The sequence below is a fragment of the Actinomadura citrea genome (assembly GCF_013409045.1).
Taxonomy (GTDB): Bacteria; Actinomycetota; Actinomycetes; order Streptosporangiales; family Streptosporangiaceae; genus Spirillospora; species Spirillospora citrea.
This window is the reverse complement of record NZ_JACCBT010000001.1, coordinates 1,058,408-1,508,073: the sequence shown is the minus strand read 5'-3', so window position 1 is coordinate 1,508,073 and position 449,666 is coordinate 1,058,408. Positions and strand designations below refer to the sequence as shown.

At 71.8% G+C, this 449,666-nt stretch carries 431 protein-coding genes, 4 tRNA genes, 3 rRNA genes, 2 pseudogenes and 2 riboswitches (2 of these 442 running past the window's edge); of the genes and pseudogenes, 204 read left to right on the top strand and 236 right to left on the bottom strand.

Annotated elements, in window-relative coordinates; translation table 11 throughout:
• Positions 1–26 precede the first annotated feature (26 nt).
• Positions 27–533, top strand: coding sequence for a hypothetical protein (locus BJ999_RS07355; RefSeq protein ID WP_179832577.1), 507 nt, complete (start codon positions 27–29; stop codon positions 531–533).
• Positions 534–787: 254 nt separating this feature from the next.
• On the opposite strand, the gene BJ999_RS07350 is transcribed toward BJ999_RS07355, so the two are convergent.
• The 4 genes from BJ999_RS07350 to nagA all read right to left on the bottom strand — a co-directional run bounded on the left by BJ999_RS07350 (position 788) and on the right by nagA (position 3,509).
• A tRNA-Ala gene (locus BJ999_RS07350) sits at positions 788–861 on the bottom strand.
• A gap of 47 nt (positions 862–908) precedes the next feature.
• A complete protein-coding gene (gene sepX, locus BJ999_RS07345; RefSeq protein ID WP_179832576.1) occupies positions 909–1,445 on the bottom strand; it encodes a divisome protein SepX/GlpR in 537 nt (178 codons plus the stop codon).
• Between the two features lie 215 nt (positions 1,446–1,660).
• Entirely contained in the window at positions 1,661–2,290 is a 630-nt protein-coding gene (locus BJ999_RS07340; protein ID WP_179832575.1) for a GNAT family N-acetyltransferase, read from the bottom strand.
• Positions 2,291–2,372: 82 nt separating this feature from the next.
• Entirely contained in the window at positions 2,373–3,509 is a 1,137-nt protein-coding gene (gene nagA / locus BJ999_RS07335; RefSeq protein WP_179832574.1) for an N-acetylglucosamine-6-phosphate deacetylase, read from the bottom strand.
• A 95-nt stretch (positions 3,510–3,604) separates the two neighbouring features.
• Here nagA and BJ999_RS07330 point away from each other — a divergent pair, with 95 nt between their 5' ends.
• On the top strand, positions 3,605–4,438 hold the full coding sequence (locus BJ999_RS07330; RefSeq protein ID WP_218934978.1) for a DeoR/GlpR family DNA-binding transcription regulator: 834 nt from the start codon (positions 3,605–3,607) through the stop codon (positions 4,436–4,438).
• On the opposite strand, the gene BJ999_RS07325 is transcribed toward BJ999_RS07330, so the two are convergent.
• Genes BJ999_RS07325 through galU form a run of 4 tightly spaced genes read right to left on the bottom strand, consistent with a single transcriptional unit; the run spans position 4,435 to position 7,548 of the window.
• Positions 4,435–4,902, bottom strand: a complete 468-nt coding sequence (locus tag BJ999_RS07325) for a MogA/MoaB family molybdenum cofactor biosynthesis protein (RefSeq protein ID WP_179832573.1) — start codon at positions 4,900–4,902, stop codon at positions 4,435–4,437. The two genes, BJ999_RS07330 and BJ999_RS07325, sit on opposite strands and share 4 nt — an antisense overlap.
• 8 nt (positions 4,903–4,910) lie before the next feature.
• A complete protein-coding gene (gene moaC / locus BJ999_RS07320; RefSeq protein WP_373292723.1) occupies positions 4,911–5,381 on the bottom strand; it encodes a cyclic pyranopterin monophosphate synthase MoaC in 471 nt (156 codons plus the stop codon).
• Positions 5,382–5,386: 5 nt separating this feature from the next.
• The gene (gene glp, locus BJ999_RS07315; protein ID WP_179838388.1) at positions 5,387–6,595 is read right to left on the bottom strand and encodes a molybdotransferase-like divisome protein Glp; all 1,209 of its coding nucleotides are present in this window, start codon (positions 6,593–6,595) and stop codon (positions 5,387–5,389) included.
• Positions 6,596–6,621: 26 nt separating this feature from the next.
• The gene (gene galU / locus BJ999_RS07310; RefSeq protein WP_179832571.1) at positions 6,622–7,548 is read right to left on the bottom strand and encodes a UTP--glucose-1-phosphate uridylyltransferase GalU; all 927 of its coding nucleotides are present in this window, start codon (positions 7,546–7,548) and stop codon (positions 6,622–6,624) included.
• 34 nt (positions 7,549–7,582) lie between these two features.
• On the opposite strand from galU, the gene BJ999_RS07305 reads away from it, so the two are divergent.
• The 8 genes from BJ999_RS07305 to BJ999_RS07270 all read left to right on the top strand — a co-directional run bounded on the left by BJ999_RS07305 (position 7,583) and on the right by BJ999_RS07270 (position 15,985).
• Positions 7,583–8,164 carry a 5-formyltetrahydrofolate cyclo-ligase gene (locus BJ999_RS07305; protein ID WP_268247810.1) on the top strand — a complete coding sequence of 194 codons (582 nt, stop codon included), beginning with the start codon at positions 7,583–7,585 and terminating at the stop codon, positions 8,162–8,164.
• Positions 8,165–8,256: 92 nt separating this feature from the next.
• A complete protein-coding gene (locus BJ999_RS07300; protein WP_179832569.1) occupies positions 8,257–9,246 on the top strand; it encodes an NAD(P)-dependent oxidoreductase in 990 nt (329 codons plus the stop codon).
• A 103-nt stretch (positions 9,247–9,349) separates the two neighbouring features.
• On the top strand, positions 9,350–10,834 hold the full coding sequence (locus BJ999_RS07295; protein ID WP_179832568.1) for a potassium/proton antiporter: 1,485 nt from the start codon (positions 9,350–9,352) through the stop codon (positions 10,832–10,834).
• 166 nt (positions 10,835–11,000) lie between these two features.
• A complete protein-coding gene (locus BJ999_RS07290; protein ID WP_179832567.1) occupies positions 11,001–11,363 on the top strand; it encodes an FmdB family zinc ribbon protein in 363 nt (120 codons plus the stop codon).
• Positions 11,364–11,755: 392 nt separating this feature from the next.
• Positions 11,756–13,882 (top strand): MMPL family transporter, encoded by a 2,127-nt coding sequence (locus tag BJ999_RS07285; RefSeq protein ID WP_179832566.1) that lies wholly within the window; start codon positions 11,756–11,758, stop codon positions 13,880–13,882.
• Between the two features lie 120 nt (positions 13,883–14,002).
• On the top strand, positions 14,003–14,830 hold the full coding sequence (locus BJ999_RS07280; protein ID WP_179832565.1) for an S-methyl-5'-thioadenosine phosphorylase: 828 nt from the start codon (positions 14,003–14,005) through the stop codon (positions 14,828–14,830).
• Positions 14,827–15,441, top strand: a complete 615-nt coding sequence (locus BJ999_RS07275) for an RcpC/CpaB family pilus assembly protein (RefSeq protein WP_179832564.1) — start codon at positions 14,827–14,829, stop codon at positions 15,439–15,441. The genes BJ999_RS07280 and BJ999_RS07275 overlap by 4 nt, the downstream gene beginning before the upstream one ends.
• A gap of 124 nt (positions 15,442–15,565) precedes the next feature.
• Positions 15,566–15,985: an MscL family protein gene (locus BJ999_RS07270; RefSeq protein ID WP_179832563.1), complete on the top strand. Its 420-nt coding sequence runs from the start codon at positions 15,566–15,568 to the stop codon at positions 15,983–15,985.
• Positions 15,986–16,001: 16 nt separating this feature from the next.
• Here BJ999_RS07270 and BJ999_RS07265 read toward each other — a convergent pair whose 3' ends face one another.
• Positions 16,002–17,039, bottom strand: coding sequence for a M15 family metallopeptidase (locus BJ999_RS07265; RefSeq protein WP_179832562.1), 1,038 nt, complete (start codon positions 17,037–17,039; stop codon positions 16,002–16,004).
• 82 nt (positions 17,040–17,121) lie between these two features.
• A complete protein-coding gene (locus BJ999_RS07260; RefSeq protein WP_179832561.1) occupies positions 17,122–17,559 on the bottom strand; it encodes a hypothetical protein in 438 nt (145 codons plus the stop codon).
• A gap of 129 nt (positions 17,560–17,688) precedes the next feature.
• Between BJ999_RS07260 and BJ999_RS07255 the strand changes: the two genes are divergently transcribed.
• Positions 17,689–17,761: transfer RNA gene (locus BJ999_RS07255), tRNA-Arg, on the top strand.
• A gap of 403 nt (positions 17,762–18,164) precedes the next feature.
• Here BJ999_RS07255 and BJ999_RS07250 read toward each other — a convergent pair.
• The 3 genes from BJ999_RS07250 to BJ999_RS07240 all read right to left on the bottom strand — a co-directional run bounded on the left by BJ999_RS07250 (position 18,165) and on the right by BJ999_RS07240 (position 20,212).
• Entirely contained in the window at positions 18,165–18,509 is a 345-nt protein-coding gene (locus BJ999_RS07250) for a hypothetical protein (protein ID WP_179832560.1), read from the bottom strand.
• 264 nt (positions 18,510–18,773) lie between these two features.
• Positions 18,774–19,145: a hypothetical protein gene (locus BJ999_RS07245; protein ID WP_179832559.1), complete on the bottom strand. Its 372-nt coding sequence runs from the start codon at positions 19,143–19,145 to the stop codon at positions 18,774–18,776.
• A 380-nt stretch (positions 19,146–19,525) separates the two neighbouring features.
• The gene (locus BJ999_RS07240; RefSeq protein ID WP_229810278.1) at positions 19,526–20,212 is read right to left on the bottom strand and encodes a TetR/AcrR family transcriptional regulator; all 687 of its coding nucleotides are present in this window, start codon (positions 20,210–20,212) and stop codon (positions 19,526–19,528) included.
• 163 nt (positions 20,213–20,375) lie between these two features.
• Between BJ999_RS07240 and BJ999_RS07235 the strand changes: the two genes are divergently transcribed.
• Both BJ999_RS07235 and BJ999_RS07230 read left to right on the top strand, forming a co-directional pair.
• On the top strand, positions 20,376–21,617 hold the full coding sequence (locus BJ999_RS07235; protein WP_179832558.1) for an oxygenase MpaB family protein: 1,242 nt from the start codon (positions 20,376–20,378) through the stop codon (positions 21,615–21,617).
• A gap of 412 nt (positions 21,618–22,029) precedes the next feature.
• Positions 22,030–22,491, top strand: coding sequence for a GNAT family N-acetyltransferase (locus tag BJ999_RS07230; RefSeq protein WP_179832557.1), 462 nt, complete (start codon positions 22,030–22,032; stop codon positions 22,489–22,491).
• A 58-nt stretch (positions 22,492–22,549) separates the two neighbouring features.
• Here BJ999_RS07230 and BJ999_RS07225 read toward each other — a convergent pair whose 3' ends face one another.
• The 4 genes from BJ999_RS07225 to BJ999_RS07210 all read right to left on the bottom strand — a co-directional run bounded on the left by BJ999_RS07225 (position 22,550) and on the right by BJ999_RS07210 (position 26,658).
• A complete protein-coding gene (locus BJ999_RS07225) occupies positions 22,550–23,995 on the bottom strand; it encodes a M1 family metallopeptidase (protein ID WP_179832556.1) in 1,446 nt (481 codons plus the stop codon).
• Between the two features lie 126 nt (positions 23,996–24,121).
• Positions 24,122–25,309: an RNA polymerase sigma factor gene (locus BJ999_RS07220; protein ID WP_229810279.1), complete on the bottom strand. Its 1,188-nt coding sequence runs from the start codon at positions 25,307–25,309 to the stop codon at positions 24,122–24,124.
• Positions 25,310–25,314: 5 nt separating this feature from the next.
• On the bottom strand, positions 25,315–25,653 hold the full coding sequence (locus tag BJ999_RS07215) for a YciI family protein (RefSeq protein WP_179832554.1): 339 nt from the start codon (positions 25,651–25,653) through the stop codon (positions 25,315–25,317).
• Between the two features lie 204 nt (positions 25,654–25,857).
• Positions 25,858–26,658, bottom strand: a complete 801-nt coding sequence (locus tag BJ999_RS07210; RefSeq protein WP_229810280.1) for an SAM-dependent methyltransferase — start codon at positions 26,656–26,658, stop codon at positions 25,858–25,860.
• Positions 26,659–26,708: 50 nt separating this feature from the next.
• On the opposite strand from BJ999_RS07210, the gene BJ999_RS43450 reads away from it, so the two are divergent.
• The 4 genes from BJ999_RS43450 (at position 26,709) to BJ999_RS07190 (ending at position 29,896) form a co-directional block, all read left to right on the top strand.
• On the top strand, positions 26,709–27,089 hold the full coding sequence (locus BJ999_RS43450; protein WP_268247811.1) for a YchJ family protein: 381 nt from the start codon (positions 26,709–26,711) through the stop codon (positions 27,087–27,089).
• 144 nt (positions 27,090–27,233) lie between these two features.
• On the top strand, positions 27,234–27,854 hold the full coding sequence (locus BJ999_RS07200; protein ID WP_218934976.1) for a hypothetical protein: 621 nt from the start codon (positions 27,234–27,236) through the stop codon (positions 27,852–27,854).
• A gap of 11 nt (positions 27,855–27,865) precedes the next feature.
• Complete coding sequence (gene sigJ / locus BJ999_RS07195) at positions 27,866–28,714, top strand: RNA polymerase sigma factor SigJ (protein ID WP_229810281.1); 849 nt, start codon at positions 27,866–27,868, stop codon at positions 28,712–28,714.
• A 66-nt stretch (positions 28,715–28,780) separates the two neighbouring features.
• On the top strand, positions 28,781–29,896 hold the full coding sequence (locus BJ999_RS07190; RefSeq protein ID WP_179832550.1) for an NAD(P)/FAD-dependent oxidoreductase: 1,116 nt from the start codon (positions 28,781–28,783) through the stop codon (positions 29,894–29,896).
• Here BJ999_RS07190 and BJ999_RS07185 read toward each other — a convergent pair.
• The gene (locus BJ999_RS07185; protein WP_179832549.1) at positions 29,874–31,106 is read right to left on the bottom strand and encodes an MFS transporter; all 1,233 of its coding nucleotides are present in this window, start codon (positions 31,104–31,106) and stop codon (positions 29,874–29,876) included. The two genes, BJ999_RS07190 and BJ999_RS07185, sit on opposite strands and share 23 nt — an antisense overlap.
• Positions 31,107–31,166: 60 nt before the next feature.
• Here BJ999_RS07185 and BJ999_RS07180 point away from each other — a divergent pair, with 60 nt between their 5' ends.
• Positions 31,167–32,336 carry an ROK family transcriptional regulator gene (locus tag BJ999_RS07180; RefSeq protein WP_218934975.1) on the top strand — a complete coding sequence of 390 codons (1,170 nt, stop codon included), beginning with the start codon at positions 31,167–31,169 and terminating at the stop codon, positions 32,334–32,336.
• Between the two features lie 117 nt (positions 32,337–32,453).
• Here BJ999_RS07180 and BJ999_RS07175 read toward each other — a convergent pair whose 3' ends face one another.
• From BJ999_RS07175 to BJ999_RS07140, 8 genes are all read right to left on the bottom strand, one after another.
• The gene (locus tag BJ999_RS07175; RefSeq protein WP_179832548.1) at positions 32,454–32,861 is read right to left on the bottom strand and encodes a cupin domain-containing protein; all 408 of its coding nucleotides are present in this window, start codon (positions 32,859–32,861) and stop codon (positions 32,454–32,456) included.
• The gene (locus BJ999_RS07170; RefSeq protein WP_179832547.1) at positions 32,861–33,682 is read right to left on the bottom strand and encodes a phosphoenolpyruvate hydrolase family protein; all 822 of its coding nucleotides are present in this window, start codon (positions 33,680–33,682) and stop codon (positions 32,861–32,863) included. Before BJ999_RS07170 ends, BJ999_RS07175 begins: the two co-directional genes overlap by 1 nt.
• Positions 33,679–34,878, bottom strand: coding sequence for a Tm-1-like ATP-binding domain-containing protein (locus tag BJ999_RS07165; RefSeq protein ID WP_179832546.1), 1,200 nt, complete (start codon positions 34,876–34,878; stop codon positions 33,679–33,681). Before BJ999_RS07165 ends, BJ999_RS07170 begins: the two co-directional genes overlap by 4 nt.
• 224 nt (positions 34,879–35,102) lie before the next feature.
• On the bottom strand, positions 35,103–35,795 hold the full coding sequence (locus BJ999_RS07160) for an ABC transporter ATP-binding protein (protein WP_229810282.1): 693 nt from the start codon (positions 35,793–35,795) through the stop codon (positions 35,103–35,105).
• Positions 35,792–36,721 (bottom strand): ABC transporter ATP-binding protein, encoded by a 930-nt coding sequence (locus BJ999_RS07155; protein WP_179832545.1) that lies wholly within the window; start codon positions 36,719–36,721, stop codon positions 35,792–35,794. The genes BJ999_RS07160 and BJ999_RS07155 overlap by 4 nt, the downstream gene beginning before the upstream one ends.
• Entirely contained in the window at positions 36,721–39,300 is a 2,580-nt protein-coding gene (gene cas5 / locus BJ999_RS07150; RefSeq protein WP_179832544.1) for a CRISPR-associated protein Cas5, read from the bottom strand. Before cas5 ends, BJ999_RS07155 begins: the two co-directional genes overlap by 1 nt.
• Entirely contained in the window at positions 39,297–42,644 is a 3,348-nt protein-coding gene (locus BJ999_RS43445) for an FtsX-like permease family protein (RefSeq protein WP_179832543.1), read from the bottom strand. Before BJ999_RS43445 ends, cas5 begins: the two co-directional genes overlap by 4 nt.
• Positions 42,645–42,776: 132 nt before the next feature.
• Positions 42,777–45,986 carry an AfsR/SARP family transcriptional regulator gene (locus tag BJ999_RS07140; RefSeq protein WP_179832542.1) on the bottom strand — a complete coding sequence of 1,070 codons (3,210 nt, stop codon included), beginning with the start codon at positions 45,984–45,986 and terminating at the stop codon, positions 42,777–42,779.
• Positions 45,987–46,127: 141 nt separating this feature from the next.
• Between BJ999_RS07140 and BJ999_RS07135 the strand changes: the two genes are divergently transcribed.
• On the top strand, positions 46,128–46,688 hold the full coding sequence (locus BJ999_RS07135; RefSeq protein WP_179832541.1) for a dihydrofolate reductase family protein: 561 nt from the start codon (positions 46,128–46,130) through the stop codon (positions 46,686–46,688).
• Positions 46,689–46,694: 6 nt separating this feature from the next.
• Here the strand turns inward: BJ999_RS07135 and BJ999_RS07130 are convergent, their stop codons facing one another.
• Positions 46,695–47,624, bottom strand: a complete 930-nt coding sequence (locus BJ999_RS07130) for a helix-turn-helix domain-containing protein (protein WP_179832540.1) — start codon at positions 47,622–47,624, stop codon at positions 46,695–46,697.
• Positions 47,625–47,973: 349 nt separating this feature from the next.
• Here BJ999_RS07130 and BJ999_RS07125 point away from each other — a divergent pair, with 349 nt between their 5' ends.
• Together BJ999_RS07125 and BJ999_RS07120 are read left to right on the top strand one after the other, a co-directional pair.
• Positions 47,974–48,345, top strand: coding sequence for a YciI family protein (locus BJ999_RS07125; protein WP_229810283.1), 372 nt, complete (start codon positions 47,974–47,976; stop codon positions 48,343–48,345).
• Between the two features lie 85 nt (positions 48,346–48,430).
• Positions 48,431–49,735: an RNA polymerase sigma factor gene (locus BJ999_RS07120; protein WP_373292724.1), complete on the top strand. Its 1,305-nt coding sequence runs from the start codon at positions 48,431–48,433 to the stop codon at positions 49,733–49,735.
• Here BJ999_RS07120 and BJ999_RS07115 read toward each other — a convergent pair.
• Positions 49,716–50,879, bottom strand: coding sequence for an FAD-dependent monooxygenase (locus tag BJ999_RS07115; RefSeq protein WP_179832539.1), 1,164 nt, complete (start codon positions 50,877–50,879; stop codon positions 49,716–49,718). The genes BJ999_RS07120 and BJ999_RS07115 overlap by 20 nt on opposite strands.
• 552 nt (positions 50,880–51,431) lie before the next feature.
• On the opposite strand from BJ999_RS07115, the gene BJ999_RS07110 reads away from it, so the two are divergent.
• Positions 51,432–52,373 carry a threonine/serine dehydratase gene (locus BJ999_RS07110; protein ID WP_179832538.1) on the top strand — a complete coding sequence of 314 codons (942 nt, stop codon included), beginning with the start codon at positions 51,432–51,434 and terminating at the stop codon, positions 52,371–52,373.
• A gap of 23 nt (positions 52,374–52,396) precedes the next feature.
• Here BJ999_RS07110 and BJ999_RS07105 read toward each other — a convergent pair whose 3' ends face one another.
• Positions 52,397–53,728 carry a serine hydrolase domain-containing protein gene (locus BJ999_RS07105; RefSeq protein ID WP_229810725.1) on the bottom strand — a complete coding sequence of 444 codons (1,332 nt, stop codon included), beginning with the start codon at positions 53,726–53,728 and terminating at the stop codon, positions 52,397–52,399.
• A gap of 254 nt (positions 53,729–53,982) precedes the next feature.
• Here BJ999_RS07105 and BJ999_RS07100 point away from each other — a divergent pair, with 254 nt between their 5' ends.
• Together BJ999_RS07100 and BJ999_RS07095 are read left to right on the top strand one after the other, a co-directional pair.
• Positions 53,983–54,423, top strand: a complete 441-nt coding sequence (locus BJ999_RS07100; RefSeq protein ID WP_179832537.1) for an Hsp20/alpha crystallin family protein — start codon at positions 53,983–53,985, stop codon at positions 54,421–54,423.
• 115 nt (positions 54,424–54,538) lie between these two features.
• Positions 54,539–54,859, top strand: coding sequence for a MerR family transcriptional regulator (locus BJ999_RS07095; RefSeq protein ID WP_179832536.1), 321 nt, complete (start codon positions 54,539–54,541; stop codon positions 54,857–54,859).
• A 106-nt stretch (positions 54,860–54,965) separates the two neighbouring features.
• Here BJ999_RS07095 and BJ999_RS07090 read toward each other — a convergent pair whose 3' ends face one another.
• A complete protein-coding gene (locus BJ999_RS07090; protein WP_373292905.1) occupies positions 54,966–55,880 on the bottom strand; it encodes an RNA polymerase sigma factor in 915 nt (304 codons plus the stop codon).
• A gap of 180 nt (positions 55,881–56,060) precedes the next feature.
• Between BJ999_RS07090 and BJ999_RS07085 the strand changes: the two genes are divergently transcribed.
• The gene (locus BJ999_RS07085; protein WP_179832535.1) at positions 56,061–56,708 is read left to right on the top strand and encodes a TetR/AcrR family transcriptional regulator; all 648 of its coding nucleotides are present in this window, start codon (positions 56,061–56,063) and stop codon (positions 56,706–56,708) included.
• Here the strand turns inward: BJ999_RS07085 and BJ999_RS07080 are convergent.
• From BJ999_RS07080 to BJ999_RS07065, 4 genes are all read right to left on the bottom strand, one after another.
• A complete protein-coding gene (locus BJ999_RS07080; RefSeq protein WP_179832534.1) occupies positions 56,705–60,085 on the bottom strand; it encodes a pyruvate carboxylase in 3,381 nt (1,126 codons plus the stop codon). The genes BJ999_RS07085 and BJ999_RS07080 overlap by 4 nt on opposite strands.
• A 241-nt stretch (positions 60,086–60,326) precedes the next feature.
• Complete coding sequence (locus tag BJ999_RS07075; RefSeq protein WP_179832533.1) at positions 60,327–61,064, bottom strand: hypothetical protein; 738 nt, start codon at positions 61,062–61,064, stop codon at positions 60,327–60,329.
• Positions 61,061–61,408, bottom strand: a complete 348-nt coding sequence (locus tag BJ999_RS07070) for a PadR family transcriptional regulator (RefSeq protein ID WP_179832532.1) — start codon at positions 61,406–61,408, stop codon at positions 61,061–61,063. The genes BJ999_RS07075 and BJ999_RS07070 overlap by 4 nt, the downstream gene beginning before the upstream one ends.
• Positions 61,409–62,001: 593 nt before the next feature.
• The gene (locus BJ999_RS07065; RefSeq protein WP_179832531.1) at positions 62,002–62,637 is read right to left on the bottom strand and encodes a TetR/AcrR family transcriptional regulator; all 636 of its coding nucleotides are present in this window, start codon (positions 62,635–62,637) and stop codon (positions 62,002–62,004) included.
• A gap of 157 nt (positions 62,638–62,794) precedes the next feature.
• Between BJ999_RS07065 and BJ999_RS07060 the strand changes: the two genes are divergently transcribed.
• Complete coding sequence (locus tag BJ999_RS07060) at positions 62,795–64,627, top strand: serine/threonine protein kinase (RefSeq protein ID WP_179832530.1); 1,833 nt, start codon at positions 62,795–62,797, stop codon at positions 64,625–64,627.
• 101 nt (positions 64,628–64,728) lie between these two features.
• Here the strand turns inward: BJ999_RS07060 and BJ999_RS07055 are convergent, their stop codons facing one another.
• Positions 64,729–64,980, bottom strand: a complete 252-nt coding sequence (locus BJ999_RS07055) for a DUF397 domain-containing protein (RefSeq protein WP_179832529.1) — start codon at positions 64,978–64,980, stop codon at positions 64,729–64,731.
• The gene (locus BJ999_RS07050; protein WP_218935599.1) at positions 64,980–65,801 is read right to left on the bottom strand and encodes a helix-turn-helix domain-containing protein; all 822 of its coding nucleotides are present in this window, start codon (positions 65,799–65,801) and stop codon (positions 64,980–64,982) included. The genes BJ999_RS07055 and BJ999_RS07050 overlap by 1 nt, the downstream gene beginning before the upstream one ends.
• 271 nt (positions 65,802–66,072) lie before the next feature.
• On the opposite strand from BJ999_RS07050, the gene BJ999_RS07045 reads away from it, so the two are divergent.
• The 4 genes from BJ999_RS07045 to BJ999_RS07030 all read left to right on the top strand — a co-directional run bounded on the left by BJ999_RS07045 (position 66,073) and on the right by BJ999_RS07030 (position 69,985).
• Positions 66,073–66,690, top strand: a complete 618-nt coding sequence (locus tag BJ999_RS07045) for an ATP-binding protein (protein ID WP_179832527.1) — start codon at positions 66,073–66,075, stop codon at positions 66,688–66,690.
• Positions 66,691–66,810: 120 nt separating this feature from the next.
• Positions 66,811–67,164, top strand: coding sequence for an STAS domain-containing protein (locus BJ999_RS07040; protein WP_179832526.1), 354 nt, complete (start codon positions 66,811–66,813; stop codon positions 67,162–67,164).
• A 203-nt stretch (positions 67,165–67,367) separates the two neighbouring features.
• Positions 67,368–68,624 carry a M16 family metallopeptidase gene (locus BJ999_RS07035; RefSeq protein ID WP_179832525.1) on the top strand — a complete coding sequence of 419 codons (1,257 nt, stop codon included), beginning with the start codon at positions 67,368–67,370 and terminating at the stop codon, positions 68,622–68,624.
• Positions 68,621–69,985 carry a M16 family metallopeptidase gene (locus BJ999_RS07030; protein WP_179832524.1) on the top strand — a complete coding sequence of 455 codons (1,365 nt, stop codon included), beginning with the start codon at positions 68,621–68,623 and terminating at the stop codon, positions 69,983–69,985. The genes BJ999_RS07035 and BJ999_RS07030 overlap by 4 nt, the downstream gene beginning before the upstream one ends.
• A gap of 139 nt (positions 69,986–70,124) precedes the next feature.
• Here BJ999_RS07030 and BJ999_RS07025 read toward each other — a convergent pair whose 3' ends face one another.
• Positions 70,125–71,366, bottom strand: a complete 1,242-nt coding sequence (locus BJ999_RS07025) for an MFS transporter (protein ID WP_229810724.1) — start codon at positions 71,364–71,366, stop codon at positions 70,125–70,127.
• 70 nt (positions 71,367–71,436) lie between these two features.
• Here BJ999_RS07025 and BJ999_RS07020 point away from each other — a divergent pair, with 70 nt between their 5' ends.
• From BJ999_RS07020 to BJ999_RS07010, 3 genes are all read left to right on the top strand, one after another.
• Positions 71,437–71,811 (top strand): ArsR/SmtB family transcription factor, encoded by a 375-nt coding sequence (locus BJ999_RS07020; protein WP_179832523.1) that lies wholly within the window; start codon positions 71,437–71,439, stop codon positions 71,809–71,811.
• 230 nt (positions 71,812–72,041) lie between these two features.
• Positions 72,042–73,661: a sporulation protein gene (locus BJ999_RS42860; protein ID WP_179832522.1), complete on the top strand. Its 1,620-nt coding sequence runs from the start codon at positions 72,042–72,044 to the stop codon at positions 73,659–73,661.
• 595 nt (positions 73,662–74,256) lie between these two features.
• The gene (locus BJ999_RS07010) at positions 74,257–75,138 is read left to right on the top strand and encodes a hypothetical protein (RefSeq protein WP_179832521.1); all 882 of its coding nucleotides are present in this window, start codon (positions 74,257–74,259) and stop codon (positions 75,136–75,138) included.
• 11 nt (positions 75,139–75,149) lie between these two features.
• On the opposite strand, the gene BJ999_RS07005 is transcribed toward BJ999_RS07010, so the two are convergent.
• The 3 genes from BJ999_RS07005 to BJ999_RS06995 all read right to left on the bottom strand — a co-directional run bounded on the left by BJ999_RS07005 (position 75,150) and on the right by BJ999_RS06995 (position 79,916).
• Entirely contained in the window at positions 75,150–76,391 is a 1,242-nt protein-coding gene (locus BJ999_RS07005; protein ID WP_179832520.1) for a hypothetical protein, read from the bottom strand.
• Between the two features lie 39 nt (positions 76,392–76,430).
• Positions 76,431–77,303 carry a hypothetical protein gene (locus BJ999_RS07000; protein ID WP_229810723.1) on the bottom strand — a complete coding sequence of 291 codons (873 nt, stop codon included), beginning with the start codon at positions 77,301–77,303 and terminating at the stop codon, positions 76,431–76,433.
• 207 nt (positions 77,304–77,510) lie between these two features.
• A complete protein-coding gene (locus tag BJ999_RS06995; protein ID WP_179832519.1) occupies positions 77,511–79,916 on the bottom strand; it encodes an ATP-binding SpoIIE family protein phosphatase in 2,406 nt (801 codons plus the stop codon).
• Between the two features lie 199 nt (positions 79,917–80,115).
• On the opposite strand from BJ999_RS06995, the gene BJ999_RS06990 reads away from it, so the two are divergent.
• The 7 genes from BJ999_RS06990 to BJ999_RS06960 all read left to right on the top strand — a co-directional run bounded on the left by BJ999_RS06990 (position 80,116) and on the right by BJ999_RS06960 (position 86,798).
• Positions 80,116–80,838: a TetR/AcrR family transcriptional regulator gene (locus BJ999_RS06990; protein ID WP_179832518.1), complete on the top strand. Its 723-nt coding sequence runs from the start codon at positions 80,116–80,118 to the stop codon at positions 80,836–80,838.
• A gap of 424 nt (positions 80,839–81,262) precedes the next feature.
• A complete protein-coding gene (locus BJ999_RS06985; protein WP_179832517.1) occupies positions 81,263–81,889 on the top strand; it encodes a sigma-70 family RNA polymerase sigma factor in 627 nt (208 codons plus the stop codon).
• 437 nt (positions 81,890–82,326) lie between these two features.
• Entirely contained in the window at positions 82,327–82,701 is a 375-nt protein-coding gene (locus BJ999_RS06980) for an SSI family serine proteinase inhibitor (RefSeq protein WP_179832516.1), read from the top strand.
• Between the two features lie 116 nt (positions 82,702–82,817).
• Positions 82,818–83,240 carry a CBS domain-containing protein gene (locus BJ999_RS06975; RefSeq protein WP_179832515.1) on the top strand — a complete coding sequence of 141 codons (423 nt, stop codon included), beginning with the start codon at positions 82,818–82,820 and terminating at the stop codon, positions 83,238–83,240.
• 80 nt (positions 83,241–83,320) lie between these two features.
• Complete coding sequence (locus BJ999_RS06970) at positions 83,321–84,139, top strand: ANTAR domain-containing response regulator (protein ID WP_229810722.1); 819 nt, start codon at positions 83,321–83,323, stop codon at positions 84,137–84,139.
• Positions 84,140–84,251: 112 nt separating this feature from the next.
• Entirely contained in the window at positions 84,252–86,234 is a 1,983-nt protein-coding gene (locus BJ999_RS06965; protein ID WP_179832513.1) for a SpoIIE family protein phosphatase, read from the top strand.
• Positions 86,235–86,285: 51 nt separating this feature from the next.
• The gene (locus tag BJ999_RS06960; RefSeq protein WP_179832512.1) at positions 86,286–86,798 is read left to right on the top strand and encodes a DUF6328 family protein; all 513 of its coding nucleotides are present in this window, start codon (positions 86,286–86,288) and stop codon (positions 86,796–86,798) included.
• A 113-nt stretch (positions 86,799–86,911) separates the two neighbouring features.
• On the opposite strand, the gene BJ999_RS06955 is transcribed toward BJ999_RS06960, so the two are convergent.
• The 3 genes from BJ999_RS06955 to BJ999_RS06945 form a co-directional block, all read right to left on the bottom strand.
• Positions 86,912–87,322, bottom strand: a complete 411-nt coding sequence (locus BJ999_RS06955; protein WP_179832511.1) for a hypothetical protein — start codon at positions 87,320–87,322, stop codon at positions 86,912–86,914.
• 274 nt (positions 87,323–87,596) lie between these two features.
• A complete protein-coding gene (proS, locus tag BJ999_RS06950) occupies positions 87,597–89,045 on the bottom strand; it encodes a proline--tRNA ligase (protein WP_229810721.1) in 1,449 nt (482 codons plus the stop codon).
• Positions 89,046–89,348: 303 nt separating this feature from the next.
• Positions 89,349–89,774, bottom strand: a complete 426-nt coding sequence (locus BJ999_RS06945) for a hypothetical protein (RefSeq protein ID WP_179832510.1) — start codon at positions 89,772–89,774, stop codon at positions 89,349–89,351.
• A 196-nt stretch (positions 89,775–89,970) separates the two neighbouring features.
• Here BJ999_RS06945 and BJ999_RS06940 point away from each other — a divergent pair, with 196 nt between their 5' ends.
• Entirely contained in the window at positions 89,971–91,614 is a 1,644-nt protein-coding gene (locus BJ999_RS06940; RefSeq protein WP_179832509.1) for an ABC-F family ATP-binding cassette domain-containing protein, read from the top strand.
• A 134-nt stretch (positions 91,615–91,748) separates the two neighbouring features.
• Here the strand turns inward: BJ999_RS06940 and BJ999_RS06935 are convergent, their stop codons facing one another.
• Positions 91,749–91,952 (bottom strand): DUF397 domain-containing protein, encoded by a 204-nt coding sequence (locus BJ999_RS06935; protein ID WP_179832508.1) that lies wholly within the window; start codon positions 91,950–91,952, stop codon positions 91,749–91,751.
• 23 nt (positions 91,953–91,975) lie between these two features.
• A complete protein-coding gene (locus BJ999_RS06930) occupies positions 91,976–92,707 on the bottom strand; it encodes a helix-turn-helix domain-containing protein (RefSeq protein ID WP_189269977.1) in 732 nt (243 codons plus the stop codon).
• 8 nt (positions 92,708–92,715) lie between these two features.
• On the opposite strand from BJ999_RS06930, the gene BJ999_RS42855 reads away from it, so the two are divergent.
• A complete protein-coding gene (locus tag BJ999_RS42855) occupies positions 92,716–92,841 on the top strand; it encodes a hypothetical protein (protein WP_268247875.1) in 126 nt (41 codons plus the stop codon).
• Between the two features lie 113 nt (positions 92,842–92,954).
• Complete coding sequence (locus tag BJ999_RS06925; protein WP_179838376.1) at positions 92,955–94,064, top strand: winged helix DNA-binding domain-containing protein; 1,110 nt, start codon at positions 92,955–92,957, stop codon at positions 94,062–94,064.
• Between the two features lie 184 nt (positions 94,065–94,248).
• On the opposite strand, the gene BJ999_RS06920 is transcribed toward BJ999_RS06925, so the two are convergent.
• Complete coding sequence (locus BJ999_RS06920) at positions 94,249–94,713, bottom strand: type 1 glutamine amidotransferase family protein (RefSeq protein ID WP_179832506.1); 465 nt, start codon at positions 94,711–94,713, stop codon at positions 94,249–94,251.
• 322 nt (positions 94,714–95,035) lie between these two features.
• Here BJ999_RS06920 and BJ999_RS42850 point away from each other — a divergent pair, with 322 nt between their 5' ends.
• The 7 genes from BJ999_RS42850 (at position 95,036) to BJ999_RS06890 (ending at position 100,467) form a co-directional block, all read left to right on the top strand.
• Positions 95,036–95,164 carry a hypothetical protein gene (locus BJ999_RS42850; protein ID WP_268247874.1) on the top strand — a complete coding sequence of 43 codons (129 nt, stop codon included), beginning with the start codon at positions 95,036–95,038 and terminating at the stop codon, positions 95,162–95,164.
• A 182-nt stretch (positions 95,165–95,346) separates the two neighbouring features.
• Positions 95,347–96,318: an NAD-dependent epimerase/dehydratase family protein gene (locus tag BJ999_RS06915; RefSeq protein ID WP_229810720.1), complete on the top strand. Its 972-nt coding sequence runs from the start codon at positions 95,347–95,349 to the stop codon at positions 96,316–96,318.
• The gene (locus BJ999_RS06910) at positions 96,315–97,487 is read left to right on the top strand and encodes a glycosyltransferase family 4 protein (protein ID WP_229810719.1); all 1,173 of its coding nucleotides are present in this window, start codon (positions 96,315–96,317) and stop codon (positions 97,485–97,487) included. Before BJ999_RS06915 ends, BJ999_RS06910 begins: the two co-directional genes overlap by 4 nt.
• A gap of 10 nt (positions 97,488–97,497) precedes the next feature.
• Positions 97,498–98,226 carry a hypothetical protein gene (locus BJ999_RS06905; RefSeq protein WP_179832505.1) on the top strand — a complete coding sequence of 243 codons (729 nt, stop codon included), beginning with the start codon at positions 97,498–97,500 and terminating at the stop codon, positions 98,224–98,226.
• The gene (locus BJ999_RS06900) at positions 98,223–98,576 is read left to right on the top strand and encodes a hypothetical protein (protein WP_179832504.1); all 354 of its coding nucleotides are present in this window, start codon (positions 98,223–98,225) and stop codon (positions 98,574–98,576) included. Before BJ999_RS06905 ends, BJ999_RS06900 begins: the two co-directional genes overlap by 4 nt.
• Entirely contained in the window at positions 98,576–99,691 is a 1,116-nt protein-coding gene (locus BJ999_RS06895) for a glycosyltransferase family 4 protein (protein WP_179832503.1), read from the top strand. Before BJ999_RS06900 ends, BJ999_RS06895 begins: the two co-directional genes overlap by 1 nt.
• On the top strand, positions 99,688–100,467 hold the full coding sequence (locus BJ999_RS06890) for a hypothetical protein (RefSeq protein ID WP_179832502.1): 780 nt from the start codon (positions 99,688–99,690) through the stop codon (positions 100,465–100,467). Before BJ999_RS06895 ends, BJ999_RS06890 begins: the two co-directional genes overlap by 4 nt.
• Here the strand turns inward: BJ999_RS06890 and BJ999_RS06885 are convergent.
• The 5 genes from BJ999_RS06885 to BJ999_RS06865 all read right to left on the bottom strand — a co-directional run bounded on the left by BJ999_RS06885 (position 100,464) and on the right by BJ999_RS06865 (position 105,303).
• The gene (locus tag BJ999_RS06885; protein WP_179832501.1) at positions 100,464–101,735 is read right to left on the bottom strand and encodes a serine hydrolase domain-containing protein; all 1,272 of its coding nucleotides are present in this window, start codon (positions 101,733–101,735) and stop codon (positions 100,464–100,466) included. The genes BJ999_RS06890 and BJ999_RS06885 overlap by 4 nt on opposite strands.
• 106 nt (positions 101,736–101,841) lie before the next feature.
• Positions 101,842–102,363, bottom strand: coding sequence for a YceI family protein (locus tag BJ999_RS06880; protein WP_179832500.1), 522 nt, complete (start codon positions 102,361–102,363; stop codon positions 101,842–101,844).
• A gap of 22 nt (positions 102,364–102,385) precedes the next feature.
• The gene (locus tag BJ999_RS06875) at positions 102,386–103,264 is read right to left on the bottom strand and encodes a VanW family protein (RefSeq protein WP_179832499.1); all 879 of its coding nucleotides are present in this window, start codon (positions 103,262–103,264) and stop codon (positions 102,386–102,388) included.
• 151 nt (positions 103,265–103,415) lie between these two features.
• On the bottom strand, positions 103,416–103,646 hold the full coding sequence (locus BJ999_RS06870) for a DUF6158 family protein (RefSeq protein ID WP_179832498.1): 231 nt from the start codon (positions 103,644–103,646) through the stop codon (positions 103,416–103,418).
• A gap of 34 nt (positions 103,647–103,680) precedes the next feature.
• The gene (locus BJ999_RS06865; protein ID WP_229810718.1) at positions 103,681–105,303 is read right to left on the bottom strand and encodes a bifunctional phosphatase PAP2/diacylglycerol kinase family protein; all 1,623 of its coding nucleotides are present in this window, start codon (positions 105,301–105,303) and stop codon (positions 103,681–103,683) included.
• A 110-nt stretch (positions 105,304–105,413) separates the two neighbouring features.
• Between BJ999_RS06865 and BJ999_RS06860 the strand changes: the two genes are divergently transcribed.
• From BJ999_RS06860 to BJ999_RS06850, 3 genes are all read left to right on the top strand, one after another.
• Complete coding sequence (locus BJ999_RS06860) at positions 105,414–106,385, top strand: ABC transporter permease (RefSeq protein ID WP_179832497.1); 972 nt, start codon at positions 105,414–105,416, stop codon at positions 106,383–106,385.
• A complete protein-coding gene (locus tag BJ999_RS06855; RefSeq protein WP_179832496.1) occupies positions 106,378–107,169 on the top strand; it encodes an ABC transporter ATP-binding protein in 792 nt (263 codons plus the stop codon). Before BJ999_RS06860 ends, BJ999_RS06855 begins: the two co-directional genes overlap by 8 nt.
• Positions 107,170–107,345: 176 nt before the next feature.
• On the top strand, positions 107,346–107,867 hold the full coding sequence (locus BJ999_RS06850; protein ID WP_179838372.1) for a YbhB/YbcL family Raf kinase inhibitor-like protein: 522 nt from the start codon (positions 107,346–107,348) through the stop codon (positions 107,865–107,867).
• Positions 107,868–107,918: 51 nt separating this feature from the next.
• On the opposite strand, the gene BJ999_RS06845 is transcribed toward BJ999_RS06850, so the two are convergent.
• A complete protein-coding gene (locus BJ999_RS06845) occupies positions 107,919–108,422 on the bottom strand; it encodes a MarR family winged helix-turn-helix transcriptional regulator (protein ID WP_179832495.1) in 504 nt (167 codons plus the stop codon).
• Positions 108,423–108,504: 82 nt separating this feature from the next.
• Between BJ999_RS06845 and BJ999_RS06840 the strand changes: the two genes are divergently transcribed.
• Complete coding sequence (locus BJ999_RS06840) at positions 108,505–109,194, top strand: DUF4386 domain-containing protein (RefSeq protein ID WP_179832494.1); 690 nt, start codon at positions 108,505–108,507, stop codon at positions 109,192–109,194.
• 63 nt (positions 109,195–109,257) lie between these two features.
• Here BJ999_RS06840 and BJ999_RS06835 read toward each other — a convergent pair whose 3' ends face one another.
• Entirely contained in the window at positions 109,258–110,232 is a 975-nt protein-coding gene (locus BJ999_RS06835) for an ArsR/SmtB family transcription factor (RefSeq protein ID WP_179832493.1), read from the bottom strand.
• A gap of 59 nt (positions 110,233–110,291) precedes the next feature.
• On the opposite strand from BJ999_RS06835, the gene BJ999_RS06830 reads away from it, so the two are divergent.
• Positions 110,292–111,485 (top strand): MFS transporter, encoded by a 1,194-nt coding sequence (locus tag BJ999_RS06830; RefSeq protein WP_179832492.1) that lies wholly within the window; start codon positions 110,292–110,294, stop codon positions 111,483–111,485.
• Positions 111,486–111,534: 49 nt separating this feature from the next.
• Here the strand turns inward: BJ999_RS06830 and BJ999_RS06825 are convergent, their stop codons facing one another.
• Positions 111,535–112,821, bottom strand: a complete 1,287-nt coding sequence (locus BJ999_RS06825; RefSeq protein ID WP_179838371.1) for a KamA family radical SAM protein — start codon at positions 112,819–112,821, stop codon at positions 111,535–111,537.
• Positions 112,822–113,221: 400 nt separating this feature from the next.
• On the opposite strand from BJ999_RS06825, the gene BJ999_RS06820 reads away from it, so the two are divergent.
• The 6 genes from BJ999_RS06820 (at position 113,222) to argS (BJ999_RS06795) (ending at position 118,997) form a co-directional block, all read left to right on the top strand.
• Complete coding sequence (locus BJ999_RS06820) at positions 113,222–113,947, top strand: DUF998 domain-containing protein (protein WP_229810717.1); 726 nt, start codon at positions 113,222–113,224, stop codon at positions 113,945–113,947.
• A complete protein-coding gene (locus tag BJ999_RS06815) occupies positions 113,944–114,840 on the top strand; it encodes an alpha/beta fold hydrolase (protein WP_229810716.1) in 897 nt (298 codons plus the stop codon). The genes BJ999_RS06820 and BJ999_RS06815 overlap by 4 nt, the downstream gene beginning before the upstream one ends.
• On the top strand, positions 114,837–115,208 hold the full coding sequence (locus tag BJ999_RS06810; protein WP_179832491.1) for a hypothetical protein: 372 nt from the start codon (positions 114,837–114,839) through the stop codon (positions 115,206–115,208). Before BJ999_RS06815 ends, BJ999_RS06810 begins: the two co-directional genes overlap by 4 nt.
• Positions 115,209–115,310: 102 nt before the next feature.
• Positions 115,311–115,724 (top strand): hypothetical protein, encoded by a 414-nt coding sequence (locus BJ999_RS06805; protein WP_179838368.1) that lies wholly within the window; start codon positions 115,311–115,313, stop codon positions 115,722–115,724.
• A gap of 353 nt (positions 115,725–116,077) precedes the next feature.
• Complete coding sequence (gene plsX, locus BJ999_RS06800) at positions 116,078–117,199, top strand: phosphate acyltransferase PlsX (protein WP_179838367.1); 1,122 nt, start codon at positions 116,078–116,080, stop codon at positions 117,197–117,199.
• A gap of 52 nt (positions 117,200–117,251) precedes the next feature.
• Complete coding sequence (gene argS, locus BJ999_RS06795; RefSeq protein ID WP_179832490.1) at positions 117,252–118,997, top strand: arginine--tRNA ligase; 1,746 nt, start codon at positions 117,252–117,254, stop codon at positions 118,995–118,997.
• 27 nt (positions 118,998–119,024) lie between these two features.
• On the opposite strand, the gene BJ999_RS06790 is transcribed toward argS (BJ999_RS06795), so the two are convergent.
• Together BJ999_RS06790 and BJ999_RS06785 are read right to left on the bottom strand one after the other, a co-directional pair.
• Positions 119,025–119,987: an LLM class flavin-dependent oxidoreductase gene (locus tag BJ999_RS06790; protein WP_229810715.1), complete on the bottom strand. Its 963-nt coding sequence runs from the start codon at positions 119,985–119,987 to the stop codon at positions 119,025–119,027.
• Positions 119,984–120,229 carry a DUF2630 family protein gene (locus BJ999_RS06785; RefSeq protein WP_179832489.1) on the bottom strand — a complete coding sequence of 82 codons (246 nt, stop codon included), beginning with the start codon at positions 120,227–120,229 and terminating at the stop codon, positions 119,984–119,986. The genes BJ999_RS06790 and BJ999_RS06785 overlap by 4 nt, the downstream gene beginning before the upstream one ends.
• 2 nt (positions 120,230–120,231) lie before the next feature.
• Between BJ999_RS06785 and BJ999_RS06780 the strand changes: the two genes are divergently transcribed.
• Positions 120,232–121,203 carry a hypothetical protein gene (locus BJ999_RS06780; protein WP_179832488.1) on the top strand — a complete coding sequence of 324 codons (972 nt, stop codon included), beginning with the start codon at positions 120,232–120,234 and terminating at the stop codon, positions 121,201–121,203.
• 62 nt (positions 121,204–121,265) lie between these two features.
• On the opposite strand, the gene BJ999_RS06775 is transcribed toward BJ999_RS06780, so the two are convergent.
• Genes BJ999_RS06775 through BJ999_RS06760 form a run of 4 tightly spaced genes read right to left on the bottom strand, consistent with a single transcriptional unit; the run spans position 121,266 to position 125,212 of the window.
• Positions 121,266–122,120, bottom strand: coding sequence for an aldehyde dehydrogenase family protein (locus BJ999_RS06775; RefSeq protein WP_179832487.1), 855 nt, complete (start codon positions 122,118–122,120; stop codon positions 121,266–121,268).
• Positions 122,113–123,546, bottom strand: coding sequence for an aldehyde dehydrogenase family protein (locus BJ999_RS06770; RefSeq protein ID WP_218934972.1), 1,434 nt, complete (start codon positions 123,544–123,546; stop codon positions 122,113–122,115). The genes BJ999_RS06775 and BJ999_RS06770 overlap by 8 nt, the downstream gene beginning before the upstream one ends.
• 5 nt (positions 123,547–123,551) lie before the next feature.
• Complete coding sequence (gene deoC, locus BJ999_RS06765) at positions 123,552–124,481, bottom strand: deoxyribose-phosphate aldolase (protein WP_179832486.1); 930 nt, start codon at positions 124,479–124,481, stop codon at positions 123,552–123,554.
• Positions 124,482–124,525: 44 nt separating this feature from the next.
• Positions 124,526–125,212, bottom strand: a complete 687-nt coding sequence (locus BJ999_RS06760) for an SRPBCC family protein (protein ID WP_218934971.1) — start codon at positions 125,210–125,212, stop codon at positions 124,526–124,528.
• A 134-nt stretch (positions 125,213–125,346) separates the two neighbouring features.
• Here BJ999_RS06760 and BJ999_RS06755 point away from each other — a divergent pair, with 134 nt between their 5' ends.
• The 3 genes from BJ999_RS06755 to BJ999_RS06745 all read left to right on the top strand — a co-directional run bounded on the left by BJ999_RS06755 (position 125,347) and on the right by BJ999_RS06745 (position 129,039).
• The gene (locus tag BJ999_RS06755) at positions 125,347–125,994 is read left to right on the top strand and encodes a TetR/AcrR family transcriptional regulator (protein WP_179832485.1); all 648 of its coding nucleotides are present in this window, start codon (positions 125,347–125,349) and stop codon (positions 125,992–125,994) included.
• 79 nt (positions 125,995–126,073) lie between these two features.
• Complete coding sequence (locus BJ999_RS06750; RefSeq protein ID WP_179832484.1) at positions 126,074–128,035, top strand: acyl-CoA dehydrogenase family protein; 1,962 nt, start codon at positions 126,074–126,076, stop codon at positions 128,033–128,035.
• A gap of 182 nt (positions 128,036–128,217) precedes the next feature.
• Entirely contained in the window at positions 128,218–129,039 is an 822-nt protein-coding gene (locus BJ999_RS06745) for a class I SAM-dependent methyltransferase (protein ID WP_179832483.1), read from the top strand.
• Positions 129,040–129,340: 301 nt separating this feature from the next.
• Here BJ999_RS06745 and BJ999_RS42845 read toward each other — a convergent pair whose 3' ends face one another.
• From BJ999_RS42845 to BJ999_RS06710, 7 genes are all read right to left on the bottom strand, one after another.
• On the bottom strand, positions 129,341–132,229 hold the full coding sequence (locus BJ999_RS42845; protein ID WP_276530302.1) for a helix-turn-helix transcriptional regulator: 2,889 nt from the start codon (positions 132,227–132,229) through the stop codon (positions 129,341–129,343).
• Between the two features lie 42 nt (positions 132,230–132,271).
• A complete protein-coding gene (locus BJ999_RS06735; protein WP_179832482.1) occupies positions 132,272–133,303 on the bottom strand; it encodes a CaiB/BaiF CoA transferase family protein in 1,032 nt (343 codons plus the stop codon).
• Between the two features lie 339 nt (positions 133,304–133,642).
• Positions 133,643–135,451, bottom strand: a complete 1,809-nt coding sequence (argS, locus tag BJ999_RS06730; protein ID WP_179832481.1) for an arginine--tRNA ligase — start codon at positions 135,449–135,451, stop codon at positions 133,643–133,645.
• 126 nt (positions 135,452–135,577) lie between these two features.
• Positions 135,578–136,318: a hypothetical protein gene (locus BJ999_RS06725; RefSeq protein WP_179832480.1), complete on the bottom strand. Its 741-nt coding sequence runs from the start codon at positions 136,316–136,318 to the stop codon at positions 135,578–135,580.
• 71 nt (positions 136,319–136,389) lie between these two features.
• Positions 136,390–137,841: an MFS transporter gene (locus tag BJ999_RS06720; protein WP_179832479.1), complete on the bottom strand. Its 1,452-nt coding sequence runs from the start codon at positions 137,839–137,841 to the stop codon at positions 136,390–136,392.
• Between the two features lie 99 nt (positions 137,842–137,940).
• Positions 137,941–138,294 carry an ArsR/SmtB family transcription factor gene (locus BJ999_RS06715; RefSeq protein ID WP_229810732.1) on the bottom strand — a complete coding sequence of 118 codons (354 nt, stop codon included), beginning with the start codon at positions 138,292–138,294 and terminating at the stop codon, positions 137,941–137,943.
• Positions 138,291–138,728 carry an SRPBCC domain-containing protein gene (locus BJ999_RS06710; protein WP_179832478.1) on the bottom strand — a complete coding sequence of 146 codons (438 nt, stop codon included), beginning with the start codon at positions 138,726–138,728 and terminating at the stop codon, positions 138,291–138,293. The genes BJ999_RS06715 and BJ999_RS06710 overlap by 4 nt, the downstream gene beginning before the upstream one ends.
• A gap of 248 nt (positions 138,729–138,976) precedes the next feature.
• On the opposite strand from BJ999_RS06710, the gene BJ999_RS42840 reads away from it, so the two are divergent.
• Positions 138,977–139,462 carry a YcxB family protein gene (locus BJ999_RS42840; RefSeq protein WP_179832477.1) on the top strand — a complete coding sequence of 162 codons (486 nt, stop codon included), beginning with the start codon at positions 138,977–138,979 and terminating at the stop codon, positions 139,460–139,462.
• Here BJ999_RS42840 and BJ999_RS06700 read toward each other — a convergent pair.
• From BJ999_RS06700 to BJ999_RS06680, 5 genes are all read right to left on the bottom strand, one after another.
• Complete coding sequence (locus BJ999_RS06700) at positions 139,439–140,539, bottom strand: DUF6183 family protein (RefSeq protein ID WP_179832476.1); 1,101 nt, start codon at positions 140,537–140,539, stop codon at positions 139,439–139,441. The genes BJ999_RS42840 and BJ999_RS06700 overlap by 24 nt on opposite strands.
• Before the next feature lie 127 nt (positions 140,540–140,666).
• Positions 140,667–141,473, bottom strand: coding sequence for an enoyl-CoA hydratase-related protein (locus tag BJ999_RS06695; protein WP_179832475.1), 807 nt, complete (start codon positions 141,471–141,473; stop codon positions 140,667–140,669).
• A gap of 55 nt (positions 141,474–141,528) precedes the next feature.
• Entirely contained in the window at positions 141,529–142,674 is a 1,146-nt protein-coding gene (locus BJ999_RS06690; RefSeq protein WP_089311147.1) for an acetyl-CoA C-acetyltransferase, read from the bottom strand.
• Between the two features lie 110 nt (positions 142,675–142,784).
• On the bottom strand, positions 142,785–144,821 hold the full coding sequence (locus BJ999_RS06685) for an MFS transporter (RefSeq protein ID WP_179832474.1): 2,037 nt from the start codon (positions 144,819–144,821) through the stop codon (positions 142,785–142,787).
• A 107-nt stretch (positions 144,822–144,928) separates the two neighbouring features.
• Positions 144,929–145,330: a hypothetical protein gene (locus BJ999_RS06680; RefSeq protein ID WP_229810733.1), complete on the bottom strand. Its 402-nt coding sequence runs from the start codon at positions 145,328–145,330 to the stop codon at positions 144,929–144,931.
• A 105-nt stretch (positions 145,331–145,435) separates the two neighbouring features.
• On the opposite strand from BJ999_RS06680, the gene BJ999_RS06675 reads away from it, so the two are divergent.
• Positions 145,436–145,597 (top strand): hypothetical protein, encoded by a 162-nt coding sequence (locus tag BJ999_RS06675; protein ID WP_179832473.1) that lies wholly within the window; start codon positions 145,436–145,438, stop codon positions 145,595–145,597.
• A gap of 220 nt (positions 145,598–145,817) precedes the next feature.
• Positions 145,818–146,702: a class I SAM-dependent methyltransferase gene (locus BJ999_RS06670; protein ID WP_179832472.1), complete on the top strand. Its 885-nt coding sequence runs from the start codon at positions 145,818–145,820 to the stop codon at positions 146,700–146,702.
• A gap of 37 nt (positions 146,703–146,739) precedes the next feature.
• Here BJ999_RS06670 and BJ999_RS06665 read toward each other — a convergent pair whose 3' ends face one another.
• The 5 genes from BJ999_RS06665 to pdxH all read right to left on the bottom strand — a co-directional run bounded on the left by BJ999_RS06665 (position 146,740) and on the right by pdxH (position 153,092).
• On the bottom strand, positions 146,740–147,735 hold the full coding sequence (locus BJ999_RS06665; RefSeq protein ID WP_179832471.1) for a zinc-dependent alcohol dehydrogenase family protein: 996 nt from the start codon (positions 147,733–147,735) through the stop codon (positions 146,740–146,742).
• A 4-nt stretch (positions 147,736–147,739) separates the two neighbouring features.
• Positions 147,740–150,067, bottom strand: coding sequence for an ATP-binding SpoIIE family protein phosphatase (locus BJ999_RS06660; RefSeq protein WP_179832470.1), 2,328 nt, complete (start codon positions 150,065–150,067; stop codon positions 147,740–147,742).
• A gap of 186 nt (positions 150,068–150,253) precedes the next feature.
• Positions 150,254–150,955, bottom strand: a complete 702-nt coding sequence (locus tag BJ999_RS06655) for an iron-dependent transcriptional repressor DtxR (protein WP_179832469.1) — start codon at positions 150,953–150,955, stop codon at positions 150,254–150,256.
• Between the two features lie 185 nt (positions 150,956–151,140).
• Positions 151,141–152,436: an MFS transporter gene (locus BJ999_RS06650; protein WP_229810734.1), complete on the bottom strand. Its 1,296-nt coding sequence runs from the start codon at positions 152,434–152,436 to the stop codon at positions 151,141–151,143.
• Positions 152,433–153,092, bottom strand: a complete 660-nt coding sequence (pdxH, locus tag BJ999_RS06645) for a pyridoxamine 5'-phosphate oxidase (RefSeq protein WP_373292911.1) — start codon at positions 153,090–153,092, stop codon at positions 152,433–152,435. Before pdxH ends, BJ999_RS06650 begins: the two co-directional genes overlap by 4 nt.
• Before the next feature lie 172 nt (positions 153,093–153,264).
• On the opposite strand from pdxH, the gene BJ999_RS06640 reads away from it, so the two are divergent.
• Entirely contained in the window at positions 153,265–154,377 is a 1,113-nt protein-coding gene (locus BJ999_RS06640) for a citrate synthase 2 (protein WP_179832466.1), read from the top strand.
• Between the two features lie 78 nt (positions 154,378–154,455).
• Here the strand turns inward: BJ999_RS06640 and BJ999_RS06635 are convergent, their stop codons facing one another.
• The gene (locus BJ999_RS06635; protein WP_179832465.1) at positions 154,456–157,347 is read right to left on the bottom strand and encodes an ABC transporter substrate-binding protein; all 2,892 of its coding nucleotides are present in this window, start codon (positions 157,345–157,347) and stop codon (positions 154,456–154,458) included.
• Between the two features lie 160 nt (positions 157,348–157,507).
• On the opposite strand from BJ999_RS06635, the gene BJ999_RS06630 reads away from it, so the two are divergent.
• Entirely contained in the window at positions 157,508–157,891 is a 384-nt protein-coding gene (locus BJ999_RS06630) for a hypothetical protein (protein WP_179832464.1), read from the top strand.
• Positions 157,892–157,935: 44 nt separating this feature from the next.
• Complete coding sequence (serC, locus tag BJ999_RS06625; protein WP_179832463.1) at positions 157,936–159,072, top strand: phosphoserine transaminase; 1,137 nt, start codon at positions 157,936–157,938, stop codon at positions 159,070–159,072.
• A 49-nt stretch (positions 159,073–159,121) separates the two neighbouring features.
• Here the strand turns inward: serC and BJ999_RS06620 are convergent, their stop codons facing one another.
• Entirely contained in the window at positions 159,122–160,024 is a 903-nt protein-coding gene (locus tag BJ999_RS06620; protein WP_179832462.1) for a class II glutamine amidotransferase, read from the bottom strand.
• 178 nt (positions 160,025–160,202) lie between these two features.
• Here BJ999_RS06620 and BJ999_RS06615 point away from each other — a divergent pair, with 178 nt between their 5' ends.
• From BJ999_RS06615 to BJ999_RS06605, 3 genes are all read left to right on the top strand, one after another.
• Entirely contained in the window at positions 160,203–160,832 is a 630-nt protein-coding gene (locus BJ999_RS06615; protein ID WP_179832461.1) for a prepilin peptidase, read from the top strand.
• 240 nt (positions 160,833–161,072) lie between these two features.
• A complete protein-coding gene (locus BJ999_RS06610; protein WP_179832460.1) occupies positions 161,073–162,086 on the top strand; it encodes a hypothetical protein in 1,014 nt (337 codons plus the stop codon).
• A gap of 152 nt (positions 162,087–162,238) precedes the next feature.
• On the top strand, positions 162,239–164,353 hold the full coding sequence (locus tag BJ999_RS06605; RefSeq protein ID WP_179832459.1) for a hypothetical protein: 2,115 nt from the start codon (positions 162,239–162,241) through the stop codon (positions 164,351–164,353).
• Here the strand turns inward: BJ999_RS06605 and thpR are convergent.
• The 3 genes from thpR to BJ999_RS06590 all read right to left on the bottom strand — a co-directional run bounded on the left by thpR (position 164,290) and on the right by BJ999_RS06590 (position 167,204).
• Complete coding sequence (gene thpR / locus BJ999_RS06600; protein ID WP_179832458.1) at positions 164,290–164,913, bottom strand: RNA 2',3'-cyclic phosphodiesterase; 624 nt, start codon at positions 164,911–164,913, stop codon at positions 164,290–164,292. The two genes, BJ999_RS06605 and thpR, sit on opposite strands and share 64 nt — an antisense overlap.
• Before the next feature lie 114 nt (positions 164,914–165,027).
• On the bottom strand, positions 165,028–166,305 hold the full coding sequence (locus BJ999_RS06595; RefSeq protein ID WP_179838360.1) for an MFS transporter: 1,278 nt from the start codon (positions 166,303–166,305) through the stop codon (positions 165,028–165,030).
• Positions 166,306–166,733: 428 nt separating this feature from the next.
• Positions 166,734–167,204 (bottom strand): MarR family transcriptional regulator, encoded by a 471-nt coding sequence (locus tag BJ999_RS06590; RefSeq protein WP_179832457.1) that lies wholly within the window; start codon positions 167,202–167,204, stop codon positions 166,734–166,736.
• A gap of 101 nt (positions 167,205–167,305) precedes the next feature.
• Here BJ999_RS06590 and BJ999_RS06585 point away from each other — a divergent pair, with 101 nt between their 5' ends.
• Complete coding sequence (locus BJ999_RS06585) at positions 167,306–167,878, top strand: TetR-like C-terminal domain-containing protein (protein ID WP_179832456.1); 573 nt, start codon at positions 167,306–167,308, stop codon at positions 167,876–167,878.
• Between the two features lie 4 nt (positions 167,879–167,882).
• Positions 167,883–168,143, top strand: a complete 261-nt coding sequence (locus BJ999_RS06580) for a DUF2530 domain-containing protein (protein WP_179832455.1) — start codon at positions 167,883–167,885, stop codon at positions 168,141–168,143.
• Positions 168,144–168,149: 6 nt separating this feature from the next.
• Here BJ999_RS06580 and BJ999_RS06575 read toward each other — a convergent pair whose 3' ends face one another.
• Together BJ999_RS06575 and BJ999_RS06570 are read right to left on the bottom strand one after the other, a co-directional pair.
• Positions 168,150–171,158, bottom strand: coding sequence for a sacsin N-terminal ATP-binding-like domain-containing protein (locus tag BJ999_RS06575; RefSeq protein WP_179832454.1), 3,009 nt, complete (start codon positions 171,156–171,158; stop codon positions 168,150–168,152).
• A gap of 4 nt (positions 171,159–171,162) precedes the next feature.
• Positions 171,163–171,939 (bottom strand): DUF3027 domain-containing protein, encoded by a 777-nt coding sequence (locus tag BJ999_RS06570; RefSeq protein WP_229810737.1) that lies wholly within the window; start codon positions 171,937–171,939, stop codon positions 171,163–171,165.
• Between the two features lie 241 nt (positions 171,940–172,180).
• On the opposite strand from BJ999_RS06570, the gene BJ999_RS06565 reads away from it, so the two are divergent.
• Positions 172,181–173,575, top strand: a complete 1,395-nt coding sequence (locus BJ999_RS06565; protein ID WP_179832452.1) for an MFS transporter — start codon at positions 172,181–172,183, stop codon at positions 173,573–173,575.
• A 10-nt stretch (positions 173,576–173,585) separates the two neighbouring features.
• Here BJ999_RS06565 and BJ999_RS42835 read toward each other — a convergent pair whose 3' ends face one another.
• Together BJ999_RS42835 and BJ999_RS06555 are read right to left on the bottom strand one after the other, a co-directional pair.
• A complete protein-coding gene (locus tag BJ999_RS42835) occupies positions 173,586–173,981 on the bottom strand; it encodes a cold-shock protein (protein WP_179832451.1) in 396 nt (131 codons plus the stop codon).
• A gap of 157 nt (positions 173,982–174,138) precedes the next feature.
• Positions 174,139–174,798 (bottom strand): HAD family hydrolase, encoded by a 660-nt coding sequence (locus BJ999_RS06555; protein WP_229810736.1) that lies wholly within the window; start codon positions 174,796–174,798, stop codon positions 174,139–174,141.
• Between the two features lie 207 nt (positions 174,799–175,005).
• On the opposite strand from BJ999_RS06555, the gene BJ999_RS06550 reads away from it, so the two are divergent.
• Positions 175,006–175,368: a hypothetical protein gene (locus tag BJ999_RS06550; RefSeq protein WP_179832449.1), complete on the top strand. Its 363-nt coding sequence runs from the start codon at positions 175,006–175,008 to the stop codon at positions 175,366–175,368.
• Here the strand turns inward: BJ999_RS06550 and BJ999_RS06545 are convergent.
• Complete coding sequence (locus BJ999_RS06545) at positions 175,365–175,847, bottom strand: GNAT family N-acetyltransferase (RefSeq protein ID WP_218905396.1); 483 nt, start codon at positions 175,845–175,847, stop codon at positions 175,365–175,367. The two genes, BJ999_RS06550 and BJ999_RS06545, sit on opposite strands and share 4 nt — an antisense overlap.
• A 168-nt stretch (positions 175,848–176,015) precedes the next feature.
• On the opposite strand from BJ999_RS06545, the gene BJ999_RS06540 reads away from it, so the two are divergent.
• From BJ999_RS06540 to BJ999_RS06525, 4 genes are all read left to right on the top strand, one after another.
• Positions 176,016–176,633: a TetR/AcrR family transcriptional regulator gene (locus BJ999_RS06540; RefSeq protein ID WP_179832448.1), complete on the top strand. Its 618-nt coding sequence runs from the start codon at positions 176,016–176,018 to the stop codon at positions 176,631–176,633.
• A 94-nt stretch (positions 176,634–176,727) separates the two neighbouring features.
• Positions 176,728–179,088 (top strand): helicase-associated domain-containing protein, encoded by a 2,361-nt coding sequence (locus tag BJ999_RS06535; RefSeq protein WP_179832447.1) that lies wholly within the window; start codon positions 176,728–176,730, stop codon positions 179,086–179,088.
• Between the two features lie 138 nt (positions 179,089–179,226).
• On the top strand, positions 179,227–179,670 hold the full coding sequence (locus BJ999_RS06530; protein ID WP_179832446.1) for a hypothetical protein: 444 nt from the start codon (positions 179,227–179,229) through the stop codon (positions 179,668–179,670).
• Between the two features lie 169 nt (positions 179,671–179,839).
• Positions 179,840–181,492 (top strand): DNA repair helicase XPB, encoded by a 1,653-nt coding sequence (locus tag BJ999_RS06525; protein WP_179832445.1) that lies wholly within the window; start codon positions 179,840–179,842, stop codon positions 181,490–181,492.
• 93 nt (positions 181,493–181,585) lie between these two features.
• Here the strand turns inward: BJ999_RS06525 and rrf are convergent.
• The 10 genes from rrf to BJ999_RS06475 form a co-directional block, all read right to left on the bottom strand.
• Positions 181,586–181,702, bottom strand: a 5S ribosomal RNA gene (rrf, locus tag BJ999_RS06520).
• 157 nt (positions 181,703–181,859) lie between these two features.
• Positions 181,860–184,975, bottom strand: a 23S ribosomal RNA gene (locus BJ999_RS06515).
• Positions 184,976–185,426: 451 nt separating this feature from the next.
• Positions 185,427–186,945 (bottom strand): 16S ribosomal RNA (locus BJ999_RS06510).
• Together the 16S, 23S and 5S rRNA genes form the textbook arrangement of a ribosomal RNA operon.
• Before the next feature lie 704 nt (positions 186,946–187,649).
• Positions 187,650–188,006 (bottom strand): hypothetical protein, encoded by a 357-nt coding sequence (locus BJ999_RS06505; protein WP_179832444.1) that lies wholly within the window; start codon positions 188,004–188,006, stop codon positions 187,650–187,652.
• A gap of 63 nt (positions 188,007–188,069) precedes the next feature.
• The gene (locus BJ999_RS06500; RefSeq protein ID WP_179832443.1) at positions 188,070–188,660 is read right to left on the bottom strand and encodes a phospholipid scramblase-related protein; all 591 of its coding nucleotides are present in this window, start codon (positions 188,658–188,660) and stop codon (positions 188,070–188,072) included.
• Between the two features lie 392 nt (positions 188,661–189,052).
• On the bottom strand, positions 189,053–190,681 hold the full coding sequence (gene groL, locus BJ999_RS06495) for a chaperonin GroEL (protein ID WP_089313862.1): 1,629 nt from the start codon (positions 190,679–190,681) through the stop codon (positions 189,053–189,055).
• Between the two features lie 781 nt (positions 190,682–191,462).
• Positions 191,463–192,563, bottom strand: a complete 1,101-nt coding sequence (locus BJ999_RS06490) for a hypothetical protein (RefSeq protein ID WP_179832442.1) — start codon at positions 192,561–192,563, stop codon at positions 191,463–191,465.
• Between the two features lie 299 nt (positions 192,564–192,862).
• Positions 192,863–193,141: a MoaD/ThiS family protein gene (locus BJ999_RS06485; protein WP_179832441.1), complete on the bottom strand. Its 279-nt coding sequence runs from the start codon at positions 193,139–193,141 to the stop codon at positions 192,863–192,865.
• Positions 193,142–193,156: 15 nt separating this feature from the next.
• A complete protein-coding gene (thrC, locus tag BJ999_RS06480; RefSeq protein ID WP_179832440.1) occupies positions 193,157–194,401 on the bottom strand; it encodes a threonine synthase in 1,245 nt (414 codons plus the stop codon).
• 16 nt (positions 194,402–194,417) lie between these two features.
• A riboswitch (SAM riboswitch) is annotated at positions 194,418–194,558 on the bottom strand.
• Positions 194,559–194,730: 172 nt separating this feature from the next.
• On the bottom strand, positions 194,731–195,666 hold the full coding sequence (locus BJ999_RS06475) for a cation diffusion facilitator family transporter (protein ID WP_179832439.1): 936 nt from the start codon (positions 195,664–195,666) through the stop codon (positions 194,731–194,733).
• A 120-nt stretch (positions 195,667–195,786) separates the two neighbouring features.
• Here BJ999_RS06475 and BJ999_RS06470 point away from each other — a divergent pair, with 120 nt between their 5' ends.
• The gene (locus BJ999_RS06470; protein WP_179832438.1) at positions 195,787–197,280 is read left to right on the top strand and encodes an alpha,alpha-trehalose-phosphate synthase (UDP-forming); all 1,494 of its coding nucleotides are present in this window, start codon (positions 195,787–195,789) and stop codon (positions 197,278–197,280) included.
• Positions 197,281–197,396: 116 nt separating this feature from the next.
• Here BJ999_RS06470 and BJ999_RS06465 read toward each other — a convergent pair whose 3' ends face one another.
• Positions 197,397–198,422 carry a sulfotransferase family protein gene (locus tag BJ999_RS06465; RefSeq protein ID WP_308427299.1) on the bottom strand — a complete coding sequence of 342 codons (1,026 nt, stop codon included), beginning with the start codon at positions 198,420–198,422 and terminating at the stop codon, positions 197,397–197,399.
• 86 nt (positions 198,423–198,508) lie between these two features.
• Positions 198,509–199,060, bottom strand: a complete 552-nt coding sequence (locus BJ999_RS06460) for an RNA polymerase sigma factor (protein ID WP_089313869.1) — start codon at positions 199,058–199,060, stop codon at positions 198,509–198,511.
• Between the two features lie 121 nt (positions 199,061–199,181).
• Between BJ999_RS06460 and BJ999_RS06455 the strand changes: the two genes are divergently transcribed.
• Both BJ999_RS06455 and BJ999_RS06450 read left to right on the top strand, forming a co-directional pair.
• Positions 199,182–201,194, top strand: a complete 2,013-nt coding sequence (locus BJ999_RS06455; RefSeq protein ID WP_420838219.1) for a serine/threonine-protein kinase — start codon at positions 199,182–199,184, stop codon at positions 201,192–201,194.
• A 185-nt stretch (positions 201,195–201,379) separates the two neighbouring features.
• Positions 201,380–201,988, top strand: coding sequence for a PadR family transcriptional regulator (locus BJ999_RS06450; RefSeq protein WP_179832435.1), 609 nt, complete (start codon positions 201,380–201,382; stop codon positions 201,986–201,988).
• A gap of 52 nt (positions 201,989–202,040) precedes the next feature.
• Here the strand turns inward: BJ999_RS06450 and BJ999_RS06445 are convergent, their stop codons facing one another.
• From BJ999_RS06445 to BJ999_RS06435, 3 genes are all read right to left on the bottom strand, one after another.
• Positions 202,041–202,973: a hypothetical protein gene (locus tag BJ999_RS06445; protein ID WP_179832434.1), complete on the bottom strand. Its 933-nt coding sequence runs from the start codon at positions 202,971–202,973 to the stop codon at positions 202,041–202,043.
• A gap of 402 nt (positions 202,974–203,375) precedes the next feature.
• A complete protein-coding gene (gene otsB / locus BJ999_RS06440) occupies positions 203,376–204,197 on the bottom strand; it encodes a trehalose-phosphatase (RefSeq protein ID WP_229810730.1) in 822 nt (273 codons plus the stop codon).
• Between the two features lie 19 nt (positions 204,198–204,216).
• Positions 204,217–204,555 carry a DUF3263 domain-containing protein gene (locus BJ999_RS06435; RefSeq protein WP_179838357.1) on the bottom strand — a complete coding sequence of 113 codons (339 nt, stop codon included), beginning with the start codon at positions 204,553–204,555 and terminating at the stop codon, positions 204,217–204,219.
• Positions 204,556–204,874: 319 nt separating this feature from the next.
• On the opposite strand from BJ999_RS06435, the gene BJ999_RS06430 reads away from it, so the two are divergent.
• Positions 204,875–205,489 carry a MarR family winged helix-turn-helix transcriptional regulator gene (locus BJ999_RS06430; RefSeq protein ID WP_179832433.1) on the top strand — a complete coding sequence of 205 codons (615 nt, stop codon included), beginning with the start codon at positions 204,875–204,877 and terminating at the stop codon, positions 205,487–205,489.
• Here BJ999_RS06430 and BJ999_RS41245 read toward each other — a convergent pair.
• The 6 genes from BJ999_RS41245 to BJ999_RS06400 form a co-directional block, all read right to left on the bottom strand.
• A complete protein-coding gene (locus BJ999_RS41245) occupies positions 205,486–205,782 on the bottom strand; it encodes an SHOCT domain-containing protein (protein WP_218934967.1) in 297 nt (98 codons plus the stop codon). The genes BJ999_RS06430 and BJ999_RS41245 overlap by 4 nt on opposite strands.
• A 108-nt stretch (positions 205,783–205,890) precedes the next feature.
• Entirely contained in the window at positions 205,891–208,032 is a 2,142-nt protein-coding gene (locus BJ999_RS06420; RefSeq protein ID WP_179832432.1) for a S8 family peptidase, read from the bottom strand.
• A gap of 190 nt (positions 208,033–208,222) precedes the next feature.
• Positions 208,223–209,887, bottom strand: coding sequence for a solute symporter family protein (locus BJ999_RS06415; RefSeq protein ID WP_229810729.1), 1,665 nt, complete (start codon positions 209,885–209,887; stop codon positions 208,223–208,225).
• Entirely contained in the window at positions 209,884–210,123 is a 240-nt protein-coding gene (locus BJ999_RS06410; protein ID WP_229810728.1) for a DUF485 domain-containing protein, read from the bottom strand. The genes BJ999_RS06415 and BJ999_RS06410 overlap by 4 nt, the downstream gene beginning before the upstream one ends.
• Before the next feature lie 249 nt (positions 210,124–210,372).
• A complete protein-coding gene (locus BJ999_RS06405) occupies positions 210,373–210,657 on the bottom strand; it encodes a GlsB/YeaQ/YmgE family stress response membrane protein (protein ID WP_179832430.1) in 285 nt (94 codons plus the stop codon).
• A gap of 31 nt (positions 210,658–210,688) precedes the next feature.
• A complete protein-coding gene (locus BJ999_RS06400) occupies positions 210,689–211,348 on the bottom strand; it encodes a TetR/AcrR family transcriptional regulator (protein WP_179832429.1) in 660 nt (219 codons plus the stop codon).
• Positions 211,349–211,534: 186 nt separating this feature from the next.
• Between BJ999_RS06400 and BJ999_RS06395 the strand changes: the two genes are divergently transcribed.
• Positions 211,535–212,713 carry an FAD-binding oxidoreductase gene (locus BJ999_RS06395; RefSeq protein WP_179832428.1) on the top strand — a complete coding sequence of 393 codons (1,179 nt, stop codon included), beginning with the start codon at positions 211,535–211,537 and terminating at the stop codon, positions 212,711–212,713.
• A 5-nt stretch (positions 212,714–212,718) separates the two neighbouring features.
• Here BJ999_RS06395 and BJ999_RS06390 read toward each other — a convergent pair whose 3' ends face one another.
• Positions 212,719–214,017: a cytochrome P450 gene (locus BJ999_RS06390; protein WP_179832427.1), complete on the bottom strand. Its 1,299-nt coding sequence runs from the start codon at positions 214,015–214,017 to the stop codon at positions 212,719–212,721.
• A 125-nt stretch (positions 214,018–214,142) separates the two neighbouring features.
• On the opposite strand from BJ999_RS06390, the gene BJ999_RS06385 reads away from it, so the two are divergent.
• Together BJ999_RS06385 and BJ999_RS06380 are read left to right on the top strand one after the other, a co-directional pair.
• On the top strand, positions 214,143–215,282 hold the full coding sequence (locus BJ999_RS06385; RefSeq protein WP_179832426.1) for a serine hydrolase domain-containing protein: 1,140 nt from the start codon (positions 214,143–214,145) through the stop codon (positions 215,280–215,282).
• Between the two features lie 47 nt (positions 215,283–215,329).
• Complete coding sequence (locus BJ999_RS06380; RefSeq protein WP_179832425.1) at positions 215,330–215,707, top strand: peptidase inhibitor family I36 protein; 378 nt, start codon at positions 215,330–215,332, stop codon at positions 215,705–215,707.
• A gap of 818 nt (positions 215,708–216,525) precedes the next feature.
• On the opposite strand, the gene BJ999_RS06375 is transcribed toward BJ999_RS06380, so the two are convergent.
• Complete coding sequence (locus tag BJ999_RS06375; protein ID WP_179832424.1) at positions 216,526–217,548, bottom strand: DMT family transporter; 1,023 nt, start codon at positions 217,546–217,548, stop codon at positions 216,526–216,528.
• A 545-nt stretch (positions 217,549–218,093) separates the two neighbouring features.
• Between BJ999_RS06375 and BJ999_RS43440 the strand changes: the two genes are divergently transcribed.
• Entirely contained in the window at positions 218,094–218,411 is a 318-nt protein-coding gene (locus tag BJ999_RS43440; protein ID WP_179832423.1) for a DUF6191 domain-containing protein, read from the top strand.
• A 20-nt stretch (positions 218,412–218,431) separates the two neighbouring features.
• On the opposite strand, the gene BJ999_RS06365 is transcribed toward BJ999_RS43440, so the two are convergent.
• Positions 218,432–219,097 (bottom strand): metallophosphatase domain-containing protein, encoded by a 666-nt coding sequence (locus BJ999_RS06365; protein WP_179832422.1) that lies wholly within the window; start codon positions 219,095–219,097, stop codon positions 218,432–218,434.
• Between the two features lie 186 nt (positions 219,098–219,283).
• On the opposite strand from BJ999_RS06365, the gene BJ999_RS06360 reads away from it, so the two are divergent.
• Together BJ999_RS06360 and BJ999_RS06355 are read left to right on the top strand one after the other, a co-directional pair.
• Positions 219,284–221,035: a hypothetical protein gene (locus BJ999_RS06360; RefSeq protein ID WP_179832421.1), complete on the top strand. Its 1,752-nt coding sequence runs from the start codon at positions 219,284–219,286 to the stop codon at positions 221,033–221,035.
• Between the two features lie 156 nt (positions 221,036–221,191).
• Positions 221,192–222,514, top strand: coding sequence for a tetratricopeptide repeat protein (locus BJ999_RS06355; RefSeq protein ID WP_179832420.1), 1,323 nt, complete (start codon positions 221,192–221,194; stop codon positions 222,512–222,514).
• Positions 222,515–222,700: 186 nt separating this feature from the next.
• Here BJ999_RS06355 and BJ999_RS06350 read toward each other — a convergent pair whose 3' ends face one another.
• Positions 222,701–223,315, bottom strand: a complete 615-nt coding sequence (locus BJ999_RS06350) for a hypothetical protein (protein ID WP_179832419.1) — start codon at positions 223,313–223,315, stop codon at positions 222,701–222,703.
• A 990-nt stretch (positions 223,316–224,305) separates the two neighbouring features.
• Between BJ999_RS06350 and BJ999_RS06345 the strand changes: the two genes are divergently transcribed.
• Entirely contained in the window at positions 224,306–224,671 is a 366-nt protein-coding gene (locus BJ999_RS06345) for a MarR family winged helix-turn-helix transcriptional regulator (protein WP_179832418.1), read from the top strand.
• A 765-nt stretch (positions 224,672–225,436) separates the two neighbouring features.
• On the opposite strand, the gene BJ999_RS06340 is transcribed toward BJ999_RS06345, so the two are convergent.
• Positions 225,437–226,792: a pentapeptide repeat-containing protein gene (locus BJ999_RS06340; RefSeq protein WP_179832417.1), complete on the bottom strand. Its 1,356-nt coding sequence runs from the start codon at positions 226,790–226,792 to the stop codon at positions 225,437–225,439.
• Between the two features lie 765 nt (positions 226,793–227,557).
• Entirely contained in the window at positions 227,558–228,742 is a 1,185-nt protein-coding gene (locus BJ999_RS06335) for a restriction endonuclease (protein WP_179832416.1), read from the bottom strand.
• A 457-nt stretch (positions 228,743–229,199) separates the two neighbouring features.
• On the opposite strand from BJ999_RS06335, the gene BJ999_RS06330 reads away from it, so the two are divergent.
• Both BJ999_RS06330 and BJ999_RS06325 read left to right on the top strand, forming a co-directional pair.
• Positions 229,200–229,757: a hypothetical protein gene (locus BJ999_RS06330; RefSeq protein WP_179832415.1), complete on the top strand. Its 558-nt coding sequence runs from the start codon at positions 229,200–229,202 to the stop codon at positions 229,755–229,757.
• On the top strand, positions 229,754–231,418 hold the full coding sequence (locus BJ999_RS06325; RefSeq protein WP_179832414.1) for a P-loop NTPase family protein: 1,665 nt from the start codon (positions 229,754–229,756) through the stop codon (positions 231,416–231,418). The genes BJ999_RS06330 and BJ999_RS06325 overlap by 4 nt, the downstream gene beginning before the upstream one ends.
• A 260-nt stretch (positions 231,419–231,678) precedes the next feature.
• On the opposite strand, the gene BJ999_RS06320 is transcribed toward BJ999_RS06325, so the two are convergent.
• The 4 genes from BJ999_RS06320 to BJ999_RS06305 are packed head-to-tail and all read right to left on the bottom strand — an operon-like array spanning position 231,679 to position 232,886.
• Positions 231,679–232,077: a DNA-directed RNA polymerase subunit alpha C-terminal domain-containing protein gene (locus BJ999_RS06320; protein WP_179832413.1), complete on the bottom strand. Its 399-nt coding sequence runs from the start codon at positions 232,075–232,077 to the stop codon at positions 231,679–231,681.
• Positions 232,062–232,268 (bottom strand): hypothetical protein, encoded by a 207-nt coding sequence (locus tag BJ999_RS06315; RefSeq protein ID WP_179831318.1) that lies wholly within the window; start codon positions 232,266–232,268, stop codon positions 232,062–232,064. Before BJ999_RS06315 ends, BJ999_RS06320 begins: the two co-directional genes overlap by 16 nt.
• Positions 232,252–232,644, bottom strand: coding sequence for a hypothetical protein (locus BJ999_RS06310; protein WP_179832412.1), 393 nt, complete (start codon positions 232,642–232,644; stop codon positions 232,252–232,254). The genes BJ999_RS06315 and BJ999_RS06310 overlap by 17 nt, the downstream gene beginning before the upstream one ends.
• Positions 232,641–232,886: a hypothetical protein gene (locus BJ999_RS06305; protein WP_179832411.1), complete on the bottom strand. Its 246-nt coding sequence runs from the start codon at positions 232,884–232,886 to the stop codon at positions 232,641–232,643. Before BJ999_RS06305 ends, BJ999_RS06310 begins: the two co-directional genes overlap by 4 nt.
• Positions 232,887–233,240: 354 nt before the next feature.
• Here BJ999_RS06305 and BJ999_RS06300 point away from each other — a divergent pair, with 354 nt between their 5' ends.
• From BJ999_RS06300 to BJ999_RS06245, 12 genes are all read left to right on the top strand, one after another.
• Entirely contained in the window at positions 233,241–233,549 is a 309-nt protein-coding gene (locus BJ999_RS06300) for a putative quinol monooxygenase (RefSeq protein WP_179832410.1), read from the top strand.
• On the top strand, positions 233,546–234,748 hold the full coding sequence (locus tag BJ999_RS06295) for a helix-turn-helix domain-containing protein (protein ID WP_179832409.1): 1,203 nt from the start codon (positions 233,546–233,548) through the stop codon (positions 234,746–234,748). Before BJ999_RS06300 ends, BJ999_RS06295 begins: the two co-directional genes overlap by 4 nt.
• A 315-nt stretch (positions 234,749–235,063) precedes the next feature.
• Positions 235,064–235,411, top strand: coding sequence for an SCO3933 family regulatory protein (locus BJ999_RS06290; protein ID WP_179832408.1), 348 nt, complete (start codon positions 235,064–235,066; stop codon positions 235,409–235,411).
• 14 nt (positions 235,412–235,425) lie between these two features.
• Positions 235,426–236,766, top strand: a complete 1,341-nt coding sequence (locus BJ999_RS06285; protein WP_179832407.1) for an FtsK/SpoIIIE domain-containing protein — start codon at positions 235,426–235,428, stop codon at positions 236,764–236,766.
• Between the two features lie 91 nt (positions 236,767–236,857).
• Positions 236,858–237,142, top strand: a complete 285-nt coding sequence (locus tag BJ999_RS06280; RefSeq protein WP_179832406.1) for a hypothetical protein — start codon at positions 236,858–236,860, stop codon at positions 237,140–237,142.
• Positions 237,142–238,005, top strand: coding sequence for a DUF2637 domain-containing protein (locus BJ999_RS06275; protein WP_179832405.1), 864 nt, complete (start codon positions 237,142–237,144; stop codon positions 238,003–238,005). Before BJ999_RS06280 ends, BJ999_RS06275 begins: the two co-directional genes overlap by 1 nt.
• 18 nt (positions 238,006–238,023) lie before the next feature.
• Complete coding sequence (locus tag BJ999_RS06270; protein WP_179832404.1) at positions 238,024–238,434, top strand: hypothetical protein; 411 nt, start codon at positions 238,024–238,026, stop codon at positions 238,432–238,434.
• Positions 238,434–238,574, top strand: a complete 141-nt coding sequence (locus tag BJ999_RS06265; protein ID WP_179832403.1) for a hypothetical protein — start codon at positions 238,434–238,436, stop codon at positions 238,572–238,574. The genes BJ999_RS06270 and BJ999_RS06265 overlap by 1 nt, the downstream gene beginning before the upstream one ends.
• Before the next feature lie 14 nt (positions 238,575–238,588).
• Positions 238,589–238,744 carry a hypothetical protein gene (locus tag BJ999_RS06260; RefSeq protein ID WP_179832402.1) on the top strand — a complete coding sequence of 52 codons (156 nt, stop codon included), beginning with the start codon at positions 238,589–238,591 and terminating at the stop codon, positions 238,742–238,744.
• A 144-nt stretch (positions 238,745–238,888) separates the two neighbouring features.
• Entirely contained in the window at positions 238,889–240,262 is a 1,374-nt protein-coding gene (locus BJ999_RS06255; protein ID WP_179838355.1) for a replication initiator, read from the top strand.
• On the top strand, positions 240,244–240,423 hold the full coding sequence (locus BJ999_RS06250) for a helix-turn-helix domain-containing protein (RefSeq protein WP_179832401.1): 180 nt from the start codon (positions 240,244–240,246) through the stop codon (positions 240,421–240,423). Before BJ999_RS06255 ends, BJ999_RS06250 begins: the two co-directional genes overlap by 19 nt.
• Positions 240,424–240,494: 71 nt before the next feature.
• Entirely contained in the window at positions 240,495–241,646 is a 1,152-nt protein-coding gene (locus BJ999_RS06245; RefSeq protein WP_179832400.1) for a tyrosine-type recombinase/integrase, read from the top strand.
• 66 nt (positions 241,647–241,712) lie between these two features.
• Here BJ999_RS06245 and BJ999_RS06240 read toward each other — a convergent pair.
• A tRNA-Thr gene (locus BJ999_RS06240) sits at positions 241,713–241,785 on the bottom strand.
• 193 nt (positions 241,786–241,978) lie between these two features.
• Here BJ999_RS06240 and BJ999_RS41780 point away from each other — a divergent pair.
• Together BJ999_RS41780 and BJ999_RS06230 are read left to right on the top strand one after the other, a co-directional pair.
• On the top strand, positions 241,979–242,326 hold the full coding sequence (locus BJ999_RS41780; protein WP_179832399.1) for a YciI family protein: 348 nt from the start codon (positions 241,979–241,981) through the stop codon (positions 242,324–242,326).
• A complete protein-coding gene (locus tag BJ999_RS06230; protein ID WP_179832398.1) occupies positions 242,323–243,495 on the top strand; it encodes an RNA polymerase sigma factor in 1,173 nt (390 codons plus the stop codon). The genes BJ999_RS41780 and BJ999_RS06230 overlap by 4 nt, the downstream gene beginning before the upstream one ends.
• Here the strand turns inward: BJ999_RS06230 and BJ999_RS06225 are convergent.
• From BJ999_RS06225 to BJ999_RS06200, 6 genes are all read right to left on the bottom strand, one after another.
• Positions 243,464–244,369, bottom strand: a complete 906-nt coding sequence (locus tag BJ999_RS06225) for an EamA family transporter (protein ID WP_179832397.1) — start codon at positions 244,367–244,369, stop codon at positions 243,464–243,466. The two genes, BJ999_RS06230 and BJ999_RS06225, sit on opposite strands and share 32 nt — an antisense overlap.
• Positions 244,370–244,409: 40 nt before the next feature.
• Complete coding sequence (gene rlmB / locus BJ999_RS06220) at positions 244,410–245,318, bottom strand: 23S rRNA (guanosine(2251)-2'-O)-methyltransferase RlmB (RefSeq protein WP_179832396.1); 909 nt, start codon at positions 245,316–245,318, stop codon at positions 244,410–244,412.
• 125 nt (positions 245,319–245,443) lie between these two features.
• Positions 245,444–246,838 (bottom strand): cysteine--tRNA ligase, encoded by a 1,395-nt coding sequence (gene cysS, locus BJ999_RS06215; RefSeq protein ID WP_179832395.1) that lies wholly within the window; start codon positions 246,836–246,838, stop codon positions 245,444–245,446.
• Between the two features lie 170 nt (positions 246,839–247,008).
• The gene (locus BJ999_RS06210) at positions 247,009–248,262 is read right to left on the bottom strand and encodes an RNA polymerase sigma factor (RefSeq protein ID WP_179832394.1); all 1,254 of its coding nucleotides are present in this window, start codon (positions 248,260–248,262) and stop codon (positions 247,009–247,011) included.
• Positions 248,259–248,615: a YciI family protein gene (locus BJ999_RS06205; RefSeq protein ID WP_218935579.1), complete on the bottom strand. Its 357-nt coding sequence runs from the start codon at positions 248,613–248,615 to the stop codon at positions 248,259–248,261. Before BJ999_RS06205 ends, BJ999_RS06210 begins: the two co-directional genes overlap by 4 nt.
• A gap of 105 nt (positions 248,616–248,720) precedes the next feature.
• On the bottom strand, positions 248,721–249,461 hold the full coding sequence (locus BJ999_RS06200; RefSeq protein WP_179832392.1) for a DUF6585 family protein: 741 nt from the start codon (positions 249,459–249,461) through the stop codon (positions 248,721–248,723).
• A 205-nt stretch (positions 249,462–249,666) separates the two neighbouring features.
• Between BJ999_RS06200 and BJ999_RS06195 the strand changes: the two genes are divergently transcribed.
• Together BJ999_RS06195 and fahA are read left to right on the top strand one after the other, a co-directional pair.
• Positions 249,667–250,761, top strand: a complete 1,095-nt coding sequence (locus tag BJ999_RS06195; RefSeq protein WP_179832391.1) for a DUF2637 domain-containing protein — start codon at positions 249,667–249,669, stop codon at positions 250,759–250,761.
• A gap of 121 nt (positions 250,762–250,882) precedes the next feature.
• The gene (gene fahA / locus BJ999_RS06190; protein WP_179832390.1) at positions 250,883–252,100 is read left to right on the top strand and encodes a fumarylacetoacetase; all 1,218 of its coding nucleotides are present in this window, start codon (positions 250,883–250,885) and stop codon (positions 252,098–252,100) included.
• A gap of 9 nt (positions 252,101–252,109) precedes the next feature.
• Here fahA and ispF read toward each other — a convergent pair whose 3' ends face one another.
• Entirely contained in the window at positions 252,110–252,580 is a 471-nt protein-coding gene (gene ispF, locus BJ999_RS06185; RefSeq protein ID WP_229810727.1) for a 2-C-methyl-D-erythritol 2,4-cyclodiphosphate synthase, read from the bottom strand.
• 34 nt (positions 252,581–252,614) lie between these two features.
• Positions 252,615–253,097: a CarD family transcriptional regulator gene (locus tag BJ999_RS06180; protein ID WP_021599843.1), complete on the bottom strand. Its 483-nt coding sequence runs from the start codon at positions 253,095–253,097 to the stop codon at positions 252,615–252,617.
• Between the two features lie 365 nt (positions 253,098–253,462).
• On the opposite strand from BJ999_RS06180, the gene BJ999_RS06175 reads away from it, so the two are divergent.
• Together BJ999_RS06175 and BJ999_RS06170 are read left to right on the top strand one after the other, a co-directional pair.
• Entirely contained in the window at positions 253,463–254,236 is a 774-nt protein-coding gene (locus BJ999_RS06175) for a hypothetical protein (RefSeq protein WP_179832388.1), read from the top strand.
• Between the two features lie 142 nt (positions 254,237–254,378).
• Entirely contained in the window at positions 254,379–255,350 is a 972-nt protein-coding gene (locus BJ999_RS06170) for a hypothetical protein (RefSeq protein ID WP_179832387.1), read from the top strand.
• Positions 255,351–255,689: 339 nt separating this feature from the next.
• On the opposite strand, the gene BJ999_RS06165 is transcribed toward BJ999_RS06170, so the two are convergent.
• The 3 genes from BJ999_RS06165 to BJ999_RS06155 form a co-directional block, all read right to left on the bottom strand.
• Complete coding sequence (locus tag BJ999_RS06165; protein WP_179832386.1) at positions 255,690–257,159, bottom strand: pentapeptide repeat-containing protein; 1,470 nt, start codon at positions 257,157–257,159, stop codon at positions 255,690–255,692.
• A gap of 786 nt (positions 257,160–257,945) precedes the next feature.
• Entirely contained in the window at positions 257,946–258,575 is a 630-nt protein-coding gene (locus BJ999_RS06160; RefSeq protein ID WP_179832385.1) for a 2'-5' RNA ligase family protein, read from the bottom strand.
• Positions 258,572–259,951 carry an NsdA family TPR-like regulatory protein gene (locus BJ999_RS06155; RefSeq protein ID WP_179832384.1) on the bottom strand — a complete coding sequence of 460 codons (1,380 nt, stop codon included), beginning with the start codon at positions 259,949–259,951 and terminating at the stop codon, positions 258,572–258,574. Before BJ999_RS06155 ends, BJ999_RS06160 begins: the two co-directional genes overlap by 4 nt.
• A gap of 429 nt (positions 259,952–260,380) precedes the next feature.
• On the opposite strand from BJ999_RS06155, the gene BJ999_RS06150 reads away from it, so the two are divergent.
• The 11 genes from BJ999_RS06150 to BJ999_RS06100 all read left to right on the top strand — a co-directional run bounded on the left by BJ999_RS06150 (position 260,381) and on the right by BJ999_RS06100 (position 268,215).
• On the top strand, positions 260,381–260,770 hold the full coding sequence (locus BJ999_RS06150; RefSeq protein WP_179832383.1) for a hypothetical protein: 390 nt from the start codon (positions 260,381–260,383) through the stop codon (positions 260,768–260,770).
• Positions 260,770–261,003, top strand: coding sequence for a hypothetical protein (locus BJ999_RS06145; protein WP_179832382.1), 234 nt, complete (start codon positions 260,770–260,772; stop codon positions 261,001–261,003). Before BJ999_RS06150 ends, BJ999_RS06145 begins: the two co-directional genes overlap by 1 nt.
• Positions 260,991–261,416 carry a DNA-directed RNA polymerase subunit alpha C-terminal domain-containing protein gene (locus BJ999_RS06140; protein ID WP_179832381.1) on the top strand — a complete coding sequence of 142 codons (426 nt, stop codon included), beginning with the start codon at positions 260,991–260,993 and terminating at the stop codon, positions 261,414–261,416. Before BJ999_RS06145 ends, BJ999_RS06140 begins: the two co-directional genes overlap by 13 nt.
• Positions 261,417–261,573: 157 nt before the next feature.
• Positions 261,574–262,305: a GntR family transcriptional regulator gene (locus BJ999_RS06135; RefSeq protein ID WP_179838354.1), complete on the top strand. Its 732-nt coding sequence runs from the start codon at positions 261,574–261,576 to the stop codon at positions 262,303–262,305.
• A 141-nt stretch (positions 262,306–262,446) separates the two neighbouring features.
• On the top strand, positions 262,447–262,857 hold the full coding sequence (locus BJ999_RS06130) for a plasmid replication, integration and excision activator (protein WP_179832380.1): 411 nt from the start codon (positions 262,447–262,449) through the stop codon (positions 262,855–262,857).
• Complete coding sequence (locus tag BJ999_RS06125; protein ID WP_179832379.1) at positions 262,857–263,135, top strand: hypothetical protein; 279 nt, start codon at positions 262,857–262,859, stop codon at positions 263,133–263,135. The genes BJ999_RS06130 and BJ999_RS06125 overlap by 1 nt, the downstream gene beginning before the upstream one ends.
• Entirely contained in the window at positions 263,132–263,425 is a 294-nt protein-coding gene (locus BJ999_RS06120; protein WP_179832378.1) for a hypothetical protein, read from the top strand. Before BJ999_RS06125 ends, BJ999_RS06120 begins: the two co-directional genes overlap by 4 nt.
• A gap of 89 nt (positions 263,426–263,514) precedes the next feature.
• The gene (locus BJ999_RS06115; RefSeq protein WP_229810217.1) at positions 263,515–264,972 is read left to right on the top strand and encodes an FtsK/SpoIIIE domain-containing protein; all 1,458 of its coding nucleotides are present in this window, start codon (positions 263,515–263,517) and stop codon (positions 264,970–264,972) included.
• Positions 264,973–264,974: 2 nt separating this feature from the next.
• The gene (locus BJ999_RS06110) at positions 264,975–266,675 is read left to right on the top strand and encodes a replication initiator (RefSeq protein ID WP_444541852.1); all 1,701 of its coding nucleotides are present in this window, start codon (positions 264,975–264,977) and stop codon (positions 266,673–266,675) included.
• Between the two features lie 2 nt (positions 266,676–266,677).
• The gene (locus BJ999_RS06105; protein WP_179838351.1) at positions 266,678–266,887 is read left to right on the top strand and encodes a helix-turn-helix transcriptional regulator; all 210 of its coding nucleotides are present in this window, start codon (positions 266,678–266,680) and stop codon (positions 266,885–266,887) included.
• The gene (locus BJ999_RS06100; RefSeq protein WP_179832377.1) at positions 266,887–268,215 is read left to right on the top strand and encodes a tyrosine-type recombinase/integrase; all 1,329 of its coding nucleotides are present in this window, start codon (positions 266,887–266,889) and stop codon (positions 268,213–268,215) included. The genes BJ999_RS06105 and BJ999_RS06100 overlap by 1 nt, the downstream gene beginning before the upstream one ends.
• A gap of 32 nt (positions 268,216–268,247) precedes the next feature.
• On the opposite strand, the gene BJ999_RS06095 is transcribed toward BJ999_RS06100, so the two are convergent.
• Positions 268,248–268,919 carry a winged helix-turn-helix domain-containing protein gene (locus BJ999_RS06095; protein ID WP_476723718.1) on the bottom strand — a complete coding sequence of 224 codons (672 nt, stop codon included), beginning with the start codon at positions 268,917–268,919 and terminating at the stop codon, positions 268,248–268,250.
• A 5-nt stretch (positions 268,920–268,924) separates the two neighbouring features.
• Complete coding sequence (locus BJ999_RS06090; protein WP_179832375.1) at positions 268,925–270,133, bottom strand: sensor histidine kinase; 1,209 nt, start codon at positions 270,131–270,133, stop codon at positions 268,925–268,927.
• Between the two features lie 176 nt (positions 270,134–270,309).
• Between BJ999_RS06090 and phoU the strand changes: the two genes are divergently transcribed.
• Positions 270,310–270,972, top strand: coding sequence for a phosphate signaling complex protein PhoU (gene phoU / locus BJ999_RS06085; RefSeq protein WP_179832374.1), 663 nt, complete (start codon positions 270,310–270,312; stop codon positions 270,970–270,972).
• Between the two features lie 90 nt (positions 270,973–271,062).
• Positions 271,063–272,157 (top strand): WD40/YVTN/BNR-like repeat-containing protein, encoded by a 1,095-nt coding sequence (locus BJ999_RS06080; RefSeq protein WP_218934965.1) that lies wholly within the window; start codon positions 271,063–271,065, stop codon positions 272,155–272,157.
• Here BJ999_RS06080 and BJ999_RS06075 read toward each other — a convergent pair.
• Positions 272,147–272,587 (bottom strand): MarR family winged helix-turn-helix transcriptional regulator, encoded by a 441-nt coding sequence (locus BJ999_RS06075; protein ID WP_179832373.1) that lies wholly within the window; start codon positions 272,585–272,587, stop codon positions 272,147–272,149. The two genes, BJ999_RS06080 and BJ999_RS06075, sit on opposite strands and share 11 nt — an antisense overlap.
• An 80-nt stretch (positions 272,588–272,667) precedes the next feature.
• On the opposite strand from BJ999_RS06075, the gene BJ999_RS06070 reads away from it, so the two are divergent.
• Positions 272,668–273,837 carry an MFS transporter gene (locus BJ999_RS06070; protein ID WP_218934964.1) on the top strand — a complete coding sequence of 390 codons (1,170 nt, stop codon included), beginning with the start codon at positions 272,668–272,670 and terminating at the stop codon, positions 273,835–273,837.
• 54 nt (positions 273,838–273,891) lie between these two features.
• Here BJ999_RS06070 and BJ999_RS06065 read toward each other — a convergent pair whose 3' ends face one another.
• The 3 genes from BJ999_RS06065 to mshA are packed head-to-tail and all read right to left on the bottom strand — an operon-like array spanning position 273,892 to position 276,599.
• Positions 273,892–274,719, bottom strand: a complete 828-nt coding sequence (locus tag BJ999_RS06065) for a phosphoglyceromutase (RefSeq protein ID WP_179832371.1) — start codon at positions 274,717–274,719, stop codon at positions 273,892–273,894.
• Between the two features lie 28 nt (positions 274,720–274,747).
• Positions 274,748–275,239 carry a type III secretion system chaperone family protein gene (locus BJ999_RS06060; protein WP_179832370.1) on the bottom strand — a complete coding sequence of 164 codons (492 nt, stop codon included), beginning with the start codon at positions 275,237–275,239 and terminating at the stop codon, positions 274,748–274,750.
• Positions 275,240–275,288: 49 nt separating this feature from the next.
• Complete coding sequence (gene mshA / locus BJ999_RS06055) at positions 275,289–276,599, bottom strand: D-inositol-3-phosphate glycosyltransferase (protein WP_179832369.1); 1,311 nt, start codon at positions 276,597–276,599, stop codon at positions 275,289–275,291.
• A 175-nt stretch (positions 276,600–276,774) separates the two neighbouring features.
• Here mshA and BJ999_RS06050 point away from each other — a divergent pair, with 175 nt between their 5' ends.
• Positions 276,775–277,533, top strand: a complete 759-nt coding sequence (locus tag BJ999_RS06050; protein WP_179832368.1) for an SDR family NAD(P)-dependent oxidoreductase — start codon at positions 276,775–276,777, stop codon at positions 277,531–277,533.
• 5 nt (positions 277,534–277,538) lie between these two features.
• Here the strand turns inward: BJ999_RS06050 and BJ999_RS06045 are convergent, their stop codons facing one another.
• The gene (locus BJ999_RS06045) at positions 277,539–278,360 is read right to left on the bottom strand and encodes a class I SAM-dependent methyltransferase (RefSeq protein ID WP_229810218.1); all 822 of its coding nucleotides are present in this window, start codon (positions 278,358–278,360) and stop codon (positions 277,539–277,541) included.
• A 131-nt stretch (positions 278,361–278,491) separates the two neighbouring features.
• Here BJ999_RS06045 and BJ999_RS06040 point away from each other — a divergent pair, with 131 nt between their 5' ends.
• The 3 genes from BJ999_RS06040 to BJ999_RS06030 all read left to right on the top strand — a co-directional run bounded on the left by BJ999_RS06040 (position 278,492) and on the right by BJ999_RS06030 (position 281,488).
• Complete coding sequence (locus tag BJ999_RS06040; RefSeq protein WP_179832367.1) at positions 278,492–280,108, top strand: AMP-binding protein; 1,617 nt, start codon at positions 278,492–278,494, stop codon at positions 280,106–280,108.
• 55 nt (positions 280,109–280,163) lie between these two features.
• A complete protein-coding gene (locus BJ999_RS06035) occupies positions 280,164–280,952 on the top strand; it encodes a TIGR03084 family metal-binding protein (protein ID WP_179832366.1) in 789 nt (262 codons plus the stop codon).
• 62 nt (positions 280,953–281,014) lie between these two features.
• The gene (locus BJ999_RS06030; RefSeq protein WP_179832365.1) at positions 281,015–281,488 is read left to right on the top strand and encodes a universal stress protein; all 474 of its coding nucleotides are present in this window, start codon (positions 281,015–281,017) and stop codon (positions 281,486–281,488) included.
• A 34-nt stretch (positions 281,489–281,522) separates the two neighbouring features.
• Here BJ999_RS06030 and BJ999_RS06025 read toward each other — a convergent pair whose 3' ends face one another.
• Positions 281,523–282,035 (bottom strand): O-acetyl-ADP-ribose deacetylase, encoded by a 513-nt coding sequence (locus BJ999_RS06025; protein WP_179832364.1) that lies wholly within the window; start codon positions 282,033–282,035, stop codon positions 281,523–281,525.
• A 253-nt stretch (positions 282,036–282,288) separates the two neighbouring features.
• Here BJ999_RS06025 and BJ999_RS06020 point away from each other — a divergent pair, with 253 nt between their 5' ends.
• Entirely contained in the window at positions 282,289–283,143 is an 855-nt protein-coding gene (locus BJ999_RS06020; protein ID WP_179832363.1) for an NAD-dependent epimerase/dehydratase family protein, read from the top strand.
• Positions 283,144–283,181: 38 nt separating this feature from the next.
• Here the strand turns inward: BJ999_RS06020 and BJ999_RS06015 are convergent, their stop codons facing one another.
• A complete protein-coding gene (locus tag BJ999_RS06015) occupies positions 283,182–283,943 on the bottom strand; it encodes a dioxygenase family protein (RefSeq protein ID WP_179832362.1) in 762 nt (253 codons plus the stop codon).
• Between the two features lie 91 nt (positions 283,944–284,034).
• Here BJ999_RS06015 and BJ999_RS06010 point away from each other — a divergent pair, with 91 nt between their 5' ends.
• Entirely contained in the window at positions 284,035–284,547 is a 513-nt protein-coding gene (locus BJ999_RS06010) for a MarR family winged helix-turn-helix transcriptional regulator (RefSeq protein ID WP_179832361.1), read from the top strand.
• On the opposite strand, the gene BJ999_RS06005 is transcribed toward BJ999_RS06010, so the two are convergent.
• Positions 284,544–285,632 carry a winged helix DNA-binding domain-containing protein gene (locus BJ999_RS06005; RefSeq protein WP_179832360.1) on the bottom strand — a complete coding sequence of 363 codons (1,089 nt, stop codon included), beginning with the start codon at positions 285,630–285,632 and terminating at the stop codon, positions 284,544–284,546. The two genes, BJ999_RS06010 and BJ999_RS06005, sit on opposite strands and share 4 nt — an antisense overlap.
• The gene (locus BJ999_RS06000) at positions 285,622–286,257 is read right to left on the bottom strand and encodes a TetR/AcrR family transcriptional regulator (RefSeq protein WP_229810219.1); all 636 of its coding nucleotides are present in this window, start codon (positions 286,255–286,257) and stop codon (positions 285,622–285,624) included. Before BJ999_RS06000 ends, BJ999_RS06005 begins: the two co-directional genes overlap by 11 nt.
• A 124-nt stretch (positions 286,258–286,381) precedes the next feature.
• On the opposite strand from BJ999_RS06000, the gene BJ999_RS05995 reads away from it, so the two are divergent.
• Together BJ999_RS05995 and BJ999_RS05990 are read left to right on the top strand one after the other, a co-directional pair.
• A complete protein-coding gene (locus BJ999_RS05995) occupies positions 286,382–287,200 on the top strand; it encodes a class I SAM-dependent methyltransferase (RefSeq protein WP_179832359.1) in 819 nt (272 codons plus the stop codon).
• 98 nt (positions 287,201–287,298) lie between these two features.
• The gene (locus tag BJ999_RS05990) at positions 287,299–287,916 is read left to right on the top strand and encodes a TetR/AcrR family transcriptional regulator (RefSeq protein ID WP_179832358.1); all 618 of its coding nucleotides are present in this window, start codon (positions 287,299–287,301) and stop codon (positions 287,914–287,916) included.
• Positions 287,917–287,942: 26 nt separating this feature from the next.
• On the opposite strand, the gene trpS is transcribed toward BJ999_RS05990, so the two are convergent.
• On the bottom strand, positions 287,943–288,974 hold the full coding sequence (gene trpS, locus BJ999_RS05985) for a tryptophan--tRNA ligase (RefSeq protein WP_179832357.1): 1,032 nt from the start codon (positions 288,972–288,974) through the stop codon (positions 287,943–287,945).
• A 225-nt stretch (positions 288,975–289,199) separates the two neighbouring features.
• On the opposite strand from trpS, the gene BJ999_RS05980 reads away from it, so the two are divergent.
• The 3 genes from BJ999_RS05980 (at position 289,200) to BJ999_RS05970 (ending at position 291,717) form a co-directional block, all read left to right on the top strand.
• Entirely contained in the window at positions 289,200–289,688 is a 489-nt protein-coding gene (locus BJ999_RS05980) for a MarR family winged helix-turn-helix transcriptional regulator (protein ID WP_179832356.1), read from the top strand.
• 72 nt (positions 289,689–289,760) lie between these two features.
• Positions 289,761–291,215, top strand: coding sequence for an MFS transporter (locus BJ999_RS05975; RefSeq protein WP_179832355.1), 1,455 nt, complete (start codon positions 289,761–289,763; stop codon positions 291,213–291,215).
• Between the two features lie 34 nt (positions 291,216–291,249).
• On the top strand, positions 291,250–291,717 hold the full coding sequence (locus BJ999_RS05970) for a TIGR03618 family F420-dependent PPOX class oxidoreductase (RefSeq protein WP_179832354.1): 468 nt from the start codon (positions 291,250–291,252) through the stop codon (positions 291,715–291,717).
• Here the strand turns inward: BJ999_RS05970 and BJ999_RS05965 are convergent.
• Genes BJ999_RS05965 through BJ999_RS05950 form a run of 4 tightly spaced genes read right to left on the bottom strand, consistent with a single transcriptional unit; the run spans position 291,714 to position 294,845 of the window.
• On the bottom strand, positions 291,714–292,622 hold the full coding sequence (locus BJ999_RS05965) for a M56 family metallopeptidase (RefSeq protein ID WP_179832353.1): 909 nt from the start codon (positions 292,620–292,622) through the stop codon (positions 291,714–291,716). The genes BJ999_RS05970 and BJ999_RS05965 overlap by 4 nt on opposite strands.
• Positions 292,619–293,002, bottom strand: a complete 384-nt coding sequence (locus BJ999_RS05960; RefSeq protein WP_179832352.1) for a BlaI/MecI/CopY family transcriptional regulator — start codon at positions 293,000–293,002, stop codon at positions 292,619–292,621. The genes BJ999_RS05965 and BJ999_RS05960 overlap by 4 nt, the downstream gene beginning before the upstream one ends.
• Before the next feature lie 38 nt (positions 293,003–293,040).
• Positions 293,041–293,718 (bottom strand): response regulator, encoded by a 678-nt coding sequence (locus BJ999_RS05955; RefSeq protein WP_179832351.1) that lies wholly within the window; start codon positions 293,716–293,718, stop codon positions 293,041–293,043.
• A complete protein-coding gene (locus tag BJ999_RS05950; RefSeq protein ID WP_179832350.1) occupies positions 293,715–294,845 on the bottom strand; it encodes a sensor histidine kinase in 1,131 nt (376 codons plus the stop codon). The genes BJ999_RS05955 and BJ999_RS05950 overlap by 4 nt, the downstream gene beginning before the upstream one ends.
• A gap of 133 nt (positions 294,846–294,978) precedes the next feature.
• Here BJ999_RS05950 and BJ999_RS05945 point away from each other — a divergent pair, with 133 nt between their 5' ends.
• Entirely contained in the window at positions 294,979–296,166 is a 1,188-nt protein-coding gene (locus tag BJ999_RS05945; protein WP_179832349.1) for a glycosyltransferase 87 family protein, read from the top strand.
• On the opposite strand, the gene bluB is transcribed toward BJ999_RS05945, so the two are convergent.
• A complete protein-coding gene (bluB, locus tag BJ999_RS05940) occupies positions 296,060–296,689 on the bottom strand; it encodes a 5,6-dimethylbenzimidazole synthase (protein WP_179832348.1) in 630 nt (209 codons plus the stop codon). The two genes, BJ999_RS05945 and bluB, sit on opposite strands and share 107 nt — an antisense overlap.
• 146 nt (positions 296,690–296,835) lie before the next feature.
• Here bluB and BJ999_RS05935 point away from each other — a divergent pair, with 146 nt between their 5' ends.
• The 3 genes from BJ999_RS05935 to BJ999_RS43435 are packed head-to-tail and all read left to right on the top strand — an operon-like array spanning position 296,836 to position 299,118.
• Complete coding sequence (locus BJ999_RS05935; RefSeq protein WP_179832347.1) at positions 296,836–297,774, top strand: LLM class flavin-dependent oxidoreductase; 939 nt, start codon at positions 296,836–296,838, stop codon at positions 297,772–297,774.
• Positions 297,774–298,439 carry an alpha/beta fold hydrolase gene (locus tag BJ999_RS05930; RefSeq protein ID WP_179832346.1) on the top strand — a complete coding sequence of 222 codons (666 nt, stop codon included), beginning with the start codon at positions 297,774–297,776 and terminating at the stop codon, positions 298,437–298,439. Before BJ999_RS05935 ends, BJ999_RS05930 begins: the two co-directional genes overlap by 1 nt.
• Before the next feature lie 4 nt (positions 298,440–298,443).
• The gene (locus tag BJ999_RS43435) at positions 298,444–299,118 is read left to right on the top strand and encodes a winged helix-turn-helix transcriptional regulator (protein ID WP_179832345.1); all 675 of its coding nucleotides are present in this window, start codon (positions 298,444–298,446) and stop codon (positions 299,116–299,118) included.
• On the opposite strand, the gene BJ999_RS05920 is transcribed toward BJ999_RS43435, so the two are convergent.
• Positions 299,119–299,961, bottom strand: a complete 843-nt coding sequence (locus BJ999_RS05920; protein ID WP_179832344.1) for an SMP-30/gluconolactonase/LRE family protein — start codon at positions 299,959–299,961, stop codon at positions 299,119–299,121.
• A 163-nt stretch (positions 299,962–300,124) separates the two neighbouring features.
• Here BJ999_RS05920 and BJ999_RS05915 point away from each other — a divergent pair, with 163 nt between their 5' ends.
• Positions 300,125–300,364, top strand: coding sequence for a ribbon-helix-helix domain-containing protein (locus BJ999_RS05915; protein WP_149263024.1), 240 nt, complete (start codon positions 300,125–300,127; stop codon positions 300,362–300,364).
• Positions 300,361–300,750 carry a hypothetical protein gene (locus BJ999_RS05910; RefSeq protein ID WP_179832343.1) on the top strand — a complete coding sequence of 130 codons (390 nt, stop codon included), beginning with the start codon at positions 300,361–300,363 and terminating at the stop codon, positions 300,748–300,750. Before BJ999_RS05915 ends, BJ999_RS05910 begins: the two co-directional genes overlap by 4 nt.
• A gap of 27 nt (positions 300,751–300,777) precedes the next feature.
• Here BJ999_RS05910 and BJ999_RS41240 read toward each other — a convergent pair whose 3' ends face one another.
• Positions 300,778–303,087, bottom strand: coding sequence for an MMPL family transporter (locus tag BJ999_RS41240; RefSeq protein ID WP_218934962.1), 2,310 nt, complete (start codon positions 303,085–303,087; stop codon positions 300,778–300,780).
• Between the two features lie 72 nt (positions 303,088–303,159).
• On the opposite strand from BJ999_RS41240, the gene BJ999_RS05900 reads away from it, so the two are divergent.
• Positions 303,160–303,789 (top strand): TetR family transcriptional regulator, encoded by a 630-nt coding sequence (locus tag BJ999_RS05900; protein ID WP_179832342.1) that lies wholly within the window; start codon positions 303,160–303,162, stop codon positions 303,787–303,789.
• Between the two features lie 89 nt (positions 303,790–303,878).
• Here BJ999_RS05900 and BJ999_RS05895 read toward each other — a convergent pair whose 3' ends face one another.
• From BJ999_RS05895 to BJ999_RS05885, 3 genes are read right to left on the bottom strand one after another with little or no spacing between them, the layout of a single operon-like run.
• Positions 303,879–304,499: a dihydrofolate reductase family protein gene (locus tag BJ999_RS05895; protein ID WP_179832341.1), complete on the bottom strand. Its 621-nt coding sequence runs from the start codon at positions 304,497–304,499 to the stop codon at positions 303,879–303,881.
• Positions 304,499–305,005 carry an SRPBCC family protein gene (locus BJ999_RS05890; protein WP_179832340.1) on the bottom strand — a complete coding sequence of 169 codons (507 nt, stop codon included), beginning with the start codon at positions 305,003–305,005 and terminating at the stop codon, positions 304,499–304,501. The genes BJ999_RS05895 and BJ999_RS05890 overlap by 1 nt, the downstream gene beginning before the upstream one ends.
• Positions 305,006–305,008: 3 nt before the next feature.
• Complete coding sequence (locus BJ999_RS05885) at positions 305,009–305,350, bottom strand: ArsR/SmtB family transcription factor (protein ID WP_179832339.1); 342 nt, start codon at positions 305,348–305,350, stop codon at positions 305,009–305,011.
• Between the two features lie 129 nt (positions 305,351–305,479).
• Between BJ999_RS05885 and BJ999_RS05880 the strand changes: the two genes are divergently transcribed.
• Positions 305,480–307,498: a hypothetical protein gene (locus BJ999_RS05880; RefSeq protein ID WP_179832338.1), complete on the top strand. Its 2,019-nt coding sequence runs from the start codon at positions 305,480–305,482 to the stop codon at positions 307,496–307,498.
• 76 nt (positions 307,499–307,574) lie between these two features.
• On the opposite strand, the gene BJ999_RS05875 is transcribed toward BJ999_RS05880, so the two are convergent.
• The 3 genes from BJ999_RS05875 to BJ999_RS05865 form a co-directional block, all read right to left on the bottom strand.
• Positions 307,575–307,940, bottom strand: a complete 366-nt coding sequence (locus BJ999_RS05875; RefSeq protein WP_218934961.1) for a DUF2516 family protein — start codon at positions 307,938–307,940, stop codon at positions 307,575–307,577.
• 172 nt (positions 307,941–308,112) lie between these two features.
• A complete protein-coding gene (locus BJ999_RS05870; RefSeq protein WP_179832337.1) occupies positions 308,113–308,568 on the bottom strand; it encodes a hypothetical protein in 456 nt (151 codons plus the stop codon).
• The gene (locus BJ999_RS05865; protein ID WP_179832336.1) at positions 308,543–309,016 is read right to left on the bottom strand and encodes a helix-turn-helix domain-containing protein; all 474 of its coding nucleotides are present in this window, start codon (positions 309,014–309,016) and stop codon (positions 308,543–308,545) included. The genes BJ999_RS05870 and BJ999_RS05865 overlap by 26 nt, the downstream gene beginning before the upstream one ends.
• A gap of 218 nt (positions 309,017–309,234) precedes the next feature.
• Between BJ999_RS05865 and BJ999_RS05860 the strand changes: the two genes are divergently transcribed.
• The gene (locus BJ999_RS05860) at positions 309,235–309,618 is read left to right on the top strand and encodes a DoxX family protein (protein ID WP_179832335.1); all 384 of its coding nucleotides are present in this window, start codon (positions 309,235–309,237) and stop codon (positions 309,616–309,618) included.
• 69 nt (positions 309,619–309,687) lie between these two features.
• Here the strand turns inward: BJ999_RS05860 and BJ999_RS05855 are convergent, their stop codons facing one another.
• On the bottom strand, positions 309,688–309,984 hold the full coding sequence (locus tag BJ999_RS05855) for a YiaA/YiaB family inner membrane protein (protein WP_179832334.1): 297 nt from the start codon (positions 309,982–309,984) through the stop codon (positions 309,688–309,690).
• An 89-nt stretch (positions 309,985–310,073) separates the two neighbouring features.
• The gene (locus BJ999_RS05850) at positions 310,074–310,955 is read right to left on the bottom strand and encodes a neutral zinc metallopeptidase (RefSeq protein WP_179832333.1); all 882 of its coding nucleotides are present in this window, start codon (positions 310,953–310,955) and stop codon (positions 310,074–310,076) included.
• Positions 310,956–311,174: 219 nt separating this feature from the next.
• Here BJ999_RS05850 and BJ999_RS05845 point away from each other — a divergent pair, with 219 nt between their 5' ends.
• The 5 genes from BJ999_RS05845 (at position 311,175) to BJ999_RS05825 (ending at position 315,991) form a co-directional block, all read left to right on the top strand.
• Positions 311,175–312,953: a DUF2207 domain-containing protein gene (locus tag BJ999_RS05845; RefSeq protein WP_229810220.1), complete on the top strand. Its 1,779-nt coding sequence runs from the start codon at positions 311,175–311,177 to the stop codon at positions 312,951–312,953.
• 61 nt (positions 312,954–313,014) lie between these two features.
• Positions 313,015–313,404, top strand: a complete 390-nt coding sequence (locus tag BJ999_RS05840) for a hypothetical protein (RefSeq protein ID WP_179832332.1) — start codon at positions 313,015–313,017, stop codon at positions 313,402–313,404.
• Between the two features lie 185 nt (positions 313,405–313,589).
• Positions 313,590–314,294 (top strand): FadR/GntR family transcriptional regulator, encoded by a 705-nt coding sequence (locus BJ999_RS05835; RefSeq protein ID WP_218934960.1) that lies wholly within the window; start codon positions 313,590–313,592, stop codon positions 314,292–314,294.
• A complete protein-coding gene (locus BJ999_RS05830; protein ID WP_179832331.1) occupies positions 314,291–315,538 on the top strand; it encodes a CynX/NimT family MFS transporter in 1,248 nt (415 codons plus the stop codon). The genes BJ999_RS05835 and BJ999_RS05830 overlap by 4 nt, the downstream gene beginning before the upstream one ends.
• Positions 315,539–315,580: 42 nt before the next feature.
• Positions 315,581–315,991, top strand: coding sequence for a hypothetical protein (locus tag BJ999_RS05825; RefSeq protein WP_179832330.1), 411 nt, complete (start codon positions 315,581–315,583; stop codon positions 315,989–315,991).
• Positions 315,992–316,003: 12 nt separating this feature from the next.
• Here the strand turns inward: BJ999_RS05825 and BJ999_RS05820 are convergent, their stop codons facing one another.
• The 5 genes from BJ999_RS05820 to BJ999_RS05800 all read right to left on the bottom strand — a co-directional run bounded on the left by BJ999_RS05820 (position 316,004) and on the right by BJ999_RS05800 (position 320,651).
• Complete coding sequence (locus BJ999_RS05820; RefSeq protein ID WP_179832329.1) at positions 316,004–317,311, bottom strand: RNA polymerase sigma factor; 1,308 nt, start codon at positions 317,309–317,311, stop codon at positions 316,004–316,006.
• A gap of 30 nt (positions 317,312–317,341) precedes the next feature.
• Positions 317,342–317,698 carry a YciI family protein gene (locus tag BJ999_RS05815; RefSeq protein ID WP_179832328.1) on the bottom strand — a complete coding sequence of 119 codons (357 nt, stop codon included), beginning with the start codon at positions 317,696–317,698 and terminating at the stop codon, positions 317,342–317,344.
• 97 nt (positions 317,699–317,795) lie between these two features.
• Entirely contained in the window at positions 317,796–318,269 is a 474-nt protein-coding gene (locus BJ999_RS05810) for a DUF6069 family protein (RefSeq protein WP_179832327.1), read from the bottom strand.
• Positions 318,270–318,510: 241 nt separating this feature from the next.
• Positions 318,511–319,869 (bottom strand): FtsX-like permease family protein, encoded by a 1,359-nt coding sequence (locus tag BJ999_RS05805; protein ID WP_179832326.1) that lies wholly within the window; start codon positions 319,867–319,869, stop codon positions 318,511–318,513.
• Between the two features lie 2 nt (positions 319,870–319,871).
• Positions 319,872–320,651, bottom strand: coding sequence for an ABC transporter ATP-binding protein (locus BJ999_RS05800; RefSeq protein WP_179832325.1), 780 nt, complete (start codon positions 320,649–320,651; stop codon positions 319,872–319,874).
• A 38-nt stretch (positions 320,652–320,689) separates the two neighbouring features.
• On the opposite strand from BJ999_RS05800, the gene BJ999_RS05795 reads away from it, so the two are divergent.
• Both BJ999_RS05795 and BJ999_RS41235 read left to right on the top strand, forming a co-directional pair.
• Complete coding sequence (locus BJ999_RS05795; protein ID WP_218934958.1) at positions 320,690–320,902, top strand: TetR/AcrR family transcriptional regulator; 213 nt, start codon at positions 320,690–320,692, stop codon at positions 320,900–320,902.
• A complete protein-coding gene (locus BJ999_RS41235) occupies positions 320,827–321,003 on the top strand; it encodes a hypothetical protein (RefSeq protein ID WP_218936464.1) in 177 nt (58 codons plus the stop codon). Before BJ999_RS05795 ends, BJ999_RS41235 begins: the two co-directional genes overlap by 76 nt.
• A gap of 232 nt (positions 321,004–321,235) precedes the next feature.
• Here the strand turns inward: BJ999_RS41235 and BJ999_RS05790 are convergent, their stop codons facing one another.
• Both BJ999_RS05790 and BJ999_RS05785 read right to left on the bottom strand, forming a co-directional pair.
• Positions 321,236–321,853, bottom strand: a complete 618-nt coding sequence (locus BJ999_RS05790; protein WP_179832324.1) for a dihydrofolate reductase family protein — start codon at positions 321,851–321,853, stop codon at positions 321,236–321,238.
• 50 nt (positions 321,854–321,903) lie between these two features.
• Positions 321,904–322,056 (bottom strand): hypothetical protein, encoded by a 153-nt coding sequence (locus tag BJ999_RS05785; protein ID WP_179832323.1) that lies wholly within the window; start codon positions 322,054–322,056, stop codon positions 321,904–321,906.
• A gap of 99 nt (positions 322,057–322,155) precedes the next feature.
• Here BJ999_RS05785 and BJ999_RS05780 point away from each other — a divergent pair, with 99 nt between their 5' ends.
• Positions 322,156–322,734 (top strand): TetR/AcrR family transcriptional regulator, encoded by a 579-nt coding sequence (locus BJ999_RS05780; protein ID WP_179832322.1) that lies wholly within the window; start codon positions 322,156–322,158, stop codon positions 322,732–322,734.
• Here BJ999_RS05780 and BJ999_RS05775 read toward each other — a convergent pair.
• Together BJ999_RS05775 and BJ999_RS05770 are read right to left on the bottom strand one after the other, a co-directional pair.
• Positions 322,731–323,708, bottom strand: a complete 978-nt coding sequence (locus BJ999_RS05775) for an asparaginase (RefSeq protein WP_179832321.1) — start codon at positions 323,706–323,708, stop codon at positions 322,731–322,733. The genes BJ999_RS05780 and BJ999_RS05775 overlap by 4 nt on opposite strands.
• A gap of 183 nt (positions 323,709–323,891) precedes the next feature.
• A complete protein-coding gene (locus BJ999_RS05770) occupies positions 323,892–324,719 on the bottom strand; it encodes a beta-keto acid cleavage family enzyme (protein ID WP_179832320.1) in 828 nt (275 codons plus the stop codon).
• Positions 324,720–324,738: 19 nt separating this feature from the next.
• On the opposite strand from BJ999_RS05770, the gene dtd reads away from it, so the two are divergent.
• On the top strand, positions 324,739–325,164 hold the full coding sequence (gene dtd / locus BJ999_RS05765) for a D-aminoacyl-tRNA deacylase (protein ID WP_179832319.1): 426 nt from the start codon (positions 324,739–324,741) through the stop codon (positions 325,162–325,164).
• Between the two features lie 25 nt (positions 325,165–325,189).
• On the opposite strand, the gene BJ999_RS05760 is transcribed toward dtd, so the two are convergent.
• From BJ999_RS05760 to BJ999_RS05745, 4 genes are all read right to left on the bottom strand, one after another.
• Positions 325,190–325,681, bottom strand: a complete 492-nt coding sequence (locus BJ999_RS05760) for a hypothetical protein (RefSeq protein WP_179832318.1) — start codon at positions 325,679–325,681, stop codon at positions 325,190–325,192.
• A gap of 79 nt (positions 325,682–325,760) precedes the next feature.
• On the bottom strand, positions 325,761–326,747 hold the full coding sequence (ygfZ, locus tag BJ999_RS05755) for a CAF17-like 4Fe-4S cluster assembly/insertion protein YgfZ (RefSeq protein ID WP_179832317.1): 987 nt from the start codon (positions 326,745–326,747) through the stop codon (positions 325,761–325,763).
• A 43-nt stretch (positions 326,748–326,790) separates the two neighbouring features.
• On the bottom strand, positions 326,791–327,207 hold the full coding sequence (locus BJ999_RS05750; RefSeq protein ID WP_179832316.1) for a Fur family transcriptional regulator: 417 nt from the start codon (positions 327,205–327,207) through the stop codon (positions 326,791–326,793).
• Between the two features lie 364 nt (positions 327,208–327,571).
• Positions 327,572–328,057, bottom strand: coding sequence for a heme-binding beta-barrel domain-containing protein (locus BJ999_RS05745; protein WP_179832315.1), 486 nt, complete (start codon positions 328,055–328,057; stop codon positions 327,572–327,574).
• 270 nt (positions 328,058–328,327) lie between these two features.
• Here BJ999_RS05745 and BJ999_RS05740 point away from each other — a divergent pair, with 270 nt between their 5' ends.
• Entirely contained in the window at positions 328,328–328,690 is a 363-nt protein-coding gene (locus BJ999_RS05740; RefSeq protein ID WP_179832314.1) for a DsrE family protein, read from the top strand.
• A gap of 87 nt (positions 328,691–328,777) precedes the next feature.
• Here the strand turns inward: BJ999_RS05740 and BJ999_RS44165 are convergent.
• Positions 328,778–329,308, bottom strand: a pseudogene (locus tag BJ999_RS44165) (DUF2238 domain-containing protein); the annotation flags it as partial.
• Between the two features lie 180 nt (positions 329,309–329,488).
• Here BJ999_RS44165 and BJ999_RS05735 point away from each other — a divergent pair.
• On the top strand, positions 329,489–330,508 hold the full coding sequence (locus BJ999_RS05735; RefSeq protein WP_179832313.1) for a TerC family protein: 1,020 nt from the start codon (positions 329,489–329,491) through the stop codon (positions 330,506–330,508).
• A 7-nt stretch (positions 330,509–330,515) separates the two neighbouring features.
• Here the strand turns inward: BJ999_RS05735 and BJ999_RS05730 are convergent, their stop codons facing one another.
• Positions 330,516–331,046 carry a DinB family protein gene (locus BJ999_RS05730; protein WP_179832312.1) on the bottom strand — a complete coding sequence of 177 codons (531 nt, stop codon included), beginning with the start codon at positions 331,044–331,046 and terminating at the stop codon, positions 330,516–330,518.
• A gap of 342 nt (positions 331,047–331,388) precedes the next feature.
• Between BJ999_RS05730 and BJ999_RS05725 the strand changes: the two genes are divergently transcribed.
• Positions 331,389–331,667, top strand: coding sequence for a DUF3303 family protein (locus tag BJ999_RS05725; RefSeq protein WP_218934956.1), 279 nt, complete (start codon positions 331,389–331,391; stop codon positions 331,665–331,667).
• A 47-nt stretch (positions 331,668–331,714) separates the two neighbouring features.
• Here the strand turns inward: BJ999_RS05725 and BJ999_RS05720 are convergent, their stop codons facing one another.
• Positions 331,715–332,368 (bottom strand): maleylpyruvate isomerase N-terminal domain-containing protein, encoded by a 654-nt coding sequence (locus BJ999_RS05720; protein ID WP_179832311.1) that lies wholly within the window; start codon positions 332,366–332,368, stop codon positions 331,715–331,717.
• 52 nt (positions 332,369–332,420) lie between these two features.
• A complete protein-coding gene (locus BJ999_RS05715; RefSeq protein WP_179832310.1) occupies positions 332,421–333,317 on the bottom strand; it encodes an NAD(P)-dependent oxidoreductase in 897 nt (298 codons plus the stop codon).
• Positions 333,318–333,399: 82 nt separating this feature from the next.
• On the opposite strand from BJ999_RS05715, the gene BJ999_RS05710 reads away from it, so the two are divergent.
• On the top strand, positions 333,400–334,011 hold the full coding sequence (locus BJ999_RS05710) for a TetR/AcrR family transcriptional regulator (protein WP_218934955.1): 612 nt from the start codon (positions 333,400–333,402) through the stop codon (positions 334,009–334,011).
• Positions 334,012–334,019: 8 nt separating this feature from the next.
• Here BJ999_RS05710 and BJ999_RS05705 read toward each other — a convergent pair whose 3' ends face one another.
• The 3 genes from BJ999_RS05705 to BJ999_RS05695 are packed head-to-tail and all read right to left on the bottom strand — an operon-like array spanning position 334,020 to position 336,865.
• Positions 334,020–334,514 (bottom strand): pyridoxamine 5'-phosphate oxidase family protein, encoded by a 495-nt coding sequence (locus tag BJ999_RS05705; RefSeq protein WP_229810221.1) that lies wholly within the window; start codon positions 334,512–334,514, stop codon positions 334,020–334,022.
• A 52-nt stretch (positions 334,515–334,566) separates the two neighbouring features.
• On the bottom strand, positions 334,567–335,655 hold the full coding sequence (locus BJ999_RS05700; protein WP_179832308.1) for an alkene reductase: 1,089 nt from the start codon (positions 335,653–335,655) through the stop codon (positions 334,567–334,569).
• Positions 335,656–335,668: 13 nt separating this feature from the next.
• On the bottom strand, positions 335,669–336,865 hold the full coding sequence (locus tag BJ999_RS05695; RefSeq protein ID WP_179832307.1) for an MFS transporter: 1,197 nt from the start codon (positions 336,863–336,865) through the stop codon (positions 335,669–335,671).
• An 82-nt stretch (positions 336,866–336,947) separates the two neighbouring features.
• Here BJ999_RS05695 and BJ999_RS05690 point away from each other — a divergent pair, with 82 nt between their 5' ends.
• Entirely contained in the window at positions 336,948–340,055 is a 3,108-nt protein-coding gene (locus tag BJ999_RS05690; protein ID WP_179832306.1) for an AfsR/SARP family transcriptional regulator, read from the top strand.
• On the opposite strand, the gene BJ999_RS05685 is transcribed toward BJ999_RS05690, so the two are convergent.
• The 3 genes from BJ999_RS05685 to BJ999_RS05675 all read right to left on the bottom strand — a co-directional run bounded on the left by BJ999_RS05685 (position 340,048) and on the right by BJ999_RS05675 (position 343,572).
• Complete coding sequence (locus BJ999_RS05685) at positions 340,048–341,475, bottom strand: purple acid phosphatase family protein (RefSeq protein WP_179832305.1); 1,428 nt, start codon at positions 341,473–341,475, stop codon at positions 340,048–340,050. The genes BJ999_RS05690 and BJ999_RS05685 overlap by 8 nt on opposite strands.
• Before the next feature lie 140 nt (positions 341,476–341,615).
• The gene (locus BJ999_RS05680) at positions 341,616–342,332 is read right to left on the bottom strand and encodes a type 1 glutamine amidotransferase (RefSeq protein WP_179832304.1); all 717 of its coding nucleotides are present in this window, start codon (positions 342,330–342,332) and stop codon (positions 341,616–341,618) included.
• Entirely contained in the window at positions 342,322–343,572 is a 1,251-nt protein-coding gene (locus BJ999_RS05675; protein WP_179832303.1) for a Mur ligase family protein, read from the bottom strand. The genes BJ999_RS05680 and BJ999_RS05675 overlap by 11 nt, the downstream gene beginning before the upstream one ends.
• A gap of 357 nt (positions 343,573–343,929) precedes the next feature.
• Here BJ999_RS05675 and BJ999_RS42815 point away from each other — a divergent pair, with 357 nt between their 5' ends.
• On the top strand, positions 343,930–345,549 hold the full coding sequence (locus BJ999_RS42815) for a hypothetical protein (protein WP_268247792.1): 1,620 nt from the start codon (positions 343,930–343,932) through the stop codon (positions 345,547–345,549).
• A 589-nt stretch (positions 345,550–346,138) separates the two neighbouring features.
• Positions 346,139–346,891: a hypothetical protein gene (locus BJ999_RS05665; RefSeq protein ID WP_179832302.1), complete on the top strand. Its 753-nt coding sequence runs from the start codon at positions 346,139–346,141 to the stop codon at positions 346,889–346,891.
• A gap of 1 nt (position 346,892) precedes the next feature.
• Here the strand turns inward: BJ999_RS05665 and BJ999_RS05660 are convergent, their stop codons facing one another.
• Entirely contained in the window at positions 346,893–349,898 is a 3,006-nt protein-coding gene (locus tag BJ999_RS05660; RefSeq protein ID WP_179832301.1) for an ATP-binding protein, read from the bottom strand.
• Between the two features lie 80 nt (positions 349,899–349,978).
• Positions 349,979–350,737 carry a phosphotransferase gene (locus tag BJ999_RS43430; protein WP_218934953.1) on the bottom strand — a complete coding sequence of 253 codons (759 nt, stop codon included), beginning with the start codon at positions 350,735–350,737 and terminating at the stop codon, positions 349,979–349,981.
• Positions 350,738–350,847: 110 nt separating this feature from the next.
• Here BJ999_RS43430 and BJ999_RS05650 point away from each other — a divergent pair, with 110 nt between their 5' ends.
• Positions 350,848–351,801, top strand: coding sequence for a LysR family transcriptional regulator (locus tag BJ999_RS05650; RefSeq protein ID WP_179832300.1), 954 nt, complete (start codon positions 350,848–350,850; stop codon positions 351,799–351,801).
• Between the two features lie 19 nt (positions 351,802–351,820).
• Here BJ999_RS05650 and BJ999_RS05645 read toward each other — a convergent pair whose 3' ends face one another.
• Positions 351,821–352,219, bottom strand: coding sequence for an ATP-binding protein (locus BJ999_RS05645; RefSeq protein WP_179832299.1), 399 nt, complete (start codon positions 352,217–352,219; stop codon positions 351,821–351,823).
• A 20-nt stretch (positions 352,220–352,239) separates the two neighbouring features.
• Between BJ999_RS05645 and BJ999_RS05640 the strand changes: the two genes are divergently transcribed.
• Both BJ999_RS05640 and BJ999_RS05635 read left to right on the top strand, forming a co-directional pair.
• Complete coding sequence (locus BJ999_RS05640) at positions 352,240–353,172, top strand: helix-turn-helix domain-containing protein (RefSeq protein ID WP_179832298.1); 933 nt, start codon at positions 352,240–352,242, stop codon at positions 353,170–353,172.
• A complete protein-coding gene (locus tag BJ999_RS05635) occupies positions 353,163–353,351 on the top strand; it encodes a DUF397 domain-containing protein (RefSeq protein ID WP_179832297.1) in 189 nt (62 codons plus the stop codon). Before BJ999_RS05640 ends, BJ999_RS05635 begins: the two co-directional genes overlap by 10 nt.
• 16 nt (positions 353,352–353,367) lie before the next feature.
• Here the strand turns inward: BJ999_RS05635 and BJ999_RS05630 are convergent, their stop codons facing one another.
• The 8 genes from BJ999_RS05630 to glf form a co-directional block, all read right to left on the bottom strand.
• Positions 353,368–355,401: a hypothetical protein gene (locus BJ999_RS05630; protein WP_179832296.1), complete on the bottom strand. Its 2,034-nt coding sequence runs from the start codon at positions 355,399–355,401 to the stop codon at positions 353,368–353,370.
• A gap of 244 nt (positions 355,402–355,645) precedes the next feature.
• Complete coding sequence (locus BJ999_RS05625) at positions 355,646–356,536, bottom strand: class I SAM-dependent methyltransferase (RefSeq protein ID WP_179832295.1); 891 nt, start codon at positions 356,534–356,536, stop codon at positions 355,646–355,648.
• 119 nt (positions 356,537–356,655) lie between these two features.
• Positions 356,656–357,753 carry a class I SAM-dependent methyltransferase gene (locus BJ999_RS05620; protein ID WP_218934952.1) on the bottom strand — a complete coding sequence of 366 codons (1,098 nt, stop codon included), beginning with the start codon at positions 357,751–357,753 and terminating at the stop codon, positions 356,656–356,658.
• Positions 357,743–360,418 carry an HAD family hydrolase gene (locus BJ999_RS05615; protein ID WP_179832294.1) on the bottom strand — a complete coding sequence of 892 codons (2,676 nt, stop codon included), beginning with the start codon at positions 360,416–360,418 and terminating at the stop codon, positions 357,743–357,745. The genes BJ999_RS05620 and BJ999_RS05615 overlap by 11 nt, the downstream gene beginning before the upstream one ends.
• 63 nt (positions 360,419–360,481) lie before the next feature.
• On the bottom strand, positions 360,482–361,312 hold the full coding sequence (locus BJ999_RS05610; protein ID WP_229810222.1) for an ABC transporter ATP-binding protein: 831 nt from the start codon (positions 361,310–361,312) through the stop codon (positions 360,482–360,484).
• 3 nt (positions 361,313–361,315) lie between these two features.
• Positions 361,316–362,185, bottom strand: coding sequence for an ABC transporter permease (locus BJ999_RS05605; RefSeq protein WP_179832293.1), 870 nt, complete (start codon positions 362,183–362,185; stop codon positions 361,316–361,318).
• Positions 362,182–364,227 carry a glycosyltransferase gene (locus BJ999_RS05600; protein ID WP_229810223.1) on the bottom strand — a complete coding sequence of 682 codons (2,046 nt, stop codon included), beginning with the start codon at positions 364,225–364,227 and terminating at the stop codon, positions 362,182–362,184. The genes BJ999_RS05605 and BJ999_RS05600 overlap by 4 nt, the downstream gene beginning before the upstream one ends.
• Positions 364,224–365,393 (bottom strand): UDP-galactopyranose mutase, encoded by a 1,170-nt coding sequence (gene glf / locus BJ999_RS05595; protein ID WP_179832292.1) that lies wholly within the window; start codon positions 365,391–365,393, stop codon positions 364,224–364,226. The genes BJ999_RS05600 and glf overlap by 4 nt, the downstream gene beginning before the upstream one ends.
• A gap of 134 nt (positions 365,394–365,527) precedes the next feature.
• Here glf and BJ999_RS05590 point away from each other — a divergent pair, with 134 nt between their 5' ends.
• From BJ999_RS05590 to BJ999_RS05575, 4 genes are read left to right on the top strand one after another with little or no spacing between them, the layout of a single operon-like run.
• Positions 365,528–366,853: a hypothetical protein gene (locus BJ999_RS05590; RefSeq protein ID WP_179832291.1), complete on the top strand. Its 1,326-nt coding sequence runs from the start codon at positions 365,528–365,530 to the stop codon at positions 366,851–366,853.
• Positions 366,850–368,064: a hypothetical protein gene (locus tag BJ999_RS05585; RefSeq protein ID WP_179832290.1), complete on the top strand. Its 1,215-nt coding sequence runs from the start codon at positions 366,850–366,852 to the stop codon at positions 368,062–368,064. Before BJ999_RS05590 ends, BJ999_RS05585 begins: the two co-directional genes overlap by 4 nt.
• The gene (locus tag BJ999_RS05580) at positions 368,061–369,059 is read left to right on the top strand and encodes a glycosyltransferase (protein ID WP_179832289.1); all 999 of its coding nucleotides are present in this window, start codon (positions 368,061–368,063) and stop codon (positions 369,057–369,059) included. The genes BJ999_RS05585 and BJ999_RS05580 overlap by 4 nt, the downstream gene beginning before the upstream one ends.
• A complete protein-coding gene (locus BJ999_RS05575) occupies positions 369,043–370,599 on the top strand; it encodes a glycosyltransferase family 39 protein (protein ID WP_179832288.1) in 1,557 nt (518 codons plus the stop codon). Before BJ999_RS05580 ends, BJ999_RS05575 begins: the two co-directional genes overlap by 17 nt.
• On the opposite strand, the gene BJ999_RS05570 is transcribed toward BJ999_RS05575, so the two are convergent.
• Complete coding sequence (locus tag BJ999_RS05570; RefSeq protein ID WP_179832287.1) at positions 370,581–372,065, bottom strand: family 43 glycosylhydrolase; 1,485 nt, start codon at positions 372,063–372,065, stop codon at positions 370,581–370,583. The two genes, BJ999_RS05575 and BJ999_RS05570, sit on opposite strands and share 19 nt — an antisense overlap.
• A 116-nt stretch (positions 372,066–372,181) precedes the next feature.
• Here BJ999_RS05570 and BJ999_RS05565 point away from each other — a divergent pair, with 116 nt between their 5' ends.
• Together BJ999_RS05565 and BJ999_RS05560 are read left to right on the top strand one after the other, a co-directional pair.
• Complete coding sequence (locus BJ999_RS05565; protein WP_179832286.1) at positions 372,182–373,675, top strand: sulfatase family protein; 1,494 nt, start codon at positions 372,182–372,184, stop codon at positions 373,673–373,675.
• A gap of 105 nt (positions 373,676–373,780) precedes the next feature.
• Positions 373,781–377,101, top strand: a complete 3,321-nt coding sequence (locus BJ999_RS05560) for a beta propeller repeat protein (RefSeq protein WP_179832285.1) — start codon at positions 373,781–373,783, stop codon at positions 377,099–377,101.
• Between the two features lie 54 nt (positions 377,102–377,155).
• Here BJ999_RS05560 and BJ999_RS05555 read toward each other — a convergent pair whose 3' ends face one another.
• Together BJ999_RS05555 and BJ999_RS05550 are read right to left on the bottom strand one after the other, a co-directional pair.
• Positions 377,156–378,130, bottom strand: a complete 975-nt coding sequence (locus BJ999_RS05555) for a glycosyltransferase (protein WP_179832284.1) — start codon at positions 378,128–378,130, stop codon at positions 377,156–377,158.
• A gap of 171 nt (positions 378,131–378,301) precedes the next feature.
• Positions 378,302–379,735 carry an LCP family protein gene (locus BJ999_RS05550; RefSeq protein WP_179832283.1) on the bottom strand — a complete coding sequence of 478 codons (1,434 nt, stop codon included), beginning with the start codon at positions 379,733–379,735 and terminating at the stop codon, positions 378,302–378,304.
• Between the two features lie 238 nt (positions 379,736–379,973).
• Between BJ999_RS05550 and BJ999_RS05545 the strand changes: the two genes are divergently transcribed.
• Together BJ999_RS05545 and BJ999_RS05540 are read left to right on the top strand one after the other, a co-directional pair.
• Positions 379,974–381,401, top strand: a complete 1,428-nt coding sequence (locus tag BJ999_RS05545) for a DUF1266 domain-containing protein (protein WP_179832282.1) — start codon at positions 379,974–379,976, stop codon at positions 381,399–381,401.
• Between the two features lie 193 nt (positions 381,402–381,594).
• A complete protein-coding gene (locus BJ999_RS05540) occupies positions 381,595–382,416 on the top strand; it encodes a hypothetical protein (protein WP_179832281.1) in 822 nt (273 codons plus the stop codon).
• Positions 382,417–382,552: 136 nt separating this feature from the next.
• Here BJ999_RS05540 and BJ999_RS05535 read toward each other — a convergent pair whose 3' ends face one another.
• The 10 genes from BJ999_RS05535 to BJ999_RS05495 form a co-directional block, all read right to left on the bottom strand.
• Positions 382,553–382,735, bottom strand: a complete 183-nt coding sequence (locus BJ999_RS05535) for a hypothetical protein (protein WP_179832280.1) — start codon at positions 382,733–382,735, stop codon at positions 382,553–382,555.
• A gap of 211 nt (positions 382,736–382,946) precedes the next feature.
• Entirely contained in the window at positions 382,947–383,255 is a 309-nt protein-coding gene (locus tag BJ999_RS05530) for a DUF1416 domain-containing protein (RefSeq protein ID WP_179832279.1), read from the bottom strand.
• A 28-nt stretch (positions 383,256–383,283) separates the two neighbouring features.
• Complete coding sequence (locus tag BJ999_RS05525; RefSeq protein ID WP_179832278.1) at positions 383,284–384,123, bottom strand: sulfurtransferase; 840 nt, start codon at positions 384,121–384,123, stop codon at positions 383,284–383,286.
• Positions 384,120–384,557 (bottom strand): DUF4395 domain-containing protein, encoded by a 438-nt coding sequence (locus tag BJ999_RS05520; protein ID WP_179832277.1) that lies wholly within the window; start codon positions 384,555–384,557, stop codon positions 384,120–384,122. The genes BJ999_RS05525 and BJ999_RS05520 overlap by 4 nt, the downstream gene beginning before the upstream one ends.
• Before the next feature lie 77 nt (positions 384,558–384,634).
• Entirely contained in the window at positions 384,635–384,700 is a 66-nt protein-coding gene (locus BJ999_RS43970; protein WP_360610734.1) for a putative leader peptide, read from the bottom strand.
• Positions 384,701–384,817: 117 nt separating this feature from the next.
• On the bottom strand, positions 384,818–385,105 hold the full coding sequence (locus BJ999_RS05515) for a TlpA family protein disulfide reductase (protein WP_229810252.1): 288 nt from the start codon (positions 385,103–385,105) through the stop codon (positions 384,818–384,820).
• Positions 385,106–385,356: 251 nt separating this feature from the next.
• A complete protein-coding gene (locus BJ999_RS05510; protein WP_179832275.1) occupies positions 385,357–386,094 on the bottom strand; it encodes a zf-HC2 domain-containing protein in 738 nt (245 codons plus the stop codon).
• The gene (locus BJ999_RS05505; protein WP_179832274.1) at positions 386,091–386,606 is read right to left on the bottom strand and encodes a sigma-70 family RNA polymerase sigma factor; all 516 of its coding nucleotides are present in this window, start codon (positions 386,604–386,606) and stop codon (positions 386,091–386,093) included. The genes BJ999_RS05510 and BJ999_RS05505 overlap by 4 nt, the downstream gene beginning before the upstream one ends.
• Before the next feature lie 46 nt (positions 386,607–386,652).
• Positions 386,653–387,363: an LmeA family phospholipid-binding protein gene (locus tag BJ999_RS05500; protein ID WP_179832273.1), complete on the bottom strand. Its 711-nt coding sequence runs from the start codon at positions 387,361–387,363 to the stop codon at positions 386,653–386,655.
• Between the two features lie 112 nt (positions 387,364–387,475).
• A complete protein-coding gene (locus tag BJ999_RS05495; protein ID WP_179832272.1) occupies positions 387,476–387,730 on the bottom strand; it encodes a MoaD/ThiS family protein in 255 nt (84 codons plus the stop codon).
• Positions 387,731–387,951: 221 nt separating this feature from the next.
• Here BJ999_RS05495 and BJ999_RS05490 point away from each other — a divergent pair, with 221 nt between their 5' ends.
• On the top strand, positions 387,952–388,668 hold the full coding sequence (locus BJ999_RS05490) for a winged helix-turn-helix transcriptional regulator (RefSeq protein WP_179832271.1): 717 nt from the start codon (positions 387,952–387,954) through the stop codon (positions 388,666–388,668).
• Here BJ999_RS05490 and BJ999_RS05485 read toward each other — a convergent pair.
• Positions 388,605–389,807: an MFS transporter gene (locus tag BJ999_RS05485; RefSeq protein WP_179832270.1), complete on the bottom strand. Its 1,203-nt coding sequence runs from the start codon at positions 389,805–389,807 to the stop codon at positions 388,605–388,607. The genes BJ999_RS05490 and BJ999_RS05485 overlap by 64 nt on opposite strands.
• A 30-nt stretch (positions 389,808–389,837) precedes the next feature.
• On the opposite strand from BJ999_RS05485, the gene BJ999_RS05480 reads away from it, so the two are divergent.
• Positions 389,838–390,884 carry a LacI family DNA-binding transcriptional regulator gene (locus BJ999_RS05480; protein ID WP_179832269.1) on the top strand — a complete coding sequence of 349 codons (1,047 nt, stop codon included), beginning with the start codon at positions 389,838–389,840 and terminating at the stop codon, positions 390,882–390,884.
• Between the two features lie 12 nt (positions 390,885–390,896).
• Here BJ999_RS05480 and BJ999_RS05475 read toward each other — a convergent pair whose 3' ends face one another.
• Entirely contained in the window at positions 390,897–391,712 is an 816-nt protein-coding gene (locus BJ999_RS05475; protein WP_179832268.1) for a hypothetical protein, read from the bottom strand.
• 186 nt (positions 391,713–391,898) lie between these two features.
• Here BJ999_RS05475 and BJ999_RS05470 point away from each other — a divergent pair, with 186 nt between their 5' ends.
• A complete protein-coding gene (locus BJ999_RS05470) occupies positions 391,899–392,366 on the top strand; it encodes a MarR family winged helix-turn-helix transcriptional regulator (RefSeq protein WP_179832267.1) in 468 nt (155 codons plus the stop codon).
• Between the two features lie 18 nt (positions 392,367–392,384).
• Here BJ999_RS05470 and BJ999_RS05465 read toward each other — a convergent pair whose 3' ends face one another.
• Positions 392,385–392,870: a MarR family winged helix-turn-helix transcriptional regulator gene (locus BJ999_RS05465; protein WP_179832266.1), complete on the bottom strand. Its 486-nt coding sequence runs from the start codon at positions 392,868–392,870 to the stop codon at positions 392,385–392,387.
• Between the two features lie 123 nt (positions 392,871–392,993).
• On the opposite strand from BJ999_RS05465, the gene BJ999_RS05460 reads away from it, so the two are divergent.
• Both BJ999_RS05460 and BJ999_RS05455 read left to right on the top strand, forming a co-directional pair.
• Positions 392,994–393,443, top strand: a complete 450-nt coding sequence (locus BJ999_RS05460; RefSeq protein ID WP_179832265.1) for a DUF6069 family protein — start codon at positions 392,994–392,996, stop codon at positions 393,441–393,443.
• 38 nt (positions 393,444–393,481) lie between these two features.
• Positions 393,482–393,832: a TraR/DksA family transcriptional regulator gene (locus BJ999_RS05455; protein ID WP_179832264.1), complete on the top strand. Its 351-nt coding sequence runs from the start codon at positions 393,482–393,484 to the stop codon at positions 393,830–393,832.
• Between the two features lie 106 nt (positions 393,833–393,938).
• Here the strand turns inward: BJ999_RS05455 and pstB are convergent, their stop codons facing one another.
• From pstB to mshD, 5 genes are all read right to left on the bottom strand, one after another.
• Positions 393,939–394,715 carry a phosphate ABC transporter ATP-binding protein PstB gene (gene pstB / locus BJ999_RS05450; RefSeq protein ID WP_179832263.1) on the bottom strand — a complete coding sequence of 259 codons (777 nt, stop codon included), beginning with the start codon at positions 394,713–394,715 and terminating at the stop codon, positions 393,939–393,941.
• A gap of 82 nt (positions 394,716–394,797) precedes the next feature.
• Complete coding sequence (gene pstA, locus BJ999_RS05445; protein WP_229810224.1) at positions 394,798–395,703, bottom strand: phosphate ABC transporter permease PstA; 906 nt, start codon at positions 395,701–395,703, stop codon at positions 394,798–394,800.
• Positions 395,700–396,680 carry a phosphate ABC transporter permease subunit PstC gene (gene pstC / locus BJ999_RS05440; protein ID WP_229810225.1) on the bottom strand — a complete coding sequence of 327 codons (981 nt, stop codon included), beginning with the start codon at positions 396,678–396,680 and terminating at the stop codon, positions 395,700–395,702. Before pstC ends, pstA begins: the two co-directional genes overlap by 4 nt.
• Before the next feature lie 92 nt (positions 396,681–396,772).
• Positions 396,773–397,876, bottom strand: a complete 1,104-nt coding sequence (gene pstS, locus BJ999_RS05435) for a phosphate ABC transporter substrate-binding protein PstS (RefSeq protein WP_179832261.1) — start codon at positions 397,874–397,876, stop codon at positions 396,773–396,775.
• 404 nt (positions 397,877–398,280) lie between these two features.
• Positions 398,281–399,147 (bottom strand): mycothiol synthase, encoded by an 867-nt coding sequence (gene mshD, locus BJ999_RS05430; protein WP_218935561.1) that lies wholly within the window; start codon positions 399,145–399,147, stop codon positions 398,281–398,283.
• Positions 399,148–399,306: 159 nt separating this feature from the next.
• Here mshD and BJ999_RS05425 point away from each other — a divergent pair, with 159 nt between their 5' ends.
• Positions 399,307–400,986 (top strand): bifunctional metallophosphatase/5'-nucleotidase, encoded by a 1,680-nt coding sequence (locus BJ999_RS05425; protein ID WP_179832259.1) that lies wholly within the window; start codon positions 399,307–399,309, stop codon positions 400,984–400,986.
• 121 nt (positions 400,987–401,107) lie between these two features.
• Here BJ999_RS05425 and BJ999_RS05420 read toward each other — a convergent pair whose 3' ends face one another.
• The 6 genes from BJ999_RS05420 to BJ999_RS43965 form a co-directional block, all read right to left on the bottom strand.
• Positions 401,108–402,268: an inorganic phosphate transporter gene (locus BJ999_RS05420; protein WP_444541851.1), complete on the bottom strand. Its 1,161-nt coding sequence runs from the start codon at positions 402,266–402,268 to the stop codon at positions 401,108–401,110.
• Complete coding sequence (locus tag BJ999_RS05415) at positions 402,265–402,882, bottom strand: DUF47 domain-containing protein (RefSeq protein ID WP_132199943.1); 618 nt, start codon at positions 402,880–402,882, stop codon at positions 402,265–402,267. Before BJ999_RS05415 ends, BJ999_RS05420 begins: the two co-directional genes overlap by 4 nt.
• Positions 402,883–403,204: 322 nt before the next feature.
• Positions 403,205–403,396 carry a hypothetical protein gene (locus BJ999_RS05410; protein ID WP_089314034.1) on the bottom strand — a complete coding sequence of 64 codons (192 nt, stop codon included), beginning with the start codon at positions 403,394–403,396 and terminating at the stop codon, positions 403,205–403,207.
• A gap of 243 nt (positions 403,397–403,639) precedes the next feature.
• Positions 403,640–407,794, bottom strand: coding sequence for an AAA family ATPase (locus BJ999_RS05405; protein ID WP_179832258.1), 4,155 nt, complete (start codon positions 407,792–407,794; stop codon positions 403,640–403,642).
• Between the two features lie 177 nt (positions 407,795–407,971).
• The gene (locus BJ999_RS05400) at positions 407,972–408,493 is read right to left on the bottom strand and encodes a gamma carbonic anhydrase family protein (protein ID WP_179832257.1); all 522 of its coding nucleotides are present in this window, start codon (positions 408,491–408,493) and stop codon (positions 407,972–407,974) included.
• A gap of 362 nt (positions 408,494–408,855) precedes the next feature.
• Entirely contained in the window at positions 408,856–409,860 is a 1,005-nt protein-coding gene (locus BJ999_RS43965; protein ID WP_420838222.1) for a pentapeptide repeat-containing protein, read from the bottom strand.
• A 91-nt stretch (positions 409,861–409,951) separates the two neighbouring features.
• On the opposite strand from BJ999_RS43965, the gene def reads away from it, so the two are divergent.
• From def to BJ999_RS05375, 4 genes are all read left to right on the top strand, one after another.
• A complete protein-coding gene (gene def, locus BJ999_RS05390) occupies positions 409,952–410,479 on the top strand; it encodes a peptide deformylase (protein ID WP_229810226.1) in 528 nt (175 codons plus the stop codon).
• A gap of 144 nt (positions 410,480–410,623) precedes the next feature.
• Entirely contained in the window at positions 410,624–411,352 is a 729-nt protein-coding gene (locus tag BJ999_RS05385; protein ID WP_229810227.1) for a response regulator transcription factor, read from the top strand.
• Entirely contained in the window at positions 411,352–412,896 is a 1,545-nt protein-coding gene (locus BJ999_RS05380; protein WP_179832253.1) for a sensor histidine kinase, read from the top strand. Before BJ999_RS05385 ends, BJ999_RS05380 begins: the two co-directional genes overlap by 1 nt.
• Before the next feature lie 321 nt (positions 412,897–413,217).
• A complete protein-coding gene (locus BJ999_RS05375) occupies positions 413,218–414,174 on the top strand; it encodes a S1C family serine protease (protein ID WP_179832252.1) in 957 nt (318 codons plus the stop codon).
• A 191-nt stretch (positions 414,175–414,365) separates the two neighbouring features.
• Here the strand turns inward: BJ999_RS05375 and BJ999_RS05370 are convergent, their stop codons facing one another.
• Entirely contained in the window at positions 414,366–415,223 is an 858-nt protein-coding gene (locus tag BJ999_RS05370) for an oxygenase MpaB family protein (RefSeq protein WP_179832251.1), read from the bottom strand.
• 121 nt (positions 415,224–415,344) lie between these two features.
• Between BJ999_RS05370 and arfB the strand changes: the two genes are divergently transcribed.
• Together arfB and BJ999_RS05360 are read left to right on the top strand one after the other, a co-directional pair.
• The gene (gene arfB, locus BJ999_RS05365; RefSeq protein WP_179832250.1) at positions 415,345–415,770 is read left to right on the top strand and encodes an alternative ribosome rescue aminoacyl-tRNA hydrolase ArfB; all 426 of its coding nucleotides are present in this window, start codon (positions 415,345–415,347) and stop codon (positions 415,768–415,770) included.
• 37 nt (positions 415,771–415,807) lie between these two features.
• The gene (locus BJ999_RS05360; RefSeq protein WP_179832249.1) at positions 415,808–416,296 is read left to right on the top strand and encodes an isochorismatase family protein; all 489 of its coding nucleotides are present in this window, start codon (positions 415,808–415,810) and stop codon (positions 416,294–416,296) included.
• 83 nt (positions 416,297–416,379) lie between these two features.
• Here the strand turns inward: BJ999_RS05360 and BJ999_RS05355 are convergent, their stop codons facing one another.
• The 4 genes from BJ999_RS05355 to BJ999_RS05340 all read right to left on the bottom strand — a co-directional run bounded on the left by BJ999_RS05355 (position 416,380) and on the right by BJ999_RS05340 (position 420,099).
• Positions 416,380–417,102, bottom strand: coding sequence for a L,D-transpeptidase family protein (locus BJ999_RS05355; RefSeq protein WP_179832248.1), 723 nt, complete (start codon positions 417,100–417,102; stop codon positions 416,380–416,382).
• A gap of 164 nt (positions 417,103–417,266) precedes the next feature.
• Complete coding sequence (locus tag BJ999_RS05350; protein WP_179832247.1) at positions 417,267–418,343, bottom strand: hypothetical protein; 1,077 nt, start codon at positions 418,341–418,343, stop codon at positions 417,267–417,269.
• A 210-nt stretch (positions 418,344–418,553) separates the two neighbouring features.
• Entirely contained in the window at positions 418,554–419,318 is a 765-nt protein-coding gene (locus BJ999_RS05345; protein ID WP_179832246.1) for a crotonase/enoyl-CoA hydratase family protein, read from the bottom strand.
• Between the two features lie 7 nt (positions 419,319–419,325).
• Positions 419,326–420,099: an SDR family oxidoreductase gene (locus tag BJ999_RS05340; RefSeq protein ID WP_179832245.1), complete on the bottom strand. Its 774-nt coding sequence runs from the start codon at positions 420,097–420,099 to the stop codon at positions 419,326–419,328.
• A gap of 181 nt (positions 420,100–420,280) precedes the next feature.
• On the opposite strand from BJ999_RS05340, the gene BJ999_RS05335 reads away from it, so the two are divergent.
• Both BJ999_RS05335 and BJ999_RS05330 read left to right on the top strand, forming a co-directional pair.
• Entirely contained in the window at positions 420,281–421,129 is an 849-nt protein-coding gene (locus BJ999_RS05335; RefSeq protein ID WP_179832244.1) for an SDR family oxidoreductase, read from the top strand.
• 11 nt (positions 421,130–421,140) lie between these two features.
• Positions 421,141–422,178: a DNA topoisomerase IB gene (locus BJ999_RS05330; RefSeq protein ID WP_179832243.1), complete on the top strand. Its 1,038-nt coding sequence runs from the start codon at positions 421,141–421,143 to the stop codon at positions 422,176–422,178.
• Positions 422,179–422,208: 30 nt separating this feature from the next.
• Here the strand turns inward: BJ999_RS05330 and BJ999_RS05325 are convergent, their stop codons facing one another.
• Positions 422,209–423,594, bottom strand: a complete 1,386-nt coding sequence (locus BJ999_RS05325; protein ID WP_179832242.1) for a family 1 glycosylhydrolase — start codon at positions 423,592–423,594, stop codon at positions 422,209–422,211.
• A gap of 626 nt (positions 423,595–424,220) precedes the next feature.
• On the opposite strand from BJ999_RS05325, the gene BJ999_RS05320 reads away from it, so the two are divergent.
• Positions 424,221–424,751, top strand: a complete 531-nt coding sequence (locus BJ999_RS05320; RefSeq protein WP_229810228.1) for a C40 family peptidase — start codon at positions 424,221–424,223, stop codon at positions 424,749–424,751.
• A gap of 55 nt (positions 424,752–424,806) precedes the next feature.
• Here the strand turns inward: BJ999_RS05320 and BJ999_RS05315 are convergent, their stop codons facing one another.
• Both BJ999_RS05315 and BJ999_RS05310 read right to left on the bottom strand, forming a co-directional pair.
• Entirely contained in the window at positions 424,807–425,493 is a 687-nt protein-coding gene (locus tag BJ999_RS05315; RefSeq protein ID WP_179832241.1) for a dienelactone hydrolase family protein, read from the bottom strand.
• Between the two features lies 1 nt (position 425,494).
• Positions 425,495–425,887, bottom strand: a complete 393-nt coding sequence (locus BJ999_RS05310) for a PaaI family thioesterase (protein ID WP_218934950.1) — start codon at positions 425,885–425,887, stop codon at positions 425,495–425,497.
• Between the two features lie 24 nt (positions 425,888–425,911).
• Between BJ999_RS05310 and BJ999_RS05305 the strand changes: the two genes are divergently transcribed.
• A complete protein-coding gene (locus BJ999_RS05305; RefSeq protein ID WP_179832240.1) occupies positions 425,912–427,198 on the top strand; it encodes a cytochrome P450 in 1,287 nt (428 codons plus the stop codon).
• 44 nt (positions 427,199–427,242) lie between these two features.
• A tRNA-Lys gene (locus BJ999_RS05300) sits at positions 427,243–427,318 on the top strand.
• 1,169 nt (positions 427,319–428,487) lie between these two features.
• Here the strand turns inward: BJ999_RS05300 and qcrB are convergent.
• Both qcrB and BJ999_RS05290 read right to left on the bottom strand, forming a co-directional pair.
• Positions 428,488–429,828: a cytochrome bc1 complex cytochrome b subunit gene (gene qcrB / locus BJ999_RS05295; protein WP_179832239.1), complete on the bottom strand. Its 1,341-nt coding sequence runs from the start codon at positions 429,826–429,828 to the stop codon at positions 428,488–428,490.
• 591 nt (positions 429,829–430,419) lie between these two features.
• Positions 430,420–430,674: a hypothetical protein gene (locus BJ999_RS05290; RefSeq protein WP_179832238.1), complete on the bottom strand. Its 255-nt coding sequence runs from the start codon at positions 430,672–430,674 to the stop codon at positions 430,420–430,422.
• A 179-nt stretch (positions 430,675–430,853) separates the two neighbouring features.
• Here BJ999_RS05290 and BJ999_RS41225 point away from each other — a divergent pair, with 179 nt between their 5' ends.
• The gene (locus tag BJ999_RS41225) at positions 430,854–431,114 is read left to right on the top strand and encodes a hypothetical protein (RefSeq protein WP_218934949.1); all 261 of its coding nucleotides are present in this window, start codon (positions 430,854–430,856) and stop codon (positions 431,112–431,114) included.
• Between the two features lie 278 nt (positions 431,115–431,392).
• Entirely contained in the window at positions 431,393–432,859 is a 1,467-nt protein-coding gene (locus BJ999_RS05280; protein WP_179832237.1) for an FG-GAP-like repeat-containing protein, read from the top strand.
• A gap of 57 nt (positions 432,860–432,916) precedes the next feature.
• Here the strand turns inward: BJ999_RS05280 and BJ999_RS05275 are convergent, their stop codons facing one another.
• Both BJ999_RS05275 and BJ999_RS05270 read right to left on the bottom strand, forming a co-directional pair.
• Positions 432,917–433,141 carry a carboxymuconolactone decarboxylase family protein gene (locus BJ999_RS05275; protein ID WP_218934948.1) on the bottom strand — a complete coding sequence of 75 codons (225 nt, stop codon included), beginning with the start codon at positions 433,139–433,141 and terminating at the stop codon, positions 432,917–432,919.
• A gap of 632 nt (positions 433,142–433,773) precedes the next feature.
• Positions 433,774–434,070: a hypothetical protein gene (locus tag BJ999_RS05270; protein ID WP_179832236.1), complete on the bottom strand. Its 297-nt coding sequence runs from the start codon at positions 434,068–434,070 to the stop codon at positions 433,774–433,776.
• A gap of 1,241 nt (positions 434,071–435,311) precedes the next feature.
• Here BJ999_RS05270 and BJ999_RS41770 point away from each other — a divergent pair.
• Positions 435,312–435,518, top strand: a pseudogene (locus BJ999_RS41770) (IS110 family transposase); the annotation flags it as partial.
• 1 nt (position 435,519) lies between these two features.
• Positions 435,520–435,765 (top strand): transposase, encoded by a 246-nt coding sequence (locus BJ999_RS41765; RefSeq protein WP_338070795.1) that lies wholly within the window; start codon positions 435,520–435,522, stop codon positions 435,763–435,765.
• A gap of 181 nt (positions 435,766–435,946) precedes the next feature.
• On the opposite strand, the gene BJ999_RS05255 is transcribed toward BJ999_RS41765, so the two are convergent.
• Both BJ999_RS05255 and BJ999_RS43425 read right to left on the bottom strand, forming a co-directional pair.
• Positions 435,947–436,471 (bottom strand): hypothetical protein, encoded by a 525-nt coding sequence (locus tag BJ999_RS05255; protein WP_179832235.1) that lies wholly within the window; start codon positions 436,469–436,471, stop codon positions 435,947–435,949.
• Between the two features lie 6 nt (positions 436,472–436,477).
• Positions 436,478–437,221: an AraC family transcriptional regulator gene (locus BJ999_RS43425; protein WP_218934946.1), complete on the bottom strand. Its 744-nt coding sequence runs from the start codon at positions 437,219–437,221 to the stop codon at positions 436,478–436,480.
• Positions 437,222–437,284: 63 nt separating this feature from the next.
• Between BJ999_RS43425 and BJ999_RS05245 the strand changes: the two genes are divergently transcribed.
• The 3 genes from BJ999_RS05245 to BJ999_RS05235 all read left to right on the top strand — a co-directional run bounded on the left by BJ999_RS05245 (position 437,285) and on the right by BJ999_RS05235 (position 439,209).
• On the top strand, positions 437,285–437,854 hold the full coding sequence (locus BJ999_RS05245) for a TIGR03086 family metal-binding protein (RefSeq protein ID WP_179832234.1): 570 nt from the start codon (positions 437,285–437,287) through the stop codon (positions 437,852–437,854).
• Between the two features lie 990 nt (positions 437,855–438,844).
• Positions 438,845–439,069 carry a hypothetical protein gene (locus tag BJ999_RS05240; protein WP_179832233.1) on the top strand — a complete coding sequence of 75 codons (225 nt, stop codon included), beginning with the start codon at positions 438,845–438,847 and terminating at the stop codon, positions 439,067–439,069.
• Complete coding sequence (locus BJ999_RS05235; RefSeq protein WP_179832232.1) at positions 439,066–439,209, top strand: hypothetical protein; 144 nt, start codon at positions 439,066–439,068, stop codon at positions 439,207–439,209. Before BJ999_RS05240 ends, BJ999_RS05235 begins: the two co-directional genes overlap by 4 nt.
• A 90-nt stretch (positions 439,210–439,299) precedes the next feature.
• Here the strand turns inward: BJ999_RS05235 and BJ999_RS05230 are convergent, their stop codons facing one another.
• Positions 439,300–440,424 carry a glycoside hydrolase family 76 protein gene (locus tag BJ999_RS05230; protein WP_179832231.1) on the bottom strand — a complete coding sequence of 375 codons (1,125 nt, stop codon included), beginning with the start codon at positions 440,422–440,424 and terminating at the stop codon, positions 439,300–439,302.
• Between the two features lie 283 nt (positions 440,425–440,707).
• On the opposite strand from BJ999_RS05230, the gene BJ999_RS05225 reads away from it, so the two are divergent.
• Positions 440,708–441,460, top strand: coding sequence for a DeoR/GlpR family DNA-binding transcription regulator (locus BJ999_RS05225; protein ID WP_179832230.1), 753 nt, complete (start codon positions 440,708–440,710; stop codon positions 441,458–441,460).
• Positions 441,461–442,028: 568 nt separating this feature from the next.
• Complete coding sequence (locus tag BJ999_RS05220; RefSeq protein WP_179832229.1) at positions 442,029–442,592, top strand: dihydrofolate reductase family protein; 564 nt, start codon at positions 442,029–442,031, stop codon at positions 442,590–442,592.
• A 327-nt stretch (positions 442,593–442,919) separates the two neighbouring features.
• Here BJ999_RS05220 and BJ999_RS05215 read toward each other — a convergent pair whose 3' ends face one another.
• A complete protein-coding gene (locus tag BJ999_RS05215) occupies positions 442,920–443,927 on the bottom strand; it encodes an RNA polymerase subunit sigma-70 (RefSeq protein WP_179832228.1) in 1,008 nt (335 codons plus the stop codon).
• Between the two features lie 218 nt (positions 443,928–444,145).
• Positions 444,146–444,757, bottom strand: coding sequence for a TetR/AcrR family transcriptional regulator (locus tag BJ999_RS05210; protein ID WP_179832227.1), 612 nt, complete (start codon positions 444,755–444,757; stop codon positions 444,146–444,148).
• Positions 444,758–444,821: 64 nt separating this feature from the next.
• Here BJ999_RS05210 and BJ999_RS05205 point away from each other — a divergent pair, with 64 nt between their 5' ends.
• Positions 444,822–445,772, top strand: a complete 951-nt coding sequence (locus BJ999_RS05205; RefSeq protein ID WP_179832226.1) for an NAD-dependent epimerase/dehydratase family protein — start codon at positions 444,822–444,824, stop codon at positions 445,770–445,772.
• Positions 445,773–445,856: 84 nt separating this feature from the next.
• Here BJ999_RS05205 and BJ999_RS05200 read toward each other — a convergent pair whose 3' ends face one another.
• The gene (locus BJ999_RS05200; protein WP_179832225.1) at positions 445,857–447,224 is read right to left on the bottom strand and encodes an FAD-dependent oxidoreductase; all 1,368 of its coding nucleotides are present in this window, start codon (positions 447,222–447,224) and stop codon (positions 445,857–445,859) included.
• Positions 447,225–447,336: 112 nt separating this feature from the next.
• On the opposite strand from BJ999_RS05200, the gene BJ999_RS05195 reads away from it, so the two are divergent.
• On the top strand, positions 447,337–448,302 hold the full coding sequence (locus tag BJ999_RS05195) for an Lrp/AsnC family transcriptional regulator (RefSeq protein WP_218934945.1): 966 nt from the start codon (positions 447,337–447,339) through the stop codon (positions 448,300–448,302).
• 97 nt (positions 448,303–448,399) lie between these two features.
• Positions 448,400–448,515: riboswitch (SAM riboswitch) on the top strand.
• A gap of 94 nt (positions 448,516–448,609) precedes the next feature.
• A protein-coding gene (locus BJ999_RS05190; RefSeq protein ID WP_229810229.1) for an ABC transporter substrate-binding protein crosses the window boundary here: on the top strand, positions 448,610–449,666 show its 5' portion. It continues 32 nt past the right edge of the window; only the first 1,057 of its 1,089 coding nucleotides appear in the window; it begins with the start codon at positions 448,610–448,612; its stop codon lies off the right edge, out of view.
• A protein-coding gene (locus tag BJ999_RS05185) for an ABC transporter ATP-binding protein (protein ID WP_179832222.1) crosses the window boundary here: on the top strand, positions 449,665–449,666 show a 2-nt sliver of it. It continues 1,156 nt past the right edge of the window; a 2-nt sliver of its 1,158-nt coding sequence is all that appears in the window; only part of the start codon is in view: it crosses the right edge, with 2 bases visible at positions 449,665–449,666; its stop codon lies off the right edge, out of view. The genes BJ999_RS05190 and BJ999_RS05185 overlap by 34 nt, the downstream gene beginning before the upstream one ends.

The following is a 449,666-nucleotide window of genomic DNA, read 5'->3' as shown; positions in this document are numbered from 1 at the left end:
CTTGCGCGCTCTGGTCCACTGACGGGGTGAACGCCTTCTTCGCCAGCGCACTCGCGGTCGCCGGAACCCTCCTCGGCTCCGCTCTGACCCACCTGTTCCAGGTCAGGCAAAGCCGCCGAGCCGAAACAAGGGAGATGTTTCAGCGCCTACGTCAGGAACGCCTGTCGGCTTACACGGAATTCGTCGCCGCCGCCACTGACTACCACCGTTCCAGCTTGACTCACTGGTATCGCAAGCAAGAGGGCCAGGAGGGGCAGGACTTCCTGGACGCGCGCGCCGAGGCTGACCGGTTGCAGGCCGTCGTCGACCGGGCCATCACCCAGATCCGGCTGCTCTCCAACGACAACTTCTTGATCGCTGCCGCGCAGCAAGTTCGAAGTTCCGCTGAAGGGATCCGAAAGGCGGAGTCCCGTGGGGAACGGGATGCCCAGGGGGAACACTGTCAGGCCGCGCTCGACCAGTTCATCGGGCACGCGTCCGACCAACTGACCCCCCAGTCTGGCTTCGGCCCCAACTGGCAGTTGGGGGCGTAGGCCCTCCCCATGCCAGCCCCTCGGCTACTGCCGGGGACGGGGGGCAGCGGGCCGACGTGGACGCTACCTGGCGGAGCACCTTTCGCCCGTGAGGCTTGGGCTACCAGCGTCGAGAGACGTGCACGGCGCGACGTCCCCGTAGCGGCGGCTGGGCTGGTGGCCGGAGCGCGCCGTCTGGTGGCGACGTGGTGGCAAATGATCAAAGGCCGGTCTAGGATCTCTCCTGAACCAGCCTGTGACCTGCGTGTTCTCGGTGGAGCTGAGGGGATTTGAACCCCTGACCCCCTCGATGCGAACGAGGTGCGCTACCGGACTGCGCCACAGCCCCGAGGACTCCGTAAGGTTAGCAAACATCGGGGAGTGCTCGCGCACCGGTTATTCGCCGACGGCGCGGCGGTCGTCGGCGTACTGGTCGAAGACCTCGTCGGGGGTGACGAGCTCGATGACCTCGGCGGGTTCGGCGGTCTCGGCGGCGCGGCGGGCCTCCAGGGCGCGGGCGCGGGCCGCGGCGCGGGCCTGGGCCATGGCGCGGCGGCGGGCGGTGTCCATGCCCACGGCGACGCGCAGGAGCGCCAGGTGGCCGGACAGGAGCAGGACGGGGGGCGCGGTGATCCACCAGGGCGTGAGGCCGGAGGCGGCGACGGCCGCGGAGGTGAGGAGGAGCGCGGCGAGGCCGGTGGTCCGGCGGCGGCGCCGGGCGATGACGGTGGCGCGGCTCACCGGGCGCCGCGGCGCGGGGATCTCCTCCTCGCGGAGCGTCTCCTCCTCGTCGTCCTCGGCGGCGGGCTCGTCGGGGCGCTTGTGGAGGAGGCGGGAGATTCCCGTGGTCTCGGTGTCGCGGCGCAGCCACATGGGTACCAGGACGACGGCCCAGACGGCGACGATCGCGAGGTAAAGGACGGCGCTGCTCATCGGCCCCACCGTTCCAGGGCACACTCGCCAGGCGGGCCGACTTTCGGCGCGCGAACGTGCAATGGGAGCAGGGCCACGCCCCGCACGGTACGAGGGGCTGTCAGAGGTTGACGAGCATAAGGGGCGGTGTGTCGCGAGATCGATCTCGCCGTTACTCTCCGTTTGCCGGGACTTCTCGATCGCAGGATTCTTACGGCGGGAAAGTCATGGGCCGCTCAGGTGCGCCGGGGAAATGCCTGTTTCCGGTCTGCCAGCCAGCGGGCGCGCAGGCCACCGGGCACGTCCTCGACGGTGAGGGCGTAGCAGATGTGGTCGCGCCAGGCGCCGTCGATGTGCAGATGGCGGCGCCGAATTCCCTCTTCGCGGAATCCGAGTTTTTCGACGACGCGGCGGCTCGCGGTGTTCTCCGGACGGATATTGGCTTCGAGGCGGTGCAGGCCGACGGTGAAGAAACAGTGGTCGACGGCGAGGGCGACGGCGGTGGGAATGACGCCGCGGCCGGCGACGCGCCTGTCGACCCAGTAGCCGATCTGCGCGGACCGGGCCGAACCCCAGACGACCGCGCCGATGGTGAGCTGACCGGCGAAATCGCCCTCGTGGGTGACGACCCACGGAAGGGCGAGGCCGTGGCGGGCCTCGCGGCGCATGGTGTGGACCATGCTGACGTACGGTCCGAGGCCGCTGCGGAACAGCGGCGTCTCGGGGTTGGTGGGCTCCCAGGGGCGGAGCCAGTCGGCGTTGCGGACCCGCAGATCGCGCCAGACGGCGGCGTCGCGGTGCCGCAGCGGGCGCAGCCCTACAGGGCCCTCGGTCAAGGTGACCGGCCATCCCCGCAAACGTTCCACGGTTCCATGATTCCCTGGTCGGATGTCTGAACGCCATATTGTCCCCGAGAAATCGGGCACGCGGGACGTTCGACCACCGCCGTCACAGGCGTCGGCCCCGTTTCATCACCCAGTCGACGCGCAGGTCGTCGTCCAGGACGACCAGGTCGGCGTCCTTGCCGGGCTCCAGTGACCCGACGCGCGCGTCGATGCCGAGAGCGCGCGCCGGGGTGAGGGACGCGGCCTCGGCGGCGCGCTCGACCGGCAGGCCGAGGTCGGCGACGGCGCGGCGGAAGGCGTCCGCCATGGTGATCGTGCTGCCCGCGATGGACGTCCCGCCCGCGAGGACGGCGCGGCCGTCGCGGACCTCGACGTCCATCACGCCGAGGCGGTAGTCGCCGTCGCCCATCCCGGCGGCGGCCATCGCGTCGGTGATGAGCGCGACGCGGGGCGTGGCGGCGAACACGAGGCGGGCCACGGCGGGGTCCACGTGGACGCCGTCGTTGATCAGCTCCACGGTGACCCGGGGGTCGTTCAGGGCGGCGGCGACCGGCCCGCCCTCGCGGTGGTGCAGCGGGCGCATCGCGTTGAACAGGTGCGTCGCCACGCGCGCGCCCGCGTCGAACGCCGCCCGGGCCGACCGGCCGGTGCCGTCGGTGTGGCCGACGGCCGCGATCACGCCCGCGTCCACCGCCTCCCGGACGAGGTCGAGGGCGCCCGGCAGCTCGGGCGCGAGGGTGATCATGCGGACGTGCCCGCGGCCGAGGCGGACGATGCGGCGGAACTCGGCGGGGTCCGGGTCGCGCAGGAGCGCCGGGTCGTGCGCGCCGCAGCGCGAGGGGGCCAGGTAGGGGCCCTCCAGGTGGACGCCCGCGATCACGCCGTCGGCGGCGAGGTCGGCCAGGCCCTCGACGGCACCGGCCAGTTCCTCCGGGTCGCCGGTGACGAGGCTCGCCATCGTGGTGGTGGTGCCGTGCGCGAGGTGGAAGGAGGCGGCCCGGTGGGCCTCGTCCGGGCGTCCGAGCTGGTAGGAGGCGCCCGCACCGCCGTGGACGTGCATGTCCACGAAGCCGGGCACGACGTGCCGTCCGGCGAGGTCGATCACTTCGCCGGAGCCGGGGCCCGGAGCGGCCGCGATCGTGCCGCCGGCGATGTGGAGGGCGCCGTCGCGGACGCCGTCCGGGAGGACGATCCGCGCGTTGGTCAAGGAAACGGCGCCCTCATCGTCCGGCTTCGCCATGGAATCCCCTCTATGCATGCCTATGATCGATCCTGATTGTTCCATGGCCGTAACGCTCAGGTAAGACCAGGGGCGCGCACGGCTAGACTCCGCGGATGACCACGTCCCCGGACTCCCGTCCACCCGCCGGAAAGGGGGCCGGTGTGACCCGGCACGAGCGCTGGAACGCGCTGCTCGAACTGCTCGCGGACGCCGGGCGGCTGACCGTCGAGGAGGCGTCCCTGCGCGTCGGGGTGTCGGCCGCGACGATCCGCCGCGACTTCGACCAGCTCGCGCAGCAGCAGATGCTGACCCGCACGCGCGGCGGCGCCGTCGCGCAGAGCGTCAGCTACGACCTGCCGCTGCGGTACAAGGCGGCGCGGCACGCGTCGGAGAAGCAGCGGATCGCGGCGGCGACCGCGGAGCTGGCCGAACCGGGGTCGATCATCGGGCTGAACGGCGGGACGACGACCTCGGAGGTCGCCCGGGCCCTCGCCACGCGCGCCGACCTGCACGCCGAGGGGCCGACCCCGGCGATCACGATCGTGACGAACGCGCTGAACATCGGCAACGAGCTGGCCGTCCGGCCGCACGTGAAGATCGTCCTGACGGGCGGGGTGCCGCGCCCGCAGTCCTACGAGCTGACGGGGCCGCTCGCCACCGGCATCTTCGACCACGTGACGCTGGACGTGGCGGTCATCGGGGTGAACGGGCTGACCGCGCGGCACGGCGCGACCTGCCACAACGAGGGCGAGGCGGTCGTGAACCGGCTGATGGCCGAGCGCGCCGACCGGGTGGTCGTGGTGGCGGACGGCTCCAAGATCGGGCACCGTGCGTTCGCCCGCATCTGCGGCACCGACGAGATCGACGTCCTGGTGACGGACGCGACGGCCCCCGAGTCCGAACTCGCCGCGTTCACCGAGGCCGGCGTCCACGTCATCCGCGCCTAGCCCCGCGGGTGGTCGCCGCCGTTGATCTGGTCCACCGCGTGGGGCAGGACGCGGGCCAGGACGGTCATGCCGTCGCGGACGCCGCCGGTCGAGCCGGGCAGGTTGACGATGAGGGTGCGGCCCGCGATGCCGGCGAGGCCGCGCGACAGGATCGCGGCGGGCACCTTCTCGCGGCCCTCCAGGCGGATGGCCTCGGCGATGCCCGGGACCTCCCGTTCGAGGACCGGCCGGGTCATCTCGGGGGTCTGGTCGGTCGGGGTGAGGCCGGTCCCGCCGGACGTGACGACGACGTCGTAGCCCGCGGCGACCGCGTCGCGCAGGACGCCGGTGACCGGTTCGCCGTCCGGGACGACGACGGGGCCGTCCACCTGGCAGCCGATGTCCTCCAGCATCTCGACCAGCACCGGGCCGGACCTGTCCTCGTAGACGCCGGCCGCGGCGCGGTTGGAGACGGTGACCGCCATCGCCCTGATCACCGGCGCCACACGCCGGTCTTGCCGCCGGTCTTCTCCTCGACCCGGACGTCGGTGATCACGGCGGCGGGGTCGACGGCCTTCACCATGTCGACCAGCGCGAGCGCGGCGACCGTGACGGAGGTGAGCGCCTCCATCTCCACGCCGGTGCGGTCGGCGGTGCGGGTGACGGCCGTGATCGCGACACCGTCGTCGTCGATGGCGAGGTCGACGGTGACGCCGTGCAGCGCGATCGGGTGGCACAGCGGGACGAGGTCGGGCACGCGCTTGGCCCCCATGATCCCGGCGATGCGGGCGACGGACAGCGCGTCGCCCTTGGGGATGTCGCCGGCGCGCAGGAGGTCGACGCATTCGGGCGACAGGCGGACGAACCCCGTCGCCGTCGCCGTCCGGGACGAGACGTTCTTCGACGACACGTCGACCATGCGGGCCGATCCCTTGTCGTCCAGATGGGTGAACTCAGACCCCATGGCACTCATGATGGCAACCTCATGACCTCGACGTGCGAACCGGCGGGCATGGCTTCGACGTCCTCCGGAATCTCGATGAGCGCGTTCGCGGACGACAGGGACCCGAGCTGGTGCGAGCCCTGCACGCCGGCCGCCGTGACGGTGTAGAAGCCCCGGGTGAACGAGAGTCTCCCCCGCAGGAAGTGGCGGAGCCCCGCGGGCGACTTGATGTCCTCGGCGACAACGGCGCTCACCGTGGGGAGCGGTTCGGGTGGCAACCCCTGCATGACACGCAGGGCGGGACGGACGAACACCTGGAACGACACGTACGCGCTGACGGGGTTGCCCGGGAGCGTGAAGACGGGAACGCCTTCCAGGAGGCCGAACCCCTGCGGCTTGCCGGGCCGCATCCGCACCTTGTGGAAGGCCACGGTCCCGGTGCCGGTGAGCACTTCCTTGACGACGTCCCTGGTGCCCATGGAGACGCCCCCGGTGGTGACGATGGCGTCGGCCCGGACGAGCTGGTCGTGGAGCATCTCCAAGACCTTGGCGGGTTCGTCCTGCACCGTGGCCTGCCGGAAGCCCGTTCCCCCTGCCTCGACCACGGCGGCGGTGAGCATGAAGCTGTTGGACTCCCAGATCTGGCCGGGTGCCAGGGAGGTGCCCGGCTCGCGCAGTTCGTCGCCCGTGGAGACGACCACGATGCGCGGTTTCGGCCGGACGGTCACCCGGGACCGCCCGACCGCCGCGAGCATGCCGATCTGCGCGGCGGTGATCCGGGCGCCGGCCTCGGCGACGACCTGCCCGGCGAGGACGTCCTCCCCCGCCCGCCGGATGTAGTTGCCCGGCGGGGCGGCGCGCGAGATCCGGACGGTGGCGTTGCCGCCGTCCGTCCACTCGACGGGGATCACGGCGTCGGCGCCGGCCGGCAGCGGCGCGCCCGTCATGATCCGGGCGGTCAGGCCCGGCCGGATCGCCGACACGCCGGAGTCGCCCGCGACGATGTCGCCGACGACGGGCAGCGAGACGGGACCGGCCTCGGTGGCCGCCGCGATGTCGGCCGCGACGACGGCGTAGCCGTCCATCGCGGAGTTGTCGAACGGCGGCAGCGGCATCGGCGCGGACACGGACTCGGCGAGCACCGAGCCGTGCGCCTCCAGCAGCGCCAGCTCGAGCGGCGGCAGCGGTGCCACGCTGCCGAGGATCTCCGTCAGATGCTCGTCGACCGTTCTCATAGCCACGGCCCCAGTCTGACGCCTCGTCACGAATCCGTTGTGTCGCCCACGCCGTCCTGCGTCCGGACGAATTCCCGCAGCCACGGCAGGAACTCCGGCGCCAGGTCGGGCCGTTCCGCCGCGAACTGGACGACCGTCCGCAGGTACTCCAGCTTGTTGCCGGTGTCGTAGCGGCGGCCCCGGAACTTGACCCCGTAGACGCCGCCGCCCTGGTCGGCGGGCATGTCGGCGAGGGTGCGCAGCGCGTCGGTCAGCTGGATCTCGCCGCCGCGGCCGGGCGGGGTCTTCTCCAGGACGTCGAACACCGCGGGGTCGCAGACGTAGCGGCCGATGATGATCCAGTTGCTGGGGGCCTCCTCGGCGGCGGGCTTCTCCACGAGGTCGGAGATGCGGACGACGTCCTCCTCGTCCGTCGCCTCGATGGCCGCGCACCCGTACGCCGACACCTGATCGGGCTCGACCTCCATCAGCGCGATGACGCTGCCGCCGTGCTGGCCGCGCACCTCGATCATGCGCTGCAGCAGCTTGTCACGAGCGTCGATCATGTCGTCGCCGAGCAGCACCGCGAACGGCTCGCGGCCGACGTGCTGGCGGGCGCAGTGCACCGCGTGCCCGAGGCCGCGCGGCTCGCCCTGCCGGACGTAGTGCATGATCGCCAGATCGCTGGACTCGTGCACGGCCTCCAGGCGTTCGTCGTCGCCCTTGGCGCGCAGCGCCTCCTCCAGCTCGTACGCTCGGTCGAAGTGGTCCTCGATGGACCGCTTGCTGCGCCCGGTGACCATCAGGACGTCGGTCAGCCCGGCGTCGACCGCCTCCTCCACGACGTACTGGATCGCCGGTTTGTCGACGATCGGCAGCATTTCCTTGGGAGTCGCCTTGGTCGCGGGCAAGAATCGGGTACCGAGGCCGGCCGCCGGGACGACCGCTTTGAGCACTGGTGCAATGTCGGCCATATACACGACCCTAGCCATCCACGAGGACCACAGCGTGCACCCCATCGCTACGAAGACCGGCCTCCGGGCCGAACTGCTCGCACGACGTGCGGCGATGCCGCCCGAGACGCGCTCCGGCGCGGCGCGCCCGATCCGGGACGCGCTGCTGCCCGTCCCGGAGGTGGAGATGGCCGGGACCATCGCGGCGTACGTCTCCATAGGCGACGAGCCGGACACGCGGAGCCTGCTGTTCGCGCTGTGGAAGCGCGGGACGTACGTGCTGGTCCCCCGCCTGCTCCCGGACGGCGACCTCGACTGGGCGTCCTACGAGGGGCCCGACTCGCTCGTCCCCGGGGCCCGCGGGTGCCTGGAGTCGTCCGAGCCGCCGCGCGGCCCCGGGGCGGTGGCCAGCGCGGACGTCGTGCTGGTGCCCGCGGTGGCGGTCGACCGGACGGGCGTGCGCCTCGGCCGCGGCGGCGGCTCCTACGACCGGGCGCTGGCGCGCGTGGGCCCGGCGATCCTGACCGCGGCGCTGCTGTTCGACGGGGAACTGGTGGAGAGCGTGCCCGCCGAGCCGCACGACCAGCGCGTCCGGGCGGTGGTGACGCCGTCGCAGGGGCTGGTCCGCCTGGGCTGACCTGCTCGCGGATCCGGGCCTGCTCGTAGAGTGAGGGGGCCAAGATCGCGGATGGGGGACGCGGTCGAGTACGGCCTGACGGGAGGTACGAGATGACGGCGCCGTGGCGGATCCTTTCCCTGCCCCCGATCGCGGACGAGATCGTCCATGGTTTGTTCGCGCCGCTGGGAGACGCCGCCGAGGTGGCGTTCCCGCAGACCAGGGACCGGGCGGGCCTGCTCGCCGCGCTCGCCGGCGCCGACCTGGTGATCGGCGACTTCACCGGCCGGCTGGCGCTGGACGCCGAGGCCGTGGCGGCGGCGCCGCGGGTGTCGTTCGTCCAGATGCCCGCGGTCGGGATCGACAGCATCGACGTCGCCGCGTGGGCGTCCGCGGGCGTGCCCGTGGCGAACGCGGCGGGATTCAACGCGCGCGGGGTCGCCGAGTGGGCGGTCGGCGCGGCGTTCGCGCTGTGCCGCAACCTCGCGCGGGGCGACCGGGCCGTCCGCGCGGGCGGATGGCCGCAGATGGAGATGGCGGCGCTCGGCCCGCGCGAGATCCACACGCAGCGGGTCGGCATCGTCGGGTTCGGGGCGATCGGCGCCGAGGCCGCGCGGCTCTTCGCGGCTCTGGGCTGCGCGGTCTCGTACTGGACGAGGCGGAGGCGTCCCGAGGCGCCGGCGACGTACCGGGAGCTGGACGAGCTCGTGGCGACGTCCGACGTCCTCGTCCTCGCCCTGCCGCTGACCGAGGAGACAAGGGGGTTGATAGGTCCGGAGCGGCTCGCCCTGCTGCCGGACAAGGCGCTGCTGGTGAACGTGGCGCGCGGGGGCATCGCGCCTGACGGCGCCGTCCTCGCCGCACTGGATTCGGGACGTCTGGCCGGGGCGGCCCTGGACGTGTTCGAGCAGGAGCCGCTTCCGGAGGGGCATCCGCTGCGTTCCCGCGAGGACGTCCTGCTGTCGCCGCACACGGCGGGGGCGTCCGTCCAGTCGCAGCTCAACCTGCTCGGGATGGTGCGCGACAACGTCACCGCGGCCGTTCAGGGACGAGACGTACAGAACGTGGTGAACGGGCTCAATCCACTGGTCACACGGCGATAGCGGCCATGACGGACACGCCGTCCCTCAATCGTAAATATGCGATTCGCCCGTGAATCTGTAGGATTCCTAAACGATCAACTTTGACGACCCCGAAGGGTGGGATGTGCACCTCGACATCTGGCTACTCCTCGGGGCCACGCTCGTACTCAGCGCCATCATCGCGGTCAGGCTGTCGCACCAGGCGGGCCTCCCCACGCTGCTGGCGTACATGGGCCTCGGCCTTCTCATCGGCGAGTCCGGCCCCCTCCACATCCGCTTCGACAACGCGGAACTGGCCGAGACGCTCGGCCTCGCGGCCCTCGTGCTCATCCTCGCCGAGGGCGGCATCACCACCAACTGGCGGCGCGTGCGGCCCTCGGTGCCGGCCGCGCTCAGCGTCTCCACCCTCGGCACCCTGATCAGCATCGTCGTCGTCGCGCTGTCCGCCATGTGGCTCGTCGGCCTGGAGTGGCGTCCCGCGTTCCTGCTCGCCGCCGTGCTCGCCCCCACCGACGCGGCCGCGGTGTTCTCGGTGCTGCGGCGGCTGCCCCTGCCCTCCCGGCTGACCGGCCTGCTGGAGGCCGAGTCCGGCTTCAACGACGCCCCCGTCGTGATCATCGTGATCACGCTCAGCGCCCACACCGCCGTCCCCAACATGGCCGAACTGCTCGGCGTCATGGTCTACGAGCTGGTCGCGGGCGGCATCGTCGGCGTCGCCATCGGGTGGCTGGGCGCGCAGGCGCTGCGCCGCGTCGCGCTCCCGGCGTCCGGCCTCTACCCCATCGCCGTCCTGTCGCTGGCCATCGGCTCCTACGGGGCCGCCTCCCTGATGCACGCGAGCGGGTTCCTCGCCGTCTACGTCAGCGCCCTCGTCCTCGGGAACGCGCGGCTGCCGCACCGCCCCGCCACCCGAGGCTTCGCCGAGGGCGTCGGATGGCTCGCGCAGATCGGGCTGTTCGTGATGCTGGGCCTGCTGGCCGACCCCGGAGACCTCCCCGGCCAGATCCTGCCGGCGCTCATCGTCGGCTTCGTCCTGCTGCTGGTGGCCCGCCCCCTGTCGGTGGTGCTGTCCACGATCGGGTTCCGGCTGTCGTGGGGCGAGAAGGTCTTCGCGTCCTGGGCGGGGCTGCGGGGCGCCGTCCCGATCGTCCTGGCCACCATCCCGATGGTCGCGGACGTGGAGCACGCCGACCGGCTCTTCGCGATCGTCTTCAACATCGTCGTCATGTTCACCCTGCTCCAGGGGCCGACGCTGCCGCTGGCCTCGCGGCTGTGCCGGCTGACCGGCGACGAGCAGACCCGCGAACTGGACGTCGAGGCGGCGCCGCTGGAGGAGCTGCACGCCGACCTGCTGGAGGTGCGGGTCCCCGCCGACTCGCTGATCAGCGGCGTGGAGATCTTCGAACTGCGGCTGCCGCCCGGCGCGTCCATCACCCTCGTCGTGCGGGACGGGGCGAGCTTCGTGCCCGAGCCCACCACGCCCCTGCAGGCGGGCGACACCCTGCTGATCGTGACCACCGCCGAGGTGCGCGAGGCCACCGAGCGCAGGCTGCGCGCGGTCAGCCGCAAGGGCCGGCTGGCGGGCTGGTTCGGCGAGAAGGGACAGTGACCAGGAGTCCCGCGGCGACTCGGGTCCCGCGGGGCCGGGTCCTGGGCGGCGCGCCGCCTGGGAACATCCCGGGGGCGAATCCTGTTCCACGCATGGGTACCATTAGCAGTCGTCTAGAGTGAGTGCCAGTCCGGCTCGCGCCGGGCTGAGTCAGCGAGGAGGAACCGTGCCGACGTATCAGTACGTTTGCACCGACTGCGGCGAGCCTCTAGAGGTCGTGCAGAAGTTCAGCGACGACGCGCTGACCGAGTGCCCGGCGTGCAGCGGCAAGCTCCGCAAGGTCTTCTCCGCCGCGGGGATCATCTTCAAGGGCTCGGGCTTCTACCGCACCGACAGCCGCGGCTCCGGCAAGTCGGCCTCCACCGCGGGGGCCTCGTCCAACGGCTCGTCGAACGGGTCGTCCAACGGCTCCTCCGGCGACTCGGGCGGTTCCTCGGGCGACTCCGCCAAGTCGGACTCGTCCTCGTCGACCTCCGACTCGTCGTCCTCGTCGACCGGCAAGTCGTCGTCCTCCGAAAAGGTCGCCTGACCTTCTAGGCATCTCCGCCCGCACCCGGGGGATCCAGCCGGATCCCCCGGCTTTCGTCGTATCCGGAAGCCGTCGCCTACATCTCCAGGGGTAGGCGACGGCTTTCGTTTGCCTCGGCAGGCGTAGCGCAGGTCCGTCCTAACGCCGGAGGCGCAGCCGCAGACCTTCCGCGACCATGGAAGAGACAGAGAGCGACCCCCCACCCCGGCCGGGCCTCTCCTGTCGCACGGCTTGACTTGGCTCTGTTTACGAGAGACTCTCATATCGAGAAGCTCGCCATGCCCCACGCTTTCCGATTTCGCGATATTACTTGACACCTCTCGCTCAACGAGAGACTCTTGGGCCGAACACGACATATCTCGATATCGCCCGGTGCACACAGGAGAGGACCTATGAGCGCACCTAGCCCGGCTCCCCCGAGGCCGCGGACACACCGCCTGGCCGGACTGATCGCCGGACGGCGCACCAAATGGGCCGTCCTGGCCCTGTGGGTCGTCCTCCTGGCCGCCCTCGGCCCCCTCGCCGGCAAGCTCGGCGACGTCGAGAAGAACGACGCGGCGTCCTGGCTGCCCGCCGGGGCGGAGTCCACCCGGGTCGTGGAACTGGAGGAGAGGTTCCGCAAGGACGAGACGATGCTCGCCGTCGTCGTCTACGAGCGTTCCGGCGGGATCACCGCGGCGGACAAGGCCAAGGCCGAGTCCGACATGGCCGCGTTCCAGAACCTGCCCGGAGCGCAGAAGGCGCAGGGGCCGTTCCCGTCCAAGGACGGCAAGGCCCTGCAGACCCTCGTGCCCCTGACGGACGAGGACCTCACCGCCGCCGTCGACCAGGCGCGCGACCTCGCCGAGCGCGGACCCCCCGGACTGGCCTCGCACGTCACCGGTCCCGCCGGCGGCGGCGCCGACCAGTTCGAGGTGTTCCAGAGCCTGGACGGCTTCCTGCTCATGGCCGCTGGTCTCGTCGTCATCGTCCTGCTGCTGTTCATCTACCGCAGCCCGGTCCTGTGGTTCGTCCCCGTGCTGAGCGCCGTCTTCGCCCTGGGCCTCGCCCAGTCGACCGTGTACCTGCTCGCCAAGTACGCGGACCTCACCGTCAACGGCCAGAGCGCCGGCATCCTGACCGTCCTCGTCTTCGGTGTCGCCACCGACTACGCCTTGCTGCTCGTCGCCCGCTACAGGGAGGAACTGCACCGGCACGAGGACCGGCACGAGGCCATGGCCTACGCGCTGCACCGCGCCGCGCCCGCCGTCATCGCCTCCGCCGCCACCGTGGCCGTCGGCCTGCTGTGCCTGCTGCTCGCCGACATGAACTCCACCGCCGGCATGGGCCCCGTGGCCGCCGCGGGCGTCCTCACCGCCCTCGCCGCCATGACGACCCTCCTGCCCGCCCTCCTCGTCATCTGCGGCCGCTGGCTGTTCTGGCCGCTGATCCCCCGCTACGACGCCAAGTACCTCAAGCCCGAGGCGTACGAGGCCGAGCACGGCGTCTGGAGCCGCGTCGCAGGAATGGTCGGCAAGCGCCCGCGCGCGCTCTGGGCCGCGACCATGCTCGGCCTGATCGTCCTCACGCTCGGGCTGGGCTCGCTCAAGGCGGACGGCCTGTCGGACGCCGGCCAGTTCACCGGCAAGCCCGACTCGGTGAAGGGCTCGGAGGTCATCGCACGGCACTACGCCGCCGGCTCGGGCTCCCCGGCCCTCGTCATCGGCAAGGCCCCGGCGTCCGACCAGATCGCCCAGGCCGTGCGCGGAACGCCGGGCGTCGCCGAAGTCAGCGCCCCCGCCGCGGCGGGCGGTCTGGTCAAGTACGAGGCGACGCTGAAGGACGCCGCCGACAGCCAGGCCGCGCGAGCGACCATCGACCGGCTGCGGACCGCGGTGCACGCCGTCCCGTCGGCGGACGCCAAGGTCGGCGGCACGACCGCGACGTACCTGGACATCAAGCGCGCCTCCTCCCGCGACAACAAGGTCATCATCCCGATCGTGCTGGCCGTGGTGCTCCTCATCCTCATCGCGCTGCTGCGCGCCGTCGTCGCGCCGCTGCTGATGATGGGCACCGTGGTGCTGTCGTTCCTCGCTTCGCTCGGCGCCTGCGCGGTCATCTTCGAGCACGTCTTCGGGTTCGAGGGCACCGACTCCGGCTTCCCGTTGCTGGCCTTCATCTTCCTGGTCGCCTTGGGGGTCGACTACAACATCTTCCTGATGCACCGCGTCCGGGAGGAGTCGCAGGCCCTCGGCACGCGCCGCGGCATCCAGCGAGGGCTCACCGTCACCGGCGGTGTGATCACCTCGGCCGGGCTCGTCCTCGCGGCCACGTTCGCGTCCATGGTCACGCTGCCGCTGGTGTTCATGGTCGAGATGGGCTTCGCGGTCGCGTTCGGCGTCCTGCTCGACACCCTCGTCGTCCGGTCGCTGCTGCTGCCCGCCCTGTCCTACGACATCGGGCGGCGGATCTGGACGCCGGGACGGCTCGCCAAGGAGGCGCCCGCCTCGCCGCCCAAGGTCCTGGACCCGGTCGGCTGACGTCCCGAGAACGCGGAAGGGCCCGGCTCCGGCCGGGCCCTTCTTCGTGCGGCGGCGGAGTTATCCACAATCTGCGGACGGTCTGCCGGGCACGGCGCCCAGGTGGCTAGGGTCGGCGGCATGTCCACTCAGGCTTCCGCGTCCCAGCCCGTCGCCGAGATCGGGGTCATCGGCGGCTCCGGCTTCTACTCGTTCCTCGACGACATCGAGGAGGTGCGGGTCGACACCCCCTACGGCCCGCCCAGCGACCCCATCGCGATCGGCGAGCTGGCGGGCCGCCGCGTCGCCTTCGTCCCCCGGCACGGCCGCGACCACCGCTTCCCCCCGCACAAGATCCCCTACCGGGCCAACCTGTGGGCGCTGCGGTCCCTCGGCGTCCGCCAGGTGCTGGCGCCGTGCGCGGTCGGCTCCCTCACCCCCGACCTCGGGCCCGGCACGCTGGCCGTCCCCGACCAGCTCGCCGACCGGACGTCGGGGCGCGACCAGACCTACTACGACCAGGGCGCCGCCGTCCACGTCTCCTTCTCCGACCCGTACTGCCCGACGGGCCGCCGCGCCGCCGTCGAGTCCGCGCGGACCTCCGGGTGGGACCCGGTCGACCGCGGCACGCTCGTCGTCATCGAGGGCCCCCGCTTCTCGACCCGGGCCGAGTCCCGGTGGTTCGCCTCGCAGGGGTGGACGCTGATCGGGATGACCGGCCACCCCGAGGCCGTCCTCGCCCGCGAGCTGGCGCTCTGCTACACCTCGCTCTGCCTCGTCACCGACCTCGACGCGGGCATCGAGGAGGGCGAGGGCGTCACGATGGAGGAGGTCCTGCGCGTCTTCGGCGAGAACATCGACCGGCTCCGCGGCGTCGTCGCCGACGTCGTCAAGGCACTGCCCACCGAGCGCACCTGCGCCTGCCCCACCGTCCTCGACGGCATCAAGCTCCCCCTGGAACTGCCGTGAGCGCCCGCTTATCCCGCCTGCGGCGGCCGCTGGCGGCGCTGTTCGCCGCGGCCGCCGCGGGCCTGGCGCTCCTGGCACTGCGTCCCGGCCCGCCGCCGTCCGTCCGCGTCCTCGCCGCCGCCCGCGACCTGCCCGCCGGAACGCCCCTCGGCCCGTCCGACCTGCGCCACCTCGACCTGCCGCCGTCCGCCGTCCCGGTGGGCACGCTCCGCACGGGCGGAGCGGGCCGCGTCCTCGCCGGACCGATGCGCCGCGGCGAACCCCTCACCGACGCCCGTGTCGTCGGCGCCGGGCTCCTACGCGGCTACGGCCCCGGCACGGTCGCCACGCCGGTCCGCCTGGCCGACGCGGGCGCCGCCCGCCTCGTCCACCCCGGCGACCGCGTGGACGTCCTGACCGTCCCGTCCGAGGCCGCCCCCGCGAACGGCCCCCGCGCCCGCTGGGACGCCGCCCGCGTGGTGGTTTCCGAAGTCCCCGTCATAGCGACCCCACCCCCTGACGAGAACGGCGCCCAAGAGGGCGCCCTGGTCGTCCTGGCGACCGACCGCCCCCAAGCGGTGGCCCTGGCCGGCGCCGGCGCCCCCCTGGCCCTGACGATCACCGCCCCCTGACCCCGGACAGGTCGGGTCTGAAGTGGGCCGACTTGGCTAATCATGGATGACTTCATTACGATCCGTAGCCGTTTCACGCGCCCCGACAGCCAGGGGCGCGACCCCCGACAACCCTGGAGCCGGCATGAGCGGATTCAAGAAGTTCCTCTTCCGCGGGAACCTGGTCGAACTCGCGGTGGCGTTCGTCGTCGGAGCGGCGTTCGCCGGGCTCGTGAAGGACTTCGCGAGTTCCTTCATCACCCCGTTGATCGCGCTCATCGGCGGCAAGCCCGACTACACGCGCCTGGCCGTCACCATCGACGGCACCACGTTCCCGTACGGGATCTTCGTGACCTCGGCGATCGCGTTCTTCATCACGGCCGTGATCGTCTACTTCCTGGTCGTGCTTCCGACGACCAAGCTGATCGAGCGGATGGACCGCGGCAAGGAGGCCACCGAGCGCGAGTGCCCGCAGTGCCTCAGCGACATCCCGGTGAAGGCCCGCCGCTGCCGCTACTGCACCGCGGAGATCGTCCCCGCCAACGAGGTGCCGCACTCCCGCTGACGGCGGGCGGCCCGGCTCAGCCGTTCTCCGTCCCGAACTCCCAGTGCCAGGGCTCGAACGGGTTGCTGTAGGCCCAGGCCGGGTGGATCCATCCGTACTTCCCGGCGTGGGCCTCCATCCAGTTGAACTGGACGGACCCCGAGCTCTGCACACCACCGCACAGGTCGAGTGCCTGCCCCTTGCCGTGGTTGCTCGTCCCGGGGACGGCCGCGAAGCCGGGCCGCTGCGCGTAGACACGATGCTGCTCGGACAGGTTCCGATAGGCGTCCGTCACGCACATGTCGCGGCCGAAACTGCGCTTGTACGCCTCGTTCAGCTTGTAGAAGGCGAGCGCCGCGTCCGCCCGCAGCATGTGCCCGCCCTTCTGCGGCAGGGGGCACAGGTACTTCGACGGGATGAGCCCGTTCGGGAACTTCTTCGCATCCCTCGCCAGGGCCTTGTCGCACCCGAGTTCGAGCCGCTTCTGCCGCGTCACCGCCAGCTTGTCGAGCATCGAGTTGAGCTGCTTGGTCAGCTGCGCCGACCGGTTCTTCAACCCGTCCACCTCCTGCTGGAGGCGGGTCTGCTCGACCGCGTTGCGCGACTGCAGCTCCTGCGCCGTGGAGGCGAGCTTCTGCCGCCGGTCCTGCAACTCGTCGGCACGGTCCACAAGCGCCTGCTGCGACCTCGCCATGAGCGTCACGTCCGCCGTCGACCGCAGCGCCGTGCTCGGGTCGCCGCCCCCGAAGATCGCCATGGAACCGGCAGCGCCGCTCTGCTGGTAGGAGGTGTTCGCCAGCCTGGCCAGCGGCTCGCGTATCCGGTTCAACTCCGCCTCGGCCCCGGCGAGGTCCTTCAGCGTGGCGCGCAGCTTCACCTGCGACCCGGCCAGGTCCTTCTTCCGGGTCTCCATCTTCTTCGTGGCCTTCTCCAACTCGGTGCGCGCCTTCGATGCCTCGCGGCGCAGCGACTCGAGCGAGTCGGCCCCCGCGGCCGCGTTCGCGGCGCCGTGCGGTGAGAGCGTCGTCATCACCAGGAAGACCGCGGTCAGCGCCGCCGACCGGGGGTTCGGCACGGTGGTTTTCCTCCTGATGCCCAAAAGCGGAACAGCGGCAGAACGCTACTACAGGTTCTACGATGACCTGTCCGTAACCGGTTCAGCGACTTCGGTGATGTTCGCACCACCGGCGCATCCACCAGACGTCCTCCCAGCCGGCGGGGCATGGCCGCCGCACCCGCACCGACGGGGAAGGCACCGGCGTGGGCGTCCGCTTCCGCGGCGTCACCACCGGCCGCGGCGCCCGCTTCGGCGGCTTGGTCGCCACCTGCGGCTCCGCCTCCGGCGGCACGTACGCCCCGAACGTCGGCTCGCCCTCGGGCGCCGCCGGCGCCACGCTCCGCGCGGACCCGCCCGCCGACTCCGGCCTCTCCCGGCCGGGCTCGTCCCGCAGCCCGAACGCGATCACCGACGCCACCAGCACGGGCACCGCGAACGCCGCGGCGAGGACCGTGATCCGTCTGCCGCGCGGCGAGTCCTCGCCCACCGCGTCCTCGGCGTCCCGGTCCTTCGGCTGCCCACGATGCCGTCCCGTCACGGGACGGAAGCGTACCCACACCGCCCCCGCCCGGCCTAGAGCCCGGCGCGCATAACAGGGAGCGCCCACCGCACCCCTTCCCCTACCCTGTAGGTGCCGTCCGCTACGCTCTACCGCGAGCGACGACACGCCTCCGTAGCTCAGGGGATAGAGCACCGCTCTCCTAAAGCGGGTGCCGCAGGTTCGAATCCTGCCGGAGGCGCCCTTCCGACCCACCAACCAAGGTCTCTGACCGGCGCGGACGCCGGTCGGGGCTCTGGGGTCGCGTGGCTCGGTGCGGTTCGCCCGCCTTCTGGTACGTCCCCACCCAGGGAACGCCGCTCAGTCGCCCTCCCGGGGCCTCAGCGATCCGGCGTCGCGAGGTCTTTCCGAAATGAAAGTGGCCCTTCCTCAGAGAGAAAGGGCCACTTGGTCAAAAGCGCACCAATGCAGTACGGCGCGCTCAGCTGGAAATCGGCTCTGACCGGCGGTCGGCCGAGCCGATGAGTGTTGCGGTCGGCCTCCGGCTCACGCCGGGGCCGAAGAAGTCGGTCGCCATGCCGGCGCCTTCTTCTTGTTCACCCTGATGGTGGAGACGCGCAGGCCGAGGGCCTACGGCGCGGTCATCACACCCACCACTCCATCGCGGAGATCAGCACGGCGGACTCCTCCGAGATGTACTCCATCACGATGTAGTCCGCCAGGGCGTACCCCCCGACGATGATCCGCACCATGGTGACTCGCACCACGGTGATCCGCATCACGACGGTCTTCACCACGGTGACGTGCACCTGGATGGACGCCACCACGATGACGCGCAGCGTCGCGGGGTCCAGCAGGACGATCGGCACCACGGTGACCTCCACCACGATCGACTCCACCTCGGTGAAGTCGAACTTGATGAGGTCGAGCTCGGTGACACGGACCTCGGGACGGCGGGTCACGGGGCAGCGGTGGTTGGTCGAGATCACGAAGATCACAGCCTTTCGGGCTTTGGTTACGGACTGCACTAGGCAGAGGCCCTGCCGAACAGGACCTGACCAAGACCGTACGGCGCCTGACCCGAAAGGCAACCCGAGCCGGCAGGGAGACGTGAGTCACCTTGCATGGCCCATCAGGAAAGGCCGGGCCGACGCGTGAGCACGCCGGCCGGCCTTCCCTATTGCCCAGGCCGGCCGCCTCGATGCAGGGCCGGCCCGGGTCACTCGTGGCCGTGAGCCGGCCGCACGCGCACCTCAGCTTTCGCGCGGCAGATCGGCCACCCTCTCGATGAACGCCTTCCTGGCCGTGTCATCCCGCAGTTCGTCGAACTCTGTCCAGACGGTCCGCACGGTTTCGGCGGACAGTCCGACAGCGTCGATGGCATCGGCGAGTTCGACGATCATGCGCGATCGGATCGTCCGCCGGCAGTACGTGCCCGCCAGTTCACGAAGCCCCGGATGCCTGGCAACCAGGTTTTCCGCGATCCAGTCACGAGTGTTCTGTTCCAGCGCCGCACGGCCTGTGCCGCGCATTCCGTTGTCGAGCAGGAGGATGTCCTGCCGAGGTTCGGGATTGTCCACGGGCAGGCCCAGCCGCCGCAGCAGGGTCGCCAGGCTCAGAGCCACGTCGGGAATCTCTTCGGGGAGAAGGCCCTCCACTTCATTGTCCCGAGCATGTCGTCCAGCTCGGAAAGGCCCTTCCGTGGTTGCGCTTCAGGTCCGCCAGTGCCTTCCCGACGATGCTCCGATTGATGGGAACTTCGATGAGGTCCAGCCCCGGTTCGGTGGCAGGATAACCGGCGCCGAATTTGTGATGACGCCGTGGAACTCCCAGCGGCCCGAGAAGCGAGGCGGCCCACATAAAGGCCATTGGTACCCCGCAACGGGGCTGGGGCGTCCGCGAGGATTTGTGACGTGGGGGCTCGGCCTCAGGTCCAGGAGCGGGGCTGCGGGGGGTAGGGGCGCTCCGGTGCTGGAGGTGGCGTTGTCCGGCCTCCTCCGCCCCGCTAACGGGTTAGGCGGGGGGGGTGGGGTTCCAGCATGGGGACCAGGAAGCGGTGGGCCAGGGCGGCTAGTTGGGTGTCGTCGTCCAGGTCGATGATGTGGCTGGGGACCGCCAGGAGCGAGCCGGATATGCGGACCATCATCTCGGCCACGAAGTCGGTGTCCAGGTCGCCCGACACGTTGCCGGCGCGCTGCTCGCGGCGGAGCTGGTCGGCGACGAAGCGCCGCACGGTGGCCAGGGTCCGGCCCCCGTCGCCGGTCAGGGAGGGCAGGAGCAGGTCCGGTTCCGTGGCGATCAGGCCGCCGATCAGGGGGTTGCCCCGGATGGCGCGCAGGGAGCTCACGAAGCCGAGGACCACCCGGTCGGCGGCCGTCTCGGCTTGCTGGATGTCGATGAGGAACTGGTCGAAGTAGCGGCGGAACTCCCGCCGCACCACCTGCTCCACCAGGGTGTCCTTCGTGGCGAATCGCCGGTAGACGGTGATCCGCGAGACGCCGGCCCGGCGGGCCACGTCGTCCATCGTGGAGCGCTGGATGCCCATCCGGCAGAACTGCGCGTAGGCCGCGTCGAGGACGCGCGAACGGGTCTCGTCGACGTCGTCGACCTGTTCGACGGCCTCGACGTACACGCTCTCCAGCAACGACCCCGAGTCCGACGACGTCATGAGGAACGACAGCACAGGTTCCACGATCCCTCCCGAGACACCGATTCTGCCCGAATCGTCCATGTACGTCACGAAGGGTCTTGTGACGGACGCCACAGTGTGCTCTCATGATGCCAGGCCCTGATACACGGAAGCATGATGTGTTTCATCGTACCAGGCGTCGCCGTCGGCCCGAGGAGGGAAAGGCATGGAACAACCCAGCAGGCGCAACGTGCTGATGACGGGCGGGGTGCTCGGGGCGCTCGGCGCGCTGAGCGTCGCGACGCCCGCGCAGGCCAGGCCCCTGTGGACGTGGTCGCCCAAGGGATCGGTCGTGGGCGCCGGGAAGGGCGTCGACCCGCGGTGGGTCTGGGACGAGGAGGCCGACCCGCTGGTCGCCTCGCTGATCGACCGGGGCGACGTCCCCAACGTCAACAAGCTGCTCAAGGGCTGGACCAAGAACGGCCAGGCGCTGCCGGCGGGGCTGCCGGCCGACCTGAAGCAGTTCATCGAGAAGGCCCGCCGACTGCCCTCCTGGGCCGATCAGACGAAACTCGCCACCGCGTACAAGTTCAACCAGAAGCGGGGCACCTACCTCGGTGTCAGCTACGGCTTCGCCAGCGGGATGATGAGCACGGTCATCCCCCACGAGGCGCGCGCGGTCTACTACTCCAAGGGCGGCGCGGACATGAGGGACCGCATCACCAAGACCGCCAAGCTCGGCTACGACATCGGGACCAGGAACGCGTTCCAGCCGGACGGCGAGATGATCGTCACCTGCGTCAAGACGCGGCTGGCCCACGCAGGCGTGCGCCACCTGCTGCCCCAGTCCCCGAGCTGGGACAAGGTCGCCGACGAGCAGATCCCGATCAGCCAGGCGGACATGATGGTCACCTGGCACAGCCTGCCCACCACGGTCATGAGGCAGCTCACCAGGTGGAAGGTACCGATCCCCGCCGACGAGTCGGCGGCGTTCCTGCACTCCTGGCAGCTGACCGCGCACATGCTGGGAATCCTGGACGAGTACATCCCCAACTCGTGGGACGAGGCCAACGCCCAGGCCGCCCAGGTCCTCGACCCGGTCCTCGCCGCCACCCCCGAGGGCGTCAAGCTGGCCGACATCCTGCTCCACCTCGGCGTCACCATCGACGGCGGCATCCTCACCACGCACATCCTCGGCGCGCTCACCCGCTACATGCTCGGCGACCAGATCTGCGGCTGGCTGCAGATCCCGCGCGAACCGGTGTGGGACCCGGCCTTCGAGGCCTTCTGGCCGACCTTCGTCGCCATCAAGGAGGGCCTGCTCAAGATCACGGACGCTCCCCCTGGCCTGCTGCAGATCTACTGGGCCTTCGACGAGATCATCCGCCTGGGGACCCTGCTCTTCCTGTCCGGGGGCAACCTCCCGATCAGCATCCAGATCCCCACCGGCAACAACCCGAACACCTGATCACGCCGGTCCCACCCCACGGACTCCCGAAAGGACGCGTGCGCCCCTGCTCCCCGACGCCGGAGGCGCCCAAGCAGAACCGGGCTCGGAATCCGCCGGATTCCGAGCCCGCGGCGCTCCCGCCCCCCGGAGCGCGGGGCCTCCCGTCGATCGACCATGGCGCATCCACGAAGGTGCCCCGGCACGGGGGCGGATGCATGGGGCGAAGCGGCTCACTTCGGTGTATATCGGGACAGGCGCGTACGGAAGAACGAGACGCGATGTCGCCACTGGTCAGGGCTCGCCTTTTTGTTTGGCCTAGATTGCGGCATTTGGGCGAGAATGAAAGGTATTCGCATCTGGCACACTGTGCAGTGTGACGGCTACTGAACCGCTGATAAGGCTGGCGCTTCCGGGGGATGCGTCTGCTCTGGTGGAGTTGCAGTATGTCCTGGACGGCGAGACGGAGTTCATGCTTCTGGAGCCCGGGGAGCGGGAGTCAGACCTTGAGCCGTTGAAAGTGCGCCTGGCCGCGTGCGTCGAGGGGCGTGATCTGTCCTACCTGGTCGTGGCGCTGGACGGACCCGCGGCGGTCGGCTACGTCGAGGTATCGGTGCTTCCCTATGCCCGGGCCCGCCGCACCGGCCACGTGGTGGCCGGCGTGCGCGCCGGATACGGGGGGCGGGGCCTCGGCGAGGCGCTGATGCGGGAGGCGGTGCGGGAGGCACAGGCGCGGGGGATGCGACGTCTGGAACTTACCGTTATGGAGCACAATCGCCGCGCTCTAGCGCTTTACCTGAAATGCGGTTTCCAGGTGGAGGGGCTCCGGCGGGCCGCCCTGGAGGTCCAGGGGCATCGGATCGACCAGTACTACATGGGGCTGCTGTTGGACTGAGGCGAAATCGCCGTCCGCGGCCCGGGGCCGGTGTTCGGTCACCGGCCCCGGAACGGGATCACCAGGTGGTGGGCTTTACGGGGCTGTGGAGCCAGGCGTTGAAGAACGCGTCCAGGTTCTGGCCGGAAATCCCTTCCGCCAGGGCCTCGAAGTCCCCGGTGCTGCCGTTGCCGTACCGCTTGTCCGAAACCCAGGTGCGGACGAGGCGGAGGAACGGCCCGTCACCGATCCTGTGGCGGAGGGCCTGCAGGGTCATCGCTCCGCGGAAGTAGATCGCGCGGTGGAACAGCTGGTCGCGGGTCGGATCGGCGATCACGACGTCCCAGAACGGGGGCCGGTCCGGCTGGATCGGCGGCGGGTCGTCGTAGGACTGCTGGAACGACAGCTGCGCGGACTGGCCGCCGTGCCTCTCCGCCCAGTACCACTCGACCCACTTCGCGAAGCCCTCGTTCAGCCAGACGTCCTTCCAGTCGCGGACCGAGACGCTGTCGCCGAACCACTGGTGGCCCATCTCGTGCGCCACGCCCCTCTCGACGGGCGGGCTCTGGTAGGTGGGGCGGGTCTGGGTCTCCAGCGCGTACTCGAGGTTGAGCGGTGGGACGTTGTCGTTCTCGACGATGGAACCGGTGCTGGTGAACGGGTAGTCGCCGAAGTAGCCGGCCAGTTCGTCGGTCACCCGCGTGGTGTGGCGCGGGGTGCTGAGCGCGTCGGGGTCGGAGGCGATGGCCGGGTCGACCGCGTCGAGTTGCGGGACGCCCTTGGGGGTGGTCGTCGTGGAGACGTTGAACCGTCCGATCGAGTTGGTCACCAGGTACGTCGCCATCGGCCGGTCCTCCCGCCACACGAAGGTGTCCTTCCCGTGGGCGGTCCACTGCCGGACGAGGCGTCCGTTGCCGATCGCCTTGAGGCCGTGGGGGACGGTCGTCTCCAGGGTCACCGGCGCCTTGTCGCGCGGGTGGTCGTTGGCCGGGAACCAGGTCGACGCGCCGTTGGGCTCGCCCATGACCGTCGCGCCGTCCTTGGTCGGCAGGAACCCGTACGGGAGGTCGAAGATGATCGGGCCGCCGAGGGGCTGCGGCACGCCGTCGTAGCGGACGGTCACGGTGAACGAGTGGCGCTCGCGCAGCCCCCGGGACGGGGTGATCTCCAGCTCGCGCTCGCCGGTGCGGTCGAACGACGCCTCGCGGCCGTTCACGCGGACCGACCGCACGTTCATCTTGGCGAAGTCGAGGTTGAACCGGGACAGGTTCTGGGTGGCGGTGGCCCTGATGGTGGTCGTGCCGGTGAGCTCGTCGGTGCCGGGGTCGTAGGCGGTCTTGAGGTAGTAGTGCGCGACGTCGTACCCGCCGTTGCCGAGGTCGGGGAAGTAGGGGTCGCCGAGGCCGGGGGCGCCGGGCTCGTACCGGACGTCGGCGGCCGCGGCGGGCGCGAACAGCGCGAGCGTCGTGGCGCCGGCCGTCGCGATCGCCAGCGGAAGCCGGTGGGCGGATCCGAGAGTCGCCATCGAGTCCCTCTCCGTCGAGGTCGGACGATCGCCTCAGCGGCGACCAAGGCATGATCATTAACGTGCCCGCCGGAGAAGCCGATCAAGCCTGACAAAACGATCTTGTCGGGCGGCCCCGGCCCGGCCTCACGTCCAGGCGAGGCGTTCGGCCAGGAGCGCCTGCTGGGCCGGGTTGCCCGCCAGGTCGAGGGCGCGGCGGTCGGCGGTGCGGGCCTCACGGCGGCGGCCCAGGTCGCGCAGCAGTTCGGCGCGGGCGGCGTGGTACAGGTGGTGGCCGTCGAGGGCCTCGGCGAGCGGCGCGAGAGCGTCCAGCGCGGCGGCCGGACCCTGGACGTAGCGGACGGCGACGGCGCGGTGCAGCCGGACGATCGGCGTGTCCGTCTTGCGCAGGAGCAGGTCGTAGAGGACGAGGATCTGCGTCCAGTCGGTGTCGTCCCAGGTGGGGGCCTCGGCATGGCAGGCGACGATGGCGGCCTGGAGCTGGTACGGGCCGGGCCGTTTCAGCGCGGCGGCGCGGGCGATGAGGGCGGCGGCGTCGGCGACGGCCTCGCGGTCCCAGGCGCCGCGGTCCTGGTCGCGCAGCGGGACGAGGTGGGCGCCGCCGTCGAAGCGGGCGGCGGCGCGGGCCTGGTGGAGCCGGATGAGGGCGAGCAGGCCGAGCGCCTCGGGCTCGCGCGGCATGAGCCAGGCGAGGCTCGCGGCCAGCCACTCGGCGTCGCCGGCGAGGTCGCGGGCGTGCGGACGGTCGCCGCCGCTGGTCAGGTACCCCTCGTTGAACAGCAGGTACACGACGGCGAGGACCTGCCTCACCCGTGCGTCGAGCTCGGCGTCCGACGGCATCCGGTACGGGATCCGCGCGTCGGTGATCTTGCGTTTGGCGCGGGTGATGCGCTGCGCGACCGTCGCCTCGGGAACAAGGAACGCGGCGGCGATCTGCCCGGTGGTCAGCCCGCACACCGTGCGCAGGGTGAGCGCGACCTGCGCCGCCACGGGCAGCGCGGGGTGGCAGCAGATGAAGATCAGCCTGAGCCGGTCGTCGGGTTCGCCGGGCGCCGGCCACTGGAGCCGGGCGAGCTTGTCGCGGTAGTTGGCCTGCCGGCGCAGCAGGTCGATGCCGCGGCGCCGGGCCGTGGTGAGGAGCCAGGCGTCCGGATGGTCGGGAACACCCTCTTCGGGCCAGCGTCGCAGGGCGGTCTCGACGGCGTCCTGCATGACGTCCTCGGCCGCGGCGAAGTCGCCGAGGGTCCGGATGAGGCACGCCGTCAGCCGGCCCGCGTGCTCGCGCACCACGCGGGCCAGCTCGGTGCGCGCCACTTCCGTCACGTGAGCGGGCGGATCTCGACGACCGGGCAGGCGGGCCAGGCACGGGCGATGGCGAGGGCCTCGTCGAGGTCGGCGACCTCGACCTCGGCATAGCCGCTCACGACCTCCTTGCCCTCGACGAAGGGGCCGTCGGTGATCAGCGGGTCCGGCCCGTCCAGGCGCAGGGTGGTCGCCGTGTGCGCGGGTTCGAGATGCGCGTGATGGCCGATCTGGGCGGAATACCGGGCGAACCACTCGGAAACCTGCTCATACGCCGCCTGCCGCTCGCCGTCGCTCATCGCGGCCAGCTCCTTGGCGAACTCCTCGGTCTCGACGAACATGAGAACGTACTTCACGTGCGCCACCTCCGTTCGGGGTCGGCAGGTCAACTCGCGGACGGGGTCGCGTGCAGGGCGATCCCGTCGCCGTCCGGGCCGAGGACGGCGGCGTACCGGGTCGTGCTCATCGTCAGGTCCATGACGTGCTCCTCCGTGCCGGTGGGGCGGCTCTGTCACCTCCTAGACGATCGGCCGGCGGCCGGATGCGACACGTCCGCGGGATCAGGGCTTGCGGGCCAGGCCGCAGGCGGCGTCCACCGTTTCCGGCATGCCGAAGGGCGTGGCCTCGGGGCGCCATTGGGACGTGGAGACGACGCCCGGCTCCAGCAGTTCGAGGCCGGCGAAGAAGTCGGCGATCTGGTCGGGCGCGCGGACGACATAGGGCGTCGAGCCCTGCTCGACGGCGATGCGGATGGCCTCCTCGCGCCCCTCGCGGTCGACGACGCCGGTGCCGTCGTTGAACGCCATGAAGCTCCCCGGCACGAGGGCGTCCAGGAGCCGCCGGACGATGGCGTACGCCTCGCCGTCGTCGACGACGTTGCCCATGATCCCGAACATGACGAGGCCGACCGGCCGGTCGAGGTCGAGGGTGCGGGCGGCCTCGGCCAGGATCCGGCCGGGGTCGCGGACGTCGCACTCGACGTAGTCCGTCCTGCCTTCGGCACGTCCGGTCAGCAGCGCCCGCGCGTGCACGAGGACCAGCGGGTCGTTGTCGACGTACACGACGCGCGATTCGGGTGCGACGCGCTGGGCGACCTCGTGGGTGTTGTCGTGCGTGGGAAGTCCCGTCCCGATGTCGAGGAACTGCCGGACGCCCTCCTTCTCTGCGAGGTGGCGGACCATGCGGCCCAGTGTCACGCGGGAGTGGCGGGCGACGTCGCCGACGCTGGGGAACGCCGCGGCGACCTGCTCGCCGACCTGCCGGTCGATCTCGTAGTAGTCCTTGCCGCCGATCCAGTAGTTCCACATGCGGGCCGGATGCGGGCGGGAGGTGTCGATCTCGGGCGGCTGCTGTGCGGACATGGCGCTCATCGTCGCCGCGCGGGTACCGCCCCGCAAGGCAGAATCGGAAGGTGGCGAAAAGATGTCCGTGCGGGGTCGGCTCTCGGTATCGGGACTGTTGCGGGCCGTTGCACCGGGGTGAGGAAACGGCTGCGACGGCCGTCCGGTTGATGCGGTCGCGGTTCAGCGCGTTCGCGGTGGGGGACGAGGCGTACCTGCTCGTGACCTGGCATCCGGCGACCCGGCCGGAGCGGATCGGGTTCGAGGACGGCACCCGCTGGACGCGGCTGGAGATCGTCCGCACCGAGGGCGGCGGGCCGGACGACGACAGGGGCCTCGTGGAGTTCCGCGCCCACTACCTGACGGGGACCGAGCCCGGGGAAATGCACGAGGTCAGCCGGTTCGCGCGGCACGACGGTGCGTGGGTCTACGTCCGCGGCAAAGTGAGTTGACTTTCCGCCGCACGGGCGAGCGGCATCGCCCGTGCGGGGGAAGGACGCCGCGGCGGGCGCTGAGAACGTGTGGAGGCGGGCGAGGGACGCCCGCGGAAAAGGGGAATCCACATGTCACGGAAAAGGCGTGCCGCGGTGGCCGGAATGGCCGTTCTCTGCGCGGCCGGGGCGGTCGGCACCGGCAGCGCGATGGCGCAGGACAAGGGGCCGCTCCCGAAGGAGTCCCACGTGACCGGGGACGCGTGGGTGAAGTTCCCGGGCGACCTCGAGTACCCGTACCGGCGGTTCGTCGTGGACGCGCACGGCGGTCCGTGGAAGTTCGTCGGCGGCAAGATGGTCATGGGCGCGGCCCGCGGAACGGTGAAGTTCGATCATTACTCGCCGGACGAGCCCGGCGGGCCGTCGAAGCACCACTGGGGCTGGATCAAGGTCGACTACGTGATGGCGTCGGGGCCGGTCGCGGTCGTGTCGGGAATCCGGCAGGACGACGAGCACGGCATTCCGCCGAACCAGAAGCGCGCGAACCTGACGTTCTACCAGTCGCCGCGCGGCCACAAGTTCGACCGGATGGGCTTCTCCTGGGGCGTCGTCTTCCCGCAGTGCCACCAGATGGGTGAGGGACCGGCGCCGTTCAGCGCCAACAGTTCCGGTCCTTTCGGGAAATGGCTGAAGGGTTACACGGTGAAGGACGCGCCCCTGGAGATTCCGGCCGGTGACTTCCAGCCGCCGGACAACCCCGCCGACTGCTCGTTCGCCGACGAGTAGGCTCCCCGTCCGTGGAGGACCTGGACTGGGAGACCAACCGCCCGGCGGTGTTCGGCGCCGCGTACCGGCTGCTCGGCAGCGTGGCCGAGGCGGAGGACGTCGTCCAGGACGTGTGGCTCCGCGCCTCGAAGGCCGACCGGTCGGGCGTCCACGACCCGCGCGCGTGGCTCGTGACGATCGCGGCCCGGCTGGCGTACAACGTGCTGAAGTCGGCGCGGGTGCGCCGCGAGGAGTACACCGGGCCGTGGCTGCCCGAACCCCTCCCGACCGGCCCGGACGTCGCGGACCGGGTGATCGTGGACGACTCGGTCAGCACCGCGATGCTGCTCGTGATGGAGGAACTGTCGCCGCCCGAGCGGGTGGCGTTCGTCCTGCACGACGTGTTCGACGTCCCGTTCGCCCAGGTCGCGGGGGTGCTCGGGAACTCGGCGGCGGCGGCGCGCAAGCTGGCGTCCCGGGCCCGCGGGCGGGTGGCGGACGCCCGCGCGGCCCGGCCGAAGGCGAGCCGCGCGGAACGGGAGCGGGTCCTCACCGCGTTCCGCGCGGCCGCCGAGGGCGGTGACATCGACCGCCTCGTCCGCCTCCTGCATCCCGGCGCCGTCTATGTCGCGGACGGCGGCGGCAAGGCCGTCGCGTCCCGTCGCCCGATCACCGGCGCGGACCGGATCGCCCGCCTCCTGGCGGGCGTCGCCGCCCGGTCCCGGACGGACCGCATCGGCCTCATCGAGGTGGGCGGCGAACTCGCCCTGGCGACCCACCGCGACGGCCGCGTCGTCTGGGTCGACACGCTGGAGATCGCCGACGGCCGCGTGACGGCCCTCCACCGGGTGGCGAACCCGGACAAGCTCGGTCACCTGTAGACCCGCCGGTCACATGTGCGGGCGCTGCGTTGTCTCCCTGGCGCGTATCGAGAAGAGGAGACGGACATGGCGCACGTGGTGATCGTCGGCGGGGGTTTCGCCGGAGTGTGGAGCGCGGCGGCGGCCGCACGGGTCCGCGGAACGGAGGACCTGCGGATCACGCTGATCGCGCCAGGTGACGACCTCGTCCTGCGGCCCCGGCTGTACGAGCCGGAGCCCGAGCGGGCGACGGTCGCGCTGAAGCGGGTCCTGGAGCCGGTCGGCGTCGGGCACCTGCGGGCGGCCGTCCAGGACATCGACGTGGACGGGCGGACCGTGACCGCGGACGGGCGGAAGGTCGGGTACGACCGGCTCGTCCTCGCCGCGGGGAGCCGTCTCGTCCGGCCGGAGATCCCGGGCGCCGAGCGGATGTTCGACGTGGACACCCTCGCGGGCGCCCGGCGGCTGCGCGGCCACCTGCGCGGTCGCGACGAGTACACGGCCGTCGTGGTCGGCGCCGGGTTCGCCGGGCTGGAGATCGCCTCCGAGCTGGCCGGACGCGGGCGGGTCGTGCTGGTGGAGAAGGCCGGGGAGATCGCCCCCGAACTCGGCCCCGGACCGCTGCCGGTGATCGAGGTGGCGCTGGAGAGGCTGGGCGTCGAGTGCCGCCTCGGCACGACGGTCGCGGAGGTCACGCAGGGCGGCGCGATGCTGGCCGACGGCTCCACGATCCCGGCCGACGCCGTGGTGTGGACGGCGGGCCTGGAGGCGAGCACGCTCACGTCCCAGATCCCCGGTGAGCGCGACCCCCTGGGCCGCCTGAAGGTCGACGCGCACCTGCGCGCCCACGACGCCGTCTTCGCGGCCGGGGACGTCGCCGCCGCCCTCGCCGACGAGGGGCACCTGACGATGCAGAGCTGCCAGCACGCGATCCCGATGGGCAAGACGGCCGGCCACAACGCCGCGGCGGACCTTCTCGGCGTCCCGCCGATCGCCTTCGCCCCGGCCCCCTACGTCACGGACCTCGACCTCGGCGCGGCCGGGGCCGTCTACACCCGCGGCTGGGACCGGCTCGTCGCGCTGCACGGCGCGGAGGGCAAGTGGGTCAAGCGCTGGCTCATGGACAAGATCCACCCGCCCGTGGACGACGCCGCGACGATCCTCGCCCACGCGGGCATGGTCACGACGCCGATCCCGTTCTGAGCCGCCGTCCGCAGCGGGCCAGCAGCACCAGCAGCAGGACGGGCGCGACGAACACGGCGGCGCGCAGGGTGGTGAGATCGGCGAGCGCCCCGAGCACGAGCGGGGCGACGCCGATCGCCACCCCGGAGGCGAGCGCGCAGCGCGCCGCGGCCCGCACCGGCTCGGACGGCCGGGCGGCGAGCGCCTGCCCGAGGATCACCGGATACAGCAGCGCCACCCCGAGCCCGGTCAGCACGAGCCCGGCGACCGCGACCGGCGCGGGCGACGCCCACAGAACCGCGAACCCGCCGAGCCCGACGGCCGCCGCGAGGGCGAGCAGCCGGTCCGGCCGCCCCCCGCGCCGCACGACCGGCCCGGCGACCGCCCGCCCGGCGGCCATCCCGAGGACGAACCCCGCCGACAACGTGGCCGCGCCCCCCGACCCGAGCCCCTTGACGCTCCCGAGGAAGTCCGCCGCCCAGAAGACCATGCAGAACTCCACCCCCACCGCCAGCACGAGATCGACCCACCGCCCCCAGAACCCCACCCCGCCTTCCCCAGCCGCCAAGCCCGTCCCGGCCGCACCATCACGCGAGCCGGAACCGGGCCCTTCCGAACGAACCGACCCGTCCCCCTCGCTCCCGTCGTCCGGAGTGGCCGAGGTGGGGGGCTGGGGCGGGCGGGTGAGGAGGAGGAGCGCGGCGGCCGCCAGGAGGGGCGGGGCGGCGAAGGCGGGGCGCCAGCCGAGGCCGTGGGCCAGGGCGACGCCGATGAGGACCGGGGAGAGGACGGACGCGGCGCTGGAGACCGCGTTGGCCTCACCGATTTGGATCGTTCCATCGCCGTGGTGCGCGGCGCGCAGGGCCGCCGGGACGAGTTGGACGAGGCCCGCACCGCCGAGGCCGAGGACCAGGGCGCCGGCGGCCGTTCCGAGGCGTCCGCCGGAGGCGGCCAGGAGGGTGGCGCCGCCGACGAGGGCGGTCAGGGCCGCCGGGATCGCGTAACGCCCGAGTCGGGCCGCCAGGCGGTGCCCGACCAGACCGACGATCACCAGTCCGAGGGCGAAGGCGGACGGGTAGAGGGCGGCCTCGGCGCGGGGCAGGCCGCGCTCCTCCCGCAGTTGGGGCAGGATCGCGCCGAGCGCGGTGAGCAGGTAGCCGAGGCATCCGAAGGCGGCGTACAGCCCGAGCGTCTCCGGCGTCCGGGCCGGGGCCGCGGCGGCAGGCTTCATCACGCCTCCTCCATTAAACTCGTAGGGCGAGGATAAGTCGGGCACGCCAGGATGTCACCCATGGAGCCGATGACCGCGCACTCCGCGCGCGCCCTGCGCAGCCAGGGGGCGCTCGCCGTGCTCCGCTACGTCCACGCGCACCCGTCCGCGAAGCGCGCGGACGCGGCGCGGGCGCTGGGCCTGAGCAGCGGGTCCGCGACCGAGATCGCGAGCCGGTTGAAGGCGGCCCGGCTGGTCGACGAGGAGGCCTCCGCCCTGACCGGCGGGCGCGGCCGCCCCTCCCCGGCGCTCGTGCCCCACCGGGACGGCCCGCTGGTGTGCGTCGTGGACATCAGCCACGAGCGGTGGCGGGTGGCCTGCGTCGAACTGGGCGGCCGCGTCCTCACGCAGGAGGCCGGCGGCCACTCCGGTACCCCGGACGTCCTCGGGACGCTCGGCCGCCGCGTGTCGGCCCTGCACGCCCGCCACGGCCACCGGCTCCGCGCGGTGTCCGCCTGCGTCGCGGGCACGGTCAGTGCGGCCACGGTCGTCCAGGCTTCGGGCATGGGCTGGCGCGACGTGGACCTCGACCCGCTCCGGCCGCCCGGAGTCCCCCTGCTCGTCGGCAACGACGCCTCGCTCGCCGGCCTGGCGGAGGCGAGACGCGGGGCGGGCGCCGGGGCGCGGGTGGTCCTGCACCTGACGGTCGAGGTGGGGGTCGGCGGCATCCTCGTCGTGGACGGACGGCCGGTGGACGGCGCCACCGGCGCGGGCGGCGAGTTCGGCCACATGCCGTTCGGCGACCCCTCGCTCCGCTGCCCCTGCGGCGCCCATGGCTGCTGGGACCTGGAGGTCGACGGCCGCGCCATGGCCCGCGCGCTGGGCCGCCCCGCGCCCCGCGACCCGCGCACCGCGGCCGGGCGCGTGATCGCCGCGGCGGCGTCCGACCCGGCGGCCCGCTCGGCCGTCGAGGCCGCCGCACACGCGCTGGGACGCGGCATCGGCGCCCTCGCCAACGCCCTCGACCCCGGCGTCGTCACGCTGTCCGGCCTGGCCACCGACCTGGCCGCGACGGCCCCCACGGCCCTCGAAACCGGTTACGCCGCAGCCCTGATGCGCTACCGCCGTGCGGCGCCGCCGCCCATCCTGGCCTCCACGCTCGGCGCGCAGGGCCCCCTGACCGGAGCCGCCGACGCCGCCTTCGACACCCTCCTCACCGAGGAGGGCCTGGACGCCTGGTCCCGCACCTGAGCCCGAGTGCCGGGGCGCGCGGCGCTCGGTCGGCGGAGGCGTGTCATGGGCCCGGCGGATGCCGCGTTCGGGCGTCTCCTCGCAGCGGCGGGCCGTGCGCCCGGCCCGGACTTCGGGTCAGACCGGGCGCCACTCGGGGATGGCACCCGGTTCGTGCAGGCAGTAATCCGGGGCGGCTTCCAGGGCCTTCTCCTCACCGCCGGGGGTGTAGGTGACGATCAGGCGCAGGGGGCGCCATGTCATGTTGTAGGTGGAGTGCCAGACGCCCTTGGGGATGTGGAGGGCGTCGCCCTCGCGGATCAGGAAGGGTTCGCCGTCGTCGACCATCTGCGCGGCCTCGCCGGAGATCACGTAGATGACCTCCTCGGCGTTCGGGTGGTGGTGGCGGGCATGGCCCTTGCCGGGGTTGACGATCACCTCCCCCAGGGTGCTGCCCGCCCCGGGCACCGCGGACGGCGTGACGAACCACTTGATCGCCCCCCAGTCGAAGGTCGCGGTCGCCACGTCACCGGGGTTCCTCAGCATCAGATCTCCAGGTTCTTGAAGGCCGCGACCTGCGCGGTGATGGCCCGCTCGGTCGGGAGCCGCTCGACGGAGGAGGCGCCGAAGAAACCGACGACGCCCTCCGTCCGGGACAGGACGTAGGCCGCGTCGTCCGGTTCGGCGATGGGGCCGCCGTGGCACAGCACGATTACGTCGGGACGGGCGGCGACCGCCGCGTCCCGCATGGCCTGGACGCGCTCGACCGCCTCGTCCAGCGTCAGGGCCGTCTCGGCGCCGATGCCGCCCTTGGTGGTGAGCCCGACGTGCGGGACGAGAACGTCGGCGCCCGCCTCGGCCATCGCCCCCGCCTGGTCCTCGTCGAAGACGTAGGGAGCGGTGACCATGCCGCGCTCGTGGGCGAGCCGCACCATCTCGATCTCCAGGTCGTACCCCATGCCCGTCTCTTCGAGGTTCTGCCGGAAGACGCCGTCGTAGAGCCCGACGGTGGGGAAGTTCTGCACGCCCGCGAAGCCCATGGCCTTGAGCTGGTCGAGGAAGACCGGCATCACCCGGAACGGGTCGGTGCCGCACACCCCGGCCAGCACGGGCGTGTCCCGGACGACGGGCAGCACCTCCGACGCCATCTCCACCACGATCTGGTTGGCGTCCCCGTACGGCAGCAGGCCGGCGAGCGACCCGCGTCCGGCCATCCGGTAGCGGCCCGAGTTGTAGATGATGATCAGGTCGACGCCGCCCTCCTCGGCGCACTTGGCGGACAGCCCGGTGCCCGCGCCCGCGCCGATGACGGGCCTGCCCTCCTCGACGGCGTTCCGCAGCCGGAACAGGACGGTCTCGCGGTTCACTGCGCGCCCTCCGAGATCAGCCGGTGCAGCCGGTCGGCCGTCGCCCGGCCGAACTCCGGATCGTTGATGTGCATGTCGAGCATCTCCGCCTCCGCGACCTCCTCCAGCGCCATGAAGCACGCCACGTCCGCCACCGGATCGTGGAACGGCATGCCGGGGGCGTCCAGCGCCGACACACCTTTGAGCGGGACGAACAGCGCGGTCGGCCCGGTGGCGGCGGACAGTTTGGACGCCATCTCGCGTCCCAGTTCGCCCATCTCCTCCGTCGTCGTCCGCATGAGCGTCACGGTCGGGTTGTGGACGTACAGCCGGCGCCGCGCGAACCGCTCGGGGACGGTGCCGCGCGGCCCGAAGTTGACCATGTCGAGGGCGCCGGGCGCCACGACCTGCGGGACGCCGCGCCGTCCGGCCGCCGTGAGCCGGTCGGGCCCCGCAGACAGGACCCCTCCCACGAGTTCGTCCGCCAGCTCGGTGGTGGTCAGGTCGAGCACCCCGGCCAGCAGGCCGCCCTCCACGAGACCCTCGAGCGCCCGCCCTCCGGCACCCGTCGCGTGGAAGACGAGCACCTCGTAGCCCAGTTCGTCCAGCCGCTCCCGGGCGGCGTCCACCGCGGGGGTCGTGACCCCGAACATGGACGCCCCGATGAGGGGCCGCTCGTCCGGGGCGGGTTCCGGGACCGCGTGCGCCTTCGCCATTCCGGCCGCCGCCGCGGCGGCGTTCCCGAGGATCAGGCGCGACAGCCGGTTCACGCCCGCGATGTCGACGACGCTGTAGGTGAGCGTGACGTCCTTGGCGCCCACGTAGGGGGAGACGTCCCCCGACGCCATCGTCGACACGATCAGCTTGGGCAGCCCGATGGGCAGGTCCCGGACGGCCCGCGCCGCGATCGACGATCCGCCGCTCCCGCCGACCGCGAGCACGGCGTCCACCCGGTCCAGCGCGGCCAGGACGATCGCCGCGCCCTCTCCCATCGCCGTGACGGCCGCCCCCCGGTCGCCCGCGTCCCGCAGGGCCTGGAGCGTGGTGCCCCCGGCCTCCGCGACCTCCTCGGCGGAGACGTCGGCTGCCACCTCGGACGGCCCGACCCCCACGTCCACGAGAACGGTGTCGCAGCCCAGCCCGTGCACCCGCTCGCGGAGCCACGCGTACTCCGCGCCCTTGGTGTCGAGCGTCCCCACCAGCACAACGGTCGCCATCGAGCCCTCCCATCCCCCGATACCGATTCCCCCGCCGATCACCTCGCAAGCCTGTCCCCCGGTGACCGCCACGATCATTGGAACGGGACCATCGGGACGAGGACTTTCTGGGCCATGGCAACCGTCCGGCTCCCCACGGCGGCCGTCGGTTTCCCCCGGCCGCCGTCCTGGCCGCGCGGGCCCGCGTGTGCACGACCCGAGGAGACGACCTCGCCGGGTGACGGTCAGGCGGGGATGGGCGCCTCGGTGACGGCGCCGTCCTCCAGGGTCAGGACGCGATCGGCCTCCGCGAGGAGGGTCTCGTCATGGGTCGCCACCAGGACGGTCACGCCCTCGCTGGAGACGACCGCGCGGAGCAGCGGCATGATGGCGGCGGCGGTCTCGGAGTCGAGCTGGCCCGTGGGCTCGTCGGCGAGGAGCAGGCGGGGGCGGTTGGCCAGGGCGCGGGCGATCGCCACGCGCTGGCGCTGGCCGCCGGAGAGCTCGTAGGGGCGTTGCAGCGCGTGGTCGGCCAGGCCGACGAGGCCCAGCAGGACGCGGACGCGCTCGTCGCGCTCGGCGGACGGCGTGCGGACGAGGCGCAGCGGGACCTCGACGTTCTCGGCGGCCGACAGGACGGGGATGAGCCCGTGCGCCTGGAACACGTAGCCGATGTCGTCGCGGCGCAGGGCGAGCAGGTCGTCCTCGGAGAGCGCGCCGACGTCGCGCCCGTCGACGTGGACCGTGCCGCCGTCCGGGCCGTCCAGGCCGCCGATCAGGTTGAGGAGCGTCGTCTTGCCGGAGCCCGAGCGGCCCCGGACGGCGACGAGCTCGCCGGGCGCGATGGTGAAGGACGCCCCGCGCAGGGCCGGAACCTCGATCCTGCCCGTCCGGAAGGTCCGGACCAGCCCCTCCACGGCCACCATCGGCGCGGTCATTCGGTCTCCTCCCGGTCGGGCCAGACGCCGACGTGGTCGCTCTCCAGGGCGAGGCGGACGCGGTCGCGCAGGTCCAGGGCCTGGGTGAACCCCTTGGGCAGCTGGACGCGGCCGACGCGGTCGAGGAGGGCGTACTCCTCGACGACGCGGGTCCCGTCGTCCTCGGAGCGGCGGCGGACCTCGACGCTGGTGCGGCCGTCGCGGATGCCGATGACCCGGTCGACGCGCTCGGACACCTGCGCGTCGTGGGTGACGACCACGATGGTGGTGCCGAGCTCCTCGTTGACGCGGCGGAGGGAGGCGAACACCTGGGCGGCGGTGACGGTGTCGAGCTCGCCGGTCGGCTCGTCGGCCAGCACGACCTGGGGTTCGTTGGCGACGGCCACGGCGATCGCCATGCGCTGCTGCTGGCCGCCGGACAGCTCCGCCGGGTGGCGGTCCGCGCAGTCGCCGACGTCCAGCATGCCGAGCAGCTCGGCGGCGCGGGTGGCGCGCTCGCGGCGCGACCGCCCGGCGAACCTCATGGGCAGCTCGACGTTCTGCGCGGCGGTCAGGTACGGCAGGAGGTTGCGGGACGTCTGCTGCCAGATGAACCCGACCTTCTCGCGCCGGAACTCCAGCCGCTCCTTGGACGCCATGGTGAGCAGGTCCGAGCCGGCGACGCGGGCGACGCCGGCGGTCGGCACGTCCAGGCCGGACAGGATGTTCAGCAGCGTCGACTTCCCCGACCCGGACGCGCCCACGATGGCGACGAGCTCGCCGGGGTCGACGAGCAGGTCCAGACCCTGGAGGGCGACGACCTCGACGCCGTCGGTCTTGTAGATGCGCACCAGGTTGTCGCAGACGATGTGGGCGCCCTCGCCGTAGACGGGACCGCGCTCGGCGGCGCGGCGCTCCAGTTCGGCGAGGTCGGTCGTTTCGGTCATCAATCCCCCGTTCTCAGGGCGTTGCCGGGGTCGGTGTCGAAGGCGCGGTCGACCGCGACGGCGGCGGCGGCCGCCAGCAGGAGCGCGGCGAGCAGGCCGAGCAGCGCCGGCAGGCCCGGGACGTGGGCGGTGACGGCGAAGCCGCCGGTGTAGGGGCGCAGGTCCACGACCGGCCCGGTGATCTCGGGCAGCAGGAGGCCGAGCACCCACCCGGCGCCGACCGCGCACAGCAGGACGGGCGCGAGTTCCACGAGCGCGAGGCGGCGGCTCTGCCGGCGGCTCAGCCCGAGGGCGCGCAGGTGGGCGATCGTCCGGCCGCGGGCGCGGGCGCCCACGACGAGCATGAGCAGGACGGCGAGCAGCCCGAACACGCCGCCGGCGAGGGCGCCGTTCCGGAAGGTGTCGTGGACGACCGGCACCAGGGGCAGTCCCGCCATGTCCCGCAGCACCTGCCGCCGCAGCACGACGTCGTCCCCCGGGGCGGCGGCGCGCAGCGCCTTGACGTCGATGTCGTCGCCGGTGACGAAGACATGCGACGGGAAGCCCGTCGCGCCGGCGACCATCCGGTAGGGGACGATCACGAAGGCGCTGTTCTTCTCCTGCCCGGGGAAGCGCACGATCTGGGTGGACGGCGTGACGGCCACCGGGTCCATGCCCGCGCGGCCGAGCGTCACGGCGCCCGAGCCGAGGGTGTGGGCGGCGAGGGGCGACACCAGCACGCCCGTGTCGGTGTCCGGTATGCCGGGCACCTCGGGCGCGAGTCTCCGGTAGGCGTCGAGGTCCACGCCGACCACGGTCATCGGCGCCTGGTCGGTGGCGGACGAGGCCCGCTCGATGACCCGGACCCGGACGGCGCCGGTGACGCCGCGCACCGCGCGGATGCGGCGGAGCTTCGCCTCGTCCAGCGACCCCGCCTCGATGCGCGCGTCGGCGCCGGTCTCGGCCCAGGAGGCGCGTTCCTGCCCGGCGCGCAGCCCGGTGTCCACGGTGGAGGTGAAGCCGGCGATGGTGGCGGCCAGCAGCAGGACGGCCAGCGGCAGCGCCCCGACGAGGTTCTGCCGGGACGCGCGGGCGAGGCCGATGAACGCGACGGCCCCGGTCCGCCGCCGCAGCAGCGGCCCGGCGGCCCGCAGCAGGTACGGGTAGGCGCGCAGGACGAGGACGCCGAGCGCCGCGCCGAGCAGGGCGGGGACGGCGGCGACCAGCGGATCGGTCCCGGCGGAGGTGCCGCGCACGCGCAGCAGCACGACGCCGACCACGGCGAGCACCACCAGCAGGCCGTCCAGGACGAGCCGCCGCCGGGACGGGCGCGCCGCGACGAGGTCGTCGCGGTGTTCGGCGACCGGGCCGAGGCCGCCGCCGCGCTCCCGCAGGACCATGGTCGCCGAGACGCCCAGCACGGCGGCCACGAGCAGCCCGATCGCGTACAGGGAGGCGGTCTGCGGCGGACCGGCGTCCAGGAGCCGTCCCGCCGCGTACCCGAGCAGGGCGGGCGGGACGGCGGCGAGGGCGGTCAGCCCGCAGGCGGGCGCCGCGAGCTGGCGCAGCGACGCGCCGCGGGCCCGCATGACGCCGAGGACCGGCCGGAGCCGCTCGCCGAGCAGGCCGGCGGCGAGCAGCAGCAGCCCGGCGGCCACGGCGACGAGGCCGCCGAAGGCCAGGCCGACGACGGACTGGGCGGTGTGGAGCCGTCCGGCGAAGTCCTTCAGCTGGACGTCGAGGGAGGTGGAGACCTCGCAGGGGAAGAAGTCGGCGCGCCCCGCGACGGCGGAGCGGAAGGCGTCGAGGTCTCCGGTCATGGCGCGGGCCTGGTCGGCGCCGACCGCGCCGTCGCGCACCGGGAACCGCCAGTCGTAGGTCAGCTTCAGGCCCGGGTCGCGCGTGAGGCGCGCGTACCCGGCGGGGTCGATCAGTGCCGTGCCGGCGTCGGCCTCAAGGGTCGTCGACGGGGGGAGGCTGAGGTACTCGATGGTCGGGTGCAGGATCCGGGCGCGCGACCCCCAGAACGGGTCGGCGGCGTTCAGCGGCTGGTAGAGGCCTTTGACGCGGACGGTCCTGCCGCTGAGTTCGATCCGGTCGCCGACCTTGTAGCCGAACTGGTCGGCGTACGCCTTGGCCACCACCACGTTCATGTCGCCGCTCGTCTGTCCCGGCTTGTTGGAGGGGAGGCCGCCGGAGACGAGGCGGATGCGCCGCCACGCGCTCGGTTCCCAGCCCAGGTACAGGAGCCTCGGACGGTGCAGGCCCCCCTCGACGGTGTCGGCGGGCGAGGTGACCGACGCCTCGGGCTCTCCGGTGCCCTCGCTCAGGGACCGGGGCATCAGCTCCCGCCAGGTGAGGGCGTTGCCGTTCAGGGCCGCCTCGCCGGGGACGGCGGCGAAGGCGGCGGTGCCGCCCGCGGTGCCCTTCACGCGGATGACGGCCCCGGGCCCGGCGGCCGCGGCCGCGGCGCGGTCGTATCCGGCGGTGGTCCGGGACGGGACGACGACGGCGAGCAGCGCCGACACCAGCATCAGCACGGCCAGGGCGGTGAGCGGCGCCCACTGCGTCCGGGCGAGCCGCATCCCGGCACTCCTCATCGGTCCTCCCCCGCGCGCAGGCCGGCGCCGAGGTTCCGGCGCCGCAGAGTCCGGATGACCGGCGCGAGCACGAGCACGAGCACCACCGCCACCCCGCCGAGGACGGCCAGCACCACGGGCCATTGGACGACCAGGTCGGCGGGCGGGTACGGCTCGGCGGCCTGCACGCTCAGCACGATGTGCGGGACGACGAGCCGCGCCACGACAAGGCCGAGGACGGTCCCGCCGAGCAGGCCGAGCACGACCAGGTAGGCCTGCTCGATCGCGAGCATCCCGGCGACCTGGCGGGGCGGCACGCCGAGCGCCCGCAGCACCGCGAACTCGCGGTACCGCTCGCCCGCGGTCACCGCCGCGTTCACCACGAACGCGATGACGGCGAACGCCAGCGCCGCGGCGAAGCCGAGCACGAGGGCGCCCTGGAGCGCCGCGCCCAGCGGGGCGTCGCGGAGCCGGGAGCGCGCCTCGACGCGGTCGGCCGCGACCTCGCCCCAGGCGGGATGCCGGGCCAGGTCCCGGACGGCCGGGCCGGTGCGGCCGCCGCGCGCCGACGCCCACCACTCCCGGGGGGTGATGGGGTCGCCCGCCGAGCCGTCCACGGCGAGCCGGGACTGGGTGAGGGTGGGCAGGTCGACCAGGACGCCCGGCCTGCCGGGCGGCACGCTCGGCAGCGCGGGGGCGATGCCCGCGACCTTGACGGGCTGGTCGCCGTCGAGGGTGTTCACGGTGACGGTGCCGCCGACGCCGACCTTGGCGCGGTTCGCCATCTCCTCGGTGATGACGCCCGCCACGGGAGGCAGCAGGGCGGTGTTCTTGACGTCCTGCGAGCGCGGGGTGGACGTGCCGAACATCGCGTGGACGGCCGTGCCGGTCGCGTAGCCGTAGAAGCCCTTGCGGTCGAGGGTGGGCGACGACGGGATCGTGAGGGTCGCCAGGGCGTCCTCACCGTCGGTGACGCTCGGCTTGAGCGGGTGCTCCAGGTCCTGCGGTCCGGCGAAGGCGTCCCAGCGGGCCCCGGCGGGACGCGCGGCCGGGCCGGTGCCCTCCCCGGTGATGCTCCGCAGCTCCAGTTCGAGCCTGCCCGAGATCTTGTTGTCGTCGTAGCCGAAGTGGACGCCGCGGATCGACAGGGGGTAGGACGGCACGCCGTCCGTCCCGGCGAGCTGGGCGGCGTCCAGGGCGAGGGTGTGCGCGTCGCCGTCCGCGTCGACGCCGGGGAGGGGCACCTGCCGAGTCAGCCCGCGCGCGTCCACGACCGTCACCGTGAACTTGTAGCCCTCGCCGAGAGGCGGCACGTAGTCGGGGGGCACCTCGGGGTCCGGGCCGGAGTGGCTGAGGCGCACGTCGAACAGCAGCCTTTTCGGCTCGCCGGGGACGGTCAGCGCCTGGGCGGCCGGACGGGCCCGCGCCAGCTCGTCCAGGCGCAGGTCGTTCCGCAGGCCGGGGCCGACGCGCAGGAGCGGGCCGATCGCCTCGGCGTCCACGCCGAGCAGCGTCGCCGGTTCGGTGCCGAGGTCGGCGTCCATGCGCAGGACCCCGGTCGCTGCCGAGACGCCGGGCAACGCAGCGAACCGTCCGGCCTGCCCGAGCGGTCCCGGGCCGCCCTCCCGGGACGCGGCGGACAGCCGCAGGTCGGCGCCGCTCTGGAAGTCGGCCTGGTCGGTCTGCGACCGCCGCCAGGTCGCCATCGTCGTGACCGACAGCACCCCGACGGCCATCGCCATCACCAGCAGCAGGACCGGGCCGGTGTAGCGGAGCTGGCGCCGCCCGACCTGCCGGGTGCCGAGGACGGCCACGAGCCCGCGCCTGCGGGTCGCGACCCGCTCGGCCACGCGGGAGACGGCCGGCACGAAGCGGAGCAGGAGCACCCCGCCGGCGAGGAGGGCCAGGGCCGGGCCGGACACGATGAACGGGTCTATGCCGTCCGTCCCGCCGCCGGGCGCTCCGTCGCCGCCCGCGCCGTCCGCCCCGTACCGGGTGAGCTGCCAGATCGCGAGCCCGGCGACGAGCAGCAGGGCGAGGTCGGTGCCCGAGCCGCGCAGGCCGCCGCGGCCCTGCCGCCCGAGACCGGCCTGGGCCTCCACGAACGTCCGGTTCGCCCCCCGCAGCGTCGGGACCGTCAGGACGACGGCGCAGGCCAGCGCCGTCAGCACCGAGACCGTCCACAGCGGCAGGAGCGGCCCGGCGTCCAGCCGCAGCCCCGAGTCCCGCACCGCGGGCGCGTGCCCGGCCAGGCGCAGCAGCGGGCCGGCCAGCAGCGGGCCGAGCACCGCGGCGGGCAGCACGATCAGCAGGCCCTCGACGAGGCCGAGCCGGGCGAGCTGGCGCATGCCGAGGCCGCGGGTGCGCAGCAGCGCGACCTCGCCGCGCCGGTGGTCGGCGAGCAGCCGCGCGACCAGCAGCCACGCGCAGCCCCCCAGCAGCACGAGCTGGATCACCGGGATGAGCATCGTGGACCGCGCCACCTGGAGCGCGGTGCTCAGCTGCGCGGTCAGGTCGGGCAGGTCGGTCGCGACGCTGAACTGCGCCCCGTCGCCGGCCTTCCTGAAGGTGTCGCCGCCGGCGGCCACCCGGTCGCCGAGGGGGCCGAGCTCGCCGGGCTCGACGCCGCGCAGGTCCGGCATGACGGTGAAACGGGCCTCGGAGCCGGTGCCGGTGAACCGGGCGGCGAACACCTGGGGCGGCACCACGAACGGCCCGTGGCTCGTGTAGTCGAGCCGTTCGACGCCGGTGGTGACGAGCTTGTCGTCCTGCCAGAAGTAGTCCTGCGGGTCGAGGACGTCGAACAGCCCGACGACGCGCACCTTCACGACCGACTTCTTGTCGACGCGGCCGTGCAGCGTGAGGACGTCGTCCACGCCGGCGTGCATCGCGCGGGCGGCGGCGCCGGGCAGGGCCGCCTCGACCTCTCCGGAGCCCGGGCCCGAGGCCGCGCCGGGCCAGCGTCCCTCGCTGAGCCGCGCGTGCTTCTCGATCCCGGTGTAGGTCCCGAACGCCGTCAGGTCGGGGTGGTCGCTCTTCTCCTGGCCAGGAAGCGTGTAGGAGTCGCTGCGGACGCTCATCGAGACCGCCAGCGGGACGTCCCGGTAGATCTGCTTGAGAACCCCGTCGACCTGGCCCTGCACCTCCGTGAGGCCGTTCGCCGGGACGTGCGTGCCGAGCGTCGTCCCGACCGACTCGAACGTCGCGTCGGCCAGCGTGCGGCGCAGGCCCTCGCGGGTCACCGACCCGGTGTAGCCGACCAGGGCCGCGAGGACGGTCGTGGCGAACAGAGCGGTCGCGCAGGCGGCCAGCACCAGCGTCCGGTCGCCGATGATCCGGCTGAGCACCAACCCCCGTCGTCCCACGGAGGGTCATGATCATTGCCTGTGAGGGAGGCCACAAGGGGTCGTGACGATTCCGCGACCTTCCGCAACCTTATTGCAATAGGGAGGAATCACCCCAGATCTCCCTATTTGGGGGAGCGCCGCCGCGACGCCCTACCGGTCCGCCCAGACGGAGGCGCCTGCCGGAGGGACGGCCTCCGCGCGCCGCAGGATCTCCACCGGATCGCGGCCCGCGCCGGCGGCGAGCGCGTCCGGCCCGGCCGCGTCCCCGATCCGCGCCGCGGCCCGGTCGATGTCGTCCTGTTCGACGGGGCCGGGCGGCACACCGGCGGCCTCCCGGACCGCCGCCGCCTTCCCGAGGGCCTCCGCCGCGTCCCGGTGCCGTCCGGTGAGGGCCAGCGCGCAGGCCAGGCACTCCAGGGCGCCCGCCAGGTCGCGCGGTGCCGCCAGCCTGATCGCGACGGCCAGCGCGTCCCGCTGGTACCGCACGGCGGACACCGCGTCGCCGCGCGCCTCCGCCACGCGCCCCAGCCCGCTCTGGATCATCGGCAGGTACAGGGGCGGGAACTCCTCGGGCGAGGCCGCCGCCAGCAGGGGCCGCATCCGGTCCTCGGCGTCCTCCAGCCGTCCCTCGCGCTCCGCCGCCAGCCCGAGGCCGATGTCGGCGAACATGACCGCGGGCGCGAACCCCTGCTCCACGGCGACCCGGCGCGCCCGCCCGAACAGCCGCCGCGCGGACGCGTGGTCGCGGCGCAGGTAGGCGATCCAGCCGCGCCACGCCATCCGCATGGCGACGTCCGGCCACATCCGGAGCTCCTCGGCCATCCGCTGCGCGTCGTGATGGAGCCGCTCGGCCCGGTCGTAGTCGCCGGTCAGCTCCGCCAGCCCGCCGAGCCACTCCACCGCCTGGAGCCGTCCCCAGCGGTCGCCGACCTCGCCGAACAGCACGGCGGCCCGCTCGGCGTCGCGCTCCAGCGCGGCGGGCTCGCCGCGCGCGTGGGCGTGCATGGCGCGCTGGACGAGCGCCGCGGCCTCGCCCCACCGGTCTCCGGACGCGCGGAACCCCGCGAGCGCCTCCTCCAGGATCGCGGCGCCCTCGCCGGTGTCGTCCAGTTCGGCCCGGGCGAACGTCAGGAACCAGCGCGCCCACGCCTTCAGGCGGTCGTCACCGGTGGCGTCCACGAGCGCGAGGGCCTCGTCGCGGCGGGCCTTCCAGTCGCCGGGGGCGCCCTTGAGCACGGCCAGCCCCGCCCGCCACGCCAGCGCGCGGGCCCGGACGTCCGGCGAGCCGCCCCGCGCGAGGGCCGCCTCCAGCGACCGCAGCGCCTCGGTCAGCCGTCCGCGCAGGAACCAGTACCAGGCGAGCGCGTTGACCAGCCGCAACGCCTCGTCCGCCGAACCGGCCGCGTCGAGCGCGGCCCGCAGGTTCGCCGACTCGACGTCCAGCCTCGCCAGCCAGCGCGCCTGCTCGGGTCCGGTGAGGCCGCCCGCCGCACGCTCGGCCAAAGCCAGGTAGTGGCCGCTGTGCGCCGCCTCGGCGCGCCGCGTCTCCCCCGCCTCCGCCAGCCGCTCGGCCGCGTAGGCGGCGACGGACTCCAGCAGCCGGTACCGCGGGCCCTCCCCGGGGCGCTCCGTCATCACGACCAGCGAGCGGTCGACCAGCCGGACCAGGACGTCGAGGACATCCGCGTCCGGGACGTCCCCGCCCGCGCACACGACCTCGGCCGAGTCGGCCGTGCAGCCGTCGGCGTGCACCGACAGCCGGCGCAGCACCGCGCGCTCCGGCCCGGTCAGCAGGTCCCAGCTCCAGTCGATCACCGCGGTGAGCGTGCGCTGCCGGGCCGGGCCGCCGCGGTGCCCGGACGACAGCAGCCGGAACCGGTCGTCGATCCGTTCGACGAGGCCCTCGACCCCGAGCGTCCGCACCCTGGTCGCGGCCAGTTCCAGAGCGAGCGGGATGCCGTCCAGCCGGCGGCACAGCTCCCCGACCCGCCCGGCCGTGTCCCCGTCCAGCAGGAAGCCCCGCGAGGCCGCGCGCGCCCGCTCCGCGAACAGCCGGACCGCGCTCGACGCGGCCGGGTCGTCGTCGCGGCCCGGCACGTCCAGCGGCGGGACGGCCCACACGACCTCGCCCGGCAGGCCGAGCGGCTCCCGGCTCGTCGCCAGCACGCGCACCCCGGGCACCCCGCGCAGCAGCCGGTCCGCCAGCTCGGCGGCCTGCTCGACGACGTGCTCGCAGTTGTCCAGGACGAGCAGCAGCCGGCGGGCGCCGAGCGCCGCCGCCAGCCGGTCGAGCGCCGCGGCGGGCGCGCCCGGCGCGTCCCGGATGTCGAGGATCGCCGTCACGACCTCCGCGAGGTCGGGCACGGTCGAGCGCTCCAGCCCCGCCAGCTCCGCCATCCACACGCCGTCGCCGAAGGCGCCCGCGAGCCCGGCCGCCGTCTCGATCGCCAGGCGGGTCTTGCCCACCCCGCCCGGGCCGGTCAGCGTGACCAGCCGGTCGGTGCCGATCCGCGCCCGGATCTCCCGGACGGCGCCGTCCCGCCCGATCAGCCCGGTCTGCGGGACGGGCAGGTTCGACCGCGGGCGCGACGGCTCCGGGGCGGCGGGCCCGCCGAGGCCGGGGTCCTGCCGCAGGACGGCCCGCTGGAGCGCGGCCAGCTCGGCGCCCGGGTCCAGGCCCAGCTCGTCGGCGAGCAGCACCCGGTACCGCTCGTAGCCCTCCAGCGCCTCGTTCTGCCGTCCGGCCCCGTAGAGGGCCCGCATGTGCGCGGCCCTCAGCCGCTCGCGCAGCGGGTGCTCCTCGACGGCGACGCCGAGTTCGCCCGCCAGGGCACCGTGCTCGCCGAGCGCCAGCCGCACCTCGGCCTGCTCCTCCAGGGCGGTCAGCCGCAGTTCCTCAAGCCTCGCCACCGCCGCCCGGGTGAACTCCTCGTCCCGGAAGTCGGCGAGCGCGGGGCCGCGCCACCGCCCGAGCGCCTCCGCCAGCAGCGCCGCCCTCTCCTTCGGCTCCGCGGCCTCCCGGGCCCGTTCGACCAGCGCCTGGAAGCACCGGGCGTCCACCCACTCGGCGGCGGCGCCCAGCAGGTATCCGGCGGGGCGCGACTCCACCAGCGCCCGCGCGCCCGGCTCCGCGTCCTCCAGGACGCGGCGCAGCTGCGACACCTTCGCCGACAGCGCGCCCATCGGGTTCCCGGGCGGCGCGTCGCCCCACAGGTCGTCGATCAGCCGGTCGGCGGGCACCGGACGGCCCTCGTGCACGAGCAGGTCCGCCAGGAGCGCCCGCACCTTCAGTCCCGGCACGGGAACGAGCCCGCCGTCGTCGGTCCAGACCGCGAGCGGTCCGAGCAGCCCGAAACGCATCTTTCGACCCTATTGCGAACTCGCGCTCCCGCGCGTCGGGCCGGCCGCCGGAAAGGAAGCGTAAGAATGCGGTAAACCCTCTCGCGCACAGTGGTCCCACCGCGCCGGAAAGGCGAAACGATCACCCTGACGGAGGAGACCATGCGCAAGATCATTAACTCGACGTACGTGTCGCTCGACGGCGTCATCGAGAACCCGCAGAACTGGACCTCGGCCTACTTCCAGGACGAGGCCGCCGCCTACGCCCGGGAGCTGCTGTTCTCCTGCGACGCCGTGCTGATGGGACGCAAGACGTTCGACGGCTTCTCCCAGGCGTGGCCGGCCATGGAGGAGGCCACCGGCGACTTCGGCGTCCGGATGAACACCCTGCCCCACTACGTCGTGTCCGACTCCCTGCGCAAGCCCGGCTGGGGCGACACGACGGCGATCCCGCGGGCGGAGGCCGTCGCCGAGATCACCAAGCTGAAGGAGCAGGACGGTCAGGACATCCTGCAGTACGGCTTCGGCCCGGTGTCCCGGACGCTCGTCGAGCACGGCCTGCTGGACGAGCTGCGCCTGTGGATCCACCCGGTGCTCGTCGGCCCCCGTGAGACCGCCGACCTGCTCAACGCCGACGAGTTCTCGGCCACGTTCGAGCTGGCCGACACCAAGGTCTTCAAGACCGGCGTCATCGTCGCCACCTACGTCCCCACCGCGCAGTAGGGGCGGTCACCCGGCGGCCCGGCGCGGCGCCTTGTCGAGCCGGGCCAGGGCGGCCTGGAGGATCGCGCGGGTGCGGTCCGGGGGCTCGGCCTGGACGCCGACACGGTTCAGGGCGTCGCGGTAGCGGGCGATGTCGGACGCCCGGTCCGGGTAGAGCGCGCAGGTGAGGTGCTCCAGGTAGACCACGTCGGGCAGCTCGGGCTCGGCGAACCGCAGCAGCGTCATCGGGCCGCCCTCCGCCGCGTGCCCGCCCGAGCTGAAGGGCACGATCTGCACGGTGACGTTCGGCAGCTCCGCCATCTCGATCAGGTGCTCGATCTGGGCGCGCATCGTGGCGCGGCCGCCGACCGTCCGGCACAGCGTCGCCTCGTCCAGCACCGCCCACAGCCGCAGCGGGTCCGGGCGCTCGAACACGCGGCGGCGCCGCATCCGCAGCTCCACCCGCCGCTCGATCTCCTCGGGCCCCGCCTCCGAGTAGCGGGCCGCGAGGAGGGCGCGGGCGTAGTCCCTGGTCTGGAGCAGCTCCGGGATGTCCTGGACCTCGTACACGCGGACGAGCACCGCGCCCTGCTCCAGCCCCAGGTAGGGCTCGAACCAGGACGGGACCACGTCGCCGAACGGCTGCCACCAGCCGGGCGCGCTGGCGTGCTCGGCCAGCTCCAGCAGCGGTTCGCGCAGCGACGGGTCGGTCACGCCGTAGAGGGTCAGCAGGTCGGCGACGTCGCGCTCCTTGTAGCCGACGCGGCCGAGCTCCATCCGGCTGATCTTGGAGTGCGAGCCGCGGATCTCGTACCCGGCGGCCTCGGTGGAGATGCCGGCGGCCTCCCGGTACCGGCGCAGCTGCGCGCCGACCAGCATCCGCAGTACCGTCGGGCCCGCCGCCCGGTGGTCCTGGGCGACGGGGGCGCGGTCGCCCGCGGGCTCGGCGGCGCTCATGAGGCCCCGCGCCCCGCGGCGCTCCACCGCTCGTGCCGCGCCCGGCGTCCCGCCCTCGGCATGGACGGCCCGCCGGTCACCGGTGCCGGAACTCCCATGGGACGCCCTCCTCGACGTGCGAAAAAACTTTCCACCGGATGAAGTTACTTGTTGAAGACTCACTTGCCCACTAGTCCGGAATGTCCTCTTCGATGGGCATCTCGGCGGATACACGGGAGCGTCCGGTCCGATACCGCCATGACCTGGCACGATACGGGGCAGGAAAAAATCCAGAAGATTTCGGCGAGGGATGTCGATCCGGTCACACCTTCTTCGACGCGTTCGTGACAGGCCGGGAAGGACCGGGCCGGTGAACAGAGGAGACGACATGCGGTTCCTGATGATGACGACGGACGACGGTTCTGCCCCCGCCGGCCCGCCGGACGAGAAGCTGCAGGTGGAGATGGGCAAGTTCATCGAGGAGATGTCCCGGAGCGGGGCGCTGCTCGCGACCGGCGGGCTGGAGCCCGGCGGCACCCGGATCAAGTCGTCCGGCGGCAAGGTCACCGTCCTGGACGGCCCGTTCACCGAGGCGAAGGAGGCGGTCGTCGGGTTCGCGCTGATCGAGGTGGGCTCCCGCGAGGAGGCGATCGAGCTGTCCAAGCGGTTCTGGGCGATCATCGGCGACGGCCAGGGCGTCATCCAGCAGGTGTTCGGGCCGGACGACATCCCCGGCGCGTGAGGTCGCGGCCGGGGGGCGTCCGGCCGGGCCGGTGAGCGTCCGCTGAGTTTGCGCGGCGGCCGGTGCGGATGCTCTCATCGGCAGCGTGACGGCATCGGACGAGCCCGGGGCGCGTAGGGCGCCCGCGCGCGGCACGGGCGTGCACGCGAGCATCGACGCGGTGTGGCGGCTGGAGGCCGCGCGCATCATCGCCGGTCTCGCCCGCATGGTGCACGACATCGGGCTCGCCGAGGAACTCGCGCAGGACGCGCTGGTCGCCGCGCTCGAACAGTGGCCGGAGTCAGGCGTCCCGGACAACCCGGGCGCCTGGCTCATGGCCGTCGGCAAGCGCCGCGCCGTCGACCGGATCCGGCGGCTGCGGCGCCTCGACGACAAGATCGAGGAAATGGGCCGCGACCTGGAGACCCAGGCGCCGCCCGAGGAGTTCGACGTTCCGGACGACGACCGCATCGAGGACGACGTCCTCCGGCTGGTCTTCACCGCGTGCCACCCCGTGCTGTCCGCGCAGGCGCGGGTGGCGCTGACGCTGCGCATGCTCGGCGGCCTCACCACCGAGGAGATCGCGCACGCGTTCCTCGTCCCCGAGGCGACCGTGGCGCAGCGGATCGTCCGGGCGAAACGGACGCTGTCGGAGGCGAACGTCCCGTTCGAGGTGCCGGAGGGGCCCGGCCGCGCGGCCCGGCTGGCGTCCGTGCTGGAGGTCGTCTACCTCATCTTCAACGAGGGGTACGCCGCCAGCGCGGGCGACGCCTGGGTGCGGGCGGACCTGTGCCGCGAGGCGCTGCGCCTCGGCCGGATCCTCGCGGAGCTGGCCCCGGGCGAGCCCGAGGTGCACGGGCTCGCCGCGCTGATGGAGATCCAGGCGTCCCGCACCCGGGCGCGCACCGGGCCGTCCGGGGAGCCCGTCCCGCTTCTGGAGCAGGACCGCGGCCGGTGGGACAGGCTCCTCATCCACCGCGGGTTCGCGGCGCTGCTGCGCGCGAAGAAGATCGGCGAGCCGCCCGGCCCCTACGTCCTGCAGGCCGCGATCGCCGCCTGCCACGCGCAGGCGCCCGCCGCCGAGGACACCGACTGGGCGCAGATCGCGTCGCTCTACGAGGTCCTCGCCCGCGTCGCGCCGTCCCCCGTCGTGGAGCTCAACCGGGCCGTGGCGGTCGGCATGGCGGACGGCGCCGAGAAGGGTCTTGAGCTCGCCGACGCGCTGGCGGACGAGCCCGCCCTGCGCGGCTACCACCTGCTGCCGAGCGTCCGCGGCGACCTGCTCGCCCGCCTCGGGCGCCTGGAGGAGGCCCGGACGCAGTTCGAGCGCGCCGCGGAGCTCACCCGCAACGCGCCCGAACGCAAGGTCCTGCTGGACCGCGCCGCCTCGCTCAGTAGTCCCGCACCGTGAACGAGCCGACGATCTCGCCGAAGTCCTGGAAGCCGATCGCCTCGGTCTCGGCGCCCATCTCGGCGTTGCGCTGCGCGTCCACCCGCGCCTTGTTGGTCAGCGCCAGCTCCTGGTTGGCGGCGACGTACCCGCGCAGCTCCTTCTCGTAGTTCGCGAACGCGGCGCGGTGGTCGCCGGCCGCCGCCTTCAGCTCCCCGGCCAGCACGTACGCGCCGACGATGGCCATGCTCGTGCCCTGCCCGGAAAGCGGCGATCCGCAGTACCCCGCGTCCCCCAGCAGGACGACCCGCCCCTTCGACCAGGAGTCCATGTGGACCTGCGCCATCGAGTCGAAGTGGAAGTCGGGCGCCGCCCACATCGTCTCCAGCAGCTCGGGCAGCACCCAGCCGCCCCCGGCCAGCGCGTCCGCCATGATCTTCTTCTGCGCGGCGGTGTCGCGGTGGTCGTACTCGATCGGCCGCTCGGACTCGAACCCCATGTAGACGCGGACCTCCTCGTTGCCGCGGACGCTCATCACGCCGCCGCCCCAGCTGCTGCCCGGCATCTGGTGGAACACCTGCCAGCGGTCCAGGCCGAGGAAGTTCGGGGCCGTCCACACCGAGAGGTAGGTGCCGAGGTGGGTCAGGTAGTCCTTCTCCGGCCCGAAAACCAGCCGCCGCGTGGCCGAGTGCGCGCCGTCCGCGCCGACGACCAGGTCGAACGTGCGGATCAGCCCGCTGTGGAAGATCACCCGCACGCCGTCGTCGCCCTGCTCCAGCCCGGCGATCGAGTCGCCGTAGAGATACTCGACGCCGTCGCCGGCCGCGTCCGCCAGGATCCGGGACAGGTCGTCGCGCAGGATCTCCACGTCCGGGCTGCTCAGGTCGCCGCCGCTGATCGTGTACTCCTCGCTGCGGTACAGCTCGTTGCCGTCCCCGTCCACCATGGACATGCCGCGCATCTCGACGCGCTGCTCGCGGATCCGGTCGAGGACGCCCATCCGCTCGGCGACCTCCAGCGCCGGCCCGCGCACGTCGATCGCCTGCCCGCCGGCCCGCGGCCCGGGCGCCACCTCCACGACCGTCACACCGAACCCGTACCGCCGCAGCCAGTACGCCAGCGCGGGACCGCCGATGCTCGCACCCGAGATGAGGACGTTCTTCATGGGGACCTCCCTAGTCGGCGGGACGTGCCTCCCGCACCGATGAAGAGACTCGCCGCGCTCGCTGACCAACTCCGCACCGTCCGCTGACCGGCGTCCGGAGCGAAGCGGAGGACGCCGGTCAGCCGCCCTTGCCGGGGGGCTTGGGGGGTCGCCCCCCAAAAATGAACCGCCCGGCGTCCGGAGCGAAGCGGAGGACGCCGGTCAGCCGCCCTTGCCGGGGGGCTTGGGGGGTCGCCCCCCAAAAATGAACCGCCCGGCGTCCGGAGCGAAGCGGAGGACCCCGATCAACTGCCCTCACCAGGGGCTTGGGGGGTCGCCCCCCAAAAATGAACCGCCCGGCGTCCGGAGCGAAGCGGAGGACCCCGATCAACTGCCCTCACCAGGGGCTTGGGGGGGCGCCCCCCAAAATGAACTGCCCGGCGTCCGGAGCGAAGCGGAGGACCCCGGGCAGCCCTCACCAGGGGGTTGGGGTACGGGCGGGGGTTCGGGTGGCCTGAGCGGGTGTCATGTCCCAAACTGGTGTTGGGTGCTGGGGGCTTCGGAGGGAGAACGGTGATCGATCGCTCAGACGTCCAGGCCGCGGCGGAGCGTGTCGCGGGGCATGTCCGCCGCACGCCGATGGTCGAGGTCGAGCCGGGGCCGCTCGCGCCCGCCGGGCGGATGTGGCTGAAGCTCGAACTGACGCAGCACACGGGGTCGTTCAAGGCGCGCGGTGCGTTCAACCACATCCTGGCCGCACGGGACGAGGGGCGGCTTCCGGAGGCGGGCGTCGTCGCTGCGTCCGGCGGGAACGCGGGGCTGGCCTTCGCGTACGCGGCGGCGCGGGCCGGCGTCCCGGCCGAGGTGTACGTGCCGGAGACGGCGCCCGCGGTGAAGGTCGCGCGGCTGCGGGCCCTCGGCGCCGCGGTCGTGCAGGTCGGCACCCGGTACGCCGAGGCGCAGGACGCCGCGACCAAGCGCGCCGTCGACACCGGCGCGCTGTTCTGCCACGCCTACGACCTGCCGGAGGTGTGCGCGGGCCAGGGCACGCTGGGCCTGGAGTTGCTGGAGCAGACCGGTGGCGAGGCCGACACGGTCCTGCTGGCGGTCGGCGGCGGAGGGCTGATGGCGGGCGTCGCCGCCGCGCTCGAAGGGCGGGCGCGCGTCGTCGGCGTCGAGCCCGTGACGATCCCGACCCTCGAACGCGCCCTGCACGCCGGACGTCCCGTGGACGTGGAGGTGTCGGGGATCGCCGCCGACTCCCTCGGCGCGACCCGGGCCGGCGAGATCGCGTTCGCGGTCGCCTCCCGTACCGGGGTGCGTCCCGTCCTGGTCACCGACGAGGCGATCATCGAGGCCCGCCGGTTCGTGTGGGAGGAGTACCGCCTCGTCGTCGAGCACGGCACGGCCGCCGCCGTGGCGGCGCTCCGCAGCGGTGCCTACCGCCCGTCCCCCGGGGAGCGTGTCGTGGTCGTCCTGTGCGGCGCCAACACCGATCCGTCCAGCCTGGCCTGACACCTTCGCGGGTCAGCCGCGTGTCATCCGGCGGCGCGGAGGGCCTGGAGCGGCAGCAACCGCACCTGCGCCGGGGGCCGGGCCGTGCCGGTCGCGGGCCGGCTGCCGCACAGGGCCTCCACCACGTGCGCGGCCAGCGCGTTGTCGATCGGGTGCGGGACGGGCGTGCCGCCGGCGCTGAGCTGCTGGTACTTCATCAGGTTGAAGGCCAGGGAGATCTGCCGCTCGCCCCCGGCGGACGACAGGGACTGGGTCCCGGCGCCGAAGACCGCGCCGTCGTGACCCCAGAACGTCCCGCACGGGAGGTCGAGAGAGTAGAGCCCGAGGCCGTAGTTCATCAGGACGTTGCCGTCCGCGTCCTTCACCGGGACGGTCCGCTGCATCTGCGCCAGGGCGTCCGGCCCGATGAGGTCGCCGGTGAGGAGCCTGCGGTAGAAGCGGTTGAGGTCGTCCATGGTGGAGACCAGCGCGCCCGCCGTCCACGCCCAGCTCATGTCGAAGGTGCTGTAGTCGCGGGGCGGCGTCACATGCTGGTACAGCGACTCGTACATCCGCGGGTGCGGACCCGCTATCCAGGGCGAGGACGGGAAGTAGGTGTGCTTCAGCCCGGCTTTCCGGATGACGTTCCGGGTGATGTACTTCTCCGCCGTGGTCCCGGTCACCTTCTCCAGGAGTTCCCCGGCGATGACGTAGTTGGTGTTGGAGTACGACCAGCGCTCGCCCGGCTCTCCGGTGCGCGGCGCCCGCACCCCCCACGCGACGAGCTGCGCGGGCCGGACGTCGCGGAACCGGTACTCGTCCAGGCTGTCGGCCGACAGCTCCCGCAGTGAGGGGAACGCCGCGGCGACGTAGTCGCCGATGCCGCTCGTGTGGTCGAGCACCATCCGCACGGTCGTCTGCTCGCCGTAGCGTCCCGGAATGAGGCCGGGCAGGTAGCGGGCGACCGGGGCGTCGAGGTCGACGCGCCCCTGCTCGACCTGCTGGAGGATCGCGGTGGCGACGAACGACTTGGTGATGCTGCCGACCCGCTGACGCATGCCCGGGGTGACCGGGCGCCCCGTGCGCACGTCCGCCGCCCCCGCCGCGCCGTCCCACGCCGTGCGGCCGTCCCGGACCTCGGAGAACAGCCCGTACATGCCGGCGTCGTGCGTGGCGTCCAGGGTGGCCCGAAGCTTGGCGGGATCGAACGGGACGGTCGGCGGCAGCGCCGTGGCGATCGCGGACGGGCCCACGTCCGGCCCGGCCGCCGTCGCCGCGACCTGGGCCGTCGCCAACGTCAGAACGAGCACCGCCCCCGCGGCCGCGCCCCTGACGACGCCGCGCCCCGTCAGCCGTCCCAGCCCTCTGGCCATCATCCCCGTCTCTCCGCGCCGACCGTGTTCCCGAAGGAGCCGTTTCTAGATCATCCACTCTCTCATCCCGAGGGTGGAAGCGGCCCCAGAGCCACCAAAACGGAGCGATCGCGACACATGCGAGTGGGCGGGCACAGCGACCGGGGCTTGACAGCGGCTTCCCGGTTTCCTATAACTTGAGTTACAGGTTTCCTCTTGTACGAGGAACAGGTAACCGGCGCACAGCCAGGCGCCGAGGTCTTCGGAGGTGATGGTCCATGTTGCTGACGTCGATCGACCCGTTCGTGCAGGAGTTCGAGCGTCAGTTCGACCGGGCGGTCCGCCAGGCCGCCGGTCAGGGCGGCGGCGCCGGCATGCCGATGGACGGCATCCGCCGCGCCGACGACGTCGTCCTGCGGTTCGACCTGCCGGGGGTCGACCCCGGCTCCATCGAGGTCACCGTCGACCGCGGTGTGCTCTCGGTGACCGCGCGGCGCGAGGAGGAGTTCGACGAGGACGAGCGCGTCTTCGTCCGCGAGCGCACCATGGGCTCCTTCACCCGCCGGGTCTACCTGTCGGAGCACCTGGACGCCGAGGCGATCGAGGCCGCCTACGAGAACGGCGTCCTCGCCGTCCGCATCCCCGTGCTGGAGCGGGCGCGGCCGCGGAAGGTGGCCGTCCAGCAGTCGGGCGGCGGCCAGAAGGCGATCAGGCGCTGACGCGCGGTGTCCGGGCGGCCCCGGTCGGCGCGGCCTTCGACGAGCCGAGGCGACCGGGGCCGCACGCATTCGCCCGGCGGTCCGCCGGGACCGCACCGGCGCCGAGGAGGCCCGCATGAACCTGCCGTTCGACGACGAGCACGCCGCGCTGTTCACGGTGGGACAGGTGGCGCAGATGCTGGACGTCCAGCAGGCGTTCCTGCGCCGCATCGACGACCACCGGGTCGTCTCCCCTCAGCGCTCGACCGGCGGTCAGCGCCGCTACAGCCGCCACGAGGTCGGCCGCATTCAGGAGGTCGTCTCGATGATGGGCGAGGGCATGACGCTGCCCGCCATCCGGCGCATCTTCGAGCTCCAGCACGAGGTGGCCGAGCTCACCCGTGAGCGCGACGAACTCGCCCGGCGGCTGGCCGGAGGCCCCGGCGCCGCGACCTGACGTCCCCGGGTCGGCACGCGGGGCCGTGCGGAAGGGCGCCGCGGCCTCCCCGGGCGTCGGCCTCCCCGGGCGTCGGCCTCCCCGGGCGTCGGTCGGGCCGGCAGGGTCAGCCGAGCAGGTCCGCGAGGGTCTCGCGGCGGGACGGGTGGCGCAGCTTGTGCATGCCCTTGGACTCGATCTGCCGGATGCGCTCGCGCGTCACCCCGTAGACCTTGCCGACCTCCTCCAGGGTCTTGGGCTCGCCGCCCGACAGTCCGAACCGCAGCGAGATGACGCCCGCCTCGCGCTCGGTGAGCGTCTCCAGGACGGCGTCGAGCCGCCCGCGCAGCATCGACGTCGCCACGACGTCGGCGGGGTCGCCGCCGTCGGGGTCCTCGATGACGTCGGCGAGCTCGCCGTCGCCGTCCTCTCCGAGCGGGGTGTGCAGGGACAGCGGCTCGCGGGCCTGCCGCCGCAGCCACTCGACCTTCTCGGGCGTGACGTCGAGCTCGACGGCCAGTTCCTGCGAGTTCGGCTCGCGGCCGAGGTCCTGCATCATCCGCCGCCGGACGCGCGTCATCCGGTTGAGCACCTCGACGACGTGCACGGGGATGCGGATGGTGCGGCTCTGGTCGGCCAGCGCGCGGCTGATCGCCTGTTTGATCCACCAGACGGCGTAGGTGGAGAACTTCAGGCCGCGGCGGTACTCGAACTTCTCCACGGCGCGGATCAGGCCGAGATTGCCCTCCTGCACGAGGTCGTTGAGCTGGAGGCCGTGGCCCATGTAGCGCTTGGCGAGCGACACGACGAGGCGCAGGTTCGCCTCGACCATGTGCTCCTTGGCGCGGGCACCGTCGGCGGCGATCCACTCCAGGTCCTGCTTGTCCTGGAGGCTCAGTTCGTCGCCCAGGGTCATGAGGCGCTCTCGGGCGAACAGGCCGGCCTCGATGCGCTTGGCCAGGTCGACCTCCTGCTCGGCGGTGAGCAGCGCGGTGCGCCCGATGCGGGACAGGTAGTCCTTCATCGGGTCGACGAGGTTCACGGTGGAGCGGGGGGTTGCGCTCGGCGCGTGGCTGGCGTTCAGGGCTGTGTCCTTTGCTCGTCCGGCCGGGAGGGAACGGTCACCCGATCTCGGTACCCGTCAGGCTCACCGCCCAAACTTGGAACCGACCTAAGTATGTGTCAAGTACGAACTTAGGTCGCATTATGTAAGGATGGCGGCATGGGACTGCGGGAGATGAAGAAGCAGCAGACGCGCCAGAGCATTTCGCACCAGGCGACCCGCCTGTTCCTGCGGCACGGCTTCGACCGGGTGACGATCGCCGACGTCGCCGCGGCGGCACAGGTGGCGAAGATGACCGTCACCAACTACTTCCCCAGGAAGGAGGACCTGGCGCTCGACCTGCACGAGGTGTTCGTGGCCCTCCTGGCGCGCACGGTCGCCGAGCGGGCGCCGGGCGAGTCGGCGCTGGCCGCGCTGCGCCGGGGCTTCCTGGAGGCCCTCCGGCGGCATGACGCCGTGATCGGCTTCTCCGGTCCCGACTTCGCCCGGATGATCACCGAGAGCCCGGCGCTGGTGGCGCGGCTCCGCGAGTTCCACGAGGAGCGGGAGGACGCCCTCGCCGCCGTCCTCGCCGAGGAGACCGGCGCGGGTCCGGACGACGTCCTGCCCCGCCTCGTCGCCGCGCAGCTCGGCGGCGTCCACCGCGTCCTCTTCCGGGAGACCGTGTGCCGCACCGTGCGGGGCGAGACCCACGAAGAGATCGAGGCGGCCCTCGCGGAGTCCGCGAAGACCGCCTTCGACCTGCTCGAACCGTCCCTGGGCGGCTACGCGACGCGTCCGGCGTCCCCGGAACGGAAGGTGCCCTAGGCGCCGTCCTGGATGACCAGGAGGAGGTCGCCCGCCTGGACGGGCGTCGCCTCCGGGACGGCCAGCCGGGCGACGGTGCCCGCGACCGGTGCCGTGATCGCGGCCTCCATCTTCATGGCCTCGATGGTGGCGACCACGTCTCCCGCGGCGACCTCGTCGCCCTTGGCCGCCCGCAGCGTCACCGATCCGTCGAACGGGGCGGCGACGTGGCCGGGCTCGGCGGGGTCGGCGCGCTCGACCGGCGGCGCGTCGGACTTGACGGACTTGTCGCGGACGGAGAGCGTGCGGAGCTGGCCGTTCACCGAGCAGATGACCTGCCGGACGCCCGCCTCGTCGACGTCGCCGACGGCCTCCAGACCGGCCAGGACGCGGACGCCGGGTTCGAGGTCGAACGCCACCTCGTGCCCCGCGCGGAGCCCGTACAGGAACGGGCCGGTCGGCAGGACGGAGAGGTCGCCGTAGGCGGCGCGGGCTTCGCGGTAGTCCTTCGCCGGGCCCGGGAAGAGCAGGCGGTCGAGCGTGTCGCGAACCTCAGGACCGGCCAGGGCCTTCTCTTCGGCGCCGTCCAGTTCGGCCCGGGCGGGCGTGTGCTGGCGTCCCGCGAGGGCCTTGGTGCGGAACGGCTCGGGCCAGCCGCCGGGCGGGTCGCCCAGTTCGCCGCTCAGGAACCCGATGACGCTGTCGGGGATGTCGTAGCGGTCGGGGTTCTCGGCGAAGTCGTCCGGGTCGGCGCCCGCCGCGACGAGGTGCAGGGCCAGGTCCCCCACGACCTTGCTGGACGGGGTGACCTTCACGAGCCGCCCGAGGATGGCGTCCGCGGCGGCGTAGAGGCGCTCGATCTCCTCGAAGCGGTCGCCGAGGCCGAGGGCGACGGCCTGCTGCCGCAGGTTGGACAGCTGCCCGCCCGGGATCTCGTGCCGGTAGACGCGTCCGGTCGGCGACGGGAGCCCCATCTCGAACGGCGCGTAGAGCCTCCGGACGGCCTCCCAGTACGGCTCCATGACGGTGAGCGCGTCCAGGTCGATCCCGGTGGCGTGCTCGGTGAAGTCGGTCGCGGCCACGATCGCCTGGAGCGGCGGCTGGCTCGTGGTGCCCGAGAGCGGCGCGGCGGCGCCGTCGACGGCGTCGACGCCCGCTTCGATGGCGGCGATGTAGGTGCCGATCTGCCCGCCGGCCGTGTCGTGGGTGTGCAGGTGAACGGGCAGGTCGAACCGCTCACGGAGGGCCCTGACGAGGGTGCGCGCCGCGGGCGCCCGGAGCAGGCCGGCCATGTCCTTGACGCAGAGGACGTGGACTCCCGCGTTGACGAGTTCCTCCGCCAGACGCAGGTAGTAGTCGAGCGTGTAGAGCCTTTCGTCCGGGGAGGACAGGTCGCCGGTGTAGCAGAGCGTGCCCTCCACTAGCGCGTGAGTCTGGAGGGCCGCGTCGATGGCCGGACGCATGCGGTCCACGTCGTTCAGGGCGTCGAACACACGGAAGATGTCGACTCCCGTACTGGCCGCCTCCTTGACGAAGGCCCGAGCCACCGAATCGGGGTACGGCGTGTAGCCCACGGTATTGCGACCACGCAGAAGCATCTGGATGCACAGGTTGGGCGCCGCCTCGCGGATCGCGGCCAGCCTGTCCCAGGGCGACTCGCCCAGGAACCGGAGCGCGACGTCGTACGTTGCCCCGCCCCACGCCTCGACAGAGAGAAGCTGCGGCGTCATCCGGGCGAGGTAGGGCGCGGCTGACAGCAGGTCGTAGGTGCGTACTCGCGTAGCGAGGAGCGACTGATGCGCGTCGCGGAACGTCGTGTCAGTGACGGCCAGGGCGTCCTGGTTCCGGAGTTGCTCGGCGAACGCGCGCGCGCCGAGCGCCAGCAGCCGGTCTCGCGACCCCTCTGGGAACGGCCCGTCGAGGTCGAGCGGCGGCAGCTTCGTCGCCGGGTCCAGGTCGGTGGGCGCCTCGCCGTGCGGCTTGTTGACCGTGACGTCCGCCAGGTACCGGACGAGCCGCGTCGCACGGTCGCCGCTGGAACGGGCCGTGAGCAGGGCGGGATGTTCGGCGATGTAGGACGTGGTGACGCCGCCCGCGCGGAAGTCGGGCTCGTCCAGCAGCGCCTGGAGGAACGGGATGTTGGAGGCGACGCCCCTGATGCGGAACTCGGCGACGGCCCGGCGCGCCCTCCGCACCGCGTCCTCGAACGTCCGGCCGCGGCACGTCAGCTTCACCAGCAGCGAGTCGAAGTGCGGCGACACGATCGCGCCGCCGTAGGCCGTTCCCGTGTCGAGCCGCACCCCGGCGCCGCCCGGGGACCGGTACGCCGAGATCTTCCCGGTGTCGGGCCGGAAGCCGTTCGCCGGGTCCTCGGTCGTGATGCGGCACTGCACGGCGAACCCGCTCACGGCGACCTCGTCCTGCGCGATGCCGAGGGCGGCGAGCGTCTCGCCGCCCGCGATGCGCAGCTGGCTCTGCACCAGGTCGACGCCCGTGACCTCCTCGGTGACGGTGTGCTCGACCTGGATGCGGGGGTTCATCTCGATGAAGACGTGCTCGCCGCGGTCGTCCACGAGGAACTCGACCGTGCCCGCGTTCTCGTAGCCGATCTCCTGGGCGAACCTGACCGCGTCCTCGCAGAGCCGCCGGGTCGTCTCCGGGTCCAGCCCGGGCGCGGGCGCGATCTCGACGACCTTCTGGTGGCGGCGCTGCACCGAGCAGTCGCGCTCGCGCAGGTGGACGATGTGCCCGGCGCCGTCCGCGAGGACCTGCACCTCGATGTGGCGGGGACGGTCCACCGCCTGCTCCAGGAACACCGTCGGGTCGCCGAACGCGCTCTCGGCCTCGCGGCGCGCCGTGTCCACGGCGGCCTCCAACTCCTCGCGGTGGTCGACGCGGCGCAGCCCGCGCCCGCCGCCGCCCGCCGCGGCCTTCACGAACAGCGGGAATCCGACCTCGTCGGCCGCCTCCAGCTCCCGTCCCGGCTCGGGCGTCGTCGAACGCAGCACCGGCAGGCCCGCGCGCCGCGCCGCCGCGACCGCCTCGATCTTGTTGCCCGCCAGGTTCAGCACCCGCGACGGAGGTCCGACGAACTTGATCCCGGCGCGCTCGCACGCCGCCGCCAGCTCGGGGCTCTCCGACAGGAAGCCGTAGCCCGGATAGACGGCGTCGGCGCCGACCCGCAGCGCCGTCTCCACGATCCCGTCCACGTCCAGGTAGGCGCGGACGGGATGGCCGTGCTCCCCGATCTCGTACGCCTCGTCCGCCTTCTGCCGGTGCAGGGACAGGCGGTCCTCGTGCGCGTACACGGCGACGCTGGCGATGCCGAGTTCGTACGCCGCACGGAAGGCGCGCACGGCGATCTCGCCACGGTTGGCGACGAGCAGCTTACTGATCACGTGTGTCTCCCAGGAGTGGTTCGGGGCGCGTCCGGCCGCGCCCGACGGCCTCCTGGGCTCCACGCTGAGCCGCTCACGGCGGGACGAACCCGTGGGCGAACCGGATCCTGGGATACCTACCCAGCTGAGCGGTTCGGACGGCCCCGCCCGCCAGCGAGAACAAAGGGACAGATGATACGAGACGTGAAAAGGGAGGAAAGTTTCAGCCACCGTGGAGCGTGCGTCCCGGCGGGGGGCTTCGTCAGGAGGCGCGGCCGCGGTCGAGCCAGACGCGGGCCGCGATCAGGCCCATGACGATCAGGGCGCCCAGGAGGAGGCCGATGAGGAGGCCGGTGCCCGAGCCGTCCGGGGCGAAGGCGATCCAGGCGCCGCAGACGGCGGCGATGAAGAGGCCGTAGCCGGCGACGAAGGTGTAGAAGCGCCTGCTCCAGAAATTGCGGCCCGACGGCGTCCCGGGGACGGCGTGGAGTTCCGCCTCGGGGCCGAGGGAGGCCGCCTTGGGCCGCTTGAAGTACTCGAAGCAGACCCAGGTGCCGCAGGGCTCCCAGCCGTCCGGCGCGAGACGGCCGATGACGGCGTTGCGGCGGCCCGGCAGGACGGTTTCGCGGCGGTACTCCCAGCGCTGCGGGCCGTCCGGGTCGCGGTGGCTGACGAAGCGGCCCGTGTTGTCGACCCGTTCCACCTCCCAGCCCTCCTCGCCGTAGCGGTTGAGGACCTCGCGCTCGTGGAAGGCGTCGGCCCTCCACTTCCAGGTCCCGGCCTCGTCCGGCGGGACGGGGCCGGTGCGGACGTCCGCCCGCGCCTCGTCCGGGGCGACCTGGGGGGCGAACGCCTCGGGCGTGCCGAACTCCTGCACGGGGTCGGTGCCGGACTCGGCCACGAAGGCGGCGAGGTCGTCGACGGTGCGGGACACCTCCTCCTCGGGGAGGCCGCGGGCGCGCAGCCGCTCCGCCAGCTCGTCGAAGTAGGGGTTCGTCATCGTCCTGCTCCCTCGGTGAGCATGGTTCGCACGGACTCGTCGAAGTCGAGCCACAGGCCGCTCTGCTCGGCGAGAGTCACGCGGCCCACGTCGGTGAGGTGGTAGTAGCGGCGGCCGGGGCCGCGGTCGGCGGCGCGGAACTCCGCCGAGACCAGCCCGGCCTCTTCCAGGCGGTTGAGGACGGGATACAGGGTCCCGCCCTTGATCTGCCCGAGGCCCGCGTCGGCGAGCGTCTTGGCGATCTCGTAGCCGTAGCTCTCGCCCCCGGTCAGGCTGGCGAGGACCAGCAGGTCGAGGACGCCCTTGAGCCAGCTGGCGCGGCGGTCGGCGGGCACGGCGGTCATCGCCCGCCACGCGCCGGCGGGCGGCCGGGGCCGGCCGCGGCGTCAGGCGTGATCTTCATGGTTCGCTCCCTCTGGCTAGTTGGCCGAGCGAGCTAAACCGTACGGCAATCTAGTTAGATATACAACCTAGATAGCCACCACGAGTCCCTTGAAGCGGGGCCGGATCCGGTCGCCCGCTAAACGGAACGATCACTCGGAATAGCCGGAAGGATCTTGCGGTTGCAACTACCGTGCGAGAGCCCGCCAGCCGGGTGGCACCCATGTCAGTGACCTATGGAGGAGAACCGTGCCGAGCAGCATTCCCCGCACCCGTTCCACCGGTGAGCGCAAACAGGTGAGAACCACGTCGCTCCGCGCCCTCGCGGTCGCCGCGCAGTTGGAACGCAACCATGCCCCGGAGGGTCCACCGGGCAACGCGGCGGGCCGGGCGGACACCCGCCGCCGTCGGCGGACACCCGACCCGGCCTGACGCTCCCAGCCCGGCCGCACCTCCGGTCAGGCATGAGAAAGCCCCCGCATCCGCGGGGGCTTTCGTGCTTTCTGCGCCATACCCGGGCCCGCCCCACGTTCGGCCGGGCGCGGGCCGTGCCGGACTAGGCGCGGGCGAGGTCGAAGAACTTGTGGACGGTGGCGCGGGTGCGTTCCCGGCCCACGCTCTCCACCATCGCGGTGAGGTGCTCCGCGCCGAGGACGGCCAGGAGCGCGTGCGCGGCCGCCTCACCGTCCGGGACGGCGTCACCGCGCTGGTCGAGCAGGATCGTCAGGTGCCGGTGCCAGAAGCCGTAGGCGCCGATCCGGTACCGCGCCCCCGGCGAAGCGGTCTCGGACATGCGCACCAGCGACAGATGGTCGAGCGCGTAGTTCAGGTAGGCGTCGGCGAAGGCGTGCAGCCGCTCGGACGGCGGCACGACCGCGCCGTCCTCACCCGGGCCCAGCGGAGACGGGCCGGACAGGATCGCGTCCTGGAGCCCGCGTTCGCGTTCGTTCAGGAGCGCCACGGCGAGGCCCGCCTTGTCGCCGAACCGGCGGAAGAGCGTGCCCTTGCCGACGCCCGCCTCGGCGGCGACGGCGTCCATCGAGACCGCCTCCACTCCGTGCCGGGCGAAGAGCGCGGCGGCGGCGTCCAGCACCTTCGCGCGGTTGCGTGCCGCGTCGGCTCGCTCCTTGGGCGGCGGGGTCCGCATCAACTCCAGATCGACGCGCCTCGTACCGGCCGGGCGACGGTCCATCGTCGCCTCCTCCCCTGATATACAACCGGACTATAGTCCCATTAGGTGGCCGCGGCCACCACCGCCTGATCATCCGCTTTGCCGAGCGCATACCCTCGTTGGTCATAGTCTTGCGGAACGGTCCTGGGACGAGGCGGAACGACGGGGAGAGAGTGGCGTGACGGACAGGACGATGCCGGATGCCCATCCGCTGAAGTCGGGGGACCCGGACGAGCTCGGGGGGTACGAGATCCTGGGCCGCCTCGGCGAAGGCGGGCAGGGCGCCGTCTTCCTGGGGCGTCCGCGAGGCGGAGCCGGAGCCGTCCGCGCCGACGAGCATGTCGCGATCAAGCTGCTGCACGGCAGGCTCGCGGGGGACGAGTCCGCCCGCGCCCGGTTCGTCCGCGAACTGGAGGTCGCCAAGCGCGTCGCGCGCTTCTGCACCGCGCAGGTCCTGGACGCCGACGTGGCGGGCAACCAGCCCTACATCGTCAGCGAGTACGTGCCCGGCCTGTCGCTGTTCCACCTCGTGCGGGCGGAAGGCCCGCGCAGGGGCGGCGCCCTGGAGCGGCTCGCGGTGGGCACCCTCACCGCGCTCACGGCGATCCACCAGGCCGGGATCGTGCACCGCGACTTCAAACCGCGCAACGTCATGATGGGACCGGACGGCCCGCGCGTCATCGACTTCGGCGTGGCGCGCGCACTGGGCGCCGCCGGTGAGACGCAGAACGTCGGCACTCCCGCCTACATGGCCCCGGAGCACTTCGCCGGCGACCAGGTCGGCCCGGCCGCCGACATGTTCGCCTGGGGCACGACCATGACGTTCGCCGCGACGGGACGTCCCGCGTTCGGCAACGACGAGATGGCCACGGTCATGCAGCGGATCCTGACGGGCGAGCCTGATGTGGGCGACCTGCCGAGCCCGATGCGCGAACTCGTCCTCGCGTGCCTGGCCAAGGAGTCCGCGCAGCGCCCGACCGCTCGCGAGGCCCAGGAGCGGCTGGTCGGCGCGGCCAGCGGCGCGGCCTCGCCCGTGTCCTCCGTTCCGCCTCTGCCGGCCGTCCCGGGGCTTCCCGCCGAGATCCCCGCTCCCACGCAAGCGTCGGCGCCGCGCGGTTCGACGGACCCGTACGCCGCACCGTCCGCCATGGCCGGTGCGGCGCCGCCCCCCGAGCACGCCACGGACCCCTCCGGCGTCGGGCATGGGACGGCTCCGCAGCCGCGCCCGTTCGCCGAGGGCGCGCCGCCTCCGGGCGGCCACGTCCACGGCGCCCCCGGGATGCCGCCACCGCTTCCTCCGGGGCCGTCCAGCGACCACGGGTCGGACGGCAGGGGACGCGGGCGCCTCGCCATACCGCTGGCGGCGGCCGTGGCGGTGGTGTTGGTCATCGCGGGCGGCGCCGCGTGGGCCGCGACAAGGCCGAGCGGCGACAAGGGCCGGTCTGTGTCGGCGTCCGACGAGAACCAGGGCGCAGGGGGCGACTCGGGCTCCGCGAACGGTGCGGCCGGCGGCCCCCAGAGCCCGACGACGACCAGACCCGGGCAGCCGAAGCCTGGAAAGAGCGGAAGCCCCGCGAGCCCCGGCGCCTCCCCGAAGCCGGGTTCGCCGCAGCAGCCCGGTGGATCGACACCCACGCGAGGCACCGGCGGGGGCGGGGGCAGTTCGACGCCTCCCAAGGAACCGCCCAACAAGTACACGCCGCAGTCCGCGTGCAACAGCGGCGGCAAGGGAAGCGGGTACTACGTGCTGCGCTCCATGGGCGTGTCCGGCGGCGTCGCCTACCTGCTCTACAGCAACTCGACCAAGTACAACTGCGCCGTCACCATCAAGTCGAAGCACGTCGGCACGAAGTCGCCGGTCTCCACCTGGATCCAGAAGAAGGGCGGAGGCGCCATCAGCGACAGCGGCTCGTTCGCCTGGTACGCGGGGCCGGTGTACGTGAACGCGCCCGGCGCGTGCGTCCGCTTCGGCGGCAACGGCAGTACCGCCCCCTACGGCAACTGCGGCTGACCCACAGAACAAGGCCACCCTCGCGCCTGGGGTGGCCTGTGTCTCGTTCGGACGGTCGGGTCGACGTTCGGTGCACCGGTGCCGACCCGGCCGCTGCTGGATCAGTTGTGGGAGGCGATGAGATGGTCGAAGTCGCCGTCCTTGGCTCCAAGGATGAGCGCTTCTATCTCGGGGCGGGTGTAGATGAGGGCCGGGCCCTCGGGATGGCGGGAGTTGCGCATCGCCACCTGCCCACCGGGCAGTTCGGCGATTTCCACACAGTTCCCCTGGGAGTTGCTTCGCCGGGACTTCAGCCATCGTGCTCCGAGGAGCTCGGCGGCCGGTATCCCGTTGTCGTAATCGGTCTGGAGCATCATGTCTCTCTGAGAAGATCACCGAGAAGCTCGACGGTGCGCTCCGGGGTCGCACTGTCGACACACAGGCGTTCCATCGCCTGGAGGTAGGTGTCGACGTCGTCGCGCTTGTCCAGATACATCGCGCCGGTGAGGTTCTCGACGTAAACCACGTCCGGCAGATCCTGCTCGGGAAAACGCAGGATCGTGAAGGCGCCCCCCTCGGCCGCGTGGCCTCCGAACCTGAACGGCATGACCTGGATGGTGACGTTGGGCAGCTTCGACATCTCGATGAGGTGCTCGAACTGGCCCCGCATCACTTCCGGTCCGCCGATGGGGCGCCGCAGCGCCCCCTCGTCCACCACGGCCCACAGGCGCGGCGCTTCCGCGCCCGTGAGGCGTTCCTGACGCTGCAGGCGCAGCTCCACGCGCTGGTCGATCTCGTTTTCGGCGGCCCCGGCGTTGCCCAGGCGAATCACCGCACGCGCATACCCCTCCGACTGCAGCAGTCCCGGGACGAACTGCAGTTCATATGTGCGGATCAACGCCGCCGACTCCTCCAGGCCCACATAGGTCTGGAACCAGCCGGGCAACACGTCGTTGTACCGGTGCCACCAACCGGGGGTGTTTGCCTCCCGCGCAAGCTGTAGCAGCGCGTCGCGTTCCGTCTTGTCGCCGACGCCGTACAACGTGAGCAGGTCGTCCACGTCTCGTTCTTTGAAGCTGACCCTGCCGAGCTCAAGACGGCTGATCTTCGACTCCGACGCGCGGATGACGTAGCCGGCGTCCTGACGGGTCACGCCCTTCTGCTCACGCAGACGGCGAAGCTGCGACCCGAGCAGGATCCGACGGACCGTCGACCCGCTTCCCGGCGTCTCTGGAGTCACGCCCAACCTCCCGGCTATTCGGCGGACAGCGAACCTAGTGTGCCACTGGCCTCAGCGTCCTGCGGTTACCTCCGATCTCCCGCGTGCGATCCGCGTCGGCCCACACCCTCGCGACGCGGATGCACGTGCATTGGGCCTTGCATTCGCACGCTACGATGCGCAGGATAACGCACGAGACTTCCGAGCCACGGCTGCACAACGAGATCACTCTGCGGGGTCCGGTGGAATGACGTCACGCCACGCGCACGACGACACGCGTTGGGAGCTCGGCCCTCTCGCGGGGCCGGACGACCCACGGGCCCAGGCTGGGCGCTCGACGCCCGTCCCGGAGGCGTTCGACCTGCCTCCCCGCCTGGACAAAGCCGTCACGGCGCTGACGGAACTGCGGGGGTCCACCGTCTCGTTCACCGTCGAGCCCGATCCGGAATCGGTCACCGAGGCCCGGCACTTCGCGATCGCAAGGCTGGCCGAGTGGAGCATGGCCGAGCTCGTCGACGACGTCGGCCTCGTCGTCTCCGAGCTCGTCACGAACGCGCTGCGACACAGCGGGAAGACGGCCGGCGGGCGGCCGGGCGACGACGTGCACCGCGAGGGCGTGTACGGCGACCCGGCCGACCCGCTCGGCTCCGCGCCGTCCGCCATCCGGCTGCGCCTCGGGCACGAGGGGCCCTGGCTGCTCTGCGGGATCATGGACGCGAGCCGGACGGCCCCCCGCCGCAAGGAACCCGACTACATCGCCGAAACCGGACGCGGCCTGCACCTCGTCGAGTCCTTCAGTGTCCGGTGGGGATGGCGCGCCCTCGCGCAGGGAAAGGTCGTCTGGGCCCTCTTCCGGTCCCCCTGAAGGACGCGACCGGGTCGACGGGCGTAACAGCGCGCGACCGGGGTAACAATGGAATTCCCCCCGACGAGGCCCTAGAACTTCTCCAGGGTTGGACGAGTCGAGGGGCGGAGAGGAGCACCGGTGGACTTCGCCGTCGAGCATCGCGTCGAGCAGGGTCTCACGGTCGTCAAGATCAGCGGTGAGATCGACGTCTTCACCAGCCCCCGCCTGCGCGAGGCCCTGCTCGAGATCATCGACAACGGCGGCGCGCACCTGGTCATCGACCTCGGCGAGGTGACCTTCCTGGACTCCACGGGCCTCGGCGTGCTCGTCGGGATCTACCACCGGCTGCGGGCGCGGGACGGGTCGATGTCGTTCATGGGCGTCAACGACCGGGTGCGGCGCGTCTTCCACGTCACCCAGCTCACCAAGATCTTCGTCCTGCACCGGTCGCTGGAGGACGCGATCGCGGCGCACGAGTCCGCGGCGCCCTGAGCCTCTCGCTCCTGATCCCCCGCCTCCCGTCCCGCTTCGCACGCCCTCGCACCTTTTCATCGGTGTGAGTTATCCACAGTTTCCGTCGGCGCTCCCCCCGCCGAGCGCACCCGGTACGGTGAGACCGAGATCAAGCCCGCCGCCTGGGACGCCTCCCGACGCGCGCGGTGCTGTCCGGCCCATCGAACGGACGGGAGCGCTCCGTGGCAGAACAGCCGCTGCATGAGCACACGCTCGGCAATGGCCTGCGCGTGGTGGTCTGCGAAGACCACGTCGTACCACTGGCCGCCGTGAACATCTGGTACGGGGTGGGCTCGCGGCACGAGCGGGCCGGCCGCACCGGCCTCGCGCACCTCTTCGAGCACCTGATGTTCCAGGGCTCGGCGAACGTCGCCGAGGGCGAGCACGCGGCGCTGCTGGAGAGCGCCGGTGCCGCGTTCAACGCCAGCACGTCCTTCGAGCGCACGAACTACTACGAGACGGTGCCGGTCAGCCACCTGGAGCTCGCGCTCTGGCTGGAGGCCGACCGGATGGGCACGCTCCCCGCCGCGCTGACCCAGGCCAACCTCGACAACCAGCGCGACGTGGTGAAGAACGAGCGGCGCCAGCGCTACGACAACCAGCCCTACGGGACTGCCTTCGAGCGCCTGTGCGCGCTGATGTTCCCGGAGGGCCACCCCTACGCGCACACCCCGATCGGCTCCATGGACGACCTGGACGCCACCACCCTCGACGACTGCACCGACTTCTTCGCCACCTGGTACGCGCCGGGCAACGCCGTCCTGTCCGTCGTGGGCGACGTCGACCCGGAGAAGACCCTGGAGGCGGTCGAGCGCTACTTCGGCGGCCTGCCCGCCGGCCCGGCCCAGCCCGCCGCGCGCCCCGGCGCGCTCGCTCCGCTGACCGGCGTCCGCGGCGAGACGCTCGACGAGGAGGTCCCCTCCCCCGCCTACTTCGCGATGTTCCCGCTCCCCACCGACGGCGGCGACGACATCGAGGCCGCCGAGCTCGCGGTCGAGATCCTCGGCGGCGGCTCCGGCTCCCGCCTCTACGACCGGATGGTGCGGCGCGACCAGATCGCCACCGAGGTGTGGGCCGGGGTCACGCGGCTCGCGTCCGGCCAGTCCCTGGCGATCGTGGACGCCGTCGGCCCCGAGCCCGAGAAGATCGCGGCCGTGCTGGACGAGGAGCTCGGACGGTTCGCCGCGCACGGCCCGGACGCCGACGAGACCGCCCGCGCCACCGCCCAGGCCGAGCGCGGCTTCCTGGAGCAGACCGAGACGGTGACGGGGCTCGCCAACGCGCTGTCGCAGAACGCGACGCAGTTCGACGACCCGGCCCGGGTCTTCACCGCCCCCGGCCGCGCCGCCGCGGTCACCGGTGACGCGATCAAGGAGATGGCGGGCCGCTGGCTGGCCCCGGGCGCCCGCACCGCCCTGACCTACGGAGGCAACTCGTGAGCAGCGGCCTTGCACTGCAGCCCCGTCCCGTCCCCGGGCCCGTCCCGGCCTGGGCGTTCCCGGCCGGCACCGCGGGCCGCGTCCCGGCCGGCCCCGCGACGCTGCGCTGCGACCTGCCCGGCCGCCGGCTCGCCGCCGTCCGCCTCGTCCTGCACGCGGGAGCGGGCCGCGAGCCGTCCGGCCTCGACGGCGTCGCGACGCTGGTCTCCCGCGCCCTGCTGGAGGGCACCGAGCCCGGCGGCGGCACCGCGCTGACCGCCGCGTTCGAGCGGCTCGGCGCCAGCCTCTACGCGCACGCCGACCTGACCGCCCTGCGCATCGCGCTGGACGTCCCGACCACGCGGCTCGGCGCGGCCCTGGACCTGTTCTCCTCGGTGGTGCGCCGCCCGGCCCTCGACGACGCCGACGTCCGGCGCCTCGTCCGCGAGCGCCTGGAGGAGATCGCGCAGGAGGACGCCGACCCCGGCACGCGCGCCATGCGCGAACTGCGGGCCGTCCTCTTCCCGGAGCAGGCCCGGGCCTCCCGCCCGACGGGCGGCACCCCCGACTCGGTCGGCGCGCTGCAGGGCTCGCACGTCCGAGACTTCTACGGTTCCGTGGTCCCCGCCGAGGCGACCGCGGTCGTCGCGGGCGACCTGGCGGGGACCGACGCCGAGGGCGCCCTCAGCGCCGCCCTGGAAGGCTGGGCGGGCTCCGCCGCGCCGCTCCCGACCGCCGACCGGATCCTGCCCGAGTCCGCCGCCCGCATCGTCGTGGTCGACCGTCCCGGCTCCGTGCAGACCTACCTCAGCTTCGGCCACGGCGTCCCCGACCGCTCCCACCACGACTGGCCGTCCCTGATGGTCGCGTCGCACGTCCTGGGCGGCGGTCTCACGTCCCGCCTCAACGCCGTCCTGCGCGAGGAGAAGGGCTACACCTACGGCATGCGCGCAGGCCTGCTCCGCATGCGGCACTGCGGCCTGTTCATCGCCCAGGGCGCCGTCCACACCGAGGTCACCGCCGACGCGGTCGCCGACGCCCTGACCGAACTGCGCGGCATCGTGTCCCGCGGCATCGACGCCGAGGAGCACGGCTCGTCCGTCCGCGCCCTGGCCGACCGCGCCCCCGCCGAGTACGAGACCGCCCGCGCCGTGGCCGCCGAACTGGCCGACGTGTCCGCCAACGGCCTCGGCGCCGACTACCCGAGCGCCTACCTGGCCGCGGTCCGCGCCTCCACCCCCGACGGCGTGGCCCGCGCCTACCGCAAGCACATCGACCCCGACGCCCTCACCGTCATCGCCGTGGGCGACGCCGCCCAGATCCGCGAGCCCCTCGAAAAACTCGCCTACGCCCCCGTGACCGTCACCACAAAGGAGACCTGACTCCCCCAAGGGCGCGTCGGGTGTGGAGTGGCTTGCGCGGTCTCAGGGGCAACGCCCGCCCACCGTTGCCGCCCTGCGACCCGGCACACCATGCCGCGCCGCGGGCGGCTTCCAACCGCAGCGCCCTGCCGGCGCAGTTCTAGCCCTCCAGGTGCCGTCGCCCGGCGGCCACAAGGAGGCCACCGATCACGGCGAGCGCGGCGAGAACCGCAGCGAACAGGGTGGCGCCGGTGGTCAGACCGACGGCGTCGCTGAGGTAGCCCGCGGTGACCGGGAGGAGCCCGGCGGGGACGTAGCCGCCGATGTTGAACGCGGCGTTGGCCTCGGCAAGGCGGCACGTCGGGACGGCGCTGTTGAGCAGCGACAGACCGCCGAGTTGCCCCATTCCCTGGCCGGCACCGGCGAGGGCGGCCGACGCGACGAGCGCCGCCGACGACGAGCCGTGCACGGCGGTGACCAGCGCGGCCATCGAGGCGGTCGTGGCGGCCGCGCCCGCGAGGAGGATGGTGCGCCGGGGCAGCCGCTGGACGGTGAACTGCACGCCGGTCGCCGCGGCGAACATCACGAATGCCGTACCTCCGGCGACGATCCGGTTGTCGGTGCCCAGCAGGCCGGACAGCAGCGACGGCCCGAGCGACAGCACGAACGACGTCGCGGTGATGCCGGGCGCGAACACCGCGATCCCCAGGGCGAGCCGCATCGCGCTTTCGCGCGGCACGCCGGGCACCCGGACCCATGACCTCGTCGCGGGAACGGAGGGACGCGGCATCGGCAGGCGCATCACGGCCAGGCCGGCCGTGACCAGGACGACGGCCTCGACCGCGAACACGGTGGTGGTCGGTGCGGGGAGGCCTTCGGACAGGACGCCGGCCAGGAACGGCCCGAGGCCGGCGCCGAAGACCATCGCGGACGAGGCGAGCAGCGCGGCCAAGCGGCGGCGGGAGGGGCCGGCGACGTCGGTGACGGCGGCCATGCCCGCGGAGACGGTCGCGCCGACCGCGACACCGGTCAGCAGCCGAGCGACGATCAGCATGCCCACCGTGGTGGCGGTCGCGAAGACGCCGCAGGCCACCAGCGCGAGGACGAGCGCCGGCAGGAGGACGGGACGGCGGCCGAGCCGGTCCGACAGCACTCCGGACACCAGCAGCGAGCCGAGCAGCCCGACGATGTAGAAGGCGAAGATCACAGTGAGCGTGCCCCTGGAGAAGCCGATGTCGCGCTGCCAGAGCACGTAGAGGGGCGTCGCCGCGTTCGACAGCACGAACACGGCGGTGACAGGCCAGGCGGCCAGCCAGATGCGGCGGGTGGAGGCATCCGCCTGCAGGGCGCCCCGGGGCGCATGAACCGTCCGGACGTTCGGCATGGGGAAACCCTTCGTCAAGCAGTACGATTTTTCTCGAACTTAGCATGCAGTACGATTAAACTCGTACAAGCGAGCGAGGGGACGGACGATGGCATCGAACACGCGACCGGCGATCCGGGTGCTCCCGGAACCGCCCGGCCTGCCCGAGCCCCTGGCGGAGCCCGCCATGGAAGACCTCCGGCTGGAGACGGTGTTCGGGGCGCTGAGCGGGCCGCTGCGACTGGCCATCGTCCGCAAGCTCCTGCTGGAGCGCGAGGAGTTCGACCATCCCTGCGGCTGGTTCGGCTTCGACCGGCCGAAGTCGTCGCTGACCCACCACTTCAAAGCGCTGCGCGAGGCCGGCGTCCTGCGGCAGCGCCAGTACGGCCTGGAGCGCCGCAGCGAGGTGCGCGTCGACGACCTCGACGCCCGTTTCCCCGGCCTGCTCGACCTGATCGCATCGTCCTCGACCGAAGACCGCTGAGCCCCGAGACGCCCGGTTCGGACGAGGCCGCCGGCGCGGGCGCCAGATACGTCGTGCGGCGCCGGTCCCCGCACGGGTACGCGCACTTGGGTGGAAATTGAGGGATTGGTCCGAGCGAGGTGAACCGGTGGCATGGTGGAGGGGGTCTAAGTTTCTGGTGCGCGCGGTCTGGGCCGCGCGGGCGGTGGGCGCGAGGCGTGTCGTCTCGCGGCGGGAGAGGGGAACGGCCGGTGTCCTACGGGCAGATGGCGGGCGGTGGACCGTCCGTCGACACGATCCTTGCTGAGCCGAACTGCAAACCCGGCGGGGTCGTGGCGGGCAAGGTGCATCTGCGCGGCGGCGCCGGGCCCGCGGAGATCCGGCAGGTGACGCTCGCGCTGATGCCGCGCATGCGGCATCACGGCGGCGAGACGGCGGGGCCCGAGGTGTACCGGGGCGCGCTGACCCGCGGATTCCGGTTGGACGCCGGCGGGCAGCGCGACCTGGCGTTCTCCATCCCGCTGCCGTACGAGCTGCCGTTCACGACCGTCCTCGGCCACGAGCTTCCCGGCTTCACCATCGGGATGTGCACCGAGATCGACGTCGCGGGGCAGCCCGACCCGGGCGACATCGACCCGATCTCGGTGGAGCCGCTGGAGTCCCAGCAGTGGGTCCTCGCCTCGATCGCCCGGCTCGGCTTCCAGATCACGAACGTGACGTTCGAGTCGTCCAAGCTGCGAGGGGTGTCCCAGCAGCTGCCGTTCCACCAGGAGATCCACCTCAACCCGCCGCCGTCGCACCAGGGGCGGATCGAGAAGGTCGGGCTGAGCTTCGTCGCCAGCCCGCGCGTCATGGCCTTCGTCCTGCGCGCCGAGGACCGCGACACCCCGCAGGACGAGTCGTTCGGCGTCTTCAAGGTGCCGCACGCGGAGGCCGCGGAGACCGACTGGAACGCCAAGATCAGCCAGTGGCTGGAGGCCGCGGTGGCGATGCCCCGGTCGTCCCGGCCCGGCCCGGCGGCTCACGGCGCTCCCCCGCCGCCGCCCGGGCAGGCTCCGCTGCCGCCGCCCGGCGGGCACTCGGCGTTCCCGCCGCCACCGCCGCAGCCCGCGGCCGCCTATGGCGGGCCAAGTGAGTACGGGTCGCACGGCAACGCCCATTTCCCGCCTCCCGCACCGGCTCCCGGACAGCGGCAGCCCGCGCCGATGGCCGATCCGGGTTACGCGCCGAGCCCGTCCGGCATGCCCCCGGCGCCCGGGCACGGCTTCCCGCCGCCCGCGCATTCACCGATGCCCGGTCACGGGATGCCGTCACACGGGGCCCCGCCCCATGGGGCGCCGCCTCCAGGACCGCATGGAGCGCCGCCGCCTCCCGCGCCGCCGCACGGGATGCCGTCGCATGGGGCGCCGCCCCCGGCGCCGCCCGGACCGATGCCGTACGCGCCCGCCGCCCATGCCGGGCCGCCCCCGCCCGCGCCGCCGGGGCCCGCGCCGTACTCGCCCCACGGGCACCCGCCGCCGGCGCCCGTCCATCACGGTCCGCCCGGCTACCACGGGCACCGTCACCTCGGGCACGGCGCCGCCGCGGCCGGTCTGGTCGGCGGCGTCGCCGCGGCGGGAGTCGCCGGCGGCATGGCCATGGGCGCCCTGGACGCGGCCGGATACGCGCAGAACGTCGCGGGCTACGTCGCCGGCGCCCCCGTGGACGCCTTCGGCAACGCACTCGCCGGGTACGCGGGCAATGTCGCGGGCCACGTGATCGCGGACGCGGCCGGCGGCATCGCCGGAGACATCGCGGGCGACGTGGCCGGCGAACTCGCAGGCGGCGCGGCCGAAATCCTCGGCGGCCTCCTGGGCGGCCTCTTCGGCTGACCCAACGGCCCCCGGCAGGACGCAGGCGGCGAACTTCCGGGGGCGCGCCGAGTCACCGACGGCCTCCCTGGGCGGCCTGTCCCGCTGACCCGAAGGTCGTCGAGAGGACGCGGGCGGTGAGCTTCGCGGCAGCACCGCCGGAATACTCGACGGCCTCCTGGGCGGCCTGTCCGGCTGACCCGACGGCCTTTGGAGGTCGTGTTCGGTGAGCTTCGTGGCAGCCGCCACCGAACTCCCGGCGGTCTTCTGGGCGGCCTGTCCGGCTCACCCACGGCCCGCGGGAGGGCGCGGGCGGTGGGCTTCCCGGGGGACGCGGGGGTGGGCTTCTGGGCGGCGTTGTCGCAATCGCCGGTGATCTTCTGGGCGGTGGGGATCGCGGGCGTCTGTGGGGGCGTCGCCGGTGAGGCCGGAGACGGGGGCGCGGGCGCGATTCTTCGGGGTTCTCGGGTGGGGTGGGCGGCGGATCTCGGGGGGTAGCCGGGGGGACGGTGGGTAAAGGAAAAGGGGGCGTTTCGGACGGGATCCGCTGCGCACTCGGCCAACCCGGCCGGGGGTGGTTATCGTCGTGAGCGCAGCCTGCCTCCCGAGGAGTCACATGACCACCGTGATCCTGGTTCTGCTCTGCCTCGCGATCGCCGGACGCGAGCTCTACCTGGCGTCCGACAAGCGGCTACCGCAAGCCCAGGCGGAGCTGCGCAATCTGCGGAAACAGATGAACGAGCTCGCGCGGGACCACGACGTGCTCAAGCGGGTGGTGGACGAGGCGACCGAGCCGGTCGGCATTCCCATCCCGCCGCCGCAGCCCGAGGGGCCGCCTTCCGACGTCGCGGAGAGCCTGGAGTCCGTCACCGGGCGGGTGGAGCGCCTGGAGAAGCAGGTCGGCGATCTGTCGGACGAGCTGGCGGGCATCGACCTCGACCGCGACTCCCAGCGCGCGCTGGCGCGGACGCTCGACGCGGTGGAGCAGGACGTCCAGGAGCTGCATCGCGAGATGCTCGACCGGCTCGACCGGGAGGAGGGCGTGGTCACCGGGGCGCTGCTGAGCGAGGAGGGGGAGGGCGAGGCACTGCTCGCGGAGGCCTACGAGCAGTGCGCGGCCGAGTGCGGGCTGCGCGTCCGGCTGCGCGACCAGCGGTCGGAGCAGGCCACCGGCACCTACTGGGGCACCGTCTACCAGATGTCCGGGCGGCGACCCGACGTCCTCGCCGAAGACCTGTTCTCCTACGTGCGCGGCCTCTACGACCCGAAGGACGCGGCTGCGGTGACCGTGCTGCTCACCGAGCTGGCGTCGCTGCGGGGCGGGGGCGTCGCGCGGTTCGGGCCGTTCGTCGCGGTCAGCACGCAGAGCGCGGTGCTGTGCGGCGTGCTGCCGGACGAGGGCGCGCCGCCGACCGAACCGTGGCGGCTCGTCGAGCACATCCGCGAGCTCCCCGCCGACCGGCAGCGCGACCTCACCTGGCTCCGTGCGGACGACTGACTGACGACTGACTAGGGGCGGACGAACCGGGGTGCGCCGTCCGTCCGGTCCACCCTGAACGCCAGCAGGCACCGAGGGACACGCGCCGCGTCGATCTGGAGGCACAGGCCGAGGCCGAGGTCCGGGTCGACGACCACCACGCGCCGCAGGGCACGCAGCGCACGCCGCGCCCGGATCCGCGTCTCCGGACGGCCCGCCTCGCGCACCGTGCCGGTGACCACCCGGCCCGCGTAGCGCCAGAGCGCCACCGAGTCCAGCACGCGCACGCCCGCCGACGTCAGGTTCGCGACGATCACGACGCCGCTGTCGTCGTCCTCGGACGCGGAGGGGGCCTGCAGCGCCCCCTCCCCCGGCAGGTCGCGCGGCGCCCGCGGCCCGCCGACCGCGCGGTGGTAGCGCAGGGGGTCGAGCGTGTCGATGACGAACGCTCCCGCGTACGGCCGGGACGCGCGGGGCGGGCGCGCCAGCCCGTGCATCGGCGCCCGCGCCGCCCGCACGCCGTGGCGGGCGCTGAGGTCGAGCACGATCCCCGCGTCGTCCAGCCATGCCGGCACTCCGAGCCTGGCCGCGGACGTCCGGTCGAGGGCGTCCATGCTCTGCCACAGCTCGTCGGTCCGCCGGGACAGCGTCGAGGCCATGCCGAGTCCGGGGAACGCGCTCTCCAGCACGGCCAGCGTCGCCTGCCACGTGGTGCTGCCGACGAACTCCGCCACGAACGCGTCCGCCATCGCCCTGCGCCGCTCGGGGTCGGCCATGGGGCCGGGCTGCCGCGGGGGCGCCCACTGCGGGACGGGGATGTCCGGCGCCGTCACCGAAGGCGGCTCGGCGGCCAGCCCCTTCCCCGGCAGGAACGGCTCGTCGTCGCTTCGCGCGTGCCGTCCCGTGGGTGCGGGGCCGGTCTCCGGGGGCGTCCAGGGCTCGCCCGGCGCCGGTTCGCCCAGGCCGAATCCGGAGGGCGTCTCGCTTGGGGCCCAGAGCGGCTCCTCCTGGGACGCCGGTGCTTCGACAGGCGGGGCCGGGGGCGGTACCGGTGCGTGGGGGGTCCAGGGCTCGTTCTCGGGCTCCGGAGGCGGCTGGACGGGGACCCAGTCGGACGGCGGCTCCTCCGGCGCCGGTTCCGGGGCGGTTCCCTTGCCCGCCACGTGGACGTCTTCGGGGTAGGGCCCTGGGCGGGGGGTGGTCTCGGGGCCGGCCTCCTCGGGTCCGGGGTCTTCGGGCTGTGGGGTGCGACGGTCACGCGGGCCGAATCTCACGATGTCGATCCTGCGCTCAGATCAAGGTCATAGGCAAGCTCATCGGGACCCGAAGAGCGTGGCGCACAGGGACCGGAGGCGCTCCGGGCCGCCCTCGGCGGGCAGCACGGTGAGGACCGGGTCCGGGGACGGGTCGTGGCGCAGCCGCACGGGCACCTCGCGCCGCGTCGGCTCGTCGGCCCCCTGAGCGGCGGCGATGTCCTGGAGGCCGACGGAGACGACTTCGGGGATCTCGACGACGAGGGGCTGCTCGCCGGCGGGCAGTTCGTCGAGCCAGAGGTCCAGGACGTGGTGGGCGAGACCGTTCAGCAGGCGCCCCCAGGGCTCGACGAGGCCAGGGGGGACGTGCTCGGTCTGCAGTTCGGGGAGGCCGAACCTGGCGAGTCCCCTGGTGGTGATGTAGGAGCCGTCCCGGCCGGCGGTGTGCGGCAGGAGCATCCAGTCGGTCAGCCGGACGGCGCCGCCCGGCCCCGGAAGGGAGCGGAAGAGCCGGTCATGCGCGAGGACCTGCGGGGTGAAGACGTCGACCACCGGGGCGGAGGCGGCCGCGCCGACGGCGCCCGCGACGGCGCGCGCCGCCCACTCGTGGGCGGGCGGCCGCCCCGGCCGGTACGCGGCGCGGACGGCGAGGACGTGCGCCGCGGCGGCGACCGCCTCCACGTCGGACGGGGAGCCGCCGTACAGGGCGAGCAGGTCGGCGGGCAGCGGCGGGAAGCCCTCCGCCGGGCGCTGGTCGAGGGTGAGCATGGGGCTGCCGAGCATGCCGAGGACGAGGTCGCGGAACGGCGGCGAGGTGCGCCGCATCAGCTGCTCGCGGGCGAGGGCCGCCGGGTCGCGGATGGGCTCGGCGAGAGCCACGGCGTAGGTGCCGTAGAGCGTCTCGGGGACCGGTAGCGTCAGCTTCTCACCCAACTCATCTCCTGGCGGCCTCGGCGAACGGCGACCCTTCGATCAGAACGAAGCGGACGTTGGAAAGTATCTGGCGCGAACGGGACAGTTACCTCACACAGCCGCGAGCCGCACCCACGACCACGCCCTCGGCCGACCACCCGGCAGTTCGATTTCCGTGATCTCGGCCGCTCTGCGGGTCTCGCGAGTCCTCGATCACCGGGCCCGGCGTCAGCGCTGGGGGACCCGCTGCTCGAACCAGACGACCTTGCCTCCCTCGGTGCGGTGGGTGCCCCAGCGGGCGGCCAGGTGGCTGACGAGCTGGAGGCCGCGGCCCGACTCGTCGGTGCACTCGGTGTGCCGCAGGTGGGGCATGTCGGCGCCGTCGTCGCGCACCTCGCAGAGCAGCGTGCGTCCCCTGATCAGGCGGAGGCCCACGGACCCGGCGCCGTGCACGAGGGCGTTGGTGACGAGTTCGCTGACGAGCAGCCGCGCGGTCTCGGCGAGGTCGTGCAGGCCCCAGCCGGCGATCCGGGCGCCGACCTGCGCGCGGATCCACGGGACGCTGCCGGGCACGGCGGCGAGCTGCCAGGTGACGACGTCGTCGAGGGGTATGCCGTCGAACCCGACCGCGACGATGGCGATGTCGTCGGCGGGGGCGGGCCCGGCGAGCCGGTCGAGCAGGTCGTCGCAGGTGCCGTCGAGGTCGGCGGACGCCTCGGCGAGGCGGGCGCGCAGCTCCTCCAGGCCGGCGTCGAGGTCGCGGTCGCGGCGTTCCAGCAGGCCGTCGGTGCACAGCACGAGCCGGGAGCCGTCCTCGACCTTGAACTCCACCGTCTCGAACGGCTCGCCGCCCACCCCGATGGGCACGCCCGGCGGGACGGGCAGCACGCGGCTCTCCCCGGCCGCCGTGACGAGGACGGGCGGGACGTGCCCGGCGCTGGCGACGGTGCAGCGCCGCTCGACCGGGTCGTAGACGGCGAACAGGCAGGTGGCGAGGTAGTCCTCGCCGAGCCGGCGGGCGAGGCCGTCGAGCTGGCGCAGCAGCCGGTCGGGCCGCATGTCCTCGGCGGCCAGGGTGCGGACGGCGGTGCGCAGCTGGCCCATGATCGCCGCGGACGTGAGGCCGTGGCCCATGACGTCGCCGACGACGATGCCGAGCCGGCAGCCGGGCAGCGGGATGGCGTCGAACCAGTCTCCGCCGACCTGGGCGGCCTGCTCGGCGGGCCGGTAGCGGTAGCGGACGCGGGCCCCGTCGACGTCCGGCGGGTCGTCGGGCAGCATGCTGCGCTGCAGCTCCTCGGCGACCTGGACCTCGCGCCGGTACAGCCGCCCGTTGTCGATGCAGAGCGCGGCGCGGCGCGCCAGCTCGTCGACCATGGCGAGGTCGAGCTCGTCGAACCCGTGCCGGTCGGGCTTGCGCAGCAGCATGAACGTGCCGAGCACCCGTCCCCGCGCGATCAGCGGGACGACCAGCAGCGCGCGGCCGGTGAACAGGGGGCGCAGGTCGCGGGCGCCGAACGCGGCGGCGAGCCGGGCGGCCCTTCCGTCGTCGACGCGCGGGATGTGCACGGGCCGCCCGGTCCGCATGGCCTGGACGAACGGGGTGCAGGACGGCACGGACAGCGGCTCGTCCTCGGGGACGGCCTCGTCCCAGCGTCCGGGCTCGTCGTTGTGGGCGACGGCGACGCGGCGCATCGGCGTGGTCTCGTCGACCTCGTCGGCGGGCGGCGCGGAGTCGGCGACGACGGTTTCGAGCAGTTCGACGGCGGCGAGGTCGGCGAGCCGCGGCACGAGGACCTCGGCGAGCGTCCTGGCGGCCTGCAGGTGGTCTAGCGAGCTGCCGATCTGCTCGCCGGCCGCGCTGAGGAAGGCCAGCGGCTCCAGCGCGTGGGAGAGGTTCCGGCGGGCGCGCGGCGGGCGGGGCGCCGGGACGCGCGTCACCGGCCGGGGCAGCGGGACGGTCGGCGCGGGGGCCGGGGCGGCCTCGGTGTGCGGGGCGATGGGCAGCCGGATGGTCAGGCCCAGCGACACCGCCGGGCAGCCGAGGCCGAGCACCTGCGAGGCGATCTTCCCGAAGGCGAGCGGGTCGAGCGCGGGCAGCAGTTCGGCGAGGCGGTCGGCGAACGGGCTCGCGAACGGGTCGGGCCCGTCCGGCGAGGGGCCCGCGAGGGTGGGCTCGACCCGCAGCAGCCGGACGGAGGCCGGACGGAGGGCGGCGGCGCCGGCCGGGCCGGGCTCGCCGGGCGGGGCGAGCAGGAGGTCGCCGACGGTGATGCCGATCCCGTCGCGGCGGAGTCTGCGCAGGTCGGCGGCCAGCGCCAGGACCCTGACACCGTGGTCGCCCGGGGCGCCGTCGATGGGGTAGATCCACCAGCCGATCTCGGCGGGCTCCCCGTTGTCGGCCCGCCGCAGGGTGCAGGCGCCGCACCAGACGTGCCCGAAGACCTCGGGCTCGAAGGCGCCGCGGTGCTCCCTGGGGAGCCGGAGGAGATCGCCGGGCGGGCGGCCGAGGGCCTGCGGGCGAGCGGCGCCGAACAGGTCGGCGGCGGTATCGTCCCAGTGGCTGATGCGGCCGCGGTCGTTCACCGTGACGGCCGTCATCCTCGTGACACCCAGCAGATCCGCGATCATCATGCGGTCCCCTCCCCCGAGTGGAACGACGCGCGAAAGCCTTGGCGGCAACTCACGGTGAAGGTGAAGCTACATGCTGTGAGGGCGGTTCGCTCGGGATCCGCCGAATATCTCCGGGTGAGCACTCACTCATCACGCGTGGCCCGTGCTAACGTCCAGCAGGGAAGCGAGGTGGGACGGGTTGGCGACACGAACGGGACCCATGCGCGACCGAATCCTGGCCTCAGCGGTCACGGTGATCCGGACACGCGGGATCGTGGCCGCGACGACCAAGGAGATCGCGCGCGCCGCGGGCGTGTCCGAGGGCAGCCTCTACAACCACTTCGCGAACAAGACCGCGCTGTTCGCGGCGGCCCTGGCCGAGGTGACCGGGACCGCGCGCACCGCGATGACGGGGCTTCTCGGATCGGTCGGGCAGAGCACGGTGGAGGAGAACCTCACCCGCCTGGCGACGGAGATGGTCCGCTTCTACGGCGAACTGCTGCCGATGACCGGGCCCGTCCTGGCCGACCCGGAGCTGATTGCGTGGCTGCGGAGCGACGGCCCCGGGAAGGCGCAGAACGAGGCCGCCGCCAAGTCGCGCGCGCGGACCAAGGCCGACCCCACCGGCGAGCCGCCGCCTCCCGGGGCCCCCGGCGGTCCTCAGGCGGGGCCCCCCGGAGGGCCGACGGCGGGTCCGGTGATGGGCCACGCCGCCCTCATCGGATATCTGGAGGCCGAGCGGAAGGCGGGGCGGCTCGCGGACGGCGCACCCTTGCCGTTCATCGCCGCGGCCCTGCTGGGAGGCTGCCAGCAGCACGCCTTCCTGACCCGGCTCGCGGGCGCGGAGACGGTGGCGGCGGGCGCCGGGCTCCCGGCCGAGCCGGAGGAGTTCGCGGCCCGGCTGGTCCGGGCCGTCCTCGCGGGCCACCTCGCCGCCCCCTGACGAAGGCTTCGAGACCGGGCTCGGCCCCTCGACCGTCCAGGGCACCCCGCGAACGGGCTTCATACCGGCTGATCAGTACCGCTTTGACCAACAAACGACCTGATGTGATGGAGGCCACGTCGATCCTGGCAACCATTTGGCGCGTTCCATGCGTCTTACAGGGCAGGAAGACCCACCGGCGGATGGAAGCGCTCGATCGGGCACGCCCGCGACGTCCCATTACGGGGTCGCTCTGGCATCGCCGAAGCGCGCCGAACCCTCGGCCCACTCTCCATGCGAGGCCGAGGCCACACCGAACCCGCCGGGAACGGTGGCACGTACCACTTGACGGGGGGCGGTTCATCCGCCCGGCCCGCGCGTGCCCCCGACCACGCGCCAGGCAACCGTCCCCGTTCACCGGGGACACAACCCACGGGGAGCGACGATGACCGCTGTCACCACGCCCGTCCACCGCAACGCCAAGGGCGACAACGGCCGCGACGCCGACGGCACCGCCACGCCCGACAACGCGCGCCGCTACGAGCGCGACGTGCTGCCCCTCGCCGACCCGCTCTACATCAGCGCCGTCCGCATGACCCGCAACAGCGCCGACGCCGAGGACCTCGTCCAGGAGACGCTGGCCAAGGCCTACGTGAACTTCCACCAGTTCCAGGAAGGCACGAACCTCAAGGCGTGGCTGCACCGCATCCTCACCAACAACTTCATCAACACCTACCGCAAGAAGCAGCGCGAGCCCCAGCGCGCCGGCTCCGAGGAGCTGGAGGAGTGGCAGATCGCGCAGGCCGAGGCGCACGCGTCCGGCTTCCGGTCCGCCGAGTCCGAGGCCCTCGACCGCATCCCCGACTCCCAGGTGGTCGCCGCCCTGCACGCCCTCCCCAAGGACTTCCGGGACGCCGTCTACCTCGCCGACGTCGAGGGCTACCCCTACAAGGAGATCGCCGACATGATGGGCACCCCCATCGGCACCGTCATGTCCCGCCTCCACCGGGGCCGCAAGCAGCTCCGCGACTCGCTCTCGGACCACCGCGCCGCCCACACGCTTGCTGCCTAGCGTTCTTCTCCTCCTTCGGGCCTTGATGGCCCTGCTGTGCCTATGGCAGTGCCCTCCTCCTTCGGGCCCGGAGGGCCCTCCATCGTCGGGCACCGCGGCGATCGCTGGCATCGCTCCGGCTCGCCTTGCGGCTCGCTGCGCGATCAGATTCTTGCTTCGCTCGAATCTGCCTTCGGACGCGATCGCAACCCATGGAGGTCGTCGCGTGGTTCGGCGGTGGCTGAGGTCGGTGCGCGCGTGACGGCGCGATCGCGACCCTTCACTCGCTTGGTTGCGGCGGTGGCTGAGGTCTGTGCGGGCGGGGGGCGTGGCTGCGGGGGTGTGGTGCTTGGGTGGTTCTGGGGTTGCTCCGGGGCTACAGGGTGCGCATTATTCTGCACGATCTGTTATCGGTCGGATACTTTGTGCGACATCCCTCGGGAACTCGGGAGTCGCGTATGCCGAACCTTCTCAGTGCGGTCGTCATAGGGGCGGTGGTCGCCCTGGTGCCCGCCTCGCCTTCCGGGCCGGAGACGTCGTTGCGGCTTTCCGTCACGCATCCGGGCGGTAACACGTCCGGGAGCAGGACGGTCACGCTGCGTTGCGATCCTGCGGGGGGCGAGCACCCCGAGGCCGCACGGGCCTGCCTGGAGCTGAACGGGTCGGGCGGGCGGTTCGAACACCGGCCGGACGGCCGGATGTGCACCGCCGTCCACGCGCCCGTGGTCGTCCGCGCCGAAGGGCGATGGAAGGGCAGACCTGCCCGCTTCCAGGCCGAGTACGGCAACGACTGCGTCATGCAGTCGCGCACCGGAACCGTCTTCGCGTTCTGACCCGGCGCAGGTCGGCGGCCGATTCACAAACCGTCCGAATAGGGCCGCCGACCGTGGGTAAGGCGCGCAAACACGGGCCACGCGACGCGTCGCCTATTCGGGAGGAAGTGCGCGCTATGTCATCGAGGGTCAGCGACGTGATGACGGCGGCGCCCCAGTCCTTGCCGCTCGACGCGACGCTCTACGAGGCGGCTCGCATCATGCGGGACAAGGGCATCGGCGACGTGCTGGTCACCTACGCGGGACGGCTGTGCGGCCTGGTGACCGACCGTGACATCGTGCTCCGCGCGGTGGCCGAGAGCCGCGACACCTCGCTCACCCCGCTCGGCGACGTGTGCACGGCCGAGCTGACCACCGTCCACCCCGAGGACGACACCGACACGGTGGCGCGGCTGATGAGCGAGCACGCCGTCCGGCGCCTGCCGGTCGTGGACGCCGAGCACCACCCCGTCGGGATCGTGTGCATCGGCGACCTGGCCCTGGCCAACGGCGACTCCGGGCCGCTTCCCGCGATCAGCAAGGCGCCGCCCAACAACTAGGACTCCCCATGAGGCACCAGGGCCGTCCGGCGGCGCAGGGCCCGCCTGCGCATCCCCCGGGGCAGGCTACTCTCGAAAACGTGACGCCCACCGAAACGGTCCTGACGGACCAGCTCGCGCTGGAGATCGCCCGGCTGGGCATGGTCGGGGAGTCCTCCGACGTGGGCACCCTGCACAGGGTGACCGAGCTCGCGGCGCGGGCCGTGCCCGGATGCGCGGGCGCGGCGAGCGTGCGCTGGGCGCTGCCGAGCGCGCGGGGCGGAGCCGGCTCCACGGTCAGCCTGCCCGAGCGGGCCAGCGGCATGCCGGACATGCCCCTGCAGGCCGGGCGCGCCGCCGCCGCGGAGGGGAACCGGCCCGAACCGCTGGCCGCCGCGGCCAGCCATCCCGACCTCGCCGAGGTGACCGACCGGCAGCTGTCCCGGGGCCACGGGCCGCTGTTCGACGTGGTGGCCGACCGCCGGGCGCTGACCGCCGACGACATCCTCGCCGAGACCCGCTGGCCCGAGGCCATGTCGGACATGCTGCGCCGCGGGGTGCGTTGCTTCGCCACGACCCCGCACGCGAGCCCGCGGGTCCTCGTCACGCTCACCTTGTACGGGGTGACGCCGAAGGCGCTCGGGCCCGAGCGCCACGCGATCACGTCCCTGCTGGTCGCCCAGGGCACCGCGGCCTTCTCGAACAGCCAGCAGTACGACGACGTGCACCGCACCGCCGTCCAGCTCCAGGCGGCCGTCGAGGCGCGTGCGGTGGTCGACCAGGCCAAGGGGATCCTCATGCACGCGCTCGGCTGCGACGCCGACGAGGCGTTCGCCGAGATGCGCCGCATCTCACAGACCCGCCACGTGAAGCTCACCGCACTTGCCCAGCGTATCGTCGGTCACCAGGGCCTGCCCTAGGTGCGGGCGGGGAGCATAGGCTGCGTGAAGCGGCCCCCGAGAACGGTGTCCGGCCCGGGACGGGCGGGGCCGCCCTGGTTCCACCGTGGTGACGCGGACGAAAGGAGACCAGATGCACGATCGGCCTGACCAGCTTGAGCCCGAGTCCCTCCTGCGGGAGATCTCGGACCTCGAAGGACGCATCGGCGAGCTGCGCCAGGCCGCCGGCGTGCCCGAGCCCGACCTGCGCGCCACGCTGGACGCGGCGCTGGTCGAGCTGGAGCTGGCGCTGACCGTGCTGCGCACGATGGGCGGCGAGCAGTCCGGCGAGCCGGGCGGGTCGGCCGCCGCCGAGAACGAGCGGCGCGTGCTGCGCACGGTCTTCCAGGACGCCCCCGTGCCGCTGTTCCTGCTCGACCGGACGACGAACGTCCGCCGCGTCAACCGGCAGGCGGCCATGCTGCTCGGCACGTCGGCGGGATACGTGTCGGGCAAGCAGTTCACGGCGTTCTGCGACATGGCGACCCGGGCGGCCGTCCGCTCGCAGCTGGCGGCGGCGATCCGGACGGGGCAGCGGCGCCGCGTCAACGTGCGGTTCCTCGGCCGCGACCATCCGATCGACGCCGTGCTGACGGTGGCGCGCGTGTGGATCCGCGGCGAGCCCGACCCGATGGTCGTGGTGGCCGCCGGGCCGACGACCACCCCCGCCGACGACGGCGGGCCCGCGGCGTCCAGGCCCCAGGCGGGGGGCACCGCCCGGGCGCGGGCCGGGGACGGCGGGCAGGGCGACGACGAGGCCGTGGCCACGATCGTGCACCGGATGGACGTCCTCGCCACCGCCAGCGAGCTGCTGCTGGACGAGCCGGTCTTCAACGAGACGGTGGCCGTCCGGCGCTGCGCCCGGCTGCTGGCCGCCGAGCTGGCCGACTGGGCGTTCATCGACCTGACCGGCCCCGTCGGCGGGCCGTCGGCGGCCGCGCAGGGCGGCGCGACCAGGGCCGGCGCGGCGCCCCCGCTGCGCCGCCAGGTCGTGATGGGCCCGGAGGACGAGCGGTCCGTCGAGGCCGCGAGGATGCTGGAAGAGGTGGACCCCGCCGAGGACACGCTTCCCCACGACGTGTTCGTCACCCGGCAGAGCGCGCTGCGCCCGCACGTGGAGAACCTCGAGGTGCTCGGCATGTGCCCGGACGGGCTGCCGGTGTGCGGCAAGATCGGCGTGACGTCGGTGCTCAGCGTCCCCATCGAGGACGGCGACCGCGCCATCGGCACGATCACGCTGGCGGCCAGCGGCGAGTACGGCCCGTTCGACCTCATGGACCTCGGGGTCGTGCAGCGGCTCGGCCGCTACCTGGCCCTGGTGATCCGGGCCGCGCGGCTCTACCGGCGCCGCGCCGAGGTGGCGGACACGCTGCAGGCCGGGCTGCTGCCGAAGACGCTCCCCTCCATTCCGGGGGTGAGCGTGGCCGCCCGGTACCTGACCTCCACGCACGGCTCGGAGGTCGGCGGCGACTTCTACGACGTGTTCCGCACCGAGAACGGGTGGGGGCTCGTCCTCGGCGACGTGTGCGGCAAGGGCGAGGACGCGGCGGCCGTGACGTCGACCGCCCGGCACTGCGTCCGGCTCGCGTCGCGGTGGAAGGCCCGTCCCGGCGACGTGCTCGCGACCGTGAACGAGGCCCTGCTGGACGAGGACCGGTTCGTCACCGCCGTGATGGCGAGCCTGACGCTGGAGACCGAGCGGATCATCGTGTCGCTCGGCACCGCGGGCCATCCGCCGGCGATCGTCGTCCGCGCCGACGGGGTGATCAGGTCGGCGGCGCGCGGCGGCGTCCCGCTCGGCCTGTTCGAGGACTTCGAGGCCGGGCTCGACACGATCGACCTGTCCGTCGGCGACACGCTGATCCTGCACTCGGACGGGGTCCTGGAGGCGTGCGACATGACGCGGCAGGAGTTCGGCCAGGAGCGGCTGCTGGAGGCGCTCGCCGGCCATGCCGGGAAACCGCCGGAGGAGATGCTCGCCGGAGTGGAGCGGGCGCTGCTCGACTTCTGCGACGCCGACCTGCGCGACGACGTGTCCATGCTCGCGCTGCGGGTGGAGCCGCCGACGCTCGACTAGAACGTTCCGGCCGCGCGACTGACGGGCGTTTTGTCGGGGTAAACGGCATCCATGAGCGTCGACCCCGCACGCAAGCCCCGCAACGAGACGGAGCACGAACGTCTGGACCGGCAGCTGATGGAGCTCCTCCAGGGCTTCCGTGTGGCGACCACCGGCGTGCAGGTGCTCTTCGCGTTCCTGCTGACCGTTCCGTTCTCGGCGAACTTCGACACGAAGGTCAGCGACACGGGCAGAGCGCTGTTCTACGTCTCGCTGTTCGGGGCGGGGCTCGCGTCCGTCTGCTTCATCGCCCCCGTCATCCAGCACCGGATCCTGTTCCGGCTCGGGCAGAAGGCGCTGCTGATCCGGCGCGCCAACCGGTTCGGGATCGCCGGCGCCTTCGCGCTGGGCATCTCGATGACCGCCGCGACCACGCTGGTCGTCCAGGCGCTGTCGGACGAGGCGGCCGCCGCCGTCGCCACGGCCGTGGTCGCCGTGCTGCTGTGCGGGTGGGCATGGTTCGTCCAGCCGTACCTGACGAGGCGGCGCGCGGAGGAGCACCCGCCGGAGACCGAGGGCTCCTGACGCACGGCCGTCATGATCCCGGCCGGTGCGGTCGGGAACGCGGCGAAGGAACCCTCGGAGCGCGCGTCGCACGCTCCGAGGATTCAGGAGCCGGCCGTCGGCCGAGGGAGTCCTCAGTCGACGGCAGTTGAGAAGAGGCAGCGGCGGTACGGCCGCCCGATCTCGCAGTCTTCGGGCTTCCGCCCGTCGACCAGCCTCGTCACAGTGCGTCCGTTGCCCGTCACCACCACGTAGCGGTGCGAGCGGATCACCTGGTTGTAGAGAACCGTTCCAGTCGGGTCCTTGACGGCAGCCCAGCACCCCTGCTGTTCAAGGTGCTTGGTGATGACACCATCGGTCGGCGTCGAGGACCCACGGGCCCAGGACGAGATCTTCGTCCCGTTCGGGCAGGTGCCCCAGTCCTTCGGGTGGGCCGGGGTCGTGTTGCGGGCCGGCAGGCCGCCCAGGGCCGCCAGCAGGCCGCCCCCCGCCGCCAGAAGGCAGACGAGCAGGGCTGGCCAGCGATATTTCTTGAAGAAGTCCATCAGAGTTCCTCGAATGCGTTGAGGTCTGCTCTGCGGTCCTATAGCCGCAGCGACAGCTACCTTTCCGCTGTCTCGCCGAGAAGCCAAATCGAAGGCGAGACCGAAAAACCCTCTTGGGGGATCGCAGAGTGCTCACGCGCCACGAGAGGCACGTGGTCCTCCCTGTCGATGCCGATGGACTTGCCTGGGCGGACCATGAAAACCGAAACGTCGGGTCCCTCGCCGACCCGCCGAGGGGCGGGCCCGCCCCTCGGCGGGCCCGCTCGGAGGCGCCTCAGTAGGAGCGGCCGAAGATGACGCGCTTGCCGTAGGCGGACGGGCGGTCGCACTTCACGCAGACGCCGGTCTCCTCGGGCGCGTCGGTCGCGATGACGCGCGGGGTCGCGGCGGTCTCGGCCTTGATGCCGTCCTCGCAGGCGGCGTCGCCGCAGTGGAACGCGCGGGCCCAGCCGGTGGCGACCTGCGCGGCGAACGCGTCCCAGCCGTCCACGACCGCGGTGTTGTCCTCGCGGAACTTCTCGGCCCTGGCCAGCAGGAACGACTGGAAGTCGGCGAGCATCCCGGGCAGGATCTCGGGCACCTTGTCCAGCGGGATCTGCTCCTTGCCCTGCCCCTCGACGGTCGGGAGCCGCCGGACGACGGTGGCGACGCCGCCCTCGATGTCGCGCTTGCCGAGCTCGATGCGGATCGGGACGCCGCGCATCTCCCACTCGTTGAACTTGAAGCCGGGCGACAGTTGCGGGCGGTTGTCGTCGACGTGCACCCGGACGCCCGTCGACTTGATCGCAGCGCCGAGCCGGCGGGCCTCCGCGGCGGCCTGCTCGCCCTGCTCCTTGCGGCCGATCGGCACGATCACGACCTGGTAGGGCGCGAGCCGGGGCGGCATCACCAGGCCCTTGTCGTCCCCGTGCGTCATGATCACGCCGCCGATCATGCGGGTGCTCATGCCCCAGGACGTGGTGTGGGCGAGGGTGAGCCTGCCCTCCTCGTCCTGGTACTGGATCTCGAACGCCTTGGCGAAGTTGGTGCCGAGGTAGTGGGACGTGCCGGCCTGCAGGGCCCGGCCGTCGCGCATCATCGCCTCGATCGTGTAGGTGCGGACGGCGCCGGCGAACCGCTCGCCGGGCGTCTTCTCCCCCGCCACGACCGGGATCGCCGCCAGTTCCCGCGCGAGACTCGCGTAGGCGTCCAGCGCCCACATCGTCTCGCGCATCGCGTCGTCCTCGTCGGCGTGCGCGGTGTGGCCCTCCTGCCAGAGGAACTCGGTGGTGCGCAGGAACATCCGGGGGCGCATCTCCCACCGGACGACGTTCGCCCACTGGTTCAGCAGCAGCGGCAGGTCGCGGTGCGAGTCGATCCACTTGGCCATGTACTCGCCGATGACCGTCTCGGAGGTCGGCCGCATGACCAGCGGCTCCTCCAGTTCCTTGCCGCCGGCGTGCGTGACGACGGCCAGCTCCGGGGAGAAGCCCTCGACGTGCTCGGCCTCGCGCTTGAGGTAGGACTCCGGGATGAGCATCGGGAAGCAGGCGTTGTCGTGCCCGGCCTCCTTGATGCGCCGGTCCAGGTCGGCCTGGAGCAGCTCCCACACCCGGTAACCGTACGGGCGGATGACCATCGTGCCGCGAACCGGTCCGCGGTCGACGAGCTGGGCCTGCACCACCAGCTCGTTGTACCAGGCGGAGAAATCCTCGCTCTGCGGCGTCACACCTTCTCGACTCACGGCCACAAGGGTACTGACCATCGGCGTTGCTCAGGGCGCCTTCGCCACGCTCCCGAGATCCCCCGGTCCCAGAAGACGCCTCCGACCGCTTCCCGGCAAGGTGCTCCACACGGCCCCGCAGGGGCCCTCAGGCGGTCGCGGGCGCCGCCGAACGCATGACCCGGCGACGCGTCCAAGATCGCCCTCGACTCCGCGGCGGACCATGTCCGGTCGCTGGTGACGCCGTGAGGTGCCCGAAAGGGTAGGACCGGCTTCGGAAGACGGAGCCGGTCCCAGGTCGAGTCGCTCGCGGGAAGCGAGCGACTACTTGTCGGACCGCCTGCCGGCGGCGATGATCGTGTCGTGGTCGTCGCCCTGCTGCCAGAGGCGGGTGTATTCGAACGGCGCCACACCCGCGGCATCGGCGCTCAGGAGAGCGTCATGCGACAGGCTGTTCTTGCGGCCGTAGTTGTAGCCGTAGAGGAAGCCCTCGGTGCGGCCACGCTCCCGCGCGGCCTTCCAGACCTCCCCGCTCTCCTCCGCGGTGGCCACCTCGCGCACCACGGCGAACAGGTGCAGAGGCCACGGGCACGCCCCCGTCTGCGAGGCCACGAACTCCTCGTGCGAGACGTCGGGGCACTGCTGCCGGAAGCTGTCGTAGCACTCCCGGTCCACACCACCGCTGACGCGCGTCAGTTCCGCGTACTGCTCGTCGGTGAGGGGGGCGAGGTCGCCGGTGCCATCGGTCATGGCATTTCTCCTTCGCAGATCTTGTTTGCGGCATTCCGTTGACGATCATCCGGGGATCGCCCACCCCGTGGACCGTCCGGTGCTGATGATCAACGGCAGGTGGTTCCGCCCGCGCCGGGCCGCTCCGCGGTGGACCGCGCACGGTCGCCGCTTAAATCGATTGACGGTCCGGCGGGTCTTCCCGAGACTCGGCGGCATGGGACACGTCGAGGTGGGCCACGTCGGCCATGTGCTGCCGGACGGCCGGATGCTGCTCGACGACGTCTCTTTCCGGGTCGGCGACGGCGTCACGGCCGCCCTCGTGGGGCCGAACGGCGCGGGCAAGACGACGCTCCTGCGTTTGATCGCGGGCGATCTGGCGCCGCAGTCCGGGACCGTCGCGCACAGCGGCGGCGTCGGCGTCATGCGCCAGTTCATCGGCAGCGTGCGGGACGGGTCGAGCGTGCACGACCTCCTGCTGTCGCTGGCCCCGCCCCGGGTCCGGGAGGCGGCGGCCACGGTGGAGGCCGCCGAGCTGGTGATGATGGAGCGCGACGACGAGCCCGCCCAGCTCCGCTACGCCACGGCCCTCGCAGGGTGGGGCGACGCGGGCGGCTACGAGGCCGAGGTGCTGTGGGACGCGTGCTGCGTCGCGGCCCTCGGCGTCTCCTACGACTCGTGCCGGTGGCGCGAGGTCCGCACCCTGTCGGGCGGCGAGCAGAAGCGGCTCGCGCTCGAAGCCCTGCTCCGCGGCCCCGACGAGGTCCTCCTCCTCGACGAGCCCGACAACTATCTGGACGTCCCGGGCAAGCGGTGGCTGGAGGAGCGGCTGCGGGAGACGCCGAAGACCGTCCTGCTGGTGTCGCACGACCGCGAGCTGCTCGACCGCTCCGCCGACCGGATCGTCACCGTCGAGGCGTCCCGGGTGTGGATCCACGGCGGCCGGTTCTCCACCTACGCCGCCGCGCGCCGCGACCGCAACGAGCGGCTGGAGGAGTTGCGGCGCCGCTGGGACGAGGAGCACGCGAAGCTCAAGGAACTGGTCAACAACCTGCGGACCAAGGCCACGGTGAACGACGGTTTCGCGTCCCGCTACCGCGCGGCGCAGACCCGGCTGCGCAAGTTCGAGGAGGCGGGGCCGCCCGAGATCCCGCCCCGCGACCAGAACCTCAAGATGCGCCTGCGCGGCGGCAGGACCGGCAAGCGCGCGGTGGTCTGCGAGAACCTCGAACTGACGGGCCTGATGAAGCCGTTCGGCACCGAGGTCTGGTACGGCGAGCGCGTCGCCGTCCTGGGCTCGAACGGCTCCGGGAAGTCACACTTTCTGCGCCTCCTCGCGGCCGTCGCCGAGGCGCTCCCGCGCGGCGCGACGCCGGTGAAGCCCGTCGCGCACACCGGTGTGGCCCGCCTGGGGGCACGGGTGGTCCCGGGTCTGTTCGCGCAGACGCACGCCCGTCCCGACCTGGCCGGACGCACTCCGTGCGAGATCGTCATGACCGAGCACGCGCGGCTGCGCAACGACGCCATGAGCGCGCTCACGCGCTACGAGCTGAACGTGTGCGCCGAGCAGCCCTTCGAGACGCTCTCCGGGGGCCAGCAGGCCCGCCTGCAGATCCTGCTGCTGGAGCTGGGCGGCGCCACCCTGCTCCTGCTGGACGAGCCGACCGACAACCTCGACCTGGCCAGCGCCGAGGCGCTCCAGGAGGGCCTGGAGTCCTACGAGGGCACGGTCGTCGCGGTCACCCATGACCGCTGGTTCGCCCGCGCCTTCGACCGCCATCTCGTCTTCGGGTCCGACGGCTCGGTCTACGAGTCCGCGGACCCCGTCTGGGACGAGACCCGCGTGGCCCGCCCCCGCTGAACCTCACCCGAGCCGCCGCACATCAGCTCACGTATGCACGGGGGCACGGCGACATGCCGCGCGCCTTGACCGACGTAGGAGCCCTCACACAGGAAGCCCCGACCGATGGTCGGGGCTTGCCTGGTGTTCGGGGCTCAGGCGTCCGGCTCGCCGCACTTGGCGCGGTGGACGAGTTGAGCAAAACTCTCGGCGGAGAGAGTCAGGTGCCCGGCAGCCGGAGCCTTGCTGTCACGGAACGCCACGTGCGCGGCGACTCGGGCCAGCTCGACGCAGTTTCCGTTGTGGCCACTTCGTGAACTCTTGCGCCATGCGGCATGAGACATGTCGGAGCTGCCCATCCCGCACCTCCTTCTCGTCGTACTCAGCTGGTTGCATCTGCCACGCGCTGAATGAGCGAGATCGACTCGTCCGGGTGCAGAGCAGCCGCAAGCAGGCGGTCAAATGCAAGGGTGTACGTCCCGACGTCGCTGGTGCCCTCCAGGTAGACGCCCTCGGGGATCGTCTCCAGGTACACCACGCTCGGGTTGGTCGGCTGGTCGAACCCGAGGATCACGAACGGTCCGCTCGTGCCCGCATGGGCACCGGCCTTGAACGGAACGACCTGAATGGTGGTCTTCCCCTGCTTGGACATCTGGACCAGGTGCGCAAGCTGCTCGCACATCATCTCTTCGCCACCGACCGATCGGTGGAGAGCCGCTTCGTCGAGGACGACCCAGAGGCGCGGCCGGTCAGGGTGCGTGAGAATCCGCTGTCGCTCTACCCGTACCTGCATCCTTCGGTCGATCTCTTCGGGGTCGAGTTCCTGAGGGCCGCCCCGGATCATGGCTCGTGCGTACTCAGGCGTCTGAAGCAAGCCGGGGATCACGAGCGGCTCGAACGCGCGGATGGTCTCTGCTCCAGCTTCGAGGCCGATGAAGACCTCATACGGGTTCGGAAGGACATCGCGAAACGAGTGCCACCAGCCCGGCTGTCGAGCCTCGCGAGCGAGTTGGATCAAGCCCTCCCTCTCCGCCTCGGACACGCCGTACAGATCGAGCAGTTCGCGCACACTGCGCGGCTGGGGCTTCGTCCGGCCGGTCTCGATGCGGAACAACGTGGAGCTTGGCCACTCCAGGTTTCGCCGGGTGCCGTGACGCGGCGGAGGCCGCCGACCGGGTGGCCGCGCTGATGAACCACCGGATGTACCCGGGCACCTTCCCGGACTTGCACGAGGAGGGGGCGCGGTGAGGTGTAGGCATGGGGCGCGTCCAGGGGCGGCGGGTTTGCGTGAGGGTTGGTAGGGCTGCTTGTCGCCGAGTGCGGGAATTCTTCCGCCCCCTACTCTGACCCATGTGACACCGATGCTCACTCGCCGCGCGCTCAACCGCGCCACGCTCGACCGGCAGCTGCTGCTGGCCCGTTCGACACTGCCCGTGGTGGAGGCGGTGGAGCATCTGGTGGGTCTGCAGGCGCAGACGCCGCACTCGTGGTACGTGGGCTTGGGCGTACGGCTGGAGGACGTGCGCACGGAGCAGATCGCGCAGCTGCTCCTCGACCGGCAACTGGTGCGCATCGCGCTGATGCGTTCGACGATCCACCTGGTGAGCGCGAGCGACTGCCTGTGGCTGCGCCCGCTGACCCAGCCCGTCCTGGACCGCGACCTGTTCTCCAACCACACCCACGGCGAACCCGTCCAGGGCTTGGACATGGACGAGTTGGTCGCCGCCGCCCGGCCGTTGGTGAAGGAGAAGCCGCGTACGAGCAAGGAACTCGGCGCGCTGCTCGCCGAACACGGCCGGACGGCGGGATGGGGCGACCGGCCCCCGGCATCGCTCGCGTACGCGGCCCGCAACAGGATGGCGTTGGTGCAGGTGCCGCCCCGGGGCGTGTGGGGGCGAAGCGGGCCCATCGCGCATACGACCGCCGAGGCGTGGCTGGGCCGGTCCTTGGCGGCCGACGCGTCCCTTGAGGAGATGGTCCTGCGTTACCTGGCGGCGTTCGGCCCCGCGTCCGTGAAGGACGTGCAGAAGTGGTCAGGGCTGACGCGGTTGCGGGAGGTGGTGAACCGGCTGCGTCCCCGCCTGGCCGTCTTCACCGACGACGACGGGCGCGAACTGTTCGACGTGCCCGAAGCTCCCCGGCCCGACCCCGACACTCCCGCGCCGCCGCGTCTTCTGTACGACTTCGACAATCTGCTGCTGTCGCACGCCGACCGCAGCCGCCTCATCACCGACGCCTTCCGCGCGCAGAACTACGCCACGCGCCGTCCACTGCCCGGCATCGTGCTCCTGGACGGGTTCACCGCCGGTGATTGGCAGCTGGACCGTGAACGGGACACCGCGACGCTGCTCGTCCGGCCCTATGAGCGGCTCGCGCCGCGAGACAAGGATGCGCTGGCCGAGGAGGGTGAACGGCTCTTGGACTTCGCCGCCGCCGACGCCGCCACTCGCGACATCCGCTTCGAATCCTGATGGACCGTGTCTCCGCCGCCCCTCACAGGCTCGACGGGCCAAGGCGCGCGGCGATGTGCCGCGCGCCTTCGCCTACGTAGGAATTCTCGCGGTGTGCCGCGTGGCCCGCCCCCGCTGAGCCACGCGGGCGCCTCACGAGCGGCGTGTCAGAGCGGCCTATCCCTACGGGTAGGCGCGCCCGCAGTCATCGGCGCTCTGGATTTGGAAGCCCTGTCCGGAGGTCTCGGCGTGGCTCGTGATCTGGTCGAAGTTCCTCACGAACTGGGTGTAGACGGTCCCCCCGCGCGTGCGCGGCGCGCACCGCCTCCAGCACCGGTTCGGGCGGGCGTTCGGCCGTCGGCTGGGGCAGGTTCGGGACGACGATCAGGTCCGCGGCCCGGACCGCCGCCAGGTCATGGGGGACGGCGCACGACAGTCCTCCGCCGACGATCGCGGCGCCGGGCTCGCCCGCGACGATCCGCAGGTCCATGCCGGGCAGGGCGCCGTAGTGCATCGCGATGTCGAACACTCCGCAGGCGAAGGACATGCTCCCCAGCAGCGCGCCGTCGAAGACCACCACGACCAGCCGCCACGGGACGCTCTCCGGCTGCGCGCCGCCCCGGCCGCCGGTCTGGAACGCCTCGGTCAGCGGTTCGATGCCCGCTCCCATCGCCCCTGCACCACCTGTCCCGGCCGCAAGCGCGGCGCCATCAGAAGTGGGCCGCCCGGTTTGAATATCACAACAACGGGCGGCCGGAAAGGCGGGGCAGGCGAACTCCGGCCGAGCCGGGTGAGGGGGCGGTCCCGCACCCCCTGGCCTGGCCGGCGTCTGATGACGGCGTGACTGCGCGGCGGCAAGATCATCTAAGATTGTCGCCGACCCGGCCATCAGGGCCGGGCCGCCTCGCGTCACGAGGCTGAAACCAGACACCAAGGTTGTGATCAAGATGAGCGACACCCACGACTCCAGGATGTGGAGCCAAGGTGTGGACATGACGGGGAGCAGCGACCAGGAGGTCCGGAACGCGGGCTTCAAGGCGCTGGAACTCGCCGAGAACAACACGGACGGCACCTCCCCCGGGGGCGGCACCAAGCCCGCGGGAAGCACGGGCCAGAGCTGACCGGACTTCGCCGCTGACGCGGTGAGGACCGATTTTGGTGGCCGGACGACCGTCCGGCCACCTTTTTCTTTGTGCACTGACGGCCTCGGCCCGGAGCGAGGCCCGTGTCCCGGTGGGGAGTCCCGTGTGAGCAGGGACGGGAGCCCTGTCCTACTTCGGGGGGTGATGGATAGGGTGCCCGGGTGCGGGTGGTGGTGACTGGTGCGGCGGGGTTCATCGGGAGCCATGTCGTCGACGCGTTCTCGGGGGCGGGGCACGAGGTGCTGGCCGTCGACGCGCCGGAGCGTTCGCTGAGTCCCGGCGTCGCGCGGCGGACGTGGGCGAGGGTCGCGACCAGGCCGGGGGTCGTCGCCGCCGAACTCGACCTGGCGGCGGACGATCTCACCGCCGTCTCGGCCGCGGACGTCGTCGTGCATCTGGCGGGACGGCCCGGGGTGCGCGACTCGTGGGGGCCGGGCAAGGCGGTCGTCGAGCGGGACAACGTGGCGGCGACGCGGCGGCTCCTCGCGGCCTGCGTGCAGCGGCCGCCCCGGTTGAGACCGAAGGTCGTCGTCGCGTCCAGTTCGTCGGTGTACGGGTCGGCGGGACCGCGTCCGAACCGGGAGGACGATCCGCTGAAGCCGGCCAGCCCGTACGCGGTGAGCAAGGCGAAGGCGGAGCGGCTCGCGCGGACGGCCGCCGGGAGCGGGCTGCGGACGGTGCTGCTCCGGTACTTCTCGGTCTACGGCCCCCGGCAGCGCCCCGACATGGCGTTCCACCGGTTCGTCGAGGCGGCGCTGGACGGGCGCCCGCTGCCGGTGTTCGGGGACGGGCGCAGCTCCAGGAGCTTCACGCACGTGCGGGACGTCGTCGCGGCCACGCTGGCGGCGGCGGCCGAGGACCTGGCGCCCGGCGTCGCGGTCAACGTGGGGCACGCCGAGCACGTGGCGGTCCGCGACGCGATCGCGATGCTCACCGGCGCGCTGGGCGTCCCGGCGCAGATCCGGCGCGAGACGCCCGTGGCCGGGGACGCGACGCGCACCTGGGCCGACACGTCCCGCGCCCGGGAACTGCTCGGCTGGACGGCCGCGACGGACCTGGCCGAGGGGCTCGCGGACCAGATCGCCTGGCACCGCGGGCTGCGGACCGTGCCGGAGGGGGCGGCGGTCGGATGAGCCACGGTCCTCTGCGGCACAGGGCGGCGTACGTCGCGTTCGACCGGTTCCCGTCCAGCAAGGGGTCGGCGGTCCACATCGCGCAGATGGCCGACGAGCTGTTCACGCGGTTCGGGGGCGGGCTGCTCGCCGCGATCGGCGGCGGCGACCTGCCGCGCTACCAGCGGGAGGGGACGCGGGAGGTCGCGCGGTTCGACGCGTCGATCCCCAACCTGATCGACCGGGCCGAGGCGTTCTCCGGCTGGGTCGCGGCCCACCTGCGGCCGCACTGGGAGACGTTGGAGGTCTGCCACGTGCGCGACCCGTGGAGCGCGCTTCCGGCGGTCGCGGACGGGCGGCGCCACACGGTCGTGTACGAGGTCAACGGGCTGCCGTCCATCGAGATGAGCCACACCTGGCCCTGGGCCGCGCCCGCCACGCTCGGCAAGATCCGCGAGCTGGAGCGGTTCTGCCTGGAGCGCAGCGACGCGGTCGTGGTGCCGTCGCGGGTGATCGGCGAGGCCGTCCGGGGGCTCGGGGTGCCGGAGGGGCGGATCCACCTGGTCCCCAACGGCGCCGACGTCGGCGACAGGCCGGAACGTCCCGCGGGCGCGCCCGAGCGGTATCTCGTCTACGTCGGCGCGCTGCAGCCGTGGCAGGGCCTGGACGTGCTGATGCGCGCGTTCGCGCGGCTCGCCGACCTGCCCGGCCTGCGGCTGGTGGTGTGCGCGTCCGTCCCGGAGCGGCGGGCCAAGCCGGTGCGGCGGCTGGCCGAGCGCCTCGGCGTCGCCGGGCGGGTCGACTGGCGGTTCGCGCTGCCGCACCACGAGGTCGCCGCGTGGCTGGCGCACGCCGAGGTGTCGGTGGCGCCGCTGACGGGCTGCGCCCGCAACCTGGACCAGGGGTGCGCGCCGCTGAAGGTGATCGAGTCGATGGCGGCGGGCGTCCCGGTGGTCGCCTCGGACCTGCCCGCCGTCCGCGAGCTGATGGCGGACGGGCGGCACGGGCGGCTGGTGCCGGCGGACCGTCCCGCCGAGCTGGCCCGGGCCGTCCGGATCCTGCTGGAGTACCCGGAGGAGGCGGCGGCGATGGGGCGGAGGGGCCGCGCGCACATCGAGGAGAGCCTGACCTGGGCGCGGTCGCGCGCCCGGCTGGCCGAGGTCTACCGCACGCTGACACGGGGTCGATAGGTGGTTCGTCATGTTCTGGCGTAAACAGAAGGCCGCCATCGAGCGGTTCCATCCGCTGCACAAGGCGCTGACCCTGGAGCAGGGCTTCTCCGTCTCGCTGCGGCGGGACGACTGGGAGCCGGTGATCCAGAGCCTCGCGCAGCACGCGGCGCAGGTGCGGCGGCGCCGGTGGCGGCTGCACCAGCGGGTCCCGGGCGTGCTCGTGCCGCTGCTGCGGGTGCTGTCGGCCGACATGCCGCCCGACGGGGTGCTGTCGGTGTCCGCGGACATGCGCGGGTCGCGCGTCCCGGAGAAGAACGGCCCCCAGCAGTCGCTGCCCTCCCGGCCCCCGATCTCGGGGCTCAGGCAGTGGTACGCGTTCGACCCGTGGCTGCGGATGCGGGCGGAGCTGCGCGACGGCAGCGTCGTGGAGCTCTCGGTCTCCGACCGGGTGCGGCACCGCAAGTACCGCAAGAGGAACGCGCGCGGCAAGATCAAGTACAAGAGCAAGTCGAAGACGGTGCAGCTCGTGCGGGTCACCCGGAGGCTGGCCAAGGACGCGGCCGTCCGGCGGCCCTCGTCGCCGCCGCCCCGCTGGGTCAGGGTGCAGGTGAAGCAGGGCAGCCGGCTGGTGGTCCGCGCGAGCGGGAAGTTCCCCGGGCCGGTGGAGGACAGGGTGCTGGTGGACCGGATCCTGCAGGTGTCGACGGAGCCGTTCCGGTGGACGCCGCCCGGCACGGCCGCGAGGAGGACCACGTGAACCGCTGCACCGTGACCACCGGGTTCTTCGTGCTCGGACGCTGCGGGCAGGCCGCGGTGGCGGCGTGCCCGCAGTGCGGCCGGCCCGTCTGCGCCGCGCACGCCGGACCGAACGCGCTGTGCCCCGAATGCGCCGCGGCGCAGGGGTACCGGACGCAGGACCCGCACCACCCGGGCTGGACGCACGGGTACCGGCGCGACTACTACCGGGGCAGCTCGCAGACCTACAACGACGGCTACTGGTACTCCTCGTTCGACGAGTACGACCGCGGCGCGTTCAACCCGGGCGACGACTACTCCCACGGCGGTGACTGGGGACCGGACGACGACACAGGCTTCGTGGACAGCTGATGCCCCGCGTCCTGTGGATCACCGAGCACTACCCGCCGAGCCGGGGCGGCATGGCGCAGTCGTGCGACCGGATCGTGCGGGGCCTGCGGGGCGCCGGCGCCGAGGTCGACGTCGCCCACCTGACCCGGCGGTCGCGGCCGTGGAGCGTGTCGCGCGAGCACGGCGGGCGGCTCGTCACCGCGCCGCTCGGGGACGACTCCGAGCACGCGCTGCGCCGCCTGTGGACGACGATCACCGCCGCGGACCTGACCGGGTACAGCCACGTCGCGGCGTTCGGCGGCGTCCACGCGATGCTCGCCGCGCCCGTCCTGTCCGCGCTGCTCGGCGCGCCGCTGGTGACGCTGCTGCGCGGCAACGACATCGACGTCGGCGCCTTCTCGATGCGGCGGCGCGGCGTGCTGGCGGACGCGCTTCGCGCCTCGTCCCGCGTGTGCGTCGTCGCCCGCTCGCACGCGCCGCTGGTGTCGGCGCTCGCCCCGGACGCGGCGGTCGCGTTCGTCGCCAACAGCGTCGACACCGCGCAGTGGCGGGTGCTGCCCTCCGAACGGGAGCAGGGCCGGGCGTGGCGTGAGGAGAACGTCGCCCCCGGGCGCCGGACGATCGGGCTCATCGGCCAGCTCAAGGTCAAGAAGGGCGTCGGCTTCTTCCTGGAGGCCCTGGCGGCGTCGCGCCGCACCGACGCCTTCCACCTGCTGCTCGTCGGCGAGGTCGAGGACTCCGTGCGGGAGTGGCTCGGGGAGCACGACGTCCCGCACTCGTTCCTGCCGTTCCTGGAGCGGTACGACCTGCCGGCCGTCTACGCGAGCTGCGACCTGGTCGCGCTCCCCTCCTTCTACGACGGGATGCCGAACGTGGCGCTGGAGGCGGCGGCGCTCGGCGTGCCGCTGATCGCGTCGGACGCCGGCGGGCTGGCGGACGTGGCCGACGACGAGATCGGGTTCACCTTCCCGGCGGGCGACCCGCACGCGTGCCGCGCGGCGGTCGACCGGGCCGCGCGGGCGGGCGGCGAGGAACTGGCGAAGCTCGGCGCGGCGGGCGCCGAGCGGATCCGGCGCGACTTCACCCCGGCCGCCGAGACCGCGGGCTACCTGGCCGTCCTCGACGAGACACGTTGATCGTCTGCTACGCCGCCGGTGACGGGCTGGGGCATCTGACGCGGCTCCGGTCCGTCCTGCACACCCTCGGGCGGGACGGGCCGGTCACCGTCGTGACCGGGTCGCGGTTCGCGGCCGACCCGCGCGTGACGGACGGCTGGGACGTCGTGGAGACCGCCGGCCCGGGGGCCCTGCGGCCGGACGAGGTGATCGTTGACGCGTTCCCCGCCGGGCTGAGGGGGGAGCTGACCGGATTCCCCTCCGGGACGAGGACGACGCATCTGGCGCGGCTGCTGCGCTGGGACGCCTACCGGCCCCTGCTCCCCGCGAGCCCGCCCCGCTTCGACCGGACGTTCGTCCTGGAGGAACTCGATCCCGCCCACCATGCCCATCTGCGCACGGTGTCGGACGAAGTCGTGCCGTTGACGCTCGCCGATCCCCCGTCGGAGCCGGTCGACGTGGACGGCTGGCTCATCGTGCACAGCGGCCCCGACGCGGAGACGCTCCAGCTCGTCGCCTACGCGCAGGACATGGCGTCGCTCGAACGGGTCCGTCCGCCGATGACGCTGGTGTCGCCCGCGAGACCCGGCGGCCTGCCGCCGCACGTCGCCCATCTGGACGTCTATCCCGCCTGGGTGCCCGGGCCGAACGTCGAGCGGATCGTCACCGCGGCGGGGTTCAACGCCGTCCGCCAGTACGCGCCCTGGCGGGAACGGCACCGGATGATGCCCTTCCCGCGCAGCCTGGACGACCAGTACGCACGCGCGGCCCGCGCCAGAGGCGGGTCCTCGCGCTAGAAGTAGGTGGAGGTCAGGTCGCCGGTCGGCCAGGTCGTCACCGCGTTCGCGGCCTTGTGCAGCAGCGAGTCGATGTCGCCGTAGCTCGCGGCGGCGCCCTCCTGCCGCTGGTCGAACAGGACCGCCCACGACAGGCCGTCGTACCGCCGGACCAGCAGCGTGTACGTCCCGGCCAGGCTCCCGTTGTGCCAGGTGTTGCGGCCGCCGGTCACCGGGCGCACCTGCCATCCGCAGCCGTAGTACCAGCCGTCGGCGTTGACGCCCGTCTCCGGCTTGGCGAACGCCCGGCTGACGGACGCCGACGTCAGGACGGACGTCCCGCCGTCGTACACGCCCGCGAAGCGGGTGAGGTCCATGGCGGTGGCCAGCCAGCCGCCGTGCGCGTCCATGTTCTCCAGGTTGAACGCGCCGTCCGGGAAGGGCACCTTGGTACCGCTGTTGTCGAACACGGTGGCGCCGGTGTAGGTCGAGTAGTACGGGACCTCGCCGGTGGCCTTCGTGCGGGACTTGCCCAGGCGCATCCGCGTGATGCCCCGGGGCGCGAGCACGGTCTGCCGGACGTAGTCCTCGTACTTCTTCCCGGTGACCTTCTCGATGATCCGGCCGAGCAGCAGATACCCGTAGTTGGAGTAGGCGTACTGAGTGCCGGGCGCGTGGTCGAGCACGCGCGCCGACGCGTACTTCATGATGTTCGCCTGGGACACCGGCAGCGCGACGCCGAGCTCCTTGGCGATCGCCGCGTCCCTGAACATCGGGTCGGGCGAGACGCCGCTGTCCCAGCCGCCGAGGTGCTGGAGCAGCCGCAGCACCGTGACGTCCTTGAGACGCGGGTCGGCCGTCGTGGAGAGCCCCAGCAGCGTCGCCGCCCGGTCGGTGAGCTTCAGCTTCCCGTCCTGGACGAGCCGGAGCACCGCCGTCGCCGTGACGGGCTTGGAGATGCTCGCGATGCGGAACGGCGAGGTCGGCTGCGTCTTGAAGGCGCCGTCCTCGGCGTAGGTGTAGCCGCGCGACAGGACCAGCTTGCCCTTGCGGACGACGGCGAGCTGCCCGCAGGGGATCGCGCGCGCCTGCATGAAGCTCTTGAGCGTGGCGTCGAAGCCGCCGAGGCCGGCGAGCGCCTTTCCGGTCACCCCCCACGTGCGGGCCGCTGCCGCCGCCCGCGCCGTCCGGGACGTCCCGGACCCCCCGGACGCGCAGCCCGCGAGCAGCGCCGGCGCGGCCACCAGGCCCGCCGCCTTCCCGAAGTTCCGCCTGCTCAGCTCCGCCACCGCGGCCCCCTGAAGATCGAATGTCCGGAATGCGGTGATCAAGCACCCTAGTGCATTCGATCTTCAGCGGCGGAGGAACCTGGGGCCCGGCGCCGCCGGGCGGGGCCTACTCGGGCAGGCGGACGTCGAACTCGACCTCGATCTCGTCGGCGAGCCGGAGCGCGCCGAAGAACGCCGAGTAGGGCTTGATGCCCCAGCGGCTCTGCTCGACGGTGACGCCGCCGCGCACCCGCTCGCCGTCCCGGGCCGCCGCGAGCCGCACCGGCTTGACCCGGCCCATGATCGTCAGGTCGCCCTCGACGGCGTCCTCGCCGATCGCGGTGGAGACGAACCGGATCTGGGGATACCGCCGGACGTCCAGGACCTTCCGCAGGTTCTTCACGATCTCCGCGCGGTCCTGGTCGGTGAGCGGCTTCACACCGCCGGCGCCCTCCCGCACCTCCAGCCCGTCCACCTCGACGGTCACCTCGACCGACGAGGCCTCCAGGGGCTCGCGCGCCTCGACCGCCGCCGACCAGCGCGCGGCCTCGATGGTCAGGTCGTGCCCCGCGCGCCGGCCGAGGCCGCTGCGCCCCGTCCGGACGAGCAGCCGCCCGTCTTCCGGCCCGAGCTCGAACGTTCCCTCCATGCATCCCACCCTGCCACGCGGATCAGAGGCACTCCACCTCGGGCTGCGGGCGGTACTCGGTGTGGAACCTCTCACGCCGAACCTCGCGCCCATCGGCGAGCAGCATCCGCCACACGTCGACCTCGAAGCCCTCCCGGCCCGCCATGGGGATGCACTCGCCGCCGCGGCCGACGCCCGACTCGAACGGCCTGAAGCCGTACCGGTCGGACGTCTGCGACCGCACCTCGTACCTGCGCCGGCCCCACAGGTTCACCGTCAGCGACGTCGCCGAGTAGGTCACCTGGATCCGCACCGACTCGCCGGTGTCGTTCCTCCAGGCGAAGTCGAGCTGCGGATAGAACACCGCGGCCTCGCGCCCTTCCGGGTACTCCGGCATCCACAGGGTGTGGGCGCGTGCCTTCCGGATGTCCAGCCCGGCCAGGAACACCGCGTTGTACAGCGTCGTGGACACCTGGCAGATGCCGCCGCCCACGTCGTCCGCCAGCCGCGAGCCCATGATCGCGGGCGCGGGCACGTACCCGCGGCTCCGGGTGCGGGGCCCGACGGCGTCGTTGAACGAGAACGTCGCGCCGGGCTCGACGACCTGACCGTCCAGGGCCCGCGCGCCGAGCTCGATGTTGTGGACGCGGGGCTCCCCCGCCGCGAACCGCGTGGTGAACGTGCTCATCAGGCGCTCGGGCGGCAGCGCGCCGGGCCCGCCCCGCCTGGCCGCGTCGCGGTGCGGCACGGTGAGCGCCGCCGACACCCCGGAGAGCCGCGGGCCCTCCAGGTAGGCGCCCAGCAGCAGCCCCGTCGACGCGGCGGTGCCCGCCGCGATGGGCCACCAATGCCGGACGCCGTGCCGTAGCCGCTTGCGGCGCCCCCGTCCCTCCCGACGGCGCCCAGGCCCGATCCGCCCCACCGACCACACCCCCCGACGATCCCAACGGGATCTTTCACGGACCCTGCCGCTCACCCGCGGCGGGCGCCCGCGCCTTTACCCGAACAGAACGAACGTCCGAACAACACGGGCCCCTCCGGGACGGCAGGCGTGGGGAGCGCGCCGGGCGCCGTCAGCGGGCGCGGGCCCCGTCGCGCATCCGCTCGGGGTCGATCTCCCGGCCGGGACGCCGGCGCAGGTACTCGGCCTCGAACTCGTTCATGCGCCGCGTGTGCTCGCCGTAGGCCTGGTCGGCGGCGTGCCGCAGCGCGTCCAGCCTCGTCTCGTACAGGTGGCCGAGCTCACGGAGCAGGTCGTCGTCGCTGAGGTCGCCGGGCGCGACTCCCAGGTCACGGCTCGTCATCGTGTGATCTCCTCCTTCATGGACTTCCCGTGCCCTACCCGGTCACCGGGGCGTGAATCGTGAACACTCGGAGTGCACGGGGGTGCTTGCCGAAGCGCACCGCGGGCGGCAGCGACGCCAGCTCTCCGTCGCGCGCCAGCCGCAGATCACCGGTCGGTGAGACGACCTCCATGCCGGTCGTCCGCCACGAGCGGTACCCGGGCGTGACGCGCAGGTGGCCCGCGACGATCGCGGCGACCGCGCGGACGCGGGGCGCGCGGCTCCCGGTCGTGACCATGCGGACGTCGAGCTGCCCGTCGTCGAGGCGCTCGCGCCAGGTGGGCGCGGCGCCCCACGAACCGAAGACGCCGTTGCCGACGAACGCCAGCCAGACCCGCCGGCGCCTGCCGTCCACCATCAGCTCGACGGGCTCGGAGTGCCGCAGCGTGCGGACGGCGGCGACCGCGAGCGCGGGCCACTTCCCGATCCGCCTCTCCAGCCGAACGCGCCGGTCGACCACCTCGGTGTAGACGCCGATGCTCGCGGTGTTGAGGAACACCTGCTCCGCCCCGTCCCCCGCCTCGGCGGACAACGGGGTCACGTAGGAGACGTCGGCGCGGCCGACGCGGCCCTCCCGGTAGGCCCTGATCGCCTGCGCCGCGGTCTCCACGCCGACCGCGCGGGAGAAGTGGTCGAACGTCCCGCCGGGGACGACCAGCAGCGGGACGTCGCGGCCCAGCGCGGCCCGCGCGGCCGCGCCCACGGTGCCGTCGCCGCCGACCACGGCCAGCACGTCGGCCCGCTCGGCGGCCTCGGCGCACGCCTTGTCGACGTCCCCGCCCGGCTCCAGCCGGACGATCTCCGCCGCGGGCAGCTCGGCCTCGATCAGCGCGAGCGCGATCTCCGAACGTCGCGGGAGGATCCCGGCCTCCGGATCGGCCGAGGGGCCCGAGGCCAGGTTGACGACGGCCACCACGCCCCGCCCGTCCTGGGCGACTCGCACGTTCCCGTCCCCGGCCGGGGCCACGCGCGCCACCGGAGGCCGGGAGGGCCACACCAACCGCGTCCCGATCCCGGCGAGCGCGCCGATCCCGAGCCCCGCCATGACGTCGCCCGGATAGTGGGCGCCGGTGTAGACGCGGGAGAAGGCCACCGCCGCCGCCGTCGCCGCGACCGGGACGCCCACCGCCGCCGGCGCCTCCAGCGCGACGCCGGTCGCGAACGCCGCGGCCGAGGCCGAGTGCCCGGAGGGGAAGGCGTGCGACGTCGGCAGCTTCCACCGGATCCGGATCGGGGGGACGAGGTCGACGACGGGCCGCCTGCGGCGGAAGGCCTGCTTTCCGACGATGTTCACCGCGGGGCTCGCCACGGCGATCGCGATGGCCCCGCGCAGCGCCGCGCGCCGCAGCCGGGGCCGTCCCGCGATCCCCATCGCGCCGGCCGCCGAGAACCACAGCACCCCGTGGTCGGCGAACCGCGACAGCCGCGGCAGGACGTACTCCAGCCCGCGCAGCCGCGCCGACGCCACCTGATCGAACGCCCACCGGTCCATCCGGCCGAGCCTGCGCAGGAGGGGGACGCTCTGCGGCCAGGCCCGGTGCTCCTGGGCCTGCCGCGACCGGCGCCGGGTGACGGATCGTGACGGCGCACAGGTGCGCCGTGAATGGTTGACGCGCATGTCCCGGGTATCCCCAGGGAGGCCGACATGATTCCGTAAAGATCTCAAATCGGGGGTCACATGCGGGCGAACGTCACTGTGGACTCAGCGACTGCAATAGGCTTCGCGACATGAGTCACCCGGAACGGCTCGGAACCCCGGGTGGCGAGTCGGTCGGGACGATCGCGGAGCATCCTCACGTGAACGGGACCCTGGCCGACTACGCCGCACGATACGGGCTGAGGCAGAGCGCTGCGCGCCCCCCGCTGCGCAAGTACATCCAAGATGTGTGGGATCGCCGGAACTTCATCTGGGCGTTCGCATCCGCCAAGAACATCTCGATGTACACCGACTCGCGACTGGGTCAGGTGTGGCAGCTGCTGACCCCGCTGCTGAACGCCGGCGTCTACTTCCTGATCTTTGGTCTGCTGCTGGACACCAAGCGCGGAGTGCCCGACTTCATTCCCTTCCTGGTGACCGGCGTCTTCCTGTTCGGGTTCACCCAGCGGTCGGTCACGTCGGGGTCCAAGTCCGTCGGCGACAACCTTTCGCTGATCAGAGCCCTGCACTTCCCGCGCGCCACCCTTCCCCTGGCGATCGCGATCGTGGAACTGCAGCAGCTGCTGCTCGCCCTGGTCGTCCTGTTCGTGATCGTGTTCGCGTTCGGCGAGCCGATCAGCTTCCAGATGCTGCTGTTCGTCCCGGTGATGGCGCTCCAGCTCATGTTCAACGTGGGCATCAGCATGGTCATGGCGCGGCTCGGGGCGTTCAACCGCGACATCACCCAGCTGCTGCCGTTCGTCATGCGGACCTGGCTCTACATGTCCGGCGTGATCTTCAGCCTGCCGTCGCTGATGAAGCCGGGCACCCGGCTGGCCGAGTACCCGTGGCTGGGCGAGCTGCTGCAGCTGAACCCGGCGTACGTGTACGTCGAGCTCAGCCGGCACGTCCTGCTCGGCGAGTACCGGAACTACGTCGGAGGTCTCGCGCACGCCACCTCGACGGGGCAGCTGTGGCTCTACGCCGTCGTGTGGGCCGCGGTGATGCTGGTGGGCGGGTTCCTGTACTTCTACCGTGCCGAGGAGCGCTACGGCCGTGGCTGACACGAAGGTCCGCGGGACCGCCGCCATCGACCCGACCCGGGAGCCGATCGTCGTCGTCGACGACCTGCACATCGTCTACCGGGTGTACGGAGCGGGCGGCAAGGGCAACGCCGCGAGCGCGTTCTCGCGCGTCCTGCGCCGCAAGCACCGCCCGTCCATGACCGAGGTCCACGCGATCAAGGGGCTGTCGTTCGTCGCGTACCGGGGCGAGGCCGTCGGCATCATCGGCACCAACGGCTCCGGCAAGTCGACGCTGCTGAAGGCGATCGCGGGGCTGCTGCCCCCGCACCGCGGCGGCGTCTACACCGACGGGCAGCCGTCCCTGCTGGGCGTGAACGCGGCCCTGATGAAGGACCTCACCGGCGAGCGCAACATCGTCCTCGGCTGCCTCGCGATGGGCATGACCCCGACGGAGACCCGCTCCAAGTACAAGGAGATCGTCGACTTCGCCGGGCTGAAGGAGGGCTTCATCCAGTACCCCATGCGGACGTACTCCTCCGGCATGGGCGCCCGCCTCCGGTTCGCGATCGCCGCGGCCAAGACCCACGACGTCCTGCTGATCGACGAGGCGCTCGCCACCGGCGACGCCAAGTTCCGGGTCAAGAGCAAGCGCCGCATCGAGGAGCTGCGCAACGACGCCGGCGCGGTGTTCCTCGTCGCGCACCAGCTCGACACGGTCAAGGACATGTGCGACCGCGTCATCTGGATCGACGAGGGCCGCATGCACATGGACGGCGACCCCGAAGAGGTCATCGCGGCCTACATCGAGGCGACCGGCAAGTAGCGCGCACCGGCAAGGGTGGCGCTGCGGCTGGGCGACACCCTCTGGTCGATGATCGGCGTGCCTGTTCACCCCGTTCCTCGACCGCTTCGTCGACGGGTTCACGATGGCGGCCGTCGAAACGTGACGCCCCCTGGTAGAGATGGGGTGTCACGATGATCCTGATGGAGGAGGTCGCCATGCCCGGCAAGCCCCCGCTTCCGCACGAGTACCTGCCCGAGGTCCCCTCGTTCACGGTCGCCAGCGACGACGTCGCCGAGGGCGAGCGGCTCGCGGACCGGCACGTGTTCGACGACTGGGGTTTCAGCGGCGGCAACGAGTCCCCGCACCTGCGCTGGTCCGGGTTCCCGGACGCCACGAAGAGCTTCGCGGTGACCTGCTACGACCCGGACGCGCCGACCGGCAGCGGCTTCTGGCACTGGTCGCTGTTCGACATCCCCGCGAGCGTCACGGAGCTGCCCACGGGCGCCGGGACCGAGGACGCCAAGGTCGGCGTGCACGCCCGCAACGACTACGGGGTCAGGGCGTTCGGCGGCGCCGCCCCGCCGCCCGGCGACCCGCACCGCTACGTCTTCACCGTCCACGCGCTGGACGTGGAGTCGCTCGGCCTCGGCCCGGACACCTCCCCGGCCGTCGTGGGCTTCAACATCACCGCCCACACCCTGGCGCGCGCCACGATCGTCGCCGAGTTCGGCGTCTGACGCCGCCCGCACTCCGAGGCCGTCCCGGGTTCCGGGACGGCCTCGCGCGTCTCACCCTGGCCTGCGCCCCGGCCTGAGGTGCCGGAAGCCGGGGTGGATCCCCCTGCCGAGCCCCTGCTGCTCGGCGACGCGCTCCAGCAGCGCCTTCACCTCCTGGCGCTCGTCCTCCGACAGCGCCCGGCACATCTCCCTCTCGTGCGCCGCGCCCGCCTCCGCGAGCCTGGCGAGCAGGACGAAGCCCTCGTCGGTCAGGTACAGCGCGTAGAGGCGCCGGTCTTCGGGGTTGCGGCGGCGCTCGATGAGCCCCCGCTCCTCCAGCTCGTCCGCGAACGGGACGAAGCGGCTCGGCGGCATGCCGAGCTCGTCGGCGAGTTCCCGCTGGCTGCGGCCGGGGGCGCCGGCCAGCATGCGGAGCAGCCCGGCCTGCGGCGGGGTCAGGTCCAGCTCCGCGATCCGGTCGGCGAACCGGCCGGCCGCGTGCGCGCCCAGTTGGGCCAGCAGGAACGCCACCCCGACCTGGACCGGGGGACGACCCTCCTCATCGTTCATACCCATGTGGACATGATAGCCACTTGACAATCGTTCTGCTTTGTAATCATTATCGAATGTATAGCGATGAACCCAGCGAGGAGAGCTCATGACCACCGCATCCGTTCCGGAGCGTTCCGCGCCGTCCCGCCACCGCCCGCAGTCCGGGCCGCCGCTGCTCGCGCCCGTCCTGTCCTTCGCCGCGCTGACCGTCGGATACGTGATCGCCAACCGCGCCACGCCGCATCCGGACGCGACGGGCGCCGAAGTGCTGCGGTACGCCCAGGAGCACGGCACCGCGATCAAGGCGGGCTCGTGGCTGCTGCTGGCCTCGGCGATCCCGCTGGCGCTGCTGGCCGCCGTCCTGTACCGCAGGCTGCGCGCGCTCGGCATCACCGCGCCGGGCTCGGCCATCACCTTGGCGGGCGGGCTGCTGGCCTCGGTCGCGCTGACGCTGAGCGCGATGGCCGCCTGGACGGGCGGGCGGCTGCCGGACGACGCGAGCCCCGCGCTCGCCCGCGCGCTCGCCGACCTGTCGTTCCTGGCCGGCGGCCCCTTCTACGGCGCGGGCTTCGCGATGCTCGTGGCCGGGGTCTCGGTGACCGGCCTCCTCGCCGGGCTGCTGCCGCGCCCGCTGACCTGGATCGGGCTGGCCCTGGCCGCCGCCGGGATGCTGTCCACGCTGGCCCTGCTCGCCGACGGGTTCGCGCCGCTGCTGCCGGTCATCAGGTTCGGCGGGCTCCTGTGGCTGGTGGCCGCGGCCGTCCTGCTGCCCCGCACCCGCCGCAGGCGCGCGTGAGCGTCCGCGCCGAGGCCGTCCCGAGGCCCTGTCCGGGGCGGCCTCAGTCGGTTCCGACGAGCGTCAGCCGGTTCCGATGAGGACGTCCCCCACGGCCGTCCGGCGGTAGAGGACGGAGCGGCCGCTGCGCTCGCGCGTGACGAGCCCGGACTCCCGCAGCACCGCGAGGTGGTCGCCGATCCCGCCGACGCTCATCCGGAGGCGGGCGCTCAGCCAGCTGGTCGTGGCGGGCTCGGCGAGCAGGCGCAGCAGCTCGGCCCGTGTGCGGCCCACCAGCCTGGCCAGAGCGTCCTCGCCGTGCGGCTCCCGGCTCTCCCAGAGCGCCGCCACTCCCCTGGCCCGGTACATCAGCGTGTACGGCCAGTCCTGTTCGAGTGCCGCGCCGAGTTCGGCGAAGACGACGGGCACGAACGTCAGCCCGGCGCCGCCGAGGCGGTAGGTGGCGTCGCCGTGGATGTCCGCCTCGATGACGCCGTCGCGCCAGCGCACCTTGCGGGACAGCCCGTCCAGCGCCGCCGCCCAGCCGTAGGCGGCCAGACGTCCCGCACGGTGGACGATGTCGCGTTCCAGGATCGAGCGCAGCACCGGCCAGTCCGGCTCCAGGAGGGCGCGCCAGGCCGTCTCCAGGCCCGCGGCGAGCCGCTCGACGACGTCGGGGGCCTCCAGCACCTCCCGGACGGCGGCGTCCGGCTCCGGCAGCCCCGCGAGGTTGCGGGCGAGCTCGCGGCGCGCCTGGCCGAGCGGTGTCGCCCGCACGGTCACCAGCTGATCGGCGACCGTGAGGTTCGGGCGGGCGGGCGGCGGGACGACGAAGTCGGCCATGTACCCGTGCGGGCGGCGCAGGAAGGCCAGCGCGCGCAGGGCCGGGTCCCCGGCCACCCGCCGGTACGCCGGGCGGACCCGCTCCGCCCAGGGTCCGAGCGGCCCGACCGGCATCCGGCCCGCGAGCACGCCGAGCGCGCTGTGCACCTCGATCAGGGGGGCGACCCCGAACCGGCTGGCCGCGAGGTCTCCGGGTCCCACCATGATGCGGTACATGTTTCGCTCCTCCCCGAAACATTGTCCAGGACGGGACCGGCGGCCGCACAGTCGCCGTCATGACCGCTCCTTCGACGACCTCCGCGCGGTACCGCGACGTCTTCGGCGTCCCCGAGTTCCGGACGCTGTTCTCCCTGCAGACGCTCCAGGTGGCCGGCGACTCGGTCCGCACGATCGCGCTGTCGGTCCAGACGTTCGAACGCACGGGCTCACCCGTCGCGGCGGCGCTCGTCTTCGCCGCCGGGATGCTCCCGTACGTGGTCGGCGGCGCCCTGCTGCTCTCGCTCGCCGACCGCCTCCCGGCGCGGCGGCTGCTCACCGGCTACCACCTGCTGCGGCTGGCGGTCACGGCCGTCCTCGCGGTGGGCGGGCTCCCGCTGCCGCTGATCATGGCACTGCTGGTCGCGGTGGGGCTGTTCGCCCCGGTCGGCAGCGCGAGCGTCCAGGCCCGGCTGCCCGTCCTGCTCCCCGGGGACGGCTACGTGCTCGGACGGTCGCTGTTCACGATGACCAGCGCGGGCGCCCAGATCGCCGGCCAGGCCGCGGGCGGGCTGCTGCTGTCGGTGCTCACCCCGGCCGGGGCGCTCTGGCTCGCCGCCGCCGGCGCGGCGCTGGCCGCGGGCCTCGCCCGCTTCCGCCTCCCGGACGCGCCGGCGGCGGCCCGGCCCGCGTCCACGGGGGCGGCGCGGGCGACGTGGCGGACCAACCGGCTCCTGCTCGGCCGCCGCACGACGCGCGGGCTGCTCCTGGCCGGGTGGCTGCCGATCTCCCTGTCGGTGGGGGCGGAGGGGGTCGCGGTCCCGTACGCGGGGGAACTGGGGCGCCCTGACGCGGCCGGCCTGCTGCTGTCGGCCGCCGCGGCCGGGATGTTCGCGGGCAATCTGGTGGCGGCGCGCTGGATCCGCCCGGACCTGCGGGAGCGCCTCGCGCTGCCGCTGGCCGCGCTGACCGGCGCGCCGCTCCTGCTGTTCGCCTTCGGGCCGGGCCTGCCGGCGGCGTGCGCGCTGATGGCGGCGGGGACGTTCGGGCTGGGCTACGAGCTGGTCGTCCAGCGGCGGCTCGTGGACGCGGTGCCCGAGGAGATCCGCGGGCAGGCGGTCGGCCTGTACGGCAGCGGCCTCATGACCGGCCAGGCGGTCGGCATCGGCACGGCGGGCGCCCTCGGCGAGGCGATGGCGCCCGGTCACGTCATGGTGCTGTGCGGCGCCGCGACGCTGATCGCGTGCCTCTTCCTCCGCCGGCCCCTTCGCTGAAGGGTGTGGCGTGCTCGCCCAGGAGCGGGCGAACACGCCACGGGCGGCCCTACACCTGCCAGGGGAAGCGTTCGGCGAACGCGGGCTTGAGGTCGTCCAGCCAGACGGCCTCAGGGTCGTACTGCGCGAAGAAGGGCTTGCCGACGAGATCGGCGTCGCGGCACTGGATGAAGTGCAGCGCGAAGGCCTTCTGGCCCGCGATCTCCACGACCCCGTCCACGCAGACCTTGCCGGGCGTGGCCGACATGGACGGGCCGCGGACGGTCCGGGACAGCCCTGAGACGTTCTTGTAGGCGTCGCGGAAGATGTCGTACGCCCGTGCCAGGGGGACGGCGAAGTAGTCCTGCGGCCCCGTGTCGCGCTCGACGAACATGTAGTAGGGGACGAGACCCATCCGGGTCTGCGTGCGCCACATGGTCTCCCAGACGGCGGGCTCGTCGTTGATCATCCGGATCAGCGGCGCCTGGGTGCGGATGATCGCGCCGGTGTCGCGGATGCGGCGGCACGCCTCGGCGACCATCAGGGGTTCGAGCTCGCGCGGGTGGGTGAAGTGCGCCATGAACGCCAGGTTCTTGCCCGAGGCGACGACCTGCTCGAACAGCCGGAGCATGTCGTCGGCGTCGGGGTCGGTGACGAACTTCTGCGGCCAGTACGCCAGCGACTTGGTCCCGATCCGGATGGATTCGAGCTGGTCGAGGTCGAGCAGCGGCTCGATGTAGCGGCGCAGCACCGGCTCGCCCATGATCATGGCGTCGCCACCGGTGAACAGGACGCTCGTCACCTCGGGGTGCGCGAGGAGGTACTGGCGCAGCGCGGCGGGCTCGTCGCCGGCCATCTTCAGGTCGGCCTCGCCGACGAACTGCGCCCAGCGGAAGCAGTAGGTGCAGTAGGCGTGGCAGGTCTGGCCCTGTTTGGGGAAGTACAGCACCGTCTCGTCGTACTTGTGCTGCATCCCGGGGATCTTGCCGTCCCCGAAGCTCGGGATGTTGAGCTCCATCTGGCCCGCCGGATGCGGGTTCAGCTTCATCCGCACCCGGTGGGCGGCGGCCTCGACCTCGGCCTTGGGCGCCTCGCGGCTCAGCAGGTCCGACAGGTGCGCGACGTCCTCCGCGGGGAGCATGTCCTCCTGTGGGAAGACCAGCCGGTAGATCGGATCGTCGGGAGCGGCCGACCAGTCGATGAGCTCTTCGATGACGTAGGCGTTCGTCCGGAACGGCAGTACCGTCGCCACCGCCCGGGTCGCGAGCCGCTGCGCGGGTGTCAGCCCCGCGCGAGCGGTGAGCTCGTCGAGGTGCTTCGCCGTGAAGGCGCGGAACTTGCGACCGGTCGATCGCATTGCGGGAGCCGCGTCGTTCACCAGTGTCACGTGTTGGTACTCCTTGCTGTCAGCGGGGAGGCGCACCCGGGCGCGCCGTCACGTACCGTGATCAGAACTGCTCGGGCCACCCTATTCAACCGTTTGGGGTGGCTTCATGACTAATTGATACCCCCTGTCCGTCACTGACAAAGCCAAGGTCAGGACGATCCCGACAAATGGCCTGGTCATCATCGTTGAAGCCCCATGTCTTGTCCAACGACTACGGGACGTCAACTTCTCCCTCAGCCCGCGTTAAGCCTCCAGCCAGCGGATACTCCGTTAGGGCCGACCCAGGTCACGTACCTGGGTCCGGTTCGGAAATACTGGGGGCGGGTAGGACCGATCGGCGCACGGGAGCGTGCGGGCGTGAGGGGGCCGGGTGGACTCTGACCAGCGGGGCGGGCCGGGTGTCGTCCCCATGCGCCTGATCGTCCTCGCGGGGCTGGCCTCGGTCACCTACGCGAGCTTCGTGCTGGAGAACGCCCTCAGCCCCAAACTGGACTTCTTCAACGGCTACGTGAGCGAGCTGTCGGCCTCCGACCAGCCGTACCACTTCGTCTACAGCGCCGGCGACCTCATCACCGGAGTGCTGTCGATCCTGGTGGCGGCCGGGACGCTCCGCAAGCTCACCCGCAAGCCCCTCGCCACCGCCGGATGGGTGTTCCTCGGGCTGTTCGGCGTGTGCGCCATCGGCGACGCGTCCTTCCCCCTGGACTGCGCACCGAGCCTGGAGACCTGGTGCGCCCTCCGGGAACGCTCCGAGAACGTGTCGTTCTCCCACGAGTTCCACTCGGTGACCAGCAGCGCCGTGATCGTCTGCGGGGTGGCCGCGCTGCTGCTGCTGTCCCTGGCCGCCCGCCGGTACGGCTGGTGGCCCGCCCTGGCCCGCTGGGGCTGGCTGCTGGCGCTCGCCGAGTCGGCGGCCGCGCTCGGGACGCTGGTGGCGATGTACATGGGGCAGTGGCTCGGGGTCGTCCAGCGCGTCCAGATCGGCATCCTGTGCCTGGGGCTGCTGACCATCGCGTGGGCGCTGTACTCCGACCGGCGGGACGCGGCGCGCGAGGCACGGAACGCGTCGGCCGCGCGGGAGGAGGCGTGCCGGTGAGCAGCACGGACGGCGGGACGCACAGCGGCCCCGGCGAGATCGTGAACGTGGGCGGCGAGCAGGTGCACGTCGTCGAGTCGGGCCCGGCGGACGGGCAGCCGCTGCTGCTCAGCTCCGGGCTGGGCGGCGCCTGGTTCGACTGGGAGCCGTCCGTCGCGCTGCTCCGGGAGGGGCACCGGGTGATCGTCTACGACCGTCCGGGCCTCGGGCTCAGCCCCGCGGCCGCCGCACCGCCCTCGCTGCGCCGCGACACCGCCGTCATGGGGGCGCTGGCGGAGCGGGCCGGCCGGCCGGTGACCGTCCTCGCACACTCGATGGCCGCGTTCGCCGCCGAGGCGCTGGCCAGGACGCGCCACCGGCTCGTGCGGGGCATGGTGCTGCTCGATCCGAGCTACGAGGGCGACGCGTGGGTGCCCGTGCGGCTGGCCGCCGCGCTGGCCCCGCTCGCCGCGGCGGCGGGCGTGGTGCTCGGCGCGACCCGGCTGGCGCGGGCCGCCGGGCCGTTCGGCCGCCGGATGGTCCTCAAGCGCACCAGCCTCCGGGACGAGGCCGTCCCGGAGGAGGTCGTGCGGTCGGTGTACGGGCGCGGGACGGTGCTCGGCGCCGTCCTCGCGGAGGAGCTGGCCTACCGGGAGATGGCCGCCGACCTCGCGGCGCTGCGCGAGCGGCGCCCCTTCCCGCCCGTCCCGCTGGCCGTCGTGACCGCGCTGGGCGACGTGGACGGCGACGACCGCAAGCGCGCCTGGGCCGAGGCGCACGAGCGGCTCGCCGGCATGACCCCGCACGGCAGGCGGATCGAGCTCCCGGACGCCCTTCACATGGTCCCGCTCGACCGTCCCGACGCGGTGGCCGACGCGGTCGCCGGCCTCGGCCGGATGGAGGGGGCCGCGTGAGTCGCCTTCCCGCCGTCGTGCTCGCCGTCCTGCTGGCCGTGACGATGTCCGGCTGCAAGGTCATGCAGAGGATCTCCGACGGGGCCTACCGCAACGCCGTCACCGACGGGGTCGTGGACGAGCTGGACGCGCGGGGCATCGAGCTGCGCGAACGCCCCGACTGCGAGTCGCCGGGGCGTGAGACCGACTCGGTGGTGCGCGTCGACTGCACGGCCCGGACCACGACCGGGGAACGGGTCACCGTGGCGGGGATCGCCCGCGACGCCGACACCGAGCGCCCACGCGAGTCCTACGTGGTCACCGTCGGCGGGCGCGAGGTGCTCCGCAAGGACTGCCTCGGCCTCGGCTGCGAGCACCCGAACGTCTGACCGGGCAACGAATCCGCATACGGAACGGAAAAACCCAACACGCAGTGCATACACCCCCGTACCGTCGGTGACGTAGCGAGTGTGAAGATTCCCAGCGTGAAGATGCCGCGCCTCAAGATCGGCCGCAAGCCGGCCCTGATCCTGGGGTCCGCCGCACTCCTCGTGATCGCCGCGGTGGGCGGCGGCGCGTTCCTTCTGCTGTCGGGCGGCGAGGAGTTGCACTACAAGACCCAGGCCGCGCTGCGCAAGGCGCTTCCCGTGACCGCCGCCGCCGAGCTGCACCAGCACGGCGTGCGGCTGGGGGCGCCGCTGCGGTGCGCGGACCTGCCCGGCTGGACGAAGAAGAAGATGCGGGTGTCCTGCACCGGCATGACCTCGGACGAGAAGCCGGTCGAGGTCATCGGCAGCGGTGAGCAGGAGACGCGCAGGAACTACTACACGATCCTCGTGGACGGCCGGCCGGTCGTGGAGAACGCGTCGTGCCTGGGCGCCGACTGCCGGAAGCAGGAGGGCTAGTCCCGGCGGCGTGAGGATCGCCACTCCGGGCGTGGGGCGCCAAGGCAGGTGAAAGGACGCCATACGATGCGATGAGCTGCGTTCTTGCGGCCCACCGTCTTTCCTTTCGTCCTCCTGGAGCGGCCATGACCGGCACAGGCGAGCCGTCGCGGCCCGTGACGCCTCGCCCGGCGGAGCCCGGCCCGCCGGTGCCCGGCCCCACGGCGCCCCGCACCGCACCGCCTCGCCCGGACCCGCCTCGCACGAGCCCGGCGCCGCCGCGGGCCGCTCCGCCGCCGCCGAGGAACACCGAACCGCGCCCGGCGCCGCGCCGCCCGGCGACGGTGCGCCCGCTGCCGATCGCGGTCGACACGATGGGCGGCGACCACGCCCCCGAGGAGATCATCGCGGGGGCGGTGGCCGCGGTCCGCGAGCACGGCGTCCGGCTGGTGCTGGTCGGGCGGGCGGCGCGGATCCGGCGGGAGCTGGACCTGCACGGCGTCCTCGGGACGATCCCGATCGTGCACGCCGACGAGGCCCTGGACATGGGCGAGGGCGCGCTCGCGAGCTGGCGCAAGCCCCGCTCCTCCATCGCGATCGCCTGCCATCTGATCAAGCAGGGGCGGGCGTCGGCGCTGGTGTCGGCGGGCAGCACCGCCGGGGTGGTGGCGACGTCGCGGCTGCGGCTCAAGGGCCAGCAGGGCGTGATGCGGCCGGCGATCGCGGTGGCGCTGCCGACCCGGCCGCGCCCCACGATCCTGCTGGACGCGGGCGCCACCGCGGACGTCAAGCCGGAGGGGCTCGTCCAGTTCGCCGCGCTCGGCACCGCGTACGCGCAGATCCTGCTCGGGGTGGACCGCCCGTCCGTGGGCCTGCTCAACATCGGCACCGAGCCGGGCAAGGGCAACAAGCTCACCAAGCGGGCGCACGAACTGCTCGCGACCGGCAGCCACGGCATCGAGTTCGCCGGGAACGTCGAGGGCCACGACCTGCTGGGCGGGCGCGTCGACGTCATCGTCGCCGACGGGTTCACCGGGAACATCGCGCTCAAGACCGTGGAGGGCACGGTCGCCACGGCGTTCACGGAGATCCGCGACGCGATGACCTCCACCCCCGCCGCGCGGATGGGCGCGCTGCTGCAGCGGCGCCGCCTCCAGGACCTGCGCGACCGCCTCGACCCCGACACCTACGGCGGCGGCGTCCTGCTCGGCCTGAACGGGACGGTCGTGATCGCGCACGGCGCCTCCCGCGCCCGCGCCATCACCTCGGCCTGCGACCTGGCGCACCGGCTGGCCGCCGGACGGATCGTCGAGCGGATCCGCGAGCAGGTCGCCGCGACCCGCACGTCCCGGTTCGGGCGCTGGACGCACGGCGAGCGCGACGGCGACAGGCCCGCCGAGAGACCGGCCGACCGGCCCGGCGAGAAGGTCCCGGAGGTCCCCTCCCCCGCCGGCGACACCGTCCCCGACCGCAAAGAGCCGCCCGCCGCGCCCTAGCCTCGCGCAAAACCGATTCCGGGCCTTGGCGCGTCGCCGATAACCTTGGAGCATGCCCGATCCGCAACTCGTAGTCGCCGCCCGGGTCCAGGCCGCGCTGAGCGCCGCATTCGGACCGTCGTACGCGGACACCGACCCGGTCATCCGGCCGTCGCAGTTCGCCGACCTTCAGGCCAACGTGGCGCTGCCGCTGGCCAAGAAGCTGGGCCGCAGGCCGCGAGAGGTGGCCGAGGAGATCACGGCGAACCTCGACACCGCGGGCGTCGTGTCGGAGGTGCAGGTCAGCGGACCCGGGTTCATCAACCTGACGCTCAGCGACGGGTGGATCGCCGGTGAGGCGCAGCGGGCCCTGGAGGACGAGCGGCTCGCCGTCCCCCTCGCGGACAAGCCGCAGAAGGTCGTCGTCGAGTACTCCTCCCCGAACGTGGCGAAGGAGATGCACGTCGGGCACCTGCGGACCACGATCGTCGGCGACGCGATCGCGCGGATCCTGGCGTTCCTCGGGCACGAGGTCGTCCGGGACAACCACGTCGGCGACTGGGGCACCCCGTTCGGCATGCTGATCGAGCACCTGCTCGACCTCGGGGAGGACGCCGCCGCGCGGGACGACTCGTCCGTCAGCGACCTGACCGCCTTCTACCAGGCCGCGCGGCAGAAGTTCGAGGGCGACGAGGCGTTCGCCGACCGGTCCCGGCAGAGGGTCGTCGCGCTCCAGGCCGGCGACGCCGAGACGCTGCGGCTCTGGAACGTCCTCGTCGAGGTGTCGAAGCGGTACTTCAACTCCGTCTACGGGCGGCTCGGCGTCACCCTCACCGACGACGACATCAAGGGCGAGAGCTACTACAACGACCTGCTGGCCCCGACCGCGCGGGAGCTGGAGGACAAGGGCATCGCGGTGATCAGCGACGGGGCGCTGTGCGCGTTCCCGCCCGGGTTCACCGGCCGCGAGGGCGAGCCCCTCCCCGTGATCATCCGCAAGAGCGACGGCGGCTACAACTACTCCACCACCGACCTCGCCACGATCCGGTACCGGGTCGACACCGAGCACGTCGACCGGATGATCTACGTGGTCGGGGCGCCGCAGTCGCTGCACTTCCAGATGGTGTTCGCCGTCGCGCGGATGGCGGGCTGGCTGAACGACGAGGTGAAGGCCGAGCACGCGCAGATCGGCAACGTCCTCGGCACCGACGGCAAGATCCTGCGGACGCGGGCCGGCGGCACCGTCAAGCTGTCGGAGCTGCTGGACGAGGCGGTCGAGCGCGCCGGCGCCGTGTTCGACGAGATCCAGCACGACGAGCCGTTCGACGACGCGACCCGGGCCGCGATCGTCCAGGCGGTCGGCATGGGCGCGGTGAAGTACGCCGACCTGTCGGTGGCGCGCGACAGCGAGTACACCTTCGACTTCGACCGGATGATCTCGTTCAACGGCAAGACGGGCCCGTACCTGCAGTACGCGACCGCGCGGATCCGGTCGATCTTCCGGAAGGGCGGCGTGGCCCCCGAGGACGCGACCGGCCCGATCACGCTCACCCACCCGGCCGAGCGCGCGCTGGCGCTGGAGCTGCTCGGGTTCGGCGCCGTGCTGAAGCAGGCCGGCGAGACCGCCGAGCCGCACCGGCTGGCGAGCTACGTCTACTCGGTCGCCGACGCCTACACGACGTTCTACGAGAACTGCCCCGTGCTGAAGGCTCCCGACGAGGAGACGAAGGCGTCGCGGCTGGCGCTGTGCGCGGCGACGCTGCGCACGCTTGTCACCGGCCTCGGCCTCCTCGGCGTCCCCACCCCCGAGCGCATGTGAGGCGGGCGCCGGCAACGGCGCCGCACGTCACGGCACGCTCGTACCGTGGGGCGAGGGCTGACCGGCCCGGGACGGGGCCTCCGGCCGTGGCCCGCCCTGCGCGGGCCCGGCCCGTTCACGGGTGACCTGTTCCCGGACGGCCGGGACGATCTCCATGGCGAACACCTGGAGCTGCTCGGGATTGCCGCCGTACAGGAACGAGTCGACGCCGTGCCCGACGGCCAGCTCGGTCAGCTCGTAGATCCACTGGCGCGGCGGGCCGTGCAGGAAGCCCCGCGACTCCCGCCCGTCGACGTCCCCTTCGAGGACGTAGACGCGGCGGATCTCGCCGGGCCCCCGACCGGCCCTCAGCGCGGCGTCGTCGAGGCGGCGCTGCCCGTCCGCGAGCCGCTTCGGCGGGACGAGCGACGACGGCGCGATCCAGCCGTCGGCGACCCTCCCGGCGAGGTCGAGGCCGCGCGGACCGGTGACGCCCAGCCAGATGCCGATCTGGTGCGCGGGCGCCGGGCCCGCCTGCGACGCCGCGAACCGGTAGTGCTCGCCCGCGAACCGGAGCCCGTTCTGGTCGCTCCAGTGCAGCCGGATGAGCTGCACCGCCTCCTCCAGGGCACGGCGCGACGCCGCGCCGGCCAGGCGCGGCCCGCCGTAGACCTCGACGCCGCCCGGCTCCATCCCCGTGCCGAGACCGAGTTCGGCACGGCCGCCGCTGAGCCGGTCCATCGTCGCGATCGCCTTGGCGAGCGCGGCGGGCGGGCGCAGCGGCAGGCACGCCACGGCGGGCAGCACCCGGATCCGGGACGTGCCGGCCAGCACGGCCGCCATCAGCGCGAGCGCGTCGGCGGTGTCGCGCCGGTACGGCTGGTCACGGATCCCGAGCAGGTCGAGCCCGCACCGGTCCGCCTCCTGGGCGATGCGGACCAGCGGCGCGGAAGCGTCCGGGGCGAGGGACAGGCCGAACCGCAGCGGGCGCCTCGGTCGAGGCGGGGTCACTGCAGGTAGCCTTCGACCTCGTCCGGCGGCCGGACCTCGGCGCCGCCGGGGTCCTCGCCGGCCTCCAGCCTGGCCCGGCGGCGGCGCAGCAGGTCCCAGCACTGGTCGAGCGCGACCTCCAGCCGTTCCAGCCGCCGGTGCTCCTCCTCGCGGTCGAGCTCGTCGCGCTGGTACCGCTCGCGGAGCCGGCGCTCCTCCCCCACGAACGCGTCGATACGGGCCAGGATGTCCTTCTCGTCCATCGGTGGCTCAGCGCTCGCGGCCGGCATCGGTGAGCCCGCTCAGGAACCCGCCGTCCGTCCGGGTCGAGTGCTGGAGCGAGTTGGTCTTCGGCTCCACCACGGACGGCGGCGGCGCGGGCCGCGCGGGCGTCTTGCGGGCCGACGACGCGGACTTGGCGGCCCCCGATCCGGCCGCCCCCTTCGCCCCGCCCGACCTTGTGCCCGCGCTCGTCCGCGACGACGTCGTCTTGCGGGCGGCGCTGGTCCTGGACTTGGGCGCGGCCGTCTTCCGTGCCGTGCCCGCCGTCTTCGCCGTTCCCGACGCCCTGGACGTGCCCGAGGTCTTCGCCGCGCTCGCCGTCCGCGACGTGGCCGCCCTGGACGTGGACTTGCGCGCCGTGGACGTCTTCGCGGCACCCGCCCGGCCCGACGCCGTCGTCCTGGAGCGGCTCGACGCCGCCGTGGTGGACTTCCGGGCCGTGGTCCGGCTCGTGCCGCTCCGGCTCGCCGCCGTGGTCTTCCTCGCCGTCGTGGCGCGGGTCCCCGTCGACTTGGCGGTGGTGATGACCTTCGCCGCCGCGTCCATCGCCTTGGCGGCGTCGGACATGGCCTTGGTCGCGCTGGTCATCGCCTTGGTCATCGCCGTCATGGCCTTGGCCGACGAGGACGCCTTGGTCGCCACCGACTTCATCTGCGTCGCGGCGGTCTTGGCCTGGCTCGCGGCCTTGGTGACGCGGGTCGCGGCCGTCGACGACGACACCGAGCGGCTGGACGCCGCCGGCTTCCGCGCCGTACTGCTCCTGGTCGCGGTCGTGCGGCTGGTCGTGCGGCTGGTCGTGGACCGCGACGGCGCCTTCGCCGCCGAGGTCCGTTTGGCCGCCGGTTTCTTGGCGGCGGTGGACTTGGTCGCTGATGTGCTCTTCGTACGGGCGGCCGACCCTCGGCTCGCCGTACGCGATGCGGTTCTGGTAGGCACTGATCTCCCCCCACTGTGATCAGTTACGGGGAGATCTATTCCACACTTCGTGACCCTCTACACACGCAGCGTCATATCAGCTCAGACGCCCACCGGATGCCAGACGGTCTTCGTCTCCAGGAACGCGGTCATGCGTGCGGTTCCCGGTTCGCCGGCCCAGTCGTCGCCCGTGGGGCGCAGAACGCGCTTGAGGTTCCCGGCCGCCTTGTCCTCCAGCTCCCGTACGTGCTCGGGGAGCGCGCCGGCGAGGTCGAGGGCGTTGACGTCCATGTGGGCGGCCAGCCAGGGTGCGATCTCGGTGCGGTGGCCGGTGAGGAGGTTGACGACACCGCCTGGCAGGTCGGAGGTCGCCAGGACTTCGGCGAGGGTGATGGAGGGCAGTGGTGCGGGTTCGGATGCGATGACCACGGTGGTGTTGCCGGAGACGATGACGGGGGCCAGGACCGAGACCAGGCCGAGCAGCGGCGAGTCGGGTGCGACGACGGCGACGACGCCGGTGGGTTCGGGGGTGGAGAAGTTGAAGAACGGTCCGGAGACGGGGTTGGCGGCCCCGGTGACGGCGGCGAGTTTGTCGGCCCAGCCCGCGTACCAGACCCAGCGGTCGACGGCGGCGTCCACCTCGGTCCCGGCGGCGCCCTTGGACGCGCCGGCCTGGCGCAGTTCGTCGATGAACTGGTCGCGGCGTCCTTCCAGCATCTCGGCGATGCGGTACAGGATCTGGGCGCGGTTGTAGGCGGTGCGTCCGGACCAGCCGGGGAAGGCCTTGCGGGCGGCGACCACGGCGTCGCGGGCGTCCTTGCGGGACGCGTGGGAGGCGTTGGCCAGGAAGCGTCCCTTGGAGTCGGTCACGGGGTAGGACCTGCCGGATTCGGACCGGGGGAACGCGCCCCCGATGTAGAGCTTGTAGGTCTTGCGCACGGAGAGACGGTCAGGCATTGAGGTAGGCCTCCAGTCCGTGGCGTCCGCCCTCGCGGCCGAACCCTGATTCCTTGTAGCCGCCGAACGGTGAGGCCGGGTCGAACTTGTTGAAGGTGTTGGCCCACACCACCCCGGCCCGCAGCCGCTGCGCCGTCCACAGGATCTGGGACCCCTTCTCGGTCCAGATACCCGCCGACAGCCCGTACGGGGTGTTGTTGGCCTTGGTCACCGCCTCCTCGGGGGTGCGGAACGTCAGCACCGACAGCACCGGCCCGAAGATCTCCTCGCGGGCGATCCGGTGCGACTGCGCCACCCCGGTGAACAGCGTGGGCGCGAACCAGAACCCCTGGGAGGGCAGCTCGCAGGGCGGCGACCACCGCTCGGCGCCCTCGGCCTGGCCGGCGTCGGTCAGCTCCCGGATCCGCGCCAGCTGCGCGGCGGAGTTGATCGCCCCGATGTCGGTGTTCTTGTCCAGGGGGTCACCGACCCGCAGTGTCGCCATCCGCGCCTTGAGCCGCTCCAGGACCTCTTCGGCGACCGACTCCTGGACCAGCAGCCGCGACCCGGCGCAGCACACGTGGCCCTGGTTGAAGAAGATCCCGTTGACGATGCCCTCGACGGCCTGGTCCAGGGCGGCGTCTTGGTAGACGATGTTGGCGGCCTTGCCGCCCAGCTCCAGCGTCAGTTTCTTGCGGGTGCCGGCGAGGGTGCGGGCGATCTGCCGGCCGACGTCGGTGGAGCCGGTGAAGGCGACCTTGTCGACACCGGGATGCGATACCAGGGCTGCGCCGGTCTCGCCGGCGCCGGTGACGATGTTGACCACCCCGGGCGGCAGTTCGGCCTGACGGCAGATGTCGGCGAACAGCAGCGCCGTCAGCGGCGTCGTCTCCGCGGGCTTGAGCACCACGGTGTTGCCGCACGCCAGCGCGGGGGCGATCTTCCAGGCCAGCATGAGCAGCGGGAAGTTCCAGGGGATGACCTGCCCCGCCACCCCGACGGGCTTCGGGGCGGGCCCCAACCCGGCGTGGCGCAGCTTGTCGGCCCACCCGGCGTAGTAGAAGAACCACGCCGCCACCAGCGGCACGTCCACATCCCGCGACTCGCGGATCGGTTTGCCGTTGTCGATCGACTCCAGCACCGCCAGCTCCCGCGACCGCTCCTGCACGATCCGCGCGATCCGGTACAGGTACTTGGCCCGCTCGGCCCCGGGCATCGGGCCCCACACCTTGTCATAGGCGGCCCGCGCTGCCCGCACCGCCCGATCCACATCCGACTCGTCCGCGCAGGCGACCTCGGCCAGCACACCCTCATCCGCCGGGTTGATCGTCTTGAACGGCTCACCATGCCCGCCGGTGAACTCACCGTTGATGAACAGCCCGTAAGAGGCGCGGATGTCCACCACGGAACGTGACTCAGGCGCCGGCGCATAATCGAACACAGTCATGCCCCTCAGTCCAGGGTGAAGTAGTCGGGACCGGAGTACACCCCGGTGGCGAGCTTGCGGCGCTGCATCAGCAGGTCGTTCAGCACCGACGACGCGCCGAGGCGGAACCAGTCGGGGGTCAGCCAGTCGGGGCCGGCGGTCTCGTTCACCAGCACCAGGTACTTGATCGCGTCCTTGGTGGTGCGGATCCCGCCCGCGGGCTTGACCCCGACCTGCCGCCCCGCGGCGGCCCGGTAGTCGCGGACGGCCTCCAGCATGACCAGCGTCACCGGCAGCGTCGCCGCGGGCGACACCTTGCCGGTCGAGGTCTTGATGAAGTCGGCCCCGGCCCGCATCGCCAGCCAGGAGGCGCGCCGCACGTTGTCGTAGGTGGCCAGCTCGCCGGTCTCCAGGATCACCTTCAGGTGCGCGGGCCCGCACGCGTCCTTGACCGCGGTGATCTCCTCGTGCACCTTGGCGTAGTCGCCGGACAGGAATGCGCCCCGGTCGATCACCATGTCGATCTCGGACGCGCCCGCCGCCACCGCCGCCCGCGTATCGGCCAGCTTGACCTCCATCGGCGCCCGCCCAGACGGAAAAGCCGTCGCCACACTCGCCACACCGACCCCCGTCCCGGACAGGGCACGCACCGCGACCTCCACCATGTCCGGATACACGCACACGGCGGCGACCTTGGGGACCGAGGCGTCCGACGGGTCGGGGTGGGCGGCCTTGGCGCACAGGGCCCGCACCTTCCCGGCCGTGTCCGCACCCTCCAGCGTGGTCAGGTCCACCATCGAGATCGCCAGGTCGATGGCCTCGGCCTTCGCCGACGCCTTGACCGACCGGCCGGCCAACCGCGCCGCCCGCTCCTCCACACCCACCCGATCCACCCCGGGAAGGCCATGCAGGAAGGCACGCAGCTCGGCGGCGCCGTTCAGAGTCTCCGTTGACACTCCCCCAGCATCGCCGAACTACGTCCCAGGCACAAAACGGACGTTCAGCGCACGGTTCGGCGGCCGGCGCGGGCCTCGGCGGCGGCCTTCAGATCGGCCAGCCAGGCTTCGAGCCCCTGGCCGAGGATCTCGGTGGCCCGGGGCACGTCCGCTTCGACCTGGTCGCCGGTCCAGGTCTCCTCGGTGTGCACGCGGACGCCTCCCCTGACCCTGGTGAAGGTCCACAGGTGCACGCCCTCGTCGATGCGGACCCCGTCGCCGATCGCGGGGCCGCTCCAGAGGATGCAGGCGTCGTGCCGCAGCTGCCGGACGGTGGAGGTGATGGTCAGCGTCGTGGCGGGCGTCGTCGGGGTCGGGGGCGCCGGGGTGGTCCACCGGAACCGCGACCCCTTGCGGAGAGGCCCCGGGTCGAGGCGCTTCATGGACAGGACGGGCTCCTGCCAGTCCGGCCAGCGCTCCACGTCCGCCTGGAGCGTGAAGACGCTGCTCAGCGGCGCCTTGATCAGGATGTCGCTCCGGTAGCGGATGAGCGCGGCGGGGTCGACGCCCTCCCCGCGGCACTGCGGCCCGCCGCCGTGATGGACGGGAGCGGAGTGGACGGGCGCGGCCTGGGCGGCCGGGACGGTGCCCGCGAGCGCACCGGCGGCGGCGAGCGAGAGCGTGACCGCCGTCGCGCGCATCCGCCCGCCGGGACGCAGGCGCCGACCGGACGGGACCGAGAGGCGATTCATGGCGTTCCTTTCGATAGAAGCTCCTGCTTTCGTTAGAAGTTATAACCAGCGGTCCAGGTGACGTCAACGGGTTCAGTGATACCTTCTAACTAATTCTTGGTGGTGTAACTTCGACGGCGGAGAGGGGGCCCGTCATGGGCGAGCCGGACACCGGGAGCCCGCGCGAGCGCTACCGGGCGCAGGTGCGTGCGGAGATCAAGGAACGCGCGTGGGAGCAGATCGCCGCGGCGGGCGCGTCCGCGCTCTCCCTCAACGCGATCGCCAAGCGGATGGGCATGAGCGGGCCCGCGCTCTACCGCTACTACGCCGGGCGCGACGAGCTGATCACCGAGCTCGTCCGGGACGCGTACCGGAGCCTCGCCGGCGCCCTCCGCTCCGCGTCCGAGACGGGCGCCGACCTGGCGGGCCTCGCGCAGACGGTGCGCGGGTGGGCCCTGGAGGACCCGCACCGGTACTTCCTCATCTACGGCACCCCCGTGCCCGGCTACCAGGCGCCGGACGACACCACCGCCGTCTCCGACGAGATCATGGCGATCCTGCTCGATGCCTGCGCGGCGTCATCCCGGGAGGAACCCGCCACGCCGTTCGGTACGCATCTGGAGGGCCACCGCGACTGGGCGGGCGACCATCCGGCCCCGCCCGCGGCCCTGCACCGGGCCCTGACCTTCTGGACCCGCTGCCACGGCGTCCTGTCCCTGGAGCTCGCGGGCCATTTCGCCGGAATGGGCTTCGACCCGGCGGAGCTCTTCGCGGCCGAGGTGGACGGCCTGCCGGCCCGCTGACCGGGCGGCCCGGAGGAAGGCGCCCACGTCCGGGACCTGGACGGGGTTTCCGCTTCCGACCAGTGGAAACTTCGATCACATGAGCCAGCGAACCCACGAGCACGTCGACGAGCGGACGGCCCGCAAGGTGGCCGAGGAGGCCCGGGAGACCGAATGGCGGCTGCCGAGCTTCGGCAAGCAGCTGTTCCTCGGCGACCTGCGCCTCGATCTGATCCATCCGCATCCGCGCCCGTCGCAGGAGCAGCGGACGAAGGGCGAGGAGTTCCTCGCCAAGCTCTCCGCGTTCTGCGCCGCCGACATCGACCCGGCGCGGATCGAGCGGGAGGCGCGCATCCCCGACGAGGTCGTGCGGGGCCTGCGCGACCTCGGCGCGCTCGGCATGAAGATCCCGGAGAAGTACGGGGGGCTCGGGCTCAGCCAGCTCTACTACGGCCGCGCGCTGATGGTGGCGGGGTCGGTCAGCCCGGCGCTCGGCGCGCTGCTGTCGGCGCACCAGTCGATCGGCGTCCCGCAGCCGGTCAAGATGTTCGGGACGCCGGAGCAGAAGGACGCCTGGCTGCCGCGCTGCGCCCGGGAGGTCAGCGCGTTCCTGCTCACCGAGCCCGACGTCGGCTCCGACCCGGCGCGGCTTCGCGCGACCGCCGTCCCCGACGGCGACGGCTACGTCCTCAACGGCGTCAAGCTGTGGACGACCAACGGCGTCGTCGCCGACCTCGTCGTGGTGATGGCGCGCGTCCCGAAGTCCGACGGGCACCGCGGCGGCATCTCCGCCTTCATCGTGGACATGGCCTCGCCCGGCATCACCGTCGAGAACCGCAACGCGTTCATGGGGCTGCGCGGCATCGAGAACGGCGTCACGCGGTTCTACGACGTGCGCGTCCCGAAGGCGAACCTGATCGGCGCGGAGGGCGCGGGCCTGAAGATCGCGCTGACCACGCTCAACACCGGGCGGCTGTCGCTGCCCGCGATCTGCGCCGCGGGCGGCAAGTGGGCCGCCGGGGTCGCGCGGGAGTGGTCGAAGCAGCGGGTGCAGTGGGGGCGGCCGGTCGGCGAGCACGAGGCCGTCGCCACCAAGATCGCGTTCATCGCGGCGACCGCGTACGCGATGGAGGCGATGCTCGACCTGTCCGGCCAGCTCGCCGACGACGAGCGGAACGACGTCCGGATCGAGGCGGCCCTGGCCAAGCTGTGGTCGTCGGAGATGGCGTGCCGCGTGGCCGACGAGCTGGTGCAGCTGCGCGGCGGCCGCGGCTACGAGACGGCCGAGTCGCTCGCGGCGCGCGGCGAGCGCGGCGTGCCCGCCGAGCAGCTGCTCCGCGACCTGCGCATCAACCGGATCTTCGAGGGCTCCAGCGAGATCATGCACCTGCTGATCGCCCGCGAGGCCGTGGACGCGCACCTGTCGGTGGCCGGGGACATCATCGACCCGGACGCCTCCACCGGGCGCAAGGCGCGGGCCGCGGCGAAGGCGGGCGGGTTCTACGCGCGCTGGCTGCCGACGCTCGTCACCGGTGCCGGGCAACGCCCGAACGCCTACGCCGAGTTCGGCACGCTGGCCCGGCACCTGCGGTACGTCGAGCGGGCGTCCCGCAAGCTGGCCCGGTCGACCTTCTACGCGGCCGGGCGCTGGCAGGGCGGCCTTGAGTACCGGCAGGGGTTCCTCGGCCGCATGGTCGACATCGGCGCCGAGCTGTTCGCGATGAGCGCGGTCTGCGTCCGCGCCCACGCCGACGCGTCCGCGCAGGGGCCGCTCGGCGGCATGGGCTCCAACGGCATCGGACCGGCCACGGCACCCGGGAAGTCCGCCCTGCTGCTCGCCGACGCGTTCTGCCGGCAGGCGCGCGTCCGCGTCGAGGAGCTGTTCGACGGGCTGTGGCGCAACACCGACGCGATGGACGTGAAGCTGGCACGGGCCGTGCTCGCCGGGGACTTCGCCTGGGTGGAGGAGGGCGTCCTGGACCCGTCCATCCCGGGACCGTGGATCGCGCCGTCCGAGCCTGGCCCGAGCGAGCGGGAGGACGTGCACCGGACCATCGGCTGACCGGCGACACGCCCGGCGGGCCGCGTCGCGGGAGGGCGTCCCGCCGTCGCGGGACGTCCGGCTTCGGCGCGGGAGTAGACTGACCCGACCTTCGCGCCAGTGACCGAACCGTCCCGAGGGGGCGGGGGAACGGTCCGGCGAACGAGAAGCCGAACGCCAACGCACCCAGCGAGCGGGAAGTAATGCAGTCACCTGGTCAGAAGAAGTCCATCGCAGGCACCCTCCTCAACCTCGTCGGCAGCCGCCCGAAGCAGGCCGGTCCTGCCGCCGGGCCCGCCCCTGACGGGGACGTCGTCCAGCCCGCCGCCGGGGAGGGCGCGCTGGAGAACCACCTGGGCGGGGACGAAGCCCGCAACTACCGCGAGTACGAGTACCAGACCGTCGCCCCGCACGTCGGCCGCTCCATGCTGGAGGTCGGCTCCGGCCTCGGGCACTTCTCCGAGCAGTTCGCCGGGCGCCTCGACTACCTCGTCGTCAGCGACAACGACCCGTACTGCGTCGGCGAGCTGCGCAAGCGCTACGACGGCAACGACGACGTCGAGGTCATCGACCTGGCCCTGCCCGCCGACATCACGATCCGGCGCAAGGTCGACACCGTCGTGATGATGAACGTCCTGGAGCACATCAAGGACGACGCCCAGGCGCTGCGCGACCTCGCCGCCGTCACCGAGCCCGGCGGCCGCATCGTCATCTGGGTGCCCGGCTACATGCAGCTCTACGGCGACTTCGACCGCAAGGTCGGGCACGTCACCCGGTACACCCCGGCCACGCTGGAGGCGTCGGTTCGCGAGGCCGGGCTCGTCCCCGAGGTGCTCAAGCCGATCAACTTCCTGGGCGGGATCGCCTGGTGGTTCGCGGTCCGCCGCGGCGGCGCCGGCTACCCCGACCCCAAGCTCGTCAAGATCTACGACCGGACGGTCGTGCCGCTCACCCGCACCATCGAGCGTTTCGTCAAGCCGCCGTTCGGCCAGACGGTCTTCTGCGTCGCGCGCGTCCCGCGCTGACGCCGCGTTCCTCGCGCGGACGGGGACGGGTCACGAAAGCCGACCCGTCCCCGTCGCTTTTTTCTTGACGCCGAAACGGTATGTCCCGCATCGCCGTCCGGGCCCGGGACCGCAAGACTGTGCAGTGGCCGGACGGGTCCTGGTCCGCCTCTCCGGGCGGAGAAGCACCGCCTGCTTCCGCGGTCCGCGTCCCCGAAAGGCCAGCCACGAAATGTTCCCGTGTGGTCCGACGGTTCGCGGTGGGGAATCCGGGAGGGGAGGTTCCCCGCCGTGAATCAGGGCGGCGCACGCCGGGCGCGCCTCAGGCGCCGACCTTCGGGGTGGCGAACAGGGCCAGCCGGTGCGCGGTCGCGGCGGCCTCGCCGCGGCTCGCCACCTCCAGCTTCCCGAGGATGTTCGACACGTGGACGCTGGCCGTCTTCACCGAGATGAACAGCGCTTCGGCGATCTCGCGGTTGCTGCGGCCCTCCGCGACCAGGCGCAGCACCTCGAACTCGCGGGGCGTCAGCCCGAGCGGCGCGGAGGCGTCGCCGCGGCGCGGCATCCGGGTACGGCGCAGCAGGTCGGCGACCTTCTCCGCGAGCGGCCGGGCGCCCAGCCCGTCGGTGAGCGCGGCGGCGGTGTGCAGCGCCGCCGCGGCGGCCTCGTGGTCGCCGGCCGCGAGCGCGGCCTCCGCCGCGCGGGACAGGGCCCGCGCCTGGTAGTAGGGGTTGGCGAGCGCCTCCCACGCGGCCGCGGCCTCCTCCCAGGCGGCCCGGTCGAGGATGCCGCGCGCCCGCGCCAGTTCGGCGCTGAACGTGAGGCAGTGCGCGAACTGGAGCGGGCCGCTCGTCACGAGCCCGGCGGCGCGCTCCTCCATGCGGCGCAGGCGGTCCTCGGCGGCGCCGCCGACCTCGCCGCAGGCCGCCGCGCCGACGATGAGCGCGGGCCACGCGTAGCGGGCGTCGTCCGGCATGCCGGTGTGTTCGAGGACGGGGTCCAGCGCCACCAGCGCGGCCTCCGGGCGTCCCTCGGCGAAGGCGATGTTCGCCTCCAGCCAGAGGGTGCTGAAGTAGTCCTGCGTCTTCATCCACTTCAGCTTGAGCTTCATGATCTCGCGTGACTTGGCCAGCCGCGCCTTGGCCGTCGCGATGTCCCCGCGCACGAGCGCCACCCAGCCGGACAGGACGAGCAGCGAGGTGCGGGTCGTGATGGCGGGGTCCTGCTCCATGGCGTGGTTCATCACGGCCAGGGCCTCGTCCCACCGCCCGAGCGAGACCAGCGGCTCGGCCTCGTTGATGGACAGGAACGTCCCCTGCGTGCGGGCCACGCCGTACTGGCGGGCCAGCTCCGCGCCGTGCCCGGCGACGGCGGCGGCCTCCTCGTGCCGTCCGGCGCCCTCCAGGAAGTGCGACCTGATCACGTAGTAGCGGAGCAGCACCCGGTGGTTGCCGCTGCGCTCGGCGCTCTCCCCGACCTCGGTGAGGCGGTCCTCGTCCTCGTAGTCGGTGTGGGCGCAGAACAGCGTGATCAGCGCTTCGGTCTCCGCGACGGGGTCGCCGAGGGCGCGCGCGATGGACAGGGACTCCAGCGCCGCCTCGCGGGCATCCTCCATGGAGGTCGTGATGCGCACGTAGTTGCCCAGCGTGGACAGGGCCCGGGCGCGCAGGATGGTCGGCGGGTCGGCCGGCAGCGCGTCCACCGCGGCGCGCAGGTCCTCGACGAAGCCGGGGCGCGCCACGTGGTAGAGCATGCGGCCGCGCAGTTCCAGCAGCGCCGCCCAGCGGGCGGTGTCGCGCTCGCCGTCGGCGGCCTCGACCTCCTTCAGCGCGGCGGTCGCGAGCTTGATGCCGCGGTCGAACTCGCCGGCCAGGTCGGCGGCGGTCGCGGCGTCCTCCAGGACCGAGACGTGGTCGGCGCCGATGCGTTCCGACGCGTCCGGGACCTTGTCCCACAGCTGGAGGACCCGTTCGAGCATCGCCAGGCACTCGGCGTAGGCGACCGCCTTGCGGGCCTCCCTCGCCGCGCGCCAGGACGCGACCAGCGCCCATGTGCTGTCGTGGGCCTGCATCCAGTGGTAGCTCAGCTCGACCCAGAGCCGCCCGGCCGGGACGAGCCCGGGCTCCTTCTCCAGAGCCTCGGCGTAGCGGGTGTGGAGGCGCGTGAACTCGCCCGGCAGCAGGTCGTCGTGGACGGCCTCGCGGATCAGGGCGTGCCGGAACGCGTAGCCGTCGCCGTCCACGACCAGGACGTTGGCGGCGACCGCGGGCCGCAGGACGCGGGTCAGCGCGGCGTCGTCGAGCCGGGACACCGCCGCCAGCAGCGCGTGCTCGATGCGGGTACTGCCGCCGCTGGCGTCCCGCAGGACGTCCTGCGTCTCCTCGGGAAGCCGCTGGACCCCCGCCAGCAGCAGGTCGCGCAGCGACTCGGGCAGCTCGCAGGCCAGCGTGCCGTCGTCGTCGAGCAGCGCCTCGATGAACAGGGGGTTGCCCTCGCTGCGGGCCTCGATCCTCTCGACGAGGCCGGGCGGCGGGATCTGGCCGAGCAGCTCGGTGACGAGCGCGGCGACGTCGGCGCGGGCCAGCCGGCCGATCTCCGTGCGGCGGACGCGTTCGAGCCGCTCCAGGCCGGCGAGCAGCTGGCGCAGCGGATGGGTGCGGTGCAGCTCGTCCGACCGGTAGGTCATGACGATCAGCAGCGGCGCCGAGCCGAGGTTGCGGATCAGGAAGGCGAGCAGGTCGCGGGTGGAACGGTCCGCCCAGTGGGCGTCCTCGATGACGAGCACGACCGGGCCGCGCTCGGCGAGCCGCTCCAGCAGCGTCAGCACGACCTCGAACAGCCGGGCGCGCTCCTCGCCGGACGCGGCGTCGCTCTCCGGTTCCCCGAACTCGGGCAGCAGCCGGGCGAGGGCGCCGGTGTCGCCGCGCGGGACGAGCCCGGCGACGCCCTCGATGCCGATGTCGCGGACGAGCCCGCGCAGGACGGTGGTGAACGGCGCGAAGGGAAGGCCGTCGGAACCGAGCTCCAGGCAGCCGCCCACCAGCGTCCTGGCGTCGGCGTCCCGGCTGAACTCCCTGATCAGGCGGGTCTTGCCGAGCCCGGCGTCGCCGCCGAGCAGCACGGCGCCCGGCGCGGCGGCGAGGGCGCCCCGCAACTGCCGCAACTCGGCCGACCTGCCGATCAGGACGGGACTCATCGCACGCGCGTTCACGTGACAAGCATGCCAAACGGATCGGACATTCCACCCCGAATTTCACTCCGTGAGACGCCAGGTCTGGCCCCGGTGCTCGTCCAGTTCCGGGACCGCCCCCTCGGGAAGCGGCGGATGGACGGCCGTCCGGACCGGGCCCTCCTCCTGGATCCCGCGCGACCTGAAGTGATCGAGTTCGAGCATCTCGGCATGGGACAGCAGGGGCGCCACCGGGGCTCCCGCCCGCGCCAGGCGCTCGATCGCCTCCTCCCGGGTGAGCGCCGCGACCGCCGCGGCGACCGCGCCGTCCAGTTCGCCGATCCGCTGGAGCCGCTCGGCGAACGGGACGGCGGCGTGCTCGCCGATGCCCAGGGCGTGGCAGGTCGCCGCCCAGAGCCCCTCCTCGGACACGACGCCGAGGGTGATCTTCTGGCCGTCCTTGGTCGGGTAGACGCCGTAGCCGGGCACCGGCCCCACGCCCGACCGCCGCGTCGCCACCGGGACGGTGCCGACCCAGTGCGCCAGGACGTCCGCCATGCCGAGATCGATACGGTCGCCCACACCCGTTTCGCGGGCCTTGAGGCAGGCGGCGGTGATCGCGAAGGCGGCCATCGTCGCGGCCGCCATGTCCGCGAGGGGGAGCTCGTCGGCCTCCGGCGAGACGGCGTCGGACGGCAGCGCGGCCGCGTGGGCGCGGTAGTTGATGTCGTGTCCGGGCACGTCCCTGAGCGGGCCCTCCGCCCCGTACCCGGATATGGAGCAGTAGACGAGCCGCGGGTTGAGCGCCCTGAGGGTCTGGTGGCCCACGCCCAGCCGCTCGGCGACACCCGGCCTGAACCCCTCGACGAAGACCTCGGCGTCCCTGGCCAGTTCCGTGAGCGCCGCGAGCCCTTCCTCGGACTTGAGATCGAGCGCGATGCCGCGCTTGTGCCGGTTGAGGGCGTCGAAATGGTCGCGGAACATCCGCATCGGCTCCCCGCCGGGCGGCTCCACCTTGATCACGTCGGCGCCGAGCTGGGCCAGCAGCTGCGTCGCGTACGGCCCGGGCCGCCACATCGTCAGATCGAGGACGCGGAGTCCGTCCAGCGGCGCCATGGCGCTCCTCTCGGGGGAGGACTTCACCGTGCCGGTCGCCCCGCCCCCTAGTCAAGCGAGCGCTTGGTTCGCATGACGTGCGAGGGTGGCCGTGGTCCCCCGACGTCCACGGCCACCCTCATGATCAGACGACCGGGCCCCCGGAGAAGTTCGCGCCGGCGAAGAGGCGGCGCCCGGAAAGGACAACGGGCCGCACACCCGCGCCGGTCGCCGTGAGGCGACCGGGCGCGGAGTGCGGCCCGTCAGTTGCTCGGGAAGGCCGGGCAGGCCCTCCCGATGTCGCGTCCGTCCGGCGCCGGGGCGCCGGACGGGCGCGATCAGGTGATCAAGGTGCGGTCCTCACATCCGGTCGGGTGCGGGGACGCCGAGGAGGTCCAGGCCGGTGACCAGCGTGCGCAGCGTGACCGCGCACAGGGCCATCCGGGAAGCCCTGGTCTCCTCGTCGATGCCGTCCTTGAGCACCGGGCAGGCCTCGTAGAAGGCCGTGAAGAACCTGGCGAGCTCGTAGAGATAGCCCGCCAGCTGGTGCGGTTCCGCCGCCGCGCCCGCCTGCTCCAGTGTGATACCGAAGTCCAGCAGGTGCAGCGCCAGGTCCCGCTCCTCCTTGGCTCCGATCAGGATCGGTGCCACGGCCGACTCCGGCGTCAGCCCGCCCTTGCGGAGGACGGACTTCATCCGGACGCCGGCGTACTGCACGAAGCCGGCCGACTTGCCGGTGAACGCGATCATCCGATCCAGGTCGAACGGGTACTTGCTGTCCCGCGCCACCAGCAGATCGGCGAACCTCACCGCGCCCACGGCCACGGCGTCGATGATCGCGGCGCGGGTCGCCTCGTCGAACATCTCGCCGCGCCCGCTCTCGATCAACGCCGCGGTGGCCCGCTCGGTCGCCCCGTCCAGCAACTCGGACAGCTTGACCGCCTCGCCGGACCGGCTCTTCAGCTTGCTGCCGGTCCTGGGGTCGGTCACGAGACCGATCTTGGCGTGTTCGAGGACGGCCCCGCTGAACAGGAAGTTCGCCCTCTGCGCGATGGCGAACAGCAGCTCGAAGTGCTCTGTCTGCTCGTCACCCACCACGTAGATGATCCGGTTGGCGTGCAGCTCGTCGACCCGGTAGAGGATCGTGGCGAGATCAGTGGTGGTGTAGTTGTACCCACCATCGCTCTTGCGGACGATGACCGGCTTGGGCCCGCCGTCCCTGCCCCTGAACTCCGGCAGGAAGACGCACAGCGCACCATCGCTGGGCACCGCCAGGCGGTTCGCCTCCAGTTCGTCGACGACCTGGGGGAGAATCTCGTTGTAGAAGCTCTCTCCCTTGACGTCGTCGTCGGTGAGCTTGACGCCCAGCCGCTCGTACAGAGCGTTGTAGGAGCGCATGGAGACGTCCACGAGGCGCCGCCAGTACCGCAGCGTCGCCTCGTCGCCGGCCTGCAGGGCGACCAGTCGCCGCCGCGCCCGTCCGGCGAACTCCTCGTCCGACTCGAACCTCGCGTGGGCCGCCTTGTAGAAGGCACCCGTGTCGCTCACGAAGGCGTCGAGCCCGGCGCCTGTGCCCCCCTCGAAGTCGAGGAGGTACTCGATGAGCATGCCGAACGGCGTGCCCCAGTCACCGATGTGGTTGTCCCGGATCACGTCGTGGCCCAGGAACTCCAGGATCCGGGCGATGGCGTCGCCCACGATCGTCGTCCGCAGGTGACCGACGTGCATCACCTTCGCGACGTTGGGTGAGGAGAACTCCACCACGACCCGCTGCGGCAGCGCGGCCGCGCGCACCGCAAGGCGCTCGTCGGCCGAGATCCGCTTGAGCTGGGCGACGATCCACTCGTCGCTCAGCGTCATGTTGATGAAGCCGGGCCCGCTGATCCGGACCTCCGACACGACGTCTTCGACGTAGAGCCGGTCCACGATCTCCTGCGCCACTTCCCGGGGGTCGCGCTTCTGCTCCCGGGGGTCGCGCTGGTCCAGGTCCTTGGCCAGCGCCATCGCGACGTTGGCCTGCAGATCCGCGTGCTGCGACGGCCGGATGAGGGGGTCGACGCCCCCGTACTTCCGGCCGAAGGCGGCGCTCAGCGCCGCCCGGAACCGGTCGGCGAGAAGGGGCACCGGCGACGGGCCCGGTTCGGTGAACCTGAGTTGCCCAGGGTTCATCGCACTTTCTCCTGTCTTGTTTGTTCGGTTCGCGGGACTATCCCGCACCGGTTACCGTCCACGTCCGCCGGACCGCGGCAACCCGGAGTCACGGAGGCGGGTCCGCGGACCCCGCACTCCGCTCCACTACGACTTGATGGACGGGCGTCCGGCGATCAGGTCGCTCAGCCGGTCCCCGAGGCGCTGGACGGGGAGGCGGTACCGGCGCTCCCGACTCCGCGCCCGCCGCTCCTTGCGGGAGCCCTCCGCGTAGCGGCGCCGGGCCCACGGCGAGTCCGGCCGGGCCAGCCGGACGGCCCCGATGATCGCGACGAGCCCGATGAACAGGCCGATGACGCCCGTCCAGACCTTGCCCTTGAGGAGGGCGATCAGCGCGACGCACAGGTTGAAGAGCAGGATGCCCGCGATGCCCCACAGCCCGTCCCCGGCGGCGTCGTCCACGCCCAGCGGCCGCAGGCCCACCAGCATCAGCCCGCACAGCGCGATCGTGATGAAGACCACCTCGACCGACAGCCGGCCCTGCTCGCTCCAGTAGACGTCCTGGAGGTGCAGGACCAGGGCGAACTCGTCGAGGACGAGCGCGGTGCCCGCCCCGAACACGGCCGCGGCGGCCGCCGCCCACCCGGACGAGTCGTCGGTGAGGGCCAGCCCGCCCACGCCGCCGACGCACATGAACACGAGCCCGAACACGACGTGGTGGATGTGGCGCCCGCCGGGCGCCACGTTCCCGGGCCACCACCGCGCCTGCCGCCTGATCATCCGCACGCTGAACCGGATGAACAGGAAGGCCGCGATGAACGCCACGAGGAAGCAGAACAGCCGGAGCCGCCCGGCGTCCGCGATCTCGCGAGTGAACCAGTCCCCCACACCGCCCTCCCTTCCCCGGCGCGGGTAAAGGCCACCTCCTCACCGGCCGGACCCTCTGGAGGCGGTGACGGTCACACCGGGGCCGAGGGGGAGGCGGCCGCCTCCTTCGCCGCCGGGCCGGGCGCCGCCGGGCCGGGCGCCGCCGGGCGGGAGCCGTCACGGGGGCGGAGGCCGAACCAGACGAGGACCACGCTGGCCAGCGTCACGGCCACGTCCACACCCAGCGCGAGGCGGATGCCGGTCAGTTCCACGCTCTGCGTGGCGGCGACCGAGCCGAGGATCGGGATGCCGATGGTGATGGCCACCTGCTGGGTCATCAGCGTCAGCCCGGTCGCCAGGCCCTGCTCCTCGTTCGGCAGCCCGGAAGTGCCGGTCACGGTGTACGCCACGATGGACGTCACGTGCCCGAAGAAGCCGATGAACAGCGCGGGGACCAGGATCGCGAGCGCCGTGCGGTCCGCGCCGAGGAAGACCAGCGGCAGGGTCGCCAGGCCCTGCACGGCCAGGCCGCAGGTCAGGACGGCCCGGCCGCCGAAGCGCCCGATGACCCGCCCGGCGATCACTCCGGCGCCGACGGACGCCAGGCCGGGGACACCGAGGACCAGCCCGGTCGCCAGCGGGGAGAAGCCGAGGACGTTCTGCAGGTAGAGCGTCGTCAGGAAGATCATGGCCGGCTCCATCGCGAAGACCACGAGGCCCGCGTAGTTGCCCCACTTCACCGTGGGCCGGCCGAGGATGCGCACCGGGGCGAGCGGCGCGGGGGAGCGCAGTTCGATCACCCAGAAGGCGGCCAGCAGCAGCACGCCGGCGACGGCCGCGGGGACGTTCCGCTCGATGACCGCGTAGATCGCGGCCAGCAGGCCGCCGGTCACGGTCACCGCGCCGGGCAGGTCCAGCCGGAGCCGGGCGGGACGGCTGCTCTCACCGATCAGGGTGGGGGTGGCCAGCAGCACGGCCACGGCGACCGGGACGTTGATGAAGAACGCCGCCCGCCAGCTCAGCAGACTGACCAGGGCACCGCCGACCAGGGCGCCGACGGTGAAGCCCGCGGAGAGCAGGGCGCCGTTGAGGCCGAGGACGCGCTCGCGCAGCGGGCCCTCCGCGAACGTACTGGTGATCAAGGACAGCGCCGCGGGGGTCGCCATCGCCGTCGCGAAGCCCTGGAGGGCCCGTGCGGTCAGGAGCGTCTCGGGGCCGGACGCGAAGCCGCCGAGCAGCGAGGCCCCGGTCAGCAGCGCCATCCCGGCGAGGAACAGCCTGCGACGGCCGAACAGGTCCGCCATCCGGCCGAACACCAGCGTGAAGCCGGCGGCCGGCAGCGCGTACGCGGCGGTGATCCAGGGCAGGGCGTCGACGCCCAGCCCGACGCCCTCACCGGCCATCGGGAGGGCGACGTTCAGGATGGAGAAGTCGACGGACAGCGTGAAACCGGCGCCGAGGAGGACGAGCAGGATGAGCCGCTGCCTGCCGCCGATACGCGGGGGCGAGGTCGTTTCCGTGGGCTTGGTCGTTTCCGTGGGCATGACGAAGCGCCCTTTCCGCAAGGGATCCGGGATCGCCGGACGATCAGAGCGTCGTCCGGCGTGAGATGGCCGTGAGCGGCCGATGGCATGGGGGGACGGCTAGCGGGCGTCGCGCTCCGCTTCTTCGGCGATGCGCTTGATGTTCGCCAGGCGGCGGTCCCAGTCGGCCGCGAGGGAGGCCATCCACCGCGCCGTCGCGTTCAGGGCCGCGGGCCGCACCGCGTACCGCACCTCGCGTCCGACCCGGCCGCTGGAGACCAGCTCGGCCGCCTCCAGGACGTTGAGGTGCTTGACCACCGCCTGCCGCGAGACCGGAAGGGGCCCGGCGAGGGTCGTGGCGGTGGCCTCGCCGTGTTCGGCGAGCAGGTCGAGCAGGCGGCGCCGCGTCGGATCGGCCAGCGCGGCGAGGACGCTGTCGACCGGCGCGACGCCGTCGTCGGGGATCTCGGTCACGCGGATTCGACGCGGGTCTTGAAGGCGTCCAGCACCTGGGGCCAGCCGCCGGTGTTGTCCTCCACGGCCTTGCGGCGCAGGTCCTCGGATCCGGTCAGCGCAGCGAACCCGCTCTCGACGACGCGCAGCCGCGTCTTGCCGCCCTCGGGGGTCAGCGTGAACTCCACGAGGGTGCTGTTGTCGTCGCGCAACTCCTCCCCCGGGAAGGCGCTGACCCAGCGGTAGGCGACGTACGTAGGCGGCTCGACCTTCTCCACGCGCACGGGGAAGTCGCCGTGCTCGGCGTTCTTCACCACCATCGACTCGCCCTCCGCGGCCCCGCCGGGCGGGCCCGGCACGTCGGCCACCCAGAACCCGGGGTCGGCCACCAGCGACCAGACCCGCTCCAAGGATGCCGCGATCAGGGTTTCGCGTTCAATCCGGTTCTCACTCATCTGACTGCTCCCCAGTTCGGTTCATCGTTGCAACCTCAGGGTTGCACATGCGTTCCCAGAGGCGCAACCCTACGGTTGCACTTACCTGAGGCGATCTCGTCTGGACCGGCCGGCGGCCGGGCGATGTCCGCGACGCCGGCACGACCCCGGCCAGGCACATCCTGGGGTGCCACCTCCCCCCGACGTGCGGTTGCGGTGATGAGCGGGCCAGAGGAAGGATGATCCACACGTTAGGCAAAGGCGGCGATGTGGACATCACGGTCCAGTACGAACCCACCACGGACGAGGTGGTCCGGGCGTTCTCCCAGGGGCTCAGGCGGCAGCTCACCGCCGTGTACGCGGTTCTCGTCGCCGTCCTGATCGTGGGCGCGTCCGTCATGTTCGTCACGGACAACCCGGCGATGGGCATCGGCATGCTGGTGGCGTCGGTGCTTGGTCCCCTGGCGGGGAACTGGTGGCTTCGCAAGCGCGCGCGACAGCAGCTCTCGTTCCTCTGCGTCCCCACGACGGTCCGGGTGACCGACGACGGCTACGACTGCCGGACGGACGAGTCCACCACGACGATGCGCTGGACCATGTTCTCCAACGTCATCTCCACCCCGGAGTTCTGGCTGCTGTTCGTGAACAAGCAGCCCGCCGCGTTCCTCCCCAGGGCCGCCTTCGACGCCGCTCAGCAGGCCGAGATCGATGGTTTCCTCGCCGCTCGCGGGTCAGTCGGAGTCGGTGACGGCTAGCACGGCCACCGTCCGGCGGTCCGGCCGCAGGACGGCGACGCCCACGTCCAGCGGCGGGACGACCTGGAGATGCCAGTCCGAGCCGTAGAAGAGCCATGTGCACCGGTCGGCGGCCTGCTCGATCGCCGCCAGGCCGGTCTGCCCGGCGTCCGCCAGCGCCGCCAAGGACTCCCATGACGCCTTGCGCGCATAGGCGCCGTGCATGCGGGGCCCGTAGGCACCGCCGGAGGCGGCCCCGCCGAAGAGCGTCCGCAGGACGTCTGCCGTGGTGACCCGCCGCACTCCGGCCACAGAGGCACCGGTGCTGGCGCCCGGCAGGAGCCGGAGCAGCGAGGCGCCGAAGTCGGCGGGGGCGACGGCGCGGTCCAGCCGGAACAGCCCGGCCTCCACGGCATCGGCACCCGACGGCCAGTTGCGGTAGGCGCTCAGCGCCTGCCTCGCGCCGGGCCAGTCGACGGCAGCCACCCCGATGTCGAGACCGGAGGGGCCCGGCGCGGCCGGCGTCCCCTCACCCGGCGGACGCCAGGGCTCCGCCGGGCCGGGATACCGGGGCAGCCCGAGATGCCGCTCGGCCCCGACCGGACGAAGCGGCAGCTCCGCCAGCGGATGCCCGGCGGCCCGCAGCCTCCCGGCGAACCCGGCGGCGGACGTCGCGTCGTGGCGCAGGGCCGTCTCCTGCAGCAGGCAGGCCGCGAGTTCGTCCGACGCCTCGGCGTCGTCGAACACCGCGAGGAGATGCTCGGGGGGTTGGGCGCAGGCCAGCCATTCCGCGACCTCCGGCAGGTCGTACCGAAGGTCGCCGCTCCACGTCCGTCCCCCTGCCGCGAGGGCGCGGACGCGCGCGGTCCGCCCCGCGTCCCCCGGCGCGCTCGCCAGCCGCCTCAACGCGAGCTCAAAGCCGTACCGCATCGGGTAGGTCGGCTCCCCGACCTCCAGCAACGCGGCCAGCAGCCCTTCGAGCCACTCCGGTTCCGCCTTCTGGACGGCGTTGTCGGTCACCTTGACGGCCCTGCCCCAGTGCCGGTCCCGGTAGGTGTCCGCGAGCCCCATCCGCCGGACGGCCTCCTCGATCTCCACACCGCGCAGTCTCACACCCGAAATGCCGCAAAAGCGATCTCCGGGCCGACCCGGCGATCACGGTCACGCCGCATGCCACCGCCTACAGCCCCGCCCTGGCCGAGCTCGCACCCGCGGACCAGGCGGCTCAGCGGCCCTGGAAGTCCGGGGGGCGGTTCTCCAGGAAGGCCGTGATGCCCTCCTTGGCGTCCTCCGTGGCGGTCAGGTCGACCAGCTCGGACAGGAGGTGGGCGACCTGGTCCTCCAGGGGACGGCCCTCGATGGCGAAGAACGCGTCGCGGCCGCGGCGCAGGCCGACGGGGCTCTTGGACGCGATCACGCGGGCCAGCTCGTCCACGCGGGCGTCCAGGGCGGCGCGCGGGACGACCTCGGTGACCAGGCCGATGTCGCGGCCCTCTGCGGCGGTGATGCGGCCGCCGGTGTAGTAGAGCTTGAAGGCGTGCTTCGGAGCGACGTTCCGGTTGATGATCGCCATGATCATCATGGGCCAGAGGCCGACGTTGACCTCGGGGGTGGCGAGCTTGACGTCGTCCGCCGCGATCACCAGGTCGCAGGCGGCGGCGAGGCCGAGGCCGCCCGCGACGGCATGCCCGGCCAGCCGCGCGATGATCGGCTTGCCGAGCCGGGGGAAGGCCGTGAAGAGCCGGAAGGGGGCGCTGTCCCGGATGGCGGCGGCGTCGGCGACCGACCGGCCGTCCGCCTGCGCCCGGCCGAGGCCGCCGAGGTCGGCGCCCGCGCAGAACGCCCGGTCCCCCGCCCCGGTCAGGACGATCACCCGGACCCCGGTGTCGGCCTCGGCCCGCTCGAACGCGTCGAGCAGCTCGCCGATCATCTGGTCGCTGAGCGCGTTGCGGGCGTCGGGACGGTTCAGCGTGATCCGCGCGATCCGGTCGTCCGCCGAATACAGGATGGTCTCGTACATGTCGCCGCCCACCTCCGAACGGTACCGCCCCCTGGAGCGGGCTCCAGGGGGCGGTTCCTCGACGGACTCAGATGCGCTCGATGATGGTGGCGTTGGCCTGGCCGCCGCCCTCGCACATCGTCTGCAGGCCGTAGCGGCCGCCGGTGCGCTCCAGCTCGTGCAGCAGCTTGGTCATCAGGACGCCGCCGGTCGCGCCGAGCGGGTGCCCGAGGGCGATCGCGCCGCCGTTGGGGTTGGTCTTGTCCAGCGAGGCGCCGGTGTCGTGCGCCCACGCCATCGGGACCGGGGCGAACGCCTCGTTGACCTCGAAGACGTCGATGTCGTCGATCTTGAGCCCGGCGCGGTCCAGGGCCTTCTCGGTGGCGGGGATCGGGCCGGTCAGCATGTAGACCGGGTCGGAGCCGCACACCGCGAGGGTGTGGATGCGGGCGCGCGGGGTGAGGTTGTACCGCTTGACGGCCTCCTCGGAGGCGACCAGTACCGCGGAGGCGCCGACGGAGATCTGCGAGGCGACGGCGGCGGTGATCCGGCCGCCCTCGCGCAGGGTCTTCAGGCCCGCCATCTTCTCCAGCGTGGTGTCGGCGCGGGCGCCCTCGTCCTTGGACAGCCCGGCGATCGGGGCGATCTCGCGGTCGAAGTAGCCGGCCTCGATGGCCTTGGCGGCGCGCTGGTGGCTCTCCAGCGCGAACTTCTCCAGATCCTCGCGGGTGAAGCCCCACTTCTCGGCCATCAGCTCGGCGCCGCGGAACTGGGAGACCTCCTGCATGCCGTAGCGCTCGGCCCAGCCCTCGCCGTACGGGAAGGGCATGCCCTTCTCCAGGGCCATGGCGACGGAGGAGCCCATCGGGACGACCGCCATCTGCTCGACGCCGGAGGCGACGACGAGGTCCTGGGTGCCCGACAGCACGCCCTGGGCGGCGAAGTGGATCGCCTGCTGGGACGACCCGCACTGCCGGTCGATGGTCACGCCGGGCACGCTCTCCGGCAGCCCGGCCGACAGCCACGCGGTGCGCGCGATGTCCAGCGACTGCGGGCCGACCTGCATGACGCAGCCCATGATCACGTCTTCGACCCCGGAGGGGTCGACCCCGGTGCGGTTGACGAGCTCCTTGAGCACGTGCGCCCCGAGGTCGGCGGGGTGCACGTCCTTGAGGGCGCCCTTCTTGGTACCGACGGGGGTACGGACCGCGCCGACGATGTACGCCTCGGCCACTACGCCTCCAAAAATCTGGGGTTCCGTCCCGAAACCGAGTGTGATTCGGTTAGTCAGTATGAGATTACATCCTCCCGGCGCGACGCGCTGTGAGGTGGGTCTCGGGGACCCTACGCCCCCCGCGCCGCGGGACGCGTTCCGGGCCCGAGGACCTCGCCGTCCGCCTCGTCGCCGAGGGACGCCTCCGCCAGCCGCGACAGGATGTCCGCCAGCTCAGGATGTTCCTCGGGGGCCCAGCCGTCCAGATGCCGGGAGAGCCCCGCGCGGCGGGCCTCGAACAGGCGCTCGGCGGCGCCCCGCCCGGACGGCGTGACGCTGAGCGCCCCCTCGCGCCGCAGGACGTAGCCGGCGTCGACGAGCCGGTCGACGTACGGGCGCCCCTGCTCGACCCGGACGCCCGCGCGGTCGGCGAGGTCCTGGCCGGTGACCGTCCCGTCCTTGGCGATCCGGCACAGCGCCCACACGCTGCCGGCCGGCAGGGACACGCCCGAGGACGCGGCGAGCCGGTCGTACAGCTCGAAGGCCCTGGCGTCCCTGCGCATCAGCTCGCTCAGGGCGCGCTCCATCTCGTGCCTGGACGACCGGGCGTTGGGCGCCGCGCCGAGGCCCTCCCCGTAGTCGGTCGTCTGCGAGGTCGCCCGCAGCGGGACCTCGCGCAGGAACCAGGTCAGCACGAACGCGACCGCCGCCACCGGCACCGCCCAGAAGAACACCGAGTCGATCGACTCCGCGTAGGCGTGCAGGACGGCGTCCTTGACGGCGGCCGGGTACCGGTCGAGCAGCCCCGGATTCCCCTGGACGGCCGCCGGGTCGAACCCCGCCGGCAGGACCCGCGCCAGGTCCGCCACATGGTCGGCGAGCTGGTTGCTGAAGATCGAGCCGAACACCGCGACGCCGAACGACCCGCCGATCTGGCGGAAGAAGGTGACGCCGGACGTCGCGGAGCCGAGGTCCTCGTACGACACCGCGTTCTGGACGGCGATGACGAGCACCTGCATGACCAGGCCGAGCCCGAAGCCGAGCAGCGCGAACCGCAGGCTCATGCTCAGGGTGGTGGAGTTCTCGTCCAGCGACGAGCACAGATAGAGCGCCAGCGCGATGATCGGCGTGCCGACCATCGGGTAGATCTTGTAGCGGCCGAACCGGGTGATCAGCTGTCCGGAGCCGATCGAGCTGATCAGCAGGCCGAGCATCATCGGCAGCAGGTAGACGCCCGACAGCGTGGGCGAGACCCCGTGCACCACCTGCAGGAAGATCGGCAGGAAGGTCAGCGCGCCGAACATCGCGAAGCCGACCGCGAAGCTGATCGCGCCGCCGAGCGCGAAGACCGGGTGGCGCAGCAGCGAGGGGGGCATGATCGGCTCGGCGGCGCGCCGCTCGACCAGCACCCACACCGCGATCAGCGCCACCGAGCCGACGGCCAGGCCGATGATCGGCGCGGACGCCCAGGCGTAGCGCGTCCCGCCCCAGGTCGTCATCAGCACCAGCCCGACGGCCCAGCCGACGATCAGCAGCGTGCCGAGGTAGTCGATGCGGTGGCGCTCCCGGTCGCCCGTCGCGTGCAGGACGGCGGCGATCACCGCCAGCGCCACCACCCCGATGGGCAGGTTGATGTAGAACACCCAGCGCCACGTCAGGTTGTCGACGAACCAGCCGCCGAGCAGCGGGCCGCACACGCTGGCCACGCCGAAGACCGCGCCGAACAGGCCCTGGTAGCGGCCGCGCTCGCGGGGCGGCACCACGTCCCCGACGATGGCCACGGCGAGCACCATCAGGCCGCCGCCGCCGAGGCCCTGCAGGGCGCGGAACACGATCAGTTCCAGCATGTTCTGCGACAGGCCGCACAGCGCCGACCCGATCAGGAAGATGACGATCGACGCCTGGAACAGCCGCTTGCGGCCGTACTGGTCGCCGAGCTTGCCCCACAGCGGCGTGGACGCCGTGGAGGCGAGCAGGTACGCCGTGACGACCCACGACAGGTGGTTGAGCCCGCCGAGGTCGCTGACGATCGTCGGCAGGGCGGTGGACACGATCGTCTGGTCCAGCGCCGCCAGCAGCATGGCGAGCATGAGGGCGCCGAGGACGACGTAGAGGTCCCTGCCCTTCGGCATGGCCCGCTCGTCCCGCGCCGCCGCCGTCGCCGTCATGCGTCGTCCCCCTGCCGCCGCCCATGTGCCGGGTACGTGCCGGAAAGAGGCCTACCCACGAGCAGGACGGGATCACGCGGCCCGGGCAGGCGGCCCGGGAGGACGGGTCAGCGCACCAGGTCGCCGGCCACCTTCGCGGCGCCGATCGAGGCGGCCCCTCCGGCGACCGCCACCGCGCCCGCGGTCACCCACAGCGGCACGCCCTTGCGGGTCTTCAGCCCGCTCATCACGTCGATCGAGTCGACGGCGAGGCCGATCCGGGCCCACAGCCGGCGCCCGGAGTCGTCGCCGCTGAGCAGGTAGCCCGCACCGAGCGCGATCTCCCGGGCGGCGAACATCCGCGCCACGTAGTCGCGGCCCGGGTCGGCGCCGCCGCCGAGGCCCATCAGCTTCACGGTCAGCCTCGGCACGGCGAGCGCCGCGAGCCCGAGCGCGACCCGCCCGCGCGCCAGGCTGGTCGCCATCGCGTCGACCCTGTCCCGGCCGTCTCTTTCCTTCGCATCTGCCACGAGGGTGAGAGTATCGGCCCGCCTCCGCCGACCGACCGGCGGGTAACCCCCTCCTTACACGTCTATGGTTCAGGGAGGCGGCACTCCCCCCGGACGAAGGTGGCCATGGAAGGCATCCTCGCTCTCATCGTCGTGTCACTGCTCGCGGCGTTCTGCGTGCGCTGGGCCGCGGTGCGGCTCCGGCTGTCCATGCCGGCCCGGGCCGCGGTGATCACCGTGTTCGTCATCGTGGTCCTGGCGATGTACGGCGAGCACCTGCGGAACTGACAGGCGGACATGCACGGCACGTGAATTTTCGGGGCCGATCCCGAACCTCTCGGCCCCGCGGGGAGTCATAACTGGCGAAACCGGCTTCACGCCCGTTCGCTGCCCGCCGGCGCCGACGCGCCCCGCCCGTCCCGGGCGGGATCCCCCCGGCACGCGCCTGCACGGTGGACGCGAACGGCACCCCGTACGGCGAAGCCGGCCGAGCCGAGGGAGAGCACCCGTGCCGCATCCGGCGACCGCCGTCCAGGAGACCGGGGGCACGATCGCCCCGCATCTGAGGCGCCTGCTGGAGTTCGTCGAACCCCATACCGGCGACGTGTGCCTCGACGTCGCGCGCGGGCGCGGCCCGATGCCCGCCGCGCTCGGCCCGCACGTCCGCCACGTGACCGCGGTGGACGCGACGCCCGTGGCGGCGGCGTCCGCGCCGGCCCGGCCGGGCCGGATGGAGACGGTGGAGTTCGGGACGGGCCCGGTGCGCATCACCGGCGGCGCCCGCGGCCCGGACGGCGCCCGCGACGCCCATGACGACGGCGGCCGGGCCCGCCCGAGGGATCCGGCCGCCATGACGCGCGAGGACCCGCGGCCGCGGCCCCCGCGTCCCGCCCCACGCGATCCGGTCAAGGCGGACGCCACCGCGCTGCCGTACCGGGACAACACGTTCTCCCTGGTCACAGCCCGGTTCTCGCTCTACAACCTGGGCGATCCCGGCCATGTGCTGCGAGAGCTGCTGCGGGTGTGCCGGCCGGGCGGCGGGCGGGTGGTGATCGCCGACCTCGTCCGCGGCAACCTCGCCGGACCCGAACGCGACCGGATCGAGCGCCTGCGCGACCCCGACCATCCCGGCACCCCGTCCATCGCCCGGCTCACCGAGATGATCACCTCGGTGGGGGGCAGCATCCGGCGGCTGGACGTGTTCACCGTGGAACGCCCCGTCGAGCCGTGGCTCGCCGGGGCCCGCGACGGCGCCGCAGCCGACCGCATCCGCGCGGCCATGCTCGACGAGGTGGACGGCGGTCCCCGCACCGGCGCCAAGCCTCGCGTCATCGGCGGCGAACTCTGGTTCACCCAGTCCTGGGCGCACGTCGCCGCCGAACCGATCCCCTAGCGCGCAGAGCCGGTTCTCCCAGCGCGGGGCCCGATCTCTAGGGGACGAGGACCGCGGCGCCCGTGAAGCGGTCCGCCGCCAGGTCGGCCAAGGCGCGGTCCGCGTCGTCCAGGCCGTAGACGTGCGTCGTGACGGCGACGTCCAGACGCGCGGCCAGCGTCAGGAACTCCTCGCCGTCCGCCCGCGTGTTCGCCGTCACCGAGCGGACCTCGCGCTCCTGGAACAGGTGCCGCTGGTAGTCCAGGGACGGGACGTCGCTCAGGTGAATCCCCGCGACGGCGCAGGTCCCGCCGCGGTCGAGGCGTTCGAGCGCGGCGGCGACCAGCTCGCCCGCGGGCGCGAAGATGATCGCCGAGTCCAGCGGGGCGGGGGCGGCGTCGAAGGAGTCGCCCGCCCAGGACGCCCCGAGCTCGCGGGCCAGTTCGCGGGCGGCCGGGCTGCGGGTGAACACGTGCACGTCGGCGCCCTCGGCGAGCGCGATCTGCGCGGCCAGGTGCGCCGAGCCGCCGAACCCCCAGATGCCGAGGCGTCCGCCCGGCGGCGGGGACGCGCGGCGCAGCGCCCGGTACCCGATGATCCCGGCGCACAGCAGCGGTGCGGCGCGCACGTCGTCCAGTTCGGCGGGCAGCGCGTAGGTGTAGGCGTCGACGGCGAGCGCGTACTCGGCGTAGCCGCCGTGCGCGTCCCAGCCTGTGTAGACCGAGGACGGGCACAGGTTCTCGGCGCCCCGGCGGCAGAAACGGCACGCGCCGCACGTCCCGCGCAGCCATGCGACGCCGACGCGGTCACCGGGCCCGTGCAGGCAGCCGGGGCCCGCGGACTCGACCCGCCCGACGATCTCGTGGCCCGGCGTCACGCCCGGCACGTGGACGGGCAGGTCGCCCTCGGCGACGTGCAGGTCCGTCCGGCAGACGCCGCAGGCCAGCACGCGGACCAGCAGTTCACCCGGGCCGGGCGAGGGCACCTCGCGGTCGGCGCGCCGCAGCGGCCCCTCCGCTACCGGGGCCGGCCGCTCCACCACCCAGGCGCGCATCGGCTCACGCCGGGTTCAGCGGCAGCTCGAACCAGACGGCCTTGCCGTCGGACGTCGGGCGGGCGCCCCACCGGGTGGCCAGCTGGTCGACGAGGTAGAGGCCGCGACCGCCCTCGTCGGTCTCGCCGGCGCTGCGGATGCGCGGCAGCCGCATGTCGGAGTCGAAGACCTCGACCCAGATCGCGTCCGCGCCGCGCCGCAGCCGGAGCCGGAACTCCTTGGTGGGCGGCTCGCGGCGGCCGAGGTCGGCGCCGAGGTTCCAGTCGTCCTCGTCGAACGCGCCGCCGTCGAAGGGGTCTGTGTCCAGGGCGCCGAAGTCGGTGTTGAACTGCACGGGCGGCGGCGCGCCCAGCGGCTCGCCGCCGCGGCCGGGCGGCCCTGCCGGTACCGGGACGACCAGCTCGCGGCGCGGCGACGGCGTGGCCGTGGCGTGCAGGACGACGTTCGTGACGACCTCCGACACCAGCAGGCACGCGAGCTCGGCCTGCTCCTCGGGCATGCCCCATGTCGCGAACGCGTCGGAGGCCATCCGGCGCGCCTCCGACACCATGATCGGCTCGGCGGTGAAGGTGCGCTCCTCCACGGCCAGTTCCTCGGCGGCGGTGCGGATCACCACGATCGCGACGTCGTCGGCGATGTCGCCGGGCACCGCGTCGTAGGCGGCGTTGGCGATCGCCTCGACCCCGCCGCGCGCGACCCCGGCGACGGCGGCGCGGACCATCTCCCGCGCCTCCTCGCGCGTGTGGTAGTCGCCGTCGTCCTTGGAACGGCGGTCGATCAGACCGTCGGTGTAGAGGACGAGCGTGGAGCCCGGCTTCAGCTCGGCCGACTCCTCGTTGAACAGCAGCTCGCCGCCCATGCCGGGGGCGCGCAGGCCGAGCATGCCGCCCTCGCTCTCGAAGTCCAGCTCGCCGACCTCGCCGTCGACGATCAGCAGGGGCGGGTCGTGCCCGGCGTTGGCGAACTCCAGGACCCGCGACCAGGCGTCGTAGACGAAGTAGGTGCACGAGACCAGGGGCGGGCGGACGAGGTCGTCGCTGTTCCAGCCGGACCGCATCCGCTCGGGCCGCGTCATCGTGCGGACCCACTCGTCGAGCTTGCGCAGGATGTCGGCGGGCGGCTTGTCGTCCTGGGCGAAGGCGCGCAGCGCGGCGCGCAGCTGGCCCATCACGGCGGCGGCGCGGGCCCCGCGGCCCTCGACGTCGCCGATGACGAGGCCGACGCGTCCCGCCGACAGCGGGATGACGTCGTACCAGTCGCCGCCGACCTGCGTCTGGATGCCGTGCCCGTGCGACTCCAGGGGACGCGCCGGCTCGTACCGCCAGGCGATCTGGAGGCCGTCCAGCGGGGGCGGCCGGTCGCCGGGCAGCAGGTGCTTCTGGAAGGCGAGCGCGGTGTCGCGCTCCTCCTCGAACAGCAGCGCGTTGTCGACGGCGAGCGCGACCCGGCTGGCGATCGCGCCGAGCAGGTCGCGGTCGAAGCCGTCGTAGTGCGGGTCGGGCCGCTTGGACAGGTTCGACAGCGCCAGGCTCATCACGCCGAGCAGCTCGCCGCGCACCAGCAGCGGCGCGGAGATCACCGAGGTGATGCCCATCTCGTGGCCGAGCCGCTGGGACGACTCGCTCGGCGCGGTGAACCGGTGCTGGATCATGTCCTCGACGAGGACGGCGTCGCGGCGGTCCATCGCCTTGGCGCTGAAGTGGCCGGGCGGGTAGGAGACGGGCTCGCCGACCTCCGCCCAGGTGCCGGGCGGCGGCTCCCAGCCGCCCGCGTGCCGCGACACCTTCCGGTAGAGGCGGTCGCCGCTGTAGAGGTCGATGAAGCAGTGGTCGGCGAACTGCGGGACGAGCGTGTCGGCGACGCGGCGCAGGGTGCTCTCCAGCTCCAGGGACCCGGCGAGCCGCTCCCCGATCCGCTCCATGAGGCCGTAGCGGTCCTGCTCGCGCTGGTTGGAGCGCAGCGCCTCGCGCGCGAAGATCACCACTCCGTCGACGGCGCCGGACGGGTGCCGCAGCGGGACGGCGTGCGCCCGCGTGTAGACGGTGGTGCCGTCGGCGCGCAGGTTGCAGAAGGTGCCCTCCCACACGCCGCCCTTGAGGACGTGCTTGGCCAGCTCGGTGGCCTGCTCGTGGTCCTCCTCGGCGATGCCGAGCGACAGGATGGAGTGGCCGATGATCGCGTCGCCGCCGAAGCCGAACAGCTGCCGGGAGAAGGCGTTGCCGTAGATGATGTTGCTGAAGCGGTCGCAGACGATGACCGCCATCTCCATCTGCGCGAGGACGGTCTCGGGCGGCAGGTGCGCCTCGTCAGGCGCTTCCCCCCAGTGGTTCATCTCCCCATCCCGATGCCGGTCCCGATCCTCGCCCCGATGATCACCGCGCGTCGCGGCACGGACGTCCTACGTGGTTGCCTCGTCGTATTGAACGACGAACCCGCCGCCGGGATACGCCCGAAAGACGCGATGTTATGGAGATCTTCGGTATAGACCGTCGAGGCGGGGGTGCACACGCCGACCGTGTCAGCGCCTGCTGACGAAGACGTGCTCGGCGATGTCGCGCGAGAGTTCCGTCGCGGGACTGTCGTCCTCGTCGTCACCGATCACCCGTACCCCGTCGTCGGTCGCCCGGAGAATCACCTCTCGTCCCGGTTGTATCCCTATCTGCTTGAGTCTAAGCATCAGGTCGCTGTCGCTCTGCACCTGCTCGCTGATCCGCCGGATCACCGCGCCCGCGCCCTGGGGGCTCGCCACCGCGGTCATCACCGCCAGCGGCGCCGCTTCGGCGTCGTCGCCGTGCCCGCCGAGCTCGTCCAGGCCGGGGATGGGGTTGCCGTGCGGGCAGGTGGTCGGGTTGTCCAGCAGCGCGACCAGGCGGCGCTCGACCTCCTCCGACATCACGTGCTCCCACCGGCACGCCTCGATGTGGACGTCCTCCCAGGGCAGCCCGATGACGTTCACCAGGAGGCATTCGGCGAGGCGGTGCTTGCGCATGACGCGCGTCGCGAGACCGCGCCCGCTGTCGGTCAGCTCAAGGTGCCGATCGCCCTCGACCCGCAGCAGCCCGTCACGTTCCATGCGCGCGACCGTCTGGCTCACCGTCGGGCCGCTCTGGGAGAGCCGCTCGGCGATGCGCGCGCGAAGGGGAATGATCCCCTCCTCCTCGAGCTCGAAGACCGTCCGGAGATACATCTCCGTGGTATCGATCAGGCCGTGTGAGGTCACAGCTCCCTCCAGTCTTATGGGCAAGAGTCTACTTGCTCGGACCCCACGTCGCCGGGCCCTGCGAATATCCCCTGCAGCCGGGTACGGAGGAACGCAAGATGAACGCGAAACCTTCCCGTGACGCGGGAGCGTCCCTGCTCGGGACGACCTGAGGACCGCCGCCTCGGTCCCGCGCCGACGGCGGCTCAGTCCTCCACCGGCAGCGGCTCGACCGAGACGGTCTCGGCGGTCCGGGTGTCGTAGCGGAGCAGGGCCGGGACGGCGAACCCCACCGCGATGACCAGCGCGGCGCAGGCCAGGCCCCCGCCGACCCAGGAGGCGGTCGCGCCCACGGCGCTCGCGGTCGCCCCCGCCCGGACGTCCCCGAGCCGGGGGCCGCCCGCGACGACGACGGTGAAGACGCCCTGAAGCCGTCCGCGCATCTGGTCGGGCGCGTACGTCTGGAGCATGGACTGGCGGAAGACCGACGACACCAGGTCGGCCGCCCCGCCGACGGCGAGCAGGAGGACCGCGAGCCAGAGGTGGCCGGCCAGCCCGGCGGCCGCGACGGCGAGGCCCCACACGACGATGGACGCCACGAGCGCGATCCCCTGCCGGTGCACCCGCCCGATCCAGCCGGACGACAGCCCGCCGAGGAACGCCCCGACCGCGATCGCGGCGAACAGGTAGCCGACCGCGCCCTCGCCGCCGAACCGTGTCTCGGCCACCTCGGGGAACAGGGCGCGCGGCATGGCGACGGCCATCGCGATGACGTCCACCGCGAACGACATCAGGAGCACCGGCTGGGTGGCCAGGTAGCGGAGGCCGTCGAAGACCGACCGCAGGCCGGGCGTGCCGGTGACGTCGCCGAGCGGCGGGATCGGCGGGAGCCTGAGCGCCGCGTACAGCACGACGGTGAACAGCACGGCGTCCAGCGCGTAGGCCGCCGCGTAGTCCCAGTGGGCCAGCAGGACGCCGGCGAACAGCGGCCCGGCCAGCATCCCGAACTGGCCCGCGGTGAAGGTGAGGGTGTTGGCCGCCGGGACGAGCGACCGGTCGACCAGCCGGGGGATGATCGCGCTGCGGGTGGGCGAGGACACCGCGAACCCGATCGCCTGGACCGCCACCACGACCATGATCAGCGCGAGGCTGCCGACGCCCAGCAGCGCCTGGACGAGCAGCAGCAGCGTCGCCGCCCACATGACGCAGGACGAGACGAACAGCAGCCTGCGCCGGTCCATGTGGTCGGCCACCGCGCCGCCCCACAGCCCGAACACGATCAGCGGGACGAGGTTGACGACGCCGAGGGCGCCCACCCAGAACGACGAGCGGGTCATGTCGTAGACCTGGACGGGGACGGCGACGGCGGTGACCTGGAACCCGACGAACGACACGCCCTGCCCCAGCCACAGCCGCCGGTAGGCCGGATGGCCCAGCGGCCGGGTGTCGATCGCGAGCCCCCGCAGCCGCCTTTGGCGGACCGTTCCAACCGGCGGTGTCACGGAGCCAGTCTCTCCACCGCCCATCCCTCCGCGTCCCCGGGGGCCGCCCGCCGGTAGCGGATCCGGTCGTGGAGCCGGTCGCGGCGGCCCTGCCAGAACTCGATCGACTCGGGCACGACGCGGTAGCCGCCCCAGAAGTCCGGCAGCGGGACGGCGGCGGCCGCCTCGCCCTCCGGCGCCTCCGCCCGCCCGGAGGCCGGATCCGGCCAACGCCCGGCCGCCTCGGCGTAGCGGCGCTCCAGCACCTCGCGCCCCGGGATGACGCCCGACTGGTTCTCGCTCGCCCACGCGCCGATCCGGGACCCGTACGGGCGCGTCCGGAAGTAGGCGGCCGTCTCCTCGCGCGGGAGTTCGGACACCGGTCCCGCGACCCGGACCTGCCGGTACAGGGGATGCCACGGGAACACCAGCGCCGCGCGCGGGTTCTCCGCGAGGTCGCGGCCCTTGTGGGAGGTCAGGTTCGTGAAGAACCGGAAGCCCTGCGGCCCGTAGCCCTTGAGCAGGACCGTCCGGGCGCTCGGGACCCCGTCGCCGGAGGCGGTCGCGAGGATCATCGCGTTCGGCTCGGCCAGCCCGGAGGCGTGCACCTCGGCGAACCACACGGCGAACAGGGCGAGCGGGTCGGCGGGGAGCGCCGACTCGGACAATTCGCCCACCTCATAGGATCTGCGGAGCCGTGCGGGGTCCGGCGTTGGGGAATCCACAGCGTCAGAGCCTCTCACCCCCGGCCCTGTGCAACTTGCAGGACCCCGGGGTACTGGTCAGTAAGGCGGGCAGGGTTCAATGGCACGGCACCGCCTTATCACACGGGACGAAAGGCAGGACGACATGTCCGACTTCAAACCCGGTCTCGAAGGGGTCGTCGCCTTCGAGACGGAGATCGCCGAGCCGGACAAGGAGGGCGGCGCCCTCCGCTACCGGGGCGTCGACATCGAGGAACTCGTCGGGCGTGTCTCCTTCGGCGACGCCTGGGGCCTCCTCGTGGACGACAGCTTCACCCCGGGCCTGGCCCCCGCCGACCCGCACCTGCTCCCGGTCACCTCCGGCGACGTGCGGGTGGACGTGCAGAGCTCCCTCCCCACCCTCGCCACCGCGTACGGGATGAAGCCGCTGCTCGACATCTCCGACGAGGAGGCCCGCGCCGACCTCGCCCGGGTGTCGGTGACGGCGCTGTCGTTCGTGGCGCAGTCCGCGCGCGGCGTGGGCAAGCCGATGGTCCCGCAGCACCGGATCGACGAGTCCGGAACCATCACCGAGCGGTTCATGGTCCGCTGGCGCGGTGAGCCCGACCCCAAGCACGTCCGGGCCATCGACGCGTACTGGGTCTCGGCCGCCGAGCACGGCATGAACGCCTCCACCTTCACCGCCCGCGTCATCGCCTCCACCGGCGCGGACGTGGCCGCCAGCATCTCCGGCGCGATCGGCGCCATGTCGGGCCCCCTGCACGGCGGCGCCCCCGCCCGCGTACTGCCGATGATCGAGAAGGTCGAGCAGCTCGGCGACGCCCGCAAGGTCGTCGGCGACATCCTCGACTCCGGCGAGCGGCTGATGGGCTTCGGGCACCGCGTGTACCGCGCCGAGGACCCGCGCGCCCGCGTGCTGCGCCGTACCGCCAAGGAACTGGACGCGCCCCGCTACGAGGCCGCCAAGGCCCTGGAGGACGCGGCCCTGGCCGAGTTGCGCGAGCGCCGCCCGGACCGTCCGATCGAGACGAACGTGGAGTTCTGGGCCGCGGTCGTCCTCGACTTCGCCGAGGTCCCGACCGCGATGATGCCCGCCATGTTCACCTGCGGCCGCACCGCCGGGTGGGCGGCGCACATCCTGGAGCAGAAGCGCACCGGCCGCCTCGTCCGGCCGAGCGCCCGCTACACCGGTCCCGGCAGCCGCTCCCTCGACGAGGTCGCCGGCGCGGCGGAGGTCCTCAAGCGCAAGGCCGGCTGATCCGGCCCGTACCCCCGCACCGACGCGCCTGAGGCCCCCGGTCGAACCGGGGGCCTTTGCCGTGGGCCCGGGGCCACGCTACTTCGCGAGGGTGCCGCCCCGCCCCTCCCCCGGCGGGCACTCGGCCCGGCCCTGCCCGCCGGCGACGAGGCGCCCGCACACCTGCTTGACCTCCGTCGTCCCGTCCTGCCGGATCGTCGCGAGGATCACCGGCCGGTCGAGCACCTGGTGGCCGGCGCCGCGGGAGCCGAACCGCAGCACGCCGCTGGCGCCGTTGCGCAGCACGTCGTGGTCGGGGTCGTTGAGCGCCGCGAACACCGAGCCCGCCGACGGCAGCGCCTTCTCCTGCCAGTACACCTTGCTCGCCACGGTCGCGACGAGGGTCGCCGCGTCGTAGCTGACGGCGGCGCGGGTGATGGACGGCCGCCGCCCCGACGGGTCGTCCCCGTCGTCGGTCATCTCCCGGACCCCCGGGTCGTAGTCGGAGTAGAACGTCTGCGGCGCCTGGTCGCCGATCCAGCGCCACGTCCACGCCTCCCGGGCGGCCAGCGGCGTGAAGAACAGGTCGAAGGTGTTCTTGCGGCCGAGCTCCTCGGCGTTGTCGCTGACGTACTTGGCGATCTCGTCGTCGGCGAGGACCAGCGGGCGCTTGGGGCAGGAGAGCTCCAGGACGTTGACGAACGAGCGGAACTCGTCCGACCGCCCCGCGTAGTAGAACAGGTCGGGCTGGTCCTGGCACGCCTCCCTGACCGACTTGTTCAGCTCGCCGGGGTTCTTGTACGGGCGCATCAGCGCCTTGCCGGGCCGGAACGACCGCTGGAAGTCGGTCGCCAGGTTCGCGCTGTAGAGGTCGTCGGGGTCGCCGTCGTAGATGACGACCGCGTCGTCCACCTTCTTGCCGCCGACGTCGCCGTGCCGCGCCCAGTACGCGGCGTGCCGGGCGGTCCGCGCGTTGGGGGACGCGAGCCGGAAGTAGTACGGCGAGTAGCCGGCGTCGCCGTCGAGCAGCGCCGTCCCGTCGTAGCTGTTGGCGGTGCCGACGAGGGGCAGCGCCGACTTGGCCAGCAGCCTGATCGCCTCCTGGGTCTGCCGGCGGCTCTGCTCGAACCCGATCACCGCGACGATCGAGCGGTCCTCGAGCGCCAGCCCGCGGATCTGCTCGGCGACGTCCTCGGCGTAGCGGAACTTGGCGCCCGCGTTGGCGACCAGCACCCGCAGCCGCAGGTCGTCGCCCTCGGCGGCGTCGTTGAACCGCTTCTGCGCGATCGACAGCCCGATCAGCTCGCCCTGTACCCCGGCGAGCAGGTCGATCCGCTTGTTCTTGATGGACGGGTCGGCGGTCACCGGGCCGAGGTAGACCACGGTCGCGTACGGCTTGCCGGACTCCATGACGTGGTCGTTCAGCGACTCGATCCGGTCGAGGACCTTGTTGAGCCGGTTGTCGTTGTTCTTGCCGCCGGAGTCCTCGCCGAAGCGGAACGACCCGTCGGTGATGCCGACGCACTCGCCGTTCGCCATCCGCCTGATGCCGAACGGGGAGCAGTACCGCACCACCTGCACGGAGATCACCGAGACGGACGCGGCGGCGACCGCGACCATGGCGATCCACGGCAGCGCCGGATGGGCGAGCCGGGGGCGGCGCCGCACCGGACGCACGGGCGGCAGGTCGCCGCCCGGGTCGCGGGTGACGTCCACGCGCAGCTCGCGGCGCGACCCGAGGGCGCCGACGCGGCGCTGCTCGCGCGTGTAGCGGTCCCACAGGCCGCGCGCGGCGATGACGCTCTGCGGCTCGTCCGAGGCCACGTCCACCCGGACGGCCCGCGCGAGCCGCTCCAGCAGCCGGAGCCCGGACGGGTCGGCCTGGTCGGCGCTCGCGGGGGCGGCCGGGTCGACTCCGGCGACGACGATGAGCGGGTCGAAGCCGGGAAGCCGGTCGCTCGCCTGGCTGTCGGCGCGGACCCGCTCGACCAGCTCCACGAACGCCACCCCGGGATGCCCGGCGGACAGATGCTCGAAGATCAGCACCGGGTAGCGGACCCGGGCCCACGCGGCGCGCCGGTAGTCGCGCCGGTAGTTGCGGCGCAGGTCCTCCAGGAAGGCGGCGACGAGCAGCAGGTCGAGCTGCTCCCCGTGGTCGTCCGGCTCGACCGGGCGGGGGTCGAACACGCCGAGCGCGAGGCCGAGGAACCCGGTGGAGTCGCGGTCGACGTAGGGCTGGCGCAGGAACCAGCCGAACCGCCGCACCCCGTACCAGCCGCGCGTCCGGGCGACGATCTGCACGGTCACGAACGCCAGCCCGATGACGGCCGCGAGCACGGCGGAGGCGAGGTCGAGCGCCGCCGCCGTCCCGGCGCTGATCAGCGCGACGGCGGCGATGCCGATGGGAGCGATCTGCTCCAGGAACGATAAGAACGTGGCGGGCCTGCCGCGCACCTCCTCGATGTCGCGCAGGACGTCCCGGCCGCGCCGCCGGATCACCCGGTTGAGCTCGCGGCGGCGCGCGTTCTCGTTGTCGCCGACCGGCGGGTGCGTCAGCCGCCGGACGAGCAGGTGGTTCTCGCGCTCGGACGAGGAGGCGCCGCGCGGCGGCGGGCGGTCGCCGGCCAGCCGGATCTCCCGCAGGTCGCGCAGCCACAGCGCCATCTCCAGCAGCGGGAACCGCAGCGCAGGCTCGCCGCGGGCGCGGCTGCTCGGCTGCGACAGCTCGCGCTTGGCCTCGCGCAGCACGCCCGCGACGTCGGTGGCGGGCGTGTCGGCCGCGATGTGCGACACCGGGGCCCGCTCGTCCTCGCAGCGGGACTTGAGCATCTCGGCGGCGTGGGAGGCGGCCCGGTCCGGCCCGAGCAGCAGGAGCAGGGGCCGCAGCCGCTCCCGCCACCGCCACGGCGGCCGCTCCCGCAGCCGTTCGAACAGGTCGAGGACCCCGCGCAGCCGATCCTCGCTCAGGATCCGGTCGCCGTCGCCCGCCATGCGCCACGCTCGCTTCCGTGTCTCGCCCGCCTCTGCCCGGCCGCCCCCGACTCGCCCGCCCTCGTTCAGATTGGACGCGGCGAACGGCCGATCGGATCGAAACCTTCCGCTGATCATGCGCCGGTTCCCGAAACCCGGCCGCTTTGTCATCATGAGCGGCATGAGAAAAGCCCCCTCCGGAGACGACGAGCCGCTCGATGGCGACATCGGCCCCGCGGCCGGCGCCGCGACCCGAACGGCGCCCGGCACCGCCGCGGCGCCCGCGGTCTCGGAGGCGGCGGAGGCGGCGCAGGCGCTGAGGCGGTTCGACGCGGAGCGCGAGGAGCGCCGCCGCGCCACCAACGCCGTCGCGGGACGGATCGCCGTCGCGGTCGCGGCCCTCTTCCTGGCGTTCCTCATCTACGACTCCGCCGCCACGGCCGTGCGGGCGCATTCCAGGGGCGACGCCTGGATCTACCCGCCGGCCGTCGTCGGCGGCGCCTGCGCCGCCGGCCTGGCCGCCCTGCTGACCTGGGGGTGGCGCCGCCGGCGTCTCGGGATGTGAACCCGGCCCACGATCTTCGCCGCAGGTCAGATAGCCTCGTGTGAGTGACCGACAGCGCGAATCCCACCATCGACATTCCCGCCGATCTCAGGCCCGCCGACGGCCGTTTCGGGTGCGGTCCCTCCAAGGTCCGTCCCGAGCAGCTCGCCGCCCTGGCCGAGTCCGGCTCGACCTACATGGGCACCTCGCACCGGCAGAAGCCGGTGAAATCCCTCGTCGGCCGCGTCCGGGAGGGGCTGGCCGAGCTCTTCTCGCTGCCCGAGGGGTACGAGGTCCTGCTCAGCAACGGCGGCACCACGGCCTTCTGGGACGCGGCCGCGTTCGGCCTCGTCCGCCAGCGGTCGCAGCACCTGACCTTCGGCGAGTTCTCCAGCAAGTTCGCCAAGGTCACCACGGGCGCGCCCTGGCTGGGGGACCCCACCGTCATCTCCGCCCCGCCCGGAACGCACCCCGAGGCGTCCGCCGAGGCGGACGTGGACGTCTACGCGCTCACCCACAACGAGACCTCGACCGGCGTCGCCATGCCGATCAAGCGCCCGGCGGGCACGACCGCGCGGGACGGCCTCGTCCTGGTGGACGCCACGTCCGGCGCGGGCGGCCTCCCCGTGGACGTGTCCGAGACCGACGTCTACTACTTCGCTCCGCAGAAGTGCTTCGCGGCGGACGGCGGCCTGTGGGTCGCGCTCGCGTCCCCGGCGGCGCTTGAGCGGATCGACGAGATCGCCTCGTCCGACCGGTACGTCCCGGAGTTCTTCAACCTGAAGACGGTCGTCGACAACTCCGCCAAGGACCAGACGTACAACACCCCGGCCGTGGCCACGCTGCTGCTGCTCGCCGAGCAGATCGAGTGGATGAACGGGCAGGGCGGCCTCCACTGGACGACGTCCCGCACGGCCGACTCGTCCCAGCGGCTCTACACGTGGGCCGAGAAGACGTCGTACACGACGCCGTTCGTGGTCGACCCGGCGCAGCGCTCGCAGGTCGTCGGCACGATCGACTTCAACGACGAGGTGGACGCGGCGGCCGTGGCCAAGACGCTGCGCGCCAACGGCATCGTCGACACCGAGCCGTACCGCAAGCTGGGCCGCAACCAGCTGCGCATCGGCATGTTCCCCGCGATCGACCCGGCCGACGTCGAGGCGCTGACCGCCTGCGTCGACTACGTCGTCGAGCGCCTCTGAGACGAGCCGGAGCCCTCGGGGGGGCCACGCCGCTCCCCCGAGGGCCGGTTCAGGCGACGGTCAGCAGACCGCCGGTGCCGCCCGCCCGTTCCACCACATGGTGGAGCAGGCCGGCCTGGTCGGCCGCGGTGTCGGCCGGAGTGAAGCCCGTCCAGACGCGCGGGTCCATGTCGGTGTCCCGCGCCGTGGGCACGAAGTCCGCCGTCGCGAGGACCTCGGGCAGGTCGCGGCGCCCGGGCCGGCGCTCCATGCCGACCTTCAGATAGGTGCCCTCGCGCAGCAGCACGACGGTGGCGAACCGGACCCGGGTGTGCCGTTCGACCTCCCGGAACCAGCGCGGGTTGGACCCCCAGTAGATGTTCTGGTCGGTGTCCACGGCCATCGCGAGCGGGCTGAGCGCGCCGCGCGCCAGGTGCACCTCGGTGGGGCGGTCGCGCTCGACCCATGCCAGCGCGACCCGTCCGACCAGGGCCTGGAGGACGCCGGTGATCTCGGCCGGGGCCCGGCGGCCGGCCAGCAGCTGGAAGATCGGCTCGCTGTCGGTGACGCCGGACGCGGGCGGCGGCGCGAACCGCTTCCGCAGGCCGGCCACGTCGATGTCGCCGTTGTGCGTGCCGACGACCGTGGCCGACCGCCCGGGGACGACCATGGGGCTGGCGTTGGCCGCCTCCGCCGGGGATCCCTGCGTGGCCCATCGAGTGTGCCCGATGGCCACGGCCGCGCGGTCCAGCCCGGACAGGAACTCCGGCCGCCAGACCCCCGAGAACCGGCCGCGTCCCTTCACCACCCGGCAGCCCCCGCCGCCGAGCCCCGGCGGGGCGCCGATCAGCGCCAGGCCGGCCGAGTCGGTCCCCCGCTCCTCGGCGAGCGCGCCCAGCATGACGAACACGTCCGACGCCCGACCCGGGTCGGCCGCGAACGGCGAGCGCACCACCCCGAACAATCCGCACATGCAGGATGAGATGCAGACCAGGGCCGGACGGTTCGAGGCGACCGGAGCACCGATTGGGTCCGGGGGCCCATGTGCGGGGTCCGGTGCGGCCGATTGAATGGGCGTTGGGCCCCCCGCCGCCGGTATCCGTCCGGTCAGGTGCCGGGGCGCGGTAGAGGACGGATCGGGGCGAGGGTCGATGGTCGCGTTGGTGCTGGTGCCCGTCGGGCTCGTCGTCGGCCTGCTCGCGGCGCCGCTGGCGGCGCCGTACGTCGGTGACGTCCCACGCCGGCACCGCGTCGTCCTGGGCCTGGTCACCGCGGCGCTCTTCGGCGTGCTCGGGTGGCGGGTCGGGTTCGAGCCCGTCCTGCCCGCGCTGCTGTACCTCGCGGCCGTGGGCACGCTCCTGGGCTTCATCGACGTCGGCGTCAAGCGGCTGCCCGACCGGTTCACGCTCCCCTCCTACGGCATCGCGCCGGCGCTCCTCGCGGCGGCCGCGCCGTTCACCGAGGACGGCCTGCAGCGGTGCGAGCACGCGCTCGTCGGCATGGCCGCACTGTTCGCCCTGTACTTCGCGCAGGCGCTCGCGGTCCCGTCCGGGATCGGGCTGGGGGACGTCAAGCTGTCCGGCGTGCTCGGCCTGTACCTCGGCTGGTTCGGGCAGGACGCGTGGGTCGTCGGCCTGCTGGTGACCTACCTGCTCGGCGGCCTCGTGGCCGTGGGCATCATGATCGTCCGCCGTTCACGCAAGGGCGAGTTCCCGTTCGGCCCCTCCATGCTCGCCGGTGCGCTCGTCGCGGTGCTGTCCTTCGCCGCCGCGACCGGCTGAGGCGGCGGCCGGGCCCGGAGCTCGGAGAGAGCCGGGACGGGCGGGATGAGATGCAGATCATGGGCGGACGGTTCGAGGCGGCCGGGAGGCCGAATAAGCTCGGGGCGTGAACCGCGCGCCCCAATGGCTGCTGCCCACCGTGCTGACCGCGCTCATCCTGGCCGTGGTCGTCGGGGCGCTGCTGGGCTGAGCGGCGCGGATCAGGTGATCGTCGGGGCGCGGAACGGGGATGATCGATCCATGTCAGCACGCCGGGCCGCCGTCCGCGCGGGCGCCGCGCTCGTCCTCGCCGGCGCCCCGGTCTGCCTGCTCTGCCCCTCCGCCTCCGCCGGCACCCGCCGCGACGACGCGGTCGCCTTCACGATCAAGGACCTTCGGATCACCGAGTCCAGCGGGCTGGCCGCCAGCGCACGGCACCGGGGCGTCGTGTACACCCACAACGACTCCGGCGGCGTCCCGAAGGTCTACGCGCTGGGCCCGGACGGGCGGGTCGCCGCCGTGCTCACGCTCGCCGGCGCGGGAGCCCGCGACTGGGAGGCGATGGCGATCGGCAAGGACGGCCGCGGCCGTCCGGCGATCTTCGTCGCGGACATCGGCGACAACCTCGGCGGCGCCTGGCCCTACGTGACCGTCTACCGGATCCCGGAGCCGACGCGGCTGGTGAGCCAGACGCTCCAGGCGACCCGGTTCCGGATCAAGTACGAGGACGGGCCGCGCAACGCCGAGACCATGATGATCAATCCGCGCACGAACCGGCTCTACATCGCCAGCAAGCTGTTCGGCGGCAAGGTCTACGAGGCTCCGGCGCGGCTGCGGACCGGCGGCTTCAACGTGCTGCGCAAGGTCGGGGACGCCCCGGCGATCGCGACCGACGGCGCGTTCGCCCCCGACGGGCGGACCTGCGTCATCCGCACCTACTTCGGCGCCCGCCTGTACTCGGTCGGCGCCGACGGCCGTCCCGGCAAGACGATCAAGTCCCTCGACCTGCCCCGGCAGGTGCAGGGCGAGTCGGTGACCTACACCCCCGACGGGAGGTCGCTGCTGGTGGGGTCCGAGGGCAGGAGCCAGCCGGTCTACCGGCTGCCGCTGCCGGAGGAGGCGCGCCCGTCCCCGGCGTCCTCCCCCGGGAACGCGGGCGCGGGGAATGACACCACGGGCGGCCACCGGGACGCGACCAACACCCGGATGGCGCTGTTCCTCGCTCTCGCGATCGCGGCGGCGGTCGGCTACGGCCTGCTGCGGCGACGGCGGTGAGAGCACGGTGGCGGGACTCACGTGTCCGGTGAGACTCATATGACGGCAGTGGAGCCCCGACCTGACCGGCGCGATGGATGTCGGTTCCGGAGGGCGACCGGATCGTGGAAGGGGGCGACGGTCCCGCGGGGACCCGTGTGAGGATGCGGACTGTGGAGCATGAGCTGGTGGGCCTCGCGGGATCCGGCGGCCGGTGGCGCCCCGTCGCCGCGGGTCCGTTCACCGTCCTCGCGGTGGCGCTGGCGCTGCTGCCGATCAGGCCGGTGTGGCTGTGGGCCGCGCTGATCGGCGCCGTCGCCGCGTTCCCGTGGCTGCTCGGCGCGATCCCGGAGGCGCGCCGCCGCCGCCCGCGCCCGTACTGGCGGCTGTCGGCGGCCGGTCTGGAACGCGTCGGCCGCGGCGGGCTGACGATGGTCTCCTACGAGCGGTCCCGGATCGACGGCCTGGCCATCACCACCGGTGACGGCGTCCTGACCGTCTTCCACCGCTTCGGCCGCACCGCCGTGGGCGGGATGACGGCGATGGGCCTGGAGCCGCTCGCGGTGTTCGTGGCGGCCCGCAGGCTCGGCATCCCCATGCACGTCCTGGACGGCGAGGCCACCGACCTGCTCGACCCGGCGCTCGACGAGGCCCTGCGCGTCTCCGGGCTGGAGGACGACGTCCCCGGCGGCGGCCCCCTCCCGCGCGACCACGCGGCCGAGAAGCGCCTGCTGGACCAGGAGGCGGCCCTGCTGGCGGCGGCGCACGAGCCGCCCCCCGAGACGCCCTCCCGCCGCGCGCCCCGCGCGACGCCCGACGAGCAGCGGCTGGCCACGCCGGAGCCGCTCCCGAGCCGCCGCCGGATCATGTTCCTCGGCGCGCTCACCGCCCTGCTCGGCGCCGTCATGATCGTCCGGATCGCGCTGGACGGGACGGGCGAGTTCGGCGCCCGGCTCGCCGCCGGCTGCTGGGCCCTCGCCGCGATCGGCGGCGTCCTCGCGGCGCGCCGGCGGCTGCTGCGGGCCGCCCAGGTCCGCTGGACGATCACGGCGGAGCGGCTGCGGGTGCGGGCCCGCCCCGGCCGCCGCCGCGAGACCCAGGACCTGCGCGCCGAGAACGTCGCCGCGGTCGTCGTCGGGCCCGGCCTGCGCCTGGACCCGGTGAGCGGCGAGCCGCGCCGCGCCGACCTCGCCGCGCTGGCGTTCGGGCACCGGCTGGAGCTGGTCGCCCGGCTGCCCGCGCACGGCCTGGACGGCTTCCAGCTCGCGCATGCCCTCGACGACCACGGCTACCGCGTGATCACCCCCGGGGCGGGGGCGCCGCGCCGTCCCGACTACGGGCTCGAAGGACTGCCGGAGATCTTCGCGCAGGTGCCCGGCGGGCGCCTGGTCGTCGAGGGCGACGGGCTCGGCTGGGCCGACGCCGCCGGCGACGTGGTGCTGAAGATGCCCCAGGACCGCATCGGCGGCATCGAGCTGCTGACCGTCTCCGGGCACGCCTGGATCCGGTTGTACGACTCCGACGGCGACGAGTTCTTCTCCGCGCCCCTGTCGGCGCTGCGGATCTCCCGCACCGACCTGCGCGACTCCGCCCGCCGCGCCGGGCTCCCGGTCAACGACGCCGAGTACGACGCCTACCTGAGCGCCGCGTTCCACTCGGCCATGTCCTCGCTGTCGGCCCCCGACCCCGAGCCCGCCGCGGCCCTGTCGGCGCAGGGCGTCGCGCACGAGGGCGCGGCGCCCCAGCCGGAGCCGTCCGAGGAACCCGGTTTCGTCTTTCCCGTCCACACTCCGCCCAGCCCGGTGACCGCGCCGGGAACGGTCCTGGACGCGACCCGCAGGTCCCGCGTCGGCACCTACGGGATGAGCGTCCTGCTGTGCGAGGCGGTGGCGCTGCTGGGCGCGGTGTGGCTCGGCCCCGACCTGGGCGGGTTCAACACCACGGCGATGTGGTCGATACCGGCCGGGCTCATGGTCGGGCTTCTCGGCTACTGGCTGTACGACCGCAACCGGTCGCAGCTGCGCGTGTCGTCCGCCGGGGTCGCCGTCATCACCCGGCGCGGCCGGGTCGAGTGGGACCTGGCCCGCGACCGCCTCGGCGGCGTCGGCATCGACGACGCGGTCGAGAGGATGCCCCGGCTGGTGGTGTGGGGGCCGTCCGGGCGGGTGCTGCGCCAGATCACGTTCCCGCCCGACCTCGCCGAGCTGCGCCGCGCCTGCGAGCGCTACGGCGTCCCCTGGGGCCCTCCGGACGCCGACCGTCCCGCCCCTCCGCCGCCGGAGCTGTGACGCAGCGGCCACGTCATCAGCGGCTCGTACGCCAGCTCGGTGTTGTCCTTGCCGGGCAGGTGGCTGCGCATCAGGTGGACCGAGTCCGCCGTCCACGGCATGCCCGCGAACGATGACAGCGCCTCGACGAGCGACCGCACGTCCACCGGGCGCCGCGACCGCGCCAGCGTCATGTGCGGGCGGAAGCCGCGGTGCTTGTCGGGGATCGTCCCGACGCGGCGGCCCGCGGCGGTGGTGGAGGCGGCCAGCCTCGCCAGGGCGCGGCGGTCGCCGTACAGGCCCGTCCACAGGACTCGGGCGTGCGCGCCGTTGCCGGGGAACGCGCCCGCGCCCGCCAGCGACAGCGTCATCCGCTCGTGGCGGCGGACGGCGCGTTCCAGCCTCGGGAGCAGGCGCTCCAGGGTGCGGTCGTCGACCTCGTCGAGGAACGTCAGCGTGACGTGCATCAGATCGCGCCGGATCCAGCGCAGCTCGGAGACCGTGCCGAGATGGGGCCGGACGGCCTCCGCGAGCTCGTCCAGGACGTCCGGCGGCGGGACGAGCGCCACGAAAAGCCTCATGAACGCTTCCACAGGGCCACCCCGCCAGCCTTTCAGCAGCCGGCGTTCCTTGTCACGCAAATAGGGCCAACCGAATCGCCCCACCCGGCCGGTCTTATGGGCCGCGCGCGACCTTTACCGCTCGGCGACCCGGGCGCGGCGGAACCGGGCCCGGGCGGGACGCGCGGCCGTGCGCTCGTCCGCCGTCCCCCTCTGCTCGTCGGTCCTCCACCGCAGGGCCAGGGCGCCCACGGCGAGGGCGGCGACCACGGAGATCAGCCCGCCGAGGACGAGGGAGGCCCGCGCGCCGAAGTGCTCGGCCAGCCAGCCGACCGCGGGCGCGCCCAGCGGGTTCGTCCCGAGGAAGACCAGCATGTAGAGGGCCATGACGCGGCCGCGCATCTCGGGCGCGACACCGAGCTGGACGGACGCGTTCGCCGCCGTCATGATCGTCATCATCGCGATCCCGGTCGGCACCAGCAGCGCCAGGAACGACCAGTACGTCGGCATCAGGCCGGTGAGGACCTCCAGCGCCCCGAACGCCAGTCCCATCGCCACCAGCAGCCGCAGCCGGGGCCGGGCGACCCTGCGGGCGGCCAGCAGGGCGCCGCCGAGCGCGCCCAGCGCCAGCATGCTGGACGCCAGGCCGAAGGCGGAGGCGTCGGTGTGGAAGACCTGCTTCGCCACCAGGGCGACCGTGGTGCTGAAGTTCATGCCGAACGTCGCGAGGAAGCCGATGAGGATGAGCACGAGCATCAGGTCTCGGCGCCCGCGCACATAGCGGAGCCCCTCCCGAAGCTGGCCCTTGGCGCGCTTGACGGGGGCGGCCTGGCTCAGCTCGTCCGTCCGCATGGCGTAGATGCCGAACAGGACGGCGCCGAACGACGCGGCGTTCACCAGGAAGACCGGCCCGGTGCCGATCAGCGCGATCAGCACCCCGGCGACGGCCGGGCCGAGCAGCCGTGCGCCGTTGAAGGTGGCGCTGTTCAGCGCGATCGCGTTCGGCAGGTCGCGCCTGCCGACCATCTCGACCACGAACGACTGGCGGGTCGGGTTGTCCACGACGGTCGCGACGCCGAGCCCGAACGCCAGCACGTACACGTGCCACACCTGCGCCGTGCCGGAGATCGCGAGGAGGCCGAGGACCAGCGCGAGCAGGCCCATCGACACCTGCGTCAGCATCAGCACGCGGCGTTTGGAGTAGCGGTCGGCGATGATGCCGCCCCACAGGCCGAACAGCAGCATCGGCAGGAACTGCAGGCCGGTCGTGATGCCGAGCGCGGTACCGCTGCCGTGGGCGAGATCGAGGACGAGCCAGTCCTGCGCGATCCGCTGCATCCAGGTCCCGGTGTTGGAGACGACCTGGCCCGCGGTGTACAGGCGGAAGTTGTGGTTGCGGAGGGAGCGGAACATGCCGGCGCGGCCCTCGGGCTCCCCTGCGGGCGTCTCGGCGGGGTCGGGCCGTTCCGGGCCCGTGGTCTCGGGGGCGGACGGTGCGGGCGCGGGCTCCGGAACGTCCGCCACGGCCTCGTGGAACGTTCCGGCCTGGTCCGTCACGGTCACGGAGGGGGCGGCGTCCGGGCGCGCGGCGGGGCGGGCGGACGCATGGGGGGCGGGGCGGCGACGGCGGGAGCGGGCAGGACTCGCGATGGCGGCGGCCCGGGCCGGATGTGCGGCCCGCCGCCCGCGGGCGCCGCGCGTCGCGGTCCCCTCGGGTTCGTCGGGGGTTTCGTTAGCAGAAGTCATTACCAAGGCTAACGGTAATCGCCCCACCCGCATTCCGGCAAGTGCGACGAACTTGACCAAGCCAACCTCGACCCCCGCGAGCCGCACGAGCGAGGTCAGGAACGGCTGAGTTTGTCGATGACGGGGGCTGCGCGGCGGAGGATCTCCCGCTCCTCGTCGGTCAGCTCGCCGAGGCGCATGGCGAGCCAGGCCTCCTTGCGGCGGCGCTCGTCGGCGAGCAGGGCGGCGCCCTCCTCGGTGGCGTTCAGCACGACCTGGCGCCCGTCGGTCGGGTGCGGGCTGCGCGCGACGAGCCCCCGCTCCTCCAGGTAGGCGATGACGCGGGTCATCGAGGGCGGCTGCACCTTCTCGTGGTCGGCCAGCTCGCGGGGCGTCATCGACCCGTGCCGCTCGATGGCGGCGAGCGCGGCGAACTGCGTGAGCGACAGCGGGCTCGGGCCGCCCTCGCCCGCCGCGGACGGCCGCAGCGTGCGCAGCCGGCGCGACAGCCGCGCGATCGAGATGCGCAGCTCCTCGGCCAGCCCGGGCGCGGACGCCGTACGGCCGCGGATCGGTGGCATTGTCATCGTCTTCGGTCTCCTGTGCTGCCCATGCTGCCACGCCGCCACTTGACACTGTCGCTAACCTCATTAGCCTTGCAGCTAAAGAGTCATAGAGGAGGGTCGCGATGCCCCGTATGGGACTGTCGCCCGACGCGGTCGTGGACGCCGCCGTCGCCGTCGTGGACGCCGAGGGCCCCGGTGCCCTCACCCTGGCGGCGGTGGCGGGAAGGGCCGGGGTCGCGACACCCTCCCTGTACAAGCATGTCCGCAATCTCGCCGAGTTGCGACACCTGGTGACCGCGCGCGTCCTGGAAGAGCTCGCCGGACGGCTCGGGGAGGCCGCGCTCGGGCGGTCCGGCGACGACGCCGTCCGGGCGCTGATGTACGCCTACCGGGCGTACGTGGTGGAGCATCCGGGCCGCTACGGGGCGATGGAGCAGACGGCGGCCCCGGAGGGCGGCTCGGTGGGCGACGCCGCGGAGCGGCTGCTGAACATCCTGTACGGGGCCTTGCGCGGCTACGCCCTGGAAGGGCCGGAACTCGTCCACGCGGCGCGCTGCCTGCGCTCGGCCGTCCACGGGTTCGCCGTCCTGGAGGCGGCGGGCGGTTTCGGACTGCCCGCGGACCTGGAGGCCAGTTATGAGCTGCTCATCACGATGGTCATCGGCGGACTGGCGGGCCGGGGCCGCGTAGCCTGACGGCATGAGCCCTCCGCGCCGCCCGGATCCGCCGCCGATGCAGACCAACGACGTCCGCATCGCGGCCGCCGGGGCGCTCGCCTGGGCGGTGGCGCTCGTCGTGCTGCTGATCGTCGGACTGCCGGCGGAGGACCGCTGGTGGCTCTGGGTGTGCTGCGCCGGCATCGTGATCGGGCTGTTCGGCGTGTGGTACACCCCGAGGCTCCAGGCCGGGCGGGCCCGGCAGGAGGCCGACCGCGCCGCCAAGCGCGAGGCGTCCCGCTAGGCCCCGCTAGGGCTCCAGGTCGTCCTCGGCGAGCAGGAGGGGCAGGGTCTCGGGGGCGCGCAGGACGGCCTCCAGCAGGAGCCGGTCGCCCCAGTTCCCGGTGGACCAGGCGAGCGCCCGCGCCAGGCTGGCGACGCCGCTCGCGTGGACCCGGCCGTCCCTCGTCCACCACGGGACGTCCTGGCCGTCCACGACGAGGCGCTCATGGGCGAGGTAGTCGGCGGGGGCGTCGGGCAGGACCGCCCTGACGGCCTCGGGGACGGAACGCCTCTCGCCGTCCGACTCCACGAGGCCCGGGATCTCCTCCCCGGCGAGCGGCAGGTCCAGGAGTTCGGCGAGGCGCGCGTCGCGGCCCTGCGCCGCGATGACGAGGGGCTGCCCTTCGAGGAGGGGGAGGACGTCCGGGCCGTCGAGGACGAGGGCGTCCGCCGCGTCGGCCACCTCGACGCCGCCGTCCACGACCGCCCGCACACGGTCGGGCGGTTCGACGGCCGCGTCCGGGGCGTCGGCCAGCGCCGTCCAGAGCCCGCCCAGCTGGGCCCGCCCCACCGACCGCCGGGCATCGCCCAGGCGATCGAGCAGTTCCTGCGCGCCCCCGGGCTCGTCGAGCAGTTCCACCAGTGACGTGCGGACGCCCAGGGCGAGCAGGAGGTGCTCGTCCAGGCCCTGCGGCGCGACGTCGTAGAGCCCTGCCAGCGCCTCGTCGCCGCCCAGGCGGAACTCGCCGGGCCTGCGCCCGTCCAGAACGGGACGGCGGCTCAGCCACCACGCCGTGTAGGACGGGACGGCGACACGCCGCCCGTTGTGCAGGGCGGCATGGGCGGGATCCACGATCGCGGACCGCCACGGCGGTGCGGCGAGAACCCTGAGCGCCGCCGCCCAGTCGTCGACGAGTTCGAGGTCGCGGACCGCCGTGAACTCGGGCACGAGCGGCGGGAGGTCCTGCTCGCCGATCCGGCGCAGCACCTCGTCCGCCCACAGGTCCTCGTCGTCGAGGTCGAGGCTCTCGGCCTCGTCGGCGAGGCCCGTGAGATTGACGTCCTCGGCCTTGGCCAGCGCGAACCCGTCCAGGACGCCGGCGGCCATGAGCGTCTCCGCGCCCCACCGCTCCAGGACCTCGCCGTCCACGACGCCGAACGGCGCGTCATCGGCCATGAGCCCCCGCAGCGGGCTCTGCGGCAGCAGCAGCTCGCCCGCCGGGTAGAGCTCGCCGTCGTCGCCGGGCAGGGCCAGCTCGGCCAGCCACGGCTCGTCGCCGGGATCGGCGTGCGCGGCCGCGACCAGCCCCAGCACGGCCTCGGCGACCGCGTCGGGATCGTCGGCGTCGAAGGACTCCTCGACGGCCGCCCGCACGGCGGCGTCCGCCAGCACGGCCCGCGGCCCCGCCTCGACCGCGCCGAGCCGCGCCAGGATCGGGTGCACGGCCTCCGGGTGGACGAAGCGCAGCCCCAGCGCGTCCAGGCCCGCGGGATCGACGCCGTCCGCGATCAGCAGCCCGCGCGGCCCCCGCACCACGCGCCCCGCCCCACCCGCCAGCGGCACCGGGAGAGCCCCCAGCGCCTCCGTGGAGGCCCCGGCGAGCGCCTCGTACACCCGGTGCCACCACGCCGGTTCCCGGTCCACAGCGGCCAGCTCGTCGATCACGTCGGCCAGTTCGACCCGGCGCACGCCGAGCGCCGCCAGCGCCGGGCTCCGCGCGGGCCACTCCGGCGGCAGCAGGCCGCCGACGACCACGTCCGTGTCCCCCTCGATGCCCTTCTCGATGTCCTTCTCGACGTCCCCCCTGGCGTCCCGGCCGCCGAGCACCTCGACGAACGCGGCGGGCGCGTCCACGGCGACCGCGTCGCGCCCCCGCGTCCGGTGGGGCAGGACGGGCGCCTCCGGGAGCCGTTCCCGGATCCCCCGCCGGATCCGCGCGTCCAGCTCGGCGGCGGCGATCGGCCCCGGCACGAGCTCCAGCACCCTCGGGGAGACGGGCAGCTCGCCCAGCAGCCGCACATAGGCGCCGGCGGCCCGGTCGACGAGGAAATCGGTCAGCGCGCCGGGCGCGACGTGCCGCCGGTCAGGCGCGAGCGGGAACGACGCTATGAGCAACGCGGGCAGGTCGAGGCGCTCATCGCTCGGCGTCGGCGCGTGCAGCACGCTGGGCGTGCCCTCGGGCAGCCCGTCCTCGGGCAGGGCCCACCGCACCTGCCAGAACGGCCGCCCCCGCTCCTCCACGGGACGGTCCCGCAGGAGCGCCGCGGGGATCTCCCCGTGCTCCTCGACCGTCCGCCACAGGCCGCCGTCGATGGCCACCTCGCCCGGGGCGCGCCGTTCGGCGGTCAGCGTCCGGACGTCCCCGTCGACGTCGACCTCGACGTGCTCAAGCGCGGGCAGCGCCAGCAGGAGCGCCGCCCCCACCTGCCGGAGCTGCCTCCGGACCGGCTCGACCGCGTCGTCCCGCAGCGGCAGCCGCACGACGGTGTCGAAGCCCGCCGGGACCTCGGGGGCCCGCTCCAGGGCGAACGGCAGGCGCAGCAGCGGCACGTGCCCGCCGCGCCGCCCCAGCTCCTCGGCCAGGCCCGCGATCCCCCCGACCAGTTCCCTGGCCCGCGGCAGCGACCACTCGACGCCCGCCGTCCCGGACGCGACGGCCGGGGTGTCGCTCACGGCGACGACGGCGGCGAAGCCCACGCCGAAGCGGCCGGCGGCGGCCGGCTCGTCGCGCTTGGCCGAGGCGCGGAGCGTCGAGAGGGCCTCCACGCCGGCGGCGTCCAGCGGCGCGCCCGTGTTCGCCGCGATCAGCAGCGGCTCCCCGCCGGTGCGCAGCGTCAGCCTGAGGCGGCCGGGCGCGGCGGCGCGCCGGGCGGCGTCGGCGGCGTTCTGCGCCAGCTCGATGACGACGCGGTCGCGGTAGCCGCCGAGCGCGTGGTCCTCCTCGGCGTTGGCGTCCTCGCGGAAGCGCGCCGGGGACTCGGCCCAGGCGCGCAGGACCCGCTCACGCAGCGCCCGCGCGCCGAACTCGTCCTCCATGGGATCAGCTGTGGCCGAGCGCCTCGTCGTCGAGGGCCGCGGCGTCCTCGTCACCGCCGGTGGGGACGACCTCGTAGCCGAGCTCGTCGATGACCGGCGGGTTGTGCTCGGACACCGCCGGGAGGGAGACGGCCTCGGAGTGCGCGCCGCAGCCGTGGTCGGCGGAGACGACGCGGCCGTCGTCGGGCGCGTACTCGTTGGCGCAGACGCCGAAGACCTGCCGCAGCGCACCCGCCAGCACCACGTAGAAGCCGCAGGTGGAGCACTGGGCGGGGGCGGACGCGGCGATCGGGGCGCGGGGCCCGGCGACGCCGTCGTACCAGCGGGCGGCGGCCTCGTCGCGGCCCTCCCGCGACAGCACCCGGACGCGGCCGAGGCCGAGCTCCCACTGGGTCTCGCGGTCGGTCGACTCGTCCACCTGCGTGAAGCCGGGCGCGAGCCGCACGTCGTCGGGCGCGGTCGGCAGCAGGTCGCCGGGGCCGAGGTCGCCCGGGCGCAGCCGCTCCAGCCACGGCACCCACGGCGGCGCCAGGAGCGCGTCGTCGCCGGGGAGCAGGACGCACTCGCTGACCGTGACGTTCTTGGCGCGCGACGCGCGGGTCACCGTCACGGCCCAACGCCAGCCCGTGTAGGCGGGGTCGAGGCACACGAAGTAGTGCGTGACCACTCGGTCGGCCTCGGCCCGCAGGCCGAGGTGCTCGCCGACCTGGGCCGGGCCGGCGGTGTCCTCGGCGGCCTCGCGGGCGAGGTCGACCGCCTCGGCGCAGGCGGAGTCGACGATGGGCGTGCGGGACCGGCGGGCGGCCCCGGACGTGGTGCGCGCGGCGGCGGAGCGCGCGGGGCTGGACTGGCGCTGTGGGCTCACATGTCAATTCTCGCCCATGCGGGCACGTGACCCGCACAAGGCGGGCGTCGTCCGCGAGGTGATCCCGCATTCCAGCGGGGAACGTACTCTCAGTCGAGGACTCCGATGGCCGCCCCCGGCCCCGAGCCGGGACGACCGCGAGGAGAGATCAGGGCGCATGGCAGACCGGACACGGGCGGGTCGGTCCGCACGTGCCGTCACCGGGGGTGCGGCGCGGGCGTGCCGCGCAGCGCGCTCGGCCGCGCTCGGGACGGGACGGCTCACCCGCCGCGTCACCCACGCGCAGGGCGCCGGCCGCAGCGGGCTCGGCAGCCTGATCGAGGCGTGCGCGTTCAACTCCGCCGGGGACGCGCTGGTCACGGTCGCGCTCGCGGGCACCCTGTTCTTCGGCCTGGACGTCAACCAGGCGCGCAGCCAGGTCGCCCTCTACCTCGTCGTCACGATGGCGCCGTTCGCGCTGGTCGCACCGCTGATCGGCCCGGCGCTGGACCGGGCCCGGCACGTCCGCCGCTACGCGATCGCGAGCACGTTCGTGATGCGGGCGCTGCTGTGCTGGGCGCTGGCGAGCGCGCTCCCGCACGGCGACCAGGTCACCTTCCTGCCGGCCGCGTTCGGCGTGCTGGTGATCTCCAAGGCCTTCGGGGTGCTGCGCGCCGCGGTCACCCCGCGCGTCCTGCCGGAGGAGATCCCGCTGGTGACGGCGAACGCGCGCTGCTCGTTCGCCGGGCTCATCGCCGCGTCGATCACCGCGCCCGCCGGGGCCGGCCTCGCCGTGCTGATCGGGCCGGGCTGGGCGCTGCGGATCGGCACGGTCCTGTTCCTGCTGGGCGCCGTGTTCACCATGCGGCTGCCCCGCCACGTGGACGTCCCCGAAGCCGAACCGGCGGCGGAGAAGGCCGCCCCGCGCCGCGCGTGGCGGGCGCTGCCGCGCGTCGGCCCGGTCGTCGCCGAGGCGATGCAGGCGAACGCGGTGCTCCGCGCGTTCTCCGGCTTCCTGATCATCTACCTGGCGTTCCTGCTGCGCCAGGAGCGGTTCGACCCGGTGTCGCACCATGTCGCCCTCGGCCTGCTGGCGGCGTGCGCGGGCGCGGGCGGACTGATCGGCACCGCGCTCGGCGCCTGGATGAAGGCGCGGGCGCCGCGGTTCATCGTGTCGGCGACGCTGGCGTGCGTCACCGGCGTCACCGCGGCGGGCGCCGCGTTCTTCGGGCTGTGGGCCGCCCTCGCCGTGGCGACCGCGGCCGGGCTCGGGCAGGTGCTCGGCAAGCTGTCCATGGACGCGGTCGTGCAGCGCGAGATCGGCGAGGAGGTGAGCTCGTCCACCTTCGCGGTGTCGGAGACCCTGCACCAGCTCAGCTGGGTCCTCGGCGGGCTGCTCGGCCTCGGCATGTCGATCGTCGCGGACGGACGGCTCGCGCTCGCGATCGTCGCGGCGGCGCTGGCCCTGGCGTCCGGGCTGCTGGTGATGCGGCAGGCCGGAGCCCGGCGTCAGGCCGGCAGGCCCGGCCGCACCGGCCCGCTCAAGGACGCGCACCACGAGATGCGCGCCTGAACTCCGGCGCTCAGGGCGCCAGGTCGTCGGCGACCGCGCGCAGCACTATGGCGATCTTCTTGGCGTCGGCCGGCGCCGGGTGCTTGCCCCGCCGGTAGGTGTTGGAGATCCCGTCCAGCAGCTTGATCAGGTCCTCGGTGATGACGACCATCTCGTCGGGCTTCTTGCGCCGCTGCTTGGCGATGGTCTTCTCCACCGACGGCAGCGTCTCCAGCACCCGCACCTGCAGGGCCTGCTGACCGCGGCGCCCCTCGACCACGCCGAACTCGATGCGCTGGCCCGGCTTGAGGGTCGTGACCCCGCCCGGCAGCGCCGACGAGTGCACGAAGACCTCACCGCCGTCGTCGCGGGTGAGGAAGCCGAACCCCTTGTCGGAGTCGTACCACTTGACCTTGCCAGTCGGCACCGGAGACCTCGTTCGGTAATCGTCCCTGAATCGACCCCAAGATTAGTCCCTCGCCGCGGGCCGGTGAACATGCCGGGGGCCCCGCGACGCCTGTGGGGCAACGGGATCGACGCTATCCCGGGCACCCCGGAAGGGCATCCGATTATCGCCGCCCAGCTCAGCCCTGCGGGGCGGCTCCGCCCGCCCCGAAACCGCCGAGCCAGCCGGGGAACGCCAGCAGGTCCGGCAGCACGACGTCCGCGCCGTAGGCGGTGAGGGCCGCCGAGTCGAACGCGCCGGTCGCGACGGCCACCGCCACCGCCGAGGCGGCCCGGGCGGCGTCCACGTCGCCGGTGTGGTCGCCGATGTAGGCGCCGGCGCCGTGCTCGCGCAGGACGGCGCCCTTGTCGGCGCCGAACAGGCCGCCCACGACCGCGTCCGCCGCCAGCCCGAGGAACCGGACGGTCCGCTCGGTGTCGGCCTGGTTCTTGCCCGACACGACGACCACCCGCCCGCCGCGGGCCCGCACCGCCTCCAGCGCGGCGGCCGCCCCCGGCATGAGGACGGTCGCCGGGACCGCGACGTCGGCGTAGATCGCCCGGTAGCGCGCCGCCATCGCCGGCACCCGCTCCGGCGGGAACCAGTACGCCAGCTCCTCCTCCAGCGGGGGTCCGATGCGCCGCACCACCTGCCCGGTGTCGATCGGCACGCCCGTCTCCGCCGCCAGGGCCGCGTAGACGGCACTGATCCCGGCGCGGGTGTCGGCGAGGGTCAGATCGAGGTCGAAACCGATGGCGAGGCCGTCGCGGGACGGCGCGGAGGAGGCGAGATCGAACACGTCCACAGGGTAAGGGGGCTGGACACACGCAAGGACCCGCGCTCTCCTGGTAGTGGCGATGCGACGGGATCCGAGTAGGAGAGCGCGGGACCGTGCTCCGGATATACCCGGGCCCTCGCCCACAAACCACCTGACCAGGGAAAACGCAGCACACGAACCCCCCATCCCCGCCCCAAGGACGATCCGACCCGGTGAAGGAGGCCGCACATGGCAGGGACCCAGACCGAGCCGGGCGGTGACCACCGCGCCCCGCGCGCCCGCCGGATCCCCGCCGCCGCCGCGGCCCGCCGCCGCGCCGTCGGCCTGCTGGCGGCGGCGGTCTCCATCGCCACCACGCTCGTGGTGACGGTCCTGGCCGTGCACATCGTCTTCGTCGCGTTCGAGGCCAACACGGCCAACGACCTCGTCCGCTGGTTCGGGGACCGGGCCACCGACCTGTGCTGGCAGTTCAAGGACGTCTTCCAGCCGGAGAACCCCAAGGTGGAGGTCGCCGTCAACTACGGTCTGGCCGCCCTCGTCTACCTGGTGGTCGGCCGCGTCCTCGTCGGTCTCGTCCGCCGCCTGGGCTAGTCGCGGCCGGGGAAGCGGACCTTGTCGAAGGGCCACGCCGTGCCGACCCATTCGCGGACGAACCCCTCCAGCTCCTTCTCCAGGACGGAGTTCTCCTCGTCCGCGCGCACCCAGAACACCACCACCGCGTCCGAGCCGGGACGGTCCGACGGGGCGACGTGGATGCGGCCGAGCTGCCGCTCCCCGTCCGGGGTGATCACGACGTAGCTGAACGAGCGCCGCAACTGCCCCTGCTTCTGCAGCCACGCGACGTCGATCAGGGCCTGCTCGAAGGTGAACTCGCGGTCGGGCCAGCCCCACTCGGGCCCGAACCGGCCGGCCAGCCGGTCCAGGCTGCCGATGACGGCGCCGTAGTCCTTGACCACGTCGTGCACGGTGATCGGACGGATCTGGAAGTCGGGCCCGGCCACCAGCGTGGGCACCACGAAGTCCTCGGGCAGGAAGGCCCCGTCGGCCGCCTTCCGCGGAGACTTGAACATCGTCGACCTTTCCGACGACGCCCCTTCCGGCGACGGGGCGCGGACGAAGGAACTCTAGTCGCCGGCCGGCCCGCCGCGAGCGGCATCAAGGATTCGGGCGCGCCGCGCGTGACGCGGGGGCCGGCCGCATGAACATGCCTTACTGTTCTTGCGGAGGAATTCATCACCATGACGACATCTACGCGCGATCGCATCGTGACCGAGTCGCTCCGGCTGTTCGCCGACCGGGGCTACGCGGCGACGTCGGTCGCCGAGATCGAGGCGGCGGCCGGCCTGTCCCCGGGCGCGGGCGGTCTCTACCGGCACTTCCGGTCCAAGGAGGAGGTGCTCTCCTCGGCCATCCGCGAGCACATCGAGCGGACCCGCCGGCAGATCAGCGACGTCCTCACGCAGTCCACCGCCTTCGAGGAGCGCCCGCTCGAAACCCGGCTGCGCATGACGTGCCAGGCCGGACTGGCCAAGATGCGCGAGGAGCAGGACCTCATCCGGGTCCTGTTCCGCGACCTCGACCAGTTCCCGAACCTGGTGGCGGAGATGCGCGAGGGCATCGTCAACCCGCTGTACGACGGGATCGCCACCTGGCTCGCGACGCAGCCCGAGTTCGAGGGCTCCGACGAGGACTGGCCGGCGGTCGCGTCGATCCTCGGCGGCGCCGTGGTGAACTACTGGCTCGCGAACGAGGCGATGTACGAGCCGCCCACGCGCATCGACGAGAAGCGGTTCGTGGAGAGCTGGGCGCGCCTCGGCCTCGGGCTGGTGCACCTGGAGCGCACTCCGGCCACCTGATCGCGGCACACCGGAGTTCCCCACCTCGCGCGGGCCTCTAACCTGGAGGCCCGCGTGCCTGCGGCATGCACGCGACATAAAGTTGGGGAACGGCATGGAAACGTATGCGGACTGGTTGCGCGCGCGCGGCGACGACGAACTGCGCGCGCTGCTGTCCGCGCGTCCCGAGCTGCTCGCCCCCGTCCCCGCCGACCTGACCGCGCTCGCCGCCCGCGCCGCCACGCCCGCCGCCGTGTCCCGCGCGCTCGACCGGCTCGACCGCTTCACCCTCGCCGTCCTGGAGGCCCTGCTCGTCCTGCCCGCTCCGGCCGGGCCGGACGCGCTCGCCGCCGCCCTCGACGCCGCCCCCGAGCAGGTCGAGGGCGCGCTCGCCACCCTCCGCCGGTTCGGACTGGCCTGGGGGAACGACGCCCCGGCCACGGCGCCCGGCGTCCGGCAGAGCCTGCCGCACCCCGCCGGGCTCGGGCCGCCCGCCCGGGAGGTCTTCGCGGGCTACCCCGCCGAGCGGCTCACCGACCTGGTCACCGACCTGGACGGCGAGGCGCCGCGCGGCTTCGCCGACTCCGGCCGCCTCCTCGCCCGGCTCACCGAGCTGCTGAGCGACCCCGCCGCCCTGGTCGAGGACGCCGGGCCCGAGGCGCGTGCCGCCCTCGACCAGCTCGCGTGGGGCCCGCCGGTCGGGCGCGTCGCCGACGCGCGCCGTCCCGTCCGGCTCGCCACCGCGACCACCCCGATCGAGCGGCTCCTCGCGCGCGGCCTCCTCGTCGCCGAGGACGACCGCACGGTCACCCTGCCCCGCGAGGTCGCCCTGCACCTGCGCGGCGGGCGGCTGTTCCGGGACGTCCCCGCCGAGCCGCCCGCGCTCGCCCCCGCGGCCGCACCGCGCCGCGAGGACGTGGTCGTGCGCGCCGCCGCGGGCGAGGCCGCGGGCGCCGTCCGGCTGATCGAGGAGCTGCTGGAGCGCTGGGGCCTGGAACCGCCGCCCGTCCTGCGCAGCGGCGGCCTCGCCGTCCGCGACCTGCGCGCCGCCGCGACGCTCCTGGACGTCCCGGAGTGGAAGGCCGCCCTGCTCGTCGAGGTCGCCTACGCGGCGGGCCTGCTGACCCGCAGCGGCGACCTCGACGGCGAATGGCTGCCCACCCCCGCCTACGACCTGTGGCTGATGCGCGACACCGCCGGGCGCTGGACGGAGCTGGCCCGCGGCTGGCTGAAGTCCGACCGCGCCGCCGGGCTCGCCGGGGACCGCGACGACCGCGACCGGCTCATCAACGCCCTCAGCGAGGCGATGGTGCGCAGCACCGCGCCGTCCACCCGCCGCGCCGCCCTGGACGTCCTCGCCGGCGCGGGCCGCGGCGTCGTCGTCGGCGAGGACGCGCTCCTCGCCCGGCTGGCGTGGCTGCGGCCCCGCCACGGCGGACCGGCCCGCGACCGCCTCGTCGGCTGGACGCTCCGCGAGGCCGCCGCCCTCGGCCTCACCGGGTTCGGGGAGCTGGCCCCGTTCGGCCGCGACCTGCTCGCCGGCGACGACCCCGAGCCCGCGCTGGAGAAGTACCTCCCGGAGCCCGTCGACGAGATCCTCGTCCAGGCCGACCTGACCGCCGTCGCACCCGGCCCGCTGGTCACCGAACTCGCCCGGGAACTGGCGCTCGCCGCCGACGTCGAGTCCACCGGCGGCGCCACCGTGTACCGCTTCACCCCCGAGTCCATCCGCCGGGCCCTGGACGCGGGGCGGACCGCCGCCGACGTCACCGACCTGCTCACCCGGCACTCGGCGACCCCGCTCCCGCAGCCGCTCGTCTACCTGATCGACGACGTCGGCCGCCGGCACGGCCACCTGCGCGTCGGCGCCCTGTCGTCCTACGTCCGCACCGACGCGCCCGCCACCCTCGACGAGATCCTCGCCGACCGGCGCGCCGCGCCGCTGCGCCTGCACCGCCTCGCCCCGACCGTCCTGGCGTCCGGGGTGCAGCGCGCCGACCTGCTCGACGGCCTGCGCGCCATGGGCCTCGCCCCGGTCGCCGAGGCGCCCGGCGGCGGCGTGATCGTGACCCGGCCGGACGCGCAGCGCGCCGATCCGCCGCCCACCGCCGAGATCGTCCGGCTCCGCCCCGACGACCGCACCGACGCCTCGATGATCTCCGCGGCCGTGCGGGCGCTGCGCGCCGGGGACGAGGCGTCCCTGCACGGCGCCGAGCACGCCCGGCAGGCCCCGTCCGGCGACCCGCCCCGCTCCCCCGCGATGGCCACCGTCGAGCGGCTCCGCGGCGCCGTCGAGCGCGGCGGACGCGTCTGGATCGGCTACCTCGACCAGCAGGGCCAGGCGTCCAGCCGCATCGTCGAACCCGTCCGCGTCGAGGGCGGCTTCCTCACCGGCTACGACGCGACCCGCGCCGCCGTGCACCGCTTCGCGCTGCACCGCATCACCGGCGTCTCCGAACTCGACGACGCCCCCTGAGGCCGCCCCGGCGAACCCCGCTGCTGTCCGGAACAGGACGCTGAGACCGGCGGGAACCGAAGAACCTCCCATACGGTCCAATCAAGGGCCCATCGGACGGGATAGCGTGTCCGGGCGAATGGTGTGAGGAGGCTCCCGATGAGCGGGTACGGAGGGCGTCCGCCGTCGGGCTGGGACGACCCCTACGGCGGCGACCAGAACTGGGACACGGGCGGCGCCTACGGGCAGCCGTACGGGCAGGGCTACGGCTACACCCAGCCCGGCTACGGCCAGCCCGGCTACGGGTACGGGCCTCCGGGCGTCCCCTACCAGGCCGCGAGCAACGGCTCCACCATCGCCGCGCTCGTCTGCAACGCCGTCGCGATCCTGCTGTGCTGCAACATCGTGGCGATCCCCGGCGTGATCACCGCGGCGATCGCCCTCGGCCGCACCCAGACCGACCCGCCGTCCGCCCGGAGACTCACGATCTGGAGCTGGTCGCTGTTCGCCGCGTCCGTCCTCATCGGCATCGTCATCCTGATCATCTACATCGCGTTCGGCGTCATGTCCGAGCCGGACTACAGCTCCTCCGATGGCATCTGACCGGCGCGCCGGCGCCGCCCGCGCGCAATAAAGCCGGCGGTCGGGGCGTTGAAGACCGCAGTCCTCTCCGGAACGCGCGAAGCGCCGTCGCCGCTCGGGTAGCGTGCGGCAGCGATGCCACTGTCCGGACGAGGCATCGATCTTCCGAAACCCGACGGGGGCTTCTGCTTTGACCGACGGTCCGCTCATCGTCCAGTCCGACAAGACGCTGCTGCTGGAGGTCGACCACGACCTCGCCGACGCCTGCCGCAAGGACATCGCCCCGTTCGCCGAGCTCGAACGGGCGCCCGAGCACATCCACACCTACCGGGTGACGCCGCTCGCCCTGTGGAACGCGCGCGCCGCCGGCCACGACGCCGAGCAGGTCGTCGACACCCTGATCCGGTTCTCCCGGTACCCCGTCCCGCACGCCCTGCTCGTGGACGTCGCCGACACGATGGCCCGGTACGGGCGCCTGCGGCTGGAGAAGGACCCCGTGCACGGGCTCATCCTGTCGTCCTCCGACCGGTCGGTCCTGGAGGAGGTGCTGCGCGCCAAGAAGATCAAGGGCATGATCGGCGACCGGGTCGGCGACGACGCCGTCGCCGTCCACCCGAGCGAGCGCGGCGCCCTCAAGCAGGCCCTGCTCAAGCTCGGCTGGCCCGCCGAGGACCTCGCCGGCTACGTGGACGGCGAGGCCCACGCCATCTCCCTCGCGGAGGACGGCTGGGAGCTGCGCTCCTACCAGAGCGAGGCCGCCTCGGCGTTCTGGCACGGCGGCTCCGGCGTCGTCGTCCTGCCCTGCGGCTCCGGCAAGACCATCGTCGGCGCCGCCGCCATGGCCCGCGCCCAGGCGACCACGCTGATCCTCGTCACCAACACCGTCTCCGCGCACCAGTGGAAGCAGGAGCTGCTGCGCCGCACGACCCTCACCGAGGACGAGATCGGCGAGTACAGCGGCACCAAGAAGGAGATCCGGCCGGTCACCATCGCCACCTACCAGATCATGACGACGCGCCGGAAGGGCGCCTACGCGCACCTGGAGCTCTTCGACGCCCGCGACTGGGGCCTGGTCGTCTACGACGAGGTCCACCTGCTGCCCGCGCCGATCTTCCGGATGACCGCCGACCTTCAGGCCCGCCGACGCCTCGGCCTCACCGCGACCCTCGTCCGGGAGGACGGCCGCGAGGGGGACGTGTTCTCCCTCATCGGCCCCAAGCGGTACGACGCGCCGTGGAAGGACATGGAGGCGCAGGGCTGGATCGCGCCCGCCGACTGCGTCGAGGTGCGCGTCACCCTCACCGACTCCGAGCGCCTCGCCTACGCGACCGCCGAGCCCGAGGAGCGGTACCGCTTCTGCGCCACGACCGACACCAAGACCAAGCTCATCCAGGCGCTCGTCGACCGGCACCGCGGCGAGCAGACCCTCGTCATCGGGCAGTACATCGACCAGCTGGACGAGCTCGGCGTGCTCCTGGACGCTCCGGTCATCAAGGGCGAGACCCGCATCCGCGAGCGGGAGCGGCTGTTCGAGGCGTTCCGCCAGGGGGAGATCGACGTCCTGGTGGTCTCCAAGGTGGCGAACTTCTCCATCGACCTTCCCGAGGCGTCCGTCGCCGTCCAGGTCTCGGGCGCCTACGGGTCCCGGCAGGAGGAGGCGCAGCGGCTGGGTCGCCTGCTGCGGCCCAAGGCGTCCGGTGCGGGAGCGCGCTTCTACGCCGTCGTGGCCCGCGACACCCTGGACCAGGATTACGCCGCCCACCGGCAGCGTTTTCTGGCGGAACAGGGCTACGCCTACCGGATCGTCGACGCCGACACGGTCCTCGCCGGCGACGAGTTCTGAGTCACTCCGTCCGGACGGTGCCGAGCGTCGGCGCCGAGACCTCGGAAATGAGAAAGGCCCCGCCGGTAACGGCGGGGCCTTTCTGCAATATATGTCCGGCGGCGTCCTACTCTCCCACACGGTCTCCCATGCAGTACCATCGGCGCTGAAGGGCTTAACTTCCGGGTTCGGGATGGGACCGGGTGTTTCCCCCTCGCCAAAACCACCGAACGTCTCAACGCACCACCCAATGACGGGTGGGCAAATCCACGTCCGAGCCATCGGCTCGACATTCAATTAAGTTAAGTCTAACGGGTTCCCGGTTGTTTTCTGGGAACCACACAGGGACGCGAACATCTCTCGCAGCAATTCACTCTGAACGTTCAGTGTGTTCAAGCCACTCGGCCTATTAGTACCGGTCGACTCCACACGTTACCGCGCTTCCATCTCCGGCCTATCAACCCGGTCGTCTACCGGGGGCCTTACACCCCTTTAACAGGGTGGGAGAACTCATCTCGAGGAAGGCTTCCCGCTTAGATGCTTTCAGCGGTTATCCCGACCGAACGTAGCCAACCAGCCGTGCCCCTGGCGGGACAACTGGCACACCAGAGGTTCGTCCGTCCCGGTCCTCTCGTACTAGGGACAGACCCTCACAATTCTCCTACGCGCACAGCGGATAGGGACCGAACTGTCTCGCGACGTTCTAAACCCAGCTCGCGTGCCGCTTTAATGGGCGAACAGCCCAACCCTTGGGACCTACTCCAGCCCCAGGATGCGACGAGCCGACATCGAGGTGCCAAACCATCCCGTCGATATGGACTCTTGGGGAAGATCAGCCTGTTATCCCCGGGGTACCTTTTAGCCGTTGAGCGACACCACTTCCACACGTAGGTGCCGGATCACTAGGCCCTGCTTTCGCACCTGCTCGACACGTCCGTCTCACAGTCAAGCTCCCTTGTGCCCTTGCACTCGCCACCTGATTGCCAACCAGGCTGAGGGAACCTTTGGGCGCCTCCGTTACATTTTGGGAGGCAACCGCCCCAGTTAAACTACCCACCAGGCACTGTCCCCCACCCGGATACACGGGTGCGGGTTAGACGCTCAAAACGACCAGAGTGGTATTTCACCAACGACTCCACCCAAACTGGCGTCTGGGCTTCACAGTCTCCCACCTATCCTACACAAGACGCTCCAAGCGCCAATGCCAAGCTATAGTGAAGGTCCCGGGGTCTTTCCGTCCTGCTGCGCGAAACGAGCATCTTTACTCGTACTGCAATTTCGCCGGGCCTGTGGTTGAGACAGCGGGGAAGTCGTTACGCCATTCGTGCAGGTCGGAACTTACCCGACAAGGAATTTCGCTACCTTAGGATGGTTATAGTTACCACCGCCGTTTACCGGCGCTTAGATTCTCAGCTTCGAAGGAACAAGTCCCCCTAACCGGTCCTCTTAACGTTCCGGCACCGGGCAGGCGTCAGTCCGTATACAGCGTCTTACGACTTCGCACGGACCTGTGTTTTTAGTAAACAGTCGCTTCCCCCTGGCCTCTGCGACCCCACCCAGCTCAGACAGCAAATGCCATCACCAGGCGAGGTCCCCCTTCTCCCAAAGTTACGGGGGCAATTTGCCGAGTTCCTTAACCACAGTTCACCCGATCGCCTTGGTATTCTCTACCTGACCACCTGAGTCGGTTTGGGGTACGGGCCGCCGGTACACTCGCTAGAGGCTTTTCTCGGCAGCATGGGATCACTCACTTCACCTAAAACGGCTCGGCATCAGCTCTCAGGATACGTGAGAGACGGATTTACCTATCTCTCTCCCTACAGCCTTACCCCGGGACAACCATCGCCCGGGCTGAGCTACCCTCCTGCGTCACCCCATCACTCACCTACTACCCCCTCGGGCCCCACGCTCCCCACCCAACAGGCCCGAAGGCCCAAAGGATGGTTCAGGTGGTTAGCATCAGAGGATTCAGCGTTGGCGCATACCAGCGGGTACGGGAATATCAACCCGTTGTCCATCGACTACGCCTGTCGGCCTCGCCTTAGGTCCCGACTTACCCTGGGCGGATTAGCCTGCCCCAGGAACCCTTGGTCATCCGGCGCACACGTTTCTCACGTGTGATTCGCTACTCATGCCTGCATTCTCACTCCCGCACCCTCCACCCCTGGGTCACCCCGAGGCTTCACCGGATACAGGACGCTCCCCTACCCATCAACACATACGTGTCAATGCCACGGCTTCGGCGGTGTGCTTGAGCCCCGCTACATTGTCGGCGCGGAATCACTTGACCAGTGAGCTATTACGCACTCTTTCAAGGGTGGCTGCTTCTAAGCCAACCTCCTGGTTGTCACAGCAACTCCACATCCTTTCCCACTTAGCACACGCTTAGGGGCCTTAGCCGATGATCTGGGCTGTTTCCCTCTCGACTACGAAGCTTATCCCCCGCAGTCTCACTGCCGCGCTCTCACTTACCGGCATTCGGAGTTTGGCTGACGTCAGTAACCTGGTAGGGCCCATCAGCCATCCAGTAGCTCTACCTCCGGCAAGAAACACGCGACGCTGCACCTAAATGCATTTCGGGGAGAACCAGCTATCACGGAGTTTGATTGGCCTTTCACCCCTAACCACAGGTCATCCCCCAGGTTTTCAACCCTGGTGGGTTCGGGCCTCCACACCGTCTTACCGGCGCTTCACCCTGCCCATGGCTAGATCACTCCGCTTCGGGTCTACAGCATGCGACTAAAAACGCCCTATTCAGACTCGCTTTCGCTACGGCTACCCGACACCGGTTAACCTCGCCACACACCATAACTCGCAGGCTCATTCTTCAAAAGGCACGCCATCACCAACAACAAGGAACAAGTCCCTCACTGAGGAGGCTCTGACGGCTTGTAGGCACACGGTTTCAGGTACTATTTCACGACCCCTCACCGGGGCACTTTTCACCTTTCCCTCACGGTACTGGTCCGCTATCGGTCATCAGGAAGTATTCAGCCTTACCACGTGGTCGTGGCAGATTCACACGGGATTTCACGGGCCCCGTGCTACTCGGGAACACACCCAGAAGCCACTCGAATTTCGTCTACCGGACTCTCACCGTCTACGGTCGGCCATCCCAAGCCATTCGACTATCCCAGCGGTTTATAACTCCTCGGCCCAGCGGCAGCTGGACCAGGGTGGTCCCACAACCCCGCACACGCAACGCCTGCCGGCTATCACACGCGCACGGTTTAGGCTCCTCCGCTTTCGCTCACCACTACTCACGGAATCACTATTGTTTTCTCTTCCTGCGGGTACTGAGATGTTTCACTTCCCCGCGTTCCCACCAACCTGCCTATACATTCAGCAGGCGGCGACACCCCATGACGGGTGCCAGGTTTCCCCATTCGGAAATCCCCGGATCAAAGTCTGGTTGCCGACTCCCCGAGGCATATCGCAGGCTCCCACGTCCTTCATCGGCTCCTGATGCCAAGGCATCCACCGTATGCCCTTAAAAACTTGAACACACAAAACGATCAGAACAAATCGCAGATAAACAACAAAAACAACCCTCAAAGAACCCTCACCAAAAGGCAGGGTCCCTCTCCAGGCGGCTCTCATCATCTACCAGAGATGCTCGCGTCCACTGTGCAGTTCTCAAAAAACAACCGGGCCCACCAAAACCACACCACCCGAAGATGATGCGGTCCTGGTCCCGTAGTCCGAGGTCACCCGAGCTCGCGCCCGTTCCCTCAGGACCCAACAGCGTGTCCACCAGACCAACCACCCGAACCCGCCGTTCCCATTCCCTCCAGCCGAAGCTGCAGGACGGTACTAGCCGGGCCGCATGAGCGGCCTAGTGAATAACCAGTGCTCCACATCTATGAGCAGCCACCTGACAGACATTCGCTGTCAACGGCGGCCACCGACCACGGTCCCTCTCACGAGGCGACCCCGGCCAGTTGATGCTCCTTAGAAAGGAGGTGATCCAGCCGCACCTTCCGGTACGGCTACCTTGTTACGACTTCGTCCCAATCGCCGGCCCCACCTTCGACCGCTCCCCCCACAAAGTGGTTGGGCCACGGGCTTCGGGTGTTGCCGACTTTCGTGACGTGACGGGCGGTGTGTACAAGGCCCGGGAACGTATTCACCGCAGCGTTGCTGATCTGCGATTACTAGCGACTCCGACTTCACGAAGTCGAGTTGCAGACTTCGATCCGAACTGAGACCGGCTTTAAGGGATTCGCTCCACCTCACGGTATCGCAGCCCTCTGTACCGGCCATTGTAGCATGTTTGCAGCCCAAGACATAAGGGGCATGATGACTTGACGTCATCCCCACCTTCCTCCGAGTTGACCCCGGCGGTCTCCCATGAGTCCCCACCCGAAGTGCTGGCAACATGGAACGAGGGTTGCGCTCGTTGCGGGACTTAACCCAACATCTCACGACACGAGCTGACGACAGCCATGCACCACCTGTCACCGGCCCAAAAAGGACCCACCATCTCTGATGGTTTTCCGGCAATGTCAAGCCTTGGTAAGGTTCTTCGCGTTGCGTCGAATTAAGCAACATGCTCCGCCGCTTGTGCGGGCCCCCGTCAATTCCTTTGAGTTTTAGCCTTGCGGCCGTACTCCCCAGGCGGGGCGCTTAATGCGTTAGCTGCGGCGCGGAATCCGTGGAAGGACCCCACACCTAGCGCCCAACGTTTACGGCGTGGACTACCAGGGTATCTAATCCTGTTCGCTCCCCACGCTTTCGCTCCTCAGCGTCAGTACAGGCCCAGAGAACCGCCTTCGCCACCGGTGTTCCTCCCGATATCTGCGCATTTCACCGCTACACCGGGAATTCCATTCTCCCCTACCTGCCTCTAGTCTGCCCGTATCCACCGCAGACCCACGGTTAAGCCGTGGGCTTTCACGACAGACGCGACAAACCGCCTACGAGCTCTTTACGCCCAATAATTCCGGACAACGCTTGCGCCCTACGTATTACCGCGGCTGCTGGCACGTAGTTAGCCGGCGCTTCTTCTGCAGGTACCGTCACGTTAGCTTCGTCCCTGCTGAAAGAGGTTTACAACCCGAAGGCCGTCATCCCTCACGCGGCGTCGCTGCGTCAGGCTTCCGCCCATTGCGCAATATTCCCCACTGCTGCCTCCCGTAGGAGTCTGGGCCGTGTCTCAGTCCCAGTGTGACCGGTCGCCCTCTCAGGCCGGTTACCCGTCGTCGCCTTGGTAGGCCATCACCCCACCAACAAGCTGATAGGCCGCGAGCCCATCCCCAACCGAAAAACTTTCCACCACCCGATCATGCGATCAGTGGTTACATCCGGTATTAGACCCAGTTTCCCGGGCTTATCCCAAAGTCAGGGGCAGGTTGCTCACGTGTTACTCACCCGTTCGCCGCTCGAGTACCCCCGAAGGGGCCTTTCCGCTCGACTTGCATGTGTTAAGCACGCCGCCAGCGTTCGTCCTGAGCCAGGATCAAACTCTCCATCAAGGTCACACGACCAACCAGGGGGCGAACCCCGACCGGCCAAACCTCAGGAAACAATCCCAGCATCACCATCCCCCACAAAGAGGGACAGCATTGCATCAAAGAAATCCCCACCACCCCCGAAGAGATGGCACGGGGCGACCCGGCCGTTGAAGACCGAGCCGATAAAGGCACTGGCTTTTAACACGCTGTTGAGTTCTCAAGAAACGGACACCCACCGCGCTGGACCCGCTTTCGCGTTTCCCGCTCCGGGGCGACTCGTATTACTTTATCAGATCCGCTCGGACTGTCAATTCCGGGCTTTTCCGATACGCCATTCCGGTTCCGCTTGCGCGGTTCCTTCCCGGCGGTGGAGCTATTTCATCAGATCCGGCCCGATTGTCAAATCGATCCTTTTCCGATCCCATCACGACGGCGCGGACGCGACGAAGCCGCGTCAGCTGGTCGAGGATGGTTCCCCCGGGCCGGCCGCCCTCAGGCGTCCCGCACTCCCGTGGGGCGAAGTGAACAGTATGCCCAAGACGAGGGGACGTCAAACCGGCTCGCACGCCTCAATGGCGCCGGCGAGCCCGCGCCGCCCGTCCGAAGCCGCTCAGGCACCTGACCTACCTCGGACTTTGTCCTGGTTCACCCCTGCTTGAACCGCTCGAACATCGCATTCACGCGGCCGAGGTTTCTTTTCGGCAACGCCGACCGTTCGGCGCGTCTCAGGGCTTGGCCAGGTATCCGCCGATGAACAGCACACCTTCGGCGATGACCCAGACGAAGGCCGCGACGGTGAGGGTCACGTCCAGCCGAGAGGGTCTGCGCCGGACACCGGGCATCGACCACGCGGTCACGGCGACGGCCGCGGCGATGACGGCGACGGGTGCCGAGACCCGTACGGCGTCCTCGAATCCGGCCCCGCATGCCGGGTCCCGGCCCTCGTCCTCACCGCAGAAGGCGGCGTCGCCCCACCCACCGAGGGCTGAGAAGACCCAGAGGACGGCCAGCGCGCAGTTCGCGATCGTCGGAATCGCCGGCGAGATCCACCAGCCGTTCGGGCGCCCGGACATGGCCTGCACGACCGGAACGTACCTCGCCTCGCGGGAGCCGGGAACCCCTCCATCGGGCGACCGCAGGCCCGGTCAGGTGATCTCTTTGGCCTCGTGCAGGTTCATGTCCATGACGATGGCCGTCATGACCGCCATCGTCCGCAGCGGTTCCCGGACGGGGTCGGAGATCTCCACCGCGTACCGGTCGGCCGTCGTGAGCAGGTGGGTGGCGAGGCCCGCCCACTTCTTGCGGACGTGCGCCACCTTTCCGCCGTCGGCGTCCTTCACCTCGAAGTTGTTGCGCGGCACGTCCACGTCGACCGTGCCGATGAGCGTCCCGCCGTCGTCGTAAATGACGTAGCGGCGGCCGACCCTTTCGGTCACGAAGGAGCCGACGCGCTCCCCGTCCGGCCGGAGGATCTCGGTGTACTCCCGGCCGCTCTGCTTGTCCACGACGTACAGGGGGTCACCGTCGGGCGTCGTCAGCAGGACGGCACGGGCGTCGAGGTTCGACTTGCCGGGGAACAGGCCGCGCATGACCGCGTTCTCGCCCTGGTCGTCGGTCGGCGCCGCGATGGCGACGACGGCCCCGCCATCGTCCAGAACCTTGTACCGCGACTTGGCGAACGGTCCCCTGCGAGGTTGTTCGACCCTGAGCACCGGGGAGCTGAACACTTCGCTCACGTGTTCTCCTGCCTCGTCGGCCGCGTCCGCGGCCGCCTCACTGTTCACCTTGCCGGCGCCCGCACCTCGGCGGCACGCCCTCCAACCGGCGATCCTGCCAAGCGCCGGGCCCGCAGGGGAAGGACTTTGCACCCCCGTCTGCGCCCGCCGGAGCCGCCGCGCCCGCGCCCGGCTCACTGACCTGCGGCGGCGCGGACCGAGGTGGCCGCGAGAAACATTCTTCTTTCGGCCCGGCGGTTCCCGGACATCCTCACGGACATCTCCGCCGGCGTCGGTACCGGCCCCGGGGCGCGCCTCCCCGCCCGGACCGGGTCCCGCGGACAGGGAAAGGGGCGGTCCCCGAAGGAACCGCCCCTTTCACCTGCACTCGGAAGTGCGAACCGCGGACCTGCTCAGAAGTCCATACCGCCGGCGTCGGGCATGCCGCCCGCCGGGGCCGGGTTCTTCTCGGGCTTCTCGGCGATGACGGCCTCGGTGGTCAGGAACAGCGCGGCGATCGACGAGGCGTTCTGCAGCGCGGACCGGGTCACCTTGGCCGGGTCGAGGATGCCCGACTCGAACATGTTGACGTACTCGCCGGTGGCGGCGTTCAGGCCCTCGCCCGGGGTCAGGTTCCGGACCCGCTCCACCACGACGCCGCCCTCAAGGCCGGCGTTGACGGCGATCTGCTTCAGCGGCTCCTCGAGAGCGCGCTTGACGATGTTCGCACCGGTGGCCTCGTCGCCCGGCAGCTCCAGCTTGTCGAACGCCTTGGTGCCAGCCTGCAGCAGCGCCACGCCACCGCCGGGGACGATGCCCTCCTCGACCGCGGCCTTCGCGTTGCGGACGGCGTCCTCGATGCGGTGCTTGCGCTCCTTGAGCTCGACCTCCGTCGCGGCGCCGGCCTTGATGACAGCGACACCGCCCGCGAGCTTGGCCAGGCGCTCCTGGAGCTTCTCGCGGTCGTAGTCGGAGTCGGTGTTGTCGATCTCGGTGCGGATCTGGTTGACCCGTCCCGCGATCTCGTTGGCGTCACCGGCGCCGTCCACGATGGTGGTCTCGTCCTTGGTGATGACGACCTTGCGGGCGCGGCCCAGCATCTCGGTCGTGGTGTTCTCCAGCTTGAGACCCACGTCCTCGCTGATGACCTGGCCGCCGGTCAGCGTGGCGATGTCGCCCAGCATGGCCTTGCGGCGGTCGCCGAAGCCCGGAGCCTTCACGGCCACGGACTTGAAGATGCCGCGGATCTTGTTGACGACCAGGGTGGCCAGGGCCTCGCCCTCGACGTCCTCCGCGATGATCAGCAGCGGCTTGCCGGACTGCATGACGCCCTCAAGGACGGGCAGCAGGTCCTTGTTCGCCGACGCCTTGCCCTGAACGATCAGGATGTACGGGTCCTCGAGGACCGCTTCCATGCGCTCGGGGTCGGTCACGAAGTAGTGCGAGATGTAGCCCTTGTCGAAGCGCATCCCCTCGGTCAGCTCGAGCTCCAGACCGAAGGTCTGGCTCTCCTCGACCGTGATGACGCCTTCCTTGCCGACCTTGTCCATCGCCTCGGCGATCATCTCGCCGATCTGCGGGTCACCCGCGGAGATGGACGCCGTGGAGGCGATCTGCTCCTTGGTCTCCACGTCCTTGGCGAGCTTGGACAGCTCCTCGCTCACCCGCTCGACGGCGGCCTCGATGCCGCGCTTCAGCGACATCGGGTTCGCACCGGCGGCCACGTTGCGCAGACCCTCGCGCACCAGCGCCTGGGCCAGCACGGTGGCGGTGGTGGTGCCGTCACCCGCGACGTCGTCGGTCTTCTTGGCTACTTCCTTGACGAGCTCCGCGCCGATCTTCTCCCACGGGTCCTCGAGCTCGATCTCCTTGGCGATCGACACACCGTCGTTGGTGATCGTGGGAGCGCCCCACTTCTTCTCCAGCACGACGTTGCGGCCCTTGGGACCAAGGGTCACCTTCACGGCGTCGGCGAGCTGGTTCATGCCGCGCTCGAGACCGCGGCGGGCCTCCTCGTCGAACGCGATCATCTTTGCAGCCATAGGCTCCAGTCCTCCCGGAACAAGGTGGCTTAGACGGATCGAGCCGACGCCCGCGACGGACGGCCCCGCCGACGACTTCCATTCCGTCGCCGGCCTGAGGCCTCATCGCCCCGACCCATGACTGTGTGAAGTTGTCACTCTCCACAGCAGAGTGCCAATGTTTGTTTAGCACTCTACCCCGTCGAGTGCAAGCGCCACACATCCCCGTCCGCCCACGTCCTCACACCGGCCCTGCCCGCCCTGACCAGGGGCGGGACGTCCAGGAGCGCGCTTCGGGAGGGGCCGCTCACCCCGTCGCGCGTGGCACAGGTCGGCTGGAAGTTCCGCCGATGGCGTAGCAGGCCGGGCGGTCGCCGGGACGTGTTCGCGGGCTCGCCGCCCGCCCGGCCCCCCGGCCGACGACTGGCGGGTGGTCGCACGCGGCCGGCCAGCGGGCGGCGGATACCGAGATCTCACCTCCCGGTGAGGACCGGGAGCACGGCGGCCGACAGTCTCGCCTGCCATTGCACTGGCGGGAAGTCCGTGTCGCCGCTTTCGCGGAGCCTTATTCGTCGCTGGCCGACGGCGTTTGCGACGGCGTTTGCGACGGCCCGATGCACCGGGGTCACCACGGCCTGCTTGGCCGCTTTTGTGGAGTATGGCGAACGGTGAGGATGTTCTTTCGTTCCCCGGGCAAGGGACCGCCGCAAACGGGTCCGGACATTGGGCGGCCGCTCCGGCGTCGATGCGTGACCGGGCCGGAGCGGCCGTGGTGCTTCGAGGCTCTGTCAGGAGCCGCGATTCACCGCTTGTTCGACTCCTGCTCGGGGCCCGCGACCGCGTTGATCACGGTGTTGTGCTTCCCGCCGTGGAGCTTGGTGGTGATGGGGCCGGTGATCGTCGCGCTGTTGCCGGCGTAGACGTTCGAGCGGGGCGATCCGCTGAGGTTCGTGAAGATTGCGTCGCCCGGGCCCTTCTCGCTGTTGACGACGGGGCCGTTCTGGCCGACGTTCGCCTTCTTGACAGCGTGGATGTGCACCGGCTTGGGGTGGCCCCCCGTGGTGGCCAGCCGCTGCCCGGCCTGCGGGGCGTTGGCGTCGGCCTGCTGCTGCGGGGCGTTCGGCTGAGCGTCCTGCTGAGGAGCGGCCTGCTCGGCACCCTGCTCCGGCGCGGCCTGCTGAGCGTCCTGCTGAGGAGCAGCCTGCGCCGCCTCCTGCTGCGGGGCGTTCAGCTGGGCCTCCTGCTGAGGAGCGGCCTGCTGCTCCGGGGCGGCCTGCTGCTCCGGTGCCGCCTGCTGCTCCGGTGCCGCCTGCTGCTCCGGTGCCGCCTGCTGCTCCGGTGCCGCCTGCTGCTCCGGTGCCGCCTGCTGAGCGTCCTGCTGAGGAGCAGCCTGCGCCGCCTCCTGCTGCGGGGCGTTCAGCTGGGCCTCCTGCTGAGGAGCGGCCTGCTGCTCCGGCGCGGCCTGCTGAGCGTCCTGCTGAGGAGCGGCCTGCTGGGCGCCCTGCTCCGGGGCGGCCTGCAGGGACTCCTGCTGAGGAGCGGCCTGCTGCTCCGCGGCCTGGTGCTCGGCGGCCTTGGCGAGGGCGACCTTGGTGGCCTCCTGCTCGGAGCCCTCGACGCCGGTGACGGCCGTGTTGTGCTTCCCGCCGTGGAGTTTCGTGGTGATGTCACCGGTCTTCACCGGCTTGTTCCCGATCACCGGTGCGGCCTTGGGCGACTTGGTGATGTCGGTGTAGATCAGGTCGCCCGGACCCTTCTCACTGATGTACGAGGGGCCGTTGTGCCCCACGTACGCCTTCTCCACCTGGTAGAAGTTGATGTCGGCCATGGCCGAGGGAGCCGCGAGGACGGCCGCCCCCATCGTTATCCCGGTCACGGCCATCGTGCGCAAAATGCGCTTCATGCCTTTCCTCACTCTCGTATGCCGATCGGCGCCTCCAGGTGCGCCACTCCGGGATCAATCTTCCAGGCTGCGGCCAGCAAAAAACCCAAGTGACGGAGTAGTGGTGATCAAGATCAGAGCCGCATAACGGGCGCTCGCTAAAGCTTTTTCCATGCGCGTTTGGACGGACGGGACGAACAGTCACACAATCCGGCATTCACTGGGGCAATCGGTTTCCGAAGAAGAGGGAATAGCCCAAATGTGCAAGGAAAAGCCCCGGCACGGTGGACGTGCCGGGGCTTTAGGGGACGAGACGGACGTCAGCCGCCCGCCACCGCGGGGATGATGGAGATCTGGGCGCCCTCGGGCGTCGGGGTGTCGAGGCCCTCGGCGAAGCGGACGTCCTCGTCACCGACGTAGACGTTCACGAACCGGCGGATCTTGCCCGCGTCGTCCAGGATGCGGGCGGAGATGCCGGAGTAGCTGGCCTCGAGGTCGGCGACGACCGCGCGCAGGGTCGTGCCCTCGGCCTTCACCTCGGACTCGCCACCGGTGTAGGTCCGCAGGATCGTCGGGATACGGACGGACACGCTGCTCATGCTGCTCCTTCGTTCTCAGGCGAGGCCCGCGGCGCGGAACGCCTCCAGGGTCGGGGCGATGTTCGCCGACGGCGCGACGACCGGGGCGACGGCGTCCAGGGTCTTCAGGCCGTCCCCGGAATTGATGATCACGGTCTCGGCGCCCGGGTCCAGGGCCCCGGCCTGGACGAGCTTGCGGAGGGTCGCGACGGTGACGCCGCCGGCCGTCTCGCCGAAGATGCCCTCCGTGCGGGCCAGGAGCCGGATGCCCTCGACGACCTGCTCGTCGGTCACGTCCTCGACGGCCCCGCCGGTGCGGCGGGCGACGTCCAGGACGTAGGGGCCGTCGGCGGGGTTGCCGATGGCGAGGGACTTGGCGATCGTGTCGGGCTTCACCGGTCGGACGGCGTCGTGACCCGCCTTGAACGCGGCGGCGACCGGGCCGCACCCGGCGGCCTGGGCGCCGAAGACGCGGTACGGCTTGTCCTCGACCAGGCCCAGCTTGATCAGCTCCTGGAACGCCTTGTCGATCTTGGTGAGCTGGGAGCCGGACGCGACCGGCACGACGATCTGATCCGGCAGCCGCCAGCCGAGCTGCTCGGCGATCTCGTAGCCGAGCGTCTTGGAGCCCTCGGCGTAGTAGGGGCGGACGTTGACGTTGACGAACGCCCAGTCGTCCTGCTCACCGGCGATCTCGGACGCGAGCCGGTTGACGTCGTCGTAGTTGCCGTCGACCGTCACGAACGTCCCGCCGTACACGGCCGTCGTGATGATCTTCTGGGACTCCAGGTTCGACGGGACGAACACCGCGCTGCGGATCCCGGCGCGGGCCGCCGCGGCGGCGACGGCGTTGGCGAGGTTCCCGGTGGACGGACAGGCCAGCACCTTGAACCCCAGCTCACGGGCGGCGGCGAGCGCCACGGCGACGACGCGGTCCTTGAACGAGTGGGTCGGGTTCCCGCTGTCGTCCTTCACCCACAGGCTCTGCAGGCCGAGGCTCTCCGCGAGGTTGTCGGCGCGGACGAGACGGGTCAGGCCCGGCTCGGTGTTCGGGGTGTCGGCGACGTTGCCCGGGACGGGCAGCAGCCCGCGGTACCGCCAGATGTTGCGCGGCCCGGACTCGATGGCCTCCCGGGTGACGCCGCCGAAGTCGTAGGCGATCTCCAGGGGGCCGAAACATTCCTCACACGCGTAAAAGGGCCCGAGGTCGCGGGACGTGCCGCATTCGCGGCAGACGAGAGCGGTAGCCGGTCCGAGGTCTGTGGCAGGCGTGAGTGCCATGAGGGCGAGGCCTTTCTCCCCATCTTCCCTGCGCCACCTTGGTCGCAGGCCGGAGTTGGCACCATCTCCCGGCAGGCCTCGCAGGATCGCGACGCGCCACAGCCGGGTGGTTGCCGGGGCTTCGCAGGGCCGGTCCCTCCACCCCTCTGGATGAGCGGTATTAAGTTGTGCGGGGGCTGAGCTGGAAGACCGGCCCGTCGGCCACTGTGCTCCCTGCACCCCTCTGGATGAGCGGTATCAAGTTGTCGATCACGAGCGCTTTGAGCTCGTATGCGTGACTTTACATGAACTGACCGGATGCCAGACAGGCGGGTCCAGCGATTGAGACGTTACCCGGCGGAGGTCTTGATCACGCGCTGGGTCGGATCGAGGAACACGTGCCGGACGGTCGGGACGCGCTCCCGGAGCCGCCGGTCGATCTCGCCGGCGACGTCCTCGGCCTCGTCGGCGCTGATGTCGTCGGAGAAGTGCACCTTCGCGGCGACGAGGAGCTGCTCGGGGCCGAAGTGCATGGTGAGCAGTTCGTCCACGCCGGTCACGCCGGGGGCGCCGAGGATCTCGGCGCGGATCTCGCGCTGCTCGGCGGGGTCGGCCGCCCGGCCGATGAGCAGGCCCATGCTCTCCCGGCCGATCGAGAAGGCGAGGACGACCAGGAGGACCCCGATGAGGACGGACGCGAGCCCGTCCCAGAACTCCGAGCCGGTGATCTGGCGCATCGCGAGCCCGCCGGCGGCGAGGGCGAGGCCGATCATCGCGGCGGTGTCCTCGAACAGCGCGGTCTTGAACGTCACGTCGGGCGACTTGCGGACGTGCTCGACGAGGTCGCGGTCGTTCTCGCGCGTCTCCTTCTTGGCCTGGTAGAAGGCGCGGAGCCAGGACGCCCCCTCCAGCACCGCGCCGAGGCCGAGGACGGCGTAGGCGAGCCACACCGTCGTCCCGCCGCCGCCGTGGCCGGTCATGGTCAGGATGCCTTCGAAGATCGAGAACCCGGCGCCGGCCACGAAGATGCCGAACGCGGCGAGCAGCGACCACACGTACCGCTCGTTGCCGTATCCGAAGGGGTGGCGCCGGTCGGGGGGCCGCTCGCTGCGCCGGAGCGAGGTGTAGAGAAAGCCCTGGTTCAGGGTGTCGGCCACCGAGTGCGCGCTCTCCGCGAGCATGGCGCTGGACCCGGCCAGCAGGCCGGCGAACAGCTTCGTGATCGCGAGGATGAGGTTCGCTGCACCGGCGACGAGCACCGTCTTCGTCGTCTCGGACTTGCTCATGGCCGCCGGATACCCCCTGGGTGGATGACTAATCGGACGGAACGGCCAGAAGCGCGGGCGATGACGGCCACCTCGCGGGTCACTTTGATGCGCCTCGGCCGCAACTGAGACCCTTCCCGTATGAGCCAAGTGCTGGTGGCCTCGAACCGGGGGCCCGTGTCGTTCTCGCTGTCGGACGACGGCGGGCTCACCATGCGGCGCGGGGGCGGCGGACTCGTGTCGGGCCTCGCCGCCGTCACGGGCGCCCCCCGCGACCCGGGCCCGCCGCGCCCGGCCGGGACGGAGCGGGAGCCGTCCGCCGGCGGCGCGGACGTTCTCTGGGTGTGCGCGAGCCTCGGCGAAGCCGACCGCACGGCCGCGCGCCGCTCCCCGGACGGACGCCTCGACCTCGCCGGATACGAGACCGGCGGTGCCGCGGTGCGGATGCTCGACATCCCGGAGGCCACGTTCGACCGCGCCTACAACGGCGTCGCCAACTCGACGCTGTGGTTCGTCCACCACCTGTTGTACGACACACCGCGCAACCCGCATTTCGACGCCCGCGCCCGGCGCGACTGGCAGTCCTACGAGGCGTACAACGCGGCCTTCGCGGACGCCCTCGCACGGGACGCCGCCGAGGGCGCGAAGGCGGCGATCCAGGACTACCACCTGTCGCTGGCTCCCCGGATGCTGCGCGACCGGCGCCCCGACCTGAAGATCGTGCACTTCTCGCACACGCCCTGGGCGCCGCCGGAGTACTTCGGCCTGCTCCCGGACGACATCGGCGCGCAGATCCTTCTCGGCATCCTCGGCGCCGACCACGCCGGCTTCCTCACCGAGCGGTGGGCGTCGGCCTTCCTCGACTGCTGCGAGCTGCTGCCGGGTGCCCGCGTCGACCACGTGGCCCGCACCGTCTCCTGCTCGGGCCACACCACGCGCGTGGGCGTGCACGGTCTCGGTGTGGACGGGACGGCGCTGCGCCAGCGCGCCGCCGAGCAGGACGTCGTCGAACGGGCCCGCGCGCTGCGCGAACAGGTGGGCGACCGCCGGCTCATCGTGCGGATCGACCGGACGGAGCTGTCCAAGAACATCGTGCGCGGCCTCGCCGCGTACCGGGAGCTGCTCGTCAACCATCCCGAATGGCGCGGCCGCGTCGTGCACCTGGCGTTCGCGTACCCGTCCCGCTACGACCTGCCCGAGTACCGGGAGTACACCGCGGCCGTCCGGCGCATGGCCGAGCAGATCTCCGACGAGTTCGGCACGGCCGACTGGGAGCCGCTGATCCTGCAGGTGAACGACGACTACCCGCGTTCCCTCGCCGCCTACGGCCTGGCCGACGTCCTGCTCGTCAACCCGATCCGGGACGGGATGAACCTGGTCGCGAAGGAGGGGCCCGTCCTGTCGCGGCACGGTTGCGCGCTCGTGCTGTCGCGAGAGGCGGGCGCGGCCGCTGAGCTGTCCGAGGACGCGCTGATGGTCAACCCCTACGACGTGTCGCAGACGGCCGAGGCCCTGCGCCAGGCCCTGCTCATGCCGCGCGCCCGGCGAGCCGAACGCTGCGCCCGCCTCGCCGACGCCGCGACGGCCCTCCCCCCGCAGCGCTGGTTCGCCGACCAACTCGCCGCGCTGGACTGACCGACGCCTCGGCGGTTATCGCCCTCCCAGGGTGCGGGGCCGGCCCCCACGATGACACCGCTGGAGGGAGCGGCGTGTTGCACTGCGGGCGTCAGGGCAACACGCCGCGGGTCCGGTCAGGGGGCGGTGCCGGCGGACTGCCCGGCGGTGACGAGGCATTCGACGGGGTTCGGCTCGTAGTGCTGCCTCCAGCGTTCGCGCAGCACGGCCTTGCTCTGCGCCATGCGGCGGTGCGCGGCGGTCCGGGTGAAGCGGGCCAGCTGGGCCGCGGACGGCTTCGGCAGCCCGCTCGGCTCGTAGCCGTACTCCGCGAGCCGCTCGCCGAACGCGGCCTCGGCCAGGCTGATCTCCCAGGCGTCGAGGCGCTCGGCCCACGAGCCGACGCGGTTGGTGGTGACGGCGTCGTGCGTGCGGCCGTGCCATTTCTTGCGGGACGGGACGATCCGCTTCGCGAGGCCCTCCGGGTGGATCATCTCGGCGTCGAAGTCCTCGCCGAGGAAGCCGCAGAGCCGGGTCAGCTCGTCGGTGGGGTCGGTGACGAGCCGCTCGTACTGGAGCTCGTAGTAGGAGTCGGGGCCGAGGCGCTCCGCGAGCCGGCGGCCGCGGTCGATCGTCTCCCGCCAGGCGGAGACGGCGTGGTGGATGTCGGCGTCGAACCAGGGCATCTCCATCAGCGACGCGATGCAGTCCCGACCGTCCCGGACAAGGTGGACGAACTGGGCATCGGGAAACATCCGCAGCAGCGCGCCGACATGCTGCGAGTAGCTCGGGCGCTTGTCACCCCAGCGCGGCTTGCCGTGCAGGCGGGCGTAGGCCCGGAAGACGATGCCGATCGCCGAGCCGATCGTCGGCGGGCCGTCGGCGATCTCCTCGATGAGCCCGTCGGCGTCCATGCCGAGCGCCCGCACCTTGGTGGACCGCTCTCCGACGATCCACTCCGCGAGCATCCGCCTGTTCTTACTGTCCCGAAGGTCACCGTAGTCACACCTCGCCGTATAGGCGGGCAGGACGAACCTGGTCTCCGCCGGGATCGCGATGCGGGCGTGCGAGTGGAGCATCAGCCGCAGCAGCGTCGTGCCCGAGCGGGGACAGCCGAAAATGAAGATCGGGCGATCGTGGCGGAGGGCCGGTCCTGGTGGCATGCACCGCATGCTGGTGCAGAGGCCCAGCTCAGGACCCGAGTTCTGTACCCACTGTTACCGCCCGATGACCCAGCCTTGACCGGCGGTCAGGTGTAGGACTCGCCGAGCGTCTGCCTCACCTGCTTGCGCGCCTCGTGGATGCGGGACTTGACCGTGCCGAGCGGCAGCTTGAGCTGCTCGGCGATCTCCGCGTACTCCAGCTGCGAGACGTCCCGCAGCACGAGGGCCTGGATGAGGTCGGGCTTGCGGGCCTCCAGATCCTCCATGGCGTCCAGGATGTCGACCCGGGAGCCGGCGATCACGCTCGTCCGGCGCGGGTCGGGGCGCTGCTGCGGAAGCTCGCCCGCCTGCTCGACCGAGCGCCGCTTCAGCGACCGGTAGGTGGAGCGGGCGGAGTTGGCGACGACGACGTGCAGCCAGGTGCTGAAGCGCGACCGGCCCTCGAACCGGTGGATGTTCCGCGCGACCTGGAGCAACGCGTCCTGGCACGCCTCTTCGGCGTCCTGCCGGCAGGGCAGGAAGCGGGAGCTGTGCCGCAGCACGTCCGGCTCGATCTTGCGGAGGAGCTCATTGAGGGCGCCCTGGTCGCCCTGTGCGGCCTTGACCGCCAACTCCTCGGTCCTCTCGTCGAATGCCATGCCGCCTCAATGCTCGTTCGCGCGCTCACCCCGTTGTTGGGATGATACGGGAGTGTCTTTCCCACCATCAGTAGGCCGTTACCGGATCGATCGCGTCCTGGGTTCGGGGGCGTTCGCCTCTGTGTGGCTGGGGCACGACGACGCCCTCGAGTCCCAGGTCGCCATAAAGGTCCTGAACGGCAGCCTGATCGACGATCTGGACGTGCGCAACAGGTTCCTCGAGGAAGCCCGGATCCTACGCCGCGCCGACTCCGAGCGTCTCGTCCGCGTCCACGACATCGGCGAGCTCCCGGACGGGCGCCCCTACTTCGTGATGTCGTACGCGGACCGCGGGACGCTCGGCGATCGTATGCGTGAACGGCCACTTCCGGTCAGCGAGGCGGTGGCGCTCGCCGAGCAGATCGCCTACGGCGTCGAGGTGATCAACACGCTGGGCGTCATCCACCGCGACCTCAAGCCGTCCAACGTGCTCTTCCAGTCGACGCCGGACGGCGGCGAGAAACTGCTCATCGCCGACCTCGGCCTCGCCAAGGCGCTCGCGCACGCGTCCGGCGCGTTCACCCTCCCGGTCGGTACGCCCGGGTACATGTCGCCCGAGCAGGCGCGGTTCGGCGGCGGGCTGGACATCCGCGCGGACGTGTACGGGCTCGGTGCGCTGACCTACCACATGCTCGCCGGACGGGCCCCGGGCCCGGCGCCGGTCAAGAAGGCGCCGAGCGAGCTGCGCGAGGGGCTGCCCCCCGCGTTCGACCAGGTGGTCCTGCGGGCGCTGGAGGTCGAGCGGGAGAAGCGGTGGCCGACCGCCGAGGCGTTCGCGGAGGCGCTGTCCACGCTGCGGCCGACGTCAGCCCAGAACGCGCCCGCGCCGGCTCAGGCCGCGCCGGCGCCCGTCCAGGCGGCGCCCGTCCAGGCGGCGCCCGTCCAGGGCGCGCCCGCGCCGCCCGAGCCGCGGATCGACTCGGACGCGACCGTCCAGGACTTCTACCGCGAGGGCGTCCAGGCCCAGCAGCAGCCCCCTCCCGTGCAGCCCGGACCTGCTCAGGCCGCCGCGCCGGCGGGCCAGGGCGCCCCGCCCGACATGCAGACGCGGTTCGACCGACCCGGCGAGGACGACCTCCACACGTCCGAGATGCGCGTCCCGCCCGCTCCTTCGTCCGAGGAGGTGACGGTGGTGGACCGGCCCGGCGGGCGCTCCACCCCGTTCGCGCAGGCGGAGGGGCCCACAGCCCCGGACAACGACAACGACCGGACGATCGCCTACCAGCCCCCGCCGCAGGCCCGACCTCAGGGCCAACCTCAGGGCCAACCTCAGGCGCCGCCGCAGGGGCTGGACGACAAGACGACCGTGTTCCCGAGCCAGCAGCCGCAGACCGGCGCTCCGCAGGGCGCCCCGATGCAGCAGATGGGCCCCGGCGGCCAGCAGTCGTACGGGCCCCCGCCCACCGGTTTCCAGCCTCCTCCCCCGGGGCCGGTCCAGGGTGGCGGGCAGGGCGGGCCGCGGGGCGGCGGCGCGCCGAAGAAGTTCGTCACGCCGCTGATCATCACGGCGGTCGTGCTGGTGGTCGCGGTGATCGGCGGGCTGGCGCTCGGCATGATGTTCTCCGGCGACGACAAGGACGGCAAGGACGGCAAGGACAAGAGGCCGGCGGTCCCGAAGGACTTCGTCGCGGTCGCCGACGGCTCGGGCAAGATCAAGACCGCGGTCCCGAAGGCGTGGCCGAAGCAGGAGCAGGCGCAGACGTGGACGCCGTCCACCGTCGGCCTCACCGACGGGCAGCCGCGGCCGGTGCTGCGCGCGACGCCGGACAAGGCCGCGTTCCTCGGCAACGGCAAGGGCCCCGGCGTGTTCGTCGGCGTGACCACCGACCTGCGCGCCGGGCAGCTCCCGCCGCCGAGCGCCGCCGTCCACTCGCAGTGCACGAAGGCCGCGCCGGAGAACTACACCACGCCGGACGGCGCCCTCACCGGGACGATCACCCGCTTCACCGCCTGCAAGACCGGCACGCCGTCGGTCACCGAGGTCGGTCTCAAGGACAAGTCCGGCAAGTTCGGCCTGTGGATCCGGGTCAAGGAGACCGACGGCCGCGACGCCACCAAGGACATCCTGGACAACCTGAAGGTCACCGGCCCCTGACCCGGGGCCCTGACCGGTAGCACCGAGACCCGCCTGTCGAGGCGCGGAGCGTTCACCGCTCCGCGCCTCGATCTGTTCGACGCGGGCACACTCCGGAGTGAAGTGCATCACAACTGTTGCATCGCGACATGTTAGCGATATATCGTCGAAGCATCGCAACCGATCAACGACAGAAGGAGACTGCGATGCACGAGCACACGATGAGAAGGCGCGGGGGCTTCAGGGGATCCGAGGAGCGGGGGCGCCGCGGCGACCCGTTCGGCCCGTGGGGACCCGGCGGACCCGGCGGTCCCGGCTTCGGCCCGGGTTTCGGTCCCGGCCATCGCGGACGCGGTGGACGCGGCCGGCGCACCCGGCGCGGCAACGTCCGGGCGGCGCTGCTCGCCCTGCTGGCCGAGCGGGCGATGCACGGCTACGAGATGATCCAGGAGCTGGACGGCCGCACCGGCGGCGTCTGGCGGCCGAGCCCCGGCTCGGTCTACCCGACGCTCCAGATGCTGGAGGACGAGGGCCTGGTCAGCAGCGAGGAACAGGGCGGCAAGCGGCTGTTCTCCCTCACCGACACCGGCCGAGAGGAGGCGTCGGCGCAGACCGCCGCCCCCTGGGACGAGGTCACCGAGGCCGCCGGCGAGAACGTCCTGCGCGGACGCGAGGCGGTCGGCCAGCTGATGGGGGCCCTGCACCAGGTGATGGCCGTGGGCAGCGAGGCGCAGAAGGCGCGCGCGCTGGACGTGGTCAACGACGCCCGCCGCCGCCTCTACGGGATCCTCGCCGATGACCCCGAAGCCGAGTGAACCTCAGAGAGCACCGATCAGAACCGCCGTGGCCGCCCAGGCCACGGCGGTTTCATCGTCCCTTCGGAAAGGGCGCCTGCTTGGCGAGCTGGTCGGCCACGTAGAGCTGCTTCCACACGTACAGGGCCATGTCCGAGCGCCTGACGCCGCGGTCGACCGGGACGTCCACCGTCGCGCGGACCAGGTATGACGCCCCCGGCGGCAGGTACTTGTCGCCGCCCTCCCCCGCGACGAGCGCGCCGCCCGCGAGCCGCCGCACGACCTGGCTGTCGGTCGGCGGCGTGCACAGGGCCTCGGGGACGCCGGCCTGCGGCATGCAGCGTCCCCGCGCCTCCGGCGTCACCAGGTCGCGCCTGACGAACACGTCGCCGGGGAAGTCGAGCAGGACCTTCCCGCCGCTCGGGTTGCCGAGGATGTACTCGATGTAGGGGAACGCCGTCCCGGACGGCGGCGTGGACTGGAACGTCGTCACCACGCCGTCGCTGATCCCGGACGTCACCGCGGCGATCCTGTACCTGGAGCCGTCGGCGGTGCCGACCGTGATGGGCGAGCCCGCGGGCGGTGGCTTGGCGCCGCCGCCCGGCGCCTGCTCGCCCGCGGCGGGGGCCGCCTCCGTCCCGCCCTTGTCGCCGGAGCCGGGCGTCAGCACGAGCCCGACCGTGACCAGCCCGGCCAGGACGAGCACGCCCGCCGCGACCAGACCGCTGCGACGTCCCCTGCGCCGCCGCTCCCGGCGCTCGCGCTCGCGCTCCCACGACCCGAGCCGCACCTGGACGCCGCTGGTCTCGCGGACGCCCATCGGCCCCGTCGTCGACGACCAGTCCTCGGACTCGGAGTAGGCGTCCTGCGCCTCGGGCACGGCGGCCCACTCGGACCCGCCGAGCGGCGGCTCGGGGTGCGCCCGCGGCGGCGTCCCCCAGACGCGCGGCGGCGCCGGCACGACCGGTACGGCCGGCGGCGCCTGTGCGGCCTGCACGGCCGACACGGTGTGGACGATCGGACGCGTCGGGGCGTCCGGCGGGATGGGAGGGCCCGGCGGAACCGGAGCGCCGGGCGGAACCGGGGCGCCCGGTGGCCGGACCGGCGTCCCGTCCCTGGGCGTGGCCCTCGGGATGCCCTGGGAGGGCGTGTGCCTGATCTCGCCTGGACGGCGCGGAAGTCCCGGCTCCGTGTCCACCGTCTAGCCTCCCGATGTCCCTCGTGCGACTCCCCCGTGAACCCGCACTCACCGCAATTCACCACATTTTGGCCTAATTAACCCCCCGTTCCACACCCGCCCCCGGAGTCTCGCGAGATACGACAAGTCGAGCCGTGACTCTTATCACCTGGCGAACAACTCTTGCCGTGCTCCGGCGCCCCCGGGGTGGCGCCGGGTCCGCGGGCGGAGTCAGGAGAGGGAGTCCGCGAGCGAGCCGAGGAGGTCGACGACGCCGGCGGGCCCGTCGACCACCAGGTCCGCCCGTCCGGCGAGCGCGGTGACCTCGGTCGAGCCGCTGCACACCAGCACTCCGGGCACGCCCTCGGCGCGCAGCGCGTCGACGGCGTCGAACGCGGCCAGGTCGCCGAGGTCGTCTCCGGCGAACAGCACGGCGGAGGGACGGGTCCCGCGGTCGTCGATGAACGAGCGCAGCGACCTGCCCTTGTCCATGCCGGGCGGGCGCAGTTCGAGGACGAACCGTCCGGGCTCCACCGACAGCCCGGTCCGCTCGGCGAGCGCGGCGAGGATGCCGCGCAGCCGGTCCAGCGCGACCTGCGGTTCGGCGCACCGCCGGGTGTGGACGGCGAGCGCCTGCCCCTTGTCCTCGACGAACGTCTCGGGCGGTGCGCCCGCGGCGGCGAGGACGCCTGGCAGCTTCGCGCGGGCCTCGGCGACGCCCGGCGGCGGCTCCGGCACGGTCAGCGTGCCGGACTCCCAGCGTTCGAGCCCGTACTGCCCGAGGACGACGAGCCCGTCGACGCCCTCGAATCCGCCGTACTCGACCGCCACGGCGGCGGGACGTCCGGTCACGATCAGCAGCGAGCCGACCAGCGGGGCCAGCCGGGCCAGGGCCGGCGCGGCGTCCGGATGGGCCCTCGCCGAGGCAGGGTCGGCGACGATCGGCGCCAGGGTGCCGTCGAAGTCGAAGCCGAGCACGGCCCCGGCCGGGTTCTCGTGGATGGCGTCAAGGCCTTCGGCGCCTGCGGCCGTCAAAGAGCGGGGAGAGTTCACATGACCAATGGTGGCCAGGTCAGGGCCGGATGCCGAGCCGCCGCGCGGCACGGCTGCGTTGCCGTTGTGTCCGCATCCGGCGCAGGCGCTTGACGAGCATCGGGTCGCACTCCAGCGCCTCGGGCCGGTCGATCAGGATGTTCAGGAGCTGGTAGTACCGCGTGGCCGACATGTCGAACGTCTCGCGGATGGCCTGCTCCTTGGCGCCGGCGTACTTCCACCACTGCCGCTCGAAGGCGAGGATCCGGCGGTCGCGCTCGGAGAGCCCGCCCGCGCTGAACGCGGCGTCGTCCGCCCCGCCCTCCGCGTCGGCGGCGGTGGGCTCGGTCGGGGGTGGCGGGGGTTGGCCGTCGTCCATGGTCCGGTCCTGCGGGGGGACGTCACCGCGGGGGTCACCGGGGGCGTTCGCCGCTCGCATCAGGTCCCCTCTGTGGTTACTGATCCCGGGTCGTCCGGGTTCGGGCGGGAGCCATGCTACGCGTCCGGGCCGACAAGTTCCGGCGGATCCCGGTGAACGGATGCCGGTGGTTCAGTGCATCACATCCCCGTTCACCTGGGGCTCTTTCGCTTCATGTGTCTCACGGGCAACGGCGTTCACGGCACGCCGCAACATATGTACTGTGCATACGTTAGAGTGGGTGATCCGCAGCGTCCGGCGTCCGGAACGGAGACCTTGCATGGCGACGGAGACCTCCGCCACGGGACGGACCGCCGAGCGGGACGCGCCCCGGGACGGGAGCCCTCCCGAACCCCCCGCCGAGCGCGCCCTCACCGAGATCGCGACCGCGCTGTTCCATCTGCGCCGCGTCTGGGCCAAGCCCGACCTCGTCAAGCGCGTCCGCGCCCAGACGGCGACCGCCACGGACGGGCGCCCGCTGCAGCTGTCGAACCTGATGGTGGTGAACGCCGTCGCCGCCCTCACCGCCCGCGAGCACCCGGACGAACCGTCCTGCGAGGTCACGGTCGGCGCCGTCGCGGAACGGCTGGAGGTCGACCCGTCCACGGCGAGCCGTCTCGTCGGGCACGCCATCGACGCCGGCCTGGTGTCCCGGCGTCCCTCCCCCGTCGACGCACGCCGCGCCAACCTCGGCCTGACCGAGTCCGGGCGGCGCGTCAAGCAGGTCGCCGACCGGTTCCGCCGCGCCTACCTCGACGACCTGATGACCGACTGGTCGGAGCGGGAGCGCACCGAGTTCGCGCGGCTGCTCAGCCGCTTCGCCGACGCCGCCGTCCGGGTACCGATGTACCCGGACGGCATCGACCGCATCTTCGAGGAGGCCGCCGCGGACTAATCGCCGTTGCGGAGGGCGGACATGCGGACGTGGTACTCGTCCTCGTCGATCTCGCCCCGGGCGAACCGCTCGGCGAGCACCGAGCGCGCCTTGGTCATCGGGTCGGCCGCCGCCCCGGCCGCCGCGGCGCCGTCGTGCATGCGGCGGCGGATGAGGTAGAACGCGGTGCCGAGCACGGCCAGCCAGAACAGCCCGAACGTGATCGGGAAGACCGGCCAGAACGCGGGTGCGTCCCCGTCGTGCCAGCCGCCGGGGTGCATCGCGGCCGCCTGCGTCGCCAACATCGTCAACATGGTTCATCGACCTTCCTGTGTTCGGATAAGTCGATGCTCGGTGAGAGTTGCGGGGGGCCGCATCGTCTGGCCGGAGGCACTCGCGCTACGCCCGCCGGAGTACCGCGCTCACCACCAGGGCGGCCGGTACTCCTCGTCGTCGCCGGGACGCGGGCGCCGCGAGTGGCGCCCGCGCGGCTCGCCGTCGGCCGGGTCCGGCGGCGGGACGGGCCCTTCCGGCGGTTCGACGCCGCCCAGGCCGGGCGGCGGGACGTCGGAGAACGCGCCGGCCGGTCCCTCGTCCGCGTGGGGTACGGGCGGGAGCGGCGGCTCGTCCGGCGGTTCCGGGGGTACCCCGGCGAGCGGAGCCGTCGTTCCGGGGTCGGGCAGGTCCGGTGTTTCCAGGGCGCCGCGGCGGAAGGCGTCCCACTCGTCGTCGTCGAGGACGGACGGCTCGTCCCGCGCCGACCCGTTGAGGCCCGCGCCGTTGTGCCCGTTCCCGTTGAGGGGGTCGTTCCCGTTGAGGGGGTCATGCCCGTTGTGCTTCCCGTGCCCGCCGGCGGGGAACTCGCCGGGGACGAACGGGCGCAGCTCGCTCGGCATGATCGGGGGCTGCTTCGGCTCGATGGGGGGCGGCGGCCGCCCGTCCCAGCCGGACGACGGCGCGGGCTCGGCGAAACCGGGGTCCGGCGGCGTGAACACGGCGGGGTCGGGCTCGGGCCGCGGGGCGTCCCAGAGCGGGGCGGCCTGCGGCGGGGCGCCCGGCAGCGGAGGCTCCTCGACGACGGCGGGCCCCGGGTAGACCTCGTTGTTCTGGAAGAGCGGCGCGTTGACCGGCGCGACCACCGGCGCCGCGTACGTCTCGGCGGGGGCCGCGGGCACGGCGGCCGCGGGTTCGCGCGGCGCGGCCGGAGCGGACGGCAGGCCGTAGTCGGCGACGGCGTCGGTGTCCCCGGCGTCCTCCTCGGGGCGCCGCCGCTGCCGCCACCCGAGCACGAGCCCGAGCACGACCAGCAACCCCCCGCCGCCGAGGACGAGCGGGAACAGCACGCCGGAGTCACGGCCGGGCGACTGAGCGGCCGGCTGGGGCGTCGCGGCCGGGGGCGGCGTCTCCACCGGCCCGCTGGAGGTCTTGTTGATCTGGTTGGCGGCGACGAGGGTGCGGACCGCGTCGACCGCCCCGTGGCATTCGGGCGACCCGGTGGGGTGGGCGGCGTGGGCCGGCGAGCCCTGGACGAGCGCCCGCCTGACCTCCTCGGGGCTCAGCCTCGGGTAGCGGGAGCGGACGAGCGCGGCGACCCCGGCGACCATCGCGGAAGAGGCGCTGGTACCCGTCCCGACGACGTAGCCGTTGCTGGCGTCCGCGCTGACGATCTCGACGCCGGGCGCGCACACGGCGGCGCCCGAGCGCCGGTTGCTGTCCTTCCACAGGCGCAGGCGACGGTCGAGCGCGCCGACGGCGATCACGCCCGGGTAGGCGGCGGGGAAGTTCCTGCGGTTCGCTCCCGAGCCGTCGTTGCCGGCGGAGGCGATGAGCACGACGCCCTTGGAGAGCGCGTACCGGATCGCCTTCTCCTGCGAGGGCGTGCCGTTGTAGGACTGGCGGCCGCCGCCGAGCGACATGTTGATGATCCCGGCGCCGTGGTCGACGGCGTACCGGATGCCCTGGGCCACCGCGTCGCGGTCGCCGCCGGCGCCGGACTGCTGCCCGTTGTCGCGGCGCAGCGGGTCGTCGTTCTCCAGCGTGACGCGGATGGACAGGACGTTGCTCAGCGGCGCGACGCCCATCATGCCCTGCGACAGCTCGGGGCCGTGGCCGTGGCCTGCGATGATGCTGGCCATGGACGTCCCGTGCAGGCCCCAGTAGCGGCTGCCCGGACGGCGGACGCCGCCGGTCAGGTCGGGGCCGGTGACGACCCGCCCGGTGAGGTCGGGGTGCCGTCGGTCGACGCCGGTGTCGAGGACGGCGACCGTGACGCCGCGTCCCCTGGAGTACCGCCACGCCTTCTGGGCGCGCAGGACGTCGAGGTGCCACTCGCGGGAGCGGATCTGGTCGGTCGGGGCGTTCAGCAGCGGCCCGGCCACGGCGCCGGCCGACGCCCCGCGAACCGTCCGGCCCTTCGCCGGGGTGTCGGAGACGATCGCCGCGGGCACCGCCACGGCGGCGCCGAGCGTGAGGGCGGTGAGGGCCGCGGTCGTCCGGGCGCCGAACCGGAGCAACGGCACGGCCGGTCGGGCTTGCGCAGGACGGCGCCGACCGGCTTCGGACACGCCGCCCCTCCCTCTGGCTGACCGCCGTGCTCCACGGCGGGTGACATTCTGCCACGCGAACCGCCCCTGGCCCGGGCACTCGGCACATTAGGGCACGGTCTCGGACAGCGCGGATCTTCCCGGCTCAGCCTTCCGTACTCACGGGTAATCAAACCGGGCACGGCATGCTAACCCGTGGGCGCCGTCCGGGTCACTGTGATCCTGCACCCGTCAGCGCCCGGACCGACAGGTCGTCGTAGCGGTCCCGGTCGGCCTTCTCCCGTCCGGCGAAGGTCCCGGCGACCGCGCACGCGAACCCGATCGGGATCGACACGAGGCCCGGGTTCTCCAGCGGGAACAGGTGGAAGTCGACGCCCGAGGGGAACAGCGACAGGCTCTCCCCCGTCACCGGATCGACCTTGCCGGACACGACGGGCGAGAAGACGACCAGCACCAGCGACGCGACCAGGCCGCCGTAGATGCCCGCGACGACCCCGGCGGAGTTGAACCGGCGCCAGAACAGCGACAGCACGATCGCCGGGACGTTCGCCGAGGCGGCCATCGCGAAGGCCAGCGCCACCAGGAACGCCACGTTCAGGTCGCGGGCGACCACCGCCAGGACGATCGCCAGCGAGCCGACGAGGAACGAGGCGAACCGCGCGACCGCGACCTCCTGCGACTCGCGCGGGCGGCCGAGCATCAGCACCTGGCCGAAGTAGTCGTGCGCCAGCGACGTCGACGACGCCAGCACCAGCCCGGACACCACCGCGAGGATCGTCGCGAACGCCACCGCCCCGATGAACGCCAGCATGACGTCCCCGCCGGCCCGTCCGCCGACGTGCTGCCCGACGGCCTGCGCGAGCTGCGGCACCGCGGTGTTGCCCGACGGGTCCTGGGCGACGATCGCGGACCGCCCCACCAGGGCCGCCGCGCCGAAGCCGAGCGCGAGCGTCATCAGGTAGAAGACGCCGACGAGGCCGATCGCCCACGACACCGACGTGCGCGCGGCGCGCCCGTCGGGGACGGCGAAGAACCGCGCGACGACATGCGGCAGGCCCACCGTGCCGAGCACGAGGGCGAGCGCGAGGCTGATGAAGTCGAGCTTGTTGACCACGGTCCGGTAGGCGTCGCCCGGGACGTCCTGCCCGTACTGGAGCCCGGGGCGCAGGAACGCCCCGCCCTTCCCGCTCGCGTCGGCGGCCGACCCGAGCATCGCGCCGGCGTCGAACCCGAACCTGCCGAGCACCAGCGCCGTCAGCACCACCGCCCCGGCCATCAGCAGCCCGGTCTTGATGATCTGCACCCAGGTCGTGGCCTTCATCCCGCCGAACGCCACGTAGAGGATCATCAGCGCGCCCACCGCCACGATCGTGACGGTCTTCGCGGTGCCCGCGCCCATCCCGAGGAAACGCTCGCCGCGGTGGATGCCGAGCAGCAGCGACACCAGCGCCCCGGCCCCGACCATCTGGGCGAGCAGGTAGAACACCGACACGGTCACGGTGGACACCGCCGCGGCCCGCCGCACCGGCGCCTGCCGCCGCACCCGGCGCACCAGCACGTCCCCCATCGTGAACCGGCCCGCGTTGCGGACCATCTCGACCAGCAGCAGCGCGAGCAGCCACGCCACCAGGAACCCGATCGAGTACAGGAACCCGTCGTACCCGTTCAGCGCGATGATCCCGGCGATGCCGAGGAACGAGGCCGCCGACATGTAGTCGCCGGCGAGCGCGATCCCGTTCTGCGGGCCGGTGAACGTCCGCCCGCCCGCGTAGAAGTCGTCGGCGCCGCGCGTGGTCGCCCGCGCCCGCACCGTGATGGCCAGCGTGATCAGGATGAACGCCAGGAACAGCCCGAACGTCAGCGCGCGCCCCGTCACCGCAGCTCCCCGGCCAGCGGGTCCAGCCTCCGGCGCGCGTACGCCAGGTATCCCCAGGTCAGCGCGAACGTCGAGACGAACTGCAGCAGCCCGAGCAGCAGCGCGACGTTGACGTGCCCGGCGACCGTCCGCGCCATGAACCCGCGAGCGAACGCGGCCAGCCCGACGAACACGAGATACCACCCGAGGAACCCGGCCGTGACCACGACCGCCGCCCGCCGGAACCGCCTCCGCAACAGCAGGAACCTCTCATGTCCCGCAACGGGCGCAAGTCCCCCCGCCATTCGGTCCCCCTGCCCTTCGTTACTCTCCGCGTCCTTTCGGTCGCCCTATGAGAGCAAAGATTCGCGGACCGCAAGCACCGTTTGACGAGATCCGCATGGCGGCGGCCGGAGACGGCCAAACGGCCGCCGCAGTGGAGCGGTGGCCGCGACCGCCCAGGTCAGGCGGGGACGATGGCGCTTGGGCCCTTACGGGGACGGCGGTCAGCGTTCGTAGCGGCGATGGCCGCGCCTGGCCCGGAGAGCGGCGACGATCGCGACCCCCAACATCGCCAGGCCGATCTGGAAGACCAGTTCGATCCAGTCGATCCCTCTCGTCGTGGACACCCCGACCTTCTGCGCGACGGCCGTCCCGATGAGCGCGGCGACGATACCGACGATCACGGTCATGATGACGCCGATCGGCTGGCGGCCGGGCAGCAGCAGCCGGCCGAGCGCCCCGATGACCCCACCGATGACGATCGCGGTGATGATGCCTGTGATGTTCATGTCCTGGCCTGTGCCCATTACGGCCCGGACGTCACCTTTCCGGGTCGCCGCCCATGGACCGCAGGTCGTCGAAGGTCAGCGCCGGGCCGCCGAGCTCCTGGGGACGTCCGGCGGGACCCTCGGCGCGCAGGCCGTCGATGAGCAGGTCGAGATGCCGGTGCGCCAGCTCCTCGCCCGTCTCCCGCGGCAGCGGGCCGGGCATCGGGCGCGACAGCCGCACGAGCATCATCCCGACATCGCCGTGCGTGACGTCCGGACGCAGGTCGCCGTCCTTCTGGGCGGCGGCGACGAGCCCCTTCATGACGGCGACGCCCTCGTCCCGGGTGGCGGCGATCTCCTGGTCGTCGAACGGGATCTGATCCAGCAGGACGGGGAAGACGGCGCCGATGCGGATGTCCAGCACGCGGTGCATGTAGCGGACTAGGGCGGCGAAGGCCGTCTGCTCCTCGTCCCGTGCGCGCTTGACCTCGTCCCGGGTGCGCTCCAGGGCGTCCAGGGCGACGGCCCTCGTCAGCGTCTGCCGGTCCGGAAAGCGCCGGTAGAGCGTGGCGATGCCGGTGCCCGCGCGCCGCGAGATCTCCTCCAGCGGCGCGCCCGGCCCCTGCTCGACGAACACCTCACGGGCGGCGGCGAGGATCCGGTCGCGGTTGTCCCGCGCGTCGGCCCGCAGCGGCCGCTGCTTCGTACCCATGTGCCCCAGCGTAGTGGAGGCCCGTCCTCCGATTCTATTTAGTCACGAATATTGACTATCAAAGACCCTGACTATAGCGCCGACGGGCGAGGTCATCAGAGAAGTCGGCCGCCAAGTGGAGACAGAACCTCCAGCTAGTGTTACGGTGAAGCTAAGTGGAGAAAATTCCTCCGGAAGGCAGAGATCATGAACACCGCCGTCCAGCCCCGCACCCGCACCGCCGAGCCGCCGACCGTCGACGCCACCGGTCCCGCGGACGTACGCGCCGCGATCCTCGCGTCCCGCGAGCGCGGCCTGCCCCTGACCGTCCAGGCCACCGGGCACGGCACCGTCGTCCCACCGGACGAGGGGCTGCTGCTGAGGACGTCCCGGATGTCCCGCGTGCTCGTCGACCCGTCCCGCCGCATCGCCCGCGCCGAGGCCGGCGCCCGCTGGAGCGACGTGATCGCCGCCGCCGCGCCGCTCGGCCTGTCGCCGCTGTCGGGCTCGCACGCCTCCGTCGGCGTCACCGGCTACACCCTCGGCGGCGGCGTCGGCTGGCTGTCCCGCCGGTTCGGCTTCGCCGCCGACCACCTGCTGCGCGCCGAGCTCGTCACCGCCGACGGCCGGCACCTCACCGCCGACGCCGGCCACCACCCCGACCTCTTCTGGGCACTGCGCGGTGGCAGCGGCAACTTCGGCGTCGTCACGTCCCTGGAGTTCCGGCTCCACCCCGTCTCGACGGTCTACGCGGGAGTCGCGCTGTTCCCCGGCGAACGGGCCGCCGACGTGCTCACGCGCTTCCGGGACGAGGCGCCCACGCGCCCCGACGCGCTCACCGTCTCGGTCGCGCTGACGAACCACGCGGACTACGGCCGGGTCGTCGCCGTCCGCGCCGTCTACGCGGGAACCGCCGCAGACGGCGCGCGCGCGTTGCGCTCACTACTCAAGGCCGCGGGTCCGCCACTGCACGACGACTTCAGGACGATGCCCTACGCCAAGACCGAGTCGCTGGGCGGTACTGCGCCTCTCCACTTCCATCTGTACGCCGGTCTGCCCGACGCCCTCATCTCTGCGATCGCCCACAGTGACGCGTCCGGGATCGAGGTGCGGCACTGGGGCGGCGCCATGGCGCGTCCCGCCCCGGACGCCGGCCCGGTCGGGCACCGGGACGTCCCGTTCTCCCTCACCATCGACGGCTCCGCTGCCGACGCCGCTCCGCTCGCCGCCTTCGCGACCGGCGGCTCGTTCCTGAACTTCCTGCACGACATTTCCAGAACGGCCGCCGCCTACACCCCGGAGAACTTCCGGCGGCTGCGCGAGGTCAAGCGCGCCTACGACCCGCAGAACGTCTTCCACCGCAACCACAACATCCGGCCCGCCTGAGCGACCTACCTCCGCATGACCCGCATCGGAAGGGCCCCGGCAGGACGGAACGTGATCTCCGCCCGGACGGGCACGGCCACGCCCGGCACCAGGTCGAGCCGGTGCGTCCGGGCGATGGTGGCGAGCACCAGCGTCGCCTCCAGCATCGCGAAACCGGCGCCCACGCAGATGCGGCGCCCGCCGCCGAACGGCAGGTACGCGTACCGGGGATGCTTCTGCTCCCCCATGAACCGCTCCGGCTGGAAACCCTCCGGATTGGGCCAGACCTCGGCGTTCCGATGGATCAGATACGGCGGCACGGCGATCGTCGAACCGGCCGGCACCCGCACTCCGGCGACCTCGTCGTCTTCCAGCGCGTCGCGCTCGATGGTCCAGGCGGGCGGGTAGAGCCGCATCGCCTCCGACAGGACCGCCCTCGTCCACGGCAGCCGGTCGACGTCCTCGGCCTTCGGCTCCCTTCCGCCGAGAACCTCGTCCACCTCGTCCTCCAGGCGGTCTCTGGCCGCCGGGTACTTCGACAGGAGCATGAACGTCCAGGCGAGCGAAGCCGCAGTGGTCTCGTGCCCTGCCAGCAGCAGGGTCAGAACCTCGTCGCGCAGCTCCGCGTCGCTGAACTGACCGCTCTCCTTCAGGAGATTCAACAGTTCGCCACCGGACGAGCCCTTCACGACCCGCTGGACCATGCCGTCGAGGTGCTCCAGAGCACCCCCGAGCCCCGGCACCCGCTGATACACACCCCGCTTCGCGGTCACCCCGGGCAGGAAGGTCCCGGCTACCGCAGCCCTTTGGAGGGCCTCGAGCGCCCGCCCGGTCTTCTCGGCTTCCCCTTCGAGCTCGCTGCCGAACAGCGCCCGTCCCACGATGCCCAGCGTGAGCCGCCGCAGTTCCCCCGCCGCGTCCAGCGCGACCCCGTCGGGCCACCGTCCGACGGCTTGAGCGGCCGTGTCGACCATCTGCGACGCGAACCCGACGACATGCCGCTGCGCGAACACCGGCTGCACCACCCGCCGATGCCGCCGCCACGTCCCGCCTTCACTGGTCAGGAGCCCGTCCCCGAGGACGGCCCGGAGCGGCCGGTACGTGAACGCCTTCACGTAGTTGTCCTGGTTGGCGACGAGGATCCGCTCCGCATGCTCGGGGCGCGACAACAGGAAGAACGCCCGATTCCGCCCGAACGGCACCCGCACGGCGTCCCCGTAGCGTCGGGCGAGGGCCCCGTAGGTGTCGAGCGGGCTCCGGGCCATCCGCCCCCACCACCGGACAGCCTCGACCGCCCCCGGCCCCCGCACACCCCGTTCGTCCATGCCTCAACCGTAGGAACCGTCCCAGCCCACGACAACCCACTCCTCGCTCCCCAATACGGGTGAGGGCACGGATGGCTCACACGCTGGATGTGCGCCCGAAGCGCCGCTCCTTATCGTCCCGATGCATGATCACAAGAAGCCTGATCCCCCGCGGCGCTGCGGCCGTCGTCCTGGCCCTGGCTGTCGGGGCCTCGGCCTCCCCGGCGAACGCGGCCACGCCCCGCCCCACGAACCTGCGACAGGTGGTGGAGAGCCTGAGCGGTCCGGACGGCGCTCCGGGGGCGCTCGCGCAAGTCCACGACCGGCACGGCCGTCTGACGGCCACCAGCGGAGTCGCCGACATCCGGACGAACACGCCGGTCAACCCCCGAAGCCGCTTCCGGATCGGCAGCCTGACGAAGCCGTTCGTCGCCACCGTCGTCCTCCAGCTCGTCGGCGAAGGCCGCGTCGAACTCGACGCTCCCGTGGAGCGGTACCTGCCCGGCGTGGTGCGCGGCGCGGACAACGACGGGCGGCAGATCACCGTCCGCCAGCTGCTCCAGCACACCAGCGGGCTGCCGGACGTCCTGGACTACATGTCACCGCTGGAGGTGCTCAAGGACCCGCTCCGGCACTGGGAGGCCCGCGAACTGGTGGACATCGCCCTGCCGCACCAGCGGGAATTCGAACCCGGCAAGGGCTGGGGCTACTCCAACACCAACTACCTCCTGGCCGGGATGATCATCGAGAGCGCGACGGGGCACCCCTACGGCGAGGAGATCCGCCGGCGCGTGATCCGTCCCCTCGGACTGCACGACACCTTCGTCCCGACGGACGCCCCCGGCATCCCCGGCCCGCATCCCCGCGGCTACGTCCGACCGCAGTCCGACCTGGTGGACATCACCCGCCTCAACCCGACCGTCGCCGGAGCCGGAGGCGGCATGATCTCCAGCGCCTCGGACCTCAACCGCTTCATGGCGGCCGTCCTCCGCGGACGCCTGCTGAAGCCGGCACAACTGCGGGAGATGCTGACCACCCGCCCCACGGGCCGCACCTCGGGCTCCGAGTACGGCCTGGGACTGGAGTGGATCCCCGTCAAAAACTCGTCCACCTGCAAGGACGGCTTCTGGAGCCACGATGGCGACATGCTCGGCTTCAGCGTCCGCACAGGCGCCACCACGCACGGCCGGCAGGCCACCGTCATGGTCAACCTGAACCCGGGCGGCGGGCCCGCTCTGGACGAAGCCATGAAGGCCGCTCTCCCAGATGCCCTGTGCGGCACCTGACCGAGCCACACTCACAGTCGGTAGCAATCTGACCACATAAGGCCATCGTGACCGGCTTCGCGGCCTCGACCGCCGCCCAGGCCGCCACCGTCACGACCCGGCCGGCCCTGGCGGACCTGCCGCCCGGCGTCGTCCAACTCGACGACGGTGAGGGCTGTCCCCCGGCCACCCTCTGCCTCTACCAGCACTACAACCGGCAGGGACCGGCCTACGGCATCGGCGCCGGCTACAAGGTCGACCTCAACGCCCTGCCCATGGGCGACCGCACCGCCGCCGACAACGTCTCCTCCTGGGTCAACAACACCCACAGCCTGGCCGTACTGATCGACGCGGACAAGGACGAGGACCGTCCGCTGTACCCCGGGCAGCCCCTGGAGGAGCCGCCGTCCGACAACGACACCGTCGACCTGGTCGACTGGGCCTGACGACTTAGGCCTGACCCGCTTCCCCCCGCCGTCCGGCCGGCCACGTCCCACCCCGGCCGGACGGCCCTCGTCTTGCCTGCCACCCAGACCTGATCGCGCCGTCGAGCCTCCGAACTCCCCGCGAGGCGCGGGCATGGCGAGGGCCCCACCACATTGATGGGGCCCACGGACCGCTTATCAGCGGTGCCAGTCGCGGACGATCTCATAGACCGACCGCGTCAGTGAAACCAAGGCTCCAAGAGCCCACGGAGATCGCAACCGAATACGGTCGCTTCTCTGGTTCCCCTCGAAGGGCATGGCCGACTCCTCCTCTTCGATGGGGGCGACCCTCTGGCTGCCCGCCCCGCCGCAGGCGGGATCGCACCGCTCACCGAAGATTCGACGACCGTTTTGCCCTCTGCTTCAGCAGGCTAGGTGAGTTCGTCGCCCGCGGCCATCCGGGCTTCCACCGGTTCGGAACCGAACCTGTTGATCTTTGACACGGCCCCGAAACACCTGCGGCCATCTCGCGGGCAACGCCGCAGGATATGCCCCGCAATTCGGTCGCTCGGTCACCCGCGACCTCTGCCCGGCACACCGTCGCACGATCACGCACCGACCTCAGGTCCGTTGTGCTTGCGCCCCGACACGAGAACGCAGCCCCGAGGTATTCCTCGGGGCCGCATCATATGAGCGCACCCAAATACAAGCGCGCCAGTTCACCTCCTAGCTCGGCATCACGCCTGCCAGAAGTCGGTTCTGCCCACGCCGGAGAATGTCCGCCCCGCGCTCGGAAGCACCATCGGCACTCCCTTCGCACTCGGCGTCCCGGCGGGAGCCTAGTAGTTGTACTTTGCGACCTCCGCCGCTTTCTCGTCCTCTGAGCCGGTCAGCGCGGCGTTGAGCAGCGAGGCGATCAGGATCGTGGCGATCCCGACCATGCAGATCAGGCCGACGCCCTGGCCGAGGACGACGAGCCCCACCACGCTGGTCAGCGCCGGCCCGTTGGCCGACAGTGCACCGGCCAGCCTCTTCGGGAGGTGGAGCGGCGCCTGTGCGAGCCAGTAGAGGGCGCTTCCGGCGACTCCGAGGAGACCTGCGACGGCTCCGCGGATGACGACCTCCCCGGTCCAGTGGACCAGAAGCAGGGAGGGTGCTCCGAGGAGCAGGCCGGCCACCATGGACAGACCCGTTCCCTTGAGCAGGATCCCCGCATGGGCCATCGCCTTTCCCCCCGACACCATGACGGCGGAGGACACCGCGCCGCACAGGGCGGCCAGTACGCCGACACCGTCGATGCGCTGTCCCCAGGGGATCATCAGGGCCGCCCCGACCGCCGACATCAGCGGCAGAAGCAGCGGAAGTCCCTTCCTGTCGTCCCTCCACGCGATCGCCATGGCCATGGCGATCGGGCCGAGGGTCGTGATCGCGTTGCCGGCCGAGAACGGCAGCCTCGTCACGTAGAACTGCGCCAGGAGATTGGCGCTGACGAAACTGATCAGGAAAGGCAGGACCGTCAGTACCCACCGGTGCTTCCGCTCCTTCTCGACAAGACGAGAGAGGAGCCTGTGCGCCGGGGAGAACCTCTGGGCCGCGCGCGAGAGACCGGCGAGGATCCGATCGCGCCTTCCGGTGTGCGGCACGGCGTCGAGGAGACGGTTCTCCTGCAGCCGCCGACGCGCCGCCATGAGCAGCGCCACATAGAGCGGGGCGCCGAACAGGTAGGTGATGGTGGTCGCCTGGAGGGCCGCCACCTGGTGATCTACCGTCAGCGGCTGCATGACCGCCGTCGTCGTGCGCTGGAAGATCGCCCCTCCGACATGCGATGCCGAGGCCGCGACCAGCCAGAGCGAACCGACCACGGTCGTGACGAGCCATACCTTGGCGCGCTGTGGGTGCCCCGCGAGCCACCGCGCGGCACGCCGCGGGTGACGGACCACCCATCTGTAGAAGCCGCCGAGATGGCGAAAGAGCCACTCCGGCGACGTGAACCGAACTTTTCTCCTATAGTTCACGTACGTGTCCTTCTTTTTGTTTGTGTTTGCTGCGCATGCCTAGCAATGCGCAGGGTCTGACGCCTTTGGCGGTTATGCTCCCGAAGGCGGCAGGGCCATCACCCACCGTCCAGGAAACCGGCCGGCGGACAAGCGCCCGCCTCTAGAACTTCGATCTCATGCGGAATTGGCGATTATCGGTCGCGCATTTTTCCCGCCATGATCACACCGAATCCCCGGGCTCGACCGTTGGAGGCACTCCTCCGGCACGGCCGGCAAGCCCAGTGCCGCGTCCCACCACTACGTCGGTGACCACCGGGGTGGAAGCGGGCGCAAGAAAGGCGTCGCCTCGTGCCGCCAAGAACGAGGCCGCCACGCGGAACCGCTGATGAGCGGGGCCCGTTGGAAAGACTGTGGCAGTCATCGCGTTCGTCACGATCCCCGGGCTCGTGATCGCGCTGGTCGTCTTTGCCGTCCTCGACCGCGTCGGCCTGTGGGCGCACCGCAGGTTCCACCTGCCGTGGAGGCGGGACGAGGCGGGCCGTCCGGTCTCCACGGCCGCCGTCGGCGAACTGGACGCCTTCTTCCACGGCACGCACCGCCATCAGCAGGAGCAGCGCCGCTCCTCATTGATGTTGCGTGACGACGAGAACGACGGCGCGCCCCCGCGCACACACGTCGACCTCGAATCCGGAACCGTCACCGTGCGGCGTCCGCCCGGCACCGCTTGATCGATCAGGCCGGGCTCAGTTCAGCGGGTTCGTGCAGGCGGCACGATCTCGCCCGCGGCGCCCGAGGTCTCCAGACGCACAACGGTCGGGCCGCGCTCGCCCTCCCACGTGGTGACGTTGGCGAAGGTCGTCTCCCCGTGGCGCCAGAGCCCCCCGTCCTGGTGGATGTGCCCGAACAGGTGCAGCTTGGGACGGATCTGCCGCACCCGGGCCAGCAGGTCCTCACAACCGTGGCGTCCGGGGTAGGCGTTCGCGTCACCGATTCCGAGCGGAGGCCCGTGCGTCACCAGGACGTCGACGCCGTCCGGAATCAGGGCCCATTTCTCCGCGAGGGGACGGCCCCGGGGAAGATTGAACGCCCACTCGTTGAACTCCGGCTGCCAGGGACTGCCCCAGAACGTGACGCCGTCGATCTCCGTTCCGCCGTCCTCCAGATAGCGGATGCCACGGTCGGCCAGGACGGCGCGAGCACGTTCGGGCTCGTCCAGGAACATCCAGTCGTGGTTGCCCGCGACGACCACCTTCGTCCGATGCGGAAGGGCTTGGATCCAGTCCGCGGCGTCCTCGAGTTCTTTGAGGTCCTTGCCGCGCCGACACAGGTCACCGGCGTGCACGAAGACATCGCCCCAGGGGACGGCGAGGTCATGGTGAAAGGTGTGCGTATCGGCGACCGCGACAATCCGCATGACGCAAGCGTACTGAGCCTCCGCACCGCCATGAGAAGAACGACAATCGGTTCGCCCGATCAGGTTGAACGTCCGCGGGTGAAGACGTCTCCGCAGCGTCCGCCGCTTCCCCGACGTCCCGTCCAGGGGCCGGTTCACCAGGCGGAGCGCCCTCCATCCGCGGATTCGGCCAGCTAGAGTGCGCGCGTGGGATCGGTGATCGGGTTCGACTGGCAGGCGGTGGTCCACCGGGACTTCGACGTCGACCTGGACCAACCCGGCCGGCGCAGTGGCGCGGCGCTGGAGGCACTGCTGGCCGACCTGAACGTGGAGGCCGGAACCCCGTTCACCCTCGGCGACTGGGTCGACCGGCTGGGCGCCGCCGCGAGCGCGGGGCCGACCGCGTTGCTGGAGCGGCTCACCCACCCGGACCCGCGGATCCGCCGGATCCTGGCCGTCGTGCTCACCTACCAGGACATACCCGACGATGCGGTTCCCCGTCTCCGCGCCGGCAGCGCGAGCGAGCCGGACGCCCCGACCAGGCTCGCGCTCCTGCTGGCTCTCGGCCGGTACCCCCTGACCCATGACGACCTGCGGCGCTGCCTGGATCGCGAGCCGTCCGACGCGCTGGGCGCCGCGCTCGGCCTGCTGCTGCACAGGCCCGAGGCGGTGGACGACACGGTCCTGGACGCACTCACCCATTGCGGCGGCGAGGCCGGATCGGCCCTGGCCGAACTGGCCTGGGGCGATCCCGAGTGGGTCGGGCTCCCGCCGCGCGGCTCCGTCGAGGCCGTCGACGGCTGGCTTCACCCCACGCCCGAGCTGCACTCACGCTGGCTGGCTCGGATGCTGGAGCGGGTGAGGACCGGCCAACTGGACGCAGCGGCCACCCGGATCCTCGTCGACGCCGCAGACCGCCTGTTCCAGCGGTTCCCCGAACACGCCCCTACCGTCGCGTCCCTGCTCCGGCACCCGGACCCGGCCGTACGGCGAGCGGCCGTGGCCACGAACCATCTGCCGTCTCACGACGGGTACGCCGATGCCCTGGCCGCCTCCCTGAGCGACTCCGAAGTCTCGGGGAAGGCCCTCGTCGCGCTCGCGCGGCACGGTGATCCTCGATGCGTGCCCCCACTTCAGCGGCTGATCCGCCACGGCACGCTGGACCTCCAACTCCAGCACCGGTTCCGTGCGGCGTCGGCGCTGGCCGAGCACCTCTGGCCCCAGGCCCGAGCACGCCTCGCCAGTTCTCCCTCTGCCGGCGAGGCCGAGGCCCTGCTGTCGTGGATCGCGGAATGGCCCGACGGAGAACAGGCCGTTCCTGAGGTCACCGCCGTCCTGGAAGGTCTGATCCCGCGTCTCGACGTCCCCGCCCCCGACAGCGGTGAGCTTGAGACCGCCGGCGCGTGTTGCATGTTCCTGCGCAAATGGGGTCTGGCCGACGAACGTGCGCTGACCGTCCTCCGGCGGGTCGCGTCGGGCCCGGACCCGGAGACCGGCCTCTCCGCCGTCCGCGCTCTGATGGGCCTCGGCGAACCGGCCGACGATGAGGTCGTCGGCCTGCTGCTGAACGTCCTGGATCGTCGCCGCCGGTTCGGCCGCAAGGCTGGACGCCGCGGCTGGCGCTTCGACTCCAACGCCTGCGGCTGGCTTGGCGAACTCGGCCCCCGGGCCCGTGCGGCCGTCCCCGCCCTGCGCACCCTGCGCGACGACCCCGCCGAACCCGCCCGCGCGTCCGCGGCCTTCGCGCTTTGGAGGATCACCCGCAACGCCGACGAGGCGCTGCCCGTACTGATCGAACAGATCCCCGCCGACCCGGTGCGCACGCTGTACGACCTCAGCCTGATGGGTGACGCGGCCCGCCCCGCCCTCCCGGTCCTCCGCGACTACGCCGCGGGCGAGGGCGACGTGGCGAAACGCGCCCGGCAAGCCCTGAGACGCATCGAACCCAACACCCGATAACACCGGCGACTCCGGGATCGGGACGTATCGCGGGCGTATCGAGATTCGCATACGCCACCGCAACCCCCGTCCGTCTTCAGTGAGAGCAAGGACCACAACGGTCCGTGCCGGGCATGCCGCCCCGGCTCGGAACGTGATCACGGAAGAGGGGAAAACTTGCCTGACGACGGGACATGGGATCGGCGCTCGCTGTTGCGGGGCGCGGCCGTGGTGGCCGGTGCCGCCGCGGCGGCGCCGCTGCTGGGCGGAACGGCCAGGGCGGACGCCGTCGGGGACGCCGACGCGTTGTTCAAGGCGGGGAAGTTCGAGCAGGCCGGCCGCGCGTACGAGGAGATCCTGAAGAAAGACCCCGCGAACCTGCACGCGGCCCGCCGGCGCGGCTACGTGGGGCTACTGAGCAACAGGTTCCCCGAGGCGGAGAACTACCTAACGATGGCTCTCAAGCTGGCGCCCGACGACAAGGAGACCAACACGCTCCTGGGCGACTGCTACATCAGGCAGGACAAGTTCGCCCTCTCCGCACCGCGCTGGGAGGCGGCCGGCGAGGACGCCTACGCCAAATGGTTCGCGGCGGTCGGCGGCGACGCGTACGAGATCCACGGCGACGTCGCGCGGGTGCCCTGGCAGCAGGTGGACCCGGAGCCGCAGATCGAGGTCTCGGTCAACGGCGGGCCCCCGAAGCTCTTCAGCTTCTACACCGGCGCCGGGTGGCTGGGCATGTCCGCCGAGGTGGCCAGGGAGGCGGGTCTGCGGCCCGTGCACAAGGTGAGGAGCGACTTCGAAGGCCACATCATGTGGTCGTACTACGGGGTGCTGGAGTCCTTCAAGCTGGGCGACATAGAACTGCGCAACATCCCCGTGAACTGGTCGGAGCCGGAGTCACCCGACGACGCGCCCGTCAGGACCAACGACGGCCTCATCGGCACGTGGGTCTTCTACCACCTGCTGACCACCTTCGACTACGCGAGCGGGGCGCTGATCCTGCGCCGCCCGACTTCCGAGGCGGCCGGGAAGGTACGCGCCGACGCCAGACGGGCGGGCGCCAAGCCCCTGCCGCTGTGGCTGGCCCGGGAGCACATGTGCCACAGCAGGGGCACCTTCACCGGCGACGCCGGCGCCGGAACAGGTGTGGTGGGCGTGAACCTCGGCGGAGTCGGCGAGATCCTCGCGGGCATGTCCGGCGAAACGGCCAAGCAACTGGGGATCCGCACCGACGGCGACCGTCCGATCGAGACCTTCGGACACAGCCACCCGACCGTCACCTACCCCTGCTACCCGAAGGAGGTCCGCCTCGGCGACGCCGCCGCCAACGACGTCTACTGCGAGTCGGACCCGAACATGCCGGTCAACGTGCCCTGGCCCTTCGGGCCGGGATTCGACGCGATCGGCCACTTCGCCCACTGCTTCTACAAGCCGTACAACGTCACCCTCGACTTCACCGCCATGAACCTCTACATCGCCCGCGGCAAAGCCGCCTGACCACAGCCGGGACGGACGCCGGCCGAGTCGACGGGACGCCTCGCTAGAAGTGGCCCCCGGATGTCCGGGGGCCACAGGTCGGGTGGCCTCGGATGTCCGAGGGCCACCGGAGGGGCGGCCCCAGGGGATCCGGGGGCCACAGGTGAACCGCGACGGCCTCGAAGTCAGTCGACTACCGAGCCGGCGCTATCGGGTGGGTGCGTCCCTCAGCGCTCGCATGAACGGAAGAACGCCCCGCGGCGGGCCGGGGAGGACCAGGTCGACCCCGTCCTGCAGGTTGCGAACACCTACCTTGAGGGTCGGGATGCCCTCCTCGCGGCGCGTCCGGTCGAGCTCCTCCATGATCACCATGTCGGGCATATCCCCCACATCCATGATGACGGAGGGCTCGAACGGAACACATTCCTTGAGGATCCGCTGGAGCGCGACCTTCTTGTCGAGGCCCGCGGGTGCGAGCTTGACGAAGCCGCGGTCCTGCAGCAGCGTCAGGTCCCCAGCGGCCTCGGCGATGTCCCCGAGTTCGCTGACCAGTCGCTCGACCACCGTCTGGTCGGTGTTCCCCGGGTAGAGGAACGCGAGCGAGTGAGACTTGGCGTAGATGCACTCGGTGTCCAGACGGAGGTCCTTCACCACCTCGTGCAGTTTTTCGTGGGCCGTGCTCAGCCCGGACGAGGGCTCCACCAGCTCGCGGCGGGTCTGCGTCTCGCAGTCCCAGTGCTCGCAGGCGAGTTGCCCCCACACATGACAGCCGGGGACAGCCAGGCCGATCTCGCTGACCTGGTTGTACGCCCATCCCGTCAAGATCCCATTGACGGCGTACCGTTCCCCCAATCGGGGGAGCTCCCGACGAACGTCGAGGTCGAGCTGCGGTGTTCCTCCGGACGGGGCGAGCTCCAGAGTCGCTCCGTTGAGGTCCCACAGCACGACGGCACGCTCGGGGCACTCCATAAGAGCGTCCCAACCGTCCCGTGCCTCCTTTGTCCGGAGGACGGAACGTACGTCTCCTCCCTCGTAGAGAGGGAGGTCTTCTCGGCGCGAGTTTCCGCATGCCGATTTCATGGGGTACTCCCGGTTTTTGTTTGCTACGTGGCGTCCCTACTTTTCTCGCCACTGGTGAAAACCGTCCGCCACTCCGCATCGGACGCAAGAGCCCCGGCAAGCCGTCGCGGAAGGAGAGCCACCGAAGCCCCGGATACATCAATCAATGCCGGGTTCGGAGACTGAAAGTGAAAGCCCTTCAGCCCAGGGGCGACACCCTGCAACGCGGACGGACGACGTGACCACCAATTCGTGCAGTGGCGTAGTCTCGGGAGACCGCCCGCGTCGAAGACGCGGCTTCAGGACATGCAGCACGCAGGCAAACGACCTGCGGTGATGCTGTGGCAAGCTTCAGCAACAACCAGGAAGCGGTAACCTCACGCCGGTCACCGGGGCGAGCAACGCGTCCACCCACTTAACGGACGGACCAAAAGGCCTCAATCGTCCGACATTAAATCGCGAGGCACTCGGCGCACGTGCGACAAGCCGCTAACCGCACCGCAGGCGGCCCTTGCACTTCCCCCACGGGCCCCGACTTGGCGGCGTACAAACTCCGTCAGAGCGGCCGCAGGCCATCACATAGCGATGCCATAAGCGCACTAGGGGATTCTGACCCTCGCCATCCCCAACAATCAGGGTCAGACGGTGACAGGCACCTTTCCAGCGTCCTCCATCTGGACACTCCCCCGCTCCAGCCACCCGTGCCGCCGACCGGTCCAATCGCGGGACCTCGCCATGAGGGACACTGGGACGGTGACCACCGACGACGGCCGCCCCAGCCCGCCAGTGACGAGCACCTCCATCTTCCTGCTGTCACTGGCACGTCGAATCGAGACCGAACTCAACGCCCTTCTGGCGCCGCTGGACCTCACGGTCAGCAGGCTCGGGCTGCTCGCCCACATCGGCGTCGTGCCGGGGGCGTCGTTCAGTGATCTGGCGCGCATGTCGGGGATCACCGTGCAGAGCGCGCACGGAGCGGTGAAGGCGCTCGCCGCCGCGGGCCTGGTGCGCGACGGCAACGCCCGCGCGGGTTCGCCCTCGACACTGCAGATCACGGCAGAGGGAGGCCGCCTGCTGGAGGCCGCCCAGCGGGCCGCGGCCGAGGTCGACGACCGCTGATCCTGGCCCAAGGGACGCCGCTGCACGTGGCCAGAGCTCCTCGAGCATGCAGGCATCGCCATCGCAAAGGACACCTACGGTCACCTGATCGTGGACGACAAGCGCGCAGCGGCCGGGGCCATGAGCGGCGCTTTGTTCGGCGGTTGATTCCCGTGGCTCCCACGGTGATGCGAGAGGCCCCTTGCGATCGTCGCAGGGGGCCTCTGAGCTGGGAGCCGGCGAGGGGACTTGAACCCCTAACCTTCTGTTTACAAGCGAGATCAGCGATGTCCAGGCATGTCTCCACGTGCCCGCTGACCAGCGCCGCAACCTCCCGAACGTCCACACCCGTCCAAGATCATCCGACCCCGTTGTTAGCACCGCCGTTAGCACCCACGCCCGTCCCGGAGGGTGCGTCCGCGCGAACGACGAGACGCTGTGACAGACCGCTTCGCGCGGGCGTGGCCTCCGGCCCGCGGGGGGCTGGGGGTCGCGAGACCCCGCTTCACGCTCGCCCAACCGACGCATGCTCTCCTACGCTCGGCAACCTTCGTGCCATTACGCTGTCACCGTTGCCGTCAACTCCCGGCAGTCTGGAGGAAGGCGACACGCTGTGCGGTCAGGTTGGGTCGGGCCTGGTAGCCGGCACTAAGCCAGGCTGTCTGAGTGTGCCTGGGACCCGTGGCACACCATGCAGAGTGATTGAAACGCCCCGGGGCAGTCGAGCAGGCTGCGCCCGGCAGACTTCCGTGGGGCGTTCGGTTGGGGCGCGCCAGCATGGTCACGTCAGCCTCGGCGAACGAGTCGGGCTGCCCCGGAAGAATCAGGCGTCGTGTGCCACGGACCTGGCCACACGTGGTCGCCGTCCGGATGGCTAACCACGGCATCCGCAAAATCAGGTTCGCGCGCGAACCGCACTTCGCTGAACCTGGCCCCCCTATGGAACTGCGCTTCCCTGAACGAGGTGTATCCGTCGAATTGCGCACCGTCGAACTTGGCGTCGCCGCTGAACTGAGTTCCGCCAACCACGTCCCCGTCAAACTTGGCGTCGCCACTGAACTTAGCCCTTTCGAACTCGGCATTCTCACTGAAGTGCGCTCCGGCGAAATCAGCGTCTCCGTCAAATTGGGCACCGTCGAACCTGGCGTCCCATCCGACCTCGATGTCAATACCAAATTGGACCCCGACGAACCAGGCGTGCCCGTCGAACCGGGCTAGGCTGAATGTAGAGGCTCTGTCGAACTGAACCCCGGTGAAGTGGGCATCTCTGCTGAAGTGGGCCCCGTCGAACTTGGCGTTCCAGCCGGAATCGAGGTTTCCACTGAACTGAGCCCGGTCGAACTTGGCATCTCCGCCGAACTGGGCGTCGGTGAAGGTGGCTTGTATCGGTCGGCAGTGACTGAAATCGAAATCGACCAGGTGGGCGCCCGTGAGATCCACAATCATGCCGTCCCAGTAGGTAGCGGGGTGGGCCTGGCCGGGTGGAGTAGTGGTCAGGTGACGCTGGAGAAGCCGCTGAGCGGCAAGGCGAACTTGGAGTTCTTGTCGAGCAACGTAGCTAGCGGGGTCTAAGGGCGTGCCGGGCTCGGGTTCCTCTCCCTGGCTCGTCAGTGGTGGGGGAAGTTGGAAGGGCATGCGCAGATAGGCGCAGACGACATCGGTGACGGTCTGGCGGTGTTGGGGGTGGTCGTGCGCGAGGCGTTCCAGCGAGTACAGGCCACCGAGCCGTACGGCGGCTTTGTCGTGGCCGAGCTGCTCGACGGCTTGGGCATACAGGTCGGTGACCCGCCGTTCGGTGGCGTCGTACTCGGCATGGGACTGGATGCGTTCAGCACGTTCGCCAGCGGCCTCGTCGACGCGTTGACGACGGTACGCGGTGATCAACGCGACTAGGGCACCGACCCCGGCGACCAGAGCGAATACCAGCTTGAGCAGCTCCAGTTGTGCGCCGGTGTCCAACGGCTTGGGTTTGGCGTGCGATGGTGAGCCCAGCAGCCAGGAAATGAAGAACCAAGCGGCGACCAGAAGTATCACGGCCGCCGTGAACGCGAACGTCAACGCCCGGCGGATCGACCACAACCCTAACGCCTCGTGCGCCTTCTTGGCCGGCCGATGCCCCGGTGTCATGCCATCCTCGCCCATAGTTCAACCTTAGGGACGCGGCGGCAGCGCAACAGGCGGTTCCTCCAGGTTGAGAAAGCATGCCCGTGCCTCACGGCCTGTTCATTACGAGTCTCACGAACAAGATCCACACCCGTCCAGCCTCGTCCGCTGACCTGCTGGACATTGATCACCCACGCCCCTGGGGTCCACCACCCCTGTCCAGGCGTGTCCAGCCCCGCCGTTAGCACCAGCTTTAGCAGTCGGCCCCACAGTGCGCCGGTCATCCGCAGGCAGGGGGACCCGGAACAGGGCCGGCCACGGCCCGGACACCGGAAGCCACGCGGTCACGTCAAGTTCAACCCGACCCCACGCCAGCGGATTCACAGTCCCACCGCCGAACGCACCTGACCTGCCGCTTCTCGCTCCCGAGCACCAACCTCGGCACGCATTCGGCAAGAGCCGATCCGAGCCTTGAGGCATGGCCCAGTCGCCGCGGAGTGCAGAATCCACCGTGCACGGCGGGAGTATGAGTGGCCATGCGCCTGCGCGAGTGCCGTCGCTCGGCCAAGCGCCGCGACCGGTTCCGGCCTTGACTGTCACCTCGAACCAAACGACGGGTCGCCATCACTGCCTACATGACAGAGTAGGGAGGTGAGTAAGATCTTCCACCCAGCTCCACCGTGCGCCGACGTACACCCCCGTTAGCGCCGGTGAGCCACTGTTGCGGCACTCCACTGCTGTTCAGCAACCGTTCGGGTCCCTGACCTAGGGCCACTAACTTGGGATCAAAGTCGGTGCGTTGCTTCAGCCGATAAGTCCGAACTCGGCCAAGATTGCCGGCCATTTGCGAAGTAGTGCTTCCAACTCGCTAGAGGACCAGAGATCTATATTCGGTCTTTTGGCCGCACGGTTGTGATCATCTACCCAACGGACCGCCTCTTGAGTAAAGGAGCCGGTTGTGGCAACGATGAGTCCTCGAATGGGCTCGCCCTCCCAAAGGGGCAGTTTGGCGTTCACCAGGTCCGAAATTTCCGTAACATTAACTCCGCGAGTGGGCCAGTGCTTGGCCTGGACGATGACGCGCTCAAGTCTTTCCGCTGCCAGCCCGTCGTTTACACGACGGTATGCCTCAATGTCCCGTCCCGCGTCGGCCGCATTGACATGCATCAAGCGTGTAATACGAACATACGATCCGGACTGTTCCAGGAGTCGCGCCAGAAGGCGCTCGAAACCATCCGCGTCGATCCGGTCCCAGCGAACCGCCGATGACACTGGTGAGACAGTCGCGGTCGCTAGCGAGGAAAGGTCCACCACCTCGATGGGTACCGGATCTTCGTCACCGTAGAGGGCAAGCTCGACATGCGGACGAAACGCTGGCCAGTCCATCGAGGCGATGTCACGGAGATCGTGGGGTTCACCGAAATGCAAATGCCGGTGAAGGTCACTGTGGCGCGGGCCTCCGGTAAGGCCTTCTCCAAGCAACCTCTCTATCTCGTTGACAGCCTCACCTATAGCGCTGAGGAGAGAACTAGCCTCCGCTTCGGCTAGGTCGCCCTGAATGGGTACTTTTGCCAAAAGTTCGTCGATGGTACTGACAAGCTCGGCACCGCGTCGACGGACAAGGAGTTGGCGAGCACGAGTGAGCTTCTGGCGATACCTCATCGCTTCGGTGCCTGGTGCCCCTACGTTGGCTTCGAATGCAGCTAGACCCTCCTGTTCACTAATCATCAGGTAGTCGATACGGCTCTGACCGATGTCTGCATAGCTGATGATCTCCGCTTTAAGGCGCCATCCCTCAATTGCTGGCAAGCTGGCAGCGATCAAGTTCCAAGACTCTGCAAGCTGGCTGTAGATGACGTCTTCATCAGTGCCGGCGCCAATGAATGGGCCATCAGGGAGCAGCGCCTGCATCCGTTGCCAGATTCGATCCAATTTATCAAGATTGAGTGCCACTCGATCGTAGGCGGCGAGTGCGGTAGAGAGATCCATGATGTCATTCTCTCCGAGGTACTAGGAGACTTGTGGTGGTGAAGGGGCCAGAGGTGGCCTCTGCCACGCCGATCCTTGAAGTGGTCTGCTGGCAGAGGCCGGACGGAGGAAGGCTTGACGAACCTAACGGCTGCCGCTGACGTCCTGTATATGTCTCGGGCTCTCTACAGTGCGCCCTCTGATCCGCAGCAAGATCAGGACCCCCCACAGGTCCCCCGGTCTGCGCTGCGACCTCCCGCTCCTCCACCCGTCCCGGAGGGTGCGCCCGCGCGAACGGCGAGACGGTATGACAGACCGCTTCGCGCGGGCGTGCCCTCCGGCCCGCGGGGGGCTGGGGGCCGCGAGGACCCCGCTTCGAGCACGTCCAGCCTTCGGGCTCATTGACAACGCGAGGAAGATCTCTGCCAAGCAGTTGGATCAACCCGCCTACTTCTAGGGCAGAAGCTATCCTCAGAGGGTGGCGAACCTGAGGCAGCAGGCGAGTGCGGCTACTGTCGCGCTCAGAGAGAAGGCACTGCTTAGGGTCAGCAAGGCCGACAAAAAGACCCTTCGCTATTATGCGGAGGGCGTGCATATAAGCACGCAAACCGGCCAGCCTTTTCACGAACTACAGCAACAGGTATGCGCTGATCGCCTGCGGCTAGCGAGGGAGTTTATAGTAACTGGCGACAAAATGGTCAACACTAGACCTCCGCAATTCCGAAGCGCCGTGAGCAGATACTACTATTCAATGTATCACTCTGCTCGCACATTGGTCTACTTTACGCATGGAGGAGATGACCACGAAGCACATTCTACCTTGCCTACAAAGTTGCCAGATGATTTTATGAATGGGGCGCTATGGCAGAACGCTTTGAAGGATGCCAGAGGACACAGAAATGAAGCAGATTATGACCCTTACCCTTCGGATCTTCAATCGTGGAAACCAACGGCGTTGGACCTTAGTGCAAAAGCTCCAGATTTGCTTGCACTTGTAGTCCAGTATCTGAAGCAGAAGGGCTGTGGTTACGTATGAAACCTGCAAACAATCCTCAAGAGTTTATCACGCAAGCATTTAAGCAGCGCGCCAGCATCGACGTTGTAGACATTTCCGTCCGAGCATACCCTGAGGAGATCAATTACATCGTCTTCGTTGACGCGAATGATTTGCCTGCTGGTGCAGCAGTTGGCAATCAACTCGATGAGGAGATATCTACACCCGAAGCGAAAGCGTTTGTGATTGTCAGAAAGGCTTCTCCTCAACTTATAGAGGAAAAGGTTCCCCCGCTGACACATGGGGTTCAGGATGAGCGGGCCACAAACCTAACACGGCTCGTTACTGCCCGTGCCCGAGTTTCGGAGGCACAACCAAGTCTTTCTTACATCAAGGACAGGAGCGTCAATCTACCGGCCGTGACAGCTCCCCGCCATCACTTGATTTTTGGCCGCCGCGGTGCCGGAAAATCAGCCCTACTCGTTGAGGCCAAGCAGAGTCTTGATCCACAGACATCATTGTCTTGTTGGGTCAATATGCAGACGCTACGTCAAGAGAACCCTAGCCGCGTCTTTCTCTACATCCTAGAAGAAGTTATTAGCAACGTCGTGGCCAGGCAACAGCAGATTAGGCCAGATGCTTCAGTTTCGGTGATGGCCTCGGAGCTGTATGACGAAATTCGTGGGCTTCTTGCGGAGATCAACGCCCCAGACGAGCGAGCCATAAGACTCATCCCGAGGGTACAGCGAGCACTAAAGCGCTTTCATGAGGCTAACAATATCCGCGTATTCATCTTTATAGATGACTTCTACTATCTCCCACGGGGCTCACAGCCTCAGATTCTCGACCGCCTTCATGGATGTGTCCGTGATTGTGACGCCTGGCTTAAGGTGGCTTCCATACGTCACCTAACGAGATGGTTCCAGTCCTCTCCTCCGCTCGGGCTCCAGACTATGCACGATGCTGACATCCTGGACTTGGATGTAACCCTGCAAGACCCAGGCGAAGCCAAGCGCTTTCTGGAAAGCATTCTCACACAGTATGCCAAGCGGGTGAACATACCGGCACTTACAAAGATCTTTCACGGGGTAGCACTAGATAGACTTGTGTTGGCCTCAGGTGCAGTTCCTCGCGACTATTTGCTTCTAGCCAAAAGCGCGATCGTCAAAGCACAGCGGCGCTCAAATGCCAAGCTGGTCGGCGTTCAGGATGTGAACCAGGCCGCTGGCGATGCTGCACAGGTCAAGGTGCAGGAGCTAGAGGAGGACACCGCTTCTGACGTTGCGGTAGCTGCCGTCACTCTTGAAGCGCTGAAGCGCGTGAGAAAGTTCTGCCTTGAAGAGACGGAGCACACCTATTTCCTCGTGAGCTATAGGGAGAAGGAGAACAGTCCGCTTCTCTATAATGTGTTGACGGACCTTCTCGACCTCCGCCTGATACACCTTATTGACGGAAGTGTGTCTGATGATCACGCCGCAGGACACCGATCCGAAGCTTTCATGCTCGACCTGAGTCAGTTCTCTGGTGCCCGCCTGAAGCAAGGCATCAGGGTGCTTGATTTCGTCAATGGAAAGATTGTGTCGCGTAGAACCAGGACGAAACTTCCTGTCAAATCTGGCGACACGCCTCTCCAAGTGATCAGTATACTTAGGGCGGCGCCGAATCTTTCTCTTGACCAATTTCAGGGCTTGCTTCCAGAGTAGACGGAAGCGATCAAGGATTCCCTCGCACCGGTTTTCGCCGCGATCAGCTGGGCGGGCCGGGGCGGGACCGGCCCGGAGAGGCCGCATGCCCGGCCCGGACCGACCGGCGGCGACCGCGGAGCGGGCGCCCTTGAAGACGTAGAGAAAGTTCTCATCCGGCGGGCCGGGGCCTCTGGTGATCTTGGTTTCTGGACATGCTTCGGCCTCTGGGTTGCCTGGTCAGGGACCTTGTGATGGCAACTCAGGGGCCGGGAGCGGATCTAGATCAGGTTGGTGTGGCGGACGTCGAAGCCTGCGGCGGTGAGGGCCTGGTGGACTTCCGTGAGGCTGCGGCGGCCGATGTTGCGGACCTCGGTCAGTTGGTCGGTTCGGATCATGCGGAGTAGGGCGCCGATGGTCCGCGGTGGGGTGTCGGCGTACTTCAGGGCGTTGGCGACTCTGACGGAAAGGTGAAGGCAGGACAGGGGGCAGGTCTCCGTGTGCCCGTCGTGCTGCTTGTCGTCGGGCTCGGTGTTGGCTGGCAGAGCCGTGCGGGCGACTGCGCTGAGGAGCGTGACCAGGTCGCCGACTGTGTGGACACCGAGACAGGTTGTCGGGCATCTCGTGGTGATGCCTGGGTGGTGTGGAGAGTGGTCGGGGGTGTTCACCTCTGATGCCATGGCCACGCTCTCGTGAGGGTGATCTGCTCGCGCAGTTGGTGAACGTCGGGGGCCGACAGTAGGCGGTCCCCGGTCGGTAGCGAGATCATCGCCCACCACTCCCCCGTCGCCTCGCCGTACCAGGCTTGGACCCCGGGGAACATCTCTGTGAGGACGCGGGCGGCCCGCTTGGTCTCAGCGTTGCCGCTCATGCCGTCGGGCCTTTCGGGGGCTCGGCCCGTGGAGCTGGCTCCGAAGGATGCGCTCGACCTCGGTGACCGCCTGGTCCAGGTCGGCACATGGGATGGGTTGGGCGCTGCTGCGGGTGAGGTAGACCCATCGTCCGAAGTGGGTGGCGCTGAGTTCCTCGGTGGCCGGCGCGTGCTTGGTCGGGCCGACGCGAAGCGTTGCCGGGGAGACGTGGAAGCGGCGGTTTGTGCGCCATCCCTGAGCGGCGAGTGCTTCGGCGAGGCGGTCTAGGTGCCACATGGCCTTGCGGTCCTGGCGGTCTCTGGTGGCGAACCAGCGGATGAAACGGCGGGCTCGGCGTCCCCATAGCCGCAGGGTCACGGCGGATTCGTCGATCATGCGTCGCTCTCCTTGGTGAGGGCGAGGACGCGTCCGATGCGGTCGGCGGCCAGCTCCGTCTCCCACAGCGGGCACAGCGGTTCAAGCTCCGGCTCGGAGCCGCGGGTCGGGCCGGACCAGACCCAGTGCCACCACAGCTCGCGGTCGGGAGTGTGCGGGCGGCATCTGACCTCTTGGCGTAGGCCGGGGCTCAGCGCCTGGCCCAGGGCGTTGTCGGGTGCCGGCTCCCCTGCCAGGTTCACGGCCATCACCGCGCCGTGTCCCCATGGCTTGGCTGTTAAGCCGCGCTGATCCAGGGCGGCTATCAAGGCGAGCGCTGCGTCTCGCCATTCGCGTGGGTTGCCGCCTGGTGGACGTGGGTGGGTGTCTGTTGCGTCCGGCGTCGGGGCGTCTGGGGGAACGGGCATAAGGGTTCCTTCGGACGGTCTTCTGCGAGGTCGATCGGCCAGCTCATCGCGGTGATCTTGCTGGTCAGAGCCCCATCAACCTGGATTGGTATTCAAAGTATGGGTACAGTACTTCAAGTACAAGTCACTTCGCGTACTTGCGCCGCACAATAAGTACTGATCTCGTAGAGGCGATGAAGGAGGGTGCCGATGTTCGGCTTGATGGTCCGGTTCACCTGCAAGGACGAAGAGAGCGCCGGTAGGTTCGATCAGCTGGTCTCCGAGACGATCGGCAAGATCGAGACGGAAGAGCCGGGCACGCTGATCTACGCGGTGCACAAGGTCGACGGCCAGCCGCTGCAAAGGATCTTCTATGAGCTGTACCGGGACCGGGCGGCCTTCGACGCGCACGAGGAGCAGGACCACGTCCGGCGGTTCCTCGGTGCCCGTGATGACCTGCTCGCCTCGGTGGAGGTCGACTGGTTGGGCCTACAGGTAGGCAAGGGAACGACAGGGTGAGCACTGAGTATCAAAGGGCGCTCGGACGACGGATCGCTCAGGAGCGCAAGCGGCGAGGGCTGTCTCAGCCTGAGCTGGCGCGGCTGATCGATCGGTCCGTAGCCTGGGTCTCCCAGGTGGAGCGCGGCGTGCGCAAGGTCGACCGCATGTCGGTCTTGGAGAAGGTCGCCGAGGTGCTGGAGCTTCCGCTCTCGGAGTTGGCGGCCGAAGCTCCGGTTGTCGCCGCGTCAAGCGAGGAAATGCCGGGGTCGGCCGGGCTGCGCCTGGTGTTGTCGGGTGCTCACTCGCTTCGGGCCATGCTGCACTCGGCTCCCGTCCCGCCGACGGCGGAGATCAAGCCGCGGGTGGATCGGGCTTGGGAACTGGCGCATGAAAGCCACTATGTAGAGCTGGCTGACCTGCTCCGGGGCCTGGTGCCTGCCCTGGAAACCGCGGTGCGGTCGGCGTCGGAGGAGCGGCGGGCAGAGCTGTTCAACCTACTGGCGGCGACCTATCAAGCCTGCTCGGCTGCCCTGTCCAAGCTCAACGAACCAGAAGCCTCGTGGATTGCCGCTGACCGCGCCATCGTTGCGGCCGAGCGTGCGGGTGATCCGCTGATGATGGCCGCCGGCTCCTTCCGGCTCGGGTTCGTCTTCCTGGGAGCGCGGCACTTCGACCAGGCCGAGGAGAACGCCCGGACGGCTACTGACGCATTGTGGTTCCTAGTCGACCAGGGCAAGCCGGAGGCCATGTCCCTATGGGGTGGGCTGACGTTGCAGCGGGCTATGGCCGCGGCGCGACTCAATCAGGCTGACGTGGCATATGCGCATCTAGCGAGGGCTCGTGAGGTCGCCGAACGTCTCGGAGGCGGTCGCAACGACTACAACACCGAGTTCGGCCCGGCGAACGTTGTCCTGCATGAGGTCACCGTGGCGGTAGAGCTGGGAGACGCCGGCCACGCCCTTCGGGCCGGGAGCGAAGTCGATACCTCGACGTTGTCTCGCGAGCGCCGGGCAAGGCTGCAAGTCGACCTCGCGCGTGCGCACGCCCAGCGGCGGCAGGTCGATGGGGCTGTTGCGGCGCTGCTGGAGGCGGAGTCGATCACGCCGGAGCAGGTACGGAACCATCGGGTCGTGCGCCAGGTCGTGTCCGATCTACTGACCATGCAGGATCCGCCCTCTTCTGACCTGCGAGAACTCGCCGAGAGGGTGGGCGCGTAGGAAAAGTACGTCTTCTAGTACTCTAAGTACTAGTAGAAACTCTGAGTACCGGGTAGCGTTCGTGTTGACGCTGAAGCACTCCTGATGGAGGTGAAGGCCCAACACGAACGCTCTTCGCGTTTCAGGGGCGGAAAGGCCGCTCTTGGACGGCGAAACAGGCCACTAATGAAAGTGGCCTGAGCGGGAGACCCGCCCAGGCCCGGATGCGGTTAGCACCCTAGTTGGCGCTTCGATGCTACCTCGTTCGTCCTGATGGCGTGTGCTCCCTTCGGTCCGTAACGCCTGTTCAGCAGGCAGACGAGAGGTGTACTCAGCATGCGCAACATTCCTGTCGACGTCTCCACCCTCACCTTCGTGTGCGTGTCCGCGCCGCGTCCCAAGGTGCTCAACCAGGAAACCGGCGAGGTCAAGGTGGACCGCGACGGACAGACGGTGTTCACGGTCGGCCTGTCTGCCGCCGACGCCATGGGGCGGGTCGACCTGCTCAACGTCGCGGTGACCGGCGACCAGTCGGTCACGATCGGGGAGGTCGTCACGCCGGTCGGGCTGGTCGCCTTCCCCTGGGAGGCGGTTCTCGGCGGCGAGAAGCGGTGGGGCGTCGCCTTCCGCGCTACCCGCGTCGTCCCCGTCTCCTCGGGGTCGGCTCCGGCGGGCGTGGCCTGAACGGGGTCGCCGTCATGACTGACTTCGTCCTGGTGCTCGGGGTCCTGGCCGCTGCGGCGGCCGGGCTCTGGGCCTGGCGCCGGTTCCACCCGGTGTCGTTCTGGTACGGCGTGGGCTTCCCGCTCCGGGCGGTGCTGGTGTACCTGACGTGGCATCACGTCGCGTCCGGGTGCAAGCTGACCCGCAACCGGCGGCGGTTCCGGCTCACCCTGGACGCTATCCCCGTGGTGGGGCTCGCTTCGCGCTCGGCGGCGACGGTGGTCGAGCACAAGCGGCGGGTGCGGCGGGTCGACGTCGAGCGCTCGCCCCGCCTCGGGCTGCTGCGGCCTACCCGGCTGGGGTGGCGGATGCGGCTGCGGCTGCACGACGGGCAGGTCCCCGCCGACTACGAGAAAGCCGCGGAGGGGATCGCGCACGCCTGGCGCGTCCACTCGGTCCGGGTGGTCGACGTGCGGCCGGGCTCGGTGACGCTGTGGGCCACGATGCGTGACCCTCTGGTCGAGGTGGCGACCGTGCCGGAAACCGGTGAGCTGCTGACGGTGCGTCCCGGGAAGCTGGAGAACGGCCGGGACTGGGTGATCGACTTCCGGACGGTGCCGCACTGGCTCAACGTCGGCGCAACTCAGTCCGGTAAGTCCAACCTGGCCAACGCCCTGCTCAAGGGCCTGGCTCCGCAACCGGTCGCCCTGGTCGGCTTCGACCTCAAGGGCGGCGTCGAGTTCACCCCTTACGCGCCTCGACTCTCGGCCTTGGCGACCACCCGCAAAGAGTCGGTCGACCTGCTGGTCGACCTCGTGGTCGAGGTCGAGGACCGCATGGCCACCTGCCGCGCCTTTGGTGCGCGCAACGTGTGGACGCTGCCGGAGGGTCTGCGGCCGATGCCCATCGTGGTCCTGGTGGACGAGGTCGCCGAACTGTTCCTCATGGCCGACAAGAGCGAGAAGGACGAGGTGGCCAAGACTGCTACCGCGCTCCTGCGGGTGGCACAGCTCGGGCGGGCGTTCGCGGTCTACCTGGTCGTGTGCGGGCAACGCGTCGGCTCCGACCTGGGACCTGGCGTGACCGCGCTGCGGGCCCAGTTGTCGGGGCGGGTGTGCCACCGGGTCAACGACCCGGAGACGGCAAACATGGCGCTCGGCGACCTCGACCCCGCCGCCCTGGACGCCGCCCGCGCCATCCCGGCCGAGACCCCGGGCGTGTGCATCGTCGCCGGACAAGACGGCTCATGGCACCGAGCCCGCTCGGTCTACGTCCCCGAACACGAGGCCGAACAGGCCGCACGCGACTACACGCACCTGACCCCGGACTGGGAGACCCTCGTCGGCTCCGCCCCGGCCGTCCGCCCCGCTGCCTAGACACCTCCCCTCATCTTCTCCGCTCGGCGTGAGCCCTGATCACGCCACGTCCCTACCCGACCCATGTCCGAATCCGGTCCTGGAGGCTCTCGTGGCTACCCGCGTCCTCTCCGTTCGTCCTCGGCCCGTCCCCGTCCTGTCCGCCTCGGCCCCGGCATCGTCCCGGCCGTCCGCCGTCTCGTCCTCGTCGAGCCGCCGGCCGGTGCGCGTTGTGTGGGACGAGCTGCGGAGCGTGGACGTCGCGGTCTGTGGCTCCTGCACCGAGTCGTTTACCTCGTCCCGGCCCGGCGAGGTCGACGCCTGGGCCGCCGCGCACATCTGTGATGCCGAACTGGTCGCCCTGCTCGCGCTCGTCACCAACCGGCGGGCGGCGTGATGCGGAGGCTTGCCGGGGCGGTGGTCGACTCCGCACCGGTCGTCGTCCTGGCCACGATTGCGGCGGCCGGGTCGTTCACTCACATCCGCGACACCGCGACCGAGCACGGGCAGCGCGGGTGGATGGCCTGGGCCATCGCGGTCTGCATCGACCTGACCTGCGTCATGGCCGCCGCAGAACGCCAGAGGGACAAGAACACCGGCCGAGACACCGGGCGGCTGACGTGGCCGACCGTGGTCCTGGTCGGCGGGATCCTGCTGTCGCTGGCCGCCAACCTCGCGCAGGCCGATCCCTCGGTCTGGGGCTGGATTACCGCAGGGACTCCTGCGGGCGCGTTCCTGGTCGCGGTCTCCATGCTGGAGCGCCGAAAGGCCAGCACCCCGGCGGCGGCGCACACCTCGCCCGTCCCCGAGTCCTTTGGCCGTCCCGGCCCCGCCCCGGTCGTCTCGTCCGCGTCCCCGTCCGGCTCGTCCTCGGCGTCGTCCCCGAGGGTGGTGTGGGAGGACGAACACCCCACCGTCGCCGCTGCTGCCGTCCCCGCTGCCCAGGACGAACCCCGCGACCGTGACCGCGACGAGCAGGACGGCCAGACCTTCATCCCCGTCCCCGTCCCCGTCCCCGTCCCGACCCCGGCCCCGGCCCCGGCCGCCGAAGAAACCGCGGTGCCCTCACCTGCTCCCGCTCCGGCGGCTCCCCTGGTCGACTTCGCGCGCCGCGTCGCCACCGAACACGAAGACCGCCACGGGCGGCCGATCACTCGTGACGCGCTGCGCGCCCGGCTCGGCGTCTCCAACCAACTCGCCTCAGACCTGCTCCGCCAGCTCCGCACCGACCAGCCCCACGCAACCGCATCCGTCTCCTGAGCACTGGAGGAACCCGCCATGACCTCGTCCACCGAACTGACCGGCCAGACTTCCCTGCTCGTTCCCGGTGACCTGTTCGCCCGCCACCAGACCATCACCGGCCTGCGCGCCCTGGCCGACTTCCTGGAGGCCAACCCCGCCGTCCCGGTCAACGAGTACGGCAGGGAGTACAACGTCTACACCCGCTCCAAAGACGAGGCCGCGGCGGTCGCCATGGTCGACCAGGTCGCCGCGCTGCTCAGCGCCGAAGTCACCGACAACCGCTCTGAAGGCGGCCACTACAGCGCCGAAAGGACTTTCGGCCGCATCACCTACGGCATCGTCCACGTCCCCCAGCGGCGGCACGACGAATACGACGCCTACACCAGCTACCGCCACAACATCCGCCTCGACCCCGAACAGGACGGCGACGAGGGACGGGCGGCCTGATGACCGCCGACCAGCACCCGGCACCCTACAGCCCGCTCGCCCGGTCGGTCGTGGGCTGGGTGTGCGGGACCTGCGGCGGGGGCGGGGTCGCCTCCGACGGGTCCACCTGCCCCGACTGCAACGGCCACGGCCACACCTGACAGAAGGGCACCCGATGTTCCTGCGCCGCTGCGCCTTCGCCTGCTTCTGGCTGGTCTTGGGCCTGTTCGCCCTCCGGCACCCCGGATCCGCCGCGCAGGCCATCCGCGCTGTCTTCGAGGGCCTGGCCCTGCTCGCCGACGCGCTCTCGCTACTGGTGTCGGCCTTGTAGTCCCCGGCGTGGCCGCCGTCGCCGGCAAGCAAGTGCGGCCACACCGGGCCCATCACCCGCCCATCCCACAGACAGGCAGGAGACCCGTTCATCGTGCCCGATCTCGCCCCGGCTCCGCTCATTAACGGTGTGGCCGCGCGTGACATGGCCGCCCGGTACAACCGCGCCGACTTCCGCGCCTGGGCACGCCGCGCGCACTCCACCGGCGGCTGCGCCCAACCCGTCCACCTCCGCGGCCGCGTCACCCACCTCGACCCCCAAACCGCCGAGATCCTCCGCCACTACTCCACCGCCCAAGAACCCGGCGGAACACTCCGGGTGGCGTGCAAAACCCGGCGCGCGTCCCGGTGCCCGGCGTGCGCCGAGACCTACCGCGCCGACACCTACCAACTCGTCCGCGCGGGACTGGTCGGCGGCAAGGGCGTCCCCGACACCGTCAGCACTCACCCGGCGGCGTTCGTCACCCTCACCGCACCCTCATTCGGGCCCGTCCACTCCCGCCGCACCGGCAAAGCCGGCGGTGTGGTCGCCTGCCGCCCCCGGCGCGACGGCGGCACGTGTCCGCACGGGCGGCCCGTCTCCTGCACCATCCGACACGGCGACGATGACCCGCGCCTCGGGCAACCGATCTGCCCGGACTGCTTCGACTACGCGGGCGCGGTGTTGTGGAACGCGCACGCTCCTGAGCTGTGGCGCCGGTTCGCTCTGGCCTTCCGGCGGTACGTCGCCCGGTCGGCAGGCCTCCGAGTCTCCGACCTGCGGGACGTGCTCACGGTCTCGTTCGCCAAAGTCGCCGAATACCAGCGGCGCGGCCTGGTCCACTTCCACGCCGTGATTCGGCTGGACGGTCCCGGCGGCCCTGACGCCCAACCGCCCGCCTGGGCAACCCTCGACCTCCTCAAAGCGGCCGTGGATCACTCGGTTGGAGCGGTGACGGTGTCGAGTCCAGCGGCCGGTGACGTCCCGGCCCTGACGCATGCGTGGGGCTCACAGGTCGACGTCCGGCCGATCACCACCACGGGGGAACTCACCGATACCGCCGTGGCGGGCTACATCGCCAAGTACGCCACCAAAGCCGCCGAATGCGTCGGCACCCTCGACCGCCGCATACGCCCCACCGACGAACTCACCGACCTACCCGTCAGCGGCCACGCCCGGCGACTCATCGCCGAGTGTCTCCGCCTGGGAGCGCTGGAGGAGTTCGCGGGGCTGCGGCTGGCCGAGTGGGCTCACATGCTCGGCTTCCGCGGCCACTTCTCCACCAAATCCCGCCGCTACTCCACCACCCTCGGCGCACTCCGCCAAGCCCGCATCCAGCACAACCAGCACCAACACGACGAACCCACCACCGGCCGCATCCCCTTCGACGACGACCAGGTCCTGGTCGTCGCTCACTGGCGCTACCTCGGCCAAGGTATGACCCCCGGCGAAGCGCTCCTCACCGCCGCACTCACCGGCAAGCCCATGCCGGCCCTCACCACCGATGAACGGAGTTTCGCGTGCCCAAGCTCCTGCTGACCGTCCCCGAAGCGGCCAAAGCCCTGGCGATCTCCCGCAGCAAGCTCTACGAACTCCTGGCCTCCGGCGCCGTTCGCTCCATCCGCATCGACGGTGCGCGGCGCATCCCGCTCAACGCCCTGAACGACTACGTCAACGCCCTGATGGAAGAGGCGGCCTGATGACCAAGACCGCTCTCGCCAACCCCGAAGAGCCGCGCAGGCCCGGCAGGTCCAAGCTCCGCGACGGAGTGATGAAGCGCGGCAAGACCTGGTCCTATGTCATCCGCGTCACGGATCCCGAAACCGGCATCTCGAAACCCAAATGGGTTGGTGGCTTCCCGACCGAAGACGCCGCCAAGGAAGCGCGCGACGAGGCGCGTGTGAGGGCACGGCGGGGCGAGTACATCGACCGCAACGCCATCACCTTGGGCGAGTACCTGGACGAGTGGCTCGACGCTCACGCGGTCGAGATCAAGCCCAAGACCCTGGCCAACTACCGCTATCTGATCGACCGGCACGTCCGGCCCAACATCGGCGGCTTGCGGCTCCAGGCCGTCCGGCCCGGCCAGATCACCAAGCTCTACCGCGACCTCGTCACCGTGGGAGGTCGAAAGGGTGCGGGGCTCTCGCCTCGGACGGTCGCGCACGTGCACTCGGTGCTTCGGAAGGCGTTCGGTGACGCTGTCCGGGTTGATGAGCTAATCGCGTCCAACCCCACCGAGCGCGCGAAGCGCCCTCGGCTGCATCACGGTGAGCCGGGGAAGGTCTGGACGCCTGCGCAGCTCCGGACCTTCCTCGTCTCCGTTGAGGGCCATCGGCTGTCGGCCTTCTTCCACCTGGCCGCCTACACCGGTGCTCGGCGCGGTGAGCTGCTCAACCTGCGGTGGCCGGACGTCGACCTCGACGGGGGCTCGATCCATATCAAGGGCTCGGTGGGGTTCGTCGCCGGCGAGCGCATCGAGGGGACGACCAAGAGCGGCCGGTCTCGCGTCGTAAGCCTCGACCCCGGCACGGTCGGCGTCCTCAACGCCCATCGGAAGCGCCAGCTCGCCGACAAGCTCAAGGCGGGCGAGTTCTGGAAAGGCACCGAGGACGGTCACGTGTTCGCCACGGGGTGGGGTGAGCCGGTGCACCCCGACACGGTCTCGTCCCTCATGGCCACGCTGATCAAAGAGCACAACGCGGCGGACGGCATTACGCCTCTCCCGCACGCAAGGCTTCACGACCTCCGCCACGTCCACGCGACGACTCTGCTCCTGGCGGGCGTTCCCGTCCACGTCGTCGCCGCTCGGCTCGGGCACGCTGACCCCGCCATCACGCTTCGGGTCTACGCGCACGTCGTCAACGAGCAGCTCGCCGAAGCGGCCACGATCTTCGCGGACAGGATCGACGGCGCGGCGTAGTCGCCTGTTAGCAAACCCGTTAGCAAAAGCCCCCCTCCAAGAGCCGGAAGGGGGCTTTGAGCTGGGAGCCGGCGAGGGGACTTGAACCCCTAACCTTCTGTTTACAAGACAGATGCTCTGCCAATTGAGCTACGCCGGCGGGCTCGTCCCGCATCGTAGTCGACTTGGGGGCTCGGGGGGATCCGGGGAGTTTTTCTGGGGTCGGTGTCGATGTGTGGGGGGCTCGTTCGTGTGGGGTGGGGGACGCTGGGGTGCGTCGGAGGTGGGCACGGTCGGCCATCGCGGGGAAGGACAGGGGCAGGGGTGCTGCTGGTGGTCGTGGAGGAGGAGAGATGAAGTCCTACGTGCTCAACATCATCCAGCCGGTGGGGGAGGTGCCGCCGCCGGAGGTGCTGGAGCCGATCATGGCTCGGCTCGCTGAGGTCCGGCGGGATCTGGAGCTGCAGGAGTGCTGGGTGTTCGGGCGGGGGCTGGAGCAGCCGGAGGCGAGCACCGTGGTGTCCATGCGGGGGGACGAGGTGATCGCGACGGACGGGCCGTGGACGGAGGGCAAGGAGCACATCGGCGGCGTCACGATCATCAGGGTGAGGGACCTGGATGCGGCGTTGAAGGTGGCGGCCAGGTTCACGCAGGTGACCGGGTTGCCGATCGAGGTGCGGCCGTTCCAGGGCGAGGGGTGATCGAGCGGGTCTTCCGGGAGGAGCACGGGCGCGCGGTGGCCGTGCTGGTCCGGGTGTTCGGTGATGTGGACGTCGCCGAGGAGGCGGTGCAGGAGGCGTTCGCCGAGGCGGTGCGCCGGTGGCCGGACGAGGGGACGCCGCCCAGCCCGGCGGGGTGGATCATCACGACGGCGCGGCACAAGGCGATCGACCGGTTGCGGCGGGAGGCCGCGCGGGCCGGGAAGCACGCGCAGGCCGTGCTGCTCGACGCGGCGGATCCGGTCGAGGCGTCCGTGGTCGAGGACGATCGGCTGCGGCTGATCTTCACGTGCTGCCATCCGGCGTTGAGGATGGAGGCGCGGGTCGCCCTGACGCTCCGGTTGCTGGGCGGGCTGTCGACGGCGGAGATCGCGCGGGCCTTCCTGGTGCCGGAGAGCACGATGGCGCAGCGGCTGGTGCGGGCGAAGGCGAAGATCCGGGACGCCGGGATCCCGTACCGGGTGCCGGACGAGGGTGATCTGCCCGGACGGCTCTCCGGCGTGCTGGCGGTCGTCTATCTGGTGTTCAACCAGGGGTACGGCGGGCGCGAGGAGTTGGGGGCCGAGGCGGTCCGGCTGGGGAGGGTGCTGCGGGAGCTGATGCCGGACGAGCCCGAGGTGCTGGGGTTGCTGGCGTTGATGCTGCTCATCGAGTCCCGCAGGGGCGCCCGGCGGCGGGACGGGGAGCTGGTGCTGCTGGCCGAGCAGGATCGCGGGCTCTGGGATCGGGAGCTCGTGGAAGAGGGGCAGGCGCTGGTGCGGCGGTGCCTCCAGATCGGACGGCCTGGGCCGTACCAGATCCAGGCGGCCATCAACGCGGTGCACGGGGATGCGGCGAACGTCGAGGACACCCGGTGGGATCAGGTTCTCGAGTTGTACGACCAGTTGATGGCCGTGGCGCCGAGTCCTGTGGTGGCGCTCAATCGGGCTGTGGTGGTCGGTGAGGTTCAGGGGGCTGGGGCCGCGCTGGAGTTGGTCGACGGGCTCCGGCTGGGCCGGTACTACCTGTTTCATGCGGTGCGTGCTGACTTGCTGCGGCGGTTGGGGCGGGGCGAGGAGGCGGCCGAGGCCTATGGCGAGGCCCTGAAGCGCACGGAGGACGGGGCCGAGCGGGCGTTCCTCAGGAGGCGGCGGGCTGCGGTCTCCGGTTGAAGGTCTGGCCCGCGACGAGGGCGCCCAGGGCGATGGTGAAGCCGACGACCTGCCATGGGGTGAGGGTCTGGCCGAGGATCAGCAGGCCCGCCAGGGTGGCGACCATCGGGTTGGTGAGGCCGAGGAGGGAGACGGAGGTCGGGGGGAGGCGGTCGATGCCGCGGAACCAGAGGGCGTAGGCGATCGCGGTGCCGACGATCCCGAGGTAGCCGAAGCCCAGGAGGTTCTCGCCGGTCAGCGAGGACGGGGCGCCTTCGAGCGCCAGGGTCAGCGGCAGGAGGACGAGGCCGCCGACGGTGAGCTGCCAGCCGGTCATGACCAGGGGCGATTCGGGGCGTCCCCACTTCTTGGCCAGGACGATCGCGGTGGCCATGAGGGACGTCGCGGTGAGCATGGCGCCGATGCCGAGGGGGTCGAGCCGGGCGTCGGCGCCGAGGGTCAGCAGCGCGACGCCGCCGGTGCCGGCGAGGGCGGAGTACAGGACGGCGCGGGCCGGGCGGATCCGCAGGACGCCCATCGACAGCAGCGCCACGACCAGGGGCTGGACGGAGCCGATCGTCGCGGCGACGCCGCCGGGGAGGCGGTAGGCGGCGAAGAAGATCAGCGGGAAGAAGGCGCCGAAGTTCAGCAGGCCGAGCACGATCGACTTCCACCACCAGTCGCCGCGCGGCAGGCGGTGGGTGGCGGCGAGCAGCACCAGTCCGGCGGGCAGGGCGCGCATGGTGGCGGCGAGCAGGGGGCGGCCGTCGGGCAGGAGGGTGGTGGTGACCACGTAGGTGGTGCCCCAGCTCGCGGGGGCGAAGGCGGCGAGGGCGAGGTCGGAGGCGTAGCGGGTGCGCAGGGCCGGCACCGGGAGGGCTGTCGACTGGTTCACCTCAACGTCAATTATCTGAACGTTGAGATTATTTCCGATCTCAGGCGCGGAGGCGGCTGATCTCGTACAGCGCGATGCCCGCGGCCACCCCGGCGTTGAGCGACTCGGCCTTCCCCGGCATCGGGATCGTGACGAGCATGTCGCAGGTGTCGGCGACGAGGCGTCCGAGGCCCTTGCCCTCCGAGCCCACGACCAGCACGAACGGCCCGGACGCGAGTTCCAGGTCGGCGACGGTCACGCCGCCGGCGGCGTCCAGCCCGGCGACGAAGCACCCGGCCTTCTGGTAGGCCTTGAGCTGGCGGGACAGGTTCGTGGCCTGCGCGACCGGGATGTTCGCGAGGGTTCCGGCGGACGACTTCCAGGCGCCGGCCGTGACCCCCGCCGCGCGCCGCTCCGGGACGACCACGCCGGTCGCGCCGAACGCGGCGGCGGAGCGGACGATCGCGCCGAGGTTGCGGGGGTCGGTGATGCCGTCCACCGCGACGACCAGCGGGGCCGTGCCCTTGAGCAGGTCGTCCGGGTGCGCGTACCGGTAGGGCTTGACCTGCAGCGCGATGCCCTGGTGGACGGCGCCGTCGGTCAGCCGGTCGAGCTCGTTCTTGCCGGTCTCCAGCAGCGGGATGCGGCGGTCGGCGGCGATCTGGATCGCCTCGCGCACCCGCTCGTCCGTTCCGGACGTGACGTACAGGGCGGTGCCGGGGACGCCCGCGCGCAGCGCCTCGACGACCGGGTTGCGGCCCGTGACCAGCTCGGGGACCTCGCCGGTCGCGCGCCGCGCGCCTGCGGGGCGTCCGGCCGGACGGTTCTCCGACGGGCCCTGGGCGCGCGCGCCCGGCCCCAGCGTCGGGGTGCCGGTGCGCTTGGCGCTCTTGACGGCGCGGGCCTTCTGGCGCTTGCCGTGCCAGTGCCGGTCCTCGGCCTTGGGGGTGGGTCCCTTGCGCTTGGCCATTGTCGGTTACGCCCTTCGCGACGGTTGCGTGCTCGCCCCTGCCGGGCGGCTCAAGTTCTCAGCGGACGGCGACGAACCCCCGCGAACATTCGATTTTATCCGCCGCGCGGGTTCCCCATGCACGGTCAGCCGCGCTTCAGTTCCCAGCGGGGCCCCTGGGGGGTGTCCTCGACGAGGACGCCGGCCTCCGACAGGCCGTCGCGGATCGCGTCGGCCGCCGCGTAGTCCTTGCGGGCGCGGGCCGCCTGCCGCTGCTCCAGCGCCACCTTGACCAGGGCGTCCACGACGGGGTGCAGGTCGTCCTCCCCCGAGGCCCGCCACTGCGGAGAGAGGGGGTCGATGCCGAGGACGCCGGCCATCGCCCGGACCGCCGCCAGGTGCTCCCGCACCGCGTCGCGGTCGCCGGACGCCAGGGCGCTGTTGCCCTCCCGGACGGTCTCGTGCAGCACCGCCAGCGCCTGCGGGACGCCCAGGTCGTCGTCCATCGCGGAGGCGAAGGCGGACGGGACGGAGGACGGCGAACCGGCGCCCACCTGCTCCGAGGCCCGCGTCACGAAGCCCTCGATCCGCTGGTAGGCGGAGACGGCCTCGGCCAGGGCGGCGTCGGTGTAGTCCATCAGCGACCGGTAGTGCGCCGAGGCGAGGTAGTAGCGCATCTCGACCGGACGGGCCCTGCCCAGCAGGTCGGGCAGCAGCACCACGTTGCCGACCGACTTGCTCATCTTCTCGCCGTCCACGGTGAGGAGGCCGTTGTGCAGCCAGTAGCGCGCGAAGCCGTCGCCCGCGGCGCGGGACTGCGCGATCTCGTTCTCGTGGTGGGGGAAGATCAGGTCGACGCCGCCGCCGTGGATGTCGAAGGTCGGGCCGAGGTAGCGGGTCGCCATCGCCGAGCACTCCAGGTGCCAGCCGGGGCGCCCGTCCCCCCAGGGCGTCTCCCAGGACGGCTCCCCCGGCTTCGCACCCTTCCAGAGCGCGAAGTCGCGCGGGTCGCGCTTGAGGTCCTCGTTGGGGGTGTCGCCGGCGGAGCGCATGTTCTCCAGCCGCTGGTTCGACAGCGCGCCGTACTCGTCCGCCCAGGACTTGACGTCGAAGTACACGTCGCCGTCCGCGGCGTACGCGTGGCCCTTGTCGATCAGCCGGCGCATCAGGACGATCATCTCCGGGACGTGCCCGGTGGCGCGCGGCTCGATCGTCGGGGGCAGGCAGCCGAGCAGGTCGTAGCCCTGGGTGAACGTGCGCTGGTTGCCCTCGGCGACCGCGAACCACGGCACGCCCCGCTCCGCCGACACCGCGATGATCTTGTCATCGATGTCGGTGACGTTGCGTGCGAACGTCACCTCGTAGCCGGACGCGCGCAGCCAGCGCAGCAGGACGTCGTAGATGACGCCCGAGCGCAGATGCCCGATGTGGGGGGCCGCCTGCGGGGTCGCACCACACACGTACATCCCCACGCGGCCCTCTTCCAGGGGCTCGAACGTGCGGACGCTACGGGTACCGGTGTCGTAAAGGCGCAGGCTCACGGGTTCAGGTTATTGGATCGGCGTCCGGCTACGTGGCGCATCGCACAGGCCGGGCCGGGCCATCCGGACATGCCACGGGGTCATTCCAACGGGAACGTCTCCGCCTGCCGGGCGACGAACGCGGCGGCGTGCGGGCCGGGCCTGTCGTGGCAGAGGGCCGCGCCGGGGACTCAGACTTTCCCGCCGGGGTCTCCGTCGGCGAGCCGGGCGGCGCGGGATTCGAGGTAGCGCCGCTCGGGCAGGCTCGTCGTGCCGCGGGCGGCGTCCCGGTACGCCTCGCGCGCGGCCGGTGCGTCGCCGGCCGTCTCCAGCAGGTGGGCCCGGACGGCCGCGAGCCGGTGATGCCCCTCCATCCGGGTGTCGCCGTCCAGTGTGCGCAGCAGGTCGAGGCCGGCGGAAGGCCCGTCCACCATGGCCAGCGCGACGGCCTCGTTCAGCGTGACCATCGGGTTCGGCGCCAGGTGCGCCAGCACCCGGTACAGCGCGAGGATCTGCGGCCAGTCGGTGTCCTGCGGCCGGGCGGCCTCGGCGTGGACGGCGGCGATCGCGGCCTGGACCTGGTACGGGCCGGGCGGCGACCAGGTGAGCGCGTCGGTGATCAGCTCGGTGCCCTCCTGGATCTCCTCGGCGTCCCAGAGCGTCCTGTCCTGCTCGGTGAGCGGGACCAGAAGCCCGCCGTCGGCGGCGCGGGCCGCGCGTCGTGCGTCGGTGAGCAGCATCAGCGCGAGCAGCCCGGTCACCTCCCCGTCGCCGGGCAGCGGCCGGTGCAGCGCCCGGGCGAGCCTGATCGCCTCGGCGGTGAGGTCCGCGCGCTGCAGGTCGGGCCCGCTGGACGCGGTGTACCCCTCGTTGAAGATCAGGTACAGCACGTGCAGGACGGCGCGCAGCCGCTCGTCCCGCTCGTCCGGCGGCGGGGACCCGAACCGCGCCCCCGCCGCCTTGATCTTCTGCTTGGCGCGGCTGACCCGCTGCGCCATCGTCGCCTCCGGGACGAGGAACGCGCGGGCGATCTGTGCCGTGGTCAGGCCGCCGACGGCCCGCAGCGTCAACGCGACCTGCGAGGACGGCGACAGCGCCGGATGGCAGCACAGGAACAGCAGCGTCAGCGTGTCGTCGCGGTCGCCGGGCCGGTCCTCCTCCGGACCGGGCTCGGCGGGCTCCTCCGCGGCCACGGCCGCCTCGCGGTCGCGGCGGGCCCGCTCGCTGCGCCACTGGTCGGTGAGCCGCCGGGTCGCGACGGTCAGCAGCCAGCCGCGCGGGTTCTCCGGAACGCCTTCCCCCGGCCACTGCACGGCGGCGGCGAGCAGTGCCTCCTGCACGGCGTCCTCGCACGCGTCGAAGGCGCCGTGCCGCCGCACGAGCGTGCCGAGCACCTGCGGCGCGAGGGCGCGCAGCAGGTCCTCGACGGCCGGGGGCGTCCTCACATCTCCGTCCCGGAGTCCTGCATGACCGCCCGGACCTCCACGTACCCGCCGTACTTGACGTCCGGCCAGCGGGAGGCGATCTCCACGGCCCGCTCCTCGGTCTCGCAGTCCACGCTGACGTAGCCGGCGAAGTGCTCCTTGGCCTCCAAGAACGGACCGTCCGTCACGGCCGGCCGGCCGTCCCTGCCCACGACGGTCTTGGTGAGGGACGGGTCGGCCAGCGCCGCCCCGCCGACCAGCTCGCCCGACTCGGACAGCTCGGTCATGATCGCCTCGACCTCGCCGAACAGCTCGGTCCGCTCCTGCTCCGTCAGCTCCTCCAGGAAGCCGGGACGGTTGTAGATCATCAGCATGTACTTCACGGTTCTCTCCTCGTGGTCGGGCGGCCCCGTCCCCGGGTCCGTCGAAGGAGGATCGGAGCGGCCGGCCGGTTCTCGACACTCCCTGCGAAAGAATCTTCAGAAATCTTCGATCAGGTCCCTGACCTGGTGGCACAGGACGCTGAACGCCAGCGCGTCCGGCATCCGGGAAGCGATCGCCGCCAGCTCCGTGCGGCCCGGGCGGGCCTGCACGGTCACCATCCCGCCCCCGATCACCACGTCCTGGACGGCGCCCCAGGGCAGTCGCTCGCCGTCCTTCCCGACTCCGTCCAGGTCGACGGTGAACGGGCCCATCCGCACGCACTCCCCCGCCTTCACCGCCGCCAGATGGCGGGGAACGGTCCGGGCGGTCACCTCCTGGGCGACGGCCACGCCGAGCGTCCGGACCTCGGGGATGTCGTCGCCGAGCCGCAGCACGTTCCCGTCGTCGGCGACGACCGTGAAGCACCAGCGCACGCGCCCGCCGGGCCCGCCCGGTACGCCGACGACCGTCACCGAGACGAGCTCGTCCCACGTGTAGGCCCCGCCGCCCGGCCCGGTGAGCGCCAGGCCCCCGGTGTGGAGGGCGGCGACGCGGGCCCGGACGCGCGGACGGTCCCGTCCCGCCGTCCATCCGGCGGCGGCCGCGTACCCCATCGACAGGAGCAGCGCCGGGACGCCCACCCACCACACGCGGTCGTGGAGGTAGGCGACGGCCGCCGGGACCAGTGCCGCGGCGGCCAGGCACAGCAGCGCCAGCCATGCCCAGGTGCGGCGGGCCGCGGCCCGCCCGTCGAAGATCCGGACCGGTTCGCCGAGCCGGTCCCGGGGGAGCGCCACGACGGCGCTACCCTGCCGCGCGGGCCCGCGTGACACGCACGAACCTGCCGCACGCCATCACTGCCTCCCTTGCCTGTCGTCACCAATACCGTACGTCTCCCCACTTATAGTGCGCAGCGCCACAGTGATCACTAAGAAGTTGCGGTTCGGTGGCGTCCCGGCTGGTTAATCTCGGCGGAGGACCCCTCCTTCCGGAACGAGAGACATGCCGACTGATCCGACCCGGCCCTCCTACACCCCCGTGCAGCGGCGGCTGCTCACCACCGCCGCCGGTCTCGTCGTCGCCGCGCTCGCGGGCGGCGCGTTCGCGCTGACCTACGACGTGCTGCGCGAGCTCGCCGTCACCGGCGGGGTGAGCCGCCGCTGGGCACCGCTGTACCCGGCGATGGCCGACACCCTCACCGCCGTGACCATCCTGTCGCTCGTCGTCACCCGCAACGCCCGCTGGTGGACGCGGCTGCCGCGCTGGACGCTGCTGGTCCTGCTCCTCGCCGGGGGCGCCGCCGTCTCCGTCCAGCACTCGGTCCGCGGGTTCGGTCCGCTGCCGGACGACGCGGTGCGGACGGGCGTGGCCGTGGCGCCGCACGCCATGCTCGTGATCGCCGTCTGGCTGTGGCTGACGATGGTCAAGCAGATCCGGGTGGCGCGGCCCGCCGCCGGGGATGAGGGACCGGTCGAGGCGCAGCGCGGCCATGTCAAGGTCCTGGGGCCCGCGGCACCGTCGCTCGCGCTGGAGGCGCCCGCCGCACAGGGGGCGAAGCCGGATCCGGAGCCCGAGCGCGAGCCCGAACCGGAGCTTGAGCCGGAGCCGGAGCCGGAGCCGGAGCCGGAGCCGGAGCCGGAGCCGGAGCCGGAGCCGATCCTGCCGTTCAAGGACGAGCCCGAGTGGCCCGTCGCCGAGAAGCCCGAGCCCGTCGCCGAGGATTTCGATTCCTTCGCCTGGGAGGAGAGCCTGTCGTCGGAACCGGCGCCGCCGCTGGACCCGCTGCCGCAGCCGCGCCGGCCGCTGGACGCGGTACCGGACCTGCTGCCGACGGACGTCGAACTCGTCCGGGGCCGGGACGGCGCCGCCGAGGAGCCCCCGGCCGCCGCGACGACCCGCCCCGACATCGTGATGCCCCCGCCCTACGGCACCGACGAGGACGAGGACGACGGCCCGCCCGCCGACCGCGCCGAGGACCCCGACGCCGGAGACCGCGGCGCGGAGGATTCCGACGCGGGCGACCGTCCGGCCAGGGACGACTGGAACCCGCCGCCGTCCAGCAACTTCCGCAGCGGCCCCCTCCCTCCCGCCGAATAGGGAACGGTCCCGGCACGGGCCGTCGGGCCTTTACCCTGATCTGGAAACCCTCCTTTCCTCCCGTCGGGGCTGATCTGCGCGCATCGGATGAAAGGGAGGCGGCGGGGGAAGGTATGACTCCATGACGACCGTTTCATGGGTCGAGGGCAGCCAGGAGGGCGGCTTCGGCATCGAGAACCTGCCGTACGGGGTCTTCTCGCGCCCGGGGGAACTGCCGCGCGTCGGCGTGGCCATCGGCGACCGCGTCCTCGACCTCGCCGAGATGTCGGCCGTGGGGCTGGTGGAGGACCGGCGGTACTTCGCCTCCGGGTCGCTGAACGCCTTCATGGTCGCGGGACGCGCCGCCTGGCAGGCGAACCGGGAGCGGGTGACCGAGCTGCTCACCGACGAGGCGTACCGCGAGCGGGTCGAGCCCCAGCTGATCCCGGTCGCGGACGTGAGCATGCAGAGGCCGTTCGAGGTCGCCGACTACGTCGACTTCTACTCCTCGGAGCACCACGCGACGAACGCGGGGCGGATCCTGCGGCCGAAGGGCGAGCCGCTCCCGCCGAACTGGAAGCACATGCCGGTCGCCTACCACGGTCGCTCAGGGACCGTGTACCCGACGGGGACGCCGATCATCCGGCCGTCCGGGCAGCGGCGGGCGAAGGACGAGCCGGAGCCGTCCTACGGCCCGTCGCGGCGCCTGGACTTCGAGGCGGAGGTCGGCTTCGTCGTGGGCGTCCCCTCCCCCGCCGGGCGCGGCATCCCGGCCGCCGCGTTCCGCGACCACGTGTTCGGTTTCGTGCTGGTGAACGACTGGAGCGCGCGCGACCTGCAGATGTGGGAGTCGCAGCCGCTCGGCCCGTTCCTCGGCAAGTCGTTCGCGACGTCGGTCTCGTCGTGGGTGGTGCCGGTCGCGGCGCTGGAGCCCGCGCGCGTCTCGCCGCCCGTCCAGGACCCGGTGCCGCTGCCCTACCTGCGCTGCGAGGAGCCGTGGGGGCTGGACCTGCACCTGGAGGTCCTGATCAACGGCCGGGTCGCGGCGCGGCCGAAGTTCGCGTCGATGTACTGGACGCCGCCGCAGCAGCTGGCGCACGCCACGGTGAACGGCGCCCCGCTCCGCACCGGCGACCTGTTCGCGTCCGGCACGGTCTCGGGGCCCGAGCGCGAGGAGCGGGGCTGCCTGCTGGAGCTCAGCTGGAACGGCCAGGAGCCCCTGCTGCTGGAGGACGGCACGGAGCGCACGTTCCTGGAGGACGGAGACACCGTGACCCTCCGCGCCCAGGCGCCGGGTGCCGCAGGTTCCCGCATCGCCCTCGGCGACGTGACGGGGACCGTCCACCCGGCTCTGCCGTAGCGGCGCCCGTTACGCGGGTGGGAGGACGAGAGCGTTGGCGATGGCCGCCAGGCCCTCGCCCCGCCCCGTCAGGCCCAGGCCGTCGGTGGTCGTGGCGGAGACGGTGACCGGGGCGCCGGACAGGGCCTCGGTGAGGGTCTTCTCCGCCTCGGCGCGCCGTTTGCCGATCTTGGGACGGTTGCCGATGATCTGCACGGCGACGTTGCCGATCGTGAAACCGGCCTCGTCGACGCGCCGGGCGACCTCGCGCAGCAGGTCGACACCGGAGGCGCCGGACCAGCGCGGGTCCGAGGTGCCGAAGACGGCGCCGAGGTCACCGAGACCGCAGGCCGAAAGGAGCGCGTCGCAGGCGGCGTGCGCGGCGACGTCGCCGTCGGAGTGCCCGGCGAGGCCGTGGCCCTCACCCGGCCATTCGAGCCCGGCGACCCAGAGGGGGCGGGGCTCGGACGAGAACGGGTGGACGTCGGTACCGACGCCCACCCGAGGGAGCCGTTCGTTCAACGAGGCCGGCCGCTCAGCTGGCCAGGACCTCGTCGAGCAGCGCCTCTGCCTTGTCCTCGTTGGTCTTCTCGGCGAGCGCGAGCTCGCTGACGAGGATCTGGCGCGCCTTGGCGAGCATCCGCTTCTCACCCGCGGACAGACCGCGCTCCTTGTCGCGCCGCCAGAGGTCGCGGACGACCTCCGCGACCTTGTTGACATCGCCGGAGGCGAGCTTCTCAAGATTCGCCTTGTACCGGCGCGACCAGTTGGTGGGCTCCTCGGTGTAGGGTGCGCGAAGCACCTCGAACACCTTCTCCAGCCCGTCTTGGCCGACGACGTCCCGGACGCCCACGTCCTCGACGTTCTCGACCGGGACCCGTACCGTCAGGTCACCCTTGTCAACCTTCAGGACCAGGTAGGTCCTGTCCTCACCCTTGATGGTGCGAGTCTCGATGGCCTCGATCCGAGCAGCCCCATGGTGGGGGTAGACGACGGTGTCGCCGACCTGGAAAGTCATGTGACAAGTACCCCTTCCGCTAACACCAGGGTAGCACGGAAACGAGCGTGCCCGAACCGGCCTTCCCGACAAATGCGCAGGTCAAGCCACATATTGAGGTATTGACAAACCCCTTTATTGGTGCATCGCCGACCAGTTCTCCCCACTCAGCGTAGCCGACAGAACACCGCGATCCCACCCCCGCGCCTTTACCGGCAACGGGCCCCCGGTTACAAGCATCGTTCCGCCGGCGGTGCGGGCGGGTTCCATACTGGGATGTGAGCACCCTGGGTCGCGCGGGTACGAAGCGCCCGGAAGGGTCTTAACAGGACACGGCGTGGGGACGCGCGTCCCGCGGGAACACCGATCGGCGAGGGAGGTGTCGCGTGAGGCCGGACGGCGGCGACCCGGAGCCCGACGACTACGGGCTTCCGCGCGTTGACGTCGTGGTGCCCGATGACGCCCGCGAGCTGGAGCGGGACGTCACCGCCTACCACCGGGAGAGGCGCCGGCGGCGGCGCAGGGCCCGGGTGCGGCGGCTGTACCGCCCGCTGACCCGGTTCGGGGTCGCCATCCCGATCATCGCGGGCGCGCTGCTGGTCGCGCTGCTGAGCGGCGTCCTGATGACGGCTTTCGGTCCCCGTCCCGCGCCCCGGCCGACGAGCGCCCAGCTGGCCCCCCGCCCCACCGCGAGCCCCGGCAGGGTCGGCGGGCTGCTGCCCGACCGCCGGGTCGACCTCGTGACGGCCGGCCGCACCTCCAAACCGCTGCGGGACGTGCGCCCCGGCGTGATCGCCATCGTCCCGCCCGGTTACCGGTGCGAGGCCCTGGTGGCGGAGCTGGCCGGCCGGACGCAGGAGTACACCCTCACCTTCTGGCTCGTCGCCGACCCGCGTCCCGCCGGCGCCAGGAAGCCCATGTCCCTGAAGGACCTCAGGGCGTGCGCGGGCACCGCCCACCTCGGGACGCCGCAGATCCTGGAGGACCGCGCCGCCGTCCTGGCCGGCGCGTACTCGCCCGCGCCGGGCACGCCCGGCCCGACGGGCACCGGCCTCACCGCCGTCTTCGTCCAGCCCGACGGCGTGGTCACCGAGGTCGTCCGGGCGCCCCGGTCCGGCCCCGAGCTCACCGGGAAGATCAAGGGTCTCGGTTCCGGTTAGGCGGCCCCGCCAGGCGTGTCGGCCACCCCGGAGAGGGGTTACCGGCAGGACCTCGCTACGCTTCCCCTGGCGTATCTCACGCCAGCCCCACCACTTTCTGAAGCCACCTCTTCATCTGATATTTCGCGAGGAGACCGCCGCCGTGATCCGAAACAGCCGTCGAATGGTCGTGCTCGCCATCGCTGGCGCCGTCGCCATCGCGCCGGTGGTCTCCGGCTGCGGCGCCGGCGATAAGCCCCAGTCCGCCGCCCCCACGCAGCTCACCGAGGGCGTCAACGTGTCGGTGCCGAAGGACAGGCCGGGGGCCGCGCAGATCGACCTGCGCCACATGTTCCTGCTCGGCCCGGAGGCGGGACGGCCGATCCCCGCGGGCACGTCCCTGGCCCTCTACGGTGTGATCATCAACCAGGTGAAGGGCCGGCAGGACCGCCTGGTCTCGGTCAGCAGCCCGGCGTTCGGCGGCGAGGCGAAGATCGAGGGCGGCGCGCTCACCCTGCCGCCCGCCGCCCCGGACGGGACGGGCAGCTTCACCAGGCTGCTGGGCAAGCCCTCGGCGACCCCCACCCCGCAGCAGCCGGCCGGCAAGAAGAGGACGCAGCAGCCGGGCGGCACGCCCTCCGGCCAGGCCACGCCCTCCGGCCAGGCCACGCCTTCCGGCGGCGCCACCCCCGAGCCGACCGGCCAGGGCGCGACGCCGAACGTGTCCGAGACCCCGACCTCGGAGAACACCACGGGCCCGCAGGGCGGCGGTCCCTCGGCCACGCCGAGCACCGGCGGGGATCAGCCGCTGGTGGTGCTGCCCCGGCTCGGCGAGGAGCTGCTCGCCGGGGCGACGGTGCCGCTGACGTTGCGGTTCGAGCGCGCCGGGTCCGTCGAGTTCCCGGTGCCCGTGGTGGCGCGGCAGGACGAGTTCAGCGGCTACCCGCTGCCCATGACGCCCGCCACGCCGCAGGCCCCGGGCGGCCAGACCCCGGGCCAGACGCCCGGCCAGACCCCCGGCGGAGAGGCGAGCACGTCGCCGTCCCCGGGCGCCGAGCAGGGCGGGCCGGAGTCGTCGCAGCCCCCGGCCACCACGCAGCCCCATGCCGCCACGGAGTCCCCGGCCGCCGGCTGATCCACCGAGCCCCCGCACCCGCACACATGAGAACGGCCCGTCCCGACCGGGACGGGCCGTTCTTCATATCCGTCAGGGCTCGAACTTGTAGTTCGTGCTGGCGGGACCGACCTGCGGAGACTCTCGCGAACAGGGCGCTGACCAGCAGTGGGACTTCGCGTGAGTTCTCATCGTCTTGCGAGCGATCGCGCGCTCATGTGCCCTCGATGTGCCCCCGCTGACCGCGGCCTTCTTAGTCCGATCATGGCCAAAGTCACTGATGTCTTTAATTCCGGTGACCCCCTCCTGAGGGCAACTCATGTTCGGCGGCGTCCGCTCCTACTCCTGTCACCTTTGCTCTCAACTCCCGCGGACGAGCCGGGCCATGTCAGAGGTGACTACCTGTGCGCACCAGGGACTCGGCCATATATGAGCATCATTCGGATAACTCGCTGTGGCGTCAGCGAACTCGGGCTCGCGTACGAACTGCGCCCCGTCGAACCCGGCGTCCCCGCTGAACTGCGCCCCGCTGAACCTGGTATACCCGCTGAACTGCGCCGCGCTGAACCCGGCGTCCCCACCGAACCGCGCCCCGTCAAACCCGGCGTCCCCGCTGAACTGCGCCTCGTCGAACCTGGCGTTTCCACCAAACCGCGCCTCGCTGAACCAAGCGTTCCCACTGAACTGCGCCCCGTCAAACCCGGCGTATCCGCTGAACTGCGCCCCGTCGAACCTGGCATTCCCGCCGAACTGCACTCCGCCGAACCCGGCGTCCCCGCCGAACTGCACTCCGCCGAACCCGGCGTTCCTACCGAACCGCACCGCGCTGAACCAAGCGTTCCCGCTGAACTGCGCCCCGTCAAACCCGGCGTTCCCGCTGAACTGCGCCCCGCCGAACCCGGCGTCCCCACCGAACTGCGCCCCGTCGAACCTGACGTTCCCGCTGAACTGCGCCCCGTCGAACCTGACGTTCCCGCTGAACTGCGCCCCGCCGAACCTGACGTTCCCGCTGAACTGCGCCCCGCCGAACCCGGCGTCCCCACCGAACCGCGCCCCGCCGAACCCGGCGTCCCCGCTGAACCGGGTGTTGGAGAATGTCGCGTTCGTCGAGTGACAGTTGGTGAAGTCGAAGTCGATTAGGTGCGCGCCGGTGAGGTCGATGTGGAGGCCGTCCCAATAGGTGGATGGATGGTTGCGGGGGTCGGTAGTGGTCAGGTGGCGTTTCAGGAGCCGTTGGGCGGTTAGCCGGACTTGGAGTTCTTGCCATGCTGTGTCAGCGGCAGTGGGGTCGCGAGGAGTGTGGTTGGCGGACTGTTGGTCTTGGTCGCCGTGGTTGGCAGGTGGGGCCTGGAAGGGCATCCTCAGGTAGGAGCACACGACGTCGGTGACCGTCTGCCGGTAGTAAGGGTGATCTTGGGCCAAGCGCTCCAGGGAATACAGCCCGCCCAGTCGGACGGCGGCCTTGTCATGGCCGAGCAACTCGACGGCCTGGCCGTACTCGACGTGGGCTTGAACGCGTTCGGCGCGCTCCCCCGCGGCCTCGTCGACACGTTGACGGCGGTACGCGGTGACCAGGGCGACCAGGGCACCGACGCCGGCGACCAGGGCGAAGACTAGTTTGAGCAGTTCAAGGAGGTCTTTGGTTTCCAGGGGCTTGGGCTTGGCGTGCGGTGGTGAGCCAAGGAGCCACGACAGTAGGAACCATGCGGCGACGAGCGACACCACCGCGGCAGTAAAGGCGAAGGTCAGTGCTCGGCGGATCGACCAGAGCCCGAGCGTCTTGTGTGCGTCCTTGACCGGCCGGTACTGCGGCGTCTCCTCTTGTCTCACGAACCCGATGCTAGGAACCGCCCAACGAAGCGGATGCCCTTTCGGGATCAGCGGGTTGCCCACTCCTGGCCACCTGTACCCGCGCAGCGGGCGGTCTTGGTGTCCTCCCTAAGGCGTGCGGCGTAGCCGCTGTTCTTTCCCCCACCTTCCTCCCCCGGCCCCGACAAGACCTGCACTTAGCGACGGACGGGTTCCGTCAAGGGTGGCCGTAGGCCATCACGTAGTGACGCCGCAGGCGCCCTTGACGGGTTCTGGCCGTCGCCATCCTCGACCTCTCGGGGTCGGGGGAGCCCCGGCTCTTCCAGCTCAGCTTGCAGCGGCCCTGAGTTGAGGAGGTACACGGAACGCGCCCCTTCTCGGCGTCGAGAGACCCAAACGGCCTCGCTGCGCGTCTGTTCAGTGGGTGTCTGGCTGCTTCAGCATGCTGGGCATGACATCGCTTCTTGGCCTGCCGGCCTTCGCAACGCTTTGGGGGTTACTCCCCTTGGTCCTGGTCCTCGGCGTCGTACTGCCTGCGGTCTGGTCCCGTAAACCCTCACGGCGACGCGCGGCCCTAGCGGTCCTGGATCGGGTTCTGTCTCGGCGTCGTTAACAACCAGGGCGGCGGCGCGACCTTGCGGTGAGCGGTCGGGGCGGAGCTGGCGGGCGTGGCGCGATGGGCGGCCCGGCGCGGCCGTCCGGTGACCGGCGCCCACGCCGCACGCTCCGGGCGGCCTGGCGCGGGGCCGCGCAGCGGCCTGAGCGCCGCCGCCCCTTGATCTTAAACAGCCCAATTCGGCAAGTTTTCTAGCTGTGACCGAGAGGGATGCGTCCTACGGGGTGCCAGTCCCATAGGCGTTCGGCGCCTCGTTGCACGACCAGGCTCACAGCGGTGATCGCGATCTCGCGGGCTGGGAGTTCTCGGCCAAGTGCGGTGATGAGTGGTTCGGCCGGTTGCTCGGTCTCGCTGTAGGCGAGTGTCATGTGTGGGGTCCACTGGGTGGGGCCCTCAGTGTGGCCTTCGCGTCCGGTCACTTTGAGCGTGGCCGTCTGGAGGGCGATGCGAATCTGCTTCAAGGGGTCTGTTGACTGGACCACGACCGCGATTGCCTCGGGGTGGTAGAGGATGCGACCGAGTGTTACGGCGACGGGTGGGAGTGCAGCGAGTAGTTCGGATGCCGCGTTGAGCATCTCGTGTTGCTGGTCGGTGGTGATCTCGTCGGTGGGGCCGACGACGAGAGTGGTGATGTGGAGCCACTCAGTCGGGGTCATGTGGAGGCCGTGGAATCCGGCGAGTCGCTTCTGAGCGGTGTGGGCGAGGTCGCGGGCTTCAGGGTGGTCGCCTACGAGGATGTGCCAATAGAGCGTGCCCTGTCCGGGACCGGGTTCCTCGCGGTTCTGCCAACGGTTGATCATGCGTGTGGGCAGGGGGCTCATGAGCGCTCCATGTCGGTGTCGTCGTTGAGGGCGGCGGCGTTGAAGTCGCGGATTTGCGCTCTGAGCTGGACAGCTAGAGAGGTGTTTCGGTAGCGGGGGTGGCTGAGTCGGCGGTCGAGGTCGGCGACGTAGCGTGTGACGGTGGTCAGGCGCATGCCGGGGTCGAGTGTGAGCAGTTGGGCGAGTTGTTCGGCGGTGCCTTCGAGGTCGCCTTTGAGTAGGTGGGCTACTCCGGTGCCGACGCGGATTTGGGCCCAGTTCGCTGGGGCGACGGGTGCGCCTGCTGCCCATGCGGTGTCGGCCATCTCGGCAGCTTCTAGAGCGCCGTCCGGGTCGCCCGTTCGGGTGGCTACCGCTAGGGCGAAGAGGGCGCGGCGTTCGGTGGGGAACGCCCAGACGGAGCGGTCGGCGGGACTGTCGTTGATGGTCTCGGCGGACTGCTCGGCTCGCTTGACGGCCTGGCGGGCTCTGGTCTGGTCTCCGAGGAGGGCGGCGGCGTTGGCCTCGTACCAGGCGAGTTGCGTCTTCATCGGTGTGTGCGGGCTGGCTTCGTAGCCTTGCCGGGCGAAGTCGGCGGCTTCGATGAGGCGGTCTTGCCATCGGGCCGTTTTGGCTTGGGCGTACCAGGCGAACGCCTCGTTGGCGCCGGCTTCTCGGGCGAGCATGAGGGCGGCGGTTGCGTACTGCTCGGCGTGGTGGTCGAGGTTGACGTCACCGAAGATCACGGCTGCGTGTGCCAAGAGATCGGCGTCAATGCGTAGTAGCTCGCGGGTGTGGCGGGGGCGGGGCCGGGTGCTTTCCAACAGGTCTTGCGTGCGGCGGTGAAGGCGAAGCACCTGGGACAGCAGGCTTTTCGCAGGGACCTGGGTGTGTGCGCTGGCGAGTGACGTGGTTGAACGGGCAAGGCTCTCGATCGTCTCGTCTGCCGTGTCGCTGGCCGTCAGCCATCGCGTCAGCCGGGAGAGGTCCGTCGTGGTGGCCGGGTCGGACGGTTCGGCCTCGGTCAGTCTGGGTTCGGTGACCACGATCCCCGTGCGGGCCTGTGGTGCAGGAGTCCTGGGGGCCGGTACGCCGGGGTGGGTTCGTGGTGCGAGACCGAGGGCCATGCGGGCGTTGTCTGGCATCTGGAGGCCGTCGGCGATGCGCTCGAACACGTCCAGCTCGGTTACGCGGGGCCCGTTTTCCTTCATGTGCTCGCTGACTCTGCCCTGAGTCAGACCGCAGGCAATGGCGGTCTGGGTCTGGGTTGCGCCTGCGTACTGGCGCAGGAGGTGGAAGACGGTCCCGATGTCGCGGGAGGTCAGGGCCTGGATCATCTGCGGGCGTTCCCACAGTTCATCGGGGATGACGATCGGGTCTGAGGCCCGTCTCGGCATGGGTTCTCCCTCCGTGTGACCAGACGTTGCCGAGCGTATATCCCACTGTGAGATACCGCCTGTGGATGGGCTGGGGCCGGGGCTGTGGCGGATCGTGTGCGACATGACGCAGCAGCAAGATGCGGGCAATCCGGACTGCGGGTCCTGTGGTGGTCGGGGGTGGAAGTTCGTTCATCCTCGGCGGGCGGTCCTGGTGGGGCTGCCGGGTGGTTCGGGGCCGCCGGTCGACCGCAAGCCGTGTCGGTGGTGTGTGCCGGTGCGTGAGGAGCGCGCGGCGTAGTCCAGAAAGCTGCGGGCCGGCGTAGGCGGTCAGGCGGATAAGGGTGTGATCGTCCGGCGCGGTGCGGTCATGCCTGCCGGGGGTGGTGGTGCGCCCCTGGGCCGTCGTTCGCCGGTCCCGCTCTCTTCTTCCCTGTGGAGGTGGTGGCTGTGGGTGATGAGGTGAGGACGTGGGCGGCTGACGTAGTGCGGCAGTCGGCTGCTGTGGCGCTGGTGGCCGACCTGGAGCGGCGGGGCCTGGCGGCCGAGGTGATCGACCATGGCGCGGTGCGGGCGCGCAACCCGGTCGGTGAACCGGACGTGGGGGGTCCTCGGGCGCGGGCGCTGAGTCCGGGACTGCGGCAGGAGGTGGTGTGCCGCACTCACCGGGGCGCGTTGTGGTGGTGGTGGGTCTGGTCGGGGCCGGACCGCCGTGCGCTCTCGGAGTTGGAGCCGCTGTGCCCGGCGGCCAACACCGCGTTCGCGGGTGAGCGGATCGCGCGGGTGCTGGCCGTCCCCTTCGCCAGCTCGCCGGATGCGGCGTCGGGCGGGTGCGAGTGATGGGCGTGTCATGGGCGGCAGCGGCGTCGATGTCGCCGGAGATCAGTCGGCGGCCGGTAGCGGCGCAGATCGAACGGGAGTTCTCTGGGGTGGTGGCCTGGTACGGCACCGTCACCCAGGCATGGTGGGCCATGGTCCGGGTCCGCGGTAAGTACCTCCTGGTGGAGGCCAAGGGACCGAGCGAGCTGCGGGAGGCGATCGTCACCGCGCGGGGTTGGACATGGCCGGCATGACGAGCGGGCCGAGCAGGAGCGGGCCGCACGCGGTGGGACACGACCGGATCGGGCTTGAATGCCCGGTCACGTGTCTTGGGGTGTGGACGGTCGGTGACTTGCTGGCCCTGCTTGTGGAGGCGCGGCGGGTTTCCGGGCTGCCTGCTGCTCCTGCCGATGCGGGCTTTGGTGCGCACAGGCATGAAGGCGGGCGCCTGTCTCGGGCGTGTCCGCTGGCGTGCTTGCAGTTGTCGACCAGGGTCCGCAACGCCCTGCGCAACGATCGAAACTGCACCGCGAAGACGGTGGGTGACCTGCTGGATCTGCTGTGGTCGCGTGATCTGCATGAGGTGCGTTTGATGGGCGCACGGGGAGTCCGCGAGGTGCATGCGGAGTTGCTGGCGGCAGGGTTCTCGGTGCCACGGCTGGGGTGAGCTTCGCGGCGGTCAACTCCCCTTGCTGCTGCGGGGGTTGTGACGCGATAAGTGCGGGTCGGAGCGGTCCGGTAGCCGTGACGTAGGCGCGCATGGGCGCTACTGTGCGGTGAAGTGCGCTTATGCGGTCAAGCGCCAGAGTCGTCAGGTGGTCGTCATGTCGGGTTTGGAGTTCGAGCCCCCCAAGTACGCGCGGGTGGTGCTGGAGTTGCGCCGCCGAATCGAGAACGGGGAGTACGCGCCCGGCACCATGCTGCCGTCGGAATCTCAGCTCGTGCGGGAGTTCGCGGTGGGGCGTACCACGGTGGTCCGGGCGCTTCAGATGCTCCAGCAGGACGGATGGATCACTCGCGAGCACGGGCGCGGATCGTTCGTCAAAGGCCGGCCCGCCTCGTCGGCGCTGCCATCTCGTCCGGGCCTGGCGGTGCTGGACCAACCCGAAACCGCGGCCGGGGTCTCACTTGTCGACGTCGGATCGGTGCATGCGCCTGCTGCTGTCGCGGCCCTGCTGGGTGGGGACGTCGGGCGTGTGGTGGCGCGGCGTTGGGTGACGGTCCGGGACGGTGTCGCCTCGGAGGTGGTGACGTGCTGGTTCCCGCAAGAGCTGGTGTACGGCACCGACCTGGACAAGGATGCGCGGCTTCCGGTGGGGCTGCGGGCGCACCTGCGCACGGTCAAGGGCCTGCGCATCGATCACATCTCCGAGCGCATGACCGCGCGACTTCCCGTCGGCGACGAACCCCGCCTTTTGCAGATCAAGAAGTCGGAGCCGGTGCTGTCGGTGCTGGCCGGGCTGCATGACGCCTCTGACGCAGTGCGGTTCGTCGCCGAGATCGTGATGCCGGGGTCACTGCATGAGCTGGAAGACGTCTACAGCGTCCCCGAATGACTCAACCCTCCTGACCTGCCGATACTTCACATGTGACACAGGTCACTCTTCTCGAAGGTTGTCCGGTCGAGTGGCTGAGGTACTTTCTAGGCATGCACTCGTCCGGACAAGCGGACGGTTGAATGTCTGGAGGTCGCCGCAATGGCGGTAAAGGGTCCGTTCAAGGTCGCGTTCGGGGACACGTTCCCCCACGGCGCGTTCGTCAAGGGCGGTGTGGAGGCGGTCCGCGACTTCGACGCCTCGACCAAGGAGAACTTCGTTCAGGCGCGGGACAAGGACACCGGCGAACTGGTGTGGGCCGTGGAAGTGGTCGACGGCGACCCCGAGTCCAAGGGGACGTTCAAGGTGAAGCTGACCGCGCCGGTTCAGCCGATCGTTCCGACGGCTCCGGCGGAGTTCCCGTTCGTGCCGGTGGAGTTCGAGGGCCTGGCGATCACGCCGTACGTCAACTCCGGTACCGGGCGGCTGGCCTACAGCCTCAAGGCGTCGGCGGTCCTGCCCGCCAACCTCAACAAGGGCGGCGGTCGCACGGCTGCGAAGGATGCGGCCTGATGGCGGGCGGGCGGATGTCGGCGCTGTCGCTGCCGATCAATGCCGGGGCGTCGGTGGTGTTCAAGCCGTTCCGGGCGCGTACGCCGCTGTTCACGGTCTCGGCGGGTCGGGTGCTGGTCACCCTGACCCTTCCCGAGCGTGTGAGCGCGGGTGATGTGGAGTTCGCGCGGGGCCTGGCCTCCCAGGCTGCGGCCTACGCGGTGGAGGTGGAGCGGTTGTACCGGTCCGGCCGTCGTCCCTCGTCGGGCCGGTCCTCGGGCAAGGGAAAGGCGGCGTGATGCAGACCTCCTACAGCCACACGACGGTGATGGTGGAGCCGGACGGGACGGCGGTCGTCTCGGTGAGCCTGTACCCGGACGGGCGTATGGCGATGACGTGCCCCACCGGCGGCAATCGCGCGCAGCTCTGGCTCTCGCACGCTGGGGCGCGGGTGCTCATTGCGCCGACCAACCCGGAGGAGCCGACCGCCGAGGACGTCGTGACCGCGCGCAAGCTCGCCGAGGTGTTCGGGCGGTACGCGGCCGAGGTGGAACGGCTCCACGCCCTCAACGGCGCTGCGGCGGCCTGAAAAGGCAGGTGGGGCGGCTGGAGCTGGTACCTCCGGCCGCCCCGCTTTCCCCTCTCCCTGAACAGCGCATAGAAGAGGTGAGACCCATCATGGCATGGGAGTTCCGCAAGCTCGGCCCTGGTGAGAACGTCGCCGTAGAGGCGCAGCGTGACCCGTTCGCCGCCCCGAAGTGGGCGCCCCCGGTGTGGCACATGCCCGAGGGCCTCGTCCTGCTGGTCAACCTCGTCCGCATCATCACCCGGACGGTCCTCTTCCTGGTCCGCAACATCGTCCCCGTCTCCGCTGCGGCCGGTCTGGGCTGGCTCGGCTACCGGTTCGGGTGGACGGTCCCCGTCGCGGTCCTGGCCCTCGTCACCTTGGGCCTGTCCGGGTGGGTGCTGGTGGACCGTCCGTCCTTCGTACGGTGGGTGGGTCGTCCGGCCCTGGCCCGGTGGCGACTCGTCACGGTCTACCGGCGGCACTGGCAACCCGTCCTCATCACCGCCGGACTCACGAAAGCCCACAAGGGTCGCGAGTACCTGCCCTCCCTCGTGCGGGTCCGCTGCGGCCCGACGTCGGATCGCGTCCTGGTGAAAATGCTCAAGGGGCAGGCTCCCGACATCTGGGAGAACGCCACTCCCAACCTGGCGCACGGCTTCGGCGCTGCCCTGGTCCGGGTCCGGGTCGGGGACCGTCCGGGACGTATCTGGCTGGAGTTCGTCCGCCGCGATGCCCTCGCCGTCCCCATCCCCGCGCTGCCCGTCCCCGACGCGTCGGCGGTGGACCTGTCCGGACTGGAGATCGGACGGCAAGAGGACGGCTCGCCCTGGCGGCTGCGCCTGCTCGGGACTCACGTTCTGATCGCGGGCGCGACAGGTGCCGGCAAGGGGTCGGTGATCTGGTCGACCATCCGCGCGCTGCTGCCGCTGATGCTCGCGGGCCTGGTGGAGGTGTGGGCCGTCGACCCCAAACGCATGGAACTGTCCTTCGGGCGTCTGCTGTTCGAGCGGTACGGGCGCTATAGCGACGATCCCAAGGGCGGCATGGTCGACCTGCTGGAGACCGCTGCGGAGGACATGAACCGCCGCGCGGAGCAATTCGCCGGAGTCACCCGGTCCTTCACGCCGTCGCGTGAGCACCCGTTCCGGGTCATCGTGATTGATGAGCTGGCGTTCCTGACCGCGTACTGCCCGGAGCGTGATCTGCGCAAGCGGGCCGAGTCGGCGCTTGCCGTGCTGACCAGTCAGGGCCGGTCGGTGGGGTACTGCGTGATCGGCGCGCAGCAGGACGCGCGCAAAGAGGTCAACAACCTGCGCAACCTGTTCCCCGACCGCATCGCACTGCGCCTCGATGAAGACGAACAAGTCGACATGGTCCTCGGCGACGGGGCCCGCGACCGTGGCGCGCTCGCCGATCAGATCTCGTCCATCCCTGAGACCGGGGCGGGGGTCGGGTTCATTCGGCTGGAGACAACCCCCGACCCTGTCCGGGTCCGGGCGGCCTACGTCTCCGATGACGACATCCGGGAAATGGTCGCGCTCGGCCTCCCCGATGTGGAGGCGGCGTGACGGTGCAACTGACCCTCGACGGCTCGCCCTCCGAGTCGGCTCCGGCGGCTGGTGCGGGCTCGGAGACGGGCGCGGTGGTCAAGACGCTTTCTCCCCTGGCGCGGGGCGTGCTGGAAGCGGTCGCGGTCGAACACGGCGTGTGCATCCGGCCCGTCCCGATGCGGCGGGTGGACCTCAACACCGGTGCGGCCAAAGTCGTCTATGTGCCGTGCGGTCACACCATGGCCTCGGTGTGCCCCTCGTGCGCTGAGCGCAAGCGCAAGCTCCGGGCCGTGCAGTGCTCCCAAGGCTGGCACCTGACCGAGGAACCGGTCATCACGCGCGCCGACCCGAACGACGAACAACGCGCCTGGATGGAGCTTCGAGCGCAAGCGGCGGCGGCCCGCGACAAGGCGGCCGAGGAGGGTTCGGCCGAGGGGGAGGACGTTGGGTTCTGGGATGCCGTGGTGCGTGACCTGGACAACGAGCTAGAACGCACAGGGGTCCGCGGTGCCCTCAAGTCTGATGATGAGAGCAAAGGCCGGCGGACTCGTTCCACGCGGCGGCGGCAGGACGCGCCGGACCTTCCTCGGCGTCCCGTCGACTCCCGCACCCTCGGCAAGGTCTACCGGGGCAAGGACGGCAAGACGTTCCGGCCTTCGATCTTCCTGACGCTCACGCTCGACTCCTACGGGCGGGTGCGCTCCGACGGGACACCGGTCGACCCCAACGGCTACGACTACACGCGGGCCGCTCGGGACGCGCTCTACTTCTCCAAACTGGTCGACCGGTTCGTTCAGAACCTGCGCCGGTTCGTCGGCTACGACGTCCAGTACTTCGCCACCGTCGAACCCCAACGCCGTCACGCACCCCACCTGCACATGGCCATCCGCGGAACCATCTCCCGCGCCGAACTGCGTCAAGTCGTGGCAGCCACCTATCACCAGGTGTGGTGGCCCTCGACCGATCGCGTGGTCTTCGAGGGGGATCACCTGCCGGTCTGGGACAACGTCGCGGGCGAGGACGGCGGCGGCTACCTCGACCCCACGACGGGTGAAGTCCTTCCGACCTGGGATGACGCGCTTGACGCGCTCGGCCTGGACGACGACGCCGAACCCTTGCACGTGGTGAAGTTCGGGCGGCAGATCGACGCACAAGGCGTCATGCCCGACTCCCCACAATCCCGCAAGCTGATCGGCTACCTGACCAAGTACCTGGTCAAGGGCGTGGCCGAATGCCACCAGGCCGAGACTGGCGCGCAGCGTGAGCACGTGGACCGCATGGCCGAAGCGCTCCGGTACGAGCCGTGCTCACCCACGTGCGCGAACTGGCTGCGCTACGGCATACAGCCCAAGAATCCGCGGGAAGGCATGGCCCCCGGCTTCTGCAAGGGCAAGGCCCACAGGCGCGAACACCTCGGCTACGGCGGCCGCCGCGTCCTGGTCTCCCGCAAATGGTCCGGCAAGACCCTCGCCGATCACAAAGCCGACCGGAAGGCGTGGGTCCTGGCACGACTCGCTGAGGCTGGCGTCCCCGTACTCAACCCGTCCGACCCGAACGCCGTCCACGTCTGGGAACGCGCCGGGCCTGGTGATCCCGACGTCAAGCCGACCGAAGCGCGGCTCCTGCACCTGATCAACGAACGCATCCAACGGCGCCGCCAACTCGACGCCGCGACACAGAACGACACCCCCGAACTTTCGGCAACTCAGGAGGCAGCGTGAACATGAGCGCTGATCCGGCGGTCTCATCGCTGCCCTGGGATCGGACGTGGTCGGTCAAGGAGACCTCGTACTACCTCGGCGTACCGGTTGCGACGCTGCACCAATGGCGCTACCTCGGTAAGGGGCCGAAAGCTGCTCGGGCGGGTCGTCATCTGCGTTACCTGCCTGCTGATGTTCTCGCTTGGCTGCGTGAGCAGCAGGAGGCCGCGTAATGGCCGTCTACGACCGGTGGCACACGAACAAGCCGCGTACTGATGCGGAGGGCAATCCTGTCTCGGCCTGCCGTGAGCACAAGCTGTTCCCCAGCAAGGATCACGGCAAGGGCGACCGGTGGCAGGTCCGTTGGCGAGACGAGACGGGCAAGCAGTGCAAGCAGAACTTTGCCCGGAAGGCGGGCAAGGACCCGAAGACATGCGCGGACGCCTTCGATGCGAAGGTGCGGACTGACCTCGATGCGGGGACGTACATGGACCCTGCGCGCGGAAAGATCCTCCTGGAGGACTTCGCGCGCCAGTGGCGTAGTGGGCTGACCGGTGATCCAAACACTCTGTGGAACGTTGATAAGCGGCTGGCCCACATCATTGACGTGGGACCGCGTCCGGGCCAGAGAAAGAGCCGGCGCCCGGCGGGCGCTCCCAGCATCATCGGGAAGCAGTCCATGACGGTCCTCGCCCATCGTCCCAGCCTGGTCCAACAGTGGATCAAGAGCCTGGAGGGCAAGGGCCTCTCGCCGGGCTACATCAAGCGGATCTTCGACACGCTGTCAACGATCTTCCGGGCGGCGATGGAAGACGGCATCGTGGACCGTAACCCGACCAAGGCAAGCTCGGTCAAGCCGCCTCGGGTTGCGAAGAAGAAGATCGTCCCTTGGACGCTCGACCAGGTGGAAGCCGCGGCCCTGGCGCTCGGTGACGATGCCCTGATGGTGTACCTCGGCGTCGGGGCGGGCCTTCGGCAGGGGGAGATCTTCGGCCTGGCCGTCGATGACCTCGATTTTCTCGGCAATCGCGTCATCCACGTCCGGCGACAAGTGCGGTTGGTCGATAAGCGGCTCGTATTCAGCCTCCCCAAGGGGGACAAGGAACGCGACGTGCCGTTGCCCAGCTCGCTCGCGCTGCGCGCTTCGGCTCACATCGCCGCTAACCCGCCGGTGGAAGTGACCTTGCCCTGGAAGACTCCGGACGGCCCCCCGCACACGGCGCGGCTCCTGGTCGCTCGGTCGAGTGGCCGTCCTCATCACGGGAGCGTCTTCAACTACACGTGGCATCTGGTCCGCAGAAGCATCGGAGTTCCGGAGACGCCTGAGAACGGGATGCACGTCCTTCGCCACACGGCGGCCTCCGCGTGGCTCGCCGCTGGTGTCGACGTCCGCACAGTGGCGGAGTACCTCGGGCACGCCGACCCCGGTTTCACGCTCCGGACGTACGCGCACCTGATGCCCGATGCGGCCGACCGTGCCCGCCTGGCCATGGATCAGTTCTTCGACCAGGCGGGCAAGATCGAAAACGCACGTGCCCTGATTGTGCCCTCACAGCCATGACCGCGACAGAAAACGCAGGTCACAGCGTTCGGCTAGGGCTCGAACTTGTAGCCGAGGCCCCGGACGGTGACGATGTAGCGCGGCGTGGACGGCACTTCCTCGACCTTGGCGCGGAGCCGCTTGATGTGGACGTCCAGGGTCTTGGTGTCGCCCACGTAGTCGGCGCCCCACACGCGGTCGATCAGCTGCATCCGGGTGAGGACGCGGCCGGCGTTGCGCAGCAGCACCTCCAGCAGCTCGAACTCCTTGAGGGGGAGCTGGACGGGCTCGCCGCCCACGCTGACCACGTGGCGTTCCACGTCCATCCGGACCGGCCCGGCCTCCAGCGTCGCGGGCGTCGGCTCCTCGACCTCGCCCTGGCGGCGCAGCACGGCCCGCATCCGGGCGATCAGCTCCCGGGTGGAGAACGGCTTGGTGACGTAGTCGTCGGCGCCGAGCTCCAGCCCGACGACCTTGTCGACCTCGCTGTCCTTGGCGGTCAGCATGATCACCGGGACGCTGGAGCGGGCGCGCAGCTCGCGGCACACCTCGGTGCCGGGCAGCCCGGGCAGCATCAGGTCGAGCAGCACGAGGTCGGCACCGTTGCGCTCGAAGATGTCCAGCGCGTCGGGGCCGGTGGCGGCGACGGCCACCTCGAACCCCTCCTTGCGCAGGTTGTACGACAGTGCGTCGCTGAAGGACTCTTCGTCTTCCACGACGAGCACGCGGGTCACGGTGTTGCCTCCCGGGCGGTGTTCTGTGGTGCTTGGTCTGCGGTCGTCGCGGCCGGCCGGCGGCGCGGCGTGTCGATCAGGGGGAGCCGGATCGTGAACGTCGACCCGTGCCCCTCCTTGCTCCACACCGTGACGTCGCCGCCGTGCTTGCTGGTGACGTGCTTGACGATGGCGAGGCCGAGGCCGGTGCCGCCGGTCTGGCGGGAGCGGGCGGGGTCGACCCGGTAGAACCGCTCGAAGATCCGCTCGATCTCGGCCTCCGGGATGCCGATGCCCTGGTCGGTCACGTTGATCTCGACGTGCGTCTCGTCGCACCGGCGGGTCGACACCACCACCCGGGTGTGCTCGGGGCTGTAGGCGACGGCGTTGTCGACGAGGTTGCGCAGCGCGGTGACCAGCAGCTCCTGGTCGGCGCGGACCCGCAGCCCGTCCTCGCCCCCGGACGCGAGCTGGATGTCCTTGGCGGTCGCCTTGATCTGACAGCGGTCGAGCGCCTCGGCCATCACCTCGTCGAGGGTGATCGGGGTGAGCTCGGGGAGCGGCTCGTCCCCCTGGACGCGCGACAGCGTCATCAGGTCCTGGACGAGGTTGTTCAGCCGCACCGACTCGTACTGCATCCGGCCGGCGAACCGGCGGACGGCCTCGGGATCGTCGGCGGCGCCCTCGACGGTCTCGGCGAGCAGGGACAGCGCGCCCACCGGGGTCTTCAGCTCGTGGCTGACGTTCGCCACGAAGTCGCGGCGGATCGCCTCGGTGCGGCGCATGTCGGTGAGGTCCTCGGCGAGCACGAGGACGAGCCCGTGCGACCCGAGCGGCGCGACGCGGACCGCGAACCACCGCCCGTCGGCCCGGCGGCGGCCGCCGTTCGGGCCGACCTGTATCTCGGTCTCGCGGATCTCCCCGTCGCGGCGGACGAGCCGGGTCATCGCGATCACCTCGTCCACCACCAGGTGGTCGCCGCTGACCAGTCCGTACGCCCGTGCGGCCGAACTGGCCCGCAGTACCCGGTCCTCGCCGTCCACCACGACGGCCGAGGACCGCAGGACGCTCAGGACCGAGGCGACGCCCGGCGGCAGGCTGCCCACCGGGTTCGTCGCAACCGCCGTCCGCTGGGCTCGCTCGCTCACCCGCACCGCCAATCCAGTCGCGAGCCCGATCGCGAGCCCGGCGAGCCCTGTCAGGCTCGCGACAATCTCGACCTCCACACCTCGGATCGTAGGCGGCGTTCGGAGTAACGCTTCCCCTCTGGCCTGGCCAGCGCCTTCTCGTTACCCCAAAGTTCACCTTTGCCACCGGATGCGTTCACACCCGTGGGGCAGGCTGTGGCGTGGGCGAGTCCGCCCTGCCCGCCCGCCCCCCGTTCACATCGAAGGATTCTCAAGTGCGCGACGCCTACCACGAGGAACTCGACTCCCTCACCGACAGCCTGGTGGAGATGACCCGCCTCGTCCGGTCCGCGATGGCCCGCGCGGTGACCGCCCTCCTGGACGCCGACCTGCGGCTGTCGGAGGAGGTCATCAGCGGGGACGAGCACGTCAACAAGATCGACGCCGACATCGAGGCGACGGTGTTCGACCTGATGGCGCGCCAGCAGCCGGTCGCCGGCGACCTGCGGACCCTGATCACCGCGCTGCGGATGAGCGGCGACCTGGAGCGCATGGGCGACCTCGCCGTGCACATCGCCAAGACGGCCCGGCGCCGCCACCCCGAGTCGGCCGTCCCGCCCGAGCTGCAGGCGACCGTCCTGGAGATGGGGCAGATCGCCGAGCGGATGATCGCCAAGACGGGCAGCGTGATCGCGTCGCAGGACGTCGAGATGGGACTGGAACTGGACGCCGACGACGACCAGATGGACCGCCTCCACCGCCGCCTGTTCGACATCCTGCTGTCCCCGAAGTGGCGGCACGGCGTCGAGCCGGCCGTCGACATCACCCTCGCCGGGCGCTACTTCGAGCGCTTCGCCGACCACGCCGTGCACGTCGCGGAGAACGTCGTCTACCTGGTGACCGGCCAGCGTCCCGAGGAGATCATCGACTCGGCCTGACCGGCCGGCCCCGCCCGCGCCGCTCCGTGCCGCGAGGCTTGGAGGGCCGGGGTCTGGACGGCTTGATCAACGTTCGTTGGCTTGCGCGTCATGAGACCGATGCGGGCGCTGGTCCGGGCGATCACGGCGGCCGGGGTGTGCGGGGCGGTGGCGGCGGCGTCCCTCGGGGTGCCGGGCGCCGTGCCGGCGCAGGCGGGGCCGGTGGCGCACGGGCCCGCCTGGCGGCTCGCCCCGACCGGGAGCGAGGCGCGGTTCCGCGGCCTGGCGGCGGTCGGCCGCGAGGTCGCCTGGCTGGCGGGCAGCGGCGGGACGGTGCTGCGGACGACCGACGGCGGCCGCACGTGGCGCGACGTCGCCCCGGCGGGCGCGCAGGGCCTGGAGTTCCGCGACATCGAGGCGTTCGACGCGCGGCGGGCGGTCGTGCTGGCCATCGGCGAGGGCGATGCGTCCCGCGTCTACCGGACCTCGGACGGCGGCGTCACCTGGACGCTCGGTTTCAGGAACGACGATCCCAGGGCGTTCTACGACTGCGTCACGTTCTCCGACTCCCGGCACGGGCTGGCCGTCGGCGACCCCGTGGACGGCCGGTTCCGGATCATCTCCACCAGCGATGCCGGCCGCAGCTGGCGGGTCCTGCCGTCCAGGGGCATGCGCCCGGCGCTGGAGGGCGAGGCCGGGTTCGCCGCCAGCGGGCAGTGCCTGGTGAGCCATGGGCCGCGGGACGTGTGGCTGGCGACGGGCGGGGCGTCCCGCTCGCGCGTGTTCCACTCCGGGGACCGCGGCCTCACCTGGACCGTCGCCGACACCCCGCTGCCGGCCGGCCCGTCGCAGGGCGTGTTCGCGGTGGCGTTCCGCGACGCCCGGCACGGCGTCGCGGTCGGCGGCGACTACCGGCCGGGGCAGCCGTCCCCGGCGGCCGCGGCGACGACCGGTGACGGAGGCCGCACGTGGCGGCCCGCGCGCCGCCCGCCGGCCGAGTACCGGTCGGGGGCCGTGTGGCCGGCGTACGCGGGCCCGGCCGCGCTGGCCGTGGGGCCCACGGGCAGCGACGGCACCCTCGACGGCGGCCGCACGTGGACCCGGTTCGACACCGGGAGCTTCGACACCGTCGACTGCGCGCCCGACGGCGGCTGCTGGGCCGCAGGAGAAAAGGGCCGCGCCGCCCGCCTCGTCCTCACCCGCTGACCGGGTTCTCCTCCCGCTGGGCCGGCTCCCCCAGGAGCGCCTGCAACAGGTCGCGCAAGGACTCCTGCTGGGCCGGGGCGAGCGGGGTCAGCGGCGAGTCGGCGTCGAGCCGTTCGAGGACGTCGGCGCGACAGCGTTCGCCGTCCGGGGTGAGGACGATCTGCTTCGCGCGGCGGTCGGTCGGGTGGGGGCGGCGCTCGACGAGGCCCTGCCCTTCGAGGCGGTCGAGGACGAAGGTCGCGTTCGACGCCTCGCACGCCATGCGGTGGGCGAGCTCGCGCGCCGTGATCGGCTCCGACAGCTCGCGGAGCGCGACGACCTGGGCGGCGGTCATCCCCACCTCGTCGGCGACGCGGCGGGCGTGGACGTCGAGCCGCTGCGCGAACCGGTGGACCAGCTTGCACACGTCCCGCTCCATCTGCTCGCCCATGCCCCGAGTGTAGCGCCTGTACTTCGAATCATGATATTGCTAATTCGGATCATCCGAGTTCGAAGTAAATGGAGCGCCGCGTGCCCCCCTCCCTCCTGTCCCTCATGCTGGTCGTGTTCGGCCTGACCACCGGCGAGTTCGTCATCGCGGGCATCCTGCCGGACGTGGCCGCGGACCTCGGCGTCTCGGTGCCCGCCGCCGGGCGCCTGGTCAGCGCCTACGCGCTCGGCATGATCGTCGGCGGGCCGGTCGTCACCGTCCTGACGGCGCGGCTGCCGCGCAAGCCGCTCGTGACCGGCCTCATCGCCGTGTCGATCCTCGGCAACCTCGGCTCCGCCCTGGCGCCGAACTACCCGGTGCTGCTCGCGGCCCGGTTCGCCGCGGGGCTGGTCGTGGCCACGTTCTTCGCGGTCGCCATCGCCACCGCCGCCGCCACGGCCCCCGCGGGCAGGGAGTCCTCCACCATCGCGAAGGTGGCGCTGGGGCTGAACCTCGGCATCGTCCTCGGCGCACCGCTGGGCACCCTGATCGGCCAGGGACTCGGCTGGCGGGCGACCTTCGGCTCGATCGCCGCGCTCACCGCCGTGGCCCTGCTCATGGTGCTGCGGTTCGTCCCCGCCCTGCCCGCCGCCGCGACCGGCCCGCTCCGCGGCGAGCTGCGCGTGTTCGCGGGGCGGGACGTCCGCCTGGCGATCGTCCTCACCGCGCTGGGCAACGTGGGCGTGGTGACCGTCTTCACCTACATCGCGCCGCTGCTCACCGAGGTCGGCGGGTTCACCGAGGGCGCCGTCCCGGCGCTGCTCCTGGTGTACGGCGCGGGCGCGGTCGCGGGCAACTTCCTCGGCGGCCGGCTCTCGGACCGGGCCCTGATGCCGTCCCTGGCCTGGCTCCTCGGCGCGCTGGCCGGCGCCCTGGCGCTGTTCTGGGCGGTGGGCGGCGTCCGGCCGCTCGCCGCCGCGATGACCTTCGCGCTCGGCGTGCTGGCCTTCGCGATCATCCCGGGCATGCAGACCCGCGTCCTGACCACGGCGGGCGCGGCCCCGACGCTGGCGGTGGCCGTCAACGCCTCCGGGTTCCAGGTCGCGGCCGCGTTCGCCGGCTGGCTCGGCGGGACGCTGATCAGCGACGGGCCGGGCCTGCGCTCGCTCTTCCCCGTCGCGGCCGTGCTCACCCTGGCCGGGCTGGTCATGGCCGTGCACATCCACCGCCGCGACCGTCGTCCCGTCCCCGCGAGCACCGGCTCCGGGTGACCGCGTCCGACCGCGTTCACCATGCGAGGGGCCGCCGGGGGCGGCCCCTCCGGGCTACCTGCGCTTGCCGCGCCTGGGCTTGCGCTCGTCCTTCGGGGCGGGGCTCTTCGCGGCGGGCTTGGCGGTGCTCCCGCCCTTGCCGGCGCCCTGGTTCTTGACGGCCTCGATCGCGGCCTTGGCGGCGGCCGGGTCGAGGTACTCGCCGCCGCGCTTGAGCGGGGAGAAGTCGTCGTCCAGCTCGTAGACGAGCGGGATGCCGGTGGGGATGTTCAGGCCGACGATCTTCTCGTCGGAGATGTCGTCCAGGTGCTTGACCAGGGCGCGCAGGGAGTTGCCGTGCGCCGCGACCATGACGGTCTTGCCCGCCGCCAGGTCGGGGATGATCGAGTCGTACCAGTACGGCAGCATGCGGTCGACGACGTCGGCGAGGCATTCCGAGCGCGGGATCAGCTCGGACGGCAGCTCGGCGTAGCGCAGGTCGTTGACCTGCGACAGGGGGTCGTCGTCCTTGATGGGCGGCGGCGGGGTGTCGTAGGAGCGGCGCCACGTCATGAACTGCTCTTCGCCGAACTCCTCGCGCGTCTGCGCCTTGTTCTTGCCCTGGAGGGCGCCGTAGTGGCGCTCGTTGAGGCGCCAGGAGCGCTTCACCGGGATCCAGAGCAGGTCGGCCACGTCCAGGGCGATGTTGGCGGTGCGGATGGCCCGCTTCAGCAGGGAGGTGTGCAGCACGTCGGGGGTGATGTCGGCGTCGAGCAGCAGATCGCCGCCCTTGGTCGCCTCGCTCTCGCCCTTCGCGGAGAGGTCGACGTCCACCCAGCCGGTGAACAGCCCTTCCGCGTTCCAGACGCTTTCGCCATGCCGGAGCAATACCAGGGTCGCCATGGCACCAGAGCCTATCGGCCCCCGCGGCTCACTCGCGGTTGGCCGGATCCGCGAAGGAGGCGAAGGCCTGGAGGTTGGCGAGGCTCTCGCCGCGCTTGACGCGCCAGTCCCATTCGCGCTGGATGGACGACTTGAACCCGCGCTCCAGCGCCTTGTCGAAGTTCTCGTCGGAGTAGGTGAGGACGCAGCCGAGGAGGCGGTCGATCTCCTCCGGAGAGACGCCTTCGAGCGGGACCTTCCCGACGAGGTGGACGTCGCCCACGTCGTCGAGCGCGAAGGCGACCCCGTACATGCGGCCGTTCTTCTCCAGGAGGAACCGGTAGAACTCGGCGTGGTTCTCGTCCGGGCGGCGGCAGAAGAACGCCTCGACGTGCAGCGAGTGGTCCCCGGCGATGAGCCACGTCATGGTGGCGAGCTTGTGCTGCCCGGGAAGCTTGACGAAGAACGCGTTCTCGCGCGGCTCCTCGAACTCCAGCTCGTTGGATCTCAGCGTCTCGCGGATGGTCTCGACGATGGTCACGTGTCTCCCCCTTGGAGGGCGGCTCCCCCGCGCCCCCGGTCGGCTCGGCTCATACGGTGGCCTGCGCGGCGGCGGCCGGCACCGGCATGGCACCGGTATACACGTCGAGCAGCCGGTCGACGGTGGCGTCCCAGCCGAAGCCGTGCGCGTGCCGGACGGCGCCGCGGGCGAGGCGGGCGTGCAGGCCGGGCTCGGCGTGCAGGCGCCGCAGGACGGCGGCGTAGTCGGCGGGGTCGTGGCCGGGGATCAGCATGCCGGACTCGCCGTCGGCGACCGCCGTGCACAGGCCGCCGACGCGGGACGCCACGACCGGGGTCCCGCAGGCCTGGGACTCGACGGCGACGAGCCCGAACGACTCGCTGTGGGACGGGACGACGGTGACGTCCGCGGCGCGGTACCAGTCGGCCAGCTCCCGCTGCGGCGACGGCGGCTCGAACCGCATGACGTCGGAGATGCCGAGTTCGGCCGCGAGCAGTTGCAGGCCCGCGGGGCGGCACAGCCCGGAGCCGCTGGGGCCGCCGACGACGGCGACGACGAGCCGCGAGCGCAGCGCCGGGTCGTCGTCGAGCATGCGGGCGACGGCGCGCAGCAGCACGTCGGGGGCCTTCAGCGGCTGGATGCGGCCAACGAACAGCAGCACGTAGGCGTCGCGGGGCAGGCCGAGGCGGCGGCGGGCGGGGCCGGTCCGGTGCGCGAGGAGGCCGGCGCCGCGGGCGATGAGGGGCGATTCGGGGCGAAACAGCGACAGGTCGACGCCGGGGCTGACGGTCGCGACGCGGGAGGGGCCGGCGCCGTAGAGGTCGACGAGCTCCCCGGCCTCCTTGGCGGTGTTGGCGACGAGCTGGTCGGCCGATGCCACGACCTGCTCCTCGCCGAGGACGCGCTCGTCCGGCTCGGGCCTGTCGTCGTCCGCGAGGGCCGCGTTCTTGACCTTGGCCATCGTGTGCATGGAGTGGACGAGCGGGACGCCCCACCGCTCCTTGGCCGCCCAGCCCGCCTGGCCGGAGAGCCAGTAGTGCGTGTGGAGGAGGTCGTAGTGGCCGGGTTCGTGGGCCGCCTCGGCGCGCAGCACGCCGGAGGTGAACCCGCACAGGTGCCGGGGAAGCTCGGCCTTGTCGAGTTCCTCGAACGGCCCGGCGACCACGTTGCGGACGAGGACGCCCGGCGCGAGCTCCACGACGGGCGGAAGGGCCCGCGAGGTCGCGCGGGTGAAGATGTCCACCTCGACGCCCCTGGCGGCGAGCCGCTTGGCGACCTCGACCACATAGACGTTCAGGCCGCCCGCGTCGCCGGTGCCCGGTTGATCCAAAGGGGACGTATGCATACTAATCGTCGCAACCCGGCTGATACGACGCGACACCCGACACCACCTCCGCCAGTGCAACCTATCGACCGGGTTCCGTGTTCCCTCGGCTAGGGGGACAAGCGCGCCCCTCCGCCACAGTGACGCACCTCACCCGCGACCGACGCGCGGATAGGCTGCCGTTCTGGCTTACTCTGCCGATCCACGCTCACCCACCCGGAAGACTGGACGCATGCGCAAGACGGCGATTGTGACCGGAGCAAGCAGCGGCATCGGGGCGGCCACGGCGAGGCGCCTGGCGGCCGAGGGGTTCAACGTCGTGCTCGCCGCGCGGCGCCGCGAGCGGCTCGACGCCCTCGCCAGGGAGATCACCGAGAGCGTCCCGGGCGCGGGCAAGGTGGTGCCGTTCACCCTGGACGTGACCTCACAGGAGTCGGTGGACGCGCTGGCGGCGGCGGTCGGCGCCTGCCACGTGCTGGTCAACAACGCCGGCGGGGCGCTCGGCCTGGACAGCGTCGCGACCGCCGACCTGGAGGACTGGCGGTCGATGTACGAGAGCAACGTCATCGGCCTCGTCCGCGTCACCAAGGCGATGCTGCCGAAGCTGGTGGAGAGCGGCGCGGGCCACGTCGTCAACATCACCTCGCTGGCCGGGCACGTCGCCTACGAGGGCGGCGGGGGGTACAACGCGGCCAAGTACGCCGCCTACGCGGTCAACGAGGTGCTGCGCCTGGAACTGGTCGCCGAGCCCGTCCGGGTCACCGAGATCGCGCCGGGCCTGGTGAAGACCGAGGAGTTCTCACTCGTCCGCTTCCACGGGGACGAGGAGAAGGCCGCCAAGCCGTACGAGGGCGTCCCCGAGCCGCTGGTCGCCGACGACGTCGCGGACTGCGTGGCCTGGGCCGTCACCCGCCCGCCGCACGTCAACATCGACCGCATCGACGTCCAGCCGCGCGTCCAGGCGGCCCCGCACAAGCTTCACCGCGAGTAGGGGCTTCACCGCGAGCGGGGCGCGACGGCACTCCAGGGAAGCGTGACCTCGCCGAGGCGCCACCGGTTCCGGCCGCCGTAGGGGGGCCGCGACAGGACGGGGTGACTCAGCGCCAGCAGCGACACGGCCTCGACCCAGCGCGCGCGAGGACCGAACGCCGAGTGGGGCGCCGCGGTCGCCCAGCACCGGTCGAACGTGGTCAGGAACTCGTGGACGGGCTCGCCCGGCACGTTCCGGTGGATCAGCGTCTTGGGCAGCCGTTCGGCCAGCGCGGACGGCCGTTCGAGCGAACGCACGTGGGCCGCGAACGTGATGGTGCGCGGGCCGTCCTTGGTGAGCGTCACCCAGACGGCACGGCGCCCGATCTCGTCGCACGTCCCCTCGACCAGGACGCCGGCGGGGGCGAGGCGCGCGCGCAGGTCGTCCCATGCGCGCCATGCGGCCGCCTCGTCGTACTGCCGCAGCACGTTGAACGCCCGTACCAGCACCGGCGGGCGCGGCACCGGCAACTCGAAACCGCCGCGCCGGAACGAGAGCCCTTCGTGCGGCCCGGTCGCGTCGGCGAAGGCGACGCCGGCGGCGACCCGGGCCGGCTCGATCTCGATGCCGACGACCTCCAGGCGCGGCGACACCGGGCGCAGGCGCGAGTACAGCTCGAAGGTGGTGACCGGGGACGCGCCGTAGCCGAGGTCGACGGCCAGCGGCCGCGCCCCCGAACGCAGTGCGGCGGTCTGGGTGGCGGCGATCCAACGGTCGATCCGGCGCAGCCGGTTCGGGGCGGTGGTGCCGCGGGTCACCTCCCCCCGCGGCCTCGGAACAGGGGGCACGGGGTAATTGTCGGGCGTCCGCCGCTATGCCCCGTACGCCAGTTCACTTTGGCGAAGGACCACCCACTGAACCAGATTCGGTAAGTCATCGGTTACGGTGCTGCCGACGCCCGTTCCCCGGAGGAGTGCCGATGCTCGACCTGGCGACCCTGCACGAGGCCATCGCCGCCGCGATCCCCGACCGCGAGTGCCTGGTGTGGCGCGAGCGCCGGATGACCTGGCGCGAGGTCGCCGACCGGACGCGGCGGCTGGCCGGCGTCCTGCACGCCCACGGCCTCGGCCTGCGCACGCGGGACGGCGACGGCACGGCGTCCGAGCCGTGGGAGTCGCCCCACGACCATCTCGCGCTCTACCTGCACAACGGACCCGAATACCTGGAGGGGCTGGTCGGCGCGCACAAGGCACGGGTCGCGCCGTTCAACGTCAACTACCGGTACGTGGACGACGAGCTGGCCCAGCTGTTCGCCGACGCCCGGCCGGCCGCCGTCCTCTACCACGCGCGGTTCGCCGACGTGATCGGCCGGGTGATCGACAGGCTCGGCACCCGCCCGCTCCTGCTCCAGGTGGCGGACGATTCGGGCGCCGCCCTCCTCCCCGGCGCGCTCGACTACGAGCACGCGCTCGCCGGGGCGTCCGGTGAGCCGCTCGCCGACCATCCGAGCCCGGACGACCTGCACATCCTCTACACCGGCGGCACGACGGGGCTGCCCAAGGGCGTGCTGTGGCGGATCGGCGACCTGGTGGCCGGGCCGCTCGGCATGCGGCGCCGCGACGGCGCGCCTCTCACCGACCTCGGCGAGGCGGTCGAGCGGGCCGTCCGCAGCGACGTCCGCGTGCTGGTCGGGCCGCCGCTCATGCACGGCGGGGGGACGTGGTCGGCGCTCGGCGGCTGGTGCGGCGGCGGCTGCGTGGTGTTCCCCGACCGGGTGGACGGCCTGGACGCCGCCGACCTGATGGCCACCGCCGAGCGCGAGCGCGCCACCCGGATGCCGCTGGTCGGGGACGCGTTCGCCCGTCCGATCGTCGCGGCGCTGGAGGCGCGCCCGCACGACCTGGCCTCGCTGCGGACGCTGATCAACTCCGCCGCCGGCGTCAGCCCCGGCGTGAAGGCGCGGCTCCTCGAACTCCTCCCGCACACCCGGCTGGTGGACGTCCTCGGCTCCTCGGAGAGCGGGTTCCAGGTCACCCGGCACGGCCCGGCCGCGCGGACGTTCCGCGCGGCGGCGGGCACGGCCGTGCTCAGCGCGGACCGGTCCCGGCGGCTCGCGCCCGGCGAGGACGAGCTCGGCTGGCTGGCCAAGGGCGGCGACGCGATCCCGCTCGGCTACCTCGGCGACCCGGCGAAGACGGCGGCCACGTTCCTCGCCGTGGACGGCGAGCGCCTCGTCGTCGCGGGCGACCGGGCCCGGCTCCTCGCCGACGGCACCGTCGAGGTGCACGGGCGGGAGGCCACCACGATCAACACCGGCGGCGAGAAGGTGTTCGCGGAGGAGGTCGAGACCGTCCTGCGCGGCCTGCCCGGCGTCGCCGACGCGCTGGTGGTCGGCCGTCCGAGCGAGCGCTGGGGCACGGAGATCGTCGCGGTGGTCGGCCCGTCCGGCGCCCCCGCCGACGACGAGCTGCGCGCCGGGTGCGCCGCCCATCTCGCCCGCTACAAGATCCCGAAGGCGTTCGTGCGCACCGACCGCGGGCTGCGGCTGCCGAACGGCAAGGCCGACTACGCCGCCGCCCGCGCCCTCCTCGGCTGAACGTGATCCCGTCCGGCCCTGTACCGGGCGCCCCGCGGCACGGGATCATTGCGGGATGCCGGACCTCAAGCTGCTGCTCGCCGACCTCGCCGCCGAGGGCGACTCCGTCGACGCGATGGTCGCGCCGCTGGCCGCCGGCCGCTGGACGGACCCGACCCCGGCCGAGGGCTGGACGATCGCGCACCAGATCGCGCACCTGGCCTGGACGGACGCGCAGGCGGCCGTCGCGGCCACCGACGCCGCCGCGTTCGCGGGGATCGTCGAGGAGGCCGTAGCCGATCCCGGCGGCTACGTCGAGGCCGGCGCGCGGGAGGGGGCCGCGGAGGAGCCCGCACGGCTGCTCGCCCGCTGGCGGGAGGGCCGCCGCCGGATGGTGGACGCCCTCGCCGCCGTACCGCCGGGCACGCGCCTGCCCTGGTTCGGCCCGCCGATGAGCGCCGCGTCCATGGCGACCGCGCGGCTCATGGAGACCTGGGCGCACGGCGAGGACGTCGCCGACGCGCTCGGCGAGCGCCGCGCGCCCACGCACCGCCTCCGGCACGTCGCGCACATCGGCGTCCGCACCCGCGACTTCGCGTTCCGCAACCGGGGCCTGGAGCCTCCCGCCGAGGAGTTCCGCGTCGTCCTGCGGGGCCCGGACGGCGACGAGTGGACCTGGGGCCCGCCGGACGCCCGCCAGTCGGTCACCGGCCCCGCCCTCGACTTCTGCCAGGCGGTGACCCAGCGCCGCCACCGCGCCGACCTGGCCCTCACCGCGACCGGCCCCGACGCCGACCGCTGGCTGGACGTCGCGCAGGCCTTCGCGGGCCCGCCCGGCACCGGCCGCGCCCCGACCCGCGCCTGAGAGATTCGCCACTGACCTCCGCGTTCGCGTTCGCGGCGCGCGGGGGTGGAGAAGTTGATCGTATGACAGTTCTCATCGCATACGACGGTTCTGACGACGCGCGGGCGGCGGTCGACTACGTCGCCCGGCACCTGCGTGACGAGCCAACCGTGATCATGACGGTGTGGGAGCCGCTGCTCACCCAGATCTCCTGGGCCCCGCTGGCCGCCGCGGTCCCCGTGGCCGGCAGGCTCGACGAGGGCGAGCAGTACGAGGAGGAGAAGCAGGCCGAGCGGCTCGCGCAGCAGGGCGCCGACATCGCCGCCAAGGCGGGGCTGACCGACGTGGCGGTGCGCGCCGAGCGCGGCGGCGGGCCGGTGTGGGCCGCGATCGTGGACGTCGCGGAGGAACTGAACGCCTCCCTCGTCGTCACCGGCTCGCGCGGTCTGGCGGGGGCCCGGTCGGTGATCCTGGGCAGCGTGTCCACGCGCGTGCTGCACCACGCCCACCGCCCGGTCCTGGTGGTGCCCCCGCCGAAGGAGGACGACGAGGAGTGAGGCGCTCCCCCGCGCCCGCGGGGACCAGTGAACGCTAGAGCGCTCCCACGGCGCGCTCGAAGGCGTCGTAGGCGGCCTCGCTGAACAGGACGAAGCGGGCGTCCATCACCTGCGTCGGGGTGCCCCGGACGGTGCCGACCGCGATGCGGGCGGCATCGTCCATGGGCCAGCCGTAGATGCCGGCCGACACGGCGGGGAAGGCGATCGAGCCGACGCCCAGCTCGTCGGCGATGCGGAGGGACTCGCGGTAGCAGGAGGCGAGCTGGTGGGAGCGGTCCTCGGAGGAGGAGTACACGGGGCCGACGGTGTGGATCACCCATGCGGCGGGCAGCAGCCCGGCCGTCGTCGCCACCGCCTGGCCGGTCGGCAGGCCGCCGCCGTAGTGGGACGAGCGGAGCTTCCGGCACTCCTCCAGGATCTCCGGGCCGCCCTTGCGGTGGATCGCGCCGTCCACCCCGCCCCCGCCCAGCAGCGACGAGTTCGCCGCGTTCACCACCGCGCCGACCTTCTGCTCGGTGATGTCGCCGTGGACAAGAGTGATCTTCATGTGCCGCCGATCCTTCGCAGTGCCGAATCCCGTCAGAGAACAAGAATTCTCGCCCGCGGCGCACGCGAAACGCGTTCGGGCGCTTCCCGGCGGTACGCTCATGGCGGACGAGCCGCCGGGGGGCGGTGTGGCCCGTCCGACTTCGTCCGGCCGGACGCAGGGGGGTGTCCATGCGGAACGCCGGGCGTGACCAGTGCTGGCAGACCCCACAGCAGACGATGCACGATGGCGTGAAAGTCGCGGAGGTACCCCCTTGAAGATTCTCCTCGCCGGAGCGACCGGAGTAGTCGGCCGCCGGCTGATCCCGCTGCTCGTCCAGGCGGGCCACGAGGTCGCAGGGACGACACGCCGAACCGAGCGCACCGGCATGATCCGCGACCTCGGCGCCGCGCCGGTCGTGCTGGACGTCCTCGACGCCGCCGCGGTGCGCGACGTCATGGCCGCCGTACGCCCCGACGCCGTGGTGCACCAGCTCACCGATCTCAGCGACGAGGACTTCGAGGCCAACTCGCGCCTGCGGATCGTGGGCACCCGCAACCTCGTCGACGCGGCGAAGGCCACGGGCGTGCGGACCATGGTCGCCCAGAGCATCGCCTGGCTGTACGTGCCGGGCGACGCGCCCGCCGTCGAGACCGACCCGCTCGACGCGCACCTGCCGCCCTACGCGGGCATCGCTGCGCTGGAGAAGGCGGTCGCCGAGATGCCGCACGGCGTCGTCCTCCGGTACGGGGCGCTCTACGGCCCCGGGACCTGGTACGCGCCGGACGGCGCGATCGCCAAGCGGGTGAGGGCGGGCGTCCTGCGCGAGGCGCCGTCCTGGACGTCGTTCGTGCACGCCGACGACGCGGCGTCGGCGGCGCTCGCCGCCCTGGACTGGCCCGCCGGGGTCGTCAACGTCGTCGACGACGATCCGGCCACCACGGCGGACTGGCTGCCGGTCTACAGCGCGGCGCTCGGCGCGCCCAGCCCGGGCAGCGCCGGCAAGCACGCGGCCGCGACGGGCCGTCCGGCGTCCAACGCCAAGGCGCTGAGCCTCGGGTGGAAGCCGCGGGTCGCGTCCTGGCGCACCGGTTTCGCACGGATGGACGTGCCCGTCCGGACCGACTGACCCCGGTCGGACGAGCCCGGACGGAACGCGGCGACAGCTCAGCCGAACTGGAACGAGCGCTTGGCCAGCCCGAGCCAGTAGCCGTCGATGACCGACCGCCGCCGCGAGGCGGCGTCGGCGTCGGCGCCGAGCGCCACGAACAGCGGCGCGAAGTGCTCCGTCCGCGGGTGCGCGATGCGCGCGGCCGGGGCCTTGGCGCGGAAGTCGAGCAGGGCGTCGACGTCGCCGCCCCGCACGGCCCGGTCCGTCCACTCGTCGAACTCCGCCGACCACGCGGGCGGCGCCGCGTCCGGGTCCGGGCGCATCTCCCGCAGGTTGTGCGTGGTGAAACCGCTCCCGACGATGAGGACGCCCTTGTCGCGCAGCGGCGCGAGGCTCCGCCCGATCTCGAAGAGGCGGCTCGGCTCCAGGGTGGGCATCGACATCTGCAGCACGGGGACGTCGGCGTCCGGGAACATCTCCACGAGCGGGACGTACGCGCCGTGGTCCAGCCCCCGCTCCTCGTCCTGGTGGACGCCGGGGATGAGCTTGCGCACGTCGTCCGCGAGGGCGGGCGCGCCGGGCGCGTCGTACCGGACGGTGTAGTAGTGCTCGGGGAAGCCCCAGAAGTCGTAGACGAGCGGCACCGGCCGGGTGGCGCCGATGCTCAGCGGCGCCTCCTCCCAGTGCGCCGACACCATGAGGATCGCCTCGGGCCTCGGCAGGTTCGCCGACCAGCGGGCCAGCTCGGCGGTCCACCGGGCGTCGTCGGCCAGCGGTGGCGCGCCGTGGCTGAGATAGAGCACCGGCATCCTGGTCATGTCCGCCCTCCCTTTACTTGAGAGTTCAACGATACTTGATTTCGTTGAACATTCAAGTCTTGAGGGTTCAAGTGCCGGGTAGACTGGGAACATGGCCGAGACGATCAGCGGGGAGACGACGACCGAGCCGCACTGGCTCGACGACGACGAGCAGGAGACCTGGCGCGCCTTCCTGTGGACGTCCCGGCTGCTCGGCGAGGCCCTCGACCGCCAACTCCAGCGCGACTCGGGCCTGCCGCACACCTACTACATGATCCTGGCGATGCTGTCGGAGGCGCCCGGCCGCGCGCTGACGATGACCGAGCTCGCCGAGATCGTCCATTCGTCGCCGAGCCGCCTGTCGCACGCGGTGAACCGGCTGGAGGAGGCCGGCTGGGTGAGCCGGTGCAAGCCCTCCTCCGACCGGCGCACCACGATCGCCCGGCTGACCGACGAGGGCTTCGCCGTCCTCGCGAAGGCGGCGCCGGGCCACGTCGCGGAGGTCAGGCGGCACCTGTTCGACCCGCTGACCCGCGAGCAGATGCTGGAGTTCCGCGAGATCCTCCACGCCCTGCTGGGCTCCCTCGACCCGGACCGCGAGGCGCCGTGCGCCCGCGAGGGCTAGCCGAACTCCACGCCGTGCGACTTCGCCTTGGGGTGGGCGGCGGCGAGGAGGCGCATGCCCTCCTCCTCCAGCGCGGCGCGCTCCGGTCCCGGGACGGGGGCGAACGGTTCGATCCGCAACGTGGCCTCGCCCCGGCCCTTCTCGATCTTCCACATGCCGTGGACGAAGCCGTCCACGAGGAACGTCGCGCGGATGATGCCGTTGACGGTGAAAACGCGCTTGCGGTGCTCCTCGGAGATGATCCGCGCCCGGTCGGCGTGGGACAGCAGCAGGTTGTCGAAGTCGGGGACGAACCGGACCGGCGCCTCCGCGCCGGGACCGGGGCGCGGCGCGTCCGGTAGGTCGTACAGCGTCCGCCCGTTCTCGTCGTGGAAGGTCACCAGTTCGGGGCTGAGCCGCTCGACGACCTCGCCGAGGCGCGTCAGCCCGGCCCACTGCTGGACGTCCTGGACGCTCGCGGGCCCGAACGCTCCCAGATAGCGCCGCACGAGGTCGTCCAGGGACGGGTCGGGCGCCGTGGGCCCGAGCCAGTTCTCCAGCGTGGTGTGCCGCGCGATCCCGGACGCCCCCCAGATCCCGCGCGGCGGGACCTGGACGAGCGGCAGGGAGAGGCGGACGGCCCAGGCCAGCAGCGCCGGGTCCTCGTCCGGCCACCGTTCGGCCAGCAGCGCGCGCAGGTCCTTGTCGGAACGAGGCTCCTCCTCCAGCAGGGACCGCGCCCGCGCGGTGACGTCCGCGAGGTCGAGGTGCCTCAACTCGGCCGCCCGCGCCTTCAGGTGGTTGTCGAGGATCACCTGGGTGAGCGGCCGCAGCGCGCGGGCATCGCGGGCGCTGACCAGGTGCAGCGTCCCGCGCATCAGCACCATCCGCAGCGCCCGGCGGTCGGCGATCAGCTCTCCGGCCTCGTCGAGCGCGTAGTCCGCGAGCCGGCTCCACAGTCCGATGTGGGGCGGGTTCGGGGCCTGCGCCTGCAGGCCCACCAGATGCTCGATCGCCTCCAGCGCGGGCATGGCGTGCCGCTCCAGCAGGAGCTGGCGGGCCAGTAGCGCCCGGTTCAGCGCGCGTCGTCCCAGCTCAGTCGTCATAGCGTGTGACCAGCTCCTGCCAGCTCGGCGGGGGACCGGGCAGTTCGTGCCGGTCCGCGAGGTTCATGGCGTCCAGGATCAGCGCCAGGTAGCGGTGCTGGAGCCGGTTCATCCGCTCGTCGTCGCCGATCCGGATGCCGTGCAGGTATTCCAGGATCACCGAGACGTCGCCGACCTCGATCTCGGGACGCAGCCCGCCCGACTCCCGGGTGCGCTCCAGCAGCCGCTGCGTCGTGACGTGGATCTCGCGGCCCTTGCGGCCCATGGCCTCGGTGACCTCGAAGGTGCCCGCCAGGCGCATGGTGAGGGAGCCCGCGCCGATGTCCAGGCAGCGGCGCATGAACGCGGCGAACGCCTCCCACGGGTCGCCGTCGTCGTCCAGGGCCGCCTCCACCTCGGCGAGGTAGCGGTCCATGCCCTCGTCGGCGAGCTTCTGGAGCAGGTCCTCCTTGCTCTTGTAGCGCCGGTACAGCGCGCTGATCCCGACCCCCGCGTGCTCGGCCACCGCCGAGATCGGCGCGCCGGGGTCGGCGGTGAACACCGCCCGCGCCGCCTCCCTGATGAGGTCGTCGTTGCGTGCGGCCTGCGCTTTCCGCCCGCTCATGGGCGCTCGTGCCGTCTCCATGCCTCCATGATAGCGGAACGAAGAATTCCGTTCTATGTTCTCACGACCGCCCGCCTTGACTCGGGCACCGGGTTCGCTCATTATGAACGCACGTTCATGAACATTCGTTCACATGGAGGAGCCCATGACGGAGATCGTCAACACCCACCAGGCGGAGGCGTGGAACGGGTACGAGGGCGAGCACTGGGCGGAGCACCACGACCGGTACGACGCCATGAACGGCGGATTCAACGACGTTCTGCTGGAGGCGGCGGCGATCGGGCCGCGCGACCGCGTCCTCGACATCGGCTGCGGCAACGGGCAGATCACCCGGCTCGCGGCGGGCCGGGCGGCCCTCGGCGCCGCGACGGGCGTCGACCTGTCCCGGTCGATGCTCGCCCGCGCCCGCTCCCTCGCCGAGAAGGAGGGCGTCGCGAACGTGTCCTTCGAACGGGGCGACGCGCAGGTGCACCCCTTCCCCGCCGCCGGCTTCGACGTCGCCGTCAGCCGGTTCGGGATCATGTTCTTCACCGATCCGGTCGCCGCGTTCGGCAATGTCCGGCGGGCCCTGCGCGAGGGCGGCCGGCTGGCGCTGCTGTGCATGGCGCCCCTCGCCGAGAGCGAGATGGGGGCCGTCATGGCCGCGCTCCCGCCCCTCGACCGGCCCCCGGTCGGGCACGACGGCGGGCCGCTGTCGCTCTCGGACCCAGGCCGCGTCCAGGAGATCCTCGGGGGCGCCGGGTTCCGCGGCGTGTCCAGCCGCAGGGTCGAGGCCGAGCAGATCTGGGGGCGCGACGCCCGCGAGGCCGGGGAGTTCTTCGCCGGCTGGGGCCCGATCCACTACAACTACGGCGCGGGCGACGACGTGCGCGACGCCCTCGTCGAGGCGATGCGCCCCTTCGAGCGCGACGGCGCCGTCCGCCTGCGCAGCACCGCGTGGCTGGTCACGGCACGGCGTGGCTAGATGCCCGGCGTCCACCACGTCGAGGACGCGGTCGGGCCGGGGTTCCCGCCCGAACGCGCCGCGCACGGGTCCGGGCCCGCTCAATACGATGCGGGGTGATGTCACCTCGAAGAGCGGCGGCGCTGGGCGCCGGCGACCGCACCCTGCGCGACCACCTGATCGCCACGGCCGAGCGGATGATCGCCGAGCGCGGGACGGCGGGCCTGACGGTCCGGGCGATCGCGCGGGAGGCGGGCGTCGCGGACGGCGTCCTCTACAACCACTTCGCCGACAAGGAGGAGCTGCTCGCGCACGCGCTGCGGGCGCACGCCGAGTCGGTCGCGCGGCCGCTCGGCCCGCTGCCCGAGCCCGGCGGCGGCACCGTGGAGGAGAACCTGCGCGTGTACGTGGCGCACGGCCTCGCCCTGCACGACGGGCTGCTGCCCGCGCTGACCGGGCTGGTCGCGCAGCCGGCCGTCCTCGCCCGGTTCGCCGCGCTGAGCGGCGGGGGCGGCATCTGGAACGAGCGGCTCGCCACCTACCTGCGCGGCGAGCGCGACCTCGGCCGCCTCGCCCCGGACGCCCGGGTCGAGGCGGCCACCTCGCTCATCGTCGGCGCCTGCCACGAGCCGGTGCTGTCGCTGCTGTTCCAGGGCCAGGGCATCGCGCACCGCGTGTCGCCGGACGTCGTGGACGACCTCGTCGCGACCGTCCTCAACGGCCTCGCCCCCCGCTAGGACGCCTGCCCCACGATGCTCGGCCGCTAGGACGCCATCGCCTCCCGGACCTCTGCCAGCGTGCGCTCGGCGATCGTGTTGGCGCGCTCGTCGCCCTCGGCGAGGACGCTCCGCAGGTACGCCCGGTCGGCGGCCAGTTCGGCGCGGCGGGCGCGGATCGGGCGCAGGAACTCGTTCACCGAGTCGGTCACGACCTTCTTCAGCGCCGCCGCGCCGCCGTCGCCGATCTCGGCGGCGACGGTGTGCGGGTCGCGGTCCTGGCAGAGGGCGGCGAGCAGCACGAGGCCGGAGACCTCCGGGCGGGTCTCGGGCGCATAGGTGATGGTCCGGTCCGCGTCGGTCACGGCCCGCCTGACCAGCCGCGCCGTCTCGTCCTCGGTGGCGGAGAGGGCGATGGCGTTGCCGCGGCTCTTGCTCATCTTGTGGCCGTCGGTGCCGAGCAGGAGCGGCGCGTTCGACAGCAGGGCGTCCGGTACCGGGAACACGGGCCCGTAGCGCTCGTTGAAGCGGCGCGCGATGGTCCGGGTGATCTCCTGGTGCGGGAGCTGGTCCCTGCCGACGGGTACGAGGTCGGCCTTGCAGAACAGGATGTCGGCGGCCTGGTGGACGGGGTAGGTGAACATCAGCCCGCTGACCGCCGCCTGCCGGGACGTCGCGATCTCGTCCTTCACCGTGGGGTTGCGGCTCAGCTCCGCGATCGACACGAGCGACAGGAACGGCAGCATGAGCTGGTTCAGCGCGGGGACGCTGCTGTGCCGGAAGATCGTCGCCGCGGACGGGTCGATCCCGGCCGCCAGGTAGTCGGCGACCAGGCCCTCGACGTACTCCGACAGGTGGTCGGCGACGTCCCGGTCGGTGAGCACCTGGTAGTCGGCCACCAGGACGAACAGCTCCACGCCCGCGCGCTGGAGCCGCGCCCGGTTGGCCAGAGTGCCGAAGTAGTGCCCGAGATGCAGCGGGCCGGTGGGGCGGTCGCCCGTCAGGACCCGGAAGGCTCCGGGGTCGACCGCGATGCGTTCTTCCAGCAGGCGGCTGCGGTCTTCAGGGGTGATGTCCATGGGGTCCTCCTCGTCGGGTCTCCGGCCGTCCCGCCGGTCCGGCCCGGTTCACCGAGGAAGAGAAAGGGCCGCCCAGCGGACGGCCCGATCGCATGCGTCACTGTGGCCGTCCTAGGACGGCCACCAGCCGAGACATGCGGTGCGCTTCACCCCTTCATGTTAGCCCACCGAATGCGGCCGATGCCAGATAATCTAGAACGAAACCATCTTGGGTAGGCTGGGGCCATGACCTCGATGGCCCCCGCACGCACGCAGACGGACCTGTCGTTCCTGCTCGACCACACAAGCCACGTGCTGCGCGGCCGCATGACGGCGGCGCTCGCGGAGATCGGGCTGACCCCGCGCATGCACTGCGTCCTGGTGCACGCCCTGCAGGAGGAGCGCACCCAGATCCAGCTCGCCGAGATCGGCGACATGGACAAGACCACCATGGTCGTGACCGTGGACGCCCTGGAGAAGGCCGGGCTCGCCGAGCGGCGCCCGTCGTCCCGGGACCGGCGGGCCCGGATCATCGCCGTCACCGAGGAGGGCGCGCGGGTCGCCGCCCGCAGCCAGCAGATCGTGGACGGCGTCCACACGGCGGCCCTCGGCTCACTGCCGGACGACCAGCGCGAGGCCCTCGTCCAGGCGCTGAACACCCTGGTCGCCGGGCATCTGGCCACCCCGCCGGAGGCCACGGCGCCGGCCCGGCGAGCCCGCGAGCGCCAGAAGTAAATCCGTGCTGGATAGTCTGTAACAAAACTATCTGCTACGGTCTCTCCTGTACTTCCCGACAGGAGATGACCAATGCCCTCCCTCTCGCTCTCCCCGCTCCGCTCCCGGTGGGCGGCGCTCGGCGTGCTGTCCGCCACGATGCTGATGACCATCCTGGACGGCAGCATCGTCACGGTCGCCGCCCCCGCGATCCAGGACGACCTCGGCTTCTCGCCCGCCGGGCTCAGCTGGATCATGAACGCCTACCTGATCCCCCTCGGCGGCCTGCTGCTCCTCGCCGGGCGCCTCGGCGACCTCGTCGGCCGCCGCACGCTGTTCCTCGCCGGGAACGCCGTCTTCACGGCGGCGTCGGTGCTGGCGGGCGCCGCCACCACGTCCGGCCTGCTGATCGCCGCCCGATTCCTGCAGGGCGTCGGCAGCGCCCTCGCCTCCGCCGTCGTGCTCGGCATCCTCGTGACGCTCTTCGCCGACCCCCGCGAACGGACCAAGGCGATCGGGGTGTTCAGCTTCACCGGCGCGGCCGGTGCGTCCATCGGGCAGGTGCTCGGCGGCGTGCTCACCGACGCGCTGAGCTGGCACTGGATCTTCCTGATCAACCTGCCGATCGGCCTGGCCGTGATGCTGCTCGCCCTTCCCGCCCTCCCCCGCGACCGGGGAGCCGGTCTGGCCGCCGGCGCCGACGTCGCGGGCGCTGCGCTGGTCACGTCCGGCCTGATGCTGGGCATCTACACGGTCGTCAAGGTCGAGCGGTACGGATGGCTGTCGGCGCACACGCTGGGCCTCGGCGCCCTGTCGCTGCTGCTGCTCGCCGGATTCACCGTCCGCCAGGCCCGCGCGGCGACGCCGCTGATGCCGCTGCGGATCCTGCGCTCCCGCAACGTGTCCGGCGCCTACGCCGTCCAGTTGCTGACCCTGTCGGCGATGTTCTCGTTCCAGGTGATCGTCGCCCTCTACATGCAGCAGGTGCTCGGCTACAGCGCGCTCGGCACCGGGCTCGCGATGCTCCCCGCCGCCGTGTCGATCGGGGCGGTGTCCCTGCTGGCGTCCGCGCGGCTGTCGAACCGCTTCGGCGAGCGCTTCGTGCTGGTGGCCGGGCTCGTCCTGCTGATCGGCGCGATGGCCTGGCTCACGACCGTCCCGGTGGACGCGAACTACGTCACCGACCTGCTCCCGGTATTCATCCTGATCTCGGGCGGCGGGCTCGTGCTGCCGTCGCTGACCGGACTCGGCATGTCCAGCGCCCGTCCCGAGGACGCGGGCCTCGCGTCCGGCCTGTTCAACACCGTCCAGCAGGTCGGGATGGCGCTCGGCGTCGCGGTCATGACCACGCTCGCCGCGTCCCGCGTCGAGTCCCTGCGGGCGGACGGGCGGGACACCGCCGCCGCCCTGACCGGCGGCTACCACCTGGCGTTCACCGTCTCGGCGGGCCTGCTGGTCGCCGCGCTCGCGGTGTCGCTGCTCGTCCTCCGCCGCCCGGCGCCCGTGGCCGCCGCCGCGCCCGTCGAGTCCGTCCCCACCGGCGTCTGAACCCGCCCCCGCCCACACCCGTAGGGAGATCACGATGACCGAGTACGGCCCCGGACAGGGACCCGGCCCCAAGCCCATCGGCGAGGACGACCTGTCCCGCCTCCTCGGCGAGCAGCAGTTCGGCGTCCTCGCCACGACCAGGAAGAGCGGCCACCCGCACGTCTCCACGGTCATCTACACGTGGGACCCGGACGAGCGCGTCGTCCGGATCTCCACGACGGCCGACCGGGCGAAGGTGAAGCAGCTCCGGCGCGACCCGCGCGCCGCGCTGCACGCGTCCGGCGCCGGCCACCTGTCGTTCGCGGTCGCCGAGGGCGCCGCCGAACTGTCCGGCGTCAGCGAGGAGCCCGGTGACGCGACCGGGCGCGAGCTGCTCGCGATGACGCCGGGCTTCGACGACCCGGCGGACGAGCGGGCGTTCCTGGAGCAGATGGTCAAGGACCGGCGGCTGGTGATCCGCCTGCGCGTCGCCCGCCTCTATGGAACGGTCCTGGCGGACTAGTGCGGCAGGACGAGGAGCAGTAGCGGGAGGACGGCGATGACCGGGACGGCGACCGACGCGGCGATGCGGGTCCGGCGGGGCAGCGGCTCCGGCTCCAGCAGCCGGTTCACCCGCGCCATCACCGGGATGTCGCTGTGCGAGGCGACGCCGAGCGTGCCGGACGGCGCGGCGGCCGGGCGGGCGGCGGCGAAGCGCAGCAGCGCGGTCGCCAGCTCGCGCGGCGGGCGGCCGTGCCGGGCCCGGTCGTCGGCGGCCATCTCGATCAGCAGCTCCACCGCGTCCAGGCACCGTCCGACCAGCCGGAACTGCGGGAACACCTGGCGCAGCGAGGCGAACGGCAGCAGCACCAGGTCGTGGCGCTCGCGGGCGTGGGCGCGCTCGTGCGCGAGCACCGCGGCCAGCTCGCCGCGGTCGAGCAGCTCCATGGTCCCGGCGCTGACGACGACCTTGGACGAGCGGACCCCCGGCACGCAGTACGCGGCGGCGCCGGGGTGGTCGAGGACGAGGGTGCCGGGCACCGAGGAGTCGCGGCGCGACACCAGTGCGAGCAGGGCCCGGTGCCGCCGCCGGGCCCGCACGACCCGCAGGACGGCGAACATCAGCATGACCAGCAGCACGCCGGTCAGGCTGATCGCGGCGAGCAGGGCCGCCACCTGCACCGGGTTGAGCCGGGCCGCCTGGTCGTCGTACAGGCCGGGCAGCCCGCCGAGGACGCCCTTGCGGTACGGCAGGAGGGCGAGCCCGAGCAGGGCGCCGATCGTGGCGATGCCCCAGCACAGCCCGAGGGCCTGCCAGAGCGCGATCCCGATCCGGGGCGTGCGCCACGTCCACCGGGCCCGGGACAGCAGGTGCGCCCCGCCGACGGTCCCCAGTGAGATCAATGCGAGCAGGGCGGTGCCGGTCATGCCGGAGGTTCCTTACCGGTGAGTCCCGCGAGGGCCTGGCGGATCACGTCGATCTCGCCCCGCGACACCGAGCGCACGAAGTGCGCGAGCGCCGCGTCGCGGTCACCGGTCTCGTTCAGGGCCCCGAGCATCAGCTCGGTGACGTACATCTCGCGGCTCGCCACCGGGTGGTAGCGCCACGCTCGGCCGTCACGCTCGCGTTCCAGGAAGCCCTTCTTCGCGAGCCTGTCGAGGACGGTCATGACCGTGGTGTGCGCGAGGTCCCGGTCGTCGGCGAGGGCACGGCTCACGTCCCGCGCGGTGGCCGCCGGATGCCCGGCTTCCTCCCGCGCCCACAGGACCTCCATGACCGTGCGTTCAAGCTCTCCCAGACCCTTCACGCCCCCCAGATTATCCGACGGTCACCGCACAGACCACGTCAGGTAGTACTACCGCCTGTAGGGGGCGCGACGAGCCCGAACTCGTAGGCGATGATGACGAGCTGGACCCGGTCCCGGGCGCCGAGCTTGGCGAACAGCCGCGCGACGTGCGCCTTCGCGGTGGCCACGCTGATGACCAGCTCCCCGGCGATCTCCTGGTTGGACAGCCCGAGCCCGACGAGGGTCAGCACCTCCCGCTCGCGCTCGGTGACGCCCTCCACGTGCCGGGGCCGCCCGGCGGCCGGTTGCGGACGCGCCGCGAACTCCTCGATCAGCCTCCGGGTGACGCCCGGCGCGATCAGGGCGTCCCCGCCGGCGACGACGCGGATCGCCGCGAGGATCTCCTCCAGCGCCATGTCCTTGACGAGGAACCCGCTGGCGCCCGCCCGGAGCGAGCCGTAGACGTAGTCGTCATCGTCGAACGTGGTCAGCATCAGCACGCGGGCGGTGTCGGGCCCCGCACGGCGGATGCGCCGGGTGGCCTCGATGCCGTCCATGTCGGGCATGCGGACGTCCATCACGACCACGTCCGGGTTCGCCTCCTCCACGAGGCGGACCGCCTCGGCGCCGGTCCCGGCCTCGCCCGCGATCTCCAGGTCGGGGGTGTCGGCGATCAGGACGCGCAGCCCGGCGCGGATCAGCGGCTGGTCGTCGGCCAGCAGGACGCGGATCGTCATGCGGCCGCCGCCGGCGCCGGGATCCGCGCCGCCACCCGGAACCCTCCGCCGGGACGCGGGCCCGCGGCGAACTCGCCGCGCAGCAGGGCGACCCGCTCCCGCATCCCGACGAGGCCGTACCCGGTGCCGACCACGCCGCCGTGCCCGTCGTCCTCGATCTCGACGGCCAGCTCCCCGTCGCCGTAGCCGATCGTCACCCGGCAGCGGTCGGTGCCCGCGTGCCGGACGACGTTCGTGACCGCCTCCTGGACGATCCGGTAGGCGGACAGGTCGACGTCCGGCGGCAGCGGCCTCGGCTCGCCCGACGCGAGGACCTCGACGGTGACGCCCGCGTCTCCCGCGGCCTCGGCGAGGCGGTCAAGCTCGTCCAGGCCGGGGGCGGGTCCGAGCGGCGCCGCGCCGGGGTCGTCCTTGCGGAGCGCGGTGAGCATCCTGCGCAGCCCGGACAGCGCGTCGCGGCTGGTGGCCTCGATGGCGTCCAGCGCGTTGCGGGCCTCGGCGGGCTGGGAGTCGATGACCCGCCCGCCCACGCCCGCCTGGATCGCGATGATCCCGATGCTGTGGGCGACCATGTCGTGCAGCTCCCGCGCGATCCGGAGCCGCTCGGCCGCCACCGCCTGCGCGGTGGCCTGCTCCCGCATCGCCTCGGCGTGCGCGCGCCGCGTCCTGACCGAGTTCCCCGCCATGAACGTGACGGCCATCGCCAGCAGGACCGTCACCAGAAGGATCTCGTCGGCGTGCAGGAACGCCGTGACGGCCGCCGCCTGGAGGAGGCACGTCGTGACGGCGACGGGGACGGCGACCTTCCGGGGGCGGGTCGCCGCGACATAGCCGGACGAGACGTCGGTGACGAGGACCAGCAGGCCCGCGACCGCCCCGGACGACATCGCCAGCAGGGCGAGGATCCAGGCGAACAACAGGATCGCGTGGGTGGTCAGCGCCCGCCGCCGCAGCAGCAGGACCACGACGACGGTGAGACCCGCCGCGACGGGGGTCTCCAGCTGCTCGAAGCCGGACCTCCCTTGGGAGAACGTGAGGAACAGGACCACCGGGTACACGGCGGCGCCGCCCCAGGCGAGGGCCGTCCCCGTGCCGCGGCCCGCGCGGCTCAACGACAGGGCTGACATGCGCCGATCGTAACCGCCGCCCCCGTCCCGGCACATTGGCCCGGAGGCGTAATCCCGCGGGCTACAACGCCTTTCGCCCTTGCGTCCCGCGGCCCGATGCGCGGCGGATCCCCCTACCGGAACCGTTGCTCGTGTGAAGCGCCTGGCACCTTTCATTCTGGCCGTCGAAGCCCTCGGAATCGTTGTCTTCTCCGCCACCTACGACTCGCTGGATTTCCGCATCTACTGGCTGGGCGGGCACGCCATAACGGACGGCTCACGCCTCTACCAGGAACAGCTCGCCGAGCACTATTTCACCAACTCGCCTTTCATGGCCGCGTTGTTCACCCCCCTGGCCGCCGTGCCGCTCCTCCTCGCCCGCATGCTGTGGCAACCGGCCTCGCTGGCGGCTTTCGTCTGGGCGTGCGGGCTGACGGTGAGAATGGCCGGCCGCAGGGTCCCCCTCATGGTCGTGGTGGCGGCGGGCCTGCTCCTCCAACCGGTCTGGCAGTCGTTCTTCCTCGGGCAGGTCAACCTCGTCCTGCTCGCTCTGGTCCTTGCCGACCTGCATCGCGTCGCTCGCGGTCGCCCAGCCGGAATCGGCATCGGAACGGCGACCGCGATCAAACTGACGCCGGCCGTCTTCGTCGTCCTGCTCCTGCTGAGCAGGCGGACCAGGGACGCCGTCACCGCCACCGCGACTTTCGCCGTCTGCACTTTCGTTGCGTACGCCATCGCCCCGGACGCGTCCCGCCTCTACTGGTCGCACATTTTCTACGACACCTCTCGCGTAGGCGCCCCCTACATCAGCAACCAATCCCCTTATGGCGCCCTGACCCGTGTGTCGCGGGGAACGGCCGAGGTCGGCGGCTGGTACACGGCCATACCGCTGACCCTCGGCCTCTGCGGGCTCGCCCTCGCCGCCCTCTGGGCGAGGCGGGACGACTGGCTGAGCGCGACGGCGGTCACCGGCGCGACGGGGCTGCTCGTCTCCCCGATCTCCTGGGCGCACCACTGGGTGTGGATCGTCCCGGCGCTGGCGGTGCTCCTCCGGAACGGCCACCGGAAGAGCGCCCTGACCGCCTACGTCCTCTTCGCCGTCTCACCTCTGTGGTGGACGCCCCACGGCGGCGACCCGCGCGAGTACGGCTTCCACGTCCTCCTGACCCCGGTCGCCAACTGCTACCTGCTGGCGGGCCTGTCCTTCCTGGCGTACATGGCGTTCCGGCTCCGGATCAGCCCGCCGGTTCCCTCCAACGATCGTGGTGGACGGCGGCGTCCAGTGCCCTGCGGCGCCGCCAGCCGTGCCGTTCGAGATCCGGAACGGGTTCCAGGTGGGTGACGGGGCCGAGGCAGAGCCAGGCGACCGGGCGGATCGTCTCCGGGATGCCGAGCAGGTCGCGCAGGTGCGGCTCCCGGTAGAACGACACCCATCCGACGCCGAGCCCTTCGGCGGTGGCGGCGAGCCACAGGTTCTGGATGGCCAGGCACACCGAGTACAGCCCCGCGTCGGCGATCGCGTGCCGGCCCAGGACCGCCGGGCCGCCGCGCTCGGGATCGTAGGTGACCACGATCGACAGGCTGGACTCCAGGATCCCGTCGATCTTGATCCGGGCGAAGCGCTCGGCGGCGGCGCCCGTCAGGGTCGCGGCGAAGGCGGCGCGTTCGGACTGGACGTGGTCGTGGAAGGCCCGCCGGATCCCCGGGTCTCCCACGAGCACGAAGTCCCACGGCTGGGACAGTCCGACGCTCGGCGCGGCGTGCGCGGCCTCCAGGATCCGGTCCAGGACGTCCCGCGGCAGGGGCGCACCGGTGAACTCGCCGCGCACGTCGCGTCGGCGGTGGATGGCGTCGTAAATGTCCATGGCAGGCGATTCTGCCGACGCCGGGACGCCCGGCGGCGCATCCCCTCACCCTCGACACCTTCATCGCTACCAACATTTGAAGTCTGTACTTCAAAAACAGGAAGTTCATCGTTATGATCAGGGCCTCACGGCGACCGGGAGGCGAGATGGCGGGGTTGAGGGTCGGGTACGTGCTGCCGACGCGGGAGCAGGACCTTTCGGGCGAGCATGACCCGGGGCGGCTGGTGGCCCAGGCGCGGCGGGCGGAGGAGCTCGGGCTGGACTCGGTCTGGGCGGGCGAGAGCCCTGTGACCAGGCCGCGCGCGGATCCGCTGCTGCTGATGGCGGCCGTGGCGCAGGCCACCGAGCGGATCACGCTCGGCACGGCGGTGCTGCTGCCGGCGATGCGGAACCCGGTCCTGGTGGCGCACCAGCTCGCCACCCTCGACCGGCTGGCGGACGGGCGGCTCATCGCGGGCATGGGCGGCGGATTCCCGGGCGCCGCCACCGAGGCCCAGTTCGCGGCGGTCGGCGTCGACCACGCCCGGCGCCTCGGTCGGCTGGAGGAGTCCGTCGAGGTGATCCGGCGGCTGTGGACCGGGGCGGCCGTCTCCCACCGGGGCGAGCACTTCGCGTTCGAGGACGTCCGCCTCTCGCCGCCGCCGTCCCGCGCGGGAGGGCCGCCGATCTGGCTGGCGGGAGGCGGGCCCGCGCTGCGCCGCGTGGCGCGCCTCGCCGACGGCTGGCTCCCCTATCCGCTCGACGCGGCGACGTACGCGGAGGAGCACGCGACCATCCGGAAGGCGACGGTCCGTCCGGTCACTCCCGCCCTGTACGCGACGCTCTGCGTGGACGACGACGCGGAGAAGGCACAGCAGCGGCTTCAGACGAGCATCGAGCGCTACTACAACGCGCCCCTGGAGTTCGTCGCGAAGATCCAGGCCATGTTCGCCGGGACGCCCGAGGGGGCCGCCGCCTGGCTGGACGGCTACACCGGGGCCGGCGCCCGCCACCTGGTGATCCGGCTGGCGGCCGACGACCACGACGCCGCCCTGGAGGAGCTCGCCGACCGGGTGCTCCCCCTACTGCACGACAAGGAGAACTGATGACAACGTTCGTCCTCGTCCACGGCGCCTGGCACGGGCCTTGGGCCTGGGACCGGGTCGTCCCGGTGCTCACCGCGGCCGGGGCTCGCACGCTGACCCCGGATCTGCAGGGCGGCGACCACGGGCTGCACGACCACGCCGAGGCGGTCGTGGCCGCCATCGACACCGTCCATGACGACTGCGTGCTGGTCGGGCACAGCTACGCGGGCCTGGTCGTCCGGGAGGCCGCCGACGCGCGGCCCGGGGACGTCGGCCACATCGTGCTGGTGGACGGGTGGGCGGGGGGCGACGGCGCCGGCCTGTTCGACCTGGCGCCCGACTTCTTCGTCGAGGCGATGCGCAAGTGGGCCGAGGCGAACGGGGACGGGCGCTCCATCCCGCCGCCGTCACCGGACCTGTTCGGCGTCACCGACGAGGCGGAGTGGCTGGCGGCGCGGCTCGTCCCGCAGCCGCTGCGGACGTTCACCGAGACCACCCGGCTGAGCGGCGCCGTCGACCGGATCCCCGGCACGGCCGTCCACTGCGAGCCGCAGGTCTTCCCCTTCCGGGAGATCGGCGCGTCCGTCGGGTACCGGACGGTCCCGATCGACGGGCCGCACGACGTGATGGTGGCCGATCCGGAGGGCATCGCGCGCGTGATCCTGGAGGCGCCGGGCCTAGAGTGATGCGGTGGAACAGCGAACGTACAACCAGTACTGCGCGACGGCGCGCACCCTCGACCTCGTGGGCGAGCGCTGGACGCTGCTGCTGGTCCGCGAGCTGCTGACCGGGCCCAAGCGGTTCGGCGACCTGCAGGCCAGCCTGCGCGGCCTCGGTACCGGGCTCCTCGCCGCCCGCCTCAAGCAGCTGGAGCGCGAGGGCCTGGCGCGCAAAACCACGCTGCCGCCGCCCGCCCGCACCCCCGCCTACGCCCTCACCGAGGCCGGCGAGGAGCTCGGGCCCGCGATCCTGGAGCTGGCCCGCTGGGGACTGACATGGGCGATGGGCGAGCGGCGGCCGGACGAGACGTTCCATCCGGGCTGGACGGTCCTCGGGCTGCGGGCCTGCTTCGACCCCGAGGCGGCCGCCGGGCTGCGCGCCGTGTACGAGTTCCGCATCGACGACGAGGTCTTCCACGCCCGGGTCGACGACGGGACGATCGAGGCACTGCACGGGCCCGCCCAGCGCCCCGACGCGACCATCACGATCAGCGAGGAGGCGTTCCTCGGCATCACCGGCGGCGGCCACTCCCTCGCCAGGGCGATCGAGGAGGGCGCCGCCTCCGCGTCCGGCGACGAGGAGGCCCTGCGCAGGCTGCGGGACGTGTTCCGGTTGCCCACGCCGCGGCCCCGCCGGGCGGGGTGATCAAGGCCGTCCGGCGCCCGGGACGTCGACCTCGACGCTGAGGACCCTGCCGCTGCCGGGCGTCACCGGCTCGGCCTCGGTCATGCCGCGCCATTCGGCGGCCGTGACGAACAGCGTGGTCCCGCCCGGCCCGCCGAGGACGCAGGCGAAGCCCCCGCGATCGAGGTCGACCACGCGCAGCACCTCGCCGCCCTCGGCGACGCGCACGCACCGCCGGTGGGGGACGTCGGCGTACCAGACGGCGTTCTCCGCGTCCACGCAGATGCCGTCCGGGACGCCGTCGCCGAGGTCCGCCCAGGTCCGGCGGCCGGACAGCCCTCCGTCCGCGCCGATGTCGAACGCCAGCAGGCCGCCGCCGTAGGAGTCCGCGACGATCAGCGTGGAGTCGCCGGGCGTCACCGCCATGCCGTTGGGGAACGCGATGTCGCCGGCCACCTCGCGCACGGAACCGTCCGGCCGCACCAGGGCGACCGCCCCGGGCGCGAACTCCTCCCCGGCCATCGGGTCGAAGCCGGGACGGTTGACGTAGACGTTGCCGCGCCCGTCGGCGACCACGTCGTTCCAGCCCGGCCGGCCGAGATCGGCGTGGGTGACCAGGAATCCGTCCGGTTCCCGGCGCAGCAGCCGCCCGTCCGCCGACGAGACGATCACCATCCGGCCGTCCGGCAGCCACGCGGTGCACAGCGGGAGCGACTCCACCCGCGCCACCACCTCGCTCGCGCCGTCCGATCCGACCGCGATGACCTCGCCCGCGGACCAGTCGGAGAAGTACAACCGGTCACCGTGCCAGCGCGGCGACTCGACCAGTCCACGGCCGCCGAGCAGCGTCCGTACCTCGTCCATCTTCCTCACCATCCTCCTCGGACATCGATGTTCCGCCCTCTACACGAACGGCCCCCGGCCAGATCGACACGTCGCCGCCGAATGTCCCGGGCCCTGCGTTCCGCTGGAGCCGGGAGGGCCCGAGTACACACTGGGAGGCCCCCGAGTGTGTATCGTGTGCCCCATGGCGAGACTCAACATCACGCTGCCCGACGAGCTTGCCGCCACGCTCCAGGGACTCGCCGAGGACAAGAAGATCGCCTCGGTGTCGGGGTTCCTCGCGGACGGCGCGCGGCTGAAGCTGGCCTACCTGCGGGACGCGTCCACGATCGACGACCTGTTCGGCCCGCCGAGCCCGGACGAGCAGGCCATGGTCGACCGGCTGGTCGAGGGCGGCCCCTCGTCCCGCCGGGACGTCGCGTGATCACCGGTCACGTCTTCGACGCGACCGCACTCCTGGACCTCGCCACCGGCAAGACCGTCTACGTCCGCGCCCGGCTCCGGGCGTCCATCGCCCAGCACGCCACCATCGTCATCCCCGCGACCTCGCTGGCCCGCGCCTGGCAGCTCGTCCCCGACCACGGCCGCGCCCTGCTGGAACGCCTCCCCGGCATGCAGGTCGTGCACGTCGACGACCTCGACGACGTGATCGCCCAGCAGACCGGCCTGCTCGTCACGACGATCCCGAACCTCGGCATGGACGCCGCCCAGGCCGCCTGGTCCGCCCGGTGGCGCCGCTGGCCGCTGGTCACCGCCGACCCCGACCTCTACGCGTCCGTCCCGGGCGTCCGTGTGGAGCAGATCCCCTGACCCGGTCCGCGGTGGGCCGGTCGCGGGTCAGGTCGTGAGCTCCAGCTCCAGCTGTTCGTGGACGGGTTCCGGGGGCGGCGGCGCGGTCGGGCGGGTGCGGCCCGGCCACCACCAGTTGGCGTGGCCGAGCAGGCTCATCAGCGCCGGGACGAGCATGAGGCGCACGATCGTGGCGTCCATGGCGACGGCGACCGCCAGCCCCAGGGCCATCATCTTCACCATGGGGTCCGGCTGCGGGACGAAGCTGGCGAACACGAAGATCATGATGAGCGCGGCCGAGGTGATGAGGCGGGCGGTGGCGCCGATGCCGATCACGACGGACTCGTGCGGATCGCCCGTCCGGTCGTACTCCTCCTTGATCCGCGACAGCAGGAAGACCTCGTAGTCCATGGACAGCCCGAAGATCAGGGCGAACATGAACAGCGGGATGAACGACATGATGGGGATGGCCTGGTCGACGCCGAACAGCTCGACGCCCCAGCCCCACTGGAAGACGGCCGTGACGACGCCGAACGAGGCGCCGATCGACAGCAGGTTCATCAGTGCGGCCTTCACCGGGACGATCACCGACCGGAACGCGACGACCAGCAGCAGGAGGGCGACGCCCACCACCGCGACGACCACGGTCGGCATGCGGTCCCCGACCGTGGCGGCGATGTCGATGATCGCCGGGTTCTCCCCGCCGAGGTAGATCCGGGTGCCCGGATGGGCGGCCCGCGCGTCGCGGAGCTCCACGTTCCGCAGGCGGTGGACGAGGTCGGTGGTCGACGCGGCGTGCGGCGCGTCCCGCGGGACGACCTGCACGATCGCCGTCGTCCCGGTCACGACGGGCTCCCCGGCGAACACCACGCCGGGCACCTCGGAGAGCTTCTGCCGCAGTTCCTGCCCGAGGAGCACCGCACGCTTGTCGGGCTTCTTGCTCGTGTCCGGCGCGCCCTTGGGACGGGCCGGCTCCGGGGACGGACTCGGCCCGGCCGCCGCCGGGCCCGTCAGGCCGGACAGCCCCCCGCGTCCCTTGACGGTCGGGACCACGCGCTTCGGTCTGACGCGCTTCTCCTCGCCCGGCACCTTCGCGACCACGACGAACGGGCTGTAGTGGCCCGCGCCGAACTCTTCGGCGACGATGTCGTAGGCCTGCCGCGCCTCCATCTTCGGGGACGACATGCTGTCGGCCATCACCCCGAACCGCAGGCTGAGCGTCGGGATGGACAGCGTCAGCAGGACGAGCGTCGCGACGATCGCGTACGGCCAGGCGTGGCGGTCGACGTGCCGCCCCCAGGCCGCCCAGCGGGCGGAGCCGCGGTCCGGGCGCACCCGGGGCATGCGGTACCGGTCGATGCGCGGGCCCAGGGCGCCGAGGATCGCCGGCAGCAGGGTCAGCGCGGCGGCGACCATGATCGCGACGGTCAGCGCGGCGGCGATCCCGATGCGTCCGATGAAGGCGATCCCGGACAGGAACAGCCCGCAGATCGCGAACACGACGGTGCCGCCGGCGAACACGACCGCGTGGCCCGAGTGCGCCATGGCGCGCCCGACCGCGGTCTCGACGTCGTCGCCCTCGGCGAGCTGCTGCCGGTAGCGCGTCACGATGAACAGGGCGTAGTCGATCCCGGCGCCGATGCCGAGCATCGCGGCGACCATCGGCGCGGTCGGCGCGATCTGGAACATCGACGCGAGGAAGTGGATCAGCGAGTACGCGACCACCATCCCGCACAGCGACACCACGACCGGGATACCCGCGGCGAGGAACGAGCCGAACGCCAGCAGCAGGACGAGCATCGCCAGCAGGATCCCGACGCCCTCCTGCGGCCCGCCCTTCGGCTGGTTGAGGATCATCGCGACGATCCCGCCGAACTTCACCTCCAGCCCGGCCATCCGCGCGGGCTCGACGGCCCGGTTCAGCGCGTCGAGGTCGGCGTGGCCGACGTCGCTCATCGTGCCGGTGAAGTTGAGCCGGACGACGACGGCGGCATCGTCCTTCAGTCCGCCCATCCCCTGCGCGTAGGGGTTCTCGACGAACGCGACCCGGTCGAGCCCGCCGATGTTCTCGATCGACTGGCCGACGGTGAGCGCGACCCTCCAGTCGGCGGGGCTGGCCTGGCGGGTCTCGTGGAACACCACGGTCGCGGTCGGCCCGGTCATCGCGGGGAAGTCCTGCCCGAGCGTGTCGATGGCGCGCTGGGTCTCGGTGCCGGGCAGCGTGCTCTGCTGGACGAACATGCCCCCGTGCACCAGGCCGAGCACACCGGCACCGATCATCGCGGCGACCCAGAGCTCGAACACCGCGCGGCGCCGTCGCACGCAGAGCCGTCCGAGTGCCTCCAGGAAACGCGCCATGCCCGCAGAAAACACCCATTGCATGCAGTTTTGCAACAGATGCAACTTTGCAGCCATGGTAATGTCCGTCACATGGAGGAGGACGCCGGCCGGCCGGGGCTGCGGGAGCGCAAGAAGATGCGCACGCGGCAGGCCATCGCGACGGCCGCGCTGCGCCTGTTCGCCGAGCGCGGCTACGAGGAGACGACGATCGCCGACATCGCGGCCGCCGCCGACGTCTCCCCCCGCACGTTCTTCAGCTACTTCCCCTCCAAGGAAGACGTGATCTTCGCCGAGATCGACGACCGGCTCGCCGAGGTCGCCGAGCGGCTGCGCCGCACCCCCGGCGAGTCCCCCATGGAGACGATCCGGCGCAGCATCGTGGACGTCCTGGAGGCGGTGGTGGCCGAGCACCGCGAGTACGGCCCCGTCCAGGTCGCCCTCATCCTGGAGCGTCCCGCCCTGCGCGCCAGGGCGCTGCAGCGCATGACCGACGCCCAGGACGCGATCGAGGCGCTGCTGCGCGAACTGTGCCCCGGCATCTCCGAGATCGACGCGGTGGCCGCCGCGGGCATCGCGGTCGGCGGCATGCAGGCGGTCGTCGCGCACTGCCGCCGCGAGGGCTACGACCCCCTGTCCATGCGCACCGCCCTCGACCGCGCCGTGGACCTGGTCGAGCACGGCCTCGTCTCGGTGGACGCGCTGTCGCGCCCCTCCCCCTGAACCGCCGGGCACCGGCCGGCGGAGGCGCCCGCCGACCGGTGCCCGGCTCAAGGGTCGCTCCGCCGGTGAGCTCGCCGTCCGCCGTGCGGCTACCGCTCCCGGACGGCGTAGGTCAGGTGCGTCGCCCTCGGGGAGGGCTCCGCACGGACCGGCTCCAGTGCCACGCGGCCCGCGTCCACGCCCTCGAACAGGCGGACACCGGAGCCGAACAGCACGGGCGACAGTGCGATCGAGAACTCGTCGACCAGGCCGGCGTTCACGTACTCCAGGATCGTCGCGCCGCCGCCCGCGATGCGGACGTCGCGGTCGCCGGCGGCCTCGCGGGCCTGGTCGAGCGCGGACTCGATGCCGTCGTTGACGAAGTGGAAGGTGGTCCCACCCGGCCGCTCCCAGGGGTCGCGCTTCTCGTGCGTCACGACGAAGACCGGTGTGTGGAACGGCGCCTCCTCCGGCCACATCCGCTCGCCCGCGTCGAACATGCGCTTGCCCATGACGCTCGCGCCGGTGCGCTCGAACGTCTCCCGCACGATGTCGTTGTCGCGCCCTTCCTCGCCGCCCTCGCCGAGGTTCAGGTTCTCCCGGAAGAACCGCTGCGGGAGGATCCACGCCTGCAGTTCCCTCCACTGCCGCCCCATCAGCTCCCCGAGGGACTCGGGCGCGATGAAGCCGTCCAGCGACATGGACACGCTGAAGAACACTTTCCCGGCCATCAGTCCTCGGCTCCCTTCCGAACGATCTCGGTGACGTAGGCGGCCAGGTTGCCCAGGGTCTGCCGGCCGCCCTCGATCGCGTGGTACTTCTCGACCGCCTCGTCGCGCAGTTCCCTGGTGGGGAACACCGTGTTCATCTCGATCCGGGTCGCCGCGCCGTCGGGCGCGAACGTCAGGACCGACGTGAAGGCGTTCGGGTCGCCGCGGGTCTCACCGTGCAGTAGCGCGATCCGCTCCGGCGGGACGATCTCGGTCCAGGTGATCCACTCCTGGTAGTCCGTCCCGTCCGGCCCGTGCAGCACGAAGTCCCACTCACCGCCGACGCGGAACTCGAAGGACCGCGTGGTGGTGGTGAACCCCTCCGGCCCCCACCACCGCGACAGGTGCCGCACCTCGGTGAACGCCTCGAACACCAGCTCCCGCGGGGCGTCGATGACCCGGGAGACCACGATCTCCCGGTCGGCCGTCGCCGGCTCCGCCCCCGTTGGCTGCCTTCTCCCTGCCATAGGTCATTCCTCCTGCCGTGTCTGCTTGAGGTCCTGCACGTAGGTGTCCAACCGGTCGAAACTCTCGTTCCAGAACCGCTCGAATCCGCCGGTCCACTCGTGGACCGGCCGCAGCCCGCGGGCGTCCAGGCCGTAGAGGCGCTGCTTGCCCTCCCTGCGGTCCCGCACCAGCCCCACCTCCCGGAGCACCCGCAGGTGCTTGGACGCCCCCGGCTGAGTCATCCCCAGCTCCCGGGCCAACTCGGTCACCGGCCGCTCGCCCGACCGCAGCAGCGCCAGGATGTCCCGGCGCTGCGGCTCGGCGATCGCGTTGAAGACGTCCGACGTCGTCGCTGCTCGTGCCATGACCTCATCATATGCCCATATCGGCATGCGTCAAGCAGGACGAATCAGGCGGGTCCCGTTCGCCGGTGTCAGCGATCGGATGGGACGAAAGATCAGTAAATGTCGCCGGCGCGGTGTAGAACTGCGGCCGTGGCAGACGAGACCGGGCGGACGGACGACCGCGCGCGACTTTCCGAGCATGAACCCGACGTCGAGGCGATGCTGAGCCGGCTCGTCACGAGACGCGGGTTCGGCGGACGGCCCACGAGCACGCTCGCCCACATCGACATGGTCGGCCGGTTCCTGGCCGGAGCGGAGGACGCCGCGACGGCCGCGGCCGGGCAGACGTCCGCCATCTGCCCGTGGGGGCCGCTGGTCGGACGGATCGGCGCCGTCGCGGTGCGGGCCGTCTCGCCCGCCACCGCCGATCACCACCGGGAGGGCCTGCTGGCGCTGCTGGAGATGTGGTCGCGCTCGCCCATGGCCGATCCGGCCGTCCGGCTGCGCCGGGGACGCGTGGCCGCGACCGCCACCGCCTCACGGGACGAGCACGGGGCGGCCGTGACGATCGGGGGCGCCGACGCGGAATGGATCGCCCGCGAGAATCCGGAGCTGGTCTTCCTCGACCACGCGTTCGGGCAGGCCGACCCGCCCGCCCTCGGCGCGGTCGTGGACGTCGCCGAAGCACCCCTGAGGTGGGGTGACGCCGATCAGCTCACCCGGCTGGTCGCACTGGTCCGTGCCAAGGGCCCGGTGCCCTGGGACCGCGGCGCCGTGGACCTCCTGGCCGCGAGGACCGGCACGTCCCGCACCACCGCGGCCGTGGCGCTGTGCGGGTTCCCCGGGCACCCCAACTCCAACGGGAGCGAGCTGACCGCCCAGGCGCGCAAGACCCTCAAGGTCACGCTCCGCGACCTCCAGGACGCCTGGTTCCGGGACATGGAAGGGCACACCGACGAGGACCGGCTCGAACTGCTCGCCGAGATCCTCCCGCAGGATCCGGAACGGTTGTGGGAGCCAGGAGGGCTCAGCGAGGTCGCGCTGCGTCTCTCGCAGGCGTGGCGGCAGAGATTCGGCGAGAAGCCGGTCGCGCCCCTGAGCACCGTTCAGGCGGCCGAGAAGGCGGCCCCGAATGTCACCGGCGCGCAACTGTGCGAATGGCTCGCCGATCCCGGTGCCGTCCCGCTGCTCACCAGGGACCTGGACACCTGGCTGGAGTCCGCCGACAGCCCCAGGTACAAGAACCAGAAGTGCGTCCCTGCCGCCGAGACGCTCCAGCTGCAGAACCTGATCGAAGCCGTGTTGCTCGGGCTCCGGTGGTCCTACGAGGAGCTTCCCGCGGGTGACCCGGTTCGGGAGGGCGCGCCCGCGGCCTACGACCTGCTGCTCCAACGGCTGGCGAACCCCGGCCTGCTGCTGCCCGCCTGCCTCTTCGACGTCAAGGCGCAGGGGCTGGACGCGATCACCTCCAGGTTCGGGACCGTCCCCCACAGCGGCCCGAGCGAACTCACGGTCGACTACGTCGACGACGGCCTCACGGTCGCCTCACTCGTCGCCCGGCAGCGGCTCGCGAACCTGTTCTTCCGCCCCGCCCTGTACGGCGTCGACGGCCGGACCGAGCGTCTGGCCGAGGTGGTGGACGCGTCCCGGAACAGCAGGCACGCCTTCGAACGCGTGCGCCTGCTGCGCGGGAGGGGCGCCCAGGCCATGGCGCACCGCATCCGTTCCGGCGCGCTGCCGGAAGGGGCATACGAGGCCGATCCGTCGGCTTCGGCGCCGTCCCTGGTGGAGGAGGCCGTCGGGCGCCTCGACGTCCCGCCGGACTCCGCCGCGCTCTACCTCCAGTTGCTGGCCCTCGACGAACCGACGGACCGCAACGTGCGGAAGTGGAACCGCTGGACCCCCGCCCGCCTCCGCAAGGCCGCCGACCCCCTGGTGGCCCGGAATCTGGTGATCCGGAGCGAGCAGGCGCGCGAGGGCCGCAAGATCTTCCTCCCCGGTCCCCGGACCCAGGGCCCACCGCCCCAGGAAGCGTGGAAGGCCGACATGAAGACCGCGGCCGACGCGGAGGACCCCCACAACCCCTTCGCCTGGCGGCCGCTCCCCGACCGCTTCACCTACGCCTGGCACCACGCCCAAGAGCGAACCGACGCCCACCGCACGCCGTGAGCGCTCTGGGAACCGACCCGCTTGCCCGCGGCCCGCTCCTCGGGATTGGCGTCGCGCCAGGCCGCAAGGCCGCCGCTCACCAGGGGCCGTAGGGGCCCTGGCGGGAGCCGCCGCGGCCGCCGTTGTTCTTCTTGTACGGGCCGACGGCCGGGCGGACGTCGGCGAGGTAGACGGCGGCGGCGATGAACGCGGCGACCGGGAGGATGCCGAGCAGCAGGGCGATGGGGCTGGCGCCGAGCGCCACCGGCGCGACCGCGTACGCGGCGCCGACCACCGTCGCGACGATCAGGATGATCATCCACAGCTTCTTGCTCTGCTTGCTCGCGGCGGCGTAGGCGTTCACGGGTACGGTCAGCGAGTCGACCAGGGCCCACGCCTCCATCACGAACGCGATGATCAGCAGCAACCAGAAGAAGTAGTCCAGCACGTTGAAGCCCGACATCGGCGATCAGCGCTCCTGCTCGTCTCGGACGGCGACTCCTCGTCGCACGCGGGTCTTCCTTTACCGCAACCCTATGCGCACCGTCCACCAGGGCGGCCTGATGGACCAGGCACCTGTAGGGACGACGGAGCCCGGCCGGGTGTTCCCGGCCGGGCTCCGTCGTTCGGCGCCTTTACTTCTTCGCGGTGGAGCGGGACTGCCCGGTGGCCCGGCTCTGCACCGTCCGGCGCTGCGCGGTGCGGGCCTTGGACGCCTGCTTCGGCGCGGCCTGGTCGGCCGCGGCGATCTCGGCGACCTCGGAGGCCTCGCGGTGCACGACCTTCTTGCCGCGCTCGGCGAGCTCGTCGATGAACTCGAAGGCGCGGGTGCCGAAGTGCGTGGCGTACGCGACGGCGGCGCCCGGCAGATCCTTGGCGTCCACGCGCTCCTGGTACCGGGAGACCTCGCCGCGGTAGCGGGCGGCGGTCTCGCGGACCTGCACGCGGTAGCGGTCGACGGTCTCGCGGACCTCGCCCTGGTACCTGGTCACCTGCTCCGGGACCTCACGGATCTTCTCCACCGCGAAGTCGCCGGCGCCGGCCACGGCGTACACGGCCTTGTTCTCACGAAGGTTGCTGGCCAGCGTCATCCGACCTCTTCCTTTCCTTGCGCTCTGGTCCGGCCTGTTCTGGTCCGGCCTCTTGCGGTACGGCGGTCTCGGCGGGCACATCGAGCTCGGCGCCGAGGACGCCGCTGGCTTCGTTCTCCTTGAGGAACGACGCGTAGATGTCGAGCAGAACCTGCTTCTGCCGTTCCGTGAGGACGAGATCGGCCCGCACGGCGGCCTGCACGTCGGTGTCGGCCTCGCGGTCCTCCAGGATCCCGGCCTGCACGTACAGCGCCTCGGCGGAGATCCGCAGCCCTTTGGCGATCTGCTGCAGGATCTCGGCGCTCGGCTTGCGCAGGCCGCGTTCGATCTGGCTCAGGTACGGGTTGGAGATCCCGGACACGTCCGCCAGCTGGCGGAGCGAGATCTTCGCCCGTGTCCGCTGCTCCCGGATGTACTCCCCGATCGAGCCGACCTTCGAACTCGCCATATCTCCACTCTCCGTCATGGTGCTTGCTATTGCAAGCACCATAGCTAGCACTTCGTGGTGAATCGCCTCACATGCCGGAAATGCCGGATGAACCGTCCCATCGCCGCTGGTCCGGCGCTCGGGGCGCCCGTGGCGCAGGTCACGTGTCGCGTTGTCACACGGGTCGCGGCGCCGGTGTCTTGCGGACGAACCACTCGTCCCCATCAAGGAGGAAGCTCATGGACACGGCACTGTGGATCGGGGCGGGACTGCTGGCCGCGGTGGCGCTGACCGGCGGTGTCAGCAAGGTCTTCGTGCCCAGGGCCAAGCTGGCCGAGGCCCCCGGCGGGCAGTGGACCGAGAGCGCCGGCGACGGCTTCGTGAAGGCGCTCGGCGGCCTGGAACTCCTCGCCTCCGTCGGACTGATCCTGCCCGCCGTGGTCGGCGTCGCGCCCGTCATGGTGCCGGTGACCGCCGCCTGCTGGGTCCTGCTGATGGTCGGCGCGATGGTCACGCACGGCCGGCGCGGGGAGACGGCGTTCGTGGCGTTGAACCTGGTCTACCTCGCGCTCGCGGTCTTCGTCGCGGCGGGCCGTTTCGGCCCGTGGCCCTTCACCGGCTGACCATGCCGGGGAACGTCGTGCGCCGCCGCCCTTCGCGGACGGCGGCGCCAGGTGGGGGGAGGGCCGGGATCACAGGGACGGGGTCGCGTACGGGTCGTGCTCGGCGAGGAGCTTGTCGAGGCGCGCCTGGTCGACCCGGGTGCTGATGGCGTACGTCTCCTGCCGGTCGCGGACGCACTTGGCCAGCGTGAACGTGGACGTGATCACATACAGCAGGCCGAGCGCCAGGAACGCGCGGACCCACGCGCTGACCGGCAGGTAGGCCACCCCGACGGCGACGGCGGTGCTGGAGACGGCGAACGAGATCGTCGCCTGGACGAAGAACGCGGCGGAACCGGCCTGGGCGGGCGGCTTGGAGGTCGTCATGGAACGAGTCTGCGGCCCGCCCGCGTCCGGGGCATGAGTACCGGCACTCAGCCGTCCCTGTGCGAGGAACTCAAAGCCCGGCCGGGAGGTCAGCTCACCTTGGACGGGGACGCGATCCAGGTGTTGCAGACGGTCAGGTCGCGCCCGTTGAAACCGGTGATCACCCAGCCCGCGTAGTGGCGGCCCGAGCCGTGGTCGCGCTTCTCCGGCGGCTGGCGGTCGTCGCCCCTGCCCAGCACGTCGTTGACCATGGCCGTGTACTGCTCGCGGGTCATCGGGAGGGTGGTGCGCTCGCTGCCGAGGAAGGCACCGGCGAAGCACTGGGCCTGCAGCTCGATGCGGCGGCTCGCCTCCGTCCGGGTGGCGGTGTCGCCGGACTCCATCTGGCCGTCCCCGTAGAGCAGGATCCCGGCCCGGTCCTGGACGTGGTGCCCGTACTCGTGCGCGATCACGCGGGCGTAGACGGCGTAGTGGGACAGCGGCTCGCCGCCCGACGTCTCCACGACGTGCCGGAGCCCCACGTACATCGTGTTGTTGGCCGGGCAGTAGAACGCGGACGCGCCGGGCGCCGGGTAGGAGCCGCACGGGCTGCGCCCCGGCTCGACCCAGAACACCCGGTCGGGCTTGTCGAACGCGATGCCGGCCTTGGTGAACTGCCTGGTCCACGTCGCGTCCAGGCAGTCGCTCAGGGTGTCCATGAACCCGCGCATGGACTGGGCGGACGGCTGGATCGGCGGCAGGCGGCAGCTCACCGGCGTCAGCGGGCCCGTCTTGTAGATCTTGCTGTTGGTCGCCTTCTCCCGGGGCGTCGAGGGGCCGCTCGACGTGGTGGAGGTCCCGGTGCCGCCGACGGCGCCCTGACTCCCGCCGAACAGCGAGATCCCCAGGATCGCCAGGACGACCAGGGAGGTCAGGCCGCCGAAGATGCCCGCGATCGTCCCGCCCGCGCTGCGGCGCGGCGGCGGGCGCATCGGGACGTACCGGTACTGCGGCGGCCCGTAGGCAGGAGGTCCGTAGCCCGGCCCGCCGTACGCCGGACCGCCATACGGCGGTCTCCCCTGCGGCTGCGGCCCACCGTACGGCGGACGGCCGTAGGGCGGTCCCGGAGGCCGCGGCGGAGGGGGCGGCGGGGGGTAATGACCTGCCATAGCGCAGAATCATCGCACGCATTCCCGATAGCATTTGCGGCCATGTCTGCTCTTGCGGCGATGTTCCGGTCGCGTCCGGCGGCCCTGGCGGTCTCGGCGGCGCTGGCCGTCCCCCTGCTGACCAGCACTTCTGCGACGGCGGCCGAGGTCAGCGAGGCGCCGGCGGCCGGTGCGGCGGCATCCGGTTTCGCCGCGGCCGAGCGGGTGCTCAAGGACGACGTCGTCCTCACCGCGGTCCAGGGCGGCACGGTCAGGGTGAAGGAGACGATCGTCTACCGGTTCGCCGGGCACGACGGCTTCCAGCGGACGTACCCGACCCGGGCGCACGAGAGCGTCACCGAGGACCGCGTCTACAGGATCGAGAATCTGCGGGCGGCCAGCCCGGACGGCGGGCCGTCCAGGGCCACCGCCTCCAGCGCGGGGCTGCACACGACGGTCAAGGTGGCGGGCGACCGGAAGCTGACCGGCGACCGCACGATCGTCCTGGAGTACGACGTGCGCGGCGCGATCACCCGGATGGGGGCCGCGGAGGAGCTGCGCTGGCCGGTGGTCGGCGGCTGGAAGGTGCCGCTGGACGAGGCGAAGGCCACCGTCGACGGCGGCGCGATGATCCGCAACGTCAACTGCTTCACCGGGCCGATCGGCAGCACGATCGGCTGCACGCAGTACTACACGAACCACACGCACACCCAGGGCGTGTTCGCCCAGCAGGGGATGCTGCCCGGCGAGTACCTGACGGTCGTCGCCGGCCTGCCGGCCGGGACGACGGGCGGGCACGCGATCTACGAGCGCCGCCACACGGTCGCGACCGCGTTCTCCGTCAACGCCGTGACCGGCGCCGCGCTCGGCGGCCTGCTGGTGCTGCTGGTGGGCGGCGTCCTCGCCCTCTACCTGCTGCGCGGGCGGGACGCGCGGACCGTCGGGAAGCGGGCCGCCGAGGGCGACCAGGCGCCGGTGGCCGGGGCGGAGTTCGAGCCGCCGGACGGGGTGCGCCCCGGGCAGATCGGCACGCTGATCGACGAGCAGGCCGACGTGATCGACGTGACCGCGACCATCGTCGACCTCGCCGTGCGCGGCTACCTGCTGATCGAGGAGGAGGACCGGGCCGTCACCGGCCGCCTCGACTGGACGCTGCGCCGCCTCGACCGCGCGCAGGTCGACCTGCTCCCCTACGAGCGGATCCTGCTGGACGCGCTGCTGACCGCCCCGGACGGGTCCGGCCGCGACGCCGTCCGGCTGTCGGAGCTCGGCGGGACGTTCGCGACGAAGCTCGCGCAGGTCAGGTCCGCGATGTACGACGACGTGGTGAAGCAGGGCTGGTTCGCGCGGCGGCCCGACACCGTCCGGTCCCGGTGGACGGTCGCGGGCATCCTCGTGACGCTGCTCGGCATCGCCGGGACGGTCGCGCTGGCGTTCACCACCGAGTGGGCGCTGGCCGGGCTCGCACTGATCATCGCGGGCGCGGCGCTGGCCTATGGCGGCCAGTACATGCCGGCGAAGACGGCGCGCGGCGCCACGGTCCTCGCGCACACGATCGGTTTCCGCGCGTTCCTGGAGCGGGGCGCCCTCCCCGACGACGGCTCCATCGCGGCGCAGCAGCGGATCGCGCTGTTCTCGCGTTTCCTGCCGTACGCGGTGGTGTTCGACCTCGTGGCGAAGTGGGCCGGGACGGTCAAGGACGCGGGCGAGCGCGCGACGGGCGCCGACAACCTCTACTGGTACGAGGGCCCGGCGGAATGGGACCTGTCGAAGTTCGCCGAGTCGATGCGCACGTTCACGCTGGCCACCTCGGGGTCCATCTCCCAGTCGCGCGGGCTGTGACGGCGCCGGGCGGTTAACCGCCTGACGCCGGGTAAAGCCAGGGGCGAGGAGGTGTCGCCCCATGGTCGCCAGCGCGCTGCTCGCCCAGTCCGACCGCCTCGGGAACGCCTACTTCCTGGCCATCGGCCCGGCCGTCATCTTCGTGGCGCTCATCGGCTGGGTGACGGTGGTGCTGACGACGTCGCGCACGCGCCGCCACTACCCCGGCGCCGACGACGGCCTGCCGCACCGCGGACCCGTCATGGGCGGGATCATCATGGGCGGCCCGTCCCCGCGAACGCGCCGCGATCCGGCTGCGCCGGTGTCCCACCGCGAAGCCATGGCCCCGGTCGAGCAGGGGCGCGCGGAGGAGGAGGCGGCCCGCGTGCGGGAACGGGCTGAAGCGGAGAAGGTCCGCGCCGCGCCGAGCACCGGGCACCGCCGCAGATTCGGCCTTCCCAGGCTCCGCTGACGCGGAGGCGGCCGAAACGAAGGACGCGACGCCCGCCGGATCCGGCGACCCGTACCCACACCCCGTCCGGCGGGCGCCGTAGATGCCCGTGGTGACCGTCGAGACCCCTCCCGACGGTCACCACGGGTCAGACGGTCCCACGGATCTCCTCGTAAGATGTCTGACATCTTACTTTGGAGGCTTTCGTGGCGTTGAGTCCCGTATCAAGCGGGTCGACGGTGGACGCCGTGCTCGACCAGCTCCAGGCGCAGGTCAGCGGCGGCACGTGGCCGGTCGGCCGGCGGATCCCGGCCGAGCTGGACCTGGCCGCGCAGCTCGGGGTGAGCCGTCCGGCCGTCCGGGAGGCGATCCGGGCGCTGTCGCACGTCGGGGTGCTGGAGGTGCGGCGCGGCGACGGGACGTACGTGCGCAGCAGCGCCGACCCGCGGCCGCTGCTGCGCCGGGTGTCCCGCGCGTCCGCCCGGGACGTGTTCGAGGTGCAGCTCGCCTACGACGTCCAGGCGGCCCGGCTGGCGGCGCGCCGCCGCACCGACGCGGACCTGGCGCGGCTGGAGGAACTGCTCCGCGCCCGCGACGAGGCCACCGAGCCGGACGCGTTCGGCGCCGCCGACGCGCGGTTCCACCTCGGCGTCGCGGAGGCCTCCCGCAACCCGGTGCTGATCGAGGCGATGCGGTTCTTCATCGACCGGCTGCACGAGTCGATGCGCGCGATCCGGCTGGACCACGAGGTCCCCGAGGCGGGACCGGCCAGGCACCGCGCCGTGCTGGACGCGATCGCGGCGGGCGATCCGGAGGCCGCCGCGTCGGCCGCCGCCGCCGTCGTGGAGCCGACCCTCGCCGTCCTGGAGTCCCTGCTCGGCGATGCCGGCGCGCCCGAGGAGGACGCGTGACCGGGCGGCGCGCCGGGCTCGCCGGCGCCCTGCTGATGATCGTCCTGCTGGCGGTCAACCTGCGGCCGGCGGTCGCGGCGGTCGGGCCGCTGCTGACCGAGATCAGCGACGCCTTCCGCCTGTCCGGGACGGCGGCGGGCGCGCTCACCACGCTGCCGCTGGCGTTCTTCGGCTCCTACGGGCTCGTCGCCGCCTTCCTGCGGCGCCCGCCGCGCAGCGAGACGCTGCTGGTGTGCGCGATGGCGCTGCTCGTCGCCGGGCTGCTGCTGCGGCTGCCGGGCGGCGTGGCCGCGCTGTTCGCCGGCTCCCTGGTCGCGGGGATCGCGATCAGCATCGGCAACATCGCGGTGCCGGCGATCATCAAGCGGGACCACCCGTCCCGGATCACCACGGTCACGGCGGTCTACACGGTCGCGGTGACGGCGGGCGCGTCCCTGTCCTCCGGGCTCGCCGTGCCGGTGGAGAACCTGTTCGGCGCGTCCTGGCGGCTGCCGCTCGGCCTGCTCGCGATCCCGGCGGCGCTCGCCGGGCTGCTGTGGCTGCCGAGGGCGCGGCGGGCGGCGCGCGCGGCGCGCTCGGCCCCGCCCGCGGAGCCCCCGCACGGCGTCGCGGCGCTGGTGTGGCGGTCGGGGCTGGCCTGGCACGTCACGGTGTTCATGGGCCTGCAGTCGCTGCTGGCCTACGTGGTGCTCGGCTGGCTGCCGACGCTCTGCCAGGACCGCGGGATGGACGAGGCGACCGCCGGCTACGTGCTGGCACTGGTGGCGGCGGTCCAGGCGGTCGGCTCGCTGGCCGTCCCGGTGCTGGCCCGGCGGACCCGCGACCAGCGCCCCCTGGTGATCGCCACGGTGGCGCTGACCGCGCTGGGCTTCGTCGGGGTGACCTGGGCGCCGATCGCGTCGGTGTGGGGCTGGACCGTGGTCCTCGGCCTCGGCCAGGGGCTCGGGTTCGCGACCGCGCTGTCGTTCATCGGGCTCCGCGCCCACGACGCCCACGTCGCCGTCCAGCTGTCGGGGATGGCGCAGGGCGTCGGCTACGTCATCGCGGCGCTCGGCCCGCTCGCCCTCGGCGCACTGCACGACGCCACCGGCGGATGGACCGTTCCAATGCTGGGCGTCCTGGCCGTCTGCGCCGCGCTGGCCGTCCCGGGCCTGCCCGCCGGACGGCTCCGCACCGTGGGCGCGCCCGCCGCCCCGGCGCCCGAAACGGTTAATACGGGATCCAGCGGACACATCCCTAACTGACCCTAGGAAGGGCCGATTCATGCCATCGGGAGGTGGTCCGCCTTGCTCACCACGATCGTCGCCGACCCCGTGCTGGCGGACACGTCCCCCACGGGCGCCCGTTACTTCGTCTGGATCATCCCGTTCCTGATCGTCGCCGCCCTGGTGGTCTGGGTGTACGCGACGCGCGCCGCCTCGTCCAGGAAGCTCCACTCCGAGCGCAGGAACAACCAGCTGAACCAGCGGGGCATGGAGCAGGGCGGCTACTACACCTACGCGCCCGGGATGTTCTCGCACAGCTACCCGCCGGCCAAGGACGGCCAGCCGGTGGAGTTCCGCAAGGACAACCCCCAGCCCGGACGGGAACCGAAGAAGCCGTGGCCCGACGGCGTCCTCTACGAGCAGACGATCTTCAAGGGCGAGTTCGAGGACCTCAAGGCGTCCAAGAACACCGAGAACACCGAGAGCCGCTAGCAACCCGCCCGGCTAGCACTCCGGCGGTAAGTCGTGATCTTGCTGGTGGGGGGTGCTCCCGGCGTGGTGGGTCGCGCAGTCGGCCGCCCGGCGCTGCATGGTCCTGCGTTGTTGTGTGTTCGCCGTCAAGGCTGCGGAGTCGAGGAAGTACCGCCGCGCCTCCTCGTGGTTCCCGGCGCCGCAGGACAGGTCGCCCGCGACGGCCGGGAGGAGGTGGTAGCCGCGCATCGCCGGATGATCCAGGAGCGGGCGGACGACGTCCAGTCCGGCCTGCGGCCCGAATGCCCGACCGATCGCGACGGCGCGGTTGAGTTCGACCACGGGCGACGAGGTGATCTGCACGAGCCCGTCGTAGAGGGCCGCGATGCGCGGCCAGTCGGTGTCCGCGGCGGTCGTGGCCCGAGCGTGGCACGCGGCGATCGCGGCTTGGAGCGCATAAGGTCCCGCGGTGCCGCGCAACCGGTGGATCCGCTCGATGAGCGCGAGCCCGCGGCGGATCAGCAGCCGGTCCCACCGGGTCCGGTCCTGGTCCATCAGGAGCACAGGGTCACCGTGCGGGCCGACGCGGGCGGTCAGCCGTGACGCCTGGAGTTCGATCAGCGCGAGAAGGCCGAGGGTCTCGGTGTCGTCCGGTGTCAGATTGGCCAGCATCCGCCCGAGCCGCAGCGCTTCGGAGCACAGTTCGGGGCGGACCCAGCTGTCGCCACTGGTGGCCGAGTACCCCTCGTTGAACACCAGATAGATGACCTCCCGGACGGCGTCGAGGCGTGTTGGACGCTCGGCCGGTCCGGGGAGCTCGAAGCGGATGTCGGCCGCCGCGAGAGTACGTTTGGCGCGGACGACGCGCTGGGCGATCGTCGCCTCGGGGGCGAGGAAGGCCCGGGCGACCTCGCCGGTCGTGAGGCCGCAGACCAGTTTGAGGGTGAGCGCGGACCTGGCGTCCGGCGGCAGGATCGGGTGGCAGGCCATGAAGATCAGCCCGAGGAGGTCGTCGGCCAGGTCGCCGTCGACGATCTGACCGATGTCGAGATCGGTGCTCCGCGGCGTCGTCGCCGCGACGAGGTGGTATTTGTGCCGCTGGGTGTCGCGTCGCCGGATCCGGTCGACGGCGAGGAATCGGGCGGTCGTGTTCAGCCAGCCCGCCGGGTTGCTGGGGACGCCTTCGTGCCGCCACTTCTCGATGGCGGCGACGAAGGTGTCCTGGGCGAGTTCCTCGGCGGTGTCGAGGTCACCGACGAGCCTGACGAGACGGGCGACGATGCGGGGGGAGTCGACACGCCACAGCGTCGCCAGCATGGCGTCGAGGTCTCCTGCTTCCATGACGGCGGCTGCCGGGTCCGGGGCGGCGTTCTACTGCAGGTCGGAGAACTCGACGACGCGGCGTACGTCGATGCGTTCCACACCGGTGATCAGCGCGAACTTGCGGGCGTGCTCGACCGCTTCGGCCAGCGAATCGACCTCGAGGATCGCGAAGCCGGCGATCAGTTCCTTGGCCTCGGCGAACGGGCCGTCGATGATCCGCACGTTCCCGTCAGCGATCTCAAGCCGAGCGCCGGACGAGCTCGGGTGGACCCCTTCGCCGCCGAGCAGAACGCCGGCCACCGCCGACTCCTTCATGTACTCGCCGATCGCGGCCTGCTGTTCCGGTGTGGGCGTGACACCGTTCTCCATGGCCTCGGTCTCGTAGTGCATCACCATGTAACGCATGGTCAGGTCTCCTTTGCCTTGGTGATCATTGGTCGTTGGCTCGGCGCACGGTGTGCCTTTCGACGCCGCACGTTCTCGACACCGGGGCCACACATTCTTACCGCGGTCCGTCTTGTCGGTTGCCGGCAAGGCGGCGGCTGACCATGGGCACGATGATCGCGGCCGCGACGAGGTGAGCGGCGACGAGGGTCAGCTTGGTCCCCATGGAGGTGGCCGCTGCGGTCAGCGGGGCGATGAGGGACACGAGCACGAGCACGCTCGTCACGATGGCGTAGGTGCGGGCCGGCCGGGACGAGCGCCGGTTGATCAGCGCGGCGATGCCGGTGCCGATGACCATGACCATCGCGATGGAGATCGCGCAGGCGCCGGCGTTGACCGGCACGACACTGGAGGCGCTCCCGCCAGGGTCGCCGACCGCGAGCTGGACGCCCGCGGCCCGGACGACGGCGCTGATCGCCTCGGTCGCCGCCGCGGCGAAGCCCGAGGCGATCAGGCTCGTCCGCAGCAATGCGCGGAACGGGACCCGGGCGGCGGCGGTGTCGGAGTGGTTGCTGGCCGATCCGGCGGTCATCGCAGGCTCCCTGGACTTGAGTCGAGCACCGCTTTCTCGGTGCCTTCACGCGTTCTGCCGAACGGCCGGCGGCCGAATCGACAGCCGCCGCAAACAAACCACCGAAAGCCGGATCAATACCGGGGCGGCCACCCCACGACTGGATTTCCGGATCCCCCGGCGGGATCTCGCTGCGGAGTCCGCTCTCCACATGACCGACGAGTTCCGTTCCACGGCCTCCGGCGGCGTGACTGCGGCGGGCTCAGGTGGTCGCCGCGTCGATGGCCGGTGTTCTCAGCGTGCGGTGGGCTGCGGCGAGGCTGGTGGCCAGGGCGAGTGCGGCGGCGATGGCGGCGACGGCGAGGTAGAGCAGGATGTTGCCATGAGGGACGGGTGAGCCGGAGCGGGCGATGCTGAACGGGATGATCGTGACGAGGGAGGCCAGTGTGCCGAACAGGACGCCGGTGGCGGCGAGCACCGTTCCCTCGCCGGCGACCATTTGCAGTACCTGACGGGGTGTGGCGCCGATGAGGCGTTGCTGGCCGAATTCACGTCGGCGGTCCACGGTGGTCGCGACCAGGGAGTTGACCACCATGATGGCGGCGAAGAGCAGGATCATGCCGATGACGATCATGTTGGTGGTCTCGGCGTTGCGGTAGTCGGCGGTCTCGGTGATGCCGGAGGCGGCGTTGACGGCGTTGTCGGTGGCCTGCATGTAGAGGGTGCCGGTGGCGATGCCGGTGAACAGGATGATCGGCATGACCGCGGTGGACATGGGGCCGGTGCGCTGGGCGAGGTTGAGCGCGGCCAGCTGGCCGGCGGCACCGCCGCGCTGCAGTGGTCCCTCCAGCCAGGCGGCGACCCGGCGCAGCAGTGCGGGGGCCAGCAGCGCCAGGCCGATGGAGAACCAGATGGCGGCCGGGCCGGCCGTGGCCATCGGCTCGAAGTCGTCCTTGCCGCGCATCGCGGTCGCGGTGATGACGGCCAGGTCGGTGCCGAGGAACAGGAACACCGCGGCGGCGGCCACCCGTTTGCGGCTCATCCGGGCGTCGCCGGCGGCGGCGTCCAGGAGGGACGCGGTGGCGCTCATCCGGGCGGTGCGCCGGGCGGCGGTGAGCGCGGCGGCGGTGGCCGCGACGAGCGTGACCCCGTAGCCGATGTGGATGGCGAACCCGCCGAAGTGATGGGTGATGCTCGTGGCGATCTGCCCATTGGCGGTGAGCCGGTCGAGCAGCCAACCGCCGGTGTAGGCGGCGGGGACGATCGCCAGGGACACCGCCGCCACGGCCAGGATCAGAGCCTCCCCGGTGATCATCCGGGTGATCTGGCCCGGGGTCGCACCGATGTTCTTCAGCAGTGCCATCTCCGCGGCGCGTTGCCGTACCGACAGGGTGAGGGTGGAGGTGACGGCGAACGTCACCAGCAGCAGTCCCCAGCCGCCCACCACGAGGCCCAGGACATTGAGGGTGCTCTCGCTGGCGGGATCCACGCCCTTGGCGCCGGCCGTGTCCAGCAGGGAGCCGAAGGCCATGAGGATCATGGCGCCGCAGAACATCGCCAGGAAGCTGGCGGCGAAACCGCCGGAACGGCGCCGAAGGGAATTCAGGGCGAGTGTGAGCATGGTCAGCTCGCTTCCGAGATCGGGGCGGCCTGGGCGGCGCGCTGCTGCTCGGCGAGTTCCCCCAGGTGAGTCATGCGCTCGGCCACCGCGTCGGGGGTCGGGCCGGCCAGGCGTCCGACGATCCTGCCGTCGGCCAGGAAGAGCACCGATCCGGCGTAGGAGGCGGCGACCGGGTCGTGGGTGACCATCACCACCGTCCGCCCCTGCTCGGACACGGTACGGGCCAGCAGCCGCAGCACCTCGCGGGCGCTGCGGGTGTCCAGCGCGCCAGTCGGCTCGTCGGCGAAGATGACGCTGGGGCCGGTGACCAGAGCCCGGGCGATCGCGACCCGCTGCTGTTGCCCGCCCGACAGTTGGGCCGGACGGTGCCCCTGCCGACCGTCCAGCCCAACCTGGGCCAACACCGCCGCGGCGGCGGCCGGGTCGGCCCGCCTGCCGGCCAGGCGCAGCGGAAGGGTCACGTTCTGCAGCGTGGTCAGTGTGGGCAGCAGGTTGAAGTGCTGGAACACGAAACCGATCCGCTCGCGACGCAGCCGAGTGAGTTCGGTCTCGCTGCGCCCCGTCATTTCCACACCGCCGACGACGACGCTGCCGGCGGTCGGGGCGTCCAGCCCGGCCGCGCACTGCAGCAGGGTGCTCTTGCCCGAGCCGGACGGGCCCATGACAGCGGTGAAGGTACCGGCGGGCAGCGTCAGGGACAGCCCGTCCAGGGCGGTCACGGCGGCAGGCCCTGTTCCGTAGATCTTGCGAACGGCCTCCAGCCGTAGCGCGTCGGTCGGCATCCTCGTCCTCATTTCGAGTGTGAGCGGGCGTTACTGAGATGGGCAACCGGGAGGACCTCTTGGGAGCGGCGGTTCGGTGCATCCAAGAGAAGGGCTACGCAAAAACGACCTTGCGTGACATCGCGGGCGTCGCAGGCGTCAGCATGGCCGCGGTGGGCGCCGGGGGATGGCGGCCGTGGCCACCGGAACACCCGAGGAGGCCGTCACCGAGCAGGGGGCCCGCACCATCGGCTCGGTCCAGCTGGCGCTGATCACCGGGTTGATGGCGCAGTGGATGACCGATCCCGAACACGCTCCGACCGACACCGAGGTGGTCGAAGGCCTCGAAGCCCTCAACTCGGCTCTGGCCTGACCCGAAGGGGGAAGGCGGGCTTGTCCTCAACACCGCTCGGAACGGGGCCCGGGCGTCGGCGGTGTCGGTGCGGGACGGTCCGGCGGTCATCGCAGGCTCCCAGAACGTGATCCGAGCACCGCTTACCCGGTGCCTTCACGGGTTCTGCCGAACGGCCGGCAGCCGAATCGACAGCCGCCGCAAAACAAACCACCGAAAGCCGGATCGATACCGACCGCACACGAACTGAAGATCACGACTTACCGCTGGAGAACCAGGCGGCCGGGGGCCGCTCCGCGTCCTCTGCGCGGGAGTAGATGGTGACGACGAGCCCGGAGTCGAAGGCGTGGGCGTCGGTCGGGGTGAACGCCGCCAGGGAGAAGGGCCCGTCGAACAGGGGGATCCCGGATCCGATCACCATCGGGTGGCGCTTGATGACCAGCGCGTCGATCTCGTCCACCAGCGCGGCGGCGAGCTTCCCGCCGCCTGCGAGCCAGATGTCGAGGCCGTCCCGCTCCTTCAGCCCCCGGACCAGGCCGACCGGGTCCCGGGGGACGACGGTCACGGCCGGGTCCTCGATGCCGAGCGTCGTCGAGACGACGTACTGCTCCAGCTGCGGATACGGGCTGGTGAGCCCGATGGCCAGACCCGGCTCATAGGTACCCCGCCCCATGACGACGGTGTCGAAATGGCGGTTCGGGGCGTCGCCTATGCCGAGCGGACCGCGGGCATGGGCCGGCAGCGTCTCGGGATACTCGGCCATGATCATCTCGGCGGGCTCGCCCTCGAAGGGAAAGAAATCGAACTGCCCCTCCGGTCCGGCGATGAAGCCGTCGAGGGTGGCGGAGACGTAGTAGACCAGCTTGCGCATGCGGTGCTCGCTTTCAGGCGTCGGGCGCGGGAGCGGGGACGGACGGCGGATCAGCGGACGGACCCGGGCTTGCGCGGCGGCCGCGGCCGCGGAACGGTGCGGGGCTTCGGGACGTGACGGTCCCATCCGGGACGTCCCGCGCGACCGTGCAGGGCTACGCGGTCCTGGAACGGCGAGGAAGGGGTGGTGATCCGGGCGCGCATGCGATCTCCTTTTCACTGGCATTGATGTACTCTGTTTGAAGTGGTTTGAACTTAGTACTGCACTTGCAGTGATTGCAAGCCGTAGTGATGGAGGTCACAGTGCGACGCAACCCCGCCCGTCGGGCCGCCCTGCTGGACGCGGCGATCGAGGTCCTGGCCCGAGAGGGGTCGCGCGGCCTGACACTGCGCGCGATCGACGCCGAGGCGGGCGTCCCCACCGGCACCGCCACGAACTACTTCGCCAACCGCGCCGACCTGCTCACCCAGGTCATGCACCGCACCCGCGAGCGCCTCACCCCCGACCCGCAGGCACTGGCCGAGACGATGCGGCAGGCGCCCACGCACGCACTGGTCACCGAGCTGATGCACCAGCTCCTCGGCCGCATGCGGGCCGACCGGACCGGCTACCTGGCCATGCTGGAGCTGCGCCTGGAGGCGACCCGGCGCCCGGAGCTGCACGCCGAGCTCGGCGGCTTCCTCACCGCCGAGCACGAGGAGATCGTCCGCTACCACCTGGACGCGGGCCTGCCCGGCGACGCCACGGGCGTCGGCCTGCTGTACTTCGCGATGGCCGGGCTGCTCCTGGACGACTTCACCGCCCCCGCCATCACGGAGCCCTACGACACCGACGCCCTGATCGACAAGATGGTGAACCGGCTGCTGCCGGAGGGGGGCTAGGCCGCCCGGTCGAAGACGCCCGGTGCCGGGCGGATGGCGCCGACGACGCCGTCCCCGCCGCGCACCTCGACGATCGCCAGCTCGTCCAGGGCGCCCCCGTCGGCGCCGTCGTGGACGCCGAGGGCGCGCAGCAGCGCGACGGTCACGGGCGTCCGCGCCCGCATCGCCCCGTCGTCGATCTTGACGACCCCCGCGCGCCCGTCGGCGAACGCGAAGGCGTCCACGCCCTCGGCGCCGCACTTGACGAGCAGGCCGGGGACGGCCTCCATCAGCTGCCGCTCCTCGCGCCGGGTCCCGGACGTCCACTGCGGGTGCGTCCGCATGGCGTCGGCGACGCGCCGCCCGTGCGTACCCGGTTCGGCGAGGACGAGCGCCCGGAACGCCCGCGCGACGCCCACGATGGACACGGCGAACAGCGGCGCCCCGCACCCGTCGACGCCGACCGCCGTGGCATCCTCACCGGCCAGCTCTTCGACGACCTCCCGGACGGCCCGTTGCAACGGGTGGCCGGGGTCGAGATAGGAGTCGGTGGGCCATCCCGCCGTGACACATGTGGCGAGCATCGCGGCGTGCTTCCCGGAGCAGTTCATCCGCAGCCTGGAGACGCCGCCGCCCGTCCGGGCGACCTCCTGCTGCGCCACGGGGTCGATCGGCCAGCTCTCGGGGCAGCGCAGGTCGCCGGCCACCAGCCCGGCGCCCGCGAGGACCTTCTCCACTCCCTCGACGTGGAAGTCCTCACCGGAGTGGCTGCCGGCCGCGAGCGCGAGCAGCTCGCCGCCGAGTTCGAGCCCGCTGCGCAGCATCGCGACCGCCTGCATCGGCTTGTTCGCCGACCGGGGGAAGATCGGCGCACCGGTCTCCCCCGCCCGGAAGGCGACGCCCCCGTCGGCGGCCAGCCCGATCGCCGCCCCCCGATGCCGGGACTCCACGAACCCGGAACGCTCCACCTCGACCAGCACAGGATTGACGTCCACCGCACTCCTCCATCACCACGACACCGGCGCCCGGAACCCCCGGCGATCTCGCCGCCCCGAACGGCGACCCCGAAAGTCACGTACCCGGCGTATCCCAGGAAAGCGGCACCCCGCTCCACGAAATCGGCCAGATTGCCCCATCCCGGCTTGACTTGCCCGGAAAGGTGCGCGGCCCTCCGGGCCTCAGCGAGGTTCGATGGCCAGGAGGGCGCGGGCCTCGGTGGGGGGCATGGGGGGGCGTTGGGCCAGGTGGGCCGCCTGGGCCGCGCGCTCCACCAGCTGGACGTTCGCCGTGACCGGGCGGCCCTTGGCGAAGGTGACCGTGTCCTCCATGCCGACCCGCAGGTGCCCGCCCGCCGACAGGGCGGCGAACAGGACGGGCAGGGACGTCCGGCCGATGCCGGTGGCCGACCACGTCGCGCCCTCCGGGAGGGCCTCGACGGCGGCGACCAGGGTGCGGGCGTCGCCCGGCATGCCGCCCGGGACGCCCATGACCAGGTCGCAGTGGACGTGGCCGCCGTAGGGGAGCCCGTGCTTGTCCAGGAGGCGGCGCAGCGAGGTGATGTGGCCGAGGTCGAACAGCTCGAACTCGGGGACGATCCCGAGCTCCAGGGTGCGCTCGTACAGCTCCACCATGAACGACCACGGGTTCATGAACACGTCGTCGCCGAAGTTGACCGTCCCGCAGGTGAGCGAGCACATGTCGGGCTCGGCGTCCAGGACGCGGAGCCGGTCCTCGTACGGGTCGGTGACCGCACCGCCCGTGGACAGCTGGACGATCAGTCCCGTGCTCTCCCGCAGCGCCGTCACCGTGTCCCGCAGCCGGGACGGGTCGAGCGTGGGTCGCGCGTCGTCGTCGCGGATGTGCACGTGGATCACGGCCGCGCCGGCCGCCTCGCACTCCTTGGCCGTCTGGACCAGTTCATCCAGGGTGACGGGCAGGGCCGGGACGTCCGCCTTGGCGGACTCCGCACCCGTGGGCGCCACCGTGATGAGCGTCGTTGCTCCCATGGCGGCAGAATGCATGGTCATGCGTGCTGTAGTCCAGAGGGTGAGCCAGGCCAGCGTGTCCGTGGACGGGCGCGTCGTCGGCGCGATCGGGGGGCCGGGGCTGCTGGTCCTCGTCGGCGTGACGCACGACGACGACGCGGAAAAGGCCCGCAGGCTGGCGTCCAAGCTGTGGGGGCTGCGCATCCTGGAGGGCGAGAAGTCGTGTTCCGACGTGAACGCGCCGCTGCTCGTCGTGAGCCAATTCACTCTCTACGGGGACGCGCGGAAGGGCCGCCGCCCGAGCTGGACGGCCGCCGCGCCCGGACCCGTCGCCGAGCCCCTGGTGGACGCTGTGGTCCGGGAGCTGCGCGAGCTGGGCGCGATGGTCGAGACCGGAGAGTTCGGGGCGGACATGAAGGTCGCGCTCGTCAACGACGGCCCGATCACGCTGGTCCTGGACGTCTGACCGCCTGGTCGGCCGAACGCGCGGGTCAGCGGAACCCGTAGACCATGCCGACGAGCGCGGTGACGGTCCCGGCGGCGGCGAGGAGGATGAGGGCGCGGTCCTGCGGGACGAGGCGGCCGCGCACGTCCGAGGACACCACCACCGTGCCGGTGTCGCCCTCGTCGCCGACGGGGCCCCGCTCGAACGGGTTGCGGAGCCCGGCGAGCCGCCACAGCGCGTCGTTGCGGAGCCGCTGGTGGGCCGGGCCGCAGGCGAAGAGCCGCCCCCGGGTGCGCTCGGTGCACGCGGCGCCCTTCGGCGTCAGCACCCGGCACAGGGTGGGGACGAGCGCGAACTCGTACAGGCACCAGCCCAGCAGGCCGAGCAGCGCGACGCGCCACGAGTGCTGCCACCACGCGATCCCGGCGATCGCCGCGAACAGGGCCCACCACGTCAGCGCGGACTCCCGGCGCGGGCGGCGCCGGGTCCCTCCCCTCCGCGCCGCGGCCGGCTCCCCTTTCCCCAGGTTCGGGACCATCGGTAGGAATCCACCTTCCCCGGGCGGCGATCGGTCAGAAATCGTCTTATCAGACGATATTCGTCCCGGGGGCGGGCTGCTACCCGTGTTTCGCGGGCCGGCGGCGCAGAGCGATCTGCGCGTTCGCGCCCGTCTCCGGCGACACGACGACCTCCTGCGCCGCCGCGACGCCGCCCGCGAGCAGCTCGGTGTCCACCGGGACGTTCCGCTTCACCATCGCCAGCGCGATCGGCCCCAGCTCGTGGTGCCGGGCCGCCGACCCGACGAACCCGACCGTCCGGCCCCCGGGGATCTCCAGCGGATCGCCGGACGCGGGCAGGCGGTCGACGCTGCCGTCCAGGTGGAGGAACACCAGGCGGCGCGGAGGCCGCCCCAGGTTGTGGACGCGCGCGACGGTCTCCTGCCCCCGGTAGCAGCCCTTGTTCAGGTGGACGGCCGTCTCCACGTACCCGGCCTCGTGCGGGATCGTCCGGTGGTCGGTGTCGAGGCCGAACCGGGGGCGGTGCTCGGCGATGCGCAGCGCCTCGTACGCCCAGGTCCCCGCCGGCTTCAGGTCGGCCGGGAACTCGCCGCGCGGGACGATCCGCGTCGTCGTCCCCGCGGCGTCCGGCCAGGCGGGACGGCCGTCGGCGGGACCAGCCGGCCCCGTGACCACCATGAACTCCTCCGACACGTCGGCGACCTCGACGCGCAGCATGAACCGCATCCGGTCGAGGAACTCCACCAGCGCCGGGGCCGTCCCCGGCTCGACGTGGGCCCAGACGGCCTCCCCGTCGTCGACGAGGAACAGGTGGTGCTCGATGTGCCCGTTCGGGCTGAGCAGCAGCGCCTCGGTCGGCTCGGACGGCTTCAGCCCGTCCAGGTGCTGGCTCAGCAGGCTGTGCAGCCAGCTGAGCCGGTCCGGCCCGGAGACGCGGACGACGCCCCGGTTGCTCCGGTCGACGAACGCCGTCCCCTCCTCCAGGGAGCGTTGCTCCCGTGCGGGGTCCCCGTAGTGCGCGGCGACCTCCTGGTCGGGCGCGTCGGCGGCGACGGCTCCGGGCGACTGCAGCAGAGGGCTCTCCATGCCGTCCAGACTATGTCGCGGACCCGCGGACCATGCCGCCCGGCTATCCCCCGCCGCAGTCCTTGCAGCGCCCGTAGACGGTCAGGTGGTGGACGTCGGTCTCGAAGCCGAAGTCGCGCGCCAGGACGTCGGCGAGGCCGGCCGCCGCGCGCGGGTCGACGTCCTCCACGGTGTGGCAGCCCCGGCAGACGAGGTGGATGTGCTCGGCCTCGGCGGCGAGGTGGTAGTTCGGCGGGCCGTGCCCGAGGTGGGCGTGCTTGACGAGCCCGAGCTCCTCCAGGAGTTCGAGCGTCCGGTACACGGTGGAGATGTTCACGCCGCGGGCGGTGCGCTGCACCTCGGTGCAGATCTCCTCGGGGGTCGCGTGCTCCAGGTTGGTGACGGCTTCGAGCACCAACTGGCGTTGCGGGGTCACCCGGTACCCCTTCGCCCGCAGCTCCTCCTGCCACGACTCGACCATGCACCGAGTCTAGATCCCGGACGGCGGCTCCGGTCCCGGCGTCCGGTTTCAGCCCTCGGAAAACTCGCTTGCCCCGCCGCGCGGGCGTCGCATACGTTCGGGATACGCGCGAAAGGAGGTGGTCCTAACCAATGGTTTCTTGTAGGACTCGCGAGGTGACTGTCCGCTAGTCGCCGTACCGCCTCGGAGCCTCCGCCCTCTGGGCGGGGTAGCCGGTCGCGACGGTGACCGGCGAATACCAGGCAGTTACCCGGTCCCCGGACCGATGGACCCGTCCTGTCCGTCGCCCCGCCACCCGGCGGGAAGGTCCGGGGATCGTTCATGTCCGGGGGCGGTCACCTCCGGGGCTCGCCGCCCCCGGCGCTCAGGACACCTTCTTCAGCTGGGCCGACAGGTGCGACTGGAGCTCGTGCCCCATCGCCGCCATGTCGTACGCCCAGCCGAGATCCTCGCCGATCAGCCCGTAGAGGCGGTGGCCGCCGGTGACCTCCTTGGCCGACTCCGTCCGCGCGACGACGTCCGTGTGCAACTCCACCCGGTTGAAGGCCACGTTCCCCACGTAGATCTCGATGATCCCCGTCGGGTGGGCCAGCGTCACCTCCACCTGGTGGTCGGGCCGCGGCCGCCAGTACCCGGTCTCCATGCCCAGCGGACGCCCGAGCGTGCCGTCCTCCTCGATCTTCCAGGTCCGGCTCGCGTAGATCAGGAAGGGCTTCCCGACGTGCGTGAACGAGATCTCCTGGCCGAAGTTGAACGACTCGATCGTGGGATAGCCGCCCACGCCGGCGCCTTCCCAGGTGCCGAGCAGGAACTTCAGCGGCTCAAGGTCCGGGTGCAGCTCAACGTCCATGGGCACCGAGCGTAGCGGCGTCCGCGGTCGTCCGCGTCCCCGTGCGCCGTCGTCGCCGTCGTCGCCGTCGTCGCCGTCGCCGTCGTCGCCGTCGCCGTCGACCACTTCTACTTCGACTGACGCGCCCGGCCTACCTGAGCCGGCTCAACTTGATCACGAGGAGGACGGCGGCGACCGCCATCAGCCCCAGCACGACGACGAGGATCCCCGCGTTCACCAACCCGACCACAACGCAGGATGCTACGCGGAACGCCGGACTAGAGTGGCTTCATGGCAAGACCACTGGTCATCAAGGTGACGGCCGGCGCGGACGCCCCCGAGCGCTGCAACCAGGCGTTCACGGTCGCGGCGGCCGCCGCGGCGAGCGGGGTCGGGGTCTCCCTGTGGCTGACCGGGGAGTCGGCATGGTTCGCGCTGCCGGGACGGGCCGCCGAGTTCTCACTGCCCCACGCCACTTCCCTGGACGACCTTCTGGGCGTCATCCTCGCCGCGGGCCGCGTCACGCTCTGCACCCAGTGCGCCGCCCGCCGCGGGATCGGCCCGGACGACGTCCTGCCGGGCATCCGCATCGCCGGCGCCCCGACCTTCGTCGAAGAGATCACCCTCCCGGACGTCCAGGCCCTCGTGTACTGACACGAGGAGGACGTCCGGGCTCGGTCGCCCCGGACCGCCCGCCCGGGGGCGGGACGACCGTGCGCTCCGAAGGCCAAGCGCGCACCCCGCGACGGCGGAGCCGGCGAGGCCGAGCATGAGGTCGCCGATGGTGTCGCGGTAGATCGTGACGGTCTCGGGGGTGTCGAGGATGAAGACGCCGTACTCGAAGAACTCCCACAGGATGGCCGCGGCGGCGCCCAGGCCGGTGCACGTCAGGGCCAGCGTCCAGGACCTGAGGCCCGCCCAGCGGCGCAGGGCGACGCCCGCGGCGGCGCTCAGCAGGGCCCAGTTCCCGAAGTGGCAGGCGTCGTCGAATCCGCCGATCGTGTCGTAGAGGTCGGCGGCGTTCCCGGCGACGTCCACCACGAAGGGGGCGGTGACGAGGAGGTCGACGTCCCAGGGGAAGGGCCGTCCCCGGCCGCGCAGCGCCCAGACGAGCGTGATGATCATGACGGCGGCGGGGTAGGCGGCCACCCGCACGCCCATCGCCTTGTCCGCGAACCGGTCCCATTCGGGGAAGGCGACGGCGAGCGCCAGCAGCGCGGCGAGGGCGGCCTTGGCCGCGAGGGCGGGCGGGCGCCAGCGGGAGGTGTCCATGACCGAAGCATGGCCGCCCACCCGATCCGGCGGCATCGGCGCGGGTACTCAGGCCCGCCTGAGTGCTTTCGCCCTGCTCCGGGAGCCGGGTCTCGCGGCGGTGCGGGCGGCCGTGGCGGTAGAACGGCCGGAGAACGGAAATAGGGACTGCCGACGTGCCCGCGAGACTGGAGCCGCCGGATGGACGCCGTACCCGCATGGGCGTGGGGCGCGACGATCGCACTGATCATCGCGCTCTTCGTGTTCGACCTGCTGGTCGCCGTCCGGCGGCCGCACGCGGTGCACATCCGGGAGGCGACGTTCTGGTCGGTCTTCTACATCGCCGTCGCGGTCCTGTTCGGCGGCGCGGTGTGGATCCTCGCCGGGTCGACGGCGGGCACCGAGTACTTCTCCGGCTGGATCGTGGAGAAGAGCCTGTCGGTCGACAACCTCTTCGTCTTCGTGATCATCATGGCCAGGTTCTCGGTGCCCGCCGAGTACCAGCAGAAGACGCTGCTGTTCGGCATCGGCGCGGCGCTGATCCTGCGGGCCGTCCTGATCGCGATCGGCGCCGCCGCGATCAACCTGTTCTCCTTCACGTTCCTGATCTTCGGGCTGATCCTGATCTGGACGGCGGTCCAGCTCATCCGGCACCGCAACGAGGAACCCGACGTGGAGGACACGTTCCTCGTCCGCCGGGCCCGCAAGATCCTGCCGGTGAGCCAGGACTTCCACGGCGGGCGGATGCTCGCCCACGAGGACGGCCGGCGCGTGATGACGCCGCTGCTGCTGGTCTTCGTCGCCATCGGCAGCACGGACGTGCTGTTCGCGCTGGACTCCATCCCGGCCGTGTTCGGCGTGACCGACGACCCGTTCATCGTCTTCACCGCCAACGCGTTCGCCCTGCTGGGGCTGCGCGCCCTCTACTTCCTGATCGAGGGCCTGCTCGAACGCCTCGTCTACCTGTCGATCGGCCTGTCGGTCATCCTCGCGTTCATCGGCGTCAAGCTGATCCTGGAGTTCCTGCACCAGGACGTCTCCACGTCCGTCCCCGAGATCCCGACGCCCCTCTCCCTCGGCGTGATCCTGGTGATCCTGCTGTTCACTACGGGCGCCAGCCTGGTCCGCGTCCACCACCACCCGGAGGAGAAGGCCAAGCCCGGTTCCCTGCGCAAGCGCCGCGAGAAGAAGCCTCGCGAGGAGGAACCGGCCGCCCGCTGACCGAGGCTCAGCCCATGCTCTTGGCCCCGTCCAGCGACTCCCGGATGATGTCGGCGTGGCCCGCGTGCTGGGCCGTCTCGGCCGTGATGTGCAGGAGCACCCGGCGGATCGACCAGTGCGTCTCGGTGTTCCATGGGGCTTTGGGCAGCTCGTGCCGGACGTCCAGGTCGGGCAGGGTCGGGACCAGTTCGTCGGTCCGCCGGGCCACTTCGGCGTAGGCGTCCAGAACTCCGGCCAGCGTCTCGCCGGGGAGCATGGTGAACTCGTCCGCGCGGCGCTTCCAGTCCTCCTCGGTCATCTGGGAGAAGTCGCCCATCGCGGCGGCGCCTTCGAGGATGAAGTCCACCCAGCCCCGCTCGCAGGACGTGACGTGCTTGACGAGACCCCCGAGGCACAGCTCGCTCGCCGTGGTCCGCCGCCCCGCCTGCTCGTCGGTGAGGTCCCGCGTGGTGAACCGCAGGAAGTGCCGCGCCTTGGCGAGCTCCGCCAGCAGATCCGCCCGCTCCCCGGTGACGTTCTGCGCAGTGTCAACGTTCATGGTTCCCGCCTTCGATCGTGTCGTTCACCTGCAGGACCACAGTAGGAACCAAGGCGGTCAGATCCTGGCCTTGATCGCCGATCCGGAGAGCTTCTTCCGTCCACCTCATCGACGGCTGCCCCTTCAGGGCCGCTCTCGCGATGACCGGCTCACGGAGAACGCCCTTTGACCTGCCTTGACCGGTCTGGACGATCTCCCATAACGATGTCCGCAGGAGACGTGTTCGAGGGTGTTTCCGCCGGACGCCGGTGAGAGATTGGGCGGGACGGCACCGGGTTCACGCAGGCGCGGACGGGCTCGCGCCGGACCGGGCGCCCAGGGGGGAGCAGCACGATGAGAGTCATGCTGAGAGCGGTGATGGACACCCAGGTCTCGAACGGCGCGATCAAGACCGGCAGGCTGTCGGAGATCGTGAATTCACTGGTGGACCGGCTCGATCCCGAGGCGGCGTACTTCGGCCCGGGCGACGGCGAGCGTTGCTGCGTCCTCGTCTTCGATCTGGACGACACCGCGACGATTCCCACCATCGCCGAGCCGCTCTTCCAGGAGCTGGGCGCGAAGATCGAGATCACCCCGGTGATGAACCGGGAGGACCTGCAGAAGGGCCTCGCCGCGTTGTAGTGGCGCGGAGCGACACCACCGCCGTCTCCCCGCACCGGGAGCCGTGCTCAGCCGAGGACGAAGGGGACCCTCGCGGCGAGGTCGCCCAGTTCGGCCTGCTCCGCGCCGGTCGGCGCGCGGCGTCCGGTGCCGACCAGCAGCGCGTCCCGATCGGAGAACGAGGCGGGGAAGGGGCTCCCGGCGATCCTTTCCAGCAACGCGCGGGCGGCCGCGAGGGACTCGGCGGGCGGCTCCGGCCCCTCCGGCAGGTGCGCGATCAGGTCGAGGTGGTGCAGCGTCCACTCGATCACGTACGCGGCCAGGTAGTCGCCGACCGTCAGGACCTCGTCCTGGGTGCCGACGCGGGCGGCGGGGTCGGCGAGCCGCGCGGCGCGTCCCGCGGCCGAGCCGACGTCGTCGAGGTGGAAGGTGAGCAGCCGCGGCTCCTCGTAGGCGGCGGCCAGCCGCGGGATGAGCGCGTCGAGGGGGTCGTCGCCGGTCGGGGGGTCGACGAGCTTCCAGTAGGTGGCCGCGTCCACGGTCGGTTCGCCGTCGGCGGGGGTGACCAGGGTGATCAGGACGTCCTGGGCGTCGATGACCAGGTGGCACACCAGGTCCCGCACGAGCCAGCCGGCGCAGCCGGACGGGCGCGCGAAGTCCTCGTCCGGGAGGTCGGCGACCGCCGCGAGCAGGGCCGTCCACGAGCGTGAGAAGTGATCCACTTTCGGCACGGTACTGCCGCCCCGGAACGGCGGACAAGCGAATTCGGCCGCTCTAGACGGCGGTCGCCGGGGCGGCCGTCCGGGCCTCCAGGGCGCGCACGACCGCGGCCATGTCGGCCTCGCCGTGCCCGAGCGCGACGGTCTCGCCGTAGAGGGCGTGGCACACGTCCAGCAGGGGCGAGGCGAGCCGCGCGACGCGGGCGGCCTCCGCGATGAGGCGGTTGTTGTCCAGGACGTTGACGATGGACGCCTGCACGGCGAAGTCGCGGTCGAGCAGTTTGCGGGCCTTGGCGCGCGACACGGTGCTGGCCATCGGTCCGGCGTCGAGCACCTCCAGCAACCGCCGTCCGTCCAGGCCGTGCCGCTCGGCGAAGTGGAACGCCTCCGCCAGCCCGGTGACCATGGTGATCAGGTACAGGTTGACGGCCAGCTTCATCTGGAGGGCCTGCGGCACCGGCCCGCAGACGAACACCTCGCCGCACAGGGGGGCGATCAGGGAGCGGACGGCGTCCACGGCCGCGGGCTCCCCGGCCAGCATCGCTATGAGCTCACCCGACTCCGCCGGGCCCCGCGAACCGGACACGGGCGCCTCGACGTACCGTCCGCCGGCGGCCTGGATGTCGGCTTCGAGACCGCGCGAGTACTCCGGTGACGTCGTCCCCATGTGGACGACGATCCGTCCTCGCACGTTCGCCGCGAAGCCGGGCGTGCCGCGTCCCAGGGTGGAATCGATGGCGGGACCGTCGGCCAGCATGAGGAACACCACGCGCGTGCGGCGGAGGACGTCGGCGGGGTCGGCCGCCACCGTCGCGCCCGCCGCGCGCAGCGGCTCGACTTTGGCGGCGGTCCGGTTCCAGACGACGAGGCCGGTCCCCGCACGGACGAGGTTGAGCGCCATGGGCCGCCCCATGACACCGAGGCCGAGGAAACCGACGTCGCTGTCCACCATCGCCTCCGCACCTTGCGAGTTATGACAGTGGTCATGATAATGACCCAGCTAGATACGGCAATAGCCAGTGAAATTTTCCTCGATGGAGGCGATCTTGGCGACCGGTGAACGGGGCCCGCGGGAGCGGATGGTCTTCAGCGCGGCGCAGCTCATCCGCCGCGACGGCGTCACCGCGACCGGCCTGCGCGAGGTCGCCGACCACGCCGGGGCGCCGCGCGGCTCGCTCCAGCACTACTTCCCCGGCGGCAAGGAGCAGCTGGTCAACGAGGCGGTCGAGTGGGCCGGACGCTATGCGAGCGACCGCATCGCCCGTTTCACGGCCGCCATGGCGCGCCCCACGCCGGGCCGGCTCTTCGCGGCGATGGTCCGCCAGTGGACCGAGGAGTTCGAGGCGACGGGGTTCGACCGCGGCTGCCCCGTCGCCGCCGCCACCGTCGACTGCGCGGACTCCGTGGCGTCCACCCGGACCGCCGCGGCGGCCGCGTTCGCCGCCTGGCGGCAGCCGATCACCCGCGAGCTGACCGCCATGGGCGTCCCGCCCCGCAAGGCGACCGCCCTGGCGACCCTGATGGTCAGCTCCCTGGAAGGCGCCATCCTCCTCGCCAGAGCCGAACAGAGCGTCCGCCCCCTGCGCACCGTGGCCCGGGAGCTGACCCCCTACCTGGACTCCCACGCCCCCGAGAACCCCACCTGACCCTGGTCTCAGTGCGTCATGACGCCGGGGAGGCGGGTCTGGAAGTCGATGACGCCGACCCAGGCGGGCCGCAGGGCGATGCGGGCCATGCGGGTCTCGGGGTGGTCGGCGCCGGCGACGTAGCCCGCGCCGCCTTCCTCGCCCAGGAAGCGGCGGGCCGACCGGGCCTGCTCGGGCACCATGCCGTCCACCTCGGTGATCGAGACGCGGCCACGCAGGAGCAGGACCTCCGGGGGCTGCGCGTCGGTGTCGATGGTGACGGCGACGTCGGGACGCTCCCGGAGAGCGCGGATGCGGGCGGCGGGGCGCAGGATGCCCATCGGCGGGCAGTGGACGTAGGTCGCCATCACCAGCTCCTCGCCGGTCCAGGTGAACCAGGACGACATGACGCGGGGCGTCCCGTCGACGGCCGTGTAGGCGAGGCGGGCCGGGATCGTGGAGTGGAGCAGGCGCTTCGCGACGTCGGTTTCGAGCAGGCGCACGTCGCCCTGGGGCAGGTCCATGGTCATCTCCTTCATAGCGTTCGGAGGGGATGACCGGGGACGGCCGGAGAACTCATCGCTCCATGACGAGATTCATCGTCGGATAGTCGGTGTAGCCCGTCGCGGTGCCCGTGTACATGAGGTGCTGGTCCTGGACGGGGTTGAGGGGCGCGCCGAGGCGGAGGCGTTCGACGAGGTCGGGGTTCGCCAGGAAGGGGCGCCCGAGGGCGATGAGGTCGGCGCCCGCGGCGACGAGGCGGTCGGACTCCCGGGAGACGTGCTCGGTGGTGACGTCGGGCAGCATCGGGTTGGCGATCAGCGTTCCGGGCCAGATGCGGCGGACGGTGTGGAAGAGGACGCTGTCCGGGTCGGCGTAGACCACGTGCAGGTAGGCCGGGGAGATCTCCGCCAGGGCCCGGACGAGGGCCGGGTAGACCTCGTCCATGTCGTCCTCGTGCATGGCGTTGGCGGTGACTCCCGGCGAGATCCGCACGCCGACGCGCTCCGGGCCGATGGCGTCGGCGACGGCGCGGGTCACCTCGGCCGTGAACCGGATGCGCGCCTCGGCGGGGCCGCCGTAGGCGTCGGTGCGGCGGTTGGTGGCGCGGGACAGGAACTGGTGCAGCAGGTAGCCGTTCGCGGAGTGCACCTCCACCCCGGCGAAGCCCGCGTCGACGGCGTTGCGGGCGGCGGCCGCGAAGTCGGCGACGGTGGAGCGGACGTCGTCGGCGGTCATCTCCCGGGGGACGACGGCGGGCCGCGCTCCGGACGGGGTGTGGACCGTGTCCGGGAGCGGGACCGGGGACGGCGCCACCGGGTGCAGGCCGCTGTTGTCGGGGTGCCCGACCCGTCCGCCGTGCTGGAGCTGGAGGAACATCCGGCCGCCCGCGTCGTGGACGGCGCCGGTGACGCGCCGCCATCCGGCGACGTGGGCGGGGGCGTGGATCGCGGGGATGTTCGGGTACGTCTGGCCGACCGCGTTGGGGGTGGCGGCCTCGGCGATGATCAGACCGGCGGTGGCGCGCTGGGCGTAGTAGGTCGCCATCAGGTCGGTCGCGACGCCCGAGGCGTCCGCGCGGTTGCGGGTCATCGGCGCCATGACCAGGCGGTTCGGGAGGACGAGTCCGCCGAGGCGGGCCGGTTCGAGAAGTGCGGTCTCCATGGGCTTCGTCCTTTCAGCGGTGTGCGGGAAATCCGTGGGTCCGGGCGGCGAGGACGACCGCGAGGACCGGGGCGAGGAGCGCGAGGGTGCTCCAGGCGAGCGAGGCGGAGCCGGACAGGTGCAGCAGGACGCCTCCGGCGATCCCGCCGCCGGCCATGGCGACGTTCCAGAGGGTGACGAGCATGGCCTGCGCCGCGTCGGCCGCGTCGCCGCCCGCGTCCCCGGCGGCGGTCTGGAGCAGGGTGGGCGCGCCGCCCCAGCCGAGGCCCCACAGCACCACGGCCGCGTAGACGAGGGCGGGGGCGTCCGACCAGAACGCCAGGACGGCGGCGGCGGCGGCGACCAGCAGCGTCCCGGCGATCATGAGGGCGCGCAGGCGGCGGTGGATGTGCGCGCCGACCACCCAGATGCCGGCCAGGGACGCGGCCCCGAAGGCCAGCAGGACGAGGTCGGTGGACGAGCCCATGCCGAGCCCGTCGAGGATGGCGGAGATGTAGGTGTAGAGGATCGTGTGGGCGAGGACGAAGACGAGCGTCACGAACAGCACGGCCGCCACCCCGGGGACGCGCAGGACGCTCTGGCCGCCCGTCCGCTCCCCCGCCGGGCGGCCGGGGAAGTCCGGGACGGACACGGTGATCCAGCCGAGCAGGACGACGGTCAGGCCGGTCATGGTCAGGAACGCCGCCTGCCAGCCCAGCGCCGCGCCGAGGAACGTCCCGGCGGGGACGCCCAGGGAGAGCGCGACCGGGATCCCGGCCATGGCGACGGCGATGGCACGTCCCTCCAGGTGGGCGGGCACCAGGCGGCGGGCGTATCCGGCCAGCAGCGCCCAGGCGAGGCCGGCCGCGACCCCGGCCGCGAACCGGGCCACCATGGTCAGCGCGTAGTGGGTCGACAGCGCCGTGACGGTGTTGGCGACGGCGAACCCCGCGACGGTCGTCAGCAGGAGGCGGCGGCGCCGCCATGCGGCGGTGGCCGCGGTCAGCGGGACGGCGGTCAGCGCCGTTCCGATCGCGTAGATCGTCACGGTCTGCCCGGTCGCGGACTCGCTCGCGTGCAGGCTCGCGCTCATCGCGGGCAGCAGCCCGGCGGGCAGCGTCTCGGTCAGGCTCGTGATGAAGACCGCCGTCGCCAGCGCCAGCAGCGCCGGCAGGGGCAGCCCCCCGTCGGACCTCTCGTCCGGCGCGGTCGTTCTCTCGGCGGTTCGCATGCTGCGACTGTGCCCGGCGGCGCTTCGGGTGCGCTGATGGTCCGCTGACGGCCGGCGGGCCGCCGCCGAGTACCGTGCTGGCATGCGGTTTGGCGTGCTCGGTCCGCTCATGGTGCGGGATGGCGAGGGGGCACCCGTCCGGATTCCGGAGGCGAAGGTCCGGGCGCTGCTCGCCGATCTGCTGGTCCACGAGGGCCGGCCCGTCTCGGCCGACCGTCTCGTCCACGACCTGTGGGGCGACGACCTGCCCGGCAACCCGGCGAACGCGCTCCAGGCCAAGGTCTCCCAGCTGCGCCGCGCGCTCGGCCGCGACCGCGTGGTCCGCGAGGCGAACGGTTACCGGCTCCGCCTCGACGGGCCCGGCGACGAGGTGGACGCCGACCGGTTCCGCGCGCTGGCGGCACGGGCCCGCACGCTGGACGATCCGCGGGAGCGCGCCGAACTGCTGACCGAGGCGCTGGACCTGTGGCGCGGCGCGGCGTTCGCCGACTTCACCGACGAGGACTTCGCGCGCGCGGCGGCGGCCCGCCTGGCCGACGAGCGCCTGGCCGTGCTGGAGGAGCAGGCCGAGGCCCGGCTCGACGCGGGCGGGCACCTCCTGCTCGCCGGGGAGCTCACCGGTCTGGTGGCCCGCCACCCGCTGCGGGAGCGGTTGCGGGCCGTGCAGATGCGTGCGCTGTACCGGGCGGGGCGGCAGGGCGAGGCGCTCGCCGTCTACACCGAGGTGCGGAAGTCGCTCGCGGACGAGCTCGGCCTCGACCCGAGCCCCGAACTGGCCGCGCTGCACGAGGCGATCCTGCGGCAGGACGCGTCGCTCGCCGCCCCGCCGGAACCGGAGTCGCGTCCCCACCTGCCCGTCCCCCTCACCGAACTGATCGGCCGGGACCGCTGCCTGGACGACGTCGGGCGGCTCGTCGGCGCGGCGCGCCTGGTGACGCTGACCGGCCCGGGCGGCGTCGGCAAGACGCGGCTCGCGCTCGAGGCGGCCGCGCGGCTCGCCGGGGACGCCTTCCCGGACGGCGTCTGGCTCGTCGAGCTGGCGGGCCAGCGCGGGGACGCCGCCGGACTGGCGCAGGAGATCTCGGCCGTGCTCGGGCTCCGCGACGACGTCCCGCCCGGCGTCCCCGCGGCCGGGACGTCCGGCCGCGGCGGCGGGAGCGCGGAACGGCTGGCGGCGGCGCTGCGCGGCAGGCGGCTGCTGCTCGTCCTCGACAACTGCGAGCAGGTGGTCGACCCGGCCGCCGAACTGGTGGAGCTGCTGCTGCGCGGCGCGGCGGGCCTGCGGATCCTCGCCACCGGCCGCGAGCCGCTCGGGCTGACGGGCGAGACGGTGTACCTGGTCGAGCCGCTCCAGGAGGACGACGCCGTCCGGCTGTTCGCCGACCGCGCCGCCGCGTCCGCCCCCGGCTTCTCCCTGGACGCCGACCGGGCGGCGGTCGCGGAGATCTGCCGGCGCCTCGACGGCATCCCGCTCGCCCTGGAACTGGCGGCGACCCGCGTCCGGGCCCTCGGCGTGCGGGAACTGGCGCAACGCCTCACCGACCGGTTCGGCGTCCTCACCACCGGGCCGCGCGGCGCACCGGCGCGGCAGCGGACGCTGCGGGCGATGATCGACTGGAGCTGGGAGCTGCTCGGGCCGTCCGAGCGCGCCGTGCTGCGCCGGCTCGCCGTGCACGTGGACGGCTGCGCCCTGGACGCGGCGGAGGCCGTCTGCGCGGGCGGCGACGTCCGCGGCGGGGACGTCCTCGACCTGCTCACCCGGCTGGTCGACCGGTCCCTGGTCGTGGTGGTGGACGGGCCGCGCGGTCCCCGCTACCGCCTCCTGGAGTCCGTGGCCGCGTACGCGACGGAGCGCCTGCGCGAGGCGGGCGACCTCCACGGCGCCCGCGACCGCCATCTGCGCCACTACCTCGACCTGTCCGAACGCGCCGAACCCCACCTGCGCGGACCGGAGCAGCAGGTCTGGCTCGACCGCCTCGACGCCGACTCGGCGAACCTGCGCGCCGCGCTGGAGGAGGCGCTGCGTCGTCCCGGTGCGGTGGAGGCGGTTCGTCTCGGCACGGCGCTGTGCTGGTGGTGGCTGCTGCGGGGCCGCCTGCACGAGGCCCACCGCACGCTGTCGGCGGTCCTGGACGCGGCGCCGGAGGCGGCCGAGTTGCGCCTGTTGCGGGCCGCGTTCGCGCTGCTGACCGGGGATCGGACGGCCCTGGGCGCCGAGGGCGAGGACGACATTCCGGACCCCGTGCGTCGCGGCCGCGCCCGCTGGCTCTACGCGCACGGGCTGTACCACGCCGGGGATCCGGACGCGAGCGAGCGGGCCAACGAGCACGCGCTGCGCCTGTTCCAGGAGTCCGGGGACCGCTGGGGCACCGCCGCCGCCCTCGGCCTGCGCGCGACGCTGGCGCTCGTCCGGGGCCGCCTCGACGTGATCGCGGACGCGGGAGAGCGCGCCGCCGCCCTGTTCACCGGGCTGGGCGACCGCTGGGGACGCCTGCAGACCGTGTCGCCGCTCGCGATGCTCGCCGAGATCAACGGCGACTACGCGGCTGCGGAGCGGCTCCAGCGCGAGGGGCTGCGGATCGCCGAGGAGCTGGATCTGCGCGCGGAGGTGTCCGCGCGGCTGTCGGGCCTCGGCCGCCTGGCGCTGCTCGCGCGCGACTGGGACCGGGGCCGCGACCTGCACGAACGGGCGCGGGTGATGGCCGTCGAGCAGGGCTACCGGTTCAGCGAGACGCACGCGCTGATGGGCCTCGCGCTCGGGGCGCGCCGCTCGGGCGATCTCGGCGCGGCGCGGGAGATCCTGCACCGCATCCGGGACGAGTACGACTCCTCCGAGATCGGGGAGCATCTGCTGCACGCGGAGCTCGGCTTCACCGCCGAACTGCGCGGGGACGCCGCGGAGTCCCTCGCGCACCACACCCGCGGCCTGGAGATCGCCCGGTCGATCGGCGAGCCGCGCGCGCTGGCCCTGTCGCTGGAGGGGCTTGCGGGCGCGGCGGCGCTCGCCGGGGACGCCGTGCGCGCCGCCGAACTGCTCGGCGCGGCGGACGCGGCCCGCCGGAGCGTGGACGCCCCGCTCCCGCCCGCCGAACGCGGCGACGTCGACCGCGTCACGTCCGCCGCCGGCGCCGTCCTGGGCGGGCGGGCCTTCGCCGAAGCGTTCCGCCGGGGCGCCGGAACGGTCAGCTGAGGCCCGAAAGGTCGCGGCTCACGACCGTGTTGCGGTCGGTGGGGCGGTTGCCGAGGGAGAGCTGGGGCCACTGCCCGGACAGTTCCTGGCGGCTCCGCTCGCTCCAGGCGCGGGCGTCGTCACTTCGGGTCTTGTAGAAGTTGAGCGCGTACCCGCCGGTGTGGACGCGCAGGAGCGTGAACCCGCCCGGGTATTCCTTGACCGCCCCGACCTCCTGCTGGACGACCCGGGGCGCGAGCGGGAAAACGGAGCGCTGGTTGCGGTGCGTGTGGCCCGCGTGGTGGAGGAACACGCCGGGCGTCCGGTGATAGGCCGTGAGGATTCGCAGGGACTGGCCCGCGTCGAGGGAATGGGCCCCGGTAATGGCGAGCGGGTCGTTCTCGGTGAAGAGCGGGTGGTGGCCGAAGACGAGGGTGGGACGCTCCGGGTCCTTGTTCAACTCCGCTTCGAACCAGGCATGCTGCTCCGCCGAGAGCCCGCCGGAGTCTCCGCCGTCACCGGGCTTGTCGTAGGTGTCGAGCCCGATGACGCGCAGGCCGCGCAGGTCGTGGGAGAAGTACGTCTGGCCGGACGTTGAGAAGGCGTCCTTGAAGCAGTCGTTCCCCTGGTGCTCCCCTGGACCGCACCCGTCGTACGGCGCCCCGGAGTGCGCCCGGTCGTGGTTGCCGCGGGCTATCAGGTAGTCGTCCCCCAGGGTCCCGAAGGTGTCGAGGATGCTCTTGGCGCTCGCGAGATCGGCGGGGGCCGCCTCACTCGACACGTCTCCGGCGGCGAGGAGGTGGTGCGCGCCTCTGGCCCGCGCGTCGGCGATCAGAGCCTTCGCCATCACCTCGGGATAGGGCGGGTGGCCGGGCACCTGCTCGACGCCTTTGATCCAGGGAAGCTGACCGACCAGCCCGGCCACGGTCTCACCCAGGTGGAGGTCGTTGCAAAGGGCGACGGAGAAAAGGTGGCGGCCCGGAGGGGGCTGCGGGGTCGTGAAAGCGAAGAGGTCCCCATAGGGAGTGCCTGCCGCTTGGCCTGCGGCCAGCCACGTGGGCGCGGCGTCCCGTCCTCTGGAGCGGGCCCTGTAGTAGTAGGTGCGCCCAGGCTCCAGGCCGGTCAGTTCCACGTAGTGGTACGGGGTGCCGGACGCGCCATGGGCGACGCTGGTGAGGCGGGACGGGTGCGTCCCGTAGAGGACCTCGGCGTCGGACGGCGCGGGCTGCATCCGCCCCAGGCCGTCGTCCGTCCCGGGGACGCCCGTGTACCAGGTGAGGACGGCCGTGGCCTCGGTGACGGTGACCAGTTCGAGGTTCACCGGCCGGACGTCGTCCGAAGCGCGCGCGGACGAGGCCTCGACGGCGGGCAGGAGCGAGGCGCCCGCGACGACGGCACTCCAGCGCAGGAGCGCCCGGCGGGAGGGCCGGCAGCAGATCACGATCGCTACGGTGGCAGCAGGAAGCCCGCCGCACCAGGCCCAAACGGGCAACGGCCGAGGAACCCGGCCGCCGGGCGGCGAGACATCCGAAGCGGCCGGGTTCCGTCAGCTCACGACGGAGTCAGCTCATCAGGGGCAGGTCAGGTCATCACGGCTTGCAGGCGCTCCTCGCGGAGGCGGCCGGCCCAGGAGTCGTCCAGCGGGGGGATGTCCCTGCCGACGGCCCAGCGGAGCAGCAGGTCGGCCAGGCCGGGGTTGCGGACGAGCGCCGGACCGTGCATGTAGGTGCCGAGGACGCGGCCGCTGTAGGCGCCCTCGAAGCCGTTCCCGTCGCCGTTGCCGACGCCGTGCAGCACCTTCGCGAACGGGCGCGCGTTCGGGCCGATCTGCGTGACGCCCTGGTGGTTCTCGAAGCCGGTGATGCGCGGGACGTTCAGCTCCCCCGCGACGTCCCCGACGATCTCGCCGACGGCGCGCTGCTCGCCACGGCCGGAGCGGATGTCGAGCAGGCCGAGGCCCGGCACGGGCTGGCCCTCCTCGCCGCCGAACTCGTGGCCGAGCAGCTGGTAGCCGGCGCAGACCGCGAACACGACCGCGCCGGACTGGACGGCCCGCGCGAGGCCGCCGTCGCCCCGCAGCCGCTGCGCCGCGAGGATCTGCGGCCGGTCCTCGCCGCCGCCGAGCAGGTAGATGTCGCCGTCGGCGGGGACGTGCTCGTCCGACCGGAGGCTGACGGTCTCGGTGGGGATGCCGCGCAGCGCCGCGCGCCGCTCCAGGACGATCGTGTTGCCCTGGTCGCCGTAGGTGCTGAGCAGGTCCGGGTAGATCCAGACGATTTTGATGCGGTCAGACGACACGGCCGTACCTCGTTCGGATGGTCTGGAAGGCGGTGTAGTTGGCGATCACGTCCAGGTGGCCGGGCGGGACGGCCATGACCGCCTGGTCGATGTCGTCCACCACCGTGAAGGACACCTCGGCGGCCTCCAGCCGGGCGGCGAGGTCGATGCGCCGCTCGCCGGTCACCCACACGGGACGGCCCCGCAGGATGCGGTAGTCGACGTCCCACAGCCAGGACGTGTCGCGGCCGTCGGGGCCCTGCGCGTTGACCGACAGGGCGACGGGGCCGGGCGCGGGCTGCAGGACGTCGAACGCCTCCAGCCATCCGGCGGGGTTCTTCGACAGCAGCAGCCGGATCGAGCGGCCCTGGTGCTCGACCGTCGTGTACCGGCCGGCGACCGAGGTGACCTGCGACAGCAGCGGGAGGGCCTGCTCGGGCGGCACTCCGAACTGCGCGACGACCGCGAGGGCGATCAGGGCGTTCGAGCGGTTCGCGCGGCCGGGCAGGGACAGGCCCGTGAGCGAGTACGCACGGCCGTCCGGCGCGGTGATCGTGTCGCCCCTCAGCGCCCAGTCGGGTCGGGGGCGGGCGAAGTGGCACTGCCGGCAGCGCCAGTCGCTGTCCTCGTCGGTGTCCTGCCGGTCGAGGGGGCCGCCGCACTCGGGGCAGCACCAGGAGTCCTCGCGCCAGTGCTGGCCCGCGGCGACCCACGTGACGCTCTTGGCGGTGGACGCGCCCCAGGTGACGAGCGGGTCGTCGCAGTTGGCGATGACGTGGCTGGTCGGGGACCCCTCCAGCGCGCGCCGCCACTTGCCGGCCAGCAGCCAGATCTCGGCGGCGCGGTCCATCTGGTCGCGGCTGAGGTTCATCAGCGCGACGATGTTCGCCCCGGTCTCCTTCAGGACCATCGGGACGTACTTCTCGTCGCACTCCAGCACGCCGTAGCGGGCGGACGGGGCGGAGGCCAGCGCGGACACGTGCCCGGTCGGCATGTTCGCGCCGAACGCGTTGGTGGCGACCTCGCCGAGGGGGGTCATGGCCGAGGTGATCAGCCGGGTCGTCGTCGTCTTGCCGTTCGTGGCGCTGACGAGGACGAGCTTGCGGTCCTTGGCGAGCTTGGTCAGCAGCTCCGGGTCGAGCCGGAGGCCGACGCGGCCGCCGATCACCGAACCGTCCCCGCGGCCCGCCATTCGGGACATCTTGGCGGCCGTACGACCGAGCGCGACGGCCAGCTGCGAACGCAGCGGAAGATCGCTCATGGACTCCGTCTTCTCTGGATGCGCCGGGAAACCGCTCCGAGCCTAGCCGCTGCGTGCGACGCTCGCGGCGTGCCGGGCGGTTCGGGGGACGTCCGTCACACCACGGGTGCACAATGTGAGCAGCATCACAACGATCCCGGTAAACCACCGGCGCCAATCTTGACCAGTACCGACATGTCGTGATTGCGTGCGACCTCCGACTGCGGTGCGCCGGATTACCAACCACGCGTCCAAGAACGGCGTCACCCACTACTTTTGTCGGGAGCCCCGCTGATGATCGCGGGGAGCGGTGCCCGCCCCGGACGGCGGGCCTGGATCGCAAGCGTGGGCAAGCGGCTATAAGGCGAGGTCTGAGCGATGCAGTGTCCGACGTGCGGGAATGACACGCCTGGGACGCTCGGCAAGTGTTCGCACTGCGAGGCGCCGATCGACGTGTACTCGGTCGGGCCCGCCGTACCGCTGGCGTCGCCGGTCGCGGAGGCCTCCCCGGCGGGCATGCCGGGCGGCGCCGACACGTTCGGCGACCGGACGATGACAGCGCCGCCTTCCTGGGCCTCGGGCCCGCAGGGCACGCTTGAGCCTCCGGCGCAGCCGCCGATCCGGCTCTCGGCCGAGCCGCCGATCCGGCTGCCCGCGGAGCCGCCCGCGACCGCCTCCGCGCCGACGCCCGCCGTCGCGTCCCCGCTGCCGTCCCACGACCCCGACGACACCGCGGCGTGGGCGTTCGACCCCGACGCCGACGACGACTCCGGCGCGTTCACCACCCCGCCCGCACCGTCCTCGTGGACGAGCGGGCAGCAGGTGACGCAGGCCGTGGAGAGGCCCGCCCCGCCCTCGCCGGCGAACTCGTTCGGGCTCCAGGACCAGGCCCCCCGGACGGAGTCGATCGTCCCGGACTCGTGGTTCGCGCAGCCGCGCAAGCCCGAGGCGCCGGAGACCGACGCCACGCAGGCGTGGGGGCAGCAGCCGCCCGGCGGCCCGCAGTTCCCCGCCCTCCCGGACGCGGAGGCGACGCAGATCGCCCCCGGCGCGGGGACGGGCCTGGCCATGCCAGGCGCCCAGGGCTTCGGCGACGAGCTCGACCAGACGCGGATGGACCCCGGCCCTCCCATGGGCGCTCCCGCCCCGATGGGCGGTATGGGGCCCATGGGCGGCGGTATGGGGAACATGGGCCCCGGCCCGATGCAGACGATGCAGCAGGGGCCCATGCAGCAAGGCCCCATGCACCAGGGCCCGATGGGCCCCGGGATGCAGCCCATGGGCGCGATGGGGCCGGGCGACCCCGCGTACGGCGGCTACCCGCCGGGCCAGTTCCCGCCTGGCGGACCGGGCCTTCCGGGTCAGCCGGGGCAGAACAAGGGCGGGACGAGCAAGCCGCTGATCGCCGGCGTCGCCGCGCTCGTCACGGTCGCGGTCGGCGCCGTCGCGTTCGTCGTGTGGCCCTCCGGGGACGACGCGCCGCCGGGCGGCGACCCCTCCCCGGCGGCGTCCCAGAAGCAGGTCGCGCAGAAGAACGCGATCCCGCCCGAGACGAAGCAGCAGGCCGCGACCCTGAACGGGATCCTGAACGACAGCGTCGACACCCGCCGGGTCCTCGCCGGAGCGCTCGGCCGGGCCGGCAAGTGCAAGACGCTGCCGCAGGCGATCCAGGGGTTCCAGACGGTCGCGCAGCGCCGCACGAACCAGATGCGCCGCACGCAGGGCCTCAAGGTCGACAAGCTGGCGAACGGGGAACGGCTGCGCGGCTCGCTGAACCAGGCGCTGGGGGCGTCGCTTCAGGTCGACCAGGTACTGCTGCGATGGGCCCAGGCCAACCAGCGCAAGTGCAAGGGCAAGCCGCGTCCGAGCGCCGCGCAGGTCCCCGGACGCGCCGACGCCGAACGCCGCGCGACGGCGGCGAAGAAGCAGTTCGTCGTCCTGTGGAACCCGGTCGCGAAGAAGACCGATCAGCCGCAGCGTAGCTGGAAACGGGTGTAACGGTCGGTCACGCAGTATTCTCTGACCGTTCGAACTCACCGGGCAGGGGGCCGTCATGCGGTGTCCGAACTGCGGAACCGACTCCGCTTCTTCGTCTCCCAGGTGCGCGCGCTGCGACGCGCTCCTCGCTCCGCCGAGCGCGGACGACGCGACCGCCCTGGACGACACGGCCAGGGCAGGCGACGCGACCTCCCTCGACGAAACGACTCGCGACCCCTACGGAGCCCCACCGCAACCCGGGCGGGCCCCGAACACGGACGACGCGACCATCCAAGACTCCCCATACGGCGCCCCGTACGGCGGCCAGGCGGGGGGATCCCCGCCTGACACAGACGACGCGGCTACCCAGAATCACCCCTACGGCGGCACACCGATGGGCAGCACGCCACGAGGCGGAAATCCGTCCGACACCGGTGACGCGGCCACCCAGGACGACCCCTACCGCGACCTTTACAGCGACCCCCCAGGCGGGAGCTCGCCTGAAACGGATGATCCGACCATTCAGAGCGACACGTACCGCGCACCGTACGGGAGTGCGCCTTACGGGAGCGGGCCGCCAGGTGGGAGCGGCGGGCCGGGCGGGGTGCCGGTGCCGTGGGAACCGGCGCCGCCGCCGTGGGCCGACCAGAGCCCCGTCCAGTGGGAGGCGCGACCCGACCACACGCTGAACATGCCGCCCTCCGAGGAGCGCACGACACACCTCTCCCCCGAGCCGTGGGCGGCCGAGCCGTGGTCCGAGCCCGCGATCTGGCAGCCTCCGCCGCCGCCGAAGCGCAGCACGCTGCCCTACTTCCTGGGCGCGGCCGGGGTCGTCCTCCTGATCGGGGTGGCGCTGGGCATCGTGTTCTGGCCGAGCGGGTCGGGCTCGTCGCCGCCCGCGGCCTCCGGGCCGTCCACGGGCCAGAGCCCGAGCGTCGCGTCCGCGTCCGACAGCCCCGCCGCCGGCGGCGACCTCGACGCCCAGGCCGGAGCCGTGAACGATCTGCTGGAGGAGATGGGCGGGACCCGTTCCGACCTCGGCACCGTCGTCACCCAGGGCTGCCCGGTCGACGGCGTGCGGCGCGTCCTCGACGCGCGCCGCGGCCAGTTGGAGACGGCGCGGGGCCTGGACGTGAGCGCGCTCGACGACGGCGCGGAGATGAAGGCCGCGCTCGTCCGCGCCCTGGAGGCGTCGACGGAGTCGAACCAGCGCTACCTGGACGGAGCGCCCGGCTGCCCGTCCGAGGGCGAGGTCGCCGACGTCAACCAGCGCGCCAGCTCCGCCAAGAGCGAGTTCATCGGCTACTGGAACCCCGTCGCCCAGCAGGCGGGCCTCCCCTCCCGCACCGAGAGCGACATCTGAGTCACTCGGCCTGCGGGTTGAGGAACGCGAGGCCCTTGGACGGGTCCTCGAACGGCGTGACGAAGCGGTCGTACCAGCTCAGGACGGGCTCCAGCCATCCGGTGACGCGCATCGTCCCGGCGACGTGCTCGATCTGGTCGTCCTCGTCGAATCCGATCGCGACGACGGCCAGGTCCCGGAAGAAGCCCGACTGGTCGTCGTCGCCGTAGAGGGCGGTCGCGGCGATGGGACGGTTGCGTTCCAGCTCCATGGACAGCGGGTGGCGGCGCAGGGCGCGGAGGCGGTGGCCGAGCTTGGCGTCCGGCGGCTGCTTGAGGCCGGGCAACGGGTAGTCCAGGGGCGGCGCGAGAGCGTGCTTGTCGGGCGCGTCGCCGCCGTAGGGGAAGAGCCTGTCGAGCTCGTGCAGCCACCTGACCTGGGGAATCACCCACTGCGGCCCGGGGGACGACGCCGGCGGGCCGCCGCCGAGCAGCCGCTGCGCGACCTCGGCGACGGCGGCGGTGAGGTCGGCCGGCGGGTAGGCGGTGCGCACCCCCCGCGACCGCCGGGACACGGCCCGTTCGAGGACGGTCGCCAGCGCGCACTCGCGGAGCCGGGCCGTGAGCCGCGACCAGGCACGCCCCAGTTCGGGCGGGACCGACGGGATCGGGCGGTTCGCCACATGCGCCAGGACGAGCGTGTCGGCCCACAGGCGCAGCCACGCCCAGTCGGCATGGCCCGCGATCAGGTCCGCCTCGCGCAGCTCGTACAGGGTGCAGGCGCGCCCCGACCGGCACTCGCATCCGCACGCCGCCGAGCGCCGTCCGTCCACGGGCGGGGGCGGGCCGGGCAGCTCCGCCTCGCGGCCCTCGCCCAGCGGCACCCGCACGCGCAGCGGACGGTCCATGCCGTCCGCGAACACGGCGGCGACGCCCGGACGCAGCGACACCACCTCGCGGGACTGGTCGACGTCCAGGTTCATCGCCGCGCCGACCTGGTGCCGGTCGTCGAACGCGGGCAGCCGGTGCACCACCTTCAGCGCGGTGTTCTTGATGACGTCGGGGACGAGCTTCGTCGGGATCTGCTCGGCGACGATGATGCCCTCGCCGTACGCGCGGATCTCGGCGAGCATCCCGGCGAACAGCTCGACGGCGTGGGAGCTGCCGCGCTCCGGCCCGCGGTTGCGCAGCAGCCGGTGCGCCTCCTCGATCACGATGACGTGCTGCAGCGCCGACCCCGTGGCGCGGTCGCGCCTGCGCTCCCGCATCCGCAGGTGCTCGACGATGCGGATGATGAGCGTCCCCATGAGGAACGCCTTGTCCTCGTCGTTCGCGACGTCCTCGATGGCGAGCACGATGTTGTCGCGGAGCATCCCGCCGATGTCGGCCGGGTGGCCGCCCTCGAAGAACCGTCCGGCCGAGCCGATGCGCAGGGACCGCAGGCGCACGTCCACGAACCCCTGCACGTCGGCCATCAGCTCGCGCCCGTAGCCCACGTCCTGGATGACCTGGAGCGCCGCGTTCTGCAACTGCTCCAGCGTCGGCACCGCGGGCTCGATGAGCGACCCGGGCACGCCCCCGCCCGTCACCACGTCCCACCCGTTGTTCTCGTAGACGCGCTGCAGCGCCTGCGCCATGATCTGCGGGAACGGCTCCTCGGCGTCGAACGCGGCCTGGAACAGCGCCCGCACCATGTCGATGTGCGCCTGGACGGGGTAACCCGGCTCCGGCGCGAGCGGGTTCACCGACAGCGGCACCGCGTCCGGGTCCGAGGGGTTGACGACCGTGACCGGCCCGCCGAGGTCCTGGATGCGTCCCGCCATCGCCGCGTACTCCGACTTCGCCGGCTCGATCGCCAGCCACGGCACGCCCGCCCGGGTGAGCTGCTCCAGCAGATGCCGGACGGTCTGCGACTTCCCCGCGCCGGTCGCGCCCGTGACGAACACGTGCCGGTTGATCGTCGAGCGGGGCACGGTGAACCGCCCGACCTCGCGGTCCTGGCCGTCCAGGATGGCGCCCAGCTCGATCTGCGCCTCGCCGCTCGCCGGGGCGGTCTCGGACGTCACGTCGAAGTACCCGGCGTCCAGCACCCGCAGCCCGGGGACCTCCCGCCGCGGCAGCCCCGCCAGCGCCGCCAGCGCCCCGGCCGTCGCCGTGAACGGGAACCGCTGCTCCGCCTCGCCCATCGGCCGCGCCGGCGCGGGCGCCGTCCCCGGGCCCAGCATCTCGGCGAAAGACCCGCTCCCCTGCCCCGACCTCAACCGGTACGGATGGTGGCCCAGCTCCATGGACCCGACCAGCACGGGCGCGATCTGCCCCAGCTCCGCCTGCGACGCGGCGCCGGCGACCACCCGGACCTGCCAGAGTCCGGCCTCGCGGAACGCGTCCAGCTCGGCGAGCCGCCGATCGGCCCGCGCGACCGCGAGCCGCGCATGCTCGTCCTCGCCCCGCCGCAACATCCGCAACTCGTGGTGCAGCTCGCGCATCTCGACGTCGATCAGCCGCTCGTCGCACGGATCGGCCACCACGAACCACCCGAACGGCCGCTCCATCAACGTGACGAGCGTCGCCTCGAACAGCCCGGGCCCGCCGACGGCCCCGGACCCCTGCGGCGCGAGCCGTCCCGGACACCGCGTCCACGCCATCCGCTCGGCCTGCCGCTGCCAACCGTCCCCGATCGGCACGCCCCGCGCACCGCTGGGAAACAGCAGGCCATGCGTCTCCACCCCGCTCTCGGGCGTCCCGATCGGCCCCGCGTTCGTGATCAGCTCCAGCGGCGCCCCGCCGCCCGCCGACAGCCACCCGACGACGAACGGCCTCCCCAGCCGCGCCGCCGACAACGCCGCGGGCAGCACGCTCACGAAGTCCCACTCCGCGGACGACTCCCGCTGCGGCACCGGAATCGCCTGGATCCGGTACCAGGGCCCCGGCAGCACGAAGGACGTCCCCTGCACGGCGGCCGGCGGCCCACCGGCTCCCCACCCGAGGGGCGGCCTGCCAGCACCAGACGAACCAGGGGGCGTAGTCATCCCCGCATCCTTTCCCGCCCCCGCCCCCCAAGCCAATGCCCCTCCAGGAAGAACCCGCCCTCCCCTTTTCGCCCCTCACGTCACCGGCTGCTTCGCGGGCCGTGATCAATCGCACCGGCATGTCTCTTCAGCCAGGCGATCTCGTAGTGCACCCAGGAGCCGGGGGCGGTGATCCGTCCGGCACGCTGGTGCATTTCGAGCTCGTCCTCGACCCGGGCGACGATGAGCGCGCCAAAGCCCCGCCGACGCTCGTCCTCAAGCCCGTATACGTCGAGAAAGGTACGCAAAAGGACCACCTGCTGCTCGAAAGGCCCGGCGGCATCGGCGCCGAACAACCACAACCAGGCGGCGTAGGCGAGGTCACGCGTACGGGGCCCAGGCGCGGCCTGGTCGAAGTCGAAGGTGGAGGCGGGCAGCCTGTCGACGAACGTGACGTTCAGCGGGGAGAAGTCGTTGTGGCACACGGTCTCCCGACCGCCCGCGATCGCCGCGCCCGCACTCGCGTCGTGCAACCGGCGCAGCAGCCGCGCCGCGGCACTGATCTGGGCAGGCGCCCAGTCCCGAGCCCGGAACTCCGTCCGGGTCTCACCTTCCTGGAAGCTGAGGACCTCCCGCCCCTGACCATCGATCCCGAGCAGTCTCGGCGCGGCGTCGCACCCCACCGCCTCGAAATGCCGCAGCAGCCGATGCACGAACGGCGAGTGGGCCCCCACCGGCCGCCGCACCGTCTTACCCACCCGGACGACCCCCTCGGTGATCCGCCCCCCGCTCAACGGAATCTCCTCCTCTTCGACACGGCCGGTGTGGGGGAACGGGCGCAGTTCGCTGGACGGGGCCACCTAAACTCCTCCTGGTTGTCGCATTGCCACTCGGCACCGTCATCAGACCCGAAACAACCCCGCAACGGCCAACAACCGACACGCGAACGTACGACAACCAGGAGATGTTGATGGAGCTGGACCTCGGTGCCGTCCGAGCCTTCCTCGCCGTCGTCGACGACGGGCGCTTCACCGAGGCCGCCGACCGCTTGGACATGACCCAGCAGGCGGTCTCCAAGCGGATCGCCAAGCTCGAAGCGGCCCTCGGCGTCCCGCTCCTGCACCGCTCCCGCGCCGGAGCCAAGCCGACCGAGGACGGCGCGGCCTTCCTCCCGCAGGCCCGAGCGTTGATCAGCCTCGCCGACCAGGCCACCGCGATGCTGCGCGCCCGCCGCCGCGCCCTGCGCATCGACGTGCTCGGCCACAACTCGGCCCCCATCGACCTTGTCCGCTCCTTCTACGAGACGGGCGACGTCGAGGTCGACATCGTCGTCTCCCGCGGCACCGGCTCACGCTGGACGGCCCTGACCGACGGCTCGATCGACGCCGCCTTCGGCCGGGTCACCGCCCCTCTCCCACCAGGGATCAAACGCATCCCGGCCGCTTTGGAGCCCATCCCCATCCTGGTCGGCCACCGGCACCGCCTGGCGGGACACCTCAACGTGCCGATGAACGAACTCTCAGGCCTGACGGCCTGGATGCCCGGCAACACGCCCGAAAGCGAGTGGGCGGACTACTACCGCCACCTCAGCGCGGAGTTCGGCATCCAGATCGACACCTCGGGCCCGGTCTTCGGCCGCGACCACATCATGGAAAAGGTCGGCGCCTCCCCCGACCTCATCACCTTCGGCAACAAGACCCAGTTCCCCGGCCACCCGGACGTCATCCAGATCGCCGTGACCGCCCCCACCCCGGCCTACCCCTGGTCCCTCATGTGGCACGAGGCGAACCGCCACCCGCACCTCCCCCACTTCATCACCCACGTAGAACACCGCTACCGCCCCCACACCCCCCGATCCCAGTGGCTCCCCACCCCCGACCGCCCCCGCTTCCCGGATGGCAAGCGAAGGGGCGGACGGGGATAGGCCGCCCCTTCGCCGGTCTTCATGAGGTGTTGAGGACTGCGAAGACGACCTTGCCCGCGTTGCCGGCCAGGGGGCGGACACCCCAGCAGCGTGCGAACTGGTCGACGATGAACAGTCCCCGGCCTGTCTCGCTGATGGTGTCCGCGCGCTGGATGCGCGGCAGATCGCAAGTCGCGTCCTGGATTTCCATCCACAGCGCGCCGTCGTCGGTGCGTCCGATCCGGAACGTCACGTCGTCGTCGGACGCGGACGCGTGGCGGAGAGCGTTGGTGACCAGTTCGCTCGCCACCAGGCACGGCACAAAGTCATCCATTTCCCACTGACCGGTGACCAGCCGAACGAACCGCCGCACCTCGGCGACGACCGCGAGGTCGTTCTTCACCACAATCTCGTTCTCGTGACGCGCCGCCTCGCCCATGATCCTTCTCCTCACTCTGTGTGGCGAACAGCACACAATTAGCAAGGTTTCTCGGTATGGTGTTGTTGCCAAACCATCTTGGTGACGACTGGAAACGAGAAGGCCGTCCTGGTGAAGTACCAGGGAAAGGAAACTTCGCGCTCATGCCTCCACGGCGTCAACGCCCCAAGGAGTCCCCCGCGCTGATCGCGTTCGGTGGCCAGCTACGCCGGATGCGTGAGGCAAAAGAGATCACGCAACAGTCCATTGCTGATCACATGAACATCAGTAAGGCGCAGGTGAGCCGCATCGAGAACGGCACCAGGCGAGCCACTCGGGACTTCGTCGATGCGGTTGATCGTCTCCTTAAGGCCGACGGCGCGCTGATCAAGCTCTGGGTGGACCTCAACAGAAACGGCCACCCCGTACCGATCTGGTTCGACTGGCCCGAAGTCGAGTCCGAAGCGGCCATGCTCGTCTGCTGGGAGCACTCCTTGATCCCGGGCTTGGCACAGACCCAGACCTACGCGTTGGCGATCCTGCACGACAACAAGGACGCCGCCGACGCCCGCACCAGCCGCCAGGCGATCATCACCAGGGAGGGAGAAATCCCCGCTCCCACCCTTGTACTCCTGATCGATGAACAAGCCCTCTACCGACCGGTCGGCACGGCTGAGACGATGCGAGAACAGCTTGAGCACCTTATAGAGATCAGCATGTTGCCCAACGTCACGATTCAAGTAGTGTTGACAAGCGGCGAGCATGATGGAAACACAGGCGCATTCGTGGTCGCGACGATGGACGATCGAAGCGAGGTCGCGTATGTCGAGACAGCCATACGTGCCATCACCACCGACGACCCCACAGACCTTTCCGCGCTAGCACGAACGCTTGTCGCGCTTCGCTCGCGAACCCTCACCGAAGACATGTCCCGCGAGCTAATCAGGAAGGTGGCTCAGGAAAAATGGACCTGACAGACATCAAGTGGCGCCGGAGCAGCTACAGCGCTTCTAACGGCGGCAACTGCGTCGAACTGGCGGATGCGGCCGGAGCGGTGGCGGTGCGGGACAGCAAGGACCCGGACGGTCCCGTCATCCTGCTGACCCGCACGGCCCTGCGCACCGCGCTGAACTCCACCCCCACAGCCCGCTGACCCACCCCGACCCCCGTCAGGGGGTGGGCGGCGGGTTTGCCTTGTGGCGGCCGTTGGGTTTCAGGGGTGGGACCTTGCGTGGTTGGCGGGGGGTGGCGCCTCTGGGGAGGGCGTGGCGGGCCTTGGGGAGGCGTGGTGGGGCCTGCACCTCGGCAGGCTTCGAGGGCTCCGCTGGAGCGGGTTCGGGTTGTTCTGGGGTCTGCGCCTGTTCGCGGAGGTACTCCTCGAACTCCATCGAGTGGGCGGTCGGCAGCGTGATGATGCCCGGGTTCGCATCTACCAGAAGGGTGCGGCGGCCCGTCGCGCCCGAGTGGGTGAAGACCATGGCGGTCGGCGGGAGCTCCTGGAGTTGCGGGGGCTCGACGAGGAGTTCGCGGAAGCGCTGCTTGTCGGGGCGCAGGCGGGCGACCGTACGGCCCCAGGCGGTCGCGGAGCTGATGCCCTCCACGAGAACGGAGTCGTCGGCGGCGGGGGCGGGCAGCGGCGACCAGACCGGGTCCGTGAGGCCGTCGCCGCGCGGGCGGGCGTAGGCGACCGTGCTGGCGTAGGTCTCGCCGGCGACGTCGAACAGCGTCTCGGCCGCCGAGTCGGTGATCTCGGCGACGAGCAGCGGCTGCCCGGCGCCGATGTGCTCGGCGGCGACGCGGGCGTCCTCGGGGTTGCCGAGCCGCATGAACCCGACGGCGGCGTGGCCGCGGCGGCCGAGGCGCTCGCGGACGTGGCCGGGGATCGACCGGTACATGAGGACGAGCCCGGTGCCGGTGGCCTCGCAGGCGTCGATGAGGCGGTCCAGGACGTCCCCGCGCAGCTTCTCGGCCCCGCACAGGAAGAGCGTGTGGTCCCAGCGGCCGCCGGGCGGGGCCTCTCGGATCCGGTGCGTGAGGGCGGTCGTCACGTAGGTGCCGAGGATGCGGTTGGTGAGGACCCCGGCGCGGCGGTCCATCGACACCACATGGAGGCGCGAGGGCGGCAGCCGGACGGGCTCGGTGGCGATCTTCTCCAGCTTGCGGAGCTGCGCCTCCAGCGCCCACGCGCGGCGGACGACGATGCGGTCGGTGGCGTCGCGGCCGAAGAGGGTCGCGATGCGCTCGTGCTGCTCGTCGGTGAGCAGGCCCTTGCGCAGGTCGTCGCGGGGGTCGCCGACCTGGGCGAGGACGCGCAGGGCGGCGGTGATCCTGGGGATCGTGGTGTCCGGGCCGAGGACCTCGATGAGGCGTTCCAGGATCGAGTTGTCGAAGGACAGGTCGCGGGTGCCGCCCTCCTCCTCGCCCGCGCTGACGACCAGGGACAGCACGTCGGCGAGCGCCTCGGGGGTCAGGCCGCGGGTGGCGTCCAGGCGCGGCAGGTCGGCGGGCAGGACCCAGACGAGCGGGTCGTCGCCGCGGTTCGCCGCGAGGCGGAGGAGGTCGTGCGCGACCGCCCCTTCGGACAGGTCGATGACCGTCAGCCGCGCGCCCACCGCCAGTCTGGCCGCGCCCATCGTCGTGACGGCCGCGGACCACCCGGCGAGCGTCCCGCCCACGACGTCCATCCGGTCGACCCCGGGCGGGACGGCCACCGGGTACCACTCGCGCTGGCTCTCGTACGCCGACTGGCGGCGCTCCCACTCCGCCCGCTCCCTGGCGTAGGCCTCGTCGGCCTTCCTGCGGGCCCGCTCGCGTGCGGCCCGCTCGCGCGCCTCCGCGTCCCGCTCGTGGGCGATCCGTTCGCGGACGCCCCGCTCGTCCCGCCACAGCGCGCCACCGGTGATGGCGAGGACGACGGCGCACGCCAGCAGCGCCACCGCGGCGAACGCCCACGGGATCACCCCGGCGGCGCCGCACAGGAGGAACAGCCCGACGAACACCAGCGTGCCGGCGAAGGCGATGCGCAGCGGCCTTCCTGCCATGTCCTCGCCGGGCCGCCGCGCGGGCGGCGGCAGCGGCGGCCGCGCGGGCTCCTCAGGCCGGTCGGGGGGCGGCCCCGGGTCGGGGTGCACCTGCGCGTAGCGCCAGCCCACGTAGACGCGGTCGGCCTGTGTGAGCCGCGCCATCGCGGACCCGCTCGCCATGTCCGTCACGTCGAGAGACCCCTGGGAGTCGCGGGAATGTGGGGAACGCCTGGGGGTGGCCGGTTCGGTTGCTTACGGTCGGTTTCCTACACAGCACAGGGTAAAGAGCTTCCCGCGTTCCCGCGCCACGTTCAATGGAACAGCCCCGGAGACGACCCGTCTCGCTCGTCAAATCGGTCACCAGGTCAGCCCGTGGGAAAGATCGGACACGCCGCCGCACACGGATGGCCGCATCCGGCCACGGTCAGCCGGCGGGGGGCGCCTTCACCGGCAGGAACGCCTCCAGCTCCATCATGGAATGCGGGTACTTCCACTCCACACCGTCGAACGGGACGTACATGCCCTCCGGCGTGTCGGCCAGGAAGTAGTTCCCGTTCCACTGGTTGGGCTGGGTCACCGGCGAGCCCTGGGGGTACCGCGAGCCCAGCGCCTCGTACTTCACGTCGACGCCGAACATGGCGTAGACGGCCGCGTCCACGAAGTTGAAGTAACCGATCTCGCCGCGCAGGTGGGTGTCCTGGAGCGCGACGCCGTGGATCCGGTCGCGGGCGAAGTACAGGGAGCTCAGGTCCTTGACGACCTGGTTGAAGTCGTGCGCCCCGTCGTGGTGGATCAGCGCACGGGTACCCGACTCCGCGCGCAGTACCTTCGCGACGTAGGTCGGCAGGTCCCCATGGAACATGCGGACGCGCATCGTGGCGCGCGGGAAGGTGCGGCGCACGCGCTCCCGGGCGAACTGGAGGAACACCGAGTTGGCGTCGACGAGATCGAGCTCCAGCCCCATCGGCTCGACGCAGCCGGCGAGCACGGAGGAGGAGCCGCCCATGAACACGCCGACGTCGACGAGCCGGGTCAGTGTGCCGTGCTCGCGCTCGACGCAGCTGAACACGTCGTAGTAGTGCTGGGCACTGCACTGGTCCTCGTAGGCGAGGTCGACCTCCTTGGACCGGGACGCGATGCGGTCGAAGACCGAGTTGCGCCCCTGGAACAGGGTGAGATCGGCGTGGTGCCCGCTCAGAATGGGGATGCCGAGCATCTCGTGCAGGTTCTCTGCGTCCTCCAGGGCGGGGTCAGGTTCGAGGAACGTCCCCCACGTCCCCTCGTGCATCGCCACGCTCGCGACGTAGTCCGTCATCGTCAGCTCCTTCGCCTGAATATGTCGCACGTCTGGAGACGTCCACTTCGGGTGCGCGGCCCCATGGCCTGCAGGTCACCACATCGAGCGCGGTCAGCCCGGCCGGCACCGTGCCGCGGTCATCGCGCCCGGCCCGGGGGCGTCCTGCGCAGGCGGGCGGAGAGCGCTCGCCCGAGATGCGACATCGCCTCGCCCAGTTCGGGGTCCGGTGCCGCGCGGGTCACGGCCCGGCCGGGGTCCTCGCCGTGCGCCTGCGCCTCCCGGCGCCGTGCCGCCAGCTCCGTTCTGGAGCGGTCGAGTTCGGAGGTCAGGCGGGCGATCTCCTGCTGCTGGGCGTTGACGGTCTCGGTCAGCCGGGTGGCGTCCTCGGTGCGGGCCGTCGCCTCGTACTGGAGTTGCAGGACGCGGGTGTAGAGGGCGATGCGGTTGTTCTCCAGGGCGGCGAGCAGGTGCGAGGACGTGTAGGGGCGCAGGGCCTCGAAGAGGGTGTCCGTGCCGGGGGCGGACGTCCTGGCGAGGACGCCGAAGCCGAAGACGGCGGGGACGATCTCGAAGCGCCAGCCGGGGGCCGCGTCCAGCGCGTCCTCGACGGCCGTGAGGACGCCGTTGCGCGGTCCGCCCGCACGCTCGGCCACGGTGTAGGCGCCGTCGCCGACGAACCCGGCCGGGGTGAGCTCGTCGTGCCACACCGTCGGGCCGTCGGTCGTGGCCGGGTGCGCGTCCTGCGGCGCGAGCGGCGACGGCTGGTAGTAGAAGTCGCGGCGCCCGCAGGGCCACAGCACGTCGTGCAGGACGACCACGGCGTCCGGGGCGTTCGCCATGATCCAGGCGAGTTCGTCGCGGACGACCGCGTGGTTGTGGTCGCCGTCCAGGATGTAGAGGTCCGCCACCGGCAGGTCGGGCAGGACGGCGGGGGACAGCCCCTCCACGAGGTTCAGGCGGGGGTCGCCGTCCAGGACGGCGCGCAACTCCTCGCCGGGCGCCGGCTCGACGCAGTGGACGGTCGCGCCGAGGTCCGCGTACAGCGCGCTGACCTGCCCCGACTCCACGCCGACCTCGACGACGACACCGACGTCGCGGCAGCGGAAGACCGTCTCGAACAGCTCGCGGAACACCGCCATCGAGTGCAGCAGCAACGGCTGCTCGCGGGCGGCGCGGGCCTGCTCGTGCGGATCGTCCGGGGACCCGGTCACGGCCGCCCCGAAGTCACGTGTCACCGAGCTTCCTCCTGGCCACTCGTCCGGCTCCGGCGGCGATGCCCCGGACGCCGGCGGTCCGGTACTCCGCGCGGAAGCGTTCGGTGAGCCGCGCGGCGCGGGCGGCCCGCTCGGCCCTCCGGTCCACCGGCATGCGCGGCGCCATCCCGGTCGACGACTGGGGCAGCATCGCGAAAGCGATCGTGATCTGCCCGGACGACACCGCCGGCACCCCGGCGCGGCGGGCCAGCGGGAGCCACACGGCCGCGTAGGAGGTGTCGAACTCCATCAGGTTGCCGCCGAGGTAGCGGCAGTCGGCGTAGTGCAGGCCGACGAAGTCCTCCGGCTTGTCCCAGCGCAGCACCTGCTCGCGCCGCCGCCCGCCCGCGATGACCCTGGCCTCGATCCAGTCGACCCGCACGATCGCGGGACGGCCGGGGATCGCGAGCGAGATGTCGACCGTGTCGTGGTGCTCGAACGACAGCCGGGAGAACGACAGGCCGTTGTGGTTGATCCGGACGCGGCGCCGGACGGGCTCGTGCCACCGGTCGTCGGCCGTCCGGAACCGCAGCCGCGTCTCGTGCTTCTCGCCGGACGGGTCGAACGCCTCCGCGTCGATGGCGCCGTCGGCGACGGCCCTCGCCATGGCGCCGAGCCCGGTGTCGGACGCGGCGATCAGCGCGGGCCAGAACGAGTCGCGCATGTCCAGGTCGCCGAGGTCTCCCGGCGACAGGTACGGAACGGCCGCCTTGAGGTCGGCGGGCAGCAGCGTGGTGACCAGGGACGAGCCGAAGTTGTCCTCGTGGGTCCAGTTCCCGAAGACGGCGGCCTCGTCGGGGGTGGGCGACTCCAGCGCGGCCACCAGGATGCGCGCGAGCCGGTTCCGCGCCGCCGGCGGGCGGGCGAGGTCCGGCCAGGCACCGCCGGAGGCGGCGACGTACCTGTTCCACATGTGCTGGAACGCCAGGACGCCGTCCTGCACGGTCCGGCGCTCGGCGTTCTGGGACGGCGAGTCGGCCGTCTGGCCGAGGACCGGCGCACCGTCCTCGGTGTAGCCGATGAGGGAGCCGCACAGCGCGTTGACGCACTGCTCCACGATCTCGGGGCTGCGGGTGACGGTCGCGGCGACGTGCGCCGGGTACCCGGTCTGCGCCAGGTAGCCCTCGGCGCGCAGGCCGGCCATGAAGACCCGCTCGGCCCTGCCGTCGGTGGCCAGGTACAGCCCGGCCGGCCTGACGTCGATGCGGGCGATCTCCAGGCCGCGGGCGAGCTGGCGCTGGATCGTGCCGCCCCAGCCGAGGTCGACGAGCGTCAGCTCGCCGGCGGCGAGCGCGTCCTCGCCGAGGGCGCCCGCGTCCCGCAGCGACTTGATCATGCGTTCGCGGGCGGCGGTGACGGTCACCGCGAGCCGGTTGCACAGGTGCGGCGTCTCGGTCAGCGCGCGGGCGACCCGTTCGGCGATGTCGCCGTTGTCGATGACGGTGTCCAGCTCGGTCGCGAGGCCCGGCACGTCGCCGGGCTGCAGCTCCAGGACCGACAGCGCCTGCCGGACGGTCAGCCGGTACCCGGTGCGGACGAAGGCGTGCACCGCGGCGGTGTCGTGGGGGTCGAGCCCGGCGAGCGAGGTCGTGAACCGCGACAGCCACACCGGGGCGGCGCGCACGTCCCAGCCGCGCGCCTCGGCCGCCTCGTTGATCAGCCGGGACAGCAGCTCGCCCTCGCGCATCGGGCACCACAGCCGGCGGGTGCCGGTCTCGTGCGCCCGCCATGCCGCCCATTCGGCGAAGCCGGTCAGCACCGGGCCGAGGACGCCCGCGCCGTAGCGCCACGCGACGTCCAGCGCGGAGGTGGTGAACGGGACGCCGGAGTGCACCGCCTTGGCGCGCAGGCTGGTGAGGCCGAAGTCGCCGTGCCGGTCGTCCAGGTCGGGGGCGTGGTCGCCGAACGGCCGGACGGGTTCCTTCTCGCGTCCCAGCACGTCGAGGTAGGGGTCGTCGAGCCGGCGGTAGTGGACGGTGCGGATGCCGAGCTTGCCGGGCACCTCGTGGTCGGCGACCTCGTGGTCGCCGATGTGCACGATCTGCTCCGGGCCGCGGCCGAGCTCGCGCAGCACGATCTCCCAGAGGCCGGACGCCTTGGCGGTGCCGTGCTGGTTCGAGCGGAAGACGCGCACGCCGTCCAGCGGCCCGAGTTCCGGCCGGTCGAGGAGCAGGGCGAGCTGCTCCTCGGTGAAGTAGGTGTCGGAGACCAAGACAACCTGGAGCTTCTGCTCGCGCGCCGCCCTGACGACCTCCGCCACGTCCAGGTCCACGACGGTCAGCTCGCGCTCCAGCCGGATCTCGGCCTCGACCAGCTCCTCCAGCGACGCGGCGCCGAAGACGCCGTCCGGCATGGCGCGCCAGATGTCGAAGAGCGAGACCTCCGTGCCGAGGGCGTCGCGGCCGCGGCGGGCGGCGTCCTCCGCGGCGATCCGCATACGGCGCAGCGTCGCGTCCGTCACCCAGGGCGGGCAGAGGCCCGCGTCCCGCATCCGGGACGCGAGCAGCCCGAACACGTCGGTGGGACGGGGCACCCGGCGCCACAGCACCGTGTCGAAGATGTCCAGGGACAGGACGGCGCACGCCCGGTCGGCTATGACGCGGTGGACGTCGTCGAGCACCGGGCTGCCGGACTCCTGCTTGGTCAACGCCGCACCTCTCCCCTGGTCCTGCACCGGCGTGCGCGGCCCCCGGCCGCGGCTCGGGACACCCTATCCACCGAGATCTCCGTTTCCCCCGGAAACTCCCGGTGCGGCGGTCGCGCCGGCCGCCCTCCCGGCCTGCGAGGCGGCGCGGCGGGCGGCGCGGTCCTCGCGGACCAGCCGGCCGGCCTCCTCCGTCGGCCCGTCGAAGATCACCCGGCCCTGCCGCATGGTGACGCCGCGGTCGCAGAGCCCGACGAGCATCCTGATGTCGTGCGCGACGACGACCATGGTCCGGCCCTCGCCGCGCAGCTCGCGGATGCGGTCCAGGCATTTCTCCCGGAACGGCGGGTCGCCGACGGCCAGCACCTCGTCGATGAGGAAGACGTCCGGCTCGGTGTGCGCCGCGATCGAGAAGGCGAGCCGCATGAACATGCCGGAGGAGTAGAACTTCACCTGGTCGTCCAGGAAGCGCTCGACGCCGGAGAACTCGACGATCGCGTCGAACTTGCGCGCGATCTCGGCCTGCGGCATTCCGAGGATCGCGCCGTTGAGGAAGACGTTCTCGCGGCCCGTCAGCTCGGGGTGCAGGCCGGCGCCCACGTCGATCAGCCCGGCGACGCGGCCCCGGACGAGGACCGACCCGGTGTCGGGGCGCATCACCCCGGAGATCAGCTTGAGCAGGGTGCTCTTGCCGGACCCGTTCAGCCCCATGAGCGCGACGGTCTCGCCCTGGCCGATGGTGAGGCTGACCTCGTCCAGGGCCCGGAACCGGTCCGACAGGCGCTGCCCGCGGAACGCGCGGACGCTCATCTCCTTGATCGAACGGGCGTGCCGCAGCGTGAAGTTCTTCGTGACGCGGTCGATGACGATCGACGGGGCCGGGTGCGAGGTGTTCAACGGCTACATCTCCTGCGCGAAGCGCGCCTGCATGCGGGAGAACGCCGCGTGCCCCGCGATGAACACCAGCACGCTGACGGCCAGGGAGATGCCGGCGTGGGCGTAGAGGTGGGGCGGGAACGCGAAGTCGCCGCGGGTCCCGGGGAGCCAGAAGGCCCGCTGGAACAGGGAGACGGCGCTGACGAGCGGGTTGGCGAGGTAGAGGTCCAGCACCCAGCCGGGCGCGTGCGTCCGGACGTGGGTCCAGGGATAGATCATCGGCACCGACCAGGTGATGACGATCATGGAGATGTCCACCACCTGCTCCAGGTCGCGGAAGAACACGTTCACGGCCGCGCAGAGCAGCCCGAGCCCGAAGCCGAGGACGATGATGATCGCGAACCCGTACACGGCCGCGCCGAGCTCCACGGGGGACGGCCGCCATCCCGAGGCGACGGCCCCACCCAGCAGGATCATCATCCCGGGCAGGAAGTGGACGAGCGAGACCAGTACCGACGCGGTCGGGAACAGCTCGCGCGGCAGGAACACCTTGCGCACGAGCGGGGCATTGCCCGTCACCGAGCGGGTCGCCGAGTGCAGCGTCTCGGTGAACAGGTTGATCAGGACCATGCCCGCGAACAGGTAGACCGGGAAGTCCTCGACCCGGTCGTCCATGCCGAGGAAGACGCCGATGACGTAGAAGTAGACGGCGAAGTGCACGGCCGGCCGCACATAGGACCAGCCGAGGCCGAGCAGCGAGCCCTTGTAGCGGGCCCTGAGCTCCCGGCGAACCAGCAGCCGCAGCAGGTACTTCTCCCGGAAGGTCCGCCGCAGGCCGCCGTCGCCTCCCGGCGCCCGCAGCCCCTCGTCGGCGCGGACCGGCGCGAGGGTCATCCGGGCCCGCCCGCGGCGGGGCCGCCGGCGTCCCCGCCGCCCGCGGCGTCGAACGTCGCCCGCCAGGCCTCGGTGGAGGCGATCTCGGTCATCGCGGCCCGGTAGCGGCGGCTGAGCTCCGGCCACTCGCGGCCGAGCCGGGCGTGCAGCAGCGACGTGCGCCGCAGCAGCGTCCGGAAACGCTCCGGATCGCGCTGGTACCAGGCCACCCTGGTGCCGTCGGCGGAGGAGACGAGCGCGCTGTCGACCTGCGACAGCAGGCTCCAGTGCCGGTCGATGTGCGGGACGACGGCCTGCGGGTTGCCGCGCGATCCGGGTTCGACCGGACGGAGCTGCCTGACGGTGCCGAGCATCGCGCTCGCGAGCACGTTCACCGTGCCGCGCGGCGGCTTGAACCCGCGCCCGCGCTTCGGCGGCTTGGCACGCCGGACCTGCGGGAACTCCTCGTGGCTGGCGCGGTTGCGGGCGTCGGGGAAGTCGGCGCGGAACGCGAGGATCTCGGGCAGCTTCGAACCGATGCCCGCGTGCATGTGCTCGGGCCCGCTCAGCACGTCCTCGATCGCCGACAGCATCAGCTCGGCGGTGGAGTACTGCATGGCCAGCGCGTGCTTCACCGAGATGATGAAGCTCTCCTTGAGCAGGTTGCCGCCGCGCTCGTACGGCGAGTGCATGAGGGCGGTGACCAGGCGGTTGCGCTCGTGGAAGTACGCCTGCCAGTCGATGCCGTCGTCCTTGTCCTGCCAGGGGACGTGCCAGGCGGCCATGCCCGGCAGCGTCACGGTCGGGAAGCCCGCCTCGCCGGCGCGGACGCAGTACTCGGCGTCGTCCCACTTGATGAACATCGGCATGGACAGCCCGACCTTGCGGACGACGTCGGTGGGGATGAGGCACATCCACCAGCCGTTGTAGTCGACGTCCACGCGGCGGTGCAGCCACTTCGTCTTCAGCAGGCTGCCGGAGCTGGTCCGCGCGCGGGGGCTCGGGTCCGGCGGCTTGGCGAAGTCGTGCTCGCGCTTGGTGTGCGGGGCCTCCTCCCACCACCAGCGGTACCGTCCGATGGTCTCGCCGTAGGCGTGCAGCTGCGAGCGGACGAACAGGTTGAACATGTGGCCGCCGACGATCGTCGGGGTCCGGGCGAAGTCCGCGAACGCGACGGCGCGCAGGACGCCCTCGGTCTCGGTGACGACGTCGTCGTCCAGGAGCAGGACGTAGTCGCTGGTCCCGGCCTTGAGGGTCTCGTCCATCGCGCGGGAGAAGCCGCCGGAGCCGCCGAGGTTGCCCTGCTCGACGACGTGCAGCTTCGGTCCGAGCAGGGTCGCGGCGCGGTCGAAGCCCTCGTCGTCGCGGACGCGCTGCGTCCCCTGGTCGACGACGTAGACGGCGTCCACCACCTCCAGCGCCTCGGGTGCGCCGCCGAGCGCGACGAGCTGGTCGACGCAGAAGCCGGGCCGGTTGAACGTGGTGATGCCCAGGCTGACCCGCCCCTGCCGGACGGGCCCGGTGGCGCTCGTCTCGGCGCACCAGTCGGCCCGCTCCAGGACGGCGTTGCCCTCCCCGGCGAGCACGTCCATCCAGTACCAGCCGCCGTCGATGAACGGGTCCAGCGTCAACCGGAACGTCTCCTCGCGGGAGGTCTCGGAGTCGACGCGAACGGAGTCGACGCGCTGGACGTGGCCCTTCGCACTGGACCGGTAGACGATGACCGTGGCCTGGCCGCTCACCCGGACCCGGAGCACGACCTCCTCCACCGACGTCCAGCGGCGCCAGTAGCTGGCCGGGAAGGCGTTGAAGTAGGTCGCGAACGAGACCCGGCGCCCGACCGGCACGACGACGCTGCGCCTGCCGGTGCCCTCGGCCCCGTCCGCCGGGGACCCGGCCTCGGCGGCCCTCTCGGCGGCGAGGGCCTCGGCTCCGCGGGCGATCTCGCCCTCGACGTACAGCTTGAGGACGTCCAGGTCGCGGTCGACCGGCATCACGACGCGCTGCAGGACCCGCAGTCCGGCGGCGCCGGACTGCTCGGACGCCCCGGCGTGTTCGGTCACTCGTCCATACCTCCGCTAGTGAGACGCGAGCCCTCGCCGAAATGGGGACGCAGTCGGTTGTCGACCATGGTGAGCGCGCTGGCGATGGCCATGTGCATGTCGAGGTACTTGTAGGTGCCGAGCCGCCCGCCGAAGAGCACGCCGTCCTCGCGCCTGGCCAGCTCGCGGTAGGCGAGCAGCCGGGCCCGGTCGGCGGCGGTGTTGACGGGATAGTACGGCTCGTCGCCGCGTGCGGCGGCCCGCGAGTACTCCCGCATGATGACCGTCCGGTCGGACGGGTAGCCCGCACGCTCGGGGTGGAAGTGCCGGAACTCGTGGATCCGGGTGTAGGGGACGTCCTCGTCGGCGTAGTTCATCACCGGGGTGCCCTGGAAGTCGCCGGTCGGCACGACCTCCGTCTCGAAGTCCAGCGTCCGCCAGCCGAGGTCGCCCTCGGCGTAGTCGAAGTAGCGGTCCAGCGGGCCGGTGTAGACGACGGGCACGTTGCCGACGAGGTCGTCCCGCAGGTCGAAGAAGTCGGTGTTCAGCCGGACCTCGATGCCCGGGTGGTCGGCCATCCGCTCCAGCCAGGCGGTGTAGCCGTCGACCGGGAGCCCTTCGCGCGTGTCGTCGAAGTACCGGTTGTCGAAGGTGTAGCGCACCGGAAGCCGGGTGATGATCTCCGCGGGCAGGTCGCGGGGGTCGGTCCGCCACTGCTTGGCGGTGTAGCCGCGGATGAACGCCTCGTACAGCGGGCGTCCGATCAGCGAGATCGCCTGCTCCTCCAGGTTGGCCGGGCGGCGGATCTCGGCGGCCTGCTCGGCGATCAGCGCGCGCGCCTCGTCGGGGGTGAAGACCCGGCCGAAGTACTCGCAGATCGTGCCGAGGTTGATCGGCATCGAGTAGACCCGGCCCTTGTAGGTGGAGTACACGCGGTGCCGGTAGCCGGTGAAGGCGGTGAACCGGTTCGCGTACTCCCACACCCGCTCGTTGGAGGTGTGGAAGAGGTGCGCGCCGTAGCGGTGCACCTCGATGCCCGTCTCCGGCTCCGCCTCGCTGTAGGCGTTGCCGCCGATGTGGTCGCGGCGGTCGAGCACGAGCACGCGCAGGCCGAGCCCGGCCGCGCATCGTTCGGCGACCGTGAGACCGAAGAACCCGGCACCGGCCACCACGAGATCAACGTTCACTGGACGGCGTCCATCCGACTCGGCGGGGGCGGGGGACCTGGCCGCACGGGGGCGCCGGCCGGATCCCTATGTACGGAATGCGGCTAAGATACCCGGGGTTCGTTCGGTACCGGCGCAGGAAGCCAAGGATCGCGGTGGCCCCACCCACTCCCGGCAGTGCGGCGCACAGTGCGCGCCCTGCGATCTTCCTGCACGTCGGGGCCGCCAAGAGCGGCACGACGTTCCTCCAGCACGTGCTGTGGCACAACCGCGACCGGCTGCGCGAGCACGGCGTCCTCTACCCGGGCCGGGACCAGGCCGCGCACGTCCGCGCCGCGTTCGACCTGCGGCGGACGTTCTTCCGCGAGGCGTCCGACCCGGCCACGCGGGGCGCGTGGCACGACCTCGTCGCCGAGGCCCGCGACTGGCCCGGCACCGTGGTCATCTCGCAGGAGCTGTTCGCGCCCGCCCGGCCGCGGTGGATCCGCCAGGCCATGGCCGACCTCGATTTCGCCGACGTTCACGTGGTCTTCACCGTGCGCGACCTCGGCCGGCAGATCCCGGCGCACTGGCAGGAGGACGTCAAGAACCGCTTCACGACCTCGTTCACCGAGTTCGTGACGTCGCTGCGGCGCCAGGACTGGCGCGCCTACGAGAGCGCGCGGCTGTTCTGGGGCCTCCAGGATCCGGTCGCGGTGCTCGGCCGCTGGGGCGAGGACCTGCCGCCCGAGCGGGTCCACGTCGTCACCCTCCCCCGGCCCGGCGCACCCCGCGACCTGCTCTGGCGGCGTTTCTGCGCGGCCACCGGCCTCGCCCCGGACGACTACGACCTGTCCCGGACGTTCGCGAACCCGTCGCTCGGGCTGAGCGAGACGCAGTTCCTGCTGCGCCTCAACGAGACACTCGGCGACCGTGTCGGCTGGCACGCCTACAACGAGGACGTCAAGCTCTTCCTCGCGCAGCAGGTGCTGGCCGGACGCCCGTGTCCGGTCAGGATCGAACTGCCCCGCGAGCATGTTCCGTGGGCCACCGAACGGGCCGTCGAGACCGTCGAGGCGCTGCGCGCGGCGGGCTACGACGTGGTGGGCGACCTGTACGAGCTGATGCCCGCGGCCGCGTCCGGCGCCGCGCTCGGGACCGCGCCCGCGCCGCCGCCCGACGAGGCCCGCTGGGCGGAGATGGCGGACGTGGGCGTCGACGCCGTCGCGGCGCTGCTGCTGCGCGTCCAGGAGGGCCGGGAGCGGACCGAGGCGGTGCCCGGCGCCGGCCTTCGCGTCCGCGACCAGATCGACATGCTGCGCGCGGGATCGGCCGACCTGCTCGACACGACGGACCGGCTCGTCCAGGAGGCCGCTCCGTTCGTCGAGCGGGCCAAACGCACGGCGCGGGAGCGCTACCCGGCGGCGCTCCGGCTGCGCGGCGCCTATCGCAGGATCCAGGGCGGGACGGAACGGCCCGACGCCGAGACGAGAACGAGGTGAGCGCCCGTATGGGGGACCCCGGTAAGTCCGTCTATCTGCATGTCGGGGCGCCGACGGCCGAGGCGGCCTTCCTGCACCGAGCGCTGTGGAGCAACCGGCGGCGGCTGGGCGACGCCGGTGTCTGCCACCCGGTCACCGGTCCGCAGGAGCACTTCGCGGCCGTGATGGACCTGCGCGAGATGAGCTGGGGCGGCCACCGGGACCCGGCCTGGGAGGGCGCGTGGGACCGCGTCGTGCGGCGCGCCCGCGACTGGGACGGCCCCACGGTCGTCTTCTCCCAGCCGCTGCTGGGCGGCGCGACCGAACAGCAGGTCAAGCGGGCCGTCTCGGCGCTGGAGCCGGCCGAGGTGCACGTGGTCCTCGCCACCCGCGACCTGGGCTGGCAGCTGATCCTCGACTGGCAGGAGCAGATCCGGCACGCGCACACCATCACGTTCGAGCGCTTCGTCGACGATCTCGTCGCGCTCGGCATCGACGCGCCGGAGCCCTACGGGGAGATGTTCTGGGGCCTGCACGACCCGGTGCGGGTGCTGCGGGCCTGGGGTTCGGCGGTGCCGCGGGAACGCGTCCACGTCCTGACGCTGCCGCCGCCCGGCGGTCGCGCCGACGTGATGTGGGACAGGTTCCGGACCCTGGTCGGCATCGAGGACGGGGTGTGCGACCTCGGCGGCATCCCCGGGGACGAGCCGCTCTCGGCGATCGAGGCGGAGCTGCTCCGCCGCCTGAACGAGAGGATGGGCCCCGCACTGGGCGGCGACTACGAGCGCCTGGTCCAGGAGCACCTCGTCGGGCACGGAGGATCGACCCGGCTCACCGGCGGGACGGCCGGCACGGCCCGCACCCGGATGGGTTTGCCCGCCCGGCACGCCGACTGGGCGGCACGCCGGACCCGGGAGCTGGCCGAGTCGCTGCGCTCCTCCGGCTACGACGTGGCCGGCGACCTGGACGAGCTGACCACGTCCCGGGCCCCGGAGGCCGCGATGCTTCCCGGCGACGTCCCGGAGGAGCTGATCGCGACCGCGTCCGTCGGGGTGGTGGCGCACCTGCTTGAGGAGCTGTCGCTGGCGCGCGAACGCGTCGGACTCGCCCACCTGCACAGCGAGATGACGGGCGTGAAGGAGAACCTGGAGCGGCTCATGGAGACCGCCTCCTCGCCGTCGCCGGCCTTGCAGCGCGCCGCCCGCCGGGCCGCGGGGAGGCGCAACCCGTGAACGGGGGGCCGCGGGGCCGCGGCGGACCGTCCGTCACCGCGGTCGTCGTCACCTACAACCGGCGCGACCTTCTCGACGAGGCCCTGACCGCGCTCGGCGCCCAGACGCGCCCCCCGGACCGGATCATCGTGGTGGACAACGCGTCCGCCGACGGCACCGCCGCGATGGTCGCCGAGCGGTTCCCCGGCGCGGACCTGCTCGCCCTGCCCCGCAACATCGGCGGGGCCGGCGGGTTCGGCGCGGGCATGGCCCGGGGGATGGGCGGCGGCGCCGACCTGCTCTGGCTGCTGGACGACGACACCGTGCCCGAGCCGGAGGCCCTCCAGGCCCTGCTGGACGCACGTCGGAAGGCCGCTGCCGGGGAGGACGGGCCGCCCGCGCTCGTGGCGAGCCGGGTCGTCTGGACCGACGGCCGGGACCACCCGATGAACACCCCCCGCCCCAAGCCGCGGGCGACGGCCGCCGAGTCGCGGCTCGCGCGCGCGGCGGGCTGCGTGCCGATCCGGTCCGCGTCCTTCGTGTCCGCGCTGGTGGACGCGACGGCGGTGCGCGAGCGCGGGCTGCCGGTCGCCGACTACTTCCTCTGGAACGACGACTTCGAGTTCACGACGCGGCTCCTGCGCGGGCGCCGCGGGCTGCTCTGCCCCGGCAGCGTCGTGGTGCACAAGACCAGGGAGTTCGGCGGGACGGACGCGGACCCGGGCGACCGCTTCTTCTACGAGGTGCGCAACAAGATCTGGCTGTTCACCGGGAGCCGCGGGCTCGCACCGCCGGAACGCGCGCTCTACGCGGGGTCGACGGCGCGGCGCTGGGCCCGCACGTTCGCCGGCTCCTCCGACCGCGCGGTGCTACGCCGAGCGCTGGTCCGCGGCGTCAGGGACGGCCTGTTCACCCGCCCGAGGCCGACCGCCGCGATCCTGCGGGAGACCGGGGTCCTGCGGGAGACCGAAGTCGAGGTGCCTCCCGACGGCCGCGGTCATGGTCGCGACGGCTGACCGGCCGCGGAACGGCACCGCGCACGGCAGGCGCCGGCTCACCGGGCCGGCGTCCCCGCTCGCCTGCGCCGCGCTGACGCTCGCCGTGGCGCTCGTCGGCATCCGCACCCCGTCGCTGTGGCTGGACGAGGCCGCCACGATCAGCATGACGACGCGGTCCTATGGCGACATGCTCCGCGTCTTCCCCCACCTGGACCTCGTGCACGCCCTCTACTACATCCTCATGAAGCCGTGGGTGGCGGTGTTCGGGACGGGCGCGCTCGCGTTGCGGCTGCCCAGCGCGCTCGCCATGGCTGCGGCCGCCGCGGGCCTCGCCGTCATCGGCCGGCGTTGCCTCGGGCCGCCGGCCGGGCTCGCGGCCGGGCTGGCGTGGGCCGCCGGTCCGCAGACGAGCCGGTGGGCGCAGGAGGCGCGCTCCTACGCCCTGACCGCGGCGGTCGCGGTGCTCGCCACCTACCTGCTCGTGCGGGCCCTCGACAGGGACGAGGGGCGCCGGTGGCGGTGGTTCGCTGGCTACGCCCCCGCGGTCGCGGTGCTGGGGTTCCTGCATCTGGACGGAGCCCTGCTGCTCGCGGCGCACGGCGTGACACTTCTGCTGACCCGTCCCAAGGCCGGGGTGTGGCTGCGCTGGCTGGCGTCCGCGGTGGCGGCCACGGCCCCGCTCGTGGTGCTGGCGCTCGCGGCGCAGGATCAGAGACGCCAGGTGAAGTGGCTTCCCCGGCCGTCATGGGACGTCGCGTGGGCGCAACTCCAGTTCCTGACCGGGGATCGCGCGCTCGTCGCGCCGGTCGTGGCGCTCGCGTTGCTCGGCGTGGTGGCGAGCGTCCTGGGTCGCGCCTCGATCCCGCCTCGCACGGCCTCCCTGCCCGCCGTCGCGCTCCCCTGGGCGCTCGTGCCGACCGTGCTGCTGCTCCTCGCCTCCAGCGTGACGGACCCGGTCTTCTACTACCGGTACACGACCTACTGCCTTCCCGCGGTCGCGCTGCTCGTCGGCGCCGGCCTGGCCGGGCCGTTCACCGTCGTCCGCCACCCGCCCGCTCGTGCCGGGCTGGCCGTCCGCGCCGTACTGGTGGCCGCCGCGGCGGCGGTACTCGCCGCACCGTCCCTCCGGGCCCACGACTACATCCGCCGCCAGGACAGCCGTCCCGACGACATGCGCGCGGCCGCCGACGTCGTCCGCGCGCGGGCCCGGCCGGGGGACGCCATCGTCTACCTCGCGGGGAGCGCCCGGTGGAGCGCCGCCACCTATCCCGACGCCTTCGGACGGTTGCGCGACGCCGGCGTGAGCACGGACCCGGTGGCGGCCGCCAACCTCAAGGGCCGTGACCTGCTCCCTCGCGAACTGCCGTCGAGGCTCGCCCGGACGGACCGGGTGTGGGTGATGAACCACCGGTCCCTCGACCCGCACGGCCCGATCATCGAGCGGCGGGAGCGGGCGGTGCAGTCCGCCGGGCCCTGGCGGAGGGCCGGGACGTGGACCTACCGGGGCGGCTGGCTCGTCCTGTTCGAGCGGACGGGCCCCTACCGCAGTTCCAGGTAGTCGACCTGCCCCTGACCGTCCAGGCGGCGCAGGCCGATCGTGTTCCAGCCCGCCGCCAGCTCCACCGTCGCCGTGACGGACGGCCAGTCGGCGCCCGTCGTGGCGCGCAGCCGCACGGACGTCGCGGCATAGCCGTTCACCGACATCTCCAGGTCGGAGTCGCGCCCGGAGCGGTTGGCGTACCGGGTGAGGACCGAGTAGCTCCCGGCGGTGGGCGCGAACACGGGCACCTCGACGCGGCAGTCGTCGCGTGCGAAGGGGCCGACCGCCGATCCGCCGGACGCGTTGGGCCGCCCCAGCGCCGAGACGCAGCCGTTCAGCCGCCCCCGCTCCGCCTCGTACCGGACGGGGACGCCCCGGACCGCGGGCCGTGCGCCGTCCCAGCCGAGGCGGGCGACGTACATGCCGCGGGTCACCTTGGAGCCGCCGCGGTAGTCGAGGATGCCGTGGAAGACGAGGTAGTCGCCGGTGTCGTCGCCGAACACGTCCGCGCTGCCCGGCCCTTCGACCTTCCCGCCGTACAGGCCGGTGGACTGGACGGGGCCGCCCTTGGCGTACGGCCCCTCGATCGACGAGGCCACCGCGTAGCGCGTCTGGTAGTTCGACTTGAAGTACCAGCCCGCCGAGTACAGCAGCACGTACTTCCCGCCGCGCCGGACCAGGTCGGGCGCCTCCACCAAAACGGGCTCGTCCGCCGCGCGCCCCATGATCTGCTTCGCCGGGCCGGCCGGGCGCAGCCCGTCCGGGCTCAGCCTGATGAGGTGGATCGCGGCCGACTTCTGGTCGTCGGTCTTGTAGAGCAGGTAGCGAGCGCCGTCCTGCTCGATGTAGGAGGCGGGGTCGATCGCGCCGCCGAGGTCCAGCGGGCAGATCAGCGGCTCGCCCTCCTGCGGGACGAACGGACCCGCCGGCGAGGACGAGGTCGCGACCCCGATGCACTGCTCGTCGCCGTCCTTGCGGCGCGCGGAGAAGTACAGCACGTACGTGCCCGACGCCTCGCGCGGCGGGACGACCTCGGGTGCCCAGGTCCAGCCTCCGGCGGCCCATGCCGGGAGCCGGGCCAGGCCGTCGCCGGGCGCCACCTTCCAGGGCCCGGTCGGCGACGGGGCCGTCGCGACGGGCATCGTCGCGTCCGCGTTGTTGGTGCCGTAGGCGAAGTACGTCCCCGCCACTTTGATCACGGTGGGATCGGCGAAGGAGCCGTCGATCACCGGTTCGGCGGGCGAGTAGCCGGGCGGGTCGATCGCCGCCGGAGAGCCCGCCGGGCTCGGCGGCGGCGCGCCCGCGGACGTGCCGGGGCCGGTCCGGCCGGGAGCGGTCGAAGGCCGGGCGCCCGCCCCGTCGGACTGCGGGGCCACCGTCACGGCCAGCCACACGACCAGCGCGACCAGGGCGCTGATCGCGGCCCCCGCGACCAGCGGCAGCAGCGGTGCGAGCGCCCGCGGGTCGCGGTTGGTCCACCTCATGGCACCCCGCATCATGCCAACAACCGAGGCGGGACGGCCAACGGGCGCCGCCTGCGCGACCGGCGTCCGGATCGTTACGCTTGCCCGGCGATCTCATCACGGAGGGGACACGGACGTTGATCCGACATCGGCGGCTGGCGGCCGTGCTGTGCCTTCTCGCCGTCCTCGGGACGAGCGGCTGCCTCCTCCAGCCGGTCGAGCGTGCCGCGCCGAAGGCGACGAAGGCCCCGAAGAAGCCGAACATCGTGTTCGTCCTGACCGACGACCTGTCCTGGAACCTCGTCGCGCACATGCCGCAGGTGCTGCGGATGCAGCGGGACGGGCTCACCTTCGACGACTTCATCATGGCCGACTCGCTCTGCTGCACCTCGCGCGCCACGATCTTCACCGGCCGGTACCCGCACAACACCGGAGTCCGCACGAACTTCCCGCCCGACGGCGGCTTCGAGGTCTTCAAGGACAAGGGCGGCGAGCAGGCGTCGTTCGCCCCGTCCCTGCAGAAGGCCGGCTACCGGACGGCGCTGCTGGGCAAGTACATGAACGGCTACCAGCCCAACGACACCCAGGGCGACACGAAGCCGTACGTGCCGCCGGGATGGAACGAGTGGCACGTCAGCGGCAACGGCTACCCCGAGTACGACTACAACCTGAACGAGAACGGCCGGCTCGTGCACTACGGCGCCCGGCCGCAGGACTACCTGACCGACGTGCTGGCGAACAAGGGCGTCGAGTTCGTCCAGCGGTCCGCAGGATCAGGGCGGCCGTTCTTCATGGAGATCGCGACGTTCGCGCCGCACGGGCCGTTCGTGCCGGCGCCGCGCCACGCCGCGCTGTTCGGCGGCCTGACGGCGCCCCAGCCGCCGTCGTTCAACGAGGCCGACATCCGCGACAAGCCGTCCTGGCTGCGGTCGCACCCGAAGCTGCGCAGGCCGGGGGTCCGCCGCATCGACGACGGCTTCCGCGACCGGGTGCGGATGGTGCAGTCGGTCGACGAGATGATCGGCCGTATCCGGACGGCGCTGAAGGAGCGCGGCCTCGACCGCGACACCTACCTGGTGTTCGGCTCCGACAACGGCTTCCACCTGGGCGAGCACAGGCTGGCCGGCGGGAAGATGACCGCCTTCGACACCGACATCCGGGTGCCCTACGTCGTCGTCGGACCGGGGGTCCCCGCCGGGCGCCGGGTCGGCGAGATCGCGCAGAACACCGACCTCGCCCCGACGTTCCAGGAACTGGCCGGCGTGCGCCCGCCGGCGACGACCGACGGCCGGTCGCTCGCCCCGTTCCTGCGCGGCGCCGCACCGGCCGGCTGGCGCGAGTCGGCGCTGGTCGAGCACGTCAAGCCGCCGCCGTCCCCGCTGGACCCCGACCGGCAGGACTCCGCGCCCGGCTCGCCGACCACCTACAACGCGATCCGCACCGACGACATGCTGTACGTGGAGTACTCCGGCGGGGAGAGCGAGTACTACGACCGGGTCCGCGATCCGCACGAGCTGAACAACATCGCCGCCGGGCTGCCGGAGCAGCGGCGCCGCCACCTGTCCGACCTCCTGTACGCGCTGACCCACTGCACGGGCTCCGGCTGTACCCCCGCAGGCCGGAGCCGTTGACGGAGTTCCGTCCTTTATGCGCCGCTATCATCGCTGACGACTGCGGACGCGCCAGGGCGATGTGCAGGGTGAGACGTGCAGAGTGACCGGAAGCTGGGAGAGGGCGTGACTCCAACCGGAATGCCGGATGACGACCACGAGGGTGAGCGTCCCGAACCCGGGCAGCCGGCGCAGACGCCTCCCCCATCGGGCTGGCTGGACGACCAGGACGCCTCGTCCGGCCCGCTGCTCCCCGTGGACGACCCGGAAGACGACCTCGAAGACGATCCCGACGACGATCCCGACGACGGCGACGCGCCCGAGGACTTCCCCGAGGACTCCCCCGAGGACGATCCGGACGCGGACATGGCGGACCGCACCGTCATGGACCCCAACATCAACCAGACGATGATCCTGCCGAAGAGGCAGAAGCCGGCGGCCGACCGGCCCGCGGAGACCGCCGGCGAGGGCGGTGGCGCGAGCGAGGAGGCGGCCTCGCCCGTCCTGCCCGCTCCCGTCGCGGACGCTCCGGCCACGTCCACCCGCGCTTCCGCCCCGCAGCCCTCCCCCTACGGGCAGGACATGGCGGACGTGACGAGAACGGAGATCCCCCTCCCGCCGCCCGCCTCCTACGAGGAGGACATGGCGGACGTGACCCGAACGGAGATCCCCACCCAGCCGCCTCCCTCCTACGGGCAGGACGCGGCGGACGTGACGAGGACCGAGTTCCCCACCCAGCCGCCTCCCTCCTACGGGCAGGACATGGCGGACGTCACCCGCATCGAGCAACTGCCGCCCGTACCCCCGCAGCCCGCGCATCCGCAGGCGGCGCATCCCCAGGCCGCGCATCCGCAGGCCGCGCCCTCGCAGAGTCCCCCGGCCCACGAGCCGTTCCCGTGGGCGCAGGAGATCCCCGGCACTCCCGCGCGCCCGTCCCATGAGCCGTTCCCCTACGCGCAGGAGATCCCTGGCACGCAGGCTCCCCCGGCCCCGCAAGCCCCTCCGGCGGCGGAGCCGTTCCCGTGGGCGCAGCAGATCCCCGGAACGCCGCCCCCCGGGCCGGAGGCCGTCCACCCGTTGGCGCCCCCGCCGGCGATCGAGGAGCCGTGGCGGACCGGAGGGCCGCGCGGCCCGAGGGGCCCCCGCAGGAGCATCAAGAAGCCGCTGCTCATCGGCGTGGGCGGGCTCGCAGCCGTGGCGCTGGTCGCCGCGGGCGTGCTCGTGGTGCCCGGCCTGATCGGCGGCGACGACGACGGCGGCGGCGCGGGCGCCAAACTCGCCGGCGCGCTGTTCCCGGTGGACGCCGCGGCCCGCACCGACGGCCGCGACCAGCAGGTCACCGGCGTCGCGGCGCGCGGCTCGACGGTGGTCGCGGTCGGCGGCGAGACCGACCCGCAGAACTCCCGCGGCCTGTTCCTGGTCTCCGCCGACGGCGGACGCACCTTCGAGTCGGTCGACCAGCAGGACACCGACGGCGGCCTGGCGCCGCCCGGCGGGGTCCCCGAGGCGGTCGGCGCGTCGCGCCGCGGCTGGGTCGCGGTCGGCAGCCGGGCCGACGGCGGCGGCGCCGTGTGGACCAGCAAGGACGGCAAGGAGTGGCGCCGCCAGCCCGACGCCGTCGGCGACGTCTTCGGCCCCCACGACCGGGTGACCCGGATCGTCGGCACCGGCGGCGGGTTCCTCGCCGTCGGCGAGAACTCCCCGAAGGGCGACTTCAGCGACGCGCGTCCGGCGGTGTGGCTGTCGAGCGACGGGCGCCGGTGGGAGGCGCGGGTCGGCGACCAGATCGGCCTGCAGGTCGAGAACGGCGGGTTCTCCCTGGTGGAGGCCGCGGCGAACGGCGATGTGATCCTGCTGGAGGGGCTCATCACGCCCGACTCCAAGAAGCCGGGTCCCTACCGGAAGCTCTGGCGCTCCGACGACGCCGGCCGGACGTGGTCGTCGTCGGAGGTGCCGGCGCCGAAGGGCAGCCGCGGCCTGATGGTCGGCGGTGGCGGCGGGTCGGGATTCCTGGCGATGCGCGAGATGTCGGCGTCCGGAAAGCTCTTCGGTCAGGCCTTCACGTCCAAGGACGGCAGGTCATGGATTAAGACCGGGAAGCTGGAGCCGGCCGGCTACCAGCGCACGAGCGGGATCGTCTCCGACGGTCGGGGCTTCACGGCCGTCGTCGTCCGGGGTACGGACGTGCTGCTCGCACGCAGCGCGGACGGCGCCGCCTGGAAGGCGGCGGGCTCCGCCGAGTCGAAGGCGGGCCGGGAGGTGCTGGGCGCTGCGGCGGCCGGCGGCCAGACGGTGCTCGTCGGCCGCGAGCCCGGCGGCGGCGACCTGGACCCGATGCTCGGCGTGTGGGACGCGGACGGCACCGCGGTCCCCGTCGACCTGGCGAAGATCCCCGGCGCCGTCCGGCCCGACCACGCGGTGCGCTCCGTGGCCGCCACCAACGGCCTCGCGGTCGCGGTGGGCAGCGCGAGCGGTGACGCCGCCGTCTGGTCGTCGCAGGACGGCGCGTCCTGGAAGGCCGCGCAAGGGCTCGGCGCCGCGTTCACCCGGCCCGGCCCGCAGCGGCTGGACGACGTCGCCGCCGGCGGCGCAGGCTGGCTGGCGGTCGGCTACGACCAGTCCACGCCGCGCCGCCCGCTCGTCGTCACCTCCAAGGACGGCGCGACGTGGCAGGCCGCCGACACCGCGCCCGCGTTCGCGGCGGACAAGCAGGGCGCGCCCGTCACCTACGCCGCGGCGGCCGGCTCGTCCGGTTACGTCGTCGTCGGCACGCAGGGCTACTCGGTGGCGACCTGGTACTCGTCCGACCTGAAGAACTGGGCGCGGGGCGCCGGCGCGGACCCGAAGATGATGGCGGGCACCAAGACCGCGAGCCGCTGGATGCTGGACGTCACGTCCGGGTCGTTCGGATACGCCGCCGTCGGCGGCAGCCGGGACGGCAAGGGCAACCACCCGTCGGTGTGGCTGTCGCCGGACGGCAGGCGCTGGACGCTTCAGGAACTCCGGCTTCCCGGGGCCGGAGTGACCGAAGGCCACCTCACGCACGTCGCCGCCAAGGGCGGCACGCTCGTGGCCACCGGCGTCGCGGCCACCCCGAAGGGCCTCGACTGGCTCGGCTACGTGTCCACGGACGCCGGGAGGACGTGGCGCCCCCTGCCGTCGCCGAGCGGCGACACGACCGTCGGCGTCACCGCGCTGGCCGCGACCCCGAAGGGCTTCGCCGCGACCGGCACCACCGGACGCGCGGGCGCGACCGACGTCGTGTCGTGGACGTCCGCGGACGGCTCGTCCTGGCAGGCCTCCACGCCCGGCGGCACCGGCCTCGGCGGCGTCGGCGACCAGGAGATCACCGGCCTCGCGGCCTTCGGGAAGACCCTGCTCGGGGTGGGCCGCAGCGCCGACTCGGGCGGCGGCCAGCCCGTCCTGTGGAGCCGGCCCGTGCCGTGACCCGGCCTGGTGTCGTGACCCGGCCCGTGCGGTGAACCCGCGCGCCGCCCCCCGCTACTTCTCCGGTTGCGGCGGGGCGGCGTCCAGCCCGGGGAGCCGCTGGGGCCCGTCGCCCGCCGGGCGCGCATGGCGGGGGATGTAGGGGACGGCCGGGCGAGGGGTCGTGCGGGCCCTGCCGCGGTCGCGCAGGCGGTTGCGCCGGGCACCGTAGGGGGCGACGACCGCGCGGTAGAAGGGTTTGCGGATCAGCGTGGGGACGAGGCGGTAGCCGCCGCGGACCATGACGTTGCGCCAGTACTGGGGCTGGGAGATGAAGCCCTCGCGGCGCATCTCGCGCTGCAGCCGCAGTTCGGAGCGCAGCAGCTCGCGGCCGCCGCGGCGCTCGTAGGCGCCGTCGCCGACACGGTAGTAGACGAGGGGATCGGCGACGTTCACCATCCGCGCGCCGCCCGCGATCATGCGGACGAACAGCCAGTAGTCCTCCATCAGGGGGAGGTCGCCGTAGCCGCCCGCGGCGACGACGGCGCTGCGCCGGTAGACGACCGTGGGGTGGTTGAACGGGTCGTGCAGGCGGGAGTAGCGCGCGATGTCGGCGGGGTCGCTCGGCGGGGTGCGGCGGCCGACGATGTCGGTGATGTCGGCACCGAACTCCAGCAGGCCCGCGCCCACGAGGTCGGCGCCCGCGCGGACCAGCGGGACCTGCGTCTGGAAGCGGTGGGGCATCGAGTAGTCGTCGGCGTCCATGCGGGCGACGATGTCGTGGCGGGCGGCGTGCAGGCCGGCGTCGAGGGCGGGGCCGAGGCCGCGGTTGTGCTCCAGGTGGACGAACGTGACCTCGACCGGGCTGATCCTCACGAGTTCGCGCAGGACGGACGTGAGAGCGGGCGGGACCGGCCCGTCCTGGACCAGGACGACCTGGTCGGGGCGGAGGGTCTGCAGGTGGACGGCGCTGCGGAAGGCGTCCCGGACATGCTCCTCCCGATCACCGCCGTAGACGGTCATCAGCAGGGTGAAGGGTTCGGGCTGCATGCGTCCGTTCCGGGGGAGCGTGGCGGCCGTGGGGCACCCATGCGGGGGCGGGTCGGCGGGCCTGGTCGGGGGATAGGGGGCGCCGTCCTAGATGGGACGCTTTGAAACGGTTGATGGTTGGCGCGGGCCAAGATACCGGTGATAGAGGGCTATATCAGGTTCGGCGCGGAATCAGGTCTGCGCACAGATATCGCGGTCGGCGCGGATCTCCCCCGCCACCTTCGGAACCATCGGGCCCAGCCCCCGCAGGGTGGCGCCGTCCCTGCCGACGACGAGGTAGACGTAGCCGGGTCTGGCGGACGCCCACGGGCGCGACTGGTGACCGGGCACCGCGATCGCCACGCGGGCGGCCTGCCGCTCCGCGCCCGCGCCGTAGAGGATCTGGGTGTGGGCGATGGTCTTCCTGGCGGTGCCGACCTTGACGACCTGGAAGCCGCGCTCGGCGAGTTGGTCGGCGGTCCGCTGCGCGAGGCCGCCGGTGCCGGAAGCGTTGTAGACGCCGAGCCTGACCTGCGCGGGCGGCACGGGCTGGACCTGGTTCTGCGCGGCCACGGGCTCCGGCTGCGGGAGCTTGTTGTCCTCCCGGATGGCCCGGAACAGCGGCTCGGCGGCGGCCTGGGCGAACTGGACGCGGTTCTTGTCCTGCGGGAACGCCTGCACGGGAACGGTGACGAAGCGAACCTTCCCGGCGCTCATCCCGCCCAGGGATCCGGCGAGCTTCTGCATCACCGACAGCGTGAGCCCGTTGTCCGCCTTGATGGACTTGGTGGCGGCGGACAGGAAGGCGTAGGTGCGGCCGGGGTCGGTGAGCATGCCCTTGTCGGTGGCCTTCTTGACGACCGAGGCCATGAACGCCTGCTGCCGCTTGATCCGGTCGAGGTCGGAGCCGTCGCCGAGGACGTAGCGGGTGCGGACGTAGCCGAGGGCCTGGTCGCCGCGGACGGTCTGCCGGCCGGCCCTGAGGTGCAACTCGGCCTTGGGGTCGTCGATCCGCCTCGGAACGCAGATCTCCACGCCGCCGAGCGCGTCCACGACCCGCTTGAACCCGGCGAAGTCGACCTCGACGTAGTGGTCGATGTGGATCTTGGTGAGCGACTCGATCGTCCGCCAGGTGCAGGCCGGACCGCCGTTGGAGAACGCCGCGTTGATCATCCCGAACTGGGCCGGGACGGTCGTGCCGTTCCTGCGCTTGCACGGCGGCATCTGCACCATCGAGTCGCGCGGGAAGCTGACGCCGATGGCGCTCTGCCCGCCGGGCGAGATGTGCAGCAGGATCGTGGTGTCGGAGCGCTGCCCGGCCTCGGTCCCGTAGCGGGCGTTCTCCCCGGCGCGGCTGTCGGAGCCCATCATCAGGATGTTCAGCGAGTTGTTCAGCTTGGGCGGCCGGTGCTCGCCGAGCTTGCCGTCGACGTTCTCGCGGTCGATCTGGCCGTCGAGCCGCCGCCAGAACCCGTAGGTGGTGAGGCTGCCCGCCACCAGCACGACCGACAGCCCGATCGACACCCAGCCGAGCATGCGCCACAGGCGCCCCCGCACCGGCGGCTCCGGTGGCGGCGGGGCGCTGTCCGCGTAGTACACGGGCGGTGGCGCGACGGCTCGCTGCATCCGGAACATTTCAGCACAGATTGGACATGCGCCATGGGGCGTCCCGAGAAAGAGGACGGCGGCACCCGCGGCCGCCCGGTCCGCGGGCGCGGGGCGTCGCTTGACACGTCGTCCACCGCGACGTCAGATGCCAGAGAACGGAACGCCGCAGCCCAAAGCGGTTCTCCGCCCCCTGGCCGCCGCATACGGGGCACGGAGTAGATGATCTACCCGTAAGGCATGCTGTACGGTCCTGCCCATGGAAGAGGCCGGTCAGCTCGACGCACTTGAGCGGGCCGTCGAGGGGACGCTCGCCGAGGGGTCGTTCGAGTTCGACGACGAGGAGTCGGTGCTCCGCATCGAGGGGTCCCTCATCCTCACGACCGGCTGGTTCCTCGGCTTCGGGGCGGGCGGCGTGTCACTGCTGCTGACCGGCGCCGTCCTGTCCCTGACCGGGCTGCAGGACCAGGCGCGGTGGGCGCTGGCCCCCGGCGCCGTCCTGCTGGCCCTGGTGGCCGGGTTCGTCCTGCTGCTGCGCTTCACCCCGCTCGCCGGTCTCTGGTCGGACCTGGAACTGCGGTTCGCCGAGCAGGCGATGGTCCACCGGCGGACGCGGATCCCCTTCGGCGATCTGCGCCCCGAGCACCTGGTGTGGAAGAACGGCCGGTTCTTCCGGCGGCTCTACGTCCGGCACCCGTCGCTGCGCAAGCAGCTCGCCGGGTTCTTCGGCAGCGAGGAGCGGCAGGCCGAGGAGTTCCAGCGGCGTCTCTGGGAGCTGATCTCCACCCCCGACCTGAACGGCGTCCTCACCCACGGCAGCGACCTCACCCCGGTGCAGCGCTGGATCATCGCCGCCGGCGCCCCCTACGGCGCCGTCAACGGGTTCCGGATGGACCGGCTCGGCGCCGCGCCCGGCGCGTCCGCCGCGGCCGCCGACCGCCGCGCCGCACAGGACCTGCTCCAGGACCCCTGGGGCGCCTACGACCTGGAGCAGCTGCTCGGCGCCGTCAACTGGCTCGTCCAGGACGGGCACCGCGCCGACTTCACGCAGGACGCGCACCTCGCCGGCCGGCCCCTCGCCGCGCGGCGGGAGTACGAGTCGCTGCTGCGCGAGGTCGACGGCCTCATCGCCGGCGACCGGCTGGAGCCCCCGTTCGTCGAGCGGCTGATCGAGCTGGTCCGCGTCCGGTACGGGGACGAGGGCGGCTCGTACGCGCGGCTCGTCCCGCCGCTGCTGCGCGACGAGCCGGGCGCGGACGCGAGCGAGGAGGGCGCCGAGCTGGCGCTGTTCCTCCACCAGCTCTTCAACGACCGCAACCACGCGACGGAGGAGCTGCACCGGCTGGAGGCCCTCGCCGACCCGGCGCTGCGCGCCAACGTGGGACGGTTCCTGATCTGGGACTACGGGCGCGCGCTCATGCTCTACCGGTGGGGCCACATCGTCGGCTGGCTGACCGAGGAGTACTGCTGGGACCGCATGCTCCCGCTCGCCCTGGACATCCAGCGGCGGTACGCGTCCTGGCGGGACATGGCGACCTGCTACCTGCAGGGCCGCCTGCTCTGGTCGGGCGGTGGCGGCAAGGCGCAGGCCGAGTACGAGCAGCTCATCGAGGAACTCGCCACCGAGCCCCGCAGCCCGTGGAACCTCGTCCCCTGGGACCTGGACCTCACCCGCGACTGGGCCTAGTCCGGGATTTGTCGCCCGCCGCAACGGGCTCGGGTGCGTGATCTATCTCTCACACCCCCGAAGCCTTGCCGCGGAACGGTTGCATCGGCACGGCCATCTGTATATGGGAAATCTGCCATGAAATCACCATTCACCTCACGTAGTCTGGCCCGACCTCAGTCGGCACCCCGCACGTGAACCGCCCGGAGCGACCATGAACCCCCCACCTTGGCCCGGCCAGCAGCCCGGTCGGCCGGGCTTCCCGCCGCCTGCCGCACACGCCGGCCCGCCCCCGATGCCCGGCGGCCCCGGTTTCCCGCCCCCGTATCCGCCCCCGCGGCGCGGCGGCGGCAGCACGCTCGTGTGGCTGCTCGTCGTCGGCGCGGTCCTCTTCGTGGCCGTCGCGGGCACGTGCGCCGTCCTCGTCTTCGGCGGCGATGACGACGACCCGGTCCGGCCGGTGTCGCTGCCGTCCACGACGCGGATCCCGTCCTACGGGTCCACGTCGCAGCCGACGACCGATCCCTCGCCCACCAGTTCCATCGGCGGTGCGGTCGACCCGGCCGGCGTGCTGAAGCGGACGATCACGACGGCGAAGGGCAACGTGTTCACGCAGGCGGGGACGCGCACCGAGTCGTGCACCACCCGCGCGAACTCCGTGCTGCTGCCCGCGCTGAGCCGGCACCCGTGCGTCGGGAGCATGTACTCGGCCGTCTACGCCAGCCCGTCCAAGCAGATCATCACCTCGGTCTCGATCCTGAAGTTCGCCACCTCGACGGACGCGTCCCTCGTCAAGGGCTACACGAACCAGGAGGGCTGGCCGAAGCTGCTGACCCCGTCGGACGCCAGCGGGCTTCCGCAGCCGAAGGCCGACCCCGCGTACTGGACGCGGACCTGGGCGCAGGGGTCCACGGTCATCTACGCCCAGTCGTACTGGTCCAGCGGCGGCCCGACGGGCGACCGCACCGGCAGCGTCTTCGCCACCGCCGGGGAACTCGGCGTCGAGGTCACCAACACGCTGCTCTGGAGCAACTGATCGCGGGCCGGGCGGCGGGCGACCCCGCCGGCCGCCCTGCCCCGGCGGGGGCCGCGCACCGTGGCCCGAAAGAGAAGTTGGTCCTCGCACTCGGCAGAGAGCAAGGACCAACAGTGGGGTACCGCCTGCAGCGGCTTCAGCCGCTCTCGACCTCGAAGGTCAGCGTGGCCTTCCTGCCGCCGGCCCGCCCCCGGTGCGCCGTGCTCGTCACCCTCTCGTGAGGAGCGATGGCCGCGTGGACGTTCTCCATGACCGCCCAGCAGAGTCGATCGGTCTCCCTCTCGCTCCCCGCGGCGATCTTGATCTTGATCTTTCTCATCAGGGTTCTCCTGACCTCGTGAGAGGAAGCGGCCGTGGGCCGCACCCTCTGATCTGGTTTGTGACCTGCAAGAGAAGACCGTCCACCACCGGCGGGTCGGGGCAGACCGGGTGGGGCGAAGAGCACGGGAACAGCTGGTGGAGATGCCGTTAACGGACGAACCCCGCCGTCCCCGATCGGGGACGGCGGGGTTCAAGGACCTTGGCGCGGGTCAGATCGTGACTTCGAGACCGGCGACCTCGCCGATCTTCGCGGTGACGCCGGCGTCGACGCTCACACCGCCGGCCGCCAGGACACGGACCGTCCAGTCGCCGTCGGCGGCGAAGAAGCGGAACACGCCCTCCTCGCCCGTCACCACCTCGGCGGTGAACTCGCCGGACGAGTCGAGCAGGCGGGCGTAGGCGCTCGACACCGGGGCGCCGTCACGCGTGACGGTCCCCTGGATGACGGCCTCGTGGGTCAGGTCGACGGTCGCCGGAAGATGCGCCGTCTGCTCGGGCGCTGCGCAGCCCTGGGTCATGGTTCCTCCAAGTGTGGTGCTGCGGGACTTACTTGCCTGCGCCGAGCTCGATCGGCACGCCGACGAGCGAGCCGTACTCGGTCCACGAACCGTCGTAGTTCTTCACGTTCTCCAGGCCCAGCAGCTCGCGGAGCGCGAACCACGTGTGCGAGGAGCGCTCGCCGATGCGGCAGTAGGCGATGGTGTCCTTGCCCAGGTCGACCCCGGCCTCGGTGTAGAGGGCGCGGAGCTCCTCGTCGGACTTGAACGTGCCGTCGTCGTTGGCCGCCTTCGACCACGGGATGTTGGCCGCGGTCGGCACGTGGCCGGCGCGCTGCGACTGCTCCTGCGGCAGGTGCGCCGGGGCGAGCAGCTTGCCGCTGAACTCGTCCGGCGAACGGACGTCGATCAGGTTCTGCTTGCCGATCGCGTCCACGACCTCGTCGCGGAAGGCGCGGATCGCCAGGTCCTGGTCCTTGGCCTTGTAGTCGGTCGCGGGACGGCTCGGGACGTCGGTGACCAGCTCGCGGGAGTCCAGCTCCCACTTCTTGCGGCCGCCGTCGAGGAGCTTCACCTTGTCGTGGCCGTACAGCTTGAAGTACCAGTACGCGTACGCGGCGAACCAGTTGTTGTTGCCGCCGTACAGGATGACGAGGTCGTCGTTCGCGATGCCCTTGCTCGACAGCAGCTGCTCGAAGCCGGTCCTGTCGACGAAGTCGCGGCGGACCGGGTCCTGCAGCTCGGTCTTCCAGTCGATCTTCACGGCGCCACGGATGTGGCCCTTGTCGTAGGCGGACACGTCCTCGTCGACCTCGACGAGCACGAGCCCGGGGTCGTCAAGGTGGGCCTCGACCCAGTCGGTGTCCACCAGGACGTCTGAGCGGCTCATGCGGGAACCTTCCCTTCGGAGCGGACTTTCGCGGTGATGCGGCGGAAGAGCGGATACATCTCGCAGCCGAGGCAGAACCCGAACGCCGCGTTCAGGAACGCCGCCGCCAGTGCGAGGGCGGTGGCACCGATGCCGAGCCAGGTGGTCCCCGTCGCGTATCCGACCGTGCCCAGGAGGGCGAAGCCGAACCCGACACCCTGCGCGAAGCGGGGCGGGGCCTCGTCCTCCAGTTCCCTGGGCGGAGCGAGACGGGGGCGGATGAGCACTTTGAACACGAGTCCGTACGGGGCGTACCGGAGGCCGAGGAAGGCCGCGATGGCGAACACGACGGCCTGAGCGGCGAGCAGTGCCCAGCTTCCGGTCACCAGCACCACGACGAGGACGGCCGTGGTGACGGAGGCGCCGAAGCGCGGCCCACGCGGATCGACCTGCATCGGGGTGCTCCTGGCGGAGTGGAAGCGTGCGTACGAGCTAGAAGGAGAAATGCTCGGGGGCGGACGGGCTCGATGCCTCAGGCCATGCGACAGAGCGAGGCGGCCAGGCGGCAGAAATCCACCGCGCGGCGCTTCGTGAGCATCTGCTCTGTCCAGTAACGCACGGACACGATGTTAAGCCGACAATCCACGGGCTGTCACATCCGTCTCGCCTTGCGAGACAGTGACAATCGTCTTAGCGCAGGTCATGAGGCTGCGGCTCATCTGATGGCCTCCCCCAGAGCGGCGATGACATCGGGTTTGCGGGGCGCGCCGGCGGCGCGCCGGACCACGCGGCCGGCGGCGTCCAGGACGAGGACGGTCGGCGTCCGCACGACGTTCAGCCGCCGGACGAGGTCGAGATGCGCCTCCGCGTCGAGTTCGACGTGGACCACGCCCTCCACCATCTGGCTCACCTCGCCGAGGACGCGGCGGGTGGCCCGGCACGGCGCGCAGAACGCGCTGGAGAACTGCAACAGCGTGGCCTTGTCGCCGAGTTCGGCGCCCATGTCGTCCGGGCCGACGGTCTCGCCCACCTGCTCGCCCTTCTCCCGCCGGGCGCGCAGCACCCCGTCGCGGCGCCGCCTCACCAGGCCGAACACCGTGGCCGCGAGGAGGACGCCGGCTGCGGTCAATGCTCCGATCATCGACAGCAACAACCTCCGGGGCCTGCGCATTCTTCCCGCGGCCCGCCTTCTCTCCCTGCCGCCCCCTGTCCGCCGCCCTCTGTCCGCCGCCCTCTGCCGCCCGGCGGCCCCGGTCAGGTGGGGATCGTGAGGAGGGGCCGCCCGTCCAGGCCGACGATCTCGAACGAGAACAGCTGGCCGCGCGGGAACATCGTGGACCCGCGGTACTCACCGTAGCCCTCGTCGTACGGGACGTACCAGCTGCCGAGCGCGTCCCGGCGGCCGTCCCGCGCGATCACCAGCAACCGGCAGTGCGACCCCTTCGGGACCCCGGCCAGGTGCAGCTCCACCTCGGTCCCCCACGCCTTGCGGTGGAGCACCACGTAGCCCTTGACGGAGCTCCTGGGGTCCTCCGCGGTGATCCGCTCGCCCGCCACCACCGGCGCGGAGGACGACGCGGACGGCGGCGGCTTGGCGTCCGGGCCGTCCGTGCCGCCGGTCCGCGAGGGGAACAGCAGGCCGCCGAACAGGCCCCCGGCGATCAGCAGCAGGCACGCTGCGGCGGCCGTCGGGGCCCACCCCGCGGCCCGCCCGCCGGCCAGGCGCCCCAGCGGTCCGAACGGTCCCCTCCGCCGTTCGGCCGCCCTGGCCAGCAGCCCGTCCAGCAGCTCGGGCGGCGGCCCGGCGACCCGTTCGAGCTGCGCCTCGTCGACCCGTCCGAGCATCGCGGGAAGGCCGGCCACCCCGGCGAGCTCGTCGCGGCACGCGGGGCATTCCTCCAGGTGGGCCTCCAGCCGGCTCCGCTCGCCGGGATCGAGCGCGCCGAGCACGTAGGACCCGAGCGCGGTGCGCGCCTCCGTGCAGTCGGTCATGGCGCCAGCCCCCGCTCCTCCAGCGCGAGTTTGAGCGCCCGCAGCGCGTAGTAGGTGCGGGACTTCACCGTGCCGGGCGGGATGCCCAGCGCCTTCGACGCCTCCGCCACCGACCGGCCCCGGTAGAAGGTCTCGACCAGGACGGCCCGGTGCGGCGGGCTGAGCCCGGCCAGCGCCTCGGCGACCGTCCAGGACTCCAGCGCCCGGTCGATGTCGTCGGAGCCGCCGGCGGTCATCAGGACGTGCTCGTCGATGCCCGTCTCCGGGGGCCGGGCCCGCCTCGCGCGGTGCGCGTCCACGACGAGGTTCCGCGCGACCGTGAACAGCCACGGCCGGACGGGCCGCCCCGCCAGCGCCTCCGGGTGCTTCCAAGCGCGCAGCAGCGTCTCCTGCACGACGTCCTCTGCCTGGGTTCGGTCTCCGCCGGTCAGCCGCAGGACGTAGCCGAGGAGGGCGCCCCCGTGCTCGCTGTACAGGGCGCGAAGCAGCCCCTCGTCGGCGGTCGGTCCCACACCACTGTCACGTACGCTCCCCCGGACCGGTTCACGGTCTCCGGGATTACTTCTGCGCGGGCGCCTGGAGATCGTTCAACCGGACGTTCTGGGCGGTCGCCGCCACGCGCAGCCCGTCCGCCGTGGGCTCGATCTTGCTGATCCGCGATCCGACGGGCAGGTCGGAGACCGGCACCACCCACGTGAGCTGCCGCTTCACCAGCGCCAGCGGGATCTGCGCGGCGCCGTTCGACCCCACCGACACGGGCGAGATCGCGATGCCCTTGGCGGTCGGCTCGACCTCCACGACCGCGGTGCCGTTCACCGGGAGACCGAGGACGTTGCCGGTCAGGTCGACCGACAGGTCGTCGCCCTTCGGCCCGATCCGCTTGACCTCCTTGGGCGCCTGCTTCTGGATCACGTCGTAGGGGACGACGGCCGAGGCGGTCGCGGTGCGCGCGGTCACGTCGGCGGCGCTGCCCTTGGTGACCTCCGACAGCGGCGCGTCGACGCCCCGCATGTCGACCTTGACGCCGGTGACGGTCACGCCCTGCTGCGTCCAGTCGCCGATGGCCACCTCGATGTGCTTGTACTCGCCGCCGACCGCCTGCGTCAGGAACGGGATGCCGTGGATCGTGACGTCCGGCCGCTCCTGCAGGTTGTACTGCGCGGCCACCTGCTCGCCGATCTTGTCCTCGGCGACCCTGACCCCCAGCCGGTCCGCGGCGACCAGACCCGCGGCCACGAGGATCAGCAGGACCAGCAGTACTTTCCGCATGTGTCTCCTTAGGCCTGCGGCATGCGTTCGCCACACGATAGTGAACAAACCGCCCAGAAAGGGTCGCTCCGGAGAATGACCCCGAAGCCCGGAAAATCACTCCGTTGTGAGATCAACCACCTGCGAAGGGCGGCAGCACCTCCACGACCCCGCCCTCCGGCAGCGCCACCGACGCGTGCGGCCGCGTCCCGACCGGGTCCCCGTCGACCAGGAACGAACTCCGCCCGACGACCCGGGCGAACTCGTCGCCGCGCCCGTCCCTGGCTGCGGCGACCGCGTCCGCCAGCGTCGCCGCGTCGTACGGCTCCTCATGCGTCCCCGCCGCGGCCTTGGCGGCCGCCCAGTACCGCATCGTTCCCTTGGCCATGGTTACAGGCTCTCATCTCGCGGACACGGTCCGGCCAGGTCGGGCCATGGCCGATGACGGCACCTCGGTTATGCTCAGGGGTGAGGGATCCGGGCGACGAGGCCATGGAGTTCATCCGAAAGGCCCTGCATGGCCACCTCGTCTTCGAGCCGCCGGCCGTGCGCCGGTCTTGGGGATGGGCCGCCCGGGTCCTACGTCTTTTCAGAGACGGGAGGCGGCACTTGAGCAGCTTGCTCTTGCTGACCAACGCGTTGGAGCCCTCGGACGAGGTCCTGCCGGCGCTGGGACTTCTGCTGCACTCCGTGCGCGTCGCGCCCGCCGAGGGTTCCGCGCTCATCGACGCTCCACCGGCCGACATCGTCCTGGTGGACGCCCGCCGCGACCTGGTCCAGGCCAAGGGCCTGTGCCGCCTGCTGCGCACCACCGGACTCGACTGCCCGCTGCTCGCGATCGTCACCGAGGGCGGGCTCGCCGCACTGAGCTCCGAATGGGGCCTTGACGACGTGCTGCTCCAGACCGCCGGCCCCGCCGAGGTCGAGGCACGCCTCCGCCTGGCCGTCGGACGGGCGGCGGCGGGCACGGAGGCCGACGACGTCCCGGGAGAGATCCGCAGCGGCGACCTCACGATCGACGAGGCCACCTACACCGCCCGCCTCCGCGGCCGCGTCCTCGACCTGACGTTCAAGGAGTTCGAGCTGCTGAAGTACCTGGCCCAGCACCCGGGCCGCGTCTTCACCCGGGCCCAGCTCCTCCAGGAGGTCTGGGGCTACGACTACTTCGGCGGCACCCGCACGGTCGACGTCCACGTCCGCCGCCTCCGCGCCAAGCTCGGCGCCGAGTACGAGTCCCTGATCGGCACCGTCCGCAACGTCGGCTACCGCTTCGTCCCCGACCACCGCCCGGGCGACGCCGAGGAGAAGACCCCCGCCCGAGCCTGACCGCTCTGCTCCCCACCGGCGAAGCCGCCGAGTCGGAGCAGCACCGGAGTCAGAACGAACAGGACGGCCGCGATCGCCGCGACCGCGACCATGGCGCCGCGCAGCCCCACGGCGTCCGCCCAGAGCCCGACATAGACCGGCCCGGCGAGGAACCCCAGGTAGGACACGGTCGCGAAGACCGACGTCGCGCGCCCCCGGTGGTCGTCCCGAACGTTCTGCGCGACCAGGCGGAGCAGTGTGGGGAACAGAACGGCGGTTCCGGTGGCGGCCACCGCGAGCCCCATCCCGGCGACCACCAGCGTGGGCGCGACCGCGATGACGACGGCCCCGCCCGCGGCCCCCGCCGCCCCCGCGAGAAGGACTCCGCGGACCGCTCTCACCCCGCCCACCGACAATCGCGTGATCGCCACCGTCCCCGCGAAGACGGCAGGCGCGACAGCGCTGAGCCCGCCCGAATGCAACTCGTCGGCGACGAAGACCGCGCTCCAGCTCTGATGCGCGTTCTCACTGGCGAAGGCGAGCGCCCCCAACACCCCGATCAGCAGCAACGGGACGACCCGGTGCCGCCCCAATGGCGCGACCGCCTCACGCTGAACGACGAAGCCCCCAGGAGACGCCCACAGACTCACCCCAGCGGCCAGGCAGGCCCCACCCGCCACCATGAACGGCACCACGAGCGGCAGCGACGACGCCATCCCGCTGGCAAGGCTCGCAAGAACCACCGAACCCGAGAAGACACCATGGGCACGGGTGATGACGGCCCTCCCGCCGGCTCTCTCGGCCCGCCCGGCAGCCGCGTTGATGCCCACGTCGGCCGCCCCGCTGGTAGCGCCGACCACGGCAAGCCCCGCGCACAGGCCGGCGAGGTTCACAGCCGTGAACGCCACGACGACTCCGGCCCCGCCCAACGCCACGACGGCCGCGCCCGCGACCCCGGGCCCCCACCGGTCCAGCGCCCGCCCCGTCAGCAGCATCGCCGGGAGGGCGCCCGCTCCCACGAACAGCAGCGCGAAGCCGAGCGCGCCGTCCCCGATCCCCGCCTGCTCCTGGACCCGAGGCACCGAGGCGCCCCACACCCCCCAGAAGGCCCCGAAAGCAGCGAACCCCACGAACGCGCGCCACGACGCCCCGACATCCATGTGTGTAACGATACACAGCTACCATGAAGCATGGAAGCGTCCGGAGGCGCGAAGCGCGTGACCCTGGCCCAGGTGGCGGAGCGGGCAGGCGTGTCGGTCATGACCGCCTCCTACACCTACAACCGCCCGGACCGCGTCTCGGACCAGGCCAGATCGAAGGTCCTCGCCGCAGCGGACGAACTGGGCTACGCCGGCCCCGACCCGAGCGCCCGGTCCCTGCGCCGAGGCAGCACCCGCACGCTCGGCGTGGTGATGGGCGAGCATCTGAGCTACGCCTTCGAGGACCCGGAGGCGGTGTCCTTCCTGGCGGGCGTCGCCGACGTCTGCACCGATCACGGCTGCGGCATGACCATCGTCCCCATCACGGGCGCCGCCGACGACGTCGCCCGGATCGCCGACGCCGCCGTCGACGGCTTCATCGTGTGGACCACGTCCGACGACGACCCCGTCCTGGCGGCCGTCCGGGCGACGCGGCGCCCCGCGGCGGTCCACGGGGGCCCGGCCGTCGGCGGCATGGGCCTGGTGAGCATCGACAACCGCGCGGCCGCACGCGCGATCGGCGCCGTCGCCTGGGCAGGCGCCGAGCGCCCCGCCCTGGTGAGCTTCCCGCTCTCCCGGGACCGGAGAGCCGCGATCACCAACGGCGCGGCTCTCCCCGGCGTCACCTTCCCCGTGACGCGCGAACGCCTGGAGGGCTACCGGCAAGCGGCCGAGGCCGCCGGCATCCCCTGGCAGGACGTGACCATCGCGGTATGCGCGCGCAACGACGCCGCCGAGGCGGAGCGGGTCGCGGCGACTCTCCTGGCCTCCGCGGAGCCACCCGACGCGATCGCCGCGATGAGCGACCAGCAGGCGTCCGGAGTCGTCCGCGCGGCCCGCGCCGCCGGCCGCACCGTCCCCGACGACGTGGCGATAACCGGCTGGGACGACGCGGCGGTGGCGGCACGACTGGGGCTGACCACGGTCGCCCAGTCCCTGCGCGACCAAGGCGCTTCCTGCGCCCTGATCGCTCTGGGTCGGCCTGCCCCCCGGACACCGGCGTGGTCCCTCATCCGCAGAACCAGCACCCGCCCCTGACGACGGGGGTGATCAGGCCCCGGAGGGCTCGTGCGTGCTGTTGAAGCAGAAGCGGGGCGGCGCCTTCAGGGTGGGCGGCTCGGAGCCGGGAAGCTCGGCGATCTCGATGCCCTCGCGCTTCGCCATGGCCGTCACCGTGGGCAGGTGGTCGTGGTAGAACACCGGGACCCAGCGATCGGACGGTTCGCCGTGGCCGGCGGGCAGTTCCAGCAGCCCGTCTTCCCGGGTGACACCCGCCCGCGCGGCCACATCGAGCGCCTCGCGCGGGTCGGCCTCCGGCACGCCCAGTGCCGCCAGCAGCGCCTGGACGGCGGGACGCCCGACGTTCCCGGCGGTCACCGCGCGCATCAGGTCCTGGTAGGCCAGCGCCGACGGGGAGCCTTCCCCGTCGATGAGCTCGTCCATGCGCTCGGCCCCGTCGGCCAGGATGATGGACAGCCCGTCGTCCACGTGTTCGGGAAGCGGGGGACCGTCCCAGGAGCCGTCCCACCAGCGAAGGAAGGCCACGGAGTAGTCCTCGTTCACCAGAAGGTCCCGAAGCCACTCCCAGGGCAGCCACGCCGGGCCTCCGGCGAGCAGGTCGACGGGCAGGTCCTGAATGTGCGTGTCGGAGACCTCGTTGTCGTAGCCGTACAGCAGCGCCCGGCCGCCTTCCACCCAGCGCAGGGCCCAGTAGCCGTTCCCGATGTCCTCGGTGCGCAGGCTGCCGCCGTCCACCTGGACCTGTCCGGAACAGTCGTCGAGGTAGGGGGCCATCATGGCTTTGACCACGCCCTGGGCCCAGAGTTCGTCGGGCGGCGGCACGTCGGTGGAGACTTGGTCGAACACGGCGCTCCTTCTCGTCGGACGTTTTCCGGCCGTCCGACGCTTGGGGAACCGGAGTGGTTCCCGTAACACGCTCGCGACGATGACGCTCGTCCTCGACGACGGGGCGGCCCTCGGCGCCTTGACCTCAACTTAACTTCAGGTCCTACGGTCCCCGTATCAGCGAACATCCGATGGGGGACACCGCACATGACGACCGAACAGCCCTCCGACGCCGAACTGGCCGCCCAGCCTGCCGCCTACTGGACCGGAGTGGCCTACGAAGCCCTCATCGCGTTCACCAGAGCCAGGCAGGCCGAACTGGGCTTCACCCAACCCCAGTTCTGGCTGCTCCGCAATCTGTCGAAGCACGACCTCTCCCCCGACGGCCACGGCATGACCGTCCCCGAACTCCGGCGGGCCATGACGTCCTACCTGAGGCCGGAGGACGATCTTGAGGCGGAGGCGAAGATCCTCCTGGAGCACGGCCGGCTGACCCGCGACGGCGAGGGACGCCTGTGGATCACCGAAGCGGGCGAGGAGGCCCGCACCGCTCTCAAGCGGCACGCGCCCGAGATCCGCGCCCGCATTCACCGGGGCATAGACGACGCCGACTACGTCACCACCCTGAAAGTGCTCCAACGAATGATCCAGAACACCACCCCCACCGCGCCCTAGCCGCTGCGGGTTCGCGTCTCAGCCGGATTCCGCGTCTGCGCCTGCCGGCGGACCGGCCAAGACGCGTGCCAGCAGGTCACGGAGGTGCTTCTGGTCGGGGCCGGGGAGTTCGAAGACGGTCCGGGCCAGCGCGTTGGTACTGGAGCGCAACTGCCGGCGCTTGTCCTCGCCGTCTTCCGTGAGCACCACGAGCTTGACGCGGCGGTCGCCCGGGGTGGACCTGCGGGTCACCAGGCCGCGGCGTTCCAGGCCGTCGACGATGCCGGTGACGTTCGACGGCTCGCACGACAGCCAGTCGGCCAGCTGACGCATCGGGGCGGGGCCGGACAGGTTGGTCAGGACGAGCGCCTGGGCCGGAGGAAGGCCGAGTTCCGCCGCGGCGGCGTTGAACTGGGCGCGCAACCGCCCGGTGACCTCGAAGACCAGGCCGCTCAGCTCGGCCACGACCTCATCCGCATCCGTGTCGGCACCCGTTCCGGTGCCGGTGCCGGCATCAGGACTCATGCGGCCAGCATAGCCGTCTCTTTAGCCGATGAACTGTTCAGGTTCTGAAGTAAATGCTACGCTCCCCGGCGAACGGCAAAACTTCAGGACCTGAACTATCGAGCAGCTGAAGGAGACGTGGCGATGACGCGAGCGAGCACGGGCGGGCGCGCCGGCCTCGGGAGTCCACGACGTGCGCGGGCACTCGCCGTGGCTGGTGCGGTCGCGGCCGCGCTGGCGATCTGGGCGGTCGGGGAACCGCTGCTGGGCCACGACCTGGTCGTCCAGCAGGAAGGACAGGAGCCGCAGGACCTGGGGGCGGCCGCCGTCGGCGTCTTCGCGCTGGCCCCGTCACTGCTCGGCTGGGCGCTGCTGGCCGCGCTGGAGCGGGTGACGCCGCTGGCGGCCCGGCTCTGGACCGCCGCCGCCCTGACCCTGCTCGCGGTGTCGTTCCTGCCGATCATGAGCGTGCAGGCCTCCGGCGGGAGCAAAGCGGTGCTCGCCCTCACCCACGTGGCCGTCGGAGCCGTCCTCATCCCCGTCTTCTGGCGGACGGCCGTGCTGCGCCGCGCCGACAGCGGGAGCAGGCGATGACGGCGCCCGGCGGTGCACTTCGGGCAGGATCGGTTTCCATGACGAACCTGGCCGACAGACAGATACCCGAATACCTCGACTTTGTCGGACCCGGGTGGCGCGGCATCCTGCTGCGAACCCACGCCGAACTCGTCGCCGTGCTGCCGAACTACCAGGTGGCCCAGGTCAAGGAGAAGTACGGCATGCTGGACGTCAACCTGGGCGCATACGTCGACCCCGTCACCGGCGAGCTCGGCATCGCCCGCGAGCTCGGCACTCGGGTCAGTGCGATCCTGCGGGCCGCCCGGGACGAGTCCCGCCGCACCTGCGAGGTCTGCGGCGAGCCGGGCAGCGAGACCGGCCGGGCGTGGATCAAGACGCTCTGCCCCGCCCACGCCCGGCCGGACTAGATTCCCGGCCTCGTCCTGGACGCCTTGAAACGGCGAAGCGCCCCGCCGCGCCCGGACGAACAGCCCGGAGCCGGAGACCGGCTCCGGGGGCGGGCCGCGGCGAGGATCAGCCGAAGCGGCCGGTGATGTAGTCCTCGGTGGCCTTCTGCTCCGGGTTGGCGAAGATCTTGCTGGTGTCGTCGATCTCGATGAGCTTGCCGGGCTTGCCCGTCCCCGCGATGTTGAAGAACGCGGTGCGGTCGCTGACCCGCGCCGCCTGCTGCATGTTGTGCGTGACGATCACGATCGTGTACTGCGTCTTCAGCTTCTCGATCAGGTCCTCGATCGCGAGGGTGGAGATCGGGTCGAGCGCCGAGCACGGCTCGTCCATCAGCAGCACCTGGGGCTGGACGGCGATCGCCCGCGCGATGCAGAGCCGCTGCTGCTGCCCGCCCGACAGGCCGGCGCCGGGCTTGGCGAGCCGGTCCTTGACCTCGTTCCACAGGTTGGCCCCGCGCAGCGACTCCTCCACGACCTCGTCCAGCCGGCCCTTGCGGCGGACGCCGTTCAGCTTCAGCCCGGCCGCCACGTTGTCGTAGATCGACATGGTGGGGAACGGGTTGGGCCGCTGGAACACCATCCCGACGACGCGCCGCACCGCGACCGGGTCGACGGACGAGTCGTACAGGTCCTCCTCGTCCAGCATGACCTTGCCCTCGACACGGGCGCCCGGGATGACCTCGTGCATCCGGTTGAGGGTGCGCAGGAACGTGGACTTGCCGCAGCCCGACGGTCCGATGAACGCCGTCACCGAGCGCGGCTCGACCGTCATCGAGATGTCCTCGATGGCGTGGACGCCGCCGTAGTAGGCGTGCAGCCCGGATACCTCGATCCGCTTGGCCATGGGGTCAGGGTTCCTTTCTCTGGATCAGCGGCCCTGCAAAATCAGCGGGCTCTGCGAATGCGGCTGTCGGACCAAGGGGGGATCAGCGCCCCGCGGGCGACTTGCGCCGCGCGACGAGCCGGGCGACCAGGTTGAGCAGCATGATGATCCCGATCAGCACGAGCGCCCCCGTCCAGGCCCGGTCGATCGAGTTCTGGTTGGGGTCGGCGGCCTGCTCCCAGATGAAGGTGGGCAGCGACGCCTGCGCGCCGTTGAACGGGTCGTTGTTGATCGCCTTGGTGAAGAAGATCGTGAGCAGCAGCGGCGCCGTCTCGCCCATCACGCGGGCGACGGCGAGCATGACGCCGGTGACGATGCCGGTCATCGCGGTCGGGAGGATGACGAAGCAGACCGTCCGCCAGCGCGGCACCCCGAGCGCGTAGGACGCCTCGCGCAGGTCGTTCGGGACGAGCTTGAGCATCTCCTCGGTCGCCCGCACCACCGTCGGGATCATCAGGATCGTCAGGGCGAGGGACCCGGCGAGCCCGGAGAAGTCGAAGCCGAACGTCAGCAGCCACAGCGCCAGCACGAACAGCCCCGCGACGATGGACGGGATGCCGGTCATCACGTCCACGGTGAAGCTGATCACCTTGCCGAGCCGCCCGTTGCCGGCGTACTCCACCAGGTAGACGGCGGTGAGCACGGCGATCGGCACGGCGATCAGACTGGTGATCAGCACCTGCTCCAGCGTGCCGATGATCGCGTGGTAGGCGCCGCCGCCGGCGTCGCTGCCGCTGACGGCGTTCATCGAGAACTGGAAGAACGTCGGGTCGAGGCGCCCGGCGCCGTTCACGACCACGGTCCACAGCACCGACAGCAGCGGGACGAGCGCCAGCGCGAACGCGAGGTAGACCAGGCTCTGGACGGCCCGGTCCTTGATCTTGCGCCCGGCGGACACCGGCGCCAGCCGGGCACCGGGGTCGGGCTTGCGGGTGGAGACGGCGGTCACACGAACTCCTTCCGGCGCGCGACGACCGCGCGGGCGGCCATGTTCACGAGCAGAGTGATCACGAACAGCACCAGGCCGGAGGCGATGAGGGCGCCGCGCCCGGTGGTGGACGCCTCGGCGAAGCTGTTGGCGATGTTGGAGGCGAACGTGGCGCCGCCGTTCTCCAGCAGGTGGATGTTGATCCCGGGGACGAAGGTCAGGACCATCGCGACCGCGATCGTCTCGCCCATGGCGCGGCCGAGCCCGAGCATGGCGCCGCCGATCATGCCGGAGCGGCCGTAGGGCAGCACCGCCATCCGGATCATCTCCCAGCGGGTGGCGCCGAGCGCGAGCGCGGCCTCCACGTTGGGCCGCGGCACCTGCAGGAACACCTCGCGGGAGATCGACGAGATGATCGGAAGGATCATGATCGCGAGCACCACGGAGGCGGTGAAGATCGAGTTCTTGCCGGGAGAGTCGCCCCCGAACAGCGGGATCCAGCCGAGGACCGAGTTCAGGAACGTGCTGATCCCCTCCATGTGCTGGGACAGGAAGACCAGGCCCCAGAGCCCGTAGACGATGCTCGGCACCGCCGCGAGCAGGTCCACGACGTACCCGAGCCCGGAGGCGAGGCGCCGCGGCGAGTAGAAGGAGATGAACAGCGCGATGCCGACCGCTACCGGCGTCGCGATGAGCATCGCCAGCAGCGACGACACGACCGTCCCGAACGCGAGCTGGGCGATGCCGAACCGCGGCGGCGTCGCGTTCGGGTTCCATTCCTCGGCGGTCAGGAAGTTCGCCTTGTTGTCCTGCAGCGCCGGGACGGCCTTCCACACGAGGAAGACCGCGATCGCGGCCATGATCAGCAGCACGGTGATGCCGGAGCCGCGGGCCGCCGAGACGAAGATCTTGTCTCCGGCCCGTCCGGTGCTCATCCGCTTCGCGGCGGCACGGCGGTCGACGCCGGCGGCCGCGCCGACACCGGTCTCGCTCGTCACGGGACGTCCTCCTTCGATCATGTCGCCGGAACCCGCGTCGGCCCCGCCGCCGATGATCTCGGCGGCGGGGCTGCGGTTCCCGTCTTCTGCTGTCAGGACAGGGCCTTGACGGACGCCTGGACCTTGGTCAGCACGCTCTGCGGGAGCGGCGCGTAGCCCTTGGCGGTCAGGATCTTCTGGCCGTCCGCGCTGGAGGTGTAGGTGAGGAAGGACTTGACGAACCCGCTCTGCTCGGAGGGCAGCCCCTTCTCGCACGCGATCTCGTAGGTGACCAGGACGATCGGGTAGGCGCCCGGCTCCTTGGTCGCGTAGTCGATCTTCAGCGCGACGTCGTTGCCGGTGCCGACGACCTGCGCCCCGGCGACGGCCTTGGACGCGCTGTCGGGCGACAGCTCGGCGAACTCGCCCGCGCCGTTCTTGACCTGCGCGGTCTGCAGCTTGTTGTTCTCCGCGTAAGACATCTCCACGTAGGAGATCGAGCCCGCGGTGCTCTTCACCTGACTGGTGACGCCGTCGGACTTCGGCGCGCCCTGGCCGGTGGCGTTCGGCCACTTCTTGGCCTTCTCCCACGTCCAGGACTTCGGCGCAGTGGTGTGCAGGTAGTTCGTGAAGTTCTCGGTGGTGCCGGACTCGTCCGAGCGGTAGATCGGCTTGATCGGCCCGGACGGCAGCTTGGCGCCGTCGTTCTCCTTGGAGATCGCCGGATCGTTCCAGGTCTTGATCTTGCCGGAGAAGATGCCCGCGAGCGTCTCGGGCGAGACCTTGAGGCCCTCCACGCCCTGCACGTTGTAGACGACCGCGATCGGGCCGACGACCATCGGCAGGTTCAGCGCGTTGCTCCCCTGGCAGCGCTTCTGCGCGGCGGCGGCCTCCTCGGGCTTGAGGGACGAGTCGGAGCCGGCGAACGCCACCTGGCCGCTCGTGAACGCCTGGATGCCCGCACCCGAGCCGCTCGGGTTGTAGTTCAGGTTGGCGCCCGCGCACTTGGACGAGTAGAGCTTCGTCCACTCCTCCATCGCGTTCTTCTGCGCGCTCGACCCGGCAGCGTTGACGCTGGCCTTCGCGCAGTCGATGTCGCCGGACGGCGCAGCGCTCGAACTCGCCGTCGTGTTGTTGTCGCTCCCGCAGGCGGAGAGGGCCAGCGCCCCCGCTACGACCACACCGCCCAGGGCAGCGAGTCGGGAACCGTTCTTCACCGGAGGGTCTCCTTGAGTTTCGTCGGGCGGGTCCCCCGAGCCGCCCCGGCCCATGTCGACCGGACGACGGGTTCGCCGTCGAATGCGACGCTAGGGAGGCGAGGTGACCAGCCGCCCCGATCCAGGTGAACGGCGCATGAACGCAGACGAGCACAGTTGCGAAGAATGCCCCGATTTGCCGTGGCCGCCGGGTTAACATCGCAGCTCACCAGCCCAAAATCCCGGTCGAGACGGCCCTGAGCAGGGTTGACCGACCGGCATCCGGGTAACCGCGGGCTTCTCCAGCTGACGGGCGACTCACGGGGCCATGAAGCACCCCGTCGGCAGGCCTCACACGGCGCCGGACGAACACGGCGTCAGGCGCTCGCGTGGGGTGAGCGGGGTGCTGTCGGCGTCGTGGGCGTTTACGTGGTGGTGGCGTACATGACGTCCACGGCGTGGCGGGTGAAGCCCAGGGACTCGTAGAGGCGGACGGCCGCGGCGTTCGACTCGTCCACGTACAGCATGATCTGGTCCATGCCGATGTCGCGCAGGTGGTGCAGGCCCCGCAGGGTGAGCGTGCGGCCGAGTCCGAGGCCCTGCGCGGACGGGTCGACGCCCACGACGTAGACCTCCCCGACGCCGCCCGGGTGCACCTTCGTCCAGTGGAAGCCGGCGAGCCGCCCGTCCCGCTCGGCGAGGAAGAAGCCGGCCGGGTCGAACCAGTCCTCGGCCTCGCGCTCGCGGACGTCGTCCACCGTCCAGGCGCCCTGCTCCGGGTGGTCCGCGAACGCGCGGGCGTTCACCTCCAGCCAGGCGCCCTCGTCCCGGCCCGGCTCGAACGCGCGGATCGTCACGCCCTCGGCGGCGCGCGGCTCCGGCAGCGGCTCGGCCGCCGGGCGCCGCAGCTGGAACAGCGCGCGGGCCCGCTCCATCCCCTCGGCGGACGCGAGCGCGGCGGCGGCCGGAAGATCACCGTGCGCCCACACCCGCAGCGGACCGCCGGCCTCGCCGCGCAGGGCGCGCAGCAGCGCCCGCCCGTGGCCCCGGCGCCGGTGCTCCGGATGGACGACCAGCTCGCCCGCCGCGGGCTCCTCCCCGGACGCCGGATCGACGTGGGCGTAGGCCACGACGGTCCCGCCGTCGGTCACCGCGAGCCCGGACCGGCCGCCCCGCAGGGCCAGCAGGGCGTGCTCCGACAGCGGCCCCACCCCGTCGGCCTCGGTCGCGGCCCCGGCCACCTCCAGCGCCCCGGCCACCTCGGCGTTCCCCAGCGTCCCGCGCGCCCGCAGCTCACTCACGGTCCACACCCTATGCCGAGGCCGGCACCCGCCAGGCGAACGCCCCGATCCGCATCATCCCTGATCAACATCGCCTCCCTGATCAATTCGTCATGGAAACGTCATCAGGCCGCCGGATACCGTATGCCGGGCGAATCTAGCGTCCGGAGAATGATTCGACGACGCACCTTCCTGGCCTGCGCCGCGGTGGGGCTGACGGTCGTGGGCGTGGCCGCGCAACCCGCCGCCGCGCGACCCGCGCCGACCGCGTCCGTGCGGCTCCTCGCACTGAACGACTTCCACGGCAACCTCGAACCCCCGTCCGGCAGCTCGGGGACGGCCATCGACGAGAACGGCAACGCCGTCCCCGCCGGCGGCGCCGCCTACATCGCCGCCCACCTCAAGCAGCTGCGCAACCGCGACACCCTCACCGTCGCGCAGGGCGACCTGATCGGCGCCTCGCCGCTGATCTCGGCCGCCTACCACGACGAGCCGTCCGTGCAGTTCCTCGGCGACTCCGGCGTCACGGCGTCGGCGGTCGGCAACCACGAGTTCGACGAGGGCTACCAGGAGCTGCTGCGCGTCCAGAACGGCGGCTGCCACCCCGTCGACGGCTGCTCTCCCGCGGGCCGGTGGCGCGGCGCGAAGTTCGACTACCTCGGTGCGAACGTCCTGCTGAAGAAGAACGACCGGCCCGCCATCAGGCCGTGGACGATCCGCCGCGTCAACGGCGTCCGGATCGGCTTCATCGGCCTCGTCACCAAGACCACGCCGAGCATCGTCACGGCCGAGGGCATCAAGGACCTGAAGTTCCAGGACGAGGTGGACGCCGCGAACCGGGCCGCGCGCGAGCTGAAGCGCCGGCACGTCCGCGCGATGGTCGTGCTCGTGCACGAGGGCGACCAGGTCAAGTCGGGCGAGCGGCCGGACGAGTGCGGCGTCGTGCCGGGCGCCGGGACGCGCATCGCCCAGCAGGCCGACCCCGAGATCGACATGGTGCTGTCGGGCCACACCCACCAGCAGTACCTCTGCTCGGTCGAGGACCCGGCGGGCAACGCGCGGCTGTTCTCCTCCGGTTCCTCCTTCGGCCGCGTCATCACCGAGGTGAACCTCAAGGTGAACCGGCGGACCGGCGACATCGTCCGGTCCTCGGTCAACGCCGACAACCACGTCGTGACGCGGGACGTCCCGCCGGACCCGGCGACGCAGACCTTCGTGCAGACCTGGAAGGACCGGGTCTCCACGATCGCCGACAAGCCCATCGGCAAGATCACCGCGGATCTGACCCGCGCCCCCTCCGCCGCGGGCGAGACTGCGCTCGGCGACGTCATCGCCGACGGCCAGCTCGCCGGGACCAAGGACCTCGGCGCCCAGGTCGCGCTGATGAACCCGGGCGGCGTCCGCACCGACCTCGTCCACAAGGCGAGCGGCTCGGAGGGCGACGGGGTCGTCACCTACGGCGAGGCGTTCGCCGTGCAGCCGTTCAGCAACGTGATGGGCGTGACGTCGCTGACGGGCGCGCAGATCGACGCCCTCCTGGAGCAGCAGTGGACGGCCGCGGGCGAGAAGATCCTCCAACCGTCGGCGAACCTGCGCTTCACCATCGACCGCGGCAGGGCGGTCGGCGACCGCGTCTCGGCGATCACCGTCGACGGGACCCCGGTCGACCCGGCGGCCACCTACAAGGTCGCGGCGAACAACTTCCTCCTCGGCGGCGGTGACGGCTTCTCCGTCTTCACCGAGGGCAAGGACCAGGTCCTCGGCCCCATCGACCTGGACGCGTTCGTCGCCTACTTCACCGCCCAGGGGACGATCTCCCCGCCCGCGCTGAACCGCATCTCGGGTCGGTGAGCACGATCTCGGGTCGGTGAGCACGGGCGTGGCCCGTGTGCCGGGACGCCCCGGGGCGTCCGGGCGCACGGGCCACGCGCCTGTCGGCCCGGCGCCTCGATCGGGGGCGAGCCCCCCGAGATCACGCGCCGAAGAAGTGGACGACGTAGTAGACGACCGCCGCGACCGCCGCCGCGGCGGGCATCGTGAGCACCCACGCGACGAGGATGTTGCCGGCCACGCCCCAGCGGACCGCGGAGAGCCGCTTGGTGGCGCCCGACCCCATGATCGCCGAGGTGATCGTGTGGGTGGTGGAAATTGGAGCGTGCCAGATGAACGCGGTCGCGTACAGGACGACGGAGGCGGTCGCTTCGGCGGCGAAGCCCTTCGGCGGATCGACCTCGATCACCTTGCGGCCCAGCGTGCGCATGATGCGCCAGCCGCCCGCGTAGGTCCCGGCCGACAGCGCCCCCGCGCACGCGATGATGACCCACCAGGGGACGGAACTGCCGTCCGAGTGCCCGGTCGTGACCAGCGCGAGGACGATGATGCCCATCGTCTTCTGGGCGTCCTGCAGCCCGTGGCCGAGCGCGAGGGACGCGGCGGACATGGTCTGCGCGATGCGGAAGCGGCGGCCGACGCGGCTCGGGTTGGACCGCCGAAAGATCCACAGGATCGCGACCATGACCAGGTAGGCGAGGCAGAACCCGACCACCGGCGACACCACCATCGGCACCGCGACCTTGTCGACGACGCTGGTCCAGTTGACCTCCGACATCGAGGCCAGCCCGGCGCCGACGACCCCGCCGATCAGCGCGTGCGAGGACGACGACGGCAGTCCGAAGTACCAGGTGATCAGATTCCAGGTGATCGCTCCCAGCACGCCGGCCGCGACGACGGTGAGGCCGTGCAGGCCGCTCGGCGGCGTGATGACCTCGCTGATCGTCTTGGCGACGCCGACGCCGAGCAGGGCCCCGATCATGTTCATCGCGGCGGCCATGCCGAGCGCCACCCGCGGGGTGAGCGCCCGGGTCGAGACCGCCGTGGCGATCGCGTTGGCCGCGTCGTGGAACCCGTTGGTGTAGTCGAACACCAGGGCCACCACGACGACGAGGATGAGCACCGCCGTCTGCGCGCCCGAGCGGAGCCCGAGCGCGCCCGCGATCATGACGACCAGCACGCCGGCCAGCAGCAGCAGCCAGGCGCGTCCGGACACCCGGCGGGTCGCCTGCTCGCCCAGCGTCTCGGCGGTGGCCGGGGACTCTCGGGTGAGGGTGGCGCCGGGGTCCTCGGCAGCGCTCATGATTCCTTGACCGCGATGGTCTCGACCGTGTTCGCCACGTGCTCGAAAGCGTCGGCGGCGTCCTCGAGCCGGTCGATGACCTGCTTCAGCTTCAGCACGGTCAGGGTGTCGTACTCGCCGCTGAACAGCTGGGCCAGCAGCTTGCGGTAGACCTGGTCACCCTGGTTCTCCAGGCGGTTGATCTCGATCCAGTACTCGTTGAGCTCCTTCATCGACCGCAGGCGGGGCATGGCCTCGGCGGTCAGCTCGGCGGCGCGCTCCAGGACCTCGACCATGTGGACGATGCCCTTCGGGAACTCGTCGATCTTGTAGAGCACGACGAGGTCCGCGGCCTCCTCCATCTCGTCCATGACGTCGTCGATCGTGGAGGCCAGCCGGTAGATGTCCTCGCGGTCGAAGGGCGTGATGAACGTTTCGTTCAACCGTCGCATGATCGCGTGGGTGCATTCGTCGCCCGCATGTTCGCAGGCGCGCATCTTCTCCGCGATCGCCGCCCGGTCGGCGCCGTCGCTGATGAGTTCCACGAGCAGCCTGGCGCCGGTGACCAGGTTGTTCGCCGAGTCGGCGAACATGTCGTAGAAGCTGTCCTCACGCGGCGTGAGACGCAAGCGCACGTCGTTCTCCTGATGTGCCGGAACAGTCCGCTGAGGATCGTAGGCGCAACCAGCCGTAAAAAGAACCTTTGCCCCGGCTTCGGCTGCTGTCCGCCATCCTCTCACCTACAAGGTTGCCCTAGATCACGAGGTACATACCCCGCGAGAAGCCCCCTATCTGGAGGAACGTTCGCCGTTTCGGCCCGTTCCAGGGGGCTGAGCACGCCGACAAGGGCGATCATGAGTGAGATTCGTTACAGTGCCGCGACCTGGGCGCCGAGCTAGGGCGGGCGGAAATGACGAACCGGGGACGCCCCGAAACGGCGTCCCCGGTTACGGTGCTTCAATCTCGTGGCGTCAGCTCACGTCGACCGGCGTCGCCGGACCGGACTCCTAGTACCATGTCGATCTCGGCAACGGTCAGCGGCCGCTCAGCCGCCGCCACCGCGCCGAGCATCTCGGCATAGAGTTCGATCTCGTCCAGCGCAACGCGGTCGTGGACGCGCAGATCGAGGTTCTGGCGCACCGCGTCCACCTCCGTTCGTTCCCCACACCCGTCGTCGAGGCTACGCGTCTCGCCGCGGCGGGCACATGACCCAAGAGGGCCATTCGAGGGCCACCTCGGCCCTGTCCGTCCGGGGGAGGTCCGCGTGCGCCGCCGGACGGCCGCACACACCGGTTTCAGGAGCCGCACCCCGGATTGGCTAGCCTTCCCAGGTAGTGCCCGTCTGATGCACATGACCCATTCCCCATAGGACGAACGGGCCGGTCACCGCTCCTACTGGAAACCCTCCCGCGTCCCCTGCGTCCCCTGCCGCGTCCCCTGGTGGAAGCCTCCGAGCATCTGCTCCAGCGGCGATTCGGGCAGGTCGCGGACCGTCAGCCGGGCCACGGTCGCGGCGTTGACGTCGGCCCCCGCGAGCCGGGCCGCCTGCCGCGCCACCGTCTGGTCGAACAGCGCGCGGACCGTCCGGGCGTAGGCGAACTGGGGGTCGTCCCGCAGCCGCGAGAACCGGTTGAGCAGCTCGACGCGCAGCTCCTCGTCCAGCATGTAGAGGTCGCGTTCGGCATAGCTCTGGAAGAGCCGGACCATGTCGCGGTCGCCCATCCCGGTGAACTCCAGGGTCCGCCCGAACTCGGCGCGGAAGGCGGGGTTTCCCGCGAGGAAGCCCTCCATCTCCGCCGCGGGGCTGGAGCAGACCACCATGAACCGGGCCCTGCCCTGGCCCTCCGCGCCCCGCTTCATGTGGCGCAGCAGCTCCCCCACCACGGCGGGAGACCGGTCGAGCAGGTACGCCTCCTGGATGAGCAGCACGCCGCCGAGCGCCTGCTCGACCATGCTCGCGACCCGGTTCTCGGTGTCGACCCGGTCGCGTCCCACCAGGTGGACGGGGCGGCAGGCGACCACGTGCCCGGAGTTCAGCAGCCCGAGCGCGGCGTAGATGCCGCCGACGAGGCCGGCGACGGTCGTCTTGCCGGTGCCGGGCGGCCCCGCGAAGACCAGGTGCCGCACGTCGCCGCCGGACATCCCGTACCGGGCCCGGTCGGCGGCGAGCCCCGCCTCTTCGGCCAGTTCCGTCACGGCGGCCTTGACGTCCTCCAGACCGGTGAGCTGGTCGAGCCGGTTCAGGTAGCCGTCGATGTCGCCGGGCGGGCGCAGCGCCGGCTCGATCCCCTCGGCGACGCCCGCGAGATCGTCCGGGGTCAGCACGAGCCGGTCGTGGGACGCCCCGGCGCGCTCCATGTTCCGCTGGGCCGCCTGGTCCAGGTACGCCTCGACCAGCCGCGCGTTGACCAGGTCGCCCGGCCCGCGCAGCCGCTCCAGGTCGGCGCGGACCACCTCCAGGGCCGCGGCGCCGATCGTGACCCGCCGCTCCTCCGCCAGCAGGTGCAGCAGCGTCATCCGGTTGTCGAGGTCGCCGAAGTCGGGCAGCCGGTGGACGCGGAACGCCTGCACGAGCTTCGGGTGGTCCTGGAGCAGCCGCTTGTAGGCGGGCGGCTCGCAGGTCGCGATCACCGGCGTGGTGCTCGCCGGGTCGCGGCGGGCGCGGCGCACCGCGCCGACGAGCGCGGCCGGGTCGGACGCGCCGGCGACGGCCACGTCCAGCCGCTCGAAGAGGATCACCGGGCCCGGCTGCCCGAGCAGCTGCCCGAGCCGCTCCGGCGGCGCGTTCCGGACGTCCTCGGCGTCGTGCGCGCGGATCGACCCGTCGCCGAGCCCCGCGTTGGCCAGCGTCAGCGCGATCATCCGGGCGAGCCGCCGCTGCCCCGAGTGCGGGGCGCCGACCAGCAGCACGCCGGGGACGCCGGACCTGATCGAGCTGGGCGCGCCGTCCACGCGGGTGCGCTCGATGTCCTCGCCCGCCGGGGCGTTCCACTCCTCGGCCTGCTTCTTGAGGTCGCCGAGGAGCACGGCCGCGTCGTGCTCGCCGTACAGGAAGCCGAACCCGAACCGCTCCAGGACCCGGCGGGTGCTGCGGTCGCTCGGCGGCGGGATCTCCTCGACGGGCTGGTCCGGCGACGGCGTGTCGTCCAGGAAGTCGAAGCCGCCGACCATCGTGCCGGACATGACCTTCGTCCCCGGGCCGCCTCCGGGGACGGGCTGCCCCGGACTGGGAGGCACGGGACCGGGAGGCACGGGGCCGGGCGGAGCGTCTTCGAGGTCGTCCGGGCCGAGGATGCGCGTCCCCGGCGGCTGGCTCTGCTGGTTCTGCCGGCCCTGCTGCGGGGGGCCGCCCTGGTCTTCCACGCGCGTCGCGTACGGGTCGAACGCCTGAGGCTGCGGCTCCGGCGCGGGAGGCGCGGGGTTCGCCTGGCCCGGCGGGACGTTCGGCTGCGCGCTCGGCTGAGGCGGCGGGGCGGAGCCCGCCGGCTGGTACCCCAGCACCGTGTACGGCGGCACGAAGTTCTCGTCCTGCTGCTCCTCCTCCGGAGGGGAGAAGCCGCCGAGCTCCTGAGGGGGCGCGGGCGCAGGGCTCGCCTGGACCGGCGCGGGCGCGGCGGGCTGGGCCGGGGGCGAGAGCGGAGGCGGCTGCGGGCTCGGCACCGGCGCGGGCGGCGCCGGGCTCTGCATGGGTGCCGGAGGCGCCGGGCTCTGCATCGGCGCCGGGGGCGCCGGATTCTGCAGAGCCGCGGGCTGCGGCGCCGCACCGGGACGCTGGAATCCCAGCTCGGTGTACGGAGGCGCGACGCTGCCGTCGTCCTTGTCCTCCTCGGCGGGCGAGTGGCCGCCCGCCATCGGGTCCGGGGACGCGAACCCCGGGGACCCCGAGAGCGGCGGGGAGGCGAATGCGGCCTGCTGGCCCTGGCCCGGCACGGGGCCCTGGGCGTGCCCGGCGGCCGGGCCGGGCGCGTTCTCCCAGCCGGGCTGCGCGGGCGGCTGGACGAACGGGCGGTCGGGTCCGGACGGCGCGAAGTTCGCCCCGGACGCTTCCTGCGGCGACGCGCCGGGGGCGATGCCGGGCTGGCTCGGCATGTTGAACGGGGACGGTTGCGGCGACGCCGGGTTGGGCGGCGGCGTGGTCGTCGGGGCGGCGGCCGTGGCGCGGGCCCGGTTGCGTCCGATGATCCCGGCGACGACCGCGGTCGGGACGGGGAAGCCGCGCGGACGGGCGGGCATGCCGCCGAGCCGGCACCACGCCAGGTCGACCTCGTACATGGCGGCGAGCAGCGACTCGGCGCCCGGCCCCGATCCGGCGGCCGACCGCAGCGGCTCCGGGAGCCGCATGTCCTGCGGCCACAGCCGGCGCAGCGGGTGCCCCTTCTGCTGCGAGACCGCCTGCACGGTGTAGCGGATCTCCGGGTCCAGCCAGGGCACGATCGTGCCGACCATGTCCTTGCGGACGACGTCCAGATCGGAGGCGAGCAGGGCGGCGGCCACGAGCCGGGGCTCGATGTAGGCCGGTTCGGCGGGATCGCCCGACAGGTCGGCAATCAGCTCGCTGAGCGTGTAGAAGGCGTGCCGGAAGTTGTCCCCGGGCGAGCTCTCGTTCCTCAGCGCGGGCACCAGGTTGGGCGGGCACCGCGTCAGCCACTGCTGGACGATCGCCTGGTCCCCGTAGGGCAGCGCCCCGTAGTCGACGGTCGGGTTGGACAGGGTGGCGCCGAGGATGGCGAGCAGCGCGTCCGCCCTCACCTGGAACCGGACGTCGTCGCGGAGCGCGCTTGCGACGGCCCACATCGTCCGCAGGACGACGACCGCGGCGTCCACCCGGCTGGCGCGCAGCCGCTCGGCGTAGAGCGCGACCAGCGACTCCAGGGCGGGCGGGGTGAGCCAGCGCGGGCCGTCCACGTCGGGGAGGGGCCTGGCGCGGTAGGGCTTCCACAGGTCGAGCATCTGGGCGTCCAGCCGCGAGTCGAACGCGGGCGCGGCGGAGCACCACAGCATCACGCCCCAGGCGACGGCGACGGTGGACGGCGTCTCGTTCGTGAACTCCCGCCACCAGTGCGGGTAGTCGGGCGCGGCCAGCGTGGCGGCGGACTCCACGGTCGAGCGGACCCGCGAGGTCAGCTCCGTCGCGAACCCGTGCGCGACGAAGGGCAGTCCGGACGGCGGGTCGTAGGAGAAGTCGGGACCGGCCGGGATGACGTGCGGCGGCAGCGCCGGGACCTGCCCGGCCCCCTGCTGCGCGGGCCTCGCGGCCATCCGGACGGAGGGGATGCGCGGCGGCGGGCACAGGTACCACTGCCCGTCGGACGGGTGCAGCCGGTACCAGCGGGCCCACGCGCCGAACAGCCACCACGTCCCGTCCGGCAGGACGAGCATGCGGCCGGCGATGGCGTGATGGCGCTGCTGCGGAGGCGCCGACGGCCACCACGCGGCGGCCACCATCGCCCTCGTGTCGCGCTCCGCCTCCGTGAACGGATCGTGCCCCGCCGGGGGGCTGGGCGGCGGAGCGCTGCCATAGCCCGGTCCCCACACCACGATGGTCATCGTAGTCAGCAGAATCCGGCCGAGGCTCCCCCCAGCGGCCGTTTCCCCGCGTTCCCGCAGGTCAGGGGATTATCAGAGGGGAGGAAACGCCGGATCAGGCATGGCGCGGAGCGCTTTGACGCCGCCCCCGCCACGCGTTCCGGTCCGCGCCGCGCCGTTTGCCCGGGAGCGCGGGGTTCAGTCCCACTGGGCGGTGCGGTGCCGTTCGGCCTTCTGCACGTAGACCTCGGGCGTGTACCGCAGGACGGCGCGGTCGTCGTCGGTCAGTTCCCGGACGATCTTGCCGGGCGTGCCCGCGACGAGCACCCCGGACGGGATCTTCTTGCCGGGCGGGACGAGCGCGCCGGCCGCGATGAGCGTCCCGGAGCCGATGCGGGCGCCGTTCAGCACGATGGCGCCGATGCCGATGAGCGAGCCGGTCTCGACGTGGGCGCCGTGCACCATCGCCTTGTGGCCGAGGCTGACCCGGTCCTCCAGGACGGCCGGCATGCCCGGGTCGGAGTGCATGCAGCCGAGGTCCTGGATGTTGCACTCCTCGCCGACGATGATCTCCTCGTCGTCGCCGCGCAGCACCGAGCCGTACCAGACGTTGGACGCGCGGCCCAGCGTCACCCGTCCGACCACGACCGCGCCGGGCGCGACCCACGCCGTGGGATCGATCTTCGGCCGGTCCTCGCCCAACGCTCCCAGGTAGCTCATGGCGCCGATGGTAGCCGCCCCCCGATGAAGCGATTTCTCCGTAGATTGGATAGTTTGTCGCGCACGTCCGTGTGACGAAACGGCAGCGAGAAGTGCGTTCCGGTTGCGCGAATGGGGTGGACCGGACAAGAGTCGTCCTGACGTTTCCCACCGTGGGCCGCTCACCGGCGGGTGAGGATCGCATCTCAACCGACCCTGACGGGGCGCCGACCCCCGCCAACGACCCCCAAGGCATCATGAGCAACGAAGCCGAAATCCTGCCGAACCTCCTCCAAGAAGAGTCCTTCGAGATCGTCATGCGCGGCTACAACCGCCGCCAGGTCGACGACTACATCGCCCGCGCCCAGCAGAAGCACCGTGAACTAGAGGCGCGGCTCGCCCGCGCGCAGGACGAGGTCGAGCGGATCCGCCGTGAGATGGCCGAGGTCCGGGAGGCCCGCAAGCCGACCGGCGACGACCTGAGCGACCGGCTCCGGCAGATCATCAATCTCGCCGAGGACGAGGCCCAGGAGAAGCTGGCCGAGGCCGAGGCCAAGGGCGGCGAGATCCGCAAGGACGCCGAGCACGAGTCCAAGCGGGTCATCGACGAGGCCCGCGCCCACGCCGACCGGAACCTCGCCCAGGCGCAGGAGAAGGCCGACCACGTGCTCGCCTCCGCCAAGAAGGAGTCCGAGAGCGTCCTGTCGTCCGCCAAGCAGGAGGCCGAGCAGACGGTGACCAGCGCCCGGCTGGAGGCCGAGCGCACCCTCACCGCGTCCGAGCGCCGGGCCAGTGTGATCAACGAGGGCGCGACCCAGCGGCTCACCGCGCTCACGAAGAACCACACCCAGGCCCTCCAGCGCCTCACCGAGATCAGCGACACGCTGCACCGGCTGCTGACCGCCGAGAACGAGGCCGGTCCGCTGGAGAAGATGGTCGAGGACGCCGTCCGGCAGAGCCCGGGGCCGCGCGCCCAGGGCAAGCAGGCCCCGCAGGCGCAGCCCGCGCAGGCGAGCCCCGCGCAGCCCTCGTCCGCGACGGGGCCCAGGCCGGTGCAGACCGCCGCCAAGCCCGCCCCGGCCAAGCCCGCCACGCCGCCCGCCACCCCGGCCACCCCGGCCGCTCCGGCCGCTCCGGCACAGGCGAGCCCCGCGCAGGCGAGCCCGGCCCAGACGAGCCCGGTACAGACGAGCCCGGCAAAGACGGCCCCGCCGCAGGCGAGCCCGCCGCAGACCGCGCCGCCGGTCAAGAAGCCCGAGCCGTCCCCGGCCGCCGACGCCCCCGCGCCGCAGGCGAAGCCCACCCGCCCGGACGAGGACTCCGGCGGCCCCGCGACCACCCCCATCCCGCCGCAGCAGCGCGGCCCCATCGAGTTGTAGAGCGAGCACGCCGCCGCCGGGCGGTGCGCCGGGCCCTGAGCAGGCCGGGCGCACCGCCCGTCGCGTTCTCCGGGATCTCGCGTTATATAGGATCTTGATCGTGAGCAATCGGACCCATCCGCGCGGAACCGCCCGCCCCGTCAGGCTTCTCGGGGACCCGGTCCTGCGCACCGAGTGCGACCCGGTCCGGACGTTCGACGCGTCCCTGGAGCGCCTCGTCGACGACATGTTCGTCACCATGTACGAGGAGGACGGCGCCGGCCTCGCCGGGAACCAGATCGGTGTCGGCCTGCGGCTGTTCGTCTACGACTGCGAGGACGACCGGGGGCGCCGCCACATCGGCCACGTCGTCAACCCGACGCTGGTGGCCGCCGACGGCGAGCAGGTGGTCGAGTCGGAGGGCTGCCTGTCGGTCCCCGGCCTGCGCTTCGACACCCCCCGCTACCAGCACGCCGTCGTCGAGGGCGTGGACGTGAAGGGCAGGCCCGTCCGCGTCGAGGGCACCGGGTACTTCGCCCGCTGCCTCCAGCACGAATGCGGGCACCTGGCGGGCGAGGTCTACATCGACGTGCTGTCCGGGGACGCCCGCCGCGAGGCGATGCGGGCCATCCGCGCCCTCCGCGAGTAGCCGCCCGGAAGGAAGCCGGGCACTGCGCGCTCCCGTGCGACCCACCTGTCCGGCGCCGGCGCTCAACCTTTCCTCTGCCCGCATTCAGGGGACGTTCAGGTTGGGATGGAAGCCTCTGCGATGATGTGGAGGGGGACTGTGCCAGTGATCGAACGTACGGCGAACGGCGGCCGGGCGGCGGAGGCGACGCTGCTCGTCGTCGAGGACGAGCCCAACATCCTGGAGCTCCTCGCCGGCAGCCTGCGGTTCACCGGCTTCGACGTGATCACCGCCACCAACGGCGCGGACGCGGTGCAGGCGGCGCGGCGGCACCGTCCCGATCTGATCGTGCTGGACGTGATGCTGCCCGACATCGACGGGTTCGACGTCGCGCGGCGGCTGCGGTCCGGCGGCGACCACACCCCCGTGCTGTTCCTGACCGCGCGGGACGCCGTCCAGGACCGGATCAAGGGGCTGACGATCGGCGGCGACGACTACGTCACCAAGCCGTTCAGCCTGGAGGAGGTCATCGCCCGCATCCGGGCGGTGCTGCGGCGGTTCCGCGGCGGCGTGACCGAGCCTCCGCCGCGCATGGTCTTCGCCGACATCGAGCTGGACGAGGACAGCCACGAGGTGTGGCGCGGCGGCAGGCCCGTCCAGCTGTCGCCGACCGAGTTCAAGCTGCTGCGCTACTTCATGGCGAACGCGGGCCGGGTCGTGTCCAAGGCGCAGATCCTCGACCACGTGTGGAACTACGACTTCCGCGGTGACGCCGGCATCGTCGAGTCGTACGTGTCCGCGCTGCGCCGCAAGGTCGACAACACCGAGCCCCGGCTGATCCACACGCTGCGCGGCGTCGGCTACGTGCTGCGCGAGCCGTCGAGAACGGGCTGATGGCCACGCGGGCCCCGGCGGCCGCCGCTCCCGCGGCGCGGGGCGCCGGCGGCGCGGCGCCCGCCGGGGGCCTGGCGCGGCTGTGGGCGCGCACGTCGCTGCGCGTCAAGCTGATCGCCGGGATGCTCGTCCTGGTCACGCTCGGCATGACGGTGATGAGCGCGGCGGGCGCGTCCGTGCTGCGGCAGTACCTCGTCGGACGGGCCGACGACCAGCTGCGCGGTTCGGTCGGGCGGGCGATCGACCAGGTCGTCCCGCAGCTGGAGAGCGGGCAGACCCGGATCACCGTGCGGATCCCGAGCGAGATGTACGGGCAGGTCCGCACCACCGACGGCCGCTCGCTCGGGCAGAACGAGGCGTGGAGCGAGTCCGGCCATCCGCGACTGCCGGCCGACCTGAACAAGCACGTCGACCGGCCGTTCACGGTGACCGGGACCGGCGGGTCGACCTGGCGGATCCTGGCCGAGCCGATCCCGGGCGGCGCGGTGATCGTGCTCGCGTTCAGCCTGGAGGAGATCGACCGGACCGTGCAGCGGCTGGTGGTGATCGACGCGATCGTCGGGCTGGCCGTGCTGGCGGTGCTGGCGGTGGTCGGCGTGGGCGTCGTCCGGGCCAGCCTGCGGCCGCTGTCGGCGGTGGAGGAGACGGCGGGCGCGATCGCGGCGGGCGACCTGTCCCGGCGCGTCCCGGAGGCGGACCCGGGCACGGAGATGGGCCGGCTCGGGCGCTCGCTGAACACGATGCTCGGACAGATCGAGGCGGCGTTCGGGGCGCGTGCGGAGTCGGAGGCGGCGGCCCGGCGCTCGGAGGAGACGGCGCTGCGCTCGGAGGAGACCGCCCTGCGCTCGGAGGAGCGGATGCGGCGGTTCGTCGCGGACGCCAGCCACGAGCTGCGCACCCCGCTGACCGCGATCCGCGGGTTCGCCGAGTTCTACCGGCAGGGCGCGGCCCGCTCCCCCGCGGAACTGGACCGGCTGATCGGCCGGATCGAGGAGACCGCGTCCCGGATGGGCCTGCTCGTGGAGGACCTGCTGCTGCTCGCCCGGCTGGACCGCCAGCGCCCGATCGAGCGGCGCCCGGTGGACCTCCTCGCCGTCGCCGCCGACTCTGTCCAGGAGGCGAGAGTCCTGGCACCCGAGCGCACGATCGACCTCACCGTCGAGGGAGGGCTGGCCTACCAGGTGCGCGGGGACGAACCGCGGCTGCGGCAGGTGCTCGGCAACCTGCTCACCAACGCGATCACGCACACCCCGGAGGGCACGCCGGTCGGGGTGCGGTTGTCGCCGGGCTCGCTGCGGGGCGAGCCGGCGGCGGTCGTCGCGGTCGCCGACCAGGGGCCCGGCCTGGCTCCCGAGCAGGTGGAGCGGGTCTTCGAGCGTTTCTACCGCTCCGACGAGGGCCGCTCCCGCGACGACGGCGGCGCCGGTCTCGGCCTCGCCATCGTCGCCGCGCTCGTCGCCGCCCACGAGGGCGTCGTCCGGGCCGACTCCACGCCCGGCGAGGGTTCGACGTTCTCGGTCGTCCTGCCCCTGGCGGAAGACTAGAGACGGCGATCGGGAGAGCAGCGGCATCCCGGAGACACACCCTCATTCCGGAAATGCCACGGCTTTCAGGAAACGTTCAGGATCGTGGGTTCCAATGGATCCACAGGGCGCGCCCCGGTCCCGACGGGGAGCGGGAGGCAGCGCCCTGGCCAGCTTCAGAACGACCAGCACGCTTCAGAACGACCAGCACGGCGGCCGGAGGGACGACCCTTCGGCCGTTTTTCATGACATGTAGGCGTTCAGCACACTTTCAGGTTGGCTCCAGGCGGCCTGCAGACCCGGGGCGCACTCTTCATGGTGAGAGAGCGACAGGGGGATCCGATGAACGCCGACCGGCCGCAGCAGCAGCCTTGGGAGCCAAGCAGACACGGCTTCGACCCTTACCCGCAGTGGACGGACAACCTCCCGCCGCCTCAGCCGGAGGCGCCGTCCCGTCCCGGCGTGTTCGGCTCGGGCGTGCTGGGCACGACGCGGCACAAGCTCGCCGCCGTGGGCGCCGCACTGGCACTGGCCCTGGGGGCGGGCGGCGCCGGCGCGGGCGTGGTGCTGGCGCTGACGCACGAGAGCACCGTCTACGCGAGCCCGACGGCCGTCTCGGGGATCGCGTCCAAGAGCACGACCGCACAGGTCGCCGCCGCCGTGCAGCCGAGCGTGGTGTCGATCCAGGCGCAGACCTCATCCGGCGTGGAGGGCGGCTCGGGCGTGGTCCTGCGCTCCGACGGGGTGATCCTCACCAACGCGCACGTGGTGTCCGGGGCCCAGCAGGTCGCGGTGAAGTTCAGCGACGGCAGGACCGCGTCGGCGCAGGTCCTCGGCACCGACAAGGCAGAGGACATCGCCGTGGTCAAGGCGCAGGGGGTGTCGGGCCTCAAGCCCGCGACGCTCGGCGCCAGCGGCCGCGTCTCGGTCGGCGACGAGGTCCTGGCCGTCGGAAGCCCGCTCGGGCTGGACGGCTCGGTGACGTCCGGCATCGTCAGCGCCCTCGGCCGCGAGATCCAGGAGGGCGGCGACCAGCAGCAGCAGCTCCCGCCAGGGCTCCAGGGCCGGCTGTCGCAGCAGCAGCAGACCGTGATCAAGAACGCGATCCAGACCGACGCCGCCATCAACCCCGGCAACTCCGGCGGCGCGCTGGTCAACGCCGCGGGCCAGGTGATCGGCGTCAACACCGCCATCGCCACGTCCGGGAGCAGCGAGGGGAGCATCGGGGTCGGCTTCGCCATCCCCGTCGACTCCGCCAAGAAGGCCGCCGACGCGATCATCGCCGGCGCATCGGTCTGACCCGGGACGCCGTCCGGCCAGGGCTCTGGGGGGAGCGGGCGGCGGACGGCGACCCGGGCCGGTAGGTCCTTCCGGCCGGGCCGGGCGGAAGGACCGAGCAAGGGAGAGCGGCCGCGTGACCTGCCTGTGGGTCACGCGGCCGCTCACTTGTCCCCCATCAGCCCGGCGCCCTGACCGACCCGGGCTTGGAGTCAGCCCTGTTCCGGGGCCGTGCCCCTGACCTTGACGGCCGGGCGCCGCTTCACCTTGGCCAGCATGCGTCGCGTCGTGAGCAGGTAGTACTCGCGCGGCAGCGTGCGGAGACGCAGCGGGAGCCGCGGGTACACGAGCGCGATCACGCCGACCAGGAGACGGAACCTGCGCTCCCGCCGCGCGTTCCACTCCCATCCGTACTGCTCGCGGATCGGCGCGGGCATCAGCCCCGCGGTGAGCAGCCGGATCGTCGCCAGGCCGGGCGCGTGCAGCGGCCCGCCCGGAAGCCTCGGGTTGAGCACCTGCCCGGCGATGGCCCGCGACGCGTCGGTGATCTTCAAGCTGCGCAGCATGCCCGCGTAGTACTCGCGGAACTGCGGATAGGTTCCCGGCATCCGTTCCTCCGGGCAGCCGAGGATCGTCGCGTAGACCTTGGTCTGCCGGTAGAACTCCTCCAGCTCCGCATCGGTGAACGTCCGCCGGAAGACCATCTGGTAGAACTGCACCGCCACCGCGAACAGGGTGGCCGCGACCCACACCTGCAACTCCGGGTCGTTCGCCTCGTAGTCGGGGCCCGTGACGGCCGTGTGCCCCCTGGTGACCAGGGCGCTGAAGGTCTCGGCCTCCTCCCGCGTCCCGAACTGCACCGCGTAGAGCCACCCCATCGTGTTCCGCAGCCTGCGCAGCGGGTCGTCCGCCGTGTAGCTGTGGTCGTAGACGCCCTGCGCCACCTTCGGGTGCGCGGTCTGCAGCAACGACGCGGCCCCGCCCGCGGCGATCAGCACGCCCTCCCGCGTGATGACGCGGATGAGGTCGCCGTCCTGGAAGAGTCCTTGTTCATCGGCAAGCACGGTCATGGCGCCCAGTGTAAGTAAGTACTTTCAGTTGTCGCCAGTCGGAACGCGGAGCGGGAGCCGCCGGAGCCACGGGGACGATATTGAAGCGACTCCGCCGATCCTTCCCTGCGACAATGGGGGCATGCCCGCCCAGATCCATGTCCGCGGCTCGGTCTCCATCCCGGAGTCCGAGCTCGGCTGGCGTTTCTCCCGCTCCTCGGGGCCGGGCGGGCAGCACGTCAACACCAGCGCCACCGCCGCCGAACTCTCCTTCGACGTCGCGAACTCGCCGTCCCTCCCCGAGCCGCTGCGCGCCCGCGCCCTGGAGCGCCTCTCCGGCCGCCTGGTCCGCGGCGTCCTCACGATCCGCGCCGAGGAGTACCGCTCCCAGCAGCGCAACCGCGACGCCGCCCGCACCCGCCTGGCGACCCTCCTGGCCGAGGCGACGGCCCCTCCCCCGAAGAAGCGCGTCCCCAAGAAGGTCCCCCGCGGCATCAACGAGCGGCGGCTGGAGAACAAGAAGCGCCGCAGCAGCGTCAAGCGCCAGCGCAGCGCCCGGTGGGACTGACCCCCGGCGTCCCCGGGACCGCCCTAAAATGATCTTCATGTCATCCGGGCTCGTCCTCATCGATCTCATGCCGCGCATCGTGGCGCTGCCGCTCGCCCCCCACCCCGGAGAGGACGTGCTCGACCGCTGCCGGGCGCTCGCCGCCGCGTTCCGCGCGCAGGGGCGGCCGGTCGCGCTCGTGCGCGTCGAGCGTCCGAACGTCGCCCGGCAGCCCGCGGGCAGCGAGCTCGCGCCCGGCCTCGAAGAGCCCGGCGACATCGTCGTCGTGAAGCGGACGATCGGCGCCTTCCACGACACCGACCTGGACGCGCGGCTGCGGGAGCGGGGCCTGACGACGCTCGTCTTCGGCGGGCTCGTCACGAGCATGGGCGTGGAGTCCACCGCGCGGGCCGCGAGCGACCACGGCTACGACCTGGAATTCGTCGCGGACGCGATGTCCGACCGCACCGCCGAGGAGCACGACTTCGCCGTGCGGCGCACGTTCCCGAGGTTCGGCACCGTCAGGAACACCGCCGACTACCTCTGATCGTCCAGGGACCCGCCGGCGCGCGGCGCAGCAGATGAGCGAGCGCGGCGCCGCGGCGCCCGGCGCTCGACCCCGCGGTCCCCTCAGCGGCGGAACAGGGCCCGGCTCGTCCCCATCATGATCCGGTCGCGCGGGCGCAGCGTCCGCATGACGGACTCCAGCACCGGCCGGGCCATCGAGACGCACCCCGCGGTCTGTCCCACCCCGACGTGCATGAAGATCGCCGACCCGTTCCCCTGGACGACGGGCGAGTCCGGAGGCCGGTTGTAGTTGATCACCACGGCCTGCCGGTAGGGCCCGTTCTCCATGATCTGCGAGAGATCCTCGTCGGCGGGCAGGCACGCGCCCCGGTAGTAGCGGTTGTACCGCCGGTCGCCGATCGTCGAGCCCCAGCAGTCGCCGCTCTCCCGAAGCCTCCGGTAGGGGAGGCGGGTACCGGGATCCCCTTCGCCGAACGCCTCGGTCAGGCTGTAGGAGCCGCTCGGCGACATGCCGTCGCCCTCCCGCTTGGCGCCCGGTTCGGCGTACCCGTTCCGTCCCACATGTCCTGGTGCGGTGAGAACGGCTTTCCAGGACCGTCCCGTCCAGGCGCATTCAGTGACGACCACCTCGGTCGTCCCGTAACGGGCCGCCACGGCGAACACCACGTGCCGCGCCGAACCCGCCCTGTAGCGCGTCTTCCCCTGGGCGAGCGCCCGGCAGGGATCCTCCGCCCCCTGGGCGAACGCCCGCGGAGCATGAAGACCTGCCGCGACCAGCACCGCGACAGAGGAGAGGACCGTGACCCGCATGGCGCCCGAACGCATGACGCTGCTCCCTGTTCTCCCCCGGACGAGCGTGCCGATGATCGCGTCCCGATCTCTACCCCGCCCGGGTTCGCCTCACCCGCCCGCGAGGGCGGACGGCACCACGCCCGTCCCACCGAGGGCGGGACGGGCGTGCGCGGGGCCGCTCGGCCCGGATGCCCCGGTCAGCTGAAGTACTCGATGAAGGGGGTCTTCTTGTCGGGCTGGGACGCCGTGCCGGTGCTGACGATGCCGGTGGTGCCGGGGCGGGCGTCGATGTCGGAGGCCTGGACGGTGCCGGTGCGGGCGGGACCGTTGAGGGTCGTCCACGCGGTGCCGTTGTAGTGCATGTACTGGGTCTTGGTCCCGGTGGTGATCGGGAGCATGACGACGCCGCCCTTGCCGTCGGAGGACAGGCCGATGCCCGCGGCGTTCAGGGGCGTGTCGACCGTCTTCCATGCCTTGCCGTCGTAGCGCTGGATCGCGTTGGTGATCTGGGCGTTCTGCCGGACGCGCAGGACGTACACGTTCGTCGGCGAGTCGGCGACGATGCGGTGCAGGGTGCCCTGGTAGCCGGGGACGCCCAGGGAGCCGGGGACGTCGATCTTCTTCCAGGACGTGCCGTCGAAGTGCATCACCAGGCCGGTGACGGACGTGCCGGTGGCGGACGTCGTGCCGGCGAGCCACACGTCGTTCTTGGCCCGGACGTCCACCGCGGTGATGGAGGAGGAGGGCGGCAGCGGGACCTTCGGGTCGACCCACGCGGTGCCCGTCCAGCGCAGGATGGCGCTGGGGCCGCCGGCCGCGGCGTCCACGCCCGCGATGGAGTAGGCGGTGCCGTCGGCGGCGGCGGACACGGCGGTCGGGAAGCCCACCATCGGGTAGGCGACCTGGCTCCACTTCGTGCCGTTCCAGTAGAGGCCGAGGGTGCCGCTCAGGTTGTAGCCGATGACCCACGCCTTGCTGGCGCTGGAGACGGCGACGTCGGTGGGGGTGAAGCCGACCGGGCTCTTGTCGGCCACCCAGGCCGAGCCGTTCCACTTGACGAGCTTGGCCTCCGGACCGAAGAAGGAGCCGGCTCCGCCGACGGCCCATCCGGCGTTCTTCGCACCGAAGTCGACCTTGTCCAGGCTGCCGTTGTAGGCGAGCGCCGTACTGCCGATGCTCTTCCAGCCGGCGGCGTGCGCGGGGGCGGCCACGGCGACCGTCCCGGCGACGCAGGCGAGGGCGGCGATCGTCGCCGGCACCGCGTTCCGTCTCATCTGTCGCAAGATCCACAGCTCCCAAGATCACAGCAAGCGTGCGCCACAGAGTACGGCATTACTTACTACTGGGTAAGTGGAACCTTCTGGGCGACCGGATCAGGACGCCACGTAAACCGCAAAACGCCCGGAACTATGAAGTTCCGGGCGCTCTGCGTGCCGACGCGGTGCCGGAGGGCGACCCGGCCGGAGGGCTGCTCGTGCCGAGGGCTACTCGCCCTTCCAGTTCGGCTTGCGCTTCTCGGCGAAGGCCGCCGGGCCCTCCTGGGCGTCCTTGGACATGAAGACCGGCAGGGTGATGTCCTGCTGCTTCTTCCACGCCTCGTCGGACGTCCAGTCCGCGGACTCGACGATGACCTTCTTGGTGGCCGCGAGCGCCAGCGGGGCGTTCTCGGCGACCTTCAGGGCCAGTTCCTTGGCCGCGGCGAGCGCCCCGCCCGGCTCGGCGAGCCGGTTGACGAACCCGAGCTCGGCCATCCGCTCCGCGGGATACTTGTCGCCGGTCAGGGCGATCTCCATGGCGATGTGGAACGGGATGCGCTGCGGCAGCCGCAGCAGCCCGCCGCCCGCGGCGACCAGACCGCGCTTCGGCTCGGGCAGCCCGAACCGGGCGTCCCGCGCCGCGACGATCATGTCGCAGGACAGCGCCACCTCGCAGCCGCCCGCCAGGGCGTAGCCCTCGATGGCGGCGATCAGCGGCTTGGCCGCCGGGCGCTCGGTGATGCCGGCGAACCCGCGTCCCTCGACGGTCGGGTTGTCGCCCGTCAGGAAGCCCTTGAGGTCCATGCCGGCGCAGAACGTCCCGCCCGCGCCGGTGAGGATGCCGATGGACAGGTCCTTGCGGGAGTCGAGCTCGTCGAGGGCCGCCGCGATCCCCTTCGCCACCTCGCCGTTGACCGCGTTGCGGGCCTCCGGGCGGTTGATGGTGATGATCAGGACAGCGCCGTCTTCCTCGGTGAGGACAGCGTCGGTCATTCGGGCCTCACTTCGGCTGGAAGCGGATACCACCGTCGAAGCGGATGGTCTCGCCGTTCATGTAGTCGTTCTCGATCAGGGACTTGACCAGGTGGGCGAACTCCGACGCCTTGCCCATCCGCTTCGGGAACGGGACGGGGGCGGCGAGCTTGGCCTTGAACGCCTCGGCGGCCTCGCCCTCGCCGTAGATCGGGGTGTCGATGATGCCGGGGCAGATCGTGTTGACCCGGACGCCGATCGCGGCGAGGTCGCGGGCGGCGGGGAGCGTCATGCCGATGATGCCGCCCTTGGACGCGGAGTAGGCGATCTGCCCGGTCTGCCCCTCGATCCCGGCGATGGACGCGGTGTTGATCACCACGCCGCGCAGGCCGTCCTCGTCGGCGGGCTCGGTCTTGGAGATGGCCGCGGCGCCGACGCGCATCAGGTTGAAGGTGCCGATCAGGTTGACCCGGATGACCGTCTCGTAGGAGGCCAGGTCGTGCGGGCTGCCGTCGCGGTTCACGGTCCGCGACGCCCAGCCGATGCCGGCGCTGTTGACGATGACGCGCAGCGGGGCGCCGGAGTCGACGGCGGCCTGCACCGCGGCCTGCACCTGCTCCTCGTTCGACACGTCCGTCTTGACGAAGACGCCGCCGAGCTCGTCGGCGAGGGCCTTGCCCCTGTCCTCGTTCAGGTCGGCGATGACCACCTTGGCGCCTTCGGCGGCCAGCGCGCGGACGGTGGCCTCACCGAGGCCGCTCGCGCCACCGGATACGACGGCGGAAACTCCGTTCAGGTCCATAAGCGACACCTTACGTGAGGGACCGAATGTGGTTCGGGGTGATGCTATCCAGACGACGTCGCGCGCTCTGCTCACACCCCTGCGGATTGCGGAGGCGCGGTCCTGCACAGGAAGAGCAAAGTTACTCCGGAGTCACAATAGAGAACGTTTGCTCCCCCCTGGCAAGGGCACGCGAACCGCCATGAGCGAGCGTCCCGCACAGAGCCAGTCCTACCCCGGGCGGACCGAGGACATGACGCCCGAGCCCCGCGACGAGATGCGCGACTACACCGGCAGCGGCCTGCTGGACGGGCGCCGCGCGCTGATCACCGGCGGCGACTCCGGCATCGGCCGCGCGACGGCCGTCGCGTTCGCCAAGGAGGGCGCGGACGTCGCGATCACCTACCTGGAGGAGGACGACGACGCCCGGCACACCGCGGGCCTCGTCGAGGCCGCCGGACGGCGGTGCGTGACGTTCGGCGGCGACCTGGCCGAGGAGCGGCACTGCCGCGAGGTCGTCCGGCACACCGTCCGCGACCTCGGCGGACTCGACCTGCTCGTCCTGCACCACGGCACCCAGACGCCGGTGAAGGACGTCCGCGAGATCGACGACGCCCAGCTGCGGCGGACGTTCGAGGTGAACGTGTTCTCGCTGTTCTGGACCGTCCAGGAGGCCCTCGACCACATGGGGCCCGGGTCGTCGGTCATCATCACCGGGTCCATCAACGGGCTGCGCGGCAACAAGACGCTCATCGACTACTCCGCCAGCAAGGCGGCGGCGATGGCGCTGACCACCTGCCTCGCCCAGAACCTCATGGACCGCGAGATCCGGGTCAACTGCGTCGCCCCCGGCCCGGTCTGGACGCCCCTCATCCCCGCCACGTTCGACGAGGAGAAGGTCGCGGGCTTCGGGAAGCAGGCGCCGATGGGACGCGCCGCCGACCCGGACGAGATCGCGCCGTCCTACGTGTTCTTCGCCTCCGGCCGCCAGTCGTCCTACTACACCGGACAGACCCTGGTGCCCGCCGGCGGTGAGATCCACCCGGGCTGACGGAGTTCCCGATGACGGAGCTGCAACGCAGCGAGCTGACCGAGCCCGGCTACGGACGCCGGAAGTGCGGCAAGGGGTTCGTGTATCTCGGTCTCGACGGGCGGTCCCTGGCCGACCCCGCCGAGAAGGCACGGATCAAGTCGCTCGTCATCCCTCCCGCGTGGAAGGACGTCTGGATCTGCCCCGACTCCGACGGCCACATCCAGGCCATCGGGACGGATGCCGCCGGGCGCCGCCAGTACCTCTACCACGAGGCCTGGCGGGAGCAGCGCGATCGGGAGAAGCACGACCACGTCCTGGATCTGGCGGAGCGGCTGCCCGAGGTCCGGCACACGCTCACCGAGCACCTGGCCGGACGGCGCTACACGCGCGAGCGGGTGCTCGCGGCGGCCGTCCGCCTCATCGACCTCGGGTTCTTCCGGATCGGCGGGGAGGCGTACGCGGCCGAGAACGGCACCTTCGGGCTCGCGACCGTCCTGCGCGAGCACGTCGGCTGCGGGCGCGACCGGGTGACGTTCGACTACCCCGCCAAGGGCTCGAAGGACCGGTACCAGGCCGTCGCGGAAGAGAAAGTGCGCAAGGTGGTGAGCGGGCTCAAGCGCCGCGACGACGACTCGCCCGAACTGCTCGCCTACCGGACGCCCACCGGCTGGCACGACGTCACCACGTCCGACATCAACGAGTTCATCCGCGAGGTCACCGAAGGCGACTTCACCGCCAAGGACTTCCGGACGTGGCACGCCACCGTCCTCGCGGCCGTCGGGCTGGCGGTGTCGGTGCGCGCCGGGGACGGCGACGCCGGGAGGAGGGACGCCGCCCGCAACCGCGCCGTCGTCCGCGTCGTCAAGGAGGTCGCCTCCTACCTCGGCAACACCCCGGCCGTGGCGCGGGCGTCCTACATCGACCCGCGCATCGTCGACCTGTACGAGGAGGGCACGACGATCGCGCCCGCCCTCGGACGGCTCGGCGTGGACGTCGCCGAGGGCGAGCTGGCGACGCAGGGGCCGGCGGAACAGGCCGTCCTCGACCTGCTCCGCGCGGCCTCCTGACGCCGTTCCGGGCGCGTCGCGCCCGGCTCCTCATTCCGCGCGGCGGTAGCCGGCGGGCGGGGTGGGCGTCGTGCCGAGGCAGGTGGCGACGGGGTCCTCGATCGAGCACCAGCCGGGCTTGCGCACCGGCACGTACCCGGCGGGAACGCCCCGGTCCACGATGATCGACCGGTAGGTCGGGACGGCGTCGGTCGGACGGCGCGCCAGGGACGGGTCGGTCAGCGCGTCCACCGTGTACAGGCCGAACCGCGGCCGGTAGCTGCCCCACTCGTAGTTGTCGGTAAGGCTCCAGTAGTTGTAGCCCATCATCTTCACGCCGTCGGCCATCGCGCGCTGGATCCAGTAGATGTGGTCGCGCAGATGGTCCGAGCGTGTGTAGCCGTCCGTGCGCGGCTTGCCGTTGTCCGTGGACATGCCGTTCTCGACGATGTAGACGGGGAGGTCCGGCAGCCGGCGCTGGTAGTTCTTGAGGACGTAGTACAGGCCCTCGGGCTCCGGGTCGATTTTCCAGAACTCGCCCGTGAGCGCGTAGGCCGCGGTCCCGTTCTGCAGGTTGGCGCCGTAGTAGTAGTCGATGCCGATGAAGTCGAGCTTGTCGGTGACCTCGTTGAACAGGGCCGCGTCGAAGATGCCGTTGATGGGTGACCCGTAGGCGACGTTGCTGGACACCGGAGCGCCCGGGTCCACGGCGTGGATCATGTCGTAGGCGTCGCGGTGCGTCCTGACCAGGGCGTCGCGCATCTTCAGCATCTGGCCGAGGTCCATCGGACGGGCCGTCAGCTCCTTGTAGATGTAGGCGCTGGCCTCGTTGAACGTGATCCAGACGACCCCCTGGCGCTTGTACCTGTCCACGACGAAGCGGGCGTTGCGGAGCCAGTCGTCCTGCGTGCGGGGATTGTCCCAGGCGCCCTGGTCGGCGACCCAGCCCGGATACACCCAGTGGTCGAGCGTCAGCATCGGACGCATCCCGGCCGCCTTGATGCGGCGGACGAGGTCGTCGTAGTAGGCGATCGCCTTGGGGTCGCGGAAACCGCGGCGCGGCTCGACGCGGGACCACTCGACGGACGTCCGGAACACGTTCGCGCCGAGCCCCCGGGCGAGTTTCAGGTCACTCGGGTAGCGGTGCCGGAAGTCGACGGAGTTCCCGTACGGGTCGGTGACGCCGGTGGCCTTGCGGTCGGCGTACCTCGTCCAGTTGCTGTCGGGGAAGGAGCCTTCGCTCTGGAAGCCGGACGTGGCGACGCCCCAGAGGAAGCCCGGCGGGAACTTGGCGGTGGCGGGCTCGGCGGTCTCCGCGGCGGCCGGCGACCCGGCGGTCAGCGTGAGGACGACCGCCAGAGCAAGGGCCGACAGGAGGTGGACGGGGCGTGCTCTGCGGGGCCTGCCGAACACGGGACTCCCTCCGGAGACGGACATGAATCTCCTTCGCACTACAGGGGTCGCACGGGCCCCCGTCAATGGCCGGACACGGCCGGATCCGGCAACCTCCACCCCGCCCCGGGCTGTGCCGCGCATCACAGATCAATAAATGAACCACCATTTCCCGACCCCTTGTGACTCACTTCACAATTCGGGAAAGGGATTGCTGATCGCCGCTGGCAGGGCACTGGACCACCGTCTCAAACGGACCGCCGGCACCGTGGAGAAATGGCGGGTGATTTGCCAGCCTCGCCCGGCGCTGGCTAGCTTCCTGCTCGGTTCATGCGGCGCCCGAGCCGCCCGGACAACAGAACACGCACCCCGACGCGCGGCGGCGGCGCGCACGGCCTCCCACGGGAGGCCGGCGCGGACCCCCAGGTCGTCCCCTCCAGGGACCCCGCCCGGAAGCCGTCGTCGGACGCCGAATCCGTGCAGACGAGAAGCACGGAACCGGAAGAAGCCGGCATTTCTCTGCGTCCCCCCTCAATGACGCTGCGGAATCGGCTGCGGCACTCGAACCCTCCAAGAAATCCGGTGGGTGACGGCTGCCCCGGTAGGCATCAATCGCGAGGTCTGGAGACATTCTGCATACCCCTCGAAACCCCCTCAAGGCCGGATTCACCGTGAGCGGGCTCGTGCTCACCACGACCTCCGCGCTCGGCGCGTCCGTCCTGGCGGCAGGGCCCGTGCAGGCCGCGGCGCCGCAGCGGGCGACCCTCGCCGCCGCACCGGCCGCGACGGTCACCACCAAGACCGTGACCGCCAAGCAGGCCCGGATCGCGAAGCAGAAGAAGCGCGCCGCCTACGCCGTGAGGTACGCGGCCAAGCAGATCGGCGACCGCTACCGCTACGGCGGGACGGGCCCCGGCTCGTGGGACTGCTCCGGGCTGGCCGGAGGATCCTGGCGCAAGGCCGGGGTGAAGCTCCCCCGGACCACCCAGCAGATCTACAAGGCGGTGCACAAGAAGGTCTCCTGGAAGGGCGCCGTCAAGGGCGACCTGCTGTTCTTCTACGGCGGCAGGACCCACATGGGCGTCTACGCCGGCCACGGCTACATGATCCACGCGCCGAGCTCCGGCAAGCGGGTCAAGAAGATCAAGCTGAACGGCTACTACAAGCGCAACTTCCACGGCGCCGTCCGGCCCGGTATCTGACCCCGGACGCACGCCAGGCCCCGCGCCGCCCGCCCGGCGCGGGGCCTTCGCGGCGCTAAGCCGGCAGGGTCCGCCGCAGGAACTCCTCTGTGAGCCGCCAAGCGCGCGCGGCAGGCTCCGGCTGGTAGAACATCGGCGCCTTGCGGTTGTGGAACGCGTGCCCGCCGTCTTCCTGGACGTGGATCTCCATGTGGTCCCTCTGCCCGACCGCACGTTCCACCTTGGCGACGTCCTCACGAGGGATGTACGCGTCGTCGCCGCCGAAGTGGAACTGCGTGGGCGCCTGGATGGCGTCGAGCTTGTCCAGCATGTCCGGCACACCCGACCCGTAGTACGAGACGAGCGAATCGACCTGGGCGTTCGCCGCCACCAGGTACGCCAACGTCCCGCCGAAGCAGAACCCCAGGACGCCCGCCCGGCCCACCCCTGGCAGCCCCTTGAGAACCCCCAGCGCCGCCACAGCGTCCTCTACGCCCCTCTCCCAGTCGAACTGGGAGGCCATCGACATCCCCTTGGGCAGGGCCTCCTCGTTGTGCACGGTCGTCCAGTTCGGCTCGATCCGCCAGAACATGTCGGGCGCCGCCACGACGAACCCCAGCGCGACCAGGTCCTCGGCGACCGCCTCCATGTACTCGCCGACACCGAAGATCTCCTGGAGGAGCAGGATCCCGGGACCGCGCGTCCCCCACACCCGCAGGTCGAACTCGCCGTCCGCGACGACGACCTTCTCTGTACGCGTCATGTCAGCCGATGATGGCGTAAACCGCGCTGGCATGCGCGACCGTCCGTCCGTCCGCGGTCATGTCGATCTCCGCGAACGCCAGCGTCCGGCCCAGCTTGGACAGCTCCGCGCGCACCAGCACGTCCCGTCCCGTCACCGGCCGCTGGAACGTCGTGCTGAGCTGCACCGTCGTCATCGGCACGAACGAGCCCCTGGCCCCCGACACCGCCAGCACCACCGCCGTGTCGGCCGCCGCCATCAGCGCCTGCCCCGACAGCGCGCCGCCCTCCCTGGCGAGACGGTCGGACCAGGGCAGCCGCAGCACCGCCGTCCCGTCCCCGACCTCCTCGGGAACCAGGCCCAGGTCGAGCACCCACGGCGCGAAGTTGTCACGGAGGATCTCTTCAGGCTTCACCCCGTCATGATGCACGCTGAGGGCATGCACGAGGAGATCTTCCTGCCCGCCACCTATGCCGCCGGCGTCCCCTACGCGACGTTCGCCGAGCTCCGCGCCGCGTCACCGGTCGCCTGGATCGGCGAACCGGCCGTCGGCCCCTGGCCCGCGGGCCCCGGCTTCTGGGCGGTCTTCCGGCACGCCGACGTCAAGCACGTCCTGCGCTCCCCGGACCTGTTCTCCTCGGGCCTCGGCGCCACCCAGATCCGCGACCCCGACACGCCCGAGGACCTCGCCTTCGTCCGCGCGATGATGCTGAACCAGGACCCACCGGACCACTCCCGCCTGCGCCGCATCGTCGCCGCCGCGTTCACCCCCCGCGCCGTCCGCGCCCTGGAGGACACGATCAACGAACGGGCGCGCACTCTCGTGGCCTCCGCCCTCGGCGAGGACACCGACTTCGTCGAGCTCGCCGCGGACCTCCCCGTCTGGACGCTGGCCCACATCATGGGCGTCCCCGACTCCGACCGCCGCCTCCTCTACGACTGGGCGTCCCGCGTCATCGGCTACCAGGACCCCGACTACGCCGGCCTCTCCACCGCCGACGCCGCCTCGATGAGCCCCATGGCCCGCGAGGCGATGAAGCACCGCCCGTCCGAGACCGTGCGCCCCGACGGCCGCCCGATCAACCCGCGCTCCCACGCGGCCCTCGCCGACATGTTCTCCTACGCCCACGCCCTCGCCGCCGAGAAGCGCTCCCGCCCGTCCGGCGACATCATGTCCCGCATGCTCGAAGGCGGGCTCACCGCCCACGAGTTCGAGAACATGTTCTTCCTCTTCGCCGTCGCGGGGAACGAGACCCTCCGCAACGGCATCCCGGGCGGCCTGCTCACCCTCCTCGACCACCCCGCCGAACTCGCCCGCCTCCGCGCCGACCCGTCCCTCCTGCCGTCCGCGGTCGAGGAGATGCTCCGCCACTGGCCTCCCGTCATGGACTTCCGCCGCACCGCCACGGCGCCGCTCGACCTCGGCGGCCAGACCATCGAGGCCGGCGACAAGGTCGTCGTCTACCACGCCTCCGCCAACCGCGACGAGACCGTCTTCCCCTCCCCCGACCGCTTCGACGTCGCCCGCACCCCCAACGACCACGTCAGCTTCGGCTTCGGCCCCCACTTCTGCCTGGGCGCCCACCTGGCCCGCACCCAGATGCGCGCCGTCTTCCGCGAACTCCTCCCCCACGACGTCACCCTCACCGGCACCCCCGTCCGCCTGGCCTCCAACTTCCAGAACGGCCTGAAGCACCTCCCCGTCCACCTGACCCCCACCCCCTAACCCCGTCGCGAACCCCCCGCCGATCTCGGTACCCTTGCCGGGACGGGTCGCTAGCTCAATTGGCAGAGCTCCGGACTTTTAATCCGTAGGTTGTGGGTTCGAGTCCCACGCGACCCACCACCCCTGACCAGGGGAAACGCGAGAATGTCAGGCTTGTCCACCGCCGCGTTTGCCCCGCTTCGTCCCCATGTCGGCTCGAGGACGGCTCGGCGGCCCAATCCGGGCCCCACCTCCCCCTGGTCGCACTTCAAGGCCCGGCAGCCCTCACACACTCAAGCCGGTCATACCGCCTTCAGAACCGACGTCCGTGACCACCAGCACAGTCAGCAACGTGCTTTGCAGGGGCTTCCCATAAGGTGAGTCATGGAGAGCACGGCACAGCCAGAACACGACGCGGGCGACGACCTGCCTCTCCCGCCCTCAACTCATACGCGCCAAGCCAACAACCCGACACGGCCTCCGAAGACGCTCAGCCGCCACACCAAGCAAGATCATCACATCGCCACCCACGGCCATGATCACAAACCAACCGAATAAAAACCGACGCCCTCACTGACAGCGTCGCAGGTCAACAAGGGTCGGCCCCGCGCACGCGGGGATGGTTCGCCGATCTCGCCGGTCCTCGGGTTCGAGGAGGAGTCGGCCCCGCGCACGCGGGGATGGTTCCCCGGTCGAGCGCGCTCTTGCCAAGCGCATCTAGTCGGCCCCACGCACGCGGGGAACCCGGCCCCGAGCTCGACGAACGTCTCACCCTTGCGCAGGTGGACCAGTACCAGCAGGGCCTGCTGCCCCGCGTTCAGCAGCCGCCAGGCCGAACCGAGCGCCTTGCGACGCCGCCGGATCAGCCCGGCCACGTAGTTCAGCGTTGCACGCGACAAATCGACGGCAGCACGATAGAACAGCACGAAGAGCCCCTGGTTCGGACGTGATGGTTGTGGTGATCAACTCGTTCACCAGGGGTTTCTTCATGCCATCTGCCAAACGTCCGCATCGCGATCATGCCGTGATCGGTCCTTGCTCAGGCGGATGAAAGGGGTCAGTGATCGGCCACCACGAGTTGCGTGAACCGCGGTGAGTGCACTCTGCTCGCAATTGCCAGCACCACATCGGCTCTCTGTGACACCACTGAGCTGCCAACGCCCAGCCGTCAGCCGGAGTTGGTTGCGCTCGTGGGTGCGGTCGCCGTCGATGCGGTCTGGTCTGGCGACGCGGGCCAGCAGCGCGCTGCTGGCCCGCCTGGACGACCCGCCGCGGTCAGGGCGGCCGCCTGTGGGTCGATGAGGCCGAGGTCAATGTGTCAGTTCGCGGGGCCTGTGTGGGGCTTCGTGAATCTCACTGAAACCGCCTTCCGGACTCATCAGGATCCGTCCGGTCTCGCGGCCGTGCTCGGACTCCTTCTGGTCCCTGTAGGCCAGCCCGAGGCAGATCAACCGGGTGACGGCGTAGACGAGCGGCGGTCCGGCGAAGACGGCCACCCGGAAGAACCAGGTGACGTCGTACAAGCACAGGTGAAAGTTGTGTGCGATCTGGTCGTTGGCGGCCGCGGCCCACAGCAATCCATAGAAGGCGATGCCGGCCGCGCCCACTGCCGTACGGGTCGCCGCGTCGCGGGGACGGTCCAGAACGTGGTGAATGCCGCGATCGCCGGTAAGCCGCCGTTCGATCCAGGGATAGGCCGCCAGGACGGTGAAGAACGCCCCCGGCATGAGAAGCGCGGGCACGAGCACCGCGAGAGTGATCGGGTGGCCGGCCACGCTGAGTTCCCAGCCCGGCATGATCCGCACGGCTCCGTCCAGGAAGCCCATGTACCAGCCGGGCACCGCTCCGGCGGTAATGTCCCCTGGCCGGTACGGGCCGTACTGCCAGACCGGGTTGATCTGCGCAAACGTGCCGAGGAGCGCGAGAACCCCGCCAGTGGCCAGCAGAAACGCCACCGCTGAGCCGCGCGACGCAGGTCCCGAGAAGGCGCCGGGAAAACGGGTGTGGCCGTGCTCGCGGACGAGCCGGTGGCGGAGGACGAACAGGACGGCCAGGACCGCTGGAAGCACGAGGATGTGCAGCCAGTAGAGCCGGGGAATGATCTTTTCTCCCGGAAACTCATCGCCGAAGATCAAGAACGTTAGGCTGGTGCCGACCAGCGGAATCGCTTGGGTCACGCCTTGGAGGAGCCCGAGGCTGCCGCCGGACAACATGTCGTCCGGCAGAATTGTGCCGGTCCAGGCCGTCACCATGCCCAGCACCAGTACGGTCACCCAGACCAGCCAGTTGAGGCCGCGTGGGCGGCGGAACGCGCCGGTGAAGAACAGCCGCAGCAACTGCAGGGTGATCGCGGCGACGAATATCAGCGCGGCCCAGTGGTGAATCTGCCGCATGAGCAGTCCGCCGCGCACGTCGAGGCTGATGTCCAGCGTCGACGCGTACGCCTCGCTGACCGGGATGCCCCGCAGCGGCCCGTACGAGCCGTTATAGGTGACCTGCGTCATATCGGGGTCGAAGAAAACGGTCAGGAACGCGCCCGTGACGATGAGCACCAGGAAAGAGTGGATGGCGAGTTGGGCGAACAAGAACGACCAATGATCGGTCCGCGCCTGCCGCGACCACCGTCCCACCCAGCGGGCTTGTACCTGCATTGGCTTCACTCCCCGATCTGGATCTGGTACACATGCGACGCTCCGAGATCGGCAGATGTGACATCCGAAGGGTGAACAACTGACAGGTGTGACATAACCGACAGGAAGACAACCCCTGCGCATCCGCCGTCGGCGGCCTCCGGTCGGTGAGTTCAGTTGCGGATCTTGGTGGCATGGCGGCCGGAGGTGCGCGACCGCGCCATCGGCAGCGCCAGCGCGACGGCGGCCATCCGTCCCCGCCGACCGGCCGACCAGGTGCAGCGCACCGGCGGTCAGCACTGTGTCACCAACGGAGGCGCCCCGAACGACTCGCCGCCGCGCTGCTCTGGAGGTGGGCCGACGGCGCCCGGGCGGCGGGCGAAGGGGCCTGCATCGTTACGGTCATCGGGGATCTCCTAGGCTGAGGCTGGCGCCAAGGCCCGGCTGACCTGGTGGCTTGCTCCATGTGTCGCCCATGACCGACACCGCTTACGGCATCCTCGTCGATGCGCTTACCGCGCGCTGGGCCTGCGCCGGTGACGAAGGCCCAAGGCGATCCGGTCGCCGAGAAGGCCGGCTGCCCTGTTCCTGCCGAGCACCCGTCCGCGCAAGTCAAAGCAGCATGTTCGTACTCGCCGTCTGGATGCCGGCATCGGCCAGGACGACGTCGAACAGGTCAGGGAACTTGCCGTCCCGGTCGCGGATCAGGGACCGATCGGGACAAGGACGCCGAGAGCGGGATGACAGCGGCCGCTCGTACGGCCACTGGGCGGCGACGGTCTCGGTGTGCTCTGCCTCATCCGGTGTGGCCGCGGGCGCGGTGTTCTTTGGGCCGCGGAGGGCGATGTAGACGAGCAGCAGGCCCATAAGGCCGACGCCTGCCCACATGGACTGCTGCCATCCGTCTGGGCATCGACGCCTACCGGACCGCGCAGAACGCCGGAACCTTTCGCGGCCAGCTGCGCGAGTCCCTCTCCCATGGCAAGCCCGTCGCCGTCACCGAGTACGGAACCTGCGCCTACCGCGGCGCGGGCGACCTCGGCGGCATGGCCTGGCGGCCACCGGAAGGAGCGGTTCCGGACGAGGACGAGCAGGTGCGCTACCTCCACGAACTCCTGGACATCTTCGAAGAGGAGAGTTTCGACACCGCACTGTGGTTCTCCTTCGCCAACTACGACAAGCCCCGCGACCGTGACATCGCCTCCTACGGCGTCGTGCGCATGCTCGACGAGACCCGCTGGGAACCGAAGAAGGTCTTCCACGCCATGAGCACCAGGCATCGGCATCCGAACGGCCGCTCCGACTGACGGCGTGTTCGAGGCACGGGCGGAAATGATCTTCTTTCGCTATAGTCCCTTGTGCCGGATATAGGCAACGGCGGCGACGCCACTCCACCATGCCGGCCGCCATTCGCGCCGCCCGATGCGCCCTCCCGCAACGATGGGAAACCCTTCCCCCCGCGACGGCGTCCAAGATCTTGATCGACGGTGTGGGCTTCGTGGTCGCTGGGTGTCCCTCTCCAGGCGTGGCCTCCTCCCCGGCGACCGGGAGAACCGGCGCCTCCCCCGAATGCAAGGAGACCTGCATGAAGTCGTCCGGCAGCCGCCTGCTGTTGGTGGCCCCGGTGGCCGCGCTCGCGTTGGCGGCCGTAGGAGTGGCGGGAACGGCGGGGACCGCGCAGGCGGCTCCGACCCCTCGACCACCGCGAGGCGATGCGGTCGTCAAGGCGACTCCTTCTCTCATGGCGCCGAAGGTCGCCGCCTCGGCGACCGCCGCGGCGCCCGCCTCGGCGAAGCTGTCGCTGCGGGGCCAGTACCAGAGCACGAACTACAAGTGCGTGCCCACCTCGGCGTCGATGAGTCTGTCGACGTTCGGGGTGTCCGTCAGCCAGGACACCCTGGCCACCAAGATGGGCACGACGGCGGCCAAGGGCACCAGCGGCAACCAGTCGCTGCCCGTGATGAACGCGTACGTGGACCCGCTCGGCTACAGCTACGGCTTCTCCAACGCCTCGACGGCGTCGACGATGATGGAGCAGGTCTCCTACGACGTCGGCGTGCTCAAGCGGGCTCCCGTCCTCGGTGTGTGGATGGAGAAGCTGCCGTGGAACGCCGGCATGAGCGGCTCCAAGGTCGGCCACGCGATCATCGCCTACGGCTACAACAAGAGCGCCGGCACGATCACCGTCTGGGATCCGTGGAAGCCCACCGGCGGTTCGCACACCATCTCCGCCGCGAAGCTCGCCGCGGACATGCAGCCCTACGGCTTGGACAAGGTCACCGCGCACACCGACGCCGACCTGGCGAGCGTCGGGGACCTGACCGGTGACGGCACCGCCGACCTGGCCGGCGTCGACCGTGCGACCGGGAAGCTGTGGCTCTACCCCGGCCCGAAGTCGGCCGCCTCGGGCCGGAGCCTGATCGGGAACGGCGGCTGGAACGGCATGACCGAGCTCACCGGCATCGGCGACCTCACCGGTGACGGCAAGCCCGACCTCATCGCCGCCCAGAAGTCCGACGGCACGCTCTGGCTCTACCCCGGCGGCACGAAGGCCCTCGGCACCCGCATCAAGATCGGAAACGGCGCCTGGAACGGCATGAAGGACCTCACCGGCATCGGCGACCTCACCGGTGACGGCAAGCCCGACCTCATCGCCGCCCAGAAGTCCGACGGCACGCTCTGGCTCTACCCCGGCGGCACGAAGGCCCTCGGCACCCGCATCAAGATCGGTAACAGCGGCTGGAACGGCATGACGAAGCTGGTCGGCGTCCAGGACATCACCGGCGACGGCAAGTCCGACCTGATCGCGGTGCGCGTCTCCGAGGGCACGCTGTGGGTCTACCCCGGCGCGTCGAAGGCGCTCGGCACCCGCAAGGAGCTCGGCTCCGGATGGGGCGGCATCCGCTCGCTCACCTACACCGGCGACATCACCGGCGACGACAAGTCCGACCTCATCGGCGTGCAGAGCAACACCGGCGTGATGTACGTCTACGCGGGCCGCGCGACCGGATTCGCCGCACGGGTGCAGCTCACCTCCGGCTGGAACGGTTGATCCTCCTCCGCGGAACCATGGCCCCCGCGCCGAATCCTCGGCGCGGGGGCCTGCCGGTCAGGTCGCCATGTCGGCGAACTGGCCGGGCCGGTAGGAGCCTCCCGGGTTGCGGACCATCACGTTGAGCCTGTTGCTGGCGTTGATCACGGCGATCAGGGAGAGCAGGGCGGCAATCTGGTCGTCGTCGTAGTGCTCGCGGGCCTTCGCCCAGGTCTCGTCGGACACGCCGGGGTGGGCGTCGGCGATGCGGGCCCTCCTCGGCCAGGGCCAGCGCGGCGGCACCGGCTGCCGCCAACATCCAGAACCCGGCCGCCAACGGCCGCACCCGCAATGGCCGGGCCTCGCGCCGCTCCCGCGCCAGAATCCAGCGCCGGTTCGCCCGCACCAGACCACGCCTCATTCGTCCTCTCACGACCTGTCATTCAAGGACCATCGGAAGCTGGTCAGTGCCGGTTGGCCACAATGGACAAATGCCTAGCCCGAGGACCCGACCTACGCCAGCCGTGTCCTCGGCATCATCCTGGACAGGGCCGACGCGGCGCCGGCCAGCATCCGCTACTGGCACGACCTCCTCTTCCCTAGCCCGAAGAGACAGCCCACTCCAGCAACACCGACTCGCTGTCCGGCGCGGCAGCCGTGCACTGGAAGCTGCTCCAGACGAGCAAGAGCGACGTGCTGCGCACTGTGCCTACATCCAGGAGAACGGCCCTCGTCGGTGACGCCGTTGCGACACCTGACACCACTCCCCCGGTTAGAACCGCCTGGACCGCGGCTTCCTGCCGAGCAGGGGCGGACTCTTACTCCTCTGCTCGATGCAGCAGGTCATCGGCGCCGTGGGCACGCAGCAGGTCGGCCAGTCGAGCACCGAGCAGCTCCGGAGATTCACCCGGCGCGCCATTACGGGAGGCGCGGACCTAGTGGCGGCCGTCGAGGGCGGTGACACACCCGGTGAGACGCAAGCCTGCCGACGTGTGCTCGGCGCCGATCGGCAGGGTGCACCCGCCAAGCAAGGCATACATCGTCCCGCGTTCCGCGCGGACCGCGACGGCGTCCCCGGCCCTCGACAGCTCGGCAAGGAGGCTGTCGTCGCGGCGGACCTGGATCGCCAGCGCGCCCTGGCCGGGATCGGGCAGGAAGTCCTCGGCGGGGAGCCGCTGGGTGGCGGTGTCCGCCAGGCCGAGACGATCCAGCCCCGCAGCGGCCAGCACCACCGCGCCAGGGCCCGCCGTGAGCACGAGCGCGCGCTCAAAGCGCTACGCAGGTTGTCGGTCGCCGCCCCGTTCACTCGCTTCCGCGGCGACTGGGCCGTTCCGTTCGCCCGCGAGCCGTCCCGGACGGTTCGCGAGGTGAGCGTGACCTGCGGTATCTGCCGGACGCGGGGTGGGTGTCACTCGGTTCCCCTACGGTGATCCACCATAGATGATCACTTCCCCCGGGCCGAGGGCATCCTGATGCTCTCGAAACCCTGGGCCGAGATCTGTGTCCCCGGCGGGGCGGAGCGCTCCTCGCGGAACCGGGCGTCAGCGACCGGGCGCGGTCGCGCCCGGCGACACCGTCGCCCCCCGATGCCGCAGACTTGGCGCCGAAGCTGACCGAGGAGCAGCGCGGCCACATCGAGGCGGTGCTGGCGGCGGCTTGAGTGACCCGGCCCTGGTCAGCGTCAGATCCCGCAGCTGCGCGCGGCCCGCGGCGTTCGACTCGGGGCATCGGGCGGGTCGGCAGGGTGCGCGGCGGGAGGTGCGGTGGACCGGGCGGCGGTGAGCACCGCGGCGACTCGTCTCTTTCAGAATCGGGGTCGCGGTGGACGGGTCCTCCTCGTCGATGACCGGGCGGACGTCTTCGCTGACCGGGTTGGGGGGCGGCGCGTCCATGACTCCGGCGGCGCAGGACACAAGCCGGGCTCTGTCCGTTCTCCTCCGCACTGTCTTCGCAGCTCAGCGCATCAAGGCGGAGGACGACGAGGTTCCGGCCGCATGCTTGAAGCGGCCGAAAGCGCACATCCGCTCCAACCTTCTGTCCTGCGCGATGATCCCTTCCCGGCGCATTCCGGCCGGGCCCCTACATCTGATAAGGCTCGAACGTGGGTCGTGGTGAAAGGCGCCGCATCCCGTTCGACGCGTCGATGCCTGATCTACATCGGGCACAGCGAGGCCTCAAGCAAGACCGGCACGGCGCAGCCCTGCCTCGGTGGCGGATTTGGCGCGTTCAGGTCCGCCACCCAGGCGGGGTACGGCAGGTTGCTGATCGTGGTTCGAGCGCCGGCGCGGTCACCCTCTCATCCTCATCCGAGCCTATGAGCTCTGGCTCAAGACAGAGGCCCGCGCGGGTTGCTGGGATCGCGAACGGCTCCATCGGAGGCCAGGCCACGAGCCTTGTTATTGAGCGCTGCGCGTTCCCTGCCAGGCCAGACCCACAGCGACATTACCGAGGATGAACGAAGGGATGAGCCTGCGTGAGGGTGTTCTGCGGGATCGATTGGGCCGAGGCCCACCATGACATCGCCATAGTCGACCAGGCCGGCGAACTGGTGACCAAACGCCGGATCAACGACTCCGCCGAGGGCTTCGCCGAACTACTCCAACTCCTCGCCGACGCCGGCGACAACCCAGCCGACCCGATCCCGGTCGCCATCGAGACCCCACGCGGCCTGCTTGTCGCTGATCACGGTGACCGCGTGCGCTGCGAGCGTCCAGGACCGCGACGGCGCCAAGGGCGCGCTGTTGGGGCTGTATCTGACCTCGCCCACCTGCCGGTTCGTGTTCGCCGACGCCGGTTTCGCCGGACGGCTTGTCGGATGGGCCGCCCAGACCCTGCACACAACGATCGACATCGTCCGCAAACCCGCAGATCAGAAAGGGTTTGCGGTGCTGCCCCGCCGGTGGGCGGTCGAACGCACGCTGGCCTGACTCACTGCGCACCGACGTCTGGCCCGCGACTACGAACGCCACCCCGCCACCAGCGAAGCCATGATCCGCTGGGCCGCCATCGGCCTCATGACCTGCCGCCTGGCCCGCAGCGGAAAGCCCGCCGTCCGCCAAGACCCACGCCCCCTCGAATACCAATAACAAGATCCTTCTCAAACACGCACTAAGCGGACACCAGACCGTCGTGAGATGCGACGGCGGCGAGATGGGCACCCATCGCGGCGGCGGAGGACGGGGATGGGAACGGGAGCACCGATGTCGCGGTGTCCGGACGCCCGGCCAACCAGGCATCGGTGTAGAAGAGCGCGGGACAGCCGCGCGCCGTCTCCTGAGTTGAGGGCGGCCGTCGCGTGCTGCGGACGGGCAACGCCGGTTTCGTCACCGACGGCGGCCGAGCCGAGCACCAGCGCCGCCACCCGGCCGGGGGTACAGAGCGCCGAGCCACTGCGCGACGCACCCGCCCATGAGTGCCGTAGACCATCGCTCGCTGGATGCCTGCCACATCGAGCACCGAGACGGCACGCCGGGCGAAGCCTGACATCGACCAGTCGCCCGGGAAGTGGTCGTCACTTGCGCCCGTGCCGCGATGATTCATGACGACCACGGGTCTGTCGTCGACGTCGCCTTCCGCGGAATCCCAGCCGTGATGATCGAGCAACAAGCCCTGGATGAGGAGGAGTGGCGTCATCTTGCCCTAATACCGCTGCGCGTACCAGGTCGGTTGCTCGCCGAACATGCCCTTGAAGTCGCGGATGAAGTGGCCCTGGTCGACGTAGCCGAGGTCGGCCGCCAACGCGGCCCAGTCGATCGCCCCGCCGGCGGCCATGCGTGCGGTCACCTCATGCAGGCGATAGCGGCGGATCACCCACTTGGGCCCGATGCCGACGTACTCCGCGAAAAGCCGTTGCAGCCCCCGCATGCTCAGCCCGAGCACGCCGGCGAGGTGCTCGACCCTGGTCACGGCCTTGTCCTCGGCGATCAGCTCGACCGCGGCCACCGCCTGGCGCACCCGAGGGTCGTCGTCCGGCAGGTGTTCCAGCAGGAAAGCTTCCACGGTCGGCACATCGAGCGTCGTGGGCAGGTCTGGGCCGAACACCTCGGTCGCCGGGACGACGCGGTCGGTGATCGTCGAGACGGAGGCGCCGAGGAACGGGCGGAAGCAGCCCGGCCGGAACGCGACGCCGAAGACCTGGTCGCGGCCCTCGAGGACCTTGATCCGGTAGCCGCTGCACACGCCGTTGACGTCCGCGCGGCCACCGCCGAACGACAGGTGCACGTTCGGGTACGGCACGATCTTCTGCCGGTAGGACTCGGCGTAGTCCCAGCGAGCCTCCCAGTACCGCTCCACCCATGGCGCGAGCGCCGGCGACGGGTCGTGGAACGCGTGGTGCTGATACCTGGTCCACGCACCGCGCAGCTCACGAACGTCCCGCTCCACACGGCAGAGTGTATGTCGCCTTTGTCCAATACCCCCCGGCCCGGGTCCCCTAGCGTCGCCGCCATGTCACATCTGTCCGACGCTGCCGAGGCCATGGCCGCAGTCGTCCGCGCCATCACCGACGACCAGCTCGCCGACAAGACTCCGTGCACCGAGTACGACGTGCGGGCACTGGTCAACCACCTCCTGTTCTGGGGGCCGTCGCTCGCCGGCGGCGGCCGCAAGGAGTCCGTTCCGCAGCCGGCGTCCGCCGAGTCCGAGGTGGACCTGGCGGCCGGCGACTGGCGCGGCCGCCTGCTCGACCTGCTGGACGACATCACCTCGTCGTGGGCGCCGCCGAGCGCCTGGGAGGGCGAGACGAGCATGGGCACGCCGCATACGCTGCCCGCGCCCGTCCTTGGCGACATGATCGTCGGCGAGCTGGCCCTGCACGCCTGGGACCTGTCGGTCGCGACGGGGCAGCGGCTGGAACTGCCCGCCGACCTGCTGGCGCACCTGCACGACACGGTGTCCGCCGGCGTGGAGCAGGGGCGGGAGATGGGCATGTACGGACCGCAGGTAGCGGTGCCGGCAGACGCACCCGCCTTCGACCGCATCCTCGGCCTGACCGGCCGTGATCCCGCCTGGACGTAGCGCCTGACCGGTGATGTCGGTCCCACCTGCTGCGAACTGTCGAAGCGTGGAGCGGCGGCACCGCGTCCATGCCGCCGCTACTCCTCCCCGTCCGTCGGCCCCCGCACCGTCAACAACGCCGCGCATGCCGAGAAGCTCCGGCCACGCAGGTCAGGTGGATCCGCTGGAGACGAAGCCACAAGGTCGTCGACAGCCCATGTCGGCTCGTCGTCGGCGGTTCCGAAACGGATCAGCACGCGGCGGCATCGTGCGGCACGGAGATCGGGCTCGATGCGGACAGATCAGCACAGGACGACACTGAGAGTGCCGCAGTGCTACGACAGCTTCGGACTTTTAATCCGTAGGTTGTGGGTTCGAGTCCCACGCGACCCGCCACCCCCGACCAGGGGGAACGCGGTTTCTGCCGACCGTTGGTGATCATGTCTGGGGCCGGGCTGAGGCCGCCCTGGGGCCGCCATGCACGCAGGCCAAGCCGAACATCCCCCTATCCGCCCAATCCTGGCGGAGGGCAAGGCCGAGTTCCCGCGCCGAGCTGCTCGCGCGCCGCAGCCACTCGGCCACCGTAAGCGGACTCCCGGCCGGGCCACGCAACCGCACCAACGCCTCTAGCGCGGACTTACGGGTCTGGAAACCGCCACGGCGGACACGGCGCCGACGACCATCCGTCCCGGTCCCCAGTTCCAGTCGCAGGTACCAGCCGCCGTGGCTGCGCTCGGCCGCCAACCGCGGGCACCTGCTGCCCAACGCGCGGCCGCCGCTTTCGCTCTTCTCATGAGGTCAGGGTTGGCGGCCTGTCGATGCCTTGACCATCACGGACGGCGACAGACTGGCCTACCCAACACGACAGCACAGCCGCGAGCCAAGGAGGCACGAGCTCCCCCGGCAGCGGCGGCGACCTTCTGGGCGCAGGCGGTCACCGGCCCGGACGGCATGACGCCGGCGACAACGAACTCCCCGACGTGCACGTCATGCTGGCGGACGGCGTCCCGGATGTGCCCGAGCATCCGCAAGCACGGCGCCGTGGTGCCCGTCGTGGGCGCCGCCCGCCCAGTAGCCGTGACCGGCGACGTGTTCCCGGCAGGGGCAGGTATCCCCGAACCGCGCCGGGTGGACTTCGGCGTCGACGACGCGAACCGGACGATCGCGCGGTTACTGGTCGTGGAACTGGACGATGTCCAGGTGCTTCCCCACCGCAGGCAAAATCCCTGGCGATGACCCCGCTGTCGCTCGCGCGCGGGTTCGTGATCATCGAAGGCATCACCATGCAGTACCTGGCCGACCGCGGACACCGTCGCGCCCATCGCGAGGCCTTCGCACAGCTCATCGACGGGCTGCTGACCAGCGCGGGCGCCTGAACGCCATCGCCACATCCGCCGGCCGGTGTTCACATGGCGTGGCGGATGTGGCGACTTCGTCGTGAGCGGGCGAGTCCGTTCGCTCAGTGCTTACAGGACGGCGGTGAGCAGGCTTACGGCGGACTCCTGGCGGGCGATGTCGGCCTGGTCGAACGGGCCCGTCCAGCGCAGGCCGTACTGGTCGGCGTTGTTCCGGTCGTAGGTGAAGGCGGAGCGGGCCTGGGTCGTCAGGTAGTTCCGGTACGGGTGGCCGGGGAGCACGCGGTCGAGTTCGGCGAGGTTCCGCGCGAAGATGCCCTTGAACGCCGCCTGGTCGGAGTTGCACGTGGCGGCGGCCTCGCAGGGTTCGGTGAGGATTCCGCGCGGTGACAGGCCCGGGTCGGTGGTCACGGCGTCGGCGATCCGCCGGGCGGTGGCGAGCAGGGACGGGTCGCCGGTGGCGCGGTGCAGCTCCGTCAGGCCGCCCAGGATCACGCCCTGGTTGTACGTCCAGGTGGTGCCGCCGTTGTTGCCGCAGTCTCCGCTCTGCGTCGCCAGGCCGTCGTTGACAAGGTGGGATCCGTTGATCATCCCGCTGCGGGCGAACCAGCGCCAGGCCTGGCGCGCGTGGGCGAGGTACTCGGTGTCGCCCGGGATCCGGTTGTGCAGGGAGGCGGCCAGTTTGAGGTAGAGCTCGTTGCTGATGGCGTTCTTGTAGGTCTTCCCGGGCAGGTCCCACCAGATGCCGCCGCCGCAGGTGTCGTCCCAGTACCGGCGCATGTACGCCTCGTCGGTCTCGGCGATCTTCAGGTACCTGGTGTCGCGGGTGAGGTCGTACATGCGGACCATCGCCAGCGCCCACCAGCCGGTGTCGTCGGTGGAGTCCGCGCGGAACTCGCCGCCGCCCTGCGGCCACCAGGGCAGCGGCTTGCGCTGGAGCTCGATGGTGTTCTTCACCTGGGGCAGGTAGTGGGTCGAGCGGGTCCGCGCCATGTAGTCGAGGAGCGCTTGGAGCGCGTTGCCCGACTGCCACCAGGGGCTCTCGGGCTGCCAGCGTCCGCTCGCCTGGTCGTAGAACCCCATCATCGCGTCGACGGCCGATGTGGCACGGGCCCGCGCGGTCCTGTCCTCGCCCGCGTCCGCGCTTGCGGCGGACGTGCCCACGGCGAGCGCCAGCACGGCGCCCGTCACGAGGGAGACCAGGCCCTTTCCCGTACGTCGCTTCAGTCCGGTCATCGCGCACCCTCCATGGCAACGAGGCGTCCCAGCCCATGGCCTCCGCCCGGGCGGGCAGTGCGCTGAATTGTGCCCCGGGCGGAACGAGACGTGCAAGAGTCGGCAGGATCGTTCACATATGTGAGCGCTCTTGCTTGAAATTGACGGAGGCGTCGGTTGGTTCGCCGCGACGGCGGGGGAGGTGGGGAGCGCACGTCGGCTCGTCCGCCCACGAGAGCCGACGCGCAGGAGCGTGATGGAGAATGTCTGGTGGTGATCGGTCTTGCGCGAGTACGGTCGACGCATGCTCCGGGACCGACGCCATGAGCTGATCCTCCGCGTCCTGCGCTCCGAAGGGCCGGTGACGGTGGAGACGCTGGCCGAGCGCTTGGCGGCGAGCCTCGCCACCATACGCCGCGATCTGCAAAAGCTCGACGAGGAGGGCCTGCTCAAACGAGTGCACGGCGGTGCGATGCCGGTCGAGGGCCATGACGACCCCTTCACGGACGTCGCCGAGGTCCGGCCCGCCGAGAAGGACGCCGTCGCGCTGCGCTGCGCCGAGCTGATCCAGGACGGCGAGACCGTGCTGCTCGACATCGGCACGACCGCGCACATGGTGGCGCGGAACCTACGGGGCCGGGCGCTGACGGTCGTCACCAGCAGCCTCCCGGTGGTCGAGACGCTGGCCGACGACCAGCACGTCCAACTCGTCGTTCTCGGCGGCATGCTGCGCCGTGACTACCGGTCGCTCGTGGGCTACCTGACGGAGGACAACCTGCGGCAGATCCACGCGGACCGGCTCGTCCTCGGCACCAGCGGGATACGGCCGACCGGAACCGTCATGGACACGACGGTGGTCGAGGTGCCGGTCAAACGAGCCATGATCGCGGCCAGCGGGCAGGTGGTCCTCGTCGCCGACGTCGGCAAGTTCCCGGGCACCGGCATGGCGAAGGTCTGCGATGCCACCGACCTGGACGTGGTCATCACGAACGCTCCGGTCGATCCGGACACGGGGGCGGCCCTCGCGGATGCCGGAGTGCAGGTGCTGGAGGTGTGAAGTGCTCGGCGTCCGCTGAACCGCTGCGGCTGTTCAGACGTCGCTTTCTGGGAGTGCGCTGCCGAAAACTCCATCCATGCTGGTCAGGCAGGGTTGCCGACGAGCAACCCACAAAATCGCTAACGGCCTATGTCGGCTCGTTGTCGGCTCGGCGGTTCCGAACCGGATCGGCACGCGGCGGCACCGTGCAGCACGAATATCGGGCTCGATGGGGACAGATCGACACAGGCCGACACTGAGCATGCCGCTCCGATACGGCAGTTTCGGACTTTTAATCCGTAGGTTGCGGGTTCGAGTCCCACGCGACCCACTACCTGTGACCAGGGCAAACACAAGAATGTGGGGACAGCTCGGCGATCTCCTGCGCGGCGAGAGGGCCCGGCGCTGTAGCTGTGTGACAGGCGTTTGCGAGGGTGAAATCGAGATCCGGTCGGTGGTGCTCGAGTCCGCCGACGCCGTGCTGAGTCCGGAACGCGAGGACCACCTGTGGACGCGGATCGCGCACCGATTAGGTTTCCGCGCCGCGCCCGTCTGTACGTGTGAGATCGACTCGCAGGAGGCTGACACGATGCGGAAACTGACCTACGGCATGAACCTGAGCCTGGACGGCTACATCGCCGCGCCCGGCGACGACATCGGCTGGAGCGCGCCGAGCGACGAGCTGTTCCAGTGGTGGTCCGACCGGGTGGCAGCGACCGGCCTGGCCCTGTACGGGCGCAGACTGTGGGAGACGATGAGCCCCCACTGGCCGACCGCCGACCAGCAGCCCGGCGCCACACCGGCGCATATCGAGTACGCCCGCCGCTGGCGGGACATGCCGAAGGTGGTGTTCTCCTCCACGATCGACAAGGTCGACTGGAACACCCGCCTGGTCACCGGCGACGCGGTCACCGAGATCACCCGGCTCAAGGCCGAGGACGGCCGCCCGATGGACATCAGCGGCGCCACACTCGCCGCGGCGGCCATGCGGGCCGGGCTGATCGACGAATACGCGATCGTCACCCACCCGGTCCTGGTCGGCGGCGGCACGCCGTTCTTCACCGCGCTGGACAACTGGGTGAACCTGAACCTGGTCGAGACGCGGACATTTCCCGGCGGCGTGGTGCTGACCCGATACGAGACGAGGCGATGAGCACGGGCCAAATGCCCGGCTCGTAAGGCCGGGTCGAAGTCCTTCCCGGCGTGCTCACCGTGGCCCTCGGCTATGAGGGAACCCTTCCCCGGGCCCTTCCTTGCGTTCCGAGGTGAGCTGTTGACCGACTCGCTGAAGATGAGGACGACGGCGTCCTTGATAGTGACGGCGTTCTTCGGGCGTGAAGATGCCCCGCCGGCAACGCCGGCGGGGCGGTGGTGTTCGCCCTGCCGCGTTGCTGTTCAGCTGGTCGGGGTGCTCATTCCGCGGTGACTTCGGTGACGCCGGCCCATGCGCTGGACTCGTCGACGACGGGGACTCGTCTGATCACAGCGTCGCGGGCAGGCTCAGCCATGGTTTGTCGGTGGCGTCGAATCCGGTGAGCTCGGCGATCTTCCCGTCGACGATGTGCAGGACCGCGATGTTCAGCAAACGGTGTTCCGTGTCGTCGGGGGCGCGGAGGTACAGCACGGCGGCAGGCATGCGGTTGACCGTCGTGGCGATGCACCGCCAGTCGTCGTGGCCGCGCTGGAAGAGCCCACCGGAGACCCAGCCGTCCACCGCGTCCCTGGCCGTGACGGTCAAGGTGTCCGGCTCGGGCAGCATCGCGAAGCGCAGGTCGTCGCGCAGCAGGGCCGTCAGCCCGTCGAGGTCGTTGCGCTCGTGGGCGTCGATGTACGACTTCACCACGCCGCGCTCGTCATTCGACAGCTCGTGCGTCGCGGGGCTCCGCCAGTCGAGGCGGCGGTCGGGCAGCTGCTCGCGCATCGTCACGCGCGCCCGCTGCAGTGCGCTGGTCACCGATGCGACGGTCAGTTCGAGGGCGCCCGCGGCCTTCGACGCCGGCCAGCCGAGGACGTCGCGCAGGATGAACACCGCCCGCTGCCGCGGCGGCAGGTGCTGGACGGCCACGATGAAGGCCAGCTCGATCGTCTCCCGCGCCACCACCGCTTCCTGCGGGTCCTCCGGGAGCATCCGGTCCGGGTAGGGCTGCAGGTAGAGCACTTCCGAGCCCGCGTCCGGCAGCTCGGCAGGCACGGGTGTGCGGTCGTTGCGCTTCTCCAGGAAGTCGAGGCAGGTGTTCGTCGCGATCCGGTACAGCCAGGTCCGCAGTGCAGCGTGGCCCCTGAACGACTCCCGCTTGTTCCACGCCCGCAGGAACGTCTCCTGCGTCATGTCCTGGGCGTCCTCGTAGTTCGCGAGCATCCGGTAGCAGTGCACCTGCAGCTCACGCCGGTAGCGCTCCGTGATGAGCGCGAACTGTGCCGTGTCATTCGATCGGGCCGCCGCGATGAACGCGGCCTTGTCGGCGCCCAGCAGTCTGGCGTCGGTCATGGTCGTCAATCCTTCCGCGAGTGGCGAGGGGCTACCAGAACTGACGACGTGGCGAAGGATTACTGATCGGTGAAGCAGCTGGCACCGGGCCGTTCGGGGCGAAGTCGCGACCGCCACCGCAGCCCGGGAACTGAAAGAGGAGACCGGCCTGGTCGTCGATCCCTCCGATCTGAAGGCTGCGGGCATCATCCATGGCGGGTGGGGAGTGGCCCCAGCGGCTACGGCGACCCCGGCATCGGGGCTCGGTGGCCGCGGAAGGCCGCCTCCAGCGCGATGCGCCAGTAGCGGTCGGCCTGGGTGCGGGGGCCGAGGGAGCCGAGAAGTTCGAGGCTGGCCAGGCCGTGCACCAGGGCGTTGAGGTGCGCGGCCACGTCGTGGGGGTCGGCCGGGGCGAACCAGCCCGAGTCGATGCATCGTGCGACCGCGCGGACCAGTGTGTCGAACGTGCCCTGGATCTGGGCCAGGGCCGCTTCGTCCGGCCGGAAGTCGGCGATGGGGCGGCCGAACATCAACTCGTACAGGTGCGGGTTGGCCAGGGCGGCGGTCCGGTAGGCCTGTCCGAGGGCCATCAGGTCGGTCTCAGGGTCGCCGTCGGTCGGTACTGCGGCGAACGTGTCGGCAAGCCGGGCGAACCCTTGCAAGAACATCGCGCGCAGCAAGCCGGCCTTGTCGCCGTAGAGGTTGTAGACGGCCGTGGTGGAGGTACGGACCTCTCGAGCCAGGCGCCTGGTGCTCAGCGCCTGCGGGCCTTCCTGGGCGAGTAGTCGTCCGGCGGCGTCCAGGAGGTCCTGGCGCAGTTCGTCGTAGTCGCGGGCACGTGGGCGGGCCATTTGACAATCGTATCGCAACAGTGTTCCATAACAGTGTTCTTAAATTGTCCCCCGGGAGGCCGCTGTGCCCGCTGCAACTGATCTGCATGTCGTCCTCGGCGCTGGAGGGGCCGTCGGCGGCTCTGTGGTTCGCGAGCTCGTCTCCCGGGGGCATCGCGTCCGCGCGGTCAACCGCAGCGGCCGGGTGCCGGCGCTGCATGGCATCGAGGTCCATCAAGGCGACATCACCACTGTCGTGGGCGCCAAGGCCGCCTGCGCCGGGGCCGAGGTCGTCTACCACTGCGCCGCCCCTGCGTACGTCCGATGGGTGGAAGACTTCCCCCACATGACCGACGCGGTGCGCCAGGGCGCGGCCGCCGCCGGCGCCAAGCTGGTTTTCGCCGACAACCTGTACATGTACGGCCCCGTCGACGGGGCCCTGACCGAGGACCTGCCCTACGCCGCCCGCAACCCCAAAGGGCGGACACGCGCCGCGATGGCCGAGGCGCTGCTGGCCGCCCACCGCTCCGGCGAACTGCGCGTCGCCCTCGGCAGAGCCTCCGACTACTACGGCCCCGGCGGCGTCAACACCGTCGTCGGCCCGACGGTGTTCGCGGCGGCGCTCGGCCGGAAGACCGCCCGCTGGGTCGGGTCGCTCGACGAGCCTCACACACTCAGCTACCTGCCCGACATAGCCCGGGGCCTCGTGACGCTCGGCAGCGACGCGCGGGCGGACGGCCAGGCCTGGCACCTGCCGACGGCGCCGGCCGTGACGGGCAGGGAATTCCTCGACCTGGTGCTCGCCGGGCTTGGCCGGCCCGGCAAGACCGCGGCGCTCGGACGCCCGATGCAACGCCTGATCGGCCTGTTCGACCCGACCGTCCGAGCCCTCGGCGAGACTTGGTACCAGCGCGACCGGCCGTTCGTGAGCGACACCTCGAAGTTCACCGCCACCTTCGGTCCTTTCGCTACGACACCGCACACCGACGCCATCACCGCCACCCTCGACTGGTTCCGCGCCAACCCGACCCCGTGACCGGCCAGTCGGTCAGTGCCCGCGGCCCACCCTCGCACGACGAACTTCGAGGGGGACGAGAAGCCGGGCACCGCTCTTCACCCGCTAGGAGACCGACTCGATGTAGCCGTCGGGCCGGACCACCATGGACGGCAGCCCCTCGGAGAGCACGGAGACGGGCCGGACGGCATCGTCTATCGCGGCCAGAACCGGAGCCGGGGCGAACGTCCCGGCCAGCGGGTGACTGTCGGGCGGCACGGGAAGCCTGGTAGCGGTCCCCGAAACCATCTCTGCGAGGTGGCGCTTGGCCTCGGGCAGCTCGATCAGCTCGGCAACGACCGCCCGCAGTGCCTCACTGTGCGGGTCGGTGCGCAGAAGTGCGCTCTGGGCGAGGGTATTGCGGACGACACGCTCGGCGGCAGGACGCCGCTCACGCTCGTAGCCGTCGAGCAGGCCGGCATCGGCGCCACCGACGACGGAGGCGAGCCTCCAGCCGAGATTGGCCGCGTCCTGTAGCCCGACGTTGAGCCCCTGACCCCCCATCGGGGAGTGCAGGTGCGCGGCGTCCCCCGCCAGCAGCACCCGGCCGCGCCGGTACTCCCGCGCCAGGCGGGCATGATCGGTGACACGGACTCCTCCGTCGAACCTGCCGACCGTGACCTCGGCACCGCTGACCCGGCGGACCGCGGCCGTGAACTCCGCCCGGCTCACCGGACCGCGCCCGGCCGCCCCGAGCCGGTCGAATTCGGCGACCACGATCTCGCCCGGCGGCGGGTTCACGAACATCAGACCGCCCCGGGTCCGGTGCACGCCGGGCTCCACGAGCCCCGTCGGCTCGAGCGAGGCATGCGCCATGAGCACGAACATCGCCGGATCGGTCTCGTCGAACGCGAACCCATCGCGAACGACCCCGCGCCCACCATCGCAACCGACCACCCACAGCGCCTGCTCACCGGTCCCGTCCGCGAAAGCGACATCGACATGGTCCCCGCGGTCGCTGACTCCGGTGACCTCGAGGCCATGGCGCAGCTCCGCTCCGCGCCCGCGCGCCCGCTCGGCCAGCACCTCGACCAACCGGTCCTGCCACACTTGGAGCTGCCCCGGCACATCGGACAGCGTCCCGTCCCGGTCGATCAGCGGGAGCATCGCGAAATGGCCCTTCATCCGGCTCGTCCCCCAGCTCTCGACAAGCTCCGCGATCTCGGGCGGTGCCGCGTCCCCCGGCGCCCCGGTGAAGTCCGCGATGCCCGGCCCGTCCTCGGCCGCCGCCCGCGCCCGCACCGCACCGAGCAGACCCCGCAGCCCCAGCAGTTGCAGCGTGCGGGCCTGCAAGCCCCGGTCACCGCCGTCCTCATGCCCGGCCGCGGCGGACGCCCTCCGCTCGAACACCACGACCGACACACCGCCGCGCCGCAGTTCCGCCGCCAGGAACATCCCCACCGGCCCGCCGCCCACAACCGCCACGTCCCACATGCACGTCCTCCTCCGAACGATCCCAATGTGGACGCCAGTGTCCTCAGGAGCTCGGTATTCATGCGACAGTCACCGAAAGATCCGGCGCTTTGACGCAGAAACGGAGAGCCATGTGACGGATTCGCTCACGGTCGACGACCTGGACCTGAAACTCGTCCAGGCGCTGCAACTCGACGGCCGCGCGGCGTTCAGTACGATCGCGCACGCGCTGGGTGTTTCCTCGCACACCATCGCGCGCCGGTACCGGCGCCTGCACTCCTCCGCCGGCCTGCGGATCCTGGGCCGGCTCGGCACCCCGCCGGTCGAACGACCGCGCTGGATGGTCCGGCTCCGCTGCGCCCCGGACGCCGCGCTGACCATCGCGACCGCACTCGCCCGCCGTCCCGACACCTCGTTCATCGCGCTGGTGTCCGGCGGCACCGAACTGATCTGCGTCACCGAGTCGGCCGACGACGAGGCCGCCGAGTCGCTGCTGCTCCGGAAACTGCCCCGTACTCCCGCGATCGTCTCCATCACCGCCCACCGCCTCCTGCGCACCTTCTACGGCGGGCCGGACGGCTGGTTCACCAAGATCAACGCTCTGACGGGCGCCCAGGCCGCGGCTTTGCGGCCACCCGTCCCGTCCGCCGGGCGACCGGCCGAGCCTGACGACCTGGACAAGGCCCTGCTGGCAGAACTACGCAAGGACGGCCGAGCAAGCCACGTCACCTTGCAGGCGGCCACACGCTTGTCCGAACCCAGCGTCCGGCGCCGCCTGAACCGACTCCGCACCACCGGCACGCTGTACTTCGACGTCCAACTCGATCCCGGCCTGCTCGGCTACCGCTCGATCGCGCTGCTCTGGCTGACTACCTCCCCACCGGCCCTCGAACCGGTCGGCAAGGCGCTGGCCCGGCACCCCGAAGCCGCCTTCGTCGCCGCCACCACAGGCTCCAGCAACCTGGTCGCCGCGGTCGTCTGTCCCAACGCCGACGCCCTCTACACCTACCTGACCGACCGCATCGCAGCCCTGGACGGCATCCAGCAGGTAGAGACGGCCCCCGTAATCCATCAGGTGAAACAACTAGAGATCCAGTAGCGCCCGGGCCTCCCCCTGAGGCCCGGCGGCGGCACCCCGAGTCTTCGGTCGTCCAAATTAGAGTATTCCGACCGTTTTTATATGGTATGTTTCCTCGCGTCACGAGTTCCAGCGCCAAGCCCCGGCTTGCTGGGCGGCAACCCTCCGACCGCGGTGGGGTGCTCCGGGTGAGGACACGGTCGTCTGCCGGACATGCGACGACAAGCGCGGATCCATAAGGGCCGCGTTCCCCGAGGTTTCGGGGAACGGTGACGTGCGCTCGCCGCACACCCATCGCTGTGCCGGCTCGGACATGGAGGAGCAAGACGTGGAAAGGCGATCGGCGTTCGCCGTCATCAGCGCGGTGGCGCTGCTGGCCGCCGCGGCGTGCGGGGTGGACACCGCCGACACCGGCGGCTCGGGCAAGGGCGGCGGGAAGGAACTGACGGTCACGGTGTTCTCGGGGCCGTGGGAGGACCTGTTCAAGAAGTCCTTCGTCGAGCCGTTCGAGCGAGACACGGGCGTCAAGGTGAACCTCGTCCCGGGCGCCAACGCCGAGTGGCTGACCCAGCTGCGCGCCTCGGGCGGCAAGAACCCGCCGTTCGACCTGGTCGTGCTGACCCCCGACGCGGCCCGGCCGGCCGTGGCGGGAAAGTTGGTCCAGCCGCTGGAGACCGGGAAGGTGGGCAACTGGAGCGACCTCGACCCGGTGGAGATCGAGAAGAACACGGTGTCCGGGAAGAGCTACGGCGTCCCGTTGACGATCGGCTCGACCGGCCTGCTCTACCGCACCGACAAGGTCGAGCAGGCACCGGTCGACTGGCAGGACATCTTCGACAAGAACCTCTGCGGGCACGTGGCGCTTCCGCCGCTGACCTACAACCCCGGACTGGAGTTCTTCAGCGCGCTGGTGACCGGCCAGGGTGGAAAGCTGTCGGATCCCGCGGCCGTCGACAAGGCGTTCAAGCAACTGGAGCAGCTGAAGGGCTGCGTGTCGTCCTATCCGGCGAACGCGACGGCCGTGCAGAGCGCCATCCAGAACGGTGAGGCGTGGGTGGTGCCGTACTGGGACGGGCGGGCCTTCGCGATGGCCCAGGCCGGCAGCAAGGTCGGCTTCACCTACCCGAGGTCCGGCGCGGTCGGCGCGCTCAGCAGCTACTTTCTGACCGCGGACAGCAAGAAGACGGATCTGGCCTACAGGTTCCTCGGGTACGTCACGAACGCGACCAACCAGAAGACCTTCGCCGAGGGCAACTGGTACGCGGGTTCCAACAGCAAGATCGACTACAGCCCCGCCTTCAAGTCGAAGATCAAGTACGGCACGGACGTCTACCGGAAGTTCAACTGGGTGGACTACGACGTCGCCACGCCGAAGCTGAACGAAT

Excerpts from the sequence above, each read along its gene's own strand:
- BJ999_RS07065 (WP_179832531.1), bottom strand. The coding sequence starts at position 62,637 with ATGGACCGTCGCCCGGCCGGTACGAGGCGCGTCGATCTGGAGTTGATG.
- BJ999_RS06205 (WP_218935579.1), bottom strand. The coding sequence starts at position 248,615 with ATGCTGATGATCTACAACCGTCCCGGCTTCCTGGAGGAGCTGACGGAG.
- BJ999_RS07165 (WP_179832546.1), bottom strand. The coding sequence starts at position 34,878 with ATGGCGACCGTTGTGCTGGTGGGGACGCTCGACACCAAGGGCGCGGAG.
- BJ999_RS06660 (WP_179832470.1), bottom strand. The coding sequence starts at position 150,067 with ATGAACCACTGGGGGGAAGCGCCTGACGAGGCGCACCTGCCGCCCGAG.
- BJ999_RS05710 (WP_218934955.1), top strand. The coding sequence starts at position 333,400 with ATGGAGGCGATCTTGGCGACCGGTGAACGGGGCCCGCGGGAGCGGATG.
- cas5 (WP_179832544.1), bottom strand. The coding sequence starts at position 39,300 with ATGAGGAGTGCCGGGATGCGGCTCGCCCGGACGCAGTGGGCGCCGCTC.
- BJ999_RS06980 (WP_179832516.1), top strand. The coding sequence starts at position 82,327 with ATGCCGAACCTTCTCAGTGCGGTCGTCATAGGGGCGGTGGTCGCCCTG.
- BJ999_RS06260 (WP_179832402.1), top strand. The coding sequence starts at position 238,589 with ATGTTCCTGCGCCGCTGCGCCTTCGCCTGCTTCTGGCTGGTCTTGGGC.
- BJ999_RS07100 (WP_179832537.1), top strand. The coding sequence starts at position 53,983 with ATGTTGCTGACGTCGATCGACCCGTTCGTGCAGGAGTTCGAGCGTCAG.
- BJ999_RS06960 (WP_179832512.1), top strand. The coding sequence starts at position 86,286 with ATGAGCGTCGACCCCGCACGCAAGCCCCGCAACGAGACGGAGCACGAA.
- BJ999_RS05255 (WP_179832235.1), bottom strand. The coding sequence starts at position 436,471 with ATGACGCCACTCCTCCTCATCCAGGGCTTGTTGCTCGATCATCACGGC.
- glp (WP_179838388.1), bottom strand. The coding sequence starts at position 6,595 with ATGAGAACGGTCGACGAGCATCTGACGGAGATCCTCGGCAGCGTGGCA.
- BJ999_RS05805 (WP_179832326.1), bottom strand. The coding sequence starts at position 319,869 with ATGCTCACACTCGCCCTGAATTCCCTTCGGCGCCGTTCCGGCGGTTTC.
- BJ999_RS05290 (WP_179832238.1), bottom strand. The coding sequence starts at position 430,674 with ATGGGCCTGCTGCTCGTCTACATCGCCCTCCGCGGCCCAAAGAACACC.
- BJ999_RS05955 (WP_179832351.1), bottom strand. The coding sequence starts at position 293,718 with ATGACGATCCGCGTCCTGCTGGCCGACGACCAGCCGCTGATCCGCGCC.
- BJ999_RS05690 (WP_179832306.1), top strand. The coding sequence starts at position 336,948 with ATGCGGTTTGGCGTGCTCGGTCCGCTCATGGTGCGGGATGGCGAGGGG.
- BJ999_RS06490 (WP_179832442.1), bottom strand. The coding sequence starts at position 192,563 with ATGAAGCGCATTTTGCGCACGATGGCCGTGACCGGGATAACGATGGGG.
- BJ999_RS05485 (WP_179832270.1), bottom strand. The coding sequence starts at position 389,807 with ATGGATGTCGGGGCGTCGTGGCGCGCGTTCGTGGGGTTCGCTGCTTTC.
- BJ999_RS06300 (WP_179832410.1), top strand. The coding sequence starts at position 233,241 with ATGTTCGGCTTGATGGTCCGGTTCACCTGCAAGGACGAAGAGAGCGCC.
- BJ999_RS06620 (WP_179832462.1), bottom strand. The coding sequence starts at position 160,024 with ATGTGCGGATTGTTCGGGGTGGTGCGCTCGCCGTTCGCGGCCGACCCG.
- BJ999_RS05815 (WP_179832328.1), bottom strand. The coding sequence starts at position 317,698 with ATGCGTTACATGGTGATGCACTACGAGACCGAGGCCATGGAGAACGGT.
- BJ999_RS05520 (WP_179832277.1), bottom strand. The coding sequence starts at position 384,557 with ATGCAGGTCGATCCGCGTGGGCCGCGCTTCGGCGCCTCCGTCACCACG.
- plsX (WP_179838367.1), top strand. The coding sequence starts at position 116,078 with ATGGGCGGCGACCACGCCCCCGAGGAGATCATCGCGGGGGCGGTGGCC.
- BJ999_RS05460 (WP_179832265.1), top strand. The coding sequence starts at position 392,994 with ATGACGCGAGCGAGCACGGGCGGGCGCGCCGGCCTCGGGAGTCCACGA.
- BJ999_RS05995 (WP_179832359.1), top strand. The coding sequence starts at position 286,382 with ATGACGGAGATCGTCAACACCCACCAGGCGGAGGCGTGGAACGGGTAC.
- BJ999_RS06590 (WP_179832457.1), bottom strand. The coding sequence starts at position 167,204 with ATGACAATGCCACCGATCCGCGGCCGTACGGCGTCCGCGCCCGGGCTG.
- BJ999_RS06550 (WP_179832449.1), top strand. The coding sequence starts at position 175,006 with ATGGCAGGGACCCAGACCGAGCCGGGCGGTGACCACCGCGCCCCGCGC.
- BJ999_RS06985 (WP_179832517.1), top strand. The coding sequence starts at position 81,263 with ATGACCGCTGTCACCACGCCCGTCCACCGCAACGCCAAGGGCGACAAC.
- BJ999_RS05895 (WP_179832341.1), bottom strand. The coding sequence starts at position 304,499 with ATGGCCGGGAAAGTGTTCTTCAGCGTGTCCATGTCGCTGGACGGCTTC.
- BJ999_RS05605 (WP_179832293.1), bottom strand. The coding sequence starts at position 362,185 with ATGACCCTCGCGCCGGTCCGCGCCGACGAGGGGCTGCGGGCGCCGGGA.
- BJ999_RS07190 (WP_179832550.1), top strand. The coding sequence starts at position 28,781 with ATGGCGCACGTGGTGATCGTCGGCGGGGGTTTCGCCGGAGTGTGGAGC.
- BJ999_RS05795 (WP_218934958.1), top strand. The coding sequence starts at position 320,690 with ATGGGCAACCGGGAGGACCTCTTGGGAGCGGCGGTTCGGTGCATCCAA.
- BJ999_RS05500 (WP_179832273.1), bottom strand. The coding sequence starts at position 387,363 with ATGCGGAAAGTACTGCTGGTCCTGCTGATCCTCGTGGCCGCGGGTCTG.
- BJ999_RS06115 (WP_229810217.1), top strand. The coding sequence starts at position 263,515 with ATGGCATGGGAGTTCCGCAAGCTCGGCCCTGGTGAGAACGTCGCCGTA.
- BJ999_RS05425 (WP_179832259.1), top strand. The coding sequence starts at position 399,307 with ATGATTCGACGACGCACCTTCCTGGCCTGCGCCGCGGTGGGGCTGACG.
- BJ999_RS05855 (WP_179832334.1), bottom strand. The coding sequence starts at position 309,984 with ATGACGACCTCCAAGCCGCCCGCCCAGGCCGGTTCCGCCGCGTTCTTC.
- arfB (WP_179832250.1), top strand. The coding sequence starts at position 415,345 with ATGCCCGCCCAGATCCATGTCCGCGGCTCGGTCTCCATCCCGGAGTCC.
- BJ999_RS06835 (WP_179832493.1), bottom strand. The coding sequence starts at position 110,232 with ATGTACCGCATCATGGTGGGACCCGGAGACCTCGCGGCCAGCCGGTTC.
- BJ999_RS05535 (WP_179832280.1), bottom strand. The coding sequence starts at position 382,735 with ATGAGAAAGATCAAGATCAAGATCGCCGCGGGGAGCGAGAGGGAGACC.
- dtd (WP_179832319.1), top strand. The coding sequence starts at position 324,739 with ATGCGTGCTGTAGTCCAGAGGGTGAGCCAGGCCAGCGTGTCCGTGGAC.
- BJ999_RS07300 (WP_179832569.1), top strand. The coding sequence starts at position 8,257 with ATGACGGCGCCGTGGCGGATCCTTTCCCTGCCCCCGATCGCGGACGAG.
- BJ999_RS05745 (WP_179832315.1), bottom strand. The coding sequence starts at position 328,057 with ATGGACGTTGAGCTGCACCCGGACCTTGAGCCGCTGAAGTTCCTGCTC.
- BJ999_RS07180 (WP_218934975.1), top strand. The coding sequence starts at position 31,167 with ATGGAGCCGATGACCGCGCACTCCGCGCGCGCCCTGCGCAGCCAGGGG.
- BJ999_RS05510 (WP_179832275.1), bottom strand. The coding sequence starts at position 386,094 with ATGACCGACTGCACGGAGGCGCGCACCGCGCTCGGGTCCTACGTGCTC.
- BJ999_RS06880 (WP_179832500.1), bottom strand. The coding sequence starts at position 102,363 with ATGGAGGGAACGTTCGAGCTCGGGCCGGAAGACGGGCGGCTGCTCGTC.
- BJ999_RS06830 (WP_179832492.1), top strand. The coding sequence starts at position 110,292 with ATGACCGCTCCTTCGACGACCTCCGCGCGGTACCGCGACGTCTTCGGC.
- BJ999_RS06635 (WP_179832465.1), bottom strand. The coding sequence starts at position 157,347 with ATGGCGGGCGACGGCGACCGGATCCTGAGCGAGGATCGGCTGCGCGGG.
- BJ999_RS05315 (WP_179832241.1), bottom strand. The coding sequence starts at position 425,493 with ATGACGCGTACAGAGAAGGTCGTCGTCGCGGACGGCGAGTTCGACCTG.
- BJ999_RS06665 (WP_179832471.1), bottom strand. The coding sequence starts at position 147,735 with ATGCGCGCCTGGGTGGTGGAGCGGCCGGCCCCGGTAGCGGAGGGGCCG.
- BJ999_RS06135 (WP_179838354.1), top strand. The coding sequence starts at position 261,574 with ATGTCGGGTTTGGAGTTCGAGCCCCCCAAGTACGCGCGGGTGGTGCTG.
- BJ999_RS06720 (WP_179832479.1), bottom strand. The coding sequence starts at position 137,841 with ATGCCCACGGAAACGACCAAGCCCACGGAAACGACCTCGCCCCCGCGT.
- BJ999_RS05810 (WP_179832327.1), bottom strand. The coding sequence starts at position 318,269 with ATGACCGCCGGATCGGCCAGCAACCACTCCGACACCGCCGCCGCCCGG.
- BJ999_RS05340 (WP_179832245.1), bottom strand. The coding sequence starts at position 420,099 with ATGGACCTGAACGGAGTTTCCGCCGTCGTATCCGGTGGCGCGAGCGGC.
- BJ999_RS07010 (WP_179832521.1), top strand. The coding sequence starts at position 74,257 with ATGACCACCGTGATCCTGGTTCTGCTCTGCCTCGCGATCGCCGGACGC.
- BJ999_RS05380 (WP_179832253.1), top strand. The coding sequence starts at position 411,352 with ATGGCCACGCGGGCCCCGGCGGCCGCCGCTCCCGCGGCGCGGGGCGCC.
- BJ999_RS06155 (WP_179832384.1), bottom strand. The coding sequence starts at position 259,951 with ATGCCGAGACGGGCCTCAGACCCGATCGTCATCCCCGATGAACTGTGG.
- BJ999_RS05660 (WP_179832301.1), bottom strand. The coding sequence starts at position 349,898 with ATGACTACGCCCCCTGGTTCGTCTGGTGCTGGCAGGCCGCCCCTCGGG.
- BJ999_RS07085 (WP_179832535.1), top strand. The coding sequence starts at position 56,061 with ATGGGACTGCGGGAGATGAAGAAGCAGCAGACGCGCCAGAGCATTTCG.
- BJ999_RS06775 (WP_179832487.1), bottom strand. The coding sequence starts at position 122,120 with ATGCCTGACCGTCTCTCCGTGCGCAAGACCTACAAGCTCTACATCGGG.
- BJ999_RS05375 (WP_179832252.1), top strand. The coding sequence starts at position 413,218 with ATGAACGCCGACCGGCCGCAGCAGCAGCCTTGGGAGCCAAGCAGACAC.
- argS (WP_179832481.1), bottom strand. The coding sequence starts at position 135,451 with ATGAACCCTGGGCAACTCAGGTTCACCGAACCGGGCCCGTCGCCGGTG.
- BJ999_RS05645 (WP_179832299.1), bottom strand. The coding sequence starts at position 352,219 with ATGGGCGAGGCGGCGCGTCACGAGAACGAGATTGTGGTGAAGAACGAC.
- BJ999_RS06040 (WP_179832367.1), top strand. The coding sequence starts at position 278,492 with ATGCTCGACCTGGCGACCCTGCACGAGGCCATCGCCGCCGCGATCCCC.
- pstB (WP_179832263.1), bottom strand. The coding sequence starts at position 394,715 with ATGGCCAAGCGGATCGAGGTATCCGGGCTGCACGCCTACTACGGCGGC.
- BJ999_RS05625 (WP_179832295.1), bottom strand. The coding sequence starts at position 356,536 with ATGACGGACTACGTCGCGAGCGTGGCGATGCACGAGGGGACGTGGGGG.
- BJ999_RS05245 (WP_179832234.1), top strand. The coding sequence starts at position 437,285 with ATGTCACATCTGTCCGACGCTGCCGAGGCCATGGCCGCAGTCGTCCGC.
- BJ999_RS06475 (WP_179832439.1), bottom strand. The coding sequence starts at position 195,666 with ATGAGCAAGTCCGAGACGACGAAGACGGTGCTCGTCGCCGGTGCAGCG.
- BJ999_RS41240 (WP_218934962.1), bottom strand. The coding sequence starts at position 303,087 with ATGGCGCGTTTCCTGGAGGCACTCGGACGGCTCTGCGTGCGACGGCGC.
- BJ999_RS05220 (WP_179832229.1), top strand. The coding sequence starts at position 442,029 with ATGCGGAAACTGACCTACGGCATGAACCTGAGCCTGGACGGCTACATC.
- BJ999_RS06610 (WP_179832460.1), top strand. The coding sequence starts at position 161,073 with ATGTCAGCACGCCGGGCCGCCGTCCGCGCGGGCGCCGCGCTCGTCCTC.
- BJ999_RS05355 (WP_179832248.1), bottom strand. The coding sequence starts at position 417,102 with ATGCGTTCGGGCGCCATGCGGGTCACGGTCCTCTCCTCTGTCGCGGTG.
- BJ999_RS05900 (WP_179832342.1), top strand. The coding sequence starts at position 303,160 with ATGGAGGAGGACGCCGGCCGGCCGGGGCTGCGGGAGCGCAAGAAGATG.
- BJ999_RS05920 (WP_179832344.1), bottom strand. The coding sequence starts at position 299,961 with ATGGACGAGGTACGGACGCTGCTCGGCGGCCGTGGACTGGTCGAGTCG.
- BJ999_RS05715 (WP_179832310.1), bottom strand. The coding sequence starts at position 333,317 with ATGGTGGACAGCGACGTCGGTTTCCTCGGCCTCGGTGTCATGGGGCGG.
- BJ999_RS05850 (WP_179832333.1), bottom strand. The coding sequence starts at position 310,955 with ATGCGCCCGCCGCCGCGCCGCAGCGCGGGCGGGACGATCGCGGGCATC.
- BJ999_RS05785 (WP_179832323.1), bottom strand. The coding sequence starts at position 322,056 with ATGCGCGCCCGGATCACCACCCCTTCCTCGCCGTTCCAGGACCGCGTA.
- BJ999_RS06075 (WP_179832373.1), bottom strand. The coding sequence starts at position 272,587 with ATGGGCGAGCAGATGGAGCGGGACGTGTGCAAGCTGGTCCACCGGTTC.
- BJ999_RS06865 (WP_229810718.1), bottom strand. The coding sequence starts at position 105,303 with ATGCGCGTCAACCATTCACGGCGCACCTGTGCGCCGTCACGATCCGTC.
- BJ999_RS05865 (WP_179832336.1), bottom strand. The coding sequence starts at position 309,016 with ATGGCGAGTTCGAAGGTCGGCTCGATCGGGGAGTACATCCGGGAGCAG.
- BJ999_RS06290 (WP_179832408.1), top strand. The coding sequence starts at position 235,064 with ATGCGCAACATTCCTGTCGACGTCTCCACCCTCACCTTCGTGTGCGTG.
- BJ999_RS06320 (WP_179832413.1), bottom strand. The coding sequence starts at position 232,077 with ATGGCATCAGAGGTGAACACCCCCGACCACTCTCCACACCACCCAGGC.
- moaC (WP_373292723.1), bottom strand. The coding sequence starts at position 5,381 with ATGGGGTCTGAGTTCACCCATCTGGACGACAAGGGATCGGCCCGCATG.
- BJ999_RS05875 (WP_218934961.1), bottom strand. The coding sequence starts at position 307,940 with ATGTCGGGCTTCAACGTGCTGGACTACTTCTTCTGGTTGCTGCTGATC.
- BJ999_RS06465 (WP_308427299.1), bottom strand. The coding sequence starts at position 198,422 with ATGCCACCAGGACCGGCCCTCCGCCACGATCGCCCGATCTTCATTTTC.
- bluB (WP_179832348.1), bottom strand. The coding sequence starts at position 296,689 with ATGGACATTTACGACGCCATCCACCGCCGACGCGACGTGCGCGGCGAG.
- BJ999_RS06080 (WP_218934965.1), top strand. The coding sequence starts at position 271,063 with ATGAGACCGATGCGGGCGCTGGTCCGGGCGATCACGGCGGCCGGGGTG.
- BJ999_RS06140 (WP_179832381.1), top strand. The coding sequence starts at position 260,991 with ATGGCCGGCATGACGAGCGGGCCGAGCAGGAGCGGGCCGCACGCGGTG.
- BJ999_RS05455 (WP_179832264.1), top strand. The coding sequence starts at position 393,482 with ATGACGAACCTGGCCGACAGACAGATACCCGAATACCTCGACTTTGTC.
- BJ999_RS05370 (WP_179832251.1), bottom strand. The coding sequence starts at position 415,223 with ATGACCGTGCTTGCCGATGAACAAGGACTCTTCCAGGACGGCGACCTC.
- BJ999_RS06945 (WP_179832510.1), bottom strand. The coding sequence starts at position 89,774 with ATGACCGATGGCACCGGCGACCTCGCCCCCCTCACCGACGAGCAGTAC.
- BJ999_RS06035 (WP_179832366.1), top strand. The coding sequence starts at position 280,164 with ATGCCGGACCTCAAGCTGCTGCTCGCCGACCTCGCCGCCGAGGGCGAC.
- BJ999_RS06470 (WP_179832438.1), top strand. The coding sequence starts at position 195,787 with ATGAGCCAAGTGCTGGTGGCCTCGAACCGGGGGCCCGTGTCGTTCTCG.
- BJ999_RS06975 (WP_179832515.1), top strand. The coding sequence starts at position 82,818 with ATGTCATCGAGGGTCAGCGACGTGATGACGGCGGCGCCCCAGTCCTTG.
- sepX (WP_179832576.1), bottom strand. The coding sequence starts at position 1,445 with ATGAGCAGCGCCGTCCTTTACCTCGCGATCGTCGCCGTCTGGGCCGTC.
- BJ999_RS06100 (WP_179832377.1), top strand. The coding sequence starts at position 266,887 with ATGGCCGTCTACGACCGGTGGCACACGAACAAGCCGCGTACTGATGCG.
- BJ999_RS05975 (WP_179832355.1), top strand. The coding sequence starts at position 289,761 with ATGCCCTCCCTCTCGCTCTCCCCGCTCCGCTCCCGGTGGGCGGCGCTC.
- BJ999_RS06535 (WP_179832447.1), top strand. The coding sequence starts at position 176,728 with ATGGAAACGTATGCGGACTGGTTGCGCGCGCGCGGCGACGACGAACTG.
- BJ999_RS06400 (WP_179832429.1), bottom strand. The coding sequence starts at position 211,348 with ATGGGTACGAAGCAGCGGCCGCTGCGGGCCGACGCGCGGGACAACCGC.
- BJ999_RS06675 (WP_179832473.1), top strand. The coding sequence starts at position 145,436 with ATGGAAGGCATCCTCGCTCTCATCGTCGTGTCACTGCTCGCGGCGTTC.
- BJ999_RS06435 (WP_179838357.1), bottom strand. The coding sequence starts at position 204,555 with ATGGACGACGGCCAACCCCCGCCACCCCCGACCGAGCCCACCGCCGCC.
- BJ999_RS42850 (WP_268247874.1), top strand. The coding sequence starts at position 95,036 with ATGACGGGGAGCAGCGACCAGGAGGTCCGGAACGCGGGCTTCAAGGCG.
- BJ999_RS06015 (WP_179832362.1), bottom strand. The coding sequence starts at position 283,943 with ATGACCAGGATGCCGGTGCTCTATCTCAGCCACGGCGCGCCACCGCTG.
- BJ999_RS06270 (WP_179832404.1), top strand. The coding sequence starts at position 238,024 with ATGACCTCGTCCACCGAACTGACCGGCCAGACTTCCCTGCTCGTTCCC.
- BJ999_RS06955 (WP_179832511.1), bottom strand. The coding sequence starts at position 87,322 with ATGGACTTCTTCAAGAAATATCGCTGGCCAGCCCTGCTCGTCTGCCTT.
- galU (WP_179832571.1), bottom strand. The coding sequence starts at position 7,548 with ATGGCCGACATTGCACCAGTGCTCAAAGCGGTCGTCCCGGCGGCCGGC.
- BJ999_RS05740 (WP_179832314.1), top strand. The coding sequence starts at position 328,328 with ATGGCAAGACCACTGGTCATCAAGGTGACGGCCGGCGCGGACGCCCCC.
- BJ999_RS07270 (WP_179832563.1), top strand. The coding sequence starts at position 15,566 with ATGAGCGGATTCAAGAAGTTCCTCTTCCGCGGGAACCTGGTCGAACTC.
- BJ999_RS05700 (WP_179832308.1), bottom strand. The coding sequence starts at position 335,655 with ATGGAGACCGCACTTCTCGAACCGGCCCGCCTCGGCGGACTCGTCCTC.
- BJ999_RS05675 (WP_179832303.1), bottom strand. The coding sequence starts at position 343,572 with ATGAGCGATCTTCCGCTGCGTTCGCAGCTGGCCGTCGCGCTCGGTCGT.
- BJ999_RS05545 (WP_179832282.1), top strand. The coding sequence starts at position 379,974 with ATGGAAGAGGCCGGTCAGCTCGACGCACTTGAGCGGGCCGTCGAGGGG.
- BJ999_RS05980 (WP_179832356.1), top strand. The coding sequence starts at position 289,200 with ATGACCTCGATGGCCCCCGCACGCACGCAGACGGACCTGTCGTTCCTG.
- BJ999_RS06940 (WP_179832509.1), top strand. The coding sequence starts at position 89,971 with ATGGGACACGTCGAGGTGGGCCACGTCGGCCATGTGCTGCCGGACGGC.
- BJ999_RS07020 (WP_179832523.1), top strand. The coding sequence starts at position 71,437 with ATGGCATCGAACACGCGACCGGCGATCCGGGTGCTCCCGGAACCGCCC.
- BJ999_RS06910 (WP_229810719.1), top strand. The coding sequence starts at position 96,315 with ATGAGCCACGGTCCTCTGCGGCACAGGGCGGCGTACGTCGCGTTCGAC.
- BJ999_RS05840 (WP_179832332.1), top strand. The coding sequence starts at position 313,015 with ATGGTCGCCAGCGCGCTGCTCGCCCAGTCCGACCGCCTCGGGAACGCC.
- BJ999_RS06255 (WP_179838355.1), top strand. The coding sequence starts at position 238,889 with ATGGCCGCCCGGTACAACCGCGCCGACTTCCGCGCCTGGGCACGCCGC.
- BJ999_RS06000 (WP_229810219.1), bottom strand. The coding sequence starts at position 286,257 with ATGGAGACGGCACGAGCGCCCATGAGCGGGCGGAAAGCGCAGGCCGCA.
- BJ999_RS06595 (WP_179838360.1), bottom strand. The coding sequence starts at position 166,305 with ATGTTCCGCTCCCTCCGCAACCACAACTTCCGCCTGTACACCGCGGGC.
- BJ999_RS07135 (WP_179832541.1), top strand. The coding sequence starts at position 46,128 with ATGCGCAAGATCATTAACTCGACGTACGTGTCGCTCGACGGCGTCATC.
- BJ999_RS05350 (WP_179832247.1), bottom strand. The coding sequence starts at position 418,343 with ATGAGACGGAACGCGGTGCCGGCGACGATCGCCGCCCTCGCCTGCGTC.
- BJ999_RS07285 (WP_179832566.1), top strand. The coding sequence starts at position 11,756 with ATGAGCGCACCTAGCCCGGCTCCCCCGAGGCCGCGGACACACCGCCTG.
- BJ999_RS05225 (WP_179832230.1), top strand. The coding sequence starts at position 440,708 with ATGCTCCGGGACCGACGCCATGAGCTGATCCTCCGCGTCCTGCGCTCC.
- BJ999_RS06160 (WP_179832385.1), bottom strand. The coding sequence starts at position 258,575 with ATGAGCCCCCTGCCCACACGCATGATCAACCGTTGGCAGAACCGCGAG.
- BJ999_RS05860 (WP_179832335.1), top strand. The coding sequence starts at position 309,235 with ATGGACACGGCACTGTGGATCGGGGCGGGACTGCTGGCCGCGGTGGCG.
- BJ999_RS06540 (WP_179832448.1), top strand. The coding sequence starts at position 176,016 with ATGACGACATCTACGCGCGATCGCATCGTGACCGAGTCGCTCCGGCTG.
- BJ999_RS06395 (WP_179832428.1), top strand. The coding sequence starts at position 211,535 with ATGAACACCGCCGTCCAGCCCCGCACCCGCACCGCCGAGCCGCCGACC.
- BJ999_RS06065 (WP_179832371.1), bottom strand. The coding sequence starts at position 274,719 with ATGGCGACCCTGGTATTGCTCCGGCATGGCGAAAGCGTCTGGAACGCG.
- BJ999_RS07115 (WP_179832539.1), bottom strand. The coding sequence starts at position 50,879 with ATGAAGAACGTCCTCATCTCGGGTGCGAGCATCGGCGGTCCCGCGCTG.
- BJ999_RS07235 (WP_179832558.1), top strand. The coding sequence starts at position 20,376 with ATGGAACAACCCAGCAGGCGCAACGTGCTGATGACGGGCGGGGTGCTC.
- BJ999_RS06180 (WP_021599843.1), bottom strand. The coding sequence starts at position 253,097 with ATGACTTTCCAGGTCGGCGACACCGTCGTCTACCCCCACCATGGGGCT.
- BJ999_RS05575 (WP_179832288.1), top strand. The coding sequence starts at position 369,043 with ATGGTCGCGACGGCTGACCGGCCGCGGAACGGCACCGCGCACGGCAGG.
- BJ999_RS05790 (WP_179832324.1), bottom strand. The coding sequence starts at position 321,853 with ATGCGCAAGCTGGTCTACTACGTCTCCGCCACCCTCGACGGCTTCATC.
- BJ999_RS05525 (WP_179832278.1), bottom strand. The coding sequence starts at position 384,123 with ATGAGCCGCTCAGACGTCCTGGTGGACACCGACTGGGTCGAGGCCCAC.
- BJ999_RS05305 (WP_179832240.1), top strand. The coding sequence starts at position 425,912 with ATGCACGAGGAGATCTTCCTGCCCGCCACCTATGCCGCCGGCGTCCCC.
- thrC (WP_179832440.1), bottom strand. The coding sequence starts at position 194,401 with ATGGCACTCACGCCTGCCACAGACCTCGGACCGGCTACCGCTCTCGTC.
- BJ999_RS05870 (WP_179832337.1), bottom strand. The coding sequence starts at position 308,568 with ATGACGCTGGCCAGCAACCTTCGTGAGAACAAGGCCGTGTACGCCGTG.
- BJ999_RS05405 (WP_179832258.1), bottom strand. The coding sequence starts at position 407,794 with ATGACCATCGTGGTGTGGGGACCGGGCTATGGCAGCGCTCCGCCGCCC.
- BJ999_RS07325 (WP_179832573.1), bottom strand. The coding sequence starts at position 4,902 with ATGGCGGTCACCGTCTCCAACCGCGCCGCGGCCGGCGTCTACGAGGAC.
- BJ999_RS06870 (WP_179832498.1), bottom strand. The coding sequence starts at position 103,646 with ATGACGAGCCGTGACCTGGGAGTCGCGCCCGGCGACCTCAGCGACGAC.
- BJ999_RS06965 (WP_179832513.1), top strand. The coding sequence starts at position 84,252 with ATGCACGATCGGCCTGACCAGCTTGAGCCCGAGTCCCTCCTGCGGGAG.
- BJ999_RS06025 (WP_179832364.1), bottom strand. The coding sequence starts at position 282,035 with ATGAAGATCACTCTTGTCCACGGCGACATCACCGAGCAGAAGGTCGGC.
- BJ999_RS06125 (WP_179832379.1), top strand. The coding sequence starts at position 262,857 with ATGGCGGGCGGGCGGATGTCGGCGCTGTCGCTGCCGATCAATGCCGGG.
- BJ999_RS06275 (WP_179832405.1), top strand. The coding sequence starts at position 237,142 with ATGCGGAGGCTTGCCGGGGCGGTGGTCGACTCCGCACCGGTCGTCGTC.
- BJ999_RS06735 (WP_179832482.1), bottom strand. The coding sequence starts at position 133,303 with ATGGCGCCGCTGGACGGACTCCGCGTCCTCGATCTGACGATGTGGCGG.
- BJ999_RS06405 (WP_179832430.1), bottom strand. The coding sequence starts at position 210,657 with ATGAACATCACAGGCATCATCACCGCGATCGTCATCGGTGGGGTCATC.
- BJ999_RS05495 (WP_179832272.1), bottom strand. The coding sequence starts at position 387,730 with ATGGCCAAGGGAACGATGCGGTACTGGGCGGCCGCCAAGGCCGCGGCG.
- BJ999_RS07155 (WP_179832545.1), bottom strand. The coding sequence starts at position 36,721 with ATGACCGAAACGACCGACCTCGCCGAACTGGAGCGCCGCGCCGCCGAG.
- BJ999_RS05730 (WP_179832312.1), bottom strand. The coding sequence starts at position 331,046 with ATGAACGTTGACACTGCGCAGAACGTCACCGGGGAGCGGGCGGATCTG.
- BJ999_RS06340 (WP_179832417.1), bottom strand. The coding sequence starts at position 226,792 with ATGGGCGAGGATGGCATGACACCGGGGCATCGGCCGGCCAAGAAGGCG.
- BJ999_RS06105 (WP_179838351.1), top strand. The coding sequence starts at position 266,678 with ATGAGCGCTGATCCGGCGGTCTCATCGCTGCCCTGGGATCGGACGTGG.
- BJ999_RS05930 (WP_179832346.1), top strand. The coding sequence starts at position 297,774 with ATGACAACGTTCGTCCTCGTCCACGGCGCCTGGCACGGGCCTTGGGCC.
- fahA (WP_179832390.1), top strand. The coding sequence starts at position 250,883 with ATGACGACCGTTTCATGGGTCGAGGGCAGCCAGGAGGGCGGCTTCGGC.
- BJ999_RS07105 (WP_229810725.1), bottom strand. The coding sequence starts at position 53,728 with ATGATGGCCAGAGGGCTGGGACGGCTGACGGGGCGCGGCGTCGTCAGG.
- BJ999_RS06245 (WP_179832400.1), top strand. The coding sequence starts at position 240,495 with ATGAAGCGCGGCAAGACCTGGTCCTATGTCATCCGCGTCACGGATCCC.
- BJ999_RS07175 (WP_179832548.1), bottom strand. The coding sequence starts at position 32,861 with ATGCTGAGGAACCCCGGTGACGTGGCGACCGCGACCTTCGACTGGGGG.
- BJ999_RS06145 (WP_179832382.1), top strand. The coding sequence starts at position 260,770 with ATGGGCGTGTCATGGGCGGCAGCGGCGTCGATGTCGCCGGAGATCAGT.
- BJ999_RS05890 (WP_179832340.1), bottom strand. The coding sequence starts at position 305,005 with ATGGCAGGGAGAAGGCAGCCAACGGGGGCGGAGCCGGCGACGGCCGAC.
- BJ999_RS07185 (WP_179832549.1), bottom strand. The coding sequence starts at position 31,106 with ATGAAGCCTGCCGCCGCGGCCCCGGCCCGGACGCCGGAGACGCTCGGG.
- BJ999_RS06010 (WP_179832361.1), top strand. The coding sequence starts at position 284,035 with ATGGCCGAGACGATCAGCGGGGAGACGACGACCGAGCCGCACTGGCTC.
- BJ999_RS05950 (WP_179832350.1), bottom strand. The coding sequence starts at position 294,845 with ATGTCAGCCCTGTCGTTGAGCCGCGCGGGCCGCGGCACGGGGACGGCC.
- BJ999_RS05330 (WP_179832243.1), top strand. The coding sequence starts at position 421,141 with ATGACGGAGCTGCAACGCAGCGAGCTGACCGAGCCCGGCTACGGACGC.
- BJ999_RS05465 (WP_179832266.1), bottom strand. The coding sequence starts at position 392,870 with ATGAGTCCTGATGCCGGCACCGGCACCGGAACGGGTGCCGACACGGAT.
- BJ999_RS05530 (WP_179832279.1), bottom strand. The coding sequence starts at position 383,255 with ATGACCCAGGGCTGCGCAGCGCCCGAGCAGACGGCGCATCTTCCGGCG.
- BJ999_RS05770 (WP_179832320.1), bottom strand. The coding sequence starts at position 324,719 with ATGGGAGCAACGACGCTCATCACGGTGGCGCCCACGGGTGCGGAGTCC.
- BJ999_RS05570 (WP_179832287.1), bottom strand. The coding sequence starts at position 372,065 with ATGAGGTGGACCAACCGCGACCCGCGGGCGCTCGCACCGCTGCTGCCG.
- BJ999_RS06315 (WP_179831318.1), bottom strand. The coding sequence starts at position 232,268 with ATGAGCGGCAACGCTGAGACCAAGCGGGCCGCCCGCGTCCTCACAGAG.
- BJ999_RS05695 (WP_179832307.1), bottom strand. The coding sequence starts at position 336,865 with ATGCGAACCGCCGAGAGAACGACCGCGCCGGACGAGAGGTCCGACGGG.
- BJ999_RS05650 (WP_179832300.1), top strand. The coding sequence starts at position 350,848 with ATGGAGCTGGACCTCGGTGCCGTCCGAGCCTTCCTCGCCGTCGTCGAC.
- BJ999_RS07225 (WP_179832556.1), bottom strand. The coding sequence starts at position 23,995 with ATGGCGACTCTCGGATCCGCCCACCGGCTTCCGCTGGCGATCGCGACG.
- BJ999_RS05235 (WP_179832232.1), top strand. The coding sequence starts at position 439,066 with ATGACCCCGCTGTCGCTCGCGCGCGGGTTCGTGATCATCGAAGGCATC.
- BJ999_RS06805 (WP_179838368.1), top strand. The coding sequence starts at position 115,311 with ATGCCGCGCCTCAAGATCGGCCGCAAGCCGGCCCTGATCCTGGGGTCC.
- BJ999_RS05990 (WP_179832358.1), top strand. The coding sequence starts at position 287,299 with ATGTCACCTCGAAGAGCGGCGGCGCTGGGCGCCGGCGACCGCACCCTG.
- BJ999_RS06840 (WP_179832494.1), top strand. The coding sequence starts at position 108,505 with ATGACCACCGCATCCGTTCCGGAGCGTTCCGCGCCGTCCCGCCACCGC.
- BJ999_RS06850 (WP_179838372.1), top strand. The coding sequence starts at position 107,346 with ATGCCCGGCAAGCCCCCGCTTCCGCACGAGTACCTGCCCGAGGTCCCC.
- BJ999_RS06745 (WP_179832483.1), top strand. The coding sequence starts at position 128,218 with ATGCAGTCACCTGGTCAGAAGAAGTCCATCGCAGGCACCCTCCTCAAC.
- BJ999_RS07055 (WP_179832529.1), bottom strand. The coding sequence starts at position 64,980 with ATGCTCCAGACCGATTACGACAACGGGATACCGGCCGCCGAGCTCCTC.
- BJ999_RS05970 (WP_179832354.1), top strand. The coding sequence starts at position 291,250 with ATGACCGAGTACGGCCCCGGACAGGGACCCGGCCCCAAGCCCATCGGC.
- BJ999_RS06895 (WP_179832503.1), top strand. The coding sequence starts at position 98,576 with ATGCCCCGCGTCCTGTGGATCACCGAGCACTACCCGCCGAGCCGGGGC.
- BJ999_RS06685 (WP_179832474.1), bottom strand. The coding sequence starts at position 144,821 with ATGACGGCGACGGCGGCGGCGCGGGACGAGCGGGCCATGCCGAAGGGC.
- BJ999_RS05630 (WP_179832296.1), bottom strand. The coding sequence starts at position 355,401 with ATGGCGAGCGGGTCCGCGATGGCGCGGCTCACACAGGCCGACCGCGTC.
- BJ999_RS06460 (WP_089313869.1), bottom strand. The coding sequence starts at position 199,060 with ATGGCATTCGACGAGAGGACCGAGGAGTTGGCGGTCAAGGCCGCACAG.
- BJ999_RS06335 (WP_179832416.1), bottom strand. The coding sequence starts at position 228,742 with ATGGATCTCTCTACCGCACTCGCCGCCTACGATCGAGTGGCACTCAAT.
- BJ999_RS06760 (WP_218934971.1), bottom strand. The coding sequence starts at position 125,212 with ATGAATCGCCTCTCGGTCCCGTCCGGTCGGCGCCTGCGTCCCGGCGGG.
- BJ999_RS07070 (WP_179832532.1), bottom strand. The coding sequence starts at position 61,408 with ATGACCGCCGTGCCCGCCGACCGCCGCGCCAGCTGGCTCAAGGGCGTC.
- BJ999_RS07075 (WP_179832533.1), bottom strand. The coding sequence starts at position 61,064 with ATGACGAACCCCTACTTCGACGAGCTGGCGGAGCGGCTGCGCGCCCGC.
- BJ999_RS41780 (WP_179832399.1), top strand. The coding sequence starts at position 241,979 with ATGAAGTCCTACGTGCTCAACATCATCCAGCCGGTGGGGGAGGTGCCG.
- BJ999_RS06365 (WP_179832422.1), bottom strand. The coding sequence starts at position 219,097 with ATGCGGATTGTCGCGGTCGCCGATACGCACACCTTTCACCATGACCTC.
- BJ999_RS06265 (WP_179832403.1), top strand. The coding sequence starts at position 238,434 with ATGACCGCCGACCAGCACCCGGCACCCTACAGCCCGCTCGCCCGGTCG.
- BJ999_RS05200 (WP_179832225.1), bottom strand. The coding sequence starts at position 447,224 with ATGTGGGACGTGGCGGTTGTGGGCGGCGGGCCGGTGGGGATGTTCCTG.
- BJ999_RS05820 (WP_179832329.1), bottom strand. The coding sequence starts at position 317,311 with ATGGAAGCAGGAGACCTCGACGCCATGCTGGCGACGCTGTGGCGTGTC.
- BJ999_RS06860 (WP_179832497.1), top strand. The coding sequence starts at position 105,414 with ATGAGTCACCCGGAACGGCTCGGAACCCCGGGTGGCGAGTCGGTCGGG.
- BJ999_RS05735 (WP_179832313.1), top strand. The coding sequence starts at position 329,489 with ATGGACGCCGTACCCGCATGGGCGTGGGGCGCGACGATCGCACTGATC.
- BJ999_RS06545 (WP_218905396.1), bottom strand. The coding sequence starts at position 175,847 with ATGTTCAAGTCTCCGCGGAAGGCGGCCGACGGGGCCTTCCTGCCCGAG.
- BJ999_RS06325 (WP_179832414.1), top strand. The coding sequence starts at position 229,754 with ATGAAACCTGCAAACAATCCTCAAGAGTTTATCACGCAAGCATTTAAG.
- BJ999_RS06920 (WP_179832506.1), bottom strand. The coding sequence starts at position 94,713 with ATGGGAGCGGGCATCGAACCGCTGACCGAGGCGTTCCAGACCGGCGGC.
- BJ999_RS05550 (WP_179832283.1), bottom strand. The coding sequence starts at position 379,735 with ATGCAGCGAGCCGTCGCGCCACCGCCCGTGTACTACGCGGACAGCGCC.
- BJ999_RS06530 (WP_179832446.1), top strand. The coding sequence starts at position 179,227 with ATGAGCGGGTACGGAGGGCGTCCGCCGTCGGGCTGGGACGACCCCTAC.
- BJ999_RS06130 (WP_179832380.1), top strand. The coding sequence starts at position 262,447 with ATGGCGGTAAAGGGTCCGTTCAAGGTCGCGTTCGGGGACACGTTCCCC.
- BJ999_RS06935 (WP_179832508.1), bottom strand. The coding sequence starts at position 91,952 with ATGGGCAGCTCCGACATGTCTCATGCCGCATGGCGCAAGAGTTCACGA.
- BJ999_RS05335 (WP_179832244.1), top strand. The coding sequence starts at position 420,281 with ATGAGCGAGCGTCCCGCACAGAGCCAGTCCTACCCCGGGCGGACCGAG.
- BJ999_RS05240 (WP_179832233.1), top strand. The coding sequence starts at position 438,845 with ATGTGCCCGAGCATCCGCAAGCACGGCGCCGTGGTGCCCGTCGTGGGC.
- BJ999_RS05400 (WP_179832257.1), bottom strand. The coding sequence starts at position 408,493 with ATGAGCTACCTGGGAGCGTTGGGCGAGGACCGGCCGAAGATCGATCCC.
- BJ999_RS05885 (WP_179832339.1), bottom strand. The coding sequence starts at position 305,350 with ATGGCACGAGCAGCGACGACGTCGGACGTCTTCAACGCGATCGCCGAG.
- BJ999_RS05965 (WP_179832353.1), bottom strand. The coding sequence starts at position 292,622 with ATGACCGGCACCGCCCTGCTCGCATTGATCTCACTGGGGACCGTCGGC.
- BJ999_RS05555 (WP_179832284.1), bottom strand. The coding sequence starts at position 378,130 with ATGCAGCCCGAACCCTTCACCCTGCTGATGACCGTCTACGGCGGTGAT.
- BJ999_RS06450 (WP_179832435.1), top strand. The coding sequence starts at position 201,380 with ATGCACGAGCACACGATGAGAAGGCGCGGGGGCTTCAGGGGATCCGAG.
- BJ999_RS41225 (WP_218934949.1), top strand. The coding sequence starts at position 430,854 with ATGGCCTGGCGGCCACCGGAAGGAGCGGTTCCGGACGAGGACGAGCAG.
- BJ999_RS06995 (WP_179832519.1), bottom strand. The coding sequence starts at position 79,916 with ATGATGATCGCGGATCTGCTGGGTGTCACGAGGATGACGGCCGTCACG.
- nagA (WP_179832574.1), bottom strand. The coding sequence starts at position 3,509 with ATGGCGAAGCCGGACGATGAGGGCGCCGTTTCCTTGACCAACGCGCGG.
- BJ999_RS05210 (WP_179832227.1), bottom strand. The coding sequence starts at position 444,757 with ATGGCCCGCCCACGTGCCCGCGACTACGACGAACTGCGCCAGGACCTC.
- argS (WP_179832490.1), top strand. The coding sequence starts at position 117,252 with ATGCCCGATCCGCAACTCGTAGTCGCCGCCCGGGTCCAGGCCGCGCTG.
- BJ999_RS06750 (WP_179832484.1), top strand. The coding sequence starts at position 126,074 with ATGAGCCAGCGAACCCACGAGCACGTCGACGAGCGGACGGCCCGCAAG.
- BJ999_RS06310 (WP_179832412.1), bottom strand. The coding sequence starts at position 232,644 with ATGATCGACGAATCCGCCGTGACCCTGCGGCTATGGGGACGCCGAGCC.
- BJ999_RS06615 (WP_179832461.1), top strand. The coding sequence starts at position 160,203 with ATGGTCGCGTTGGTGCTGGTGCCCGTCGGGCTCGTCGTCGGCCTGCTC.
- groL (WP_089313862.1), bottom strand. The coding sequence starts at position 190,681 with ATGGCTGCAAAGATGATCGCGTTCGACGAGGAGGCCCGCCGCGGTCTC.
- BJ999_RS07210 (WP_229810280.1), bottom strand. The coding sequence starts at position 26,658 with ATGTCCGCACAGCAGCCGCCCGAGATCGACACCTCCCGCCCGCATCCG.
- BJ999_RS06195 (WP_179832391.1), top strand. The coding sequence starts at position 249,667 with ATGCCGACTGATCCGACCCGGCCCTCCTACACCCCCGTGCAGCGGCGG.
- BJ999_RS05360 (WP_179832249.1), top strand. The coding sequence starts at position 415,808 with ATGTCATCCGGGCTCGTCCTCATCGATCTCATGCCGCGCATCGTGGCG.
- BJ999_RS06630 (WP_179832464.1), top strand. The coding sequence starts at position 157,508 with ATGAGAAAAGCCCCCTCCGGAGACGACGAGCCGCTCGATGGCGACATC.
- BJ999_RS07330 (WP_218934978.1), top strand. The coding sequence starts at position 3,605 with ATGACCACGTCCCCGGACTCCCGTCCACCCGCCGGAAAGGGGGCCGGT.
- BJ999_RS06430 (WP_179832433.1), top strand. The coding sequence starts at position 204,875 with ATGGCGACGGAGACCTCCGCCACGGGACGGACCGCCGAGCGGGACGCG.
- BJ999_RS05915 (WP_149263024.1), top strand. The coding sequence starts at position 300,125 with ATGGCGAGACTCAACATCACGCTGCCCGACGAGCTTGCCGCCACGCTC.
- BJ999_RS05420 (WP_444541851.1), bottom strand. The coding sequence starts at position 402,268 with ATGAGCGCTGCCGAGGACCCCGGCGCCACCCTCACCCGAGAGTCCCCG.
- BJ999_RS05760 (WP_179832318.1), bottom strand. The coding sequence starts at position 325,681 with ATGGTCCCGAACCTGGGGAAAGGGGAGCCGGCCGCGGCGCGGAGGGGA.
- BJ999_RS06755 (WP_179832485.1), top strand. The coding sequence starts at position 125,347 with ATGGGCGAGCCGGACACCGGGAGCCCGCGCGAGCGCTACCGGGCGCAG.
- BJ999_RS05705 (WP_229810221.1), bottom strand. The coding sequence starts at position 334,514 with ATGGACCTGCCCCAGGGCGACGTGCGCCTGCTCGAAACCGACGTCGCG.
- BJ999_RS06905 (WP_179832505.1), top strand. The coding sequence starts at position 97,498 with ATGTTCTGGCGTAAACAGAAGGCCGCCATCGAGCGGTTCCATCCGCTG.
- BJ999_RS06640 (WP_179832466.1), top strand. The coding sequence starts at position 153,265 with ATGTCCGACTTCAAACCCGGTCTCGAAGGGGTCGTCGCCTTCGAGACG.
- BJ999_RS05635 (WP_179832297.1), top strand. The coding sequence starts at position 353,163 with ATGGACCTGACAGACATCAAGTGGCGCCGGAGCAGCTACAGCGCTTCT.
- BJ999_RS07095 (WP_179832536.1), top strand. The coding sequence starts at position 54,539 with ATGAACCTGCCGTTCGACGACGAGCACGCCGCGCTGTTCACGGTGGGA.
- BJ999_RS06990 (WP_179832518.1), top strand. The coding sequence starts at position 80,116 with ATGCGCGACCGAATCCTGGCCTCAGCGGTCACGGTGATCCGGACACGC.
- thpR (WP_179832458.1), bottom strand. The coding sequence starts at position 164,913 with ATGAGGCTTTTCGTGGCGCTCGTCCCGCCGCCGGACGTCCTGGACGAG.
- BJ999_RS05935 (WP_179832347.1), top strand. The coding sequence starts at position 296,836 with ATGGCGGGGTTGAGGGTCGGGTACGTGCTGCCGACGCGGGAGCAGGAC.
- BJ999_RS07200 (WP_218934976.1), top strand. The coding sequence starts at position 27,234 with ATGGCCGTTCTCTGCGCGGCCGGGGCGGTCGGCACCGGCAGCGCGATG.
- BJ999_RS05845 (WP_229810220.1), top strand. The coding sequence starts at position 311,175 with ATGTCTGCTCTTGCGGCGATGTTCCGGTCGCGTCCGGCGGCCCTGGCG.
- BJ999_RS05725 (WP_218934956.1), top strand. The coding sequence starts at position 331,389 with ATGCTGAGAGCGGTGATGGACACCCAGGTCTCGAACGGCGCGATCAAG.
- BJ999_RS05800 (WP_179832325.1), bottom strand. The coding sequence starts at position 320,651 with ATGCCGACCGACGCGCTACGGCTGGAGGCCGTTCGCAAGATCTACGGA.
- ygfZ (WP_179832317.1), bottom strand. The coding sequence starts at position 326,747 with ATGGAGAGCCCTCTGCTGCAGTCGCCCGGAGCCGTCGCCGCCGACGCG.
- BJ999_RS06485 (WP_179832441.1), bottom strand. The coding sequence starts at position 193,141 with ATGAGCAGCGTGTCCGTCCGTATCCCGACGATCCTGCGGACCTACACC.
- BJ999_RS07130 (WP_179832540.1), bottom strand. The coding sequence starts at position 47,624 with ATGAGCGCCGCCGAGCCCGCGGGCGACCGCGCCCCCGTCGCCCAGGAC.
- BJ999_RS07160 (WP_229810282.1), bottom strand. The coding sequence starts at position 35,795 with ATGACCGCGCCGATGGTGGCCGTGGAGGGGCTGGTCCGGACCTTCCGG.
- BJ999_RS05280 (WP_179832237.1), top strand. The coding sequence starts at position 431,393 with ATGAAGTCGTCCGGCAGCCGCCTGCTGTTGGTGGCCCCGGTGGCCGCG.
- BJ999_RS05480 (WP_179832269.1), top strand. The coding sequence starts at position 389,838 with ATGGAAGCGTCCGGAGGCGCGAAGCGCGTGACCCTGGCCCAGGTGGCG.
- BJ999_RS41245 (WP_218934967.1), bottom strand. The coding sequence starts at position 205,782 with ATGTTGACGATGTTGGCGACGCAGGCGGCCGCGATGCACCCCGGCGGC.
- BJ999_RS06845 (WP_179832495.1), bottom strand. The coding sequence starts at position 108,422 with ATGGGTATGAACGATGAGGAGGGTCGTCCCCCGGTCCAGGTCGGGGTG.
- rlmB (WP_179832396.1), bottom strand. The coding sequence starts at position 245,318 with ATGGCCAAGCGCAAGGGACCCACCCCCAAGGCCGAGGACCGGCACTGG.
- BJ999_RS05325 (WP_179832242.1), bottom strand. The coding sequence starts at position 423,594 with ATGTCCGTCTCCGGAGGGAGTCCCGTGTTCGGCAGGCCCCGCAGAGCA.
- BJ999_RS06050 (WP_179832368.1), top strand. The coding sequence starts at position 276,775 with ATGCGCAAGACGGCGATTGTGACCGGAGCAAGCAGCGGCATCGGGGCG.
- BJ999_RS06925 (WP_179838376.1), top strand. The coding sequence starts at position 92,955 with ATGCTCACTCGCCGCGCGCTCAACCGCGCCACGCTCGACCGGCAGCTG.
- BJ999_RS05345 (WP_179832246.1), bottom strand. The coding sequence starts at position 419,318 with ATGACCGACGCTGTCCTCACCGAGGAAGACGGCGCTGTCCTGATCATC.
- BJ999_RS05215 (WP_179832228.1), bottom strand. The coding sequence starts at position 443,927 with ATGACCGACGCCAGACTGCTGGGCGCCGACAAGGCCGCGTTCATCGCG.
- BJ999_RS06710 (WP_179832478.1), bottom strand. The coding sequence starts at position 138,728 with ATGAGTGAGAACCGGATTGAACGCGAAACCCTGATCGCGGCATCCTTG.
- BJ999_RS07045 (WP_179832527.1), top strand. The coding sequence starts at position 66,073 with ATGACGTCACGCCACGCGCACGACGACACGCGTTGGGAGCTCGGCCCT.
- BJ999_RS06580 (WP_179832455.1), top strand. The coding sequence starts at position 167,883 with ATGAGCCCTCCGCGCCGCCCGGATCCGCCGCCGATGCAGACCAACGAC.
- BJ999_RS06575 (WP_179832454.1), bottom strand. The coding sequence starts at position 171,158 with ATGGAGGACGAGTTCGGCGCGCGGGCGCTGCGTGAGCGGGTCCTGCGC.
- BJ999_RS06030 (WP_179832365.1), top strand. The coding sequence starts at position 281,015 with ATGACAGTTCTCATCGCATACGACGGTTCTGACGACGCGCGGGCGGCG.
- BJ999_RS05230 (WP_179832231.1), bottom strand. The coding sequence starts at position 440,424 with ATGACCGGACTGAAGCGACGTACGGGAAAGGGCCTGGTCTCCCTCGTG.
- BJ999_RS06585 (WP_179832456.1), top strand. The coding sequence starts at position 167,306 with ATGCCCCGTATGGGACTGTCGCCCGACGCGGTCGTGGACGCCGCCGTC.
- BJ999_RS06785 (WP_179832489.1), bottom strand. The coding sequence starts at position 120,229 with ATGGACGAGAAGGACATCCTGGCCCGTATCGACGCGTTCGTGGGGGAG.
- qcrB (WP_179832239.1), bottom strand. The coding sequence starts at position 429,828 with ATGCAGGTACAAGCCCGCTGGGTGGGACGGTGGTCGCGGCAGGCGCGG.
- BJ999_RS06825 (WP_179838371.1), bottom strand. The coding sequence starts at position 112,821 with ATGCGATCGACCGGTCGCAAGTTCCGCGCCTTCACGGCGAAGCACCTC.
- BJ999_RS05470 (WP_179832267.1), top strand. The coding sequence starts at position 391,899 with ATGACGACCGAACAGCCCTCCGACGCCGAACTGGCCGCCCAGCCTGCC.
- BJ999_RS06285 (WP_179832407.1), top strand. The coding sequence starts at position 235,426 with ATGACTGACTTCGTCCTGGTGCTCGGGGTCCTGGCCGCTGCGGCGGCC.
- BJ999_RS06385 (WP_179832426.1), top strand. The coding sequence starts at position 214,143 with ATGATCACAAGAAGCCTGATCCCCCGCGGCGCTGCGGCCGTCGTCCTG.
- BJ999_RS07280 (WP_179832565.1), top strand. The coding sequence starts at position 14,003 with ATGTCCACTCAGGCTTCCGCGTCCCAGCCCGTCGCCGAGATCGGGGTC.
- trpS (WP_179832357.1), bottom strand. The coding sequence starts at position 288,974 with ATGGACATCACCCCTGAAGACCGCAGCCGCCTGCTGGAAGAACGCATC.
- BJ999_RS07140 (WP_179832542.1), bottom strand. The coding sequence starts at position 45,986 with ATGCGTTTCGGGCTGCTCGGACCGCTCGCGGTCTGGACCGACGACGGC.
- BJ999_RS06565 (WP_179832452.1), top strand. The coding sequence starts at position 172,181 with ATGGCAGACCGGACACGGGCGGGTCGGTCCGCACGTGCCGTCACCGGG.
- BJ999_RS42815 (WP_268247792.1), top strand. The coding sequence starts at position 343,930 with ATGCAGTGTCCGACGTGCGGGAATGACACGCCTGGGACGCTCGGCAAG.
- BJ999_RS05515 (WP_229810252.1), bottom strand. The coding sequence starts at position 385,105 with ATGGGCGCCGAACTCGGCGACAAGGCCACGCTGTTGCAGTTCTCCAGC.
- BJ999_RS06390 (WP_179832427.1), bottom strand. The coding sequence starts at position 214,017 with ATGGACGAACGGGGTGTGCGGGGGCCGGGGGCGGTCGAGGCTGTCCGG.
- BJ999_RS05750 (WP_179832316.1), bottom strand. The coding sequence starts at position 327,207 with ATGGTCGAGTCGTGGCAGGAGGAGCTGCGGGCGAAGGGGTACCGGGTG.
- BJ999_RS05540 (WP_179832281.1), top strand. The coding sequence starts at position 381,595 with ATGAACCCCCCACCTTGGCCCGGCCAGCAGCCCGGTCGGCCGGGCTTC.
- BJ999_RS06770 (WP_218934972.1), bottom strand. The coding sequence starts at position 123,546 with ATGACTGTGTTCGATTATGCGCCGGCGCCTGAGTCACGTTCCGTGGTG.
- BJ999_RS06005 (WP_179832360.1), bottom strand. The coding sequence starts at position 285,632 with ATGACGACTGAGCTGGGACGACGCGCGCTGAACCGGGCGCTACTGGCC.